This is a genomic window from Dictyobacter vulcani (genome assembly GCF_008974265.1).
Lineage (GTDB): Bacteria > Chloroflexota > Ktedonobacteria > Ktedonobacterales > Ktedonobacteraceae > Dictyobacter > Dictyobacter vulcani.
Map to the genome: position 1 here is coordinate 230,687 of NZ_BKZW01000001.1, position 461,373 is coordinate 692,059.

367 protein-coding genes, 3 tRNA genes, 1 other RNA gene and 20 pseudogenes (2 of these 391 only partly in view) are annotated in these 461,373 nt (G+C 48.4%); 190 read left to right on the forward strand and 201 right to left on the reverse strand.

Translation table 11 applies throughout. The features are described from left to right. Positions 1 to 167: the 3' portion of an oligoendopeptidase F gene (gene pepF, locus KDW_RS00965; protein ID WP_151754236.1), read on the forward strand. 1,630 nt of this gene lie to the left of the window's left edge; 167 of the gene's 1,797 nt are visible here — the last part of the coding sequence; its start codon lies beyond the left edge, outside the window; it ends in the stop codon at positions 165 to 167. 252 nt (positions 168 to 419) lie between these two features. Then, complete coding sequence (locus KDW_RS00970; RefSeq protein WP_151754237.1) at positions 420 to 650, forward strand: CsbD family protein; 231 nt, start codon at positions 420 to 422, stop codon at positions 648 to 650. 236 nt (positions 651 to 886) lie between these two features. Here the strand turns inward: KDW_RS00970 and zwf are convergent, their stop codons facing one another. Beyond that, positions 887 to 2,470, reverse strand: a complete 1,584-nt coding sequence (zwf, locus tag KDW_RS00975; protein WP_151754238.1) for a glucose-6-phosphate dehydrogenase — start codon at positions 2,468 to 2,470, stop codon at positions 887 to 889. A 261-nt stretch (positions 2,471 to 2,731) separates the two neighbouring features. On the opposite strand from zwf, the gene KDW_RS00980 reads away from it, so the two are divergent. Then, positions 2,732 to 4,168, forward strand: coding sequence for a dihydrolipoyl dehydrogenase family protein (locus KDW_RS00980; protein WP_151754239.1), 1,437 nt, complete (start codon positions 2,732 to 2,734; stop codon positions 4,166 to 4,168). 51 nt (positions 4,169 to 4,219) lie between these two features. Here the strand turns inward: KDW_RS00980 and KDW_RS00985 are convergent, their stop codons facing one another. The 3 genes and pseudogenes from KDW_RS00985 to KDW_RS00995 form a co-directional block, all read right to left on the reverse strand. Next, the gene (locus KDW_RS00985) at positions 4,220 to 5,215 is read right to left on the reverse strand and encodes a hypothetical protein (protein ID WP_151754240.1); all 996 of its coding nucleotides are present in this window, start codon (positions 5,213 to 5,215) and stop codon (positions 4,220 to 4,222) included. Between the two features lie 311 nt (positions 5,216 to 5,526). Continuing rightward, a complete protein-coding gene (locus KDW_RS00990; protein WP_151754241.1) occupies positions 5,527 to 6,582 on the reverse strand; it encodes an alpha/beta hydrolase in 1,056 nt (351 codons plus the stop codon). A gap of 164 nt (positions 6,583 to 6,746) precedes the next feature. Then, positions 6,747 to 8,265, reverse strand: a pseudogene (locus tag KDW_RS00995) (phytoene desaturase). A 322-nt stretch (positions 8,266 to 8,587) separates the two neighbouring features. On the opposite strand from KDW_RS00995, the gene KDW_RS01000 reads away from it, so the two are divergent. Then, positions 8,588 to 9,964 (forward strand): nicotinate phosphoribosyltransferase, encoded by a 1,377-nt coding sequence (locus KDW_RS01000; RefSeq protein WP_151754242.1) that lies wholly within the window; start codon positions 8,588 to 8,590, stop codon positions 9,962 to 9,964. Positions 9,965 to 10,203: 239 nt separating this feature from the next. After that, positions 10,204 to 11,022: a hypothetical protein gene (locus KDW_RS01005; RefSeq protein ID WP_151754243.1), complete on the forward strand. Its 819-nt coding sequence runs from the start codon at positions 10,204 to 10,206 to the stop codon at positions 11,020 to 11,022. On the opposite strand, the gene KDW_RS01010 is transcribed toward KDW_RS01005, so the two are convergent. Then, positions 10,991 to 11,305, reverse strand: a complete 315-nt coding sequence (locus KDW_RS01010; protein ID WP_151754244.1) for a CPBP family intramembrane glutamic endopeptidase — start codon at positions 11,303 to 11,305, stop codon at positions 10,991 to 10,993. The two genes, KDW_RS01005 and KDW_RS01010, sit on opposite strands and share 32 nt — an antisense overlap. Before the next feature lie 615 nt (positions 11,306 to 11,920). Here KDW_RS01010 and KDW_RS01015 point away from each other — a divergent pair. Further along, positions 11,921 to 12,205 (forward strand): hypothetical protein, encoded by a 285-nt coding sequence (locus KDW_RS01015; protein WP_151754245.1) that lies wholly within the window; start codon positions 11,921 to 11,923, stop codon positions 12,203 to 12,205. A 370-nt stretch (positions 12,206 to 12,575) separates the two neighbouring features. Here the strand turns inward: KDW_RS01015 and ndk are convergent, their stop codons facing one another. The 6 genes from ndk to KDW_RS01045 form a co-directional block, all read right to left on the reverse strand. Further along, positions 12,576 to 13,037, reverse strand: coding sequence for a nucleoside-diphosphate kinase (ndk, locus tag KDW_RS01020; protein WP_151754246.1), 462 nt, complete (start codon positions 13,035 to 13,037; stop codon positions 12,576 to 12,578). 26 nt (positions 13,038 to 13,063) lie between these two features. Next, positions 13,064 to 13,411, reverse strand: a complete 348-nt coding sequence (locus tag KDW_RS01025; RefSeq protein ID WP_151754247.1) for a roadblock/LC7 domain-containing protein — start codon at positions 13,409 to 13,411, stop codon at positions 13,064 to 13,066. Positions 13,412 to 13,460: 49 nt separating this feature from the next. Then, positions 13,461 to 17,294, reverse strand: a complete 3,834-nt coding sequence (locus tag KDW_RS01030; RefSeq protein ID WP_151754248.1) for a tetratricopeptide repeat protein — start codon at positions 17,292 to 17,294, stop codon at positions 13,461 to 13,463. 23 nt (positions 17,295 to 17,317) lie between these two features. Continuing rightward, on the reverse strand, positions 17,318 to 18,586 hold the full coding sequence (locus tag KDW_RS01035; protein WP_162004850.1) for a M16 family metallopeptidase: 1,269 nt from the start codon (positions 18,584 to 18,586) through the stop codon (positions 17,318 to 17,320). Positions 18,587 to 18,903: 317 nt separating this feature from the next. Then, a complete protein-coding gene (locus KDW_RS01040) occupies positions 18,904 to 19,749 on the reverse strand; it encodes a double zinc ribbon domain-containing protein (RefSeq protein ID WP_151754250.1) in 846 nt (281 codons plus the stop codon). A gap of 288 nt (positions 19,750 to 20,037) precedes the next feature. After that, positions 20,038 to 22,134 carry an alpha-ketoacid dehydrogenase subunit alpha/beta gene (locus KDW_RS01045; protein WP_151754251.1) on the reverse strand — a complete coding sequence of 699 codons (2,097 nt, stop codon included), beginning with the start codon at positions 22,132 to 22,134 and terminating at the stop codon, positions 20,038 to 20,040. 294 nt (positions 22,135 to 22,428) lie between these two features. On the opposite strand from KDW_RS01045, the gene KDW_RS01050 reads away from it, so the two are divergent. The 4 genes and pseudogenes from KDW_RS01050 (at position 22,429) to KDW_RS35675 (ending at position 26,321) form a co-directional block, all read left to right on the forward strand. Beyond that, positions 22,429 to 23,409: a thiamine pyrophosphate-dependent dehydrogenase E1 component subunit alpha gene (locus tag KDW_RS01050; RefSeq protein WP_151754252.1), complete on the forward strand. Its 981-nt coding sequence runs from the start codon at positions 22,429 to 22,431 to the stop codon at positions 23,407 to 23,409. Positions 23,410 to 23,427: 18 nt separating this feature from the next. Next, positions 23,428 to 24,090, forward strand: coding sequence for a hypothetical protein (locus KDW_RS01055; RefSeq protein ID WP_151754253.1), 663 nt, complete (start codon positions 23,428 to 23,430; stop codon positions 24,088 to 24,090). Between the two features lie 309 nt (positions 24,091 to 24,399). Further along, a pseudogene (locus KDW_RS01060) lies at positions 24,400 to 26,051 on the forward strand (beta-galactosidase); the annotation flags it as partial. A 93-nt stretch (positions 26,052 to 26,144) separates the two neighbouring features. Continuing rightward, complete coding sequence (locus KDW_RS35675; protein ID WP_371876240.1) at positions 26,145 to 26,321, forward strand: Beta-galactosidase C-terminal domain; 177 nt, start codon at positions 26,145 to 26,147, stop codon at positions 26,319 to 26,321. Between the two features lie 87 nt (positions 26,322 to 26,408). Here the strand turns inward: KDW_RS35675 and KDW_RS01065 are convergent, their stop codons facing one another. The 3 genes from KDW_RS01065 to KDW_RS01075 all read right to left on the reverse strand — a co-directional run bounded on the left by KDW_RS01065 (position 26,409) and on the right by KDW_RS01075 (position 29,565). After that, positions 26,409 to 27,806, reverse strand: coding sequence for a mercuric reductase (locus tag KDW_RS01065; protein ID WP_151754254.1), 1,398 nt, complete (start codon positions 27,804 to 27,806; stop codon positions 26,409 to 26,411). Between the two features lie 108 nt (positions 27,807 to 27,914). After that, positions 27,915 to 28,370 (reverse strand): NUDIX hydrolase, encoded by a 456-nt coding sequence (locus KDW_RS01070; RefSeq protein WP_198925149.1) that lies wholly within the window; start codon positions 28,368 to 28,370, stop codon positions 27,915 to 27,917. 61 nt (positions 28,371 to 28,431) lie between these two features. Continuing rightward, positions 28,432 to 29,565, reverse strand: a complete 1,134-nt coding sequence (locus KDW_RS01075; protein ID WP_151754255.1) for an amidohydrolase family protein — start codon at positions 29,563 to 29,565, stop codon at positions 28,432 to 28,434. A 235-nt stretch (positions 29,566 to 29,800) separates the two neighbouring features. Here KDW_RS01075 and KDW_RS01080 point away from each other — a divergent pair, with 235 nt between their 5' ends. Both KDW_RS01080 and KDW_RS01085 read left to right on the forward strand, forming a co-directional pair. Next, positions 29,801 to 30,910 carry a competence protein CoiA gene (locus tag KDW_RS01080; protein ID WP_151754256.1) on the forward strand — a complete coding sequence of 370 codons (1,110 nt, stop codon included), beginning with the start codon at positions 29,801 to 29,803 and terminating at the stop codon, positions 30,908 to 30,910. Between the two features lie 176 nt (positions 30,911 to 31,086). Beyond that, positions 31,087 to 31,443, forward strand: coding sequence for a YtxH domain-containing protein (locus tag KDW_RS01085; protein WP_151754257.1), 357 nt, complete (start codon positions 31,087 to 31,089; stop codon positions 31,441 to 31,443). Between the two features lie 156 nt (positions 31,444 to 31,599). Here KDW_RS01085 and KDW_RS01090 read toward each other — a convergent pair whose 3' ends face one another. Then, on the reverse strand, positions 31,600 to 32,961 hold the full coding sequence (locus tag KDW_RS01090) for a glutamine synthetase family protein (protein WP_151754258.1): 1,362 nt from the start codon (positions 32,959 to 32,961) through the stop codon (positions 31,600 to 31,602). 228 nt (positions 32,962 to 33,189) lie between these two features. Then, positions 33,190 to 34,461 (reverse strand): cytochrome P450, encoded by a 1,272-nt coding sequence (locus tag KDW_RS01095; protein WP_198925150.1) that lies wholly within the window; start codon positions 34,459 to 34,461, stop codon positions 33,190 to 33,192. Between the two features lie 312 nt (positions 34,462 to 34,773). On the opposite strand from KDW_RS01095, the gene KDW_RS01100 reads away from it, so the two are divergent. From KDW_RS01100 to KDW_RS35685, 3 genes and pseudogenes are all read left to right on the forward strand, one after another. Beyond that, positions 34,774 to 35,229: a GNAT family N-acetyltransferase gene (locus tag KDW_RS01100; RefSeq protein ID WP_151754259.1), complete on the forward strand. Its 456-nt coding sequence runs from the start codon at positions 34,774 to 34,776 to the stop codon at positions 35,227 to 35,229. A gap of 150 nt (positions 35,230 to 35,379) precedes the next feature. Continuing rightward, a pseudogene (locus KDW_RS35680) lies at positions 35,380 to 35,970 on the forward strand (L-threonylcarbamoyladenylate synthase); the annotation flags it as partial. Positions 35,971 to 36,104: 134 nt separating this feature from the next. Further along, a complete protein-coding gene (locus KDW_RS35685) occupies positions 36,105 to 36,461 on the forward strand; it encodes a Sua5 family C-terminal domain-containing protein (protein WP_371876230.1) in 357 nt (118 codons plus the stop codon). Between the two features lie 33 nt (positions 36,462 to 36,494). Here KDW_RS35685 and KDW_RS01110 read toward each other — a convergent pair whose 3' ends face one another. From KDW_RS01110 to KDW_RS01125, 4 genes are all read right to left on the reverse strand, one after another. Next, positions 36,495 to 38,126 carry a helix-turn-helix domain-containing protein gene (locus KDW_RS01110; RefSeq protein ID WP_151754260.1) on the reverse strand — a complete coding sequence of 544 codons (1,632 nt, stop codon included), beginning with the start codon at positions 38,124 to 38,126 and terminating at the stop codon, positions 36,495 to 36,497. Positions 38,127 to 38,298: 172 nt separating this feature from the next. Further along, positions 38,299 to 39,114 carry a tetratricopeptide repeat protein gene (locus tag KDW_RS01115; protein ID WP_151754261.1) on the reverse strand — a complete coding sequence of 272 codons (816 nt, stop codon included), beginning with the start codon at positions 39,112 to 39,114 and terminating at the stop codon, positions 38,299 to 38,301. A gap of 63 nt (positions 39,115 to 39,177) precedes the next feature. Beyond that, positions 39,178 to 40,665 carry a MiaB/RimO family radical SAM methylthiotransferase gene (locus KDW_RS01120; RefSeq protein WP_151754262.1) on the reverse strand — a complete coding sequence of 496 codons (1,488 nt, stop codon included), beginning with the start codon at positions 40,663 to 40,665 and terminating at the stop codon, positions 39,178 to 39,180. 226 nt (positions 40,666 to 40,891) lie between these two features. Next, positions 40,892 to 42,241 carry a phenylacetate--CoA ligase family protein gene (locus KDW_RS01125; RefSeq protein WP_162004851.1) on the reverse strand — a complete coding sequence of 450 codons (1,350 nt, stop codon included), beginning with the start codon at positions 42,239 to 42,241 and terminating at the stop codon, positions 40,892 to 40,894. Between the two features lie 256 nt (positions 42,242 to 42,497). On the opposite strand from KDW_RS01125, the gene KDW_RS01130 reads away from it, so the two are divergent. Beyond that, positions 42,498 to 43,151 (forward strand): HAD family hydrolase, encoded by a 654-nt coding sequence (locus KDW_RS01130; RefSeq protein ID WP_151754264.1) that lies wholly within the window; start codon positions 42,498 to 42,500, stop codon positions 43,149 to 43,151. Between the two features lie 36 nt (positions 43,152 to 43,187). Then, positions 43,188 to 43,282 (forward strand) — tRNA-Sec (locus tag KDW_RS01135). A 673-nt stretch (positions 43,283 to 43,955) separates the two neighbouring features. Here KDW_RS01135 and KDW_RS01140 read toward each other — a convergent pair. Further along, positions 43,956 to 45,047, reverse strand: a complete 1,092-nt coding sequence (locus KDW_RS01140) for a protein-L-isoaspartate O-methyltransferase family protein (protein ID WP_151754265.1) — start codon at positions 45,045 to 45,047, stop codon at positions 43,956 to 43,958. Positions 45,048 to 45,172: 125 nt separating this feature from the next. Beyond that, positions 45,173 to 45,247, reverse strand: a pseudogene (locus tag KDW_RS35690) (hypothetical protein); the annotation flags it as partial. Between the two features lie 180 nt (positions 45,248 to 45,427). Between KDW_RS35690 and KDW_RS01150 the strand changes: the two are divergent. Then, positions 45,428 to 46,033 carry a transposase gene (locus tag KDW_RS01150; RefSeq protein ID WP_151754266.1) on the forward strand — a complete coding sequence of 202 codons (606 nt, stop codon included), beginning with the start codon at positions 45,428 to 45,430 and terminating at the stop codon, positions 46,031 to 46,033. On the opposite strand, the gene KDW_RS35695 is transcribed toward KDW_RS01150, so the two are convergent. Continuing rightward, complete coding sequence (locus tag KDW_RS35695; RefSeq protein WP_151757267.1) at positions 45,964 to 46,233, reverse strand: biotin synthase BioB; 270 nt, start codon at positions 46,231 to 46,233, stop codon at positions 45,964 to 45,966. The genes KDW_RS01150 and KDW_RS35695 overlap by 70 nt on opposite strands. Positions 46,234 to 46,247: 14 nt before the next feature. Between KDW_RS35695 and KDW_RS01160 the strand changes: the two genes are divergently transcribed. Beyond that, positions 46,248 to 46,544 carry an HNH endonuclease gene (locus tag KDW_RS01160; protein WP_269822462.1) on the forward strand — a complete coding sequence of 99 codons (297 nt, stop codon included), beginning with the start codon at positions 46,248 to 46,250 and terminating at the stop codon, positions 46,542 to 46,544. 552 nt (positions 46,545 to 47,096) lie between these two features. Further along, entirely contained in the window at positions 47,097 to 48,608 is a 1,512-nt protein-coding gene (locus KDW_RS01165) for a tetratricopeptide repeat protein (RefSeq protein WP_151754268.1), read from the forward strand. Here the strand turns inward: KDW_RS01165 and KDW_RS01170 are convergent. Further along, positions 48,564 to 49,775, reverse strand: coding sequence for an IS256 family transposase (locus tag KDW_RS01170; RefSeq protein ID WP_162005352.1), 1,212 nt, complete (start codon positions 49,773 to 49,775; stop codon positions 48,564 to 48,566). The genes KDW_RS01165 and KDW_RS01170 overlap by 45 nt on opposite strands. A gap of 184 nt (positions 49,776 to 49,959) precedes the next feature. Between KDW_RS01170 and KDW_RS01175 the strand changes: the two genes are divergently transcribed. Both KDW_RS01175 and KDW_RS01180 read left to right on the forward strand, forming a co-directional pair. Next, positions 49,960 to 53,427 (forward strand): DNA-binding protein, encoded by a 3,468-nt coding sequence (locus KDW_RS01175; RefSeq protein WP_162004852.1) that lies wholly within the window; start codon positions 49,960 to 49,962, stop codon positions 53,425 to 53,427. Positions 53,428 to 53,439: 12 nt separating this feature from the next. Further along, complete coding sequence (locus tag KDW_RS01180) at positions 53,440 to 54,972, forward strand: Swt1 family HEPN domain-containing protein (RefSeq protein WP_151754270.1); 1,533 nt, start codon at positions 53,440 to 53,442, stop codon at positions 54,970 to 54,972. Positions 54,973 to 55,172: 200 nt separating this feature from the next. On the opposite strand, the gene KDW_RS01185 is transcribed toward KDW_RS01180, so the two are convergent. The 4 genes from KDW_RS01185 to KDW_RS01200 form a co-directional block, all read right to left on the reverse strand. Continuing rightward, on the reverse strand, positions 55,173 to 55,535 hold the full coding sequence (locus KDW_RS01185; protein ID WP_151754271.1) for a hypothetical protein: 363 nt from the start codon (positions 55,533 to 55,535) through the stop codon (positions 55,173 to 55,175). Positions 55,536 to 55,972: 437 nt separating this feature from the next. After that, on the reverse strand, positions 55,973 to 56,473 hold the full coding sequence (locus tag KDW_RS33520; protein WP_233097571.1) for a carbohydrate ABC transporter permease: 501 nt from the start codon (positions 56,471 to 56,473) through the stop codon (positions 55,973 to 55,975). Between the two features lie 369 nt (positions 56,474 to 56,842). Next, a complete protein-coding gene (locus tag KDW_RS01195; RefSeq protein WP_151754272.1) occupies positions 56,843 to 57,823 on the reverse strand; it encodes a carbohydrate ABC transporter permease in 981 nt (326 codons plus the stop codon). 79 nt (positions 57,824 to 57,902) lie between these two features. After that, positions 57,903 to 59,231 carry an ABC transporter substrate-binding protein gene (locus KDW_RS01200; protein WP_233097572.1) on the reverse strand — a complete coding sequence of 443 codons (1,329 nt, stop codon included), beginning with the start codon at positions 59,229 to 59,231 and terminating at the stop codon, positions 57,903 to 57,905. 527 nt (positions 59,232 to 59,758) lie between these two features. Here KDW_RS01200 and KDW_RS01205 point away from each other — a divergent pair. Beyond that, positions 59,759 to 60,727: an antibiotic biosynthesis monooxygenase gene (locus tag KDW_RS01205; RefSeq protein WP_151754274.1), complete on the forward strand. Its 969-nt coding sequence runs from the start codon at positions 59,759 to 59,761 to the stop codon at positions 60,725 to 60,727. Positions 60,728 to 60,912: 185 nt separating this feature from the next. Here KDW_RS01205 and KDW_RS01215 read toward each other — a convergent pair whose 3' ends face one another. From KDW_RS01215 to KDW_RS01245, 7 genes are all read right to left on the reverse strand, one after another. After that, the gene (locus tag KDW_RS01215) at positions 60,913 to 63,612 is read right to left on the reverse strand and encodes a molybdopterin-dependent oxidoreductase (protein WP_151754275.1); all 2,700 of its coding nucleotides are present in this window, start codon (positions 63,610 to 63,612) and stop codon (positions 60,913 to 60,915) included. Then, positions 63,609 to 64,439, reverse strand: a complete 831-nt coding sequence (locus KDW_RS01220) for an FAD binding domain-containing protein (protein ID WP_151754276.1) — start codon at positions 64,437 to 64,439, stop codon at positions 63,609 to 63,611. Before KDW_RS01220 ends, KDW_RS01215 begins: the two co-directional genes overlap by 4 nt. A gap of 575 nt (positions 64,440 to 65,014) precedes the next feature. Continuing rightward, the gene (locus KDW_RS01225; protein WP_151754277.1) at positions 65,015 to 65,707 is read right to left on the reverse strand and encodes a hypothetical protein; all 693 of its coding nucleotides are present in this window, start codon (positions 65,705 to 65,707) and stop codon (positions 65,015 to 65,017) included. A gap of 24 nt (positions 65,708 to 65,731) precedes the next feature. Next, positions 65,732 to 66,730 (reverse strand): glycoside hydrolase family 113, encoded by a 999-nt coding sequence (locus KDW_RS01230; protein ID WP_151754278.1) that lies wholly within the window; start codon positions 66,728 to 66,730, stop codon positions 65,732 to 65,734. A 149-nt stretch (positions 66,731 to 66,879) separates the two neighbouring features. Then, complete coding sequence (locus KDW_RS01235; protein WP_151754279.1) at positions 66,880 to 67,668, reverse strand: glycosyltransferase family 2 protein; 789 nt, start codon at positions 67,666 to 67,668, stop codon at positions 66,880 to 66,882. Between the two features lie 11 nt (positions 67,669 to 67,679). Beyond that, entirely contained in the window at positions 67,680 to 68,318 is a 639-nt protein-coding gene (locus KDW_RS01240; RefSeq protein WP_151754280.1) for a hypothetical protein, read from the reverse strand. A gap of 216 nt (positions 68,319 to 68,534) precedes the next feature. Continuing rightward, positions 68,535 to 68,966: a hypothetical protein gene (locus tag KDW_RS01245; RefSeq protein WP_151754281.1), complete on the reverse strand. Its 432-nt coding sequence runs from the start codon at positions 68,964 to 68,966 to the stop codon at positions 68,535 to 68,537. A gap of 861 nt (positions 68,967 to 69,827) precedes the next feature. Here KDW_RS01245 and KDW_RS01250 point away from each other — a divergent pair. The 3 genes from KDW_RS01250 (at position 69,828) to KDW_RS01255 (ending at position 74,274) form a co-directional block, all read left to right on the forward strand. Then, a complete protein-coding gene (locus tag KDW_RS01250) occupies positions 69,828 to 71,069 on the forward strand; it encodes an alkaline phosphatase family protein (RefSeq protein WP_198925152.1) in 1,242 nt (413 codons plus the stop codon). Between the two features lie 490 nt (positions 71,070 to 71,559). Next, a complete protein-coding gene (locus KDW_RS34745; RefSeq protein WP_269822413.1) occupies positions 71,560 to 71,682 on the forward strand; it encodes a hypothetical protein in 123 nt (40 codons plus the stop codon). 435 nt (positions 71,683 to 72,117) lie between these two features. Then, positions 72,118 to 74,274 carry a S9 family peptidase gene (locus tag KDW_RS01255; RefSeq protein ID WP_151754282.1) on the forward strand — a complete coding sequence of 719 codons (2,157 nt, stop codon included), beginning with the start codon at positions 72,118 to 72,120 and terminating at the stop codon, positions 74,272 to 74,274. Between the two features lie 60 nt (positions 74,275 to 74,334). Here the strand turns inward: KDW_RS01255 and KDW_RS01260 are convergent, their stop codons facing one another. From KDW_RS01260 to KDW_RS01280, 6 genes and pseudogenes are all read right to left on the reverse strand, one after another. Next, positions 74,335 to 75,174 (reverse strand): SWIM zinc finger family protein, encoded by an 840-nt coding sequence (locus KDW_RS01260; RefSeq protein ID WP_151754283.1) that lies wholly within the window; start codon positions 75,172 to 75,174, stop codon positions 74,335 to 74,337. Positions 75,175 to 75,179: 5 nt separating this feature from the next. Beyond that, a complete protein-coding gene (locus KDW_RS01265) occupies positions 75,180 to 78,341 on the reverse strand; it encodes a DEAD/DEAH box helicase (protein ID WP_151754284.1) in 3,162 nt (1,053 codons plus the stop codon). A gap of 179 nt (positions 78,342 to 78,520) precedes the next feature. Further along, positions 78,521 to 79,000, reverse strand: coding sequence for a ferredoxin--NADP reductase (locus KDW_RS33525; protein ID WP_233097573.1), 480 nt, complete (start codon positions 78,998 to 79,000; stop codon positions 78,521 to 78,523). Further along, positions 78,970 to 80,040 carry an RnfABCDGE type electron transport complex subunit D gene (locus KDW_RS01270; RefSeq protein WP_233097574.1) on the reverse strand — a complete coding sequence of 357 codons (1,071 nt, stop codon included), beginning with the start codon at positions 80,038 to 80,040 and terminating at the stop codon, positions 78,970 to 78,972. The genes KDW_RS33525 and KDW_RS01270 overlap by 31 nt, the downstream gene beginning before the upstream one ends. Next, on the reverse strand, positions 80,037 to 80,780 hold the full coding sequence (locus KDW_RS01275) for an FAD:protein FMN transferase (protein WP_151754285.1): 744 nt from the start codon (positions 80,778 to 80,780) through the stop codon (positions 80,037 to 80,039). The genes KDW_RS01270 and KDW_RS01275 overlap by 4 nt, the downstream gene beginning before the upstream one ends. A 2-nt stretch (positions 80,781 to 80,782) precedes the next feature. Next, positions 80,783 to 81,013: pseudogene (locus KDW_RS01280) on the reverse strand (FMN-binding protein); the annotation flags it as partial. A gap of 718 nt (positions 81,014 to 81,731) precedes the next feature. Between KDW_RS01280 and KDW_RS01285 the strand changes: the two are divergent. From KDW_RS01285 to KDW_RS01315, 7 genes and pseudogenes are all read left to right on the forward strand, one after another. Continuing rightward, positions 81,732 to 82,508, forward strand: coding sequence for an alanine racemase (locus KDW_RS01285; RefSeq protein ID WP_151754287.1), 777 nt, complete (start codon positions 81,732 to 81,734; stop codon positions 82,506 to 82,508). Between the two features lie 10 nt (positions 82,509 to 82,518). Further along, on the forward strand, positions 82,519 to 82,833 hold the full coding sequence (locus tag KDW_RS01290) for a type III PLP-dependent enzyme domain-containing protein (RefSeq protein ID WP_269822463.1): 315 nt from the start codon (positions 82,519 to 82,521) through the stop codon (positions 82,831 to 82,833). Between the two features lie 55 nt (positions 82,834 to 82,888). Next, positions 82,889 to 83,693: pseudogene (locus KDW_RS01295) on the forward strand (IS5 family transposase). A gap of 100 nt (positions 83,694 to 83,793) precedes the next feature. Then, complete coding sequence (locus tag KDW_RS01300; protein ID WP_151754289.1) at positions 83,794 to 85,365, forward strand: flavin-containing monooxygenase; 1,572 nt, start codon at positions 83,794 to 83,796, stop codon at positions 85,363 to 85,365. 125 nt (positions 85,366 to 85,490) lie between these two features. Further along, positions 85,491 to 86,015, forward strand: coding sequence for a hypothetical protein (locus tag KDW_RS01305; RefSeq protein ID WP_151754290.1), 525 nt, complete (start codon positions 85,491 to 85,493; stop codon positions 86,013 to 86,015). 276 nt (positions 86,016 to 86,291) lie between these two features. Next, positions 86,292 to 87,152 carry a formyltetrahydrofolate deformylase gene (gene purU / locus KDW_RS01310; protein WP_198925153.1) on the forward strand — a complete coding sequence of 287 codons (861 nt, stop codon included), beginning with the start codon at positions 86,292 to 86,294 and terminating at the stop codon, positions 87,150 to 87,152. A gap of 533 nt (positions 87,153 to 87,685) precedes the next feature. Beyond that, positions 87,686 to 88,096 carry a hypothetical protein gene (locus tag KDW_RS01315; RefSeq protein WP_151754292.1) on the forward strand — a complete coding sequence of 137 codons (411 nt, stop codon included), beginning with the start codon at positions 87,686 to 87,688 and terminating at the stop codon, positions 88,094 to 88,096. 165 nt (positions 88,097 to 88,261) lie between these two features. On the opposite strand, the gene KDW_RS01320 is transcribed toward KDW_RS01315, so the two are convergent. Beyond that, the gene (locus KDW_RS01320; RefSeq protein ID WP_151754293.1) at positions 88,262 to 88,936 is read right to left on the reverse strand and encodes an NUDIX hydrolase N-terminal domain-containing protein; all 675 of its coding nucleotides are present in this window, start codon (positions 88,934 to 88,936) and stop codon (positions 88,262 to 88,264) included. Between the two features lie 222 nt (positions 88,937 to 89,158). Here KDW_RS01320 and KDW_RS01325 point away from each other — a divergent pair, with 222 nt between their 5' ends. Both KDW_RS01325 and KDW_RS01330 read left to right on the forward strand, forming a co-directional pair. After that, positions 89,159 to 89,500, forward strand: coding sequence for a YrdB family protein (locus KDW_RS01325; RefSeq protein ID WP_151754294.1), 342 nt, complete (start codon positions 89,159 to 89,161; stop codon positions 89,498 to 89,500). Between the two features lie 192 nt (positions 89,501 to 89,692). After that, positions 89,693 to 90,451, forward strand: a complete 759-nt coding sequence (locus KDW_RS01330; protein WP_198925154.1) for a PadR family transcriptional regulator — start codon at positions 89,693 to 89,695, stop codon at positions 90,449 to 90,451. Between the two features lie 119 nt (positions 90,452 to 90,570). Here the strand turns inward: KDW_RS01330 and KDW_RS01335 are convergent, their stop codons facing one another. From KDW_RS01335 to KDW_RS01345, 3 genes are all read right to left on the reverse strand, one after another. Next, positions 90,571 to 90,885, reverse strand: coding sequence for a DUF3307 domain-containing protein (locus tag KDW_RS01335; RefSeq protein WP_151754295.1), 315 nt, complete (start codon positions 90,883 to 90,885; stop codon positions 90,571 to 90,573). Positions 90,886 to 91,093: 208 nt separating this feature from the next. Beyond that, positions 91,094 to 92,713, reverse strand: coding sequence for an O-antigen ligase family protein (locus tag KDW_RS01340; protein ID WP_162004854.1), 1,620 nt, complete (start codon positions 92,711 to 92,713; stop codon positions 91,094 to 91,096). A 310-nt stretch (positions 92,714 to 93,023) separates the two neighbouring features. Next, the gene (locus tag KDW_RS01345; protein WP_151754297.1) at positions 93,024 to 93,734 is read right to left on the reverse strand and encodes a metal-dependent transcriptional regulator; all 711 of its coding nucleotides are present in this window, start codon (positions 93,732 to 93,734) and stop codon (positions 93,024 to 93,026) included. A gap of 528 nt (positions 93,735 to 94,262) precedes the next feature. Between KDW_RS01345 and KDW_RS01350 the strand changes: the two genes are divergently transcribed. From KDW_RS01350 to aroF, 10 genes are all read left to right on the forward strand, one after another. Further along, positions 94,263 to 94,892 carry a LysM peptidoglycan-binding domain-containing protein gene (locus KDW_RS01350; protein WP_162004855.1) on the forward strand — a complete coding sequence of 210 codons (630 nt, stop codon included), beginning with the start codon at positions 94,263 to 94,265 and terminating at the stop codon, positions 94,890 to 94,892. Positions 94,893 to 95,407: 515 nt separating this feature from the next. Further along, positions 95,408 to 96,451: a tryptophan--tRNA ligase gene (trpS, locus tag KDW_RS01355; RefSeq protein WP_151754299.1), complete on the forward strand. Its 1,044-nt coding sequence runs from the start codon at positions 95,408 to 95,410 to the stop codon at positions 96,449 to 96,451. 80 nt (positions 96,452 to 96,531) lie between these two features. After that, complete coding sequence (trpE, locus tag KDW_RS01360; RefSeq protein ID WP_151757271.1) at positions 96,532 to 98,151, forward strand: anthranilate synthase component I; 1,620 nt, start codon at positions 96,532 to 96,534, stop codon at positions 98,149 to 98,151. A 1-nt stretch (position 98,152) separates the two neighbouring features. Beyond that, positions 98,153 to 98,716: an anthranilate synthase component II gene (locus KDW_RS01365; protein WP_151754300.1), complete on the forward strand. Its 564-nt coding sequence runs from the start codon at positions 98,153 to 98,155 to the stop codon at positions 98,714 to 98,716. 59 nt (positions 98,717 to 98,775) lie between these two features. Next, positions 98,776 to 99,822, forward strand: a complete 1,047-nt coding sequence (gene trpD, locus KDW_RS01370; RefSeq protein WP_151757272.1) for an anthranilate phosphoribosyltransferase — start codon at positions 98,776 to 98,778, stop codon at positions 99,820 to 99,822. Positions 99,823 to 99,831: 9 nt separating this feature from the next. Then, positions 99,832 to 101,277, forward strand: a complete 1,446-nt coding sequence (gene trpCF / locus KDW_RS01375) for a bifunctional indole-3-glycerol-phosphate synthase TrpC/phosphoribosylanthranilate isomerase TrpF (RefSeq protein WP_151754301.1) — start codon at positions 99,832 to 99,834, stop codon at positions 101,275 to 101,277. A 2-nt stretch (positions 101,278 to 101,279) separates the two neighbouring features. Continuing rightward, complete coding sequence (gene trpB, locus KDW_RS01380; protein WP_151754302.1) at positions 101,280 to 102,509, forward strand: tryptophan synthase subunit beta; 1,230 nt, start codon at positions 101,280 to 101,282, stop codon at positions 102,507 to 102,509. A gap of 91 nt (positions 102,510 to 102,600) precedes the next feature. Continuing rightward, positions 102,601 to 103,458 (forward strand): tryptophan synthase subunit alpha, encoded by an 858-nt coding sequence (trpA, locus tag KDW_RS01385; RefSeq protein WP_151754303.1) that lies wholly within the window; start codon positions 102,601 to 102,603, stop codon positions 103,456 to 103,458. 278 nt (positions 103,459 to 103,736) lie between these two features. Next, the gene (gene aroH, locus KDW_RS01390; protein ID WP_151754304.1) at positions 103,737 to 104,105 is read left to right on the forward strand and encodes a chorismate mutase; all 369 of its coding nucleotides are present in this window, start codon (positions 103,737 to 103,739) and stop codon (positions 104,103 to 104,105) included. A 190-nt stretch (positions 104,106 to 104,295) separates the two neighbouring features. Beyond that, the gene (aroF, locus tag KDW_RS01395; RefSeq protein ID WP_151754305.1) at positions 104,296 to 105,375 is read left to right on the forward strand and encodes a 3-deoxy-7-phosphoheptulonate synthase; all 1,080 of its coding nucleotides are present in this window, start codon (positions 104,296 to 104,298) and stop codon (positions 105,373 to 105,375) included. A 68-nt stretch (positions 105,376 to 105,443) separates the two neighbouring features. Here the strand turns inward: aroF and KDW_RS01400 are convergent, their stop codons facing one another. Further along, positions 105,444 to 105,944, reverse strand: coding sequence for a 6-pyruvoyl trahydropterin synthase family protein (locus KDW_RS01400; protein ID WP_162004856.1), 501 nt, complete (start codon positions 105,942 to 105,944; stop codon positions 105,444 to 105,446). A gap of 397 nt (positions 105,945 to 106,341) precedes the next feature. Here KDW_RS01400 and KDW_RS01405 point away from each other — a divergent pair, with 397 nt between their 5' ends. From KDW_RS01405 to KDW_RS01445, 9 genes are all read left to right on the forward strand, one after another. Next, positions 106,342 to 106,662, forward strand: a complete 321-nt coding sequence (locus tag KDW_RS01405) for an SCP2 sterol-binding domain-containing protein (protein WP_151754307.1) — start codon at positions 106,342 to 106,344, stop codon at positions 106,660 to 106,662. Positions 106,663 to 106,858: 196 nt separating this feature from the next. Further along, on the forward strand, positions 106,859 to 107,356 hold the full coding sequence (locus tag KDW_RS01410; RefSeq protein ID WP_151754308.1) for a helix-turn-helix domain-containing protein: 498 nt from the start codon (positions 106,859 to 106,861) through the stop codon (positions 107,354 to 107,356). 460 nt (positions 107,357 to 107,816) lie between these two features. Beyond that, entirely contained in the window at positions 107,817 to 109,676 is a 1,860-nt protein-coding gene (locus KDW_RS01415; protein WP_233097577.1) for a glycoside hydrolase family 15 protein, read from the forward strand. Positions 109,677 to 110,235: 559 nt separating this feature from the next. After that, positions 110,236 to 110,379 (forward strand): tyrosine-type recombinase/integrase, encoded by a 144-nt coding sequence (locus KDW_RS35700; RefSeq protein ID WP_371876231.1) that lies wholly within the window; start codon positions 110,236 to 110,238, stop codon positions 110,377 to 110,379. A gap of 142 nt (positions 110,380 to 110,521) precedes the next feature. After that, positions 110,522 to 112,387, forward strand: a complete 1,866-nt coding sequence (gene typA, locus KDW_RS01425) for a translational GTPase TypA (RefSeq protein WP_151754311.1) — start codon at positions 110,522 to 110,524, stop codon at positions 112,385 to 112,387. Between the two features lie 811 nt (positions 112,388 to 113,198). Further along, positions 113,199 to 113,462, forward strand: coding sequence for a glutaredoxin family protein (locus KDW_RS01430; RefSeq protein WP_162004857.1), 264 nt, complete (start codon positions 113,199 to 113,201; stop codon positions 113,460 to 113,462). 32 nt (positions 113,463 to 113,494) lie between these two features. Continuing rightward, positions 113,495 to 114,097, forward strand: a complete 603-nt coding sequence (locus tag KDW_RS01435) for a DUF2085 domain-containing protein (RefSeq protein ID WP_151754313.1) — start codon at positions 113,495 to 113,497, stop codon at positions 114,095 to 114,097. Between the two features lie 70 nt (positions 114,098 to 114,167). After that, positions 114,168 to 115,736: a tRNA (N(6)-L-threonylcarbamoyladenosine(37)-C(2))-methylthiotransferase MtaB gene (gene mtaB / locus KDW_RS01440; RefSeq protein WP_151754314.1), complete on the forward strand. Its 1,569-nt coding sequence runs from the start codon at positions 114,168 to 114,170 to the stop codon at positions 115,734 to 115,736. 166 nt (positions 115,737 to 115,902) lie between these two features. Then, positions 115,903 to 116,856, forward strand: coding sequence for a Vgb family protein (locus KDW_RS01445; protein WP_162004858.1), 954 nt, complete (start codon positions 115,903 to 115,905; stop codon positions 116,854 to 116,856). A 19-nt stretch (positions 116,857 to 116,875) separates the two neighbouring features. Here the strand turns inward: KDW_RS01445 and KDW_RS01450 are convergent, their stop codons facing one another. The 3 genes from KDW_RS01450 to KDW_RS01460 form a co-directional block, all read right to left on the reverse strand. Continuing rightward, positions 116,876 to 118,903 carry a S9 family peptidase gene (locus KDW_RS01450; RefSeq protein ID WP_151754316.1) on the reverse strand — a complete coding sequence of 676 codons (2,028 nt, stop codon included), beginning with the start codon at positions 118,901 to 118,903 and terminating at the stop codon, positions 116,876 to 116,878. A gap of 99 nt (positions 118,904 to 119,002) precedes the next feature. Continuing rightward, entirely contained in the window at positions 119,003 to 119,836 is an 834-nt protein-coding gene (locus KDW_RS01455) for a hypothetical protein (protein WP_151754317.1), read from the reverse strand. Positions 119,837 to 120,791: 955 nt separating this feature from the next. Beyond that, the gene (locus tag KDW_RS01460; protein ID WP_151754318.1) at positions 120,792 to 124,880 is read right to left on the reverse strand and encodes a hypothetical protein; all 4,089 of its coding nucleotides are present in this window, start codon (positions 124,878 to 124,880) and stop codon (positions 120,792 to 120,794) included. Between the two features lie 528 nt (positions 124,881 to 125,408). Between KDW_RS01460 and KDW_RS01465 the strand changes: the two genes are divergently transcribed. The 3 genes from KDW_RS01465 to KDW_RS01475 all read left to right on the forward strand — a co-directional run bounded on the left by KDW_RS01465 (position 125,409) and on the right by KDW_RS01475 (position 129,821). Beyond that, entirely contained in the window at positions 125,409 to 127,154 is a 1,746-nt protein-coding gene (locus KDW_RS01465) for an ABC transporter ATP-binding protein (RefSeq protein ID WP_151754319.1), read from the forward strand. Beyond that, on the forward strand, positions 127,151 to 128,935 hold the full coding sequence (locus tag KDW_RS01470; protein WP_151754320.1) for an ABC transporter ATP-binding protein: 1,785 nt from the start codon (positions 127,151 to 127,153) through the stop codon (positions 128,933 to 128,935). Before KDW_RS01465 ends, KDW_RS01470 begins: the two co-directional genes overlap by 4 nt. A 124-nt stretch (positions 128,936 to 129,059) precedes the next feature. Beyond that, on the forward strand, positions 129,060 to 129,821 hold the full coding sequence (locus KDW_RS01475; RefSeq protein WP_151754321.1) for a ferritin-like domain-containing protein: 762 nt from the start codon (positions 129,060 to 129,062) through the stop codon (positions 129,819 to 129,821). 133 nt (positions 129,822 to 129,954) lie between these two features. On the opposite strand, the gene KDW_RS01480 is transcribed toward KDW_RS01475, so the two are convergent. Further along, entirely contained in the window at positions 129,955 to 130,587 is a 633-nt protein-coding gene (locus KDW_RS01480; protein WP_151754322.1) for a TetR/AcrR family transcriptional regulator, read from the reverse strand. A gap of 267 nt (positions 130,588 to 130,854) precedes the next feature. Between KDW_RS01480 and KDW_RS01485 the strand changes: the two genes are divergently transcribed. Next, the gene (locus KDW_RS01485) at positions 130,855 to 131,415 is read left to right on the forward strand and encodes an acyl-CoA thioesterase (protein ID WP_151754323.1); all 561 of its coding nucleotides are present in this window, start codon (positions 130,855 to 130,857) and stop codon (positions 131,413 to 131,415) included. A gap of 70 nt (positions 131,416 to 131,485) precedes the next feature. Here the strand turns inward: KDW_RS01485 and bcp are convergent, their stop codons facing one another. Continuing rightward, a complete protein-coding gene (bcp, locus tag KDW_RS01490; RefSeq protein WP_151754324.1) occupies positions 131,486 to 131,983 on the reverse strand; it encodes a thioredoxin-dependent thiol peroxidase in 498 nt (165 codons plus the stop codon). 126 nt (positions 131,984 to 132,109) lie between these two features. Beyond that, on the reverse strand, positions 132,110 to 133,432 hold the full coding sequence (locus KDW_RS01495) for an MFS transporter (RefSeq protein WP_151754325.1): 1,323 nt from the start codon (positions 133,430 to 133,432) through the stop codon (positions 132,110 to 132,112). A gap of 342 nt (positions 133,433 to 133,774) precedes the next feature. On the opposite strand from KDW_RS01495, the gene KDW_RS01500 reads away from it, so the two are divergent. After that, entirely contained in the window at positions 133,775 to 134,065 is a 291-nt protein-coding gene (locus tag KDW_RS01500) for a DUF1330 domain-containing protein (protein WP_151754326.1), read from the forward strand. 112 nt (positions 134,066 to 134,177) lie between these two features. Here the strand turns inward: KDW_RS01500 and KDW_RS01505 are convergent, their stop codons facing one another. The 7 genes and pseudogenes from KDW_RS01505 to nadB all read right to left on the reverse strand — a co-directional run bounded on the left by KDW_RS01505 (position 134,178) and on the right by nadB (position 141,485). Beyond that, complete coding sequence (locus tag KDW_RS01505; RefSeq protein ID WP_151754327.1) at positions 134,178 to 135,008, reverse strand: energy-coupling factor transporter transmembrane component T family protein; 831 nt, start codon at positions 135,006 to 135,008, stop codon at positions 134,178 to 134,180. A gap of 27 nt (positions 135,009 to 135,035) precedes the next feature. Beyond that, the gene (locus tag KDW_RS33530; protein WP_151754328.1) at positions 135,036 to 136,820 is read right to left on the reverse strand and encodes an ABC transporter ATP-binding protein; all 1,785 of its coding nucleotides are present in this window, start codon (positions 136,818 to 136,820) and stop codon (positions 135,036 to 135,038) included. 3 nt (positions 136,821 to 136,823) lie between these two features. Further along, a complete protein-coding gene (locus KDW_RS01515) occupies positions 136,824 to 137,429 on the reverse strand; it encodes an ECF transporter S component (protein ID WP_198925156.1) in 606 nt (201 codons plus the stop codon). A 344-nt stretch (positions 137,430 to 137,773) separates the two neighbouring features. Further along, positions 137,774 to 138,831: pseudogene (nadA, locus tag KDW_RS01520) on the reverse strand (quinolinate synthase NadA). A gap of 149 nt (positions 138,832 to 138,980) precedes the next feature. Then, entirely contained in the window at positions 138,981 to 139,307 is a 327-nt protein-coding gene (locus KDW_RS34750; protein WP_307767747.1) for a nicotinate-nucleotide diphosphorylase, read from the reverse strand. Continuing rightward, positions 139,247 to 139,822, reverse strand: coding sequence for a carboxylating nicotinate-nucleotide diphosphorylase (nadC, locus tag KDW_RS01525; RefSeq protein WP_269822414.1), 576 nt, complete (start codon positions 139,820 to 139,822; stop codon positions 139,247 to 139,249). The genes KDW_RS34750 and nadC overlap by 61 nt, the downstream gene beginning before the upstream one ends. After that, on the reverse strand, positions 139,815 to 141,485 hold the full coding sequence (gene nadB / locus KDW_RS01530; RefSeq protein ID WP_151754330.1) for an L-aspartate oxidase: 1,671 nt from the start codon (positions 141,483 to 141,485) through the stop codon (positions 139,815 to 139,817). The genes nadC and nadB overlap by 8 nt, the downstream gene beginning before the upstream one ends. A 779-nt stretch (positions 141,486 to 142,264) precedes the next feature. Between nadB and KDW_RS01535 the strand changes: the two genes are divergently transcribed. The 6 genes from KDW_RS01535 to murQ all read left to right on the forward strand — a co-directional run bounded on the left by KDW_RS01535 (position 142,265) and on the right by murQ (position 148,640). Next, complete coding sequence (locus KDW_RS01535) at positions 142,265 to 143,572, forward strand: ABC transporter substrate-binding protein (protein WP_151754331.1); 1,308 nt, start codon at positions 142,265 to 142,267, stop codon at positions 143,570 to 143,572. A gap of 149 nt (positions 143,573 to 143,721) precedes the next feature. Then, entirely contained in the window at positions 143,722 to 144,660 is a 939-nt protein-coding gene (locus tag KDW_RS01540) for a carbohydrate ABC transporter permease (protein WP_151754332.1), read from the forward strand. A gap of 3 nt (positions 144,661 to 144,663) precedes the next feature. Further along, positions 144,664 to 145,524 carry a carbohydrate ABC transporter permease gene (locus tag KDW_RS01545; protein WP_151754333.1) on the forward strand — a complete coding sequence of 287 codons (861 nt, stop codon included), beginning with the start codon at positions 144,664 to 144,666 and terminating at the stop codon, positions 145,522 to 145,524. Positions 145,525 to 145,530: 6 nt separating this feature from the next. Continuing rightward, complete coding sequence (locus tag KDW_RS01550; protein ID WP_151754334.1) at positions 145,531 to 146,769, forward strand: anhydro-N-acetylmuramic acid kinase; 1,239 nt, start codon at positions 145,531 to 145,533, stop codon at positions 146,767 to 146,769. Between the two features lie 109 nt (positions 146,770 to 146,878). Next, complete coding sequence (locus KDW_RS01555) at positions 146,879 to 147,625, forward strand: GntR family transcriptional regulator (protein WP_151754335.1); 747 nt, start codon at positions 146,879 to 146,881, stop codon at positions 147,623 to 147,625. A gap of 85 nt (positions 147,626 to 147,710) precedes the next feature. Next, positions 147,711 to 148,640 (forward strand): N-acetylmuramic acid 6-phosphate etherase, encoded by a 930-nt coding sequence (gene murQ / locus KDW_RS01560; protein WP_151754336.1) that lies wholly within the window; start codon positions 147,711 to 147,713, stop codon positions 148,638 to 148,640. A gap of 55 nt (positions 148,641 to 148,695) precedes the next feature. Here the strand turns inward: murQ and KDW_RS01565 are convergent, their stop codons facing one another. The 17 genes from KDW_RS01565 to KDW_RS01640 form a co-directional block, all read right to left on the reverse strand. Beyond that, positions 148,696 to 148,995, reverse strand: a complete 300-nt coding sequence (locus KDW_RS01565) for a hypothetical protein (protein WP_151754337.1) — start codon at positions 148,993 to 148,995, stop codon at positions 148,696 to 148,698. 11 nt (positions 148,996 to 149,006) lie between these two features. Then, complete coding sequence (locus tag KDW_RS01570; protein WP_151754338.1) at positions 149,007 to 149,732, reverse strand: hypothetical protein; 726 nt, start codon at positions 149,730 to 149,732, stop codon at positions 149,007 to 149,009. 119 nt (positions 149,733 to 149,851) lie between these two features. Then, positions 149,852 to 151,066, reverse strand: coding sequence for a glutathionylspermidine synthase family protein (locus KDW_RS01575; protein ID WP_151754339.1), 1,215 nt, complete (start codon positions 151,064 to 151,066; stop codon positions 149,852 to 149,854). 102 nt (positions 151,067 to 151,168) lie between these two features. Next, positions 151,169 to 151,711 (reverse strand): hypothetical protein, encoded by a 543-nt coding sequence (locus KDW_RS01580; RefSeq protein WP_151754340.1) that lies wholly within the window; start codon positions 151,709 to 151,711, stop codon positions 151,169 to 151,171. Between the two features lie 326 nt (positions 151,712 to 152,037). Further along, on the reverse strand, positions 152,038 to 152,838 hold the full coding sequence (locus tag KDW_RS01585; protein ID WP_151754341.1) for a hypothetical protein: 801 nt from the start codon (positions 152,836 to 152,838) through the stop codon (positions 152,038 to 152,040). Positions 152,839 to 153,136: 298 nt separating this feature from the next. Then, positions 153,137 to 153,562 (reverse strand): M67 family metallopeptidase, encoded by a 426-nt coding sequence (locus tag KDW_RS01590; RefSeq protein WP_151754342.1) that lies wholly within the window; start codon positions 153,560 to 153,562, stop codon positions 153,137 to 153,139. Next, on the reverse strand, positions 153,556 to 154,491 hold the full coding sequence (locus KDW_RS01595) for a PLP-dependent cysteine synthase family protein (RefSeq protein ID WP_151754343.1): 936 nt from the start codon (positions 154,489 to 154,491) through the stop codon (positions 153,556 to 153,558). Before KDW_RS01595 ends, KDW_RS01590 begins: the two co-directional genes overlap by 7 nt. 12 nt (positions 154,492 to 154,503) lie before the next feature. Further along, a complete protein-coding gene (locus KDW_RS01600; RefSeq protein WP_151754344.1) occupies positions 154,504 to 154,776 on the reverse strand; it encodes a MoaD/ThiS family protein in 273 nt (90 codons plus the stop codon). An 89-nt stretch (positions 154,777 to 154,865) separates the two neighbouring features. Beyond that, positions 154,866 to 156,044 carry a molybdopterin-synthase adenylyltransferase MoeB gene (gene moeB, locus KDW_RS01605; protein ID WP_151754345.1) on the reverse strand — a complete coding sequence of 393 codons (1,179 nt, stop codon included), beginning with the start codon at positions 156,042 to 156,044 and terminating at the stop codon, positions 154,866 to 154,868. Between the two features lie 352 nt (positions 156,045 to 156,396). Continuing rightward, positions 156,397 to 157,494 (reverse strand): HEAT repeat domain-containing protein, encoded by a 1,098-nt coding sequence (locus KDW_RS01610; protein WP_162004860.1) that lies wholly within the window; start codon positions 157,492 to 157,494, stop codon positions 156,397 to 156,399. A 257-nt stretch (positions 157,495 to 157,751) separates the two neighbouring features. After that, a complete protein-coding gene (locus KDW_RS34755) occupies positions 157,752 to 158,183 on the reverse strand; it encodes a xanthine dehydrogenase family protein molybdopterin-binding subunit (protein WP_198925159.1) in 432 nt (143 codons plus the stop codon). Next, positions 158,120 to 160,078 (reverse strand): xanthine dehydrogenase family protein molybdopterin-binding subunit, encoded by a 1,959-nt coding sequence (locus tag KDW_RS01615; protein ID WP_198925160.1) that lies wholly within the window; start codon positions 160,076 to 160,078, stop codon positions 158,120 to 158,122. Before KDW_RS01615 ends, KDW_RS34755 begins: the two co-directional genes overlap by 64 nt. 254 nt (positions 160,079 to 160,332) lie before the next feature. Next, positions 160,333 to 161,217, reverse strand: coding sequence for an LLM class flavin-dependent oxidoreductase (locus KDW_RS01620; protein ID WP_151754347.1), 885 nt, complete (start codon positions 161,215 to 161,217; stop codon positions 160,333 to 160,335). Between the two features lie 364 nt (positions 161,218 to 161,581). Beyond that, positions 161,582 to 161,821: a hypothetical protein gene (locus KDW_RS01625; RefSeq protein ID WP_151754348.1), complete on the reverse strand. Its 240-nt coding sequence runs from the start codon at positions 161,819 to 161,821 to the stop codon at positions 161,582 to 161,584. Between the two features lie 310 nt (positions 161,822 to 162,131). Then, positions 162,132 to 162,377 carry a Gfo/Idh/MocA family oxidoreductase gene (locus KDW_RS01630; protein ID WP_151754349.1) on the reverse strand — a complete coding sequence of 82 codons (246 nt, stop codon included), beginning with the start codon at positions 162,375 to 162,377 and terminating at the stop codon, positions 162,132 to 162,134. Beyond that, positions 162,374 to 163,123, reverse strand: coding sequence for a Gfo/Idh/MocA family protein (locus KDW_RS01635; RefSeq protein ID WP_151754350.1), 750 nt, complete (start codon positions 163,121 to 163,123; stop codon positions 162,374 to 162,376). The genes KDW_RS01630 and KDW_RS01635 overlap by 4 nt, the downstream gene beginning before the upstream one ends. A gap of 176 nt (positions 163,124 to 163,299) precedes the next feature. Then, positions 163,300 to 164,169, reverse strand: coding sequence for a hypothetical protein (locus tag KDW_RS01640; RefSeq protein WP_198925161.1), 870 nt, complete (start codon positions 164,167 to 164,169; stop codon positions 163,300 to 163,302). Between the two features lie 167 nt (positions 164,170 to 164,336). Between KDW_RS01640 and KDW_RS01645 the strand changes: the two genes are divergently transcribed. The 5 genes from KDW_RS01645 to KDW_RS01665 all read left to right on the forward strand — a co-directional run bounded on the left by KDW_RS01645 (position 164,337) and on the right by KDW_RS01665 (position 168,205). Beyond that, positions 164,337 to 164,627, forward strand: a complete 291-nt coding sequence (locus tag KDW_RS01645; protein ID WP_151754351.1) for a hypothetical protein — start codon at positions 164,337 to 164,339, stop codon at positions 164,625 to 164,627. Next, positions 164,621 to 164,881 (forward strand): hypothetical protein, encoded by a 261-nt coding sequence (locus KDW_RS01650; RefSeq protein ID WP_151754352.1) that lies wholly within the window; start codon positions 164,621 to 164,623, stop codon positions 164,879 to 164,881. The genes KDW_RS01645 and KDW_RS01650 overlap by 7 nt, the downstream gene beginning before the upstream one ends. A gap of 373 nt (positions 164,882 to 165,254) precedes the next feature. Further along, positions 165,255 to 165,851 carry a hypothetical protein gene (locus KDW_RS01655; protein ID WP_151754353.1) on the forward strand — a complete coding sequence of 199 codons (597 nt, stop codon included), beginning with the start codon at positions 165,255 to 165,257 and terminating at the stop codon, positions 165,849 to 165,851. Positions 165,852 to 165,867: 16 nt separating this feature from the next. After that, complete coding sequence (locus KDW_RS01660; protein ID WP_151754354.1) at positions 165,868 to 166,974, forward strand: tyrosine-type recombinase/integrase; 1,107 nt, start codon at positions 165,868 to 165,870, stop codon at positions 166,972 to 166,974. Between the two features lie 439 nt (positions 166,975 to 167,413). After that, a complete protein-coding gene (locus KDW_RS01665; protein WP_151754355.1) occupies positions 167,414 to 168,205 on the forward strand; it encodes an LLM class F420-dependent oxidoreductase in 792 nt (263 codons plus the stop codon). A 168-nt stretch (positions 168,206 to 168,373) separates the two neighbouring features. Here the strand turns inward: KDW_RS01665 and KDW_RS01670 are convergent. Both KDW_RS01670 and KDW_RS01675 read right to left on the reverse strand, forming a co-directional pair. After that, positions 168,374 to 168,451 (reverse strand) — tRNA-His (locus tag KDW_RS01670). Between the two features lie 145 nt (positions 168,452 to 168,596). After that, the gene (locus tag KDW_RS01675) at positions 168,597 to 168,980 is read right to left on the reverse strand and encodes a hypothetical protein (RefSeq protein WP_151754356.1); all 384 of its coding nucleotides are present in this window, start codon (positions 168,978 to 168,980) and stop codon (positions 168,597 to 168,599) included. A 270-nt stretch (positions 168,981 to 169,250) separates the two neighbouring features. On the opposite strand from KDW_RS01675, the gene epsC reads away from it, so the two are divergent. Then, a complete protein-coding gene (gene epsC / locus KDW_RS01680) occupies positions 169,251 to 170,021 on the forward strand; it encodes a serine O-acetyltransferase EpsC (RefSeq protein ID WP_151754357.1) in 771 nt (256 codons plus the stop codon). A gap of 47 nt (positions 170,022 to 170,068) precedes the next feature. On the opposite strand, the gene KDW_RS01685 is transcribed toward epsC, so the two are convergent. After that, positions 170,069 to 171,001, reverse strand: coding sequence for a nucleoside hydrolase (locus tag KDW_RS01685; RefSeq protein WP_151754358.1), 933 nt, complete (start codon positions 170,999 to 171,001; stop codon positions 170,069 to 170,071). A 248-nt stretch (positions 171,002 to 171,249) separates the two neighbouring features. Here KDW_RS01685 and KDW_RS01690 point away from each other — a divergent pair, with 248 nt between their 5' ends. From KDW_RS01690 to KDW_RS01725, 8 genes are all read left to right on the forward strand, one after another. Beyond that, positions 171,250 to 172,458 carry a 6-phosphofructokinase gene (locus KDW_RS01690; protein WP_151754359.1) on the forward strand — a complete coding sequence of 403 codons (1,209 nt, stop codon included), beginning with the start codon at positions 171,250 to 171,252 and terminating at the stop codon, positions 172,456 to 172,458. After that, entirely contained in the window at positions 172,455 to 173,636 is a 1,182-nt protein-coding gene (locus tag KDW_RS01695; RefSeq protein WP_151754360.1) for a phosphopentomutase, read from the forward strand. The genes KDW_RS01690 and KDW_RS01695 overlap by 4 nt, the downstream gene beginning before the upstream one ends. After that, positions 173,633 to 174,199, forward strand: coding sequence for a GNAT family N-acetyltransferase (locus KDW_RS01700; RefSeq protein ID WP_151754361.1), 567 nt, complete (start codon positions 173,633 to 173,635; stop codon positions 174,197 to 174,199). The genes KDW_RS01695 and KDW_RS01700 overlap by 4 nt, the downstream gene beginning before the upstream one ends. 77 nt (positions 174,200 to 174,276) lie before the next feature. Then, positions 174,277 to 175,638, forward strand: coding sequence for a phosphohexomutase domain-containing protein (locus KDW_RS01705; RefSeq protein WP_151754362.1), 1,362 nt, complete (start codon positions 174,277 to 174,279; stop codon positions 175,636 to 175,638). 381 nt (positions 175,639 to 176,019) lie between these two features. Next, positions 176,020 to 177,168 (forward strand): ADP-forming succinate--CoA ligase subunit beta, encoded by a 1,149-nt coding sequence (gene sucC, locus KDW_RS01710; protein ID WP_151754363.1) that lies wholly within the window; start codon positions 176,020 to 176,022, stop codon positions 177,166 to 177,168. A gap of 6 nt (positions 177,169 to 177,174) precedes the next feature. After that, the gene (sucD, locus tag KDW_RS01715; protein ID WP_151754364.1) at positions 177,175 to 178,038 is read left to right on the forward strand and encodes a succinate--CoA ligase subunit alpha; all 864 of its coding nucleotides are present in this window, start codon (positions 177,175 to 177,177) and stop codon (positions 178,036 to 178,038) included. Positions 178,039 to 178,129: 91 nt separating this feature from the next. After that, a complete protein-coding gene (locus KDW_RS01720; RefSeq protein WP_151754365.1) occupies positions 178,130 to 179,359 on the forward strand; it encodes a histone deacetylase family protein in 1,230 nt (409 codons plus the stop codon). 192 nt (positions 179,360 to 179,551) lie between these two features. Further along, entirely contained in the window at positions 179,552 to 180,418 is an 867-nt protein-coding gene (locus tag KDW_RS01725) for a GNAT family N-acetyltransferase (RefSeq protein WP_162004861.1), read from the forward strand. Here the strand turns inward: KDW_RS01725 and KDW_RS01730 are convergent. The 4 genes from KDW_RS01730 to KDW_RS01745 form a co-directional block, all read right to left on the reverse strand. Then, positions 180,415 to 182,358, reverse strand: a complete 1,944-nt coding sequence (locus tag KDW_RS01730) for an adenylate/guanylate cyclase domain-containing protein (RefSeq protein ID WP_151754367.1) — start codon at positions 182,356 to 182,358, stop codon at positions 180,415 to 180,417. The two genes, KDW_RS01725 and KDW_RS01730, sit on opposite strands and share 4 nt — an antisense overlap. 138 nt (positions 182,359 to 182,496) lie before the next feature. Then, complete coding sequence (locus tag KDW_RS01735; protein ID WP_151754368.1) at positions 182,497 to 183,396, reverse strand: SDR family oxidoreductase; 900 nt, start codon at positions 183,394 to 183,396, stop codon at positions 182,497 to 182,499. Between the two features lie 206 nt (positions 183,397 to 183,602). Then, a complete protein-coding gene (locus tag KDW_RS01740; protein ID WP_151754369.1) occupies positions 183,603 to 185,975 on the reverse strand; it encodes a sensor histidine kinase in 2,373 nt (790 codons plus the stop codon). Between the two features lie 2 nt (positions 185,976 to 185,977). Further along, a complete protein-coding gene (locus KDW_RS01745) occupies positions 185,978 to 186,745 on the reverse strand; it encodes a response regulator transcription factor (RefSeq protein ID WP_151754370.1) in 768 nt (255 codons plus the stop codon). A gap of 229 nt (positions 186,746 to 186,974) precedes the next feature. Between KDW_RS01745 and KDW_RS01750 the strand changes: the two genes are divergently transcribed. The 7 genes and pseudogenes from KDW_RS01750 (at position 186,975) to KDW_RS01785 (ending at position 194,708) form a co-directional block, all read left to right on the forward strand. Beyond that, positions 186,975 to 187,586 (forward strand): IS607 family transposase, encoded by a 612-nt coding sequence (locus tag KDW_RS01750; RefSeq protein WP_151754371.1) that lies wholly within the window; start codon positions 186,975 to 186,977, stop codon positions 187,584 to 187,586. Beyond that, positions 187,549 to 188,832, forward strand: a complete 1,284-nt coding sequence (locus tag KDW_RS01755; protein WP_151754372.1) for an RNA-guided endonuclease InsQ/TnpB family protein — start codon at positions 187,549 to 187,551, stop codon at positions 188,830 to 188,832. Before KDW_RS01750 ends, KDW_RS01755 begins: the two co-directional genes overlap by 38 nt. Positions 188,833 to 189,084: 252 nt before the next feature. Next, positions 189,085 to 191,230: pseudogene (locus KDW_RS01760) on the forward strand (alpha-amylase/4-alpha-glucanotransferase domain-containing protein). A 310-nt stretch (positions 191,231 to 191,540) separates the two neighbouring features. After that, positions 191,541 to 192,245, forward strand: coding sequence for a type 1 glutamine amidotransferase (locus KDW_RS01770; protein ID WP_162004863.1), 705 nt, complete (start codon positions 191,541 to 191,543; stop codon positions 192,243 to 192,245). Positions 192,246 to 192,561: 316 nt separating this feature from the next. Continuing rightward, positions 192,562 to 193,329 (forward strand): PP2C family protein-serine/threonine phosphatase, encoded by a 768-nt coding sequence (locus KDW_RS01775; protein WP_162004864.1) that lies wholly within the window; start codon positions 192,562 to 192,564, stop codon positions 193,327 to 193,329. After that, positions 193,275 to 193,490, forward strand: a complete 216-nt coding sequence (locus KDW_RS35705; protein ID WP_371876241.1) for a hypothetical protein — start codon at positions 193,275 to 193,277, stop codon at positions 193,488 to 193,490. Before KDW_RS01775 ends, KDW_RS35705 begins: the two co-directional genes overlap by 55 nt. Positions 193,491 to 193,964: 474 nt before the next feature. Next, entirely contained in the window at positions 193,965 to 194,708 is a 744-nt protein-coding gene (locus KDW_RS01785; protein ID WP_151754377.1) for a nucleotidyltransferase domain-containing protein, read from the forward strand. Between the two features lie 111 nt (positions 194,709 to 194,819). On the opposite strand, the gene ftsH is transcribed toward KDW_RS01785, so the two are convergent. The 5 genes from ftsH to KDW_RS01810 all read right to left on the reverse strand — a co-directional run bounded on the left by ftsH (position 194,820) and on the right by KDW_RS01810 (position 203,890). After that, on the reverse strand, positions 194,820 to 197,129 hold the full coding sequence (ftsH, locus tag KDW_RS01790) for an ATP-dependent zinc metalloprotease FtsH (protein WP_151754378.1): 2,310 nt from the start codon (positions 197,127 to 197,129) through the stop codon (positions 194,820 to 194,822). 558 nt (positions 197,130 to 197,687) lie between these two features. Then, positions 197,688 to 199,550, reverse strand: coding sequence for a S9 family peptidase (locus KDW_RS01795; RefSeq protein ID WP_151754379.1), 1,863 nt, complete (start codon positions 199,548 to 199,550; stop codon positions 197,688 to 197,690). Between the two features lie 25 nt (positions 199,551 to 199,575). Further along, entirely contained in the window at positions 199,576 to 201,867 is a 2,292-nt protein-coding gene (locus tag KDW_RS01800; protein WP_151754380.1) for a Tex family protein, read from the reverse strand. A 686-nt stretch (positions 201,868 to 202,553) separates the two neighbouring features. Beyond that, complete coding sequence (locus KDW_RS01805; protein WP_162004865.1) at positions 202,554 to 203,180, reverse strand: serine/threonine-protein kinase; 627 nt, start codon at positions 203,178 to 203,180, stop codon at positions 202,554 to 202,556. Positions 203,181 to 203,215: 35 nt separating this feature from the next. Then, positions 203,216 to 203,890 (reverse strand): serine/threonine protein kinase, encoded by a 675-nt coding sequence (locus KDW_RS01810; protein WP_151754382.1) that lies wholly within the window; start codon positions 203,888 to 203,890, stop codon positions 203,216 to 203,218. 658 nt (positions 203,891 to 204,548) lie between these two features. On the opposite strand from KDW_RS01810, the gene KDW_RS01815 reads away from it, so the two are divergent. The 5 genes from KDW_RS01815 (at position 204,549) to KDW_RS01830 (ending at position 210,983) form a co-directional block, all read left to right on the forward strand. Beyond that, positions 204,549 to 205,457: a sigma-70 family RNA polymerase sigma factor gene (locus tag KDW_RS01815; protein ID WP_151754383.1), complete on the forward strand. Its 909-nt coding sequence runs from the start codon at positions 204,549 to 204,551 to the stop codon at positions 205,455 to 205,457. A gap of 489 nt (positions 205,458 to 205,946) precedes the next feature. Beyond that, positions 205,947 to 207,413: a serine/threonine protein kinase gene (locus tag KDW_RS01820; RefSeq protein ID WP_151754384.1), complete on the forward strand. Its 1,467-nt coding sequence runs from the start codon at positions 205,947 to 205,949 to the stop codon at positions 207,411 to 207,413. Between the two features lie 202 nt (positions 207,414 to 207,615). Further along, positions 207,616 to 209,304: a hypothetical protein gene (locus KDW_RS31480; protein WP_162004866.1), complete on the forward strand. Its 1,689-nt coding sequence runs from the start codon at positions 207,616 to 207,618 to the stop codon at positions 209,302 to 209,304. A 46-nt stretch (positions 209,305 to 209,350) separates the two neighbouring features. Then, a complete protein-coding gene (locus tag KDW_RS01825) occupies positions 209,351 to 210,076 on the forward strand; it encodes a cytochrome c biogenesis CcdA family protein (protein ID WP_162004867.1) in 726 nt (241 codons plus the stop codon). Positions 210,077 to 210,155: 79 nt separating this feature from the next. Next, complete coding sequence (locus tag KDW_RS01830; protein WP_162004868.1) at positions 210,156 to 210,983, forward strand: DUF2085 domain-containing protein; 828 nt, start codon at positions 210,156 to 210,158, stop codon at positions 210,981 to 210,983. Positions 210,984 to 211,081: 98 nt separating this feature from the next. Here KDW_RS01830 and KDW_RS01835 read toward each other — a convergent pair whose 3' ends face one another. Then, complete coding sequence (locus tag KDW_RS01835; RefSeq protein WP_151754387.1) at positions 211,082 to 211,384, reverse strand: zf-HC2 domain-containing protein; 303 nt, start codon at positions 211,382 to 211,384, stop codon at positions 211,082 to 211,084. Between the two features lie 156 nt (positions 211,385 to 211,540). Between KDW_RS01835 and KDW_RS01840 the strand changes: the two genes are divergently transcribed. Then, positions 211,541 to 212,206 (forward strand): sigma-70 family RNA polymerase sigma factor, encoded by a 666-nt coding sequence (locus tag KDW_RS01840; protein ID WP_151754388.1) that lies wholly within the window; start codon positions 211,541 to 211,543, stop codon positions 212,204 to 212,206. 75 nt (positions 212,207 to 212,281) lie between these two features. Here the strand turns inward: KDW_RS01840 and KDW_RS01845 are convergent, their stop codons facing one another. Together KDW_RS01845 and KDW_RS01850 are read right to left on the reverse strand one after the other, a co-directional pair. Next, on the reverse strand, positions 212,282 to 212,548 hold the full coding sequence (locus KDW_RS01845) for a MarR family transcriptional regulator (protein ID WP_162004869.1): 267 nt from the start codon (positions 212,546 to 212,548) through the stop codon (positions 212,282 to 212,284). A 118-nt stretch (positions 212,549 to 212,666) separates the two neighbouring features. Continuing rightward, positions 212,667 to 215,534 (reverse strand): ATP-binding protein, encoded by a 2,868-nt coding sequence (locus KDW_RS01850; protein ID WP_162004870.1) that lies wholly within the window; start codon positions 215,532 to 215,534, stop codon positions 212,667 to 212,669. Between the two features lie 441 nt (positions 215,535 to 215,975). Between KDW_RS01850 and KDW_RS01855 the strand changes: the two genes are divergently transcribed. From KDW_RS01855 to KDW_RS01870, 4 genes are all read left to right on the forward strand, one after another. Continuing rightward, complete coding sequence (locus tag KDW_RS01855) at positions 215,976 to 217,016, forward strand: queuosine 5'-phosphate N-glycosylase/hydrolase (protein WP_151754391.1); 1,041 nt, start codon at positions 215,976 to 215,978, stop codon at positions 217,014 to 217,016. Positions 217,017 to 217,077: 61 nt separating this feature from the next. Continuing rightward, a complete protein-coding gene (locus KDW_RS01860) occupies positions 217,078 to 218,610 on the forward strand; it encodes a UDP-N-acetylmuramoyl-L-alanyl-D-glutamate--2,6-diaminopimelate ligase (RefSeq protein ID WP_151754392.1) in 1,533 nt (510 codons plus the stop codon). A 124-nt stretch (positions 218,611 to 218,734) separates the two neighbouring features. Further along, the gene (locus tag KDW_RS01865; protein WP_151754393.1) at positions 218,735 to 220,690 is read left to right on the forward strand and encodes an MraY family glycosyltransferase; all 1,956 of its coding nucleotides are present in this window, start codon (positions 218,735 to 218,737) and stop codon (positions 220,688 to 220,690) included. A gap of 630 nt (positions 220,691 to 221,320) precedes the next feature. After that, complete coding sequence (locus KDW_RS01870) at positions 221,321 to 222,613, forward strand: MFS transporter (RefSeq protein WP_151754394.1); 1,293 nt, start codon at positions 221,321 to 221,323, stop codon at positions 222,611 to 222,613. A gap of 5 nt (positions 222,614 to 222,618) precedes the next feature. Here the strand turns inward: KDW_RS01870 and KDW_RS01875 are convergent, their stop codons facing one another. From KDW_RS01875 to KDW_RS01900, 6 genes are all read right to left on the reverse strand, one after another. Further along, a complete protein-coding gene (locus tag KDW_RS01875) occupies positions 222,619 to 226,515 on the reverse strand; it encodes a CHAT domain-containing tetratricopeptide repeat protein (protein ID WP_151754395.1) in 3,897 nt (1,298 codons plus the stop codon). A gap of 221 nt (positions 226,516 to 226,736) precedes the next feature. Next, a complete protein-coding gene (gene obgE, locus KDW_RS01880; protein ID WP_151754396.1) occupies positions 226,737 to 228,050 on the reverse strand; it encodes a GTPase ObgE in 1,314 nt (437 codons plus the stop codon). Positions 228,051 to 228,241: 191 nt separating this feature from the next. After that, positions 228,242 to 228,796, reverse strand: a complete 555-nt coding sequence (locus tag KDW_RS32580) for a hypothetical protein (protein WP_198925162.1) — start codon at positions 228,794 to 228,796, stop codon at positions 228,242 to 228,244. A 54-nt stretch (positions 228,797 to 228,850) separates the two neighbouring features. Next, positions 228,851 to 229,501 (reverse strand): hypothetical protein, encoded by a 651-nt coding sequence (locus KDW_RS01890; protein ID WP_162004871.1) that lies wholly within the window; start codon positions 229,499 to 229,501, stop codon positions 228,851 to 228,853. Positions 229,502 to 229,527: 26 nt separating this feature from the next. After that, the gene (locus tag KDW_RS01895) at positions 229,528 to 230,667 is read right to left on the reverse strand and encodes a serine/threonine protein kinase (protein WP_151754398.1); all 1,140 of its coding nucleotides are present in this window, start codon (positions 230,665 to 230,667) and stop codon (positions 229,528 to 229,530) included. A gap of 67 nt (positions 230,668 to 230,734) precedes the next feature. After that, entirely contained in the window at positions 230,735 to 232,069 is a 1,335-nt protein-coding gene (locus KDW_RS01900) for an NAD(P)/FAD-dependent oxidoreductase (RefSeq protein ID WP_233097580.1), read from the reverse strand. Between the two features lie 606 nt (positions 232,070 to 232,675). On the opposite strand from KDW_RS01900, the gene KDW_RS01905 reads away from it, so the two are divergent. Then, the gene (locus KDW_RS01905; RefSeq protein ID WP_151754399.1) at positions 232,676 to 233,320 is read left to right on the forward strand and encodes an ATP-dependent Clp protease proteolytic subunit; all 645 of its coding nucleotides are present in this window, start codon (positions 232,676 to 232,678) and stop codon (positions 233,318 to 233,320) included. 115 nt (positions 233,321 to 233,435) lie between these two features. On the opposite strand, the gene KDW_RS01910 is transcribed toward KDW_RS01905, so the two are convergent. Continuing rightward, on the reverse strand, positions 233,436 to 235,307 hold the full coding sequence (locus KDW_RS01910; protein ID WP_151754400.1) for an alpha-amylase family glycosyl hydrolase: 1,872 nt from the start codon (positions 235,305 to 235,307) through the stop codon (positions 233,436 to 233,438). Between the two features lie 422 nt (positions 235,308 to 235,729). On the opposite strand from KDW_RS01910, the gene KDW_RS01915 reads away from it, so the two are divergent. The 4 genes from KDW_RS01915 (at position 235,730) to KDW_RS01930 (ending at position 239,540) form a co-directional block, all read left to right on the forward strand. Beyond that, the gene (locus KDW_RS01915) at positions 235,730 to 236,077 is read left to right on the forward strand and encodes a zinc-ribbon domain containing protein (RefSeq protein WP_151754401.1); all 348 of its coding nucleotides are present in this window, start codon (positions 235,730 to 235,732) and stop codon (positions 236,075 to 236,077) included. A gap of 334 nt (positions 236,078 to 236,411) precedes the next feature. Next, positions 236,412 to 236,894 (forward strand): hypothetical protein, encoded by a 483-nt coding sequence (locus tag KDW_RS01920; protein ID WP_151754402.1) that lies wholly within the window; start codon positions 236,412 to 236,414, stop codon positions 236,892 to 236,894. A gap of 448 nt (positions 236,895 to 237,342) precedes the next feature. After that, positions 237,343 to 238,479, forward strand: coding sequence for a V4R domain-containing protein (locus tag KDW_RS01925; protein WP_162004872.1), 1,137 nt, complete (start codon positions 237,343 to 237,345; stop codon positions 238,477 to 238,479). A 242-nt stretch (positions 238,480 to 238,721) separates the two neighbouring features. Next, complete coding sequence (locus KDW_RS01930) at positions 238,722 to 239,540, forward strand: SDR family NAD(P)-dependent oxidoreductase (RefSeq protein WP_151754404.1); 819 nt, start codon at positions 238,722 to 238,724, stop codon at positions 239,538 to 239,540. A gap of 242 nt (positions 239,541 to 239,782) precedes the next feature. Here KDW_RS01930 and KDW_RS01935 read toward each other — a convergent pair whose 3' ends face one another. Then, on the reverse strand, positions 239,783 to 240,181 hold the full coding sequence (locus KDW_RS01935) for a hypothetical protein (RefSeq protein ID WP_151754405.1): 399 nt from the start codon (positions 240,179 to 240,181) through the stop codon (positions 239,783 to 239,785). Between the two features lie 257 nt (positions 240,182 to 240,438). On the opposite strand from KDW_RS01935, the gene KDW_RS01940 reads away from it, so the two are divergent. Next, entirely contained in the window at positions 240,439 to 241,575 is a 1,137-nt protein-coding gene (locus KDW_RS01940; RefSeq protein WP_162004873.1) for an MFS transporter, read from the forward strand. Positions 241,576 to 241,586: 11 nt separating this feature from the next. Here KDW_RS01940 and KDW_RS01945 read toward each other — a convergent pair whose 3' ends face one another. The 3 genes from KDW_RS01945 to KDW_RS01955 form a co-directional block, all read right to left on the reverse strand. Then, the gene (locus KDW_RS01945) at positions 241,587 to 242,135 is read right to left on the reverse strand and encodes a GrpB family protein (protein ID WP_151757275.1); all 549 of its coding nucleotides are present in this window, start codon (positions 242,133 to 242,135) and stop codon (positions 241,587 to 241,589) included. A 250-nt stretch (positions 242,136 to 242,385) separates the two neighbouring features. Continuing rightward, positions 242,386 to 242,595, reverse strand: a complete 210-nt coding sequence (locus KDW_RS01950; RefSeq protein WP_162004874.1) for a hypothetical protein — start codon at positions 242,593 to 242,595, stop codon at positions 242,386 to 242,388. A gap of 56 nt (positions 242,596 to 242,651) precedes the next feature. Continuing rightward, positions 242,652 to 244,205, reverse strand: a complete 1,554-nt coding sequence (locus KDW_RS01955; RefSeq protein ID WP_162004875.1) for an ATP-binding cassette domain-containing protein — start codon at positions 244,203 to 244,205, stop codon at positions 242,652 to 242,654. 705 nt (positions 244,206 to 244,910) lie between these two features. Between KDW_RS01955 and KDW_RS01960 the strand changes: the two genes are divergently transcribed. Next, entirely contained in the window at positions 244,911 to 245,243 is a 333-nt protein-coding gene (locus KDW_RS01960; RefSeq protein WP_198925164.1) for a VOC family protein, read from the forward strand. A gap of 896 nt (positions 245,244 to 246,139) precedes the next feature. Further along, positions 246,140 to 247,452 (forward strand): annotated as a pseudogene (locus KDW_RS01965) (NF041680 family putative transposase). Between the two features lie 520 nt (positions 247,453 to 247,972). On the opposite strand, the gene KDW_RS01970 reads toward KDW_RS01965, so the two are convergent. Beyond that, entirely contained in the window at positions 247,973 to 248,848 is an 876-nt protein-coding gene (locus tag KDW_RS01970; RefSeq protein WP_151754409.1) for a TRAFAC clade GTPase domain-containing protein, read from the reverse strand. A gap of 656 nt (positions 248,849 to 249,504) precedes the next feature. Between KDW_RS01970 and KDW_RS01975 the strand changes: the two genes are divergently transcribed. The 5 genes from KDW_RS01975 (at position 249,505) to KDW_RS32170 (ending at position 256,381) form a co-directional block, all read left to right on the forward strand. Further along, entirely contained in the window at positions 249,505 to 250,326 is an 822-nt protein-coding gene (locus KDW_RS01975; RefSeq protein WP_162004876.1) for a TRAFAC clade GTPase domain-containing protein, read from the forward strand. 23 nt (positions 250,327 to 250,349) lie between these two features. After that, entirely contained in the window at positions 250,350 to 250,643 is a 294-nt protein-coding gene (locus KDW_RS01980) for a hypothetical protein (RefSeq protein ID WP_151754411.1), read from the forward strand. 132 nt (positions 250,644 to 250,775) lie between these two features. Further along, the gene (locus tag KDW_RS01985; RefSeq protein WP_151754412.1) at positions 250,776 to 254,249 is read left to right on the forward strand and encodes a GAP1-N2 domain-containing protein; all 3,474 of its coding nucleotides are present in this window, start codon (positions 250,776 to 250,778) and stop codon (positions 254,247 to 254,249) included. Between the two features lie 28 nt (positions 254,250 to 254,277). Next, on the forward strand, positions 254,278 to 255,525 hold the full coding sequence (locus KDW_RS01990; RefSeq protein WP_151754413.1) for a hypothetical protein: 1,248 nt from the start codon (positions 254,278 to 254,280) through the stop codon (positions 255,523 to 255,525). A gap of 34 nt (positions 255,526 to 255,559) precedes the next feature. Next, the gene (locus tag KDW_RS32170; protein WP_151754414.1) at positions 255,560 to 256,381 is read left to right on the forward strand and encodes a hypothetical protein; all 822 of its coding nucleotides are present in this window, start codon (positions 255,560 to 255,562) and stop codon (positions 256,379 to 256,381) included. 31 nt (positions 256,382 to 256,412) lie between these two features. Here the strand turns inward: KDW_RS32170 and KDW_RS02000 are convergent, their stop codons facing one another. The 7 genes from KDW_RS02000 to KDW_RS02030 form a co-directional block, all read right to left on the reverse strand. Then, positions 256,413 to 257,327, reverse strand: coding sequence for a GAP1-N2 domain-containing protein (locus KDW_RS02000; protein ID WP_151754415.1), 915 nt, complete (start codon positions 257,325 to 257,327; stop codon positions 256,413 to 256,415). 32 nt (positions 257,328 to 257,359) lie between these two features. Beyond that, positions 257,360 to 260,347, reverse strand: coding sequence for a double zinc ribbon domain-containing protein (locus KDW_RS02005; protein ID WP_151754416.1), 2,988 nt, complete (start codon positions 260,345 to 260,347; stop codon positions 257,360 to 257,362). A 14-nt stretch (positions 260,348 to 260,361) separates the two neighbouring features. After that, the gene (locus tag KDW_RS02010; RefSeq protein WP_151754417.1) at positions 260,362 to 262,401 is read right to left on the reverse strand and encodes an Hsp70 family protein; all 2,040 of its coding nucleotides are present in this window, start codon (positions 262,399 to 262,401) and stop codon (positions 260,362 to 260,364) included. A gap of 75 nt (positions 262,402 to 262,476) precedes the next feature. Beyond that, positions 262,477 to 264,144, reverse strand: coding sequence for an Hsp70 family protein (locus tag KDW_RS02015; RefSeq protein WP_151754418.1), 1,668 nt, complete (start codon positions 264,142 to 264,144; stop codon positions 262,477 to 262,479). 129 nt (positions 264,145 to 264,273) lie between these two features. Then, a complete protein-coding gene (grpE, locus tag KDW_RS02020) occupies positions 264,274 to 264,984 on the reverse strand; it encodes a nucleotide exchange factor GrpE (protein WP_151754419.1) in 711 nt (236 codons plus the stop codon). A gap of 603 nt (positions 264,985 to 265,587) precedes the next feature. Then, positions 265,588 to 266,922: a hypothetical protein gene (locus KDW_RS02025; protein WP_151754420.1), complete on the reverse strand. Its 1,335-nt coding sequence runs from the start codon at positions 266,920 to 266,922 to the stop codon at positions 265,588 to 265,590. A gap of 124 nt (positions 266,923 to 267,046) precedes the next feature. Continuing rightward, complete coding sequence (locus tag KDW_RS02030; RefSeq protein WP_151754421.1) at positions 267,047 to 267,616, reverse strand: hypothetical protein; 570 nt, start codon at positions 267,614 to 267,616, stop codon at positions 267,047 to 267,049. 195 nt (positions 267,617 to 267,811) lie between these two features. On the opposite strand from KDW_RS02030, the gene KDW_RS02035 reads away from it, so the two are divergent. Continuing rightward, the gene (locus KDW_RS02035; protein WP_151754422.1) at positions 267,812 to 269,065 is read left to right on the forward strand and encodes an ISL3 family transposase; all 1,254 of its coding nucleotides are present in this window, start codon (positions 267,812 to 267,814) and stop codon (positions 269,063 to 269,065) included. An 827-nt stretch (positions 269,066 to 269,892) separates the two neighbouring features. Here KDW_RS02035 and KDW_RS31485 read toward each other — a convergent pair. From KDW_RS31485 to KDW_RS02050, 4 genes are all read right to left on the reverse strand, one after another. Continuing rightward, on the reverse strand, positions 269,893 to 270,051 hold the full coding sequence (locus tag KDW_RS31485) for a hypothetical protein (RefSeq protein ID WP_162004877.1): 159 nt from the start codon (positions 270,049 to 270,051) through the stop codon (positions 269,893 to 269,895). Positions 270,052 to 270,207: 156 nt separating this feature from the next. Beyond that, positions 270,208 to 270,732: a hypothetical protein gene (locus KDW_RS02040; protein ID WP_151754423.1), complete on the reverse strand. Its 525-nt coding sequence runs from the start codon at positions 270,730 to 270,732 to the stop codon at positions 270,208 to 270,210. 548 nt (positions 270,733 to 271,280) lie between these two features. Continuing rightward, positions 271,281 to 272,213, reverse strand: a complete 933-nt coding sequence (locus tag KDW_RS02045) for a hypothetical protein (protein ID WP_151754424.1) — start codon at positions 272,211 to 272,213, stop codon at positions 271,281 to 271,283. Between the two features lie 29 nt (positions 272,214 to 272,242). Then, positions 272,243 to 273,958 (reverse strand): HD domain-containing protein, encoded by a 1,716-nt coding sequence (locus KDW_RS02050; RefSeq protein ID WP_162004878.1) that lies wholly within the window; start codon positions 273,956 to 273,958, stop codon positions 272,243 to 272,245. A 144-nt stretch (positions 273,959 to 274,102) separates the two neighbouring features. On the opposite strand from KDW_RS02050, the gene tnpC (KDW_RS02055) reads away from it, so the two are divergent. Continuing rightward, the gene (gene tnpC, locus KDW_RS02055; protein WP_151754426.1) at positions 274,103 to 275,590 is read left to right on the forward strand and encodes an IS66 family transposase; all 1,488 of its coding nucleotides are present in this window, start codon (positions 274,103 to 274,105) and stop codon (positions 275,588 to 275,590) included. A 171-nt stretch (positions 275,591 to 275,761) separates the two neighbouring features. Here tnpC (KDW_RS02055) and KDW_RS02060 read toward each other — a convergent pair. Beyond that, positions 275,762 to 277,074, reverse strand: a pseudogene (locus tag KDW_RS02060) (NF041680 family putative transposase). Between the two features lie 624 nt (positions 277,075 to 277,698). On the opposite strand from KDW_RS02060, the gene KDW_RS02065 reads away from it, so the two are divergent. After that, positions 277,699 to 278,160 carry a hypothetical protein gene (locus tag KDW_RS02065; RefSeq protein WP_151754427.1) on the forward strand — a complete coding sequence of 154 codons (462 nt, stop codon included), beginning with the start codon at positions 277,699 to 277,701 and terminating at the stop codon, positions 278,158 to 278,160. A 218-nt stretch (positions 278,161 to 278,378) separates the two neighbouring features. Here the strand turns inward: KDW_RS02065 and KDW_RS02070 are convergent, their stop codons facing one another. Further along, the gene (locus KDW_RS02070) at positions 278,379 to 278,693 is read right to left on the reverse strand and encodes a Fic family protein (protein ID WP_151754428.1); all 315 of its coding nucleotides are present in this window, start codon (positions 278,691 to 278,693) and stop codon (positions 278,379 to 278,381) included. 144 nt (positions 278,694 to 278,837) lie between these two features. Here KDW_RS02070 and KDW_RS02075 point away from each other — a divergent pair, with 144 nt between their 5' ends. Together KDW_RS02075 and KDW_RS02080 are read left to right on the forward strand one after the other, a co-directional pair. Further along, complete coding sequence (locus KDW_RS02075; RefSeq protein ID WP_151754429.1) at positions 278,838 to 280,478, forward strand: IS1634 family transposase; 1,641 nt, start codon at positions 278,838 to 278,840, stop codon at positions 280,476 to 280,478. Between the two features lie 755 nt (positions 280,479 to 281,233). Next, the gene (locus KDW_RS02080; RefSeq protein WP_151754430.1) at positions 281,234 to 281,947 is read left to right on the forward strand and encodes a hypothetical protein; all 714 of its coding nucleotides are present in this window, start codon (positions 281,234 to 281,236) and stop codon (positions 281,945 to 281,947) included. 524 nt (positions 281,948 to 282,471) lie between these two features. Here KDW_RS02080 and KDW_RS02090 read toward each other — a convergent pair. After that, positions 282,472 to 282,984: a hypothetical protein gene (locus KDW_RS02090; protein WP_162004879.1), complete on the reverse strand. Its 513-nt coding sequence runs from the start codon at positions 282,982 to 282,984 to the stop codon at positions 282,472 to 282,474. Between the two features lie 56 nt (positions 282,985 to 283,040). After that, entirely contained in the window at positions 283,041 to 283,631 is a 591-nt protein-coding gene (locus KDW_RS02095; RefSeq protein ID WP_151754432.1) for a DUF4291 domain-containing protein, read from the reverse strand. A gap of 498 nt (positions 283,632 to 284,129) precedes the next feature. On the opposite strand from KDW_RS02095, the gene KDW_RS02100 reads away from it, so the two are divergent. Together KDW_RS02100 and KDW_RS02105 are read left to right on the forward strand one after the other, a co-directional pair. Then, positions 284,130 to 285,149: a hypothetical protein gene (locus KDW_RS02100; RefSeq protein ID WP_151754433.1), complete on the forward strand. Its 1,020-nt coding sequence runs from the start codon at positions 284,130 to 284,132 to the stop codon at positions 285,147 to 285,149. Positions 285,150 to 285,532: 383 nt separating this feature from the next. Further along, positions 285,533 to 285,766: a hypothetical protein gene (locus KDW_RS02105; RefSeq protein ID WP_151754434.1), complete on the forward strand. Its 234-nt coding sequence runs from the start codon at positions 285,533 to 285,535 to the stop codon at positions 285,764 to 285,766. A 94-nt stretch (positions 285,767 to 285,860) separates the two neighbouring features. Here the strand turns inward: KDW_RS02105 and istB are convergent, their stop codons facing one another. The 3 genes from istB to KDW_RS02120 are packed head-to-tail and all read right to left on the reverse strand — an operon-like array spanning position 285,861 to position 287,901. Next, positions 285,861 to 286,655 (reverse strand): IS21-like element helper ATPase IstB, encoded by a 795-nt coding sequence (gene istB, locus KDW_RS02110; RefSeq protein WP_151754435.1) that lies wholly within the window; start codon positions 286,653 to 286,655, stop codon positions 285,861 to 285,863. Beyond that, positions 286,652 to 287,527 (reverse strand): IS21 family transposase, encoded by an 876-nt coding sequence (gene istA, locus KDW_RS02115; RefSeq protein ID WP_151757588.1) that lies wholly within the window; start codon positions 287,525 to 287,527, stop codon positions 286,652 to 286,654. The genes istB and istA overlap by 4 nt, the downstream gene beginning before the upstream one ends. Then, positions 287,461 to 287,901, reverse strand: coding sequence for a helix-turn-helix domain-containing protein (locus tag KDW_RS02120; RefSeq protein WP_151754437.1), 441 nt, complete (start codon positions 287,899 to 287,901; stop codon positions 287,461 to 287,463). Before KDW_RS02120 ends, istA begins: the two co-directional genes overlap by 67 nt. 116 nt (positions 287,902 to 288,017) lie before the next feature. On the opposite strand from KDW_RS02120, the pseudogene KDW_RS35710 reads away from it, so the two are divergent. The 8 genes and pseudogenes from KDW_RS35710 to KDW_RS36395 form a co-directional block, all read left to right on the forward strand. Beyond that, positions 288,018 to 289,400: pseudogene (locus KDW_RS35710) on the forward strand (tetratricopeptide repeat protein); the annotation flags it as partial. A 48-nt stretch (positions 289,401 to 289,448) separates the two neighbouring features. Continuing rightward, the gene (locus KDW_RS35715; RefSeq protein ID WP_371876242.1) at positions 289,449 to 290,693 is read left to right on the forward strand and encodes a tetratricopeptide repeat protein; all 1,245 of its coding nucleotides are present in this window, start codon (positions 289,449 to 289,451) and stop codon (positions 290,691 to 290,693) included. A gap of 200 nt (positions 290,694 to 290,893) precedes the next feature. Continuing rightward, positions 290,894 to 292,066 carry a S41 family peptidase gene (locus tag KDW_RS02130; protein WP_151754439.1) on the forward strand — a complete coding sequence of 391 codons (1,173 nt, stop codon included), beginning with the start codon at positions 290,894 to 290,896 and terminating at the stop codon, positions 292,064 to 292,066. A 771-nt stretch (positions 292,067 to 292,837) separates the two neighbouring features. Continuing rightward, a complete protein-coding gene (locus tag KDW_RS02140; RefSeq protein WP_162004881.1) occupies positions 292,838 to 293,011 on the forward strand; it encodes a hypothetical protein in 174 nt (57 codons plus the stop codon). Positions 293,012 to 293,126: 115 nt separating this feature from the next. After that, positions 293,127 to 294,194: a COG3415 family protein gene (locus tag KDW_RS02145; protein ID WP_151754442.1), complete on the forward strand. Its 1,068-nt coding sequence runs from the start codon at positions 293,127 to 293,129 to the stop codon at positions 294,192 to 294,194. Between the two features lie 449 nt (positions 294,195 to 294,643). Then, positions 294,644 to 295,018 (forward strand): GNAT family N-acetyltransferase, encoded by a 375-nt coding sequence (locus tag KDW_RS02155; protein ID WP_151754444.1) that lies wholly within the window; start codon positions 294,644 to 294,646, stop codon positions 295,016 to 295,018. 365 nt (positions 295,019 to 295,383) lie between these two features. Continuing rightward, positions 295,384 to 295,764 (forward strand): hypothetical protein, encoded by a 381-nt coding sequence (locus KDW_RS02160; RefSeq protein WP_151754445.1) that lies wholly within the window; start codon positions 295,384 to 295,386, stop codon positions 295,762 to 295,764. A gap of 85 nt (positions 295,765 to 295,849) precedes the next feature. Next, positions 295,850 to 296,245, forward strand: coding sequence for an RNA methyltransferase (locus tag KDW_RS36395; RefSeq protein WP_233097586.1), 396 nt, complete (start codon positions 295,850 to 295,852; stop codon positions 296,243 to 296,245). 489 nt (positions 296,246 to 296,734) lie between these two features. On the opposite strand, the gene KDW_RS02170 is transcribed toward KDW_RS36395, so the two are convergent. The 3 genes from KDW_RS02170 to KDW_RS02180 form a co-directional block, all read right to left on the reverse strand. Continuing rightward, positions 296,735 to 297,133, reverse strand: a complete 399-nt coding sequence (locus KDW_RS02170; protein ID WP_233097754.1) for a GNAT family N-acetyltransferase — start codon at positions 297,131 to 297,133, stop codon at positions 296,735 to 296,737. 599 nt (positions 297,134 to 297,732) lie between these two features. Next, complete coding sequence (locus KDW_RS33545) at positions 297,733 to 297,987, reverse strand: helix-turn-helix domain-containing protein (protein ID WP_269822466.1); 255 nt, start codon at positions 297,985 to 297,987, stop codon at positions 297,733 to 297,735. A 377-nt stretch (positions 297,988 to 298,364) separates the two neighbouring features. Beyond that, the gene (locus tag KDW_RS02180; RefSeq protein ID WP_151754448.1) at positions 298,365 to 298,604 is read right to left on the reverse strand and encodes a helix-turn-helix domain-containing protein; all 240 of its coding nucleotides are present in this window, start codon (positions 298,602 to 298,604) and stop codon (positions 298,365 to 298,367) included. A 672-nt stretch (positions 298,605 to 299,276) separates the two neighbouring features. Here KDW_RS02180 and KDW_RS02185 point away from each other — a divergent pair. From KDW_RS02185 to KDW_RS02205, 6 genes are all read left to right on the forward strand, one after another. Continuing rightward, positions 299,277 to 299,552 (forward strand): hypothetical protein, encoded by a 276-nt coding sequence (locus tag KDW_RS02185; protein ID WP_198925165.1) that lies wholly within the window; start codon positions 299,277 to 299,279, stop codon positions 299,550 to 299,552. Between the two features lie 106 nt (positions 299,553 to 299,658). Next, positions 299,659 to 300,552 carry a class I SAM-dependent methyltransferase gene (locus KDW_RS02190; RefSeq protein ID WP_151754449.1) on the forward strand — a complete coding sequence of 298 codons (894 nt, stop codon included), beginning with the start codon at positions 299,659 to 299,661 and terminating at the stop codon, positions 300,550 to 300,552. An 87-nt stretch (positions 300,553 to 300,639) separates the two neighbouring features. After that, the gene (locus tag KDW_RS02195; protein WP_151754450.1) at positions 300,640 to 301,107 is read left to right on the forward strand and encodes a hypothetical protein; all 468 of its coding nucleotides are present in this window, start codon (positions 300,640 to 300,642) and stop codon (positions 301,105 to 301,107) included. 310 nt (positions 301,108 to 301,417) lie between these two features. After that, complete coding sequence (locus KDW_RS02200) at positions 301,418 to 302,767, forward strand: hypothetical protein (RefSeq protein ID WP_151754451.1); 1,350 nt, start codon at positions 301,418 to 301,420, stop codon at positions 302,765 to 302,767. A gap of 49 nt (positions 302,768 to 302,816) precedes the next feature. Continuing rightward, entirely contained in the window at positions 302,817 to 302,915 is a 99-nt protein-coding gene (locus tag KDW_RS36400; protein ID WP_443092583.1) for a DUF6429 family protein, read from the forward strand. A gap of 158 nt (positions 302,916 to 303,073) precedes the next feature. After that, positions 303,074 to 303,820 carry a metallophosphoesterase family protein gene (locus KDW_RS02205; RefSeq protein WP_151754452.1) on the forward strand — a complete coding sequence of 249 codons (747 nt, stop codon included), beginning with the start codon at positions 303,074 to 303,076 and terminating at the stop codon, positions 303,818 to 303,820. Between the two features lie 147 nt (positions 303,821 to 303,967). Here the strand turns inward: KDW_RS02205 and KDW_RS02210 are convergent. From KDW_RS02210 to KDW_RS02235, 7 genes and pseudogenes are all read right to left on the reverse strand, one after another. Continuing rightward, positions 303,968 to 304,475: pseudogene (locus tag KDW_RS02210) on the reverse strand (GNAT family N-acetyltransferase). 607 nt (positions 304,476 to 305,082) lie between these two features. After that, positions 305,083 to 305,751, reverse strand: coding sequence for a Type 1 glutamine amidotransferase-like domain-containing protein (locus KDW_RS02215; RefSeq protein ID WP_151754453.1), 669 nt, complete (start codon positions 305,749 to 305,751; stop codon positions 305,083 to 305,085). A 343-nt stretch (positions 305,752 to 306,094) separates the two neighbouring features. Further along, positions 306,095 to 306,280 carry a hypothetical protein gene (locus KDW_RS02220; RefSeq protein ID WP_198925167.1) on the reverse strand — a complete coding sequence of 62 codons (186 nt, stop codon included), beginning with the start codon at positions 306,278 to 306,280 and terminating at the stop codon, positions 306,095 to 306,097. Positions 306,281 to 306,555: 275 nt separating this feature from the next. Further along, positions 306,556 to 307,107, reverse strand: coding sequence for a GNAT family N-acetyltransferase (locus tag KDW_RS02225; protein ID WP_151754454.1), 552 nt, complete (start codon positions 307,105 to 307,107; stop codon positions 306,556 to 306,558). A 1,107-nt stretch (positions 307,108 to 308,214) separates the two neighbouring features. Continuing rightward, positions 308,215 to 308,622, reverse strand: coding sequence for a methyltransferase domain-containing protein (locus tag KDW_RS32585; protein WP_269822415.1), 408 nt, complete (start codon positions 308,620 to 308,622; stop codon positions 308,215 to 308,217). A 33-nt stretch (positions 308,623 to 308,655) separates the two neighbouring features. Continuing rightward, entirely contained in the window at positions 308,656 to 308,874 is a 219-nt protein-coding gene (locus KDW_RS32590) for a methyltransferase domain-containing protein (RefSeq protein WP_198925169.1), read from the reverse strand. A gap of 65 nt (positions 308,875 to 308,939) precedes the next feature. After that, a pseudogene (locus tag KDW_RS02235) lies at positions 308,940 to 309,745 on the reverse strand (IS5 family transposase). Positions 309,746 to 310,043: 298 nt separating this feature from the next. Between KDW_RS02235 and KDW_RS02240 the strand changes: the two are divergent. Together KDW_RS02240 and KDW_RS02245 are read left to right on the forward strand one after the other, a co-directional pair. Then, entirely contained in the window at positions 310,044 to 311,126 is a 1,083-nt protein-coding gene (locus KDW_RS02240) for a ParM/StbA family protein (RefSeq protein WP_151754455.1), read from the forward strand. Then, positions 311,127 to 311,429, forward strand: coding sequence for a hypothetical protein (locus KDW_RS02245; RefSeq protein WP_151754456.1), 303 nt, complete (start codon positions 311,127 to 311,129; stop codon positions 311,427 to 311,429). Positions 311,430 to 311,815: 386 nt separating this feature from the next. Here the strand turns inward: KDW_RS02245 and KDW_RS02250 are convergent, their stop codons facing one another. Beyond that, positions 311,816 to 313,054, reverse strand: coding sequence for an MFS transporter (locus KDW_RS02250; RefSeq protein ID WP_151754457.1), 1,239 nt, complete (start codon positions 313,052 to 313,054; stop codon positions 311,816 to 311,818). 742 nt (positions 313,055 to 313,796) lie between these two features. On the opposite strand from KDW_RS02250, the gene KDW_RS02255 reads away from it, so the two are divergent. Continuing rightward, positions 313,797 to 314,003: a helix-turn-helix transcriptional regulator gene (locus KDW_RS02255; protein WP_151754458.1), complete on the forward strand. Its 207-nt coding sequence runs from the start codon at positions 313,797 to 313,799 to the stop codon at positions 314,001 to 314,003. Positions 314,004 to 314,042: 39 nt separating this feature from the next. Further along, on the forward strand, positions 314,043 to 315,182 hold the full coding sequence (locus tag KDW_RS02260) for a site-specific integrase (protein ID WP_151754459.1): 1,140 nt from the start codon (positions 314,043 to 314,045) through the stop codon (positions 315,180 to 315,182). A gap of 93 nt (positions 315,183 to 315,275) precedes the next feature. Here the strand turns inward: KDW_RS02260 and KDW_RS33550 are convergent, their stop codons facing one another. The 6 genes and pseudogenes from KDW_RS33550 to KDW_RS35725 form a co-directional block, all read right to left on the reverse strand. After that, positions 315,276 to 315,737, reverse strand: coding sequence for an alpha/beta fold hydrolase (locus KDW_RS33550; RefSeq protein WP_233097589.1), 462 nt, complete (start codon positions 315,735 to 315,737; stop codon positions 315,276 to 315,278). Positions 315,738 to 315,766: 29 nt separating this feature from the next. Next, positions 315,767 to 316,081: an alpha/beta fold hydrolase gene (locus tag KDW_RS33555; RefSeq protein WP_233097590.1), complete on the reverse strand. Its 315-nt coding sequence runs from the start codon at positions 316,079 to 316,081 to the stop codon at positions 315,767 to 315,769. A gap of 177 nt (positions 316,082 to 316,258) precedes the next feature. Next, entirely contained in the window at positions 316,259 to 316,591 is a 333-nt protein-coding gene (locus tag KDW_RS02270; RefSeq protein WP_151754460.1) for a hypothetical protein, read from the reverse strand. Beyond that, complete coding sequence (locus tag KDW_RS02275) at positions 316,588 to 317,397, reverse strand: hypothetical protein (protein WP_162004883.1); 810 nt, start codon at positions 317,395 to 317,397, stop codon at positions 316,588 to 316,590. Before KDW_RS02275 ends, KDW_RS02270 begins: the two co-directional genes overlap by 4 nt. A gap of 160 nt (positions 317,398 to 317,557) precedes the next feature. Continuing rightward, a complete protein-coding gene (locus KDW_RS02280; RefSeq protein ID WP_151754462.1) occupies positions 317,558 to 318,259 on the reverse strand; it encodes a hypothetical protein in 702 nt (233 codons plus the stop codon). A gap of 36 nt (positions 318,260 to 318,295) precedes the next feature. Beyond that, positions 318,296 to 318,673: pseudogene (locus KDW_RS35725) on the reverse strand (DUF6585 family protein); the annotation flags it as partial. Between the two features lie 172 nt (positions 318,674 to 318,845). Between KDW_RS35725 and KDW_RS02285 the strand changes: the two are divergent. The 10 genes from KDW_RS02285 to KDW_RS02335 all read left to right on the forward strand — a co-directional run bounded on the left by KDW_RS02285 (position 318,846) and on the right by KDW_RS02335 (position 332,811). Continuing rightward, positions 318,846 to 319,826, forward strand: coding sequence for a hypothetical protein (locus tag KDW_RS02285; protein WP_151754463.1), 981 nt, complete (start codon positions 318,846 to 318,848; stop codon positions 319,824 to 319,826). 354 nt (positions 319,827 to 320,180) lie between these two features. Further along, complete coding sequence (locus KDW_RS02290) at positions 320,181 to 320,834, forward strand: Uma2 family endonuclease (RefSeq protein WP_151754464.1); 654 nt, start codon at positions 320,181 to 320,183, stop codon at positions 320,832 to 320,834. Positions 320,835 to 320,860: 26 nt separating this feature from the next. Beyond that, positions 320,861 to 321,373, forward strand: coding sequence for a DUF6398 domain-containing protein (locus tag KDW_RS02295; RefSeq protein ID WP_151754465.1), 513 nt, complete (start codon positions 320,861 to 320,863; stop codon positions 321,371 to 321,373). Between the two features lie 622 nt (positions 321,374 to 321,995). Beyond that, positions 321,996 to 323,639 carry an ABC transporter ATP-binding protein gene (locus KDW_RS02300; RefSeq protein WP_151754466.1) on the forward strand — a complete coding sequence of 548 codons (1,644 nt, stop codon included), beginning with the start codon at positions 321,996 to 321,998 and terminating at the stop codon, positions 323,637 to 323,639. 132 nt (positions 323,640 to 323,771) lie between these two features. Beyond that, the gene (locus KDW_RS02305) at positions 323,772 to 325,532 is read left to right on the forward strand and encodes an ATP-binding cassette domain-containing protein (protein ID WP_151754467.1); all 1,761 of its coding nucleotides are present in this window, start codon (positions 323,772 to 323,774) and stop codon (positions 325,530 to 325,532) included. Between the two features lie 128 nt (positions 325,533 to 325,660). After that, a complete protein-coding gene (locus KDW_RS02310; RefSeq protein ID WP_151754468.1) occupies positions 325,661 to 326,020 on the forward strand; it encodes a hypothetical protein in 360 nt (119 codons plus the stop codon). A gap of 721 nt (positions 326,021 to 326,741) precedes the next feature. Then, a complete protein-coding gene (locus KDW_RS02320) occupies positions 326,742 to 327,875 on the forward strand; it encodes a tyrosine-type recombinase/integrase (protein ID WP_151754470.1) in 1,134 nt (377 codons plus the stop codon). A 416-nt stretch (positions 327,876 to 328,291) separates the two neighbouring features. After that, positions 328,292 to 330,043 (forward strand): ABC transporter ATP-binding protein, encoded by a 1,752-nt coding sequence (locus tag KDW_RS02325; protein WP_151754471.1) that lies wholly within the window; start codon positions 328,292 to 328,294, stop codon positions 330,041 to 330,043. Beyond that, the gene (locus KDW_RS02330; protein ID WP_151754472.1) at positions 330,040 to 331,809 is read left to right on the forward strand and encodes an ATP-binding cassette domain-containing protein; all 1,770 of its coding nucleotides are present in this window, start codon (positions 330,040 to 330,042) and stop codon (positions 331,807 to 331,809) included. The genes KDW_RS02325 and KDW_RS02330 overlap by 4 nt, the downstream gene beginning before the upstream one ends. Before the next feature lie 576 nt (positions 331,810 to 332,385). After that, complete coding sequence (locus KDW_RS02335; protein WP_151754473.1) at positions 332,386 to 332,811, forward strand: hypothetical protein; 426 nt, start codon at positions 332,386 to 332,388, stop codon at positions 332,809 to 332,811. 312 nt (positions 332,812 to 333,123) lie between these two features. Here KDW_RS02335 and KDW_RS02340 read toward each other — a convergent pair whose 3' ends face one another. The 3 genes and pseudogenes from KDW_RS02340 to KDW_RS02350 form a co-directional block, all read right to left on the reverse strand. Further along, a complete protein-coding gene (locus KDW_RS02340; RefSeq protein ID WP_151754474.1) occupies positions 333,124 to 333,696 on the reverse strand; it encodes a dihydrofolate reductase family protein in 573 nt (190 codons plus the stop codon). Positions 333,697 to 333,871: 175 nt separating this feature from the next. Continuing rightward, positions 333,872 to 334,288, reverse strand: coding sequence for a hypothetical protein (locus KDW_RS02345; protein ID WP_151754475.1), 417 nt, complete (start codon positions 334,286 to 334,288; stop codon positions 333,872 to 333,874). Positions 334,289 to 334,743: 455 nt separating this feature from the next. Further along, positions 334,744 to 335,981 (reverse strand): annotated as a pseudogene (locus KDW_RS02350) (IS110 family RNA-guided transposase). Positions 335,982 to 336,417: 436 nt separating this feature from the next. On the opposite strand from KDW_RS02350, the gene tnpC (KDW_RS02355) reads away from it, so the two are divergent. The 3 genes from tnpC (KDW_RS02355) (at position 336,418) to KDW_RS02365 (ending at position 339,776) form a co-directional block, all read left to right on the forward strand. Beyond that, positions 336,418 to 337,935, forward strand: a complete 1,518-nt coding sequence (gene tnpC / locus KDW_RS02355) for an IS66 family transposase (protein ID WP_151754476.1) — start codon at positions 336,418 to 336,420, stop codon at positions 337,933 to 337,935. Between the two features lie 153 nt (positions 337,936 to 338,088). Then, a complete protein-coding gene (locus KDW_RS02360; RefSeq protein ID WP_151754477.1) occupies positions 338,089 to 339,213 on the forward strand; it encodes an RNA-guided endonuclease InsQ/TnpB family protein in 1,125 nt (374 codons plus the stop codon). 122 nt (positions 339,214 to 339,335) lie between these two features. After that, positions 339,336 to 339,776, forward strand: a complete 441-nt coding sequence (locus KDW_RS02365) for a VOC family protein (protein ID WP_151754478.1) — start codon at positions 339,336 to 339,338, stop codon at positions 339,774 to 339,776. Between the two features lie 609 nt (positions 339,777 to 340,385). Here the strand turns inward: KDW_RS02365 and KDW_RS02370 are convergent. The 3 genes from KDW_RS02370 to KDW_RS02380 form a co-directional block, all read right to left on the reverse strand. Next, positions 340,386 to 341,330: an LssY C-terminal domain-containing protein gene (locus KDW_RS02370; protein ID WP_151754479.1), complete on the reverse strand. Its 945-nt coding sequence runs from the start codon at positions 341,328 to 341,330 to the stop codon at positions 340,386 to 340,388. Between the two features lie 169 nt (positions 341,331 to 341,499). Next, complete coding sequence (locus tag KDW_RS02375; RefSeq protein ID WP_151754480.1) at positions 341,500 to 342,975, reverse strand: sensor histidine kinase; 1,476 nt, start codon at positions 342,973 to 342,975, stop codon at positions 341,500 to 341,502. Next, on the reverse strand, positions 342,972 to 343,655 hold the full coding sequence (locus KDW_RS02380) for a response regulator transcription factor (protein ID WP_151754481.1): 684 nt from the start codon (positions 343,653 to 343,655) through the stop codon (positions 342,972 to 342,974). The genes KDW_RS02375 and KDW_RS02380 overlap by 4 nt, the downstream gene beginning before the upstream one ends. Positions 343,656 to 344,066: 411 nt before the next feature. On the opposite strand from KDW_RS02380, the gene KDW_RS31495 reads away from it, so the two are divergent. The 8 genes and pseudogenes from KDW_RS31495 to KDW_RS33560 all read left to right on the forward strand — a co-directional run. Then, a complete protein-coding gene (locus tag KDW_RS31495; RefSeq protein ID WP_162004884.1) occupies positions 344,067 to 344,213 on the forward strand; it encodes a hypothetical protein in 147 nt (48 codons plus the stop codon). A gap of 26 nt (positions 344,214 to 344,239) precedes the next feature. Beyond that, a protein-coding gene (locus tag KDW_RS02385; protein ID WP_151754482.1) for an IS3 family transposase occupies positions 344,240 to 345,411 on the forward strand; the annotation gives its coding sequence in 2 pieces (ribosomal slippage) (positions 344,240 to 344,495 and positions 344,495 to 345,411; 1,173 coding nt in all). A gap of 143 nt (positions 345,412 to 345,554) precedes the next feature. After that, a complete protein-coding gene (locus tag KDW_RS02390; RefSeq protein WP_151754483.1) occupies positions 345,555 to 346,400 on the forward strand; it encodes an ABC transporter ATP-binding protein in 846 nt (281 codons plus the stop codon). Further along, a complete protein-coding gene (locus KDW_RS02395) occupies positions 346,397 to 347,356 on the forward strand; it encodes an ABC transporter permease (RefSeq protein WP_151754484.1) in 960 nt (319 codons plus the stop codon). Before KDW_RS02390 ends, KDW_RS02395 begins: the two co-directional genes overlap by 4 nt. A 121-nt stretch (positions 347,357 to 347,477) precedes the next feature. Beyond that, entirely contained in the window at positions 347,478 to 347,720 is a 243-nt protein-coding gene (locus tag KDW_RS02400; protein WP_151754485.1) for a hypothetical protein, read from the forward strand. 460 nt (positions 347,721 to 348,180) lie between these two features. Next, a complete protein-coding gene (locus tag KDW_RS02405; RefSeq protein WP_151754486.1) occupies positions 348,181 to 348,561 on the forward strand; it encodes an ArsR/SmtB family transcription factor in 381 nt (126 codons plus the stop codon). Positions 348,562 to 348,677: 116 nt separating this feature from the next. Beyond that, positions 348,678 to 350,627, forward strand: a complete 1,950-nt coding sequence (locus KDW_RS02410) for a heavy metal translocating P-type ATPase (protein WP_198925171.1) — start codon at positions 348,678 to 348,680, stop codon at positions 350,625 to 350,627. Positions 350,628 to 350,760: 133 nt separating this feature from the next. Next, positions 350,761 to 351,389: pseudogene (locus KDW_RS33560) on the forward strand (NRAMP family divalent metal transporter); the annotation flags it as partial. A gap of 35 nt (positions 351,390 to 351,424) precedes the next feature. Here KDW_RS33560 and KDW_RS02425 read toward each other — a convergent pair. From KDW_RS02425 to KDW_RS02445, 5 genes and pseudogenes are all read right to left on the reverse strand, one after another. Then, a pseudogene (locus KDW_RS02425) lies at positions 351,425 to 351,928 on the reverse strand (RNA-guided endonuclease InsQ/TnpB family protein); the annotation flags it as partial. Positions 351,929 to 352,007: 79 nt separating this feature from the next. Further along, a complete protein-coding gene (locus tag KDW_RS02430) occupies positions 352,008 to 352,397 on the reverse strand; it encodes a class I SAM-dependent methyltransferase (RefSeq protein ID WP_198925172.1) in 390 nt (129 codons plus the stop codon). 171 nt (positions 352,398 to 352,568) lie between these two features. After that, positions 352,569 to 354,566 (reverse strand): hypothetical protein, encoded by a 1,998-nt coding sequence (locus tag KDW_RS02435; protein ID WP_151754490.1) that lies wholly within the window; start codon positions 354,564 to 354,566, stop codon positions 352,569 to 352,571. Between the two features lie 66 nt (positions 354,567 to 354,632). Further along, positions 354,633 to 354,788: a hypothetical protein gene (locus tag KDW_RS02440; protein ID WP_162004887.1), complete on the reverse strand. Its 156-nt coding sequence runs from the start codon at positions 354,786 to 354,788 to the stop codon at positions 354,633 to 354,635. Next, entirely contained in the window at positions 354,775 to 355,236 is a 462-nt protein-coding gene (locus tag KDW_RS02445) for a tyrosine-type recombinase/integrase (RefSeq protein ID WP_151754492.1), read from the reverse strand. Before KDW_RS02445 ends, KDW_RS02440 begins: the two co-directional genes overlap by 14 nt. Before the next feature lie 95 nt (positions 355,237 to 355,331). Here KDW_RS02445 and KDW_RS02450 point away from each other — a divergent pair, with 95 nt between their 5' ends. The 3 genes from KDW_RS02450 to KDW_RS02460 all read left to right on the forward strand — a co-directional run bounded on the left by KDW_RS02450 (position 355,332) and on the right by KDW_RS02460 (position 360,472). After that, positions 355,332 to 356,420 carry a hypothetical protein gene (locus KDW_RS02450; RefSeq protein ID WP_151754493.1) on the forward strand — a complete coding sequence of 363 codons (1,089 nt, stop codon included), beginning with the start codon at positions 355,332 to 355,334 and terminating at the stop codon, positions 356,418 to 356,420. 316 nt (positions 356,421 to 356,736) lie between these two features. After that, complete coding sequence (locus KDW_RS02455) at positions 356,737 to 358,212, forward strand: O-antigen ligase family protein (RefSeq protein ID WP_162004888.1); 1,476 nt, start codon at positions 356,737 to 356,739, stop codon at positions 358,210 to 358,212. Positions 358,213 to 358,234: 22 nt separating this feature from the next. After that, on the forward strand, positions 358,235 to 360,472 hold the full coding sequence (locus KDW_RS02460) for a D-glucuronyl C5-epimerase family protein (RefSeq protein ID WP_151754495.1): 2,238 nt from the start codon (positions 358,235 to 358,237) through the stop codon (positions 360,470 to 360,472). A 129-nt stretch (positions 360,473 to 360,601) separates the two neighbouring features. Here KDW_RS02460 and KDW_RS02465 read toward each other — a convergent pair whose 3' ends face one another. The 14 genes from KDW_RS02465 to KDW_RS02530 form a co-directional block, all read right to left on the reverse strand. After that, a complete protein-coding gene (locus tag KDW_RS02465) occupies positions 360,602 to 361,906 on the reverse strand; it encodes a glycosyltransferase (protein ID WP_151754496.1) in 1,305 nt (434 codons plus the stop codon). Beyond that, positions 361,828 to 363,075: a glycosyltransferase gene (locus KDW_RS02470; RefSeq protein WP_162004889.1), complete on the reverse strand. Its 1,248-nt coding sequence runs from the start codon at positions 363,073 to 363,075 to the stop codon at positions 361,828 to 361,830. The genes KDW_RS02465 and KDW_RS02470 overlap by 79 nt, the downstream gene beginning before the upstream one ends. A 44-nt stretch (positions 363,076 to 363,119) precedes the next feature. Further along, positions 363,120 to 364,358, reverse strand: a complete 1,239-nt coding sequence (locus tag KDW_RS02475; protein WP_151754498.1) for a glycosyltransferase family 4 protein — start codon at positions 364,356 to 364,358, stop codon at positions 363,120 to 363,122. A gap of 27 nt (positions 364,359 to 364,385) precedes the next feature. Continuing rightward, positions 364,386 to 366,119, reverse strand: coding sequence for a lipopolysaccharide biosynthesis protein (locus tag KDW_RS02480; protein WP_151754499.1), 1,734 nt, complete (start codon positions 366,117 to 366,119; stop codon positions 364,386 to 364,388). A gap of 314 nt (positions 366,120 to 366,433) precedes the next feature. Then, positions 366,434 to 367,279 carry a CpsD/CapB family tyrosine-protein kinase gene (locus tag KDW_RS02485; RefSeq protein ID WP_162004890.1) on the reverse strand — a complete coding sequence of 282 codons (846 nt, stop codon included), beginning with the start codon at positions 367,277 to 367,279 and terminating at the stop codon, positions 366,434 to 366,436. Further along, entirely contained in the window at positions 367,267 to 368,175 is a 909-nt protein-coding gene (locus tag KDW_RS02490) for a Wzz/FepE/Etk N-terminal domain-containing protein (protein WP_151754501.1), read from the reverse strand. The genes KDW_RS02485 and KDW_RS02490 overlap by 13 nt, the downstream gene beginning before the upstream one ends. Before the next feature lie 410 nt (positions 368,176 to 368,585). Then, positions 368,586 to 369,650 carry a non-hydrolyzing UDP-N-acetylglucosamine 2-epimerase gene (gene wecB / locus KDW_RS02495; RefSeq protein WP_151754502.1) on the reverse strand — a complete coding sequence of 355 codons (1,065 nt, stop codon included), beginning with the start codon at positions 369,648 to 369,650 and terminating at the stop codon, positions 368,586 to 368,588. A 40-nt stretch (positions 369,651 to 369,690) separates the two neighbouring features. Beyond that, positions 369,691 to 371,067 (reverse strand): nucleotide sugar dehydrogenase, encoded by a 1,377-nt coding sequence (locus KDW_RS02500; protein WP_151754503.1) that lies wholly within the window; start codon positions 371,065 to 371,067, stop codon positions 369,691 to 369,693. Then, positions 371,048 to 372,082 carry a Gfo/Idh/MocA family protein gene (locus KDW_RS02505; protein ID WP_151754504.1) on the reverse strand — a complete coding sequence of 345 codons (1,035 nt, stop codon included), beginning with the start codon at positions 372,080 to 372,082 and terminating at the stop codon, positions 371,048 to 371,050. The genes KDW_RS02500 and KDW_RS02505 overlap by 20 nt, the downstream gene beginning before the upstream one ends. Beyond that, positions 372,073 to 373,200, reverse strand: coding sequence for a DegT/DnrJ/EryC1/StrS family aminotransferase (locus tag KDW_RS02510; protein ID WP_151754505.1), 1,128 nt, complete (start codon positions 373,198 to 373,200; stop codon positions 372,073 to 372,075). The genes KDW_RS02505 and KDW_RS02510 overlap by 10 nt, the downstream gene beginning before the upstream one ends. Before the next feature lie 201 nt (positions 373,201 to 373,401). Next, positions 373,402 to 373,686: a hypothetical protein gene (locus tag KDW_RS02515; protein ID WP_151754506.1), complete on the reverse strand. Its 285-nt coding sequence runs from the start codon at positions 373,684 to 373,686 to the stop codon at positions 373,402 to 373,404. 42 nt (positions 373,687 to 373,728) lie between these two features. Beyond that, positions 373,729 to 375,519 carry a DUF4012 domain-containing protein gene (locus KDW_RS02520; RefSeq protein ID WP_162004891.1) on the reverse strand — a complete coding sequence of 597 codons (1,791 nt, stop codon included), beginning with the start codon at positions 375,517 to 375,519 and terminating at the stop codon, positions 373,729 to 373,731. Positions 375,520 to 375,869: 350 nt separating this feature from the next. After that, positions 375,870 to 376,637, reverse strand: a complete 768-nt coding sequence (locus KDW_RS02525) for a sugar transferase (RefSeq protein WP_151754508.1) — start codon at positions 376,635 to 376,637, stop codon at positions 375,870 to 375,872. Positions 376,638 to 376,957: 320 nt separating this feature from the next. Next, complete coding sequence (locus tag KDW_RS02530; protein WP_151754509.1) at positions 376,958 to 378,286, reverse strand: glycosyltransferase family 4 protein; 1,329 nt, start codon at positions 378,284 to 378,286, stop codon at positions 376,958 to 376,960. 834 nt (positions 378,287 to 379,120) lie between these two features. On the opposite strand from KDW_RS02530, the gene KDW_RS02535 reads away from it, so the two are divergent. Together KDW_RS02535 and wecB (KDW_RS02540) are read left to right on the forward strand one after the other, a co-directional pair. After that, a complete protein-coding gene (locus KDW_RS02535; protein WP_151754510.1) occupies positions 379,121 to 379,774 on the forward strand; it encodes an acyltransferase in 654 nt (217 codons plus the stop codon). An 83-nt stretch (positions 379,775 to 379,857) separates the two neighbouring features. Beyond that, positions 379,858 to 380,976, forward strand: a complete 1,119-nt coding sequence (wecB, locus tag KDW_RS02540; RefSeq protein ID WP_151754511.1) for a non-hydrolyzing UDP-N-acetylglucosamine 2-epimerase — start codon at positions 379,858 to 379,860, stop codon at positions 380,974 to 380,976. 82 nt (positions 380,977 to 381,058) lie between these two features. Here wecB (KDW_RS02540) and KDW_RS02545 read toward each other — a convergent pair whose 3' ends face one another. The 3 genes from KDW_RS02545 to KDW_RS02555 form a co-directional block, all read right to left on the reverse strand. Next, entirely contained in the window at positions 381,059 to 381,769 is a 711-nt protein-coding gene (locus KDW_RS02545) for a class I SAM-dependent methyltransferase (protein WP_162004892.1), read from the reverse strand. A 792-nt stretch (positions 381,770 to 382,561) separates the two neighbouring features. Beyond that, positions 382,562 to 383,662 (reverse strand): tyrosine-type recombinase/integrase, encoded by a 1,101-nt coding sequence (locus KDW_RS02550; protein WP_151754513.1) that lies wholly within the window; start codon positions 383,660 to 383,662, stop codon positions 382,562 to 382,564. Between the two features lie 163 nt (positions 383,663 to 383,825). Beyond that, a tRNA-Ile gene (locus KDW_RS02555) sits at positions 383,826 to 383,898 on the reverse strand. A gap of 661 nt (positions 383,899 to 384,559) precedes the next feature. Between KDW_RS02555 and KDW_RS02560 the strand changes: the two genes are divergently transcribed. Together KDW_RS02560 and KDW_RS02565 are read left to right on the forward strand one after the other, a co-directional pair. Further along, positions 384,560 to 386,344, forward strand: coding sequence for a 2-oxoacid:acceptor oxidoreductase subunit alpha (locus tag KDW_RS02560; RefSeq protein ID WP_151754514.1), 1,785 nt, complete (start codon positions 384,560 to 384,562; stop codon positions 386,342 to 386,344). A gap of 2 nt (positions 386,345 to 386,346) precedes the next feature. Next, positions 386,347 to 387,192 (forward strand): 2-oxoacid:ferredoxin oxidoreductase subunit beta, encoded by an 846-nt coding sequence (locus KDW_RS02565; RefSeq protein WP_151754515.1) that lies wholly within the window; start codon positions 386,347 to 386,349, stop codon positions 387,190 to 387,192. A 191-nt stretch (positions 387,193 to 387,383) separates the two neighbouring features. Here KDW_RS02565 and KDW_RS31500 read toward each other — a convergent pair whose 3' ends face one another. Then, the gene (locus tag KDW_RS31500) at positions 387,384 to 387,536 is read right to left on the reverse strand and encodes a hypothetical protein (protein ID WP_162004893.1); all 153 of its coding nucleotides are present in this window, start codon (positions 387,534 to 387,536) and stop codon (positions 387,384 to 387,386) included. A 353-nt stretch (positions 387,537 to 387,889) separates the two neighbouring features. Between KDW_RS31500 and KDW_RS02570 the strand changes: the two genes are divergently transcribed. Continuing rightward, positions 387,890 to 389,119 (forward strand): ISAs1 family transposase, encoded by a 1,230-nt coding sequence (locus tag KDW_RS02570; protein WP_151754516.1) that lies wholly within the window; start codon positions 387,890 to 387,892, stop codon positions 389,117 to 389,119. A gap of 87 nt (positions 389,120 to 389,206) precedes the next feature. Here the strand turns inward: KDW_RS02570 and KDW_RS02575 are convergent, their stop codons facing one another. Then, positions 389,207 to 389,515: a hypothetical protein gene (locus tag KDW_RS02575; protein ID WP_151754517.1), complete on the reverse strand. Its 309-nt coding sequence runs from the start codon at positions 389,513 to 389,515 to the stop codon at positions 389,207 to 389,209. A gap of 261 nt (positions 389,516 to 389,776) precedes the next feature. Here KDW_RS02575 and KDW_RS31505 point away from each other — a divergent pair, with 261 nt between their 5' ends. After that, positions 389,777 to 389,950, forward strand: a complete 174-nt coding sequence (locus tag KDW_RS31505; protein ID WP_162004894.1) for a TMEM208 family protein — start codon at positions 389,777 to 389,779, stop codon at positions 389,948 to 389,950. Positions 389,951 to 390,113: 163 nt separating this feature from the next. Here the strand turns inward: KDW_RS31505 and KDW_RS02580 are convergent, their stop codons facing one another. Both KDW_RS02580 and KDW_RS02585 read right to left on the reverse strand, forming a co-directional pair. After that, positions 390,114 to 391,490: a cytochrome P450 gene (locus KDW_RS02580; protein ID WP_151754518.1), complete on the reverse strand. Its 1,377-nt coding sequence runs from the start codon at positions 391,488 to 391,490 to the stop codon at positions 390,114 to 390,116. Between the two features lie 236 nt (positions 391,491 to 391,726). Then, positions 391,727 to 392,503: an SDR family oxidoreductase gene (locus KDW_RS02585; protein WP_151754519.1), complete on the reverse strand. Its 777-nt coding sequence runs from the start codon at positions 392,501 to 392,503 to the stop codon at positions 391,727 to 391,729. A gap of 201 nt (positions 392,504 to 392,704) precedes the next feature. Here KDW_RS02585 and KDW_RS02590 point away from each other — a divergent pair, with 201 nt between their 5' ends. Beyond that, positions 392,705 to 394,123: a DUF4032 domain-containing protein gene (locus tag KDW_RS02590; RefSeq protein ID WP_151754520.1), complete on the forward strand. Its 1,419-nt coding sequence runs from the start codon at positions 392,705 to 392,707 to the stop codon at positions 394,121 to 394,123. Positions 394,124 to 394,265: 142 nt separating this feature from the next. Here the strand turns inward: KDW_RS02590 and recA are convergent, their stop codons facing one another. The 7 genes from recA to tyrS form a co-directional block, all read right to left on the reverse strand. Continuing rightward, the gene (recA, locus tag KDW_RS02595; RefSeq protein ID WP_151757278.1) at positions 394,266 to 395,336 is read right to left on the reverse strand and encodes a recombinase RecA; all 1,071 of its coding nucleotides are present in this window, start codon (positions 395,334 to 395,336) and stop codon (positions 394,266 to 394,268) included. Positions 395,337 to 395,785: 449 nt separating this feature from the next. Next, positions 395,786 to 396,397 (reverse strand): recombination mediator RecR, encoded by a 612-nt coding sequence (recR, locus tag KDW_RS02600; RefSeq protein WP_151754521.1) that lies wholly within the window; start codon positions 396,395 to 396,397, stop codon positions 395,786 to 395,788. 2 nt (positions 396,398 to 396,399) lie between these two features. Then, positions 396,400 to 396,696 (reverse strand): YbaB/EbfC family nucleoid-associated protein, encoded by a 297-nt coding sequence (locus KDW_RS02605; protein WP_151754522.1) that lies wholly within the window; start codon positions 396,694 to 396,696, stop codon positions 396,400 to 396,402. Between the two features lie 15 nt (positions 396,697 to 396,711). After that, entirely contained in the window at positions 396,712 to 398,844 is a 2,133-nt protein-coding gene (gene dnaX, locus KDW_RS02610; RefSeq protein ID WP_151754523.1) for a DNA polymerase III subunit gamma/tau, read from the reverse strand. 113 nt (positions 398,845 to 398,957) lie between these two features. Further along, positions 398,958 to 399,057, reverse strand: an RNA gene (gene ffs / locus KDW_RS36405) — signal recognition particle sRNA small type. 102 nt (positions 399,058 to 399,159) lie between these two features. Beyond that, positions 399,160 to 400,035 (reverse strand): S-methyl-5'-thioadenosine phosphorylase, encoded by an 876-nt coding sequence (mtnP, locus tag KDW_RS02620; protein WP_151754524.1) that lies wholly within the window; start codon positions 400,033 to 400,035, stop codon positions 399,160 to 399,162. Between the two features lie 39 nt (positions 400,036 to 400,074). Continuing rightward, positions 400,075 to 401,304, reverse strand: coding sequence for a tyrosine--tRNA ligase (tyrS, locus tag KDW_RS02625; protein WP_371876244.1), 1,230 nt, complete (start codon positions 401,302 to 401,304; stop codon positions 400,075 to 400,077). A 479-nt stretch (positions 401,305 to 401,783) separates the two neighbouring features. Here tyrS and KDW_RS02630 point away from each other — a divergent pair, with 479 nt between their 5' ends. Next, positions 401,784 to 402,224, forward strand: a complete 441-nt coding sequence (locus KDW_RS02630) for an Hsp20/alpha crystallin family protein (protein ID WP_151754525.1) — start codon at positions 401,784 to 401,786, stop codon at positions 402,222 to 402,224. Between the two features lie 48 nt (positions 402,225 to 402,272). Here the strand turns inward: KDW_RS02630 and KDW_RS02635 are convergent, their stop codons facing one another. Next, the gene (locus KDW_RS02635) at positions 402,273 to 403,880 is read right to left on the reverse strand and encodes a DUF255 domain-containing protein (RefSeq protein WP_151754526.1); all 1,608 of its coding nucleotides are present in this window, start codon (positions 403,878 to 403,880) and stop codon (positions 402,273 to 402,275) included. Positions 403,881 to 404,297: 417 nt separating this feature from the next. On the opposite strand from KDW_RS02635, the gene infC reads away from it, so the two are divergent. Together infC and KDW_RS02645 are read left to right on the forward strand one after the other, a co-directional pair. Beyond that, positions 404,298 to 404,990 (forward strand): translation initiation factor IF-3, encoded by a 693-nt coding sequence (gene infC / locus KDW_RS02640; RefSeq protein WP_151754527.1) that lies wholly within the window; start codon positions 404,298 to 404,300, stop codon positions 404,988 to 404,990. A gap of 250 nt (positions 404,991 to 405,240) precedes the next feature. Further along, positions 405,241 to 406,683, forward strand: coding sequence for a S41 family peptidase (locus KDW_RS02645; protein WP_162004895.1), 1,443 nt, complete (start codon positions 405,241 to 405,243; stop codon positions 406,681 to 406,683). Positions 406,684 to 406,726: 43 nt separating this feature from the next. Here KDW_RS02645 and KDW_RS02650 read toward each other — a convergent pair whose 3' ends face one another. From KDW_RS02650 to KDW_RS02670, 5 genes are read right to left on the reverse strand one after another with little or no spacing between them, the layout of a single operon-like run. Then, positions 406,727 to 407,560 carry an AAC(3) family N-acetyltransferase gene (locus KDW_RS02650; RefSeq protein ID WP_151754529.1) on the reverse strand — a complete coding sequence of 278 codons (834 nt, stop codon included), beginning with the start codon at positions 407,558 to 407,560 and terminating at the stop codon, positions 406,727 to 406,729. Next, on the reverse strand, positions 407,560 to 408,489 hold the full coding sequence (locus KDW_RS02655) for a hydroxymethylglutaryl-CoA lyase (protein WP_151754530.1): 930 nt from the start codon (positions 408,487 to 408,489) through the stop codon (positions 407,560 to 407,562). The genes KDW_RS02650 and KDW_RS02655 overlap by 1 nt, the downstream gene beginning before the upstream one ends. 3 nt (positions 408,490 to 408,492) lie before the next feature. Next, entirely contained in the window at positions 408,493 to 409,938 is a 1,446-nt protein-coding gene (locus KDW_RS02660) for a hemolysin family protein (RefSeq protein ID WP_151754531.1), read from the reverse strand. A gap of 8 nt (positions 409,939 to 409,946) precedes the next feature. After that, complete coding sequence (gene glmU, locus KDW_RS02665) at positions 409,947 to 411,188, reverse strand: bifunctional UDP-N-acetylglucosamine diphosphorylase/glucosamine-1-phosphate N-acetyltransferase GlmU (RefSeq protein WP_198925173.1); 1,242 nt, start codon at positions 411,186 to 411,188, stop codon at positions 409,947 to 409,949. Next, positions 411,178 to 411,381 carry an NTP transferase domain-containing protein gene (locus tag KDW_RS02670; RefSeq protein WP_151754533.1) on the reverse strand — a complete coding sequence of 68 codons (204 nt, stop codon included), beginning with the start codon at positions 411,379 to 411,381 and terminating at the stop codon, positions 411,178 to 411,180. Before KDW_RS02670 ends, glmU begins: the two co-directional genes overlap by 11 nt. Before the next feature lie 349 nt (positions 411,382 to 411,730). Between KDW_RS02670 and KDW_RS02675 the strand changes: the two are divergent. From KDW_RS02675 to KDW_RS02695, 6 genes and pseudogenes are all read left to right on the forward strand, one after another. After that, positions 411,731 to 413,337, forward strand: a pseudogene (locus tag KDW_RS02675) (carboxyl transferase domain-containing protein). A gap of 164 nt (positions 413,338 to 413,501) precedes the next feature. After that, positions 413,502 to 414,491: a magnesium/cobalt transporter CorA gene (gene corA / locus KDW_RS02680; protein WP_162004896.1), complete on the forward strand. Its 990-nt coding sequence runs from the start codon at positions 413,502 to 413,504 to the stop codon at positions 414,489 to 414,491. Positions 414,492 to 414,515: 24 nt separating this feature from the next. Then, positions 414,516 to 415,309 (forward strand): annotated as a pseudogene (locus KDW_RS33565) (enoyl-CoA hydratase-related protein). Between the two features lie 60 nt (positions 415,310 to 415,369). Continuing rightward, positions 415,370 to 416,583, forward strand: a pseudogene (locus KDW_RS33570) (acetyl-CoA carboxylase biotin carboxylase subunit); the annotation flags it as partial. A gap of 543 nt (positions 416,584 to 417,126) precedes the next feature. Then, positions 417,127 to 417,327, forward strand: a complete 201-nt coding sequence (locus tag KDW_RS33575) for a biotin/lipoyl-containing protein (protein ID WP_233097756.1) — start codon at positions 417,127 to 417,129, stop codon at positions 417,325 to 417,327. A gap of 87 nt (positions 417,328 to 417,414) precedes the next feature. Beyond that, positions 417,415 to 418,317 carry an NAD(P)-dependent oxidoreductase gene (locus KDW_RS02695; protein ID WP_151754535.1) on the forward strand — a complete coding sequence of 301 codons (903 nt, stop codon included), beginning with the start codon at positions 417,415 to 417,417 and terminating at the stop codon, positions 418,315 to 418,317. 69 nt (positions 418,318 to 418,386) lie between these two features. Here the strand turns inward: KDW_RS02695 and KDW_RS02700 are convergent, their stop codons facing one another. The 3 genes from KDW_RS02700 to KDW_RS02710 form a co-directional block, all read right to left on the reverse strand. Continuing rightward, positions 418,387 to 419,496, reverse strand: coding sequence for a site-2 protease family protein (locus KDW_RS02700; RefSeq protein ID WP_162004897.1), 1,110 nt, complete (start codon positions 419,494 to 419,496; stop codon positions 418,387 to 418,389). 202 nt (positions 419,497 to 419,698) lie between these two features. Then, positions 419,699 to 421,030, reverse strand: coding sequence for an Nramp family divalent metal transporter (locus tag KDW_RS02705; protein WP_151754537.1), 1,332 nt, complete (start codon positions 421,028 to 421,030; stop codon positions 419,699 to 419,701). A gap of 179 nt (positions 421,031 to 421,209) precedes the next feature. After that, a complete protein-coding gene (locus tag KDW_RS02710; protein ID WP_151754538.1) occupies positions 421,210 to 422,448 on the reverse strand; it encodes a competence/damage-inducible protein A in 1,239 nt (412 codons plus the stop codon). A 301-nt stretch (positions 422,449 to 422,749) separates the two neighbouring features. On the opposite strand from KDW_RS02710, the gene KDW_RS02715 reads away from it, so the two are divergent. After that, a complete protein-coding gene (locus tag KDW_RS02715; protein WP_162004898.1) occupies positions 422,750 to 426,196 on the forward strand; it encodes a ribonucleotide reductase barrel domain-containing protein in 3,447 nt (1,148 codons plus the stop codon). Between the two features lie 163 nt (positions 426,197 to 426,359). Here the strand turns inward: KDW_RS02715 and KDW_RS02720 are convergent, their stop codons facing one another. After that, positions 426,360 to 427,157, reverse strand: coding sequence for a ThuA domain-containing protein (locus tag KDW_RS02720; protein WP_151754540.1), 798 nt, complete (start codon positions 427,155 to 427,157; stop codon positions 426,360 to 426,362). A 256-nt stretch (positions 427,158 to 427,413) separates the two neighbouring features. On the opposite strand from KDW_RS02720, the gene KDW_RS02725 reads away from it, so the two are divergent. Continuing rightward, on the forward strand, positions 427,414 to 428,049 hold the full coding sequence (locus KDW_RS02725; RefSeq protein WP_151754541.1) for a mycothiol-dependent nitroreductase Rv2466c family protein: 636 nt from the start codon (positions 427,414 to 427,416) through the stop codon (positions 428,047 to 428,049). 48 nt (positions 428,050 to 428,097) lie between these two features. Here the strand turns inward: KDW_RS02725 and KDW_RS02730 are convergent, their stop codons facing one another. The 4 genes from KDW_RS02730 to KDW_RS32605 form a co-directional block, all read right to left on the reverse strand. Beyond that, complete coding sequence (locus KDW_RS02730) at positions 428,098 to 429,270, reverse strand: aminotransferase class I/II-fold pyridoxal phosphate-dependent enzyme (protein ID WP_151754542.1); 1,173 nt, start codon at positions 429,268 to 429,270, stop codon at positions 428,098 to 428,100. Positions 429,271 to 429,612: 342 nt separating this feature from the next. Continuing rightward, the gene (gene nifS / locus KDW_RS02735) at positions 429,613 to 430,764 is read right to left on the reverse strand and encodes a cysteine desulfurase NifS (RefSeq protein WP_151754543.1); all 1,152 of its coding nucleotides are present in this window, start codon (positions 430,762 to 430,764) and stop codon (positions 429,613 to 429,615) included. Positions 430,765 to 430,981: 217 nt separating this feature from the next. Next, positions 430,982 to 431,512: an ATP-dependent sacrificial sulfur transferase LarE gene (larE, locus tag KDW_RS02740; RefSeq protein ID WP_233097757.1), complete on the reverse strand. Its 531-nt coding sequence runs from the start codon at positions 431,510 to 431,512 to the stop codon at positions 430,982 to 430,984. Beyond that, complete coding sequence (locus tag KDW_RS32605; protein WP_198925176.1) at positions 431,470 to 431,859, reverse strand: adenine nucleotide alpha-hydrolase family protein; 390 nt, start codon at positions 431,857 to 431,859, stop codon at positions 431,470 to 431,472. Before KDW_RS32605 ends, larE begins: the two co-directional genes overlap by 43 nt. A 573-nt stretch (positions 431,860 to 432,432) precedes the next feature. On the opposite strand from KDW_RS32605, the gene KDW_RS02745 reads away from it, so the two are divergent. Both KDW_RS02745 and KDW_RS02750 read left to right on the forward strand, forming a co-directional pair. Beyond that, positions 432,433 to 433,110: a nucleotidyltransferase family protein gene (locus KDW_RS02745; protein WP_151754544.1), complete on the forward strand. Its 678-nt coding sequence runs from the start codon at positions 432,433 to 432,435 to the stop codon at positions 433,108 to 433,110. Next, positions 433,097 to 433,474, forward strand: coding sequence for a tetratricopeptide repeat protein (locus KDW_RS02750; protein ID WP_151754545.1), 378 nt, complete (start codon positions 433,097 to 433,099; stop codon positions 433,472 to 433,474). Before KDW_RS02745 ends, KDW_RS02750 begins: the two co-directional genes overlap by 14 nt. A 66-nt stretch (positions 433,475 to 433,540) precedes the next feature. On the opposite strand, the gene KDW_RS02755 is transcribed toward KDW_RS02750, so the two are convergent. The 6 genes from KDW_RS02755 to KDW_RS35730 all read right to left on the reverse strand — a co-directional run bounded on the left by KDW_RS02755 (position 433,541) and on the right by KDW_RS35730 (position 440,517). After that, positions 433,541 to 434,434, reverse strand: a complete 894-nt coding sequence (locus KDW_RS02755) for a phosphatase PAP2 family protein (protein WP_151754546.1) — start codon at positions 434,432 to 434,434, stop codon at positions 433,541 to 433,543. A 265-nt stretch (positions 434,435 to 434,699) separates the two neighbouring features. After that, positions 434,700 to 436,094 (reverse strand): AI-2E family transporter, encoded by a 1,395-nt coding sequence (locus KDW_RS02760; RefSeq protein ID WP_151754547.1) that lies wholly within the window; start codon positions 436,092 to 436,094, stop codon positions 434,700 to 434,702. A gap of 181 nt (positions 436,095 to 436,275) precedes the next feature. Continuing rightward, complete coding sequence (gene tmk, locus KDW_RS02765; protein ID WP_151757280.1) at positions 436,276 to 436,914, reverse strand: dTMP kinase; 639 nt, start codon at positions 436,912 to 436,914, stop codon at positions 436,276 to 436,278. A 177-nt stretch (positions 436,915 to 437,091) separates the two neighbouring features. Beyond that, positions 437,092 to 437,685 carry a dCTP deaminase gene (dcd, locus tag KDW_RS02770; RefSeq protein ID WP_151754548.1) on the reverse strand — a complete coding sequence of 198 codons (594 nt, stop codon included), beginning with the start codon at positions 437,683 to 437,685 and terminating at the stop codon, positions 437,092 to 437,094. Between the two features lie 145 nt (positions 437,686 to 437,830). Further along, entirely contained in the window at positions 437,831 to 439,936 is a 2,106-nt protein-coding gene (locus tag KDW_RS02775) for an exonuclease domain-containing protein (RefSeq protein ID WP_151754549.1), read from the reverse strand. Between the two features lie 365 nt (positions 439,937 to 440,301). Further along, complete coding sequence (locus KDW_RS35730; RefSeq protein ID WP_151754550.1) at positions 440,302 to 440,517, reverse strand: transposase; 216 nt, start codon at positions 440,515 to 440,517, stop codon at positions 440,302 to 440,304. Between the two features lie 19 nt (positions 440,518 to 440,536). Here KDW_RS35730 and KDW_RS02785 point away from each other — a divergent pair, with 19 nt between their 5' ends. The 8 genes from KDW_RS02785 to prfB all read left to right on the forward strand — a co-directional run bounded on the left by KDW_RS02785 (position 440,537) and on the right by prfB (position 451,798). Beyond that, positions 440,537 to 441,721 (forward strand): RNA-guided endonuclease InsQ/TnpB family protein, encoded by a 1,185-nt coding sequence (locus KDW_RS02785; protein ID WP_151754551.1) that lies wholly within the window; start codon positions 440,537 to 440,539, stop codon positions 441,719 to 441,721. A gap of 190 nt (positions 441,722 to 441,911) precedes the next feature. Continuing rightward, positions 441,912 to 442,790 (forward strand): alpha/beta hydrolase family protein, encoded by an 879-nt coding sequence (locus tag KDW_RS02790; RefSeq protein WP_151754552.1) that lies wholly within the window; start codon positions 441,912 to 441,914, stop codon positions 442,788 to 442,790. A gap of 40 nt (positions 442,791 to 442,830) precedes the next feature. After that, entirely contained in the window at positions 442,831 to 443,787 is a 957-nt protein-coding gene (rnhC, locus tag KDW_RS02795; protein ID WP_198925178.1) for a ribonuclease HIII, read from the forward strand. Positions 443,788 to 443,936: 149 nt separating this feature from the next. Further along, positions 443,937 to 445,400 carry a hypothetical protein gene (locus KDW_RS02800; protein WP_151754554.1) on the forward strand — a complete coding sequence of 488 codons (1,464 nt, stop codon included), beginning with the start codon at positions 443,937 to 443,939 and terminating at the stop codon, positions 445,398 to 445,400. Positions 445,401 to 445,481: 81 nt separating this feature from the next. Continuing rightward, positions 445,482 to 446,234, forward strand: coding sequence for a zinc ribbon domain-containing protein (locus KDW_RS02805; protein WP_151754555.1), 753 nt, complete (start codon positions 445,482 to 445,484; stop codon positions 446,232 to 446,234). Positions 446,235 to 446,584: 350 nt separating this feature from the next. After that, positions 446,585 to 449,200 (forward strand): phosphoenolpyruvate synthase, encoded by a 2,616-nt coding sequence (gene ppsA, locus KDW_RS02810; protein ID WP_151754556.1) that lies wholly within the window; start codon positions 446,585 to 446,587, stop codon positions 449,198 to 449,200. Positions 449,201 to 449,434: 234 nt separating this feature from the next. Next, positions 449,435 to 450,598 carry a hypothetical protein gene (locus KDW_RS02815; protein WP_151754557.1) on the forward strand — a complete coding sequence of 388 codons (1,164 nt, stop codon included), beginning with the start codon at positions 449,435 to 449,437 and terminating at the stop codon, positions 450,596 to 450,598. Positions 450,599 to 450,684: 86 nt separating this feature from the next. Further along, positions 450,685 to 451,798 (forward strand): peptide chain release factor 2 gene (prfB, locus tag KDW_RS02820; RefSeq protein WP_151754558.1). Its coding sequence is split into 2 segments (ribosomal slippage): positions 450,685 to 450,750 and positions 450,752 to 451,798, totalling 1,113 coding nucleotides; the frame shifts between segments, so codons are not numbered across the junction. 37 nt (positions 451,799 to 451,835) lie between these two features. On the opposite strand, the gene KDW_RS02825 is transcribed toward prfB, so the two are convergent. Beyond that, positions 451,836 to 452,873: a sigma-70 family RNA polymerase sigma factor gene (locus tag KDW_RS02825; protein ID WP_151754559.1), complete on the reverse strand. Its 1,038-nt coding sequence runs from the start codon at positions 452,871 to 452,873 to the stop codon at positions 451,836 to 451,838. Positions 452,874 to 453,985: 1,112 nt separating this feature from the next. Between KDW_RS02825 and ftsY the strand changes: the two genes are divergently transcribed. The 3 genes from ftsY (at position 453,986) to KDW_RS02845 (ending at position 456,940) form a co-directional block, all read left to right on the forward strand. Then, complete coding sequence (ftsY, locus tag KDW_RS02835) at positions 453,986 to 454,987, forward strand: signal recognition particle-docking protein FtsY (RefSeq protein WP_151754560.1); 1,002 nt, start codon at positions 453,986 to 453,988, stop codon at positions 454,985 to 454,987. 16 nt (positions 454,988 to 455,003) lie between these two features. Continuing rightward, positions 455,004 to 455,879 carry an acetyl-CoA carboxylase, carboxyltransferase subunit beta gene (accD, locus tag KDW_RS02840; protein WP_151754561.1) on the forward strand — a complete coding sequence of 292 codons (876 nt, stop codon included), beginning with the start codon at positions 455,004 to 455,006 and terminating at the stop codon, positions 455,877 to 455,879. A gap of 74 nt (positions 455,880 to 455,953) precedes the next feature. Next, positions 455,954 to 456,940, forward strand: a complete 987-nt coding sequence (locus tag KDW_RS02845) for an acetyl-CoA carboxylase carboxyltransferase subunit alpha (protein WP_151754562.1) — start codon at positions 455,954 to 455,956, stop codon at positions 456,938 to 456,940. 76 nt (positions 456,941 to 457,016) lie between these two features. Here the strand turns inward: KDW_RS02845 and dnaK are convergent, their stop codons facing one another. The 3 genes from dnaK to KDW_RS02860 all read right to left on the reverse strand — a co-directional run bounded on the left by dnaK (position 457,017) and on the right by KDW_RS02860 (position 460,375). Continuing rightward, a complete protein-coding gene (gene dnaK, locus KDW_RS02850; protein ID WP_151754563.1) occupies positions 457,017 to 458,918 on the reverse strand; it encodes a molecular chaperone DnaK in 1,902 nt (633 codons plus the stop codon). Positions 458,919 to 459,200: 282 nt separating this feature from the next. Next, the gene (locus KDW_RS02855; RefSeq protein WP_151754564.1) at positions 459,201 to 459,689 is read right to left on the reverse strand and encodes an Hsp20/alpha crystallin family protein; all 489 of its coding nucleotides are present in this window, start codon (positions 459,687 to 459,689) and stop codon (positions 459,201 to 459,203) included. 302 nt (positions 459,690 to 459,991) lie between these two features. Further along, positions 459,992 to 460,375, reverse strand: coding sequence for a MerR family transcriptional regulator (locus KDW_RS02860; protein ID WP_198925179.1), 384 nt, complete (start codon positions 460,373 to 460,375; stop codon positions 459,992 to 459,994). A gap of 284 nt (positions 460,376 to 460,659) precedes the next feature. Between KDW_RS02860 and KDW_RS02865 the strand changes: the two genes are divergently transcribed. Next, positions 460,660 to 461,373, forward strand: partial view of a sugar phosphate isomerase/epimerase family protein gene (locus KDW_RS02865; RefSeq protein ID WP_151754565.1) — the 5' portion only. The gene runs 144 nt beyond the window's last position; 714 of the gene's 858 nt are visible here — the first part of the coding sequence; it begins with the start codon at positions 460,660 to 460,662; its stop codon lies beyond the right edge, outside the window.

Genomic DNA, 461,373 nt, shown 5'->3' on the forward strand with positions numbered 1-461,373 from the left:
AGCCAGCGGTCAAACGCTACCTGAACTTCCTCAGCTCTGGTTCATCGGACTATAGTATTGAATTGTTGAAAAAAGCCGGCGTGGATATGACCACACCGGATCCTGTGCGCCAGGCCTTCCAGTTGTTTGAAACTCATCTTAATCAAATGGAAGAACTATTAGGCTAATTCCTTATACCAGTTACAAAAAAGAGGCGTCATGTGTGTTCAGGCACATGACGCCTCTTTTGTAGTTTCTGAAAAACCCTTCAATTGCCTGTGATGAATACACATCCACATAATACAACTAATTTTCTTTAAAGCAGAGGTTAAATGTATACGTTTATCCTTTCAGATCAGTATCATATGAGAAGGGCACGGGAAACCAAAACCCTGACCGAACAAGTATGTAGACAACTTCATTCAAAGGAGATTAAACATATGAGTGACCAGTACGAAGAGAAAAAAGATCTTGGCGACCAGGGTGCAGAAGATACTTTGAAGGGCAAGCTGAAACAAGCTGCTGGCAAAGTACAGAGCGCTGTTGGTAAGGCTACTGATAATCCCAAAACAGAGGCTCGTGGCGATGCCAAACAGGTAGAAGGCAAAACACAGAATACCGTTGGCCATACCGAGAGAAAAATCGACAACACTCTGGATCCCAATAAATAAAAAGTAGTCTTACCCTCACAGATAAGAAAACTACTTAAACTACATAAAGAAAAGCCACCACATCATATGGGTGGCTTTTCTTTATGTGAAAAAAAAGGGCTAGCAGGCGAACGATGTTCTTTTGACTCTTGCGCTGCCAGGAACAAAAAGAGAACCGGGGCCCTTAGCCCCGGACTCAAATTGAAAGGCTACCAGCCTTCATAATGCCACTCAGGCATATGAAGTGAGCCTGGATGCTAGGGATTCACCCACTGGCGGCGTCCATCTTTACGAATCAACTTATCCGCTTCTTTAGGACCCCAGGTACCTGTAGCATATGGATAAACGGTATCAGGATCCATCTGCTTCCAGGTATTGGTGATACTGTCAATGATACGCCAGGATTCCTCAATTTCGTCACGTCGAATAAAGAGAGTAGAATCTCCGAGAATACAGTCAGCAATCAAACGCTCATAGGCTTCTGGTAGTTCGATGCCGAATACGGTCCGATACGAGGCATCCAGATCTATAGTTGCCAGATCATTGGCTGCACCAGGCACTTTTGCGCCAATCTTAAGTGTTATTCCTTCATCTGGTTGAATGCGCAGAACTAACTGATTGGGCTGCATATTGCCTATCTGATCAGTCGTGTAGAGCTGATGTGGCACACGTTTAAACTGAATGATAACCTCGGTGCTACGCTTAGGAAGGTGTTTACCGGTACGAATATATATCGGCACATCAGCCCAGCGCCAGTTCTCAATGAATAATTTCAATGCAACATACGTCTCAGTGGTGGATTTCGGATTAACGCCTTTCTCTTCTTTGTAACCCACCACAGGCTTACCATCTTCTTCTCCTGCCGTATACTGGCCACGAACCGTACGTTCTTGCACTTGCTCTGGCGTCAAGGCACTGATAGCCCTCAGGACTTTCACTTTCTCATCCCGAATATCATTAGCAGAAAAATCTGCCGGAGGCTCCATCGTAACCAGAGAGAGAATTTGCATCACATGGTTCTGTACAATGTCTTTGATCGCGCCTGAGGCTTCATAATACTCAGCACGACTCTCAATTCCCAGACTCTCTGCGACCGTAATCTGAATATGATCAATATACTTTTGATTCCAGAGTGGCTCCATAATACTATTGGCAAAGCGGAAGGCAATAATATTTTGCACAGTCTCTTTACCCATATAGTGATCAATTCGGAAAATCTGGTCTTCATGAAAGACCTTGCCAATCTCCGCATTGAGGCTCTGTGCTGAGGCTAAATCATGGCCAAACGGTTTCTCTGTGATAATATGGACCCAACATTTCTTGTCATTGCCATTTTGCGCCCGGGGTTTGGCCAGTCCGGCCTTACCAAGGTGGGCAATAATTTCTGGATCAGTATCGGGTGGAGTCGCCAGATAAAACAAACGGTTCCCACCAGTATGTTGCTCTTTATCCAGGGTATCCAGCAGTTGCCCCAGGCGTTGATAGCCAGCATCATCATCAAAATCAGATTGGCAATAAAAGAGACGCTGAGCAAAGGCTTGTTTATCCGCAGCTTTTAGCTTATCATCGGCTGGCATATATTTATCAAGTGACTCAAGCACCATCTTGCGCCATCCGTCATCACCAAGAGGACGACGAGCAAAGGCAACAATACAAATAGTCTCGGGTTGGGGATGATCATGAATGAGATGAGCCAGGGTTGGCAATATTTTGCGTTGAGCCAGATCGCCGGTAGCGCCAAAAAGCACAATAGCACATGGCTCAGGACTATGACCATTCTGCCAGATAGTATGCTTTTTCAGCTTTGGAGCATCCTGTTTTACTTCAGCTTGTTGAGTCATAAAATGTTCTCCTCAAGAATACTAAACAATCGTCCACAATATCCATGCCTGCCTATTTTACAGAACCGTGCCAGACACCAGAGAGGCATATATATCTATGATGTATACGAAGCACACGCATAACATTTTGACACTTTATCTTTTTTCCTAAAAAACTGGCTTCTGGCTCGATAACTAAAACTGTAAAGTGTCTTTCTATCTTTACCCGATCTTCACCCAGAAACACATCACTATAGACAAAAGCAAAGGGAACTACCAACCATGGGTTATACACAGTATGATTTGACAATTATTGGTGGCGGTTCTGCAGGATTGACGGCAGCCCAGGTTGCTCATTCATTAGGGGCGCGCGTCCTTTTAATTGATAAGGAGCGCCTGGGAGGCGATTGCCTGTTCTCTGGCTGTGTCCCAAGCAAAAGCTTACTTCATGTGGCACGTATAGTTCACCAGGCTCAGACATCTGTCCGTTCAGGATTGCTAGCCGGAGATTCTGCATCGGTAGATATGGAAAAAGTCAGCCAGTATATTCAAGAGGTGATTGGCCGCATCGCGATAAACGAACAGGCGTACACAACAGGCGTTGATGTGGCATTTGGCAAAGTCACCTTTGCATCGCGCACAACGCTCAATTTAGATGGACGCAAGATTACAACCCGGCATACTTTGATTGCCACCGGTTCACGGCCAGCGATTCCTCCACTTCCAGGATTGGAAAAAATCACCTATCTTACCAATGAATCTGTTTTTGATCTTCAGCAATTGCCAGCATCGCTGGTCATTATTGGCGGTGGACCGGTAGGGATAGAATTGGGGCAAGCATTTAACAGGCTCGGGACGCAGGTGACCATTCTCCAACGTGCGACATGCATCCTCCCACGCGAAGAAACAGAGGTATCAGAAGCCCTGACCAGACTTTTACGTACCGAGGGCATAACGATTCATACCGGGATCAGAATCAAAGAAATCAAACAGGCGGGACCCAAAAAAATCATCATTCTCCAGCAGGGAGAACAGGAACGAGAGATTGCTGCAGATGATATTCTCATTGCAACTGGACGGAAGCCAGTTGTCACAGATCTCAACCTTGAAGCAGCGGGGGTGGCTTATACAGAACAAGGTATCCAGGTTAATGACTATCTGCAAACGACCACGCCCAATATCCTGGCACTTGGGGATGTGCTGGGTGGCTACTATTTCACTCATGTTGCCGCATACCAGGCCGGGATCGCGGTTCGGAATGCCTTACTGCCATTTGGAAAAAAGAAAGTTGACTATCGCGTTGTGCCCTGGTGTACATTTACCGATCCCGAAGCAGGTCGACTTGGTTTAACCGAGACGGAGGCCCGGACACGCTATAAACATGTTCAGGCGCTTCATTTCCCCTGGCAGGAAATAGATCGAGCACAGACGGAAAATGAGCGGGATGGCTTTATCAAACTTATCCTGGCTGGCAAAAAACAGGAAATAGTAGGTGCTCATCTGATAGGTGCGCACGCAGGTGAATTGTTAGGTGAGATAGCACTGGTCATGAAGCTGCGCCTTCCGATCAGTGCTATCTATCAGGTGATTCACCCCTATCCAACCTATAGCAGCGGTCTACAACAGGCAGCCTTCAATGCATATCTACAAAGCAAGAATGCCAGCACTAACCGCAAACTCATCCGCACTATCTTACGTTTGCAAAAATACTATCCTTAAAATAAAGTTGAGAACATCCAACCACTGGAATATGACTCCCGCAAACAAATCTCAGGATGCTGCAATTTTTTTACGCCGTGGTGCACTTTGATAGGCATGCTTTAAAAATTGCAGCGGTGGACTGGCCAGGACAAGAGCGAGTAAACCGCATAAGATAAATGGTAAGAGAAGAGCCATGGTAAGCGAAGCAATTAGTTGAACATGCAGAAGGGCAAGAAAGAGAAACTGTAGCACGACCAGCAGGGCCAGTGAGCCGCAAGAGGTAAAGATGGCGATGGCCTTCCAGCGCGTCTGTAGTCGCTGGCTCAGGACCTTTTGGCGCAGGGCAGATTGCTCGGAGATGCTTAGTTGCAAAGCAGCGACCTGTCGTCGCTCCTCATCGAGCAATTGTCGCTCTGTATTCAGGGTTTCCGCCATCCGCTCGACTTCGCGTTTCAGATGCATTGTCTCACCGAGATAGCGATCTCCATCAGCACGAGCCTTCGCTTCTACCATCCGGGTAAATTTTAATAAAGGTTCAGGCGTTCCAGTATTTGTATCGGTTAAGGTCCGGGCAACCTCTTCAATGCGCATCTGCAATGTCTCATCGACTGTTTGTTCAAAGCGCAGCAAGAGATCTTGATGAGCAGTTTTCAGGGCTGTATATTCCCCGGACAGGTGATTACGCTCATCCATGAGTTCAAGCAAATGGGTCTGGTAATGAGCAATCTCTTGCTGCTGACCATCATGAATAACCGCGATATCCTCGTCAAATCGACATTGCATCTGTTCCTTTTCACTGCCTAGCTTTTGTAATTCGAGACGCAAATCTTCAATGCCAGCTTGCAGACGCCGATTTTCCTCGCGCAACTGCACCATTTGCCTCCAGGTAAATTTAGTCGTTGAAGCCTCGTTTCCCAATGAAGGCAAAACATCGGTATTCTTATCGGCCTGCTTCTGCTGTAGAATATTTTGACGCCGTTCATTCAAAGCAATACGATGGTCAAACGTACGCGGAAGCTTCTCTAAAGGCTCTGTCGTTTGTGTAACTTCTTCGGATGAAAACATTTTTACCTCTATCTCCTTATTATCAGCAAAAACTTACGCCGATGATAGTGCCCAGAATGCGACAATATTATTGGGCGCTGCTTGTAATAGATTATGCACGTAAGTTCGCAAAGATTCAAGGGCTAAAATAGGCGAATACCAGCGGGAACGGCTTCACACCTTGTTTCGGCACAGTAAGAATCTGCATGCTTTAAGCGCTTGAGTATTTTATGCACTGCTAATAGCAAAAAAAAGGATTTAAATAAAGGATGCGGTATGAGAAACCGTGCAGAGAACTCGGATCCGAGTTCTCTGCACATATCACTATCCAATTAGAGCGGACGATGACGTTCGGGCAGGGCATCTAGCAAGTGTTTAGCAAGGAATGTTTGGATGACAAGATCATATTGTAGCGGATTCCAACCATATGCTCCACAGTGAACCTTCGCGTCAGCAAAGTACGTCTCCAACGGAGCACCACAGGCGGCGGCCTCAGCTTTAATCTGATGGGCATGCTCAATGGGGATAAGATTATCTCCAGAGGAATGAATTAAGAGGATGGGAATAGGATGATATTGTAAGATTTTTCTTGAACGTTGCTTCCAACGCTTGAAACTACTATCAGGACGCGCAACCACAGTAAAGCCAAACCGTAATCGAAAGACGATACGACTCATGCTAACAATACTCCAGGCAAGTATAGTTACCAGCGATTGCGGCAATGGCCGAAGTGGATAGCGTAAAATCCATTCATCGACCAGGCGAAAGGCAACCAGACGGCGCAGAATATCATCTGAGCGTGCATAAGGGCTATCAGCAATAATAGCTACGACATTCGGGTGAGGGGTAGTCAGTAATGCAACCGCCGCTCCCATGGAAAATCCATGGATGATTATTTTGCCAGGCATCGTCTCTGGCTGGATGCCGGCCACAAAGATGGCGGCCTCCATATCACGTACCTCAGCATTACCGGCGGTAGTCATGACACTTTCACTATCCCCATGTCCACGAAAGTCGAAAAAAAGGACATTATAGCCGCGCGCGTATTCCAGTTGCGCGACCGGCCGGAGATGGGAACGAGAAATGCGATATCCATGGCACAGAATCACTGTCGGAGCCAGAACCGGCTGAGCCCAGAAATCACCACACAACAAAGTACCATCAGAGGCATTAAACAGTAAGGAACGCTGCGCCTGTGGCGGAGGTTCATCCAGTGAAAGTGGGGGCATGCCCCATTCAAACGCGCCTTCAGGCAGTGGACTATGTGGACGAGAAAATTCTTTGACAAAGAAATGTGCTACAAGTGTCAACCCACTGGCTACAGTAAGTCCCAGGATGCTTGCTGTACTTGTTGCGAGCCCAACGGCCCATCGATGTTGCCCAGCCATAGCAATCGTCTCCTTCCAGGTAATGATCAAGCTGGATCACCGATTATCATACAAATGTCAACCAAACACAGGGAGGTACAGTGAAGAAGGGAAACAGCATACATTCCATCTGCGTTTCAGTTCTTCACCGCACAAATAGTAGCTCAGTTTACCTGTAACACATCCTAGTTACCGGTTCCAGCCGATGTCATCGTTTGCATCTCTTGCGGAGAAGTGGTATTTCCAATCATGTCTGCTACTATTTTACCTGAACTCATGACTCCAGGGTAAACCCGCACCGGGATGAGTTCCGGCTCCGGCAAAGTAAAGATTGGAAATATCTTCGCTCACATTGTGAGGACGGAACCAGGCAGACTGTGTCAGGATCGGCTCGACAGAGAAGGCGCTTCCCAGATAGCTGTTGAGGGTATCACGGAAATGGAGTGGATCAATAGTATGCTCGGTAACAATATGTTTGGAGAGATCCGGCATATAACGTTCTTCCAGATATTGGACAATCGAATCACGATAAGGTTTCACCATCGTAGTCCAATCTGTATTTCCACCTAGATGCGGCACAGGCGAAAGCACATACCAGGCATCGTGACCTTCAGGAGCCAGTGAAGGATCGGTCGCGGTCGGACGATGCAAGTACAGGGAAAAGTCTTTCGCCAGTATTTTGCGCTTAAAAATATCATCCAACAGGCCTTTATAGCGTGGTCCCATCAAAATTTCATGATGCGCCATATTCTCATACTTACGGTCTGTACCAAAGTACAGCACAAAAAGCGACATAGAATACTGCATGTTTTTCAGTTTTTGATCGGTATTCTTCTGGCGATATCTGGCTTGCACCAGGTTCATATACGTAAAGGCTACATCTGCATTACTGACAACGATCTGGGCCGGAAAGAACTGTCCATCACTGGTACGCACGCCCTCAGCTTGCTTATTCTGCTCATTAATCACAATTTCGGAAGCTTCAGTATTCAGATAAAGTTTTCCCCCCATCTCCTCAAACAACTTCACCAGGGCTCGAACCAGTGCTCCTGTACCACCCATAGCAAACCAGACACCAAAGCGCTGCTCCAACGTATGGATCAAGGCATAGATCGAGGTACTCTGAAACGGATTACCACCTATCAGGAGTGGATGAAAGCTAAAGACCTGACGCAAACGCTCATCTTTAATATATTGATTGACAAAACTTGCCACAGATTTCTGAGCTTGTAAACGAACCAGGTCAGGAAGCACTTTGGTCATGGATCCAAAGGTTGTGAATGGTTGATCGATCAATTCAAAACCAGTCTTAAAAATCTTCTCGCCCGCCCGGGCAAAACGGAGATACCCTTCCTCATCCGCTGAATTGAATTCCCGAATTTGCCGTAAAAGATTTTCGCGATCGCTATTATAACGAAAAATAGAGCCATCTTCGAAACGAATATTATAAAACGGATCGATAGGAATAATATCAACGTAATCTTCGGTCTTTTTTCCACATAAGGCAAATAAATCATGGATCAGCCATGGAGCAGTAATAATAGTCGGACCACCATCAAAGGTAAAGCCATCTTGCTCATACACATAAGCTCGTCCACCCGGCTTGTCACGTTTCTCAATCACTGTTACTTGATGACCCTGGGCCTGCAAGCGAATCGCTGCTGTCAGACCACCAAAGCCACTACCAATCACGGTAATATTCATGAATGACTCCTCTATATACATTATATCTGTATTCTGAAAATATCGAATCTCATCGTATGCTTATTTTTCTGCGGGCAATCCTCGACTGTGCTCATAAAGCACTATAGAGACGTTGTGGTTCTATCAACAGGGTAGGTTGAGTACAAAAAAAATCACGTCACCACCAGCAGAAACGGGTGTTCAGGAAAAACTCTCCTTGCATTAGTATGATACAATGATATCACTTGCATAGATATTGTAAAAAGTACACTAAGTCACATAGCGCTAACGGAAGAAAGGGAGATGTTATGAATCGTCGTGCCCCCAGTTTGCATCCGGATTGATGACCGATATGTATCATCCAGACTCAGCGTATGTCTCATGGCGTACAGGTCAGAATGGACTCACCACTTTTGATCTCTACACGAGAAAAGCCCCATTTGGGGGCGCTTATTTACTGGTAGCGGGTATTGAGGCTGCGGTTGAATTTGCCCAATCCTTTCGCTATACAGATGATGAATTGAAGTTTCTGGCCCATATTCGCGATTATGATTCCGCATTCCTGGATGAACTGGCGGAACTACGCTTCACAGGCGAGCTTCTCGCAATACCTGAAGGCAGTATTGCTTTTCCCCATGAACCCATCTTACGCGTGACTGCGCCATTCCGAGAAGCAATTCTTCTGGAGGCCGGTTTACTACAGGCAGTTGGACTCTCAACCTTAATCGCGACCAAAGCTTCGCGCATCGTTTATGCGGCCGAGCAAGGGCACCCTCGCCGTGTATCTGAATTCGCCTTCCGCCGTGCGCAAGAGCCAATGACTGTCGCCCGTGCTGCATATATAGGCGGCTGCTCAAGCACCTCACTGCTGAATGCGGCTTATGAATATCGCCTCCCCGCGACTGGCACTGTCCCGCATGCATTGATTGAGATGTATCCGACTGAACAGCAGGCCTTTGAGGCTATCGCCGAGGCCTATAATCGCTATACCCTCTTGCTGGACACCTATGATGCACGAAGGGCCATCCTTACAGCCATTGAGGTCGGACTACGCTCCCAGGAGACGCTGGGACATACGCTGGCAGCAGTACGGCTGGACAGTGGCGATCTGGTGGCGGATACAATTTATGTGCGTGAACAGCTGGATAAAGCAGGACTGCATAGTGTACGCATTCTGGCCAGTGGCGATCTGGATGAATGGAAGATCCAGGAACTCCTGCAAGCTGGTGCGGCCATCGATTCTTTTGGAGTCGGAACTGCACTGGGCAGTGGCGCGGGCTCGGTCGAACGTCAGATCGAGGGTGGCTCACTGGGAACTGTGTACAAAGAAGCCTGGTATGTTGATGAGATTGGTACAGAGTATCCCAAAATTAAAATAGCTGGAGCCAAAAGCACCTGGCCTGGGAAGAAAGAAATCTATCGCCATCCGAACTGGCAAGAAGACGTTATTCAACTGTCCCATGAGCCACGACCTGATAATTATCACCGCCTCCTCAAGCCAATCATGCGCAATGGTGAGATAGTTCCCGGTAGCCTGCCACCACTTTCAGAGATCCGCGAACTTGCTCAATATAACCTGAACTTACTACCAGAACACTATCGCCAGTTGACAGTCGAAGATCCCTATCCAGTGCGCTTCAGCGAAGGTCTGCAATCATTGCGAAAACAAGCCATTGAGATGGTTGGCAGTAGCAATCTCAATGACAGCAAGCTTGCATAAACATTTTCATGTATTATTTCTGATAATGGTAAAAATTATCAGAAATAAACACATACGATTGAAGAATGTTACATGTGCTTTTTGCAGTAATATTCTTCAATCGTATGTCCCCCATTGTGTGGTCCATGCGACCAGCCCGAATAGAACAATTGGTATCTCCAGCCACAGGTGTGCCTCCAGAGATATGTTGTGCGTTACAAGAGTAGACATCAAAAAAATTTCGATAAAGGCAGTTTTTTGTGACAGATACAAATATGCATTATTCAGCACCAGCGGATACCCGTTCAGACACCGTGATCTGGACGCCACCATTTCTGCTTTTTTTTGCTGCGCTACTCGGACTGGGACTCAGCGTTGCAAGCCTGGTAACTCATATCTGGCTTAATAGCGGTATATACTCAGTGGAGCAGATAGGCATAGCCTGCAGCGCAGTTCTACTACTTACCTGGCTGGTAGCGCTCGTATCCGCCCGTTCATGGTGGATACGAGGTGGAGCAGCGTTTGGTTGTGTGTGGGCCCTCTGCATGCTTGGCCAATTCTGGCTCAGCAGACATGGACACGGTACGCAAGATGCAATTATGCTTCAAGTACGTGCCTCCGCCAATAGTGCACTCCTGGCCAGCATGCTCTGCCTCTCAATTGGCCGTATACGTCTCAAGCTCTGGGATGCGATCGTGCTGTGGCTCTTGCTACTCGTCTTCTGCATCTATCTCGCCTATAGCTATTTTAAAGTCCCGGGTGGCGAAAGTTCATTGCTGTTTGTTGAAAGCAGAATCATTCCAATCGCCCTCTATGTAAGCACGGCTCTCTGGTGGCTCCGCCCTTCTTGCTGGCGAGATCAACCAGGACCAACATTCCTCTTTGGACTGACGCCCATCATGCTGTTTTTCCTCTTCAGGTCTGATACCCTGAACACCGAGCAAAATGTTTTTTTCTTGCAGGTATTTTTCCTTTGCCTGCTGTTGGGAGCCATACGCATTTTACAAGGCGAACGACGCTCAGCCAGCAAGGCAAAAGAGAAAGAAGTTATCCATTCAGACCATGTAACGCAAGAATAATGAGAACTGCACTTAAACCATTATTGAGAAAGTGCAAGAAAAATCCTGGCCAGTAGGAACCGGTCCATAACCTTAGCAATGCCAGCGCAACACCAATGCAAAACAGCACGGGAAATGAGGCCGGATCCCCATGGGCAACACCAAAAATTAAGGCGCTCATGATGATTGCTACCCAGAGTTGCATACCATTCTTAAGCCCCATAAAAGAAAAACTCCGGAAAAATACCTCTTCACAAAATGGTGCAACACACACGGCAGTGAAAAGCGAAACATAGGTGGTGATGGGAGCAACCCGTGCCGGTGGAGGATGAGTTGATCATTTGTTTGCAAATGCAAGTGAAACGTTGTGATTAAAAATGAATAGGCCTGATTAAGCAAAACAATCAAGATGAGAAAACCAAGTACAAGAAGAGCTGTTGTGCCGATATTAAACCTGCGGAAACCCAATAAATTCCACACAGAACGTTGGTCGTGTTCGGGCTCTTTTCTGGCACGCCGGGCATAGTAAAAAGGGGCTATCAGAAAAGCGCTGTAGACGATAAGCGAGAAAATTAACGTCACAATGGCATTGCTCACATCTACCTGTAGTGCAATCGGCCGCGAAGCGGAATCTACAGTATTTGTGTTACCACCCAGAAAAGTGCTGAGCGCGGTAAATGCAATCCAGGGGACGAGCGTAAAAAATATGCCATTAAAGGTCTGCTGGATAGTCCAGGGGACGCTGTCAAACTTCTGTTTAAGCAAGAGGTTACTCCATTTTTTTCATACACTATTATAACATTACACTCCCCTTTCTGTCTGTAGTGGAGCCCCTATTACGACAGCAAGGATATGGTATACTAAGTGCACCATCGTTTTCACATATAGCACGTCATATATAGTTAGGAAGGATACCTGGTTGGCAGGGACAATAGAAACTCATCCAGAAGAAAATTCAAACTGGCGCAGGCACAAAAATGCTTGTCCATTTTATCGGGAGCGTTGGTTCCCATGTAACGATGTAGCTGGCGAACCAATGTATCAGGTGTTTTGTCTTAAAGGCACCCCTCCTGAAACAACCGAGGAACAAGAAAAATGTTTCCGTAGCAAGTCGTGTTGCTGGCGACAGGCCAGACACAAAAAACAGGCTCAGCAGGAAGCAGCCAAAGAACCAGTTACTGCGGCTCGGGCAGCCTCACACTAGTACACAACCTACACATGTCGGATCGCCGATAAACTATCCACGATCAATGCCCACCTACAAGCATGTGTTTATCCCGGCCTGAGAATAGAGATTTAGCCAACAACCAAACAACTCAACTTCATCCTCATAACATAGCAGATTCAGGCGTTTGTTGTGTCCATTTTACCCACGCCTCTGGAGTAGTCATCATAGGACTGCGCAGTTCCTTATGAGTTCGCGCCTCATAAGGAACTGCGCAGTCCTATCTGGCGTACAAAAACAAGTATGAGAATGTTTTCATAAGGCTCTGTAATATATGGTCCAAAAACACAAAAGCGGAGAGAGCCGATCATCATGTCAATCGGCCTCTCCGCTCAATCAGCGAGAAGATTTAGCGCTCGCTGGAGTTATAGACATAGTCCTGCAAGGTATCGTTATACTCAAACAGCTCTTCTGATTTGAAGAAGCGTGGTACTTCAACCAGAGCAGTCTCCAGGGAGTCTGAGCAGTGAATCAGGTTGGCCTGAACGCTCATTGCGAACTCACCACGAATGGTGCCTGGAGTAGCCTCACGGGAGTTAGTCACACCGGCCAACAAACGAACAGCGTCCACACACTTGTAGCCCTCAACGCAGATGGCAACCACTGGTGTGCGCTGCATAAAGGATTTCACCTCAGGGAAGAATGGGCGTCCCACCAGGTGGCTGTAATGCTCGTCCAGCAGTTCACTGGACAGGCTCATCAGCTTCAAACCAACAAGTTTGAGGCCTTTGCGCTCAAGGCGAGAAATAATTTCACCGACGAGGTCTCTCTGTACTGCATCGGGTTTAAGCAAAATTAACGTACGTTCCATAACGCTACAAAAACTCCTTGTATATATTAATAACTGGCAACCAATTGGATGAGTTGCCGACAGGCTTTTTTCATCTCTACACGAACACGTCCAAGATTTCCCTCACCCTGGGTTGTCACAATGAGGATCAGATCACCTGCTTCTTCCATTTGGATTGTACCAGTTTTTGTCTCGACAATCACGTGCTTTGCCTCACTATTATGTACCTGGGTAGTTAAATCGCCAATGGAGCCAAAGGCGGCGGCGGCCATTGCACCAATAACTTCCTCGTCCTCACTATGTAGTATACCAGAGACAATCAGGCCATCTTTCCCCACAAGAATCGCATCATGTACCTCTTCGAGGTCTGTTAAACGTTGCAGAATGGTTTCCACTCAATGACTCCTTCTCTCAATGAGCGATGTGTCTATCACATCACCGCTATTAGCCCTTTGCCTTCTTAGCCATGGTCAACGCTTTATTATAGGCTTCCATCGCCTGTAAGTACTCTCCCTGGCGCATATAGGCATCCCCAAGGACGCGGTAACCAGCCGAGTAATTGGGAGCTAGCTTCAACAGAGCACGGACATTACTTACGACCTCACCGAGCAATTCGGGAGCGTTTCTAATAATAACTCGATACTCTTGCATGGCGTTATCAAAATCACCAATGAGTTGCGCCTGATAACCTCTAATCAAACGCTCACGCTGGCTCAAATTATTACCACTATCAGTCTGGCGCTGGGCAACTCTTTCGCCCGCGCGATTGCGATTGATAGCACCAGAAGACCCGGACTCGCGGACTCCTGCCGTACGTTGATGCATTGGCTGCAAACGTACCGCCGGTCGCTTCATTGTAGTCTCTAGTTCGCTATCAAGCAAGGGGTTGATGCGTGCAACAGGAGCTTGCATAGGCTCGATAGATACCCTATTCGATGCCTGGAAGCTCGGCTCAGCCTGCAACTGAGGGGTTACAGGTGGTTTTTCTGTCTCCCTGTTTTTGACAGGAGTTTGCGCCACCGACTGCATCGCAGCTACTTCATTCGACGGTTTTTCAGCCTCTGGCATCTCCGAGGTCGGGGAGGCCGGAATTGCAGGAACAGTATTCAAGGCAGCTAGCCACGATGGTTCAGCAACTGGCTCCTGGTTTGAGTTCGCTTCAGATATTGACGTTGGCACGTCCTCAGCTACTGGATGCGTTGGCACCGAGTTCAGAGCGGCAAGCCACGATGGCTCAACGCTCGGTTCACTGGTAACCATAGCTTCTGTCGCAGATGTAGATGCTTCCTCAGCCACCTGCTGTGCTGGTACTGGATTCAGAGCTGCTAACCATGATGGCTCAACCCCAGACTGCTGATTGTGTGTCGACTCATTTGCTGAAGCAGAATAGGCATTCGTTTTTGGATCGCTTGAGTTCACTGGCTGCGGAAAGAAATTTCCTAACTCGGCCAGGGCAGAAGACAGCGAAGGTCCTGAATCAGCATCTGGCTGAACCTCATGCTCAGGCTCAGTTTCAGCTACAGATTGTTGTTCCTGCGCTTGCGCGATACTGGCAAGAGAATTGGGTTCCAGGGGCGCAAAACCACGTGAAAGCAATTTCTTTTCCAAATCCTCTAACGTGGTTAATACGTTTTGCTCTACTTTATCTTGCTGATTGTCAGACTGAGATCCAGCACCTGCTGGCGCTGATGCGCTCTGTACAGGCTCAATGCCAGCCTGGCTATTACCAGCAAGTTGCGCCAACCAATTATAATCGACAGCCTGAGATTGCAATTGCTGATTCAATTTTGCCCATGGATCTTCGGGGGCTGATGAAACATCGGCTGGCGTTCCTTCATTCAATTGTGGCTGCGCTGAAATCTCCGGCTCCTGAGCTACTTCAGGCTGTTGCGCAGATGGCGCTGCAAGCGAAGCCGCCCAGTCATCATACCCTTGATTTGAAGATGCTGGAGAACTACTCTGACTTAGTTGCTGCATCCAGGAAGGTTGTTCTGGCGCTTTAGCATTCTGCTGCCCCTGAGAAGACGAAGACCAGTAATCTTGAGCCTCTGCTGGCTGTTGAGATGCTTCAGGCCACAACGGGCTGGCATCCTGCTGCGGTTGTGCATAGGTAGCTTGCCAGGCCAACCAGGGATCATTCTCCTGCGAACCCTGTGGTTCTTCAGCCGACTGGTTAGTGGTTGGATCCACGGACGCTTGTGCTGACGGCTGCCAATCCTCCAGTTGACCTTGCGAGGAGGTATTCGTTGGCATTACCTCAGATGGAATCTGTTCCCAGGATGGATTGCTCGCCTTTTTCTGTTGAGGGGCAGGCTCAAGCAACCAGGAAGGATCATGAAAAGCCTGAGCTTTCGGCGCTTCAGGAGTTGCCACTGGCTGCTCCCAGGATGGATTACTCCCAGTTCTCGGCTGCTCAGCTGGTTGCTCCCAGGCAGGACTACTATTAGTTTTCGATCGCTCTGGTGTTATCTGTGGCTGCTCCAGAACAGGAGCTAAGGGCTCCGGATTAGATACAGATTGTTCCCTGGCTGTATCACTTGCCTTTTGTTCAGCAGGCTGCTCGGACTCATCGGTAAGCTTAAAGAATTCGCCAGTTCCATCCAATGAGGTCGCACCCAGTGATTTCAACCAGTCAGGACCAAAAAAGGACTCTTCATCCGAGTCTTCATCCCCATCCGATTGCATCATGCGCGCCCAATCTGGCATAGATTCTGACTCAGCAACAGGCTGTGCTGGTACTGGCTTCTCAGGCTCTGGAACAGCTGGTTGGGAAGTCGAACTTTTAACGCTGGACTGCTGCACTGGTGGTCGGGCTGGAACTTGCGTGTCTGGCTGCTGAGCCGGAGACTGAGGCACTGGTTTAATAACGAATGGATCAGCTTTTGGAGCTGACTGTTCAACCAGAGGCTGATCTTGTAAGGCTTGCTTTTCATTATTTGTTAGTTGATTCAGCCAGGCAGGTACAGCGTTGTTATTCTTCGTTTCTTCCGGAATAGCAAAAGACCAGGATTGTTCATCAGGCTGTTCAGATGAGTCATTCGAAGAAAGGCCAGCGTCTGAAACACTTTGTAACGAACTCTCAGGTGACTGAGATAATGGAGAAAAACTATCAGCCCCAAGCCAGGGGGTGGCATTTGCATCTGCAAAACCTGGATTGGATGCCTGGCGTACCACGTCAGGACTGATACTATTCAAAGCATTCTGAAGAAGTTGCCACGGCTCCGCCTGCTCAGATCCATCAGATGAAGTCTGAGTTGACTCAGTCGGGGGATTGCCTATTCCACTCCAGGATTCATTTCCCCAGGTCGAGGATTGAGATGGCGTATCTGCCTTTAACGCTGGCTCGCTCGAACGAGATTTGAGTAACGTCTCATCGTTATTCCAGCTGGCGTTACTGCCCCATGACGACAATGCATCAGCAGAAATAGGTGAGCCTGCAGCATTTAACTGATTAAATGCTGAAGCACTTTGAGCTGATGCCGTTTTTGTAGCCTGCTCGGCTGTTCCTAGTGTAGCAGGAGATTTTCTTAGCAGCTTCAGAAAAGGATCATTGGGGTGTCGGTTCAAATGATCCGCAAATAGATCATGACCCAGTACCAGATCAGGGTCCAGCGCCTCAACCTGTTTAATTAACTCTTTGGAACGTAACATATCCTGCGGCGCAGTAACAAAAGCCAGAATAAGCAATGCTTTTAAACATCCAGGCACATCCTGTAAAATCTGTTCTGCTAACTGAGCTGCGCGATCATATAATCCCTGTCTCCAGTAGACCTCAAGCAAGCCAGTACGAGCATCCAGGCGATCAGGGGTAATTGCAAGCACAGTTTCCCATTCCTGCGCGGCCTGAGTCAACAAATCGCCACGCATATAGAGGCGGGCCAGTCCAGCACGCGAAAACATAAAGCCTGGCTGACCCACCTTCTCGCTCAATTGATTAAAGGCCTGACGAATCTGGCCATTCCCACGACTCAGCTCATATGCCTGCTGATAACAATCTAATGCTGTATCATAATCAGACATACGCTCGCTAACAAGCGCACGGCTACAATAGGCAATGACATTTTCAGGGTCATTCGTCAGTATCCAATCAAAGGATTGCTGGGCATCTTCCAATTTCTCTTGAGCCAAATATACTTCACCTAGAAGACGTTGCGCCTCAAGTGATTCCGGAAAAAAGGCCAGGACATACTGACAGCTGGCAAGAGCCTCATCGACGCGCTTGGAACTAATAGCGTCTTCCGTCTCTTGCAAATAATTCCGAAGCGTTATTTGTGCCATAAAACTTGGTCTCCTCTTCCCGCCTATGCACCTGTAAGCAACTGTTTAAATTGAGTTGCCCGATTGGGTGAATCCGGACCAATAATAGCCAGACGACGCCATTCAGGAGCAAAGCAGTTCCGCGCTACACGCTGTATATCCTCTACCGTGACAGCATCCACCTTTGCAATGACCTCGTCCACGTCCCACACGCGGTTATAGAGGCATTCCTGACTTCCTAACCAGGAAGCCATTTGCTGCGTCCCTTCCAAACCAAGGAGGATTCCACCCCGAACATACGCTTTAATCCGCTCTAATTCATCAGCCGGAACAGGCTCCTCGCATAATCGAGTAAGTTCTGCAATGATAGCACGAATAGCATCTGGTGCTCGGGAAGGATCAACACCTGCACTCACCACCAGGCTACCAGTTTCATAATAACTATTGACATAACTTCCAATATCATATGCCAGGCTTTGTTCTTCTCGAATAGATTGAAACAGGCGTGAGCTCATTCCATCACCGAGAATGCCATTAATGAGAAGCAGTGGATAATAATCCTGAGATGCATATGCGGTCCCGAGCGTCGCCAGACAAATATTGGTCTGTTCTGTATCCTTTTGAATCATACGTACGGGAGACGCATCGCGAGGCGGTAAACATTCATTCCAATGAGGATGATCTGCGGGTTCCCAGTCACCAAATAACTGCTTTACCTGCTCAATAACCTGCTCATGATCAATATTTCCGGCAACACTGAGTACCAGAGAATTAGGTCGATAATACGTCGTCATATAATCCAACATTTGCTGATGTTGTAGACGCGAAACTATTTCGACCGATCCGGCGTCATCTCGACCTAGTGGCAACTCAGGCCACATTGCTTCATCAATTAAAAGATTCACCCACTCCTGTGGATCATCCTGGGTGGAATTCAATTCCTCAATAATCACGTTCCGCTCTTTTTCCACCTCAGCTGGATCAAAAAGCGGGTTTCGGATCATATCTGCCATTGTCCGTAAGACTACTGGTAAGTATTCACCAGGGACACGAGCAGTATAGCTCGTCAACTCTTTTCCCGTACTGCCATTAAAGTTTCCACCCACCCCTTCGATCGCTTCAGAAATTGCTTTCGCGCTCGGAAATTGCTGCGAGCCTTTAAAAAGCATATGCTCAATAAAATGGGAGACACCTGAAACAGCATCTGGCTCATAACGCGAGCCTACATTAAAAAAGAAAGCTATACTTGCAGAACGCATACCAGGCATGTGAGTAGTCAGTAGGCGTAGTCCGTTATGTAATGTTGTTCGCACGTAATTCATTCGATAATTGGGCACAGAGCCTCATCCATACGTCGAACGAGCGCCCCGATCTCCTTATAGTACCTGATCAAAAAATACTGTTACAAATTTCAACAGTGTAGCTGTCAATAGATTTCCTACATACAAAAATGAGATTACTCGCCGTATTATAGACCGTTTGGCAGACTGCCGCAACAGAAAACAGGCGGAATAGGAAGAAAAGCCGGAAGTTCCAACCTGGAATCACGTTGAGTAAATGAGCACAAAGATCAGAGCAGAAAGGTACAGATGGAGTTTTTTTTCACCTGCCCCATCTGTAAGAAATGCCATTAAATCAAGCCTATATCGTCGGCAAGCCTGCCCAGGCCTCCTAACAATCCATCATCCTGATCGCGGCGATGATGATGGCGCTGCCCACCAAATCCCAGATTATCTTCAACACGATTCTCAATCTGATTTTCGACACCATGCATGAGCATTTCACCACCCAGAATAGCGGCCGCACCTCCAAGGGCACCCATCGCATATTTGCCACCATTTCCTTGCAAGAAGCCTCCCATTCCCCCTTGTTGCCCCTGTTGCATAGAGATATTTGCAGGCATTGGTACAACCCCTGCCAGATTGGTACGACAGCTCACACACTGAGCTGAGCCAACAGGAGCCAACGCCATACAGGTTGGACAACGCAACACCATTGGTTGCTGTCCCAGCATCGGTTGCGAATAACCAGGCTGGCTATACTGCGGCTGAACATATGGGGATGGCGGTTGTTGATAAGCGGGCGAGGATACTGGTGAGCCCATCTGGTTGCCAAGTTGAGAGCCACAACCACCACAGAAGCGCATATTCGCAGCATTATGGCGACCACATTGCGGACACTGAATTTCACTGGTCTGAAGAGTTGCTACACGCATATCGTGTCCACACTGTGTACAAAACGCGCTTGTTCCATCCATCTGTGCGTGACAGGCTGCGCACACTCTTGGCGCGGCAACTGGCACTGCAGGCGCTTTTAATGAGGTACCACAATGCATACAAAACGCAGCATCGGACCTTACTTCGCCCTGACACTGCGGACAAAACCGTGTGTCTGGTGTTCCCTGGACAGGGGTGCCGCAATCAGGACAAAATTTTTTACCAGTAACATTATTTCCGCAAGTTGTACAGGTCGCCATTATGCGCCCTCCTCAAACATAGAATGTTATATTTGCCGTATATATATACAAACGCAGTGTAGCATAGTTTATTCAATTCGTCGAGATAAACACGTCAGATTATCTGGCCTCATCTCCATACCAGAACATTCCATATTGTCTCATCACTTCTTTCCTTGTTCTATATCCAATCGCACGTCCTGGCAGACTGGTTAGCCAACACACAGACATACATAAACAAAGACCGTCCATCACTGTAATGATGAACGGTCTTGTTGCTCTACCTATCTGACTACGATCTGATCCGCTTTATTCAGCCAAAATTTCTTCAATTTTAGCCTCGATCGTGGCAGCGGAAGGATAGAAATGCTCTTCCTCACTTGCACTATACGGTGCGGGAGGAGCGGCTACAGCAGAAAGGAACGCTGGCGTCCCGTCCAGATCATAGAAACAGTTCTGTACAATCCATGAGTGCAGGTGACGTCCAAAACTGGTTAGATCAATCTCTTCGGTCACGACAATCACACGGTTGGCCTCTTTAACGGCAGCCGCCACGGCTTCTTCGTCAAAAGGTGCCAGGGTACGTAAATCCACAACCTCAATTGCACCACCAATGCGATTGATGGCATTAACGGCGGCAGAACAGGATTCCAGGACCATCGTCCCCCAGGCAATGATTGCCAGTTTGACTGGTCCACTACCGAAGCGTAAACGCCGAGCTTTACCAATAGGCAGTGTGTAGTATCCTTCTGGCACATTCCAATATTCAGCCATTTCAGGAATAATTTTACCCTGGGCATCTTTGGGCGGCTCGGAACGATAGAGACGACCTCGCTCCAGGAAGGTTACCGGCGACTGAGCGCGGGCAGATTCCAATAGTAGGCCCTTTGCATCAAATGGTGAAGCCGGACAAATGGTGATCATGCCCGGGATGCTTGTAAACCACTGGTCACCTGTATTTGAGTGCCCATAAGCACCACCACCAACCGTACTACTTGAGATAGGACCACCACCACCGCTACCGGATTTTGTGCGAATCAGGAGCGGAGCATTCCATTTGCCGTTGGTCTGATAAAGAAAACGCGCAGCCAGGCGGATGCTCTGGGTTGCAGATTGATGATAATCCACAAATTGGATTTCAGCACAACGTGCTTTACCGTCGTGTAAACCTGCCCCTGAGACAATGCCAATAATCATTTGCTCGTTGAGTGGACTACTGATAGCTCGCCCTGGCAGTTGTAAAACCAGGGAAGCTGTAGCGCCAAAGACGCCGCCTTTAGGGCTCCCAACATCCTGTCCATAGACGAAGAAACCAGGATCCCGCTGCGCCAATTCCAGCAGGGCCTCGTTGATCGCCCCCAACATTGTCAGCGTACGCCGTGTCCCACGTGGAACATTCTCACGCCACTCTGGAACGCTCAGCACATGATCCAACACACGATCCGAGGTTGGCTCAGGCTCTTTGAGGATCTGTTGCTCGGCCTTTTCCAACTGAGCACGAATCTCTTTACGGATACGTTCTATATCTGCTTCTTGCAGTTGGCCTTGTTCCACCAGAAAACGACCAAAATTCTTGACAGGATCTTTCGTCGTTGTAGTCTGCGTGATCTCTTCTTTTGAGCGATAAGATCGAATATCAGTACTACTTGAGTGCGCATCTAAAAGACCAAGCCGTAAATGTAACAGGGCAGGACCCTGACCCGAACGAATATGCTGTACCAGACGGCAAGTGGTCTCATACGTTGCCATCACATCGGAACCGTCTACTTCTTCAGCATAGACATTCCCGGCATTGGCCCAATCCACCATTGAACCAGACCATTGATTACCACCAGGCTGCGTGATAGCCCAGCCGTTATCTTCTACAACAATTAAAATAGGAAGCCGATGAATGCCTGCCTGCCGAAACAACACATTAAAATCATTTGTAGCAGCCCCACCATCTCCAGTGGAGCATAAAATTAATTCAGTGCTTTTTTCTTGCTTAAGAGAAAAACCAACGCCGCCCGCAAATGGGGCCAGCCCGGAAACTTCACTTACAGTCGGAAGAATACGGTGCTCTTTACTGGCGTAATGCGATGGCATATTACGACCAGCATTCATTGGTCCGGTTATACGTGAATAAGCCTCCTGCAGAGGTCCATACATATCACCAGTCCGCTGTAACCAGGCAGCTAAATCACGATAATATAGTGCGAGCCAATCATTTTCATTCAGAGCTGCAACTACTGCGGCCATCACCTCGTGTCCAGCACAACCGATATAGAAAGGAAATCGGCCTTGCGTCTTGCGCGTTTTTAGCAAGTCGTTTGTGACTCTGGCTGTAACCATAGTGCGGTAGAGAGCAACAACATCCAGCGACCCTGCTGGCGTCTCTGTTTGCGTAGCTCGAAGTTTCATTGTCATTTTGTACTAATGCCTCCACATAGTTGTCTGCGTTGACGCTGTAGGCTTCATCGATGCTCCAGTATAATATTAATCACAACACCATTATAATGGTTGATGCCTTTGAAAAGCAATAACTAGTTACAGACTCACCTTTCTGGATATTTATAACACCCTGTAATTATGAGGGTAGACATTGTCAGCGGTTGGGATCTATAATGTGTCTAACTATTTTTTCATCGGAACATGTCTCACCAGCGAAATACTGGTTGATGGCAGAGAAGGCCATGGGTATCCAAAGAGATGTATCAGTAAATGATGAGCATAGCTCCATCTTCAACCGTTCTACGGGATCTTTACGCAAAGATGCTCTTAGCGCGTATCGTCGATGATCGTGTCTGGCGGTTATATGCACAGGGATACATCGATTTTGTTACCAGTAGCCATGGCCACGAAGCGGCACAGGTTGGAAGCGCCATCTGCATAGAAGTTGGGCAAGATTTTACCCTCCCCTATTACCGCGATCAGGGGGTTGTTTTAACCATCGGGATGACCCCTTATGAGGTGTTTCGGACCTGTCTGCATTCACAACGCCTGCAACAAAAAGGCCAATCGGGCAGTTCAAAGACGGCTTTTCAGCATTGGGGCTATCAGAAACATAATACGATTACCAGCCCGGTCCCGGTAGCAACCCAGCTATTGCATGCTGCAGGCATTGCCTTTGCCAGTAAGTTGCGTAAGGCGGCGGTTGTGACGATCGCATATTGTGGCGATGACGCCACCAGAGAGCACGATTTTGCTGAAAGCTTGAACTTCGCGGCCAAACATGGTTTGCCTATTGTATTTATCTGTGAACAGGATTGCACTCCTTTCCTGGGCCCTGATAACTTTGCCACCTCACTTCCTCCCTCCTGCCTACCCAAAAGTGCCATACCAACTGGTCTGGCCTATCAACGTATTGATGGTACAGACGTCACCGCTGTCTATACCGCAATGCGTCAGGCAATGCTTACTGCACGTGAGGGACATGGTCCGACATTTCTAGAACTGGCGCTCGCCCGCTCGCAACCCACTGTACTCCTCCCATATAGCGGAGATCCCTCCACTATGGTACAGTACACGCCTCCCCCATCCAATGCAGGAAAGCTCTTTGATCCTCTGGTGCGATGTCAGCACAGCTTGCAAGAGCAGGGCCTCTGGGATGATGAGTGGGCAGCCCAACTTTCTACACGCATGATGACCGAAGTTGAGCGCGCACTTCAGGATGCGCTACGCGACACACTCCAGTCAAAATGAGAAAGCTGAGCAGAGGATATGACATTTTCACGCCTGGAAAGCATTGATGTGAGGCATCTCACAACAAACCAGCCCTTCAGTGCCGGAGTAATTCTGCTACTGCAAGGACAACTGGTTGTCGGCCTCGATGCAGACTATCTTCCCTCCGCAGAGGGAAACAAGACGGTTGCATACCAGATCAAGGGCGTGTGGGGGGAACAAAAGCCAGCAGAGACGATCTGGCAGTGCGCTTTCCGTGGAGCAAAAGAAAAACTTCAGATAGAACTAACCTTGTTGCCAGCGCCCGCAACGTATTTTCATGAGATTGATACTGGAGAACAGTATCCCGTCAATTGTAGTGATACCATCGCTCCTTTTTTACTCGAACGTCAGAGTAATCTTTATCCCTATACACCACTTCGTAGCGGATTACCGGCTGGTCCCTATACATATTTCAGCTTGTTTCTCGCCCAACCTGATCATCCTCTGACTTGTCCCAGTAATATGGCCGGGCTTTTATGTATCCAGCCTGAACTCTGGCCCATGTTACAACAACAACCAACGTTAGAAATACTTCTGCAACAGGGAGCAACCATCATCGAAAACACCAGACTGGTCCGCGAACGCCAGCTCTGGGTGCATCCCTGGGAATCCTTTACCCTGGCCGCAACTTTATTGCAAAGACATCCTGAGTTGTTGTAGTTATGTATGTATGTACAGGCACATTTCAGAACAGTATTCTGTACGGATATACAATCTGAAATGTGCTTTTTCATGCATTCCTCACTACGCACAAACCGGCATAGGGTAGATAGCTTTTGATATAATGAGATTCATATGCCATTGGCAATAAGAAGTAATCTACAGATCCCAATTGACATAAAGGTATCAGTCATTTTTACGAGGAAGTAGGAAGCAATGCGACATCCATTACCCGGCCACATCTTATATGGTGGTGACTATAATCCCGAACAATGGTCCGAAGACGTCTGGCTGGAAGATATGCGCTTGATGAAACTGGCCAGGGTGAATATGGTCTCAATAAATATTTTCTCCTGGACTTTACTGGAACCAAAACCAGGCCACTATCACTTTGAGCAACTCGATCGTATTATGGATCTGTTGCATGAGCATGGGATCTCTGCTGACCTTGCTACCGCAACCGCTTCTCCTCCTACTTGGATGAGTCGCCTTTATCCTTCAATGCTGCCGGTGACACGTGAAGGGGTGCGCATGTCTCATGGGTCGCGCCAGCACTATTGTCCCAATAGCCCTGATTTCCGTCGCAAGAGCGCAGAGTTGGTCCAGCGGCTGGCCGAGCGTTATGCCAGACATCCTGCCCTGAAGATGTGGCATCTCAATAATGAATATGGTTGCCATACAGGACAATGTTATTGTGACAACTGTGCCGAGGCGTTCCGAGGCTGGTTGCAGGAACGCTATAAATCACTGGAAGCGGTCAATACAAGCTGGGGTACAAATTTCTGGAGCCAACGCTACTATGAGTGGGAAGACATCCTCCCCCACGCGTCAGTCCGGCCCAGAATAATCCTGGCCAGACGCTCGATTACTGGCGATTTATGAACGACTCATTGCTCGGTTGCTATCGCATTGAAGAAGATATTCTGCGTGCGGTCACCCCTGATGTGCCACTGACAACCAACCTGATGGTAGCCTTCAAACCCGTTGATGTCTATGATTGGGCCAAACATATGGATATTGTCTCCTTCGATATGTATCCAGCCCCTGGCACCGTCCCGTCCTGGAATGCCTTGCAGCATGACCTGATGCGCTCGGCGAAAGAAGGTCTGCCACATCTGGTGATGGAACAGAGTCCCAGCCAGGTCAACTGGCAACCACAAAACCCGCACAAACGTCCAGGCCAGATGCGCCTGCACTCTCTACAGGGTGTAGCTCATGGCGCGGATGGCATCCTGTTCTTCCAATGGCGACAATCCAGGGCAGGCGCTGAAATGTTCCATAGTGCCGTGGTCACCCACGAAGGTGATGAACATAATCGTATCTTCAAGCAGGCCGCTCAAGTTGGTGCTGACCTGGCCCGTCTGGCACCAGTGGTTGCAGGAGCCAGAACACAATCCGATGTGGCCATATTGTTGGATTGGGAAAACTGGTGGGCGGTAGAATATCTTCCAGGCCCAAGCGATCGGCTCCAATATATGGAGATGATTGGTCGCTATTATCATGCCTTCCATCAGCAAAATGTCAGTATTGATATTGTCAAACCAGACAGCGATTTGAGCAAGTATCGCCTGGTTGTGGCTCCACTACTGCATATGCTTCGTCCAGGGGTAGCACACAATCTAGAAAGTTTTGTCGAGCAAGGGGGAACGTTGCTGACAACCTTCTTCAGTGGTATCGTTGACGAAAACGATCATGTTGGCATGAGTGGCTATCCTGCCGAGCTACGCAAACTATTGGGCATTCATGTTGAAGAATTTGATCCCTTGACGCCAACCATGACCAACACACTGGAGATTAAAGAGGGTGCGCTAGCCGGTAGTTATCCCAGTGAACTCTGGGGGGAACTGATCCATACGGAGGGCGCTCATACGCTTGGCGTGTTTGGTTCAGACTATTATGCGCAACAACCAGCGCTAACGGTCAACCATTTTGGCTCAGGCCATGCCTATTATCTGGCTACCCAGAGCACACCAGAATTCCTGGACAAACTGGCTCGGGAATTATGCCAGCAGGCAAACATTGCAGCGCTGCTACCTGTCGGCAAGAATATAGAGGTGGCGCGGCGTATTACCAGCACTGGCGAGAGCGTCTACTTCTTGCTAAACCATACCCGGCAAGCACAAACGGTGACGTTACCGGATGGCAACTTTACCTCAGTGTTAGATGAAAAAGCTATCGCAGGTCAGATCACCATTCCAGCGATGGATGTCATTGTTTTGAAAAAACACTAGTTGCTTGATTCATAAAGGACGCAGCGGGAACAATAGAAAATGTTCCCGCTGCGTCCTTTATGAAGAAATTTACGTAAAGGCGCTTTTTCAGGATTCGAAAGAGCCAAAGAGATTGTTCAAGGATTCAGCCAGAGTCGGATGTGCGAAAACGCCATCACGCAAAACAGTGTAGGGTAGCTTGCCAAGCATGGCGATCTCAAGCATAGACATGATCTCGCCACCTTCTAATCCCAGAATGCAGGCGCCTAAAATCTGGTCGGTATCTGCATCCACGATGGCCTTCATCATGCCACGGAACTCATCTACTTCCAGGGCGCGAGCCACATAGCTCATCGGCATTCTGGCGATCTTAATGTTTCGTCCTTGCTGACGAGCCTCGGTTTCTGTCATACCTACGCGACCAAGCTGAGGATCAATAAAAACAGTATAGACAAGCATACGATGGGCAATGCTGGCATTTCCATGCTCGATCAAGTTGGTGCGCAGAATCCGGAAATCATCATAGGAGATGTGGGTAAAGGCCGGACCACCTTTGACATCACCAAGCGCATAAATTCCTGGCACATTTGTCTCCATCCGGTCATTGACCTGAATATAGCCCTTCTTGTCCGTGGTTATGCCAGCCACACCCAGGTTGAGCGTGTCCGAGTTGGGTGTACGACCGGCGGCCGCAAGGAGATGTGAGCCTGTAATGGTACGCTCACCTTCAGCACTCTGAACTGTCAGTTGAATCTGGCCATCGGCAGTCTTTGCTACTTTGTTTGCAGAGGTTTCGAGCAGAACTTCAACGCCATCTTCGCGCAGAATTTTGGTAACTTCTTCCGCGATATCTGAATCTTCCCGCGCTAGTAACTGTTTGCCACGCTGAATGATTGTGACCTGACTGCCAAAACGGCGGAACATCTGACCAAACTCCAGGCCAACATAACCACCACCAAGTACCAGCAAATGTTCAGGTACCCGATCTAATTCCATTATGGTCGTCGAATTAAGAAATGGTATCTGCTCAACCCCTTCTATACGAGGGGGCGTCGGACGCTCTCCGACATTCAGACAGATCTTCTCAGCACGTAACTGGCGCACTTCACCATTCTGTAAACGCACCTCAACTACTTTGGGTTCGATAAAATATGCTTCGCCCATAAGCAGATCAACGTTTTCGGACTTCTCCAGGCGGCTTTGACTCCCACCTCGAAAGCTTTCTACGATATCACGCTTACGCTTACGGACCACCGTCATATCTACGCTCACAGGTCCAGTAGTTTGTACTCCATAATCGGCAGCACGTCTGGTCAGGTAGGCTACCCGTGCGCTGGCTACCATAGTCTTGGTCGGCGTACATCCTTCATTAATGCAGGTTCCGCCTATATGTTCCCGTTCAATAATCGCGGCCTTCTTCCCAGCCTGACCAAAAGCTGTTGCCAGTGGTCCACCAGCCTGGCCTGATCCAATAATAATCACATCATATTTTGCTATGCCTGGCATAACATTTTTACCCTTCTTCTTTTCTGCTTAACAATCTTCAAAGATGGGTCTTGATCAATACACCATCAACACGCCTCATTATCATAAAAAAGAGACAGACGAGCGAGCCTATTTCAGTGGCTGGCGCTGGTCTTCTTCAGAAGAAGTTAATTGATTACGCAACACAGCTCGCTCTTGTTTGAGTAATGCATCCTCTACCCGTTGCCGATGTTTGGGCAAAAGCTTGTCTGGCAAAGCAGTTGTGGCAAAATAACGGCACTCACTGGATTCATCAGTTTCAATCAATGTTCCACCAACCACTCGACAACGAAAGGTCAGGACGATCTCTTGCTTCTGTGGTTTTGAATAGATGCCCACCAACTGCTCGACCTCAATCTTCAGGCCAGTCTCCTCCTCTACCTCACGATATACCGCCTCCTCCACCGTCTCTCCGATCTCCATGCCACCCCCTGGTAGATTCCACCAGTCAATATCACGGCGCAACGCTAACAAAATTTTTTCCTCCTTGAAAATAAGCGCTGAGACAGCTATCCGGAAATTTCTTGTTGAGGATTCGGTCATCATACAAATTCTCCCCACTAGCATTAGCATATATAAGCTTCGTGATTATCACGAAGCCTGATCGTCACAGTTTGTACAGCATCAAAGCATTATCATGTAAAATAAGACGTGCAAACAACTCGGCCTGCTCGTAATCTAGTTCCTCAGCAGTCAGCATCTCTTGCAAAACCTGACCAATGATAGCACGCCCCCGGGTCGCGCCAGCCCAATACATTTCAGGAACATGAATACCATCAGAACTATACATAAGTTTACTGGCCGGTGCAATACTCAGGGCCTGGCGGGTAAAAGTCGCCATCTCTAGCTTGTCTAGCATTGGTATCATATAAGACAAATCAAAATAGACGTGCGGATAAATCGCTGCCAGATAGGCTCCAAGTTGAGTGTATGGATAACTCTCATGTAACAGGATAATCGGCATACTATGATAATCGCTCACTTCCAGCACAGCGCGTAAATGCAATGGATTCCCCAGGCGCATATCGGTATCACTATCCCCATAACCAGTATGAAACTGAATCGGCATCTGTTGACGAGCGGCCTGGCGAAAGGCTCGATGTAAAAGGTAATCAATCAAAGGCTTCTGCACCAGACGAAGCGTTCCTTGTCGCTGCACAATCACGCGCGCCTCATCAAACGCATGTACTGCATCATCCTTACTCCATTCACGAATCTCAAGCCCACAACGATACGCCACAATGCTTTTCAGGGCACAGTATCCCTGCGCTTTAAGATCAATCAGGGATTGCTCAAAAAGCGTGACAACGGTATCAAAATCCGCATTATCTATTACCAGACGCTCCATTAAGGTTTCCAGCCGCAACATATAAGCAGTGCGGCAGCCGGCAAACTGCTGAATAGCCCGGGGTGAAAAGCAGTATTCGGGCAAAGGATGGCCCACATCCAAAATAAGGGTATCAATACCAGCAGCCTTGACCAGATACGCCAGCAACTGCTCAGCAGTCATACTATTATGCACACTGACTATCTCTTCTTCCCTGGCGGAGCAAGCATAGAGCGTAGCAAGCTGACGTAAGAGCCAGGTATAATACACAGTATGCTGAATGTGCTTCTGAGCAAAATCGGCGTGCGTCGCTTCAGTAAAATAGCTGCGAAAAGCAAGCACATCCATTTTTTGCTGCATCAATATCGGATGACAGTGATTATCAATGATGGCAATATCGCTTAAATCCAGCATAATGCATCTCCTCTGGATAGATATAGGAAGTGCTCATCTGAGAACTTCAACTAACTTCTCATTCATCCCCAAAAAAAACGCTGGCTGATACCTTGAATCCTTTCGTTTTTCACCCAGATATCAAATACACCTGTAGGCTGAACTGAGATACGACGGACATGGGTTTCACGCATGCCTGTGCTATAATTGTATTAATCATTATATGCTCTCTTATTAATCATCACAGGAACTGCTTATGCTTGTTGCATATGGTCCTGATCAACGGCCCATCATTGCAGAGGAAACGCCAATCGGGCAATTACAACAGTGGTCACGTGAGCGCCAGTTACACTGCCCTAACTGTCGTGGTATTGTTCATGTACGTGGTGGAGCAGAAAAAAGGACTCAACTCCATTTTGCGCATCAAAAAGGTGAATGCGCCTGGAGTACGGAAGCTGAGTCTGTGCGCCATGTCCAGGGAAAGTTAGTACTGGCCCAATGGTTGCGTCAACAATATCCGCTGGCTACAGTCACCCTTGAAAAACGCTTACCGGAACCGAATAGAATTGCCGATGTGTTTTTAGTCCATAAGGATGGACGGCAGTGGGCCATCGAGTTTCAATGTGCCCCTCTGAACATTCAAGAATGGAAGATGCGACACAACGCATATAGAAAAGCAGGCATTGTCGATACCTGGATCATTGGCAACAATCGGCGCGAAAAACAGGAAGCGTTCATTGAAGCCCTGCTGGCTACAGCCCATGAACTACTCTTCTTAGATCCATTAGCCCAATCTCCATATATCTGGCTACGCTGGCCTGTTAGTCGGCAACAAGCACTGGCATGGCAAACATCCACCACTAATCAATCTACACTTACTCTCGATGGTTGGGTTGGACGTACTGGCTATGGTATGACAATCGCTGCTGCATTAGCTGAGATTACGCTCAATCGACAGGCTCGTTTAATCCATCCCACACGCAGTTCCATGGAACTGCGCAACAGGCTACAGCAAACGATGAGTGAAGATCACACAATACAAGAACAGAACCTTTTTGACTATATGAATTCCATTGCCACCAGGGATACCCAACGAACCTTTCTACTCCCTCTTCTCCATGCCTATCAATTAGATCCAGAGTTGTTGGTACGTTATAACTATGGCCGTGGATTAGCGGGACAGTTGGTACTACCTGCCGACTTGCTCAGGATTGAAAAAGCACAAAAATGGATACGTGACCTGCTAGATCATGGTTATACGCTGGAAAAACTACGATCGCTGGTGAAAGAGTTACCATTTATTGGCCCCTACGCTTCCTTCGCTCGCTATGCTGAGACATTGCTGATTCTTTCTGCTCAGAAGTAGCGTGAGCAGAATTTTTCCCTTAAAATCCTTTGCCCGCAGCACATTTCAGGGGGTCCTTTATACTGTACCTGACTGAAACTAAAAACTTGTGTTACGCGTAATCTATTCAGTGAGACGTATAAAATTAACAATACTGTCGTATTAACACGACTGTGTGCATAGGAAAGGATGTCACTATGAATAATTTTGTAAAAGGTATTCTTCTTGGAGTTGGTGTTGGTTTACTCGTTGCCCCAATGAAAGGCGATGAGATGCGCCGCCTGGTTAATGAGCGCTTCGGTGAGCTCCGCGGTTATATTCCAGAGAATGAGCAGCTTGACGTTTATAAGAGCCAGATCTCTGACCGTGTTAACCAGACCGCTGGTACACTAAAGGATTATGCTCAGCAGGCAGCAACAACAGTAAAAAGTTCAGCAAACAACCTGAGCAACATCGCTCAGAACGCCGGTACGACTGTGAAGAGCGGCACCCAGGATGTAGCTGATACCACAAAAGATGCTGTCAATTCAACTAAGAATAACTCAACGTTCTAGTTTATCTAGCAGATAACTAACGACGACGTTCCTATGAATTTGAGCATACAACTTCACTTTCAAAACAATGTCTCCTTGCACAAATGAATAAGGCAAGGAGACATTGTTTTTATACTATGTAAAAACAATCGTGAACGGACACTCTGTCGCGATACATCAATATTTATAAAAATGCTGCACTGCCTCTTCTTCAGGAGATTTATCCCGGAAAAAGCTTGCTTCTTCCCTCTTCACTGCAATATAGGAAGTGGCGAGCAATGGTCCCAGCGCCTCTAAGAGTACTTGATCTTGTTCCAGGGCATCCAGAGCTTCATCAAGGGATGTCGGTAAACGCCGAAGCCCTCTACGTTCGCGCTCTTCATCGCTATAATTTCCTGGATCAATATCATAAGCCTGACCCGGCTCGATTTTATGTACAATACCATCCAGACCAGCAGCAATCAATGCTCCAATCGCAAGATAAGGATTTCCACTATGATCAGCAGCTTTTAATTCCAGATTGCTTGAATCTTCTTCACGCCCCCTGAATAAGGATGGGATACGAATGGCACCTTCACGATTATCAAAACCGTAGGCATCATAAGCCGAACTCCAAAAATGTGGCAGGAGACGACGATAGGAATTAGGGCTGCCACAGGTAAGGGCGACCAGTGCATGCAGGTGGCGCATGACCCCACCGATAAAATAAAGACCTGTCTGACTCAGACTTCCAGGTTGGTGGGAGTCATAGAAAAGATTCTTTTGTGGATGGGCATGCTGCTCAGTCCCCCACAAACTAATATGGATATGGGCCCCATTACCACCTTGATCCAGGAATGGCTTGGGCGCAAATGACGCGTAGAGCTTAAACAGGCGTGCGACTCCTCGCACGGTCTCACGTACCCGAATAACTTGATCAGCGGCCTGTAACGCCCCGGCATGACTTAACGAAAGTTCCTGCTGTGATGGTCCCAGTTCGGTATGAAATAATTCAAGTAATAATCCCTGCGCCTCCAGGGCGGTTAATATACTATCGATAACTGTCGCCTGCTCATCCAGACCAATGCTACTATAGCAGGCACTATAATCAGCAGGAACATATTGTCCTTCTACATCCCGGGCCAGATAAAATTCATGCTCAACGCCGATCTCAGCACGCATATGGTGCCTGGAAAGACGCGCGATCATGCGTTTTAGAAAACTACGTGGACACGCTTCCCATGGTTCACCATCCAGACGCACCATATCACATAGTAAACTCGCAGTATGCGGCACATAAGGAAGAACAACAAACGTCTCTGGATCAGGAAGTAAGCGAAACTCTCCGACCGGTCCCATCCCCTCGACAGAAGCAAGCGTTTCAACACCTGTAAACGCTTGCATAGCCAGTGTCTGACCAATGCCCTCACGCATTCGGCTGGCAAGCTTGTGGGTGTGCGTGGCCTTCCCGCGAATAATACCTCCATTATCACAATACAAGAAACGTACGAGGCGTAGCTTGGCCGCCTGAGTCTGCTGGATCACATCTCGCGTATCCATAATAAATTTTACTCCTACTTTAGTACTTTTCGCATGAGAAGTGTAATACATATATTCTACAGGAGTATAACAGACTGAATGCATCAGAACAATAAAAACTCATTGCAAAGGTGGCAATTCAGCAGACATACATATAGAAGCCTGGAAGGCACTGAACTGTAAGGCCAGCCTGTTGATTGAACAGGCTGGCCTTTTCACTCCACCTGACACGCTAGCCAGGCATAGCAGTTAACTGTATATCTTATCCTTAGAAGCTACCTGACGCGCCTTAAAGGTCACAGGACAATGTTTAGGTCCAAGAATAAAAGCACTATGGATAGTTTCAACAGGTTGATCACGCTTGCGACGGATCTGCTGGAAACGTTCTAATAAGATACCAAGAGCAATTTTTGCTTCCAGCCGGGCCAGTGGAGCGCCCAGGCAGAAGTGGATACCATGGCCAAATGCAAGATGGCGATTAGGAGTTCGAGTAATATCAAACACCTCAGGCTGGGGAAAGGCGCAAGGGTCAAAATTAGCGCTGGAAATCCAACCAATCACCATTTGTCCAGTTGGGATTGTCTGGCCGTGGAGCTCAACTTCACGTGTAGCATAACGACCCACCAGAAGAGCTGGAGAGCGATAACGCAAAACCTCCTCAATCGCCTGTGGCAACAGCTCCGGACTTTTAGCCAGTTGGTCCATAACTTCTGGCTGCTCATCAAAACACAACAATGCGTTACCAATTAAATTGGTCGTGGTAATATTACCAGCAATCAACAACAGGGTACAGAAAGCCAGGATCTCTGCCTCGGATAAAGACTGACCCTCTATCTGAGCCGCCAATAATTCACTCACCAGATCCTGGCGCGGCTGCAGACGTCGCTCGGCAAGCACAACCCGAAAATAGTCATATAACTCATCAAGGGTGCGCCGTACGGTTATACGTACGCGCTCATTGTATTCTTCGAGGTTGCCACTACTCAAATCATCATATTCACTGAACACGATATCATCAGACCAGCGCTTGAATCTGGCTCGATCTTCTGAGGGAACCCCTAACAGTTCAGAGATAACAATCACAGGTAACGGATACGAGAGATCAGCAATAATATCCATTGATCCCTGCTCAGCAACCTGATCTAACAGGTTATGGGTAATCGCAGCAATACGAGGAGCTATACTGGCGATAGCACGTGGAGTAAACGCCTGTGAGACCAGTGAACGCAACTGCCGATGACGCGGTGGATCGGTAGTTAAAATACTCTGTCCTTTGGTAAATTCTTCTGGATGTGCAGCAAACTTTGAGCCGTCTGATGAAAAGGTCTCATGCTCAGAGGCTACCCTGAGCACATCATCGTATTCAAAAACTTCCCAGAACCTGGCTCTCTCATTGTAAGAAACAGGACCAAAATCCGTGCGTAAAGCGGTAAAACTATCGTAAGGATAGAGTAATTGGGTCAAGAAGTCGCGTGGATTTATCATAGGTACGATGCTTCTCATGGCGACAAGTGCCAGCAAGCATCCTCTCCTTTCTCTAGCCAATACACAATACAGGGATGCAGTCTACGGCTTTTATAAGATGCTGCGTACCAGCAAAACAGATACAGGAAAATTGCATCAATTATGCTCATTTATTATCTCTATACATTCATCATTTTTTACTCTTATTATAACTCCATAATATTCCAAAACATATCAAAATATTGAAAAAAGCCATAAATACATTAATGCGAATACAAATATGTCATACAATATTGCGGCTGGTTATTTGCTTCTTCGTTCTGCCTGGTATAGATTAATGGAATATAATCTTATTCAGGAGGTTTTTTTATGTCCCATGAATGGACGCGCGATGGCTATGTAATCAGTACCGACAAAAAGCGGTTGGATATTGATGTTATTCATGGTTTTCTCACTACTGCATATTGGTCTACGGGTATCCCCCGCGAGACGGTAGAGCGCGCACTTAAACACTCACTCTCTTTTGGTCTCTATCGGGGCGAACAACAAATCGGACTGGCTCGCCTGATTACCGATTATGCTACCTTCGCCTATCTATCAGATGTCTTTATTCTGGAAAATTTTCGCGGTCATGGCCTGGGGAAATGGCTCATCCAGGTGATCACTAACCATCCAGAGCTACAGGGGTTGCGTCGCTGGTTGCTATTCACAAAAGATGCCCATGGCTTATATCAACAGGCTAACTTTACGTCAGCACGCTATCCTGAGCGCTTGATGGAAAAACTAGAGACCAATATCTATACACGCTCAAACAGACAAGAGTAAGAATAATCAAGCCTCTTAGCCAGGATAGTGTTAGGTGTGGCGGCTCTCTTTATTGCTTTCGAGGAAGATGGAAACGTGCTATACTCAAGCAAAATCAAGCTGATTAAGGTCACTGAGAATAGGGATAGGGATAGGGATAAAGATTCATTGATGCAGCAGAGAGAAACACAGATAATCACACTTGATAAAGATCATTTAGAACAGCCACACGAACAAGAAACACTGGCTTATGCTGCCAGATTGTTGCGTGCAGGTGAACTGGTGGTTTTTCCGACCGAAACAGTCTATGGTCTGGGAGCCAATGCGCTCAATCCGCAGGCGGCGGAGCAGATTTTCCTGGCCAAAGAGCGGCCTTTTAGCGATCCTTTAATCGTACATATCGCCGATGAACAGGATCTAGCGAATCTGGTCGCTCATGTGCCAGAAACGGCCAGAAAACTGGCGGTTGCCTTCTGGCCAGGACCACTGACGATGATCTTGCCTGCCGGTCCACAGGTACCGGGCTTGATTACCTCTGGCCTGCCCAATGTCGCAGTGCGCATGCCCAATCATCCAATAGCACGCGCACTGATTCGGACCGCAGGCGTACCAGTGGCCGCTCCTAGCGCCAACCGCTTTATGCATGTCAGTCCCACCACCGCCCAACATGTCTATGATGATCTCAAAGGTCGCATTCCCTTGATTCTAGATGGTGGTCCCTGCACCGTAGGAGTTGAGTCAACCATCATTGATCTCTGCGCAGCTATCCCGACTATCTTGCGTCCCGGTGGTATTAGCCTGGAAGCATTGCGCCAGGTTTTACCACAGGTACAACCACCCCAAACCCATCACAAACATTCAGAAGACCTGGATACAGCCCGGATAGCCCCGGACAAATGCTCATTCACTATTCCCCTAAAGTGCCGACTTATCTATTTGAGGGCTCGGTTGAAGCAATGCGCCAGGCGATATTGGGCGAGCTTCAACAAAGGATGCAGCAGGGAGAGCAGATCGGTATCCTCCTGGCAGATGAAGATCTCAGTGCGTTCCATGAGAGCGGGGCGCTGGTATATAGCCTTGGCAACACATCCGAACAGATAGCAACACGCCTCTTTGCTGGCCTGCGAACATTGGAAGAGGCCGGGGTTGACGTTATCCTCTGCCGCAATTTCCCGGAACAAGGATTAGGCCTGGCAATACGCGATCGCTTACTGAAAGCGGCGGGCGGCAAGGTCAAAACGCTTCCCACGTAAAAAAATTCCCAGGATTGAGTATGGTTGGTCTCACTAGTGTTTTTTGAGATGGTGAATTTTGAGCGCGATCTGGAGGGCCAGGCGCAACTCTGGATCTTCAAGAGAGCGGCCAAGCAAGGCTTCAATACGGTTGAGGCGATAAAGGAGGGAGTTGCGATGAAAGTGCATGGTCCGCGCCATCTCACTGAGATTACCATTGCAACGAAAGAAACCTTCTAGTGTCTCAACATAGGTGCTGTCATTGTTGAGGAGGGGACCCAGGGTCTCGTAATAAAAATCATCAAGCTCACTATGTCCATTGAGATGGAAAAGCAAGCGATAGATACCCAGGCGGGCAAATGAATGCAGGTTGCCCTCACCAAAGAGCCTGCGGCCAATCTCAAGAGCCTGCTGCGCCTCGCGAAAGGAAAGTGGCAAACCCTGTAAGTTTCTGGCGATCCGACCAGTACCACAGGAATAGATGGGATGTCCGGTGCCTGCGCTTTTGCGCGAAGGAATACGAAAGATGACGCGTTCCAGACGAGCATACAACGAGTTTTCATGTTCGCGCTCGGTCTCAGCTTGATCCTCAAAAGCAGGTAATGGAAGGATGGCAATAACGCGCCTGGCTTCATTTTGGACCCAGCAACCAGACCACTCGCGCAGGAGCTCTTCGCGCACCCGTTTGCTCCACTGGACATAAAGACCACTGGCAGAGTAATCATGCTCCTCTGGCGAAATTTCAAAAACGACGACGGTCTGTGGCGTAGTTAGATCGTAACCAAGCAAGCGCGCACGTGCCATCATCTCTTCAGGCTGTTGATAGTGGCCCTGAATCACATCAGTAAAGGCTTCTACTTGATAGCGACTCTCAACCTCCGTGCGATCACGCTCACGAGCAAACTCAATAGCGATAATCGGGGTTGCTTGACCGAGAATAATGCGTTCGAGATAATCAAAATCACTCTCATTACCAATTAAAGAGAGATATCCAGCAATCTCATGGCGACTACCTGGAATTGGTTCTACAACACGAACCAGCCCTTGTTGGCGCAGTTGCTCATCTGTCAAAGGATTGGGAAGGATAAGAGGGGCAATATTGGCAGGAGGAACCTGAAGGCGCACATGCTGATCTGCATCTTGAATCACGACCCATTTTTCACGGTTCGTTGCCAGATGCTCACAGACACCCTGTATACCAGCTCCCTGCAAACTCAATTGCATTAATTGGCTGGCAATCTCTGTCGCTTTACGTTCGGTCTCGCCACGAAAGCTCACCACAAACGTAATTACTTCCCGCTCGATCTCTTCAAGCTGAGCATTTAAAGGAAGTAAGATCAGAGGCAAATGCATCTGATCAGCAAATTCTCTCGCATCCGCACTGAGGGCTTCCTCAGATGGTGCAGCAACCGCGACGACTGCTACACCAGCCTGATGCAAGCTTTTTAAGAGATGGGGGAGAGTTTCATCCAGGCGTCGTAACTGAGATAATGTCAGTAACGCGAGCTCGCCACCTTGCACACTTTCAAATGCAGGTAAGCGCGAACGCATCCGACATGCCCAGGTAACACGACGCTCCAGACCTCTCCCACCAGCTACTAATTGTGCATCACGTGAGGCGAGCAGAGTTAAAATGTTTCGGACTGAAGCCGAAGATTGTGATTGCGAAGGGGATAAACTGCTCATAACTCACTAGCAAAACTAAGCATGCATAACTTAACGGCGGGTTGCTGCTGGAGCGGCCGCTGTCTTCTGTGCACGCTGTTTATCTTTTAGCTTTTTTGCTTTCAGTAAATGCTTATGCCAGGCAACTTTTTTAGCTTTATTCATGTATTATACAACCTTTCCTCTAGAAATGTTACTCTTCAATATCAGTACCGCCCTCGAATTCAAACTCGTTCATATCCTCGGAATCATCACCACCATCATAATACTCATCATCCGTCCCCATATCATCGTCGTCCTCACGGTCATGACGCAAGATGGAGTCTTTTGTATAAGCACGAACGGTATCGCCACTTCCCTGAGATGGGAAGCTCACGGTGCCGAACAGATTAGGATGTTGATACTCTTCTTTAATGATAATACGAACAAGGTGAATGTCCAGGGTCAGAATACCTGCACCATAGCGGTTGCCTTCTTTGATGTAGCCGATCAAGCGAGCCGCCAGGCGAGGCTCGATCTGCCCGATCGTTTCCTGGGCGGAATTGCGCACCAGTAAACGATGACCATCAACAACCAGATTAACTCGATCACCAACTCCAATACGCGAAAGTACAGGAGCAGGACCAAGGTTTATCAGTTCAGTAATACCAGTCTTGCCGGTCTCCTCGATGAAAAGTCGAGGATCAATACGCTCGACACCAACAGTTCCTGATGGCGCGGCATCCTGCAACGCCTGCAGGCGATCCAGGTTCTTTATGGCAATCGTATTAGCTGGACTATATTTCAGGGTCTGCGAGTAGGCCTGTCGGGCCTCTGAATACTGGCCTAACTCACTATATGCCTTACCCAGACGATTATACGCCTCTGGCTCCTGGGAAAAGATGTTCAGAATATTTTTATTCGTGGTGACCGCTTCTCCCCATTGACCCTCTTGAGCCTGTTTAATCGCCAGGTCTGTCCACTGCTTCTTCAGCCGCAACTTTTCTTCAGCTGACAATGCTTGCGTCATCAAAGCCTCCTCCAACTTCCTTGGGATATGGTGTATCTTCTTATTTGCTTAGTATAGCGTAACTTATAGCGCAACAGCGTCGCCCTGTAAAGACCAGGCAGTAGCCCGCTCAATACGCACCTGCACAAAGTCGCCAGGTTGAAAGACACGGCCCTCGGGCTCAAAGCAGAAGACAAGCTTGTTGGCGCGATTGCGCCCTTTCAACTGTTTTCGACCATGAGTCGTGTTTGTATCCTCAACCATCATCTCCTCTACCTTCCCCACGTAAGACTGATTCAGCTCAAAGGCAATTTTGCCCTGAACCTCTTCCACTGCGTGCAGACGGCGCTTCTTCTCTGCCAGAGGAACATCGTCCTCCCAGCGAGACGCTACTGTTCCGGGGCGAACCGAGTAAGCAGCGACATGAACGACATCAAAACGAACCTTTTCCAACAGATCCAACGTATGCTGGAACTCTTCTTCAGTCTCACCGCAGAAGCCTACAATAACATCAGTCGACAGAGTAATATTCGGCCACAATTCACGCACCCGATCAATACGCTCAAGGTATTCGTCCAGCGAATATCCACGTTTCATACGCTTAAGCATATTCTCATCACCGGACTGGACCGGAATATTCAGGTGCTCACACACCTTGGGCAAGTGCGCCATCCGCTCAATCATACTATCAGTCATATGACGTGGATAGGAAGTCATGAAACGAATACGCTCCAATCCATCAATGTCGCTTAGATTGGTCATGAGATCTGCCAGATCGGGTTTATCTGGCAAGTCCAGACCATAGGCCTCAACTGTCTGTCCCAGAAGTGTCAATTCTTTGGCACCCATGGTCACAAGTGACCGGGCTTCTATCATCAACTCATCCATTGGACGGCTACGCTCACGTCCACGGCGATATGGCACAATACAATAGGTACAGACCTTATTACAGCCTAGCACAATTGGCAACCAGGCAGTCGGACTGGCCTTTGCTGGCTCGATCTTTGTTGGATAATGGGCCACACGCTCCCCTGGCTTGGGAGTAATCGCCATCGGGAGCACCGTACGCTTACCAGCGCGCTCGGTAGAGGTTGCAAACGTGGGCACAATAGGCGAGACAGAAATCTCATCAACGGTATCATCAAGAGTATCGGGCATAAACTCAATATCGAGACAGCCCGCCCCAGAGATAGGCGTCCAACGCTCTTCCAAAAAACGCGGCAAGATATCAGCATGCTCAACTTTCATAAAGAGATCAACATGCGGATACCGTTTGCCCAGTGCATCGATTGTTTTCTGATTACCAATCATACATCCCATCAAGGCAACCAGAAGATCGCTGCGCTCATTCTTGGACCGTCGCAGTTGAGCAAGCAAATTATGGGCCTTCTCCTCAGGTGCCTGACGCACACTACAGGTATTGAGCACCACCAGGTTTGCCTGCTCCATACTCGTCTCTTCCCAACCTAATTCATCAAGCATAGTCTGAATGCGCTGAGAGTCAGCCTGATTCATTTGACAGCCAACTGTCCAAATATGATACTTTCCATGTGGAATACTAATCGTGGTCATTTCAGAGCCTCTCTTCGAGCATCAATAGCTTGTGTAGTAGCATATGGGATATCTTTTACCTACTCGTCCTTATTCTAAGATGGACGGTATTATACACCATGCAGCGTTGCCTGTCATCCTTCTTATTCGCTGAATTTAGCCAGATTCTCACAAGCCTCTCATAACAAGAGGTTTTTCGTCCCTGCAAGAATCTGTTATAGCTTCAAAAAAATGGGCACGCGCCTTATTATAATGAACGCCGACGATCTTCGACACGCGCACTGGCAGTTTTAGATTCACCACCTGAGGCACGAGGCAGACTATCCTGCGCCACCAGTTCAATTTTAGGGGTATTACCAGTAATCGATTTCACGGCAGCCGCCATATTCGACTGAAGCAATTTTACCCGTTCAGCATCGTCGAGTAACGTCAGATCCTTAACTTCAACCTTTAAGGCAAAGGTATCCAGATCATTTTTGCGATCAACGATGATACGGAAATTCGAGGCAGTCTCTGGAAATTGGATGAGTGCCGCTTCAACCTGACTTGGGAAAACGATTAAACCACGAATGGAGACAGCATCATCACTACGTCCCTTAATACCAGATATTTTGGGATGGGTACGACCACAGGCACAACGCTCCTCCCACCATAAACGGGAAAGATCGCGACTGCGGTAGCGAATCATAGCGGTTCCATCACCAGTCAACCAAGTCCAGACAAGCTCGCCATCCTGACCATCTTCCACTGGCTCGCCCGTCTCGGGATTAATGCACTCAACCAGGAAACTATCCGCCCAGGCATGCATGCCATCGCGAGACTCACACTCACAGGTCATACCAGGTCCCAGGAACTCAGTCATGCCAAACTCATCATAGGCCGTAATCCCAAGCAGATTCTCGATCTTTAACCGCGTCTCCCATGGCCACGGCTCAGCGCCGAAGAGCCCAATCTTTAACGATGTACTCTTGAAGTCCAATCCTTGCTCAGCCGCTTTATTGCCAATATAGAGGCCGACGGATGGAGTCATGCAGACAGCCTTGACACCAAAATCCTTGATAAAATCAAACATGCGCTCATACTGACGAGCATCCGACCCCATGGGAATCGACATCACATCCATGGCCATCGCGCCATAGTGGAAGCCAAAACCACCAGTAGGCAGGCCATAGCCATAGCAATTCATCATGACATCGCCGGGACGTAAACCAACCATCCACAGTTCACGTGCATTTAAGTCGGCCCAGTTTTCAATATCTTTTCTGGTCGCAAAGACCGGCACGCTCTTACCTGTCGTACCACTGGTAGCGTGGAGTTGCAAGGCACCACCCTCACCACCAGTTGGACGCATAGCAGTCCCCAGAGGATAAGCAGCTCGTACCGTCTTCTTCTCCAGGAAAGGCAACTTGCGAATATCAGCTAACGACTGAATATCAGAAGGTTTGACACCAGCCTCATCGTAAAGCTTGCGATAAAATTGATTATGTGTATAGGCACGTTCAACAACAGCCTGTAGACGTTCCAATTGTAAAGCCTGTAATTTTTGCTTTGGAAGCGTCTCCATCTCCTCGTTGAAGAACTGGCGATGACTTACCACAAATATCCTCCAAATCCACTCACATCCCACCCTGTATAGATAGGATACATATAACATGCGGGATATGATAGTATCAACATAGAAATATCTCGGCGTCCACATCCAGAAGATAAAGACGTCACTTTGCTCTCTAAATCAGGTATAATGCAAAAGCATGTGCTTCGACCCATTCTACCATGGTCGCTCTGACACGTCTATCACAACTGGATAAGGCAGTACCTGGGAGCGAAATTATAATGCAGGAGTATTTTTAGCGATGACTGATAAAATCCGTGCCGTCATCTGGGATCTTGATGGCGTCATTATTGATAGCGCCGAGGAACATAAGCGCTCCTGGTATCGCCTGGCAGAAAGGGAAGGGCTTCCTTTTAGCGACCAACAATTTCATGATACTTTTGGCATGCGCAACGACACCATTATTCCTATACTCTGGGGAGAGATGCCCGTACAACGCATCCAGGAACTTGCCGACCTGAAGGAAACCTATTTCCGCGAATTTGTACGCGATACCGCCGCTCCCCTACCGGGTGCCATCGAACTGCTCACCGCACTACGCAATGCTGGCTATAAGCAAGCCCTGGCATCTTCCACCCCGATAAAAAACATCGAAGTCATCAGTGAAGTCCTGGGCTTAGAAAAATACCTCAACGCCTTTATCTCAGGTGAAACCGTCCCCCACGGTAAGCCTGCGCCTGACGTCTTCCTCAAAGCCGCCGCCGAACTGGGCGTTGAGCCCGCTGAGAGTCTGGTTATAGAAGACGCCGTAGCCGGCGTCCAGGCTGCTCATCGCGGTGGAATGTATTGCATTTCAGTCGCCGGCAAACGTAACTTACCAGGACTCAAGGCCGCTGAGCTTATGGTCAAAGACCTCACCCAGGTCAACCTGGAAACCATCCGTACCCTCGCTTGACAGGCGGCTTGAAGCGTGGCATGATAGGAAAATCATGGAGGTGTAGGGGCCCCGGTGGGTCTCACCGTCTTCAAAACGGCTGGGGGTCGCTCGGCGCGGTCCCCGGTGAGTTCGACTCTCATACACCTCTGCCTTTTGAGCGAATAATGTACTTTTGCATCTATTGCCGCCTCGATTTTGCGAGTAAGAAAGAGGCCCTATCAATAGGTGTCTATATAAATCAATGGTTGTACAGGGGCGTTGCTACATAATTGCTACATAGATAAAACCGCTCAACGTGGTCTTTGTAGATTCAATCGTCAGACGCTTCTGCTTCTATGAGTGAGATATGTGTGTATTTGACAGCTCTCGCATTCACTTGTTAGTGACAAATAATGAGTGATTGGCATAGATCATCAATGACTATCAGCGGGCATTGTTGCACATCTACTGTTATAAGATTGACAGGGAGACTGCACCGATGCCCGCTTCATTGTTTTTCTGTTAGCTTCTTAGCTAACGAGATATACAACTTTCTGAAATTTGGCATAGTAACAACATTTTGTCTCTGGTCTTTTAGCGAATGAGAGCACTCTTTCAAAACGCTTGAAAATGTATGTAGCATATACCAAAGCTACCTTCTAACACGCCAGAAACGAAGAAAAGCCATTGTTTCGCTCGCATCTTACATGGAAGCTTTAAACACTATGGTCAAGATTAATAATAATATTTGCTTTTGTCACATCAAGAGAGCCATGTCGTGAATGCGTAATATGGATTGCTTATTGTCAATGACGAGTGTATATTGCTCAACTTTCGGTTTCCCTAGTTCTCTCCAAATCTGATAAGATTGTATGACATTATCCCAGAGCGAAGGATGCTTCTCATCCTTCGTATGGAGCATTGCTTGCCAAGGAGTGAAATCATGAGCAGGAATACGCGTGAGAAATCTATGTAGCTACGTTCGTCAGGTGCGATTAAGAGAACATGCGCCTTTTCTGGAGCAATGAGCTGTTGAAGTTTAATGTGACGCTGGTGCCATTGAAGAAACCAACGAAATGAATGTGAACCAAGCAAGTCATGGATCATACTGATAGAGTCATCATCGAGTTGAATTTCTTGCATTGGCACAATCTTTGGAAAACGAGAGTACTGAATATGAGGAAGCAAATCACTTTGCATGGGCATGAAATTGAGCATGATTGGCAGAAATAGTCCATTAACCATCTCGTGATGTATTTTATCAAGTATCAAAAAAGCACGTGCCAGTGGGCCAGCGAGATCACAGACGAGACGTCCCCCCGCATGCAACTGATCGACCCAAGCCATTGGAATAAGCGGAGTACTGGCAGTGACAATAATACGATCATATGGAGCGTATTCTGGATATCCTTTGACTCCATCCGCAATATAGGTTCTTATCGCATCGAGATGAAAGTGTTGGATGATCTGGTGTACTTGTTCAACATAAGCTGGTTCTCGATCAATAGTTGTACATCCTGCGGCAAGGTATGCGATCAACGCGGCATTGTAGCCAGTTCCAGTTCCAATTTCTAAAACTGTATGGTTGCTTTGGATATCCAGTGCCTCCAACATCTGTACCATGACTGATGGCATACTACTGGAGCTATCGGGCATACCATAGGAATTGAGATGAGTTATTAAGGGTTGGTCCTGATACACCTGTGATGAGTAATCAGGGTGTGTGGTATCAAAGGTGATCCATAGTGTTGAAGTAGAAAGCGATTGCGCATTGGTATGAAAAAACACAGGGACAAAGGCTTCGCGAGGTATCATAAGCAAAGCAGATTCTATGGATGGCGAATGCAGAATATCCTGTTCTTTTAAATATGTCACTAGATGTTTTCGGAACGGAACAGAATCTTTGTAGGTCTCAGCGAGAAGAGTAAACATCATACGTGATATGCCTCCAGATCTGTCAAAAATTTGGAATTGCCCCAGAAAAATGGAAACGTCAAAGGTGAAAGTTACGTCATCACTGAAAGAGTAACCTGTTCAAACGTACACGGACTGACATACTGTCACGTGTAATGCAGGCGAACCTGATTGGAGAAACATTCCAAGTATTCGAAGATGGCTGAACGGGCTTGCTGGCGGCTATGGAACCGTTATCTGCTGGCCAAAACCGGATGAGCCGACTTCGCCGATTTGCATCGGCTCAACCCGGATAGCGAACTAATCCAGGAGTTGAAAACGCTCACTCGCGATCAGAATACTTTGATTCAGATGCAAACCCGACTGGTCAATCAACTGAATGCCTCAAAGCCTACTACCCGGTGGCTCTGGACCTCTTCGGCAAACTTCAACAACCCTCGACCATCCATTTCTTACGTACCTATCCAACTCCCCAGCAGGCCACGTCGGACTCGGTCGAACAACTGGCTGCAACGCTCAAGCAAACATGCTATCTAGGTGCCAGTCAGGCAGCGCAGCAAATGGTCCTTCGCCTCCACCAGCCCCATCTGAGTGCCAATGAGGTCACCACGCGGACGAAATCGCGGCTGATGTTGGCTCTCTTGGCTCAACTAGAACCTCTGATACAACAGATTGTCAACTATGACAAGGAAATCAAGCATCTTTTTTTGATGCACGCCGACAGTGAGTTGTTCCAGGCTTTGCCGGGAGCTGGAAAGCGTCTCGCTCCTCGTCTGTTGGCCCAAATCGGTGACGCGAGAACGCGCTACACGACCTCGGCAAGCCTGCAATCGCTCGCTGGAACATCGCCAGTCCTCTTCCAGAACGGGACGTACAGCAAAGCCTACCGGCGACTTGGGGTGTATCAAACCCTTGCGCTTTTACAAAGGGGTGTTTTTTACAATGTATGCTCCTCGATTTCAAAGTTGAGATCTTTGATCATGCGCCAAGTTTCCTCATATTCTTGACCTGGCTCAGTAAGATAGCCTGATACGAATACAGAATTGGCAGCATATAAAGACATAGGTTGCAATGAACGTATATTTTCCTCCCTTCCTGCGGATACTCTTATTTCCTGCTTAGGATTTAGTAAACGCGCAAGACAAAGGATGCGTAGACAATCATAAGGACGTAGATATTGGTGATGAGAGAATGGAGTGTCAACGATTACGCACTCATCCCATGTTTAATGGCGTAAAAGGTGCCCTCCTGCGGAAGCAACAAGGGAAATGTCGTTGGTGTGGATTGCTCCTACAGGATACGGATGTGATTGAAATCGATCACATCACGCCAAGAGAGCAAGGTGGAGGAGAAGAACTTGGGAACAAATGTCTTCTTCACCGACATTGCCATGATGACAGGCACGCTGAGCGTGCCAAAGGTATCTCTGACAACGACCATATCATTGAGGAGCCGGATGAAGGGAAACCTTCATGTCCAGTTTTGGAGCCGAACAGAGGAGGCAACTACTTTGCTTAGGTTAACAATCGAAAACGACGTCATTCGTCTTTAGGATATCTCAGTCCAGCTCATTACGAAAAACGCATAATCGAATCAGATAACGATTTTTCTTGACAGAGGTATACCTTTTATCGTAAAATAGAAATACGCAGTACGTTACGTATTACGTATAGTGATGATGTTTTCATCATTTTCCCAGCATTTTTCCTCACCCGACATTTCTGTTCGGGTTCCCTCCAAAAACGGGGCAACTCCACTATCTCATTTCTGTACAAGGACGGGAACATCATTCCATTTCAGAGTTACAATGAAATTATCAATTTTTGATGATTATACTTGCATAAAGGTGTTTCGAAGAGTAATATACTATATAGGCCAATGTATTCTATTTCATGAGCCAGAAAATCGAAGAAAGTCGGTAAATGAAGACTTTTTATGGGATTTTTCTTCAGTCAAGGTAAATTTCTCCTATCAAAAGACGTAGCATATCAAAGATATTAACAGGTAAAACAAATTAATACTAAATACGCTTAATACACAGATTGAAACTTCTTTGCAAATAGTGAGGTGATGATGCTAAACCGTGCACAAAATTTTCAGAGAATGGTTCCTGTTGGTAGTCACGTCAAAATCTTTTTAAAAAGTGGTCACATACTTGCAGGTAAACTATTACAGATTGCAATTGACCATATCATCCTCGAAAATGTGACGGGCGGTAATATTGCTGCATATTTCGATGCTATAGATGTATGGGAAACATTAAATGATAGCAAAAACATTGTTAACGTCGAGGACCCTGGATCTTCAACTTACGATCTACAACAAAACTTATCCATACAAAAGCCAGAACAGAAATTAACTCTGCTACCGAAACAAGAACAGACACTCGACAGTGGACAACTTGAATCTAAGAAAATGCCTGTCCATGAACAGATAATGGAGGCATCTTCCATACCCACCACGCAAGATGCCTTCGGCTTCAAACAAGAAAATCTAGAATATGATCAGCGGGTTCCGGAAATCGACAAAATTGAACCAGGGGAACAAGAGCAGACTGACATACACAATCGTGCTGTCACTGAACAGATTCTTTCGAGCCATCTAACGCAGGTGGACAAAGCTAAGGAGGAAATCTGGCAACAACTACGAGAACTCGAAGAGGGCATTCGGGAAAAAATACAAAAGGTTAACCTGGAAATTAAACCTCCTAACTTCATATTGCCTCAGGAAATATCAGCTACACATAAAGGATACACACTCTGGAACAGGATCCGAGACCGCTATAACTATGCAAACCAACTGAACGAATTAGGTCCATATAGTGAAAAAATACACTTATTGATTGAAGATGCACGAGATTTAAAAAAAATCCACCCGTCCTCCCTGGGTGTCAAACGGCACCTTGCTTACTTCTATTGGTTAGCAGAAAAACCACGCCAGGCACTTAAAACGTACCGTGAAGCGGCGATGGCTGTCCAGGAAGTTGAAGACTTTTATAATGTTTCTGTGCTTTCATATAAAGTCGGCGATATAGTTTCAGCGTATACTATGCTCGAAGAACTGTTTCATATTTCTTCCATTTATGATAATTCTGAACTCTGGTACATTTTCATACTTCTACTACAAAAATCTCACAATTATCAGCCATTGCTTAAGCTCTGGGAAAGAGCTGACTTGGAAACAAAAGAACGAGTATTAATCCTTCAAACACTTATATATCTCTTACTCACCAATAAAAAACTACATGAAGCTTACGAATTTTATAATTTAATGCTCAATGGTACGCCGACACAAGCTGCGATTAAAGAAGTTTTTGATCAAATTATGGATGATCGAGAAGATGCATTTTACCAGAAGGAAAATAGCCAAATAGAAGAGCATAAACAAGAAAAAAATGAAATCAAACCAGTAAAGATAACGCAGCCTGAGATAGAACCGAAGGGCTGGGTTCACTTCTATAAAGAGGATAAAGGGTATGGTTTTGTACGTACGCCCAAACATGCGAGTCTGTCAAGTACTTTGTGTATGTCATTTCATTTAGTGAGGAAATCTCTCCCCAAATTCAATCGCAAAACAATTTAATGCAGGTATCCAATTACGGATCGGCATGGTCCACTTCTTGGCAATGTTGTGCATAGCTAGATAGACCACTTTGTAGACGGCCTCATCTGAGGGAAAAATGCGGTGATTGCGCGTGACTTTGCGTAACGACATGTTCACTGACTCGATCGCATTGGTGGTGTAGATCACCTTGCGAATGTCCTCGGGAAAGGCAAACAGCGGGACGACATGACTCCAGTTGGTTCTCCACATTTTGCTGATGCTTGCGTACTGCCGATCCCATTTCTCGGCAAAGAGATCCAGGTAGACCTGCGCTTCACTTTCCGTGGCAGCTGAGTAGATCAATTTCAAGTCTGCCGCGACCTCCTTGCGATGTTTGTAGGACACATATTTGAGTGAATTACGCACCATATGAACCATGCAGAGCTGGACTCGTGCGTGAGGATAGAGTGTTTCAATCGCTTCGGGTAAGCCGGTCAAACCATCGACACAGGCGATGAAAATGTCTTTAAGTCCCCGGTTCTGCAGTTCGGTGAAGACTGACAACCAGAATTTGGCTCCTTCATTGTGACCCAGCCACATTCCCAGTAACTCTTTTTGTCCGTGCATATCCACGCCCAAAGCCAGGTAGAGGGCTCGATTGATGATCCGCTGATTTTCGCGCACTTTGACGACCAGGCAATCCACATAGATAATGGGATAGAGGGTCTCTAAGGGTCGATGCTGCCATTGACGAACCTCGTCCAGGACGGCTTCCGTCACATTGGAAATGAACGTGGGTGAGACCTCAACCCCATAGAGTTCCTGGATCTGCGCTTGAATGTCGCGTGTGGTCATGCCACGAGCATACAAGGCCAGGATCTTCTCGTCAAAGCCTTCCAGTCGTGTTTCGTGCTTGGGGATCAAGAGTGGTTCGAAGCTGGCATGCCGATCGCGGGGGACGACGATATCAATCTCTCCCTGTGAGCCCTTGAGCGTCTTGCGGCTGCTGCCATTGCGGACATTGCCAGTCGTTTCATCACGTTTCCCATGTTTGGGATAGCCCAGGTGCACGTCCATCTCCGCTTGCAAACACCGTTCCACGAGGGCGCCTGTCAGCTGCTTGAGGAAACCGCCTTCGGCCAACAATTGGGTAGGATCGGTACATTCTTTGAGTAATTCGTCAATCAATTCAGGTCGAATGCTCATATGCTTGCCTCCGTCTTCCATCTTCTTCTTCATCATTCACTCCTTATTGTAGGATCACTTACACAAAGTATTGTACACCCTCAAACATGCTGACTACTTTTTACGTCGCCAAATCATTACTGATACCAATTTGTTAGACAAACTTACAGATTGGCAAGGGCCAGACAAGACTCCGATTCCGGTTATGTTTGAAAGTAAACCAAAAGGGGCGTCTGGAAAAGCACCGGAAATCACACTTGTTTATCTCCATCGCCCCATTGATCAACTCGTTACATTTGCTCATTCCTGCGCACAAATAGGCGATCTCTCGCTGGCCATTGCGATTATAAAACAGGTGATTATCTACAATCCTGATTATACAGGTGCAAAAGCTGCCTTGGATGAATGGTCCGCTCTCGAAATGGAGAGCAGCATAAAAGGAAGGATGAGCTTTTTTAGACGAGCAAAACGAGCAAATTCTTCTGAAGAGGCGCTGCGTTTCTATTTTCTGGCTATCAAACACCACGATTATTTTGATAGTGCAGTCAAAGATGCCGCTCAACTCTTAGCAAAAATGGATCGTGGCCGGGAAGCCATTGAGGTATTGCTCGCTAACCGTGAGCGTATCAAAGATCAACAACGTCTTAATAATCTTCTAACAAACATCTATATGAAAATTGGAGATTATGACAAAGCATTAGAATTGCTCTTCAAAAAGGCTGAAGAGAAACGTAGTATTGAGACGTTAAGAGGGATCGCAACTTGTTATATACGCAAAGAAAACTATGCTAAGGGCGAAACTACGCTAAAAGAAATCCTGGAACAGGTATTAGACCAACAACCCTACCAGAAACAATTGGCAGTTTGTCTGCTTCAACAACAAAAATATACAGAAGCGGAACAGGTCCTACAGAACTTGCTCAACGCTACACCAGATGATAGTAAGGCTAAGGCTCTATTAGAGCGTACCAAAGAGGCTAGAATTAATGGGCTATCGGCACTACTCCATGAACAGCTTCTGGAAAATATTGATGACACCGACATGTCTAGCCAGATAAGCAATTTTGCACGCTTTTTTCTGGATCGTTGCGATTTCAAGGGTGTATCTCCCACTAAAATCCAGGAACGAAACTTTGATAATTCCGATCTCAAACGGCTGGAAGGTTTCGCAGATCAGTTGGGCACTAAGGCACCTAATGAGCGTGCAGAGTTTTACCTCTCGGCAGCAAGCATCCTTTTTCTTACTAGAGATCTGAACGATGATAATCAATTCTACAGATTTTTGTACCGCAGTTTTGCCTCATTCGGCGACGCAGCCTTCAGCGATGCCACATTTGAGAAGAAACATATCGATACTGTACGCGCTTGGTATAGTGAGGCATTAAATATCTATAACATCGATCAAGGAAACGATATTGGAAAAGACGATCGGGATGATAAAGATGCGATAAGAATACTAGTACGCTCTATCTACTTATCATCAGGTATGCAGTCTGTCCCAAATCAATCTAGTACATCTATTGAAAAGGCACTTGAAGAGATACTAAATCATGATAACTCACAAAAAGTTCTGGATAACATTGCTTATCTCATCTTACGAAGCCGCCTTAAAAAGAACCACATACTTAAATATTTCTACGAAGAGGTGTCGTTGCGCCAAATAGTCACAACTTATATGTCCTATCGCCTCGGGAAATCAAGCAATGAAATCAGTACATATGAGACGTTTGTGAAACATTGGGATATGATTCTGAAACAGTTTCATAAAAATGAAGAAACGGTTTCTACTAATGTGCGTCTCATAGGGAATCTGGAATTTAGCCTATCATGGATCGAACAGGCTCTGTCCAGGCTCAAAAGTACTAAAGAACACCTCATCCTAAAATTAGAACAACAACGGATCGATCGCATACAAAATATTCTGGATGGTGCATTAAGCTTTTGCAAGGAGATTGGCTTTGAACCAAAGGTACACTTTTGTAACCAGATTGATATGCACTGTCAGGATCTACTTGACGATATTCTCCGTGACCCAACAAAATTATCTGTAGAACTATTTTATCCTGTTGTGATACAACTGCAACAAAAAACGCAAATAAAGTTGAAAGAGATACATGATACATCCACACCTCAGATCTTTCTCACACTGCCACTAGACTCTTATCCTGATATGGGTAAAAAAATTACGATACAAATTGCCATTGAAAATGCACTGCGTTGTAGTCCCGCCGAATCAGTTGAACTCATCGTCGTAGAGGAAGAAAAATCACCATTTACAGTCCTGGGAAAGACCAGTTTAGGAAGTTCGCTCAGCAGCGGAGATAGAAAGATTGTAATGATCCCAATCCAAATTACAGCACGTAAACGCTTACAAGCTTTCTCTCTGCCCATTTTTGCTCAATACGTTACACGAACAAAAGAAATCAAAAAGACTCCAATTGAACGCTTTTCTATCCGTCTGTATTCTGAACAAGATTTTGAGCCTATTCATAATCCTTATCGCCGTTTTGTCAGTAGTGGAGTTGTTGACGACCAGAACATGTTTTATGGTCGTTCTGAACTGATAGAGAAGGTTGCCAATAGCATTCGCGAGGCCGGAAAGCGGAGTAAATCCATCATTATTTATGGACAAAAACGTGCTGGCAAATCCTCCATTCTCTACCATCTGAAAAAACAGCTATCCCAAGAGAAAGGGCTCCTCATCCTAGAACCAAGTTTGGGGAGTATTATTGATGAGCATGTACCATTTGACTATCAATTCCTCTGGGACATATTAACCCAACTCAAGTGGGCTCTACGGGTGGGAGTTGACAAAGGTTATTCAGATCTGAAGATCACATTTGTAAATGCACAAGAATTCTATAGTCATCCCAGCCCCAAGATAATTTTCAATGACACGTTTCGCATGTTTCGTTATGCGGCTGACCGAGATCCCGTCTGGCGCGATATCCATATCGTACTTATGATTGATGAATTTCAATATATTTATGATCAAATTGTACGTGATAGGCTTTCCGTTGATTTCATGAAAATGTGGAAATCATTGCTCAGTGCCAACTTTTTTAGCGCAGTCCTTGTAGGTCAGGATGTAATGACTAAGTTCAAGCAGGATTTCCCAAATGAGTTTGGCACAACAGAAGATGAACGCGTCACATATCTCAAACGTGTTGATGCCGAAAAACTTATAGATGAGCCAATCCATATCGGAGGCAAAGATGGTGAGAGCCGCTATAAAGAACAAGCAATTAAACGTATACTGGAACTCACTGCTGGTAGCCCTTTTTACATTCAAATTGTATGTAGCCGGCTAGTAGAATATATGAATCGTGAGCGGATCAAATATGTCACAGAAGCACATGTTGATCAAATCAAGAGCGATCTCATTTATGGTGAAGATGCATTAGGAATAGATAAGTTTGACAATCTGATTAACTCGGGTGATACTTCCAAAAACGCCATTTCATCTGATGACGCCCTTAATGTCATGAAAGCTATTGCTATAAATAGCCAGACAAAGCCATGCAACAAAAACCTCATTACTTGTTCAACTCACACTAATCTAGAAAACATTCTGGATGATCTAGAGAAACGTGATGTGATCAAAAAAACTGCAAAAGAAAATTATACGTTACGAGTAGGATTATTCAAAGAATGGCTAATTATCCATCAGTAAGAGGACTAGTATATGACTTTGAGCGTTGAGAATCCATTTGCCAACTTTGGTACTATTGTTAGTGGAGTACAATTTATTGGACGGAAGGAACGTTTGCGTGATATTGAACAGCGTGTCATTTCACCTATTGATGGAGGTAATCTAGCAATTATCGGTAATCCTCGTATTGGGAAAAGTAGTCTTGCTTATCATGCAATTATGGATCGCAAAAATGAACTACTACATAAATCCATATTGCCAATATGGATCAATCTAGCAACCCATGAAACTCCGATCGAGTTTTTTCGCGCTTTAGCACGTTCATCCCGTGATATTCTCGATGATTTAGACAAATTGAAAAGTCCACTCCGTGAAGCTGCCACTGATGCTTTACAACCACATATTACGTGGCAAGAAACTACACAATACACTCAACGTTTTTTTGAATTGATTCGCAGGGAAGGTATGCGTATCCTGTTCGTACTTGATGAATTTGACCATGCACGCAATCTTTTTAGAGGTCATGTTACAAGTTTTCAAGGACTTCGTGAACTCTCTTATCGTCCTGAATGGCGTGTCACCTTCATCACTATCTCTCGACGCTCCATTCGCGATATTGAAACACAAACCCAAGCTATTTCAACATTGGATGGTATTTTTGATAAACTTTATCTCAGTACATTCAATAGCGAAGATCTACAAGAATATGTTCAACGTTTAACAAATACGGGAATCGTTATTGATACGCAAATAGTAGAGAGGATTAGCTTTTATGCTGGCGGACATCCATATTTATTAGCAATGCTCGGTTATGACATGATCGAAAATTTCCGTAAACAGCAGACCATAGATATAGAGATGGCAGCCCATCAACGCAATGAAGCTCTTATAAGTTTTTATGATCAACTTATCGCGCCACTTCATGAAGGCTTCCATCTAGACAAATTACTACAGGTATTATTTGGTCCTAACGTCGGTATTAAACAGACCGAAATAAATGAATTCCTCCACTACGGACTTATTAAAAAAGGTATTGATGGAGTCTACCTGGCTTTCTCACAACATTTTCAATCTTATTTAAGCCTTATTGATAGAGAAGTTGAACTTTGGTCCATTTGGCGAGAAGCAGAGAAAGCCTTACGTTTAGTTATTGCTCAAACATTGCAGCAAAAGTACGGAGACTCGTGGTTTGACCAATTAGATAAGTTATATCCTCGATTTGCTCTTGATGAGAATAACAAAAATCTATTTCAGCGATGTCGGGAAAATCAGCAGAAGGATATTCAGAATTGGGGCGATAGAGCATCAACAAATCTTTTAGACTACACTTACTCAAAAGAGCTGTTTGATATTATCTCTAAAGAATGGAGTAATGCCTCTTTTAAAACAATTTTTGGAAAAGATGCGAATTACTGGCAACAACGGGGGCAACTACTAGGTAAAGTACGAAATCCACTGGCACATAATCGTGATGAGGCGATTTCCGATCATGAGCGACACATAGCAGAAGGATACTGCAAAGAAATTCTTGAAACGTTGCGTCGATATCGCGAAACGACGGCTTAGTACTAAAGCCACATTTAAACAGCGAAAGAACAGGATGAAAAATTTCAAACTAAAAGAGGAGGGCTGAGGGCATTTAAAGAATATTGCAAATAAATTCCACTTGAGCCTTTACTCAATATGCTCAAGTCTCCAAAGGTAGTATGAAATCTCTTCTACAGTGACACAAAGATATAATCATAATCAAGGCGCAAGTGAAGCAACTATGAACTTAACAGTACGATACCGTTGGCGGGAACCTGTGTGAGCAGACGATGATCCTTCTGCTGCCTGGTTATGGCGGTGGGTTGGAGCGAAAGGTCACTGCTAGCGTCACTCTGCATCTTGCTATATGTGTACATCGTAAACGCGGTTGGCTGCTCCTTTGCTCCCAATGTCAGGGCTATATTTGTGGTGCTCGTATTGCGATTGACAAGGAGAACCGACCAGTGTGTGCTATTTTGTCCGTTGGTACCTGGCAAGTGAGCCGCCAGAACGCGCATATTGGAAGGATTCGCTGGCCGATAGATGGTGGAATTGCAAGGAAGTGATTGCTTAACAGTGATCAGGAATAAAACCAGGGCCAAGGTGTGCTATCCTTAAGAATATTCCACATGCCCCAGACTTTATTATGCATGGCGTCAGCAGGTCGTAGCTCCACTGGAGGGTGTTGCGCAGCGTCTGCTGACGGTTGGGCAGATCCCGTGCACCTCCCGTCAAGAGGGAGGGGTTGAGAGCATCCCACAGACCGAGTGCCCAGTTCAGCAGATTTTCCTTCTCGCTGGTAGGTAAGAATGCCATCCTTGACGACGGGGGGGTCTGAGCCATCACTTCCCCTCCTGACTGTCACGCATGGCATAAAATATTTTCCAAAAACGCATGGAATACACTTTCTAACATGAAAGCTGTTTATGACAGTTGCTGTCGACTCACTCGAACAGGGCTTCCCGAACAGTATAGCACATGTTCGGGAAGCCCTTCGAGAAGCGTTTTACTCCTCTTCTGGAGCAACAATGACAGCCTGCTATCCCTTCACACCACCAGCGGTCAGACCGCCGATCAAATAGCGCTGGAACACCATATACAAAATTACGACAGGCAGAGCGCTCACGACCGACGCGCCCATCAATTGTCCATACAAGGGCAACCCACCACCTTCCTGCGCGGAACTGAATGCCTGCAATTGCACTGCAATGGTACGCGTTTCCGGAGCCGTAAGTACGCTGGCGAATAACACATCGTTCCAACCAGTCAGGAAGGAAAAGACCAGGGCAACCACCACACCTGGAAGCACGAGCGGCACGATTACGCTCCAGAGCGCCTGCAACCGTGTCGCGCCATCAACAAGAGCCGCTTCCTCCAGCTCTATCGGTATGCTGCCCAGGTACGACACCATAAGCCAGGTAGCAAATGGAAGCGCGAATGTCAGGTATGTAACGATCACCGCCGGATATGTCCCCACTAGTTTGAAGCGGAGCACAGCCTGGGTCGACGCAAAGAGTACAAAGAGCGGCAGCAGCAGCATCACGCCTGGAACAGTCTGCAAACCAATGAGAGAGTAAAGGTACGGCAAACGCCCACGGAACTTGAAGCGGGAAATGACATATTCCCGCGCCTACGGCCAGGATCACAGCGATAGCGCTCGCGATCAGCGAGATAAACAGACTATTGAACAGCCCTTGCGCCAGGTTTACCGTTGTCCACATCTCGATATAATTGCTAAATGCCCAGTGGGACGGAAGAAGATGCTCACCACCACTAATCTCACTATCGGGAGTGACTGAGAGCAATATTGTATAGATGACGGGTATCAACACGATGATTATCAAGAACACGGTCACAATGATGCGTACAGGCAGCGATAAAATATCCTGCGAATTTCTCTGCCTCTTCATTATACGGTCACCTCCCCAAGGCGTAGCGTGCGAATGTAAAGGATACCAGGAATCAACATAATAATCAGTGTAATCACGGACATCGCCCCACCGAGTCCAAAATTAAATAGCTGGAATGAGGAGACATAAATGTTGAGAGGCAGAACATCAACCTGCACCGGAGGCGGTGTGCCAAACATCACAAACGGCAGAGTAAAGTTGTTGAAGTGATTCAGCGTCGAGAGCAGTAGAGCAAGGCCCAGGATGCTACGCAGCTGCGGCAAAACGATCCTTGTCAGCCGTTGCCAGGAGTTCGCTCCATCCACCGAGGCGGCATCGTACATATCGGCTGGAATCGACTGTAATCCGGTCAGAACCATGATGTAGATGAACGGCCATGAAGCCCACACATCCGCGATAACCATCGCCCAGAAACTATTTGGCCCCAGCAGCCAGTACGTATTAATGCTCGCTACATGTATCCCGGCCAGGAAGCGATCAACGAGCCCGCTTTTATTCAAGAACATCATACGCCAGACGAGCGCGGTCACAAACGTCGGGATCACATAGGGGATCAAGTATAACGCGCGCACTACCCCACGGCCACGATACGGGGTATTGACGGTCAACGCAGCCAGTACCCCAATGGGTGTAATGATCACGGTCGTCAGTATCGAGAACCCAAGACTCACCCCTAACGACACCAATGTTGAATCGCCAACGATATTACCCTCAATAAACGAGTTCACGTAGTTCGCAAACCCGACCCATGGAGCATGAATCCAGCTCTTCAGCGTATATTGATCAAGATTCAAGAAGCTAATGTATACGGCGATCAGAAAAGGGATACCAACAATCACAAAGAGCATTATGATGCTCGGCCACATAAGCCAGAGGGGCCGTCCGCCAGCGCGGCTCCTGGGAGCATGTTCAGATATCCGTGCTCCGGAGATAGAGGGAGGACTTGCGGGGCTGGTTTCTGGAATAGGTTGTATTGACATATTTCCTACCTTCAAGGCTACGAGACCCGCGCCTGAACGCGGGTCTCTCTCAGCTTCATATCAGAGCGCATCCTTATCCTCAATGCAGCTGACGTTGAATCTCTTTGTTGGCCTGATCCAGAAGTGGCTTGATCTGGGAGGGATTATAGTGGTTCGTCGCAACCGAGTTGGCCAGCTTGGAGCTTACGCTGGCTAATGCGACCTCGAGCGGTCCCCACTCACCTGAGAAGGGGGTCGGTGTGGCACCTTGCTCTGCCTTGACAAAGGCCGCAGTCTTGGAGTCCTTGCTGCTCAGGTAATTCGCGGCCTGCACGTTCGTAGGCAAATCTCCGAAGGTTTTGGTCCAGTCGAGCTGGTGCTGGTAATCTGTAACCAGGTTAATAAACTTGAAGGCCAGATCCTTTACATTGGAGTAATCCGCGACAGCAAGCATGTCACCGGACACAATCGTCGAGGCGGGTACGCCGTTAGCTGGCCGCTGCTGCATACCATAAGGCACCGTTGGCATGGGAGCAAAAGCATACTTGCCTGCTAAAGCCGACTTCTGGAGCGTCGGTGTGATCGTCGGCGTGACCATAGTCAACATGCCCACCTTACCATTACCAAAGGCACTCGTGGCATCAGGCGCTTTCCACGTCATCGAGTTAGGATCGGCAATCTTGTATGTGGTGACCCAGTCAAACCAGAATTTGACGGAATTGACAGCCGTTGGTGTGTTCATTTCAGCGGACTTGAGGTCCGGGGAGAGGAAACTTCCACCACCCATCTGCTCGTTGAACATCCACCAGATCTTCCATGGATCAAATGAATCAGAGGGGTCCATCTCCGCTCCATAGACACCGGCGGAAGGGTCTGTCATTTTCTTCGCGTCAGCAACAAAATCGCTCCAGGTCGTAGGAGGAGCACTGATCCCGGCCTTTTTGAACAGGTCCGTATTATAGACCATACCAAAAGGGCGCATCACCCAGGGAACGGCAATCGACTGATCGGGCGATGACCCGGACATGGTCATCTGTTGCGGGAAGAAGCGGTTCTTCCCACCTACCTTGTTCCAGTCATCAGCGGTGAGCGTGGTGAAACCTTTCGTCGCTTGCGCGGTAGGCACAAAGGTAGTGCCCAGGCTAAATATATCGGGGCCACTCCCACTGACAATCGAAGTCTGAAGCTTTGTCTGTTCCTCGCTGCTGCCAGAGTATGTGTCCCAGACAATACTGCTGCCGGTCGTTTTATGGAAATCGTTACCAATTTGCTGCATCCATTGCTTCTGTTGTGTAGCTAAGAGTGTATTCGCGCCCACCAGTACGTGGAGGGTTTGACCATCGCTATTCGTGGTCCCATTCCCACTGGAACCACCGCATGCTGCCAGCACAAGTGACAGCAATATAATCCAGCATGAGCAAAGGCTCATTAGTCGGCTGCTTGCTTTCATCGATTTTGTTTCCTCCATTGGATAACAAATACAGAACTGAAAGACGCTGGTCAGTACAAGCCCATATGGCAAAAAAATTCCTTATACAATCCGATAAATATCCCGAAAGCATATCTGGCGTAAGGAAAGGGGATATAAGAAAAGCGGGTCCATAGGGCAATAGATAATCTTATCTGAAAACAAGCATACTCAAATTTATGTCCAAAAGCAATCCTTCGTAACAAAACAAATGGCGCAGGCGCGCTTTAGATTAAAAAAGTCTGCTTGCTTTATACTGTATAGTCCCTTGCATGCATAGAAAAAAACACCAGGGATTATGACTACGAGGACAGGGATGTTGTCAGCTCCACAATCAAGCGGCGGTTCCGATCACTCTTCAACCCCAATTTATACGCTACTGACTCTATTTCATTTATACTCTATAATATTAAATAGAAGGGTATAACCACGCAAAAGATTATGCAATACATTTTTTAGGAGTGATTTTAGAGGAGCATTTACTAAAGATGAGTTCATCCGCAGGCACGCTCGTTACACATACCAACATTATGCTCGATAGTACTGATACGTTTGTACACTGGCAGCAGCAGGAGAACGAGGCCCTCGCTACGTTTCCTGGCTATCTCGATCAAACGGTTATTCCACCCGCTCCTCCTATGCAGACTGACTGGGTAATTATCCAACGCTTCCTGACGGTTGAGGCGGCACGCGCATGGCTCCAATCCGAGGAGCGGCAGCATCTGCTTGACGCGATTCAACCCCTCCTGGTTGGTCAGAGAGACATCCATCTCTTCACACAGGATTCACCAGGTGGATCATCCGCTCCTGTGTCTGCGGTCATTTCCACACGGGTCAAACCCGGTCAGCAAGAGGCCTTTCTGCGCTGGTACAGGCAAATATCTGCGATACAAGCAAGATTCGAGGGCTTTCAAGGCTATAAGCTTGAAGCACCCATTCCTGGGGTCCAGGACAGCTGGGTGACTATCCTACGTTTCGATTCAGATGCCCACCTTGAAGCCTGGCTCAACTCTGAACAAAGGAAACAAATACTTCAGGAGGCAAACGCGTTCAGCCTCGATACTCACATACGGAAAGTACGTGTCGGATTCGAATCATGGTTCAAGTTCACTGGTGATCAGCAACAAAATGCTCCCCCTGTCTGGAAGGTGAATATGATTGTTTTGCTGGCACTGTACCCTATAGTATTCCTATTTTCCATTTTAGTGCAGACGCCATTATTGATCCATCGGGGAATGCCTTTCTGGCTTGCATTGTTCTTTGGCAACGCCTTCAGTACTCTATTGCTCGGCTGGGTTGTAGTCCCACTACTGAGCAAGTTATTCAGCTGGTGGCTCAATCCGTTAGAACGCGCGGTTCCAGCCCAGCGAAAACGACAGTGGATCACCTGGTCGGGAACCGCACTTATTCTGTTCCTCTATGCTACGTTGCTGCTGGTTTTCTCACACATACCTTGATGATCACGCCTGTCCCATTCCAACGGCAAGTGCTGCGGCCTCCCCTTGACTGACCGAACGACATACTTCCACGTGCGATAACAAAACGGCCCCCCAGACGCCGGGCTGCATGGATCTGGTCATCAAGCTTACTGCCGCTCTGGAAGATGTATGTATGGTCGAAGGCAGTTGTACAATCAGAAGCTTCACGGTTGGAAGCTGAGTTTCTCAAAGATGCGATCCGGTGTCAGTGGCAAGTCAGGAAAGCGGATGCCGGTCGCATCGGTAACAGCGTTCGCAAGCGCAGGAGCGACAGGATTGATCGCACACTCGCCTTGCGCCTTGGCGCCGAGCGGACCAGTGGTGTCGTAGGTATCAGCGAAATACACTTCGCTACGGGGAATATCGGCAAAAGTTGGAATCCGATAGTTGCGCACCGCCGGGTTCACCATAGCTCCGTTTCCGTCATACACCATCTTTTCATAGAGTGCCCAGCCAAACCCCATCGCGATGGCTCCCTCGATCTGGCCTCGACATTGCATCGGGTTGATCAGCCTGCCTATATCCGCAGCATGCGCGCTTTGCAAAGTTTCTATCTCGCCGGTGATGCGATTAACAGCGACACAGACCCCATGAACATTGAAGGCAACAGAGCGCAGCGATGAATAAGCCTTGCGCCTGGCCTCGAAATGATGGCCCTCCCTGGTACCGGCAGCATATAGCTCTACCAGTGAGATTCTTCGCTCCCCACAGAGAACGTAAGTGCCCTCCAAACAACAAACTGATGGCGCAGTCTGCGTAAAACAGGCGGCAAATTCAATAATATTGTCGCGCAATGCCTCTGCCGTCAGAGCCACCGCCTTCCCAGCAACAACCGTTCCCGTACTGGCAAAGGTACCAGTATCGTAAGGGGTCCGATCAGTGTCGGCATTGATAATGGCGATATGCTTCGTTCGCGAGTTGAGAACCGAAGCGGCGATCTGACGGTGTGAGGTAACTGACCCATTCCCCATCTCCGTTGATCCGACTGCGAGATGATAGCTGCCATCGGGCAAGAGCTTCATCTCCGCCCCCGAGCGGTGCTCGGTGGGCGGCCCACTTTCCAGCATCGCCAGCGCTATCCCCATCCCCTCGACCCAATCCTTGCCCCTGGACCTGGCAGGTCCGTGCGTCATCGCCAATGCCGCTTCGACGCGGTCGAGGCACTGATCGAGTCCATAACTGCCGAAAGTAACATCCTGTGGACCTTCCCAGACAGATTCGATCCAGTCGCCCGGCTGGATCATGTTCTTGCGACGGATCTCGAACATGCTGATACCTAGCAATCGTGCCAGGTCGTCGATTGCACATTCTATAGCGAAGGTTGTCTGAGCCGAACCGTATCCACGAAATCCCCCGGCCGGAACCATGTTGGTATAGACTGCATATCCGTCGGCTTTCTTGTTGGGACAGCGGTACACGGTGAGGGGGTTGCCAAGAGCTGCTGCAAGCGTCTCACTGGCATGGCCGCCATAAGCCCCGGTATTGGAAACGACACGGATCTCTATCGCAGTCAATATTCCATTGCGTTTGGCACCGAGCTTGACACGGGTAGTCATCGGATGACGTGTGGTTGCGCTGGTGAATTGCTCCTCACGGGTAAACTCCCACATGACGGGACGCCCGGTTTTCAGCGTAGCGAGGACACACAAATCCTCGGCGATCATCTCCTGTTTTCCGCCGAACCCACCTCCGACGCGCTCGGTGAAGACGTGGATGTTACGCGGAGATAACCCAAAAATATAACAAAGCTTGCTTTTGGTGATAAACGGCGCCTGCGTGCTAGTGCGTACGTGAAGGCGCCCGTCATCGCCTTTCCATGTGATACAACTGTGCGTTTCGAGATGAACATGCTGTACTCGAGATGTTGAATAAGTCATCTCGTGGATAGCATCAGCTTCCTTGAACCCCGCTTCGACGCTGCCAACCTCGCCGTGAATATCGACGTAGATGTTATGGTCTGCCTTACCATCTTTATTGTGAAGGAGCGGTGCATCCGGCTTCATCGCCTCTACGGGATCGAAGACAGCGGGAAGGATCTCATACGCGACATCGAGCAGACGGCACGCCTCTTCAGCAGCACCAACGGTCTCGGCGACGATGGCGGCAATCCGTTGTCCGACAAAACGAACAACATTGTCAAGGATGTAGGTATCATCGGGATCAACAAGATGATCTTCATGAGTCGCCGTGCTGTAAAGCCGACGTGGGACATCCTCCCAGGTGAAGATGCTGATGACGCCTGGAACGGCCATAGCCTTGCTGCGGTCAATGAAGCGGATGAGCGCGTGCGGGTGGGGAGAGCGTAATACTTTCAGATGGAGCATCCCATCCATTGCGATATCGAGCGTGTAGCGGGCATCTCCAGTGACAATCGCTTCTCCGAATGGGTTCTTCAGGCTCCTTCCACAGGCCATGCCAGCAACATCTTCATCGGCTAAAACAACGCCGTGAATAGCGTCCTCAATGCTTCGGTAACCGGTGCATCGACACAAATTGCCCTTGAGAGCTTCAGACAGGTTTGCCCGCGCATCGTCGTCAAGAGATGCTGCCGTCATGATCATACCAGCCGTGCAGAAACCACATTGAAACGCCTGCGCATCAAGGAATGCTTGCTGCATCGGGTGCAGTTTGCCGTCTTGTTTCAGCCCTTCGATCGTCGTAATCTGACGATCGGCAGCACGAAAAGCAGGGATCAGACAACTATGCATGGGCATGTCATCGAGCCAGACAGTACATGCACCGCAATCACCCGCATCGCACCCTTTCTTGACACCAAAGAAACCACGTTCACGTAAGAATGTTCTCAGGCATTGGCCAGGCCGGGGCTCAGCTGAGAATCTCCTGGTATTGACAGTGTAGTTCATGCCCTGGCTCCTTTCTGTCCTAACTCGGAGCGAATTTGCTCGGCATAGTAGTATGTGAGATGACGTCGGTAAGCTGGCGTCCCGTGTACGTCGTCCCAGTAGAGAGCATCGGGAATCGCTGCATCAATGTGGTGACGCAACTCATCGGCCGACGGCACCCGCTCAAAGCGCAGTTGTACTGGTCGAGTAGTGGCTGCTGTGACGGTGATCAACAGATCGCCTTCGCGCGGGTTTTGCGTACCAATGAGAAGCACTGCTGAGCGTCCAAGATGCGTCAATGACGAACGGCGGAATGCAAAGCGCCTGGTGAGCGCTGCGGTGGGAAGGTGGATATTACGTAGCAACTCCCCAGGCTGTAGCACATTCGCGTGGTTTCCGCTAACGAAATCGGCGGCCAGAATCTGCCGCGGCGCAGCTTCGCGTGGCCACAATGTGTATATTCCTTCAAGTGCGACGGTCAGTGAAATCATTGCACCTGCTGGCAATGACATACAGATGTTCCCTCCGACAGTCGCAGTGTTCCAAATCTTGAACGAAGCTAGCAGCGAACGGCAGCACTCGCACAGCAGCGGCGCTGCTGTCCATTGCAGTGGTGCTACAAAGCGGTCCAGCTCGATGATCCGGCAGGTAGCGGCTATATCGAGCCCATCCTCTGATGCATGCAACGCAGGCCAGTGGAGCGTTTCAAGGTCGATCAGCGTGTCAATTGCCAATTGCGGCTCCGAGAACAGCCAGGTGCCACCAGCCAACCACGCATATCCATTACGCCAGATGACTACATCGGCTGATTCGGGCCGTTTCACTTCTTTAACAGTATTCAGGTCCATAAAATTTACCTTATCTGATAGGTCAAGATGATGATATGCTGTCCTATAGAAGCCACCATTGCAAACTTACTCATCGTGAGGGACATCATCGGCCAGATCCAGCATGACTATCGAGAACAGTGTCAAAAACATGCCATCGGCAGATTCCACACAACTGGAGCATGTTTTTTCATCTCGTCGGAATTTCTAAGAATCAGCAACTGGCAATTGTCTGCGCATGAAAAATTCAAATCATCATTAACATCGGAACTACCAAAATTCAAGCACAAAAACCATGAATATCTCTATCACATTTTATATAAATTAGTACAAATATTACACACCAATGCACACCACGCCTCTATATATTATCGGCTGCAAACCGAATTTTCTTAAAATTAAGGGATGTTCATGTTCACTTGTCGTTGGTAAGTGGCGTGAGGGACACATTTTTTATACATGAAAATTGGGGGAAAGAGGGAACAAGTCCGGATGGATCCTCCGTACAACAGCCAAACGGCACACCCTTATCGATACTGCACACTGCACCATCAGTGACACGGGTATAGCAAAGTAATCAGGATAAATGAGGTGCGCTATGAACTTAACAGCACAATACTGTTGGCGGGAACCTGTGTGAGCAGCCGATGATCCTTCTGCTGCCTGGTTATGGCTGTAGGTTGGAGAGTTTTTTCACTGCCAGTTGCATGCTGCGCCTCACTATATGTGTACATGGTAAACGCTGTTGGCTGCTCGTTTGCCGGCAGTGCGAGGGCTATATTTGTGGCGCTCGCATTGTGGTTGACAAGGATCACCGACCAGTGTGTGCTATTTTGTCCGTTGGCACCCGGCAAGTGCGCCGCCAGAACACGCATATTGGAAGGATTGGTGGGCCGATAGATAGTGGCAGTAGCCGGAAAGTGCTTGCATAACAGTGACCAGGAATAAAACCAGGGCCGAGGTGGGGTATCCTTAAGAATATTCCACATGCCCCAGACTTTATTATGCATAGCGTCATCCAGGTCCCAGGCACTCCCACCTGCTACGCCTGCACGGGCCAGTTGCACTGCATAATCAACTATATCTACACCGTACTGGTAATTTTGAACCTGGTACTGATTATCATTAGCGCCCTTCTGATATCCCCAACCCATTTCACCAATCAGCACCGGCTTGTTGGCAGGGTCCGCATTGGCAAGTCGCTCGACCACTGGTTTAAAGCTCTGTTCCACCTGACCCTGCTGAATATCGCAGCACGTATTGATATAGTTATGCCACTCTATGACCATTAATATTCTTATGCGCCCCTACTTCTACCGTAAAAAGCGATCATACCAGTGGTGAATTACTTTTGCAGCCGGGGTATAATTGGGCGCGAACGGTGGTTTGGACCAGGCCCATATGAAGACACCATCAATAAGCTTGTCATTCGCAATATTCTGAAATGCTGCATCAAACAATGCAGCCTGCATGTCCAGATCTTTCACGCCATCATCAGTGTCCTGGTAAGGGAGATAGCCTGCGTAGATAGTATCTCTATAGCCAATTTCAGAGATAAACACAGGTTTACCCAGCATGCGTGCCATCTCGTCCAGGTGTGATTGGACGCGACTCTTCCAGAGGCCCGGCAACTGTTGTTTTGTAACCTTCGTTTCTGTATCAATGAGCGAATAGTAGCTGGAAAGACCAATCTCTGATAGAAGGGGATCTTTCATCCACGGTGAGATGGGATATTTGAGCTGCGACGAGAAATTCCTGCTATACACAATCTGGCCGGAGTACACAGTGTGAACACGTGTAAGCAGCTGATGCCAGTAGATATCTGGTGATTGTTCCAATCCTTCATATTCGTTGCCGATAGAGAAGCGGTCGCACTTCGCTTGCTGACACGCCTGTAAAAAAGGTTGGATCTGACGCCAGTAATTATTAAACCAGACCTGATTGTCTGTGCCAGTAGCATATTTGATGTATCCACCCCAGGCATGCGTATTATCGAGTGTAATAGCAGGAAAGACATAGACGCGATAGCCCATTTTATGCGCCATCTCGACCCCTGCCTTCAGACCAGCGGGAGTCTGACCATCACGGGCAATATGCACATTCGTCGTAAATTCGGAGTCCTGATGGAGTTGGAGATACAGACTAATCCAGTTAGCTCCGGTCTGCGTATGAATCTTTTTCAAACCAGGCTCCCAGTTCTTATCAGCAGTGGTATAGGACCTGGGTCCCCACTGTGGAAAGATTATCCCTGCCACGAGATTTGGACGCAATGGTGGAGGAGTAGGTTTTAGTGTGATGGACGGACTCGACACATCATGCTGAGTTCCTCTGTTCGATTGTGCAGATTGTGTCTGCTGCAAAAGTTGCACCAAAGCCGCTGGGGGTGCAACGTAAATACGAGCCAGCAGAATTCCCAGGAGAAGTACAATTAGCATTATCCAGATTATGCGCACATTTAATTTCATTGCGCTCCTCTCGTCGTGATGGAAATTTTGTCTGCCGCAACAGTCTTTGGGGTCGGTTTCCAGGTAACCCTGCGATTACCGCGTATCCATTGAAGGACTGCCCAGAAGGCTGCAGAGCTTTCCATAATGCCCGCAACAGGTGCTACCGCGATTACCTTTCCCATTTCAGCAATAGCCTCAGCAAGAGGTAGACGCAGGATATTTGAAATGTTATACCAGACTCCAATAAAAATTGAATTGAGCCATAAAAATCCAGCCAGGATCATCCAAAACATGAGGAATAAAGGCAGTGGCGGTGCCATGTGGTGACCAAGGAGAAACTGTCCATATTGCACGAGTAAGTAGAGCACCGAAATCGCGCCTGCTGGCAGCCCCAAGGCAAAAGTCGAAATACGATAGCGGGTTCCCCAGGTCAATTGAAAGCGCAATTTGCGAGGCATCTGATAGAACGCCGGTATGCGCTTCATCATCTCCATACCTTGTAGCACTCCAATAATCCAGCGATAACGCTGGCGGAAAGCACTTTTGAAGGAGAATGGTGGTTGCTCCAGCATCACACTTCCGTGCCAACCAAAAATGGAGGAACCATAGCGCAGATATGCATTGACACCAAAGACATAATCTTCCGCAATAAAGGGTTGTCCATCAAGATTGCCAATATCCCAGCCAAGCTCGTTTTCCAGAGCCTCATCAATAACCAGATTCGAGCCATGCAGGTGTAGCGGTACACCTTTTTCCATCACCTCACGGCATTCAAAACAACCAATAGGTCGATTGGCCTCCATTGCACGACAGATTATGCTGGCATCCTGGTACTCCAGTGGATAGTAGATCGGTCCTTCGTCAATTTCTTATCGGTTAAAGCTAGAAATTGGAAGAGGCGACGTAGTTCCAATGGTTCCATGACACTCTCTTCGTCGTAATGCACGATAACCGTGCGCCCATGCTTATGATTGAAGCCCTGTCTCCTTAACTCAACCATATAATGCAAGCCACGTGCTTTCAACTGGGTACCACCGGGCGCCTGATAATCTTTGGGCAATACAATAACCGAAACCGGCACGGGATAGGAAATAAACTCGCGCTCAAATTGGTGTTTTTGTTCATCTGCTTCAGTTACAACTTCAATACTGATATAGTGTCCGTAAAAAGTGGGTGCCTCACGTGCTAGCCGCATGATGTATTCAATACCACGCCTGATAACCTCAGTACTTCCCTGGCTGCCACGCGTCGTAATCTGAATTTTGATAAAAGGCATCGGCAGCCGCTGAAGATCATCAGTTGTCACATCCTCACGCTGGCGATAGCGTGGCCAGTGAAAGAAAAAACTATGAAAGTACGAAAGAAAGCGGATATTGATCAGGCTGATAAGGGCCACCATAACATAGCCCAGTACCACCCCTGCATTTACAATAATCATCATAAAACTAGTCATGAAGCGAAGTATTCCCTATAGTAATAGACCTGAGGGTCGTGAAGAATGAAGAGACACCAGCAAGTAGAGCTTGCTGAAATCTTAACTAACAGTCACCTTGTCTTGTTCCCGTGTGGCTCCTCATCTAAATTAAAATCGAAATGTTTCAATAATGGTTTGCGAGAGGGGCGTTTAAGCGCTACCATGGGCATTGTATTCACATTGGATAGGGAGGCTTCATTTTTTAAGCGCTGCCACATGCATTGTGGGTGTATTGATAAGTTCATCAAATGGCACCATAGACTGCTCATCTTCTTGAATTTGCCAGAGACCATCATGGTCTGCATGCTTTGTCGCATGCTCAATGTTCGTTGCGTTGGAAGTTTTTGCTTTTGCCGCTTGAGAAGTTTTTATCAAAACACTGAAGACAATAAATTCGCTCATAGTCAGAATAAGAACCGCGCACAGCAATTGCTCTATCCAGTCCTGAAAAACATTCAGGAAAATCATCAGAGGAATAACAAGGTAAAGTGTAATAACACAGCATGCTCCTCCCATAAAGAGAAGCGATAAAAATTTGCGGGACAGTGTATCTGTTTTTTTCAGTGAAAGTGCTTTCATTACCTGCGTGGGACGTTCTTGTTGTTCTATTTGTTCAACCATAGACATTGTGTTTACGACGCTCCTTATATGGTTACCACACTACACAAGTATGGATAGGTTATTAAAGTTAAACGGTTGCATTATGCATATCATTTTTTAATAAAAATATCTCGATCTATACAATATATTTTTTTAAAAAATCTACAGACACATTCTATTAATGATACGCCTCATAGACTACGCAAGCAAACTGCTCTGCTCAAAGCTGATACTTATGTGGGATATTTTTTATATTCAATGCTCATTAAATGCTATAATTTTTATTTTTACATGAAATTCATGCCGGAAGTCAAATCACAAAATGTACTCTATCTAATAATTTTGACTTTTAATCAAATTTTTATCGATTACACTTTACACAAATAACGATAGCGATTAGCCTGCTTATCTCTGCTTATATATTCGCCCACGTTAAAAGTGAAATCAGTACATGCACCTATACATGCCTACTATTCTTTCAGCAATCCATCGATACCTGGCTGGATTTATAAGAGTTATACGCAAAACCAGCTAACATTATATCTAGATGAGCGACCAAAGGCTATATGTCTTTCTATCGATAAAGTCATAGATCAGGTTACAAAATGCCTGAGACTTTCTACTTACATGTCAATTTCGTTATTTCTCGGTATCTATTGGCAATACAGTATGCATTCGAACGTACATAACTCGACTTTTGCTAAATTTTCAGTTATATTTTATATAGATAAATATTAAAAATCAATATTTATCTTCCTTTACACCTTTTTAACAAAAGTCCAGTGAAAAAGTGCATGCATTTAATGTTAATTTAAGAGGTGAAAGGTATATTTAAGAAAGTCTTGTCATTAAAAACAAGACAGTATTTTTTCAGAAAGGTTTCATCTCATGAAAACCACTTTCTATTCCCGGCGTTCGATGCTGGCGGCGGGTACACTTGCATGTCTGCTTGCGCTGGTAGCTGCCCTCTCCATCAATGGTTTCCTGGGTACAGCTCATACTCATGCGCAATCAACACTCCCAACACCCAGTCATGTTGTACTGGTCATGGAAGAAAATCATTCTTACAGTGAGATTATTAATTCCAGCAGTGCACCCTATATTAACTCTCTGGCTAGTAGCGGAGCATTATTTACCAATTCCTTTGGAGTCACCCACCCGAGCCAACCAAATTATTTAGCACTCTACTCGGGATCTACGCAAGGACTTACCAGTGATTCGTGTCCGCATACGTTCAGCGCTCCTGATCTGGGTGGAGAATTAATCAACGCAGGTTTGAGCTTTAAAGGCTATTCGGAAGGTCTGCCCTCGACTGGTTCAACGGTGTGCACCTCAGGAAGCTATGCACGCAAGCATAATCCCTGGAGTAACTTTACCGATGTCCCATCCAGCAATAATCTCCCTTTCACCAGTTTCCCTACCTCCAACTTCAGCTCATTGCCAACGATCTCTTTTGTGGTGCCAAACCTGGCCGATGATATGCATGACGGGACTATCCAACAAGGAGATACGTGGCTCAAAAACAATCTCAATTCGTATGCTCAGTGGGCAAAGACCAACAACAGTCTTCTTATTGTGACCTGGGATGAGGATGATAGCTCACAAAGTAATCAGATTCCCACTTTGTTCGTCGGTCCAATGGTCAAAACCGGTCAGTACGCAGAACAAATCAACCACTACAATGTATTGCGAACAATGGAGGACATGTACGGTTTGCCAGCTGCGGATAACAGCGCAAGTGCCTCGGCAATTACAGATTGCTGGCAATCTACTACACCTACACCAACGCCTACACCTAGCCCTACACCCAATCCCACGCCATCACCTACACCAAATCCCACACCAACGCCTACACCCAATCCCACGCCAACGCCTACACCCAATCCCACGCCAACGCCTATTCCAACACCCACACCTACACCGAATCCTGGTGGCAATATCTTAACCAATGGTGGTTTTGAGAGTGGTTCAAGCTCCTGGACTGAGAGTTCATCAGGCGGCTATGAGCTCGTAGACAGCAGCAATCCCATGCTGGTAGCAATAGTGCTGATCTGTGCGGGTACAACTCCTGTACCGATACCATCTATCAAAAGGCCACTATTCCATCCAGTGCCACGAAGGTCACACTGAGCTACTGGTTGTACATCAGTACCAATGAAACTGGTACCACCTGCTACGATTACATCCGCGCACGTCTGCGTACAAGCACTGGGGCAACAATCTCAACACCACAGACACTCTGTAATGCTGATGCGCAAGGTTGGACACAATTCTCTTTTGATGTAACGTCAGCGCTGTCAAGCTATAAGGGGCAGCAGGTTCAGGTCGCCTTTTTGGGTACCACCGATTCCTCGCTCTCTTCAAACTACTATGTAGATGATGTCGCCTTGACGGTACAATAAGAGCTCACACTGATAGTCCCTTATCAGAAAGACAGGATGAAATTCCTTCTATGGTTCAGGTTCTGGTCCTCTCATGAGAGAGCAAACCTCTTAAAACATAGGATGGGGTTTCATCCTTTTTACGTTACGCTTTCTACGCATCCCTTTATACAGGATCATACGTATTAATGTTATAAAGTAAACTATTCAATACCTGAAAGGAAGGAAGGAGACAACAAATGTTTAGAAGAGATCGCCATAGGAGAGGAAGAAAAGGCTCACCACTCTTGAGATGGGTCGCAGAAACGGTACTGATTACCGCCGCTGCTCGTGTTATTCGTCGCGTAGTACGCGGTCGTTAGTAACATCAGTTAATAGCAATAATTAAATATAACAATGAACATTGTTCCTATGGCATTCAAAATCATCATTCTACCCTGGTCGCGGTTCCTATGTGATCACTTTATCAGGTTCAAGCAACCAGAGTATTAACAGGCATCCTCTGACTGGACGTTTGAGGATGCCTGTTAATACTCTGGTTTTAGAAAATTGCAAAATCTACACCAATGCTTCCATTTTTCTCTGCAAGTCTATCCTCTCTCCATTTCTCATCAAGCTGATTCTATACTTGTAAATATATCTGGATTATCTTATCATGATGTAGTTTTGCAAAGATTATACGCTCACATGCGGGTCGAAGGTAGTGAAGAATTTCTGGAAACTTGCTGCCTGACCTTCGTGCAGCAACGAACATTGTGGCAGACAGGTTTTAGCGCAATGTAGAAAGTAGATAAGAGATGACAGATAAAAAGTTATCCCTGAAGGACGTCGCACGTTATCCACGTCCTGGCATGGACGTGCCAATTGGCATAAAGTTTACCCCTGATAGTCAAAAGGTTACCTATCGGATGGGGGCAGAAGGCTCGCGGGCTCAGGAGTTGTGGACGTATGATCTGAACAGTAGAGAGCGACGACAACTCACGAAATTGACCAGTGGTACAGTAAAATCGAATGGTCAGCTATCTCTTGATGAAGAATTACGACGCGAACGCAGTCGCCAACGCGAGCTAGGCGTCACCAGTTACCAATTCACGCAGGCAACGGAAGACACACCGCTCATCTTGGTGGTTCCTTTTGAGGGACGGCTTTATAGCGCGCGCGGTGAGGAAAGCCTGATGCCACTAACAGGCAGTGAGGGAGCGATCGATGCACGACTCAGCCCGGATGGGTCGCAAGTAGCCTTCGTGCGCTCCGATGAGCTCCATGTTGTCGCGACCGATGGAACAGGCCAGCCACTAACCCTCACCAGCGGCGCAGCAGAAGGAATAACCAATGGTCTGTCAGAGTACATTGCTCAGGAAGAGATGGATCGTTCGGAAGGTTATTGGTGGAGTCCTGATGGCACACACATTGCGTTCGTAAGAGCAGACAGTCGCCATATTCCTCGCTATCCTATCGTGCACCAGGGAACAGAGAAAGTTGCAGTAGAGGAGCATCGCTATCCATTCGCAGGCATGCGCAATGTCGTAGTGCAACTGGGCGTTGTGGCGGTGGATGGACACCCAGAGGATGTAACCTGGATGGATCTGGGTACAAACGACGATATCTATCTGGCACGTGTGGCCTGGAGACCCGATGGTGTGCTGGTGGCACTGATCCAATCACGCGATCAGACCATGCAGCGCCTGGTCACTTTGGATCCTCAGAGCGGCACAGCAACGACATTAATCGAGGAGCAAGGTCAACCCTGGCTCAATCTTCACGATGACCTGCGCTTCTTACGCTCGGGCGAATTTATCTGGTCAAGCGAGCAAACAGACTTTCGCCATCTTTCGCTCCATGATCGTGAGGGACGTAAGATACGAACACTGACTGAAGGACCATGGATGGTAACTGGTCAGGTGGCCGTCGACGAGGATCAGCGCCTCGTCTATTTCCAGGGAACCGGTGAAGGACCACTGGAGCGGCATCTCTATGCAGTCTCGCTTGATGGTGGCCCTATTCGTCGCTTAACACAGGAACCTGGCTGGCACGATGTAGTCATCTCACCAAACCGGAACTTTTTCGTCGATACCTGGCAAAGTCCTTCCCATCCACCTCGCCTGACTGTACGCAGTCTGGTAGATGGGAAGGAACGTGATCTGCTATTCGAGTCTAAAGAGATCACGCTCGAATCCCTTGGGCTCTGTGTGCCGGAGACCATCAGTTTTCACACAAGCGATGGTACATTGCTCTATGGAGCCATCTATGCCTCAGAGCAAACTCGCTCCGCTGGCCAACCGCGACCATTGGTGGTGGCCGTTTATGGAGGTCCACACGCTCAGACAGTTACCAGTAGCTGGTCCCTCACCACAGATTTGCGTGCGCAATATCTGGCCCAGCAAGGCTTTGTCGTGCTGAAAGTCGACAACCGCGGCAGTGCTAATCGCGGTCTGGCCTTCGAGTCCGCCATCGCACATTCGCTGGGACAGATCGAAGTAGACGACCAGGTGGAGGGTGTACGTTTCCTCTCAAGTCGCCCATACGTTGATAGCGATCGCGTGGGCATCTATGGCTGGAGCTATGGCGGCTATATGACTTGCAGGGCGCTGCTGCGAGCACCAGAAGTGTTCAAAGCTGGTATTGCTGGCGCGCCGGTCACTTTCTGGGAGGGATATGATACCCACTATACAGAGCGTTACCTGGGACAACCAACCACCAATGCAGCAGGCTACACGTCCAGTTCGGTGCTGCCCTATGTTGAGAAACTGACAGGCAAATTGCTACTGGTGCATGGCATAGTAGATGAAAATGTACATGCCCGCCATAGCATGCGGCTAATCGAAGCCCTCACGACGGCAGCAAGAGACTACGAACTGATGCTATTCCCAGAAGCGCGACACATGCCCCGCAATCCCGCGCACCTTGAATATCTGGAGCAACGCCTGGTAGAGTTCCTGCGTCGTCAATTGTAGAAATAATTGTGTGCTCACATCAACACTCTGTAAGCAAGCAAAGCGGTATTGGTGTGAGCATTATTTCATTTGTTTATTTTTGGTACGGACACGCTCATAGAGTTCTTCCATGGTGCGGATAAATGAGACATTCTTGTGCCAGAATGCTGGATAGTCTCCTTGCTTTTTGATCAGGAGTGCAGGCACGGCAGGTTGGGAGAGACTCACTGGTTGCTCGGCAGGCAAGCGGGTCGCACCGGTCCAGAATTCTTTGTGGCTGGCAATTTGAGCCGGTCGGGTGTCAGGACGTGTATAGTAGGATGTCGCCGGCTTGATATCAGGCTCATTCGCAGTCAGAGCAGTAGCCAGACTCGCTCCAAGTGGTGTTCTGGCCAGTTCCGCTTGTAGATCTTTCCTGGAGAGTCCACGTAAAGCAAACATGACGAAAGGATCTTTGTCCAGCGCAGAGGCCAAGAGATAATAGACACCGGCGATGTGTTTACAGGGATTGGCATAATCTGGACATGAGCAATCGGTCTTAAAGTCTCGCTCGCTGTGTGGTAACAGATGCAAGTCAAGTTCTGAGAATACATCTTCAATAGTATCAGGCATCTCATTCATCAAGAGTTTGGTAATCAGGTCTGCGCGAGTCGCAATTTTATGGATGACTTTGGCCCAATCACTGGCACTGATAGCTTTAATGCTAATTGAGGTTTTATAAATGGGCTCTTCATACACATCGTAATAGGGATTGATAGAGCCGCGCACTTTAGCTGCGACTACCCCACGATCCAGTTTATAGCTAATGATACGTCCATTCGTGGCATATGAGCGCCCACGGCTCAGGCGACCAGCATCAGTAAATGCTTCCAGGGCCTGGATAAAGCGCTGGCCCCACCAGGTTCGACTAAACTGTGTCATCGTTTTTACTCCATAACTGCGCTGCGCCGTAGCGTGATAAGGTCTTTAAAAGTATTATTATCAAGTTCCGTCAACCAGGACTCGTCAGTTCCTACGACCAGAGACGAGAGTCGCTTTTTGTCTTCAATCATGGCATCAATGCGCTCTTCCATGGTCCCGGTGGCAATAAATTTATGCACGAAAACGTTTTTGCGCTGACCGATACGGAAGGCACGGTCGGTTGCCTGATCTTCAACTGAAGGATTCCACCAGCGATCGAAGTGAAAAACGTGGTTGGCTCTGGTAAGGTTCAGACCAACGCCACCTGCTCGCAGTGAAAGGATAAAAAGCGATGGCTCGGTCGCAGGATCCTGAAACTCGGTGACCATTTTTTCACGCCTGGCTACAGGAGTGCCACCATGCAAGTAGTACGTATTGTAGTGCTGTTTATGCTCAAGATAGCGTTCCAGGGCGCTCCCGATCTCCGTAAACTGCGTAAAGATCAGCGCACTCTCTCCACTGTCGATCACCTCTTCCACCATCTCGATGAGCCGTTGCAGCTTGTGAGAGCGCTCCGTAGTAAAGGCACTGCCATCCTGCAAGAACTGCATCGGATGGTTGCATATCTGTTTGAGTCGTAACAACGTCGAGAGAATCAGGCCTTTACGCTGGATACCCTCAGCCTCTTCCAATTGCTCCATTACATCTTTGACCACGGCTTCATAAAGCGAGGCTTGCTCAGACGAGAGGGTACAATACATTTTTTGCTCAATCTTATCTGGCAGGTCGTTGATGATACGTTTATCGGTCTTCACGCGCCGTAAGATAAACGGCTCGACCAGCTTTTTTAAGATCGTGGATTGTACTGCATCATTATCTTTGTAGATCGGAAGCTCGAATTCTTTGCGGAATTGAGACTCTTTGCCCAGGTAACCAGGATTGAGGAAATTAAAGATAGACCATAAATCTCGCAAACGGTTTTCGACGGGTGTACCAGTCAGAGCCAGACGATGCGGAGCAGCCAGTTTAAGGATAGCACGCGTCTGGGCCGCCTGTGGGTTCTTGATATTCTGTGCCTCATCGACGACAACACGATGCCAATCAATACTCTGTAACAGCTTTTCATCCAGACGAGCCAGGGCAAATGAAGTCAGGACAACATCCTGTTCTTGATACATTTCCAGAAATGCCTGTTTATCTTTGGGTCGCGTGCCGCCCTGATGTACCAATACCTGCAGTTTTGGCGCAAAACGCTCAATCTCTTTACGCCAGTTGCCCAGCACCGATGTCGGAGCGATGATCATTGTTGGCCCGACAGACTCTCCTCCCTCACGTTCCTTGAGCAAACAAGCAATCACTTGCAGGGTTTTACCCAGCCCCATGTCGTCCGCCAGGCACGGATTCAAACCCAGACTTTCCAGGTAGTGTAACCAGGCCACACCACGCTTCTGGTACTCGCGTAACGTCCCCTGTAAAGCCACTGGATCATCAATGGGAGCAATGGTATTTTTATTATCGAGTTGGGAAAGCATATCCTGTAAGCTCTGATCATACTCCCATTCCAGATCATCGGCCCCTTGCGCACCAAGCTTCAACATATCCATTAATGAGATCTCGGTGGATTCATTTTGATGGGTCTGCCAGAACTCAAGCATTTGCTGCATCTTTTCGCGATCGAGCTCCATCCATTGTCCTCGAAACTGGACTAAGGATGTTTTGGCGTTAACCAATTGCCGCCATTCTTCTTCCGAAACAACCTGTCCACCAATTGAGAGTTCATAGCTATAGTCAACAACTTTTTTGAGACTAAGATGACCGCCAGAGGCAGCCGCAGTAGATCCTTTAGAGGAACGAAGAGAGGTTTTGAGGCGAACTTTACTACGCCGCCTGCCTTCAGGAGTCCACCAGGAGGGCACACGCACAATATATCCAGAATCCTCAAGTACCCAGGCACTCTCCTTCAAAAAGGTAAATGCCTCATCAAGGGTCAGTTGAAACCCAACTGGCTTGTCAGTTGCCAACCCCTCCCATATTTTTGGATAGATGCGCGCGGCATAGCCCAGGGCCAGCAAAAGATTTTTTTCAAAATCCGTCCCAAAAGAGCGTGCAGCCTCGGTGCGTTTTTTTGACTGGAGATCCCAGTACTCATCCAGACTCAATTGGAGTGAGGGATCATGTTTTGCCACCACTAAAAAGTGCATCTGCCAGTTATCCATGTCAGTGAAGGCAGCTTCTTCCAGACGAAAACATAACGTAAAACCTGCATCCATATGTGCTTGCGTTAAGTTGTTACGCCAGGCTAACCAGTGCTTATAATCTTCAATGGTCTCAGCAGAACCCTGACTGAGTGCCGGGCGATAGGGATAGATACACCTGTACAACAGTGTGTCAGCAATCTGGCGCTCAAAGGTTCCGGTAAAAGGGGTAGTGGTAACAACGTTGTGGAGCATATTTTCAGCGAAATGGCGCAGCAAAGGCTCTTTCTCAAATAGCTGCGCATTATTTATCGTGTTCAGACCTGCGGTACACACGCCTGGCATCGCGTCAACATAACGCTGAATGGTCGTCTCATATGTATCGGATAGTAATTCCCAGTCTGGATGAAGTTTAAAACGGGCTTCTTTTATCGCCGTCTTTTTACTACGAGAACTTTTCTCTTCCACGGATGTCAGGGCCTGGTATTTTAAAGCCGGGATGTACTGGTCCTTCACAATGATCGCTTTGAGGGCCTGAGTATATTGATGCCAGAATAAAAGGTCAGCGCCCAGTTGAAAATCCTCAGCCCCATTCAGGGCCATAAAATGGATCAGGTTCAAGGTGGTAATGATCTCGGATACCTGATAGCAACATACCTGCCAGGGCTGCAACTCAAATTCTAGTGGCTCATCCTCCTCTACATAGCGTAACAGTTCAAAAGAGGCAGCGGGCTTACCGTCAGCGGTCGGCAACAGGAAATATTGACTACACAACTTGCTCGTCAATGTACCTGAAGGAGGCTCTTGCAAGCCAAATTTCTCAGAGAGAAAGGATATCAGGACTTCCTGTGTCAGGTGGCGGGGGTGGACAGCAGCAGTGCTGTTTTTTACCGCTGGCAGCGGTTTATCTGTCTCTACCCAGAGATAGAAGGCTCCCCCTTGAATAAACTCCTGCGAAGCATCAGGAATCCAGGTTCCATGGATAATATGCATGCGGTGCTCCTGATATGAGTTACGACATTATGAATATGTATCAATCGTACTCACGATATATTTTTATGGAATTTTTTCGCACAGCATAACATATTGCGTCCACTACTGTCGAACATTGAATAAACTGATGAACTTCATCATATTACTCATAATATCCCTGTAATACTCAAGGAATGGTGCTATACCAGTCCGGGGAAAAAATCTTGCTTGATCTGGTCGCTTTTTACACCAGCACTCTCAAGGACTTTTGCATAGCCTCTGACCATCTCCGGCGGACCCGATAGATAGAAAGTGCGCTCGGTATAATCAGGAATCGTCTGCCAGATCATTTGCTCGGTTATTCTGCCGACAAAGCCAGGCCAGTCTCGTGGAATAGCGGCGGTGTCTGTGAGCGTATAAAACAGTTTCAGACCAAGCTCATTATAGGCGGCATGCAAAATGTCTTTGTAGACAATCTCATTGCTGGTTCTATTCACATAGAACATAACAATGTCACGGCGCTGACGCTTATCCAGTAGATACTTTAGCATGCTTCTGAAGGGGGTAATGCCGATGCCTCCCGCAATGAAAGCTAGCTTCTGGGAAGGATCTGCTGGTAACGTGAAATCTCCAGCAATCTGGGCAGCAACTATTTTTGTTTTCCCATCTGCTGCATACAAAGCATTTTTAAAACTGCTCCCTTTATCGTAAAAACGCACACCCAGATGTACGTTATTCTCGGTTGGCGATGAAGCCAGGGTAAAGTAGCGGCGATTCCCCTGCTATCTGCATGAGGATGGCTCAGCGTAAATTCCATATATTGTCCGGGCGCAAATGAAAGTTTCTGGGAAGGCTTGAATACAAAATCCAGCAGACCAGGACCCATCTTGATTTTCCTGCTGAGTTTGAGTACAACTTTTTGTTTTGGACTCACCAGATACGCAAAAACATTACCAATCACCAGGGCCAGTTCTGGAGTTAAGTAGAACGAGCCAAAATGTATCTGCGGGACGAATAAGATACCAACAATGATGGCATAGATCCACCGCAAGTTTTTGGTTGGTGGGGCGGTCAGTGGCTCTGTAAGCATGATAAAGGCGAAAAAGAAGAGTGGCGAGAGCAGTAACAATTGCTTCAGTTCGGTGACGATTGGCTTGCCCTGTAACACCGTGAAGATGCTCACCACTACCAGAGCAACCGCGCAAAAGATGATTGTCATATCCAGTTGGCGCAGTTTACGGGCAATCAATACACCACCAATGATGACAACGGGCGCCATGCTCGCGGTCCCTACCCACCAACTCGCAGATTCATTGAGGGCAAATGCAGTAATCACAACCGCAATCGCTGCAGGATTAAAGATATGCTTTTTATAAATTGCCAGAATGTATTTGGAAGACATCGCCAGGATGGCCGACCAGCCCAGGAACTGGAAAGTGATTGGAGATTGTCCTGGATCGATGATAAGGGCCAGTATCAGGGCGGTAATTGTCGCTGATTCAATATTGGTCGGCACTTCAAAGACAAAGGCAAAGACGGTATTCATGGCCCAGCAAATAACCACCAGCAAGGCAGTTGATGCCAGGAGGGTTACTGGAGAGAAAGGCAGCAAGTGAAAGTATGCCAGAACAGCTCCCATGCCAATCAAAGCAATCAAGACATAGAGCACCAGGCGATACATAGTTATGCGGTCTAAGAGAGAATCTATTTTAGCTATCATTGGTGATACACATACCTTTCAAATCCACTGGTAAAGGTTGCACGAGCATGAATATCAATCATATACCCTTCAAACCCCGCTAACTTTTCAATAAAAACAATTCCTTCTTTCCCCATTGCGAAAGCGGCAGTGGCGAAGCGATCGGCCTCATATACATTTGGGCCAATTACCGTCAGGCTCACAATGTCTTCCAATGGGCTGGCTGGTTGATATGGATTGTAAATGTGTTGTCCACGGATAGCGGTACCGGAAGTAGCAATACCTTGATCTGAGAGGGTTAGGATCTTGACGTTCTGGTTCCGATTAAACGGATTCCGGATGCCAATTTTCCAGGGATGACCATCTTTCGTGCCTGCTACTTCAACATCACCACCCGCATCGATATAAAAATTTTGCCAGCCACGCTCCCTCAACTTATGGGCGGCATTGTGGATAGCCCATCCTTTGACAATGCCAGAGGGATCACAGACACCTTCGTGCTCAATATCAAAGTAGCCATTGGTGTCTTTTTTTGTTTGCTCACTCAAAACCAGAATTGTGTGCAAATCTGGACTGTATTGTTCCTCAGTAAGTTCACCTCGATTGAATTGTGAGATCTCACTGCTCGTTTTATAGGTACTAAAGGTCTCATCAACATATTCAAAGTATGCAAACACGTGATCCAAATCACCCTGGCTGGCGGAAGGATCCAGGATTTCAAGGGTGATGGGCATCCCCATAATTAAACGTGTGTCTTTCATGGCTATGCTTTAGCCTGGGTCAGAGCATCTGAAAGAGATTGGATAAACGCTTCACTTGAGTCCGTTGCGCCCGTCACAACATCAACATTCGCATTTTGAGCCTGAATAGCTTCCTGCGTCAGTTGTGGGTCAGCATTATTGTTGATCATAATTGAGCGATTGCGATCATTAGGAAACTGCACAAATTGAACATCGGTAATCTTGCCACCTTGAATGATCGCTTTGACTTGAAGATTTCCCCAGTGCGCATCTGCAACGCTACCAGTATAGGAACCATCCTTATAGCTACCGCCCTGTGTACCTGTAGTAGTAGGGACTGGTGTTGGCGCACTAGTATCCCCCGGGGTAGTAGTTGATGAACTGCCAGAAGATTTAGAATTTGTCGAGGTACTGGGGGCACAACCGCGACCTGATTAGCATGGCTATACAACAAGCTATAAAAGATAAAGGCGGCTATAATCAACACCGCCACCGTAAATTTTTTCATAATATATTTCTGACCTTTCCAGGAATATGCATTCGCTTCGGTTGTCCTGATAACGATGTTCTCTACCGCCACATCTATCTCCAGACCTGCATCTCGACATGCAAATAGACGCATACATCGCATCACTTGTCCAGCCAGAGAAAGAAAAATGCCGTCATACGATTTATTTACTACAACAGTATGAATCCTGGATGAGTGAAAACAGCAGATTAATACTGCGCTACTTTCCCAAACACATCTAGCTAACGGCAATCGTGGATGTGAATGACTTACCTGTATCGTATCTCATTAATATCAAAAAAAAGGCCAAAAGCTGTAAAAAAATTGTAAAGGCCCAATCTACTGACGCGCATCGTACGCGAACGCATAAATGGTTACAGAGACCCGCTAATTTAAATAAACCTGATGCTCTTCTATGCGATATAATACAGTATTATTGTCTACCTGCTAGAGGAGTAACTTATATGTATCAGCCACAAGTCGGAGATTCTCTGGAACTATTGGATACGCCATCTATGCTTGTAGATCTAACGTTGATGGAGGCCAATATTTCCAGCCTGATGCAACGCTTACAGGCAAAAAAAGTAGCGGTCAGGCCCCATCTAAAGACCGTGAAAAGTCCGGAGCTAGCGCGAAAATTGTTGGAGTCTGGAGCGATTGGTGGCTGTGTCGCCAAGCTAAGCGAGGCCGAAGTAATGGCCAGTGCTGGTATTGAGGATCTTTTGATTACAACTGAGATTGTTGGTCAGCCCAAACTGACAAGGCTTATTTCACTGGTACAAAAACATCCAGCGCTTAAAGTCGTCGTTGATAGTCTGGCAGGAGCACAGGCACTCAATCAAAGGTTATCTGAGGCCAGGTTAGAGATTGATGTGTTACTAGATCTCAATGTTGGTCAGAATCGCTGTGGAGTGAATCCCGGGGATGATGCGCGTACATTAGCCCACCATATCGGCATGTTATCTCAACTGCATCTGATTGGAGTACAGGGCTATGAAGGGCACTTGCAGCATATTCATAATCCCGAGGAGCGCACGCAACGCTGCCGCCAGGCCATGCAGCTATTAACCGAGACGGCCACACAATTGAGGTCTGATGGCTTTCCCATCACGATTGTCACAACCGGTGGCACAGGAACCGCAGAAATATGTGCCGAGGTCGATGGCGTAACGGAGGTCCAACCTGGCTCGTTCATCTTTATGATACAGACTATCACACGCGCTTGGTCCAACATATGCTAACGCCCTGACCATTCTCTCTACTGTGATCAGCAGGCCCATTCCCACCCGTGCCATTGTAGATGCCGGACTCAAATCACTCTCAACCGATAGCGGCATGCCTGAACTTAAAGGACGCAACGATATCGCGTATCATCCTGGGGGTGACGAGCACGGCATCCTGACAACAACGAATAATTCAGCAGTAACACTGGAGATCGGTGATCGCCTTGAATTTATTCCAAGTCATATTGATACAACCATCAACCTGCACGATTATTACTACGCCCATCGCCATGGCATCCTGGAAGCGATCTGGCCGGTAGCAACCCGTGGCAAGGTGCAATAAACAAGGTAAAGCTAAAACGCTAGGGCGTGTTTGCAAATAGCCGATAGAAAGGAGTATGAGAAGAGGCGAATTGAGCGATGAGCAATGGGAAAAGCTGGCCCCTTGCTGCCGCCGCAAAAGCCCCATGTGGGTCGTCCAGCACATGATCATCGTCTGATTCTGAATGGCATTCTTTGGATTTTACGGACGGGAGCCCCTTGGAGAGATCTTCCCGAGCGATATGGTCCGTGGAGAACCGTGGCAAGCCGATTTTATCGCTGGGTCAAGGCGGGAATCTGGCAGCACGTCCTGCAAGCCCTGCAGCAACAAAGCGATGCCGCAGGCCACATTGATTGGGAAACGCATAGCGTTGATAGTACCGTGATTCGTGCCCACCAACATGCAGCAGGAGCAAAAGGGGGGATCAAAATCAAGAAGCATTAGGCAAGAGTCAAGGCGGTTTCAGCACGAAAGTGCATTTGCGAGTGGAAGGTCAAGGGAAACCGATGACGGTTGTGCTTACGGCAGGACATCGCCATGAAACGACCAAATTCGAATGCCTGATGGAGCAAGGGGCTGTCAAGAGAGCAGGACGAGGCCGTCCCAAGCTACGGCCAAAGCGGGTCCTGGGAGACAAAGCCTACAGTAGTCGTAAGATCCGGCGGTACCTCAAAAAGCGAGGAATTGATTACACGATTCCCCGCCGCAGCGACGAGACGCGCACCGGGCCATTTAACCGAGCCGTATATAAAAAGCGGAACCGCGTTGAACGCACGATCAATCGTCTCAAGCAGTTTCGGCGAGTAGCCACCCGCTATGAGAAGCGGGCGGTCAACTTCCTGGCTATGGTCACGCTTGCCTCTATTCTGCTTTGGTTATGATTTGCAAACACACCCTAGACTGTAGGCAGTGCTGCGTATATCATACGTATAACAAACTATTACGATCATCAGACCATCATCTTCTGGAGGCAAAAGTAATATGTTCAAGGTATTTGCAGGCAAAGACGCTAGCGAACAACATGGTGATGCTTATCATGATGAGGATTTAAGCGAGCGGCAGCATGTGCATATCGCGATCCTGGGTACAGGATTTGCCGGATTAGGTATGGCGATTCGCTTAAAGCAAAAAGGCTATAAGAATTTCGTACTGCTCGAACGGGCCTCCGATATTGGTGGAACCTGGCGCGATAATACGTATCCAGGATGCGCCTGTGATATTCCTTCTCATCTTTACTCTTTCTCTTTCGCTCTCAATCCCCAATGGAGTCGTACGTATTCACCCCAAAGTGAAATACAGTCATATTTGCGCCGCTGTGCCAGGCGCTTTGGAATTATTCCTCATATCCGCTGGAATAGTGAACTACAAAATGCAACATGGCAGGAAGATGAGCAGTGCTGGCGCATTACGACGTCGAGAGACATATTACTGGCTGATATTCTGATTCTGGGCAATGGCCCCCTCAGCCAACCTTCGCTGCCACAGATTCCAGGACTAACAGAGTTTGAGGGAACATTGTTTCACTCTGCACAGTGGAAACATGAGTATGATCTGACCGGGAAACGCGTCGCGGTCATCGGAACAGGGGCATCAGCCATTCAGTTTGTGCCGCATATTCAACCTGTAGTTAACTCGCTCACCCTTTTCCTGCGCACGCCTCCCTGGATACTCCCCAGACTGGATCATGCTATCACTGATCGCCAGAAGCGCCTATATCAATTCTTGCCCATCTCCCAGCGCCTGATACGTACGCGGATGTATTGGGAACGTGAACTCACAGCATTAGGTATGGTCTATCGCTCCAACATGCTGAAAAAAGCTGAAAAAATAGCAGAGCGACATTTAGAAAGACAGGTACCGGATGCTACTTTGCGGGAAAAACTGACGCCGCACTATGCGATGGGCTGTAAGCGCATTCTATTATCTGATGATTTTTATCCCGCTATCAGTCAACCAAATGTAGAGGTTGTGAGCCAGCGTATCCGGCAGGTAAAGGGGAAAAACATCATCACTGAGGATGGACAATCACACGAGGTTGATACGATTATCTGTGGCACTGGCTTTCATGTGACCGATACAGAGTTGCCTCATCATATCTATGGTCGCAATGGCCAGACGCTGGCCGACAAATGGCAGGATGGACCCGAAGCCTATTATGGTACAACTATCACAGGCTTCCCCAATCTTTTCCTCTTGATCGGTCCTAATACTGGCCTCGGGCATAACTCCATGGTCTATATGATCGAGTCCCAGCTTAGTTATATTCTAGACTGTCTGCGCATCATGCATAAAAGGGATATTCAAAGCGTTGAAGTCAAACCAACGGTTGAAGCAAATTTTATCCAGGAAATGCAACAACGCATGAAAGGAACCGTCTGGGCCTCGGGTTGCGTCAGCTGGTACCTGGATGCTCGCGGACATAACACGACCCTCTGGCCAGGATTCACCTTTGAGTATCGACACCGCACCCGCCGCTTTAATACACAACATTACACTCTACTTGCGTCCGAGAAAAAGAAGTCTCCCGTCCAGGTTAGCAGCCCGGGCAAATAAGTTACATTGCTCCTGTCAACCAAAGCTAAAGCAAGTTCCTGGCACAGAAAGCCTACGACCTTGCCTTAGCTTTGCTATAATACGATATACATTCATTGATTATGACCAGGAGCTAAATATAGATTATGGAACGACCAGCCAGGAAACGCTTCACTTTTCCTCGTAGGACAGGGACAATTATAGGCATTGTGGTGATTGCAATCGCGGTCATCGCTGTACTCATCGATGGGCCACATGAAGTGGAGCATGACTCCTTGTTTGCTCCCCCTCCCCCACCGACGGTAGTGGTTACCAATCCCATTGCCAATACTCCTTTGCATCTAACGCATGATTATAGAGGGGTACACATAGTTTTTACCAGCGCAGCCATGGCCACCAAATTTTCGGATGACTTTAAGCGTGGTGGCAAGTACGTCGTGCGTGTCTCTTTAAACACAACCAACAACAACAAGGATACTATTGGCGTTGATTATTTTAATTTGCTGCGTCTGATCCTCCCCTCCGGTCAGGCAGTACAGGGAAAAGTATCTTCGATCAATGCCGCAGTTTATCCAGGTCAACCACAAAGTGGCTATGTAGATTTTCCAGTAAATGAAAAGATAGACCTATCACAAATCAAATTGCAGTTCGATAACCAGCTACTTTCCTGAAAAGAGAGAACGCGTTGCAACGTCTGCCTTCCCATGGCAACAGAAAACAAGCGTTACAGCGCGTTCTACAACTCTCCTCACAACACTCCTCTCCGAGAATGGCGGCATTACTTTCTTTTGTAGTGAACAGAAATATTATATGACATCGCACATTGACAGAGTCATAAGCACGAAGTACCATATACTTGAATAAAATAGCCAGAGGAAACAGCACAGAGTATTCATAGAAGATAATGCGCTATTCACTCTACTCATAAATACGGTGGGAGGGCCCAGGTGTCAACACAAAAAGATGTGATTACATTGCTCATTTCCTGTCCCGATAAGCCAGGAATTGTCTCCACGGTTTCACGCTTCATCTATGAGCATAATGGAAATATCCTTGAATCAGATCAACATTCAACCAACCAGGACGACTGCACATTCTTTATGCGTATCAGTTTTGCCGAGGAAACATTTCAGTTGGCACCTGCTGACCTGCGCAAGACCTTTCAACCAATTGCAGAGCGATTTCAGATGCAGTGGAACGTGCGTTACTCACGAGAGCGCCTGCGCGTCGGCATTCTGGTCTCAAAATACGATCATTGTCTGGTCGACCTCCTATGGCGCTGGAAAATTGGTGAACTGACCATGGGTATTCCTTTTATTATCAGTAACCATCCTGATCTGGAAAATCTGGCCGCCATGTATGGTATTCCATATCACCACTTCCCGGTAAAACGTGAAACGCGGGTTGCCGATGAACAACGCATGTTGGATTTTATTGGCGACAAGGCCGACTTACTGATTCTAGCGCGCTATATGCAGATTCTGGAGCCTTTCTTTGTGGAAGCCTTTCCACAACGCATCATCAATATTCACCACAGTTTCTTGCCTGCTTTCATTGGAGCAAGCCCGTATGGACAGGCATTCAAGCGTGGTGTCAAATTGATTGGTGCAACGGCCCATTATGTAACAAACAACCTGGATGAAGGTCCCATTATTGCGCAGGATGTCATTCATTGTGACCACCGTGATACCGTGAATGACCTTGAACGCAAAGGTCGAGATGTAGAACGTCGCGTCCTGGCCGAAGCCGTGCGCATGCATACAACTGATCGCGTACTCATCCACGAAAATAAGACCGTTGTCTTCTAAATAAGAAAATTGAGAATATTTTGCTGTACAGAATAAGCATAGCCAAGAGCTATGGACTTATTTTATACAGCAAAAATATTTCATGGACACGTAAAACTAAAAATTCAAAATGTATCAAAATTTTATTAAAAAATCTGCAATTATCGACTGCTACAATGATAATTGCTGACGATAAATACAACAAACAACTATTAATAATAACAATTAGTGTGTTGTAGCTGTTTTATGACTATTTTCTGCCTGTTCCGTGACACTTTTGTTGGAAATCAACCCCCAAAATTGATTTGCTCCCTTCACTTCCAATGCCGTGCATAAATGATTTGTGTATCAGCTTGTTTCCTGCATGCTCGCTAGCTATTCAATAAGCACAGGTAGTGAATCATTTTAGAGGATTTTTATATCCGGAGAAAACTTAAAAATTACATCTCACAAAAAACGTTTTTTCGAAACAGGTGTTGAATTATCTATCAGGTGTATGATACTATTATGCGAGATAAGAACGGCAGCACCCCAAATCCAAAAGAGGAGTTCAAATGAGCGACGTGCTTCGGCTCGCACCGACATTTCGTAAACAGAAAATTGAGTTAAGTTTTGAGGAACGGGCTCAATTAAACACAATTATCGACTTACTTATACCGTCTGACAAGGATTTTCCACCCCCATCTAGTCTTCATTTGATCGACGAATTACTTCTTCATCTTTTGCCCAAAGTCGGGCGAAAGCATAACACCCCAATGTTGAGTGAGAAGCGTTTGCGTACGGCATTAAATGAGTTAAATTTATCTGCTGGAGGTAATTTCTGCCTCGCCAATCCTGAAAAACAACAAAGCCTGTTACGCCATCTTGAATATCGAGATCCCGCTTTCTTTCAAGCGCTCTGGACGCTGGTCAATCATAGCTACTATACATTGCTCGCAACACGCTGGCATACGCAGCTCGCCTGATCTTATTTTCAGCTATAACGGCAACACTGGTTTTTATTCACGCACTATCTATTTACAAAAATCAATTCAAAGATCCAGCAAGAGATATATCATGTTCTCTTGCTGGATCTATCTTTTCATAAGCGCTGCAAGAGACTATTCAGTACCTACGAATTCCTGCAGAATTCAATGATCAAAATATGCCAGCGTATCCCCATGCCAGACACGGAAAGCCTGCGGGATACGCTGGATGTGCCCTGGATCCAGATCTATAGGAAGGTTGTGCTCAGAAAACCACTTTACCTCCAGAACTTCATGCGCATGCGAAGGTGGATTGATCACGTCGAAACCTGCCAGTGGACGGCATAAAAATGAAAATTGATAGAGTTGTTGAAGTGAGGGCGTGCCACAAAAACGCGAATCGTATACTCCTACCAATGTAATTGGCTCGCAGGAAACGCCTGTTTCCTCCAGGACCTCTCGTACCGCTCCCTGGGCTGGCGTCTCCCCAACGTCTAATGCGCCACCAGGCATCGCCCACAAAGCATTATCAGCTCGCCGGATCAATAAGATTCTGCCAGTTGTGTCAATGACTGCTGCATCACTGCACGGATAAGGTGCAGGATGGGCAAAGAGCGTGGTCCGTAATGGCTCGATCTCCGAGATAGCCTGCCCTGAAGCAAAAGCAAACATCTCTATAGCTGTATCCTGCAATCGCTGGTAGCGCTCGCGATCATAAGGATTTTCTGCAAAGTGTAATCCCAGGGCAGAACAATCCCGCAACACATCTGCCCATAAACCAATTCTTTGCGCTACTGATTCCTGCATAGATTTTTGCACCTGTTCATGATTGGATTCCATAAAATGTACTTTCTTTTTATAAAGAAAAAATCCACAAAACCTCTTTTGCTTTTTTTACCTCATACATTCTAAAACAAAAAAGTAAAAATATCTAGCAATAAATTTTGTCCAACAAAAACAGTCATATTTTTGCTTGACAATCTAATGATATTAGATTAAATACACAAATAACAGTTCAGAAATCTCTACTGTATTATCAAGAGGATTGGAAGGATTCAACTTATGCTCACGGTACTCAAATATACAAATCTCGCCGTCGCACTTTTGTTAGAACTATGTATGATCGCTGCCCTGGGATATTGGGGCTTTACAACAGGAAATGGTATCATCCTCAAAGTTATGCTGGGCCTTGGCGCTCCAGTCCTGGCAATTATACTCTGGGGCATGTTCGGAGCACCAAGATCAAAGTGGCGACTGCAGGGACTGGCATATGGTGCCTTTAAATTCATCATCTTTGGTGTAGCTATTGCTGCCCTCTTCGCAGCTCAACAAGAACAGTTGGCAATTGCATTCATCATCGTACTGGTAATCAACAATATCCTGCTTTATATCTGGCACCAGTAAAAAGCAAACATTCAAAACAAACAGCAATTAAGCAAGAAAAATACACAATGATCTATCCACAACTCCATTTTATGCAACCTTATACCCAAAAGTGCGTATCTCTTATTGACAACAATACGATATATCGTATATACTATGAATACGATAACGATATATCGCAAACTAGTGGACTCGGAAAGGAGACCCGCAGCTATGTTTAGCCGTTTTAACAGACGCTTTGCTTTTGGCTATGAGGGTGGCCCCCAGGATTGGGAAGGTTGGACCCCACCATGGTTAAACCGTGATGAACATCATCACCATCACCATCATCGTGGACCAGGCCACTTCGCGATGCGCATGAGACGCGGACCGTTTGGTCCTGGTGGCCCATTTGGCCCTGGCGGTCCCTTCGGTCCAGAAGGTGGTCCTTTTAAGGAAGGTCGCCGCTTCTTTGGGCGCGGAGATGTAAAATACGCTCTGCTTGAACTGCTCCGTGAGCGGCCCATGCATGGCTACGAAATGATGAAAGCACTAGAGGAGCGCTCAGGTGGCTTCTATGCACCGAGTGCTGGCACCATCTATCCTACCCTTCAGTTACTGGAAGATCGTGGACTGGTCACGGTCCTGGAAGATCAAGGCAAAAAGGTTTATAGCATCACAGAAGAGGGTAAAACCTTCCTCAATGAGCGTCAGAAAGAGGAAGAGAATTTCATGCCCCCCTGGGCCCGTGGCAATGGCCCTGGCCGTTTCTGGAATGAGCCAGAGATTCAGGCTATTCGGAGCGAGGCAATGGAGGTTGCACGCCTCTTCGCAATTGCCGGACGCTCATCATTCCGTGATACCGAGAAACTCACGCGTCTACGTGCTATTCTGGAGCACACACGCAAAGAGTTAAATGATTTCATTTACAGCACAAATGAGAAACCAGGCGAGCCAGAAAATGCCAACCCGGTCGGCGACCAGCAGATCTAGCCATAGGTAATCCAGTACGCAGAGAGGCGCGTCAATTTTGACACTCCTCTCTTTTTTTATGCGCAGCAAAAGGTCAATTTATAGGCATTTATCCATCCAAAAAACATAGCCATGGGATGTCAAAAACGAAAAAAGAGGATCAGAAGAATTGTAATAATATGGAGCGCCTGATCCAACCAGATAGGATCGATAATTTTATACCGAGCTTTCAAGGGATCAACGACAAAATGAGTTCCAAAGAGCACTAACGTCGCCAGTACAGATGTATGAGCAAACAAGATAAAGGTGGCAGTATAAGTCGCACAGTGATAAAAATTGACCTCCCAACTTTTCCCTTTTTCCATACTCATCCAGGTGCTTTGGAAAGCAAAATCACCAATAAAATGGCACGCCAGCCAGACTAAAAGTGTGGTCACTGAAAAAGTAACAAACATATATTTTTCTCCCTGATAATCTCTTGTCCCTAGTATAGAAGTGATAAAGGCAAAATGCAGTGTACTAACTCGCTAGAAGAGTGTGGTATGCATCACACAAGGAGAGCTTTCGATAAAGCCACAATACAGAAAAACGAAAAGAGCGGCCGGATACATCTTCCAATCGAGGGGGAGACGTATCCGGCCGCTCTTTCCAGTAGACCAGCGATTAGCGCCAGGACATATTAATCTGGCTACGGATGAGGAGGAGTGTTGCCATCAGGAGCCAGAAACAAAAAGCCAGGTCCTGAGCCAGAAAGGCGCTATCTACCATACCTTGAATGATCGCCGCCAGCATCGCTGCTGCTGCCCCGATAGCCAGCCAGCGCCATTGCTCACTATGATCCACGGTCTGTACAGCCAGGTAGCGTAAGATGCGGGCAAATAGCCAGTAGAAAAGCAGCAATAAAGCGACAAAAGCCAGCAACCCAAAAATACCAATACTGACCCAGACATGCAAGAAAATATTGTGCGGATGAGAAAGGCCTGGCTCATTGTACATATAGGTATTTTTACCATTCTCTGCCGCAACAATATAATAGTGTGAAGCAAGTGGACACGACTTCATCCATGAATATTCAGGCAGATCAGGTTTATACTTGCCGCTCAAGGCAGGTACAGAGGGTACAACACGAGGATCAGCATAATGGCAGAGCCAGTTATCCAGTCCAACACCAAACCATGGGTGGTCCACAATCATGGCTTCAGCACTCTGCCACAAATGAACACGTCTCTGCAAGGTACTTACATTATTCGTATCAGAGTGTCCATTAATCACTGTATCCATGATGATCCGATTGACCCTGGGATAAAACAGACCATAACCAATGGCGACAATAATCAGTGCAATTGAACCACCTATCAGCAATACTTTACGCTTGCGAATCGCCAGGCTGATCACAAACAAGAGGACAACTGGAAACGCAGCCAGCGCGGATCCGCGCGAATCATTATGCAAGAGGGCATAGATAAAAGGGATGCATAATAACAAAACAGGCAGGCGTAGCTTCCAGGAGATACGTGAAAAAATGATCGCCAGGCCTATCGGTAATGTGTAGTCAAAGAGCAAACCCACACTCGGAGGACCACCATACACCGTATCTGTTTTACCAAACATGGTATAGTCGAGGATAGCAATAAGAGCGATGACTAAACCAGAGGTAAACAGAGCAACTAACAAACGGGTAATATCCTGACGCGACCGTAAACAAAAGAAGATCAGGCCTACATAAAGGAGAGGATCCAGTATCTCCTGCCGAAACGCTCGGAGCGCCTCTGTTGGTGCGCTAACACCGAAGAGAGAGATGATACCCGCCAGCACAAAAAGCAGAATGGGCCAGAGAAATGGACCAAAGCGCTGCCGCAATTCGCTCAATGAGAGTTGATATGGCCATTTACGGCGCAAGGTAGCAAACTGAACCACAGCCATACCCAGACAGATCCATAACACAATCTCCGCGGGACTGAATTGGGCTGAGCGCACAACAGTTTTAGGAGCAAGGTAATAGGGCAAGGCCAGGGGAAGAAGGGCAATTGCAAATGGCAAGCGATACCAGGCTAAAGCAATAAAACAGCCAAGAAAGGGCAATGCAAATAAAGGATGAAGTTGCGCCAGATGCCCGATAGAAAATTTCACATTTTCATTGCCAATCAGGTAGTAAAGAGCCATGGATAAAACAAGGCCACCTTCGATCAGCCGATTATGCCAGAAAGATGTCCTGCGTTCCCCACCAGATTGATCCACCGGAGGATCGGCCGCATTCGAAGATGCCGATCCAGCCTGTTTCATGGCACCAGAAGCCTGGGAAGTTATATTTGTTCGCGACAAAGGTATAGGTGAATCGCTCATTAGTATAGTATACCTATCCGCACCCCAGCGTGCATATTTTTTTTGAGTTCGTCAATGTATTATAAGCTACCAGGAAAGAAGTATAACAAAACCCGGGCGGCTAGTCCATTTATAAGAGGGCGGTAGGACGCTTGTATAGCCATTAGTCGTAGATTATTGGGAGAGAAAAGCTATTCCGTGAAACATATTACTACACTCAGGAGTAAACAAAAGTATCCACATATCTACTTTTGAAGTGGGTGTATTTTTCTTAAACCAATACGACCCAGAGCTTAGATGCTGCCTCAGCACTAATGCAAACCACCCGCTCACCCGCCAGTAATCGCACCTGCTCTGGTGCTTCCTCGGCTGGCATATCTTCGCTGGCCTGCGCCAACATGACCAACTGCGTTCCCGGCGTTAATCCCTTCTGATGCATATACATAATCAACGCTTCTTCATCTTCTACCACCTCCGAAACACAAAGAATCTTTACGCTGGTTCCATTGGACACAGTAGAAAGCCGCAACGCATGATTATCCTTAAGGTACGTACGAGCGTTAGAGACAGAACCAGGGATCGGGTTCCCATGGGGACAGGTCATAGGATTATTCAAGCTAGCAATAACCCGCGATTCAACCGCACCTGAAATGAAGTGTTCCAACCGGCAAGCCTCTTCGTGAACTTCGTGCCATTGCATTCCCAACATATCTACCAGAAAACGTTCCGTCAGACGGTGCCGGCGCAAAACAGCCTCAGCCGCTTGATTCCCCGCCTCCGTTAAAGATACATGGCGTTTTGTATTCATCTCTACATAGCCATCACGCACCAGACGTTTGAGCATTTCTGTAACCGTAGGTGCTGAAACCTGAAAACGCTCGGCAAGGCGAGCCCCGATCACCACCTCTTCTTCCATACTCATGTTGTAAATCATTTCCAGGTATTCTTCAACGGTTGCACTTAAAATATCTTCTGTTTTCATGGCACTATGTCCTGTTTTTCTACTATCTTCAAAAAGCTACCAGACATACAGCAAGGAGGCTTTGAATTGGAGGTCGGAAAAGGAACAACGGAGGTTTCCTCTTCCATCAATTGTAGGTGCATTTCCCTGCTCCCTACATCATTACTAGTGTAGCATTTTTTGTAGGTTCAGTCTATATGCACAATGCAATCATTACGTCAGGACAGGCATTCGCTTCATATTTTACTTACTACTTTATTTTTCCGCTAACGCAAAAGGATAACAATCCTTCGTACACTTGCATTTGTATTTAACAATTGCAGAGCAGACTATAGTGAATGGGAAAGGAGAAGTAAAAGTATGGAGCAGGACCCAATGCCAAAAGCGTCTGGCTATCATAACAAAAGTCTTTCTTTTATAGCCAGAAGTCTACGGCTCTCTTTCCATTCTATAACCCCCAGGCAAATAACGTTGCTTCTATGCAGTATCTTACTGCTCTGCAGCTCATATGTGACCGCTCAGTGGTACCCAGAAGCCTACGCTGAATCAATGCGAATCAATAGAAGAGCCAGTTGCTCCTGGCATCGTGTAGCCAGCGGTGATACGCTCAATGGAATTGCATCCGCGTATCGTTCCAGTACAGCCACGCTGGCGCGTATCAATAATATCCGCAACGTCAATCTCATATTTACCGGTCAGAATCTCTGTATTCTTTCTAAAGCTGGATGGAGATCCGCCGGGATCAAGTCCAATGGTCGAGTTACATGGTATGCTTATGGCGCGTTGGAATGGTCGAACAGGCACCAGGCACATTATTTGTTGTGCAACGCAGCCGCACGCTATGGCCTGCCGCAAAGTCTGATGCTTGCCATTGCCTGGCAAGAGAGTGGTTGGAACCAACATGTGATCGCCCAGGATGGTGGCATTGGGATGATGCAAATTATGCCTTATACAGCGCAGGGACTCAACCGTCAGGTTAATGGTCACTATGATCCCTATAAACTACAGGATAACATCGAGTTGGGGGCTATTTACTTGCGTTCACTCTGGCATGGCTTTCATGGTAACAAAACCCAAATTATTAGCGCCTACAACGAAGGAGGTTGGAACGTCCAGCATCGCGGTATTTTCAACTGGCGCTACGTCAACAGTGTCCATGCGCTCATGCGACGCTATTAACTACCCCAAAAAAACTAAGCTCAAGCTTGACATGCGAGGATTTTCGCTCTATACTAGTGTCATATACAATCGAATAATGAAGCCACGAACAGGAAGAGTACATAGCTGTGTATGGGCACAGAGAATCGGGTATGGTGGAAACCGATACCAATCTAGCTATGGAATGGACCTGGTAGCTAAAGAGCGAACATTTCAGTCAGGCTTAGAAGCAAGATGAAATAAGTAGTACTCTTTCGGAATGTCCCCCGTTACTGAGGACAGGATATAAAACTCGATAACGCTGTCTCCTCCTTGAGAGTTTTTATAGAGAGTGTTACGACTATTGTATCCGGCAAAGAGAGGTTTCCTATTCATTTCAGAGGTACACAATATACTAATACCTCGGGATAGTTAACCTGAAACGAGGTGGTACCACGAAAGCGCTAAATATCACGCTTCTCGTCCTTGTAGGGATGAGGGGCGTTTTTTATTGGGCATTTTTAATAGATATTATGAACAATCGCGGAGGAAACACTATGTCAGTCGATATGAATCAGAAGGTACAGCCAGCCATGGCTCAGGATAAGCCTGCAACCAAAAAACGTGTCTTCTCGGGTATCCAGCCAACGAACAATATTCATCTGGGCAATTACCTGGGTGCCATTCGTAACTGGGTTGAGACACAAGATCAATACGATAACATCTTTTGTATCGTCGATCTGCACGCCATTACCTTACCAATCGAGCCCAAAGAGTTGCATAGTAATATCCGCAAGTTGGCCGCCTTATACCTGGCCTGTGGTCTGGATCTCAGCAAATGCAGTTTGTTTGTCCAATCACATGTGCATCAGCACGCTGAGCTGAGCTGGATCTTAAACTGCTATACGCCAATGGGCTGGTTGAATCGCATGACGCAGTTCAAAACCAAGGCGGGTGAAGATATGGAGTCAGTTGGAACTGGACTGTACTGCTATCCAGTGTTGATGGCCGGAGACATTTTACTCTATCAAACTGATATGGTCCCGGTTGGTGATGATCAGCGGCAACACGTTGAGCTCACACGTGACCTGGCACAGCGTTTTAACGGCCTCTATAACAAACCAGTCTTTACAATTCCTAAAGCCGATATTCGCACCGCCGGGGCACGCATCATGTCCCTGGCAGATCCAACCAAAAAAATGAGTAAAAGTGATCCAAATCCCAATGCGTATATCACCTTGCTGGACGATCCAAAGACGATTAAGAAAAAGATCGGACGCGCCACCACCGACTCTGAACGCCTGGTCACGTTTGATCCTGCTCGTCCCGGTATTACCAACCTGCTAACGATTTACCAGGCGCTTACTGGCCAATCACAACAACATATTGAAGCAGAGTTTGCGGGTAAAGGTTATGGCGATTTTAAAGCGGCCCTGACAGACTGCCTGGTAGAAACACTGGCACCTATTCAACAGCGCTACCATGAATTGATCAGCGACATGCCTGCTCTGGAAGGTGTGCTCAAACAAGGCGCAGATGAGGTACGTCCACTTGCAGAAAAGACGATGATTAAAGTCAAAAAGGCCATTGGCCTGGGCTAAATCACACGTAGGCCAGATGTCAACTAAAAAGGTGCCCTGCCAGGGGCAGTTGCATAGCGGTAGACGAAATGGGTATGAATATGTACTATCCAACATTAGATGAGGTAAAACAGATCCGGGCTGCACTTATGCAGTCCGAACAGAGCAGGACGGGTGAGCCAGATAAACGCCGCCCGTTGCTGCCACTGTATAGCGATATCCTTGCTGATATGGAAACTCCGGTCTCGGCATATTGCAAAACGGCCCAGAAGCCCTATAGTTTTCTGTTGGAAAGTGTTTCGGGTGGTGAGCAGGTCGCTCGCTACTCTTTCATAGGGATAGATCCATACCTGGTCATGATTCATCAAGGCGAAACAGTCAGGTTGCGGAAGATGAATACAACGCGGGGAACATACTATGAAGAAGAGTTGGCCTGCCATGATCCGCTACAATTGCTTGAGGCAGAACTCGGCCAGTATCGGTTGATTAAACCACCTCATCTGGAACGGGCCCATGATCAATTGCCCAAGTTCTTTGGTGGCGCAGTCGGCTACCTTTCCTATGATACTGCGGCACGTTTTGAGCGGTTGCCTCAGCCAAAACCAAATGAACTGGATTTACCACTGGCAGTTTTTATGCTGACGGAAACGGTGCTGGTCTTTGATCATGTACGTCATAGCGTGCGTGTAGTTACCCATATCCATCTGGATGCGGAAGATATTGAGGCCGAGTATCAACGTACCAGAGCAATCGTGGATGATGTACAGGCACGGCTACAGCAGCCAGTGCGGTTACCAGCAGAGCCTCAACCTATTCATGATGCCGACGCGCTACGGGTAACATCTAATCGCACACAGGCAGAATTTGAGGAGATGGTCACGTGCGCGATCGAATACATCAAAGCCGGTGACATCTTTCAGGTGGTGCCTTCGCAACGCTTGAGCCGCCATGTCAATGCATCACCCTTTACCGTTTATCGCGCCCTGCGCGCCATCAATCCTTCGCCGCATATGTTCTTTCTTGACTTAGAAGATTTTCATCTGGTTGGGGCCTCGCCTGAACTTCTAGTGCGCTATGAAGACAATGAAGTAACCATTCGTCCAATCGCTGGCACGCGTCCACGCGGCGCTGATAAACAGAGCGATGAGCAACTGGCCATCGAGTTACAGCAGGATCCCAAGGAACGAGCAGAACATATTATGCTGCTGGATCTGGCCCGCAATGATGTTGGCCGCGTCAGTGAGGTTGGCAGTATCCAGGTAGACGATTTTATGACTATTGAACGTTACTCCCACGTCATGCATCTGGTTACCAACGTTTCTGGACGGTTACGTGAAGGGGTTTCAGCCTTCGATGCGCTACGCTCGGGTTTTCCGGCTGGCACAGTCTCAGGGGCTCCAAAGATTCGAGCCATGGAGATTATCAGCGAGCTTGAAGGAGAGACACGAGGCGTCTATGCTGGAGCCGTTGGCTACTTCAGTCACACCGGTGATCAGGAAACCGCGATCGCCCTGCGTACCATGGTCATCAAAAATGGTCGAGCCTACATTCAGGCAGGTGGTGGGGTAGTAGCTGACTCAACACCATTCAATGAGTATCAAGAGAGCTTGAATAAAGCCAGAGCGCTACTGCGTGCACTGGACGAAGCTGAACAGATTGCTGATGTCAATCGACAGACAGCCCTTGAGTCGCCCACGATTCCACAGAGAGGGAGAAAGTAAGATGCTCTTGCTACTCGATAACTATGACAGCTTTACCTACAATCTGTACCAATATCTGGCGGAAATCGGGGCGGAGATCATGGTGCGGCGCAATGATCAGATTACCCTGGCCGAGATTGACCAGCTACAACCAGGGCATATAGTGGTTTCACCAGGACCCTGCACGCCGAATGAAGCGGGACTCTCCTGTGAAATCATCGCTACCTTTGGTCCACACATTCCGACTCTGGGCGTCTGCCTTGGTCACCAGTCAATTGGTCAGGTCTATGGTGGACGCGTGGTGCGCGCCCCCGAGCCAATGCATGGCAAGACCTCACAAATGCATCATGATGGTCATGGCGTATTTAAAAAGTTACCACAGCCATTTGAGGCTATTCGCTATCATAGCTTAATTGTCGAAGCGGCCTCGCTTCCTGAAGAACTTGAGGTTACCGCCAGGACCGATGATGGCTTGATTATGGGACTTCGCCACCGCGTGCATCCAGTACAGGGCGTGCAGTTCCATCCAGAATCGATTATGACGACCTATGGCAAAGATTTATTACGGAACTTCTTAGAGCAGTAGAACATATTCAACACGAGCACAGCGTCTGCTGCCATTGCAAGCCAGAGAGGATAATTTTGATCATGATTCGCGAAGCTATTGCTCATATCGCTTCGGGGGCTACACTCAATACTGAAGAGGCCGCTGCCGCCATGGAAGAAATCATGAACGGCACGGCAACTCCTTCACAGATTGGCGCATTTCTGACAGCCCTGCGCCTGAGACCAGGTGGAGAGACGGTGGAAGAGATCGCTGGGCTGGCCCAGGTCATGCGCGATAAGGCTGTACAGGTGCAGCTTAATGAACAAACATCCGGGCGTGCGATGGATACCTGTGGTACCGGCGGCGATGGATCTGGCACATTAAATATCTCGACCGCCGCAGGGATTATCGCAGCAGCCGCAGGAGCTACCGTCGCTAAACATGGCAACCGTTCAGCCACGAGTAAGTGTGGTAGTGCCGACGTATTAGAGGCCCTGGGAGTAAAAATTGACCTGGGACCCGAGGCACTGGCACGTAGTGTGCAGGAGTGTGGCTTCGGTTTTATGTTCGCGCAGACCTATCATCCAGCCATGAAATATGTTGGACCCACACGACGCGAAATTGGTATTCGTACCGTTTTCAATATTCTGGGCCCACTGACCAATCCAGCACACACACCCTACCAGGTGCTAGGGGTGGCAAATGACTCATTAATGCAGAAAATGGGCGAAGTTCTCTTGCACCTGGGCTGTAAACACGCTTTGATTGTCCATAGTGAAGATGGGCTGGACGAATGTTCGCTGAGTGCTCCTACCCATATTTGTGAGGTCCGCGCCGGTCAGGAGATGCGTACATATACAATTACACCTGAAGAAGTAGGATTAACCAGGATCACCGATAGACAACATTTTCAAGGTGGGGATCCAAACCATAATGCAGCTATCTTGCGCGATATTCTCTCAACATATCAGGCAACACCGGCTACCGATATGATCTGCTTGAATGCAGCCGCCGCACTGATGGCCAACGAACAGGTATCATCCTTTAAAGAAGGTATTCGCCTGGCACGGGCTACACTACAAGAAGGAAAAGCAAAACGCAAACTCGCCGAGGTCATTGAATGTTCCCAGGCATATGGCAGATAGGTAAAACGTATGTTTCTCAATAAAATTGTTGATCAGACACGCATAGACTTAGTCCAGCGCAAGCTAGAGCTTCCCCAGGAACAACTGCAACAGATAGCTCTGGAACAGCCACGCCCACGCGATGTCCTGGAAGCGTTTGAGCCTCGTGATAAAGTACATCTGATTGCCGAGGTCAAGCGCGCCTCGCCTTCTAAAGGCATGCTCGCGCCTGATCTGGATCCAGTAGAGACGGCGCTCTTATATGAGCGCCACGGCGCATCGGTTATCTCGGTGTTGACTGAGCCACATTTCTTTCTTGGCTCACCAGAATATCTGACTGCCATCAAAAACGCGGTCAGTATCCCGGTATTACGTAAAGATTTTATCATTGACGAATATCAGGTCTATGAAGCACGGGCCTGGGGGGCCGACATGATTCTGTTGATCTGTGCTATTCTGGATGATCAACAGTTACGCCATCTGCTCCAACGAGCTACAGCGCTACGGATGCGTGTGCTGGTTGAAGTTCACAGTCGTGAGGAGGCCCAACGCGCCATCGATGCGGGAGCCATGATTATCGGCGTAAATAGCCGTAACCTGACTACCTTCGAGATGAATCCGTATCTATTGCGCGATATCCGACAGATGCTCCCCGAAAATCGCATCATTGTAGCTGAGAGCGGTATCCATTCTGAAACTGATGTACGCCGCCTGGCTCGTTACGATGTGCAGGCTATGCTGGTCGGAGAATCACTGGTTGTCTCCAATAATATTCCTGACCAGATAGGAATGCTTCTACAGAGTACGACCCATAGCATGCAGGTCAAAATTTGTGGTCTGCACGATACAGAGGGAATCGATGCGGCAGTAGAAGCTGGAGCAGATATGCTGGGCTTTATCTTCCATGAACCCAGTCATCGTTATATCGCGCCCGAGCAAGTTCCAGCGTTACTGCAAACCCGCCAGAGCTATAGTCAACCGCCCAAAGGACAACTACGTCCCGATCTGGTCGGCGTCTTTGTCAATAAAGATGTCAACTATATCAATGATGTAGTCGAACAGGCCGGCCTACACTATGTGCAACTCCATGGCAATGAGTCACCTGAATTCTGTCAGCAAATTAAACGTCCTGTGATCAAAGCGCTCGCGTTAAATGAGCAGGCTGATCTGGAAAAACTAGCAGCTTATCAGGAGGTAACATGGCGACTACTCATCGATACGCCGACACCAGATTGGGGTGGCACGGGCCGAACCAGTAACTGGGATCTGGCTCATCAAGCAGCACAACGCAGTAAAATCCTTCTGGCCGGAGGCCTCACGGTCGATAATGTCAGGACTGCCATCCAACAGGTTCAACCCTGGGGCATCGACGTCAGCAGTGGTGTCGAAACCAACAAACAAAAAGATAGACAAAAAATCGCAGCCTTTGTGGCGCAAGCACGTTCGTCCATGGTAGGCGAGCAGGGAAGAAGGTAATCATGCAACCAACACCAAACACGTATCAACACGGCTTCTATCCCGATGAACGGGGACGTTTCGGCGACTTCGGTGGCAAATTTGTTCCTGAGAATCTGATGGCGGTCCTGGCTGAATTAGAGGTCGCCTACAAAGATGCCCTGCAAGATCCTGCCTTCATGGCTGAACTCAATCAGGAACTGGCCAGTTATGTGGGGCGGCCAACTACCCTGCACTACGTTCCACGCTTCTCTGAGCTGGTGGGCAACGATGTTAAGGTTTACCTGAAACGTGAAGATCTTGCCCATACTGGTGCGCATAAGATCAATAACGCACTGGGTCAGGGAATGCTGGCCAAACGAATGGGCAAAAAGCGTATTATTGCGGAGACAGGAGCAGGCCAGCATGGTGTGGCCACCGCCACGGTATGTGCTAAACTCGGTCTGGACTGCATCATCTATATGGGTGAGGTAGATATTCAGCGCCAATCGCTCAACGTGTTCCGCATGAAGCTCCTGGGAGCCGAGGTACGCTCGGTGGATAGCGGAACTAAAACGTTGAAGGATGCGATCAACGAGGCCATTCGTGACTGGGTGACCAATGTCGAAACCACCTTCTACCTGTTTGGGACCGCCGCTGGTCCAGCCCCTTATCCACGTATCGTACGTGACTTCCAGGCCGTCATTGGTCGTGAGGCACGGCAGCAAATCATGCAACAGGAAGGTCGGATGCCGGATCAGATCTATGCCTGTGTCGGTGGTGGCAGTAATGCTATTGGCATTTTTTATCCTTTCGCTGATGCCAGCGATGTCGAGCTGATTGGTGTCGAAGCAGGTGGTAGCAGTATGGAGCCCGGTCAGCATGCCTCTACGCTGGTCGTTGGTCGCCCTGGAGTCTTACATGGAGCAATGAGCTATCTATTGCAGAATGAAGATGGGCAGATTATGGATACCCATAGTATCTCCGCCGGCCTGGATTATCCTGGTGTTGGTCCAGAGCATAGCTATATGAAGGATAGTGGGCGCGCCAGTTATGTGACCGCCAGCGATGCAACCGCACTCAAGGGATTGGAAGCGCTCAGTCGTACAGAAGGGATTATTCCTGCTCTGGAGTCATCCCATGCAATCGGCTATCTACTGGAGCAGGGAGAGCAGGGGAAGATTCCTGCGGGCTCGCTGATTATCATCAATCTCTCAGGTCGTGGTGACAAAGATATGATGACGGTCGCCAAGGCATTTAATGTCAATCTATAGCAGGGATCACCTGGATAAAACAGGCGTTGGTGCGCGTCTTTTGCAGGTGCACCAACGTTCTCTATGGACAGTGGTTGCAGGAGAAAAAACCATGGAAACAAGCTCGATTAGTGTCATTGAACAGGATGGTCATGGGGTTCCAGCCCAAAAAATTACCCGTGCTTTTGAACGGGCCCATGCGGAAAAACGGGGAGTACTCATTCCCTATTTCATGTGCGGTTATCCAGGCATCAAAGCTTCAGTAGATGTTATCCTTGCTGCCGCCGAAGGCGGAGCCGAGATCATCGAGTTAGGCATGCCTTTTAGTGATCCTCTTGCAGATGGAGCGACCATTCAACATGCGGGACACATTGCATTGGAAAATGGCATGAGTATTCAAGGCTGTATGGAGATCGCCAAACAGGTCTCGGCCAGATGTGATGCCACCTTATTACTGATGGGTTACTATAATCCTGTCCTCTCTTATGGCTTAGAACGTTTCTGTGCCGCAGCCAGGGCGAATGGCGTTAGTGGCTTGATTATTCCAGACCTACCAGTTGAAGAAGCCGATCCGCTACAGGCGGCGGCTTATCGCCATGGCCTCGCCCTGATCTTTCTGGTTCCACCTACAGCTCCGGATGAGCGCATCGCTATGGCAGCTCAACGTACCACAGCTGGACCTGGTGGTTTCATTTACTGTGTATCGCTAAGTGGTGTTACTGGTTCACGGCAGGAACTACCAGCACATCTACAAAGCTTTATCGCTCGCATTCGTGCTGCGACACAGGAACATCCATTGCCGCTTGCCGTCGGATTCGGGCTCTCAACCCCTGAGCATATCGCCAGTGTCACCAGCTATGCTGAAGGGGCCGTCGTGGGGAGCGCACTGGTGAAATTAATTGAGCAACATCAAGCGGATGACCCTGCTGCCGCGGTTAAAACGTATATTCAGAGTCTACAAAAACAGTAATCGTGATGGCATCAGTATCACTAGCAGGATTGCGGCCTCTAGTGTTCGCTAATGCTTATCTTAAAGCAAGCAAGAGTCAAGGATCACAAGCTACAGCTATCGGAGATTTTAACTGATTTTAAGTGCTGGCGGACTATGTGTACATACGCGGACACACACTAACAGTTAGATGATACAGATAAAAAATTGCTGTCATCCTTTACAATAGAGGATACATCCGCCTGTTCTTATCTCACAGAGAAGGCGGAGAGAGCCGTTGAAAGGGATGGTCTAATAGAATGTATTGTCGAGGAATTCGTGGTGCAACTACAGTAGAACAGAATGATCGCGAGGAGATTCTGGCAGCAACCAGAGAACTGCTTGAACTGATAATCACCAGAAATGCACTGAAAACTGAAGATATTGCCAGCGCTATCTTCTCACTCACGGCAGATCTGGACGCAGAATTTCCAGCAGTCGCAGCCCGAGGATTAGGATGGACCGATACCGCGTTAATGTGTACCCGCGAAATCCCGGTTCCTGATAGTCTGGGAAAATGTATCCGGGTGCTCATACATGTTAATACAACCCGTAGCGCTAACGAGATACAACATGTATACATTAAAGGTGCGGTAAATTTACGTCCTACATTTAGTGTGGACGCATAACTAAAACGCCATCATTTGTCTGAAACATAAAATGCATCGTCGCAACAAAGAGCAGGTGCCGGCAATCATGACGAAGAGGTCAAGATGGACCGTTCATGCTATCAATATATGTGCAGGAACTATCGAGGTGCTACAATGCATCTTTTTATATTCCCGACCTCTGCATTATAATCATAAGGAGTAACTTTTCATGATTGTCGTAATGAAATCCACCAGTAGTAATGAGGATGTACACCACGTTATGGCCTTTTTAGAGAAACATGGACTAACAGGACACCTTTCCCAGGGTGTGGAGCGCACAGTGATTGGCGTGCTGGGGGCGGTTGGCTCAACAGGTGCGCCCGGTAGCATTGGTGGCATTAATCCCGCCATTGGTGAGGCGCTTGAGGGCTTGCCCAATGTGGATAATGTGGTGCGTGTCTCCAAACCATATAAACTTGCCAGCCGCGAGTTCCATCCAGAAGATACGGTGGTTGAGGTTCCTTCAGCTTGCGTTGATGGTGGCATGGTCCGCATCGGTGGGAGCGAAGTTGTGATGATGGCCGGACCCTGTACCGTCGAGAGCGAAAAACAATTGATGACGACTGCCGCTGCTGTACGTAAAGAAGGAGCAGTGATACTGCGTGGAGGTGCCTTTAAACCATCGACCTCACCCTACGGCTTCCGCGGACTGGGTGAAGAAGGCTTAAAACTACTTGCCAAAGCCCGCGATGAGTTTGGCATGGCGATCATTACCGAAGTCATGACTCCAACCGATGTCGCTATGGTCTGTGAATATGCCGATATCCTGCAAATTGGTACCCGCAATATGCAGAACTATATGTTGCTGGACGAGGTTGGGCGTACACGCAAGCCAGTCGTCTTGAAGCGTGGTATGTCAGCGACCTTTGAGGAGTGGCTACTGGCGGCGGAATACGTGCTTTCACAGGGTAATCGCAATGTTATTCTCTGTGAGCGTGGTATTCGTACCTTTGAGAAAACCACCCGCAATACCATGGATATCAGCGCCATTCCTTTGATCAAACGCCTCTCCCACCTGCCCATCATTTCTGATCCCAGCCAGGGAACCGGCCGTCGCGACCTGGTGGGACCAATGTCTCTGGCATCCGTAGCCGCAGGCACTGACGCATTGCTGATCGAGGTTCATCCTAATCCAGATGAGGCCCTCAAAGATGGTGCACAATCCGTAACCATCGAGCAATTCCGCGCATTGATGCCTCAGATACATGCCATTGCAGCAGCGATTGGACGTGAGGTAATCACCAGGTAAACCTGATCACTGAGAGGCATTAGAAGCTCACGCCTCGCGCGGAGCGATCCTGATGCCTCTCAATATCCCTATAAGCGCAGATCTTTTTGATAATAGGCCATCTGGGTCGGGGCCTCCTCTACGCCCACCATAATGCTGTGCAAACCAGCGCGTGGATACTCCTCAAGCACATTACATAACTCTTCACAAATATACTGGGCAAGCAATTCAGCGGTAGAATTTTCAATAGGAAGTTCAACCACGTCTGTGATTGGAAAGACATAGCGCTTCTCACGAAAACGGATCTCCCAGGCATCCACCAAACGCGTTAAATCTAGCTGATCATTGTGCAACGGCAACAAGAAACGATGGTCCAGGTGCTGACAAATCTCTTTGGTACGCTTCTTCAAGACCGTAAAATCAAATACTAAATTATCTGGCCCAAGCTCACCTTCCACCTCAACCAGCACACCATAATTATGCCCATGTAGGCGCTCACATTTACCACTATAGGTAATAAAATGAGCTGAGCTAAAATTTAAGTAGCCGCCTTCAACCTTCACCTTCCTCAAAATTTGCGTACCAGCCATACCAGGATCCTCATTTTCTCTTATATAGTGTTTAATGCCCATTCTTTCGGTAATCTCTTCACCTGTTTTTTCATGGCTTCGACACTATACTATATCAATACTGCTATCAGATAGCTTGCTTTTTAATAGCATGCTGTCCAATCGCGTGAGCGAAGTCGCCGGCCAGGCTATCACATTTCCGCCATACTGATCAGCTTGCCATTATTGCGTGGCGGCGACTTCGCTAGCCGCGAGTGAGCGGCATTCACGATTGCTTTTTCATAGCATACCATTGCACCAACAGTGGCACAAGAGCATGGCGTCCCATGGCTTGAGAATTGATCTCAGCAGAATATGGTATACTTAAAAAGGCTAGCAGGGGCTCTCCCTGCGCACATGACGAAGGAGACAAAAAACAATGAATGTTGCTGATACGTTCGCATCTATGCAGAAACTCTTCAATCCCGCTGCCGCCGCCGGACTAAATAAGACCATCCAATTAAATATTACTGGTGCTGATGCAGGCGTCTATGCTTTAAAAATTCAAAATCAAACCTGCGAACTTGTTCCCCCTGAATCGACAAAACCCGATCTTACTTTAACAATGAGCGATCAGGATTGGATTGCCCTTACACAGGGACAGCTTAATCCGATGAATGCTTTTCTCTCGGGAAAAATAAAAGCTACTGGCGATATGTCTCTGGCCATGAAAATCCCTAATCTGTTTCCAGTAAAATAAGCAGATATTTACACTTATAAACGTACAAAAAAGGTATATGCTTCTCTATAATAGTATATACCTTTTTTGTACTTGTAATGTACCAAACCTGATCAACCTTGCAGTACTATAAGGACCTATGGTATACTCCTCTTGACTAAGTAATGTCTTTGCCAGGCACTTTTGGAATACGGCAATCCGTAGAAAGGCGTCCGACATGGTCCTTAGGAGCAGTGAGTTACACCATAATCTTCAATATCTCAATAGTATGTTGACCACTCATGAGGCAGCGAAACATCTCGATCTTAGTTATTGGCACTTTATGCATCTGGTAGAAGCCGGAAGGATACCTGGAGTACGGGTTGTCGATCGCTGGCTCTTTTCGCCAGATGACCTGAACGACTATAGACGAAGCAAATTCGGAGTTCTGGAAGATCTGGCCAAAACAGCCCTTGAAAATCCCAGAATTGGACTGACAGAGAAACAGGCCGTCATCTGTCACTATCTACTCGCCAATCAACGTCCTTCTGAAATCGCTCGCAAGCTTCAACAATCTCGACAAGCAGTCCATTCACAAATATCACTGATTCGTGAAAAAGTCACACGAGTACAGGCCACCCCACTTATCCCACCCGAATCAACCACAGCAAGGAATACAATGCCAGCCACAAAACGCATAACGCGCAGTAAGCGCTTGCAAGCGCCGCTACCTTAGTAAGAGTGAATTCAGGATAGCCAGGTACATCCAACATTCGATATCACTATATACCTGGATTGCACACCAATATCTCTTTATGAATATATGAAAACAACAAAGAAGGGTTATGCTTCTGAAGAATCTTCCAGAAGGTGACGCGATATATCCTATTGGTAAACTAAAAAAATAACAACAATATGCCTTTATAAACTGAATAAATAATTCAGTAAGACTATCTTTGATAGCAGCCAACGTAGCATCCTACGGCAAATACCTATACCTTCTTTTCATTGATAGGCATACTATTTTTGATAACTCGTGGCTCTATACGCACGGGTTATCAATATCTTTGTCACTTGATTTCCCCTCAATAATCCCAGATTACTTCAGGACTATGGGCTGCAGATGAAGGCGCAACTATCAATAAGAGCAGCACGTATCATATATAAAGAGAAATTCACAAATGAGGAAAAGAACGGTGCAAGAACAAATATTGCCAAGACAACTCAAAAATAAAACGTATCAGCCAATTGAAGACTATGGCGTTATTGGAGATTTACATACTGTCGCACTGGTTGGAAAAAATGGCGCGATCGATTGGTGTTGTATCCCACGCTTCGACGCTCCCAGCGTCTTTGGCGCCCTCCTCGATGTGAATAAAGGAGGTACATTCCGCATTAGCCCGGCTTTTGATGAAACGACCAGTATGGGCCGCAAACAGATGTATCTCCCTGAAACGAATATTTTAATTACCCGCTTTTTGACGGCTGATGGGGTTGGAGAAATTACCGATTTCATGCCAATAAAACAGGCAGGCTCCAAAGTCCTTCAGCACCATATTATCCGTGAAGTCAAAGTTGTCCGTGGCTCGCTTCCTTTTGAGATGGTGTGTACTCCAGCCTTTAACTATGGACGTGATGAGCATACATTGTCACTCTCAAATCATGGCGTCGTTTTTCACAGTAAATCATTAAGCCTGGGACTGGCGGCAACGGTCCCGCTGGAAGAGGATGGCCAGGGTGGTGTAAAGGCAAAATTCACCTTGCACAATAATCAAAGCGCCTATTTTGTCTTAGAAAGCGCACAGGACCACGATCTGGAGCCCAAACCACTCAGTCAGAGACAATATGAGGCCGCCTTTCACGAAACGAAGGATTACTGGCAGCGCTGGCTCTCACAGTGCCAGTATCAAGGCCGCTGGCGTGAGATGGTGCAGCGCTCAGCCCTGGTTTTGAAATTGCTAACCTATGCTCCCACCGGAGCCATTGTGGCGGCCCCGACAACCAGTCTGCCGGAGACGATTGGCGGCCAACGCAACTGGGATTATCGCTATACCTGGCTGCGCGACGCGGCCTTCACGATCTATAGCCTGCTCATCCTGGGATTTTACCAGGAGGCTGAGGCGTTTATGGGCTGGCTTGATGCTCGTTGCCATGAACTCAAGGATAATGGCTCACTCCAACCAATGTATACGATTGATGGTGGCCATGATTTAAGCGAGTTCAGCCTGGATCATCTGGAAGGGTACCGTCAGAGTGCGCCGGTACGCATTGGTAATGGTGCCTATAAACAAAAACAACTGGATATCTATGGCGAATTAATGGACTCTATTTACATTTTTGATCGCCACCAGGATATCTCGTATGATCTCTGGCATAATCTACGACGCTTGCTGAATTGGTTAGGCGAACACTGGCAGGAACCGGATGAAGGTATCTGGGAGGTTCGAGGTGGACAGCAACATTTTGTCCATTCGCGTGTTATGAGTTGGGTAGCCTTTGACCGCGCGATCCGTATCGCACGTCACCGTGGACTACCCGCCCCTATCACAGAGTGGACAAATATCAGTGCGCAGATCTATGAAGAGGTAATGGAACAAGGCTGGGATGAAAAAACCAAAAGCTTTATACAATACTATGGTAGCGAAGCTATTGATGCCAGTTCACTGCTGATGGTCCTGACCAAGTTCACTGGCCCAACCGATCCCAGAATGATGGATACAATCAACCGTATTCAAAAAGAGCTGACCAGTGATTCGCACGTCTACCGCTATAATCCAACCCGTGCTGCCAGTGATGGCCTGGGTAGCTTCGAAGGTACTTTTAGTCCCTGTAGTTTCTGGCTTGCCGAAACATTAGCCCGCGCGGGACGACTCAGCGATGCTCGTCTGGTACTGGAGAAGATGCTTACGTATTCAAATCACCTTGGATTGTACGCCGAAGAGATCGGGCCAACCGGAGAAGCCCTGGGCAATTTTCCACAGGCTTTTACCCATCTTTCATTGATCAGTACCTGTTACAATATGGATCGAGCGCTCAATGGTACATTGCTGCGCTAACGTACTCCCTAACGTCTTTCTACCTCGTTTTCGCGCCATTGGCGCTCCAAGGATTTTAACTGTGATGTAAAATTGTGTGCAAGGCGCACAATTTTACATCACAGTTAAAAAAGCATGGGTGCTCTAGCGCCCGAGTGTGGCTGGCTGCACCCTCCCCGATGATGGTGGGAATCAAACCCTATCTGACGATACGCATGACAAATCTATTTCCCCAGATCCAGTTCAGGGTGCAATCTATGTAACTGAACTGCCGGGCAGGGAATAATGTGTGTACTGGATTTGTTACAATATACAAGAGCATACAGAGTGGGGATAAAGTATAATAGATACAGGTACCAGAAAACAGAGGAACTAAAAAAACATCACCTCTGCTTAATCGGTCCATCTATGTTTTTCAAATGCAGTTCTATTACCCCAAAAAAAACGTAGATACATGGTCTCCACATGGGAATGTCCTACTTTAGCTACTGCCAACTCGACAGAAACGCATTATTAGGATAAAATCTTACAGGGACTAATGAAATTATTATGCAATCTGCAAGGACGCATAATTACCAGGATGCGATTTCATGACTTGCGACATTCCGCGGCCACTATTGTTTTGGCAATGAGCGTTGACCCCAATGTTGTACAGCAACGACTCAGTCATGCAAACGTACAAATAATTCGAGGTGGGTATGGACATCTCAAAACGTCCATATGACCAGAAGAAACAAACACTTCAAACATTCTTTTTTTAACGTTCGGCAGAAAAGCAAAATTCGTAAATAGTTGTGTCCAGATAAGCACATGCTGAAAAGTTTGCTGTCACATCTGCTGTCACACGGAGGGATTGATAAATTACTATGCAGGCTGAAACGGCTTTACAGGCGGAATCAAAATTGGTTAAAAGAAATAATATCCGGAATGTCGCCATTATTGCCCATGTTGACCATGGCAAAACGACCCTGGTAGATGGGTTGCTCAAGCAGAGCCATATCTTCCGCGACAATCAGCAGGTGGGTGAGCTGATTATGGACTCCAATGATCAGGAGCGCGAGCGCGGTATCACCATTCTGTCAAAAAATACATCGATTGATTATCGAGATATTAGAATCAATATTATTGACACCCCGGGACACGCGGACTTTGGTGGTGAGGTTGAGCGCGTGTTGAATATGGCAGATGGCTGTATTCTACTGGTTGACGCTGCTGAAGGTCCTATGCCTCAGACACGTTTCGTGCTTCAGAAAGCCTTGCAACTGAATCTGCAACCAATCGTGGTCATTAATAAAATTGATCGCAAAGATGCACGTATCGACTATGTTATCGAAGAGACCCAGGACCTGTTCCTGGAGCTGGCTACCCATGATAGTCATCTGGATTTCCCAATACTTTATGCTATCGGTCGGGATGGCGTGGCTATGTATAAGCCAACAGATGAGCAAAAAGATCTCCAGCCTTTGTTTGACACCATTGTTAAAACGGTGCCAGCCCCCAATGTTGAGATCGATGCGCCATTCCAGATGCTGATAACCGCACTGGACTACGATGATTATAAGGGTAAATACGCCATTGGACGTGTCATTCGTGGCCGCATTGCCCCCAATACACCAGTGGCACGCATTAGCCGCGATGGTGAGATTTCTCGCCAGAAAATCAATCTGGTCATGAGTTATCGGGGTCTGCAGCGCTCTGAAGTGACTGAGGCTATCGCTGGCGACATTATCGCCCTGACAGGTATTGCTGATGCGAACATCGGCGAAACCCTGGCCGATATCGATAATCCAGAGGCTCTGCCTTCGATCGAGATCTCTGAGCCAACCCTGAGAATGACTTTTGGTGTCAACACCAGTCCTCTCTCTGGTCGCGATGGTAAATTCTCGACCTCCCGTCAGTTACGTGCACGCCTTTATCGTGAGTTAGAGACCAACGTTAGCTTACGCGTTGTAGATGGTAATACTCCTGATGAGTTCATTGTCTCTGGTCGTGGTGAGCTACACCTCTCAGTCTTGATTGAGACACTGCGCCGTGAAGGTTATGAACTACAGGTCTCACGTCCAGAGGTCATCACCCATGAGGATGAAAATGGTCATCTCATGGAGCCAATCGAGCACCTGGTTATCGATACCAAAGATACGTATATGGGTGTGCTGACCGAGGCATTGGCGGTGCGTAAAGCTCAGTTGACCAATATGACCAATGATGGTAGCAGCAATATCCGTATCGAGTACGATATTCCAACGCGTGGCCTGATCGGCTTCCGTAATGCCTTCCTGACCCTGACCAAGGGTAATGGAGCCATGAACAGTCTGCTTAAAGGCTTTGTCCCCTGGATGGGTAAGATCAACAGTGCCCGCATGGGTGCCCTGGTCGCCTCTGAACTCGGCACTGCTGTCACATATGGCCTGGGCAATGCCCAGATGCGTGGCGATACGTTCATTGAGCCTGGTACACCAGTATATGAGGGTATGATTGTAGGCCTCAACGCCCGTCCCGATGATCTGGTTGTAAATATCTGTAAAGAGAAGCAGAAAACCAATATCCGCTCCTCAACATCAGATATCTCGGTTCGCCTGACTCCCCCAATTTTGATGAGCCTGGAGCAGTCGCTCGACTTCATTAATAATGACGAGCTGGTCGAAGTGACACCAAAAACAATCCGCCTGCGTAAGCGCTACCTCACCCAGCACGAGCGTTCACGCGCACGCTCACGCGAAAACGATCAATAAATAACTTTTGGGACTGATGAGTCTCTTCAGAAATATCCACCTCCGTTTAAATCTGTTTAAACGGAGGTGGATATTTTTTATGAGCAGGAAATATTGTGAATTTAGCCGGGGTAACTTCATGCAAAAATCCAGTAATAACTAAATTTTGGTACTATTTTTTTTGCTAAAGCATAAAAATATATGCTTATACCTGAAAATATGTCTATGTATCAGGTATACTATGACCGATAAGTCATTATATATGACGAACTAGCGCCCGAATTCAGAAACGCCAAACGTTTCTATGTATCTGGTCGAAAACCAGAAGTATTCTGACAGAAATGGAGATTCTATGATGGCAAGATTTCTACGAAAAGTGGCTTTTGTCCTGTCTATCTGCCTGTTCCTTTCATTCTCCCCTGTATTTTGGAGCGGTTCGGCAACAGCACATGCAGCAACCAATATGCACCATTCTGTTACCCCTCATGTCACCTGCCCACCACCACCATACGCCTGCTGGTAAGTAAAAGGCCCAATGCATAGACGTTTATCTATGCATTGGGCCCCTCTCTCTGTACCAGATTAAAGATGTTCCATTCAGGTTGATGATCCAAATGGCAGGGCTTTCCAATTCTCGTTGCAAGCGGGGATGCAAGGGGCGGCCAGCCCCTTGCCGGAGCGCGAGGTGTCCTCGCATCTCCTCCCTCTTCTCCCGCCGAAGGCGGGACAAAAAGAGAATTGGAAAGCCCTGATCCAAATGGCGCTGAGTTTTACCTGCTGAGCACAATATGATATGATTGAGGTGAAGATCATCACATGGAGCATTGTAACCGTGGAAGCAAAAACAGACACACAAGCAAAACCACACGTAACATTTTATACAAAAGCAGGTTGTCATCTCTGTGATGAAGCCAGAGATATATTGGATGAGATTGCAGCAGAGATTCCTTATGATCTCACTGAAATCGATATACGCAGAGATATGGAACTCTTTGAGCAATATCGCTATCGCATTCCAGTTATTCTGCTCGACGAAACTTTGATTGCTGAGGGCCGTATAGAATATAGTGATCTGGCAACAGCGTTTGAAGTATAGTTAATAAAACACCTACAAACAAGGAAGTAGCTATGGCCACACAACCATTTATGCACAATCAACAACGTCGGGCAATACCGTCCCACGCACTACCAGGCCGACAAAAATCTGCGTTTGAACGCTTTGTCGATCGTTGTGGAGATTTTCTAACCGAGTATTGGGCTCATGTTGTCATGATTGGTTTGGGAAGTCTGGTTGTGACCGCTATCTCGATTCCTTTTCTCTCCTACTTTGGATTGGACAGCATCGCCAAACCCTTATTCTTCGCGCTCCACTATGTCTGTGCCCAGATTCCTTCACACTCCATCTATATCTTTGGCCATCAACTTGGTCTCTGTGAGCGTAACTTCTCTATCTATACCTCTATGTTTCTTACCAGCCTTGTCTTTGTCTTAAGCAAAAAACGGATGCCTGGTATTCCCTGGTGGCTCTGGATCCTGATGATCTTGCCTATGGCCTGGGATGGGACGACTCAGATGTTTGGCTGGCGCGAAAGCGATTGGATGCTGCGTGATTACTGGCACGCTATTTGGTGTAGGCAATATCTGGTTTGCCTTACCATTGATGCAAAAAAGTATCCTGGAAACAACTCTTCCACCCCATCTGCAACAACCACTGGTACAAAGGGCACCTGATATTGCCACCATGCCAACACAGGCACCACAAAAGTAGCTCTGCCTGCCACGACTATCCATTAAGGATATAATGCGTTATAATCTAGCGATAGAAAATGAAGAAGTACGTTATAGCACACAGGCATCACAAGGAAGCCAGGAACTAATAGAGAGTATGTCCGAGAATTTACAAGGACCAACGTTTGCAGTCACCACATTAGGCTGTAAGGTCAATCAAGCAGACAGTGAAGCCATTAGCGATCAGATGAATGCAGCTGGCTTTGCGCAACGCGACTTTGAGGAGTCGGCGGATATTTATATTGTGAATACCTGTACCGTGACACATCTGGGTGATAGAAGTTCACGGCAGTTGATTGCGCAAGCACATCGACGCCATCCTGATGCGCTTCTCGTCGTCACTGGCTGCTATGCTGAACTTAATCCAAAAGCAGTCTCTGCTCTACCAGGCGTCAATCTCGTCATTGGCAATACAATCAAAGAAGGATTAGTTTCCACGATCCGCGAAAAAATCTTAGAGCAGGAAACGGGCGAGAGCCAGGATATAACCACTGCATCAGCTACTGAAAGCAGTAGTGAGCCAGCAGCACGGCGCAGTTTACCAGTGCTGCCACTAGATACCCAGCACATCGGGAGCGATAATGCTTTAAACTTCCAGGTACAGGAAGAAGAACCACAGGCCGACAATCCAGCCCTTCTAACACCATTTACCGATAATGTACAAACAAGTGAGCTGGCTAACCACCGCATGTTCTCGCGCACACGCGTACAAATGAAGGTACAGGATGGCTGCGATAATCGCTGTACGTATTGTATCGTGCCATATGTACGCGGCAAATCACGCAGCCGCAGTATTGAAGCTGTGGTCGAAAATGTTCAGCGCAAAGCGCGTGCCGGCTATCAAGAGATCGTGCTGACCGGTATCCACCTGGGCGACTATCATCCCGATGCCGACGAAAAACTGGATCTGGGCGATCTGATCGCGACGCTCTTACGCGAAACGGAAATTCCACGCATCCGCGTCTCTTCCCTGGAACCAGAAGATTTCCAGTTAGAGTGGCTGGAGATGTGGGCTGATCCACGTATGTGTCGCCACTTACACCTACCAATGCAGAGTGGCTCGGACGCCATTTTGCGGCGTATGGCTCGTCGCTACAATAGCGACCGCTATCGCATAATCGTCAAAACCGCCAAGCGCCTGGTGCCCGGCATGGCGATCAGTACCGATATCATTACCGGCTTCCCCGGTGAGACCGACGAAGATTTTGAGCTAACCTACCAGTTAGCGCAAGAGTTGGAGTTCGCGAAGTCGCATGTGTTCCGCTTCTCCCCACGACAGGGCACACCGGCAGCACGGATGCGGGACCAGATTAAAGATGTAGTCAAAAAGGCCCGCAGCCAGCGTTTACTTGATCTGCACGAAGAGCATAGCCGCCAGTTCCGCGAACAATTCCTGGGACAGGAAGTGCCAGTGCTGATTGAGCAGTTCAAACATGGCAAGTGGGAAGGTCTGACAGATAACTACATTCGCGTAGAAGTGAATGAACTACCGGAAAATGCAGAGGGCTGGCAACATACCGTTGTCAAAGCACGCTTAAACTCCCTGATCGGGGATGGTGTTCATGGCACGTACGCCCAATAAATCATCCCATCGGTATAACCACAGGCCTGGCTGGAGCTACCTCCTCTTGCTGGGCCTTATGCTGTGTCTGACAGCTTGCAGAGATAATCCTCCTGACACAAGCCAGTTACGTAGCACCCCACGGGCTCAGGCCACGCAAACCAATGGAACCTTCAAGGAGTATCCTGTGCCGCAGGATCGAAGTGGATTGATGCGGCCAGCCGTCGATCACACTGGACGTGTCTGGTTTGGCGAGATGGGACAGAACTATCTGGCGTCATTTGATCCCAAAAGCCACGCATTTGAACAGATCCATCCTCCCCATGGACAGGCTGGTATTATGGGCCTTATCGTTGCGCCAGATGACACCATCTGGTTTGCCGAACAGTATGCGGACTATATTGGTCATTATGAGCCACGTACGAAGCACTTCACTACGTACATCCTGCCACCAATAACTACGCCCGATCCGGCTAATCCCAAGCAAACCTTGAGCCTGCCCAGCGCTCCCAACGAACTGCTGCTGGATCAACAAGGGCATGTCTGGTTTACGGAAATGAATGCTGATGCCATCGGTGAGTTGAATATAAAAACGGGCCAGTTTACTCATTATCCCCTCTCCAGGCCACGCACCGTCCAAAAACTCAGTCCCTATGGCATTACCTTAGATACACACGGCTTCATCTGGTTCACCCAATCCGGTGAAAGCAAGCTCGGTCGCCTCGATCCCAGGACAGGCAATATCCATACATATACACCACCTGTATCTGAACAACAGGTCCCTCTCTCTTTGATGGAGATCCACAGTGATCCGACAGGGATGATCTGGCTGACAACCTTTAATACCAACAACTTACTACAATTTGATCCGCAAAAAGAGAATTTCACGGCGTATGCCGCCCCTATCACAGGACATGGCATACAAGGGATCTATGGATTGGTAACCACTTCTCCGGATGATATCTGGGCCACAGTAGCAACCTCCAATGCAATCGCTCATTTCACTGTGAAAACAAAAACCTTCACCTACTATCCCATCCCCACCGAAAACTGTACACCACTGGGAATCAGCCAGGGACCAGATAAAAGCTTCTGGTTCACGGAATCAGCCACCAATCAAATTGGACAGCTGATTCCATAAAACATCCAGCATTCAGCGATTATTGCAGGTAAGCAGCGAACCAATCCAGAATATGTTGCAGACGAATCTGACGTAATTTTGGATGGCCTCCACGTGAGAGGCCATGACTCTGACCCTCAAAGCGGATAAATTTCACCTCGCGTCCCAGCCATTTCAGGGCCGCAAAAAGTTGCTCTGCCTGCTCGATATTACACCGCAGATCTTGTTCACTATGGATGATCAGCAAGGGTGTGTGGATATTCTGGACATAAGCAATCGGAGAGTGCTGCATATACGTTTCCAGATTCTCCCAGGGTGTGGTACCCAATACATCACTAGCCAGATCCCAACCAACATCGCTACTACCAAACATGGAGGCCATATTGCTCACACAACGATCGGTGATCGCAACTTTGAAGCGATCAGAATGACCGACCAGCCAGTTGGTCATAAAACCACCATAACTACCGCCAGTCACCGCCAGGCGCTGCTCATCAATAGAACCACGGCGAATTACTTCATCCATGCCCAGCATGATATCGATAGAATCCTTCTCACCCCACGCGTTACGCACGGCATCGGCAAATTCGTAACCATAGCCAAGACTGCCCCGAGGATTACAATAAAATACAACATAGCCCTGAGCCGTCAATAGTTGCATCTCGTGAAAGAAGCCATAACCATAACCCGTATTAGGACCACCATGGATCTCGACAACCAGTGGATATTTCTGGGCAGGATCAAAATTGTGCGGCTTCATGATCCACCCTTCAATCTCCCAGCCATCGGCTCCAGCATAGGTGATCGGCTCAGGTGTCGAGAGTGATAATTCATTGATCAGCACATCGTTAGCATGCGTGACCCGCCGGAGTTCACTATTCGCAGCACTGGACTGCACAAAAATTTCTTGTGGCTGCGTAGCTCCACCAACCAATAAGGCAAATGTTTGCGCAGTATGATCGGCACTGAGATCTCGCACGTGCACTTCTCCAGGAGTAAATACTGGTGGCTCAACATTTTCCTCCTGGCTGGATAAAGCAAAGACATGTGAAGCACCACGGTATGTGGCAATTGCATACAAAGTCTTTCCATCGGCAGACCAGATGGGAGCCGGCGCTAGATGCTCATCTCCAATATCCGAGTTGGTCCAGTCAGCAAAAGCGCCAATAAATTTACTTGTCAGGCAGATTGGTGCACTTTGCCGGGCATCGGCTGCGATACGATACAAACGCAACTGTCCAGAAGCATGGATTTTGGGGGCTGCCAGAAACGCCAGGGTTTGTCCATCTGGCGACCAGGCCAGTGATGAGCAACCAAGCTGACTGTCAGTAAGACAGCGCAAGTCATTATTTTGCAACGTTAGTAAATAGATATCATCGCCAGGATGCTGCCAGCGATCTTCGTTGTGGTTGGAGGTAAAAGCAATCTGCGTTCCATCTGGCGACCAGACCGCCTCGCCATCATCCCAATCGCCATCGGTAAGTTGCTGCACCTCGCCACCGGTGCGATTGATCAGGAAAAGATGGGAACGGCGCTCATGAATAAAACCAACTCCATCCAGACGATACCAGAGACGATCAATAACACGCACTTTCGGCAATGCTTTACCTTCGACGGTCTCTTCATCTTCCGGGCCCACTGGAGCGTTAAATGCCACCTGTGTTCCATCCGGAGACCAGACGGGCGATGCTGCTCCATGCGGCATAAAAGTTAGCTGTTGCGCTTCCCCACCATCGGTTGGTAAGATCCAGATTTGCGGTTTCCCTTTGCCCTGCTTTTTTTGCACAGCAGGATCTTTGCTCAAATCTTCTCCCACGCGTTCGGAGACAAAGGCCAACCAGCGTCCATCGGGAGACCAGTCAGGACTATGAGCATTCGCAGTGCCGCTGGTAAAACGTCGTGCCTGACCATCTTGTAAAGACGCCACCCAGATAGCTGAATGGTATTCATGCTTCTGCTCATCGATTGTCGTCTCTACATAAGCCAGACGCTGACCATCCGGCGAAATACGTGGTCGACTCACAAATTTCAAAGCATACAAATCATCAATGGTAATCGATCGTCCCATAGCTTTTTCATCCTCTTTTTCCACAAAATAGAATAACCCGTGGAGTCTTTATATTCTCTGTAAAGAATAATACCACGGGTTATTGCTATGCTGCTCTATTTAACGGCGACGACGGCTACGCCGATCACGCTCTAAGGCAACATCCAGGGTCTCATGCAAACGTTCAAAATCATCAACATCCAGTTGCAGTTCAATGGCAGGAAGATCTTCTGGCCGGGCACGACCATCCTCAAATAATTGTAGAACCATCACGAGCTCCACCTCATCCAGGCTTAACAAACCATCATCGGTGGGCAATTCTAACGGATTCTCAGTCGCTTCTTCGTCATCATTCTCCTCAGCGCTATCAGCTCGAGGAATAAACTCAATATTGGTACGAGCACATTTTAAGCGACCAGTGATTTTCAATGCATCTGTTGACATCTCTTCAGCAAGTTCACGCACAACCTCCATCATCTGCACAAACGCATCCTGCAACTGTTCCAGAGCATCTTCATCACTATCTGAGTCCAGTTCTGAGGGTAGATCGCTATGGCTCAGGTTCCCAGTAGTCGTAGCATCTGGTAAGCGTTGTCGTGCCAGTTCGTTCAGTTGTTTAAGGGCCTGGGCGAACGCTGGCGAAAACGAACTGCTATCACGTTCAGCAGACTTTACCTCTTCCTCATGTTCTGGTTCATCATGACTCAACACTGGCTTCTTATCATTATCATCATCGTCATCATCATCCCCTACATCCAAACCAAGTGCCGCCTCAATCATCAAAATCTGCTGATGAAGTTGCTCAGCCACTTCACGTGGGAAGTACGAAATAACACGAGCCTGACGTGATGCCGCCAGTAATTGAAACTGGGGCCAATCCCGGTACCGTTCACGGCCACGCAGATAGCGAACTTCGACTACACCTAGCGTGTCCAGCCGCAGCGAAATTTCCATGACTCCCTCCTCATAAACCGAACGAACCGGCTATTAGATCCATTTGTAAGCTTATAATCTCTTACTTTCATGCCAGATAAATCCGCATGAACCAGGAGATAGCTGCTTTCTCTATAAAAAGGAATATAGACCATCTATATACATTACCACCTTAACGCATAGAAATTTCTTACGCCCTCCCTGGGCTATTAGTTCTCTAGAAGAGATACGCCTCCTTCTAGACTACCTGATAGCCAGGCCGCTGTCATCAGGTCTAATAGAGGACGAAGACGGTGATAGGCAGATGTAACTTGGATATAGCCTGCTTCAGAATATACGCCATCATCATATCACAATGAATAGGAATTGAGACAATTCTAATGACCAGTTTCCTTCAATTAAGAACATCTGGTTGATTCCTCGGGCAGAATAAGACAAAAACATAAAGAGGAGTTCGGGATACTAAAAGCATTATCCCGGACTCCTCTTCTTATTTAAAGACGTTCTTAGTGACACTCCGCACACCCTGAAGGGGCGGCGGCTTCTTGTACTCCTACGTAGTCGGCCCCCTGAGTCGGTGCCTCGTTGAGGCAACTCGTTGAAGACCGTAGTGGGTGAGGAATACACTCAAGCACAGATCCACACATCTGCTCGCTTGAAGGGCGGTGCCATGCCTGTTCACCGTTTCATGCCGTACCCGACGGGTGTGCAGCCAACGTCGGGTGTTTGGCGACCTGGAAAGGGTGAACACCTTTCTCTTTCGAAAACTGATGCATGCATCAGTGGGAGGCTTTTCTTGAACGATTTTGCCTGGCAACACTTCCTAAGGCCGTACAGCCTGTGCTGCCGTGCCTTCGTTGCACCTATGCAGTATAATCCAACCATGCATTCTATGCAACAAGCAAGACCCAAAGCCCAGGAGTAACCCGCCTATCCGCCTGGGTTTAAACCACAGCGGCTTGCGGCGGGTTACGCTTTAGTCAGCATGCGCCCAGAAAGCTGCCAGACGGGTACGTACAAGCAGGAGGGTAGTTGCCAGCACAACGAGCAGGATGCCAAGCAGGAAAAGAGCCATGAAGGTGGGAATACCTAGTGATGGAAGAAACAGGACATGGATCGCAGCTACGATTACTAGCGCCGCCGAACTAAGCACAAAGACACGGATGCGTGTAATAAAGCCAAGCAGCAACAAGAGGATTGATTCACCCGTGAGTAGAAGTGAAGGAGCAACATTACTATACTGAAAGCTAAGCACGAGGGTCGGACCTAATAATAAGCATGCTCCAGCAATCGAACAAAGCTGGCCAACATTCTCATGCTCAGCAATCTTCTCGTCGCGGCTAATAAAAGGCGCGATGACGATAAAGTATACAGCCGGCGAGGCACAGAGCAGTGTCAATTCAGCCTGACCAAGGGCCCACAATTCCCAACTGATCGTCAATGAACACAGGAATCCCACCACGTAGAACGCTCGATGGCGGTGGGCAGGCTCAGTTTGTAACCAGCCCCACCAGGCGACCAAAACGGCCAGAACCAGCAGGGAGATTGCTCCAGCATGCGAGATGGCGCCACCATTGAATACGAAAAGGCCAGCAAAGAAGACTACAAGAAATTGCCCCAGCAGGGGTATAGCTCTGGATACCAGCGTAGCAGGTACAAAGAAGGTCAGAGGTGAACGAATCGACCAGATGTATTGGGTTGCAAAGAGAGCCAGGAAGAATATGCTCATCAGCTCCAGTTGTCCCCAAAGTGGTATCGACAGGTGCACAATCGTCCATATTGCGAGCAAAGCCACTAGCACACTTAATTCCGGAAGTCGCTCCAGGGCCATCACACAGAATGCCAGGATCGTGAACAGGGCGAACATTCCCACCATCACCGGCATCGATAAGTTGGTTCGCTGCCCCTCACTCCAGACACTGATAATCACAACATCACAAAGTGCCATGACATACCAGATCCAGCCCCAGGATCGTAGAGCGAGGCCAGACGAGAGGCGCTCCAGGCGTAGAATGATGGCTCCCAGGATACAATAGAGCAGCACACCACTAGTCAAAACGGCGAGTACCAATTGTGTCTGTTGCTGACAATTCACCCCACCAATAATTGGTAGCTGAACAAGCCGGGAGCAGGTCACGATAGAGGGTAACAAGAGCATGCCCCAGATAATAAAGAGAGCCACCAGCCACAGTCCTGATTTCTTACGCTCCAGGAGTGAAATGCTATATGCTGTCAAAGCATAGAAAAAAAGGAACAATGGGATCGCGGCGTAAAATGGTACATTCACGCCTTTAAACATACCCTGGATACCAGTCAGGATGGCGGCAAAGAGGGCTGTTGTATACAGTGGTAAAACATAGCGTATCCGATGATGGCGTTGCTGGCCTATACTTGCGTCAAAAAAACCAGAGCGCAGTGAGCGCACCCCAACACCTACAACAGCAAAGGTCAATGTTAATACTGGCGGTCGATAAAAGTCTCCCACCACTCCGGCCATATAGATAGCCCAGCAAGCCAGGACAACAGATATCCATAAGATGGCTACCTGTAACAGTTCATTGCGTTCAATTACACCAGTTAGATAGACGAGCAGCGCAAAGAAAAGCAAGGACCATGATGCTGCCTGACTCCATCCCTGCATGGTTCCCTGGATTCCCATCATGAGCGCGGCCCCAATTGCCACTACATACCAGGGTAGGGCCCACTTCACAGTGGCTAAGCGACGCATTGTGATAGCTAGCAGCAAAGTAACAACAGCCACACCAGTCAACCACCAGTACTGATTACCCGGCATCAACAGCGCAACCAGACCAAAGAGAGTAGCAATAACCAGTTGCAATCTCCCATCATCAATGGCAGCAGCCACATACCAGACCGATGCCAGCAGGGCTAATTCTAATGTAAAGGCGGCAGAGAAAGAGAACCAGTTGCTCAGGATTGCTTGTGGAGCACTATACTCGAGCAAACCAAAGGCGACACCATATAAAACTGCCAGCACATATGCTGCCCAGGAACGAGACAAAGCCTTACCATTACCCATTGATAAAGTAGCTGATCGCCGCTTTTCCCAGCGCCCAAAACCGGATGCCAGTAACGGCGTCAACAAGCTCAAAAGCAAAAAGAGGGAAACTTGATGGGTCAGTGGATACAGGGAGATGAGTGCCAAACCAATGGGTAACAGTAACCAGCCATTCTGCCGCAGATAATATGCCAGGGCATACGAACTAATAATGTACAGCAGCAGGAGCGCAATCAGGCTTTCTGTCGGAAGACCCAGACCCAGCATGATCGATTCCAGTGCTACGCACAGAGCCAGGATAGCCAGTGGATACGCCCAGGTATTATGTGTCCATCTATAGACAAAACAGGCAGCCCCGGCCGCTCCCAGCGCGAACCAGCATAATCCCCAACTCAGTGGAAGATGGGTTCCCAACAACACCTGGGCATATGCATCATTTAAGATCAGTCCTGCCAGCAATAAAAGCCAGGTCCAGGGAACCTGCTCGCGTGTAAGGGATTTCCGCCAGCCAACATGATTGCTAACCACGCCACAAAGGAGCGCGCTACCAACAAACAACGTCACTAACACAACGGGAAACCACATACCTGTCACCAGAGAAGAGGTAAACATTAACGGGTACTGGTATGTCTGAAAGAAGAGTTGGAGGATGATAGCTGGATCACTGAGATAAGCCACCAGGACCACCAGCGCCACTACCAGAATATCTAACTGCTTGACGACAGCTTTGAACGGTCCGCTGCCCTGTAAAAGCTGCCGAGCTATATACCAGTAACAGGCAGCAAGTATGGTCAGTACGAGTATAAACCCGATAATAGCAACCTGGATCAGAGCAAGTAATGAGCATATCCAGACCAGAAGCAGATACGGGACCAATTGGGCCAGCATGTATTTTCTGGTTTGCCAGATATACAAACATACCCAGATTAATAAGACGAATAAAAAAACTGAGCACGAAAAACGTAACTCTCTATCAATCGTATGAGACAATAATCCAAACAGATAAACGACGAAGGAACCCAGTATTTCTATACAGACACTTACTGCCACAGAAGCATACAACAGGAATAACCCGGGTTTACGCAAGAGCTCTCTGCCACTGTTATTACTAGGGGAGGCCGCATGTGCTCGCCGCACAAAGCCAAGCATGGGAAATGCCAGCAACAAGAAGATACAGGGCCACCAATACACTTGTAGATGGAAGGCTGCAGCAACCGCTACATCGGTAACCGCCAGTGAAACCGCTGCCAGATAACCAAATGGCTGAAAGCGTTGATAGATCGCCAATGAACCATAGGCCAGCGTGGCATAGGTCGCCGCGATAGCAATCAACATTGCCGGTGTCAGTTGTATATCACTGACCATGCGATAAAATGAGAAGCCCACCAGTGGTACTTGTAAGGCAAAAATGGCAGTATAGATGATGGAAACAATGCGCACCTGAGGAAAGCGAAAGGTAATCGCACCAGTTGCGCCAAAGAAGGCATGTACCCCCAATAAGACCAGAAAAGCAAGCAGAAGATCTGAAGTTGTGGCAATAAAACTTAAAGATCCAACGAGGATCAAAAACGCTCCCAATGAAGCAACAATATTAATTGATTGATCGGCAAAAAAATCCTGGAATGAAAATGCTGATTTTGCAGCAGGCGCAGACAACGGTCGGGTTTGCGCTCGACGCGGTGGTGATAAGGGGTTGGAGGCTGGCTCTTGACTAACCGCTGGTGTTGTAAGTTCCCCACCAGTAGACGAGGAAGCTTGTGAAGATATTGGTGATTCTTCAGCATCCGAGGCTTGTTTTTTTGCTTCAGCAACTGGCTGATTTTGCACCTTACTCAGGTACGACAAACGACGCTGATAGCGGCTCATAAGATCTGAGATACTTAGAGCGGCTCCCCCAAAGGTTACCACCCGTCCCAGGTCAAGGAGAGATTGTTCCAAAAAATGCTTTTCTTTGGTAAGCTCCGTCGGATAGCCACAGCGTGGACAATCCTGACTGCTGGCAATGGATAAACCACAGCAGTCACAATAGGTTACGTATCGTTGCATATGCGCTCCTTATGAAAGACCAGCACAGCTATATATTTTCTCAAATACATCTATGTACAGCAGACCAAAATGGCAATATAAGAATGTATCAGTCATGTACGTTATTCGTAGTCTACTCTAGCTGGTATTATACTCAACAGTGTCACATGCCCCATGTTTTGTCGCCGCTTCTCGATACTTGACAAAAAGCAATAAATAGGTTACGCTTCTTTTACCTAAAAAAGAAATATACATCTGGAAACTTCAGGAGTATTATGCAACGTACGACAACCCTCAACTTCTGGCTGGATCTGCGCCACCCCGGTGGGCTGCCTTCCCACGCCCACAGTCGTACTATGCCTGTTTATCGGTACTTTTCTTTCAACTTCTGCTAAACCACTGAACACGACTGTGGACGACCTGATTGAAGTCCATGGTTTTTTTTATGTCTGCTTTCAGACCTCAGCGTGTATTGACCACTAAAATCATGGCATAACCCACGCCTTTTTTGTCGTCTTGTCGTCTTATTGCTCACTGAAAGGAGCTTCTATGCGCATTCCGCTCAAAGATTATCGGGATCTTTTATGGCGCTATCTCTCACCTCAACGTATACGAGTCCTCTTATTGGTATTATTACTCTGTGCTGAAATAACGTTACAACTCATTAATCCGCAATTTTTGCGCATGTTTATTGATACAGTCACCTCAAGTGGACCGCAGTCATCATTGCTGGGAGTAGCTATCCTCTTTATTGTGGTAGCTATCTTCCAACAACTCATAACTATTGCCGCCACCTATATCAGTGAAGTAGTGGGCTGGCGCGCTACAAATGCCCTTCGTGCCGACCTTGCACTCCATCTGGTCAAGATGGATATGTCTTTTCACAAGGTCCATACACCAGGTGAGTTAATCGAGCGCGTGGATGGAGATGTGACCAATCTGGCAAATTTCTTCTCCCAGTTCGTGATCAAGATTCTGGGTGGACTGCTACTCTTGATTGGGATCCTGGTGGTGCTCTGGTATACAGAATGGCATGTCGGACTGGTGCTGAGTCTCTTCGCCTGCGTGGCATTAGTCGCTATCAACAGTGCTCGCAGCATTGCCGTGAAGCCCTGGAAAACCTTTCGCCAGCTAAGTGCAGAACTCTTTGGTTTTTTAGAAGAGAGGCTACGTGGTACAGAGGATATCCGCTCCAGTGGTGCCCAACCCTATATCATGCGTCGGCTATTGATGCTCACGCGTAAGCGCTTCATCTATGGTCGACAGGCACGCATCCTTTCATCTATTCCATGGAGTTTGCCAGCATTGTTTTTTGCGATTGGTTACATTATCGCTTTTAGCTTGATCGCATGGCTCTATAGCAGCAAAGGTATCAGTATCGGCGTCGCTTTCTTGATTTATTACTACACACAACAGCTCTCACAACCAATCATGATGATCTCAACCCAGTTGGAGGATTTTCAAAAGGCCAGCGCAGGCGTTGTGCGCGTGAATGAACTGATGGCACTGCGTAGCCAGCTGAAGGATGGATCAGGCGCGGTCCTGCCGGCTGGTGCGTTGAGCGTCGATTTTGAACAGGTAAGCTTTGGCTATGAAGATGAAGAACTGGTACTGGACGATATCTCTTTACAAATACAGCCAGGCGAAGTATTGGGACTCCTGGGCCGAACTGGTAGTGGAAAAACGACTATTACACGGCTACTCTTCCGTCTCTATGAGCCAGCATCCGGCAGTATTAAGCTAGGGGGAGTCGACCTGGCTCAGGCCCGCCTGGCCGATATACGCCAGCATATCGGGATTGTGACACAGGATGTGCAGCTCTTCTACGCCACGGTACGTGACAATTTGACGCTTTTCGATTCCAGCATTGCTGATCAAAAAATCCAACAGGCGCTGCAGGACCTGGGTCTGACGGACTGGTATGACAAATTAGAGAATGGGTTGGATACAATGCTGGCAGCCAATGGTGGGGGACTCTCAGCCGGGGAAGCTCAATTGCTCGCCTTTACCCGTGTCTTCCTGCGCGATCCCGGCCTGATTATTCTGGATGAAGCATCATCACGCCTGGATCCAGTCACTGAACAGTTAATTGAAAAGGCTATAAGCAGATTACTGGCTGGCAGAACTGCGATTATTATCGCGCATCGACTTGGCACGGTGAAACGCGCCGATACCATTCTGATCATGGAAGCCGGTCACATTGCTGAATATGGAGACCGAAAAATTCTGCAAGAAGATACCCGTTCCCGTTTCGCACAACTCTTGCTTACTGCTCAGGAAGAGGTACATGCATGAAAACCTGGCAATTTTTCCTTGGCCTTATACGCTTTCGCCCCTGGAACTATAGCTTAAATTGTCTATCAATTATAGCGGTGCTGCTTTTTGAAATGGTGACTGGACTGGTTGGCCGAGAGTTTTTCAATCGCCTGACCGCCAGACCAGCAGTTGAGATGGGACTCTGGTGGCTGATCGCGCTTTTATTAGGCTCAACGGCAGGTCGTATCGCTGGCTTAGTAGGATGCCAGTTCACGAACTCACCATTTATTCTCTGCAACACAGCCCTGCTGCAAAAGAATATCCTGTCTCGCATTCTTGAATTGCCGGGCGCACACGCCCTGCCAGCATCATCTGGAGAAGCCATCAGTCGTTTGCGTGATGATGTAGATGAAAATGCTGTTTTTTTAATGGTATTTAATGATCTGATCGCCCTTACAAGTTTTGCCATCATTGCTCTGATCGTAATGCTCCAGATTAACCCGGTCATTACGCTGGCCATTTTCTTGCCCTTAGCGGCCATCACCGCGACGGTAAATATTGCCAGTGTGCAGATTAAAAAGCGCCGTGATGCAAATCGTCGGGCTACTGGAGATGTTACAGGCTTCCTTGGAGAACTCTTTGGCGCAGTACAGGCTATTCAAATTGCTAATGCGGAAGAACAAGCCATCCAGCATTTTAAGGGACTCAATCAAAAACGTATGGAGATGACGGTACGTGACCGCATTTTTGATCAGGTCATGCAGTCCTTTTTCGCCAACACTGTCAGCCTGGGCACAGGCATAATCTTACTCCTTGCCAGTCAGACCATGCATGCCGGCACCTTTACGATCGGAGACTTTGCACTTTTCGTGTATTATCTGGGCTGGATCACCGAGTTCACTACCCTCTTTGGGGGCGTACTGACACACTATAAACAGGCAGGCGTTTCAGTAGAACGTATGTTGACCTTACTCAAAGGAGCACCGGCCCACACATTGATTCAGCCAGGCCCCATCTATACAAAAGGTCCTTTTCCAGAGGTGCCGGAAATCCCACATATTGGAGAGAATCGACTTCAATATCTGACCACCAGCAATCTGACTTACCATTATCCCGATAGTTCTCATGGCATTGAAGAGATTAACCTGCGCCTGGAACAGGGTTCATTCACAGTGATTACCGGGCGCATTGGGGCTGGCAAAACCACACTCTTGCAAACATTATTGGGCCTTTTGCCCAGGGAAAAAGGTGATATTTTTTGGAATGGAAAGGTTATTACTGATCCGGCTACGTTCTTTATCCCACCCTATAGTGCTTATACTTCGCAGGTACCACATTTGTTCAGTGATACCTTGCGTGATAATATCCTGCTAGGATTACCTGACGATGAGCACAAAATTCAGGAAGCACTGCGCCTGGCGGTGCTTGAGCCTGATATTGCTGAAATGAGTGAAGGTCTCAAAACACTGGTCGGACCAAAGGGGGTGCGACTTTCAGGTGGACAGATCCAACGTTCCGCGGCAGCCAGAATGTTCGTTCGACCAGCTAATCTGCTCGTGGTAGATGATCTATCCAGCGCCCTTGATATCGAGACCGAAGGCTTACTCTGGCAACGCATCTTTGCACAAAAGGACCGCACGGTCCTGGCGGTCTCTCATCGCAGGACCGCTCTGCGCCAGGCCGACCAGATTATCGTCCTTAAAGACGGAAGAATAGACGCACAGGGAAAACTTGATGACTTACTCGCTCATAACAGAGAAATGCAGCACCTCTGGCATGGGCAAAGCCACGCGTTTCAGAACGAAGAAATCCTCATGTAAACACTAGATTCAGATACGTATTCAACATTTTAGCGCTTGTTTATCCTAGTAGTGAGACTAGCAAATCGCTAATCTCACTACTAGGATTTTGCTAATCCTTCTTGAGAAAGGAAATACGTATCTCATGAATACAAATGATGATCGGTCGCTCGATAATGCTAAATCTAACTTGCTTGAAATGATTTCCGCTCAGCGCGCACGACGTACTGTTCTCAAAGGAGCTGTAGCTGGCCTGGCTTCACTCTCTGCATTAGGAACAAGTGCGTTAGTCGGATCAGGAGAAGTATTTGCAGATAGCTCACGTTCAAAGCTCCAAAAAATCCTAGATGTTCTTGTCACGACTGAACAGCTGGCAGTCACTACCTATAGCAATGCTGTTACCAATGCTGCAACCCTGGGAATCACTGGAGACAATCTGACATATCTACAGACGGCCCTCATAGAAGAGCAGCTTCACGAACTCTTCCTTGAGTCCCTGGGCGCTCAAGCCGTTAGCAGCTCTTTCAGTTATCCAAATGGCGCGACAACCTTCACTGATCTCACAACATTCATTGATTCACAACAGGCTCTTGAGAATGCCTTTGCTTCTGTCTATCTGAATGCTATCGTCGAAGTTGCCAAGCTCAATGGATATCGCATGGCACAGATCTTCAGCCAGATTGCCTGTATTGAAGCTGAGCATCGTGTTTTGGGACGCTTCATTGCTGGAGCACAACCTGCGAACAACTATGCCTTTGCCCCCGTTCTCACGAAAAAGGTCTCAGAGACGACAGATGTATTGAATACCGCTGGTTTCCTCACTCCTGCCACGGGTAATACCTATACCTATGCGCAAATCAGCACCAGCGCTCCTAACATCGAGTATCGCATGCCTTTTACTGTCTAGTACCACGTATCATGGCGCACCTACCGGGAAGCAAGATATAGTTGGCGCTCGCTACCCACCCATATACCCACGAGTGACAACCTGAAGCCTCCTGGTAGGAAATGGTGGGTAAGGCTGGCAACAGCTTCACCCATCACTCATCCTGCTCAGCCTGGTCTTCTTTATGATACAGATAAGCCATCGCCCCATCGAGTGGTACAGTATAGCCTGAACATAATGCGCGCAGGATGAGCGCACTATATTGATCAGTTAACTGTGTAAATGTCAAAGCATCGTTGGCTGTAAACCACTGATGTGTCCACTGCAGGGCGGATAAAACGAACAAACAAGCGAGCAGGGTATCCGGTACATCAAATACTCCTTCCTTCACCCCGGCATCAATCACACGATAAAAGTAGGAGTCATAGGTCTCACGCATTGACTGAATTTCTTGTCGATGGATATCATCCAGCAACGCCCAGTCGCGCAAGAATACCAGGACATAATCTTTATCCTGAGCAATCACTTCCAGGTGACGATAAATCAGCAAATGCAGTTGTTCCGCTGGCGAGATACTCCGTGGTACGGTCCGGGCCTGGGTCAAAAACAAGCGCGCGACGCGGCTGACAATATGCCAGAGTATATCTTCTTTAGAACCCATCAAAGTATGGACATGCGCCTCGCTCAAATCCAATGTACGTGCAATATCACGCATTGAGGTACCCCGATACCCATAATTACCCAGTAAATTCACCACCAATAACCATTGCTCATCTTTGCTACGCATACTCTTCACCTCTCAACATTCCCCCTGGACAGTAACTTTTCTGCACACCATGCTGCTCAATCGAGTGAACTATTATCAGCGGAGTTCACGATTGCTTTTTTATAGCATGTATTAAAGAAATACCAGGATCAGCACAAAAAATGGAAAGGCAAGCTATTTCGAACCAGAAATATGTGTAGCCAGCAACCTTGTTGCCAGTGTCAGAATGCAGTATAGTAATGATCGCAATAACATCCATGTATTGAAACTATAAGAGATGAGAACAACATGAATCCATTTGATAGAATATTTAACCGCTACCGCAATTTCCCGGACGTAGATCTGAATCAGGGCCGCAGCATTGCCTATTCTCGTAGTACAACGCGCCGCATGATGGAACTCATCGACGCCAATGGCCATGGCAATGTCCATGGAGGCGTTATTATGCGCATGGTGGATGAAGCAGCCGCCATCGTAGCTATCAAACATAGCCAGAGTCCAACGGTCGTCACGGCCAGAGTCGAGCGCTTCGACTTTCTGGCTCCCGCTTTTATTGGAGATGTAGTCGCAGTACACTGCACTATGCACTATGTTGGACGCACCAGCATGGAGGTCGGCGTCGAAGTGACCGCCGAAGATTTAATTAATCGTGAGGTACGTAAGATCGCGAGCAGTTACGTTATCTATGTCTCATTAGATGAGAACCGTAAACCCCGACCTGTACCGCCATTACAGCCTGCCGATGAGGAAGAGGCAAAGATTATCGAGCATGCTCGCCAACGTCGACTGCGCCGCCAGAAAATCGACGAAGAATTCAAACAACTGCAAGCGGCTAACGATGCCCAATAAACAAAAAAGAATGAGGCTCCATTGAATAGTGGAGTCTCATCCTTTGCCTGATTAAGTATGAAGCAGAGAGTTAGAGGTGAAGTGCCTCAACGGCCTCAAGGACCTCATTGGCGTGATCGTCTGGCTTTACCTTGCGCCAGACTTTGCGCACAATACCTTCTTTATCAATCAAAAAGGTCTGGCGATCCACGCCCATGTAAGTCTTGCCATACATGCTCTTCTCTTTCCAGACATGATACTGCTCCGCTACCGTCTTTTCGGTATCTGCCAGCAGAGGAAATGGTAAAGAGAACTTATCAATAAACTTCTGATGCGACTTAATGCTATCCACACTGATACCCAGCACCACCACACCACGCTGCTGTAACACATGATTGGCATCGCGGAAGCCGCAAGCTTCTTTGGTACATCCCGGAGTATCGTCTTTTGGATAAAAATACAATACCACGTTATGGCCTTTCAGGCCACCCAGATGAACTTGCCCATCTTTCACAATCTCTTCACTACCAATAGCAGGAAGCGTAAAATCGGGGGCGGGTTGCTGTTCCTGAATTTCTGTTTCGCTCATAAGAACACCTCATAACATTTACAATAAAGCCTGAAATCTCTGGCAAAATCAGAGCGGGTAATAGTACCCGCTCTAATCTTTTACGCATGCATATAGCGTATCACAAAATTCTATTTTCTACAGACCCTACTGCATAGAAGTAGGTTTATATACTGCATCTTCCTGAACAATTTCTTCTGGCATAGTAATCTGCTCAATACGACCTAACAGGAAGATAAAGCAGAAAATGCCAACCACCAGGATGGCGCCTGCAATCAAGAAGTTGGCAGCAAACGAATTGGTGTTATCAATCACCAGACCAGCGACAATTGGAGCAGCAATACCAGAAAGATTGCCCAGCATATTCATGATACTGCCAACTGAACCAACAGTTCCCTTAGGAGCAATGATACTTGGAATACTCCAGGCTACAGGTGCGGCAAAGGCCAGACCGCCAATAGCGATACTGATCCAGATAGTAGCTATAGTTGCATCGCTGGTAAAAGCAGCACCGATGACAGCCAATCCAAGCAACATACCAATGGTTACAATCGTTTTACGCACTTTGGTTCCGTCGTAGCCTCGGCGGATTAAAACATCTACAACGATACCACCGATAACAATATCCGTGATGGTGGCTACGATCCAGGGGATAACCGTATACCAACCACTCTTCAGCACTGACATGTGCATGGATTTTTGCAAATATCCAGGTAGCCAGGTGAGAAACAGGTAGAACGAATAATTATAGGCGGCAAAGCCAAGGCTGAGTCCCCACACTTTGGGCTGGCGCAAGAGAAAACCCAAACTGGCCAGCGCATTCGTGGGTGCAACCTTTTCCGGCTGCGCTCCACCTTCGACGATATAATGATGCTCTTTTTCAGAGAGGGCCTTCGATTCACTGGGATCGCGATAGAAAATCCAGTAGATGATGGCATACACGACATTGATGGCACCTGCAACCAGAAAAGCGGCGCGCCATCCATAGCCCGCAACGATAACCGCCATTAAGGGTGCACCAATGACCGAAGAGAACTTGGCAGCAGCGTCAAAAGCTGAGGTTGCCAGTCCACGTTCTTTCATTGGAAACCAGTAGCCTGTTGCTTTAGAGGCACCTGGAAAGACTGGAGCTTCACCAATACCAAGCAGGATACGTGAGAGCATGATTAAGCCAAAACCACTCACAAGACCTGTCATGAATGTCGCTAAAGCCCAGATAATGCTACCAATACGATTAAGCCAACGAACACCAAACCGATCCAACCATGCACCAACCGGGAGCTGCAAAATAGCATAACTCCAGAGAAATGAGGATAGTATCAGACCAGTCTGAAAATTAGAGAGCCCAAGCTCTTTTTGAAGTGGAGACAGCGCAACTGATATGTTCACACGGTCCAGGTAATTAACGATAATACCTAAACTCAACAAGCTCGCAATGCCCCAACGCACATTCCCAACACGTTCTTTCATTGTAAATTAACCTCCATATATGCCCTTCACCGGGCATCTCTACTGTAGCACAAATAGCTTACCCCAACAATATGATTGTTCGATTAAAAATAACACTTCATACAAATAACAATAAAACTCCTGGTGAGTAAAAAAATATGTGACTGTAGAATATTTCTACAGATTTGACATAAATTAAGACGTTGGTTTATAAAAAAACGAGAATGAAATAAACCCTGATAGAACCATCGTTTACGTTGACAGGCCCTTTGCTTTCTATTATGCTTGAAAAATACTGACTGATTAGCATCTTTACCTATCCTGCCAGATAGGATAGGTAAGTAAAGAAAGCGATAAGAACAGATGGCAGCATATTTTGTGGTTGATGTGAAAGTAACTGATCCTCAACTATATGAGGAGTACCGCAAACAGGTGGGTGCAACCCTGCAAACATACGGCGGCAAATTTATTGTCCGTGGCGGACAGGTTGAAGTCATTGAAGGTGAATGGCCGGTGCAACGTCTGGTGATACTGGAGTTTGAGGATACAGAACAATTCAAACGCTGGTATCATTCGCCCGAATATACCAAAATCCGCGCTATTCGCTTCCAGGCATCCGAAGGCCGGGCATTACTGGTTCAAGGGATTGAGTAGCATCATCCCGGTCTATCTTTAAGCGATTCTGAGTTAAAGAGTAATAAATAACAGCAGACCCAAACTTTAGTAGAAATCGAGGTCTGCTGTTATTTATTATGTAGCTAAAAGTTCAGAAAGCGATGATATTCACAATCACAAGCATGCTAGAGACAAGGATAGTCAGTATCAGCGCCAGCACATCAAAGCGCTGCAACTGGAAAGCACGCAACCTGGTGCGATGCCACCCACCAGAGCTACCATAACAGCGTGCCTCCATTGCGATATTCAAGACTTTGACTTTCTTAAAGCCGCTGACAAAGAGAGGAATCAACAATAAAGCCATCTTGGAGACGCGCTGAAACAGATTTCCCTGATCAAAGTTTAATCCCCGGGCCGTCTGGGCCTTCATCAGGCGCTCCACTTCAGTTACAAATATCGGCACAAATTTTAAGGCAATCACCAGCACCATGATCAGCGCATTAATAGGAATACCAATCTTTTGTAGTGGTGCGCCCAGTGACTCCATGCCATCCGTCAAGTCGACCATCGAAGTGGTGAAAGAAAGCATCGTGGCTAAATAATAAAGGAAGAGCACCCGCACAATGGTTAACAGGCTTGCAAGGATACCGGCCTGACTGATGCCAAGGATCCACCAGTGCCAGAGCCACTGTGGCGCTTTAGCTGGCGTATAGAATAACACTTGAAAAATAAAAGCGATGAACAAAAAGATGATGAATGGCCGCAGGCTACGCAGGATATAGCCCAGTGAGAGATGTGACATGCGATGCAGCACAATGCAAAACAGCAAACATAATGCAAAGGCGAGATATGAACTGAGAAACGAAGTCAAACCAATCAGGAGTACGGCACAGATCAGCTTGACGCGCGGATCCATACGCGCCAGGGCCGAGCTATTATTGACATATTGTCCAAAAGTTACATAGCGTGATAGTTCAAGCATAGATACCACTCCTACAATCAACACTACTTAAAGAATATGATCATGTATTTTCCGCAACTCGGCCTCCAACTCAGCCTGATCTAACACATCGGTACGCAACGAGGGAAACCTGGAGCGTAATGAGAGTGCAATCTGTACAGTTTCAGGCAAGGCAATATCCAGAGCATGCAATTCGTGTGCCTGAGCCAATATCTGACGGGGTACATCACTAAAAAGCACGCTCCCTTTATCCAGGATATGAATGGTATCAACCAACTCAATAACATCCTTCAAACTACTAGACGCATAGATAACGGTCAGGTCTTCACTCTGCTTGAGCGTTTGAATCAAACCGAATAGTTCTCGACGTCCCCTTGGATCCAGGCCAGCCATTGGCTCATCAAAGATTATCACTTTGGGCTCACATGCCAGCACACCCGCAATCGCTACCCGACGCTTCTCCCCTCCGCTTAATGCATACGTGTAGCGTGAGCGAAAATCTTCATAGGAAAGGCCAACGGCTTCCAGCGACTCTTGCACCAGACGCCGCGACTCAGCCAGCGTGACCTTGCGCTGACGCGGACCAAACGAAACATCTTTACCGACCGTCTCCTCAAAAATCTGGGAATCAGGTGATTGGAAGACCACCCCTACACGTGAGCGCAGACGTGCCATGTTAAAGCCCTTGATCGCTGTATTTTCTGCCTCAAAAAAGAACAAACCAGAGGAGGGCTTGATAAGTCCAGCCAACACATCAATCAGAGTAGATTTACCTGATCCAGTTGGACCGACGAGGCCCACAGTCTGGCCAGCACGGATTGAAAGAGAGACGCGCCGCAATGCCTCGTGCGCAAAAGGGGTATCCTTTCTTAGAATATAAGAAGCTTCTTTCAGTGCAAAAATTGCTGACGGATCAGGCACGGATAAATGCACTGGTGCCTGCGCAGATAAAAAATCTGCAGATACGGGAGGGTCAACTACAATAGCAGAAGACGACTGCTCAAGATCAAGTGGAGGAAGTAATTGTTCGGGGGTAAGTACAACTGGAGGGATATTCGCCCATCCTTGCGCACGCAATACGTGGCCCAGTTGTGTCACTAGTGGTACATCGAGACCCACAGCCTGCAATTCAGCCATACGGGCAAAAATCTCGTTCGGAGTGCCATCCATCAGTATCCGGCCCGCATCCATCACAATCACGCGATCAAAGGAGACAATTTCCTGCATAAAATGGGTAATATGAATAACCGCAATCCCTTGCTCATGCGCCAGCCTTTGTACGGTTTTCAATAACTGGTCTGCAGTCTTGCCTGAGATCATAGTGGTAGGCTCATCCAGGATCAGGTAACGTGGTTGCATTGCCAGTACACCAGCAATGGCGACCCGCTGCTTAAGACTGACCGATAATTCGCTGATAGACAGTTGCGCGTAGGCTTCTAATTCCAATACCTGTAATGCATTCTGCACGCGAGCCGCGATCTCAGAGCGTGAAAATCCCAGATTTTCGGGTCCAAACGCAACTTCATCGATGACGGTACTGGCAATCAACTGATCATCAGGATTCTGAAATACGATCCCGACACGCTGGCGAATCTGCCAGAGATCTGCTCCCAGGCTAGCGGTAGGCAACTCATCCACCAGGATTGAACCAGACTGAGGAACCAGAATTGCGGCGAGCAGTTTGGTCAGTGTACTCTTACCGGAACCATTGTGGCCGATAATGGCCACCGTTTCGCCGGCATGAATCTGCAGGGATATATCCTGAACCGCAGGAGGAATACCAGCTTCCTCCTGCGTACTATAGTTAAATGTAACGTTCTTAAGCTCAATCATAAGTTAGTACGGCAATTCATCCCGAGATTTTGTATCAGGAGCATGAACGAGGCGAGCTTCCAGGATATAGAAGATACGCACCAGGACGACGGTCATGATGGCGGCGATGATCGCTTCGATGATTGATTGTACCAGCACCACTGGAATAATTACCTGGGCTGGAAAATAGCCACGGATAATCAAGGCCCCAACCACCAGAATAGTGTTCGTTGCGGCACCAACAAAACCAGCAGCAGCAGCAGCCACATCTCGATTAAAGCGTACTAACGCGGCAAAGGTGGCCCAGGCAGTCAAGCCAATAAACATACGTGGCAAAATAGCAACGGTAGGATCCTTAAAGAAGGGTTCGGTAGCTCGGAAGAAACTTAATACACCAAAGATAAGGCCCGAAATAAGACCAACAATCGGACCAGCAATCACACCTCCAATAATGGTTGGAATATGCTCAATGGTCGCATTTCCAATGGCATTGGGCAAAGGAATAAAACCGAGATTAGGTACCACCCCAAGAATGATGGTAATTGCCGCCAGCACGCCTGCAATAATAATACGTTCCGTGGTAAGTGACCATGGACGTGCAGTGGAAGGATTTGCGCTAACGTTGCTCAAATTCATGCTCCTTCTGGAAGAAAAACGCTTCAGAGAAAAAGGCGATTCATTCTCCTGTGTAAAATCGGGCACGTTCAGATACCAGGAAGTTTTCTGCCAGGCCTCCATTCTCTGCAATGATTAATGTTACAAGCTTATGCAACCACTTCCATATTTGTCAATAGCAATTATTTGGATGAGTGTCTGGCCGTCCTCGTAAATGGATAAAACCTGGCTCATCACGAGTGATTCGTAAAATTAAAATGTTGCGGCTGTTACTTTCCTGTCAACATAAAGAAAGCAGTCAGCCTTTAACATGAAGGCTGACTGCTCTCTTTCACAGTTTGCATGAGTAGTAAAAACTATCAGGCCAGATCAAGCATGCGCTGTAAGGCAACACGGGCCCAGTGGGAGGTCTCTTCATCGACACTCACCTGATTGATCACGTTATCATCCAGTAACCCTTCCAGTACCCAGGCCACGTAAGCGGGATGAATGCGATACATGGTTGAACAAGGGCAGACAATGGGATCAAGGCAGAAGATGAATTTATCAGGATTTTCCTGAGCCAGGCGATGCACCAGATTAATCTCAGTGCCAACCGCCCACTGGCTACCTGCAGGAGCTTTCTCAATCTGCTCGATAATGTATTCGGTTGAGCCATAGAGATCAGCCGCTTCAACAACTTCCTGTCGGCATTCAGGATGCACGAGAACATTAATGCCAGGATAGTCGACACGAGCTTTCTCGATCTGCTCTACACTAAAACGCATGTGGGTCGAACAATGACCTTTCCACAGGATGATTTTGGAATTGGCAAGTACTTCTTCCGCATCATCAAAAGCCATCGGATCTTTGGGATCCCAGACCACCATCTGCTCTGCCTGAATTCCATAATGGGTAGCCGTATTACGTCCAAGATGCTGATCAGGAAAGAAAAGCACGCGCTTTCCTTGTTTAAAAGCCCAATCAATAACTTTGGGCGCATTGGAAGAGGTGCATACAATACCACCATTAGCACCACAAAAAGCCTTCAGATTGGCAGCCGAATTCATATATGTAACAGGAATAATGCCAGCATCATCTCCCAGGGTTTCATGCAATAGTTCCCAGCATTCTTCGACTTCGGCAATATTAGCCATATCCGCCATCGAACAACCAGCCGCAGGATTAGGCAAGATCACTTTTTGATGGGAGAACTCAATACATCAGCGCTCTCCGCCATGAAATGGACGCCGCAGAACACAATATAATCCGCGTTCGGGCGTTGGGAAGCCAGTTGCGCCAGTTTAAAAGAATCACCCCGATAGTCAGCATATTTAATAATTTCGTCACGCTGATAATGATGACCCAGGATTACCAGACGTTCACCCAGAGCCTCACGGGCCACTGCGATACGTCGATCTAATTCCTCTCCACCCATCTCTGCATAAAACAAAGGAATAGAGTCAATGCGTTTTGAGACATCGTAACGGGCGCGTTTCTGCGGCTGAGCAGTGGTAGAACATGCGTCTCCTGGCTCACTGCACACTCGGACTTGATCGCCATGGTTTTGCTCCTTCAAAAAGTGCTTTATGCGAACTCTAGAGAGATATTAAAGTTGGGTGCAGAGTGCGTCAGGGCCCCAAGTGAGATAAAATCCACGCCCGTGGCAGCCACAGCGGCTAAACGCTCAACGTCAGTGCCAATATCACCCGAAGCCTCAATCAAAACCCGAGGACCTTCCTCACGGATAACGGCGACCGCCTGACGCATCTGCTCTAGCGTCATATTGTCTAACAGGATCACGTCTGCACCCGCTGCAATAGCAGTATGCACTTCATCTAACATCTCACACTCTACTTCAATTTTGAGCAGGTGCGGTGCATAGTGGCGTGCGGCAGCGACTGCCTCGGCAATGCCACCCCAGCTTTAATATGGTTATCTTTAATCAACACGCCATCACTTAAACCAAAGCGATGATTCTGACCACCACCCATTTGCACTGCCCTCTTCTCCAGAGCACGTAATCCAGGGGTCGTTTTACGTGTATCGAGGATGCGCGTCCGAGAACCCTCTAATGCCTGCACGCACTTCGCAGTTAAGGTAGCAATCCCAGAAAGCCTTCCCAGAAAATTGAGCGCCACACGTTCTGCGCTCAACAAGGAACGCGCAGGACCTTTTAACAGCAACAGATCCTGATTGGCTTGTACAGCGGCTCCATCATCCACCAATTGCTGAATTTGTATGCGTTCATCGACCTGACGAAAAACCTCACAGGCCACAGCAATCCCTGCCACCACACCAGACTTACGAGCCAGGATACGCGCCTCGGACCATTGATCCTCGGGGACCGTACTCAGCGTTGTAATATCAGCAAACGCCCCATCCTCTTCCAACGCCTGTGTAATCAGATCTACCGGTAGTTTATACATAAGAAATCGCCTCCTTCTGCAAGGCCATTGATCCATATGGATCAATGGGCAGAGGAACAAAAGCTAGATGTCGAGCAGCCAGATCTTGATCGGACAATTGATAATCCTGGCGCCAATGACTTCCCCGACTCTCACAACGTTCAAGTGCTGCAGTAATCACCAGTTCAGACACAAGCAACATATTCAATGTTTCTAAGCAAGACACATCTAATTCATCCAGCGACTGCACCTCTGCACGCAGTTCACGTACCTGCTGCTTCGCTAGCAAGAGTCCTTCATGATCGCGACAAAGAGAGACATACTCCCACATCAACTGCCGCACCTGGCGAGACACCTGTGCTGTTGACGGCTTGTGCGTCAGACGTGATGACGGAATGGACTCCAGATCATCTTCATAAACAAAGAACTGAGAAGAGTGCTGCAAAGAAGAGGTATGCTCCCACTGTAATTGATCCAGCGGTAAAAGATGATCCGCGATCCGAATACCATAGACCAATCCCTCCAACAACGAATTGCTGGCCAGACGATTGGCTCCATGAACTCCGGTACAGGAAACTTCACCAACAGCATAGAGCCCTTCAACAGTGGTCCGCCCATACGTATCCACCAGCACACCCCCCATACAATAGTGAGCCGCAGGTGCAATCGGCAAAAGATCGCTTGCCAGATCCAGGCCATATTGTTGACAGAGAGCTGAAATTGTCGGAAAACGCGCATGCATCTTCTGAGATGGTAGATGGCGTAAATCCAAATACTGACAATCAGTCTTTTCTGTCAGCATCTCGTTCAAAATTGCACGTGCCACCACATCGCGAGGAGCCAGTTCCTCTTGAGCACTATAGCGAGGCATAAAACGTTCACCAGCGTGATTGCGAAGATAAGCACCTTCCCCACGCACTGCCTCAGAGATCAAGTGAGACGAACCATCAGCAACCAGCACGGTTGGATGAAATTGCATAAATTCCAGATCCGCCAGGGCCGCGCCTGCCCGCCAGGCCAGCGCCAACCCATCAGCTGTCGCACCAGATGGATTCGAGGTATGGAGCCAGAGTCCACCTGCCCCTCCACTCGCCAGCACTACAGACTGAGCATACAGCTCAAAGGTCTCACCATTACTGCGAGTCGCCTGTAAACCCACACAGCGACCATCACGCAGTAATATATCCTGCACAAAGGTGTCTTCATATAATTCTATCGAGGAACGTGTCTGTATAGCAGCTAACAACGCACGTTCGATCTCTGCACCAGTTGCATCACCACCAGCATGTAAAACACGCCAGCGGCAGTGAGCACCTTCGCGGCCTAACAGCAGCCCATCAGGTGTCATATGTGCATCTTCTCCAGGCTGAGCGCGATCGAACTGGACACCCATTTCAATCAACCAGCGCACAGCATCTGGAGCTTGCTCAACCAGAATCCGTACCGCTTCTTCGTCACACAATCCAGCACCAGCAGCCAATGTATCCTGCAAATGAAGCTCGGGGCTATCATCATCCCCCAACGCCACAGCAAGCCCACCCTGCGCATAGCGTGTATTACTCTCACCAAGTTGTCCCTTGGTAAAGAGAGCGACACGTGTCTGCTCCGATAAACGTAAGGCCACTGAGAGTCCCGCGATGCCGCCACCAATAATCGCAACATCAAACGGTTGGCAGTGAGTCATGCCTTATTCTCCTTCGAATAAGTGTAACTTGTACACTTACGACTCAGACAAAAAAGAAAAGGTGTTTTCTATACACTAAGTCATACCTTTGGTGTAGAGTGTACCCTATTTTGGGGCGTTTGTCCATGCCAGATCATGCCAATCTGCCAATATCCTCGAATTTCCTTGTATAGTACGACTGTTCAGTTTTTTCCTCACAATACCTGAGCGTGTGTCTGAACCTCGCTTTTATGGGATACTTTGTCGCCAGGTTTTCGCGCCTGCGGCGCTCAAAATTTTAGGAGGTGGTGAAAAAGATCTAATACTAACCATCCATTTCTTCTTTGAAGTGCCTGCTGACATATGGGCCCTTTACATTAAAGTATTTTTATATTTATAGAAGAAGTGATTGTAGCTTGACAGCATATTGAAAGTATGGCATAGTGTTAAAAATGCAGTAGTTGGTCTATACAACCTATCGACTATAACAGCTAGCATTCTTAAAGGACCAGGGAAGGAGCCAGCGCCAACAAAAGCATTGCGTAAATATTTCTCGCAATATACTTTATGTCTCTTTCTTCACTTATCCTTCGGTAAAAGCATCTGATGGATCTTTCTTCGAGCAAGGCAAAAGGTATTTCAGATCAATTTTGCTTAAAAGCAGTATTTGGCATTGAGGGAGAAGAACAGAGAGCGATGGATGCTCCCTTTGTTCGCAGATGGCAAAGATGCTATTATAGCAAAATACCCTATTTACACCCATGCGGGCCCCAAACATAGCACATTGAGGAGAAATAAGCATGAGTACTGTTACACGGCGACAGTTTTTCATTGAAGGTGGTAAGGCGGTAGTGGGCACCAGCGCCCTGGCGGCGCTACTGGCAGCCTGCGGCGAGGCAGGTACAGGTTCCACCGCAACCCAGGACATTACGTTGAAGTACTGGACACTGGGCTATCAACCAGGTGGAGCTAATACCACTGGCAAACTCACTGATGCGGCAGTAGCAGCCTATAAGAAAAAACATGCCCATATTGATGTCAAAATTACCGGCTACACAGGTGATAATGCTGGCTTTACCAAGGTGACGCAGGCAGTCGGTGGTGGCGCTTCTGTAGATCTCTTCCGCTTCCCAGCCGATAATCTGCCTTTGCTGGTCAAACAGGGTATGGTTCAGCCTATCGATGATTATTTGACAGCCGATGATAAAGCTGATATGTATCCTAATCTGCTTGATGCGATCAAGTTTAATGGCAAAACATATGCCTGGCCACTGTGGGTTCCGCCTGTTGGTATGTATCTAAATCTGGATATCTTTAAAGAGCGTGGCGTACCTGTTCCTGATGATAACTGGACGTATGAGCAGTTTGTGGCAATTGCACAGAAATTGACCTTTACCCGCGCTAATGGACAAAAGGTCTATGGTTTTACAGGTGCGATCGATCCTGACCTGGTCAATACCTGGCCTATCATCATGGGCGATGGTGGCGTGCCGATTACTCCAGATAATAAGAAGTATGCCTTTGATACCCCTGAAGCCATCAGTGGTTTGCAGAAGTTGGCCGATCTGGCTCTGAAGTATAAAGTCACACCTCCTGACTTTGGTACACAATCTCCCGATGATATTGGCACTGGTTTTAGCCAGCACAAAAATTATGCCATGTACTGCGCACCCAGCGGGGACTCGGGTGGCTATGCAGCGATGAATATGAACTTTACGGTCAAGCCAATGCCCATTGGTAAACTTGGCAAGCATTTAACCACCGGTGGCATCGGTCTGATCGCGGTCGCGAAGTCAGGCAATACAGATAAGACAAAAGCTGCGATGGACATGGCACGCTACCTGACCGGCAGCGATGTTGCTAAAGATGTGCCCAAGTATTATCTGGCTCCAGGTGCCCGTAAATCGATTACAGTAACTGACCCCATCAATAAATTTACACCGTTTGTATCTTATACGTACCTCATGCCATTGATTTCGTCATGGGCGCAGGTTCGTACACTCATCCATACCCATATTCAAAATGCAGTTCTGGGCAAGGAAAAGCCAGAGCAGGCCTTCAAAGCTCCTGCAGATGAAATCAACTCCATTCTCTCCGATAATCAGTAAGTTCTGGCATCAGGAAAAGAACCGGGAGGTTTTCCCTCCTGGTGCTTTTCCGCCCTCTGCCTGGCATACTATGAAAAAGCAATCGTAAGACGCCGCTCACTCGATTGAATGGTATACCGTCGTTTTGAGTCTCGATGAGGAGGATGGCCATGTCGGACGTACAATTGGCAGAGGCAAAAACACGCCCTGCTTCCCGACCAAATCCCATTAAACGTTTCATTAAACAGCATGGTTGGAGTTATGCATTTGTACTACCCAGCATGCTTTGTTTCGCATTATTTACGCTGTTCCCGGTCGCCTGGGCCCTTATTATCTCTTTTCAACAGGGAGATATCGTTTCAGATAACCAGTGGGTTGGCTTCAAAAACTATTTACGGGCCTTTACCACCGATAGTGGTGTGTTTGTGAAGGCTATTCAAAACACACTGTACTATACGATATTAACAGTAGTCGCTAATATTTTGATCGCTCTGGCACTGGCAGCGTTGATCCAGGGTAGACATAAACATGTTAAAACCTTTTTCCTGGCCGCATTCTATCTGCCCGCGGTAACAAGTTCGGTCATCATAGCGGTGGTCTGGAAGTTTATCTACAATTCAGAGTATGGCTTCTTAAATTACCTGCTCAGTCTGGTACACATTGCTCCCATGCGCTGGCTTTCCGATCCTAATCTGGTCCTGAACAGCATCACACTCTCGACTATTCTAACGATTCCAGCCACAGGTATTGTCTTGTTCAATGCTGCGATGGGAAGTATCCCGCCGGAATATTATGAAGCAGCACGCCTGGATGGTGCTGGTCCGATTATGTGCTGGTGGCATATTACCCTGCCATTGATCAAGTCCACGACCCTTTATGTGGTTGTGTTGTATACCATTGCCAGTTTCCAGGTCTTTGAAAAAGTATTTATCCTGGTACCAAGCGGCGTCGGCAATAGCACACAGGTCATTGTAACCCAGATCTATCAAAACGCCTTCCAGCAGTTCCGCTATGGTATTGCATCGGCCCAGGCTTTCATCTTGTTCTTAATGATTGCCGCCGTCACGGTGGTCCAGTTCCGCTTTTTCAGAAGTGATGTGGAGTATTAAGTTATGGCACAGCATTCAGTTCACTTGAAACGCACAAGGAAACCAGTCAAATGGACAAGCATTATGGCCTGGATTATCCTGCTCATTGCAGCGGTAGTGGCTCTCTGGCCTATGTACTGGCTCTTCATTACAGCATTAACGCCAACAACATTTGCGATTAAAACACCGCCCGACCTTATTCCACTGCATGCCAGCATTGACAACTTTCAACGCTTGTTGACACAAGCCTCCGATTATTGGTCCTGGGGCAAAAATAGTATCATTATTGCGCTGACAATTACGATATTCCATATCTTTTTTGATACACTGGCTGGTTATGCCTTTGCCAAGAAAAACTTTCCCGGTAAGGATTTCTTGTTCTGGTTGCTGGTAGCGACGATGATGATTCCATCGTATGTGACTTTTATTCCGCTCTATGTAGAGACGCGCAACCTGGGCCTGCTCGACAATTTGCTGGCGGTAATCTTACCAGGACTGGCTGGCGTCTTTGGCATCTTTTTGATGCGCCAGTATATCCAGACGCTACCAACAGAACTGCTGGAGGCTGCCAGAATGGATGGTTGTGGTGAGCTTCGCGTCTTCTGGCACGTGATCTTGCCGCTCTCCAAACCAGCAGTAGGTGCCCTGGCTATCATGGTCTTCGTACAGCATTGGAACGATTTCTTCTGGCCACTGGTCGTCTTACAGTCAAGCAGTAACTATACCTTACCAGTTGGCGTGGCTGGCTTACAGGGTGAGTTTACCACGGACTTTGGTATTATTTTCGCCGGAGCAGCCCTGGCAGCCTTACCAATGATCATCTTCTTTATGATCTTCCAACGCAATTTCCTCAGTGGAGTGCGCATGGGAGCAATTAAGGGGTAATGGTATATGCGTGTAGTTGGAATGAATTCAGGCACCTCGGTTGATGGAATCAATCTTGCCCTTTGTGAGTTTTTGCCAGGACCTCAACTTGCTACCCTCTCTTGCCGTCTACTGGCACAAAAGGAATATCCGCACGAGCAGCAATTGCAGCAGCAGGTGCTACGGCTATGCCGCGCCAAACATGCGCCGCTGGATGAGTTGACTGAATTAAACTTTATCCTGGGAGAAGCTTTTGCGGCCGCCTTTTTGCGCTTTATAAAGGATGAAGAAATAGCAATCGAAGATATTGACGTAATTGCCTCACATGGGCAGACGCTCTACCATTTAGTAGAAGCTGGACGCACCCTCTCAACGCTCCAGATAGGAGAGGCTGCGGTGATTGCTCAACGGACAGGGATTACGACGGTCGCAGATTTTCGCGTGGCTGATATGGCAGCAGGGGGCCAGGGAGCCCCACTGGTCTCTTTCCTGGATGCACTGTTGTTCGCGGATGAGCAAAAAAATCGGGCACTGCAAAATATTGGTGGTATCGGCAATGTCACCTTCTTACCAGCAGGTCAGGGAAGTATAGGGGCCTATGCCTTTGATACCGGACCTGGCAATGTGTTGATTGATTATGGAGCACGCTACTTCACACAAGGTAAAGCTGGATTTGACCAGGATGGCAAGCTGGCACGCAGCGGCCAGCCCGATCAAAGATTAATCGCTGAGGTCCTGGTTCATCCTTATTTCCAGCAAGCACCACCAAAAACCACGGGCCGCGAACTGTTCGGTGACGCCTTTGCCGAAGCTATACTCAACAAGGCTCAGCAACGCCAACTCTCTATAGAGGATACTATGGCAACCCTGACAGCGATTACCGTCAAGAGCATTGCCCGGGCGTATCAAAACTTTGGGCCAGCCCGACTCGACGAGGTTATCGTCAGTGGCGGCGGCAGCTACAATCCAGTGCTCATGGAAGGTTTACAGGCAGCCCTACCCGATAGCCAGGTAAGTTCTTTTGATAGGCTGGGATTACCAGCCAGCGCCAAGGAAGCAGTTACATTTGCCCTGCTGGGTCATGAAGCTGTTCATGGTCGCTCAGCTAATTTGCCTCAATGTACAGGTGCCAGCACGCATACCATTCTAGGCAAGATCACACCGGGTAAAAACTACTTGCACGTACTGCAAAAACTGGCTAAGTCAGCCCGGCCTGATCCTGCACATCTGACCAGGCTAATCTTCGTCGGATCAGAGCAGGAATGAGCACAAAGCTAGAGCAGATGATAGATCCCGATAAGAGCTGATGCACAACAAAGGGCAGCAAAAACAACTGCGCTTCGAGCGCACGCTGTGATACAGATAGGATAGACTCATGCATACAACCCATCGGAAAGGGCCGTTACCACGCTACTATCAATTAAAAGAAATCATGCGCGAGAAAATCAATGCACAGGATTGGAAACCGGGTGATCTGATTCCTTCTGAACGGGAATTGAGTGAGCAGTATGGTATCAGCCGGATGACTGCACGACAGGCCATCACTGAATTGGTCAACGAAGGACTCTTCTACCGGGAACAAGGCAAAGGCACGTTTGTCAGTCGGCACAAAATCACACAGCAGTTAATGCATTTGACCGGCTTTACCGAGGATATTCGTGCACGTGGACAGCGTCCTACCACCCGGGTGCTATCAGCACAGATGTGTCCGGCAGATGAGACGACGGCCGAACATTTGCGCATCAAAACAGGTCAGCTCATTTTTACACTGCGGCGCTTACGTCTGGCCGATGATGAACCATTAGCCTTAGAAGTTTCGCACCTCAATTTTATCGGTTGCGAAAAATTGCTTGAAGAAGATCTGGAACACAATTCACTTTACCAATTGCTTGAAAACCAATATGGCCTGGTCCTTATCGAAGCGGAACAGGAACTTGAAGCGGGCCTGGTTGGGAACAAAGAGGCTGAACAACTTCAGCTACCATCGGGTAGTCCAGCCCTCTATACCTGCCGAACCGTCTATACTGAACGTAACGTACCAATTGAATATGCTCGCTCTATGTATTGCGGACATAAATATGTTTTCTATACCAGTCTGAAGCGCGAACAACTCCTGTCATAAGCATACGTTCACAGCAATATATATTTTTTGTTCATCAGATGGATATATTCAATAGAGCACCATATTTTTCCAGGGAGAATAACATATGTCACAGAAGCCGCTCCACACCGAACCAACCCTTGCGACGTTAGAGACCGAAAAAACAAATCCTGCAACCACCACCATTGACCAGATGAGTGGTCTGGAAATTGCTCAGACAATGAATGCGGAAGATGCCAGAGTTGCAGAGGCTATACAATCTGAATTACCTGGAATTGGACAGGCGATTGAAGGCATCGCAGAGCGGATGCTAAAAGGTGGGCGGCTGATCTATATTGGTGCCGGAACTTCAGGACGCCTGGGTATCCTGGACGCTTCTGAATGTCCCCCCACATTTAATACCGCACCCGAACAAGTCATCGGTGTCATCGCCGGTGGTGCCCGTGCCATTACCAGCGCCATCGAAGGTGCAGAAGATGATCCCAGCGCCGGAAAAATGGCCTTGACTGAACTCAATATCACGGCCCTTGATAGCGTCGTGGGCTTGGCCGCCAGCGGTCGTACTCCATATGTGCTGGGCGCAGTCGCCTATGCCAGAACGCAGGGGGCCCTCACGATTGGTATTGCCTGTAACGCGCAGGCTCCACTGGAAGGCGCCGTCGAGATCATGATCGCGCCTGTGGTTGGTCCCGAAGTCATCAGTGGTTCAACGCGCCTCAAAGCCGGCAGCGCCCAAAAGATGGTCCTGAATATGCTGAGCACAGGAGCCATGATCCGCCTCGGTAAGACCTATGGCAACCTGATGGTTGATGTGCGAGCGACCAACTATAAATTAGCACAACGAGCCGTTAAAATTGTGCAGCTTGCTACCAATTGTGAGCAAGCACGCGCAGAGTCATTGCTTAAAGAGGCCAATGGTGAAACAAAGATAGCCATCCTGATGGAGCTCACAAATATGTCAGCCGAACAGGCACGACAGGAATTGCATTCCCATGGACAGGTCTTGCGCACTACGCTCAATGCTCACGGCAATTAATATTACCAAAAAGACAAGAGAGCCTGTGTTACAGATACAGGCTCTTCTGTCTTCATTATCCCTGTTTTATCGCCGGTGGCTTAATCAGGTAAGTCAGTAACAGTCCAAGCAAACCACTCACAACAATCGAGCCAGCCGAAAGATGGATGGTCCAGATCACCCCGGTTGGGGTGGCGAATTGGAGCACCAGGAAATAGACCAGGAATAACAACATGGGTGCACACATCGCAAAGAGTCGATAATTAGTCAGCCGTTCTTCTGGATCAGGTCGCAACCATGCGTAGGCCACATCCGTCAATATTCCGGCCAGCGAAGCAATTACAATGCTAAGTACACTATCCCCCATTATCGCCATGACGATAGCAGTTACCCCCAGGAGAAGGTAAAGAAGCCAGGGAAAAGCCGCCAGCGTTGTACTGCAAAGAGAGCATAGCCAGTCACCAGTAAAGCTTGAAAATAAATACTGACCACGGCCAGCGATTGTCCAGTATTATTGCTGGTTGGCACATAGGTTGGCCAGAATTGCGTTAATGGCTGAAAGCTGGTCAAGATAATCGAAGGGAGAGCCATCAATAAAATCTGTGAGAGCACAAGATTCAAACGCTGAATGCCTTGCAGGCTTTTTCCGGTACGATGATAGAGCGCGCGATATGGGCTGGCCAGGAAAATACAGCCACATGCCATCAATAAAAGGTGCGTAGGACTCATCTCGGCATCAATGTTTTGTTCAATGCCAAAGAAAATATGCCAGAGCATATCCCCTACCCCACCAATCGCAAAGCCAGCTACAGCCAGCACAGTCAGTTCATAACCAGACGGAATCGCTTCACGCCAGGAGGATGTACGTGTACGATTGATACAGATCACCCCAAAGAGAACCAGGGCGGTTGCCAGGAAACCCGAATAGAGGACTGCGTGCCAGGGAGTAAAGAAGGTTTCCAGGCGGGCAAGATGGCTATGGGCCCAGGCATCTAAGCAGGCTCCTGCCAGAAACCACACGGTAGCCAGCGAAAAAAGAAGGTCAAAACGAGACCCTTCAATGCGATTTTTCTCCACCGGCAACGCCATACGTGTCGTAGCGTGAATCTTCATTCAGCTATTCTCCAATCAACTGTTACAGACACAGCATTAAAACTATAGGAAGCACAAACGGGCAGGTACATCATTTATGCACAGAAATAAAGCTGTTGACAATAGTTATATAAATCGTACTATAGGGCAGGAGAACATACAGGCAAGAAGTATGAGTTATCATCAAAGATTAACTTCTGGCAGGCACGTACGCCAATGGCGGAGGGGGTCCCGCCAACAACAAAACAATTATGCACAAGGTTTACTGGTGTGGCTCCTTTTTCTGTTTGAATGGTGGTAGTAGGCAAGCCAGCATACTGTTGATACACCTTGACCTGCTTATCATAAAAGTTCCACTGGCTGTGCTCAATGACTTCCTGATGATCAAGAATGGTGATCGAGGAACCCTCACGGCCATAGACAGGTTTGACAACATACTGTCCAGTAAAGATGGATTGCCCTTGAGCATCCAGAGGACTCAGATATGTTGGCAGGATATATTGCTCAATCCAATCATGTTCCTCAGTTGTAAAGAGTTCGCTCTGGGCCAGGTGCAGAGCCCATAAGATGGCGACCAGGGCTTTATTCTGCAAGACAAATGAGATCGGCGGATTAATGACAGCCAGCCGTCTTTGCCGTACCAATTCCATCAAAGCCAGCCCTACTGGCGTTCCATCAACATCTTCATCCAGCATCAGATGTTCAGTTGGATACAGTTTATAGAGTACATCCACCCGCTCGCCGTCAGTGGTAAACAGTCCGTTTCGTTTTACACGCAATTCGTTCAGACCACGAAACGAGGTCCGATATGCTATGTCGCCACTGCTCAGGAGTAGATTGTGGTAAAACTCTGTGGTTGTGCGCTCTTCTTTGCGGTGAGCATAAGCGCTAAAGACCACCGAGCGACCACCATCAGTATAGGGCTCAACCCAGGCCAGGCCAGCATCAATGGCAGCCCGGATTGATTGCAGCAGTTGCTGCTGACAATGCAAATTAGGGTCAGGAAGTCCAAAATCTGTGCATACCTGACCATTCATATGAAATAGCTCCACCACAAAGGTTGGGGTCTCAGCATTGAACTCGAGTAATTTGGGACCATCAGCACTCATGACAAATTCAAAGCGACCACACATCACATCAGGCATCTCTGGCATGACAGTACGCACATAAGGTATTGTCGATGGAGGGATGCCCATCTCAATGAGCGGCTGGTTATCCGCTTGTTGAAACAAGCGGGCCAGCCGTGTCATCAGGGTATAGAGACGTGCTGATGCGGTACGTAGCATTTCAGCATGCTCATGCGAGACTTCGAGGGCCCCATAGACAGCATATTCTTCGACACTCTCGCCAGGCAGGGTTCCCCAGAATGAGGGGAACCGGTTATAGTAGGCACGTCGCCACTCACGATAAGCATTGGCAAAGTGGTGACCTTCGGGAGATGATCTCTGTTCAAAAGTTTAGCCTCCCTCACCACCTCCATGTCCTCCACCTCCACTTTCGCCACCACCGCTTTCACCGCTGCCACCCTTACTCCCACCACCAACACCACCATTACCATCCTCACCACCTATACCATGGGCACCAGGATTCGGATGGACGCCATCATCACTGGGCACCCAACCTCCACGATTTGGTATCCACAGGTAATGTGAACCACCACTGCTGGTACAGGAAACTTGTTTTGTATCTTTGGGGTTATCAGGTGTAGGGCAGGGAGAATCACTATTACTACAGGCACTCAACGGCCCAAGTAATGCCGCGCTGAGCCCAATTACAGAAACAAAGCGGGCCATATCGGCGGGAAGATGACGAATATTGCGTTCGGGCTGGGTAGCCAACGGCTTGAATACGACATCTTTGATTACCGAAAAAACAGCATGATCTGGTTTCGCATCGGATATCTTCTGGTCCTGGAGATGTTTGTCTGCAGCCTGCATGTTGCTGGAATTCACTTGAGACTGCGATTCCAGTGACCAGGAAGAATTTCTTCCTTCAGTCATAAATTTTTTCTCTTTTTCAATAACAATAAATTAATAGTTTTTTGGCATAGCCACTTAATGAATGATAGAGCATAGTTCAGTTATAAATGGCGGCTATCATTAAAAAGCGTGTAAAAATAATGCCTTACGACATTATCTTGCTACTTCTAGTAAAAACGTTGTTACTAACCAACCATCAAATCAGCGTACGTTGCGATAGTAGCGCATTTTATGAATGCTGCTGCTTATCCAGAGTTCTCTTAAGTACACCTAGCAGGACAATTGTCCCGAACCAGGCGCCAGTGATCAGCCAGCTACGCCGTTTGGCATGTTTGTCATTGAGCATGTTATTCCTCTTTTCTGGCTACCTGACCAATGTTATTATATGCACGCGAGGTCATATCCATATAAGGAGAAATCAAGGACTCTGCGAAAGGTGCGGCCGGCTCAACTCGTCCACTCACATGATCAACCGGTTTAGAGGGTTGATCCGTGGGAAGAACCATGATGCGACGAATAAGATTATTCATAACCAGCATATTACGTTCTGCCAGTATCTGGTGAGGCACAAATGTATACAGGGGACTCTGCATGGCTGCACGCTGCTGCTGGATCTGCTCTGGCTGATGGCCATAGCGCTGGCAGGCTGACTGAACTTGCCGGGACAGCTCATCTGGAGTTAAAGAAGATAGAGCATCAAGCATCTGCAGGAAATTCATGCCGCGATTCAATAACACTTGTCGACCATGCAATAGACGCTGGAGTTGCTTCTCCGAAGTGCCCGCCTGCTGGGCTTCCTGAATCTGACGTGTGATATCCGCGATCGGCAACAAATTCAGTTTACGATATAAGAAACTCACCACCCCGGCCAGATCGCCGTGCTCCTGCCAATCCTGAAGCAATTGCAGACATTGCAAACCATCATATTCCTTGACTGATCGAGCAATACTCAAGAGACTCGTTTTGCACTCGCCAACCCACAGGGCATGTAAGTATTGCACCACATCGTCTACCGTTAAATGCTCCAGGCGTTCCTGCCCGTGAATTGCCTCGATGAAAAGAAAGCTGCGCTCGAATTCTGGTTGAAGCTGCTCAAAAGCAGTAAGTTTTTGCTCCACCAGTTCTGGACGTTCTATCCCTGTGGTCATATTACTCCTCCTCTCTGAAATTATACAATTATATAAACAAAATCGTCTGGTAGCCTCTATCAGTTTGACGAAACAACGTCAAAGTTCAATAGCTAAAGCGCGGCAATTTTGCTAGCCACGACCAGAAGCGTTCATGATGGCTTTTCAAATAGCAGATAAAGCAAATATATAAGCTACTCATAAAGCACGGTTGAGAACGCCGAATGGAGACATTTGGAGATCTAAAAACGCAGACAAAAACAAAAACACCTACCTCGTCATTGGTGAGGTAGGCATTCAAACAAGAGGAGTAACGAAGTTAATCGATCGCAATCTTTCCTTCTGTGACTTCACCTTGAATATCAATTTTGAACACGCGAGCATAGGGGGGCTGTGGATGGTGGCGGTGTGAAAAGATAATATACAGGTAGCCGCTCCGTTTTGCGTACTCGATATCGCGCGCCGAAGGATAGGCTTCAGTGATAGGATGCGAATGATAATAAATCAGATCACCATCATACGTATCAATATCGTTATAAATACGCACCATATCACTCTCGCTGATAATAGAGAAATCGTCTGGATGCTCGGCGACATTGGCAGTAGGATAATTTTTGACGACCCGCTCTGCCAGGCTACCAAGCGCTCCACAGGTCTCGTCAGGATAACCAGCACTGACATGTTCTACCATCTCTTGATAGATAGTAGAAGGAACATGAATTACAAAACGTGCATCAACTACCATAATATTTTCGCCTCTAGTTCCTCTTCGATCTGCTCGACCGAACGGGTCCAGAGATCTTCGCTCAAATACTTCCAACCACCATCGGCCAGCAAGACGACAATCTTACCCTGCTCCATACTACTGGCAACACGCAAAGCCGCCTGTAGAGAAGCCCCACAGGATGGCCCCGCAAAGATACCTTCCTGGTCCTTCAACTGTCGGGTGCGGCGAATAGAGTCACTGCTAGAAACAAGAATCTTGCCATCCAGGAGAGACTGATCCAGTACAGGTGGAACAAATCCATCCTGTAAACTGCGTAGTCCCTGTACCCCATCACCCTGCATTGGCTCAGCGGCTACAATACGAATAGCAGGATTGTATTCTTTCAAGCGCCGGGCATTGCCCGTCAGAGTACCACCTGTACCGAGTCCGGCCACAAAAACATCCAGTTCAGGCAGATCGCGGATAATCTCAACTGCGGTACCTTCATAGTGAGCCCGGGGATTGGCTGGATTGCCATATTGATAAAGCATGACATAGTGGTCATCCGTCTGTGCCAGTTCTTTAGCCAGTTTGACCGCTCCATTACTCCCCAGGCGGCCATCTGAATACACGATCTTTGCGCCATACAGCTCAAGCATCTGACGACGTTCGCTGGTGACATTATCGGGCATCACAGCAACAAAAGGATAGCCTTTGACGCGTGCGATCATCGCCAGTGCAATACCAGTGTTACCACTCGTCGGTTCCAATAGAATCGAGCCGGGGCGCAATGTTCCGTTCGCCTCGGCCTCCTCAATCATCTGCCTGGCCACACGATCCTTCACACTACCAGTAGGATTGTTTCCTTCGAGTTTGGCATAAATCTCTACTCCGGGACGCGGGCTGAAGCTTTTTAGTTCGACAAGTGGCGTATTCCCGATGGTCTCCAACAAGCTGCCGTAGCGCATGCGTCTTTTCTCCTAGCGTCCACCCGCCATCGCAGGCAGCAGGGTAATCGTATCATTAGCCTCTACAGCCGTCTGTAGACCCTGTAGATAGCGCACATCCTGATCATTGATATACACATTCACAAAGCGGCTCAGATCTTGCTCCGGCTGAATCTGCTCCTTCAATGAGGGATGGTTTTGATACAGGTTATTCAAGACTTCAGCCAGGGTACTACCCTGGGCGCTCACTTGCTTTGAGCCGCCTGCATACGAACGCAGAACAGGTGCTAAACGGATATTTGCCATGGTTAATGTATTCCTTCCATAAAATATTTCTGCTAGACAGTAGTGGTGATGTGACCGGACAGGTCAAACACCATCACTACTTCAAACTTTTACGCTGGTATGGCGCACACATCGGCATAGGTAGGTAGATCTTCAGGATGTCCATGCTCGCCACACGCGGGGCACTTAGGATCGCGGAAGAGGCGTAACTCCATAAACTCACCGGAGAGAGCGTCATAGGTCAGCAGACGGCCAACCAGTGGCTCACCAATACCCAGGAGTACTTTAATGGCCTCGGTAGCCTGCAACAGGCCAATAATGCCAGGTAATACACCAAGGACACCGGCTTCAGCACAGCTAGGCGCCAGAGCTGGTGGTGGTGGCTCTGGATAGAGACAGCGATAGCAGGGGCCTTCATATGGCTTGAAAACAGTTACCTGTCCCTCAAAACGGAAGACACTACCATGAACTACCGGCTTATTATAGATAAGAGCAGCATCATTGAGCATATAACGGGTAGGGAAATTATCCGTCCCGTCAATGATCAAATCATATTCAGAGACCAGTTGCTTTACATTGGTCTCATCCAGCCGTTCAATATATGTATTGACCTTTACATCTGGATTCAGAGCATTGATGGTTGTGCGCGCCGACTCGGCTTTATATTGTCCAATACGCTCGGTATTGTGGATGACCTGACGCTGTAAATTGCTGTCATCTACCACATCTGCATCAATGATACCGATGGTACCCACACCAGCCGCCGCCAGATAAAGAGCGGCAGGAGAACCCAGACCACCAGCACCAATAAAGAGTACTTTGGCATCCAGCAATTTTAACTGACCCTGCTCACCAACCTCGGGCACTAACAGATGTCGGCTATAGCGTTTTGTTTGAGCTTCGTTCAACGTGCGAGGCTGTGTAAAACCTAAGCCACTGCCCTTCCATTGTCCAAACCCACCAGCCATCGAGACCACATCCTGGTATCCCATCTGCTGTAAGGTGTTGCCAGCCATGAGTGAACGAACGCCACCAGCACAGTATAAGACAACCTTTTTTGATTTATCGGGAACGCTTTCTTCAATCTGTGATTCAAGATGTCCCCGAGGCACATGCACCGCACCTGGAATGTATCCTTCATTCCATTCATTCTTCTCACGAACGTCTACCAGAGTAAAATCTGCATCGCCTTGCTTACGCTGGCCTAATGCTTCGTTTACCTGTGACGCCGACCACTCGGGCACATGTTGTCGTGCTTGCCGCAGGATCTCGCGAAAAGCCTCACCCATGTTACATCACCTCATTGTTGACTAAGTATATCAAATTAGTTTTAAACTTTCTAACCAAAGAGTACCATGTTCAAATTTTTCTTGTCAAGGAAGTTGAGCTAATGCTCAATGCAGACACGCACGTTGCACATGGGCCACTGCACAGGTTAGATAGGAGATTACGTTTAAGAAGTTTCCTCTAGCTATTGAATAGCAATGTCATTCAGAGGTATAAACAGTTCAAACTCACAAAATTATTCCTGAATCAGAGCTTTTTATAAAAAGAAGGCCCGCCAGGCTCAAATGGTAAAAGCTGGCAGGCTCTCTATATGCTTTATCGCCCTCTTCTTGCTGCTTACCTGCTCAAAAAGCTTTAGTTTTGGAGAGAAAGTTCACGCGTTGAGAGCTGAAAAATGTTATCTCTTTCCATGTTTTCAAGCGCCTTGCGTGCGGCTTGAGCCGTACCAACTTTGAAGGATGGCGCTTGCATTTCCTGAAAAACTGGTTCAAGATACGGCTTAAGCTTATGATAGCGGGTATAGAGCTGATGAAAGACATAGGAAGCAGTTTCGGCTAACCAGGGAGAGGTTTCCTGAAACATTAAAAGGTACAAGAGGGGTTGAACGCCTTGCTTGCCAAATTGTACCAGTTCCCTGGCAGCCATCCAGGCAACGCCGTGATCGGGATCATTCAAGCTTTGCGCCAGGATAGGAACGGCACGTTCATCATTGATCTCACCCAGCGCACGAATACAATACCAACGAGTCCAGGCTGAGGCGCTACCACATTCAGCAATCAGAGCAGGTACTGCCCAACCACCCAGTTGAACCAGGGATTGAAAGATCTGAATACCAAGCTGCTCATCAGCACTACGCAGGGCAGTAATAAGCACGGGCACAGCATCAGGTGTGCCGACATGTCCCAGAGCTTTTGCTGCCTGCAAACGCACTTCGTAGTCCACATCATTTAAAGCTTCTATCAAAGCCTCAGCATCGTTACGTCCAGCGATCAAGCCCAGGATATGGGCGGCGTTTGCCCGCAACGCTGGACGTGGTGAATGCAGAGCATGCAACAAAACACGTCGTGCTCGCTCGATATTCATCCCAGAACCAGGCATAAACAGGGTCCGCAAACGCATACGTGCATACGCTGAACGCAAAGGCAAAGGTACAACAAAAGGTTTCCCAGCCCAGGTGCCCTGAGCGATAAATTCTAAAAGATGATCAGCCAGACGATCATCATCCAGGGAAGAAACCGCGACTACGGCCCGTGGATCATTTTTCAGGATCCAGATCATCAAACGCCAGGCAGCAGCCCGACTGCCAGCGGCAGCCTCACGAGCTAATACCTGCGGTGACGTTTCTCCAACAGGAGGCGTGGCGTCAGAAACTGGTGGCATTGGTGGAAGGGGCGGTTGCTCCCGCGAGATGTTCCCATAATTTTGCGCAGAAAAATCCGAAGAGGGCGTCATCATTACACCTCACGATATACCGAGCACTATCAGTACAGTAGCAATGAACACAATAACGCACCATCACGGAAGGGAGACTTACTCAAAGAGACAGTACTGCAGTATACCACATAGTGTATCAAGATAAATCAAAGGACATCAAAAAATTGAGAGGATGCTCCAACTGTGAGCATCCTCTCAACATAAACGGAAGGTGCTGGCTAGATGTGTATTTCAATTACAGCCAGCTACCTTCCCGACTGAACACGCTTTTACAGCTATTGCAAGGCAGTAAATAAGCGTTCTGGCGTTATTGGAATTTCAGAGGGGCGAACACCTACCGCATCATAGATAGCATTGGCAATCGCGCCGGCGACGGGAATAACTGGCGGCTCACCAACACCTTTCGCTCCATACGGACCCACACCTGAAGGAACCTCAACCAGAATTGGAGTAATGTTGGGCACATCAAAACTATGTGGTAAAGCATAATCCATCAAAGTAGCCGTCAGGTTCTGTCCATTCTCATCGTACTCAAAACCTTCAAGCAGAGCCCAGCCAATACCCTGAGCCACACCACCATGGATCTGGCCTTCTACCGCAGGAGGATTGATGGCGCGACCGACATCCTGAGCCGCCACATACTCTAATACGCGTACATCACCAGTTTCAGGATCAACCGCCACCTTGGCCAGATGGGCCGCATACATCGGAGAACCCTCGGGCGTGGGGTACGACCCTGGCCATAAACGGGTCCGCGACGACTGAAACTGGTAGCTGCCTTAGCGATCTTTTTCAAGGAGAGACTTTTGCCTGGTACACCCTTGACCGCGACCGCGCCATTCTCAATTTCGAGATCCTCGACAGAAGCCTCAAGCATATCACTGGCAATCTCCAAAATTTGTTGCCGTGCATCACGAGCAGCAGCCAGCACAGCAGGTCCCATCGAATAAATGGTTTTACTGCCGCCGGTCGCACCACTATAGGGCATGGTGTCCGTAGCATCGTGGGCGATATTCACATCCGAGGCAGATAGGCCCAGCCCTTCAGCCGCAATCAGGGCCAGTGAGGTATCAGATCCGGTCAAATCTACCGTACCAATGACCACTGAAATCGTACCATCTGATTCCAGGCGACATGCAGCAGCCGCCACATCATTACCACCAGGCCAGCCACCAACCGCTAAGCCAATACCAATCTTCCAGCCGGCTAGCTCAGCAGGGGGAGTAGCTTTTTGTGCGTCCCGCTCCTGCCATAAAGGATGTTGCTCCACACTCTCCAGGCACTCGATCAAGCCCAGTGGAGGCAGGACTGGACGCCGACGATTGCCAGAAGGATCCCCGCCACGCAGTCCATTTTTCTTACGGAACTCAAATGGATCCATGCCTAATTCCTGACAAAGATCAGTGACAGTAGATTCCAGGGCAAAAGCCGTCTGTGGAGCATCTGGCGCCCGATAGGCTCCCACACTGACCTTATTCGTCAATACTTCATAGACACGGATATCCGTGTTGGGACAGCGATAGACACTTGAGATCAAATAGCCTGCCAGTCCAGCGGCTGCACCAGGAAATGCACCAGCATCCAGAATGATTTTAGCCTGCAAAGCGACCAGCGTGCCATCACGTCTGGCACCCAGCCTGACAGTCAGAACCGACTGCGGCGCAGGATTGCCAGCCAGCATTTCATCCTGGCGTGTATAGACCAGCCGTACTGGCTTACGAATCGCGGCCGCGAGAGCAGCAGCCAGAGGTTCTACCAGGCCGAATTTTCCACCAAAGGCACCGCCAATGGGCATTGACTCGACCCGAATCTGCCGCTCTGGAAGAGCCAGGGCATCAGCCATATCTGAACGGGCACTAAAGAGTCCCTGGGAGCTAGAATATGCCGTAAACTGACGACCGGCTGCATCGGGAACCACGGTGATCGATTGTGGTTCCAGATACGATTGGTGCACAGGATGCGTTCGATAGGTACGCTCTACTGTCACCTCGGCCTCACCCCATCCAGCCTCGATATCACCCGTATGCATATGCACACGATCACTGACATTGGACGATAGGGCCTCATGTTCCTCTTCTTGCGCCTGCGCAGTCCCAACATCAGCATGGGTACCGCCACCGGCAATTTCCGATGTCTCATCCTCTTTACGCGGGCGTGCCAGGGGAGAAGAAGGATCCATGGCGGCCACCAGATCAACCACCACAGGCAACGGCTCATAGTCCACATCCACTGCTGCTGCTCCATCCTCTGCCAGAGCATCTGACTCCGCCAGTACCACAGCTACAGGATGGCCACACCAGAAAGTCTCTTCGCGTGCCAGTGGCGACTGCGAACGAGAACTCTCGTGCGCTTTAGCCATCTTCAATGTTTCAGCGGTATAAACAGCTACTACGCCAGGAATTGCCAGGGCAGCAGAGGAATCGATGCTAAGAATACGGGCATGTGCATAAGGGCTTAAAACCATACGAGCATGGAGCAAACCAGGAAAGGGCAGATCGCCAGAATAGCGGGTTCGTCCCGTTAATTTCTCCTCAGCATCCATACGCCGTGTTGGCTTGCCAACCACAGAATGATTTTTCTCCTGATCAATTGTTTGCGTCATATTAGGAACATTCTCCCATGAAATGGTAGGACGTTCGCCCTTTACGAGCGACCTTGCTTTCGTTTTCCACTATCTTCCGCTTCTAGTCCACAGGATGCAGCGAGCATCCCTAAAACCAGGCGAAAGGGATATCGGTATCAGGGCTTTTCAGTAGGTGTATAGATCTCTATAAAACCAGTGTATCACACACCTGGGCTTTTATGTCAGCCTGCAGGCGCCTCCACACACAAAGCTTCCAACACCATTCTTTTATACTATAGGAAATGCGGAATGACACGCGCTACAAAGAGACGTAATGATTCGACATCTAGAATACGAAACATAAAGTGCGAGACGCCAATGGCGCGGAATTGCTCCAGTTCCTGAATAATCTCATCAGGAGTGCCCGCGATAAAGTGTTTGTCAGGATTACGCTTGACCCGGGCGGAATCATTCGCGACGCTGATCGTGCTCAGATAGGATAGCTTGATATCTGAAAAATTGCGCCCGGCCTTTTCGCAATGCTGCCGTAAAATATCCAGTTTGCGCCCATATGCTTCTACGGTACAGGAGTTAAAGTTCCACCAGTCAGCATAGCGTGCCACGATAGCCAGTGTACGCTGCTCACCACCGCCTCCGATAAGTAAAGGAATAGCTGGATCAGGTTGAGGAATACAATAGGCGTCCTGCACTTGATAGTGGTGTCCTGTATAGGTTGCTGGTTGCTTTGTCCAGAGTGCGCGCAGTACGTGGATAGCATCCTCTAGCTCTTCCATGCGTGTTTTAACAGCTGGAAATGGGTAATTATAAGCCTTGTATTCATCTTCTTTCCAGCCAGCTCCTATACCAAGAATCAAGCGCCCACCAGTCAGTATTTGCAGATTCGCAGCCATCTTGGCCAGCAAAGCGGGATTGCGATAGGACTGAGACAGGACCAGCGAGCCTATCTTAAACTGGGGATACTGGGCAGCCAGATAACTGAGAGTAGTCAGGCACTCTAGCTCGTCAGTAGCTCCAACCTGTAAATGATCCTCCAGCCAGAGTGTAGTGAAACCAGCCTTAAGCTCTTCAATACAATGTCGGTTAAAATCTATTACCTCTTGCAACGGATGACCTGGATCATTTTGTCGCAACATTAAGCCAAATTCAACAGCAGCCAATGCTTTTACCTCCCAATATATCTAACGCCACGTCGCAGGGGCGAATAGCCTGGACACCTGTATGTGCATACTTCTTACGCCATGCCGTTCAATCGTGTGAGTGAAGTCACCTGCCAGGCTGTCACGTTTCGGCATAGCTGATCACCTTCCCGGTGTTACGTTCTGGCGACTTTACTAGCCGCGAGCGAGCGGCGTTCACGATTGCTTTTCAATGTCATGAGATTATCACTTTTTTGAAAGGTGGGGCAAGTGGAAACAGAAAAAAAGGAGCAAAATGAATAGGGGAATCAAACCAGGAAGAAGCAGAGGTGCTTCTTCCGCGAGGAAAACCATGCTAGAAAAGGAGCCAGGTAACAAGAAAGAACTAACTCTGCAGTGGAGGGGCTCCCCTGGCTTTTTCATCTGGAGCCAGCACAATACTCTCCAGACGTGGATCGGTATCACGTTCTTGTAGTGAGAGTAACGTTTGTCGATAAGCTGTGATGAAATCTAACAAGCCTAATGTCTCTTCGGGCGTTAAATCAAAATTAATGCCCGATGCATGTCTGAGGATCAAGCCGGTCTCCTCCATGCGAGCCCGATAACGGCCAACGATTGCATCCATAACTGACTCCTTCCCCACAAGAGGGGTGTCACATAAAAAAGATCTACTCCTCATGTCTGCCAAAATATACTCTTACTTCCATTCTAGATGGATACTCGAACTACGTCAACAAGCAAGCATAATTTCACTATTAGTAAAAACCATTTCACTGAACCTGTAGACAACTGGTAGGGCTGCAAATATACTAATTACGCCACAAATTCTACAGAGAAACAACTTCTTCAAGTCTTTCCCTGTAGAATCTTCTGTATTTCATAATGACCACGATAAACACAAACAGGTGTAGCGCATAGCCATTTCGTCAATCAGCCTAAAGGATGGGCCAATCCAGACCTGCGGCTTCATAAATGGCTTCGATGGTGGCCAGATTCTCCAGCGTCTCGCTTAAAGCAAGGTGAGGATCTTGTTTGGAGCGGATACAGCGCGCAAAGTGCTCAACCTCCAGCTGGTATTGATCCACGCCAGAAAAGTTTTGCTCGGTCATCTGCCCATCTTTGGTAATAAAGGCCGTCATATCATAATTGCCCGGCGTAAATGGGACGGGCAGTGTAATCATTCCAGCTTCACCAATAATTTCTGCCCCTGACGAGAAGGCAAACCAAAACTGCTATCCAGAATACCAAAGCAACCCTCGCCATAATCCAACACAGCATTGGTGGCAAGATCAACACTGGTTGGTCCTGTCACATGCACCCGAGCCGCTACCGAACGAGGTGAGCGCTCATAAATAGCCCGAAACAGATTCAGTGGATATGAGCCCACATCCATTAATGAGCCGCCTGCCAGTTCTGGCTTTAAACGGATGTTCTCTGTACGAGAGCGGATATCAAAGGAGAAAGAGGCCCGCACAAGCCGCACAGAGCCAATCAAGCCAGCACGAACCTGCTCAAGCGCCCAGACAATCTGTGGGTGAAAACGATACATAAATGCTTCCATCAACAGTACCTGATTGTCACGCGCTGCCTGGAACATCTCTTCGCCTTCTTCACGCGTTACAGCCAGCGGCTTCTCACACAATACGTGCTTACCGGCCTGCATGGCCTTAATACTCCATTCTGCATGCAAACTATTCGGCAAAGGAATATAGACTGCCTCTATCTCTGGATCAGCAATAATCGCTTCATAACTTTCATAAATACGCACATTGGGCGCAAAAGAATAGAGTTCAGCAGCATGTTGAGGATTACGACTACCAACTGCCAGCAGTTTGCCATTAGACGATGCACGAATGGCAGGTGCCACGGCCCGCACACCAATATTAGCCGAACTAATTATTCCAAATCTGACAGGTTCTATGTTCATGAAGTGGCTTCTTTCCTTGTTTTATCATTCGGTGAAATCGGTAGGTTTGTGGTTATAATATTGGGGCCATTTTCAAGCTGATGTTGCTTGATTGGCTCTACATGAAGCTTGATAAGCACATTTACTGATGTAGTACACCAAATTTAAATTATTAAATTTGGCTAACTTTGCTAACTTTAAGAGCGGCTCCGGCTGCGCTTTTTTGCTACCTTTTCTGGCTGTTGTTCCAGCTCTGTCGACATGCTGCTTTCTTCTAACGCTTTTTTGTATTGCAGGACAAATGGTATGCCTGATGGTTCAACATCGATAATAAAGGTTCTTCTCTCTGGCGTTAAAGGCCTTACCTCTGTAAAACCTATATGTTTCATTAGCCTTATGCCATCTGGCATATTACTCCTGGCTGCTATACGCTCTATGATCACACCTCGTTTCCCTAAGTCTATTATCAATTCGACCAGGCCGCTAATTAACTTGGATCCGTATACTCTTTTCTCATCTGTTTTGAACTTAGGGCTAACTCCCATTGCAGTTAAATATAATTCAACCTGCTTGCCACTATCAAATTTTGCTATATCTTCTGTATCTATTTTTACGGGTAAGGTCTGTCCAAGGACTCCTTCTAATTTGCCTTTTTTAAGTGGCATGATAGAAAAGTATCCAATTACTTGATAGTCGTCCTTTAGCAAGTAGTATGTTTCTGGATTAGCTTTGAGCACATTCATTCTACTATCTAACCTTGCTTCTATATCGCCTCTCTCTAGACCAAACAATTCCTGGCTGATCTCTAAACATGCCCTCATCTCTTCTCTATTCTCGACTCTTTTGATAATGGCATGGAGATGATTTCTCTGTAGAATGAAAGTTTGTAGCTCTCGCGCTAATCTCTCTACTTCGCCTCTGCTGTATACACCTTGTTTTCTGCCTGGAGGGATTATTCTTGTCAAGGCTCCGTTATCAATGTAGTTATATAACATTCCATCTGTGATACCCAAAATTTTCTTTGTTTGTGCGGCTGTGTAGTAGTCTTTACTTTCCTTGATTGCCATTTGTTTTGCTCCTTCGCTTCCTAATATTTAAGCCTCTGTTTCTATTTTACCATTATGTTGGAGGAATTTGCAATCTTAGCTAACTTGACAATTTTATGCAGGGCAGATATAATATTAAATAAGTTGGATAACTTAGATAACTTTTCAATGCAAGAGAGGATGTTAGCATGCAAGCACAACAAAAAAGTCGAGTACCTTTATTCATTCCTGGTATTGCTGGCCCTTGTTTTGATGCGCTCTATACAGTGCATTGTGTTCGCGATAGTGATAGCTCCATAGGTAGCACCTATAACAGTTGGTATATCTTGCTTGCTTACCTGGATGATAACAATGAACTCTGTTATAAGCTCCACACAGGGCGTCGCACAGGTGAACCTGTTGCCTTCTCACGCAAGTCTGATGCTGACCGTTTAGCTGCCTCTCTCAATGCATTTGTAATAGGGGGTGTTGCATGTTAGGTACTTCCGCCCATGTGGCTGCTCAATGTATCGCTCCTCCATCTGTACATCTGGTCTTTCCTGGCAAGGATGGTCGCTTTTATCCTGTTCGGTTTCTGGATATCTTTGAGTATGGTGTCTATGAGTCAATCTTACTTGATGGTGTCCTGGTAAGTTTTGAGTCTCATCAGGATGCTTTAACTTTCTGCATGCAAGACGCTCGTTTGTTATCCTTCCGTCTCACCTATATTGACTGTACTGAGTTGTGCGCTTAATGGTGAACTTCTTGCACGCCAGCACGTCAGCACGCCAGGGCGCGTACTGCTCAATGTCTGGAATGTTGGGGTATGCTGCTTTGCTCGGCAACGAGACACAAAAGAAATTGATTTCCTTTACTCCCTTTACTGTGTTGTAGCTGGTGGCCTTAGACCTCTGGCTTGTTGCTCCTAGTTGTTGGTAGATGGTCTAAGAATGACGCCAAATAGGTAACGCCGAATAGGCAACGCCGACCGTTGAGTAGATGAGTTTTTATGCGGTGCTATCAGTGTTGGTAGCATCGCACACCACGAAACTAGTAACACGTGGTGTGCCATTTACATAGATGGGTTTTTTAGTTATATTCTCTTCTCATTTTGAAAGGTGATTTTTATGGAAAAAACTATTCCGGCTGCGCTTCTGACGCTCGTTCAACTTGCAGATGGTGGGAATGTTAAAGCAAAAGAGGCACTTGAAAATATAGCTAGAGAGTTGATTGATCAAGAGGAACAAGCATTTTATCAACAGTGTGAACGGTTGATTCCTATTCTGTTACGTTGGATGGTGAGTGATATTGAAAGCAGTAAGCCATGTTATCTATCTCTGCCTTGGCAACTGGCACATCTTGAGCAAGATGCTTTATTCCTGGCTGCGCGTCCAGTTGGTCGGTTCTGGTATCGCTTTGATATGTATATCCTGGGTGATGATGGAGTAGAGGTGATGCGTGCTCCCCGCCGTTTCTCACGACATGACATTTTTCAATACCTGGATAGCGTGGTACGTGTTCCTGATGTCGAGCTTCATCTAGAGGTGCCGCTCTCCTATCGGGTTGGTGAGTTGGTGGGCTGGCTCTCTGGCTTGGCGATCTCACAGCGTGATGACGCTCTGGCCGGAATAGTGATGCTCTGCGCTCTGGTGGCTCCGCTCCTTGTCTCTGCTCCTGTTTCGTCAACCGCTCCAGCTGGCCGCCTTCGGGCTGGTAGAAAGTAGTATAGGGGTGCTGCTTATGAAGTATACGAAACGTCGTCGTAAGGTTGATGGCTCTATGCCTTCTGATCATACTGTAGGATCTGGCTTGACATTGCATGAGGCTTTAGAGGTCTTCCTCCTCTCTCATGATGCAAGAGGACACTCTAAGAATACATCGATTCACTATCGTGGACCTTTGCGTAAGCTTTTAAACTATCTTTCAACGAATTACCACTATAAAACAATTGATCAAGTAGAGGAGGTGGCTGTCCTGGGTTGGCTGGCTCATATCCGGTCGGTCAATAACTCATGGGGTAAGCCTTATAGTTCTCGTTCTGTACAGGCTTTTACACGTTGTGTGATAGCGTTTTTCCATTGGCTTGTTCAACATGATCATTTGCAAGTTAATCCTATTGCTCAACTTAAAGAGCCTAAAGCTACTAAGACTCTTATTCGCGTTTTTACTGATGATGAGTTAAAGCGTATGGATGTTGCTTGTGAGCGTACAGGTGCTAATCACAATGGATATTCTCCAGATGAGCGTAAGGCATTGGCGGCTCGTGATCGGGCAATTCTGTGGTTCTTGCTCTCGACTGGTGTTCGCGTTTCTGAACTATGCGGCGTGCTCTTTTCAGATATTGATTGGGATACGGGTATGGTCTATATCCGTGGTAAAGGTGCTAAGGAGCGCCATATACCCTTTGGTAAGGTGGCTAAGCAGCATTTGAACACATACATTAAGTACTGGCGTGGTATGCCTGCTGAGGATGGCGACGAGCACGTTTTCTTGAATGTCTTTGGTGGGTCTATAAGTGTTGGTGCTGTTTGGGACATGTTTGCACGCTTAAAAATTGTTGCAGATATTCCAGACAAACGTGTGAGTCCTCATACTTGCCGCCATTGGTTTGCTGTCAATTGTATTAAACAAGGTTTGCCTACAATTGCTCTTAAAGGATTCCTGGGTCATGAGACTTGGGAGATGATAGAGGTGTATGTGCATTTAGCTGAGCAGGACAACGTGACTCTTTATGCTCAACATTCTCCGGTTGATAATTTGAGTATGCATCATTCGGTTAAGACTAGGCGTGAGCAGATGAGGGAATGGCGTAAGGCTGCCAGGGGTGGTAAGCAGTCGAAAAAATAGTAAAGTTTTAAATCTAATATTGGGTTAACTCTAACATTAAGCTTGATCCTTGGTACATATTGAGGATTGGGCTTACTTCATTTTTAACGCTGAACGCGCTTCTAGAGGGGATTCATAGGCAATTCTTTTAGTTCATTTTGAGGCCAATATTAGCCGAACTCAAAATTCCCCAACGAATGGGATCTTTGCGGATCAAAATTCTGGGTTCCATATGATAAATAGTTCCTTTCATTCAAACTCAACTTTTATTATAAGCGCAAAAAGCCAGTCTATTTCAACGCATCCTTTTCTACCTCGTGATGGGCCAGTTGTACTCGCCTTTGATGAGCGGCGTTCTCGATGGCATTCAGCGAAACTTGTAACCCGTATGAAAACGTGCATACAATCAGAGATGTATGGACATTTCCATACTGCTAATAGTTAAGAAAGGGTATATCACGTGTCACAGACAACGAAAAAATATCCATTAAAAGTCGGTGTTCAGCTTCACCCCCAGCATACTTCCTATGAAGATTTCGCTAAGGCGGTTAAACGCGTTGAAGAAATCGGCGTAGATAGCATTTGGAACTGGGATCACTTTTTCCCTCTGTATGGAGATCCACAAGGAAATCATTTTGAGGGCTGGACCCTGTTGACCGCTATGGGTATGCTGACCAGTAAGGCTCAAATCGGCTGTCTGGTAACCTGCAATACGTATCGCAATCCTGCTTTGCTGGCAGATATGGCCAAGACACTTGATCATATCACGAATGGTCGCTTGATCCTGGGTATTGGTGCTGGCTGGTTTGAGCGCGATTATAAAGAATATGGCTATGATTTCGGTACCGCAGGTAGTCGCCTGCAGGCTCTCGAAGAGGGATTAGCGACCATCAAAAAACGCTGGGAAGTTGATGTTCCCAAACCTGTGCATGGTAATGTGCCGATATTAATCGGTGGAGGTGGCGAAAAGAAAACGCTGCGCATCACCGCCAAATATGCGGACATGTGGCACGGTTTTGGTGACGCCGAGACTATCACCCACAAAATGAAAGTTCTGGACGATTGGTGTGCTCAGGAAGGACGCAATCCTGCTGAGATTGAACGCACCTGTGGAACCGATGCTAAGGATAGCGATCAGGCTCGTGATGCACTCGTCAATGCCGGAGTCAGTCAGTTGATTCTGGGTATGGGTGCCCCATGGGACTTTGAAGCCGTCGAAAAATTGGTTCGCTGGCGCGACTCACGTCGCTAATCTTTTCTATTCCAGATCGTATACACGAAGACCACATGACTGCATGTTTAGTCATGTGGTCTTTATTTTTATGCCATGGTGCATTTTACATTAACTTCCATGAGCGTTTTCTGGAGTGAAAATGCATATAAAAAAAGCGCTATACCTGTTAGAGATATAGCGCTTTTTTGGGGGTGACCGATGGGGCTCGAACCCACAACCACTGGAGCCACAATCCAGAGCTCCGCCTATTGAGCTACGGTCACCACAGTTTTGTGTGCTCATTTCTTAGCACTTCGACAGTATACCGGACTGCTTGCGAGTTGTCAATACCTAAACACCACAATTTCAAAAAAATCGTAAAATTGGATGAGCTAGCAGATTTCTCCAGATTTTTTTGAAGCCAGGCTGCCTACGAAATGGCTGTACGATTGAATACTGGCTTGATTGAGCGATCCAGAAACAGGTAGCCGAGGGCAAGCGCACTCATCAGGATACCAAAAATTGGTCCAAACATGTGGATAAGCGATCTGTATTCAGGCTGGCTCAGCAAGAAAGCCTCATAAAGAACCTCACTACATTCATATGCGACAGTTGCCCAGTAAGCCCAATATTTAACTGTCCATAAGCCATAGACCACAACAAAGCCCAGTAGCGCCCCAATCAATAAGGCAATAAAATCACGCGAGCCAGGTACAGTAAAAGGTAACAGGACAAGACAGCCGAGGCTACCCATCAACTCAAAAATAGCAAATGTTGCGATGCTGCGCGGCCGCGAAGAGGTAGTTAATTTCATGGCACTCTCTTTTCCATATAGAATATGATTATGCAGATAGAATAAACAGATCAACGTCCCTATTTATATAGCACAGTGTATCGCCCTGTCAAAAAAAACACTATCTGGCCGGTACCATCAAAAGAAATAGAACACAGAAATCCTTATAATTTTTTGCTGCACGAAATCAGGGATCGAAACACACTTGACAAGCAGAAATCCCTGTCCTACACTCCAAAGAGAAGACACACAATAAAAATTGGCCATCCAGAGAAAAGGACAAACACAGGTATGTCACAGGGACCAAACAGTGTTTCAAAAGGGACAGGCATTCCTGAGAGCACACAAGAAGACGATCAGCAGCTTTCGATCGAAGGAGAAGAACTGGCAGCATTGCCAGAACTTCCTCCCGGTATTTTTATTCCAGTGCCCGCAAAAACACCACGCAAGAAAACAATCTGGCCTGACGCCATCGATGTAATCTTTGAGAAAGATCCAGCTTGCAAAAGCGTGTTTGAAGCACTTCTTTATCAGAGTTTCTGGGCAGTCCTGTTTCATCGCCTGGCCCACTCCCTCTATCAAGCTCATATCCCTTTTGTTCCGCGCCTGATCTCCCAGTTTGCACGCTTCCTGACTGGAGGTATTGAGATTCATCCTGGTGCACAGATCGGCAAACGCTTTTTTATTGATCATGGAGCTGGTGTCGTGATTGGCGAGACGGCAGTGATTGGCAACAATGTGATGCTTTATCATCAGGTTACATTGGGAGCCACAGGCTGGTGGAGGCCTAATCCATTCCGCAAGCAGCAGAAGCGACATCCAACCATCGAAGATGATGTCACCATCGGCGTTGGAGCTGCGCTGCTCGGACCTATTACGATCGGTAAAGGCAGTAAAATCGGAGGTATGACCCTGGTGTTGGAATCTGTTCCAGCTAATTCAGTGGTAGTTTCCAAACCAGCTGAGCTGCTTGTTAAGGGTGGCGAGACACTGGAAACTCATCAGGAACTGACGCAGGGCTGGAATGGAAAAGATCCCTGGGAGATGGATTATCAAATCTAATTTCAATCAGCTAAATCGACAGTAGCACCAAACTCTGGTAGCAGGCCTTACTCATATAATTGCAAAGTATCCAGCAATAAAGACCAGAAGCGCTCAAAAGAGAGGGCATAACCAACACGTGCATTGGGAGAAAATCCAGACTTCCCATAGATATCACAAATAGTACGTCCCTCGGTCCAGTGCCCTCTACACTCAATAGCGACATGCATCTCTTTAAAGGCGATCACATCTGGATCAATGATCGCCGCCACGGCACACGGATCATGAATGGGGGGTGCGGGAAAACCAAAAACCTGGCGATACGAATCAGCAAAATAGTGCAAGAGATCAGCGACAAAGGCAGGAACCGGACCGGGCAACGTGTGCAGGCGCTGCATAATTTCCTCGGTGGCTAACGCTTGATGAGTTACTTCCAACGGAACCATTGTAATTGGCCGACCACAGGCAAATACCAGTTCCGCCGCTTCCGGATCAGCCCAGATATTAAATTCGGCGCTGGCAGTGACATTACCGACACTGATTGCTCCCCCCATCAAAGAAATACCCTGGATCTTCGGCAGAATAGCCGGCTCACGACGGATAGCTGCGGCAATATTCGTCAGCGGTCCAGTCGGTACCAATATGATATCCCCGGCCGAGTGTAAAAGCAGGTCGATCAGCAGGTCAACAGCATGCTGTGGAGCCAGGGAACACGTAGGGGCAGGCATCTCAGGACCATCCATACCCGTATCTCCATGGATATCAGCAGCATGGCGGGCAGGACGTATCAAGGGCTGATTCATTCCTTTAGCCACAGGTACATCCAGGATCTTTGCCAGGGAACACACCTTCAGCGCATTCAGAGAGGTTTTCTCAACCGACTGATTGCCAGCTACCGTGGTAATCGCCAGCAATTCCAGCGCTGGATGCCGGGCCGCTAGCAGGAGCGCAATGGCATCATCATGCCCCGGATCACAATCCAGGATCAGCTTCTGTCTCATACATCTATCCTTCGAAATATAGATCATCATTGATATAACTACAATGATCGCTGTCTGAGGTACAAGAGCGTGTATGATCAATCGTAACATGCTCGGAAAGCGATTTCAACTCAAGATCTGAGCACTATCATTTCCAACGAGTGCTAACTGGCATGGCAATTAGCACTCGACGCAAACCGGTAGCATTGTTATAATGACCCAGGAAAACCATAGCTGCGACAGCTACTTGAAAAATAGAGGGTATTGCATTGTCATCAAAACAACCGGGAAATTTGATTATCGGACAATCCGGCGGGGCAACCGCTGTGATTAATGCCAGCCTCGTAGGAGCCGTTGAGGCCGCGCTTACTGATCAACGCATCGGTGGCATTTACGGGATGCATCATGGCATTGAGGGTCTACTCAAGGAAGATATCATCGACTTAAGCAATCAACCGAACTCTGTGTGGTCACAGCTCTTACATACACCATCCGCGGCCCTGGGCTCTTGCCGCTATAAACTGCAAGAACACGACCTGGAACGCACCATTGAAATTTTGCGCCGCTACGATATCCGCTATATGCTCTATATCGGTGGCAATGATTCGGCAGACACCGCTCATCAACTGGCCCAGGCGGCACAGCAAGCGAACTATGAGCTCTTCATTATCAGCATTCCTAAAACCATCGATAATGATCTACCATTCACTGATCACTGTCCTGGCTATGGTAGCGCCGCACGCTTTCTGGCCCAGGCCACCCAGGACTCCACAATGAACACGCTCTCAATCCCCTGGCACTATCCAGTTAAAGTGATTGAGACGATGGGTCGAGATGCTGGCTGGCTGACTGCATCGGCTGCCCTGGGAAAACGCCATGAAGACGATGCGCCACACATCCTGCTGCTTCCTGAGCAACCTTTTCAGGAAGAATATTTCCTGACACAGGTTGAGGCGATCTATAAGCGCATTGGCTATGTGATTGTGGTGGCTGCCGAGGCCATTCGGGATACCAGGGGTCAGGCACTGGGGACTGCAGGACAGGCCGGTATGGATGCCTTTCACCATCCCCTCCTCAGTGGAGCCGCCCAATATTTAGTTGAGTTGGTCAAGCGTGAACTGAAGATCCGTGCTCGCTTCGACAAACCCGGCGATCTACAACGCATGTCTTCTGCCCATATCTCTAGCCCTGATCGCGATGAAGCCTACCTGGCTGGTAAGATGGGTGTTCAAGCCCTGCTTGCTGGTGAAAGTGATAAGATGATAACGTTGGTACGTGAAAACCAGGCAGGCTATCACTGCACCACAGGACTGGCAGATTTAGGCCAGGTGGCAAATGTCCAGCGCCTGATGCCAGATGAATATCTGAATGCAGACAAAACCATGGTGACACAGGCTTTTTATGAGTACGCGTTACCCCTGATTGGTGAACCGCTGGTACACCATACTCAATTGGAAATGACGAGGATAAGGCAATGACACAGTTAACGCGAGCAATCCTGATAGTTTTAGACGGTGTTGGCGCGGGCGAGAATCCTGATGCCCATGCTTATGGGGACGAGGGAGCAAGCTCGCTCGAACATTGCGCCCAGGCCATCGGCGGCCTGGAACTGCCCAATCTAGGGAAACTGGGTATCGGCAATATTACACCGATCCTCGGCACACCCGCCCGGCAAGAGGTTGTTGGATCATATGGACGCATGGCGTCTGCAGCCGCCGGCAAGGATAGCACAACCGGACACTGGGAAATGACAGGAGTCGTGCTCTCCAAAGCCCTCCCAACCTATCCACACGGCTTTCCAACCGAGGTTGTCACCGCCTTCGAGCAAGCCATTGGACGCAAAGTCATTGGCAACAAGGTGGCCTCAGGCACTGAAATCATTAAAGAGCTCGGCGAGGAACACGTACGCACCGGCTATCCTATCCTGTATACCTCGGCTGATAGCGTCTTTCAGATCGCAGCCCATCAAGAGGTCATTCCACTCACAGAGTTGTATCAGATGTGTGAGGTGGCCCGTAGTATGCTTACAGGCGATCACGCGGTCGGCCGAGTTATCGCGCGTCCTTTTATTGGTACACCCGGTGCGTTTCAGCGTACCGAGCATCGCCGGGATTTCTCATTAGCCCCTACTGGCATTACATTGTTGGATCGCCTTAAAGATGCAGGCAAGGATGTAATTGGCCTGGGAAAAATTGAGGATCTCTTTGCTGGACGCGGCCTAACGCAACGCGACCATACCGAAACAAATCACGAAGGCATGGATTCAACACTTAATTGGCTTGAGAAAGATTTTACAGGACTACTTTTTGTCAATCTGGTAGAATTTGATATGTTATGGGGACATCGACGAGACAGTCAGGGATACGCCCGGGCTTTACGCGATGTTGATCAGTGGTTACCACAACTACAACAGCGGATGCGGCCTGGAGACGCGCTTTTCTTTACAGCCGATCATGGTGTTGACCCTACCTATCGTGGGACCGATCACACACGAGAATGTGTCCCATTGCTTGCCTATGGAGAGCCGATTCGTGCCGGGGTTGATCTGGGAGTACGCCCAACCTTTGCCGATCTAGGACAAACGTTAGCCGAAGCCTTTGGTGTAGAAGCCCTGACCGCTGGAACCAGTTTCGCACGCATATTGGGGTTGGTATGACAGAGCTACAACGGGATAACAAAGTTGGTGTAGCACAGGGAGCATTCATGCAAGGTGAACGCATCCAACTACGCCGGCCAAATATGAAAGATGCCGAGTTCGTCTTTCATTGGGAACGCGATGATGAGGTCTGGCGCTACGACATTCATCGACCATATTCACGTACGATGGGCGAATTTTTGCCCATCTTTGAGCGCAACTATGTCCGTGGCAATGGACGCCAGTTCTGGTTTATCATTGAAGACGAAACAAAAAGCCCTATCGGCACCATCACATACTTCAATGTTGATAACCGACTGGGTCAGGTCGAAGTCGGCCTGGGACTCGGCGAGAAGACGCGCTGGGGAAAAGGATATGGACCAGAGGCGATCAGCACGTTGGTGCAACATCTCTTTACTCTACCTGGCATTCGACGCGTCTATGCAGAAACTGCTTTAGCCAATCATCCCTCTCGACGAGCCTTTGCAAAAGCCGGCTTTGTCGAGGTTGGACGCATCTACGATCCCCGCAGTACGGGCGAACCATGGGTACTACTGGAAATATGGAAAAAACATATCCTGTAAACAGTTAAGAAAGGAGATGAGTTTTCTCTTGTCGCGAGACCTTGATACTCCCAACAGGGGAAGGCTCATAAATAACCATGAATACCTCTAATACAACCGTTGATCCATCCATCTTTAAAGCATATGATGTGCGTGGTGTCTACGGTGAAACATTACACGCGGAGACAGCCTATCGTATTGGACGCGCAGCCGCCCAATACTTACATGTATCTGAAATCGCTGTTGGTCGCGACATGCGCGTTTCATCCCCACAGATCGCCGAGGCGCTGATTCGTGGTATCAGTGACCAGGGCGTCAATGTTATTGATCTGGGACAAATCACCACAGACGGACTTTATTTCGCGGTTGGAAAATTCAAGTATGCCGCTGGTGCGATGGTCACCGCTTCTCATAATCCTGGCAAATACAATGGCATCAAATTCTGCCGCGCCGAGGCATTTCCAATTAGTCTGGATACCGGACTGGGAGATATCCGCGACCTGGCCGTAAGTGGCAATTTTGCTGAATCGACGAAAAAAGGTGAAGTGAGCCAGCGTGATGTCATCGACGATTATGTCCAGCATGCCCTTTCTTTCATCGATGTCAAAAAACTCAAACCCCTCAAAGTCGTCATCGACGCCGGTAACGGTATGTCCGGTCTGATCATGCCTCGCGTCTTCAAACACCTGCCCTGCGAACTGGTTCCATTATACTTTGAACTTGATGGCACCTTCCCACATCATCCAGCCAGTCCGATTGAGCCTGAAAATATGGTGGATGTCCAGAAGAAGGTTCGCGAAGTAGGCGCTGATGTCGGAGCAGCCTTTGATGGCGATGCCGACCGCATGTTCCCGGTTGATGAGCATGGCAACCTGGTCGACGGCTCCATGGTCACCCTGGCGGTCACCAACAGCCTGCTCCAGAAACAACCCGGTTCGACTATTCTCTATAACCTGATCGTTTCTAAAAGCGTGCCAGAGCTGATCGAGAAGCTCGGAGGCAAGGGACTGCGCACACGCGTTGGCCACTCCTTCATCAAAGCAGATATGCGCAAAGCCAATGGCATCTTCGGCGGTGAGCATTCCGGCCACTTCTACTTCCGCGACAACTGGTTCGCTGATTCCGGTCTGATTGCCCTGTTGATCATGCTTGAGCTGATTTCAGTCGAGGATAAACCTTTATCCGAAATCATCAAGCCGCTGGATCAGTGGGTACGCAGTGGTGAAGTCAACAGCACGGTCAGCGACACAACATCCAAACTCAAGGCACTGGAGGAACACTTCGGTAAAACGGCAAAATCCATTGATAAACTGGATGGTCTGACCGTGGATTATGGCGACTGGTGGTTCAATGTTCGTCCATCCAACACCGAGCCACTCCTGCGTCTGAATGTTGAAGCGAAGAATCAGGCACAGTTAGAACAGAAGCGTGACGAAGTCCTCGCTTTTATCCGTGGCTAAAAAACGTGTAACTATGGGCTTGATAGCTTGCTCCATCGAGCTATCAAGCCTATCCCGGTTATGATGGATATTCACAGATCACTGGCAAAAAACAAGCGGATACTCAAAAAAACCATCAGACAGCCAATTTATTTATTGACGAGGTATGACCTGGGTCATATAATGACAGCAGATCGAAGCATAAAGAAATCATAGATGCCCAAAGAATTGCGTATGTGCCATAAGCTTCAGAGGTATCCCTCTGTATTCCCCATTCTGGTCACATCAAGACGTTTCACACGCCTTGCAGGCACTATGTTTTATCTTGCGCATGATACGTCAATTCTTTAAAATAGTGAGGAGTACAAAGATGTACGACATATGTCACAAGGAGCAACTATTTTGAAAATTCATGAATATCAGGCCAAGGATATTCTGGCGAAATATGGCATCCCGGTTCAGCCCGGAAAAGTTGCCCATACGCCGGAGGAGGCCGAAGCCATTGCCCGTGAACTGGGCGAACCAGTTGTGATTAAAGCCCAGGTCTATGTTGGTGGACGTGGTAAGGCCGGTGGCATTCAGTTTGGTGATACTCCCGAACAGGCACGTGAGGCCGCTACCCGCGTGCTCGGTATGGATATTAAAGGCCTGACCGTCGAAAAGGTACTGGTTACCTCGAAGATCGATATCAAAGATGAATACTATCTGGGTATCGTCCTCGATCGCAAGTCCCAGGCTCCTGTTGTGATGGTTTCGACCGCCGGTGGTATCGATATCGAAGAAGTTGCAGAGAAAACGCCCGAAAAAATCATTCAGCAACCAATTGATATGCGCTGGGGACTGCGACCCTTTGAGGCCCTGGACATTGTGACACGTGCTGGCTTCCCGTCGAATATTCTACGCCAATCAGCCGCTATTCTGGCTGCACTGGCCAAAGCCTTCATCGAGAGTGATGCCAACCTGGCCGAGATCAATCCATTGGCCTATACGACCGATGGCAAGGTTCTGGCTGCCGACGGCAAAATTGTCATTGATGACAATGGCTTGTTCCGCCAGAAAGAGTATGCAACCTGGGCAGAGCCAGAAGAAGCCAATCCATTAGAGTATGAAGCCAAACAGGCCGGTCTGACCTATGTCAAACTGGACGGTGATGTTGGCATTATCGGTAATGGTGCAGGACTGGTGATGACGACCCTGGATATGGTCGCCCGCGCCGGTGGTAAGCCTGCTAACTTCCTGGACATCGGCGGCGGTGCTAAAGCCGAGGTCATGTATAAGTCGTTGACGTTTGTGGCACGTGATCCCCAGGTCAAAGGTATCCTTGTCAATATCTTCGGCGGTATTACCCGCGGTGAAGAGGTGGCCAAGGGTGTCATTATGGCCCAGGCAGAGCTTCCCAAAGGCATGCCGATCGTTGTCCGCCTCTCAGGAACAGGTGCCGAAGAAGGACGCGCCTTACTCAAAGACGCAGGACTGGACTGGGGTAAAGATATGCGCGACGCATCAGAGAAGATTGTAGCCGCGATAGCTCGAACGGAAAAAGGACTGTAAGGGATTATGAGTATTCTATTAGATAACACAACACGCGTCATCGTCCAGGGCATCACCGGTCGTGAAGGCCAATATCATACACGCAACATGATTGCTGCCGGCACCAATGTCGTGGGTGGTGTGACCCCCTCTAAAGGCGGTCAGACCGTCGAAGGCGTTCCTGTCTTTGATACGGTTGCTCAGGCGAAAGCCGCAACGGATGCCAATGCCAGTTGTATCTTCGTTCCGCCTGCAGGTGCAGCAGATGCGATCATGGAAGCCGCCTCGGCTGGTATCAAATTGATTGTTTGTATCACCGAAGGTATTCCAGTCGTAGATATGACACGCGCAATGCTGGTCGTACGCGAAAAAGGTGCAACCTTGATCGGCCCCAACTGTCCGGGCATGTGTACCCCGGGTTTCGGTAAGATTGGTATTATCCCTTACCAGATCTTCAATCCAGGCCCTGTTGGCTTCATCTCACGCTCAGGTACCCTGACCTATGAAGTCGTCTCCTTGCTGACAGGCGCGGGCATTGGCCAGTCAACCTGTATCGGTATTGGTGGCGATCCAATCATTGGCTCGACCTTTGCGGACTATCTCAGCCTGTTTGAGAAAGATCCACAAACCAAGGTTGTGGTCATGTGCGGTGAGATCGGCGGTAGCGACGAAGAAGACGCAGCAGAGTTCATCAAAACAATGACCAAACCTGTCGTCGCCTTTGTATCAGGTCGGACCGCACCTGCCGGTAAACGCATGGGACACGCTGGAGCCATCATCTCTGGCAATACTGGTACCGCGCAAGGAAAAGTCTCAGCCTTACAGGCCGCAGGCGTTCCTGTCGCTGATACCATTTTTGATATTCCTGAATTAGTCAAAAAAGTACTCTAACACATATTGCTGGGATATCTCTGGTTCCGACCAGGGGTATCCCACCTAGAACACGCCCAGGCAACTTGAGACTGCCTGAACAAGGAAATGTATGACAACGGCCCTCGTCTATGATCCAATATTTCTCGAACATCACGTTCCACAGGGACATCCCGAACGTCCCCAGAGAATGGAGATGTCTATCGGCTATCTGAAAGCGCTTAACTGGCTTGAGCGCCCTGGACTCGTGCAACTGGCACCACGTGCGGCCAGTATGGAAGAATTAACAGCAGTACATGAGCGTGAGTATATCCAGGAGGTTGAAGCATTAAGTCAGCAGGCAGCTGCGGCTGATGCCGATACGGCCACATCGAACAGTTTGCCGCTGGGTACCGACACCTTTGTCTCAGCCAAAACCTATGAGGCAGCCCTCAAAGCGGCTGGTGCTCCATTGACGGCCCTGGATGCGATCATGAAGGGCGAGATCAACAACGCCTACTGCCTGGTGCGCCCACCAGGACATCATGCGGTGGCAGAGGCTGGTTTTGGCTTCTGTGTCTTTAATAATGTGGCCGTCGCGGCACGTTATGCCCTGGATCATTATGGGCTTGAGCGCGTCATGATCATTGATTATGATGTACACCATGGCAATGGCACGCAGGAAATGTTCTATGACGATCCACGTGTGCTCTACTTTTCAGTCCATCAGTTCCCTTTCTTTCCAGGCACTGGTGAAACAGAGGAACTTGGAGAAGGCGCGGGCACGGGCACCACGATCAACATTGCCTTGCCAGCTGGCTCAGGTTATGAAATCTATGAGCCCATTTTCCGACAGATTCTTGCTCCAGCAGCAGATCGCTTTAATCCTCAGTTGATTCTGGTTTCGGCCGGTTTCGATGCGCACTGGAAAGAAGCCGAAGGACATACAGGTGTACAGCCTGGAATGCGCCTGTCGACCGCTGGCTTTGCCAAACTCAATGAGATTATTATCAAGCTCGCCGATACACTCTGCGAAGGCCGTTTGATCATGGTCCAGGAGGGCGGCTATGATCTGGATGTCGTCGCCTCTGGCGTGGCTACCAGTATCAATCAATTGCTGGGTGGAGTCGAGGCCGTCGATAATTATGGCCAGGCTCCGGATATTGACTACCAGCTTAATACCGACGTGGTAATCTCTGAATTACGTCGTATTCATCAACTAACAGGCTATCGCATGCGCAACCAGGCCAAACCGGACCGAGAAAAGTTGTTGCGTGAAGTCAAAGGGCCAGTGATCACCAAAACACCTGCCTCTGAACCCGCTCCTACCGATAGCAACACATGTTGCCAGGATGAAGAATAACTAGCAGGAAGGGAAGAGTTGAGGTGCCAACTCATCATCTTCCTTTCTTACCACCTTTACTCGTTATTGACTCATAACTATATTGAGAGATACACTACAACTGAGGTAAGGATAATTTGAACCTTACCAGGGGGAACAGGTTGGATGAGAACCCGTTTCTTCTTCTCAAGTATATGCCCAGGCAGAGGAACTATGCTACATAAGCATCGCGAGGTACGTGTACTCCGGTCCGAAAATATTCCGGCCATTGAGCGGCTTTTGCGTACATCCGAGTATGTCTACCAACGTTTTACGCTCAATGAGCTCCCTTTGTTATTACAACGCTATCCAGCTGTCGGCCTGTGGAATGATACAACCCTTTATGGATTTTTGCTCTCACAAATTATTAATCCACCCCTGGCCTGGTTCAGCGGCTTTGGTGTCAGTTGGACGGCAAGTAAAGATTATGTAACGGTGCTTGGAACCCTGCTCGATGAATTGTATGAGTATCTACGGGCTGAAGGTGTACGCTATTTGCACTATTCAGGCAATGATAGTGACAACGATTGGCTACGTGCCCTCCTGCTCGGTCGCGGCTTTATTCCATATCGTAGCCTCTATTCCTATGACAAGTTTGATTATCAGATTCCTAGCCCGGGTAACCAGGACGTGGTCATCCGTCCCGTGGATCTCAAACGCGACCTAACCGAGCTATTAAAAATCGAAGTGGCCTGCTTTGAAGATCTCTGGCGCTATGATCCTATCTCCTTCCAGGACATTGCCGGTACGCATCCTTACTTCGTAGTGGCCGAATTGGCGGGACAGGTAGTAGGGTATCAATTTAATGCTCTGGATGATGATTTTGGCTATCTGATTCGTATTGCAGTTCATCCTGCTGTGGGTAGTAAGGGTGTTGGCACGCGTTTGATGGCCGAGGCGATCCATTTTTTTCAACAGGCACGCGTTTCACGTATTATGCTCAACACCCAGGAAGATAATTATCATGCCCACCGCCTCTACGAGTGGTTTGGCTTTTTACGGCTGCAACAAAAAGGCTTCGTGCTGCGCAAAAGCCTTTAGGGTAGACCCAACAGATAGCGCACCGTGAGTGGCGTGCTCTTATTTTTAACCGAAAGCGCATAGGGTTTGCCGGTATGCACCTTATTCTGCACCTGTTGAAAGGTCGTGTCGTTGATGAGGATATCATTATCAGACACATTGTTTTGCAAGCGCGAAGCCACATTAACGGCATCGCCGATAGCGGTATAATTCTGTAGCCGCTCCTGCGCGCCAACATTACCCACCGTAGCCGGACCCGTATTGACACCAATCCCAAAGGAGACTTGCACCTCTTGCGGTTGTGAACGTTGATACTCTAACACGGCCATCCGCATCTTCCAGGCGGCCCGTACCGCTCGTAAAGCATGGTCAGGTTGGGCCAGTGGGGCATTGAAGATCGCCATTAATGCATCTCCCTGAAAAGCCGTCAGTGTTCCAGATTCTTCCCAGATCGCATCACACATCGTCTTCAGATACCGATTGATCAGGTGCATTACTTCTTCAGGGTGCATATTCTCGCTCAAACGTGTGTATCCACGAATATCAGCAAAGACCACCGAGATTTCCTTGGTCTCACCACCCAGATGTAAAGCCATTGGATCACGGATCAACTGTTCAACCACACTGGGATGAACGTAGCGTTCAAAAATACCACGAACTTGTTTTGCCCGCGCTTCTGAGCGCTTCAACTCGGTCTGATCATCAATCACCAGCGCTATACCAATATGCGTTCCCTGCATATCTCGCAACGAGCTCACATAATAATTCAAGCTGGCGATATCATCGCGCTCACGACCGGGAATCTTACAGTTGATAGCCTGCTTAATCAAGGTACCGTGCTCATGATGAGCCTGCGCGCTATAAAGCGTATCGATAATTCCTACCTGAGGGGGCAAAATTTTGAATGCTTCACGATAATGTTTACCCAGAACCATATTGGGATGCAAGCGCAGAATAATACTGGCCGCAGCATTAAACGTCGTAATCATCCCCTCTGAGTTGGTGGTAACGACCCCATTAGCAATAGAACCAAAGATATTGTCCATATACTGCTTATCTTCGCGAACCGTGCGAATAGCCCGGTTCAAATCAGCAAAAAGGCGCGCATTATCGATAGCAATAGCGGCCTGATTACAGAAAGCCAGCAGGAGTTCCAGGTGTTTCTTATTAAAGAGGCGCGTATTATAGCGGCTATCAACGTAGACCGCTCCGATGCAATTATTGCGTACGATCAAAGGCGCACACATGATAGAGCGGATGCCATAGACCAGAATACTCTGATTATCCTTTAAACCCTCATCCAGTTGGGCGTCATCGGTCAGCAATGGCTGGCGGGAATCAATAACTTTTTTGATCGTATGGCGGCTGATCTGAGCGGTAGCAAAGGCACTCTCTGAAATGGTATTGGCATTTTTATCACGGGCAACTGTCAGTTCGGATGCACCGGAACTGGTATTCACCAGCATGAGTACGCCACGTTCCGCTTTGACAAACTGGATCACACGATCCATTACCAGGGACAATACTTCATCAAATTCAAGGGTGGAGTTGAGGGTACGGGCAATTTCAGATAGAGTCTCTAACTCATTCCGTTGCTGCTCTAAATTGAAAATACTCGTCACCATCGCTTCGCGCTCATGCTCAAAGGACTTATGCTGAGATTGCGCTGGTGGTGAAGCTGGTAAAGCTGGTCGGGCCAGACCTGGAGCCTGCGCTGTATTTACGGCCCGCTGCATAGCCTGATAAATACGTCCGAGCTCAATATCCGCATTGCGGCTCACATGTAAGGCATCACTCAATAAGCGCACCCGGGGATCGCTGCCCTCACTGGCAAAGGTGCCCTCAACGGCAATACTTAGTTTCTCAGAACTTTCATGAATAAGGCGCGAAACGCGGATCATCCGCTCACTGATAATGCGTAATTCATCGCCTGCTTTTCCAGATAAATCGGCCGAGATCACGCAGATTCCTCCCTCCAAAACAGAAACACGTCCGTTGTGGATATGCTATGCACCGACATAAGTGGGCATATACTTCAATCTATAAACGCATATGCCCACTTATTATAGCACAGCAACGCTGGATCTGCGCCTGACCCACTATATCCCCTGTGTCTCCAGAGATGCCTTGAAAGATTGAGGCTTAAAGCCAAAATCGCGCTCTACACTATCAAGGTCGGTAGTGTTATTAAAGGAGAAAAGCGTCATCGCAGCGGTTGTCAGGGGTGGTTTAGGCAGGATGGCCTCCATAACGGCCGCGCCAATTCCTACCAATGGCGTTGGTGCATACACCTTCGGACGGCTCTTATGGGTCGCCTTCAACAATACATCAAATACCTGAGAGAATGAGTAATACTCAGGTCCACCAATCGTAAAGATCTTACGATTAGTACGCGCCGGATCCTCCAGAACTTTAAGGATAACCGTTACCACGTCATCCACAGCGATGGGCTGAAATTGTGTCTTGCCCCCACCAATCAAAGGAACCACCGGAGCCGTCTGAATCAGATCGACCAGTCCCTTAATAAAAGGAGCACCTTTCCCAAACAGGACAGAAGGGCGGATAATAGTCCAGTCGAGACCACTCTCGATCAACATCTTTTCTGACAGATAGCGTCCCTGCATATAACTGCCCGGTTTATCAGGTTTGGTGCCCAGGCCACTAATCTCCACAATCCGTTTTACACCGGCAGCTTTTGCGGCCAGGATGAGATTTGAGGTGCCACCAACATTCGTTTCTTCATAGTGATTTCCCACAGATTGTTTGCGATCAGCGGTCATAAACGCTGCATGAACAATCGTCTCAATGCCACGAACAGCATTCTCCAGGGTTGCTGGTTGGGTAGTTGCTCCCTGAACCAACTCCACTTTATCCGCTGGAAGTATGGTGGCGGCTTTATCCACATCGCGTACCAGACAGCGAGGACGCTCACCTTGAGCTACCAACCTGGCCACCATATGCTGACCGATAAAACCTGTCGCACCTGTAATTAATATCATAGTTGTGCCCCTCTCCTTGAAACAAAGAACTGTATGCTAGAGATGTCAGGCAAATGGACATCAGGTACTATTAGCGTCCCTTTTCCATAGATTTGCATCTACGCCAGGAATGGTTCGTCCGAGTACCAGTTCTACTATAAGGGAACAAAATTATTGAAACCAGGGGACAGCAACATGAATTATAAAGCGAGTCAGCACCTCAATTTTTAGCGTAACGCCTCAATGGGGAGAAAGATACGGACACAAACGCCTTCATTTGGAGCGGTTTTGACTGTTACATTCCCACCCGCGATAGCAAGCAACGCACTATGGGTAAGTAAACCACCACCAGTACCGGTAGTCGAGCTATTAGAACCCACAATCCCTACACCATCATCGATCACCCGTACTTCTAAATGGGGATCACAGGTCGCAGAGATGGTTATCTTCAGGTGACGGTGTACATCAGTGCCCCGTGCATGACGAGCCGCATTGCGCAACGCTTCCTGCACAGCAGCAAAGATTAACTCTGCAATGGCTGGCGGCACAACATCATCAATAAAACTAGCCGTCTCTTCTGAGACCTGCCATTCGATCGCATCAAACGCCTGTCGAAAATCCTGCTCAAGCATGGTATGAATCGCGGTCATCATTCCATCACGTTCAAGTCGATGGGGCGCACCTGTAGACATAGCTCGCATCATCGAGGCTAGTTGACGATGAACTGTGCTAATCGAGCCAACCACCTCGTTCAAGGACTCCTCAAAACGTTCTGGCTCTACCTGCTCCTGCCGATTCAGTGAGCGCATAGTCTCCAGGCTAAGCAAGGCCAGATGGAGCATTGGCAATGTTTCATCGTGCAAAACGCGTCGTTGCTGCGCACCTAATAATTTCACGTCTACGACCCTCCGTCGTAGTAAACCAGCGACTGCCAGCATCGCTTCGTGGTCACGCAACGTATCCAGCATACGCTGCCCACACGCCTGCGCCAGATCCATGTCCTCATTGGTAAATGCGCCACCATTCTGCCGTGGACCAAGATAGAGTCTGGCTACCAGTCCTAATTCATCATAGATAGGCAAAACCCAGCAGATAACTGGCAGGCCCTGAAGCATAACGCGAATGCGATAGTTGTGCAGACCCGAGCGTAGACTTTGCTTGCCATCGCCATTGCCCAATATCTGTTCATTGCTACCCGTTCCACCTAATTCCTGGGAAAGAGAAGGAGCATCCAGGATCGACCAGCGGTAAGAGAAACTTCGTCTTACCGGACCCGCCAGCACAACCAGACGGGCGCAACGTACCTCTAGCACCTCTTTGCAGAGGTGAAAGAAGAGAGCCTCCATATTCTGCTCAGTCTTCTGTAAATCAGTATTCAGCCAGTGACGTACACTGGTACTGCGCAAAAAAGGTCCCAGCAGCGCCACATAGCGATCATGGGCAGTATAGCTACTCCAGGTAAACAAGGCATAGGTGCCAGTCGCGATCATAGTAATGAGAAGCAAACTTCCCAATGAGCTACGCGTACTCAATAACAGGAAAGAGATAAATAAGGCGATGGTAGTGGCAACAATTACAATCCCCCTCCACTGCTCAAAAAAGCCACGGCGAGCTAATGGCCGTTCAATCAAAATTCCATGGCGCACAATTGAATATCCTATCAAGAGCACTATTAAAGCTACGCAGCCAGTTGCATAGACATCCAGTATAATCAGACTGGTCGGAATTGTATTAAGGTCAACCACAGGAGTGGTCGGTGGCGGGCGATGACTCTGTACATTGAGCCAGTTGATCATTGACCAGACACCCATGCTGCCCAGGCTAATAGTCAGACAGACCATGAAGAGCGCGGCCAACAACAGGACTGGCCGTGCAAGATGCCAGGACAATATGGGCTCCTCTAGATTATCCACAGCAATCTGATCATCCCAAAAAGCATCTACCAGTGCACGACGTAAGGATAATGTACGGGCCCGGCGTATACCATAGCGCCATAACGCCGTCAACAGGCGCCCTACCCGTGCCGGCGTAAACCAGGGACCAATCACACAAAATGTCACATAGACTAAAAATAAAATCGGCACGGCTACCAGGGGAAAGGATGGACTCATCTGCCGGGTACCATCAAAATCGCTACCATAGGCCAGCCAGAAGAGCGTCTCTTTGAACGTAAAGGTCGACTGATTGCTGAGCAGAATAAATAAGACGCTACAACCCAACGCCGCGCTACTCAGTAACAAAACAGGCCGCCGTCGACGCCACTTGCCGTTCAAAAAGGAGGCATAATAGAGTCCAATCACAAACCAGATATATGGTACTCCCAGGGCAGGAAACCAGATCAAGCGCCACAAAAAATCGGTTGAGACTGGACCACCAGCGGATTTAGAGAGGGGGCCGGAGATTAATAGCGAATGCACAAAGAAAAATAGCGCAGCCAGGCTCAATCCCACCACACCCACACGGGCAATCAAGCTATGACGATCCCCATTTAACCACACAGTAACAGCCAGCCACAAAAAAGCAATTAAATTAAAGATAGAAAGAGCAAGAGCAATTGTTTGTAGAAGCAAGGCAGGAGTATGAAAAAAGAGCACGGGCATCACTATTCTTCTTTATAGAGTGGGACCCATTCACCCCGACGGTCTTGTACCAGCGCAATGCCATTTTCGTCCCACATTACCATACGGTTAAGCATAAAAATCAAGGTTGCGCGTGCACGAGCAACTTTGTCGTCCACGGCATTCTCACTCAATCCCCAGGCGGCGTAGATACGTCCATTCGTTCGACTCACCGCACGCTTGTCATGCAAACTTAAACGTGTAGCAATCTGCTCATTGGTCATACCTTGCGCCATCAACTCAGCCACCCGCAACTCATTCGGTTCCAACAGTGCTCGTGGCGACTGCTCATCTAAATCGCGCACTTCCTGTACGCGATCCTCGATCTCAGGATCGACCAGGCTCCGACCACTCACGGCATCACGTAACAACGGCACCAGCATGCTGGGCAATAAATAGTTACTTTTGCGCACGTATGCATAGTGTGTCAGGATTCCTGAGGCACGAAATTCGCGATAATACTCATCATCATCTTGAATAGAATAAAAAACGACTGGCATACGTGGACGCTCACGCCGGATAGCCACCGCCGCGCCAACGCCACTCAGGGCGCGCCGCCCTGCCTGTGGGTCCCGCAACTGGACATCCATCAGGATTACCTCCATATCCAGTTCCAGCGCTCTCGTCACCGCCTCACGACCCGTAGCCGCCTCTCCCACTACCTGTATCTCTCTGGTCGCCTCTAATCCCTGGTAGAGCGCTTTACGTAAAGGACCGTGGTCGTCAACAAGTAATATTTTAAGTGTTCCCATACAACCGGACTACTCCATGCGATGCAATCATCAATCAACTTTTTATCAAAAGAATGATGATGTCTACTGGCCGCCTCCATACATTTTGTCCAGTATAGCAATTTTCGCCACAAGAAGATAGCATCCGAGACCGCAAAAAAATGCACTCGCGATCAACGGTATCATAAACGTTCCCTAAAATTGTAGTGAACTATTTACAACTCTTGCGTTTTCTGCTATAATTCGTCCCATGAAGTTAAGTGATTATGCCAAAATAAAAGGTGTCCGTTATGAAACAGCTTGGCGGTGGTTTCATGCTGGACAAATTAAAGGTCGTAGATTCGGTAGGACCATTATCGTTGAGGATGAAGAAATTCAAGAGCAGAAGATTCTGCAAAAAGTGGCGGTCTACGCTCGTGTGTCTTCTGCTGAGAATACATCCAATCTTGATAGTCAGGCAGAGCGCTTAGTTGCCTATTGTGCAGCCAAAGGCTATCAGGTGACGAAGGTGGTGAAAGAAGTCGGATCAGGCGTCAATGATAGCCGTCCAAAGTTCCTTGGTCTGCTTTCTGATCAATCGATCACGCTCATCGTGGTGGAGCATAAGGACAGAGGGACGAGGTTCGGGTTTCGCTATATTGAAACCTTACTCAAAGGGCAAGGGCGTGACATTGAGGTCGTGAACCAGGCCGATAACGAAACAGAAGATCTGCTAGCCGATCTTGTTTCGATCATTTCTAGCTTCTGCGCCAGACTGTATGGACAAAGACGAGCGAAACGCAAAACCGAGAAGATTGTCGCAGCATTAGAGAAAGGAGAGGAGGATGCAACTGGTCGAGAAGCACGTGATCAAGAAAACTGATCCACGCTTTGCGGCTCTTGATCGTGCGGCATTTGCCTCCAAAAATCTCTATAATGCTGCACTCTACGAGATCAGACAGCACTTCATCTTCACTGGTAAGTACGTGAACTATAATGCCATCGATAAGATCATGCAGAAGCACGAGGCGTATCGCGCCCTACCCACCAAAGTGCCTCAGCAAGTACTCAAACTTCTCGACAAGAATTGGACATCCTTCTTTGCGGCACTGCGAGCCTATAAAGACGATCCATCCCGTTTTTTAGGACGGCCAAAGTTACCCGGATACAAAGACAAGCAAGCAGGGAGGAATGTGCTTGTCTACACCATCCAGGCATTGTCACAACCAGCATTACGCCAAGGCATCATCAAACCATCTCAACTTGGCATCGAGGTGCGAACCAGACAGCGAAACGTTGATCAAGTTCGCATTGTCCCCACACGATCTGGGTGCTATGTGGTTGAGGTGGTCTACACCCAGGTGGAAGAACAGAAAGCACTAGATCCATCTCTTGTTGCAGCGGTAGATATTGGAGTGAATAATCTTGTGGCGCTAACATCAAACAAACCTGGCTTCGTGCCACGACTTGTTAACGGGCGATCAATCAAGAGCGTCAACCAACGCTACAACAAACAGGCGGCAAACATGCGCAGGAAGATGAGTCACAATCATCACACATCACAGACATTAGAACGAGTCTCGGCCAAGAGAACCCGACGCATTGATCACTGCATGCATACGGTTTCCAGATGCATTATTGATGTGCTGGTGATCGAGCAGATCGCAACGTTGGTGATTGGGAAAAATCCTGGTTGGAAGCAAGAATCCACCATGAGCAAAAAGAATAACCAGCACTTTGTGCAATTGCCACATGCCAGATTTATCGACATGTTGACCTACAAAGCGACATTGGTGGGGATCGCTGTCATGGTGCAAGAGGAAAGCTACACGAGCAAAGCCAGTTTCCTTGATCTGGATACGATCCCAGTCTACGGGAAAACGGGTGAGGAGAAACCTGTCTTCAGTGGAAAACGGATAGCACGCGGTTTGTACAAAGCAAAGAGCGGGAGAGCATTCAATGCCGATGTGAACGGCAGCTATAACATTTTGCGCAAAGCACTCCCAGATGCTTTCAGCAATGGGATAAAGGATGTGAATAAGACGCTGGTAGTGTTACCAGCGTCTTTAGTAGTGCATCCTGTGAGGATAGTCATTCCCTCCAAACTCAAAATGTCTAGAAAACGCTAGAGTTTTGGAACTATTGTCATATTCGGCAAGCTTGAGGTAAGATTACATCTCAACCCAATGGGAATACCATATGGGGTGAGATGTATGTAACCAATAGCTCAAAATTGATATTTGTGCATACAGGTAGTTATGATATATTGAAATCAGGTGGAGAAAACTATACCATAACACCGTACCAGGTAGGGGTATTAACCAGCAACAACCTGTGTGACGTTCCTGCTTAGATAAATACATCATAGAGGATAAAGAGAAATGACAATAGGGTCAAACCCACAACATAGTATCCAGATTGGACTCCTGCTGCATAATCACCAGCCAGTGGGAAATTTCCCCTGGGTATTTCAGCAAGTATATGAAGAATCTTATTTGCCAATGATTGAGGCATTAGAACGACATCCAGGTGTGCGGCTTTCACTTCACTATACAGGATCGCTACTGGACTGGTTAGAAGAGGCCCATCCTGAGTTCTTACAGCGTGTCTCCCGTCTGGTTGCCAGAAAACAGGTCGAGATTGTTGGCGGTGGCTACTATGAGCCGATCCTGCCTTCAATCCCTGATAGCGATAAAGTGACGCAAATTCGCCGTCTCTCTGAGCGCGTAAAAGCTGATTTTGGGACACAGCCGACCGGCATGTGGCTGGCAGAACGTGTTTGGGAGCCAAGCTTACCACGTTATTTAACTGAAGCGGGCATTGAGTGGACTATTCTGGATGATATCCATTTTAAAAATGTGGGTTTACAAGACAATGACCTCTATGGGTATTATGCTACTGAAGATCAGACCGGAATTTTAAAAGTCTTCGCTACCAGTCAGTCGCTGCGGTATACTATTCCCTGGCGCCCACCTCATGAGACGATTGAGACGTTGAGAAAGCTGGCCACAGCTGATGGTAATCGCATTGTAGTGATGGGTGACGATGGCGAGAAATTTGGCAGCTGGCCAGATACACATCCTTATTGCTGGGGCCATGATGGACGCTCAGGTTGGGTTGACCAGTTCTTTACAGCCCTGGAAGAAAATGCCGAGTGGCTGCATACGACACCACTGGGTGAACACGCCACACAGCATCCGGCCCTGGGACGTGTATATATTCCTACCTCATCGTATATCGAGATGACCGAGTGGGCCTTGCCTGCCCAGCGCGCCTACCAATTCTCACAACTGGTCCATCAATTGGAGCATGAGAAGCGCAATGATGTTTTACAATTCATGCGTGGCGGTTTCTGGCGCAGTTTCCTGGTGCGCTATGCAGAGATCAACAATCAGCATAAAAAGATGTTGCGCGTCCATAACCATGTCCAGGCCGCTGGCGCTGGTGAAGAGGCAGGTCTGACCCATCTCTTGAAAGCCCAGGCCAATGACACATACTGGCATGGTCTCTTCGGCGGTATCTACATGGCGCATGTACGCTCAGCTATTTATCACCATCTGATCAAAGCCGAGAACGCTGCCGATAAAATCACACACGGTACAGCACCCTGGCAGCAGTATGAGTTCACTGATTTTGAACGCAATACCCTGCAACAGTTGATCATTGAAGGCGATCAGCAAAACCTTTATCTGGACCCCCAGCATGGCGGCAGCCTGTTTGAGTGGGATCTCCGTCGCAGTGCGCATAACCTGCTTAGCGTTATGACCCGGCAAGAGGAAAGTTACCACCAGACCTTGCGGGCATATGAGCAGGAACGTCGTCGCAATGCAGCTAGCGGCTCTTCACAGCAAGCAGCGGGTGATCCTGGCAATCCACACAGCACGATTCGGACCAAGGAAGCCGACCTGGATCAACACCTGGTCTTTGATCGCTATCGCCGCAGCAGCCTTGTCGATCATTTCCTGCCCGCTGGCCTACCAATGGTCAGTTTCTCTCAGGTACGCTATGAAGAACTGGGCAACTTTGCCAATCAACCCTATGAGACCAACGTCTCTCAGGATGAACAGGGTATCACCGTGGTTATGAGCCGCCAGGGACAGGTTAAACGCACTGGTGCATTCGGTCCTCTCCCTGTGCTCCTGACCAAGACGCTCTTCGTTCCACAGGGTGAGGAAAAAATCGTCGTGCGCTATCGTATTGAAAATCAGGGACAGGCACGCCTGCAAAACAACCTTCGCTACGGAGTGGAACGTGAACCTCCTTGGTGGTGGTGGCAATCCACAGGCATACTGCACCGTGGAGGGCCAGCAACTGCCAAGCCACAGTTTTGACAGCACTGGAGAAGTCCTCAATGTCGACAAGATACATATCGGCAACAGCTGGTTAGAACAGGATATGGGCTTTGCCCTCAGTGAAACAGCCACACTCTGGCATTTCTCAATCGATACCGTCACCGGTTCAGAAGCGGGCTTTGAACGTACCCATCAGGGCAGCAACTTTACTTCTATGGCAACTGGCACTCGATAGTGGCGAAAGCTGGCATGTTGAGATGATTGCTCAGGGACGTCGGACAGAGTAGCCTAAAGGTCCTAAGACCATACACATAAACAGGCAAGGTTGAAAAAAGAATCGTAGCTATGACGTTGAATATAAGAGAGTGTATAATCAATTCATGGCACATTCTCTTAACTCAGGAGAGAAAGGCGTCATAGCTACGATTTTTTCTATATAAGTTACCTGGCAACTATCTCAATTCAGTCAACGATTTATGTTGTTGGGATAACCATCGATTATTGTGTATATAGAATAGAAAGGAGCAGTGAAGGTGCAGAGAGTTTTGCTAGTACAACATACCTGGGAAGATCCCCATGGCTATCTAGGCACACTCCTGGAGCACCATGGCATTGACTATGATGTTGTGCAGGCTGAAAATACGCCCCTTCCTGATCCAACGGCCTATGCAGCGGTTATTGCATTGGGCGGTTCACAACATGTCTATGCAGACGCGGAATATCCTTACCTGATCCAGGAAAAAATCTGGCTGCAACAGGTTATCAGCCAGGATATTCCCTACTTAGGTATTTGCCTGGGTGGACAAATGCTCGCTGATGTACTTGGTGGAAAGGCACGACAACATATTCTGACAGAAATTGGATTTTTCGACGTTCAGCTCACTCCCCAGGGACAACAAGATCCTTTGTTCGCAGGCATTACCCATTCCCAGAAGGTCTTTCACTGGCATGAAGATACATTTGACTTGCCAGCAGAGGCCATGCTTTTAGCAACAAGTACCAATACAGAGAATCAGGCATTCCGCTATGGACGCTGTTCCTACGGGCTTCAGTACCACATAGAACTTGATAGTGATACTCTTAATACCTGGCTTTACCATCCGTCAATGAAAGAGAGTATTATCGAGGTGCTTGGACTTCCAGCATACCAGGCCATAGAGCAAGAGCGGGAAAAAGCGTTTCCTATTTATCAACAGCACACCAAAACGCTATTCGAGAATTTTCTAGGGATCTGCAACCTGATCCATTGAAAAATGGTATCTAAGGGTGCAAAACCCTTTTCTTTTCGTCTTGCAATCTGATATACTTGCACTCAATAGTTTATTCTACCAACAAGTATGGGTTCGTCCAATACACCAATCTAGCGGACCCCAAAAATGTATAGAACGGAAACGTTGGGGTTGTGACCAGGTAGAGCAAGTATCACAAGGGAAGTACAAACATTTAAAGGTATTCCTGGACCAAGAGGTCTGTTCTATTGTAAATGGTATAGACATGAATTATCAAGTGATAAACAAAAGAACAACATCTATAGTGAAATCACCCGAAAGGCAGCAGTCGAAGAAGATGCCACACAAAACACGACATTATAAACGTAATAATATCCATCATCTTCATAAGCGATCACCTTTCGCTACTTCTAGCCGCAGCATCGCCAACGAACGCCACCCAACCCGCAATGAAGACAATATGATTATAGATGAGCTCGGTGGCCTTTTTGCTGTTTTTGATGGCGTTGGGGGCAGCGCAGCCGCTGAAATCGCTTCTCAGACCGCAGCAAATTCAACACGTCAGACATGGAAACGTGTACTGACCAAAGATCGCCAGCGGCGCAAAGCTTATACTTTTCTAGAAGATTGCAACAAGCGTGACATGTGCAAAGTTTTAGAAAAACTTATTCTAGATTCTGATGAAGAAGTACGGACAAACGGCGCAGATAGAGCTGGCACCGATGATCTCGCAACGACAGTCGCCCTCGCCGCAATTTGTCGTCAACCGAATTCACATGATTATACTATGTTTTATGCGCACGTAGGAGATAGTCGTATCTATCTTTTGCGTGGTGAGGAACATTTAAAACGCCTGACACATGACGATGGTCTGCTAACCAAACTGGTTGAAAATCAGATCGTCAATGAATACCACGCCTTCCGTATTGATCAGGCCATGCGAGCCGATCAACTCTCTGAAGTTGAGTATAGCTACTTCCGACTCCGTGGTGGCATCACCCAGGCCCTGGGCGGTCCTATCCGCCAACCATCCATACAGATAAGATCAGTATTCATCCCGGAGATCGCGTCTTACTTTGTACCGATGGCATCCACGATAATTTGACTGATGAAGAAATTGAAAATATCCTGAGAAACAGCCCTCGCCAATCCGCAGGCCGTATCCTGGTTGAAAGCGCCCGCCAGAGATCACATGAAGACCGTAATCACACCATACGTTCAAAACCTGACGATATGAGTGCGATTGTCATGACATGTCGTTTCTGATTTTGCCAGTGTATCAAGTATATCGACACCGATTGTGTTCTCATAAACGGTAGAAAATGATCCATGCAAAGCGGGGTCGCTAGCGGCCCCAAAGCTTTCTTCATCTCAGTTGCCAGAATCTCAGCTGTCACACCCTCTTTCAATACATCCCTCAACTCAGCTTCCTCGGATAACAACGTAAAAATCTCAACTGCTCTATTGACGACTAAAGTTTTTAGTATGTATTACTGAACAAAACACTGATAAATATAAATGTAACCATTCTACTATTCTAAAACAGGTTACAATTATATCAGGCTACATGCTATGGATAGACAGCACCAGAACATATTATTTCCCTTTCTATCGCTAACCAACGAAGAAAACTGCCAGAAAGGGAAGTGAGCCACAAACATCATTATTTTTATCAACCTGTTCCGATAAAGAATAGTGCTTGAATTGTATAGTGCCAGGTCACTTGAAAGGCAGAGTTCCATGAATAGTATTGAAATTGCAAGAAAGTTCGTTGAACAAGAATTTCCTCATTGTAAAGCAGCGATCCTGGCTGGTAGCGCGTGTCGTGGGGAAGAAACAGATAAATCAGATCTAGATATAGTGGTGGTGGTTGAAGGAGCTAAAACAACCTACGAAGAGTCTTTACAGGCATTTGGCAGATCTATTGATGTCTTATTTAACTCACATGAGACCTGCCGTCAATTTTTCAAAAAAGATATGCTAAATCGGCGGCCAGTTTTAACCCATATGTGTGCGCAGGGCATCATTATTAAAGATGAGGATGGACTGGCGCAACAGATACAACAAGAAGCCAGGATGGTGATAGACTATGGTCCAGAGCCAGTTAGTGATGATGATATGGACAAATACAGGCATCAATTGACCAATCTGCTTGATGACTTTATCTCATCACGCAATCCCTACGAAAGTTATATTATTGCCCAACATGTTCTGGGGGAGAGCATTGATATTCAGCTACGAGCCAATCGTCAGTGGCTGGGTGCAGGCAAATGGCTCCTGCGTGCCTGTCAGGATTATGATCCAATTCTGGCGCAAAAATGCTGTGCGGCCCTGGATGCCTACTACAAACATGGGCGCAAAGACGAGTTAATTACGCTGGCAGAAGAAGCCCTCAATACAGTTGGTGGACGCAACCACCAAGTGATACGAGGCATTAAAGAGGATAATCAGCAGCATAAAATTTTAGCCTCTGATCCATTGTAAAAACGTTGCGCATACAAATACCCCGAGCGCACAAGAATGTGATAATCTACAAGGATAGGCCATTGAAACATGCCGAGCAAAGTCATTCGTCCGGCATGTTTCAATGGCATGTTACGCTGTTTTTACAACATCTTCAAACCGCGCTCGATCTAATTGCTCATGTTCCATTAATGCATCAGCCAGGATATAGAGCTGGCTGGCATGTTCAGTTAAAATGCGACGCGCCATGTCCCGACCCTCATTTAGAATATGCTGCACTTCTGCATCAACCAGTGCGCTCATCATCGCACCACCTGATTGCTTAGCTGCCATAGCCTGCGCATAATACCTATCTGGGATGGATGCCGAGCCGTTCAAACGCAGATTGCCCTGCGCATCCGCTACCAGAGTATGTGCCCGGGCTGGTACAGCATCAGGTGCCAACCGGCGTAAATTAAGCGCGTAATTTTCCTCTGGACGATAATCCGCAAACACTAATCCTACCTGCTCACTCATCCCCCAACGTGTCACCATTTTCCGGGCCAGGTTGGTCACAACTTGCAGGTCATTTTCTGCACCCGTGGTGATGCGCTGACTACCAAAACTAAGCTCTTCAGCTACCCGGCCACCCAGACCAACTGCGATACGCGCCATCAATGCTTCACGGCTGAAATTATAGCGATCTATCTCAGCGCTAAATTGCGTGACCCCAAGACTCTGGCCACGTGGCAAAATGGTGACGCGATTCACACGGTCCGCCTCAGGTAGATGATGAGCCACCAGAGCATGACCACCTTCATGTACAGCAATAATGCGCTTCTCTGCTTCGCTCATGACCAGCGGGCGTAATGCTCCCAGTTGAATACGAGCCAGGGCATCTTCAAAGCAGTCGTGTGTAAGGGCCGGTAAATCCTTTCTGGCAGCCGAAAGCGCTGCTTCATTGACAAGGTTTGCCAGATCGGCACCAGTCATACCGGTGGAGAGACGAGCCAGCCGCTCCAAAGAAACATCACCAGACAAGGGGGTCTCACGTGTATGGACACGTAAGATAGCTTCACGTCCAACACGATCCGGTGCGGATACCGTGATGCGTCGATCAAAACGACCTGGACGTAACAACGCATTATCCAGAATATCTACCCGATTGGTGGCTGCCAGCACAATCACAGCCTGGCGCGGATCAAAACCGTCTAATTCCACTAAAAGCTGATTCAACGTTTGATCGCGTTCGTCACTACTGGCCGCGCGCATCGAACGTTTTCGTCCGACTGCATCAATCTCATCAATGAAGACGACGCAGGGAGCAACCTGACGCGCCTGTTGGAAAAGGTCTCGCACACGGCTGGCCCCTACACCCACAAACATTTCCACGAATTCCGATGCACTCATACTAAAAAAAGGCACCTGCGCCTCACCGGCCACGGCTTTTGCCAGTAACGTCTTGCCGGTTCCAGGAGCCCCAACTAAAAGAGCGCCACGCGGAATATGGGCACCTAAGCGATCAAATTTCTGAGGTTCACGCAAAAACTGCACAATCTCAATGAGTTCAGCTCTCACTTCATCAATACCAGCCACATGCGCGAAGGTAACGGAAGGAACGCTGGAGACACGGGCAGTGGCTGGTTTGGCGACTGCAGTTGTCGAGCGAGAACGTATCGGCATCTTCGCAGAATCCGAGGCAGAAGCCTGATTATTCTTAGGTACGACTGCTCCTTCTGGCAAACGATCAAAACGCCGGGCACGACTCTTTCCCATTTTTGTAATGCGCTCATCCATCGAACCCAGGGGATTCTGATTTTGACGCAAGAGAAAAAAGACCAGCAAGAATAGCCCTACGACTAACAATGGCAGAAAACGCACGATTATGGAGAGTATTGGTGAAGGCGGGGAAACTGGAAGTACAGCAATAGTAACCTTAGCGGCAGCTAATTGTGATATCAAGAGAGTCTTACCATTGGCAGGGATATGTGCATAGACTGTGTGGTCATCAATAGTTACCATATTCTGAGCAGTGGTTGCCGCAATGGTATCATTATTTTCAATTGCATGCGTCCAGCTTTGTACATCGATAGGAGCAGCTTGCGATTTTAAATTGCTATTGTTCGATTCATTTTGTGTAGATTGCATGGGATGTTTTAATAACACATGTACATCATCATTCTGAATCGTTACCGCCGTCACATTGCCATTCCCTATCTGATGAATAAATGTCGAATAATCGATAACCTGGGATCCATCAGCAGGGGTATTTGCATTCGGCGCGGGAAGTTGGGCCGCGAGACCTAGCACTAGTGCACACAATATTACCAGCAAGACAGCAGTGATAGCAGAGTTACGGTGACGATATACAAAATCCCAATATTTATGCCCATAATAGCTTATTGGCTGCCGTTGACCCTGCCTATTGTGCAGTTTCATACGACGACGAGCCTTGTCATCCATACCTTCACCTCACCTAAAAACAGATCGCTTTTCGTTACTAATTGTTTAGCAGTGCTCTATCTTTTTCATAACATCATCGAAGACAGATACAGACCATCCCCGGCAAAAAAACATAAGCTTTTATCTTTGATCAAACTAGCTGTAGTTTACCGCGTTTCGACATGACTCATACTGTACTCAGTACTTTCTTCCCACTCCAAAACAAACCAGCATGTATCAAAAGATACCAACACATATTATCCATACCTGAAACATCACCCCTTTTGCTAACAATCCAAAAGATCTGCCAGGCTCTTGAAAAGCTATCGTTGAACTCCACTGACTCGCGACGAGCAAAATTGAATGGCTTCCTATTGAATAGGGTGATATTTCTTATTACGTAGTTATTACCAGTACTCGATACACGAAATTTACCGTTAAAATATAGTCGAATGCACCGGGCTAGCTGATGAGGATAGATACATGAGGTTCAGGTTTCAAGACAGACCCCCTTGCCAGAGAATGTGGTAGAAATTCTCTGGCAAGGGGGTCTGTCTTGATCTGGATTACGAAGGTGTATTAACGCGCAGTAGGCGTTGTCTCAGAAGCCGGGATCAGATATTGCTGTAAAAAGCGAGCAATCGCAGGATAGGCCTGCAAACGATTACTGCGCTTGATCAAACCATGCCCTTCATCTTCAAAACGCAGATACTCTACGGGTACCTGGCGCTGGCGAAGCGCGGCCACAATCTGTTCAGCCTCTCCAACAGGCACACGAGGGTCGTTGGCACCATGGATAACAAACAGAGGTGCAGTAATATTCTCGACCAGGCGAATCGGCGAAATCTTTTCCAGGAAATCACGATCCTGTTCCAGGCTGCCATACTCAGATTCACGCAATTTACGTCGCCAGGGACCGGTGTTCTCCAGGAAAGTAACGAAGTTTGCAATACCGACAATATCTACTGCTGCCGCCCAGAGATCTGGATAGTTGGTGATCGCGGACAACACCATAAAGCCACCATAACTACCACCCATAACGACGATACGATCACTGGCTGCAATGCCACTTTCACGCAACCATAATGCAGCATGTTGCAGATCGGCAACGGAGTCCATGCGCAAACGTACATCATCCAGACTTTGATACTCGTAACCATAACCCGTGCTACCACGCACATTGGGAGCAAGAACCGCATAGCCCTGAGACACAAAATATTGGGTTACTGGATCAAATAGCGGACGCGATTGTCCCTCAGGACCTCCATGTACGTTGATGATAACAGGTACCTGCTGCTGCTGATCGCCTGGCAGATAGAGAAAGGCGGGTATCTCGCGTCCATCAAAGGTGGGATAACGTACCAGTGTGGGGGACACAAAGGCTGAACGTGGAATACCGCCCCGGGAGCTCTGGGTTGCACGATTGATAGTACCAGTCTGAAGATTCCAGATCCAGATATCTGCTGCCTCGTCGGCGGTTGCATACACCAACGCCAGCTGAGTTCCATCTTCAGACCAGGCCATTTCAGCAATTACCCCTCGTGGCAGCGTCGGTACCAGCAACGGTTGGCGTTGCTCCCAGCCATGAGACACATCAAAAATTTCCAGAGTTGAATATCCATCCTCATTGAGTGTCATTGCCAGTGTCTTGCCATCTCTGGCCAGCGTAAGCAGTTCAACGTCCCAGGCATCCTCGCGTAGATACTGCAGTTCCAGCAAGGTCAGATCCAGATACGCCAGGGAGTGAAACTGCCGATCACGATTGCTTAGCAGGTACAAGCCCTCGCGGTCAGCGGACCAGGAAGCGGCCTGATAGAGGGCCCCACGCTCCCCAGATGACACATCAGGAGTTAAGGTCCGCACGCGACCAGATTCCCGCTCCACCAGAAAAAACTGGCTCTGCGTATTGGAGATCCAACGCGAGACCAACACCTGAGAGCCATCTGGTGAATAACCACTGCTATAATTAGTACCGTCCTGTTGCAGCAGTAAACGGGGCTCACCACCCGCAATGTCCAACTCGTAGACATCAAAGTAGCGCGCATCACGCTCATTGCTACTATAAGTAATCGACTGGCCATCTGGAGACCAGCCACCAAAAATGTGCATGGCCTCTAAATGAGAGGTAAGTGGAGTCAAACGTGATCCATCTGCCTGCAGCAAAAAGAGTTGAGCACGCTCATTACCACCGATATCACCCGAGACAAGCAAGACATCAGCATGGGGAGAATATACCGCGCTCGAAACACGCTCACCCCTAAACGTCAGTTGCTCAGGCCATAGCGGTGCCGAAATCTGGCGTTCCAATGGCACACTCCAGACCTCAGCAACACCGGTAATATTCGTTAAAAAACTCAGCTTCTTACCATCTGGAGAAAAATGAGGCCCGAAGGCTGTCCGTACATTGAGATAGCGTTCAAAACTATAGCTTTCATTGACCATATTTTATTTTCCTATCTTCATTGCACTATGCGGTGATACCACGCATGCTCAGTTGTACACGGCTCCGCTTAAGATCGATTTCCAGTACCCGCACCTGCACAACCTGACCCACAGCCACGACACTTAATGGATCACGTACAAATCGATCTGCCATCTCTGACACATGCACCAGTCCATCATGCTTCACACCAATATCAACAAAAGCACCAAAATCGACCACATTGCGCACGGTTCCCTGCAGGATCATTCCCGGTTGTAAGTCTTCCATCTTCAGGACATCATGGCGCAGAATGGGAGGTGGCAATTCATCACGTGGATCCAATCCTGGCTTCTCCAGATTTTCCATAATATCCTGTAATGTGGGTAGACCCACACCTGCTTTGGCAGCAATATCTGCCCATGCAGCGGCTTCACCACTTGCTGCGGCATTCCCACGATTATGATTGGAACGGCCCAGGCTATTCTGGAGCTTGATAAGCTGGCGAAACTGCGCAATCCGCTCTGCTGTTTTGGCGGCTTTCTCTTCTTCTGGCAACATCTTAAGCAGCGTACGCGCTGCCTCATAACTTTCAGGGTGGATAAAGGTATTATCCAATGGCTCATGGCCAGAGGAAATCTTTAAGAATCCAGCGGCCTGCACAAAGGTTGCCTGACCTAATCCAGGTACTTTCATCAGGTCCTTACGAGACTTAAATGGACCATTGGCTTCACGATATTTGACGATGGCATTAGCAACCCGGGTATTGATACCAGAGACATGCTTGAGTAAAGCCGCCGAGGCTGAATTGACCTCAACACCCGCAAAGTTTACACACGACGCGACCACACGCTCCAGGGTCGCCGCCAACTCTTTCTGATCCACATCATGCTGATACAAACCAACACCAACAGCTTTAGGATCAATTTTTACTAATTCGGCCAGGGGATCTTGCAAGCGGCGGGCAATAGAAATCGTGCCACGTTGAGTGGCATCCAGAGTGGGGAACTCTTCACGGGCCGCCTCAGAGGCTGAATACACCGATGCACCCGCTTCATTGACAATCATATATCCGATCGGTTCGGTATCTTTGTTTTTCTCGGCCAGTTCACGCAATAGCTCGGCTACCAGTTGTTCTGTCTCACGAGAAGCTGTTCCATTACCAATAGCAATCACGCTGATATGATAATCAGAGAGCATCTGTTGCAACAATTTGCGAGCCTTATCTGTCTGGTACAGATACATAGTGTCAGAGGTAATGTATTTACCAGTCTCATCTACCACGGTCAACTTGCAACCAGTACGATAGCCTGGATCAATGCCCAGCACTTTCTTCCCGCGCAGAGGCGGCTGTAGCAAAAGATTACGCAGGTTGGTGGCAAAAACATTAATCGCATGCTCTTCAGCTTTACGTGTCAACTCAACACGTACTTCCCGCTCCATTGCTGGCGAAAGCAAACGCTTGTATCCATCTTCCATGGCCTCAGCCATTAATGGACCAAAGGGTGAGGTGGACTTTACTGGATAGTGCGCAACAATATCACGTTTGGCCTGTTCATAAGGATAGGCAATGTTGATACGCAACACATCTTCACGTTCGCCTCGGTTAAGCGCCAACACGCGGTGCGGTACCAGTTTGGCTGCGCTTTCATTAAAGTCGTAATAAAGGCGATAAACGCCATTGGGATCTTTTTCAGCCACTTTTTCGGCGTCAACTACTTTAGCACCTACCGCCGACTGCTTAAAAAACGAGGATCGTACACTACCACGTACTGAAGCATCTTCAGCAATCATCTCAGCTACAATATCACTTGCCCCGGCATAAGCTTCTAAACTGGTCTCAACGCCTTTATCAGCATTCAGGAAGGGTTGTGCCTGCTCATCAAGAAATGTATTTCCATCTCCTGCGACCTCGGGCTGCTGTAAAATAAGCTCTGCCAGTGGTGCCAGGCCTTTTTCACGCGCCACGCTGGCACGCGTCTTCCGCTTTGGACGATATGGCAGATACAGATCTTCAACTTCTTGCAATGTCTTCGCCGCCTCAATAGAAGCCGCAAGTTCAGGTGTCAGTTTACCCTGGCCTTCGATCAGGCGATGCACATCTTGCTTACGCTCAAACAACGCCCGCAGAGCCGAGGCTCGATCAGCAATGGTCTGGATCTGTACCTCGTCGAGGCTGCCAGTAACCTCTTTACGATAACGCGCAATAAAAGGAGTTGTGTTCCCTTCATCAATCAAGGCAATCGTACGAATGATCTGACCCTGACCAAGATTTAACTCAACACTTAAAGTTCGCGCAATATCTTCAACTGACAAAGTAGCAGCAGCATTATCGGACATGGGTGCAGTTTGATTGAGGGATTCTTGAGTCGCCAATTATCTAAGCCTACCTTCCCTGGACAATGGATGGTCCGATAAAACCGGAAATCCCATTGCAAATTAGAAGTAAACGTTCCCCCAACTCTTGGGGATAACGTTTACCAGTATAACATTTACGATCCTGTGTTTCTACCTGCTCGTCAGGCTACCGTGGCAGTAGCTGTTGCCTTCATGATTCATTTCCAACCTGTCACCATAACAGCAATCGCGACTGGATCAGTGAGAAGCGGAATGGTTACGCCCCCAGATGCCACCGAGCCAGCCCAGTATCCAGGCGATAAGCAATCCAAGGAGCATCAAGATGAGGAAATTAATAAACGGTGCTTGCCTGGATGCCAGTACAGGTAGTGCAGGCCAATGGGGTTGAACAAAACTCCAGGCTTGTGGAAATAAATCCCGCGGATCATTTTGAGGATTATAGGTGATCAGGGTTTGATAACGCTGGGAGGCTGCTATCAATAAACCTGAAAAAGTGCCAACCCAGAATATGATCGTCCCAAAGATACCCGTCCAATAGCCAGCCCAGGCTCCACGAATCGAGCTTCCTCCCCGGCGGGTGGTCATAAAGCCAGAGAAGACATAGAAAAAATAGCCAATGAAGGTAGCTAGATAAAAATCAACTTGCTCTTTCAAAGCTAGCACAAGAACTACCGCCAGAATGCCTTGTATGACACCCCATAAGCAGCCCTGACTGGATGGGTTTGGCAACGCACGATACTGCACGACCGGCGGCTTCTTTTTATTGGCAGTTGCTGGCTGGCCTGGAGCCAGCGGTGTCTGGTAGGGATACCCTGGTCCAGATGGTCCCATACCTGGATAACTGGCTCCTTGAGGATGCAGAGGCAGACCAGGATAGCCAATTTGTTGTTGCCCTCCCCGGATCCATAGCCGTAAGATTGTTGCTGGGAAACAGGTGGGTATGGTCCATGATTATAGTTGGGAGGCATCCCCATCGAATAAGGAGCATTAGCAGGGGCAGGGGTAGCATAAAGTGGGGCTCCACCGGGCGCCATTGGTGGATAACTATTGCCTGCCGGGCTCGGATTCTGAGATGGCATTGGTGGTAGCGAAACGGGTCCAACCGGACCGCGTTGTACCGCAACAGTTTGATCATTGTAGGCATTAAAGCCAGGCTCACGTAGCGCCTGAGCAAACTCACCCATACTTTGAAAACGTTCATCTGCATGTAAGGATAGTGCCTTGAGCAAAATCCATTCCAATTTGGGTGAGATGGTAGGATTAATTAAGCGGGGAGCAATCAGCTCATCGCGCACACCACGACTGGTTGCGGGCGGAGGCAATCTATTGGTTAATAAAATATAGAATGTCGCCCCAGCGAATAGATGTCTGACTGAGGAGAGGTCTTGCCAACATATTGTTCTAATGGACTAAAGCCTTCAGTCACGGCACGTCCTAACGTCTGGGTGCTGGAATGAGGATCGTATAACTTGGTCAGACCAAAATCAAGCAGAACGGCTGTATTATTGGGCGTCAATACAATATTGCCCGGTTTAATGTCGCGGTGCATAACTGGCGGACGTCGACTGTGCAACTCTTGCAATGCATCCATCAATGGCAAGAGCCAACTGAGAACCTCTTGTTCGCTACATGGACCGCTTGTTAACTGACCTGGCGCTTGTTCGCCCACACGTCCACCGGGAGCGCGCGAACGCAACAATTGTAAGAGATTTTGTCCCTCGATCAGTTGCATAATCAGGTAAAAGCGACCATTTACCTCAAGTGCATCATAGACTTCAGGAAGATGAGGGCTCCTGACAGTAAAGAGCACGCTCGCCTCCATCAAGGCCTGACGACGCGCTGCTGGCGTCACATCATAGGTCTCCTTGATCGCACACGGCCGATTTTTTTCACTGGTATCAACCCCACGATAGACCGCACCGAAGCCACCCTGATTGATAAGGTTGCCAATAATATAATGGCCACCGATAAGCGTTCCCGGTGTTAATGCTACTGGTAAGCTCATGTTTGAGCAAACTCCTCAACTTTCCGCATACCATTTTCTGGTACCTTCATCATGCCAGAAGATGCGCAACATATTTACGTTGCAAGGATCGGAGCGGTTACAGTATCTGCCTTCTTTTGAACATTTGTGTTAGTATCTCTAGCCGTTATCATAGCACACCATCCTCCTTCATGAAATATTTCACCTGTTTTCTTCCTATTTTTCAAATTCAGAGTAATACTCTCCCTGGCTTTACTCAATACAATGACGTGTGAAGGCCTGCAATCCTTAACCTGGCAACTCTCATCTCTCTATTCTCGTCTCAGCTGTAGCAGGCCAGTGCTCTGTCAAAGGTAACAAGGTGTTAGTCCCGCAAAATCTCCAGCAAAATCTTGGAAGCAAGGGAATTAAGGAATAAGAAAAACCCTCGTACTGTTCTTAAAGGTATACTTTGAGCAAGGGGTATATCTTTAACCTCACGGGACCAGAGGTGTGCAGACCTGTTCAATAAAGACAGAAAGTCGACACAATAAGAAATACAACAAACGTGGGGTGCAATCTACAGAAGAGAGGAAGATGTTGCTTGCAATACCACATACGTATGATACAATAAGCCAAGATTGAACTGATCTACGTACATGTTGCAGGAGAAGAGAGCAAGCACTTGGAACGAAATGTGATGTTTAACGCAGAACGCGACCGTAATAAGGCAGCTGAACCTGAACGCGAAAATGTTGCGGAAACTGATATCAGTAACCTGGCACAAAGTGATAGCTTACGCCTCTATCTTCGTGAGATTTCACGCATCCCTCTGCTCTCTGCCGTGAGCGAATCACGTCTGGCCGAGAGGGCTGAAAATGGCGACAAAGATGCACGGAATCATCTGATTGAGGCAAACTTGCGCCTGGTAGTCAGCATTGCCAAAAAATATGTTGGACAGGGTCTATCCCTGGAAGACCTTATCGGTGAGGGCAACATCGGCCTCATCAGGGCGGTTACGAAATTCGACTATCGCAAAGGTTTTCGTTTCTCCACCTACGCAACATGGTGGATTAAACAAGCTATTACGCGTGCCATCCTTGAAGGTACACGTGTAGTACGACTCCCTGTGTATATTATGGAAGAAGTGATGCGTGTCAAACGAACCACTCGCCAGCTATACCAGGAAATGGGACGAGAACCAACTCCTGAGAGTATCGGTGAACGACTCGGAATGACTCCCGAACGTGTAAGTGAACTACTTATCTGGGCTGAAAAGGTCTTTTCACTCGATGCCCCTCTTTCAGAAGAAGAGGAGAATACCCTCGGCGATATCATTGAGGATATTCATGAGCGGGGACCAACCGAACTTACCGATCAGCAGTTATTACGGGAAGAGATTCGTAAAGTTCTTGGACAACTTACTGTACGAGAACGGCAAGTCATTGAGTTGCGCTTCGGCCTGATTGATGACCATGATCATACCCTGGAAGAAGTCGGTAAAAAGTTAAAAGTTACCCGTGAACGTGTACGACAGATCGAAGAACGGGCTATTCGTAAGTTACGGCATCCACAAGCCAGCCGCATCTTAAAAGATTATCTCGATTAAAGATCAGGAAACAAAAAGAGTACAAGGATGGACTATCTTTGTACTCTTTTTTTGCGTCACTATCTTAGTACGCTAAAAATATGCTGCCCAAAACTATGGACGTAGTGGGCACTTGGCTATAAAATAACGTATGATGGAAGATAAGTTGAGGGTAAATCTACGCTGTAAAATCAGGTAGTACAGACGTAAATCTTAGAGAAGATATAGAAACACAGAATGACAGGCTAAAAGGACAAACACAAAGTACTTTTAGCTATAGCTACTATAAAAGTAAAGATTGTACGTCTACATCTGTGGGCAAATCCACTGTACTGATAGTAGCTGAGAATTATTTGCTACCGCCGTAATACCATCTTTCATCACGATGGATAGATAATTCTTCATACCAGAAAGGAGAGCGGCATTCCTTCGAACTGCGACGCTGTATAATCAAGCAAGCTACCCACACACTATTTCCGCCTTGATTTTTACAGCCTGTGGCTCTTTTGTATGCCGCAACCGATTATGAATGAACTGGCAGGGCAAAATCTTGGTGGATATTATCTGGAACAAGAGATTGGTCGAGGGGCAATGGGAGTTGTCTATCGAGCGAAGCAGCTGGCCTTAGGACGTGAAGTGGCGATCAAAGTATTGCCACAGGCTCTGGCACGAGATGCCTCGTATGTCGCTCGCTTTACACGTGAAGCACAGATTATCGCGGGCCTTAACCATCCCAATATTGTACAAATCTATGATGCGGGGCAACAACAAAAATTGCTCTATTTTGCCATGGAGTTCGTACAGGGCCCAACACTGGCCAATCTTCTCAATCTTGATGGCCATATTGCTCCTTATTTCGCCGTAGAATATGCTGCTCAAATTGCCGATGCACTGGGTGCTGCTTATCGTGAGCGCAATGTAATTCATCGTGATATTAAACCAGAGAATTTGATGCTCAATCGTTGGGGCAAAATCAAAGTGATGGATTTTGGTCTGGCACGCGCTCCGGGACTACAAGTAATCACGGTAGCCCGTACCCTGGTAGGAAGCATCTATTATGCATCGCCAGAGCAGATCTGGGGCTATACTATCGATAATCGCAGCGATATTTACGCGCTTGGAGTGGTGCTCTATGAAATGGTCAGTGGGCGACGCCCGTTTGTAGGACGTACGATGCCGGATGTGACACAGGCTATTATTCAGGGTCGCTTACAGTCTCCACGCATACATAATCCAGCCATCTCACCCGAACTGGAACAGATTATTATGATCTCTCTCTCACGGGAACGTAATCATCGCTACAAGGATGCCAGTTTGATGGCCCGGGAATTACGCAAACTAGATTTGAAGCCTCCTGCAACCCATCCACAGGCGAACCCATCGCTCGCCAATCCACACGGCAAAATGATAGCGCATCCGCCCAAAAGGCCACAACAAAATGTATCACACTACGCTACACCCGATCCCCGGAGACGCGCACAATCAACACAAGATTTTGCCAGGCTGCCTGGCAATCAAACTCCAACCCCTCCACAACCTACCCAGGGCTTTGCTCCCCCACCTGCGGGGGCACAACCCTCTCAGGGCATGCGTATGCCACCTATCCATGCCCAATCACAACCCTCTCAGGGCATGCGTATGCCACCTATCCATGCCCAATCACAACCCTCTCAGGGCATGCGTATGCCGCCTATCCATGCCCAATCACAACCCTCTCAGGGCATGCGTATGCCACCTACTGATATGGGATCGCAACCATCTGCCATCCTGCCAACGAATCACAGTCAGGCCAGGCCAGGCCAGCATAGTGGTGAAGCGCAGAAAACACCTTCGCATCCACAACATACCAATGACAAAAGTATGCCAGGCAAACCAACTCAGATCGGACAAGATCAATCGTCACACAAAGAAAAAAGCCAACAGGGACTTAATCTCTGGGATCAGCTGCATAAACTATTCAAAAATTCAGAACGCTAATTCCCATAAAGAGAGCAATAAAAAATAAAAGACAGTAATATATAACAGTATCTAATATATTTGGGACGGCAGTTACACTAAAGCAGGACACAGTCCGTAGTTCAGGAAATTTCCGTGCTGCTTCATGTCCTGGATTCTCTTTCCAGAGTGGAGATAACAAAGCTATCATCAGCAGCACAAAAAGAAAGCGTATTTGGGATTTATGCAGCAAGAAAGCATACAAGCGGCACTTGCCCTCCTTTTGGGACCTCAAACAGAATATCGAACGCGCCTCCGTGCCACCAGAAGGCTCGTCAAACAAGGTCCTGCTATCTTACCGCTTGTGCTCAGTACATTTAGCAACTATCCTGAGATTACCAAACCAGCCTGGCCATGGTGGCCTCCTCAATACGAGCATACCAGTCGCCTGTTACTGCATCTGAGCCAGAAAGTGCAGATCCCCCTGGCAGACCTCTTACACCATCCTATTCTAAGCGACACACCCGGTCCGGTCTTATGGACAAATGTAATGGAGGCCGCCAGTCAGATACCTGAAGTTGACAATGAAGAGTTACTTTGCCAGGGACTCACTACCCACTGGACCTCAGTACGTTATGCTGCTGCCATGGCCCTGGCTACGCGGGCCAGAACTGTCAAACTTCATCCATCCACGCGAAACCAGCTCTACGAGCATCAACAGGAACACGAAACATTTCCTGTGCGTCTCACCGCCTCCTATGCCCTGTTAAACAGTGGAGATCCAGCGGGAATAGAGATGCTGGCCCATTTCCTCCATATAGAGACCCCACAGGAGGTTCGCAAAGCGGCAACATTTATTCTGGCAACAGAACTACCAGTTGAACTTACTACAGAGCAACAGGAGTATCTAAATCTACAACTGGTCCCACTTTTAAGCGATTTTGATACTGATATCGCCCAGCATGCAGCCCATGCTCTGAGTAAAATCGCCACAGCACACACCTTAACCATCCTTTATCCATTACTCGAAATGTCCAATGAACATGTGCAGATTACGATCCTCACCTTACTTGAAGAGATCGCGCAACAGCACAAAGTTTTGCGCCACCAGATGCGACAACATACACTCAGCAGGCATCTTTTGCCCCTGCTCAAATCTGTTCATCCGACCTTACGGCGTCAGGCTTTTTATACCCTGGCTGCCTGCGGAGGAGAGTATGTTGCAGCGGTCCTGGGTACTATCGTCATGAATAAGGATCACCCAGGACAAATGGAGGCAGTTGAATGTCTGCGTTTCTTTCATGGAGCACTACGCGCACCATTACGGGGACACATTGTACGCTGGCTATTAAGGATTCTGACCATACAAAACGAGGAACTTCAAATTACAGCACTGGACTCGCTAGCCCAATTACTATGGCAAGCTCAACACAACGGTCGCGAACAGGCCTGGCAAGAAATTCGGCATGAGGTCACCACAGATAAAAATATGTTTAAGCTCTTCCATGCTTCAAGCCCGGTTTTACGGCAGCGCTCGCTTGAATTACTGGCAATATTGGGAGATTTTCTGATCACAACGCCAGATCTCCAATCTTATTGCCACAATCTCTTACTCAGTGATAGTGACAGTGGTGTGCGTGCCTGCGTCGCCTATGTCTGCGGCAGAACCGCCGCACGCTGGGCTATGACAACCTTACTGCAAGCCCTACTTGATCCAGATGAACATGTTGCCTATACAGCCCTGCATGCCCTGACAGAAATCGCAACGGTGGAAGATAGTATCGTGGTCTATGCTCTGGCCGAGCTTTCTAGACTATATGAAGACGAGCAAAAAACAACGGGTAACCTGGGACGTGAGGCACGCAACATCCTCAAGCAATGGCAGAAAGCTGATGCTGAAAAGGCATATAAAATGTTGCACTGTTTGGATTAAACACCTATACTATGGAGCAAAAGACAGAAAACGGCAAGGAGCTTGCATGAATCCAACACAGATCAGCCTGGGTATTGCTTTTATAGCAGGCCTGGCTTCATTTCTCTCCCCATGTGTACTGCCACTGGTCCCTATCTATCTGGCCCAGTTGGTAGGACCTGGTGTTTATCAGGCGGGAAACACACAACCTACCTTTTCAAGCAGGTTAACAACTTTTCTCCATGCCGCAACATTTGTGCTAGGCTTTACGCTTGCCTTTGTCGCGCTGGGAGCCACTGCCAGCACATTGGGAAGTTTTTTGCGGGAGCATCTTACAATTTTACGCCAGGCAGGTGGCATTATCATGATCCTCTTTGGCTTGCACCTGACTGGTCTGCTCAATATTCCTTTACTCAATCAACAGAAGCGCTTTACCTTCATACCCGAGCATCCTGGCTATCCAGCTTCACTACTGGTCGGAATTATCTTTGGTATCGCCTGGACGCCCTGCATTACACCCATCCTGGGTGGAATCTTGATTCTGGCCGCCAATGCTACCACGTTGCAACAGGGTGTTGGACTCTTACTGGTCTATTCATTAGGCCTGGGGGTGCCATTTTTATTGTTGGGGTTGGGCATTAATCAGATGACACGAGCACTCAAATGGTTTAAACCACATCTCGGCCGCATCGAAATAGGCACGGGTATCTTAATGATGATAGTTGGCTGTATGATTTTCTTCAACATCCTTACCTATATCAATTCATTCTTTACCCAGGGAATCAATTTATAGACTGTTATTTAGCACAATGACCCGGAGAGGGTGAATGGAACATCAAGATAGACAACGAACACATCAGGTGTACAGAAACGTGAGAACCAATCAGACGACTGCACTTACACCAGCGAATGGTATGCCATCACCATGGCTCATTGGGGCACTTGCGGCCTGCTATTTATTTTTACTGGCAGCGCTATTGTGGTGGCCGGGAGCAACATTTCTTGACCGTTTACGCTGGTTGGACAGTGGTATCTGTGCACAACTGCCCACGCATTCTCTCTATCCAGGTGGGGAAAGATTACCGCTCTGCTCGCGCAATACGGGTATCTATCTGGGTTTTATTGTCACATTGATCATTATCTACGCCAGAGGGCGTGGCAAAGCCCGAGCATTGCCTGCAAAAGCGCTCATGCTAACGCTCGCAGGAGGAATAATTCTCCTGGCTATTGACGGTAGCAACTCATTCCTGGTCGATCTGGGCTTACCTCACCTGTATCAACCTCATAATTTGCTCCGTCTGGCTACAGGACTGCTCACAGGCTTCGCCATGGGAGTCTTTGTTTTGCCAGTAATCAATGAAATGCTCTGGCAACACAGTAATGAGCAGCGTAGTTTACCATCCTGGAAAGCGCTGATATGGTTCTTACCAGCATTACTCCTGTGCTTCATGGCAGCTGCTTCTCAGAATCAGCTTGTACTCTATCCACTGGCTATTCTGAGTTCACTCGGTCTGCTCAGCGCAGTTGGAAGCGTGAACCTTATTTTTATGGTCCTCCTCCGCCATCGTGATCAATCCTTTACACGCTATGTAGAGCTCCTTCCCCTTTGTGGCTTTGCGCTTCTCGCTGCCAGCGGAGAATTACTTGTACTTGCTCAATTTAAAGTTCTGCTTTTCCAGACTTTAAGCATTCATCTATAACGCGCTCAGGAGCCAAACATGTCAAGCAAAAGATACATAGAAAAACATGTAAATAGACCTGCTAGCTCCTCCAAAGGACATTTCTCAGAAATGACTGGTTAGCAACCTTCAAGATCAGCTTTGATTTCACGCTTGATTTCATGAGCAAGCGCTGCATCAATCTTACCACGATCGCCACGAGCCAGGCGCATCACCGCTTCCCGCAAATGAGCGGGGGCCCGTTCAATAGTACAACGCTCATGAATTAATCTTTTTAGCTGCTGATCAAAATGAAAACGGCATTCGCAATGGTGGCAACCATCTAAATGCTGCTGTACGATCGTAACTTCCTCAGTCGTCAGTTCTCGATCGATATAAAGATGCAGACGTGCTGTTGCCTCAACACAATCTAAACATTCCATAGTAAAACTTCTCCTACACTAGCTCGCCACTCTATCTGTTAATTCTAACATAATTAAGTAGCCCTTTCATTCCCACGACCTATAAGATATACTGATAATACTTTCAGAAAGAAAGTAGAGGATCTCGCCGTGAGCCCCTTGTCAGAGGAGTATTTAATGCAGGATAAGTCAAAATTCGATGAGCTGCCAACCAATGTCACAGATATAGCCGACGAAGATAATAAAGAAGAAATACAACCAACAGGAACACAGCCTCCCTCTGAGGATTTCGAGGCGGGTCTCCTTGCACAATTAGATAGCTTATATCGTACAGCGTTACGTATGACCAATAATCCACAGGAAGCTGAAGATCTGGTCCAGGAAACGATGCTCAAAGCCATCCGCTTCGCCCATACCTATCAGGCTGGTACGAATTTGCGCGCATGGCTTTTTCGCATTCTCAATACGTCTGCCATTAATCGTTACCGAAAACAGGCAGCGCATCCTAATCCCATAGCTCTGCCAGATGGAGAAGAGTTTTATCTCTACAATCAGATCCGGGATCTTAGTGGTCAGGAACGAAATTTAGGGGCCGAAGAAGAAGTTTTAAGCCAATACCTGGACGAAGATGTTTATAACGCACTCAATGATCTCCCCCCAAATTTTAGAATGGCTATTATTCTTGCTGATATTGAGGGGCTTTCTTACAAAGAGATTGCAGAGGCATTACAAATCCCAATCGGAACAGTAATGAGCCGCATCTCCCGTGCCCGTCGACAGTTACAAAAATCGCTATGGCAGTATGCAAAGGATCAAGGATATGTCAGAACGGAAGCATCCTAGCTTTCCGTCGCTGGAATTCGGCCAGTTCTTCCGCGCTGCCAACATCCCTAAAACATAAAGCCCTGCAAGATATGCTTATACAGATTTCATGATGTGCTGAATTGCATCAGAACCTGCACGCGTAATACGCACATTTACACAACGTCGATCCATCATATCTACTGAGCGGCTTACCAATCCTTTACGCTCTAAACGAGCAATTGCCTTTGTTGCGGCAGCAGAGCTCACCCCAAGTTGAGATGCAACTTCCCCAACAAGCCAGTGTTCACGTCGAGCCAGGAATGACAGAACTTCTAGTTGACGAGAGGTAACACTGGTAGATATCCGGCGCACCATAGTCATACGCATTTTCTCCTACACATGAAATTTTCTATGCATATACCCACTATATGCGTTCATGGAAAATGACGTTGTGTACAAGAAAACCGGGTACCCTCCCCGCAAGGATTGATCAAGGGGATTAGACGGGGAGTTTCACAGCCTCTACTTCTATAGAATGTTGTTTCGGCACCATTGGTAAAGCAAAGGAAAAATTGCTTCCTTCGCCAGGCTGTCCGCTACTTTCCAACCAGACCTGTCCTCCCATTGCTTCCAACAAGCGACGACAGATAAACAAGCCCAGGCCTGCTCCGCGCACCGGACTATTCATATCTCTCTCTAAACGAACAAAGCGCTCAAAGAGTCGCTGTTGCTCACTGGGAGGTACGCCAAATCCATGATCCTTTATAGCAATGATGACCTGTTCTTGCTCCTGAATAGCGGACAGAATAATGGAAGAACCAGATGGAGAATATTTCAATGCATTGCTCATAAGGTTAAGCAAGACCTGGCGCAAAGGCACATCATCAGCCTTAACATAGAGGTCGTCGGCAATCTCTAGCTGTACCGTTCTTTGCTCTCCTGTTAGCGTGGCTTCAAGAATTTCCAAAACATGCGAGACGGCTTGCGAAAGCTGTATAGGTCGCAGGCGCACCGCTGCTACATCCATATTTACCCGGCTGGCATCCATAATATTACTAACGAGAAGAGACAATTCATCACAACCACGTCGTGCCTTATCAATAAATTCAGTACGTGACTCAACTTCAAGGCGCTCATGATATTGACCTAGAAGCTCAATATAGCCCAGCACCGTTGTCAGTGGCGTGCGCAATTCGTGGGAGGCAGTCATAATAAACTGGTCTTTGAGCTGATCCAGCTCCTTCTGCCGCTCATATGCAGCTCGGAGCGCCAGCGTCATCTGCACATTCTCCAGTACCGCCAGACACTGACTGGCAAACATCTCTAAAGCTCGCATCTCTTCTTTAAAAAAATAATGTGGGCGCGCATAAGTCACAACCAGCACGCCAATAGAGCGTTCTTTTTTACGCAATGGCAACCAGGCAAAGGGACAGGATGGAAGCTCCGGCAAACAGGTAGGCAATGCGCTCTTCGTCTCGTCGTCTATACTGCCTGGCATTTGAGTGTGTACAAACCGCGAAGTCCAATCGCTTTCTTGCATGCCAATCAACCGACTACACGTTGTCAGGCGTGGTCCATGTCCTGTAGCGACAGCCAGGTTTAATGCATGCTCCTGCTCATCGTACAACCACATTTCAGCCGCCGAAGAGGTTGCGGTCGCTGCAACCGTTGCATATGCGTTAGCCGCGTCCTCAAGCGTATTAAACGCCGAATTCGGCATTGTACTAATAGAGTAGAGATTGTTTAAGAGATCTGTGTGTTGCGTCGCTCGGGCATATAAACGTGCCATTTCTAGCATCATCGAAAAACGAGCTGTTAGCGCCTGCGCAAACTCGAGGTCGGGACCCGCATAAGGCTGATCACCTCGCTTGCCCAGTACCAGGATACCGATCATTTTCCCTTGCGCTCGAATAGGAGCCAATAGCCAATCCTCATCTCCAAGAGGAGATTTTGAGGTCAAAAAACGTTCCAGGGACATCGGCTTATGTTTAGAGGGACGAATTGCTTCACTCAGCAAGAGAGGGCGTCTGGCAGTCCGCAAACGTTGAATAGCAGGTAAAAAATTATCGAGATAATCAACGTTCGTCTCACCCGTGGTCAGTGGAAGTTGAAATATTCGCAACAACGAGTGTAACAAGGAGCGCCTGGATTCATCACCAGCACCATCGGTCAATTCTGGATACAAACGATACTGACCACTACTTTCATCAAAGACAAATACACAAACCTGGGCAGTATCAAATGTGTAAATGGCCGCGGAGGTAATTAAACTGGCGGCATCAGCAATCTCCAATGTCTCATCCGCAATGATCGTAGGTTCCTTGAGAAAGCGACGATATTGTGTGACTTCACGAAAGAAGACTTTTTCGGTCAATACTTTGGCTAACCACCAGGCAATCGGTGACAGACCGGTTGCAACACCGACAATCAACAATGCATAGATATTGCGATGTCGCACCGCATAATCAGCCAGGCAAATATTCCCCAGTGCCACAATGATATAAACCACAAAGGCCAGGAAGATCACACCAAAGAGAGCTGAGACAGTCTTGCGCACATAGGTATCAAAGACAAGAATCTGATAGCGCAAAATTGAATAGCCAAGCGCCAGGGGGAAAAGGCAGAGTGTGGCAGCAGTCATACGCCCATCAAAGGCCGGTAGGTGTAATATCTGAGGAATGACTGTAAAAAACAGCAAAGGAGCCGCAGATAAAATGACTCCTGCCATAAATAGTGACATCTGCTGACGTTCCCAACGCAGTGTGGAATATCGATAAGAACACACAATCAACAGGAGAATACCTGTTAAGGTCACTAAAAAATAAAGCAGGTCGCTAAAAGAGAGCCAGCCCGCTACTTGTTCACTAAAAAGATAGCTAACAAACAATGCACCAATCATCACAAGACCAGTAATACTAATGATCGAGAGATAGCATCTATATATCCAGACAAGAAGCCAGTCCGGAGTATTCGTATGTTGATTTACAGTGATGCTTTTTGGGAACACCATTAAGAAAGCGGATAAAAAAATGACAGCCAGAATACTGCTTGTATCACTGATAAACGCCAACCATTTATTGACTGCAATACTATTTCTTGCTGTAAAAGCTACAATCAATGCTATACATAAACAGAGCAGCCGTAAAGCTATCTGACGATTATGCGCATATACCCAGACAAATGCCCCTACAGCCAGAAAAGAGATTGATAGCAGAAAAGAAAAACCAAAACTCGCCCATGCTGCTACCACTTCCCCCTCATTTTGCCCTGTTGTCGTAAAGATATAATTGCCATTGAGTAGTAATAGAAATAGAAAGAAGGTAATTACCAGCAATCCAACCAGTAAACGCTGAGATTTTATTAGCATTCGATACACCTGTAGCATGCCAATTCCTCTCAAAAAATAGCACAATACATAGCTTGCTGTTCCTCAAGATGATGATTTTCCAGATAAAGAAGGTTGATGATAGTTATAAAAGATAATAGAGACAATGCCCATTATTGTCAAGTTTACCTGCTATCGCACCAATCTGGCTAGTACCAATACCCGTATCCCATCTTAAACGGCGGAATCCAGGCTGCCTGTGTCGGGCTAGCTGAATGCTACGCTTGCCATATACACTTTGCAACAAACAGGAAATACTAACCGTTCTATGAGGGGAAGACTATAAATCAGAGATAGAAAAGTTACAAAAAACTCGGGGAATCAACCGATATTACCTATACCAAACCTCAATTGATGGGTAAATGATTGACGAAACCAGGGTTTGTTTGTAGAATCGAAGCGAAAAAGCAAAGAGGTGTGACCATGACAGAGCCTACACCAGATTGGCAGGACAAAGAGGATGGTAGCTGCAGGTTACAAACAGCAGATCCTCTGGGCATCCTGAAAAGCACGCGTACTGTGGTTGAACTAGGAGAGAATGTATGGATCAATCAAGATCAAATAGAACAACTCGCTAAACGCTGGGTCCAGGAGGATAGTCAGGGAGTAGAAGCAGGCACCCCGTTATGGGATGAGCAGTATCATTTTTCCGATGGCACTGCACGCACGGTAAATTGGCTGCTACTACTTGACGCCCTGAATTTTTGCTTCTGGGCAGAAAAAGATCAGCCACGCTGGACGATTACGTATCAGAATCAGACGCTCAACGGCTATTGGGCAGAAGCAGCAGCGCTTAAACGCGCTGTTGAAGAGGGTATTCCCCTTTGGGATGCAGAATATTTAACAACCCTGTCAGAAGATACGATGGCCTCTATTTTTCGTGGCTCCGCAACGATTCCCCTCTTTGAACAAAGAGTTCAGCATGCTCGCGAGGTCGGTCGCGTCTTGCTTGAGCACTATAATGGCCAGTTCACCAATGCAATTGAGCAGGCAGAAAGAAATGCGGTCAAGCTCGTTCTTTTACTAGAACGCGATTTCCCTTCTTTTCGGGATGTTTCCTCTTATCGTGGTCATACAGTGCGCTTTCTCAAACGAGCACAAATTACGGTAGCCGATATCAGCGGATCTTTCCATGGGCAAGGCTGGGGAAACTTCTCTGAACAGGACCAATTAACCATTTTTGCTGATTATAAACTCCCTCAGGTGTTGCGCGATTATAATGTACTGGAATACCAGGCGCAGCTTGCCAAAACTATCGATAATAAAGAGCTTATTTTACCAGGTAGTGAGGAAGAAGTAGAGATTCGCGCATGCACGATCTGGGCATGCGAGCTTTTACGGCAAAGCATGCAACGTCTGGGACGGCGGGTCACTGCGGCTGACATCGATATGCGGCTCTGGTTACTCGGACAACGTTCCGATGAGATGAAACCATACCATCGAACACGGACCATTTATTACTGATGGTTTACTACATGCAGTGTTTTTATCATACTTACATATAAAGACGGTTAAATACTAAATTATGCAATTACAATCATTACTTTCAGCACTGGGAGACTACTCCTGGCACACACAACCAGATCCATCTCTGGATACGCAACAAGAAATCACAGCCATAGCTTACGACTCACGAAAAGTTGTAGCACAGGGGATCTTTGTTGCTGTTCCAGGTACCCATACGGATGGACAACGCTATCTCGCAGATGCAGCAGCCCGGGGTGCGCTTATCGCGGTTGGAGAGAAAATCACAACCGGGGAGCAACAACTGCCAGTTCCTTATATCGAAGTCCCCAATGTTCGCATCGCGCTCGCCGACCTCGCACGAACCTTCTATGGCAATCCCGCTGACAGGATCTGCACTATTGGCATTACTGGTACTGATGGAAAAACGACAACCAGCAATTTGATCAGTACACTATTTGAGACTGCAGGCCGGCATAATGGATTGATGACTACGGCCAACTTTAAAATCGCGGGCCAGGAATGGGAGAATACGACCCGACAGAGTACGCTTGAGGCACTGGAGATACAAGAATTTCTCCATCAACTCGCAAGCTCAGATGTACCTTACGCTATTGTTGAAGCCACTTCCCATGGACTGGAGCTAGGACGTGTGCATGGCTGTAACTTTGATGTTGGTGTGGTAACAAATATCACCCATGAACACCTTGATTTTCATAAGACGCTTGAGGGGTATCGCCGTGCAAAAGCGCGCCTCTTTGAGATGCTCGATCCCCAACGTGATAAAGGGCTGGGAGCACGTCCAGTGGCTATTCTTAATCGCGATGATATCAGTTACGAAATTCTCAAACCGTATTGCCGCGTTCCTATTCTGGATTACGGTATCGATACACCAGCCGCCGTACGCGCAGTCGATCTAGATTTACGTGCGCACAGTACACGTTTCCGTGTCCTGCTACCCGATGGCGAGGGCCAGATTGAAACCCGTCTGGTTGGACGCTTTAATGTCAGTAACAGTCTGGCTGCTATTGCTACCGCTTACAGTCAAGGCATTAGTATTGCGGATATCGAACGCGGCATGGCCGCCGTAGCTGGCGTTACAGGACGAATGGAGAACATTACAGAGGGCCAGCCATTCTCAGTCATCGTCGATTATGCACATACGCCTGATAGCCTACAAAAAGTTATTGCGACTTTGCGTCCACTGACACAGGGTAAACTCATGCTTGTCTTCGGCTCAGCGGGTGAGCGTGACATTCAGAAACGCCCGATCATGGGACGCATCGCTGCAGAACAGTCAGATTTTTTCGTCATCACCGATGAAGATCCACGTGATGAGGATCGAGAAAGCATTTTACGTGAGATTGCCGCTGGAGCTGAAGCCATTGGGAAACAGGAGGGCAAAGATTTTCTCTGTATCGCCGATCGCACTCAGGCAATCGCGGCAGCATTCGCCCAGGCCAGAGCTGGTGACACCATTCTACTGGCGGGCAAGGGGCATGAACAGAGCATTATCATGGGGCGAGAAAAACTTCCCTGGGATGACCGCCGTGTGGCACGTGAACAGTTAAAGAAACAAGGATGGAAAGCATAATGCAGTCCACCTTCGCTATCTGCCTGGTCGATGGACACATCGCCAGGAAGCTGTCTCACCCATGCTGGACGGTACGACAACAACAATTGTTTGAATAGGCCATCATTTCGTCTTGGGAGTACATATGAATTCGAATTCACCCTGGTTATTACTGCTCGTATTTCTCGCCTGTGCGTTAGCAAGTACCTTGCTCTGTCAGGCTGCAAAGCTGCTTTTTCCCAAGTTTCGCAGTGGTGAACACAAGCCTGGCACACATCGCGCTGATCTACCCACCGGGAAACGGGAAATCAGAACTATCGAATTACCACTTGTCGGTGGTCCAGCTTTTACTGTAGCAATCATTATTGTTGGCCTTGCGACTGGCTATCTGCTCAACTTTTCAGCAGAGCAATGGATATTACTGCTGATTGCGCTGGGCGCGATGCTGGGCTACGCCCTGGTAGGCTTTATTGATGATTGGGGTAAGGTGTATCGTAATGAAGGGATCTCGGAGATCGCCAAGTTCTCTGGCGTTTTCCTGGTCGGGGCGACAGCCGCAGCACTGTATTTTTATCTGCTGCCACAAAGTGGCCAGGTCTCTTACAGCCTGTGGAAAGACCTGCCTATCCTCAATACGTTTCTCTGCCCCAAACCTATCGCTCACCATCCAGAAATTTGTTCGGTCACAGGCAATCCTGTAGCCTACTATGGCTGGCTAATCTTCCTGATGCTCATGACTGGTGTCGTTGGCAGTCTCACGTCCGTCTCAGTCGATTTTAGCGATGGTCTGGATGGTCTGGCTGGTGGCCTCGTATTTAGCGCCTCTCTGGGTCTGGGTATTGTGGTTACGGGACTGGTAGGTACCCAACCAAATGGTGTGGTGTTAGAAGTACTGGCCTTGCTAGGGGCTGGTGGCATTCTGGGCTATCTTCCCTGGAACTGGCCTTCGGCCTGGGCTGCCCGTCGTGGTCATGCTACACGTCGCGCAAAAATTATTATGGGCGATAGCGGAGCTCTTGGTATGGGTGGGCTCCTCGCGATGGTCGCCATTTTCTCTCGTAACGAAACATTGCTACTGATGATTGGTGGCGCCTTTGTGCTAGAAGGTCTATCAGCGCTGATCTCTGCGCGCTTGATGACCCGTTTCTTCCGCCGCTACCTGACAATCCTACGTTTTGCGCAGACAGAAAAATTTGTACCACATACCGAGTTTCCGTTACCATTCCTGGCGACACCACTGCATCATCACTTTGATCTCTTAGGCTGGGATCGCCGTCGTCTGGTTTATGCTGCCTGGGCCCTGGGAGCTTGCTTCGCCATCCTGGGTATTATGGTCAGCCTGGTACCATTCTCATGGCAACGCTATATCGGTCGTTTCTTAATTATCTTACTGGCGATCCTCATCTGGTCCAGTGGCTCCTGGTCAAAAAATTATTTTGTAGGCAAACATTTTGTTGAAGGTGCCAGACGCACGCGCCTGGCCCTCTATTATGGCTATCCATTCCGCATTATGGGCATCAGGTTATATCACATGGTAGAGGTTGTCGAAGCCAATGAAGATGTGATCGAAACACCAGCCGAGGAGTTGGCGCTATGGCAACGAATGACCATTTTTGATGCCAGAGCCATGCTCGGCCTCTATTGTTATCGGGCTGGATATTATCCTGCGGCCCTGACACAATGGACACGTATTCCGGAGCGCAACCGTGTATTGCGCCCTGAGATTGTTCATCTGCTCAATGAACTAGAAAATCAGCTGGCATTGGAAAAACAAGAGACACAACCAATGCGCCGCATGGACATCCTGCGTCAGAAAGAAGAGCCAATTCTGGAAGGCAACTTACCACCGGCCGATCTGCCTAATCCTTATGAACCAGTAAGTCAGGAAGAAAACCGGACTGGACCCCTCAAGGTCTGGACTGCCAGCACGCCAGGATATCCTATTGAGAGCGACGATGAGGAAATAAAAATCACCACGCCGCTTCAAAAAGATGAAGTACTGGTAAGCAAACCAACGACTGATTTGCATCCAGATGAAACAGGTCCATCCACCAATGGACGCACACCGTCTCCCCAGCGGCAGGATAGCACGAAGAAGTAGAACATACACAAAGAACCTGTCCGGGGAGCCGAAAAATTTCGGCTCCCCGGACAGGTTCTTTGTGTATAATATGCTTTTCCCCAACTTGAAAACTTTATACGTCTATGTGACACTCCGCACGCCCTGAAGGGGCGGCGGCTTCTTGTACTCCTACGTAGTCGGCTCTCTGAGTCGGTGCCTCGTTGAGGCAACTCGTTGAAGAACCGTAGTGGGTGAGGAATACGCTCAAGCACAGATCCACACATCTGCTTGCTTAAAGGGCGGTGCCATGCCCGTTCACCGTTTCATGCCTTACCCGACGGGTGTGCAGCCAACGTCTGGTGTTTGGCGACCTGGAAAGGGTGAACACCTTTCTCTTTCGAAAACTGATGCACGCATCAGTGGGAGGCTTTTCTTGAACGATTTTACCTGGCAACACTTCCTAAGACCGTACAGCCTGTGCTGTCGTGCCTTCGTTGCATCTATCCAGTATAATCCAACAATGCAATAAATGCAACAAGCAAGGGCTAAAGCCCAGGAGAAACCCGTCTATCCGCCTGGGTTTAAACCACAGCGGCTTGCGACGGGTTACGCTTTTGTGACATATATAAAACTAGAACCCATTGGAAAAGATAGGAATTTCGAAAACTTATGACAACGACACCGGTTCAACCCCCTACACGCAAGGGATTACAAACATTTCGCGCGCTCCGTCACCATAGCTATTTTCTGCTCTGGATCAGTCTGATCGTCTCATCCATTGGTACCTGGATGCAAATTGTAGCTCAAAGCCTGCTGGTACTTAAATTAACTGGCGCGCCACTGGCCCTGGGTGCCGTCTCACTGGCACAGGCCAGTTCCTTCTTCTTATTTGCTTTAATTGGGGGCAGCGTTGCCGATAAAATCGACAAACGCCGCTTCTTACTGGTGACACAGAGCCTCTCAATGCTCCTGGCTTTTCTGTTGGGTATCCTGACCATCACTGGCGTTATTCAGGTCTGGATGATTATTCTGCTGGCCTTCTGCTCAGGTACCATCCTTAGCTTTGATCAGCCCTCTCGCTCAGCCCTGGTACCTATTCTGGTGCCAAAAGAAGATTTGATGAATGCTATTTCACTACAGTCAATCGTCTTCAACGGATCTGCATTTATCGGCCCCACTCTGGCTGGTGTCATGATTGGTGTGTTCGCAACCCTGGGACCCAAAATTGGTGCGAATGGACCCTTAGTCGGCTATGCAGGCAATTTTTTCCTCAATGGTATCAGTTTCCTGGGCGTCCTCTTTGTGCTTTACCTGATACGTGTACCTGAGACGGCATTAGAACAGGTCAGTGACAAAAGAGGCCCGCTACTGGCATCAGTACAGGCTTCACTGAAAGTTATTGCTCGCGACTCGGCCCTGCCATGGATACTTTCTGGCTATGGCGCGATGCTCTTCTTTGGTCCTTCGACTTCTTTAATCTTACCTGTCTTTGCCACCACTGTACTCCATCTCCAACCAACACAGCTAGGCTTGCTCTTCTCAGCTTCAGGCCTGGGAGTCATTCTGGGAGCGCTCTCCGTCGCCTCATTGGGCGATTTCCAACACAAAGGACTATTACTGCTCACGTCATTCATGCTCTGGTCTGTCTCTTTGCTGGCATTTGCACTCAGCAGAAATCTCTGGCTATCAATGATTACATTGCTCTTTTTAGGGATAGGCCAGAATGGTATCGGCGCGACGACGATCACACTGATGCAGACACGCGTCCCACCTCAAATGCGCGGACGCGTAATGAGCTTGAATACGCTGATGATTATGGGCGTACGCCCATTGGGAGATTTTCCTGCCAGCGCCGCGATTAGTCTGATTGGTGGACCATATACTGTGGTTATCAGCGCCGCAATCGTTGGTGGCTATAGCATTTTTCTGTTACTGACGCGTCCAAATATCCGCCAGATTTAAGGGTATCAGGCCAGACTTTCACGATCGCTGGCAGCAATATCACCCGCATCTAATTGCTTGTCTGCGGCCAGCAGTCGCACCTTTTCTTGTAAGGATGCCCGCGTACCAGCGGGCTCATCCACATTCAGCGTCAAAGCCTGGACCCAGATGGTAAGGGCTTCCTGATCGCGGTGTTGCAATTCATAAAGTTGACCTAAATGATACAGTATTTTGAAACGTTCACTCGGCAATGCGATCGCTTCTAATACAGTATTGGCCTCTAGATAGAGGCGTTCAGCTTCACGGAATTGACGCAACACTCGAGCCACGTCTGCCTGACCGCAGAGCGCCAGCCCTTGCAGATGCATTGCCCCACACTCTTGCGCCATAATCTGGGCCTGTTCGTAGTTTTCTTTTGCCTCAAGGTACTCGTCCTTCGTGAAAGACAGATTTGCCTGTAAATAAAGGGTCGCTGCCATATTCAGACGATCACCTGAAGTATTAAAGAGGGTCCAGGCTTCATCATAACAGGCCTGAGCATGCATCAGATCCTGCTTCTGCTGATAGAGTTCGCCCAGAGTACGCAGAAGCAAGCCCTCACCACGCGGTAAATGATACTCGCGAAAATGTTGCAGGACTTCCTGGCACATCTTTTCTGTCTGTTCTTGTTTCTCCTGCCGGACATGAACGGTACACTTGCTGGCCAGGACCCAGTTCTGATCCATCGGCCGCTTCAGATCATAAAAAAGTCGTAAAGCTTCCTCAAAATTTCGGATGGCAAGACTGTACTGACCCATAGCTGCATAGACAATACCACGTTGGTGCACTGCTCGAGCCCGGCCCACACCATCGGAGAGTTGATAGCAAACACTTATCGCCTGCTCAAAATATTGCAGCGCTTCTGAATAACGAGATTGAGCACGACAGACCATGCCAGGTACCATCTGCACCAGTGCCTGGCCATGTCGCTGATCGATCTTTTCAAACAGCGTCAATGCTTGCTGAGCATGGGAGAAAGACTGCTGAAGATAGCCCTGGTTATAACAGAGTAAGGCCAATTCATAAAACGCCCAGCCGACCTGCTCATCATCTTCCTGCTGCTGATGTATAGTCACGCTATTACGCAAACACGCTTCGGCCTCTGTATATTGGCCCAGCTGACGCAGCAGCGCCCCCAGACGCGTCTGAAGCAAACCAATACTGGTCTGGTCTCCCAATCGGGCGGCATAATTCGCGGCTCGACGAAGCAACGATTGTAGCGTAGTAAAAAGTCCCTGTCCCTCAAAAAAATCAGTAGCGCGTAGAACCACACGAATAGCTTCCTGAAGATCTTGCGCCTGTCCAGCAGCTTCTAAATGCTCAAACGCTTCAATCCATTCATCGGCATCAGGTTGAGGCAGACAATAATAGTAAGCGGCAACCACGCGATGCACGCGCCTACGCTCTTCCAATGGCAAACGTGTCAGGGCGAAATGCCGAATCTGCGGATGAATCGAGTAGGTCCGCCCATCGAACAAGACAATAGAAGCCTGCACCAGTTCATCGCGTGCTGCCCTCCATTGCTGAGGTAACAACGAGCTCAGACTTTCCCTCAAGTTTCCGCCCAATCCTGCATCACGATCCGGCGTGGGTTCTTGAGCGGCCTGTAAAGTATCAGGTGAGATAAGTATGGCAATCTGCTCGCGCTTAAAAGGAATACGAAATGCCGCCAGATAGGAGAGAAGCAAACGAGCAGGCGGGGTCAGACGCTGATAAGAGACTTCCAGCACCGCCAGAATTCCTGCCAATGGATGGCTGTAGAGCTCATCGCGTACCTCTTCGAGGGAGCGCGTAGCCGCCTCGGGAGTATACATCTGCCCACCAATTGAACGGGCCGTACCAAAAATAAGTTCTGCTCCCAGAGGATAACCGTCCAGTAGCGTACAAATCTCTTGCAATACGACTTGTTGGTGAGGGTCATTTAACTGGATGCGCTGATCCAGGCCACTGGTAGAGGCCAGATCGATAAAAAGCATTAACAGGTCGGCACTGGTCATCTTGCCAACACGGTACTCATACCAACGGCCAGGTAGACCCTCGACAACCAGCATGCTCTCAGGATTGGAATGCGATGTCACCAGCACCACTATCTCTGCAGGCAGGGAACTCAAAAAGACGAGCCACTGTTCCAATTCCACGCGATCCTTTACTTGCTCGAAGCTATCCAGCAAAAGCAAACAAGGAAGTTCACGACTAGCGAGAGAGCGGAGCATCCCTTGCACCAGCCGTGAACGCTGACGAGCATCACTATTAGCGGCAGTACGCACAGGAATTTGCAAGGCATGCATAATTTCCAGTAAGGCATCAGCAAACAATTTTCCATTCTCTAGCGATACACCGAGAATGCCCCCCAAAAATTTATCGCGATTGCGTCGAATAGCCTCCAGAGCCAGAGCACTCTTACCAATACCAGGAGAGCCGGTCAGAGCTATATGGTGATAAATCGATTTTTTGTGCGCACCCTTGCGTGTCCCCGAGGTTGGCTGACCCGTCGCCGCCTGGGTTAAAAGCAACTCAATATCTTGTAGCTCACGTTCTCTCCCGATAAAATTCGCAGAGGGAGCTAAATGATCAAGGGGATGTGCATGCTCATCTTCAGTATCCGCGGTCACCAGTAAAGCAACTGGACCTTCATCATCCTCAGCAACATGGCGATAAAGCACAGGAATAAACCAGCTTTTCTGTTGCATAGGGAGCATGGCCTGGCGGGCACGTGATAACGCTTCTTCCAGCGTACGGCCATCGGCCAGCGCTTCGTAAAAGTGATACATAAAGGTAGGGCTCGAATCATCTTGTAACGAAAAAGGCATCGCGACAACTGCTGGCACCTGCGCGGTCACTAATGAAGTCGCCAGGGTAGAATCGACGGCAGCCAGTTTTTGGGATCGCTGTGGCTGGCATTCCTGTTTCTCATCGCACACAGTAGCCGTTTCACAGGCTGAAAACACAGCCAGATGAACATCACTACTGACCAATACTCTGCGCAAGGATTGGGTATCAATAAAACTATTGTAGCCCTCCTCGTCACAAAAACACAGATAGGTCTGGGCGGGTACACGTTGAAGCGAGGTACCACATTCGCAGCACTTTCGGCTATCAGCGTTATTAACTGTTTCACAACCATCTTTGGGACAGAGTTTACCGTAAGCTCCATGACCATCAAAGTGCACCACATAGCAAGGCAGCGTCGTATCACTATCGTCAAAGGTGCCAGCACCACCATATGAATTGAGATAACGCACAAACTCACTGAAAGTGGGCGGTTCTAACCGATCCAAAAATACCTGACCGGCTTCAATCAATGGTGTAAGCGCTTCTTCCATCGCCTCAAAACTGCGTTCCGTTTCTAAGGGCACAAAATTTGTGGGGGAAGCACTGATATAGAGGATGCGAAAGGGTGGATGAACGGGAAGTTCACTTCCCACGGGGGCATCGGGGCGTAAGAGCGCCCGACTCAGTGTGAAAATACCAGACGCAATTAAAAAGTGGTTGCCATTATATAATAATTCCCAGGGATAGCGCACAAATTCTTCACAGCCAGGTCCAAAAACCAGGGTCAGCGCAACCGTTCCACGACGTTTTAACGTGCGCTGAATAACACTCTTAATAACGGATTGCGCGGGAGAATCTGCGGCGGAGATCCCCTGCCCCTGAGCAGACTCTAATTCAGAGATGGCACAGAAAAGCCGGTAACCAATAGTCCGTAGTTCGACATCGCTACTCGCAAGAGTATTCAGTTTTTTTTGTAATGAATTGACCTGCCTTGAGGTGTATGGAGGAACAAATCCACCACGAACCGTGTGCCCTGACCAGCTTTCTTTTATTTGCACCTCATATCCACCACCCTCACATGCACGAAATTGTATGCTTAATGTTTCTCCCATGGGCTCCTGTATACTCGCATTCCATTGCACTCGACGCCATTGCACGATCACACACCACACTAGTATGTATTAGTAGTATAGCATACCTGTATTCGTAACGTGCATTGCGCGAAGGGGTCGAAAAATATAGAAAAATACAAAAAAGCGCCATTCTGCCGATGGCGCTGAAAAAATCTCTCACAAGTGGAGTACCTGGTTCGACAGGCAAGGATTACAAAGTCTTACTCACCCCAGTATAACTCGGTTTTTCCAAAGCGCACCGTATCGCCAACTTTGACCCCTGCCTCTTCCAGAGCTTTTGTTACTCCCATTTTATCAAGCTGAACCTGCATGCGATCCATGCCCTCTTCACTCTCCTGGTTGGTCATATTCACCATACGCTCAACACGTTTACCACGTACAACAAAGACCCCCATCTCTTTTTCGACAGTAAAAGCATCATCAGGCATTGGTCGCAATACAGGACTCTCACCTTCACGCAAATCCACCACAACCTGGGCAGCAGCACGCTCGGCTTCTTCGCGGGCTAATTCATGCAAGTGACGTGAAGTCTCAGCCATCAGTTCATCAGTACCTTGATGGGCCGCGGCAGAAATAGCATAAGCGGTATAACCAGCCGCTTCTACGCGGGCTTTAAACTCGGGCCAACGCTCTTGCGTCTCTGGAATATCCATTTTATTCAGGACTACCATCTGGGGACGCTGGGCCAGTTCAGCATCATACTCGCGCAGTTCTTTATTAATGGCTTCAAAATCCTGCCACGGATCGCGCTCGATGGCTGAGCCATCTACCATATGAATCAAAAGACGAGTCCGGCGAATATGGCGCAAAAACTCGTGCCCAAGTCCAACCCCTTGCGCCGCCCCTTCAATCAAACCAGGAATGTCGGCAACCACAAAATCAAATCCATCTCCACTCCGTGGCTGACCAACCTCAACCACACCCAGATTGGGCTCTAAAGTGGTAAAAGGATAATTGGCAATTTTTGGTCGAGCTGCAGAGATTACCGAGAGCAGTGTTGATTTACCTGCATTGGGATAGCCCACCAGACCAACATCAGCAATCACGCGCAGTTCCATTTTCAGCCAGCGTTCTTCGCCTGGCTCGCCTCGCTGAGATTCCTTTGGGGCCTGTCGAGTTGAGGTAGCAAAATGGACATTGCCCAATCCACCACGGCCACCACGCGCCACCATGATCTGTTGTCCGGGCTCAGTCATGTCAGCTATCAGCGCATCCGTCTCACCATCGCGAATAATCGTGCCACAAGGCACCTGCAAAATGACATCCTCTCCCTTGGCTCCGTGCATCTTTTGACGCACACCCGGAGCTCCCGACTCAGCCTTAAATTGCTGTTTGTAGCGATAATCAATCAGTGTATTCAAACTATTTGTGGCTTCAAAGTAGATACTTCCACCGCGACCACCATCTCCACCATCCGGGCCGCCAAATGGAGCGAACTTCTCACGACGGAAGTGTATCGATCCGTCGCCTCCATTTCCAGCCTTAACAAAAATCTTTGTATGATCGTAAAACATAATCCATCCCCAATACATTGTGCAGGCGTAAAAATCTGTCTCTTTGTGGCGAATGGAGTATATCACAAATCTGTCTCCAGCACAAAAATAGCCAGCATGGATATCAACGATAGATTGATCCCATGCCAGCTATTTTTGCACCTGTGTGCATTTTAGAACTGATATGTTATTTTACACATGTATAGCTTTTTTTAGAGCAGACCATTGTCATTGGATCCATTACCAGTCATACTCCCACCCTGGTTACCTCCACCAAATCCGCCCTGGTTACCTCCACCAAATCCAGCTTGATTCCCAAAACCACCACCTAAGAACTGTTTGGCAGCATAGGCCGCAACACCAGCAATCGCTAATTTCGCCCAGGGACTACTTAAAGCTCCGCCAGGACCAAACACCTGATGGAGAATATCTGGATTCTGCTGCTGGGCATAACTGGTCACACGAGCAGCGTCTGCAGGTGACATGGTATAAGGATCTGAGTTCTGAAGACCCATCTGCTGAGGGCTAACGCCATGCTGCATCAAACCACCCAGAAGATTCTGGAGGATGCCACCACGTTGTTCAGCCGGCATCTGTTCGTAAACCTGCTGATGCGCCTGATGTAGCTCCTGTGGTGAGGCATTCTGAGCAAACTGGTTATAATTTTGCCACGCGTCTTGATGAGGGATTTCATTGTAGGTTCCCTGATCCCAGGCATTAGCATACTGCTGAGCTCTCTGGCCATTATCTTGATTGAAGTTATTCATATAATTTTCCTTCCATCACGCTATTGAACATGTGACCGTTGTAATACGCGATGATCACACAGATAGCTTCAAAATAACAACATAATTTTTGATCTGGTCCACAAAAAATGTGTCTTCAAACAAAATCTGAGGAGCAGAAAAAGGGCCTTTTATACTATTTGATGGAGAGATCGAAGCGGAAGGTGACCCGTTAGGAGCAACATTCCAGGTGCCATATCCGCCAGCAGCATTATTACACTGATTATTCTGGTAACTACAATAAGTGCCAGTGATCGAGCCATTGTTCTGAAACTGGCCTTCAAAGAATAAGGGCAAATGTCCCAGGTAGCCAGGCACCAGAAACTGAATGCGATTATCTTTAGTCACGGTCCCGGTAAAATCGCCATCACCCTGTAACCCCTGACCTAATGTCAGGTGGCCAGAAACATTCCCCTGCTGCTGCTGCATTTGAGAAAGGATCATCGTCGAATTCACTGCAGCTGGAGTATTATAAATTGAGCCACTGTAGTTTCCAGCTACGCCAGGAAAACTCGCAGATGGTGGCGCCGGATGAGTGGGTGGCTTACTCGTAGGTTTCGCTGTTGGTACCCGAGTTGGAACGCTGGTCGCAGTTGGCTTAGCAGTCGGCACAGCTGTTTGTGTAGCCACTGGTGCCGGTTTTCGAGCCACCGAGGTATGAGCAGGTGTCATCTGCCCGAAATTCATCCAGGCCCCCAGGCTCAAGCCTCCTACTAACAATACAAGGAGGATTGCCAACAAGGGTGCAAGCCAGCGCTTGCGGGAACGACCAGGGGCACCGGTGGCATATTCGAATGTGATGGTGCACTACCAGGTGCATCATTCATCGAAAGCGTATCGACCTCAGTATAGTCATCTCCCGTTGATGGATAAGGTCTATCTGACAGGGTATGTGCATTCGCCAGTTGGACAGCAGCCATAGGCAAGCCAGCGGGAAGCACCTCTGCATGCTCAGGAGAAGATACGTTTTCATGACCCGGCTCTGTGATGGGTCCTCCACCGGCTACCACCTGCGACTCCATAAGGGACCAGAATTCTTTAATTGTCGCAAACCGATCGTTACTATTAACCGCCAGGGCACGTTGGATGGCATCAGCAACCGCAGCAGGGATCTCTGGTACAATCTGCTGTACTGGCACCAGTGGATCGGCACGATTAACGCTTATACGTGTAATACGATAGAGAGCGTCAATAGGAACCACACCCGTCAGCAAGGTATAAAGGGTTGCCCCAAACCCATAAATATCTGTCGGCGTCCCTGTGCCACTGGTATATTGCTCGGGCGCACCATAGCCTGGAGAACAATGACGTACAGCGGTAGTTGTAGCTTCCTGATCATATTCTTTGGCGATGCCAAAATCAACGAGCACCGCACTCTCACCAGATGTGGGAATGATTATATTAGAAGGTTTAACGTCACGATGGATAATAGGCGGCTTTTGCGCATGTAAATAGGAAAGGGCATCAGCAATAGGTGCCATCATTTCCACTACTCTGGCTAGAGAAAAGCGCTTCCCGGGCTGTTTATTGCGCAATTGTTCTAAATTTGGACCTGCCACATAGTCCATCAATATGCAGATGAGTTTATTTTCAGGTTCATCGAATACCCGATAAACGCGAGGTAGAGCAGGATGGTCCAGGCGGCGGAGAACTTCCCCTTCAAAGAGGAAGCTCTCACGCTGGTGCCGCTCCGGAGCCTCGACTTCTTTCAGGGCAAACACATTACCTTTCACCCGTCGATCTTTGACCCGATAAACCGCTCCAAAACCACCCTGTCCTAATAAGTCCTCGATAATATAACGATCACGGACAATCCTGCCCTGCGCAAATTTTGTTTGTGGTTCTTCTTGCATCCCTTCACCTCAAGCTGTCGTTTATCGCACGTATGCTATTCTAGCACAAAGGGGGCAAGAAAAAAATCTAACTTGGTTGTAGTTCCCGTTCTCTCGGTCTGGCACTTGCTACAGCAGAATAATCATGAGTAATTAATCTTGCATTCCGCTGGAAAGTGACATATCCCCAGGCTGACTGGAACAAGACCAGAAAACGATTCCGGAATCCAATCAAGAAGAAAACATGGGCAACGATCCAGAAGATCCACGCCAGGAAGCCGCTAAACTTGACTTTACCCAGATCGGCAATGCCGTAGGAACGCCCCACCGTTGCCAGATTGCCCCTACTATGATAACGGAATGGCTGACTATTTAGTTTACCCGTTACACGGTCTGAGATAACAGATGCGGCATATATTCCACCCTGCATGGCAGCAGGAGCAATACCTGGAATCGGCTTGCCATCCTGTGTCGTTGAAGAAGTATCACCGATAATGAATATATTAGAATAGCCGGGCAAATTAAGATACTGATCAACTCTGGCACGGCCCGCACGATCCTGCTCCGCCCCAAGCCATTTACCGGCTGCCGAAGCAGAAACACCAGCCGTCCAGATCACGGTTCCCGCCTCAATCTGTTGACCAGCAATGACCACACCATAGGCATTGACGTCCTGTACAGCGGAACTGGTACGTACTTCAACACCAAGCTGATGCAAACCATCCTGGGCTTTTTTCGCCAGTTTCTCATCAAAGGCGGGCAGAATGCGCGGGAGCGCCTCGACCAGAATTATACGTGCTGCCTTTGGATCGATATTGCGGAAATCAGAAGCCAGTGCGGCGTGAGCCAGTTCAGCAATCGCACCAGCCATCTCCACACCAGTGGGACCAGCACCAATCAGGATGAACGTCAGCAGAGAACGCTGACGATCTGGATCGGTTTCTTGTTCAGCTTCTTCAAATGCCAATAAAATCTTACGGCGCAAGGCAGTGGCATCAGTAATCGACTTCAGACCTGGAGCAAAGGGCGCCCATTGATCATTCCCAAAGTAGCTGTGGCTGGCACCAGTCGCTACAATCAAATAATCATATGGGACCGAACGGTCATCCAGCCATACCAGTTGCCTCTCTCGATCAATACCTGTTACTTCAGCTAATACTACTTTGGTGTTCTTCTGTTTATGCAAGATATGGCGAATAGGCGCTGAGATATCCGCCGGTGATAATACGGCCGTGGCAACCTGGTACAGTAGAGGTTGGAAGAGGTGATGATTATTGCGATCGATGATCGTGACATCGACAGGTGCATTCTTTAAAGCTTTCGCGGCATTCAAACCACCGAAACCAGCACCGACAATAACAACATGAGGTCGTCTCGTAGCATCAGTAATAGTCGAACCACTATGAGTATATAAAGCGTCCAATATGTGTCTCTTCTCCCTAGCCTCGTCCGAGAGATAATAGTTCTTCGATGAACCGGGTTTGATTGATCAGCTATAATTTATAATCTATACCAGTATGAAAAATCATTACTGACATATCTATTTCTCTAGCTTATCATGTTTTCGCCGTTTACAGAACACCTTTTCCGACCATCCCTCCCTTTTTGGTATAGTTCTATAAAATTTCTTTCACTACTATGTATAAAATACACACAAAATCTTTAGTTGAAATACAATAAGCTTTATACGTATCAAAAGCAATCTGTCAGTGAGTAATTATGCAGTAAAGTCTATTTTATTAATAGACAAAATCTTTCTCACATTACAGTAATTTATTTTTCACTATAGACATAAGTGTAATAGCAGTTGCTAATGAGCATCTGTTGCGGTTTCTAATAACACAACGGTCGACACCAAACAAAGGTTTTTTAGCATTGATCAAATAAAACTTGGACAATTTTGTTTGTATCTTGTATCATACAAAGATAACTCACCTTTTGAAAATCTGACCGTGCCATCTTGTCATAAAGAGGAGCGCATTTTTCATCCTCCTGGATGAAAACATAGATGTACATAGCAGGAGCAAACATGAGTATATACAATCCGCGTGATCCAAAATGGATCAAGGAATCTCGCGACTATCTTGAGCCAAGAGGGATCATACCATCTGTCGTAGAAACAACGCCCCGTGGTATCATCAGCCATGATCTCTTCTCGCGCTTACTTCAAGACCGCATCATCTTTGTGGGTACACAGATTGACGATATGGTAGCCAATAGTGTCGTAGGACAGTTGCTTTATCTGCAAAATGAAGATCCCACCAAAGATATCAGCATGTATGTGAACAGCCCGGGTGGAGTCATTTATGCCGGTCTGGCTATTTATGATGCGATGCAATCACTGAAAGCGGATGTCTCAACAGTCTGTATGGGAATGGCCATGAGTATGGGAGCCGTTATCCTGGCAGTTGGAGCTAAAGGCAAACGTTTTGCACTCCCTAACTCAACCATCCTGATCCACCAGCCACTTGGCGGAGCCGAAGGCCAGGCCTCGGATATTGAAATTACCGCTCGCGAAATTATCCGCTTGCGCCAGAGCCTGCTTGGTATACTTTCAAAGCATACCGGACAACCCATCGAGCGTCTGCAAAAAGATGCCGACCGTAACTACTATCTCTCAGCGCCAGAAGCAGTAGAATACGGCATCATTGACGAAGTATTAACCCACGAGTAGATCAACTACAATCAACACAAAAAGGCGGCCTGGTTATGTTTGACCAGGCCGCCTTTCCACGTCTATTAAAAACGTATGTTTACTTCTTTATCTACCATCCATGGCTCAAAGAATGTTATTCTTTGATGAAGACAAAACCATAGTGACCGGGAACCTCAATCTCAAAGGATTGATTATCCTCATTGACAGTGATCTCATAAGGTTCAGTGCGTTTGTCCTGATCGATCATTTCACGATAAGTGCCACTAAGCGGAAATGGTACGGAAATCTTTTGATGTCCATCAGAGAAATTAAGGAAAACGATAGCAACCTGTCCGGTAGATCCATGATGACGTCGGTAAGCGACTACTTTGTCTTCAATGCGCGACTCTGCACTATAATAGAAGGATTCACGGCTGCGCAGTGCAGGATATGTACGTCGCAATGAACCCAATGTGCGATAGAGTTGAACCAGAGGTGTTCCGTACTCATCGTAAAAGTATTCCCAGTTCACGTTGCGCTGATAGCAAACACGTGCTCGTCCTTTGGTCGGCAAAACGTAATTCTGAGCAAATTCCTGACCTTGCCAGAGCATTGGCGTGCCCTCGCAGGTGTAAAGCGCAATGGCAAAAGGTTGGAGCTTATAAAACTGACTGCGGTCCCCAAAAGGCACATCATCCGGAAGAATAGCAACGTGAGAAATCAGCTGACTGTTATCATGATTCTCCAGATATTGAAATGGCATCACCGGCATATCGACAGGCTGCCCCTCAATATCCTGCACTGTTTTTGTATAAGGATAGCCAGTATAATTCTGATCCAGTACTACCTGATGCACAAAATGCTCATCTACCGTTCCAGTCTCCGCCATTCCTTCCGACATGCAACGAAAACTATCCTGCCAGGTACTGGTAGAGAACGTATCCTTCAAGATCTCCTGTGGACGATTCTGCGCCTCTGTACATTGGATCAAACGGCTATACTCCCCTGGCTTGCCTGATGGAGTAAAACGGCCAATTTTTAACGACTCATTGTAGGTGTTATAAGCAATATGTGCGTACTGAATGCCCATCGGACCATCATAAAGATCCGTGACCTCATCATAGCGAAAACCATCAATGTGGTATTCATGCAACCAGTGATAATTCGCAGTCTGAATATATTCGCGGGCAAAATCCCTGGCAAAATCAATTTCAGGCCCAAAGGGACCATCGCCACCAATCATCGGACTTTCCAGTCCTGTATCTTTATAGACCAGATTATAAGGAAAGCTTGGATCGACATGTTGATAGACCACATCCAGAATAACGGCAATCCCTTCACTATGACAGGTATTGACCAGTTGTTTTAATCCCTGAATACCTCCCCAGCGTTCATAGGGCGCAAAATAATGCAGTGGCTCATAACCCCAGTTGAAATTGAGTTTGAGGCTGGTAATTGGCATCAATTCCAGACAATTCACACCCAGACTTTTCAGGAAAGGGATCCGCTCGATGACGCCAGCGAAGTTACTATTAAATTCTTCAACTTGTAGCTCATATACGATGAGGTCTGCCAGTTCAGGCGTTTTCCACTCGTCATCAGTCCACTCAAATGGCGCAAAACTGTCCGGGGTGACTACGGCTGACAGTAAGCCAATATCAGTCGCCAGCGCAAATGGATCCGTAAACCAGCGCGTAACTATTCTTTTCTCGTCACTATCAGGCTGGGATTGCAACAATTGATAGCGGTAAAGATAACTACCGGAAAGTCCAAAATGCGTTCCATCCTCAGGGGAAAGATGAATCTGTGCCTGCCAGAGGTCGTTCTCCGATCCTTCTTTATATTCTAACTGGAAATCACGCGGCAGTATATTTTCATAAAAGTGATCCGCTTTATGTAAAACCTGTACATGGACCTCATAGCCATCATGAGAAGTAATGCCAGGTAAATAAATGCCAAAGGTAATATCAACCCCATCCTTATCCACAGCCCCGGCATATGCGCCTAATTCACGCAAGTTGATCATTCAAGTTCCTCATATATCTAGCAATTGTTGTGTCGCTTCATAATCTATTTATTTCAGCATGGAAGGGCCACGAAACCGTGAATAGTTCTCCGGTAAACCCCTACCATATTCTACTACGTGGTAGAGCTTTTTCGGGCTTCATCGTATACTTGCTTGCGCTGACGAACTTCACAGCCACAAAATACAGACAAGCTGATACTGAAAACTTGCATCAGCTTGTCTTTCGAAGTAATTTGATAACTGCACACAATTTTTTCAGGAATTTTGAATTTCGCTGTTAGATACTTGAGAGTAATAGACAGTTGTGATACAATAGAGTCATGCTGTATAGTGCATTGTTGCTCGGAGTAGATTGTCTATTGTAAGCTGCGCGATACAGAGAATATCATAAGGGATCAATTCCCAAGAAGCGAGAAAAAAGAATGTCAATGACCGATCAAACCCTGTATTGTCGCGATTGCAATCAAGAGTTTACGTTTACTGCTGGTGAGCAAGAGTTTTTTGCTAGCCGTGGTTTAACGAATGCCCCAACCCGCTGTCCATCGTGCCGCGCTGCACGCAAACAGGCTGGTGGTGGACGCCGCGGTTCCTCAAGTGGTTTCGGTGGCGGCTACCGCGAACGCGAGCCTCGTCAGATGTATAGCGCCACCTGCGCAAGTTGTGGCAATGAGGCTCAGGTACCATTCCAGCCTCGTGAAGATCGCCCGGTTTATTGTAAAGATTGTTACCAGCCCCAGGATCGCAACGACGATCGCCGTTCTCGCTGGTAATTTCACGAAACAGCATTCATCGCTACTACGTCGCGGTTAACGGCGTATGTATGCCTGAAATAACAAGCTGATTCTGTAGGAAGAGTAACACAATGGCCTTCTATGGCAGGCGGTTACTCTTCCATACACGTCCACTTATTTAATTCCTCTCATTAAATAAATCTATGTTTTAAGAGAGGTCCCTCAAACCGAAATAAAGTCCGGCTACGATTATGCAACGGATGCGAACAAAAAGAATTATTACATAAAAGTAATTTCTGTATTTTCCCTGAAAAACGTTTTTTTACCAGCAAAGGGCGGGCTCAACGTCTGCCTCAAGAGGGAGTTCTATGCCATGACCTACTCACGCCGAAACATTGCAGCGGAACAACAAGAGGCAAGTCTGAAAGCCAAACAGCTCATTACTCTCTGCGAACAACTACACATTACTCTAGATCCTATTGATTGGCAAGAGTATGGAATGCGCGCACCGATAAAAGTGAATGGCATCGAGATATCAGATCTAACAGATCTTGGTCAGCGCGATAGCGATTATATTCTCCGCCGCATCCAACTCAAACTTTTTGAGCGCGTGGCACTCTCTAGCATCAAGGCCAAACCTGGTCAGTCTGCTTCTATGTGGAGCCCGGTTGATGTACAACAACCACAAGCCTTTTTAAGTCTCTGGGTTATTACTTTAGATACAGGCGAACGCATACCAGTCATTGAGTCCCTCAAAAACGGCCAGCGCGTCTATGAACCCTATCAGCACCAGGGAAATAAACAAGAGGATCTGGCAAAACTCTTCGGCCCCTCTGCGAAGGTGAATATCAAGTAGGCGAAACAATAACGATTGAGGAGCGCGACCACCAGGGTTCAGGCGAAATCGTCTACATTATTCCTCCTGGCAAGAAACTTACCAGCCGCACAAACTCATCACGTGGCTATCATACTATTGCAGGCAAAGCCTATACCAATGATGCCGCCTCTCGTTACGTTGTTGATTGCCATGATGGATTTCCTCACATCGTCAATCAATCTCAAATCACCAAATAACAATGGCAGGCAAGTTATGCACTTGCCTGCTTTTATTTTTAATGCTATGAGTCAATGTCAGATTATATGCTGGCTCTTTTGCGGAATATAATTGACATATCCACATACATCATATATAATTTATTTACACGTATCTTGCTCGTTTTTTGTCTCAGACAGGTCCAGTCGCTCATATGCGTGTGCCTGCCACTGTATGCTATCTTTCCTCAATGAAGAGAGGAACTTTTGTGATGATATTTCCACCTGACATTACTGCACGCGAAACACCTCACGATCCAATTGAAAAAGCCAGAAAATATGTTATCTTAGTCATAGATACAGATGAGATACGCGCACAAAGAATTGCTTGCGTGATTACCCTGGCAGGAATGAGAGCAATCGTTGTAACCACTATCTATCAAGCTTTCGAGCGTTTTCTCCAGGAATTCTTTGTTCCCAGTTTGATATTAATTGATCAACAAGAAGAGCAATCCACACCTCTATTTATACGTTTTACACAACGCCTGACACAAGAGCTTCAACGTGAAATTCCAATGATGTCGCTTGGTACGACAAAACTCTCAAATGGAGATTTGCTCGCAGCCTACGAAACTCTCTCGCGTACAACCCATCGTGTCTCTCACTCAAATGGTTCCTTTCTTAAAAGGATATGGGAAATCCTACCCGAAGCAGAATGTTCATTTTCAACTGAGGAAAACACAATAGCCCTGGAGGTCTTGCCAAAGTTTGGTCTTTTACCTCACGTGACCAGAAGCAAGCGCTCTATTGCTTCACATTTCCATCATCAATTGAAAGCCGCCAGGTTGGTGATTGGTTTTGATAAGTGGGACACTTTGCTAACGGATGTTGGGTTGCCACAATTTCGCAAAGAAGAGAATTGGCCACCGCTGACAGATCAATATTGCATTCCCCCGGAGTATACAACCTGCCTGAATCGAGCGGTACTCTTCTCTCATCCGGACCAGCCTGAAAAACAAGCGTATAAATGGGCCAACCGGGTTGAGTCAGATATCCTTCAAAAGGTGGCTTTGATCTTTCTCTTGCAGCAAGCCCCAAAGATCATTGGACAGGATTGGAATATGCGTACGCTCCTCACCGCCTTTACCAATGAGACAAATACTACACGTGGAGAAAAGCTTACCGAATGGAAGAGGCTGGATAATGGATCGTTTGTTTGCGTCTTTTATAGCAATCTGTTCGCCTATGGATTTATGGGCGCGGCAGGACCCTCATGTTATATCTGGCAGGCTGCCTTTGATAAAATGCTCGAACTAGGAAAGATTCAAAGACACTGGCAGGTTCGTGAGATCGAATGCAGTTGCCAGACGCATACCGGTCACTGTGTCTTTCTCTTCACACCCAGATAACTCGTATGGCGCCAGTTTTCGATTGCTGCTCACTGATATATCCTGAATACTCATTTGTGGTATGATAAAAATCATCTATGCATAGAAAAGTGCAAAAGCATCAGATGGTACCCATAGCGATAACCCGATTCTAGTTAGCCCGATGTATATTTCCATTGTTCTCCTCGTCGTGCTCTTTGCAATGCAGTATCTCTCACAGGGCACGAACAGGCCAATTAGTGATGTTCAGGAGTGCAAAAATCATGAAGCTTCATTCTGGCAGTGTTGCCGTAATTACCGGAGCAGGCAGTGGTATTGGACGTGCTCTGGCGATTAATCTGGCAGCCAAAGGTTGTGCGCTGGCCCTGGCGGATAAAAATGCGCAGGGCCTGGAAGAAACGGTACAGTTGCTACGTTCCACAACACCGAGCACTTGCACGACATATGTGCTGGATGTTGGAGACAATAAGGCCGTCGAACAGTTCGCAGCAGATGTAGTACAACAATACGGCAAAGTAGATTTGTTAATCAACAATGCTGGTGTCGCTCTTGGGGGGACATTTGAACAGCTCACGCTCGAGCAGTTTGAATGGCTGTTTCAGATCAATTTCTGGGGTACTGTCTATGGTGTAACAGCCTTCCTCCCCATCCTGAAACAACAACCTGATGCTCATATTGTCAACCTTTCCAGCGTCTTTGGACTCTTTGCCGTTCCTGGACAGACAGCATATACTGCCAGTAAGTTTGCTGTACGTGGCTTTACTGAAACCCTACGACAAGAGCTGGCACGCACCACCGTCAAAGTGAGTAGTGTCCATCCCGGTGGTATCAAAACCAATATCGCCCGCAATGCTCGTTTTGCTAAAATGACTGATGAGGAAGCTAAACGTGGCCGCATCTATTTTGAACGTGTACTAACATTGCCACCAGAGACCGCAGCCGCAATTATAGTACAGGGTATTGAGCGTAATGCGCCACGCATCCTTGTCGGCCGCGACGCCCGAGTAATGGATCTGATCCAACGGGTATTCCCTGTCAATTATCCTCGCGCAATGAAAGCATTACAACGCTTTATCCGCTAATAGATTAAGGCTTTCGCAATCGGTGGTTGCGAAAGCATCCTTCTTATCTTGTGCTCCCTTGCTACCCATGGAATAATGGCAGAGCAGCAATATAGGGCCAGACAAAATAGAGCATACATGCAAGGATAATCAGTATTACTATAAGAATAAGACGCAGGAAGCGCCCGGTAGAAATACTATCATTTACTGGTCTGGAACGTTCATCAAAATCTCTCATTATAAGAAAAACCTCTTGTTATTTTTTAATCCCGCATAGGAAGGATACTTGAAATGCGTTCACGCGAGACAAAGCGCCCGAGGATATTCCAGCCTTTGATACGATGATCATGTCCACGCGCCGTCACGATATATGTTATATTCTCAGCATCCAGATAGAAGCGTTGGATTGCGGTCTCGACAGATTCCAGAGGACCATAGACGCCGCCCGACAAAAATACCCGGCGCACCACACCCTCGCGGGCACAGGTCTCATCCCGTACAAATTGCACCCGATCGCCATCGACATATTCAGGAACAGGTAAAGTAGCAGGTTCAAAATCAGTGGGCCAGGTAACAACACGCTGGCCATTGCGAAAATCAGTTGGATCCCACTTTCCCAGCATATTATTCCAGACTGGAACAGGTAAATAGCGTTCAATCATAATTTCTAAAAAACTTTCTCACAAAAAAAGAGAAACAGCCCATAACTTTAGCCTATTGTAGCATCTTCACAAAAAAGCTGTCGAAAAACGCTTATCAACAGGCAATACTTGTCTTTTGGAAAGCAATAGAGTACGCTTCACAAAGATTGCGCTCACTACTGGCAGTAATATTTTTTATGGAAAGCATATAGCATATGTCTAATAAACTGACTTTATCGAGAAATACAATTTCAAGAATGCTATCAAGACCCTGGAGTATGAAACTTTTCTACCTCGGCTACTTTTCGGCCATGGGCGTCTATCTCCCTTACCTGGGCCTCTATCTGGGGGCCGTTGGACTTTCTGGTACACAGATAGGCCTGACGGCTTCAATGTTTCCACTGGCCGCCATGGTGATGCCACCGCTATGGGGAGTGCTCAGCGATCATTATAGCTGGCGCAAACAATTACTTATAGCGACGCTACTGGGCGCAGTCATCACTTCATTTCTCATCTGGCAGATCGCGCATACATTCATTGTGCTACTCATCTTGATTATCCTGCTGGCGATCGCACTCAGTCCAGCAATTCCGCTGGCAGATGCGATTACACTGCAATGGATTGGCGAGCATGGCGGCAGCTACGGATCGATACGTGTATATGGATCACTTGGATTTCTACTGGCAGCCATCATTGCAGGCAGAATCCTGAATAGTATCGGTGTCACTTCCCTTTTTCTATTGCTCGCACTGGTTTTTTGTGGTCCATTACTCGTCAGTTTCTTCGTTCCCGGACAGAGCGGAGTAAGTATGGCACGAATCAAAGCTCGCGAGTTACTACTACTACTGCGTAACCGCACATTGCTCCTTTTCATCCTCCTATGTATGGTTGGCTATGGAACCTTTGCAGCCTATAACACGTTCTTCGGACTCTATCTCAAGAGTCTGGGTGTCAGCACCAGCGCCATCGGTCTAGCATCAGGCATGGCCAGCCTGAGCGAACTACCAACCATGATGCTCTCAGGCATCTTAATGAAACGGCTCGGAGTGAAATGGTTATTGATTATCGGATTAGGTATAGCAGTGGTGCGCTGGCTGGCCTATGCCACCTTTACAGACTATCCAGTGCTATTCGCATTCACATTACTCCACGGCATCTCATTCGCCAGCTTCTATGTTTCCGCCGTAACCTTTATCGATCAACGTGTACCGCTCCATATGCGGACCACGGGACAAACATTATTTTATGGTACAAGTTTCGGCCTCGGTACCTGGGCAAGTACCAATCTATTTGGTGCACTCTATGAGCACATCCATGGTAGTGGCATATTTCTCGTTGGAGCAGCACTCTGTACTGCTTCCATCCTCGGGCTCATACTACTGATACCCCGTAATCCAGCGCATGTGCAACAGTAATATATACTGGTTTAATGCTCCAGGACACTTTTCTGAGCTCGCGCAAGGATCTCGCCAACGGCCGCTGTCTTGGCATCAGCGTAGTTTTGTGTATATTTCCAATTTTTGCGTGCAAGTTCTCGTTTGGTACGTTCATAGAGTTGGCGATCAGCTTCATGCTGGCGTAGCCAGTCCCGAAACAGCAACCTGCGATCGATTTCAGAACAGCCGGGTGAAAAAACGTGCAGGTTGACATCAGTATCCGGTCCCTTAAACACGCGATGTTCATGCCAATCTGGCTCTCGAATGTGTAAAACGTAAGCCCGGGACTCCAGGGCTGGAACATAAGAGGGCTCGTCTGCCGAATCTGCCACAACGAGTAGTATATCAATACGCGGTTTGGCGGCCAGTCCTGGTACAGAGGTTGAACCAACATGTTCCAGCAAAAGAATCCGCTCGCCAAGTGCAGCTTGGATACGCACAGCTTCTCGTTGAAAAAACGCTGGCCACGCTGGATCATAGTCCGCAATATAAATTTGTCCATTCAGCGGCACCAGTGCGCTAATACGCGTAGCCTGCATTTGCTCCTCAGTCGTTGGAACATGGGTGGCGACCCATTCTTCCTCGAAGGTTACTTTTTCTTGCCCTTTATCTGAATGCTTGATTATATTATCATTACCAGACATGTGCTTCTCCACTTCATTATTATGCTTTTTACCAGATATAATCGATCTAAACTCATAGTATATACTATAGACTAAAAACGGTGTGCTCGGGTCACAAAGCGTAAAAATAAGCCGACGAGGCAGGCAAGAATACTGATCATTATTGTTAGAGCAAGCCAGAGGTAAAGAAGATGGCTGAATGCCTCACCAGGTGAACAGGTAGAGTAGAGCCTGCCACAATATAGGTACTCACGGTACCAATAAGGGTATCATTACCCAGTTTGTCACTATGCAATCCGATGATTGAACCCAGGGCTCCAATAGACCAACGTACAGCAATGGGCATGGCTAATATCTGGCTCAATGCACTTTTCATGGGAAATACAGTACCTGAAAAAACGATCTGCGGGATCAGGAGTAATGGAATAAAACTTACTGCCCTATCGACAGTAGGTGCCAGGGCAGAAATCGCCAGGCCGTCATTAATCCAGCTAACGAGGTCAGTGCTAACGTAATATAGATTTCCAGAATCTGGGAGAAGATGATCCCGGAGCGAGTGAAAGGGAGTACAGTCGCAATAACCAGTACAAGAATCGCAACCTGGAACAGGCAGAGGAAGCCCAGTATAACAATCTTCGAGAACATATATGGGAGAATGTTTAAATATAGCGCACGTTCCCGCTGATAGATCGACCGTTCTTTTACGAATTCACGCACCGCATTCACACATCCAAAGAGAAATGCACTAAAGCTTATGATGAACAAAATTTTCTGCGCGTCAGTCCCCGAACCTGGAACGATAAAGTCCTGCAGGGCGTTATCGATGCCTCCCTTTTTCGCAGCATAGGCTTTTCCTTGCAGAGTAACGCGAAGATGGTATTGCACACGCTGACAATCAGTAGAGTAAGCCCGAGAATCTAACGCAGGAATGTCTGGCAAACCAACTGGACTAAATATACGTGCACTCACCGGGCATTCCACAATACGATCAGTATGAAAGACCGCAGTACCAATCTCATATCTGATCAAAACGAGAAGTATAATCGCAATAACTGGAGCCTGGAGGAGAAGGAGAAGTATATTTCCTGTATCATGTTTCAACAATTCCAGGTAACGCGCAGCAAGTAACCAGAACTGTTTCCAGGCATTACATCTCTGAGAAGTTCTCTTTTTTACATAGCTTCGAGAACGCTGCTCAATATACTCTTTATCGCTGTTGAGCGGCCCACTGATATAACGTTGATATGCATCTGAAACCTTAAAACGTGATTCTGCGTCCATAGGAATCTGTAGCGGATCCTCGCCAGGTTCCAATAAGGTATAAATCGCGGCAAACTCGCTTTTCCCAAAGTAGGTAAGAGCTTCTCCAGGAGGTCCAAAGTAGGCAAGGCGACCTCCAGGCGCTAGAAAGCAAATATAATCGCACAGCATAATATGGGTAATACTATGCGTTGCAATAATCACCGTTTGCCCGCTATCAGCCAATCGCCGCATAAGATGCATCATTGTATAATCGAGGCCCGCGTCCAGACCGGAGGTTGGCTCATCGAGAAAAAATACCGCAGGCTTCTCCAGGAGTTCTAACGCGATAGAGACGCGCTTTCGCTGTCCACCAGAAAGTTTGCTGATCAAAACGTTCCGTCGTTCGATCAAACCGACAGCAGCAAGCACTTCATCAATGCGTTGGTGAATTTGCTGCTTTGTATATGTCGCAGGCAAACGCATCTTTGCCGTATAGTAGAGGGCATGATCAACAGTGAGGCTATAATGCACAATACTATCTTGCGGAACACAGCCTATCTGCTCACGTAAACAAGAAGTATGCTGGTACAGTTCCAACTGATTATAAAAAACATGGCCATGTTGCGCAAAGCGAAAACCACTAAGCGCATTCATCAACGTGGATTTTCCTGCGCCAGAACTACCGACTACCCCTACCAACGCACCAGGAGGAATAGACAGAGAGATATCGTTCAGTAATACCATATTATTCTTGCTTACACAGGTAAGATGAAGCGCATCGATCTGGATACCTTCACCAGTATTATCCTGTTTGTCAGCAGAATCGGACAGGAATGTCAAATCGTTTTGAGCGATGATCTTACCCTCTTAATTGTCTGCGCAAGAAGTTTTTGCTCTATCTCTACTATCATTATAATCTTCCTCCCAACACAGCTAAAACATTATAATGCATATAATCTCAACTTCTTTACGCAGATCTCTGGTGTGTTTCCAGGTTTCCTGAAGGTATAACGCCTTAGATGCAGGCTTGTAGACAGCACACAAACACAATCACGACAGTGGCAACAAGCAAACATGGAGAGTAGTGATGAGCAATCCGGCAATAGAAATGAACACAGTACTATTCATCACGATCCGGATGCTAATGAAGATATTGATTTAAAAGAGAGACGTAAAACAGCATAAAAAAAGCCAGTCTGGCGTGCGCACGCCAGACTGGCTTTTAAGTGATAAAAGTGGGCCCAGCTGGATTCGAACCAGCGACCAATCAGTTATGAAGAGATTGGTCCGAAAAACGCAGGTCGCTTCCCTTAGAATGGCTCTGGAAGCCAATCTAGATGATTAAGATTTTTGTGTGCGCCAATTAGCTGATTGGTCAATACTTTTTTAGCTAATTGGTCACTCCGTAGAACAGTATAGCATAATACAAAACATAAGGGAGAGGGAATAGTGGAAGGCGAGTGGGTGGATAACGTGGTCGGGCTTCATAATGTTAAAAACGCCTATGCCATGTTGAGAACACCCGACGGTGAGGCAAATATCGAGCTCATCCAGTTTTACAGCCCGACCGGTCAAAAAGACATTCAGCGGCCTCTGGCGAATACTCCGGGTATCCGCCATATCGCATTTGTGGTTGAAGATATTGAAGCAGTTGTTGCGCAGGTGAAAAAGCAGGGTGCGGAAATTGTCGGCAGGATACAGAACTATGAAGATACATATAAGCTATGCTACATTCGCGGGCCAGAAGGCATTATTTTAGAGTTGGCGGAACCAGTCAAATAAATGACCGGTGTCCGGAATTATCTCTAAACGAACAATTTTAAAACATCTCATCATTGGGAAATAGCGCTGAACCTGGCCCAATGATGAGATTTTCGCGAGCCGTCACTGCTAGCACCATGCGGTTAGGAGCTAGAGTGAGACATGGTATGGCTAACCGAAAGTGAAACGCTGATAAACGTCGTCATCAATAGCAAGCTAAAGGTGCTGACAAGCTTGACCAAAAGGTACATGGTCGGTTCAGGGGTTCGAAGTTCTCCACCGGCATAAACCCTCTTCTGGAGTCCATCGAGATCTCTCCCGTGCTCACTTTCCTTCCCAATTTCTACTGGTTTCCACAAAAATCTTTGGTCGTCTCCCCGTTTTCCTGTCAACTTTCCTGTCAGGATTCGGTCAGTGAGACACACATAAATTAAAGTAAAAACATAGCCCGCTATCAGCTAGCAGACAAAAAAAGAAACCTTAATGAAGAAAGTTCTCGCTCGTTATAGGTTTCTTTTTTACCTACTAAAAACAGCTCTTTCATAACGCTGCATTAATAAATCTTTTTATTAAACCTCAGTCGGAACACGTTTCGATAAACAAATCTTGTGCTTGAGTTTTCCCAGCTAAAACATAAGCCTTCAGCATGTATGGAGAGTTTTTTTATGTTGGTCCCGTAGCTCTTTTTCTATAATCACCCTCTGTCCAATCACAAAAATTATTCGATCAAAACATACCATGCTATTATTGGTCATATTCACGTCTATAATAGAACGCTCCTGCTCTTGAAGATATTTATTATAAGCGAAGGATTTGACGTTTAGACTAAATCAGACAAAAAGGCCCCCCACCTTGCGGCGGGCGGCCTGATCAAGTAAAGTTCTTCTTATAATTACAACACAAGGAATTTTACTTGCATGACTAACAGTAACACATTGCGACAATTTCGTCACGACATCTATGACTGTTTTCCACGAGCGAAGGATGCATTGTTTAATACAATTGATGGACTGATGACAGAAATACAGGCGACATCGTTTCCAGAGATCTCGCAATCGCCCTTGTTTGAACGCACCTGGGCTAGTTTGTATGAGGCGTTTGAAGATGGGCGTATCGATGAGAAGCGCCTGCGAGAGATTCTGGCACGCTATCTGCCCAAACCCGATGCGGGCAAGTGGCTCTGGATTGGCATTGATGCCAGCAAGATTGCACGCCCGGCTGCTGTAACGTCGGCCGATCGTACGGCACAACATATGCATAATCTGCCAGAATGCAAGAAGCCAGTCACGTTTGGGTGGCAATTCTCGACGGTCGTGGCTTTGGCAGAGCCAGTGAGCAGTTGGACCTATATTCTGGACCAACAACGGGTGGCGTCGCAGACCACCGCCATCGAAGTCGCAGAAGAACAGCTCAGGCAAGTGGTACCCTATTTGCCCAAGCAGGTCATTGTTGTATTGGACCGGGGGTATGATTCCAACTGGTTGTGGTGTCGTTGTAGCGCATTGGAGGTTGAGGTGTTGGGTCGTCTCAAAAGCAATCGCTGCTTCTACCGAGCTGCGCCACCTCCAACAGGAAAAAAAGGATGTCCACGCAAAGATGGTGACAAACTGCAACCGAAAGATCCAGCAACGCATCAGGATCCAGATGGAGTATGGAAAGGTACCGATGAGAAAGAGCGTCCGGTGGAAGTCACCTGGTGGAAACACATGCATGTCAAGCAGGCACGCTACCTGGACGTCACCGTTTTGCGGGTGGTGCGACCTCATGCGACCAACAAAGAGCGTGATCCACGCGTGAGCTGGTTTGTGTGGATTGGGGATCAAGAAGCTGATGTCACCCAGATTGCACTGGCTATGTGCTGCGCTTTGGGCAAGAGCATGGCTATCGTTTTGACAAGCAATGCTTGTTGTGGGAACAACCACGTTTGCGGACCCCAGAACAGTTTGAGCGATGGAGCCATATTGTGGCGATCGCGCACAATCATCTGGTCTTGGCTCGTGACGTGGTTGAAGCAGAACGGCGACCATGGGAAAGCAAACAGCGCAAGCCAACCCCCCAACAGGTGCGGCGCGGGATGCACAAATTGTTGGCACGTTTGGGCACTCCTGCCCGGCCACCACAACCACGCGGAAAATCGAAAGGCCGGATGAAAGGAGCAAAAGTTGGCAAAGCACCACGTTTTCCCATCATTCGCAAAAAGCCAAAGTTGCCTCAAATTGTACCATCCTGATGGCAGAGATGACGCATTGATTCATCGTCTTTCTTTGAACGGAACTTCTCATGGAGTTCTGGTAGAACTTTTTAGTCTAAACGTCAAACTCCTGATTGGTCTGCTAGCTGATAGCGGGCTGTTTTTTTACTTAATTTACGTGTGTCTCAAGTGCCGAATCCTGACAGGAAAACGGAGAGACGACCAGGGATTTTCGTGGAAACCAGTAGAATTTGGGAGGGAAATTGAGCGAGAGAGATCTCGATGGCCTCCAGAAGAGGGTTTATGCCTGTAGAGAGCCTGTTCAAAATTATTGAGAGCCTGGCTATAGTTGCCCAGGTGAAAAAAGACGAGTTCGCGCACCGCGTAAATGTTAGCACAATGTGTATCTAACTCTAGTGCTCTCATGCAATTAGCAAGAGCCTGATCAGAACACCCTTGCTCCATTTGTATTGTAGAGTATAGTAATATCACCGTTAAGAAAAAAGGGTGATGTGGCGTCAGTTGGATGCTCAAGCCAGGTTAAATATGTTCAATCTAACTAACGTGCTTGCCCTTTAATCAGGTGGTTGCGATACAGTAACCATAAGAATGGTTCTTCGACGCGCCTGGGACTGACGTTGTCGATATGTCCGCGTGTGTTGGGTTGTTTGCCCAGTGATGAGATGCCGAAGTAGTTGTAGTTAGCGAAGTTTTCTTCGATATAGTTGCAGAAGTTTGGCGAGAGCCAGTCCTGCAGGCGATGGTTGATGTCGGTGTGTAGCGATTGGATTTCGTTTAGTCCCAGTCTGCCGATATGGTTGCTCGATTGGAGTATAGGAGAACCTGGATCGTCCAATATGTCTGCGATGGCGTCCGTTTTGGATAAGGTGAAGGCCACGGGCGTTTTGAGTTTCTGCTGGGGGCTGATATGGTTGACTCTCTCAAAGAGTTCGCGTAGCGCACGCACGATGTTTTCTGGTGACGCGCTTGGATCGGTTGGAGGCAATTGAGCAGAGCTCATTTTTTGCCGGATGCCTGACATCTGGAGCGGATCGAGCAGGAAGATGATGCCATCAGCTCCACAGATGTAGTTGCTGTAGGTTGAGAGGGTGGCATTGCTGGTCATATCTTCACCTGCTGTGTCGAATAAACTCAGGTTGAGGACACGGCTCTGGCGGCCTTTGCCGATGTGCAGGCGGAAGATAAGCGGCGCTTTGACCCGATAGTCGATGGCTGATGGCTGCGTTGGCTGCAGAACCGTGTGCTGTTTAAAGAGCGGCGTGTAGAAATCTTCTATCCAGCGTTCCTGGGATTCATCTCCCAATGGCGTGACGGTGATGGCGAGGTTGGGACCAACTGCATGTGTCAGGCGATGAATCAGTGCAACGATATAATGGGTCTTTCCCGTGGCGCGACCACCGATGATGGCAATCACTTTTTGCTCGCTTTGCTCTATGTTAGGTGGAAGTTTGTAATGGCATTGGGGCAAATGCGTGTATTGCTGATGACCTCGCAGGAACTACAACGTAATCCGTGAGATACAGTTGTCATAAAGTTGAAGCGACTCTTTGATTTTTCCGTTTTCGATGCCAGCACGCGCCCCATGATGGTCCTGCTTCCATCGCGGAACCGAGAATATTCGTTATCAAATCCTCTGCCACCACAACCCGGGTTGACACAACGAAAAGGTGCCTCTTGTAATGCGAAGTGTGCAAAACAATAGGGGCAGGTTATGCTATGACGCTCATTAGAGAATGTGTTTGCCATGATTCAAATCCTTTTAGTTGAAAGGTAGGTGAGCAGGGGATGCAATCCGCTGAAAAACCCTTATTAAAATGATGCATTGTATATTAACATATTTCCCTGGCATAGGAAATTTTCATTGTTTATCGTATTTATTTGTAACTTTGTGTATATTAATGTTATTATTAATTTGAACACAATGCAACAGATAGGAGTGCCAAAAAAATATTTAATTTTTCTATTGTTTTTGAAGCGCCAGCGATCTTTGTTATATTATTCGTAGTATGCTTAATTATATTATTTGTAGTATGCTTATCTGTGTATATTTACTTTAAAAAGTTCTTTACTATGGTATTTATTGCCCCGTGGAGTAAAGTGACCTGTCCGAGTTGTGGCGCTGAATTTTATCCCGGTGATTGCGCTATCGTATCATATGTTTCAAAGGGAATGGTGCTTAAACCTGCCCCTGAGACGCTCACGCAACATATTCTGGCACGTTTCTTGATAGCCTCGATCAGTGGGAAAAAATATGTCAGGCACCTGGCCGGACGCGAGTGCCCTAATAATGCTTGCAAAAGAATTTTGCCCAATAACCTTGCAGAAGCGCAAAATTATACCATTGCTCTGATTGGGGATGCCTCGGCAGGTAAAAGCCATTACATTGCTTCTTGTATCCATTTGCTCAAGCAGCGTGAGACTTTAGAATTGATTGGTTGCAGTAAAATTGTGGGTCTGGGCGATACCGATGAGATCTATCATACAAAATTTTACAATCCTGTCTTTAACAATTTGCAGCCAATTCCGTTGACCCCCAGGGCGACTTCAGAGGTTAATGATCCGTTGATCTATGAACTGGTCTTTCGCGAGAAAGCCGGGGGCAAATCGGTGAAGAAAGTTAATCTTTTTTTCTATGATTCATCTGGCGAGGATCTGGCGGAACAGTCACGCCTGGTCAAATATAGTCAATATGTCTTAAGAGCCTCCGCGATTATCTTTCTGGCAGATCCTCTGACGATGCCGAATATGGTGAAAGCCTTGCCGTATGACCTCAAGCCAGCAGGGGTGATCCGTGAGCGTAGCTCTGCAGATGTGTTGAACCGTATCATGGAAACATTTCTCAGTGGTCAGGGACTGAGTTCAGGGCATCTATTAACATTCCTGTTGCTATAACCCTCTCGGATCTGCTCAAATATGTGGTGCGTTTCGAGGCCTCTTCTGCCCAATTTCTGCACGAGAGCACATCGACCAATCGCATAAATACCGCCGATTATGCTGCCATTGATAGAGAGGTACGCAGCGTTATTCTGCGCTTTGGCGATAAGGTCCTGGTGCAATCCAGTGAGCTCTTCGACACTGTTTCCTTTTTCGCCGTTTCCGCTACAGGTTGGGCGGCAGAGAAAGGCCATTATCCTATCATTGAGCCATTGCGCTGCCTTGATCCGCTGCTCTGGGCCTTGTGGAAGCTCAAGGTTATTGATGCCGATTAGGATGCTGTAAAAGAAATGATGCTTATGCCATATCCATTCAGAAATGCAATGCTTGTTGCTAAAAAATACTGCGGCAGTTTTTTCATCTGAATGGAAAGAAATAGTAGCTAGACTAGATAGGAAGGACATGCGATGGATCAACTCTGGTATACCTGGTCGACGACTGGCTTAGGCAGCGTCATCGGGCACAGGGTACGGGCCGCCTCGCCGCGCTTGCTCAATCTTCAGGATAAGGTTTATCAAGAGATCGAAAAATATTTACACTATACCTTGCCTGATGATATTAATCCGTATAATATTACCACTGCTTCCTCTCCCTATAGCCTGGCCTACATCGCCACGGAACGTTATGGTCCACTCTTGATGCATCGCGTCTATGCCGGTAAAGATATCTATGGCCGTGCGGGCGTCTTCTTCATCCATGTGCTGGCGAACCTGAACGATATAACTCCTCTTGAGGTGATCGACTCCTGGCATTCGCCCTTCTGGCAGGTCCGCGATAGTCTCCTGTCAGCCGAGCAGGTAGAATTGCCTGCTGTGCAAAAAAGAGATCTTATAGCGGGATCTCTCAGTGTGGCTACGATGATGCGAGAACATATCAACCAGCGCCATTATCAAAAAAATTTGGAGATACTGGTCAGAACTTATCTCACGCTTGAGAACTGGCAGAACGTCTATCTGGAAACATATGCAGCGGATGGTATTCATAGTGCGGCAGAGCGCAATGCCGAGCTTATCTGGGGCCTATTGCATTGTCTGCCGCCGTATCTGGCTAAGCAGGTTACGTTTAGTACATATGAAGGCAAGCTTGAGGACCATCCTGCGACGCAGATTGTCGCGACCTGTTTCTCTTCGCTGGAGAATTTACAGCGCGAGCCATCACATCCAGGCTTTGTCTTGAAATGGGGCTATGGACTGGATGGAAGCCTGCTCCTGCAAGAGGCTGATATATACCAGGATCAGGCTTTACAGAGTTCGCAGAGCGCTGAACAACTGCAAGCGTGCACCACTTATGCTCATGCTACAGTGGAGAAATTTCTATCTGGCAATTTTGAAGATTGGAAGGCAGTACAGACCTTCTTTGATATGACTCTTAGCTGGAAGATCAATAATCTATCCTCTTTTCTGGGGACCTATCAATTATTTTCCGATTATCATTTCAATACTGATAATATCAAGCAGATCTTGCGGCCTGAAAATGCTGTTGTCCTGCTGGCGCAGGATAGTGTGTGCTCTGCGATCCTATCATTTTTGGTTAAGGAAAGCCCGAACCGCACGACATGGTGGGAAGATGCAGGACAAAGGCTATGGATGAATCTTGCTACCTATGCCACCACCAGCAAGGATTTGCCGCAAATCCTTGCTAAATTTGCTACATTTCTCGGCAACGTTATCCGCATCGAGCTGATAGATGGTAATCAGCTTAAAGCCGATGCCTATCTTCCCGTACTGGAAATCATCGCCCCGGCCACGCAACGACCAGAGCTTTGGAAGCAACTACTAACAGACCTTGCACCACGCTTACAAGCTGATGAGCAGCAATATCCCTATGAGTTGCTTGGTGATGACGTCTATCAAATCATCCTGAAAAATTGCGCCTACGTGAGGGATATCTCTAATGAGATGGTTGCTGACTGGCTTCATATTACCTGGACTGACATCGAATCTTTCTGTAACTGGGATATTCCAGGCTCCTGGAAAGTCAAAGCCATTGTACGTCTGATTCTCCATAATCAAGATAAGTTTCCAGTTGATGTAGATCTTGTTGCGATTATCTCTGCCGTCCAGATCTATTATGAACAAGCACTTGTTGAACTTGCTCATGGTGCAGCTCCATTGGCCATCTATCATTTAAAAGCATTGAGCAAAAACGGTTATATGCTCAACTCTTCTGCCGTGGATCGTCTTTTGCAGGCGCACTGTTTGGATGTTAATGAAATCGCGTTGATACTGAAGCAGACCGGAATGGATGTAGATGAATTACATTCTCTCTTTCTTCAGCACTGGGAATATCTTTTATTAGTTGCTCCGGATCAAGCTATTGTGCAAGATTGTGTCGAACATTTTCTGCGGCAGAAGCTTGATATATCCATATTAAAAGCTGCGGGGACAGGCGCAGTGTTGGATACTGTTTTCAATAGTGAACAGTGTCGTTTCGAAGAGCGGGTCGCAGCTAAAAATTGGTGTTTAATTAGACAAACGCTTTTGATTGGACGGGAGGCTGAAGCACGCAAACTGGTCACAAATGAGCAAAAATTACATGCACTGGCCGAAGCTATTACTGTATGCGATTTAGGAAAGAAGAGCACCTATTGGGATGCTTTCTTCCAATACATCACTCCCGCTATTCAGGATGAAGATGATTTACATCGCATCCTTGAAACTATAGCTCCAGTATGCTTATTTTCTATAAAAACTAATTCTATCTACTTTGATTTTATCGAAAGCATTGCTCCTTATGTGAGCAAATCAGATAAAGTAAACAATAATCCCCAGCGCTTGCTGATATATTTGCAATATGTTATTGCCAGGAATCTGGATCAGAAAGAGATAGATCATAATTTTAAGAGAAATGAAGCTTTGCCTCGAATATTTCAGCAACTGCTTCAAAATGCAGATAAAAAGATCTTTGACTATATCAATGATAAAAGGGTATGGGGGACCAATGAGTGGAAGATCTGGAAAAAGTATCTTGGGGATGTACGTCCTGATGGGCCTAACAACATCAAGCGCTTCTTTCCAGGAAAGAAAGAAACTGTGAAGATCGTTGCCATTACGCCAGATCATGCTCTAACTTATAAATCGAAGTTACAGGCACCTGTGGCACCTGTAGGGCTGGCTGCTTACTCCCAGTTTCCGCAATCAACTGTGAAAACAGTGCCTACCGCGCCAAAGAACCCATCTCCAGTAAACATACCCATGCCACAAGCTAAAATCTCCTTGCGTTCATCTGAACAGCATGTACCATCCTCACATATGCTTCCAGACTCAGCGCAAGCGTTACCAGATATATCTTTCAGGTTACACCCCTATGCCTCGTCAGAAGATGAAGAATACGTCGCTTACTATGGATTTATAGACGGGGAAATGCATGGTATTACGTTGAAGGATTTTCAGCGCATAGATAAATTGAAAATTATTTATTTTGATTATGTTGCTGATCGCAATAAAAATCGGCCAGCACATGACAAGCTAATTGAACTTTTGCGAGATCATGAAAGAGAAAGATTGGCATATCACCGAGATGAAAGTCTGAGTATTAATGCAAGCATTAATCTTCTGGCCCGGCAACAATTGTTTTATAATACCGTCTCTGGCTTCGATTTTTACGGAGATGAAAAAATAGTCAACAAAATAAACAATATATGCAAAAAATGCAAAGAAGTGAGCAGTAGCTATAGAAAATTTATTAACAATAAATTATATAGCGAGGATGATTTAAGAATTGTGATAGAAGTTTTCATCCAGGAATACTGGTTGGATTATTGTTTTAGGTATAAAGGCGGAATAAGTAGATGGTTTGACAATGCTGTGGAAAATCATCCTTATACCACTAAAAGATATAAAAATGTTTTAGAACGTTATAGACAGCAAAAAAAGCGGTAGTTATGTGCAAAGGAGTGTTTGATTATTTATGTTGAATGATAAAGATGCTGTGATTGATCAGTTGACTGATCTGGCTAAAGAGGTCGATAGTAGCGATCCAAAAGGCGCTATTCGTTTGACAGAGCTGCGCGATGCAGTTGATGGTGGCAAGTATGCGGATGCTTGGTCCGGTCATAATATTTATAATTTGATTAATATCGATGCTATCGTCAATCGCTATCGTGTGCAGCAGAAGATTGATAATGCAATCATAGGGATTGATTCAGTTAGAAATATTTGTATCTTCTTGCCGCTCTTCTTTACCTGGTGGGCCATTTCAAAGGCGATCCCTGCTTACTATACGCTCGTGACCCAGTATCCCAAATATAGTACGACCCCTTTCTTGCAATTATGGCAGGGTGGCTTCAATAATAATGTTCCCTGGTATGATAGATTGGCTGGCGTTGCCGGAATAGATGTCGTTCTCATTCTTTTTATCATTTGTTTAACGATGGCCTCGTCGATTGTGACCAGTATCTGGCAATTGCAACGGGATCAAAAGGCGGAGGAGTTGCGCGATAATCTGGCGCATGCGCTGGCCGGTGCATCCCTCTTCCTCTCGACCCGTAATCGATCACAGCCGATCAATTTTGTGGATCGCTTCAATACGGTGGTGGATAACTTTAATACGGTGGTGGCTGGCCTTGAGGCGCAGATGAAGGCGGAACGTGTGGAGATGACGCAACTGGCTGAGCGTCAGAAAGCGGAATTTGCCCTCTTCAATGCCTTTAAGTCGTCGCTGGTGACGAGCATGGATAATATTTCTTCCTCTATACGCGATCTCAAACAATCACACAGCGTACTGGATACAACCATTCATCAGCTCATCACTCCAACTCAGGAGGCGGCCAGTCAGCAAAAAATCTTGCTGACGAACTCTAGTAACATTCAGCAGCAACTGACACGGCAGGCGAGCGCCCAGGAAGCAGTGGTCGCGCAGCAGAAGCTATGGGGTGAGAAGCTCAATACCGTGCTGACGACTCTGGATGGCACAGTCAATGTGGCTAAAACCCTGGCTGGCAATGTCGCAAAATATACTGACGAGCAGAAGGATTTGGTCACGCAACTTCATAAGGAGCACGATGCTCAGGAACAATTGGTCTCGTCTATCCTCAAGAATACGAGTTCTATGGATAGCATCATCAAACAGATTGACCGGAGTGTGGCCGATATCAATGGTGTGACCGTGAACATGAGCGAAGTTGCGCGGCGTATCGCAGCCAAAGTACCTGTCTGATCGAGCAAGCAAGTAAGAAAAGAGAGGATCAAATATGCTGCGTCCTGTACAAAATAGTCCCGTTCTGTTGGCTGGCTGGCTTTTTGCCGACTTATTGCTTGGCTTGATGGTGATCTTTCTGGCCGCCATTCCTGGTGTGCCGCCGCCTTTGCCTGCCGCGCCACCCAAACTTATTGTTATTCCATCAATAGTGAGACCTGCTAACGAGCAGGAATGCTCGGCTGGCAATGTCAATACGCCGCGTTGCGTGGGCCAATTAACGCTTGCTGAGAGTCCTGATTCGAAGGTGTCCGTCAAATGGTCGCTGCAGAGTGATATCAGCGATCTTATTCACTATAGCTATACCATTGACAACACAAAATATACCCAGACCAATGGGACCATCAATCCTGGTGAAAAGGTTACCATTAATCTGTCAGCGGTGCCTTGCCAGAATGGTTCCTTTACGTTCACAGGCACTGCCAATGCCGTGCCTGTGACTGCACTCTGGAAGTGTAGTGCTAAACCTGATCGTCTGGAAACGGCATACAAGCAGATGCGGTTTGCCAATGAGGATACGCAGGGTATTCTTGACGGAAATCAGGATGCCATTAATAAATTAGTGCAAGATATTAAAGCTCGTCCTGAATTGCGTGGTCGCCGTGTTGGTCTGGTCATTGTCGAAGGCGGTACGGATGATAATAATATCGGGCGTGCGCAGGATGTTGCTAGAAAAGTATACTCGATTCTAAGAGATTTAGGCAAAAATGGCTTTGCACCTTTTGCTGATGCTGTGCCTTATCAACCGCTTTTCAATACTGCCGAAACCAATGATGTCGTCATTATTGATGTCTATCTCTTCAAAATAAACTCATAGCGACGCATACTCATAACCTTTACAGTTAAGGTTATGCATGTATCCAGGTTGCGGCGAGCTGATCGAGTTCGTGGTCGATGCGTGCGTGGGCTACGCATTGCTCCGTGTTGGCTTCAAAGAAGGGGAGCAGCCTTGCTTCATATTGTTCTTCGCTGGTGATGCTGGCGATCAATCGAGCATATGCTGAATCCTCTTCCTGGCTTCTTTCTCCTGTTACTCCGTTGAGGATGAAGTAGGTGTGGTAGTCGCTGGCGTTGACTTGAAACTGGGCCTCCGGTACGCTCCCGGTGATGGCGAATGAGGACATCCGGGGATTATGGTGCCAGGTAGCGAAGCTGAGTAGTGGGCGATAGGCTGGTGGTAGCAGACAACTCAGGGCGGCGATCCATAGTGCGACCTGTTCGGCGCTGTCGATGATGATAATCGGTCGTCCCCTCTCTTCTAGATGGATGACTGCGGACATCAGGGCTGCGAGGGTCTGCCGTGCAGGTTCTTTTTGTAGCAGCATCCAGACCTGTTCAATGTCGAATGAAGGATCGACATCCAATTCTGGCAGTACCGCTAGCTCTGTTTGTTCGTCGCTGGCTGTTTTTTGCCAGAATGGACTTTGCCAGAAGAAGATGGGGGGGATGCTGGTGAAGAGATCCGGTGGCATGATCAGCGAATGGGCGAAAAAGTTTCCCGGTCGTCCATAGTTATCATTGCCGCAAGATTGGCTGTTGATCAACAGACTGCTCTCCGCATTCTGATAGTAGTAGCGCAAGGCGATGGGATGACGCTCGACCTCGAAGACATCCATGCCCGCCGGTATGCGATAGGCGAGCAGGCGCGCAAGCATATTCTGGTCGGACGGCGTAATCGCGGGGGACATAGCTTTGACCTGAAAACCTGCGTGTCCGCTGCCATGGCTCGTGTATGATGTGTAATAGTGTTGCCGGATCGCCATCTTTTTTCTCTATCCTCTCCTGCACATGAGCATCAGTCGAGCCTGAGTTTGCTGTCGCTGGGATGCTGGATTTTGAGATTGTCGTAGGCGCTATCCTCTTCCGCATATAATTTGCAGAAGGTGTACGCTTCATATTTTCTGTCTGGCAGTGGGAAGCTGAGTCCTTTCTTTATATGTATAGGACCTTGGATACGCCATAGTCGTTCTCCATCGGTCTTTTTGGCTGGGAGGCGGTCGCGACGTACAACCAGTGAGAGGGAGGGCACGGTCCCTGGTGTGGGCGCATAAATATGGAGCGTGCGTTTATTGCCAAGTAGCGCTTTCTTGATTTCATAGCTGAGTTCCAGTTTGTTGGCTAGCCTGGCCTGTATCTGGGCTCCCGCGGAAGAGATGATTTGTTGATCCTGACGGATCGTGTTTGTGATACGTATAAAGTAGTCCTGCTGTTCCTCGCCGCGAATATCAAAATAGCCAAAATTAGTATATTCGGCACGCGTGATTGTGCGTGAAAAGACCATTTTTCCATGCCATCCATCATATGTATAGGCTAAGGTGACCTCCTGACAGGTTGGCGGCCAGTCCCATTGCAGGCGCAGGGCACTGCCGAGATTTTCCGCCCGTAGATTCTTCACCTCGTCGATACAGGCGTAATGGACCTCCGCTCCGATATAGGCCATGCCGCCAAAGCTGACCACAGGCGTATAGTAATAGATGCCCTGGTTGGACCATTCATCGCTAAGGCTGTCGCCCTGTCCCTCCAGGATATTTCCATGGTGTTGTAATTGCTCAATGGAAATGATTTCGCCCGCGGCCATTTTTGTGCTACGTTTACTTTTGAGGATGACGACTTTGCCTTTGGACGGTGCCTTCCATTTGAGTTGCACTCGATAGCCTTGTGCTTGCCGTTCATTGCTGATATCCAACTCCATGATGACGGCAGGTGGAGCTTCGGGTCGTGCCTGGATAACTTTTCCTGCTGAGGTCAATGTTTGACCCTGATTGCTAAATTGGCTAAAAATCTTATAGTAATAGGTGCGCCCATTCAGTACATTGGTATCGATCAGTCGTGAGTTTTCGCTGAGCATGAGGCGTTGCCCATCATCTATTGTGCGTGGTGCCAGATTCTCTTTTCTGATCACAATGATGGTCTGTACGTTAGTCGGTGCGCTCCATTTCAGGATAATGTGCTGATTGCCGACCTCGATAAGCTCATCCTGGATATCCTGTAGCAGGAAGATGGGCGTGCTGAGTAAAGCTGGCTGTGAGGCACTGATCCCTTCACATTCAGTAAAAATGGCATAGTATAGGGGGACGCCGATTTCGGCCCGCGTGTCATTGTAGGTAGTGGCGCTTACAGTTGCCAGTAGCGTACCGTCGCCGGGCGAGATGGGCTGCTTGTGCGCTTTGCAAACAATCTGATAGCGAACGCCTTGTGTCGGTGATTCATTCCAGGTGAGAATGACCAGGGTGCCATTGACACGGGATTGCAGGGCTGCCGCTGGCGTGGGTGGCATCTCACTGAGCAGTTTGCGTGCTTCGGCATAGTCGCTACACATGCGCAGTGCCATGCGATAAAGATTGGCTTTTTCTTCGCGATCCCTGGTAGATTGGGCCGTATTGAGCAAGTTGCGTGCTTGAGTTATGCCATCATCGATGCGCTTCTGATTGCTTTTAGCCTCGGCGATCTGGTTGTGATTGCTGTCGAGATAGCGTTTGGCCGCGAACAGTTGCCTGTCTTCGATGAGTTTTTCCAATTGTTGCTGGAATGCTTGTTGTTCCTGACGTTGCTTGTCCAGTCTGGCTTGATAGGCGTTGATTTTTTGCACGCGCTCATCTGGTTTTGCCGGACCCCAGAGCGTGGCAGCCTCGTCTAACAGGCTTTGTGCGGTCGCTAGATCCTGAGTATGTAGAAAATTTTCGAGCAGGTCGTCAACTCGATAATGATTACCGATGGCGAAGCCACAGTCGCCGCAATAGATACCATCAGCCTGTACCGTTGTTCCGCAACTGGGACAACTAGTGAGCAGTTCCAGGTTACAGCTCTGGCAAAATTTACGGTTGGGCTCGTTCATATGTTTGCAGCGTCCGCAGCGAAGTAACTTCGTCGCCTGTGGTTGTGGTTTGCTGGCCGGCATATGTATAAACCAGCCGCGCTTGCGTGCACGCTCGATTAACTTCTCGCGAGCCACCTCCTCATTCCAACCAGCCTTGCGTGCTTGCTCCAGAAAAACCTGTTCTTGCTCTGGCGTCACTTCTTTAAGCATGTTATGACTGATAGACTCTGAGAGATGCTTTAGGATTTCTTCCAGTGTGCTTAGATGGACACTCTCGTCATAGCTGCGCCGCATCTCTGCTGTTTTGAAGATTACTCTGGCCTGTCCCGCCAAATCCTTTTTGGCATCAACCTCTGAGGATGGTTGCCGTTTTGCCATATCATTATAAAGCTTTTCGGCGGCCTGTAGCAGGTGTTCGTTGGAAATAGTACGATCGAGTCCCAGCACTTCATAGAGGGTAGACATATTCAGAATAGATAGTGATTCATTAATTTTCTTAAATGTAGAGGGTTCAAGTGGTTGGATAGCTGAAGTCGTGCTGGTTGCCGGGCTGGGGCTTGTTTTTACAGGGACTGACAACATTCCACGGATATCCTGCTCGCTAAGCATCGGGTAATCTTTGATCAATGTGGCGAATTCATCTGGTTCGATATAGCCTTTGGGAGTAATGAAATCCAGGCGCTTTTGCAAGCGTGAACGCGCCTCGCCCTGGGCGGAGGCGCGTTCGATACGGGCTGCCTGCGCCTGCTTCTCGCGTTCCAGTGGCTTCTTGAGCATCTCGTAGCCCTTAAGCTGAGCCAGGCTCTGCCTGGCAATCAGTGCTGATTTTCCCACACCATTTGCCTTACGAGTCCACTGGTTCCTCTTCTCGCGTACCCTTTTCTCAAAATCCGCCTCATTCCAGGGAGCATCAGGGTTAATATCGAGCAAAATAAAATAATTAGTTGTTGGCTGTGTTGTACTCATATGTTATCTATCTCTTAAACTGGCATTCCGGCAATCTCCTGGGCGATGGTACTGAATGTTTCGCTCAGGCTGTCCAGGTTGGTAAAAAAGCTTTGTTCAGATGAGGAGGCAATCTGGTTCAAAAAATTGCGGTTCGCCTTGCCAAAGCCGATGGCGATAATCTCGATTTGCTCTTGATGACATCTTTTGGCAACTTGAATCGCTGCTTTTTGATTGACCCATGCCCCATCGGCCAGCACTACAGCATAGCGCAATCCACTCACCCCATCAAAGAGACGGGAAATTTCTTTGAATGGATGAGCCAGGTTGCCGTAACCGGTACGTCCGATGATCAGTTCATCGATTGCACGCTTGATTTTAGTGGCATCATGGGTCGCTTCGAGATCGACATAGACCTGATTCGAGAAGGAGATCAAGCCAATTGAGGTGTATTCCAGATCACTTTTGAGCACAAAGTCTCTGGCGGCCTGCTGCGCTTTTTTAAGTGGCTGTCCTCTCATGCTTGCCGATAAGTCAAAGGCCAGATAGACCGTTCGTGGCTGTGGTGCTACCGGTATGACTGGCGGCTCAAGGAAACGCCCAGGGATATCGGCTGGCAGATCTTCGATCTTGAGGGTCAGGGGCTGCCCGGTACTCTTTTCGATGGCTGAGACATTGACCACACCATTTTTATCATAGGAGTAGGTAATGTCGAGTTGGGTGATCCTGCTCGCAATTTTAGGGAAGTTGATGAAAACGTACAGGCCAAGGTAGGTGCAGTCCTGTGGATTTTCACTTTCGCCCTGCGTCAGGAATACCTCCAAACGCGTGTCGCCCCCTCGTCGAACTTTCATTTGATAGGGCCGAGTTTGCGTGGTGGGTATAGCCAGGTTTTTTGGGATAATAAAGCTATTGATGTATTGTGTTTTATTTGTATTTTCAGCGATCAAGCCGAGGCTGTGCGCGATAACATCGGTTGTCTTCTTGCGTCCCGCCAGTCGGAAGTGCAGAGAGGGCTTGTCACGTTGCTCTAGCTCCATGACTGCCTGGATCGCTGCACCCAGCGCAACCGCTTCGTCAGGATTGATCCCACTCATAGGAGCTTTCCCTGACATTTGTTCGATGAATGTGCGCACGACTGGCATGCGCGTGGAGCCGCCGACCGGTAGTACGCCATTGATGTCGGACCATGTGAGATGCGTAGCGCTCAGCACACGCTCAGTGAGGAGCTTCGTCTTCTCCATCAGATCATGCGTGATGTCTTCAAAGAGCGTGCGTGTGACCGTATAGTTGCCGACTTGCCCACTACCCTGGATACGGATGGTAGCGCTTTGCCGTATCGAGAGCGTATGTTTGAGTCGTTCGGCCTGGACACTCAGGTCGTTCAACTCCTCATCATTCAACTCGATGCCATATTCTTGTTCGAACTGGGTGGCGAGGTAAGTAATCAGGCTATCGTCCCAATCTTTGCCGCCCAGCTTATGATCGCCATCGGTTGCCAGTACATTCAGTTCAGCGTCCGTGATTTCAACCAGCGAGACATCAAAGGTGCCACCACCCAGATCATAGACCAGTACGCGTTGCGCCTGGGCGTTGGGACGTAGGCCATAGGCCAGCGCAGCCGCGGTCGGTTCACTGATGATCTTGAGTACATTGAGGCCAGCTTTTTGGCCCGCTTCAATGGTGGCAGTTCTTTGCAGATGCGTAAAGTAAGCAGGCACAGTGATCACCGCGTCGGTCACAGGCGTGCTTAGATACGCCTCGGCCTGTTCTTTCAATTGGCGCAGGACCAATGTAGAAAGTTTCGTTGGCGTATAGTCTTCGCCATAGAGTGATAGTAAAAACTCACTATCGCCCATGCTACGCTTGAAAAAAGCCACGGCATCCTTATCACCATTGGCCTGGGCCTCTTTAGCACTTGCTCCGACGATAGGACCATGGGCTGTAAATTGAACGACGGATGGGGTCGTGGCCTTACCATCCTCATTGGGAATGATCTCTGGTTTGCCCTGTGCATTGACATAGGCAACCACCGAATAAGTGGTTCCCAGATCGATGCCGACAACAGTACTCATGCGATGACTCCGCGCTGCTTCTAATGTTTTGCTATAACTTATGTGAAAAATGAGGATGCAAGGGATCGGGGCTACTTATGAAATAACCAGGCGACTGGAGCGCTTTTTGGCTTCTGCTGCCTCTTCCTGGGTGATGCCACGTGAGGTCTCAATTTCAATTTCGATTGAGGCGTTGCTGACCGGTTCGCGTCCAATAATATGCAGGCGTCCCTCGCGGTTGAGATTGAAGGTGACCTCGATGGGATGATCCACGGATAGGTGTGGTGGTAGATGCAGGACAGCATTGCCGATCTCTTCACCCAACGTGAGATCTCTAATTATGGTGTCGGTTCCCTTATTCTCCAATACCTTGAGTTCCACCGTTTCTTGTTCTGCTTCTTCGGTATAGAAGGTTTGTGTGTTGGTGGTGGGCAACGGATCATTTGCCAGCACGAGGTTATAGATAATATCCTCTTTAGTGCGTGGATCGAGCACGATGATGCCAAAGCTGTGACTGGCAACATTGGTGACGGACATATCATTGTATTTTTTGACCGCATGCAATTTTAGCCCGTTATCCTGTGCTACCTCTTGCTGCGCCTGCTCTACGATGGTCTCGGGGGTGGTTTCGAGATTGACATTTTTCTCGTCTTGTCCGGTCAGTTCGGCGATTTTAACCGTAATTTTCTCATCTATAGCGAGCTTGCGGCCGTAGACGGCGGCACCTTTCGCGACGGCTTGATCTGGATCGAACATCTTGACGGGAATATTAAAAGTATTCTTGAGCCGCTCTGAAACCTGCGGCATCTTGGTTGAACCACCGACCAGGAGAATCTGATCGAAATGGTCATAGCCACGAGTCTGAGCGGCCTTAATGGTGGCATTGGTGAAATCGATTGTTTGCTCAAGCAAAAAATTAGTCAGCTCATCGAATTTTTCGCGTGTGAGGGTGATGCCGATGCGTTTTCCAGCATGGGCTACTGCCACGGCGGTCTCCTTACGGGCCGTCAGAGAATGTTTGCCTTTTTCGGCGAGCAGCCATAAATCCTGGAGCGTCTCTTCGTTGTCGCTGGGATCATCGTTGGAATCCGCCTCACTCATCCATTGATCGGCCAGATAGCGTACTACCGCTGCATCCCAGTTGCGCCCACCCAGGGTATGATCACCGCCAGTCGCCACTACCGTAATTGCGCCATTTTTGATCTCAATCACAGTGATATCGAAGGTACCGCCACCTAGATCATAGACCAGTACCACCTGATCCTGCTCATTCTGGAGGCCATACATCACTGCTGCCGCAGTGGGCTCGTTAATGATTTCTTTGACGTTAAAGCCTGCGATTTCGCCTGCTCGTGTGGTGGCGTCGCGCTCGGCGATACCGAAGTAGGCAGGACAGGTAATCACCACATCCTTGACCGGAATACCGGTGTTTTGCTCGGCATCAACCGCCAATTTGCGCAGAATATAGGATGAGATTTCTTCGGGGGTATAGTCGATCCCATTGTAGTTGAAGCGCCATTCGGTTTCACCCATGTAGCGTTTGATCAGTTCACTAACCTGCGTGGGAAAAAGGACTGCGTTGTTCTTGGCCTCTTTACCTACAATGCGGCTATCATCGTCAAATTGTACAACGGATGGGGTGGTTAAATCGCCTTCCAGATTCGGGATAACGACGGGCTTGCCAAATTCATCAACATAGGCAATACAAGAATAGGTGGTACCAAGATCGATGCCGAAGACGGTTGTTACTGTCTGATCGCTCACTTTTTTGTCTCCTCACGAGAATATAGATGAAATAGTTATTTCATATGCTGGTTAAAGAAAAAATAATTGCTACTGACCGGATTGTTCCGGGAGCGTATCCATCAAAATCAAGCAGTGCTGTGTTTGCGCTTATTGCGTAGCTCTATAGCGATAGATTTCGACAACTTCGGGACGTAAGATGCGGTTGTCGTAGCGAAAGCCCTTGCGTACACGTCGTTTGATGTGCTTATCCAGTGTCGCATCGTCAGTCGGGATGGGGCTTAAGGCGCGTTGCTTATTGGCGACAAATGTTTCCTCTTCCATCTGAAAAGGTTCAACCTCGTTATTGATGAGCAATTTTTCTACGCTATCCGCGAATGATTGCACATTGGAGACGATTGCCTGATCCAGTTCTGGGAAATCTGTGGACATATTCTCAATAATACGATTCATATCATCATAGAGAGAGATGAGATCCATAAATAATAGGCGTAAGATTTTAAAATGTAGTCCTTCGCGATGACTCTGTAACTCGCTATGCAGGACATCGATCATGCGCTCTTTGCTCTCATCATACTTGACCTTGGTGTCGAAATCCCGTTTCAGCGCCTGTATTTCTGACTCCAGGCTTTGGATGCCTTGCAGCGTTTCAGTGAGCAAACCTGTCGCTGGTGACTCTGTAGACGCGCTTGTCTCAGGCTCAGGTTTAGTCTCAAGTGCAAGCTCAGGAACTGCATCTAGTTCGGTGGGTGAGTTTGTTGAAGTTGCTATAGCTGTTGGTGATTGCGTTGTAGAGATATCCTGTGGAGTTGAAGAATATACCGTACTGTCAGCAACGGTTTCCGATTGTTCTTCTAGCATGCATGAACCTCATTCTATAAATGAAGAAAAAGCAATAGGATTTTCTTCGCGTCTGTGCGTTTCGCAAGACGAAAATAGATTTGTTTAGATTATTGAATAAGTAACTTTTTTGTAGTATATTCCGAATATAAAAGACTGTCAAGTAATAGTATGGATAAGTTTGTTGGAGACACTGCGCGGAATTAACAGGGTTTCGGGGATCTTGTAATAGCATCAATACTAACTTTTCCTATCTGCTATAAAGAGGAATAGCTTGCCGGAAAGAGGTGGGATTTTCGTGTACTTCGGAGGTCTGTAACTCTGGAAGACTGCTCTCCTTCACCACCCTGAGCCATTGATCAAGCCGCTCCCCTTGACGCCCACGAACCATCTGCCGAAAATCTTGAACCAACCATTGAGAAGTTACAGCGCCTGCTCGATAATCCAGAACCAGCAAGCTTGCGCGAAGCTGCGCACCGCTACGGATAGATATCGCGAGTAAGCTACAGTCAGCTTTATTTTTTGTCTCATAGTAGGCTATTCTGATTCTACTTACGAAGTGGTTTCACAAGCTGACGTAGCAAGAAATAATTTCACTGAGATACCTATGCTAGAATGTCCCATTTAAAGTTGGGATGTCATATTCAGCCATAGTTGTGCCTTCTCACGAATGCCAGGCCTGCTATCGTGCAGGCACTCTTGTGCCATCCAATCAGGAAAGACTTGCCGCTCTGTCAAGAGGCGCACAGCTTTCTCACGGCAATAGGCACAAGGATCTCGTTCATAAAGTTGAATGAGCGCTTGTTGGCAATCTTTCGTCGGATTTTGCTCAAAAATCTTGAGGATGCTATAACCGGTATTGTGAAAATCATCAGGATCATTCAGGTTGGCCAGAAATTGCTCTATGAGTAGGTGATCACCTTCCTGATAGTTATTGATCAAGAGATCTAAAGCGTCTCCTATCCTCTCTGGATCATGTATGAGCTGCAATGCGAGAGCGCGAACTGCTGGACCATGAACAGGCACGAGCGCGGCGAGCGCCTGGGCAGCAATATCGGCGTTCTCGTTCCTGGTCCACTGCAACACATCTCGATAATCGAGTGGGAACGGTCTGTTGCGAAAGATAGCAAGATAGGGAAGTATATTATCACTAGTCGTGTTCAGAAGATCGTTGGCAGCAAGCAAAAGAGTTTCATCAGTGGCCCGACGCCCCCAGAAAGCAAGTCGTCCCAGATTGTAGGCTCCATATTGGCGCTCTTGACTGGACTTCACTTTCCACTCGGCGATCAATTGCCTGGCATATTCATAATCCTCAATAACATGCTTGTCTCCACTTTCTAGCGTCGTTTTCTGTTCCCGTGGATAATTAATAAAGGATGTGAGCAGTGGCTCAGTGGTCGTTGCCTGCTCAATGTAGTGCAGCACGCTCTCGTGGCCAAATCGTTCTTCGATTGTCTTCAGGTACCATCTATCCAATTGATCTTTGGGTGAGCCCGCTATGTGATAGAGGTGTCTGGCCACAAAGAGAAAACCATCCAGGCCGTCCAGATCGATCAGATCATAAGCTCCAAATTCACATCCGCGGGTGGCACGTTTGAGAAACAACTGATACATCGCTTGCCGGGCTTCTTTATCTCCCTGCTGCGCAAAAATCAGTCCAAAATCAAAGAACTGACTCACATCCCAATCAAGATCATCGCCGAACTCAGATATGGGAGGAGGAATTGTTGCCATGGCATGTAAGATTGCTTCACGGTAAAAGGACTCTTTATGCGTAAGCTGTATAATTTCGTAGAGGTACTGCGCTTTGTTGCCTTCTGATTGAGGATCATATGTATTGTTGTGCAAGCATGCATCCAGAATATACTCTTGATAGGGCGTAGCATCGTGCTCTTGTAAATACAAGATAATGCGACCCAGGCCACGTTGTAAACTTCTTTGAAAATCTTCTATTTGCATCAGTTTCCTTTGGGTGTCTCCTGTAATAACTATGGATCGCCTGGGATGGTGTCAAGGGCCGATTTTTTGCGGCACCGGCACATAATTGATATTGCCGTCCGCATCCAGCGTAGAGTAGATGATGTTAGACGCAAATCTCGATCATGCCCCAACCATGTTCTGCGGCGTACCGAAAGCGGGCCAGCATCGTTTCTTCCGTGCGGTGTAGCCACTCATAGTATGTATCGACATTACTTTGAAATTCCTCGTGAGAATGTTCGTTCCAGTAGGCGCACATGGAGCGATAAACGTCCAGACTCTGTAATTCACCATAGAACTGTTTGCGATACAATTGTTCTAAATCTGGGGGCAGAGGCCATTTCTTATTGTCTCGATCGCGTACACATCCACCTACAATGCCCTCCAGATCGGGGCGTGCCATGGTGGGCAGATTGGTGATCAAGTGAACCGTTTCCTCATGATCAATGAAACCGAAGACGTCAGAATTATGAAGAATGGTGCGTGCAAAAGCCTCAGGATATCGAGACGAGGCGAGATAGTCCTGATACTTTCTGGGGGCGAGCAACTGATCGGCCAGCGGTTGCGGCGCTGGTTGGCTAAATGTATCCCAGAGCGCTTTTACCTGTAAACTCCTGGCCATATACTCTTCCCATAAAGAAACTCCCTCCTCTATCAGTACACGACTATCGAGCATGGTTTCCTCAGGAAGCTGACAACAAAACGTATAGAAGAGGCATTGCAAGAGAAATCTTTGGCTCTCCGTCCTTTAGGGGGAACTGATGAGCTTAACTAAAACAGCCAGACAGCAGAAAGGAGAACAAAAAAGAGGCTCATTCTTCGTTGAACTTGGTAAGAAAACAAACACCACCACGTTCAGGAGAAACAAGCCTTGCCAGACCAGCATACCAAAGAATACGACAAAGGAAAAGCCCTTGAGGAAGGAATTCTCATTCCTCTTGATTTGCCTGAGTTCCAGGTCGTGAGCCAAACGTGGCATCACGATGGAAGTGTGAGCGTCAGAGTGATTGCGAAGCAGCAGACAGCGATCTGCCCTCAGTGTCAGGTCTCCTGTGATCGTATTCATGATCGTCGCGATCGTGTCAAGCGCGATTTGATGGTGCGAACCTCTCGTGTGAACCTGATCGTGATCAAACGTCGCTTTCGTTGTAGCACCTGTCTCCACACCTTTACGGAGCCGGATAAGGCCTGTGGCCGTCGGAGAAGGACAACCAGACGATTGCGGGAAACGCTTGGGAAGCACGCGATGACCCAGCCAGTAGAACAGGTGGCAGACACCTTTGCGGTGGGTCCGCGTTTTGTTCGGGAGTGTTTGCACCACCTGAGTACGCCTCTTTTGCAAGCTCGAGGTCTGGATGAGCATGCTCTTGGCCCGTTGCCCACGCCTCGTTTTTTGGGAATTGACGAATTTGCCGTGCGTAAAGGTCATCGCTATGCAACCATTCTCTGTAATCTGGAGCAGCGAGAGGTGATGGAGGTCTGCCTTGGTCGCAAACTCGACGATGTGGTTGCCTTGCTCAACCGGCTGGAGCATCCTGAAAACGTCCAGGCAGTGAGCATGGATATGAGCGCTTCCTTTGCTCCTGCTGTCAGAAAGGCGCTGCCTCAGGTGCAGATTGTGGTGGATCATTTTCATGTCATTGGGCATCTCATGAAAGCCTTTCGCAAAGTCGTTTCCAGTTGGGCTCATAAAAAAGAAGGGTGCATCCTGTTGCATCGCAAACAACATCTGTTCCTATGTGCTAAAGAAGATCTGACGGCAGAACAAGAGCACGAACGGGCTCGCATTGCCACACATCTGCCTGCTCTGGCGCACGCGTGGGAGCTCAAAGAAGCGTTGCGAACCTGGTATGCTCAAGCCACCATGAAAACCGCTGAGGCGCAACTCGATGCCTGGATCATACAGGTCCGGGAAACAGGGCCGGAGCCCATGCGCCAGGCCCTTTCAACCTTTGTCAATTGGAAAGCAGAAATCCTGGCGTTTTTCCGCTTTCTGCCAAATCGTCTCACCAATGGGTTTGTCGAAGACAAAAACAATCGAACCAAAGCCATGATGCGCCAGGCGTATGGCTATCGTAATTTTCGTAATCTCCGTGTACGTATTCTTCTGGGAGGAACGGTATGAGAATACCTCATCATTTCCCCCAAAGGACGGAGAACCAAATCTTTGTGACTGGGCATTCTCATTACCCTCAAGAAATGCAGGGAGGTGGCGAGAGAAGAGTCCCCAGATATCTAATTCACGTTTCTCCTCTGCATCCTGAAGGAGAATATCGCGCAGAGGGGATGGCAGATCACGAGGGTCTAGAATTTGGGGCCAGACGCTCCGATCCTTTTTTAAAAGATCCCAGCCAAAGGCGCATCGTGGTCCCGCAAAGAAAATATCGGGTAATGGATCAGGGATATTAAACACGAACCAGGTGGAAAAATGGCTGGCTGAAGCCATAATCTCGCGTAGCGGCTGCAGAAATCCGCTCTGGGCATCGCGCCAGGCTGGCAGAATTTGCTGGCTGTAGCGTGTCAGATCGCAAGGAATATAATCTAAATGACGTAACGACATCTGTTGTGCTCCACATTATAATTTCTGGTTCATTCTTTACGGACTCAGAAAAGTCGGTAAACTCTGCAGAGGATAGGTATAGGTCAGATTCGCATGCTCAGTGTGTGTCTGAGAACTTAAGGAAAGCGAGGAGCAAACGGAGCAAGCATAAGCTGAGAGAGCGAAATCAGGATCAGAAACATACCATGTGCAGGCTAGTTTTCGTAATTATGCACCAGGCGCTGGGGACAGATCAGCCAACCAAAGGTTCGTCCAATGGCCCCATCGATTTGGTTGAATCTGAAATCCCATGAGGGATGTCCCTTCGAGCACTGCTTCATTATTGATGAGAACCCACGAGCACTGCAAGGAGTTGGCTTCCCACAGAAATGGAATTCACCAATCTTCTGACTTTATTTAGGAATCCAATTCTCCTCGAGAGCACGAGCCAGGGTATTCCCATCACGGTAGCGCCTTTCGGGTTCCTTCTCCAGGCAACGCAAAATGATTTCCTCCAGGGCACGAGGAATATTCGGATTGAATTGGCTGGGAGGAGGAGGCGCATTTTGCATAGGTATGAAACCCTCCCTGCCACGTACTCCCTTTCAATTATAAAGTTCGATACAAAGAAACTAGCAGCGCTAGTCTAGCAGATCAAACTTGCCGAGTTCAAGCAACCGGTTATACTAACTTTGCTAGAGAGCCAATTTTACGCCGTTGTTAATATATTAGTGTATTTGCGGAATAAATTGGCTTTCCACATAAAAGATTATAATAATAACAAAAATTAAAATAAAGAGTATCATATATGTCTCGTACCAGCGCCAGAAATTGCGAAAGCGTGGCGGCTCACGAAAGCTTTCTCCAAGAGCATGTTTGAGCACTACTGTTTCTTCTCGTCGATAATCCAGCCAGGAAAAGATCCCACTTAAAAGTGAGATAACTACAAACAGCGTATCTATAATCAGTAATCCGAGCAACGTTTGCATGCCTGAACTGGCTTGTTCAGGCATGATGTGCCAACTTCGCCAGTTCAGAAAGAGCGTAATCCCGGCACCAATGATCACAGTTGCCAGCGTCTGAAACAGAGCCAGATATTTATGACCATTTTCGTTCAATGCGTTGGTCTGTTGAAGAATATATCTGTATCGTTCTAAGTAGAATGGTCTAGCTGCTTCCAAATCCTGAGATATCTTTGCCGTAGCCTGTTGGGTATCTACTGAGGAAGTGTCGATGGATTGTTGCTGCGTCATCTAATGATACTCCTACTCCCAATCTTTCAAGAGCTTTTTAGGGATACTTATATCAGCTTAGCTTACTTAATCCATAGTTTTTGTGATTAACAGTAACATTAATAGAAACGGATCTGACGGCAAAAAATAAAATTTAGGGTAATGTATATCAACTCAAAAACTTCTCTTGTTTGGTGGGTCTTAAATAAATGAGACACCTTGTAGGTAAAATGAACGGATTGAGAGAGAATTTCATCAAAAACAGTGTGGCGGATACAGATAGCGAGCACCATCTTCTGGCTAACCGAACTGACTACTGATTTCGATGCCTCACCCATAAAAAGCTAGGTTTGATTCAACTCATATGGGCGAGAGGTCACCATCAAAGTAGCTATACCGAGCAGAGAAATGTTTGATTACAGGTTTATAAACCTTATTGGCAACACCAAATATGATGACCACCGGAAGGCCACGTCGCAAATCGATTGATATACGACTCAATAGTCATCGGAATCATTCCGTTTCCTTCTCTTAATATATTGAGAAAATATGAATTACGAAGAAATACATTATAAATGGTGCTTGTCAAATTTTCTAATAACATGTAGCTCTTTAGGTAGTTCTTTAGGCCTTTGGGTGGAAAAGAGAGAAGCATATTTCTCTGAATCGCAGAAAAGATCCGAAAATTGCAGTACATTATCGGCAGATACAGACCAAGCATCTGCAAGGGCTTCTATAATTACCCCAACCAAACTACTGCCGATGGTATTCCATTGAGGCCTTTTCTCTAGAAATTTTTTGCTAGGCCAAACGATATGAGCATCGGCTAAAACCCCCATCGTAAAAAGATTTTCTTTATATTGACTCACAATAGGGCCTCCAGATGTTATAGTGAACAAGATATTGTTTCTTTGAGGGGGCTGATACCACAAAGAGGCTAGATTATCAACTATGATAAAAATCTCATTAGGTATATCTTTCCAATTTTTTATATCTTCAACGCTCATGTATATATTGCTTTGATGCACCACTGGAAGATCATGTATTTGTCCCCCAAAACTCCTAATATTTCTAGCACATGTCATTAGAATCTCTGGTTTATTAATATTTAAACTCACTAATTCAGATTGTTTAGATGCCCACGATTCTAAATGGTAATCACTAGCAATAAATGATGCTGTATGCCTTGTGGCCTCTAGGGACTTCCCAAGAAATATTCCAGCCACACCATATAAATTTCCCGCACGCATACCTCCTATCGTTATAATCGCCGGATATGAGTTGGCTTTGTTCTCTCCCATAATAGCCGCCCGACCAACTACACCATTTGGATGATTACCTAAAACCCTGAGATTATCGCTTAAGGTACGCCAATGAGTGACTCTTTCTATATCCTGATTTTTCTCAGGCAACACACTTTCATCTAGTGTAATTCTGTAGAGTAAACTACATCCATTCATCGTCATCCAGTCGTTGGCAGTTATAACTTTTGTATAATCCATATCTGCTACTTTAACATACAGATTAACGTCTATACATGGACATAGCCACGAACACAACTCTCCAAAATTCTCCCCTCTGCCCAACGTAACTCACTTTGCCAATACAAACGAGCTTGTGTTACAAAGCCTTCAGGCCCGTAAGGGTCATCCTTAAGCCAGACTCGTATCTTTGTCCCACCATCACGAACCCATTCTTCAGAAGTTGCTTTCATTAAGAGAGGTCTCGATGAATGTCCATCTCTAAAATCAAGTACTTGTGTAGCTTGATATCCTTCACGATATGGACGTGTTACAATCCGAACGCGCTCTCCCCACATGAAAACGGAAAAAAATCCAATCCCATATTTTCCTGTTGCTTCATATTCTAGAGATGACAAACCAGGATACTCTTCATGCATGAGTGACGAACCCCAATAAGTGTTTCCAAAATCTAGTAATGGTCCAGTCAGAACACTCTTTGACATACCAATACCATTATCTTGCACTTCTATCCAATATCCATCTTCATCTTTCCCAAGCTCAATCCATATATCTCCCCACTCTTTAGGCAAATTTTCATAGATACGCCGTGCTCTAATAGCATCTGATGCATTTTGAATGAGTTCACGTAATGGGACTAAATGATCAGGACCATATAGTTGCTCGCCTCCAATTCTACGTACAAGTCTGGCAACGTCTGTAACTTGAATTTTTGTATCAACGGGGATCCACTCATTTATTTGAATGAGCTCACTTAATCTCTCGGGGTTTTCAACATTGGCAACTCCACGAGCAGCAAACCTTTCACGCCCACACCCTATAAGTAAGGCATCAACTTGTCTTAATTCAAAATCAACCATCTGTAAAGTATCAAAACATCGCCACCAAGCGCCAGCCTTTTCCCATGAAAAAGGTCTTAATGACGTATAAATAAGCCGATCTGTATGCAACGGAAGTTGCGGCTGAGAGAGTCTTTCTTGAAAATCCCAATGCTCCTTTGCATCTGCTGAAGGCCTACGGATAGCCTGTAGGAAACTAGGAGATCGACGGGCATCCAAGTGGCTCGCATCGGCAACACGCATAAGAGCAGCAATTTTTAGTTGATCTATTGTCCAATTATTTGGGCACCAAGAAGGTGCTCCTGTTATCTTGTTAAACTCATTGGCAAGTTTATCGACAGACCACCAATGACTGTGGGCAATTCGTCCAATTAATGAGCCAAATTCGAATCGCAATTCTGGTTCATCAATCAAAAAATACCGATCATTAGTATCATCTTTTTCCCAAGATACAAAAGCCAATTTTTCAGCATATTCTGCATGCAAAAATCTCAATGCTTCTAGTGTTGCTCTTCTTTGGATATCTTGATCAGAGAAAGTGTTCTCAAGCTTTGACAATACTGCTACTGTATCTGCCCAGCGAGGGTGTCTGCGTATAGTATCAACTCCATCTGGATAAGCAGCTAATCCCATCCCTAAATCATGAATTAGAAAAGCCCCTCCTAAAACAAATGACTCAGTAGGAGTTAATGAACATTTTGGCCCTCCAATAATACTTGCCATTTCCCATAGAGCATCAAGGTGAGTTATATCATGCACAGTGAAGTCTGGTAAATCTCTGGCAATTTCTGATGCTAACAACGCTGCATGTTCTCTGAATTTATAGAAGGCTACTTTCAATTTTTCTCGGGGTTCTTTAGCTCTATCTCGATTAGATGAAACAGCAAAAGATGTTTTCCAGAGTCGCGTGTTCTCAAAAGTAAGCATCTGTCCTCTCTTTCGCAAGAACGGCATAAATAAAGTTGAGAATTCTTAGAAAGGATTATAGCATTTTTTATAAAATATTCATACAATTATTGTAACTACTCAGAACCCCTTTTCCACAAAGGGAAAAGCTGATAAAATGTGAACATGAGAGAAGAAGACGTTAGGGAGCTACAAAGCGCATTTCGCGAGTTGAAAATCGCATACAGCGAACTGCAAGAGAAGGTGAAACAGCAAGATCAGCACATCGAGGAACTGCGAGGGCAGTTGCTCAAAGAGCGTCTGCGCAATCTGGAACTGGAAAAACGGTTGGCCAAAGACAGCCGCAATAGTAGTAAACCTCCTTCCAGCGATGGGTACAAGCGCCAGCAAAAACGGCGAGAGAAAAGCCAGAAAAAGAGTGGAGGGCAAAAGGGTCACAGCGGTCATCAATTGGCTCAGGTGGAAACGCCAGATGAGGTGATTGAGCACCGAGCCAGAGACTGCCAGCACTGTCAGCACCCCTTATCGCAGACAGTAGGGGTGCTGAAGGAACGTCGTCAAGTGCATGAGTTGCCACCCCTGCGTTTGCAGGTGAGGGAACATCAGCAGATCGAGCAGATCTGTCCCAGATGTGGTGGGCGATCCTGCGGGAACTTTCCCCCAGGAGTGGATGCAGCAGCCCAGTATGGTCCCAATGTGCGAGGGTTGGCCGTCTATCTTTCCCAATTCCAGCTCTTGCCTCTCGAAAGGATCACCGAACTCTTTGCTGATCTGCATTTAGGCACCGTGAGTGAAGGGAGCATCGTCAATTGGGTGCGTGAGGCAGCCAAGAACTTGTCCTTGACGCAGCAAGCCCTTGAACGACTCGTGCTGCAGAGCCGACTGGCCCATGTGGACGAGACGGGTGGTCGTATTGAGGGGATCTTGCATTGGTTTCACGTTGTGAGCACACGTGCTCTTACGATCTACCACTGGCATCGCAAGCGAGGGCATGAGGCCATGAATGAGATGGGACTGCTGCCTCTTTACACGGGTCGGCTCGTGCACGATCGCTGGAAAAGCTATGATCAGTATCGCTGTGAGCATAGCCTGTGTGGAGCCCATCTGTTGCGTGATTGCTTGTTTGTTGCAGAAGAAGAAAAACAACCATGGGCGCAAGAGATGTACATTGTCTTGCTTGAACTAAGTGAGGCGACCAAGCAGGCGCGCGCCTGTGGTCAAAAGACCCTTGATCCAGCGATCCGCACACGCTGGTTGGCTGCGTATTTTGAGGTGATTGGGCGTGGCTATCGTGCCTGGGATGAGGCGCACCCGCCACCGGAGCCCACCGCCGCCCGCAAACGGGGTCGTCCCAAACAAGATCCTGGCAAAAATCTCCTTGATGCCTTCCTCCACCGCGCCGATCAAGTGCTCGCTTTTGTGGATGACTTGACCGTGCCCTTTACCAACAATCTAGCGGAGCGCGACTTACGCATGATCAAGGTGCAGCAAAAGATTTCCGGGACCTTTCGCAGCGATGCGGGTGCCACTGCCTTCTGTACCATTCGCAGTTATTTGAGCACCATGCGTAAGCAAGGGCATTCCATGCTCGACGCCCTTGCTGCTGTCTTTCAAGGTTCCCCGCTTCCCATTGCTTGGGAAGCTGGGTCCTGAGCAGTTACCAATTATTGATATCAATATTATAATTTTAAACGTTTAAAATAGGTTGAACACGAGTTAAACAAACAAGTATCCTTCTTGACGTTTAGACTAAAAAGTTCTACCAGAACTCCATGAGAAGTTCCGTTCAAAGAAAGACGATGAATCAATGCGTCATCTCTGCCATCAGGATGGTACAATTTGAGGCAACTTTGGCTTTTTGCGAATGATGGGAAAACGTGGTGCTTTGCCAACTTTTGCTCCTTTCATCCGGCCTTTCGATTTTCCGCGTGGTTGTGGTGGCCGGGCAGGAGTGCCCAAACGTGCCAACAATTTGTGCATCCCGCGCCGCACCTGTTGGGGGGTTGGCTTGCGCTGTTTGCTTTCCCATGGTCGCCGTTCTGCTTCAACCACGTCACGAGCCAAGACCAGATGATTGTGCGCGATCGCCACAATATGGCTCCATCGCTCAAACTGTTCTGGGGTCCGCAAACGTGGTTGTTCCCACAACAAGCATTGCTTGTCAAAACGATAGCCATGCTCTTGCCCAAAGCGCAGCACATAGCCCAGTGCAATCTGGGTGACATCAGCTTCTTGATCCCCAATCCACACAAACCAGCTCACGCGTGGATCACGCTCTTTGTTGGTCGCATGAGGTCGCACCACCCGCAAAACGGTGACGTCCAGGTAGCGTGCCTGCTTGACATGCATGTGTTTCCACCAGGTGACTTCCACCGGACGCTCTTTCTCATCGGTACCTTTCCATACTCCATCTGGATCCTGATGCGTTGCTGGATCTTTCGGTTGCAGTTTGTCACCATCTTTGCGTGGACATCCTTTTTTTCCTGTTGGAGGTGGCGCAGCTCGGTAGAAGCAGCGATTGCTTTTGAGACGACCCAACACCTCAACCTCCAATGCGCTACAACGACACCACAACCAGTTGGAATCATACCCCGGTCCAATACAACAATGACCTGCTTGGGCAAATAGGGTACCACTTGCCTGAGCTGTTCTTCTGCGACTTCGATGGCGGTGGTCTGCGACGCCACCCGTTGTTGGTCCAGAATATAGGTCCAACTGCTCACTGGCTCTGCCAAAGCCACGACCGTCGAGAATTGCCACCCAAACGTGACTGGCTTCTTGCATTCTGGCAGATTATGCATATGTTGTGCCGTACGATCGGCCGACGTTACAGCAGCCGGGCGTGCAATCTTGCTGGCATCAATGCCAATCCAGAGCCACTTGCCCGCATCGGGTTTGGGCAGATAGCGTGCCAGAATCTCTCGCAGGCGCTTCTCATCGATACGCCCATCTTCAAACGCCTCATACAAACTAGCCCAGGTGCGTTCAAACAAGGGCGATTGCGAGATCTCTGGAAACGATGTCGCCTGTATTTCTGTCATCAGTCCATCAATTGTATTAAACAATGCATCCTTCGCTCGTGGAAAACAGTCATAGATGTCGTGACGAAATTGTCGCAATGTGTTACTGTTAGTCATGCAAGTAAAATTCCTTGTGTTGTAATTATAAGAAGAACTTTACTTGATCAGGCCGCCCGCCGCAAGGTGGGGGGCCTTTTTGTCTGATTTAGTCTAAACGTCAACAGGAGTGCAGAACGGAGAAACATTTTTTGTTCTGCACTCCTCTAAAAATGCACAAATCCATGCTGTGTGGTGTCGCCAGATATGATGGTCTTTGGCTTGCACATAGCTAAGCGTGAGATCCCTCCAACTGGCAACAGCAACATGAGCCATGTTCTCCGCGCGAAATGCCAGTGAATAACAATTGTTCGGCCAAATGGCTCCCTTTTGGCTGATCAACTGGAGATGACCAGGAGAACCTCAGAAGTTTTCTGAGGTCATTTGCACATGATGAGAGCAGATTTTGCGGCAATGGGTACATATCATCTCTGCACTATTGGATGACCACACTTCGAAATCTGGGCAACAACACATAGCTACTTCTTTGAAGCTCCGAATACGATGAAATCGCAACAGTAGATTATTTTCTGCTATTACGTTACTATTTATCTATGTAGAGCGATTGTCATGTTTTTAGCATCGGGAGACTATTTACCGCTCTGAAGAAGCCCTGCTATATACATCAACGAAGGGAAGAATTTGATGGAAGAAAGACAAGACGAAGTGCTTTTAGGCAAGGAAGTAAAACGCTGGCCAGTTGAACTAGCTGAAGCGCTCCTTGCCAGCCCACTTTCATGGGGGCCGCCCACATATGCTCTAGGGATTGGTTACGTTGATGATCCACAACTTGAAGATCAATCTGATGGTTTTATACAACTAGCAATGTGCGTAGATAGTGCGTATGACCGCCATGGTGAAGCGGGGCAATGGGCCAATCCCATCTTGCGTCAAGTCAAGGCGGAAGCTCCCTACGAGGAACTCTCAACCCAGGACCTGTTAGATGTCGTCTTTCTTTCCTGGCGCGGGGAACGTTTCTGTGATGGCCTTATCCGCCAGCGTGAGCCGCTGCTACGCGCAATCCTCCAGGAGGTTGTACGACGCATCCGCTCTGATGCCCCTCCAGTGTTTATCGTGCAGAAATCAGATACAACAGAAAATCGCTGAGAATCACGTGGGACCGGGAGATAAAAAGTGGTATACAGTGAACCATCGTCATACTTCCTCCTCATCCTGAGCGCGCCCATGCTGTCGGCGGTATTCCTGGGCGTGGCGCTGGTATGCGGCCACGGCAGCACGGGTTGGTGTACCAGTTACGCCCCTGCTTGCGCGCCTCTAAGCGACCATAACGGGCAAAACCTCTGGGTCGTACCCAAACTCCCGTGCTAACGCTGGAAGAGACCAGCAACCAGAGACACGACATTTTCATAGGCGCGAGCGTGGTTCTCCGTCTCTTTATACTCTCTGAGCGAATGACCACCAACGGTCATTCCGTACTCAATCACCATTGCTGTCTCGTTCAAGGTCAGGGTGTTTCCTCCGATCGCCGTACTATGGTGAGTCAACATGATCTTCAAATCCTCATTGAGCCGGGCAACGGTCCCGGCTGGTAGCGGCCGGTATCCATCTACTATGGCCTTTTTCTGTTGGAGGCGAGCCGCCATCCTCGCGTCCATGATCGGTTTCTGCTGCCTACTCACCTGGTATCATTCCCTTTCCATCAGATATGTATGCAAAGGATAAAAAGAAATAGCTCACTCCGTTCCCACATTCCGCAGGGTAATTGACAGGAAATCTAAAATTCGATAAGGTAGTCTCAGCACAAAAAGGAGCAGAAAAAGAGCATGCAACGAGCTGAGGATTACCAGAACGAACGGTTGGATCATTTGGGTATTGTCGCGGGAGTCTGTCAGGAAATAGGCTTGGCCGCGTGGTTGGATGCCTTGGAACCGAAACAGCAACGTGTGGTGAGTTATGGAACTGCAACCGTCGCCATGATTCTCAACGGCTTGGGTTTTGCCAATCGCCAACTCTATCTGGTCCCACAATTCTTCGAGAACAAGCCGGTTGCCCACCTGCTGGGAGCAGGTATCAGCGCTGATATGCTCAACGACGATTGCCTGGGACGTACCCTGGATTGGCTCTACGCGCAAGATGTGACCACCGTGTTCGCTGGCATCGCCCATCAGGCCCGCCAACGCTTTGGGGTGAAAGCACGGCATCTTCATGTGGATACCACTTCCTTTTCGGTCAATGGAGCCTACGAAACCAACCAGGAAAACGAGCACGTGATTGCCATTACCCATGGCTACTCGCGGGATCATCGCGAAGATCTCAAACAGTGGATGTTGGCACTGGCGACCACGCATCAGGGAGATATTCCGCTCTTTTTGCAGCCTCTTTCGGGGAACAGCAGCGATAAAGAGAGCCTGGTTAAGGTTATTGCGGATCTGCATGCTCAATTGCGGCAGCAAGAGCCCGAAGAAAAAACCATCTACGTCTCCGATAGTGGTCTCTACAGTACGGCAAATGTGCGCCAGCTCAATCAAGCTGGGGTGAGGTGGGTCAGTCGTGTTCCTGAAACCAGCAAAGAAGCCAAAGCTGCCGTGATCCAAGCCGAGGATGCGTGGCAGCCCAGCGCTGATGGGACACGCAGCATGATTGTGCAGCAGATGGATCTGCCGCAAGGACCGGAGCGTTGGATCGTGGTTCGCAGTGTCGATGGGGTCAAGCGCGCGTTGCAGACGGCTCGCAAGCAAGCTGACAAGCAGGTAGACGCGTGGGCAAAGAAGTTGTGGCATGTGAGCACCAAGTCGTTTGCCTGTCGAGAGGATGCGCAACAGGCCTGGGAGCAGAGCTTGAAAGGCCTGCCGGAGTGGCTGGAAGTCTCGGTGGAACTCAAGAGCCAGGCGGTCTTTGAAGGACGAGGCCGTCCTGCTCGGGATGCGGAGCCAAGCGGGCTGCGCTGGAGTGTCACATCGCAGGTCATCCTCAACGAAACGAAGCTGCTGGCCTACGCTCAGCGCAAAGCCTGTTTTGTCATCGCCACCAATGTCGTGGATGAAGCGGACACCTCCAATGAGGAGGTGATCAGCCTGTATCTGGAGCAGGGCAGCGTAGAACGGGGCTTCCGTTTCTTGAAAGATCCCTTGTTTCTGGCCTCCTCGGTCTTTGTAAAAAAACCAGAACGCATTGTGGCATTGAGCTTGATCATGGTGCTCGCGTTGTTGGTGTACCGTCTGGCTGAACATCGCTTGCGTGAGCAATTGCTGGCAAGCGGGCAAACGATCCCCAATCAAGTCAACAAGCCTACGGCTCGACCAACGATGCGCTGGGTGTTCCAATGCTTTGAAGGCATTGAATTGTTGCAGATCCGCACAGGAACCAGAACGGAGTCGGTTGTCCTCCGCTTGCAGCCACTGCATCAAAAGATCCTTTCGTTACTGGGACCAGCCTATCAACAATTCTATTTTTTTTCAGATTGAAACTGCGGAATGTGGGTCCGTTGTATATTTTGTGTTTATTATACAGCACCTTTTATACAACGGATAGCTGAAAATAGTACACTCCGTTGTATAGTGCCCGAGGAGACCAGCTGGCACGTATGGACGGCGGATTGCAGGCGATGATGAGCGCAGAGAGTGCCGTCTCAGTCCCTTTCCCACGGGCATGCAGGAAGCGGAGCAATAGTTATCGAATAAGACATCTTACCTGGATCATCAAACAGACTGACTTCTCCACAGAGCGTGTAGAACCACCTTACGTCTTCTGGTACAACCTGATCTGGCTCTACAACTGGAAATACTACAGGCTCATACACCTGACAGTGCGAAGCTGCACGAATACTATGAGCGAGATGAATCTATTTCTATCAAAACCTCTTATTTCACACTGACTGACACCTACTATTATTTACATGCATATATATTTACCCCTATAATACGATAGCCACCGTGCACGTGGCTATTTCATTGAAAAAATGGAGAAGGATCACCATGACGTGTTTTTTCTGTGGCACCCGGCTCCCCGATGACAGCACTGTCTGTTCCCAATGCCAGAAAACTCAACCTGAGCAACATGCTACTATCCAGGGTACACCATCGTCACCAAAACCGTTGACGTCAACCTTCGAGTACCACGCGCCACCACATCCAGTGCCGTACTCCTCACTGCCTGCCCCATTCAAGAAGAAAAAGCTGTACACCATCCTCTTTGCCGGGGAGGTGCTGCAGTACTCCTGTTGGCACTCATAGTCTTCTGGCTCTATACAGTAGAGACCGCGATTCACCACGGCAGCACACGACCCTCGCTTACGAGCGGGGCTCCGATGACGTTGAACCCGTACACACAGCAGCAGGAATTGCTGGTGATACGTGATCCCATGCACGATAACACTCTCGGTGATGCCCATGGCTATCATTGGATGGACGATGTCCATGATGGAAACCCTGGATCAGCTGCGACAAAGGGGTGCTATTTTGCCGATCACATGTATCACGTCTCGACCAGTGATCAATCGTCCTCGCATACAGAGGTATACTGCCTCAACGGCGGGACGCGCTTCAGCGATTTCACCTATCAGGTAAAAGTGAGCGTGCAACAGGGTCATCTGGGCGGCATCATCTTCCGGCAAAGTCCCCATGCACACTTTTACGCCTTTCTCGTGTCCGACACGGGAGACTTCATATTATTTTCGAGCGCGAACAGTGACGCAACAGTGCTTGCCAGAAGCGTCTCATCTAGCATCAATCAGCGGCTGGGAGCGGCCAATCTGCTCGCGGTCGTCGCACATGGGAGTAAGCTAGATCTCTTTATTAATCAGCACCACGTTGCCAGCGTGACCGACGCAGCCTATAGCACTGGTCTTATCGGGACGATCGCTCTTTCCGATGATGTATCACAACGTACCGATATTGCCTTTGCTGACGCTAGTATCTGGATTCCCTCCCGGTAACCCATCAACTTTATCTCTTCCTGACAGAGGATTGGCACAACAGTACATTGCTGCATCTCGATGTGAAGAAGAGGAAAGAAAAATACTATGCACGCCAACGATATTCAAGGATGTATGATAAACTATCATCATGGATAAAGCTGATCATATGCGCAGTATTGTTGTACCTGAGTGAGTTCGGCTGCGGGCCGAGCAATCAAGCTCCCAGTCAAGACAGTGGCTTAAAGACCTTCCTGGTCTGATTGCCGAACTTGAGCACGACAATGAGGATTTGCTTGCAGCAGTTGGTCCACTGACTTTAGCCCACGAATATTGCGAGCTACTTGCCAGTGAATCTGCCTCGATGAAGCCGCTATTTGGGAATGGGGCTTTATCGAGCGCGTATCAACTGGTTTATATATTTGCGCCTACGGCTCAAGCGAGTATGGCCAGCCATTTTTCAAAACAGCACAACGCTTGCTGGATAGTGCTACATAAGCAGACAGCTTACATAGTACTATCCCCAATACGCGTCTGAGGAATTACTATTCTGCAACAATATGTCCAGTGCATAGCGAGAGCTGAAATGGCTGCCATCCACCCGGTGGATCCCACTCGCCTTCACCATAGATGATGTTGTCGGCAACACGAATGATGACGACTCCATCAATCCCCAGCTGTTCCGTGGTCCATTGCAATCGAGCCTGCGCATCAAAGCACAGCAGATCCGAGGCCGATGCGACAAGAAGCGCCTCTTGAAGTGGATAGAGATGCCCAAAATATCCACACAAGGGATGTGAATGGTGCTGTCGTGTCTCCAGAGAGACAAAATGGACCATATCGGCAAAACCGATTATCAACCATTTGTGCCAGATCTGTATATCAGCAAATGCTCCCAGTTCCCCATACACATCGATCCTCATCACGGGATCTCCGTTCTCCTCCACCAGGCAATATTGTGATGGAGTTCCAAGCCCGCGTGGAACATCCCCTAGAGGCACCGCATCTAGCATCAAGGCAGCATCTTCAAGAGTTTGCACAAAGCGACAAGTATACATCTATCAACAGCAACCTTTCTATAACCTTGATCATATCAATATCACAATACATGCTACTATCTCATACCAATACACCGGGCAAGAGTTTGCTGCAATGGATAAACACGTTCGCCAGGCAGCAAGGTCTTCGCTTTCGCTTCCTTGCCCTCTTGCAAGAGAGCATAGATCTTTCTCACCAATGGGGTTGCATCTCGAATCTCCATCGTCCATTCATTGACATACTGTTCAATAATATGGCGGCTCAGCCCCACTTGAATACTGTTGATAGGAAGGCTTTTGCCCCGGAGAGATCGTTCAGGATCCCATTGCACGTGGACACGTGCCTGCTCAAATTGCGTGGCCCACTCGTCATAACTGCGGTAGACCGATGGATCATACGAGGTCAACACAGCCTGAGAAAGCGCCTCCTCCCAACCCTGCCGTGTCATGCGAATCGCCAGGATCATTTCCTGACCAGATTTGAGTCCCCAGTTGCTGCGCTCCATGAGCCATAAAAAAGAGGGCTTGATCCAGGTCATGCGATGCATTGAAAACGGGGGCACAAAGCGGTTGTGCTGTATCGCCGGCAGGGCAATCGCCTTCGCATAAGCCTGGTAGACCGTGATCGACCTGCGGTCATACTCAGCGCGAATTTCGTTGATATTCATGTCCACATCTTACACGAAGAGACCTTGATTGCATATCATTTCTCTAAATGACGTCTATAATACTATACTTATATTACTCATTTATTGCGGAGGATTGGATCCCTAAATGAAGCCAGAAGATTGGTGAACTCCATTTCTGTGGGAAGCCAGCTCCTTGCAGTGCTCATGGGTTCTCATCAATAATGAAGCAGTGCTCGAAGGGACATAACTCATGGGGTTTCAGATTCAACCAAATCGATGGGGCCATTGGACGAACCTTTGATTGGCTGATCTGCCCCAGCGCCTGGTGTATGATTAAGAAAACGAGCCTGCACATGGTATGTCTCTGATCCTAATTTCTCTCTCTCAGCTTATGTCTGCTCCTCGCTTTCCTTAAGATTTCGTTCTCAGACACACACTGAGCATGCGAATCTGACCCATACCTATCCTCTGCACAGTTTACCAGCTTTCCTACTATCGTAAAGAATAAGCCAAAAATTATAATGTGGAGCGCAACAGATGTCGTTACGTCATTTAGATTATATTCCTTGCGATCTGACACGCTACAGCCAGCAAATTCTGCCAGCCTGGCGCGATGCCCAGAGCGGGATTCTGCAGCCGCTACGCGAGATTATGGCTTCTGCCAGCCATTTTTCCACCTGGTACGTGTTTAATATTCCTAATCCGCTACCTGATATTTTTTTTGCTGGACCACGATGCGCCTTTGGTTGGGATCTTTTTAAAAAGGATCGGAGCGTCTGGCCCCAAATTCTAGGCCCTCGTGATCTGCCATCCCCTCTGCGCGATATTCTCCTTCAGGATGCAGAGGAGAGACGTGAATTAGATATCTGGAGGCTCTTCTCTCGCCACCTCCCTGCATTTCTTGAGGGCAATGAGCACGCCCAGTCACAAGAATTTCTCTTACAATGCCTCTTCTATACGTTTTGTTGCCAGCTTCCCGAGGAAACCATGCTCGATAGCCGTGTACTGATAGAGGAGGGAGTTTCTTTATGGGACGAGTATATGGCCAGGAGTTCACAGGTAAAAGCGCTCTGGGATACATTCAGCCAACCAGCGCCGCAACCGCTGGCCGATCAGTTGCTCGCCCCTCGAACGTATCAGGACTATCTCACCACAACATTACATGCCGAAGCTTTTCCACGGGCTATTCTTCATAATTTCGATATCTTCGGTTTCATTGATCATGAGGAGACGGTTCGTCTGGTCACCAATCTGCCCACCAGGGAACGCCCCGACCTGGAGGGCATTGTGTATGGATGTGTGCGCGATCGAGACAATAAGAAATGGCTTCTGCCCCCAGATTTAGAACAATTGTATCGCAAACAGTTCTATGGTGAGTTGCAGAGTCTGGACGTTTATCGCGCCATGTGTGCCTACTGGAACGAACATTCTCATCAGGAGTTTCAAAGCAATGTCGATACATACTACCAGTGGTTACACCGCACGGAAGCAACGATGCTGGCCCGATTTCGGTACGCCGCAGAACATGGTTGGGGCATGATCGAGATTCGCGTCTAACATCATCTACCCCACACTAGATACGTCAGATGTATCGATTATGTGCCAGCGCCACAAAAAAGTTGCAAATTTTTTTGTTGTTCCTGGCATACAATCACTGTAAACCAGCGTCGTGGAGAACTTTTTCGAGGAGATCTTTGATACTAAGTGAGTCATCCCAATAAGTATGACTTTTAATCTTTTCCCAACAGACATACTCTCTTTATATCTTAAACGCACGAGTACAAAAGGACTCGGAGCCCTCATGCCTGCTTCAAAGAGCTTCGGAGGAATGTCCGACCAACACCCTTTTTTTCTTGACGGAGATATAGCTATACTCTACAATACAAATCGAGCAAGCAACCCATTATGACCATATTATTGCTCGTCGGGAGTAAGAAAAGGTGCCAGATCGTTCAGGACAACAATTTGGGAACTATCGACTCAAAAAGAGGATTGGAAAAGGCGGCTTCGGCGAAGTTTACCTGGCTGAGCACATTGGACGGGGCACCCAGGTTGCGCTTAAGGTGCTGCGAGCGAGCCTGACACAGGAAACATTTATCAAGGCCTTCCATTGTCAAGGCCGGTGTCATGACGAGCCGATTTGGAATTGGTCGCCCCAATCAAACGAACGTTAAAAAACAAACTTTGAGAACGTCGGCGATGAAAACGCCGACCAAACCGCGCCGGAATCCAGGCGACCCCAACGCCGACATCGTGAACGTCGGTTGACTACACGCCGGTGGGTAAATCGCCGGCGGCATGCCGTGCTGTGTCTGACAAGGTTGAGGGGCTTCGGCTCTCTGTTCGGCGCTCCTTCATGCGGTAACTGCCCCCATTGATAGCGATGACCTCTGCATGATGCAGGAGCCGGTCAAGCAAAGCCGTCGCCAGCACCTCGTCCCCCAGTAACGCTCCCCAGCCAGTAAAGCTGGTATTGGACGTCAGGATAATGGAGCCGTGCTCATAGCGAGCCGCCACCAGCTCAAAGAAGTGATGAGCCTGCTCGGCGGTGAGCCTGGTGTAGCCCACCTCATCAATGATGAGCAAACTGGGCGCGATGTAGCGCCGCAGGCGCTGACGCATGAGACCAGGATGCGAGGCGCTCTCCAGGGACTGAGCCAGTTCCGCCAGCGTCGTAAACAGGACTGTGTGTCCCTCTGCCAGTGCTCGATTGGCCAGAGCCAGGCTCAAATGCGTCTTGCCCGTTCCAGGAGGGCCCAGAAAGACCACATTGGTGCAGGTCCGCACAAAGGACAGATCAGCCAACTCCCGGATGCGCCGCTCAGAGAGCGAGGGTTGGAACGAAAAGTCGAAACCCTCCACCGTCTTTTTGCTGGGAATGCGTGCGGCCTTGAGACGGCGGGCCGTGGCTTTTTGCTCGCGGCCATCCAGCTCTGCGCCCAGGGCCCGCTCCACCATGGTTTCATACGTCCACTGCTCTCGCCGGGCAGTTTCCAGCAACCGGGGTAACGCCGTTTGCAGGTGGGTCAAGTTCAGTTGCTTGTACGCGGTGATCGACTTCATGCACCCACCTCCGCTACGGATGGCACGCCACAATACTGATCATACTCGGCCAGAGCCCGGCTTTGCACCTGAGGTGCCTGCTGCTGGTGGCCTAACGGTGCTGCTGTTCGTCGGATCGCCGAGGTTGAGGGAACACCCGTCCATTGCTCTGGATGCGGCACACTCTCTTGTGAGCGAGGACGCTTCTCGATGGCAAACACCTCTTGCCCCTGCGACCAAACAGTGAGCACACCCTTGCGTTCGCGAACCTGCACCATGTTGCCAGCCAGATGCAGATTGCCTGGCAATCCGTAGAGCACGCCATCGTAAGAGACATAGCCATCCCAGGTCACTTTGCGTTCTTCGGTGGCAAAGCGCTCCCAGGCAAAGGCCTGAGGCAAGGGTTGGAGCTTCTCCACCTCCAAACGATCGACCGGGCGGGCATGGGTTGTGCGGTGCACGCGGGAATTGATGCGCTCACACCAGCGATGGGCCTGGCGATTGAGATCATCGAGATCGGTGAAGGTCACCCCGGCCCAAAAGCTCTGCTTCACATAACTCACGGTGCGCTCGACCTTGCCTTTCGTCTGTGGCGTGTAGGGCTTGCAGACGCGGGCAGTGACCCCAATGGAGACCATGAAGTCAGCAAAGCGAGGATTCCAACGGGGCTTGTTCTCCTGCATTTCGAGCAACACGCTTTTCATGCGGTCAGTCAGCGCACACCTGGTCAGGCCTCCGAAGTATTCAAACGCCTCCATCAAGGAGCGAATGAGCGTCGGAGTATCGCAACGCTTCACAAACGTCACAAAGCGCATGCGCGAATAGCCTAGCACGGCAGTAAAGCCATAGAATTTATGGATGATGCCCTCCTGTTCATAGGTGAACTCCCCCAATCGAATTGCACCTGTTGGCCAGGCTCAGTTTCATAGCGTTGCACGGGCGCATGTCCTGCCACCGCCGGTCGCAGGGGATGGACAAACTCCTTCAAGATACTAATCCCGCCGGTGTACCCCATCGGCTGTAACCTTGCGTAGATCACTTCACAATTCGTGCAATGATCTTCCATCACCCAACGCGTAATCTGTTCTTTGAACGGATCAAGCTTGGAAGGCCGAGGCGGGCGCGGTTTGGGGATCACCGCTTCTGGGTGCGCGAGATATTTGCGCACAGTGGTCCGCGAAATGTCCAATTTCTGGGCAATTTCCTGGACAGTCTTCCCTTGTTGATGCAAATCGTGTATCGTATTCACGGTCTGACTCCTGAGCATGGTCGGTCTCCTGAGGTTGTGTTTTTGATTTTCCTCAGAATACCGCCTTCTTGGGGGTCGGTCAATTCTTCACCGGCTCAAGTGTACACCGTCTTTAATACCATCACGAGACACGGGTCCTCAGTCAATTAGAGCACCCCAATATCGTACATCTTTTCGATTACGGAGTAGAGCAAACAACGCCTTTCGTTGTGCTTGAGTATGCCGAAAACGGATCGCTGAGCACACGGTATCCGTTGGGTGTGACGTTTCCCTTTGTCAGTATCGCATCCTATACACGGCAAATTGCCGAGGCTCTCCAATATGCCCATGACCGGGACATCATGCATCGTGATGTCAAACCAGACAATATGTTGTTGGGAAATAATGGCGAAATCCTGCTCAGCGATTTTGGCCTGGCCGCTTTAGCACCTGAAGGGCAAATCGATCCTGATGATCCACTGCGCTTTATGGGAACACTAAGATATATGGCACCTGAACAATTCATTGGGCAACCTCACCTTGCCAGCGATCAGTTTGCTCTGGCAGTGATAGTCTATACATGGATTTGTGGCGTCTATCCTTTTCAAAGTGATTCCAGGGAGTTGGCTCTCCCACACATGTCTGCCTCACCTCCTTTACTCAGCACAAAAGTGCCAGATATTTCGCCTGAGGTAGAGCAGGTCATCGTCAAGGCTCTGGACAGGTGGCCAGCCAACCGCTTTGCCAGTGTGCTAGAATTTGCTCAGGCACTGGAGCAAGCTTGCCAAAAAACCATCGATTTTTTCCCTCTCCCAGAAGGAATACAAAAGAACGCCAGAATGTGGATGGGCGAAGCATCCATCCATTTGAGTGCTAAACGCTATCAAGAAGTCATTGCCGCCTGTGACCGCGCTTTAGAAGCGAAAACTGATTTTGCCTGGGCCTATTCACTACGAGGGCTGGCCTATTACAACCTCAATGCATACACTAAAGCAATTGAAAACTATGACCGTGCCATTGAGCTTGCTCCTCAATATGTACAAGCACTCTCCAACAGGGGCACGGCCTACCACGCTCTCAAACAATATCAGCAGGCGCTAGATGATTACGACCGCGCCATTGACAGCGACTCCACGGATGCAATGGCTCACAACAATCGCGGCTGGACCCACTATCGCCTGGGCAATTATCAACAGGCCATAGACAACTATCAGCGCGCCCTCGCGCTCAGACCCCGCTTCGCACTAGCCCATGTCAATCTTGGCCTGGCCTACTACGAACTCAAAGAATACGAAACAGCCCTGGCATCGTTCAGACAAGCGTTGGAAATAGATCCGAAATACCAGCGGGCTTATATTCAACAAGGGCGTACATTTGTTGTCCTAGAAGAATATCAGAAATCGGTTGAGGCATATACTCGCGCGATAGAACTCAATCCACAAGATAAGATGGCGTATCATAATCGTGGCCGATCGAATCGCATGCTCAAGGCATACGAAAAAGCCCTGGAGGATTTTGCGCAGGCACTGCAACTGAAACCGGATGACGCGCTCGTGTATAACAGTCGCGGCTGGATGTACAATGAAATGAAAGAGTATAAACTGGCTCTCGCTGATTTTGAGCACGCATCAGAATTAGATGAAAAACTGGTTAATGCTCGCAATGGCCTGGAAAAGGTATATTGTGCCCTGAACAAACACCAGGAGCTTATCAAATTCTATAGCCAATCGATAGAACACAACCAACAGAACGCAACAGCATACAAGAATCGTGGCCAGACTTACTATACCCTGCAAGACTACTCCAAAGCGCTGGCTGACTTTGAGCAGACTATCAGTCTCAATCCACGTTGGGCACTGGCTCATATGCATCGCGGCTTCGCCCTCAATAAACTGAAAAAACATCAACAGGCCGTGGAAGCTTTCGTACAAGCAGTGGAACTAGATGCAAAACTATTCGATGCCTGGTTTGGTCAAGGGCAGGCCTATCTGCATTTGAAGGAATATCAGAAATCGATCGAAGCCTATGATCAGGTTATTGCCCTGAATCCTAAATACGTCGTAGCCTACAACAACCGTGGTTGGAGCTATTTTTTACAGAAACAATCCCATGAAGCAATAAAGGACTATAATCAGGCACTTGAACTCGATCCCAAATACGTATCGGCTCTTAATAATCGCGGCTGGGCCCGTTATTTTCTCAAAGATTATACGCACGCGCTCACAGACTTTGAGCACGCCCTCAGCCTGGACTCAAATCATCTGAAGGCTTTGGTTAATCGCGGACTAACCTACTATCAACTGAAGGCATACGATACAGCACTAGAAGTTTTTGCTCAGGTCCTGGAAAAAGATGCGCACAACGTGCGCGCATGGAATAGTCGCGGCTGGGTCTATTATGCCTTGAAGCAGTATGAGCAGGCGCTTGCTGACTACAATCAAGCCCTCACACTCAATCCCACTAAACCTATTTCCCTCTACATTGATCGTGCCTGGATTTACGCGGAACGTGGCGATTTCCAACAAGCGCTGGAGGATTGTGGAAAAGCTTTGTGCCTCGATGATGCTTATCCAATTGTTTATGCCTATCGGGCACGAGTGTATTGCCTGCAAGGTCATCCTGATCAGGCCCTGGCTGATTGTGAGCGAGCACTAGAGCTAGATACACACTGTGCTGACGCGTATGCGGTGCGCGGGCTCGTCTCTTTTCATCAGGGCAACTATAGTCAGGCCCGCAATGATTTTGAGCAAGCTCTCTCTCTAGGCAAGAATCTCTTCTGGATCGATGAAGAGTTTGCGAGCGTTTGTGGCATACTGGAAAATGCAAATTGAGGGACCACACTTTCCAATCCTGGTAATAAGCAATGGTTGAAATGGAAAAGGCACGCTCGTACAAGCATCTCAGCATGCCATTCCTAATGCACCAGAGTCAATGCTTCAGTTCACCAGAAATGTTACAGGTGGGAAAAAGATGAATGTTGAAACGCTACAAATGCTCGTGATGAAGCAAAAGCACAAAAGGAATTTGCACGATGAAAGAAGAAGCGAGAGTATATCTCAACGAGGCTCTGGACTATATCCAGGAACACTCAGTCAGAAGAGCGTACATCGATTGGCAGGTGTTGCGCAAGGAGGTCTATGCACAAGCTTCCCACGCTCAGACACCCGCACAGGTCTATCCAGCCATCAAAAAAGCCCTCTTCCTTTTGGATGATCATCATAGTTTCTTTTCTGACCCGGAAAGCGTTCAGTTGCAAAACCAGGGGCTGGCAAAACAGTTTGGGCTACGCATTATCTGCCCTGAAGGAGTGGTTGGACTGGTCTATCCTGGCAGCCCGGCAGAACAGGCCGGGGTACACATCGGTGATCAGGTTGAAACGATCAATGGTCAACCGATGGCGCGCTGGTCTATCTGGCAACTCCGAACGCTTCTGGTCTTTGGGTATGGGTATAACGATCTGGAACTGACCCTCAAACCAGCAGGAAAACCGTTCGTCCGTTCTGTTCATTTACAGGCCACTGCTTACACAACGATCAGAAAACCAGAGAGGAGAGAGATTGCACACAAGATCGGCTATCTCGATCTGCCTGGACTGATGGGCAGTCAAGAACAAGCCATAGAGTATGCCCAGTTGACTCAACAGCTCATTCGTGAAATTGACCCAAGCAATCCCTGTGGGTGGGTGATTGATCTGAGGCGCAATACGGGATGGAATATGTGGCCGATGGTGGCAGGGCTCGGACCCATTGTAGGGGAAGGGGAGTGGCTTACCTTTGTAGCGTCTCAAGAACAGCAGATGGCTTTCTATCGTGACGGTCAGGCAGGGATCTCGCCTGATACTGTGCTCGTCAACGTGGAGAGGCCCTATCACCTCAAACATCCCAGGCCTCCAGTCGCAGTACTGACCAGCCAGTTAACATCCAGTTCCGGCGAGTTCACCGCCCTGATGTTCCGTGGCCTTCCACGCACCCGCAGCTTTGGTGAGCCAACACAAGGTGTTCCTACGGCTAACGAGCATAAGAATTTGAGCGATGGAGCGGCACTGATACTCACAACCGCATTAGGAGCAGATCGGACAGGTCAGACCTATGACAGTCCATTGATCCCGGATTGCCCTGTCAAGATTGATTGGACACATCTGGGCACACCTGATGATCCTGTCCTACAGGCCGCTGTCCAATGGCTTCAAGTTGAAGAAGGCTGACTGTAAGCGCCTCCAGCTGCGTCTCAAATCATCTCCCAGCATCTATTTGGAGTCAAAATATTTTTTTGTTATTCCTTGCAAGCCAGAGAACAATCGAAAGGGAAAACACGCTCATGACCATCTGTGTAGCGGCAGTAAGAAGCATCCACCGGAGAAAGACACGCCCCCATGATTGAACGATGGCCAGGGGAACAATGATGCCCAACACAAACATTCCTAACACTATGATAGTGAAGAGCCATGCCCTCACCCTGTGAGGAAAGGTCGGGAGTGGGGCGCTCGCATCCCCTAAGCCAAACCGGCCCCCAAACGCCCAATACACATGAAACACAATAAAGACAATGACCCACCCTAGAGATGCAGATCCTGCCCACAGAATTCTGTTTTGTTCTTCGCCGCCGTTCAGTTGACTCTCGCTATTTATCATATACCGTTCCCTTTCACGCGTCAGATTTCATCATAGTTACACACTCATATGACATGTTGGAAGGTGAAAGTATGACCGACAGCAAATATCCATTGTGATCACACCTCCTGAATCTATGGCGCTTTTAGTAAATACATCCTATGACATAGAATATGCCGCCGGTTATACACTAGGGGTTAGAATATATTGCAGCAAGCTATTTCTTCTAATTTTCTCCTGACAGCTTGCCTTTTGCGAATTTCAGCTGAGCCATAAATTGGGATATAATGTTTGTAGTTCCCGCCACAAATGCATTGGAAACTGCAAAAAAACTGCAAATACAGCTTTTCAGAGGAGCAGATCGATTGAGTATCTTAGAAGAGATTGTTGGTGCATTATCCGACACTGATCGAAATAGCAAAATGAGGAAACTAGGCGATCTAGAACTGTTTATGGATTACGGATTTGGTCGTCGTCAAGACGTTTCAAATAAGGAGTTTGTTCAAGGTATCTCCTTGCTCGTCAAAGCTGCGCCTTAGGCATGGTTCAAGATGAGCGTGAAGCACTGTGACAATTGGCGAGAAAGTTGACATAAAGAATCCCTGAGAGATACGGTGAATATTATCAAAAAAGCACCACTTTCAGGGAGGATACATGATCCATTGTAGCACGGTTGAGGCACGCGTCAATATGGTGAGTCAGATGATGACTGAGCCTACTCACGGCCTGGTGAGCGAGTTGAGCCGCACCCATCACGTCTCTCGTCAGACCTTGTATCGGTGGGCGCATATTGGACGGGACGCCTTGGAAGCAGCGTTTGGCAAGATGAGCCAGCCCCAGAAGCCATCTCAGTCGATTTCCAGCCTGGTGCTAACTCTGTTGCTGGAAACGCACGCGAGCTATCGAGGGATCCAGTCCATGCTCAAAGACGTGCATGGCATCCAGATCAGTTTGGGAACCATCGCCAGTCTGGTCAAAGAAGCGGGTCAACGCGCTCAGAGGTGGATGAGCCAGCAACGAGCGGACATGCCACGTGCGCTGGCCTTAGATGAACAGTACAGTAGTCAGCGAGGCAAAGCCTATCTCAATGTGATTGATGTCCACAGTGGTCATGTGTGGGCCAGTATCCCACCCGTCAAAGTGGATGGAGAAAGCTGGATCTTGCTCTGGTGGCAATTGCAGGAGCAAGGCATCACGCGTCATGTACCGTCAGTGATGGCGGGCATGGCCATCCATGAGGCCTTGAAGCAGGTCCAAAGCTTGCCGAGCCACCAGCGTGATGTCTGGCATATCTTGCATCTGGCTGCTCAAGTTCAAGGACGACTGGAGCACTGTGTCAAAAAAGCAGAAGATCGCTTGACGATCATCCAACGCCAAGCGCAGCGTGTGGCGGACGGCAAAAAAGTGATTGGACGCAGACCAAGCGCCGATGTGGATGGACACGTGCGCTACATTGCACAGGTCCGCAGCATTGCCGAAGGGGTGAGCTATCTCTCACAAGAACTCAAGCGTCTCCTGGAGATCGTCGTGCTCAGTGCTAACGCACACATGGGGATCCTCACCAGCCAGGATCGGATGGCCGAAATAGAAACGATTGTGTGTTTGCTGGAAGAGCTGGCAGTTCAGGCGCCAGAAAAAGATGCAGACGCACCTGCGTTTGCTCACCAGACATTTGAGCTTGGCCTTGCCATCACTGTTGCTCTTCGCCCGAAGTCTGGATGAGAGACAACATCAAGCATGTGAGCAACTGGGTCCACACGCGATATCGCTGTTAGCATGGGCATGGCAGCGCCGCAAGATTCTTGGTCCGAGCACACCAGGAATTGCTCCAAAGTATTGAACCAGCCTGGCGAGCGGTGGCGGAGCCCTTGTTTCATGCCTGGGAGACCGCAGTACGAGCAAGTAGTGCAGTAGAAAACTGGCACAGCATTGTCCGCCCACATCTAGCGGTTCATCGCACGCTTTCAGCAGGATGCTCGCCCTGCTAGCGGTGTGGCAACAACCATCGCATTGCGCCACGAGGATTGCATGAAGGTCTCTCGCCGATTACAACGAACTGATGCAAGCATACCGCAATGAATTGGTTAACTGTTTTAGGGTATCCCGCCCAGGTTGCGTGAGTGTTCAAAGTGTCACATTGATTTGAACCATGCCTTAACAAAAATGGTTTTATAAGTGATACGTATACGCGACTTGCTGTCGTAACACACAGTGAGCAAATAGTAGGAATGGTCGATTATCGACCAGTAAGGCATGGTCCAAGTCAAGGGAATATAGCCTACTTTTTTGGCATTGAATTAGCCGAGGAGCATCGTGGTCTGGGATATGGAACTGAGGCCCATAAACTCTTAGTGCGCTATCTTTTCGCAACCTACCCGATCGTGCGTATAGAGACACTTACAGATAGTGAGAATAAAGCAGAGCAGAGGACATTAGAAAAGAGTAACTTCACACGTGAAGGAATGATGCGCCAAGCTCAATGGCGTAAAGGTGCCTGGCATGACATGGTATTATATAGCATTTTACGTCAGGAACAACCAGAATAAGGATAAATCTCCTTGCTTCTTTTCTTGACATCAACCAAGCTTCCTGATACATTTCATCATGAGATTACGTTATGTACGCATTGTACAAGCAAATGTTTCCTGCCTCCTTGCAAGCCTGAGTAGAGCGCTTACAAGGAGGCACGGATCAATATGAAGAGTGTTTCTCTCGTATTCACACTTATGCAATTCTGATTTGTATAAGTGACAGATTTTTTTTGCCCTTTTCTTTTCCTCTTTTGATGCGCTTGCACCAGGCTTTCCCCTTTTTGCCACCTCGTTCATTGATAGGCATGTCCCTTTTTTCAGAGGTTGGCTAAGATTTTGATTTCATGGTCCCATTTCATCCTGGAAGGCAGGCGTTTCCTATGGAAAAACAGCATCACTCTCAGACAGAACGGCACCAGAGCTTTTCTGTCTTTTCCGATACGATCATCACGAACCGAAACAATCCAAAAATCAAGCAAATTCGCGCTCTTCTCAAGCGTTCAGAACGCGAACGAACCGGGCTGGCACTGGTTGAGGGGCTCCGCCTTGGTCACGGAGGCGCTACGTTATCCACAACGTGTGCGTCAACTCCTCGTTGCGTCAGAATTGTTGAGGAGCCAGCATGGACAGCATTATTGCAAGAGCAGAGGAAAAAAGGACTTCCCTGCCTCTATGTGAGCAGCGACGTCTTTCAAAGTTTTTCGCTCAAGGACAATCCGCAGGGCATTGCAGCCGTAGTTTCCCAACAATGGAGCTATTAGAGCAGGTAAGACTTTCGCCAGAAGATTTCTGGGTTGCACTGGAAGCTGTGCAGGATCTGGCAACCTGGGGACGATTCTGCGTACTGTGACGCAACTGGTTGCCGTGGTGTTTTTTCTGCTTGATCATACTACCGATGCGTATGATCCGACAGCGCTCCGCGCCAGTATGGGTGCGATTTTCTCGCAGCGCCTGGTCAAAACCTCTTTTCAGGCCTTTGCTGACTGGAAGCGCCTTTACCACTATCCAGTGATTGGTGCATCCGATGCCGCGGTTGTGGAATTACCGGCAGGCCGATTATCCATTGCCCATGATCCTCTTGATGGGCAGCGAACGCCAGGGACTTTCACCCGAGCAACAGACTTTGTGCGACCTCATCGTCGCGTATTCCGATGCGTGGAGCAGCGATTCACTCAACGTTTCTATTGCCCCACCGCCCCGCCGTTGTGCTCTATGAGATCCTTCATCGTCCGTGGAGGATGAATTGTCATCACCACTTGTTGGGGGTTCCAACATTTTTTCGCAGCGTTTTCCCCTCTTTTTTTAGAGGGGAAGCAATTTTAGAAGAACTAAGGAGAAAATATGATCCCAGAAAGCACAGATGGGTCGCTCTGAATCAGTAAAGAAATGTTTGTTCTGAAAACGCGTGTTGATTATGGTCAGAAGAGACCAATAAGCTCTTCTGACCATAATCAACACTCCCAATATCACATTATTTCTTTCTTAGTGATACAATAAGCATGAGATGCAAAAGAAAAGATCGCATCCAAACCTCAGGGAGGGTTGAAGATAAAAGCCCATAGTCAAGTCTATCCAGAAGCTTTGGTCGGCAAGCTTCTCTTGAAGGCAGAACAGCGCATCGTCTCAGGGTGCGGTAGCAAATAATCGAACCTCTGGGCATCGTTGGTCAGAGTTGATCAGACGTTCAAAAATGCAGACCAAGCTTTTTCTAGCAAGCGGGCTGAACGCTGATTATCTCGTGAGGTGATTAGCCACAATACGTTGTAGGCCCAGAACCTGTCTTCCATGCGCGATTACCGCGGAGGCTGATTCATAGGCGTAGCCTGGGGACCAGAACTGGGAAAGAAAAGCAAAGCCAATATCCACATCTTCCAGTGACTCTCTTTTGATCAGTCCGCAGATGCCAATTGGAGTATGATCTTCTTTCAGAGCGGTTAAGTACAGACCAAAGCCCACGCGGGCGTACATAGCCACTGGTCCAGATACAATATAGGTACAAGCATCTTCAAGGGTTCGTACCCCATTATCACCAATAAATTGCAACCATGAGGGATCATTCATCAGCGCAAGAAGAAATGCACCATCTTCAGTGGTGAGATGACGGAGGATCAGCCGATCTGTTTCAATCACGTTCAATGGAGAGGGACCTCTTTCTGATAAAAAGAACCGGGCAGGGTCGCCTGCTCCAGTTCCACCAGGGTATATTGTATTATATAGCCGCGTTATTTCGCTGGTGCTTTCTGTTCTGATGATTCTTTCGGCGTTTCTAGCCGCATCCAGATATCATCTGTGCGACATACCAGAAATTGTCGATGGTAATATTTCGTCTTTCCACTCGTATAACTCGTGTCTTGTTTACGAAGTTCCATCACGCCTTTACAGTGGGGGCACACAATATTCTCAATGGTCATAATCGTCTTTTCTCCTTACATCCTCATCCAATTGAGATGCAGACCCAGGTTGGTCTATAGACAATATATGAATACTTCCAAATATTGAAGAGACCACCGACTATCAAATATGACCCCGTTCCCACATTGGGGGAAGTTCATAACTTGGCTGTGGAAAAGGAGGTCAATTATGCTGCGAGGTGGTCGGGGCAATTACAACCTGAGTAAGCAAACAGTACGAAGATACAAGTGATTGCGAATATGGCTCAAATAACCATGGCTATATCAATAGCATTGCCAGTCATTGAATTTTTTACAGGAGGATTTACATGTCAAGATTTAACGACTTTGAAATTCTTTTTCTAGAGCTTCCTTCTCCTTTTGAGCAAAATCCTCTGAGACATCTTCAATAAGCTCAGTAACAGGAACTTCCAAAGCCCTTGATAGCTTATTAATAGTCGTCGTAGCAACTTCCCTGTACGGATCTCTATAAATAGCTCGTAGCGTATTTGTCGCCATATCGGCAGCCCTTGCCAATTTCCCCTGGCTAAAACCTTTTTCCTTCGCTACTTCTTTTACTCTTAATCTCAACATAGTGGGATTGTAACAAGTAATGGGAGTTGACAAAAGATCATTTGTAATGATATCTTTCTAAGGGGTTCATTCAAAGTATATACCTTAAAATACATCGGCAATACGTAGATTTGCTTGAAGGGATCCCTGTAGCTACGACATCAAACAGACCAATGATCAAGTTATAAAGACACAAGCAATTGCGGAGAGAGCACCAATGGTCTTCAGTATCCGTACTGGTAACAAGATCCCAGCGATGGTGTTGGGATATTACAATCGCTCAGGGTCTCGCCGCTCTATTCATGAAGTCGTGCTGCACGGCAAATTTGGGAAGATACCAGATACTTCCGCTGGCGGGAACAATAAAGGTTGCGGTAGAAAGGAGCAGGTCGCTCTTCTTACTCTTCCCTTCCTGATTCCTTTTCGTGATAATCATCGGGCACCATTTCTATCAGGTCTCCAATTTCAACGTCTAAGGCTTGAGCGACTCGACCCAACGTATCAGTTGTAGCAGGATCAAATGGATTTCGAAAATATCTCTTAATAGTTCTAAAGCTCACATCAGCTTTCCTTGAAAGGCTCGACATATTATATCCTTTTGCCTGAGCGATTTCCTTCACCTTCAATCGCGGTTTCATAGTTGCTCCTCATACTTTTTGCTCATTGTATTCTGGAGACTAGGTTGACGAAATTACGCGTGTAATGTTAGTATCTTAGTATTGAACATCGGATACTGAACACATATGTACAGTCAGAAAGAGATGAAAGGGAAATGACACAGCTAAGAGCAAACAGGAACGCAGGATAAAAGGACAAAACATGTGTGTTACATCCAATATGCTGCTCACCACAGTAGATTTTTATGTATCGAGCACAAGCCAGAAACAAAAAGATCGCCTTATGATTTTCTAGGATAAAATCCTTTATACAGTTACAGAGAAACCATTCCAACATGCTTACCTTCTACCTACGCATAAAGGCAGATCGTTTGTTTTCAAGACAATGTCAGGATGATACACCGATTACACATTTGAAGAAAATTGAACAATCATAGTTCTCACGTGGATCTGATTAGAAAGAAGTACGTCATACACACGGTTTCACAGAAAGCATAGAAGAAGAGGACCATCATGCAAACATAGACAACTGCAAGCCATGCATCCCATAACAGAGCTTCTCTGATAGAGGAAGTTATTACCATCTCGATCAAACATACCTACGCATCTCATACGGATGACCTGTAGATAGGACGTCATTGTGTTTTTTGAAAACGTATAGGAATAAACCATGCCACATTAGGAGGGAACATTATGCAGCAGCATTCTAGCGACGTTGTTCGCTTACTTGAACTTATTGATGCGGAATACACTGCCGCCAGGCTTGGACTGTCGGGGACGGCAGCAGGCGTCTCGCAGCATCAGTTTATTACGAGCAAAATGGAGCGTATGGAACTGCTTCATCAGGAATTGCGCACCCATGTCGGCGAGCAGGCCATGGTGCTTATTACGCAAACCATTGATGCTTCCCACAGTGATACCTCACATAGCTCTGACAACCATGGAGAGGAACCGCCAAAGCAATTGTGATTCATGCCATCGGATAGCAGGGGTCACGCACACCATCACACAACGATAAACCTTGTTCACACTATTTTCGGGAGCCTGATTAGTTCACACGTCAAGGAGCAACAAAATGGGTCTCTTTTCGTTCTTGCGCAGAAAAAAATCGACATGGAATACCTGTAATGATCATCTGTTCACATGTCCGGTCGCCTTTATCCGAGGGCGCAGGCATCGCGTGGATGTTCCCTATGCGTTACCGAAGGATGAGCGTGAGGAGGAACGCATTAATTTTCAGCACTATACCCTCCACAAGTTATTGGGAGGGCACTATCACGCGCCCATTGATCCTACGGTGCAGAGGATCCTGGATGTCGGAACCGGAACGGGCAAATGGGCCCATGATATCGCACGCCACTTTCCTCAGGCGCAGGTGTATGGCCTGGACCTTGAACAGCCGCAAGCAATGGGCTTGCAGCCTCCTGAGAACTATCAATTCGTGCAGGGCAATGTCATGGACCCCCTCCCTTTTCCAGACAACCATTTTGATTTTGTCCACCAACGCCTCCTCGTCAGTGCGATCCCATCGAGCCTGTGGCCTGCCGTGCTACAAGAAATTGTTCGTGTTACCAAACCAGGCGGCTACATTGAGCTGGCCGAAGCGGGAAACGGCTATCAGCATGTCGGTGCCTGTACACAGACTTTCCTGCAATGGGGACAAACTGCCAGTGCCAGGAAAGGCATCGACCTGACGCTGATGAAATACCTGGGAGACCTGCTGGCCAGCGTTGGCTTAGGACATATCCAGACCAAAACCTTTCAGCTCCCCGTCGGGGCCTGGGGTGGAAAGGAAGGGAACTTATACGCGAAAGATATGTATGCCGCGTTCCAGGGACTCAAAAACTTTTATTGCCTGGTCGGTGGCGTTGGTCCTGCCAGCTTTGACGCCACCCTTGAGGCACTCCCACAGGAATGGGAAGCCTGCCATACCACCCATGAGTTCTATATTGCCTATGGGCAAAAATAACCCCTGCTGGCTGGGAACATGTTTCTGCAGTGAACAGGAAGCAGACGTCATGGCAGAAGAATGTATCGATCACTACGAGGAGAGGCAATGGAAGAGAGAAAGAAAAAATCAACCCTGGAACACCTGAGAATGCGCTATCCCATTGATATCCCAACGCTGGCACGGCAAGCCGGGGTTGGGACTATCACGGTCTATCATGCGCTCCTACACAAGCCGATTTATCGCGAGAGTGCGGAAAAGATTCTCGCCGCGCTCTCGCAGCATACGGGCCTGGCTCTCTCCTTTGATCAGGTGGATATCGTCACGTGGGATGACTACCTGTTTCTCTGGATTGTGAGGGCAAGCCGCGAAACAAGCCATAACGATACAGAGGCGCATCTGGTCGATGAATATCAGTTTGTCTATGCACGCGACCGGCACCATGCAGCCCTTCTCGCTGGATCATGGTTATCCCAGAAATCACACCTCACCCATCATTCCTTCACACCGTGTCCAGAGGGATTCCTGATTGGCGATATCGCTATTCCTGGACATCTCACCAAAGGGACGCATTGAGGAAAAACAGTTCCTGGATTTTTTTGATGCACATCCATTCCAGCCACTATATCCTGGAAGATCCTCTCTGGCGTTGCATTCCCACGGATTGCCCCACACACCGGCGCCAGAGTGATGCTGCCTCACAAAAGAGCAATCTCATGACGTAAACGTCTAGTGGGCGACTGTTGATCGAACGCATTTAGGTGATACAATGAGCATAAGGCGCGAAAGGAATGGGAGAGCAGAAACGCCAGAGGATTATTGAGGCAGCAACAGAGCATCGTGTTGCTTCCATGAAGAACGTTACCAGATAAGGAGAGAAGAGCCGGTGCCTCCTTCTGCACACACAACAAGCCCACTTGAGCCAAAGATGATACGCCAGCACATTCGCACACTGATTCGTAGCCAGTATCGCCTGCATCCACGAGAGGCAACACGTCAAACGCATGCGGTGCTCAATGAGATCTGGCAGTTTGTAGCGATAACGTCCATACAACTACAAGTGAATGAACAGCGGCAGGCTCTGCTGACGCTCAAGGCTGTCACGGATGTCTTGACCGAGCAATGGATGCATCTCAATGATATTCATGGTGAGGTCAGCGATTTCTTTCAGGAACTCACCAGGGTGTGGACCGAGACGGCGCTCCAGGTTGATCTGACGGCCACCGAGCGCAAACGTTGGGCGAAACAGATAACAAGCTGGCAAACACGACTTGCCGACTGGCATAGCATACATGAAGCATTTGCGGTTCCTCAGGCAGCTCTTCGTGAAGGCTGGGATCATGTTCCACTTCAACGTATCTTACAAGGAACAGCTCATCAAGAGCGAGCCTGGGATGGTGAGATTCCTGCCTATGCTCCTCACCTCACCCGAGCTCGACTCACCGTGTTGGAACAACAAGAGAGGTTTCAGGAATACCTGTATCTGGCCAAAGCAGAAGGCCAGACCAGAGCGTATGTGACCATGCTCGTGCGACAGGGACAGATCTCGGAAGCGATCTCCTATGGACAGCACCATCTAACAACAGTCGAGGACGCGCTGGCAGTGGCTCAGGCGTTATGGACGCATGGCGCGCGATCAGAAGGTCTTCAGATCGCCGATCTTGGCATCACCCTTGATGGCGACCGCGTCCCGCTTGCCATCTGGCTGCGTGACCAATCCTGGCGCATAGGAGAACAGGCACAAGCACTGAAAGCAGGCGAGGTTGCCTTTCAGGGCGAGCCGACGCTGAAGCATTATCTCCACCTCGCCCATATCGCCGGAACCCAATGGCCCCAATACCGTGCCAGACTCCTGGATAGTGCACGCCAGGCTCCTTCTACCACCGATGCGCACGGCTTACTCCAGATCTTCTTACATGAGCATCTCTTTGAGGATGCCATTGCTGTGCTGAAAACGGATCGGCGGCACACGCTGGTTGCACTGGTCGTAGACGCCGCACTCAAAGAGCAGACCGTCCTGGAATGGGTTGTCCAGGCGTGCCGCCAGCAAGCCGAACATATTATGAATGGAGCCAAAGCCTCTTACTATCAGGCCGCAGCCAACTGGCTCACGAAAGCACGGACAGCCTATCACCTTTTAGGACAAGATGACACATGGCACGTCTACCTCGCTGATCTGGTAGAACGGCACCAACACAAGTCAAAATTACGGCCACTCTTGATAGCATTAGCATGAATGTAGATATGTTCTCACCATAGGTTCAAAGATGAGAGGAGTCACACCCATGGATACCTACAACCAGGACAAAATAGACGAAGTAGTCCTCGCCCTGCTACAACTGACGCTCTATGATTCCTACCGCGCCTGGAAAGGTGTGATTTGACAACTGATTTGGATCTGCCCACGGATTGCGCAACGAGGTAGTAGCAAGAGAGTGACAGCTTGCTGACCGACCGTTCCTCAATGTTAAGCATATTTGCAGAGAAGCGGCGATATGGTAGACTTTTCTGAAAACACCTCACTTTGAGAAAAGAGAAACCCATGAGCGAAACGAAGACCTTTCACACTCCTCTGGCAGTCATTGCCGATATCCATGGGAATCGTTGGGCCCTGGAAGCGGTCTTGCAGGATATTGATCGCCGAGGCATCCAACAGATCGTGAATCTGGGAGATCACCTGACAGGCCCGCTCGATCCCGCGGGCACCGCCGACCTGCTCATCGCCCGCACGATGGTGAACGTTTGCGGCAACGACGATCGCGAGCTGTTTCTACCGCAGGAAAAACGCTCGTTCTCCCAAAACTACACCTGCACCCAACTCAACCCAGCTCATTTTGCCTGGCTGCACTCCTTGCCGGACACAACCATTGTTGCCGATGAGCTCTTTGTCTGCCACGGTGACCTCTTTGATGCGCCGTATCTCCTTGAAGATGTCACTCCTTCTGGTGTCTTTTTGAGAAGCACTTCAGCCATCGTGACCAGCGTTGCTGAGATTGCCCAATCCGTTATCCTCAGTGGACATAGCCACATCCCGCGCACGGTTTCCCTCCCGCAAGGAAAGCTCCTCATTAACCCTGGGAGCATTGGAATGCCGGCCTACTCGATGGAGACATATGGTATGGAATCCGGCAGCCCTCATGCTCGTTATGCGCTTTTGTATCAGAACCAGTATGGGTGGCAGGTGGAGCATATCCAGGTGTCGTACGCGTGGGAGCAGGCAGCGCAAGTCGCACGTGGCAATCAGCGTGCTGATTGGGCACAGTGGCTGACCACAGGCCGAGCGCGCTAATCCGCAGCAATCCGCCTCATTCGCTTCGCACGCCTATTGTTTACAGACGGAGGAAAGCAGCAAAGCGTTTGTCATGCCAAAGAGGTGAAGATTGGTTGGTGGCGAGAGCGTACGCAATCCGTGGGTAAATGATATTTCCTGCGTGCTTCACTTCCCCAGTGGGAGCGTTTTGTAAAAGATGATAGTGCTGTCAAGCGTCCCGTTCGCGCTTCGCGCATACGCTGGAATGATGCCAACTTCGCAATACCCTAACGTGCGATAGAGCCGCTCGGCGCTGTCTCCCTCGCGCGTATCGAGCACGAGTAACGTTCGCTCACCGTCACGAGCCACCTGCTCAACCGCATGCATGAGCGCTCGCCCAACCCCTCTCCGACGTTGACTGGAGAGGACAAAGAGTTTCTGCACTTCTGCCCGATGCTTTGCATTCGGTTTCGTCGCCAATGACAGTTGGACCGAGCCAACGATTTGACCTGCGTCGCATGCTACGAGAAGCACGCAGGTGCCCTGGGCTACTCGTCCTCCAGTAGTGCTGCGCATCCTCTATGTTCAAGGGCGGCAGAAAGCCAACCGAGGCTCCACTGGCGACAGTATCCTGCAGCAGACGGATCAGTTGAGGGAGAACGGCCGGTTCCTCTTCGGGAGGAACGCTTTTGATGGAGGGTACGAGTGAATCACGCATCGTTTCGCGTTGTTCCTTCCTTGTCTTGAGAAAACTCCTTCCGCTATTGTAGCCGAAAGCCCAGGAATTCCACAAGGGCTATGTCCTCAGACGAGCTTGCCAGGAGCCTTCGTCTGCTTGAGTTTATCTCGTTGCGCATTCCGTGGGCAGATCCGAGATATGGGTCAAAACTCGTTTTTTGGCCTTAGAAGACGTGCAACCCCTACCAGCTTTAGCTTTGACAAGGCAGAAGCCTTGTGCTGGCGAACAACAGCCCGTCCGCTTTGAGGTGGGAGAACCCCAAGACAAAGAGAGTACGGAGAACTGTCCTTTTTCTGAGACAGTCATGGAGCTTCAGTCAGCACAAATCCGAGCCACGGGAGTGGAGAAACTCCAGTGTCCGGCGTGCGGAGCAGCCAGAAAGGCGACGATTCGGGGAGAACTCGCTATCTATTCCCCTCACACGCCGCTGCGCATGACACGTGCGAACAAAGGCCCTCTGTGGATCAGGCAAGGGACAACCTGGACGAAAAGGTAGCGAGGAGCGTATACTGCGCTCCTCGCTCGTTTGGGATGCAAAAACGAACCAGTTCTCAACCACCCATTAGGGCACAAACCGTTTCCAATGGCCTTCGGAGACAACTTCGACGACGCCATCAACCACTTGTATGGCGGTTTGATCGTCAATCGCGTAGGCCGGCACCGGCATGCCGGCGGCCCATCTTTCTGCGTCGGCCATGGTGTTTTCCGGCAGATCCTCGTGATCTAGGTGCGGGAATATCGAGAAATCAACTATGCCCAGCGTTCTATCGCCACCGGCGGGCGACTTCCACCCGACGAAGTCCTCTCCAATTCTGGGGGCCATCACCATGCTCCCGGCGCTCAGCCCCACCCAGACCGTCTCGGGAAGCTCCGGTAAGAGGTCCGCCAGCCCGGACTGCCGCATCCAGTGGCACAGATACAGCGCATCGCCGCCGTTCACCAGCAGGACGTCTGCCTCTCGGACCCAGGGGACCCAGCGCTCTTCACCGATGCTGGGCAACGCGGTGAGCTCCAGCACGCCCAAGGACTTCCAACCCAGCTCGCACATGGGTGTGGAGGACTGACCAGTGATGAAACGCCATGCCCCACCAGGACTGCCCGTGGGGTGCCCGTACCCCGCAGTGGGGATGCAGAGGGCGCTGGACTCGGCAATGGGTTTGCCCAGCAGATCAACCAGAGCGTTACGAATGCTGTCGTTTTTGATGCCAGCCGAGGTGAGCAGCAATTTCATTAAGTGGTTCTCCTTGCCAATTGAATGGGAGCCGCAAGGCTCCTCTAATCCCTCTCTTTGAGACGGAAATCGGGCGTTCCGCAGCGCTTACGCGTTGGTCGTCTGATCAGGCGAGCGCGTCTAGTGGTGCCCCTGAAGAAGTTTAGCATACGAATCTACAAAAGAACTTCTCCAATCTTGCTCTCCTTGTCATGCAGGGCTGCCGCCGCGCATTCCAAAACACGGTCTCAGAAGCAGAGTTGCGTGTGTATTTCCAGTATTCTGTACCATTTCTCTCGATACAGAGCGGTTTCTCCAGAACTTCAGCGATCCATTCCTGGGTTTCGCGCTGATTTCCTGGGTTTCACCCAAAATTTTGTAGCAGTTTGGCCCAATTTACTATTACCAGGATATCGATCTGCCCAAAGCGTTGGATCGTCTGATCGACAACCTGTTCGCAAGCTTGTGGGTCAGTCACATCTGCAATCGCTCGCCCTACTCCTCGTCCCGCTCCTGTAACAATCGCAATTTTGCCATCTAACCTTCCCATATCCGTTTTCCTTTCGTTCTTCTGCTGGTTACGTACGTGTCTGAGCGCCTCTCGTTCATGCCAGTTTCTCAACCGGAAACTGGATCTCGGTCAGCGCATCGTCCAGATTTTCGCCCCGGCGCAGGCGAAGCTTGCGCCGTGATCCAACAATGGTGTAGGCATTATTTTCCATCCAGATTCCCAGCGCGTGATAGGCCGACAGCGCAAGCGTTCCGATGAGAGTCCACTGCGAGGGACTCGACCTTCTTGAAGCAAGCATACTATCTCCTGTCTTTTTACGTCCCAGCTATTACGGGGAGATGGAAGACATCGGCACTTGCTTGAGCACGTTCGCTCGACTCAAAAAGAGTGATACCAGCGACGCGATCTCCAGAGACAACGAGATCGCTCACCATATGAAAGCCTGCTTTCCTGATACCACGACCCGATGCTTCGTTGTCGGGCAGATATCCAATCCAAAAGCGCTGAACAAACCGTTCCTGATGAATGATGTCCTGGAGCAGATGAGGATAGATGCCACGACCACGCCACTCTGGAAAGGTCTGAAAATTATAGAGATAGCTATTTCCAGAGGGAATGGCAAAGGACAACTGAAGCGCCGAAATGCTTCCTTGTTGCGTTGCCATCCACCCATAGGCAACGGGAACCTCGCCCATGAAAGCGAGATAGCACCGATTCCCCATCTGAAAACGGGTGGCGATGGCTTGCGGAGAATGATTGGAAAGGCGTGCGACCAATTGTGTATCCGTCGAGAGGTGGGCGGAGAATATTGGGAGAGGCGAAAGACAGGGTAAGGAATCTCCCCGCCACCAGGTTGCGAACGTCATAAAAATAGATTACCTCCTTATACAACGTTTCTAGCATACTCGCTTTTCCCTCTCAAAAACAACCAGGGTGTTACCGTTTTGTGCTGAGGACAGAGAAACAATACAACCGTGTTCCCAATCGCGGCGCTCCCAAAAGTCGCGCTGTCGTCGATCAGATGCGCCATTTGTTCTTTTCCTGTGCCTCCCTGGTGGGATGTACTTATCTCCGACAAGCTGGCAGGATGAAAAGAACGGCCTTGTCAATGGGATCTCTGATTGCGCACCTGTTGTGGTAATGAATTGTGTGAAAAAAAAACCACGAAATCGAGATCTGCCGAAAATTGGGCAACCAATCAAACCGCTTCACAGGCCTGTGGAGAAAAAAAGAGAGCAAAAAAGTGGACAGGGGCATTTCCAGCATCTACCCTGGCTGTTCGCAGTACCTGGATCAGATTTCCGGAGAAGAAAGGTGAAGACATCCAACAGTTTTCATCTCACCTACTCCACCCTGCCTATTGGTTGCCCCTTCACTCCAGGGTCTTTTTTTGTAGAATTGAAATGAAGAGAAAAAATAAAAAAGCAGATGAACAATCTGCCCCAGCAGGAATGCTACCGCAGTAGAGGTGCTGTCCCTCAGTAATTTTCAAAGAGGAGAGCAGCTCTACAAGCATGATCAAGGCAATATACCTATTGTTCCCTGATCATGAACTGAAATGAGGATTGCAGGGCCTTCATAGATCCAATGAAAGAACTCTCCTGATGATCAGTAAAACCTGTTTGTTTTTGGATATCGAGTATGAGCAACAAAAAAGTATTGCTACGTCTGAAACGAGCTCCGTACAGAGTTGTTCCGTACATTGTCGGTCTTTTGATGGACCATGGCAGGACATAGACTATCTCGAGCGAAATGTACACGTGAATGATGGACATGTACATGCTTTCAATGGACGTGTCCAGCAAAAATCTGTACAACAGAAAGGCTTCTAGCCCTTTGGCTAAAAGGCCATCTCATTGCACATCTCAAAGAGTAAATCTGTAGTTCCACAGATGAAAATAGGCAGCACTCGGAATGTTACCTCAACATTAGCAGTCTTTTTTCAAGTAAAATGTCTCTCTATTTTCCTCTATCTACCGGTCTTCCGTTAGAGATTTACGTGCAAGTAATTGAACAGCCTGGGAGTGGTTTCCGTTCATCGTTACTACCTCTACCTTTTCAGTAGCCAGGAGTTCACAACTTGATACCAAAGAGCCTAGCCATTCCATAGGATGATGGCGACAGACGGCTCCATCTCCCGTTTCAAACACTCCATATACGCCATATTTTTGCTGAAAGAGGTCGTAGCGATCTCGATTACGTTCGTCACCCTGCAACTCAAGATCACTGATATACAATATACCACCGGGCTTTAACACACGAATGAGTTCATCAATCAGCACATGCTGATCCTCATCATGAGGAATACATGTCAGCACAGCAAACAAAAAAACGGCATCAAAAGATTCCTCTGTATATGGGAGCAACGGAGAATGAATCACTTGAAAGGAAAGGTGAGGAAAAGATTGTTGACCTCAGTGAATCAGCTGAGTAGAAAAGTCCACTCCTTCTACGTTCAGATATCCATTTTCATGCAACAGATTCATGACGCGCCCATAACCGCATCCATAGTCAAGAATGCGGCTCTGCGAGTCCAGCAAGCCATCAAGCCAGGAAAAATTTACGGGATGAGTAAACTTTTTGGTGGCGGCCACCTCATCCCAATACTCAACCTGATCATTAAAATGTAGCAAGGCGGTCTCCTCAAAGAGTATGATGTGCTTATTGTAGCATTATTTCACTAGGGTGTGTTTGCAAATCATAACCAAAGCAGAATAGAGGCAAGCGTGACCATAGCCAGGAAGTTGACTGCCCGCTTCTCATAGCGGGTGGCTACTCGCCGAAACTGCTTGAGACGATTGATCGTGCGTTCAACGCGGTTCCGCTTTTTATATACGGCTCGGTTAAATGGCCCGGTGCGCGTCTCGTCGCTGCGGCGGGGAATCGTGTAATCAATTCCTCGCTTTTTGAGGTACCGTCGGATCTTACGACTACTGTAGGCTTTGTCTCCCAGGACCCGCTTTGGCTGTAGCTTGGGACGGCCTCGTCCTGCTCGCTTGACAGCCCCTTGCTCCATCAGGCATTCGAATTTGGTCGTTTCATGGCGATGTCCTGCCGTAAGCACAACCGTCATCGGTTTCCCTTGGCCTTCCACTCGCAAATGCACTTTCGTGCTGAAACCGCCTTGACTCTTGCCTAATGCTTCTTGATTTTGATCCCCCCTTTTGCTCCTGCTGCATGTTGGTGGGCACGAATCACGGTGCTATCAACGCTATGCGTTTCCCAATCAATGTGGCCTGCGGCATCGCTTTGTTGCTGCAGGGCTTGCAGGACGTGTTGCCAGATTCCCGCCTTGACCCAGCGATAAAATCGGCTTGCCACGGTTCTCCACGGACCATATCGCTCGGGAAGATCTCTCCAAGGGGCTCCCGTCCGTAAAATCCAAAGAATGCCATTCAGAATCAGACGATGATCGTGTGCTGGACGACCCACATGGGGCTTTTGCGGCGGCAGCAAGGGGGCCAGCTTTTCCCATTGCTCATCGCTCAATTCGCCTCTTCTCATACTCCTTTCTATCGGCTATTTGCAAACACGCCCTAGTACGGTACTCATCATAGGCTATCTCCATCACGAGAGAACGCCACACATGAGCAATTGAAGCAAGGTCTATAAAGTTGATCTTTCCTTAAAAATAAGGCAGCTATGCCCTACTCCTTCCTGCCCTACTCCTCCCTGCCCCTTTGCTGCCCGGTGCATCGGGTAGAGTAGAAACACACAACGTCCCAATTTGTCCGGTACAGACAATACTATTCAGCACATACATCTTTTCAGTAACTGTAGTGATTTCAGAAAGGATACGTGTATGCAACTGTCTTCCTATCCACGCTACTATGCAGGTTTTGAGGTTGGTTCTGGCATCGCTGGCCTCAAAGTTATCCCGGCCGATGGCCTTCCAATGAGTCAGGATCTTGTGACCCTTCCCAGCTTTCTTGCTGATGGGGACATTTCGCTCCTGCTCCAAAGTAGTGATAGTGATGCAACGCTTTCCTCGGTCCTCCAGCCTGGAGATTATGTGATGACCTGGCAGGACCGAACGTACTTTCCCGGCAATCTGCTCGCCCACGGCACCCATCTTGACAATGCTTTTAACGATGAACGCCGCTACTGGTCTGATCATGCGCAGATGTTACTCCTTTGTCTGGCCTGTATCCTCATTCCTGAACGCTGCTTTGAGCTTCGTCTGGTTACAGCCTTACCGGTCAGTCTCTATGAGAGGGAACGACGGCAACACGTTCGTCACGCCCTTTCGCAAACCTACCATTTTACCTTCAATGGACGGGAGCGCGAGGTGGTGGTGCGCTGCGGCTATGTTGCCATGGAGGGACAAGGGATACTCATCCATTACGGAGATGAAACGAGTGAGCAAGCCGTCATCGACATCGGTGAGCGTACAACCGATCTCGTTGCCGCATCTGGACAGCGTCTGCTTGGACGCCTCTGTAAAGGGGAGCAATTTGGAGTGGGACAACTGGTAGAAGATCTCCAACAGATGGGACGAACACATCGTCGAAAAATCACCACTGAGAAAGCACATGCCATTCTTCAGGCATATGCCCATCATCAGTGTTACCCCACCATCACTATCAATGCCGGACAGATAACTGATGAGCTCATTACAGACACCATTGAACAATCCATCCAACGCATTGCTCGTCCGCTCTCATCATTTCTTGCTGGCACCTGGAATGTGGAAGAAGCCCCACCAGGATCGCAATTCGATACCATCTATCTTGGTGGCGGCGGCGCATACTACTTCGAACAGATTGTTCGTGCAACCCTCCAGGATTGTCATATCGTTACCATACCAGATCCACAAGACGCCAACATCTGCGGTTATGCCGATCTTGCCCTGGCTCTTGATGAAGAACGCTGGGAGGTCCAATAAATGCGAAATGCAGATGAAGTGTATTGGAGTACCAGTCTGCCAAAGGATCATGAGGCATTACAGGCCCTGGATGCCTATCGCCACGAATGGGGCGGTCTCAGCAGAGCGGAAGCCACGCGTCGCCTATTGATCGAATGGAACAAACTGCAACAAGGACAATCCATTGGTGCCTGGATACCAACCATCTCATCGCAGCACCAAGCTCTAAAATCACACGATCAGCCAAACACATCTGGGATGGCATCCACCTCCACAACGTCCAATCCGGTAGCACGAGCAGCCAGCCGTGTTCTCGACGATTGAGGAATGAAGCATTGTCCAATGGAGACTGATGACCGTTTTCATGCACCACCTGATGGTTCCCATTATCGGGATAATCGTCACCTCTCTCAGTAATTGACCTGAATGTTCGACGCGAGATGAGCATAAAAATTCTAGATGTCGAACATTCAGGTCATTTTTGTCCTCAAACGTGGCCTTTCGTGCGCGAACCATCATTTGCAGGCTATGAAAAAGCAATCGTGAACGCCGCTCTCTCGCGGCTAGCGAAGTCGCCACATCTCAGCAGTGAGACGTTGATCATATCTGCAGAAACGATACCACCTCTCAGGCGACTTCGCTCACACGATTGAACGGCAAGCCGCTGGCTTCTCTCCCGTGAACAAGAGAAGCCAGCGGCAGGATAGGATTTACTCTTGTGGTAATGTCGCTTGCCGCATATGCCGAGAGAGAAACAGAAATCCGGTGATCAGAAGCAGGCCACTCCACACGATGCCCACGGTCGGCAACACGCCCAGATGCTCCAGGCTCAGCCCGAGTGCGGAGGAGCCGATGGTGAGGCAACTCCACAAGATCAGGCGAGAGACGCCATTGACGCGGCCTTGCAGGGCATCTGGGACGACAGCGAAGCGATAACTGTCCATGAAGATCGCACGGATCGAGTCAGAGAGAGCGATGGCAGCGTATACGGCTCCCAACAGCAGTGGCGTCGTGATGAAGCCATAGAGAGGGAAGAGCACCACGAACACGATCAGGGCACAGCGAAGCGTGAGACCAAAGCGTATGCGCCGAAGCATCAGCGGGCAGAGCGCCGCGCCAAGCAGGTTCCCGACGCCGCCAGCGGCTCCGATCAGGCCGTAGAGCACGGACGGTATATGCTGCTGTTGCACAATGTCCAGGACGAGAAGCATACTGGCTGTGATGGTGAGGTTGACATAGCTTGAAATGAGGAAGATCGAGCGTATGACCATATGCTCCCGCAGCCAGGTGAGCCCCTCGCGCACTTCTTGGAGCAGGTGGTGACGCTCCGTCCTCCATTCATCTTGCATGGGCGAGCGGATGGAGAGCAATGAGCTGAGCAAGATCAGAGAGGAAAGCGCGTCGGTGACGAATGGGAGCAGCCTGCTGATGCTTATGAGCAAGCTACCCAAGGCGGGTCCGACAAGCGCGCTGGAGCCAACAATCACCTCGTTCTGTGCGACTGCTGTGGGGAGCTGGCTCTTTGGCACGATCCATGCCAGTGCTGCAAATTGGGCCAGCTCATAGAAAAGCGAAATGGCTCCCAGGCCAAAGGCAATGGCGTAGAGGAGAAGCAGCCGCAGTAGCCCGCTGGAAAGCCCCAGCGCCAGGGGAATGCTCGCCACGCACACCATCAAGCAGAAGGTAGAGAGCAACATCACGCGTTTGCGCGGCCAGCGATCCACCAGCGACCCGGCGGGCAGGCTCAGGAGGACGTAGGGAAGCTGTCCCAGGCTATACGCCAGCCCGGCAGCAGCAATCGAATGCGTCAGTCCCACAATGAGCAGTGGAAACGCGAACTGTGTGCATGAAGTGCCAAGCGAGGAGACGGCGTTGCCGAGCCAGAGCAAAAGATAGTCACGATTGCGCCAAAGGGAAACGGGCTGTTGAGGAGTGACTTTTGTGTCCATACATTCTGGTCGCTTTCTCTATGGTAAATAGGCTCAATCTTCCGGCGGTTGAAGGGAGTATTGACCATGAAACATCCTTTCGTTCGACGTATTTCTACGAGAAAGGAAGAAAAAGGAGCCCGGCAACACAGGAGGAGTTCAATCAATACGGGGTTGTGATACATCTCAGGATGAAGGCAACGCACATCCTCGCACCAACGCGATCAGCGCTGCGCGTGAGGAGGTCGCTATTCACAAACAGCCACGTAAGCGCGATCTGTGCCGGACTTACGCGGCCAAAAGCGGTTTCACACCGCCTGAGGGGAACAGATATCTTTTATTCATCAGCTAGAGGATAACATGGAGATCGCATCGGCGTCAATGGATACTGATCACCCCACCCATCCACTCTTCACATCCATGCGCAAGGGGATGGGAAGACTCGTCTGGCGAGGTGCACGTGCTGACAATGCCATAGCTCATGGGTATTCTGACCACGCGGATTGGGGGCAAGCTCAAGCTTGTCTGCCTTCTACTCGTCCACGCCAAGAACTATTTTCCCACCTTTCTGGCGTCTGTCGCTGGCCTAACTACCCTAAGGGCACCCCTGCAGTACCGTAACCTCTCCCCCTGTCCACACCACCCATACCCCGGTGCTCCAGGTCTGAGAAAAGTACGCTGTGAGGAGATCACACCCATGGAGAGAAGAGAAAATAGCATAGGAGACAACCCATAACCATCCACCAATGAAAGGATTCAACCCATGTCATCAGCACAAGCACCTGAAGTTCCCCAATTGCTCCTCACTATTCCACAAGCGGCCCAGAGTCTTGGCCTTTCTCGTGCCAAGCTCTATTTACTGCTCGCACAACAGAAAGGGCCTCCCGTGATTCGCTTTGGAAGATCCGTCCGCATCTCCATCGACTCCCTCCAGAAGTGGATTACAGAGCAGGAAAATGCATCGCTATAAGTGGTCAACACGAACAATACAAAGGGAGGCATACACGCTATGGGCAAGCGAGCAAACGGTGAAGGAACCGTCTACCGGCGCAAAGATGGACGCTGGACTGCCAGCATCACCATAGGCCAGGGCAGGAGGAAATATCTCTACTTTGCAACACAGAAGGAAGCAATAAAAGCCATCAGAGAAATCAATAATTTGAAAGATCAGGGTGTCATACTCGCCAGCAAAGATCAAACGGTTGCCTTTTTTCTGGAGACCTGGCTACAAGATACAGCGCAACCACGCTTACGCCCCAGAACCTATATTCGCTATCAGCACATGATACAGCGCCAGATCATTCCTGCTATTGGCAACGTCAAGCTGCAGCAACTCTCACCGCAGCACTTACAACGGCTGTATAACGGCGAATTGCACAAAGGGTACGCCCCACAAACGGTGAAGCATGTCCACCGCCTCCTGCACCGTGCGTTACACGACGCGCTTCGCTGGGGTCTGGTGGTGCGCAACGTCTGTGACGCGGTAGATGCCCCCCGTGTGCCCAGACGTGAGATGCAGGTCCTCAATGCCGAGCAGGCCAGACATTTCTTATGCATGGCACAGGGAGATCCTCTCGAAGCCCTCTATGTTCTCGCCCTGACCACAGGCATGCGCCAGGGCGAACTGCTGGGACTCAAATGGGCTGATCTCTCCTCCGACATGAAAAAGCTCCAGGTCAGGAGAACGGTTGCGCGCATCGGGAGGCTGGGCTTCGTCGTCGATGAGCCCAAAACGGTAAAGAGTCGGCGAAACATTTATCTGACAGACATCGCGGTGGACACCCTCAAACTCCACAGAATTCACCAGCATGAACAACGCCTGCAGATGGGAGCAGCGTGGAATGATCAGGACTGGGTATTTTGCAATCAACTGGGCAATCCCCTGGAAGCAAGCAATATCATGCGTCGCTCGTTCAAACCGCTCTTACAAAAAGCGGGATTGCCCATGATTCGCTTTCACGATCTACGTCACAGCGCCGCAACCCTGCTCCTCACCATGGACATACATCCAAAGATCGTCCAGGAACTGCTCGGCCACAGCACCATCACGATGACACTAGACACCTATTCACATGTCCTACCATCCTTGCAAGCGCAGGCCGTCACACGGCTGAACGGTCTCTTCACAATCTCAACATCTAGACACTAAGTCTGTTGCAGTCATGAGCTGAAAAAAGGCAATCATCGGGGCGCAAAAAAATGAAAGAGCCCGCATGGAAGCGGGCAATAACAGTCAATGTGTTCAATTGGAACTGCCTCCTCCAAGGAAGAACGCTCTCAATACGGGGGCGAGAATGTCGTCAGCGAGGCCGTGGCCTTGCCCTTCCAGGGTTCGCAACTGCGCATGAGGTATCACTTTCGAGAGCGCTCGCGCTGTCTCATACATAAAGGGATAGCTCGCGCCACCGTTCATGACCAGCGTTGGCACACGCACCTGCGCGGCTCGTTCGATAGGCACCGCCCCATCATTGCCCAGAATAGCGGTGTGGTCATAGGCAAGCGTCGGCGCTATCGCCTCAAGCGGGAGCCAGGCCGGTGTATGACGCATGGCTTCAATCTGATCGGTTGGCGTCCCAACTAACTCCATAAACAGCGCCACGGCATCACCACGGCGATCTGCTGCTAACAGCGCTGTCAGGTGTTGGATGTATGCTCTCCATGCAAGCTTCGCCTCACTCGCATCATTGTAAGGAGCCTCATACATGGTAAGCTTCTTGACCTTCTCACCAAGCTTTACGGCTGCTTCAAGAGCAAGAGCAGCCCCGAGGAATGACCATACAGGTACGCCGACCCGCCAGCCTCGTCAATCAATACCTCAATGTCCTCGATTTCACGCATGACGGCATATGGCCTGGTATCTCCGCTGTCACCTCGCCCTCGACGGTCGTAGTTATACACCGTAAAGTATGGCGCAAGAAGTTTGGCGAGCTCCGGTCCTGACCAGGATAATCGGGAGCAAAGTGCTCCAGCCACCAGGATGAGTGCGGGTCCCTGACCTGACTGATCGAATGCAATGGGAGTGCCATCTTTAGAAATGACTGTTCTCATGGTGTGTCCTCTCTTGTGGATCAACTGCTGTTGCCCTCTTGTAAGTAAAAACAGTGTAGCACTCTGGCCTGAAAAAACTTCTCGGATCTTGCTCTTCATCACCTGAGGGAGCAGGCTAAGGGCAACAGTAATCAAACCAGCCGGAAATATCCTGTGGATTCGAGGGCCACGCCACAATCACTTGTCAGAGACTTCCCTCGTTGTGCTAATCGATATGAGTTGGTCATAACGACCAATCCGGCATTGTAGCGCGATCCTTGCATTGTGCGCATGGTACAGCATGCGCCAGCCTTCTGTTTTTCGCGCAATAAAGCGGTGGGCCGCGGCAAACGCTTCTTCGGGGGTCGCAAATCCAACGTTTTCATCTTTCTCAAAATAGATGCCTGAGATATCGCGAAATTGCACCCCGGCTAGCCATCCTTTCCGCCACGTCTCTATCAGTTGGACATAGACTTTATGAAAATTGACTCGCGTCGCCTGTTTCGCCTGATAGAGGTGCCCCTCACTCATCTGCTTTTGCCACACAAAGTCGCTATGATCAATCCGTAAAGGAGGCCTGGCTGGCACTGATGGCACACTATTACGCGTGATGACAATGGAATCCTGGGGTCAATCTTTCCAAGTTGTTGAACAAGGCTACGCACACGCTCTTCCTCAGCACAGAATGCAAGTAGCGTTTCCAAGGCGTGCTCTGGGGTGAGAAACAGTTGATCGGCTGCTGGCTCAAATGTCACACTCTGTGTACCCGAAAAAAGGATGATGGCTCCCCACCCTTTTCCATAGACATGTACCAATCGCAGATCAATAGTCGCCTCTGCCACGCGCCTACGTTCCCAGGATCGATAGGCTGCCTCGGTATTGGTGAGATGATACAGGGTAAAAATGATCCCGTTTACTTCCAGCACCGCAGGAGAAAAATAACGCTCTGGATCAACGTCAACTGGCCTGGGTGGGACATGATGGAAGATTTGCCGAGCTTGTTTCTGCTCTTTCATATCTTTGAACGCTTCATGCACGCGGTGTTCCTCAGCAAGAAATTCTTCGGTTACCAGAAACGCAATCTCTGAGGTGGGAAAAAGAGCTTGAGAGGAAAGCTTCAGTTGAATGGTAAAACGTCCATTCAAACGTATACCTCCCCACCATCCTTTATCAGAAGCATACTCGAGAAAGAGGTCAATTTTCATCTCTCCAAGCACACGCGGTTCGCGTGCCTGGTATACAATATAATCCTTGCCCTGAGCAACCTGGGTAAAGGCACAATCATAAATAGAAATATGAGGCTGATCGACATCCTTGTTTTCCTGCATTTCATCCATAAAAGTAAATATACTCACTTCTTACTTTACTACAATATGTGTATTGTACCTTTACCACATCCGTTCATACAACCATCAGTTTATGTATCAACCAATTATGCTTATAAATAAAGTGAGAGCCAAATTGAGATATCATCGTCCTGATACTATTCTCATTCTTCTAGCCAATCTGTACCTTATTTACCACATGCTCATCGAATGCCTGCTTTACTGCACTTCGCTCATGGATATACCCACTGATCACAAGCGTATCGCCATTCGTCAGGTAGATATGGCAAAATGGAAGCAAAAAAGCTGGCATGGACTTGTGGTAGATGATCTTCTCAATCTGCTCCCAGCGTACAACTTCAAATGAACCACCCTCAATATAAACAAAGCCATCTGTATAGAGATGGAGACGTAGAAAGCGTGCATAGAAGCGTGGCATGAATAGGAAAGAGAGCACAAACAAGACCCAAAAAAGTGGTGTCGTATTTGAAGCCAGGAATGAAGGGATAAAACGAAAATGAAAAAATCCTTCAATAAATAGGGAAGGAAAAGCAAGCAAGAGCAGATAGTGAATTGGCAGGCCAACAGCCTTCCTGCGCAAAATTCCCTTAAAACCACCATGGTATGTTGCCACTACTCCGCCCAAACGATACTCTTCTCGAAGTCTGAAGGCTTCTTCTGGCGTCTCATTCTCAATTAACCTCTTCTTTTTCTGAACATGATCATATTTCTCTTGCTCTCTGACCGCCTGGTGACTCACCAGATGTTCAAATTGTACCTCTAAGGTTTCTCGCCCCTCTGGACGCTTAATCAATCGGGCTTTGAGCTCGATTTCTTGTGCGAGTGTTTCTAAGTGGTCAATCAATTGGCCCAAGATCACTTGCTCTTTATTGGTTAGGTAAACGATACAGCGTTCCTGGTTCAAAGAAACCCATTCAATGTCTTCCCAACGTACAATCTTATACATGCTTTTATGATGGAAAATAAAACCAGCCGAGCAAATATAAACCGTCGCCCTACGAAGCAACAGAAGAGAACCAAAAAACATAATTGCAACAAATAACATAATCGCAACCAGAATACCATAGAGAGTAAGGGAAGTTTGAGTGAAACGAAAAGGAATCTGAGTGCCTGCTGCAATGATGCATATAACAGAGGTAAAGGCTATACTCCAACCATATACTTTAAATTGTGGTCGTTTCGTCGTGCGATACACCCTAATCGGCTCGCCCAGTGTATATGTTGCTGCTAATTGATAGACTTCATGCGGCAAATGCCTCGATATCATCTGTATTGGATCCTTCCACAAATTATCTCAATAATAATAACGCATTGGCGGAAAAAAATTATCAATGACGAAAAAAGGTTGCAAAAGGCAGAAGAATCATTTATACTCCAATAGAGATACGTTTGTTTGTAACACTGCGCCAGCTCTAGCGCATCCCCAAAGAGCATCCTCAATGATCATTCAGTGTCATCATCTCCGCGAATTAGCCATTATTCAAGCTGATTGCTGCTTCCATTGTCATGTCCTGGCTGGCTGTGTAGGCCACGATTTACCTGATGGGCATCAAGCAGTCTTCTGCTGTGCTCGTATAGACGATTTTACAGCAGAAGAAGTGCAAGCGATCCTGGCAAAGATCCCAGAATGGCAAGTACAAGAACCGATAGACGAGCTCAAATATACGGCGGAGTTCACGGTTCCCGAACGCTTTCGCCCTGTCTATCAGGCCATACAACATCTTGAAAGCGATGAACGATGCCTTGCTGCACTCATGAGTAAAAGCAGCTTTCGAGAAAACCCATCCAGTATGTATGCCATCGTCATTGTCGACCCATCTACCTCATCTCGTAACAGGCACCTCCTGATAGAGGATATCACGCTGACCCTTGTTTTTTCATCACTAGAAAGATTGGAAAGTGTAATATACGATGAAATTGAGCAGCATGATCGCCACATCCATCTTTCAATAACAAGAAGCTTGATCATCTTTGATAAAAAGGGTACGATCCGTGCGATGCAAGAGAAGGCTCGGCACCTCCAACGTCACACAGTTTCCCCTGAAGATCTCTACCACATCAAATCTAAAGCACTGCACTTTCATGATATCGTGAAAGACCAGATACAAAGCAAGCCGACACAAGCGCTCCTTTTCATGCATACCCATCTACAGAACCTACTCGTGTTCCATTATCAATTACAACGAAGATGGTGGCAGGGACAAGCTCAGTTGGCAGAAGACCTGCGGCATTGGAACCATGAACTGGCCAACCTGATAGATACTTTTGTGGCAACAGGTGATGTTGAGATGAAATTTCAGCACTGGTCTGCCATCATTGACTACATCTTGCAGCCGTTTGATGGCCACACCATAACAATTCCAGATACCTATATTCGCATTGACCGTCAATACGATCTCTCGCAATTACTCAAAAAATAATAATCTCTGCCTGCTTTCTTCTCGACAGCAAAGAAGACAGAAATGTAGTATACATTACTTATGGTTGAGAACGCGATTATGATTGATCTTAACCATAAGCAATCACTTATCAAACCATAATGGTGGAAAAATTATTGCATATGCTATGCTTGAGAAACGTGATACAACTACTTAATTCATCCATTTCAGGGCAATATCTACAAAGTTCAAAGAAAGGCGCGCAAGAATCTCTCATTGGGGGATACGGACATGGCTTCAATGGTAGGGTAAAACAAGTCTATTCACAGACATTTTGGAAGAAGCGTTTCGACCCAGGAGAGGATATCGAAGCGTTGTTCCTAAAAAAGGAGAGCAATGCCGACAAATTTCCGCAACGATCCGACACCGCCAATGTGGCATCGTCCTGGGACGAAGATGACCGAAGAGCACTATCACGAACTTGAGCACCTCTCTCCCGATCGCAAATACGAATACATCGATGGCATCGCGTACATGATGAGTGGTGGAAGTGTCGCGCATGATCGGATCGCGTATAATGCACGACTCGCACTAGACTCATACCTTCAATCGCGTGCTTGTACCGTCTTCGGAGCAGATGTTCAGGTATATCTTGCCCGAAAGAACAATGGAAAACCTCATTTTGTCTATCCAGAGGTCACGGTTTCTTGTGATGTGGCAGATAGCAGATCAGATAATACGCTGATCGAATCGCCCCGTGTCGTCGTGGAGGTGCTTTCTCCAGGTACCGAAACCAAAGATCGCGGTGCAAAGTTTAAAGCTTATCAGAACCAGGAAACCATCCAGGAAATCGTGTTGGTCAGCCAGTTTGCTCGGTATGTCGAAGTCTGGCAGCGCAATGAACAATATCCCAACAATCCTAAGGCATGGCTCTATCGCCACTATGGACCAGGTGACACCGTTGATCTAGTCAGTATTGCTGTACACATAGAGGTCGGAGCGTGGTATCGAGGGCTGGTATTCGATGACGAAGAAGGGGCTTCGTCATAAAGTAACATGGATCAAAGGAGGAAGATATGGTCAACCGGAGTCCATCACAACAGGTTCCCAAAGAGATGCAAAAACGCTTCGAGGAGATCACCCTGCTCACGGATACGTTCAGTCAGGCATTCTTAAGTGACGAGTATCGCCAACTCTGCCGTGAGCTGACGGCAACCTTGTGCCGGAAACGTCCCTCACCACTGGCACGAGGGAAGGCTTCTACCTGGGCATGTGGGATTATTCATGCGTTGGGCATGGTCAACTTTCTCTTTGATCCTGCACAGACCCCTCACATAGCGGCAAGCCAGATCTGGGAATATTTCGAGCTCAGTTCAAGCACGATGCAGGCGAAATCTAAACAAATCCGTGACCTCCTGGGTATGTATCCTATGGATCCCAATTGGTCGCTTCCCTCGATGGTTGACACAAATCCGCTGGTCTGGATGCTTGAGGTCAATGGCCTCATCATCGATATACGCCATGCGCCCAGAGAGTTCCAGGAGGTCGCCTTCCACAAAGGGTTGATTCCCTATATCCCTGATGCATGAGTAGTGGGCTCCAAAGTCAAGATGGCACACCGAATATATCCCAGAACTCAAAGATATACATAGAGCAAGAGATGCTATGCCCTTATAAGGAGAAAACAATGTCGAGGGCTGGTACATGGCTCATTCGTGCTGTTCGCAACGCAAGCCTTGTACCGATCCCTCTTTTCTCTCTCCCCATAAAATTTTTTTCTCCTGTTCCCAGTCTGAACTCATAAGTGTCTATATCGTCTTGCAATAGTAGAGGTGATTGTGTATACTCACTTCTATACTACTATTTAACTGTTTTCTACCCAATTTGGAGACGCATTAATGGTAATTGCACAGAAGCGCGTTTTGCCACAAAGCTCATATGGCAAAGTTGCAGCCATGGCCCAAGGGGCAACTCTGCCCTTTTTGCCTGCGTGCGCCTCCATTATATGCGGTCCATAACCTCTTCAAACGAACAGTAGACCGCTACTCTCACCGGCGTGTGCAGCAGTGCAACCGGTGTGGGTGTTTGCGTGTTATGACACTGCTTTCCATCCTCTCTTATCTATCACCTGGATGAAGCGCATCTTTCTCGGATGCATCCCAACGGTTGCTCTTGCTGCTTTCTCATGAACATGGAAAGTTAGAGGAACCGATGAAACTCTCTCAAGCAGTCCCATCTCTCAAGGCTCGCAATTCCCCGACGCGGGTCACCCTGCAGCAGTATGGGACGCTCTTCGCGACCTACCTGGGCCCACAGTGGCTCCGGGCCTGCTTTATGGCGCTCTTACTCATAGGCAGCATCGTGTTAGAGCTGCTGGGACCACAGATTATTCGCGCCTTTATCGATACACTTCAAAGCAACAGTAGCATGCAGATGCTAAGCATCATCGCGCTGCTCTACCTTTGTGTTGCGGCTGGCAGCAGGCTGGTCGTAGCTTTCGCCGCTTACTTCTCTGAAGATGTCGGCTGGAACGCCACAAACCAGTTGCGTGCCGACTTGACACGCCACTGCCTGAACCTGGATCGCTCCTTCCACGCAGCTCACACACCCGGTGAGTTGTTGGAACGGGTCGATAGCAATGTGGAAACATTGGCTGACTTTTTCTCGCAATTTGTGATTCGCATCCTGGGCAGCGGCATCTTGATGCTGGGTATGCTGGTGTTGATAGTACGCGAGAATATCTGGTTTGGCGCGATTATGGGCGTGTATCTCATTCTGAGTAACATCATCTTTGCCTATGTACAACGACGAGCTACCTCAATCTATAAGTTGCACTGGCAGGCGGAAGCCGAGCTAAGCGGCTTCTGGGGTGAGCTGTTTCATGGCCTGGAAGATATCACGTCGAGCGGCGCGGCCCGCTATATTATGCGCCGCTATTTCCACTTGCAGCGCCGGGAGAATTCGACGGAGATCAAGAGTATTGTCTTCTGGGCAGGTTTTGAATGTACTGGTTTAATTCTGGATGTGCTCAGCATACTGATTGTGCTGATCCTGAGTGCGTACTTGTTTGTGCAGAGTATGATCTCGCTCGGCACGCTTGTCTTGCTCCTGACCTATACTGCTCAATTGCTCGATCATGCCTTTGATATCGTTGAGCAGCTCGGTTCGCTACAGCAAGCTACTGCTAGCATCGAACGTATCAACGAAATCTACCATACGCAGAGCTGTGTCCAGGATGGTCGGGGCGTGACCTTCCCCACAGGCGCATTGGCTTTGACCTTCCAGGATGTATCCTTCTCCTACGAAGTTGCGCAAACTGTTCTGCACGACATCTCTTTCCAACTGCCAGCAGGCGAAGTTGTGGGGTTGATCGGACGCACTGGCAGTGGCAAAACGACGCTCATGCGTTTGCTTATGCGCTTTTACGATCCCACATCCGGCTCTGTGTACCTGGGCGGGCAGGATCTCCGCCATGCGCGCCTGGACGATCTGCGTGCGCGCATTGGGCTGGTGACGCAAGAAGTGCAACTCTTTCGAGGCACGTTGCGTGACAATCTGACCTTTTTTGCTGACACTATCCCTGACCAGCGCATTCTAGAGGCTATTGAGCAATTAGGGATGAACACGTGGTACGAGCGCTTACCGCAAGGTCTGGATACTGAACTGAGCAGTGATGGCGGTGGGCTGTCTGCTGGCTTGTATTCGGGTCTTTCTGCAAAATCCACAATTGCTCATTCTGGACGAGGCCACCTCGCGCCTGGATCCCGCGACCGAGAAGGCCCTCACCCAGGCCATACAGAGTCTCATGGCCGGGCGTACGGCTCTTGTGATTGCCCACCGCCTCAGCACAGTTGAGCGCGTGGATCACATTATGGTGCTGGAAGATGGACGCATCCTGGAGTACAACACACGGGCAGCACTTGCCTGCGACCCAACATCTCACTATAACCAATTGTTGAAAACAATGAACCCGGAGGAAATGCTTACATGAAAACTCGCTCTTTTGTGTGGCGACTTATCTACTTCACGCGCAAAAATTACATCTGGGCAGCGTTGTTACAACTGCCGCGTCGACTCTTGCCACTTGCACCAGCATTGCTAGTACAGCAGATTATTGATCATCTGACGCAGCATAGGCAGCTCGACGCCACCATCTGGAGCTTGCTCGGTTTGATGCTGGGCTATCTGCTGGCACGTGTGACCGTGCTGATGGCGGCCCAGCTCACCGAGCGCCTACCCATGTTCAAAACGGAGACGCTTTTGCGCACGAATCTGCTGGAACATCTGCTGAGCCAGCCAGGAGCTGCCGCCTTGCCTCGTGACAGTGGCGATATGATCAATCGTTTTCAGAAGGATGGTAGAAGCCCCGGCTTTTTCCTGGTGATGTGCGCCTTCGTCTTTGGCATGAGCATTGAGACGCTGGTTGCGCTGTTCATTATGGCACACATCAATATGCAGATTACGGTTATTGCCGTTCTCCCGTTGCTGATTGGGAATATCATCGTCAACACGCTGGGCAAACGTGTTGAACACTATCGGCGCAAGAGTAGCGAGGCATCCAGCGCGGTCAGCAACTACCTCATAGAAATGTTTGGTGTAGTCCAGGCCATTCAGGTGGCCAGCGCGGCTCCCAGTATCATCAGACGCTTTGATAGCCTGAACAATCAGCGCCGCGTGGCCTCGTTGCGCGAGAATCTTTTTAGCAACGTGGTCATCGGCGTGTTCGGTACAGGCATTGCAGGCATCAGTACTGGCTTGATTTTGCTATTGGCTGGCAGTTCCTTGAGGACTGGCCATTTTACCATAGGCGATCTCACCTTGTTTATAGCCTATGTGGGCGGCACGATTGGCCGCTTCAGTGATGAGGTGATTGGACAGATTACCAGATACCGCCAGCTTGCAGTGGCACAGGGGCGTTTAACCGAACTCATGCCCGGAGCCACGCCGACCACACTTGTTACTCCTGGATTATTCCACCAGCAGGCTGCAACGTTCGACACACCAATGAGTATGCCCCAGATCGAGGAGCGTTTAGAACAGTTGGAGGTATACAATCTGAGCTATGCGTATCCGGGTACCGAGCGGGGAATCACAAATATCGATCTGCATTTGGAGCGTGGTCAGTTTGTGGTGATTACCGGGCGCATTGGTTCTGGCAAGACGACGTTGTTGCAGGTACTGCTCGGCCTGCTAGCAAAGCAGGAGGGTGAGATCCACTGGAATGGTGCTGTGGTGGACGATGCTACGGCGTTCTTTCTGCCGCCACACAGTGCCTATACCGGGCAAACGCCTAACTTGCTCAGCACGACGTTGCGCGAGAATATCACCCTTGGCCTGCCGCTCAACGAGAGCGATATCCAGCAAGCACTCTACACGGCGGTTATGGAACGGGATGTGGAAACGCTGGCCGATGGCCTGGAGTCGGTGATCGGTCCCAGGGGCCTCAAGCTCTCTGGTGGGCAGGTTCAGCGCACGGCAGCGGCTCGCATGTTCGCACGCCCATCTGAGTTGCTCGTGTTTGACGATCTGTCCAGCGCCCTCGATGTCGAAACAGAACAGCGGCTCTGGCAGCGTATCTGTGCGGACGAGCAGCGCACCTGCCTGGTGGTTTCCCACCGCGAAGCAGCACTACGCCGCGCCGATTATATTCTCGTCCTGAAGGATGGGTATGTGGAGGCGGAGGGCACGCTGGCTGAACTGCTGGCAACTTGCGAGGAGATGCAGCATTTATGGGTGGGTGAGATCTAATTCAGATCACCCGAGATATTAATGTGATTACTAATAAAACAAGTGCGGCTGTAGTAATATATGACACTACAACCGCACTTTCTAAGCACTGCATTTAAGAAAGTAACGGTATTCGGAAGCAGCAGAAGATGCTCTTGCACTGTTTGCTACAACAGGTTTTCTTCAGGCTGATCCCATTGAGCACCCGTGAAATTCGTCTCAGCCTGGATGCCTATCGCCAAGAATGGGGAGGACCCAGCCGAGCAGAAGCCACGCGTCGCTTATTGATCGAATGGAACAAACTGCGACAAGGACAATCCACTGGGGCCTGGATACCAACCATCTCATCACAGCAGCAAGCGATAAAATCACACACTAAGCAGGACACATCTGGGATGGCATCCACCGCCAAAACATCCAATCCGGTGGCACGAGCAGCCAGCCCTTGCAGCTTTCTTTCAGTATATTCAACGCAGAGCCAGGTGAATGTTACATCGGGCACCAATTGAACACAACTTAGGGCAAAAGGCAATATAAATAAAGAGAGAATAGATGATCTTATCCAATACCTACACCTCCCTACGCCGGTGCTACGGTCTGCATACGTCTCCCTACTCCGGCCTTACGCCTCCGTTGCCTCTATGTTCCCGGACCAAATACTTTATCGTATCCATAGAGCAACGTACTGAAACGAACGCGTCATTCGGAAATAACAGGAAATCGAGGAAAGGATGGCAGCAGAAAACCAATCGATTACACCAGCAAAGCGGAAACGTCTGCTCAAAACCTACGGACCCTGTCCGGCAGGATACACATACGACGAGCTCGAACGATTTCTCGACTTACTTTGCGGCATGTATAGCGATCTCTATACATGTACAGAGCTACGAAACATAGTCGTTCACAACCCATTCGACCGTTCAGAGCATCCACAGCAGATAAAACTACTCGATCTGGTTGATTGGCTAGAATGCCTGCTTATATAAAAGACACATCAACTGGATCAACGTTCTGGTCACAGGTCTCATAAGACATCCGAGATTCAAAAGTTCTGTGCATTGAAACCATGGATTGAGAGAAAGTAGCATCCGCGAGCTTAAAAAATGGTATCTGGTATATCGTCAGATTCTCTCAGTCAACTATATTCCAGTCCTCAATCAGCGTTGATGACAGCATTCAGTCGTCTCATCACGCAATACCACTATTGCTCTTTGGCGCAGGAGGTCTTTTATGGCTATACGCAATAAAAATCATGGTCATATGCCACAACAAACACAGCTCGCATCTCTTCATCATTCACAACACACACCGTCTGGCAAAGAAATCAGAAGTGCAATTGACGATTTTCTGCTTGATCGGCAGAGTCAGAACCACAGCCAGCAAACAATGCGCTGGCATACCATTGCGCTGGAGCATGTTGCCACGTTTCTGGAAGATCAGCTCCAGATTGTCGTTCTTCATGAGATAGAGGCCGTGCATATTCGGGCATGGCTGGTGTTCCTGGAAAAAGAAGTAGGGCCACGTGGCAAAATCCGTGCAGCCCGTACCCGCCGCTGGTATGCTCAATCGGTGCATGCCTTTTGTCACTGGCTGTATGAAGAGCGCTATATCGAGGAAGATCCGATGACACGAGTCAAACTGCCGAAAATCGAAAAGCCACTGATTCGCATCATCGAGTTCGAAGAATTTGAACGGCTTCTGACAGCATGCTCTCCTGTCCAAGAGAAAGGGTTCATCGCGGACCGCAATACAGCGCGCAATCAGGCCATTCTCTGGCTGCTCTGGGATACGGGTATTCGTCTGCGAGAGTTGTGTGGTCTGAGACTACCGAATTTTGATCGGCGCCAGGGGACGATTATTGTCTTTGGCAAAGGGCGCAAAGAGCGTCGTATTGCCATAGGGAAAATGGCATTACGGATACTACTCTATTACATTGATCACTGGCGTCCTGATGACAAAGAATTGGAAGCCTATGGAAATGCAGGAGAGGATCACCTGTTCCTGGCAGAAAATGGGCAGGCACTAACCATACATGGGATTCAAATGCTCTTTAAACGACTGCGCAAACGTGCGAACTTCACGGACCGCCGCATCACGCCACATATCTTCCGGCATACCTTTGCGGTGCGCTACCTGATGCTGGGTGGGGACATTTTTAGTCTGCAGGAGATGCTGGGACACGAAGATATCAGCACAGTCAAAAACTATATGCACCTCAATGATGTGAATGTGCAGACGCAGAAACGTAAATTCAGTCCGGGGGATCATATGCCAACAAAATTGCCAGGCCCAAAGGAGACATTCAGAAGAAAAATACATCCAAAAAGCAGAGACTACAGCAAAAGAGATGAGAGAGAACATTGAGAGTGACACTCCGCACGCCCTAAAGCCCACGGGATGCGCAACGAGATGTACCTTGGTTTCAGAGGTAAATCCAGATCATCCAGAGAATTGATGATTTCTCCTACTCTGAATATTCTTTCGGTGAAAACGCCTACAAGAGAAGGTTTCATGGAACAGAAGGCTGTGGAAGGACATACCACCAGATCATCTCAATAGGGTAGAAACCCAAAATACCTACAAAAGCTTTTTCGGCCACTCTGATCCTTATCTAATAGATCTTTCCTTATGTCTCTACTATAGCACATCTACAAGCTTTTGACATCGTTCAAATGGGCGATTTTTTTTGACGTTATTGAGGCTATACTTGCAAAGGGCAGTTTTCTTTTGTCATGCCCGTAGGTTGAAACATCTATTAATTAAATTATTAGGAGGAGAACGTGCTTGTTCTGCTCAGGCGCTACTTCGCGCTCCTGGCTACGTATCTCAAACCACAGTGGGTTGGGAATCTTTTCCTGGCTCTATTCTTGCTTGGCAATGCTGGCTTGCAATTACTCAAACCGCAGCTGCTAAAACTCTTTATCGATACAGCACTGGCACACGGTATCTCACTAACACTCCTTATGATTGCCTTCGCGTTTATTGGTTTCGCTCTGCTCAATCAAGGGATCGCGGTCGCAGATAGCTATCTTGGTGAATATATCGCCTGGACGGCAACGAACCAGTTACGCAGCGATCTGGTAGCGCATTGTTTGTCGCTGGACCTCTCTTTCCACAAAGAACGTTCCCCTGGCGAGTTGATTGAACGCATCGATGGCGATGTTGATACGCTCTCTCACTTTTTCTCGCGCCTCATTATTCAGCTCGGTGGCAACATCCTTTTGCTGTGTGGTATCCTGGCGATTTTCTTTCGTATTGATTGGCGTGCAGGATTAGGAGCAAGTGTGTACGCGCTCATGTTTCTCAGTATATTGATGATAATGCGCCGACGTCTCATCCCTCTTTGGGTAGCTCAACGGCAAGCCAGCGCGGAATTCTATGGTTTCCTGGGCGAACGATTGGAGGGAACAGCGGAGATTCGTGCCAATGGAGCCACCACGACGACCCTGCGTCGTTTTCTGCGGCAGTTACATGCCTGGTTTCCCATCACCTACAAGACACGTATGAGCGAAACCAGGATGTTCATCATTAACTTTGCGGTGATTGCTAGTAGCATGATACTCACGCTGATGCTCGGTGCATACCTACGCAGTTTAAACCCGGCCGCGATCACCATCGGCACCATTTTTGCTATGTATACGTACACCTTTATGCTGGTTGGACCGATCTGGACTATTCAGACACAACTTCAGGATCTCCAACAAGTTGAAGCGTGTATTCAGCGTATTCATGAATTATTATCTACCACTTCACGGCTACGCGATGGTTCAGGGGCTACCTTCAGGCACGGTCCACTTGCGCTGGAGTTTGAGCATGTCACATTCGGCTATGAGGATGATATGCCGGTGCTGCGTGATCTGAATGTTGCCGTCCAGCCCGGACACGTTCTCGGTATTTTAGGGCGCACAGGAAGCGGGAAAACGACACTCGCACGGCTGATATTCAGATTGTACGATGCCCAACAAGGCAGTGTTCGTCTCGATGGTGTGCCGATCCAACAGGCACACCTGCAGACGCTCCGTCAACATATCGGTCTGGTAACACAGGATGTCCAACTCTTCCAGGCCAGCGTCCGTGATAACCTGACATTTTTCAATCGCGAGATCTCCGACGAACGTATTCTGGCAGCGATCACAAGTCTGGGCCTCTCTATGTGGTACCAGAGCTTGCCATCCGGCCTGGACACGGTGCTGCCCACAGGTGGAGGAGGTCTTTCAGCAGGAGAGGCGCAATTATTGGCTTTTACACGTATTTTTCTGCAGGATCCAGGGATCATTATTCTGGATGAAGCCACGTCTCGCCTTGATCCAGCAACGGCAGCGCTGCTGGAAAAGGCAATAGACACATTATTAGATGGTCGTACGGCCATCATCATCGCCCATCGTCTCAGCACTATCCAACGGGCCGATGAGATTCTCATCCTGGAAGATGGCGCGGTACTCGAATACGGTTCTTATAATACGCTCGCACATGACTCTTCTTCGCGTTTATTTCACCTGTTACAAGTTGGCCTGGAGGAGGTTTTGGCATGAGGAATGCACGCTTTTTGTGGGAACTGATCAGCTATCGCCCCGCCAGTGCTAGCTGCCGGACGCTCTTCATGCTTGCCTGCTATGGTGAGCGAATCGTCTTTGGACTGGCGATCCAGGCATTTTTCAATACACTCCCACAACATACTCAGATGACACCAGAGCTGTTTGTGCTCTTCCTTCCCTGGTTGATCGCAATTGCAGTCCGTCTGATTGTCGTCAACTTCGGAACAATCGGTGCGGTACGCTTCGAGTTTAGCGCGCAAGCCCTACTGCAGCATAATCTTTTCAAGCACATCCTGCAGCGACCTGGATTCCAGGCGCTACCAGATTCGGTTGGCAACACCATCAGCTCTTTTCGCGACGATACGGCGATTGTAGTGGAGCTGCTCAGCCATCTCGGCGAAACCTGCGCGCTCATTATATATACATCCGTCGTCTTCATCATCCTATTGCGGGTCAATGTGCTTATCACACTCCTCGTCTTTCTCCCGCTGTGTTGTATTGTCGTGTTGGCACGCCAGGCACAGAAGGGTCTGGAGAAGTATCGCAGAGCCAGTCGTACCGCGACCAGTAATGTGACGGGAGCCATTGGCGAGATCTTCGGGGCCGTCCAGGCCATCCAGGTCGCGGGAGCAGAACAGCACGTGGTTGCCCACTTTCACACTCTGAACGCGCAGCGTCGTGCCTCGATGGTGAAAGATCGCATGCTCTCAGGAGCCCTGGATGCCCTTTTTGGCAATGTGGGTGATATTGGCACAGCACTGATTCTGGTACTCGCAGCGCTCTCACTGACAGCGGGTCAGATACGTCCGGGGGATCTGGTCATCTTTCTCACCTATCTGGCCATTGTCAGTGATTTCTTCACGGATATTGGCAGCCTACTTGCCCAGCAGACCCAGGCACGCATCTCTTTTGAACGAATGACGAATGTCATCCATGGCATGCCAGACCATCAGCTCGTAGCACATCACGCCCTGCATATTCATGATAAGGTTAATGAGGAGTCAGCGCCACCTGCTGTGCCCCAGCCAGTTGTTGTTCCCTTGCAGCAACTGGTCGTGCGTGATCTGTGCTACCGTTATCCTGAGACAGGAAGAGGGATAGCAGGCATCAATATATGCATTCAGGGCGGAACCTTGACCGTGATTACAGGACGTATCGGGGCGGGCAAGACAACGCTTTTGCACACGCTCCTCGGCCTGGTGACAGCCGATGCAGGCGAGATCACCTGGAACGAGCGTCCTGTTGCAGACGCAGCAGCGTTTTTCATCCCTCAACGTAGCGCCTACACCGCCCAGGTTCCCCACCTCTTTAGCGACACCCTGCGTGAGAATATTCTGCTCGGTCTCCCCGAACACGAGCACACCAATGATCTCTCAACAGCCATCCATACCGCTGTCCTGGATCACGATATTGCGGCACTTGAGCATGGGTTGGATACACGCATTGGAGTACGTGGGGTAAAACTTTCCGGTGGTCAGATCCAACGCGTGGCCGCCGCACGTATGCTCGTTCGTCAGCCAGCATTGATCGTGTGTGATGATCTCTCAAGCGCTCTTGATATCGAGACCGAGCAACTCCTCTGGGATCGCTTGAGAACAAGCAGAACACAAACCTGCATCGCCATCTCACACCGCCGCTCAGTCTTGCAGCGAGCCGATCAGATCATCGTCTTGAAACAGGGGCAGGTTGAAGCTGCTGGCTCACTTGAACAATTACTCACGACTAGTCAAGAGATGCAGCGTATCTGGCAGGGATCGGAATGATGAGAAAAGAAGCGGGGCTCGCCGTACACCTGCGCACATTGATGAGGGCAAGTAAAGGCAAACAGAAGTGTACGAGCAAGTAAGCTTCTTCCCATCTTCCATTCCGTCGAGCCGGGAAACGTAGACGATGCACCCTTAATAAGAGGGGGACGGCGCGCTAAATATCGAGATCGATCAGGGTTCTGCATTGATGAGTGCAACCACTCCTGGTCGCTCTTGCTCGCACGAATCTTGTCCCTCTTGTCAAGGAGCGGGCTTGGCGGCATCGCTTGCTCCACGTTTCCCAGCATGAGCAACCTTGTCAGCACCCCATCGTGCCTTAGGCTTTCTAGGGATGCTTGATGAGCCTTAGGCTTTCTTCTCCATGCCATACTACTATGATTCCGCCTGTCAGCTCGTTGCGCATCCCATGGGTCTCTCCTCTTTTCGGCTTGCTCTTCCACAAACTCGTTGCGCAACCCGTGGGCGCGTGTGGCCACAACTCATCATTGGACAAGTGATCAAGACACAAAAGAAATACCGCCTTGTCTCGGTACGGCACACCTTACTGAGTGGGAATGAACAGGGACTCAAAACGTGCTTAGAACAATCCAAGGGGGGGGAACACACATCAATACAGCTTCCATTGAGCGTTTCAATGGAACCATCAGAGAACGTCTGGCGTCCTTAACGCGCAGAGGTCATCATGCGAATCGGCATTTGGAGCCGTTTCAATGGGGTATGTATGTCATTGGATGCACCTACAAGTTGTGCTGGCCTCATCATCAGATCGGTCAAACGCCAGCCAGAGCTGCAGATCTCACCAATCATACCTGGAGCATCAAAGAGGTCTTAACCTACAAATTCATCCCGCAACTGCTTGCGAGCATGAAAGAACTCCAGCAGCAAGCTGTGGCTCCATCGCCAGACCACGTGAACAAGCGAGGGGGGCCATCCAAGTATTATCTCATCCTCCTCAAATTGAAGCAAGAGAAAGAAAGGAAGCTGTCTCATGACCTTTGATCGCGACTACCAGATAATGGGGTTCTACCAGCGCGATCTTGCTTTATCGGTCAAGCCGTGTGGGCTAAATAGCCTTTCCCTGACAAGTCTATTCAGCAGGTTGATTCCTGCTCTCGCCCTTTATCGAGAGAGCGTGTCAAAATAGTAACATATAAGGGCTAAAGCCCCCGAGAAACCCGCCTATCCGCCTGGGTTTAAACCACAGCAGCTTGCGGCGGGTTACGTTTTGTCAAAACAGTAAAGTGGGTTATTGGTCTGCAAGGCTCTCTGAGCCTATAAGCTGAAATGAAACAGACGTGTACCGGTCCCGGGCTAGTGTCTGATCGTCTGGTAGTGCAGTCCAACCACCCCATTCTGGAATGCCTTTGTCTCAGCCAGTTTCAGTTTGGTCCAGGCGGCCATGTCCTGGAAGAGCGGGATGCCGCCACCTAAGACGATCGGATTGAGGAAGAGCCAATAGTCATCGATCAGGTCGAGCTGCATGAATGAATGCGTCAGGCCGGGGCTGCCAAAGATCATGATGTCACCACCGGATTGCCGTTTGAGCGCGTTCACTTCTTCTACGACCTGATCCTGCACGATGCGCGTATTCTTCCAGTCTGCGTGGGTGAGCGTCCTTGAAAACGCGACTTTGGAGACGTTATCGACCCAGCGCGCGTGCGCGAGCTCACGTGGGCTGGCGTTGGGATCAGTCAGCATCGTTGGCCAGTAGCTGTACATCCCAAGGTAGGTATTGCGTCCATAAAGGACTGTGTCCACTTTTCTGATCAATGCATCAACATAGGGATTCAATTCGTCATCTACGATCGCCCACTCCAGCTCTCCATTTGGTCCAGCGGTAAATCCATCGAGTGAGATATGCATAAATGCAATCACGTTTCGCATCTGATCTTCTCCTTTTGTCGATAAACGTGCGATTGTTCGGTGTCTTCAACAACCCCATCATAGCTCAACAAAAGAATGGTGTCTTGCATAAAACGGACAACGCCACACTATTCTACCGTTCTGGTCTGCGCGATCTGGGCAGGCGTGTAGCCGATAAAGTGCTTGAGTGAGCGCGTCATATGTGGTTGATCGGCATAGCCAGCCTGATAGGTTGCCTCAAGAAGCGAGACCCCTGCTCCAGCAACCCGGCCGCCTGGTTGGCGCGAGTGATCTGCTCGATGGTTTTGGGAGCCAGGCCGGTGGCATGGAGAAAGCGACGCCGCACAGTGCGCTCTGACACCTCCGGCTGCTGACCAGCCAGGACCGCTTTGACGAGCGGATCGACGATCAGCAGATGCTCACGTACCAGCTGATGCACAAACGTCTCGACATTGTCATAGTCAGGGAGTTGCCAGCGCGATCCGGCCAGTTCAAAGGATGTTTTTATGTTCAGAGGCAAAATGGTCTGCACATCCCGCAGATCGCCGGCAGGCACGACAGTCAGAAAGGTACCAAGCTTAAACGTGACACCAAAACCATTCAGCCCCTTCATCCTGCCTGACGGACTTCGACCTGGTCAAGGGACCCTCAATGGAAACAGTAGGCTTGCCATCCCGCTTCATGAACAGGAGATGCCAATGGTTCGAGGCCGGACAGATGGGGGCGTAGTTACTGCCGGCGTGATCGCGCCAGACCGCTTCTATATACGCAGAGTCCGATCCCCGGCTCTCAAAGGTTGATGCCATCTATCTTTTTGCCTCCAATGCTCCAGATATCACAAATACATTATTTCAGGCGCGCTAAATCATGCCTGCTCATTGTTGGCATTCTTTTTAAAGCTGAGCATTCCGGTTATCAAACCGAGCGCGGGAAAACCCCTGCTTTGAAGCCTGATTCTTCCTTAGAAAATGGGAAAAGGGCTGCTGAGAAAAAGAACACAGCCCTCCCTACGCTGCTCATCACTATGAAGAGCAGGGGAACTCCGATACATAAAAAGCAAAATCTCTGTCAGGCGCTCACCTCCTTAGGCGTTAAGGCCACTTCATAGCCCAGGACATCGAGTCGTCGTATGGCCTGTCTCTTCGCCCGTTCTTCGTCTAACCTATCTAAGTAGGTTGGCCCTAAATCCTGATACGGCATTTTCTTTTTGAGGATATGATAGACGATCACCGCCAGACTATGTGAGGTCGCTACAGCGGCCTTGGCTTGACCATGCGACGGGCAAAGCGATGATGTTGAGTGGAAAGATAATTGTCTTTCATTCGGCTCAGACACCAACAGACCTCGGCGAGAGTCGCCCTCAGAAACATATTGCCTTTTGTGGCATGTCCGCTCAGGTGTTTGCCTGCGCTCTGCTTGTTGCCTGGGCAGACACCAATCCAGGAGGCGAAGTGTTTGTCAGAAGGAAAGGCACTCACGTCAGTGCCGACCTCAGATAGGATGGTGAGTGCACTCAGCAACTGGATACCTGGAATACTCATCAACAAGTCAAGCGTTTCTTTGAACGGACGCATTCTCGTTTCAATTTCTGCAAGCAGTTGCTGCATCTGTTGTTCCAGGAAATCAAGGTGAGCAATGATCGCCTTGAGTAAGAGACGATGATGCGACTCGACTCGCCCTTCCAGGGCCTTTTCGAGTTGTGGGAGTTTGGCGCGTAACTTGCCTATCGCCAGCTCTGTGAGCGCTTGGGGGTCATCCTCACCTGCAATCAACGCTTCAAGCATCTGCCGCCCGCTTTTTCCCAAGACATTGGTTGCCACTGACGCGAGTTTGATATTGGCGGTCTCCAGCACTTTCTGGAGACGATTGATCTCTTCTACGCGCATGTAGACCAGGCTTTTGCGATAGCGCATGAGATCTCGTACATCCCGAAAAGGCTTAGGGGGAATGAAACTGGCCTTCAGTAATCCATGACGCAAGAGATCAGCAATCCATTCGCTGTCCTTCACATCCGTTTTGCGGCCAGGAACCGACTTCATATGATGAGCATTGACAAGAATGATGGTGTGTTCATCTTCTAAGAGATTGTAAAAAGGACGCCAGAAGATCCCAGTGCTTTCCATGGCGATATGGCTCACCTGCTCAGCATCGATCCAATCGCGTAACGCGAGAATCTCTGCGGTGGTCGTGCCAAAAGTGCGTATCGTCTTCTTGACGCGACCGTTAGGAGGGGTAACCATTATACAGGCAACGACGGTGTTCTTATGGACATCTAAACCGCAACAACGTTCGTAGAGCACTTCCATCGCTTCTTCCTTTCTCCCTCTCTGACTGAACAGAGCATGTAGAGAACGATAAGGGGTGAACATGAACGAACAAGTTTCCTTGACGTGCTCCTTTTTGCAAAGGGCAACACACTTCTCTTCTGGAGGCACCCAGGCCAGCTTACCCATCGGGCTCAATGGCACCAGTGAATCTTGGCCTTCACTCACCGCTCTCGTTGCTATTGTAGCCCATTTTCATTCACTTCTCTGTCCGAAAGATCATTGCGCTTACCCACATTTTACAAAGGGAAAAAGGAAGATGACATCAGAAGGTGATTCAGAAGGATGAGCTTGTGCGGGTTCCTTGCGCACTCATCCTTGGTAATTTGCAACTGAAGCCGTCTTCATTCTGCAAATGTAACTACTCAGGTCTCCTAGAACCCTTGTAAAAGAAGAAGAAAACCGTTACAGTAGAAGTATGATGATAGAAGAAGAGTTACTCCATCTTCGCCAGGAAAATGCCCTGTTGCGAGAAGTGGTTGATCAACAGCGTGAAACGATTGCCTTGCAACAGGAACGCCTTCGATTGCAAGATGCTCAACTGATGAAATCGCAGGCGATCATTGAACATCTTGAGCAGCAACTTGAGGCATTGAAACGCGATGTTGAACGCTTACAAAAGCAGCTCAAAAAAGATAGTCACAATAGCCATCTTCCTCCTTCTTCTGATCGTTTTCACCGGCAACCCAAAAGCTTGCGTTCCAAAAGTGGGCGTGCATCAGGCGTCCAAAGTGGCCATCAAGGTCACACGTTGATGCTCATTGATCAGCCTGATCAGGTCATTGTTCACACGGTTGACCATTGCCATCATTGTCTGACGCCATTACACCATGCACCGGCACTGGCTCTCGAGCGCCGTCAAATCATTGACCTTCCCACGAAACGAGCCGTGGTGATTGAACATCAAAGCCAAGCAAAATGGTGTCCAAGCTGTCAGTCTCTTTCTCAAGCCCCTTTCCCTTCATCGGTACGTGCCCAGGTCCAATACAGTGATGCTTTTGCAGCCTTGGCCGTCTATCTGGTCCAATATCAATTGTTGCCCTATGAGCGGAGCTGTGAACTCTTGCACGATGTGTTCGGACACGCGATGAGCCCTGGAACACTGACAACGCTCATCCAACGATGTGCGAAACAATTAGAACCTGTCGAAATCTTGCTCCGAGAAGCCTTGTGTGCTCAAAAGGTCATTCACCAAGATGAAACAGGATGTCACGTGGGCAAACACAACTGGTGGGTTCATGTCACCTGTACCGCTCAGCTCACGTGGTATGTCATTCATGCCAAACGAGGGGCCACAGCCCTCCACGATATGAACCTGCTCGCTCACTTCATCGGCGTGAGTGTGCATGATGGCTGGAAAAGCTATCGTCAGTTTGCGTGTGGACATGCGTTGTGTAATGTTCATCATCTCCGAGAGTTGACCTGTTTGGCTGAAGACTGGAATCAGGCATGGGCCGCAGAGATGAAAGAGCTCCTCCTCCAGATGAAAGCTCACGTAGAAGATGCAAAAGCATCGGGGCAAGCAACGTTACCCGCTCGGTTGTATCGTTGTTTGCGCAATCAGTATTCAGCCATTGTTCTCAAGGGATATCAAGCCAACATGCTGGACCCACCTGCTGAGATGTCTCCCCCCAAACGAGGACGGCCCAAACAAAGCGTCGCTCTCAATTTGCTCGATCGATTGTGCCAACAAGAGGAAGCAGTTCTGACCTTCTTGTATGATTTTGCTGTGCCTTTTGATAACAGCCAGGCGGAAAGAGATGTCCGCATGATCAAAGTTCAGCAAAAAGTCTCGGGATGTTTCCGCTCCATTGCTGGTGCTCAAGCGTTTTGCCGCATTCGAAGCTATCTTTCGACCATGCGCAAGCAAGGTCAGCCACTTCTCGCTGCCTTAGAATCTACATTCACAGGCGAACTCGTTCTTCCTGCTTTCTAGCACTCCTGAATAGTTACCTGCAAATGTTAAATGTGGGTAAAAGACAGGCTTTGAAGCAGGGGATGAAAGCACCGCTCCATATTGATTAGTATCGATTGACTTTTCAATACAGCTGAGAGATACTTACGACAATCACCATGGAGAAGTACGCACATGCTCGTGTTTGAATACAAAATCGACGGGAACCAGCAGCAATACGCAGCGATTGATGAAGCAATCCGTACCACCCAATTCATTCGGAATAAATGCCTACGCCTCTGGATGGATGAGCGAAGCATAAGCCAGAATGACTTGCGGAAGTATTGTGCCGTTTTAGCTCAAGACTTCTCCTTTGCCTCTCGTCTCAACTCTCAGGCTCGTCAATCGGCCGCTGATCGCGCATGGCACGCCATTGCCCGCTTCTATGACAATTGCAAGCAACACACACCGGGGAAAAAGGGCTATCCGAAGTTTGTCCACACGCATCGGAGCGTCGAGTATAAAACCTCTGGTTGGAAGCTTGATGCCGATGGTCGTCATATCCTCTTTACCGATGGATGTGGTATTGGCCGAGTACGCCTGGTGGGAACCCGCACGATTGAAACTTTTCCGTTGAAGCAGATCAAACGCGTCAGGCTCATCAAACGAGCAGACGGATTCTACGTCCAGTTTTGTGTTCGGGCTGAGCGTGTGATTGAACACATCCCCACTGGGAACATCGTTGGCATTGATGTTGGCTTGAATGCCTACACGACCGACTCTCATGGCAAGACAATGAACAATCCTCGCTATCTGCGCAAAGCTGAAAAACGACTCAAACACTTGCATCGTCGCCTCTCTCGTACACAAAAGCAAAGCCGCAATCGCATGAAAGCACGCAAGCGGCTGGCCAAAGCGCATCTCAAAGTTCAAAGGCAGCGTGAAGATTTCGCCAGAAAACAGGCGAACGCGTTCGTTACGTCTCACGACCTGATTGCATTTGAACATCTCAAGATCGCCAATATGGTCAAGAACAGGCATCTGGCGAAATCGATCAATGATGCAGCCTGGGGAGGATTCCTGGCCTGGATATGTTACTATGGAGCCATGCATGCGATCCCCATCATCAAGGTGGCACCACATTTCACGAGCCAGAAGTGTTCGCGATGTGGGACTATGGTGAAGAAGAGCCTGAGCGTGCGGACCCATATCTGTTCCTGTGGACTGATCATGGATCGCGATGAAAATGCGGCGAGAAATATTCTCCAAAAAGCCTTAGAGAACGGTACTGCCGGGCAGGCAGGAACCACCACCCCATAGTGGGTTGGGAACGCTTCTGGACATTGGACCTCTACTCGTTGGTAGCGATAGCATCGAGCAAGCCTGGTGAGTGAAAGAAGAATCCCCCTCGATTTATCGGGGGAGTGTCAAAGAATGGATATATGGCAATTAAACGAATGGACAACATCGGCATCGTGGTGGAATCCCTCGATACCGCTATTTCTTTTTTCGCTGAGCTCGGCCTCGTGCTCGAAGGGCGAGCCATGGCAGAAGGCGAGTGGGCAGGGCGCGTCACTGGACTGGGCGACCAGCGCGTTGAGATCGCCATGATGCGCACGCCAGACGGCCACAGCCGTCTTGAGCTCTCGCGATTTATCACGCCTCCAGTGGTCGCCGATCACCGGAACGCCCCAGTTAACGCTCTCGGCTACCTACGGGTCATGTTTGCCGTGGACGACATCGACGATACACTCGTCCGGCTCCGCAAGCACGGCGCAGAGCTTGTCAGCAGCGAAGTGGTCCAGTACCAGGACGTGTATCGGCTCTGCTACATCCGCGGACCTGAAGGACTTCTCATTGGGCTGGCCCAAGAACTCAGCTGAGTCGCCGCCCATACGCTTGCCGCTTTAGGCGATGGATAAAGCCTTCCGTTGGCCCGTTGCTCCACGCCAGAGTTAGCCTGCGTGGAAGGCAGGAACTCACAAGGACTACGCTCTCTTGCTGTACATCAGCCTCTCAGGCCAATCTATGTATGCCAATGCTCATATGAGATTCATTGACATAGTATTTCACGAGAAATATGCCATTTTCAATTCTCTTATACATGAGCTTTTGAAAAACCAGAGAAAATATTTCATCAAGCGAATCTTCTTATGCATGAGCTTTTCCGCCCAAGAAAAGTATGTCGCAAAAAATCCTACTCCTATTCGAGTAATATATTTCTCAAGCTTTTTTGCCACTCAATGGATAATATATGTTCCAAGCTTCTGTAGGCAGTATAATTTTCCTCAGAAGCTCTAGAAGCACTATAATCAATCCCCTTCCCAATTTCAAGGCAGGCAGGATTTCCCAGATAAACATTTTGAAGAAAATCTTTTTCTTTTATTTTCCCGTTGTGGGATCACCAGTATCCCACAGCGAATTATAGACAAACAATACGTTGAATCACCACAAACACCTTCTCGTTGCGATATCTATAGAGGAAGGGATTTTCAATGGGAGCGGATAGAGTGAGCGTCATTATCGTAACGCTCCGTTCTGAGGATCTTCTTCCCAAAGGAGTATGTGCTCAAAAGAATGGCCACGCCAAATTTCTGAAAAAGCCATCTCAGAACCGCCCCCCCCACCACAACCAACGAAAAGCCCATTATGCCAACGGCAACCGCAAGGAGAAGCGAGGTTTCGAGCGTATCATAGAAGAGAAAGAATCCGTCTTTCAGTTGAGCGATCATCCCTTCTTGCTGCATGAACTGGATGGGAGCGTGCGCATAGGTGATCACCAGCACATCACCATCGCTCTCATAATAGTCCCCTCCTCCGTTGCGGGCATACAAAATGGGAGCAGTAAAAGCTGCGTCCACTTCCTCTGTGACCAGACCGGTTTTTTCCAGGTCATCACCGACCGCATTTCTTTCCAGGTCAACAGGAGGAGCAATGTGATGGGTGGGAAGATGGGTAGTCCCACTGAGCTCAATCCCGCTATCGTAGGATGCTTGTCCAATCCAGACAAGTTGACCACCGATGCGCGTTCCGGTCTTCCAGAGACGAATATGCTCGCGGTTTTGGACATCGTTGCTGGGTTTTTCAAACGCCAGATCCTGGACGCGCCCAAAGGCGTAGAGATGACTGACGGGTGCCGTGGGGTAAGGTTTGTGAGCAAGACTATCAGCCGCAATTTTCGCAGAAGTTTGGAGGGTAATGGGATCAGGAATCAGCCATCCGGCTTGGTGAAAGCTTTGCATTATCTGAGCTTGAGTTCCGACAAAGACCAGGTTGATCGGATCTCCCGCTGCTCCGGATTGTGTCCGAGTTATTTTAGGAGAGGTGGTGAAATCATAGGTGTAGGGATAAAAACAGATGAGCGCTACCGTGAGTGCGAGAAAAAGCAACAATGAAAGACTGATGATGCTCATTACGCAGGTTATCTTGTTGCTCATAAGTCACCTCTTTCTGTTTTCTCCTCTCACAAATTGCGAAGGAAATGCAGCGAACCTTCTCCTGTCTCCTCCGACTGCTCGTTCCCATCCACGCAGACGGGCGCATACCTCGCCAATCTGCAAACACGAGCAGAAGTCGCATGCAATCTCTTTGGCGGCTGGTTGCGCCTCAGGGAAGCGTGGGGGGGTCGATTTTACGTGGTAGGGACGTGAGCGGCAGTGTGACGGTAAAACAGGAGCCCTGTCCCACCTGGCTTTCCACACTGACCAAGCCGCCATGCGTGCGGACGATCCAATCGACAATGGAAAGTCCCAGTCCACTACTACTGCCCCCTGTCCGTCGCCGGGTGGAATCGGCACGGTAGAACCGTTCAAAGATATGGGGCAGGTGTTCTGGTGCCATCCCAATACCCGTATCACGAACGATCAGGCAGGCTTCCTCGTCCGTCTGTTCCACCGAAACCCAGACCTGACCTCCTGGATTGGTGTAGCGGATCGCGTTATCCAGCAGGTTTATCACCACCTGGATGAGCCGGGCCTCATCTCCCACCACGGTCACTGGATGGGGGATCTGCACGGCGAGTGCAATCCTCCGCTCATCTGCCAGGACCTCGGTCGTCGAGACGCACGTCTCTACCAGGCGATCCAACTGGACCACTTCGCGCTCAAACTGCGCCTGTCCTTCATCGCCACGCGCCAGGGTTAACAGGTCAGTCAGCAGAAGCGTCAGCCGCTCGGTTTCCGTGCGGATCTCACTCAGAGCTGTCACGGTCTCTTCGAGCCGTGGCGTCTCTAGCAGGGCAATCCCAGCTTTATTGCGGATCACCGCGACTGGCGTCCGTAACTCATGGGAGGCATCGGCGACAAATTGGCGTTGTCGGGAGAAGGCTTGATCGAGCGAATCGAGCATCGAATTGAGGGTCACGGCCAGGTACTGCACTTCGTCGCGGACGGGAGGTACTGGAACCCGCTGGTGTAGATCCCCTGCTTTGATCTTGCGCGCCGTCTCCGCGAGCCGTTGCATAGGCGCGAACGAGCGCGCAGCCAGCCAGTAACTGCCAGCCGCGCAGGAAGCCAAGACCAGAAACCCCACGACGAGCAGGGCGGCGACCAGTTGATGGAGCAGCATATGCAAATTGGACAGTGACTCTCCTACCTGGATCACTGCCACTGGTTTTCCCTCGTTGGTCAGCGTGCGGCTGTAGAGGCGCACTTCCTGATCTGAAGTGGACCGAACGGTTCCTTGCCAGGGGATGCCTTGCAGTGGTTGGGTGATACTTGCCAGAGGTACCTGCAAGGCGGGAAAAGCGGGTGTCTCGCTGAGTGGCCTTCCGTGCGCATCCAGCAGACGAATCAGGGCTCCCGCATTGACGTCTGCCGGGGAAAGTCCCTGCTCGGGCGTCGCCTGGCCAAAACCTGGTAGGGTTACTATTCCATTGTGGAGAACGAGACCACCAGAGATCTGCTGGGCGCGCAGTTGCAGATCGGTATCGAGACTCGCTTCCATGGTGTGTTCGAGGTACTGATAGAACACAGCTCCGGTGAGCAGCAGCAGCACCGCAAAGGCCGTGGTATACCAGCTAGCCATCTGCAACCGCAGACTGAACGGAAAGGAGCGATGTAAGGTGGTGAGTATTCGGCTCATTGGATCGGCTCCTTCAACTGATAGCCAGAGCCACACACCGTCTGGATCACATTGGGTTCTCCTGCCGCGCAGAGTTTGTTGCGCAAATAGCGAACATAGACCTCAATGACATTGGAAAACTGCTCGGCATCATAGTCCCAGACATGTTCGGCTATCGTCGCGCGGCTCAATATCTCATGAGGATGACGCAGAAAGAAGTCCAGCAGGGCATATTCCTTGCTGGAAAGCGCGATCACCCGTTCGCCTCGTCGCGCCTCATGAGTGCGCGTATCCAGGGTAATGTCGGCAAAGCGTAGGACCGGCGTCCTGGGCGTGCCATCCCGACGCAACAGCGCACGCACCCGCGCCTCTAACTCCCCAAAGTCAAATGGCTTGACGAGATAATCATCCGCGCCCAGGTCCAAACCCTGGATGCGGTCCTCAACGGTCCCCAGGGCGGTGAGAAACAAGATGGGCACCTGCTGGTGTTGGTGCATCTCACGCAGCCGTCGGCACACCTCACGGCCAGAGAGACCGGGGAGCAGGATATCTAAAATGATGAGATCATACGGAACGTCACTCTCGCGGGTCAGGGCTTCCTCTCCACTATTGACCAGATCGACCAGATAATGACATCGTTCGAGCCCTTTTTTGAGATCAGGACCCAGCACAGGGTGATCTTCAACAACAAGTAAACGCATACACACCTCCTTTTCTTGCGCTGTGAGGAACAGGTCTCACACCTGCTATTGTATCTCTCCAGAGATGAGGTGAAGATGAGAACCTCTCCAAAGGTCCTCCTGCCTGCGGTTCTCAGCTTCTTCTCATCTACGGTCACTACAGTAGGGTCAGATCTGGACACGAGCACTGCTCTCAAGCGCGCGACGCGAACGCGTATAGGAGGGTGAAGCAAGAGACGCTCATCTGCATCTCCTCTGCTCGTGGAGCGCGAAGGAGCAAACCGTCTCTTGACGTGCCGTCTGTTTCACATCGCTCTCCGGCCTGAGAGACAAGCGAACAAAAAGAGATATCGGTCAATTGAAATCTGAAACACATCGGGATATGTTCTGACAAACAAAGAGAGAGAAAAAAAGAAGGAAAAGGGAATATAGATGATTCGTGAATCCTTACAGGCACAAGCGTTTTCCCCTCCTCCACACGCCGTTGCAGGCGAGACGATCCTGCAAACGGTCGGACTGAGCAAGGTCTATGTGAGCTTGCCCCAGTTTGAAAGAGTCCCGAAAGCTGAGGTATACTAAACCAAGCTTGGAAAAGGGATGGATCAATGGGCAAGAATCAAAAGGTCTACACACGAGAATTCAAAGAAGAAGCGGTGCGACTAGCACAAACGTCAGGTAAGCCGATCACGCAAATAGCGCGGGAGCTGGGCATCTCCGACAGCGCGATCCATAGTTGGCGCAAGGAATTAGCGGAACATGGATCAGAAGCATTTCCAGGAAAGGGACATCAAACAGCCTTAGAAGAAGAAGTTGCGCGTTTGAAACGGGAATTAGGACGCGTGCAACAAGAGCGTGACATTTTAAAAAAAGTAGTGAGCATCTTCTCTCGGGACCAGCGATGAAATATCAATTCATAGAAGAGCACAAGCATGAGTTCACAATAGTAGTGATGTGTGGTGTGCTCGGGGTCTCGGAAAGTGGCTTTTACGCCTGGCGCAAACGTCCAACCTGCCGACGGAAGCAAGAAGATGCTCAGTTGACTCAGGAGATCAAGCAGGTGTTTGAGGTGCATCAGGGAAGATATGGTGCACCGCGTATCTACAGAGATTTGCATGATGAAGGGATGAGCTGTTCACGGAAACGAGTGGCCAGGTTGATGCGAGCAGAGGAACTGTCAGCCAGATCCAAACGCCGTCGGGTGATAACGACAAAGAGAGATGAAGCACATCCAGTTGCTCTCAATCTCCTCAATCGTGATTTTCATGCGGAAGAGCCAAATAGGAAATGGGTTACGGACATTACGTATATTCCGACAAAACAAGGATGGCTCTATCTTGCAGCGGTCCTGGATTTGTATTCACGAATGGTTGTAGGATGGTCGATGTCAGGCAGTTGTGATGAGAAGTTAGTAGAGCACGCGCTTGAACACGCTCTGGCTCGCCGTTGTCCTGATGCTGGACTCTTGCACCACAGTGATAGGGGAAGTCAATACACATCGCATGCATATCAGGCATATTTACAGCAATATGGAATACGGCCAAGCATGTCACGAAAAGGAAATTGTTGGGACAACGCAGTAATGGAGTCATTTTTTGGAACATTAAAAGATGAATGTGTGAGAGAGACATTCTATTCGTCACATGACGAAGCAAGATCAGCGCTTTTTGTCTATATCGAGGCGTATTACAATCGAATTCGTCGGCATTCGACGTTGGGGTATATGAGCCCATTACAATATGAGCGTATGAGAGTAGTACCTATGTTACAAAGCATTTGACGTATTACATTTTCTATAGTAAAATATGTACGTATTACGTTACATACGTACGTATAAACGTTTTTTGTTCCCCTCAGCTCTCACCACTGGAGACTCTACAAAAACGGGGCAATCTCAATGGAAAACGAAGAGCTGTCAATGGAATGAACCTGGAAGTCAAACGAGGAGAGGTCTTTGGATTTCTAGGCCCCAATGGCGCAGGAAAAACAACGACTATTCGCATGCTCCTGAACCTCGTTCGCCCAACCTCTGGAGAGATTCGGCTCTTTGGTGAACGGCTCGATCACCATCCGCGTCGTCTGCTGCCACGCGTGGGTGCCTTGATCGAACAGCCAGCCTTTCAAGCGTATTTAAGTGGGCGAGACAACTTGATCGTCGTGGGAGGCTATACCGGAGGCGTTGCGCACACTCGCGTCGATGAGGTCCTGGAACTGGTGGGGCTTGAAAGCCGGGGAAACGATCGCTATGGCACCTACTCGCTTGGCATGCGTCAGCGACTCGGGGTTGGAGCGGCCTTACTCACCGACCCGGACCTGATCATTCTGGATGAACCTGGCAATGGGCTTGATCCTGCTGGCATTGTCGAGATGCGTGAATTGATTCGGCGTCTGGCGACGCAAGGGAAGACCATCTTTGTCTCCAGCCACATTCTGGCGGAAGTCCGTCAATTTTGCACACGCATTGGCATTGTCCGTGCTGGATACATGATCGCGAGCGGAACTGTTGATGAACTGCTGCGAGCCAATGGTCTCTGGGAGATAGACGTCCCGAACCCGCCACAGGCACTTCCCTTGCTTTCGCAACTTCCTCTTGTGCGCTCTGCCCACCTTGAACACAACCACGTGTTACTCGATGCGCCATCGGCGCGAGGACGTGATCTCATTGCGTTCCTGGTACAGCAGAATATCTGGCCGGAAAGTGTCCATCGTCGGGAAGAGGAACTCGAACAGGTCTTTTTACGACTGACTGATCAGGAGGCGGGCTTATGAAAGCAGGCGCAAACGTATTGAAGACGTCCCTGTCCCAGACAGCAATTCCAACAGCAACCCTCTGGCAATTGATTCAGAATGAACTCTACAAGCTCTGGAAGCACCGCGTCACCTGGATCCTGCTGGGCGTTGATCTGTTTTTCGTATTCACTGCCTGGTGTGTCCTCGTCTTCTATGCCATGAAAACACATGAGGGTTTTGAGCCGGGGCACCTCCTGGGTGGAGCGGAGGCCCTGCGTAATGCCCTCTCCCAACCACTCATCCTCGGACGGCGTGGAGGAATGTTCATCACGGCGGCACTGGGAGGTCTGGCCTTTGGCTCCGAGTTTAGCAATGGCTCGATCCGCCTCATTCTCAGCCGGGGGGTCAATCGGGCGGCGTATTTGCTGTCGAAATACATCGCGCTTGCCGTGGTGTGCCTGGCACTGGTGATCGCAAGCCTCCTTTTGAGCGCAGTGTTAACCAGCTTGCTGATTCTCTTTCACCAGCCTGCTCCCACGTTGCTGAGTCTCGATGGCCCCACGCTGCAAAGTGTCCTCGCTGTTTGTGTCGGATCCTACGAGAGCTTTTTGTTCTGCTTGCTCTTCGGGGCAGCACTCGCTCTGGTGGCACGCTCAGCGGCCTTCGGGATGGCAGCCAGTTTTGCCTATCTTATCGGTGAAGATATCGCCGCGCAGATCTTGCCCGTGCTCAGCAAGGCACTCCACACGCAACTGGGCAATCAGATCGTGGATGTCCTCTACACCACGAATCTGAATGCCTTCTATGCCGATATGCTGCCGAAGTTCCTCGCGCAAGGACTCGACCGGATTGATGGGGTCGTTGCGTGTACCCCAGTGGGGAATATCTGCGTAGCGTCCAGTCCCATCCAGTCATTGCTCATCGTCTTGGTCTGGGGGCTTGTGCTGGCAGGCGTGCCAACCCTCCTCTTTCTCAAGCGCGATGTGTTGCAGTAAGAGCGAGATCCTCGACCACGGACTCGACCGAGAGCGCACCAAGCAAACACTCGCTCCTGGTCGGAAGACGAGCGATCCGTAACAAAAGAAGAAAAGAAACAACAAAAAGGAGTATCTCTAGATGAACACACAACTGCTTGCCATCCTGAAACATCCGGCGCTTTTCGTCGTGAGTATTATTGGCACGATCCTGTGCCTGCTTTTGGGAATCTATTATGTCCTTCCCGGGGTCTATCATGTCTCTTTGAGCCATTCCCATCCTCCCCTAGACCCCAAACCGGACTATGCGGCAGCCTTTCTCGTGCTCGCGGTGATCTGCGCAGGCGTGGCGGTTCTTGCTCGTCGTGCTGGACGGACGAAGTAACCTGATCCCATCCTGGTGGAGCCTTCCGGCCCTCGACAGAAACCTGCATGGGTTTCATTTTGCCGTTGGCCGGAGTTGCTCTTCGCCTTCCCAGAACGAGAGAATCACTCTATTCATGAGTTGTGCACCTACTGAAAGCTGGCGCGAAGAGGAGAGTGCAGCGGAGCAAGAGGAAGCCACAGAGGCATCCCAAGACGATGCTAGTACATAGCACTCCCTGCATCTACGCGTCATCTTTTGACTGGCAGAATATTCTGTCAGCCGCTAGTCTTGTTCCCCCTGTAGTGATGACGCCCCTCATGATCCTCTCTTCTGTCGAGCAATCACGGTCTGATGAGCACAAATTCCTTAACGTTGTCTTTCGGTTTCATTATACTCAAGGGCCGTTTCTCTCTTGACGCCCCCTTCTCTCTCTATTACTATATGAACAGGTATTCACATATCAAAAGGAGAAGATGGAATGGAGAAGGAAGAGACACTCCAAGCTATCGATGCTGAAACATTAGAGACAGCGCGTACTGAGGCCCTTCCCGAAGCACACTTGCAGATGATCGTCGAGACCTTTCAGGCGCTCTCCGATCCTACCCGCGCTCGTATTCTCTATGCCTTGATTCAGCGCCCCATGTGTGTCCGTGACCTGGCGCTCCTCGTCAGCGTCTCCTCGTCAGGAGTTTCGCATCAACTGCGCTTTTTACGAGATCGTCGCCTGGTCAAATCACAGCGTGATGGCAATACCATCTACTATCACGTCGATGATCACCATGTCAGCGCCCTCTTCAAAGAAGCCGACTACCATATCGATCATGTCAGGCGAGGGCTTCCCGATCATCCGTATCCTTGAGCCTCGCTCAAAGCCGCTTCACGCTCTGTTGTCGAGGCTTTTCAAGGTCAGCCCAGCTTCTTTTTTGGCTATCTATGTGACTACTTGAGCATATATGCAGTATGGAAGGAGGCTTCATGGCTTCATCACCTTCGGCTCTGATGCGTTTTCAGAGCGCATGTGTCACCTGTGTACAAGGCGGGCAACGCTTTGTTGGACGATACCGCGACTTTTTGCTTGATCCAGGGACGCTCTTTACCCTGGCAAGTCTTGTGCTGCTGATTGCCGCCACCATTGTGACCCCTGATGGACTGATCAATTCAGAGCATGCACGTACGTGGTTGTATCTGGCGGCTGCTCTGGCTGGTTCCCTCTACATCTGGTGGTCGGCCATTCAGGGCATTCGCGAACGCGATTTCACGGCGGATATTCCGGTTTCGTTTGCCACTGCCGCAGCCCTCATCATCGGTCAATATTCTGCGGCGGCGGTCGTCGCTGTGCTCTTGCTCTTGGGCGGGATGCTGGAAGAGTTCGTCTCCGCGCGCGCAGGCAATGCCCTGGATTCGCTTTCAAAACTCCTCCCGGACCGGGTGACTGTCAGGCGGAACGGGGAAGATCTGGTCGTCGTACTCTCGGAGGTGCAAAGCGCTGATCTGGTGCTGATCCGCTCAGGGGATCGCATCCCAGTTGATGGGGTGGTTGTTCAGGGAACCGCTTCCATCAATCAAGCCGCTATCACGGGCGAGAGTATGGCGGTGGAAAGGCGTCCTGGTGATACAGTATACGCGGGAACGCTGAACGAACTGGGAGCCCTGGAAGTGCGTACCACCAAAGTAGGAGAAGAAACCACCCTCGGCCAGATCCGACGTATGGTTGAGGAGGCACAAGAACAGAAGGCTCCCATTGAGCGCATTCTCAATCGATATGCCAAGTTTTACACGCCTGCCGCGCTCATTCTGGGAGCCTTCGTCTGGTGGTGGAGCGGCGATATCCTGCGAGCTATTACCATCCTCATCGTCTTCTGTCCCTGTGTGATGGTCCTGGCGACCCCAACTGCCCTGGTCGCCTCCATTGGCAATGCTGCCTTGCACGGCAGTCTCGTCAAAAAGGGCGCGACCATTGAAGCGATGGCGAAAGTCACTGCCGTGGCTTTCGACAAGACGGGGACGCTCACCTTTGGGCAACCCAAACTGACCACCATCCAGCCTCTCGGGATACTCACGGAAACCGATGTGTTACGCCTGGCCGCTATTGCCGAGAAGTTGAGTGAGCATCCGCTAGGACGTGCGGTCGTCCAGGCGGCTATGGATCGTGAACTTCCTGTTCCTGATCCGCAGCAGTTTACGGTCCTGCCAGGGCTGGGTGTACAAGCACGCATTGAGGATGGGGAGGTCGTCATTGGCCGGCCACGGCTCCTCTCCGAGCAGGGCATCACCGTTGATCCAGAGATCCAGGCTCGCGCGACGAATCTGGTAGCTGTAGGACGCACCGTCATCCTGGTCGCACACAACGGACAGATTGTTGGAATGCTTGTGCTGGAAGATACATTGCGGCCTCAAGCAAGTTCGGTGATCATGCACCTGAAGAAGCTAGGCATTCGCACGATTCTGGTGACGGGAGACAACACCGTGACGGCTGAGCGGATTGCTGGGGAGTTGGGCATCAGCGAAGTCCATGCCGAAGTCCTCCCGGCGCAGAAGGTCGAGATCGTGAAGCAGCTTCAGGCTCAAGGGTTCGATGTCGCCTTTGTGGGGGATGGTGTCAACGATGGGCCTGCCCTGGCAACGGCGAATGTGGGTGTGGCGATGGGGTTGGGTGGCACAGACGTGGCGATTGAAACAGCCGAGATCGCGCTCTTGTCTGATGATCTCACGAAACTGCCCCACTTGCTGAGCCTCTCCCGACAAGCGATGCGAGCCATCAAGCAGAACCTGATCTTCTCACTTTCAGTGTTGGCGATTGCGGTCGGGCTTGCCATTCCAGGCATTCTCGCGCCAGTGACCGGAGCGATCCTGCATGAACTCTCATCCATCCCTGTCATTGCCAATTCCGCTCGCCTGATTGGACTACGTGAACACCATGAGTAGAGAAGCAAAGAAAGCGCGTGGCCGCACCCCTCATCTTGTCTCTCAGAGGCTCTAACCCCAGTGCCGAAGGGGATGGATACGTCAACTCCTGATCCTGTTCTCCGTTATCGGGCCAGGACTGATTACCGCCAATGTGGATAACGATGCCAGGGGGATTACGGGCTACTCGCTGGCCGGGGCACAATATGGCTATGGGTTGCTGTGGGCCGTCGTCCTGGTCACGATTAGCTTGGCCGTCGTGCAGGAAATGGTGGCTCGCATGGGGGTGGTCACCGACAAAGGATTGGCAGATCTCATTCGCGAACGCTTCGGAGTCCGCGTGGCGTTCTGGAGCATGATACTCTTGTTGGTGGCCAATGCCGCGACCACAGTCGCCGAATTTGCGGGATTGCTGGAGCGATGGATATTTTCGGGGTGAGCCCCTTCATTACCGTGCCGCTGGCGGCTGTGGTAGTCTGGTTTCTCGTGGTGCGGGGCAACTACAAATATGTGGAGCGCATTTTGCTCGTCTTGTGCGCCATCTATCTCAGCTATGTCGGGAGCGGGTTTCTGGTCCATCCCGGCTGGGTGCACGTCTTCCACCAGCCGGTAGTGCCACCGCTCCAACTCAACCAGGGCTATTTGCTGACCTTGGTGGCCGTGATTGGGACGACCATTGCCCCCTGGATGCAGTTTTATCAGCAATCCTCGGTAGCAGACAAGCAGATTCCTGTGCAGCACCTGCGCTACGAGCAGATTGATACTTTGGTGGGAGCCTTCCTCACGGATTTTGTCATTTATCCGATCTGGCTCACTTTTGGTGATGCTCTTTGCTTTCCCAATATCCAGGTATTTCGCAGACGAGAATGTGCGCCACTGATGTTCCCCTGGAAGCGCAGATTCTCAGCCATATTGACCCATCCAAGCTTTGGGATCCAGACGCGATGATCGCCCAGTTCCATTTGATCATTCGCAAGATAAAAGCTGGCTTTGCTGCGTTTTTTGCTTTTGAACCGGGGATAGCCGGTGCGTTTTCCCGTCTTCATGCCTTCAAAGAAAGCGGTAAAGGCCTTTCCCAGATCAAGGAAGGGCTGATCAGAGGCGTTTTTGGTGACGTCCCAGGTCCAGGGAAACTGTTGCCGCCTGATGGCATTAAATTGTTTCTTTAACGCCAACGCGCTCGGCTTCTCACCGGCTTCATAGTGCCGATTCCATTCGGCGAGCGCCCAATTCCACACGAATCGTGTGGTTCCCGCAGCCTTGGCGAAATACACCTGTTGCTCGTCAGTCGGATGAAGGCGTATTTTGTGGGCTTTGATCATCGTACCTCTCCCCATATCCACCCAGTCACTCGGATCACTGTCTTGAATGTTTTACGCTACTTTGGCGAAAATATATGCTTCATGCACAGAGACTATCATACTCTCCTATATTTTTCAATACAGTAGGACTCTCCTTTGAGCTAAGCTTCGCACACACGATACCTGCTCCTGGGAAAGTAGAGAAGCGCTCCTGCCGCATCTCCTCAGTTTTTACTACCTCGAAACCGGCATCCGAGACGAGGGCGACCAGATCTCGGATGCGGCTTCCCCCGGCATGAAAGCGCGCAGCCTGGCCCTGGCGCTCCTGCTTGCGTGTGAAGTCAGCAACGACCAGGCGCCCGCCTGATTTGAGCACACGGGTGATTTCCGCGAGCCCCTGACGTTTGAGGCTCTGCGGCAAATGGTGCATCATCAAGGTCGCGAACACCACGTCGAACGTCTGATCGGGGAAAGGGAACTGCTCGATCACTCCAATCGACCCACGGGATGCGCAACGAGGTAAACTCAGGCAATGGAATCAATTGAAAACCTCAACAGGAAAAGGAAAGGAAGCAAAAGCCTTGCATCGATAGACTTCGATGAAGAGGTGATGCCCAGCCAGCAGCGCATCGGAAGGGTTGCCAAAGACAGGAAAAAAGGCTTACGCGACGGCTTGAGCAGGAGGGCCAAACGTTTCGAAGAAGCGGACGGGCAGGCCATGTAAAAGAACAGAGAGCCTGGGAGCATCAGCGGAACGGGCATTGCGAGCGAGGCGCTGGGACCAGGAGAGCCGATAATGAGCACGCTGCTCGCGAGTCAGCAGCGTCTCGTCTGGCTTCAGAGGATGTGCTGGCTGTGAGGACTGAGGGCAAGCTTCCCAGGAAAAGGTGGCTGTTTCTCGCCGTAGGAGCTGGGTCCAGTGACGGCGCACAGAGCGACGAGGCCAATCGCGCCAGAGCAAGGGAGCCGACGGAGACACGACGGGAACATGCGGCAAGGATGGCACCGCAGGAGCAGAGAGCGGATCAGGAGGCAGAGGCCAGAAGACGGCACTGACGCGGCGTGGTTTTTTGGTGGAAGGATGTTCTTGACACTGCTCGCGCAAGGGGCAAGCCCGACAGAAGCCAATGCGGCCCGCATACAAGACACGCAGAGAGCCATCATGTTCGGGTCGACGCTCTTGCGCGTACAGCGGATGATCAGCGGGACAGCGCAAGGTACCGTCGGGTTGCAGCGTAAACACTGAGCCAGGAAAACCGCCGGTAAACGAGCGTTTGGCCCACTGCGCAGGACCATAGATTACCGGAGCGGCTGACCCACTGGGAACGGCTGGCTCACTGAGAGCGACTGGCAAAACTGCGTGAGCCGGAGCAAATTCGGTCGTGCGCACTGTTGCGGGAGTCAGATGCAGGCCGAGTTCCATCCGCAGGTTCCAGAGCCACTGAACCAGGATCTGGAAGCATTCCTGTCCCCAGGCCGTGTGAGAGACCCAACGGTCAGCGTCCTGTTCACCATCTTCATCCGCCAGCACGGTTTCAAAAGAACCGCGATGCAGATACACATCCAGGACATCTTTGGCGCTGAAGGCAGGGCAAGGCAGCGTTGAAACAAAGAGCTCGTAGACAGTCTCCGCTCGCTGCTCCCCAACGGAGGGAGGGTCTGAGGTGGCTGGATGGGTCGCCACGATCACGCGTACCAGAGGCCCCGTAGGGGAAAGCGGGACGGCTGGACAATCAAACAGGGTCCGGGTCATCTGGCTTTCGGGGTGCGTACAGGTGGCAGCGGGAGCGGCAGCCAACACGGCCTGCATTTCCGCCACATCCAGCAGGTGGTAATCCTTGTGGCGGGCCACCACTGCCAGGCCCGAGGTGAGGACATCGCAGAGAGGAGCAGCATTGCCATACAGGCCGTCGAGGCGGATGACGATCTGCTGGGCAGGTACACCAACCTGCTTTCCATAGTCGAGCAGAACCTGGATCGCTCGCAGCAGTTCGCCCCGGTAATCGCCGTTGCCCGACCCTCCAAAGGTTCCCAGAAACTGATGGGTATGAGCTTGGAGCACCACGGTCCTGGTGCGTACGACTTCCCCGCGCTTGCGGCCCTGATACCCTTTGGCGCACACCTGGTCAAAGCGACGGCGCGCAGCAGGCAGCGACTCGGCCTGGGGCAAGGCGCGTTGGCGAGCGACCTTTCGGGTGCCATCCACATCCGCGACCAGCCAGCTCTGCCCACACCGATCGATGATCCCGCCGGGATCAGGAAACGACGTGCGGGCCTGCACGTCTTGCTGGAAGAGGGTACGCATGTTTTCGACGCTGGCCTGATCCAGCGCCGCCAAAAAGCGAGAGAGCGCGGAGCGCGAGGGCAAACGCTGGCGGCCAAAGAAGGCCATGAACTCGTCGGCAAACGGCACAAGGCGCTCGTAAAAGGCTTGCAAGGTCGGTTCACCGGAAAGCGCGTAGCCGACGAGGACCACGACAAAATCGATGAGATCGTAGGTCCCCATCCGGGCGCGCGCGAAGCGGACTCGTTGGGTGATAGCCGTGAGAATACCCGTCTGGGTGAGGCTCTGAGCAAAAGCTGCCGCTTCTCCCATCCAATTGGGAGTGGAAGGTTGCGACTCTGGAGTCGTCTGGACGGTGGTGGTCGAATGCGTCATACTAGAAAGGTGTCCTCCTTCTGAGAAAAATTTTGAGGTTTCTTCTCTTATAGGAGACACTTTTTTTTAGCGTTTCGCCAGTCTCTGCGGATCAGTTACAAATCTCGTTGCGCATCCCGTGGGATCGATCACTCCAAGCTGAAACTCGGCCGGTATGTTGCGCCGGGCCGCTTTCGCACGGGCACGGGCGATCTGCTGGGCCCCAGGATCAACGCCTGCCACGCGGCCCGCATGGCCTACGCGGGCAGGCCACATCCATGGCTAGCGTTCCCGTGCCGCAGCCTACATCCAGCACCTGCTCTCCAGGTTGAATGTGGGCCAGGGTGGCTCGCCTGCGCTTCAGATTTTGTCCAGCTGGCAGGCGATAGCGGTCCAGATACACAGAGAGGTGATGACGTCCTTCCTCCCCCAGAGGCACCCATCGTACCCTTGAGCCCTTTCCTCGTATCCTCAGCAAGCCATGGTCGCGATCAACATCTGAAAGGCGCAACTCACACACTTCAGAGGTGCGCATCCCCGTCTGGGCAAGCACCCAGAGCACCGCCTGGTTGCGTGCGCTGGCCTGATCTGCTCCCGGGGCCGTTTCTCCCGCAGGCCAGCATGCCAGCAGCAAGTGTTCCCATTCTTCTGATTCTACGAGATGAAGGAGCCCAGGTTCCTCATGGGACAAAAGAAAAGGAGTCTTTCAGATGGTAACGCGCATATTTATACTGAAATCAGTGGCATGCTTATCATCTATTAGATCAAATATGGAGGTATGGCAATATGTTGAGTAGCAAGCATCAATGGACAATAAAACGAGCATGGATTGTTTTTCTTTGTCTCATTATTGCTCTTATTTTTCTCTCTCTCTGGTTCTTACGGCAGCAATCACCACCCTCTATTCCTGTTGATTTGTACAAATCTCATATAGTGGGCGGTTTTGGTATTAATACCTCCGAGAGAGCTATGAGGGCGACAACAGAAGGCATTCAAGTGATATTTCAATATGGTAACCCTCCCGATGAGAAGAGTACATTAGGAAGAGAACTTCAATCATTACACATGAAAGTTGTAGATGGATATATAGCCAGCTACTTACATTACTACGAGTGTCAACGTTTAAGCACAATGGTACTGCCTCTTCGTGGGCCAAACACATATTGTGGACAGAACTTATATCCAACTTTCGCTAGTGAAGATGCGTTCCTCACAACTATAGCAACTCACTTACAACAAGTTAAAGATAACCATCTTATTATAGGGTACTGGACTCTTGACGATTGGCCACGATGGGACAAAGGAAGCGGTAGGCAACTCCTTATAAAGATACATCATCTCATCAAGCTGTACACGCCCGACCATCCTGCCATTTGCGGATTCGGTGGAAATCTGACCGCGAATCGTACATTTGCTTGGGAGGATTGGATCGCGGATAATTTCTCTCCACAGGGATGTGATGAAGTTGGATTGTATATCTACACCCTGTCAATACCTATGACATCTCATCTTCCCTCATCTGAGGCGTATGACTGGTCGATGTCAAAACTACTCCCAGCGATATTTAGCAGCTTACATCATAGAGGATGGAAGATCACAAAAGAACCATTTATCGGCATCGTGCAAGCTTTTGGTGGCCCTATCGCACATACATATGCATATCGAGTTGCACCAACAGCAAAAGATATCGAAACTCAAAGCAGGAGTTTTTGTGAACACAAAGCAATTGGACTGACCTTTTACGGTTGGGCTGATACCGTATTTGTATCAACATCACAAACTCCAATGAATAGCAACGAGATTGCGCTTGGTATCCAAAGGGGTATAGCTGCTTGTATACAGTACTGGAATCATCATGCCGGAACAGGCAAGTAAAATTGTTTCTCTACCTCCTCACCGTTCGCTTAAATTTAGGGGAAATTGAAAGAATCGAAGATAGATGGCAGGTGGCATCCTCAGAAAGATTTGACGCAACCACAAAAAACCTCGCCTCTTCTTACCTGATTGCAGTTTTCAGGAAAAGTCTACCTCAGCCCTGTAACATCAATACTCTGTGGGTTGTCAACGTGGATTAGCTCGAGAATGAAACATACAGATTTTTTAGATTTTTTATACTAAAGACAGTTAGATACAATCAAGATCTTAAAAAGACAGTAAAATGTTAATAAGTAATGATAAGAGGGATGATAATATGGATAGCAAAAAATATACTTTCAAATATTTTTCGCGATATATGCTATTAGTGCTAGCAGTAGCTTTGTTCACAATGAGTATTGGAATGCTCATTATCACTACACCAGCGATGTTATCTGACTTAAGTATGTTACTAGGAAGCAAAGTGTTTAGCCCCCTGTTCTGGAAACTGATTAGTAGTGTCGCACTAATGGTGCTAATAGTTTTAGTTCGTCAGTATGAGTTAGCAGCGACTTTAGTTGCCGTAATTAGCCTTATCCTTGATTGGTATCTCGGCTTCTATATCATCGCACCAATTTTAGCGCTTGTCTTGTTGTTTATCCTTTTTCTAGATCAATCTCCAAATCGTCCCTTTGTAGCACCGCATAATTTATGGCTTTGGGGATCTTTTCTTGTGATAAGTATTTTCCCTGCGATCCAGGGAGCGCAAACACTTTATGATACCTTAACTTATTATCCCAATCTTATTCTGGGTGCATTCATGCTATTCTGGTTGGGAACGCTCGTTGGAAAGGACAATAAAAGTCTAAGGCGACTTTTTAATCTATTTTTAATATTTGGAGCATTCATAGCTTTACATAGTATATTTGAGTACACTACAGGCAAAGCTATATTTATAAAACCCAGTGCACAGCTTTTTCTTAACAGCACATCTTTTTATCCATTAGGTAATTCTGGTATTTTGCGCTTTGGATCTTTTTTCCTGCAACCAGATGCAAGTAGTGCTTTTCTTGCAATGATGCTTTTCATTCCTTTGGGGCTTTTTGTGGAAAGCTGTCTCTTCTTCCAGAAAGTTATCTACCTTATAGAAGCGACTCTTATAGCAATTGCTTTGCTTTTTACGTACAGTACAGGAGCATGGCTATCTGCTGGTGTAGGGGTAGCGGTCTTTTTTATACTGGTTGGGTCCATGAGCTTTCGACTTCAGTTGACTCTAAGTATTGTGGTTGTAATTGGAGTATTATTTGTTGGTTTTCCATTACAAATCACTATGCTGCTGCAACATGCTAGTCTACCTAGTGAAATCATATTACGTCAAGCTTTATGGCAAACCGCATTGCAAGTGATTCAGGCCTTTCCTTTAACGGGAGTTGGTTTGGGACGACAGATTTATATGGAAAAAGAGGAGAATTTTCGCGTGATATCCCAGATATATCCTTATAATAATCCGCATAACTCGTATCTGGAATTAGGGGCGATGGGTGGACTTCCAGTGATTTTCCTGTTTCTTATGCTTCTAATTAGCACTTTATGGCAGGCTATAGAGAATTGGAAATTGGCTGACAACAAAACTCGACCTCTTATTTGTGGAGGAATAGCGGCTATCATAAGTTTAAGCTTTAATAGTTGGAGCTTCGGTGTATGGACTTTAGCTCCATTAGCTGTACCGGGTTGGTTGCTCCTTGGTGCCATCTCATCCCCTTTGATCGCGAAACGGCAAAACTGTAGCATAATAAAACACACCAACGCTTAAATTTCTTAGAAGGAGAATTCTTATGGATAGACACATAAGTGAAAAAAGAAGCAAAACATCTTTGAAAGAAGCGAAAAGCGCATCGCTTTTGTCCGTTTATCCTATCGACATGTCGTCCGTTATTTCATCCTGGAAATTTCATCTTGACCATGCTGGTGTGCCTTCTCAAGTGCCTCATATAGGCTATCATCCGACTGTAATTGCTCAGTATGCGCTTGCTCAATGGAACCAATACCTGGCAAGTAAGAGTCAGGATCATCTTAATGCATTTCTAACACAAGCCCGGTGGCTTATTGAATACGAAGTACGCATTGTAAATGGTGCAGGGGGATGGCCTATTTCCTCCACTCAGATTCCAAATAGGTATGTGAAAGGTCCATGGTTATCGGCTTTAACACAGGGACTGGGTCTCTCTGTACTTATGCGGGCTTACCAAGTAACTCAAGAGGAACCATTTCGTGAGGTAGCATACAGGGTAGCCCTTACTTTTCAGCATGATATTCTGGATGGCGGAGTCAGTACCCCTATAGGAGAGAAAGGCATCTTTTTTGAAGAGATGGCTGTCTACCCAGCGTCACATAACCTGAATGGCTTCATCTTTGCTCTTTTCGGACTTTATGACTATAGCACAATTCATAGCAATGATCAGGTCAATGAGCTAATACAATGCGCTTTGTCAACGATGCAACTGCTTCTGGATGAGTTTGATTGCGGATTCTGGACGCGAACTGACTTGCTCTATCGACAGCTTTCGCTCCCTGATCAGTTCGCGTTGCAAGTCTTACTACTTGAGGCACTTGCGGGCTATGTTGGCAATAAACGCTGCTTAGAAGTGGCTGCGCGCTGGAAAAGTTATCAGCAGAGGTTTGGCACTCGCTTGCGTTATCAGATCACAAGCTACTGCCGCTTCATTATCCATAAGTTGTTGAAACGGATACGAGCTAATCTTTTCCATCAGTCAGAAAGTCCTTCAGGGCTACGCGTATGTGTACCGATTACGGCTTTCCCTGTTACCGGTGGCATGCGTACAGTGTTGACTAGGGTAGCAGAGGTAACCACCGATGTATGGAAGATGGAGTACTTGACTCCAGAGGTTGGGCCTCATGCCGAGAAATTTATCATTCACAAGTTTAGAAATACGGGCACCTCTCCGTTCCGATTTCCTACTGTCTGGTTTTATAGCCTTGCAGGTTTACGGAAGCTTGTCTCTCTGATGTGGCACGATGCTGGCTATGACGTTATTTTTCCACAAGATGGTATATTTACCGCCGCCTTCGCAGGGCTAGCCGCAAAACTGGCAGGAGTAAGGGTGATTTGTATTGACCATGGTAACCTGGTATCGTCTCTTAGTTCTATCTATCATGACGAGCGCATTCATGCTTTAGCGTCAAAACACTGGTTGCGCCAGCTAATAGAGCGCTTTCTGCTTTTTGGATATTGGCCCTCTCTGTCTTTTCTAGCTTGGTTGGCTGCTCGTTTTATCGATCATTTTTATGTCCCTGGTGTGACAGGTGATGGAGTTGAGGATATCTGTAGACACTTCGGAATAGGCCCCAGCCGTCTTACTCGCTTTGTGAACGCAGTTGAAATAAATCATCATGTTCTCCTTGATGCGGTGTCAAAAGCGGAACTGCGTAAAAAATTGGGTATTCCTGCTCATGCTATCGTCATTACAACGATCTGTCGCCTTGCTCCTGAAAAGGGTATTCATATTGCATTGGAAAGTATACGCATCGCTCTTTCAAAACTTTCTCCCAAACTAAGTGAACAGATATGCTTTCTCATCGTCGGAGAAGGACCATCGCGCAAGCAAATAGAAGAGGATATCTGTAGACTTGGACTAAATCAGACTTGTGTACTCTGGGGACAAGCTTCACACGAAGAAGTTTTATTGCTTCATAGCCTCAGCGATATTTATGTGTATTCAGGTGTACGAGGGGGCGGTTATTCATTAGTAATGCTAGAAGCGATGGCATCTGGTTGTGCTGTTGTAGCTTCAGATGATCCCCTGGCCAATGTACGTATGTTGGAAGATGGCCGTGGAATAGTTGTCCCAGTGGGAGATGTGGAACAAACAGCGATGGCTCTGGTACAACTTGTGAGCGATGCGGAATGCCGCAGCCAAATGGGGCATTTGGCACGAGACTACGTTGCACGATATAATACGACCTCTCTATTCAAACGTGTCTGGATGCGTGCAACATACTGGTCGTCATTAGCTGAGTTGTTGTCTCCCGGGAAAGAGAGCGAAAGGTTATAACAGGATGTCAGGCAAAAGAAGTTTTGCGGATCTCGATTGAGGCAAAAGACGCTGTTTTTGAGCAGCCATGATCAAGGAATGCCAAGTAATTCTCGGTTTTTTTCTCCCAACGAACATTGTAGATGTAGATTAGGTCTCCTGTATTCCCAAAATTCTCTGGTACAAGTGAATGAGCTGTTGCTTTTCCTTTTCCCAACACAATTCTTTCGCTGCGTTATGCGCATTTTTATGCATGCGATCAAGTTCGTCTCTATCTCTCAACATTCTGTTGATGGCTGTGCTAATGTTCGTGGGCGTAAGCGAGGTAACCACTCGTCCAGTCTCATAGGCTGTGAGTATATCTACAACGCCATCGAGCTGAGAAGAGAGTACGGGAAGGCCAGCCATAAGATACTCAAAGAGCTTGTTTGGCAGTGACAATCGAATGCTCAGCGAATAGTCTGGATCCAAAACGATTAAACCAATGTCTGCTGAGGCTGTCCAATCCAAAAGCTCATCATAAGGAACAGGAGGGATAATTTTGACACGGTCGGCAACTCCCTTACGGGAAATCAAGCGTTGTAAGTGAACGAGAGTTTTCTGATCAGATGGTCCCATCATCACAATAATATTGTCTCGTTCCAGGAAAGCAGCAGCCTGTACTAACAAATCAAGTCGCCGGTTCGCAAAAATACCTCCCTGGTACAAGGCAATGCGCGTCTCTGAAGAGAGGCCAAGAGATTGTCGGAGTAGATCGCTTTTCGCCACGGTGCAATACTCAAGTATGTTCCGCAGCACTAACACCTCTGACAGATGATACCGTTGCTGAAACTCTCGTGCGATAAGAGGTGAAACAGCAATAACACCTTCACAATGAGGGAGCACAGCCCCAAGAGAGATTACCATGAGCCAACCAAGCCAACGCCAGAAAACAATATCCGTCTCGGGGGCTGGTATAGGGCATTCATAAAAGTCAAGAATCACTGGTTTACGGCGCAGCTTGGCGGCAATATAGCAGGCAGGTAACGCGGTTAAGTCACCTGCATGATAGATATCTGCCCGAGCACGTATTAACCATAAAATACTGACTATAAGTAGCCATACTGCCTTGACAAAAAAATAGGGTTCAAAGCTTCTTGACGTATACCAGCCAGGTAGAATGATATGATGTACGCATATACCACAAATATCTTTTTTTGCCTGGATGAAGCGTTTACTCTCAATATCAATAATTGAGACTGCTAATCCTGCCGTCACGAGCGCTGAGGCAGAGCGCATCGCCCGCACATCACTACTTGCTTTCCGTACAGTATACATACACACCCTAAAAGGGTGCAGTAGTGGAGTTGTACCCTCTAGCACATCATCAATATGGGTCATGATAAAGCTCTTTCCTTTTGCTCCATCAGCACCTTGCGATAGAGGCGAATAAGTTGCTGTTTTTCCTTTTCCCAATAAAACTCGTTATGGGCCGCATTCAAAGCATTGTCACGCATAACGGCAAGGGCATTATGATCATGTATAAACGTATTGATAGCAGCACCAATCGCAGCAGGAGTAAGTGGGGAGACTATTTGTCCAACGCCATAGGTTCTAATTATATCGGAGATAGCATCAAGTGGTGAAGAAAGTACAGGCAAGCCAGCCATCAAGTACTCGAAAAACTTGTTTGGCAGGCACATCCTTATGCTTACCGAGTAATCAGGTGGCAGAATAGTCAAGCCAATGTCTGCAGAAGCTGTCCAATCAAGTAACTCCTCATAGGGAACGGGAGGGATGATACGGATCTGTTCAGCAACTTTTTCTTTGGCAATAAGTGTATACAATTGAGAACGTGTCGGTTCAAATGACTCACCCATCATGACAATTACAATATTCTGCTCCAGAAACTTCGCAGTGTGAACAAGCAGATCCAATCCACGATCAGATTGTAAATTTCCTTGATAGAGGGCAATGCGCACATTTGGACGCAACCTCAGATATTGTCGTAAGAGATCCTTCTTGGGAACAACCCTCAATGGGGGGATATTACGTACCAACGATATTTCCGGCCCTCCATAACAGGCACGTATCTCCTGTGTAAGTGGAGGAGAGACAGTAATCACTCCTGCACATAATGGCATCATATGAGATAAGATGAATTGTGAGATGCTGTGTAGTTTTTTCCATTTTTTCACAACAGCAGTTGATAACGGCATTTCATGTGCTTCGAATATGAGCTTTTTGTGCTGTAACCATGCAACGATATAACACGCAGGGAGTGCTATTTCGTCATGCGCGTGATAAACCTCTGCTGGCGTAGACGATAGTCGAAGCGTAGCTAGTATAAATACTTGCACAAGCTTGACGATAAACCATGGCTTAAAACGCGTAGGGATAAACCAGCTGGGCATCATAATGTGTTTCAAGCGAATGCCATGCAGCTCTTCTGTAGCAGAGCGAGAACAGTCGGTCTCGATATCTACAATGAAGACACTATATCCGGCTTCGACTAGCGCAGTTGCTTCACGCATGATGCAAGTATTATTACGTGCACTTCCTTGTAGATACATACAAATCTTAGTTGCCGACTGCCTGTCGACAGGATTTTGAACTTTATGTTCAAAATGAAATAACGTATTCATGATAGAAAGCTCTCCCGTATATGTTGAGTATATGTTCTGAGTGTTTAGAATGGTGTCGGCGCTTTCGGGATGTTCTGGTACAATTGAAGGAGCCTGAGTTTTTCCTGTTCCCAACATAAATTTTGTTGAACGGCCTTAAAAGCATTACGACGCATTCGTCCAAGTGTGGCGTGATCTGCAAGCATTGCTTCAATAGTTGCTGCAATCGCTGCTGGCGCAAATGACGGGACTATCTGTCCAATATCGTACTGGTTGACCACATCTTTAACTGCATCGAGTGGTGTTGCCAGCACAGGCAGGCCAGCCATAATGTACTCAAAAAGCTTATTGGGAAGACACCATTGTACGTTCAATGAGTGGTCGGGAGAGTGTGGTACCAGGCCGATGTCTGCCGAAGAGGTCCAATCCAGCAGATCTTCATAGGGAACAGGTGGTAGTATTTTCACCTGGTTACCCACACCTTCACGCTCGATCACAGCCTCAAATTGCTTCAGTACGTTGTTATTCGCCTTGCCCATCATCACGATCACTATGCCAGGTTTTAGAAATCTTGCAGCATATATCCACATCTCCAGGTTTCGATCAGTTTGTATGTTGCCTTGATAGAGGACAATAAGGACCTCGTTACCCAATCCGAGTAATTGGCGTAATCGGTTGCTTTTTGTAACCAATCTATAGGGAGGAACATTACGAACAAGCGATATTTCAGGTATACGATAACGGACACGTATATACTCGCCGATGTACGGAGAGACTGTAATGACTCCTGCGCAGCGTAGTAACATGAATTTTAAAAAAAAGAAAAGTAATAAGCGAAAAATATATGGGTATGACGAAATGTCATAAAGTGGTAATTCATGTGCATCAAATATAAGAGGCTTTCTACGCACAAGAGCTGCAATATAGCAAGGAAGCAATCCAGATGTATCGTGGGCATGATAAATATTCGCAGGTGTCCGTAAAAGACGAAGAATACCCTTTATACGTAAAAGATCGCCCCTAAAAAAGACAATACGAATAAACCGTGTTTTTGATACTTTTTTGGATTTAAAAATGTGTTTCAGACAAATATTCTGGAACTCTTCTTGAATGGGTCGATGTGATTCATCTTCCACATCTACAATAGAGACTGCATAGCCCGCTTCTGCAAGAGCAGTTGCTTCACGCATGACCCGGACATCAGGGCGTGCAGGCCCACGGACGTACATACATACTTTTGTAGGTGAAGGTGGAACCGCATTGCGTTTTATTACCGCAGTGTTATTACGCGATGGTGTTTTCATGGCATATCTCCTCCAGAGTATCTTGAATCATAATTTATGGCTTCTGGCAGGAAACTTGCTTAACATAGCAAGACATCCACTATAGAGAACCAGCGCACCTATATATATGCTACAGGTGACATATAAATCGTATGATTGTGCAAGGACTCCACTTCCAGTATAAAGTGCCACACCAAGAAACAACGCGAGAACAAACCGCCCTAATTCAAATGGTAGAGGGTATAATTTCTGGTTAACTATATAAGCGACCAGGGCAAGTACAATAAAAGCGGCCAGTGTTGACAACGCTGCTCCCAGTGCACCGTAGTGTGGAATCAAAACTAAGTTCATAAGGAAATTGACGATGGCAGCTATCGTCATGAATACGCCATTCATCCATGTTTTTCGTTTGATATTAACACCTACACTAAAAATGTGGTATATCCCAAAAAATATGCAAGAAGTAGCTATAACAGGAATGATAAAAGCCACCGAATGATAGGCAGGTGGGAAAAGCCAGGTGAGTACTAGCAAAGCTACAATGGATAGACCGAACGCAGCGAGAAGCGAAAACGAGCTGAACCAGTGGAACAGCAACTTAAAGATCTGATCAGCATCTTGGCGCTTCACAATAGCAAACATGGTTGTAGGCCATGCTAAGATAAATGGAGTGATTATGACAATCATCAAAGCTGACCCCAGACTATAGACCACTGCATATCTTGCTGTTTCTGTAAAAGAACTGAAACGACTCAGCAAATAGCGGTCAGAGAGCTGCACTATCCAATAAGCCACAATGTTGAGTACGAATGGCGTGCCAAATCCGAGCAAGTTACGTGCAATGCCTACACGTATCCGTATGCCTGCGCGAGAAAGGAGGAAAGGGATCGTGCAAATGACGATGCAGAGATAACCCCAACCAGCCGCTACGAGTGAACCGGCAATGCCCCAGTGCAGAGTACCTACTAACACAATATTTGCAAGTAGTGTGATCAACAGATTGCCAATCGACAGGAGAGCATAAAAAACTGTGCGACTTTCTGCACGTAACCAGACAAAGCCGGGCAGCGTCAGATTTTGCACAAATATGATACATCCTCCTATGACAATCAGTTTGCTAAATGATGAGTGATGTAATAAGGAAGCGGCTAAGAAAGGGGCGAAACTCGTTATGCCTACTATTACTAGTAGAGAGATAATAAAGAGAAGCATTGTGGTCGTGGCAATAACATCACGCTTATCACTGCTTTCTGTGTAGTCATAGTTATATGCACGAAAAAAGGCAGATCCTAAGCCTAGTTGGGTAATGCCTGCTGCCAAACTAATGAACGTGTTGAGCAGTGTAAGGATGCCATAGTCGGAGGAAGAGAGATTATGGGTTAAAAATGGCGCGAGCACGAGAGATATTAAAGGACTTAGGATCGAGGATAAAGCATAGATCCCTGTATCTTTAATCAGTTTATTTAGCTCTGGAAGCTGATTACTTGTATAAGCAAGCGCGCTGTGCAACTTTTTTATGACACATGCATCTCGCACCGTTCGACGCTCTTTCTGTCCAGACGCTTGCCACTGTAATCTGTGCTCATTCAAAGCAAGATGTTCTGGTAGTTGTTCAGTGCTTATATCAGTGAGATTGAGGTCCGACGCTAGATCAGATTTGTCGTGATCAGTCGTGAGCATATGAGTACTATCTCTTCGATTCTGCTTACTTTCTGTCAAACCCATGAGAGCCTCCCTTGAATTTTTTTGCAAGCGGTTTTCCTCTCCATCTTCAAAGGGCATACCATCTTCACTCAGTGATGCAGCAACACCCCTACCTCGAGTTTTCACTTCAAATGCGGAAACTTATTTCTCCACTTCATACAGAGAAATTGTTAGCACGTGTAATCAACTGTAGTATAAATATTCTCTGCTAGCGACTGATTGAGAGTCACTGTCTGCCTGTTTGTCGATTTTAACCCGCCTGACATAAGTGTTAATATTGCACATGATGGCAATATTATCTGTATATGTTTCTTACATATAATTCCAGTACCTCTTTCATGTTCATCTGATCCATATCCCTTGTCCCCTTCACTATTTCCCCAGAGGCAACGTTATTTTGCTTTATTTTTTCGCCCCGACTGTGGTATGAGTGATGAAGAAGAGATAGAATCAGAGCTCTTTCTATTTTGAGATGAAGCCTTCTCCTGCTCCTCATCCTCGCTAGAGTAATAGTAGTAGGGCATATATCGGCGATTGAAATTCTGTTTATTAACCACGCAACCAAGAATACGAGCACCCGATTGTGTAAGCAGAACTTTTGTTTGCTGAAGATGCTTCCTTTTCGCACGAGTGCTATCTGCAACAATGACGGTTCCGTCAACTTTAGATGCAAGTATGCTTGCGTCTGCCAAGCCCAAAAGAGGAGCTGTATCAAAAATGACCATTTCTATCTTGCTGTCCATAATAGCAGCCAGCAAGGTATTTGTAGCCTTTGAGTCTAGCAGTTCCGAAGGGTTAGGTGGTAATGCTCCTGCAGGCATCACATGGAGATTTGGAATGCCTACTGCGTGTATGTAAGTGCTCAAAGACATGCGAAAAGGCTCCGATGTAGCAAATGATCCAGATGAAAAAGATTGGCTTTGTGAACATGCCACGATAGCATTACTCAACCCCATGGCATCTTTAGAAATGTGGAACTTCTCGTGCAACGTTGGGCGGCGCAAGTCTGCGTCGATGAGCAACGTGCTTTTTCCAGCTTTCGCCAGAAAAATAGCAAGATTGGATGCAATTGTGCTTTTGCCATCTTGTGGCATGGGACTTGTTACCACAAGTGAATGCACGGGCTTGTCTACTGCCAAAAATCCGATACTCGCCCGTATCATATTATATGCTTCAGCATCGATGCCGTTTTTCTTTTGTTTCAGGAAATCTCCTTCTTTCTTCTTTATACGGCCCAAATTCCATACAACCCAAGAACCGGCCAATCAAACAATTGAGCGAGATCCTCTGGAGTACGAACACGCGTATCTAGTTGTTCAATGAGGAATGCCAATACCATACCGAGAAACAGGCCTGCCGCAAGGCCAGAAGCAGTATTGAGGAGCATCTGCGGCTTCACTGGGACAGTCGCAGCCTGAGCTGGCTGAACGGTGCGAAGAAAGTCATGATTCTTCGTCATATTTATTTCAAGCTGTGCAAGCATCGTCTGCCACTGGCTATAATTCCCCTGCAATCTATTCAATTGGCTTTGTAGACCTGCTATTCGAAGCTGTAAAGCAGCTGTTTGTGCCTGTGTGTTTACCTGTTGTTCTAAGTTGGCTACTTGCAACTCTAAATTTGTAATTTGAGCTGCGGTCTTATCTATGCTGTGATGGGTTGCATCAACTTCATGCTGGATCTGTTTCTGCGATTGGCCGTTATCTTGCGTGTTCTCTTGAACTTGTTGCTTGATTAAGGTAGCAGCAACATCATTTGCAAGCGTTGCTGCCCGTATTGGATTGACATCCTGCACGGTTATTTCGAACAATTGTGTGTTCAACTTAGATGCTGTCGTTGTTTCTTTTGTGAGTTGATCAACTGTCAAGCCTGGATAGCGTGAGGCAACCTCGCGCAGTACAGGGCCACTGGTCGCGAGTTGCGCCTCTGTTTGTAAGAGTTGATTACTGGCAAGCAGGTTGTCATAATCAGCAGAGTTACCGGTTGTATGAATAGTAACCCGAACCAGCACAGTCGATTGATAGATTGGCGTTATCAATCTGCTGCCGATATATGTTCCTAGTCCTACTACCACTATACAGATTGCAAGAAGTTTCCAGCGCTTAAACAGGACAGTCCAGTAATATTCACTTGTCATGCGGCATCCCTTTCATGTGTAGGTTTATAGAGGAATCGCGAGTCCTCTAGTAGTGTGTATAATTGCTAACTCGCGTTGATACACGAAATCGAAGGTGTATTGGCACAGTTGCTCGTTGTTTCCATCGAGATGGCAACGATCTAGTACTTGTACCCATTGATCAATCGTTGTGAGAGTAGGTGCGTCGTTTGATGAGATGATGCAAAAGATTTTGCTATGCATTGTGGCTCTGAGTTCTTCATTTGCAGAATCAGATGACCACGATATTCTAAGGGAACAACGCCTGAGGGGAATTTGGAAAAGTCGTCAGTACCGTAATTTGATAGCCTGATTTCACAAGATGTGTCACTGTTTCATGGATACGTATTGCTGGTGGGTAATACGCTGTGACGGAGAGAATGTGTGTCACTCTATTTCTCCTTTCCCTGCCAGCTTTGAACGATGCGTATTGCTGCATCCCCTTGTCCAAATGGGTTGCTCTGTGGAGGTGGCGGCTTCGGCAGCGCTACCGCTTCGAGAATGCTTTGCCAACGGGTACCAACGAGCACATTCCATCCAACCTGAACTGTCTCAATCCATTCTGTCTCTTCGCGTAGCGTTATACATGGTACGCCCAGAAAAAAAGCCTCCTTCTGGACACCTCCCGAGTCTGTAAGGATACGATATGCCGATTGCTCCAGGGCAAGCATGTCAACGTATCCTACCGGCTCGATCAATTGCACATGTTTCTTCCACTTGATGTTATAGCGTTGTAAACAAGCACGCGTGCGCGGATGCACAGGGAAAAGCACTGGCATCTCCAGCCTGTTTAGCGCATGAGCGATTGCACCCATCGCCTCTGGATCGTCTGTGTTAGCAGCACGATGTACAGTAGTCAACATATATTTCTCTGGAGAAACGTGGAGGCGCGATAAGAGCACATTTGCATGCTTATCTAGTCTGGATTGCACGCGCAAAAGCGTATCATACGTTACGTCACCCACAACTTCTACACCTTGTATGATGCCTTCATTAGTGGCCTGTCTATACGCCGTTTCTGTCGGACAAAAGAGGCGACTGGAGAGGTGATCAGTAACAATGCGATTGATCTCCTCCGGCATGCTTCGGTTAAAGCTGCGTAACCCCGCTTCAATGTGAGCGATTGGAATCTGTAGCTTTGCTGCCGTAAGTGCTCCAGCTAGAGTTGAATTTGTATCTCCATACACAATGACCCAATCAATGCGCTCTTTCGTCAGCACTTGCTCCAATGCTATGAGCATGCGAGCCGTTTGAACCGCGTGGGTAGCAGAACCACATTCCAGGTAATAGTCCGGCTCAGGAATATCCAGCTCTTTGAAGAATTGCGCCGATAGAGCGTAATCGTAATGTTGTCCAGTATGAATTATCAACTCCTCATACTGCTGCCGCAGTACCTTGCTGACAGGTGCAACTTTCACAAATTGTGGGCGTGCTCCTACAATAGTGGCAAATCGCATAATTTCCTCTTTTTTTCCATTACACGATACTACTTGTAAATTATTCAAATGGCTCGTGTTTCACCTTATAATGACCATCCCCAACTGTTATGTAATGCATACCAGCTGCTTCCACGGTTGTGCGGCAGAGCGCGTGACGCCCATCAAGCACCACTTTGCATTGCTTGAAACGTGTGAAGTCGAACTGCTGGTAAATGGAATGATGGCATTGAAGGATGATGGCGACGATCTTGTTTTCAGCGTTTGGAGGTAACGCTGTGTATCCTAGTGTACACAGTTCATCCATGCTAAAAAGCGCGTCGTCTACGTAGCAGATAGCCCCACGGCGTGTGAGTGCAGTTTGCAATAACTTCGCGCTCGTAAATGCTGTCTCGCGTACATTGCCGCGATAGGCTACGCCGAGCAGCAAGACAGATTGCTGCAGTAATGGGCCAACGACATCCTCCAAGCGTTGTATGGCATACTCTGCCATTGCATCGTTAATATGCCGTGCTTGACGTGGCAACGCGAGCGTATGCTGATCGGTATATGCCTGTGAAAGCTGGCTATGATCATAAGGATTCGAGAAAAGGAAGTAAGGATAGACCGGAATGCAGTGTCCACCGACACCAACGCCAGGTGTGTGAATATGCGCGTAGGGCTGAGTATTTGCAGCCGCAATCGTAGCATATACATCAAGATTATGTGCATCTGCGTAGCATGCATATTCATTTGCTAAGGCAATGTTGACATCTCGATATGTTGCCTCGATGAGCTTCACAAACTCTGCTTCGTCTGTTGAGGCCATGGGAATAATCTCAGCATCCAGCACTGAGCGGTAGAACGCTATGGTGCGAGTGGTACTTTCCACATCGATACCGCCAACTACTTTTGGGTATGCCCGCAAATCGTGGAAGATTGTGCCTGATGAGACACGTTCTGGGCTATATGCGAGATAAAAGTCAGTGCCAGCCTGGAGCTGTGAGGTTTGCTCAAGTAGCGTGCGAAGATGTCGAGCCGTTGTGCCCACAGGTAATGTCGTTTCATAGATGACCAGGGTGCCAGGTTGTAAATTTGCTCCAATTGCACTGGTTGCTGCATCAATCTGCGTTGTATCTACCTGATGCTCACTATCTATGCCAACCGGCACAATCACTACTACAACGTCTACCTCTCGTATCGCCTTTGCTATATTGGTGGTCGCTGAGAGTAAGCCTGCGTATACCAGTTGGGGGACTTCAGACGAGAGACTGGGCTCCTCCTGGATATGAGATTCCCCGGCATACAGACGTTCAACTACTTGGCTGTTACTATCGCAGCCGATGACTTTATAACCATGCCTGGCATATTGTACGGCTAGTGGCAGACCTATTTTGCCTAGACCAACAACTGCAATACTGTGCAGCCATGCAGGTGCGCTAGACGTAGTTGTTGGCATACTGCACCTTCTTTCGTTCCACACCTACTCTCTCTAATGTTGTTGACGCAAGCAGGCGGTGAGCAATCTTCAATGTAACTAAACCGTCCTCACCAGTCACCGTCGGTTGTGTGTCATCGCATATGGCTTGTAGCACATCTTCATATTCCAAGCGTAATGGCTCTGCCTTCTGTACTTTGAGCCGCGTCATCGTTCCTTCACTCACACCTGTCAAAGAACGCAGCGCATCCCATGAGGTTGAAGTATAATCATTTTCGTAAAAATAGAGGTCTTGCGTGAGGTAGTTCACAAGAAACATACCTTTCTCACCGGTAATGGTGAGTTCACGTATCTTCGTTGGCGTGAGCCAATTTACGTCGAGTACGCCAATAACATCGTCAGCGAAGTGCAATATTCCCAGCAGCAGGTCTTCGCAGGTTTCGTGAATACGCCGTTGCGTCTCCGCGTAGACTCCTTCTACTTCGGTATTTGTCAGGTAGCGCATGATATCGATATCGTGTGTTGCGAGGTCAAGAATGACTCCAACATCGCGAATACGGGGAGGAAAAGGCCCAAGTCGCCGTGCATGAAGCTGAAATAGTTTTCCCAGATCTCCTTCCATCATGTGGCGCTTCAGGGCAATGATCGCTGGATTGAAACGCTCGATATGCCCAACGGCGATCTTGGCTCCACTCCTACGTGCTAGCTGGATTAATGCAGATGCTTCCTCAACTGTGCTGGTCATGGGCTTTTCGATCAACACATTGATCCCTCGTTCTAATAAATATGCTGCAACTGCAAAATGTAAGTTCGTCGGCACGACTACTGCGACAAGACCGGGATGTGCCTCTGCTACCATCTGGCGATAGTCAATGTACCCAGTCAGATGAAAACGGTTCATTGCACGACGTAAGGCTGTCTCTGATGCTTCCGCGACTCCGACGAGTCGGATCTGCTCTTCGTTAAAATCAGAGAGTACTCGCAGGTGATTCATACCCATGGTGCCCGCACCCACTACTCCGACGTTCAGTGGCATAGCTTGAGCACCTCCTTTGTGATGGTGATAAGATCCTCTGCACAGAGAGCGGGATGTACGGGAAGCGATAGTACGTGTTGTGCTGCACTTTCGGCTATGGGCAACAGGCCTTCTGGATGTGCCCGTATAACGGACGTTGTGCTATGTGCTCCTACGCATCTGTACTCATCCGTATGGTTCTGATAGAATGGTTGCTGATGAATGGGCATTGGATAGTGAATACCGGTGCTGACTCCCCGTTCTCTTAGGTGTGCCGCCCATTGATCACGATTGCTCGGCACTTGAATTGTGTATTGATGATAGACGTGACGATGCTCTGGATGGATGATTGGTGTTTGTACCGCTCCACGTAGGTGGCTGGTTAAGAACGCTGCGTTGGCAATACGTTGCTCTGTCATCTGTTCCAGGCGTTTAAGCTGTACGACCCCTATTGCTCCTTGTATATCTGTCATGCGTAGGTTATATCCCAGCTCGTTATGAGTATAGTGCTCTTTTTGTCCATGATTACGGAGAAGACGGCAACGTTCGGCAATCTCCGGGTTATTCGTTGTGATCATGCCTCCTTCGCCAGTTGTCATATTTTTGGTGGCATAAAATGAGAAACAGCCTGTGCCAAAGCCACCAACTGGCTTTCCGTGTATAGCAGCTGCGTGCGCCTGGCATGCGTCTTCTATGATGGTCAAATGATAGGCTTCTGCTAGTTGTAACAGCTGATCCATCGCGCAAGGATTACCGTATAAATGCACTGGCAGTATGGCTTTTGTATGCTTTGTGATAGCCTCTGCTACTAATGTAGGATCTATATTATAGGTATCTGGCTCTATATCGACAAATACTGGCGTTGCTCCAACTAACAGAATGACATTCGCTGTTGCGGCAAAGCTGAATGCAGTCGTGATCACTTCGTCACCAGGGCCGATATCGTGCGCATGTAAAGCCAGGTAAAGGGCAGCAGTTCCAGAAGAAACAGCTATCGCATCCTTTACCTGGCATAACGTTGCAAATGCGCGCTCAAATGTTGCGACGTGTTCCCCCTGCGCAATATGTGCCGACGCTAAAACTTGAAGCACGGCTTCTTGCTCCTCAGTCCCTAATAGAGGATAAGCGATAGGAATCATGAAAAATTCCTTTCTATAAGCTGAAAGGCCGAAGTATAGACTGTCTATCATGTTTATGCTAGCTGCCTATAAAATCATGCACGCATTTTTATCATAACTATCGCACCAAATTTTTTATAAGACATGGTTCAAAGTGAGCTTGAACCAATGTGGCAATTGACGAAAAAGTTGACGAAAAGAATCCTTGAGAGATAATGTTGCCTAACCAGAACATGATAAATGTGGACTGAGAACGATATGAAGATAGATGCTTTCAGCCTCTGAAAGTTTGAAACGTGCACCGCGAATGGCAGGATCGATAGTTAAGAGGAGAAACAAAATCCAGAGCCAGAACGAGCGAGGACCCGTCAACGTTGGATTAAAAACCCCGATAGCCACTCCTATCACAAAAACTGCAAATAATGCCAAAGCCAAAGAAATTGATGAAGAGTAAATCAACTCTCTTAGCGTTTGTTGTGTGCAAGGAATATGTTCTATGTTGTTCATACTATGCTCATTTCTTGCTTGTTTGCTTGTAAAAAGTTTCTCTTAGCATCTGTAGTCAATCACCATATGTGTATTTTCTGTTAGCGATTGGCTGGCCGTTGCAGCCTGTTTGCCCAGCAGTTTCATTCCAACGGATCTGTTCACGCGTATCGTACATGGTGGCAACGTCACATGCACCTTGAATGTCCATACAGCTCCTGCTTGTCTTTGGATCATGTCTTGATAATGCCAACCATACTGATCGTGGGTGGCGACGTGAGGCACACGCCAAGTGAGAGTGATCGTGCGAGTTTGGCCATAGCGAAGTGAGAAGAAGCCAGCCCATACCTCGTGACCAAAATCGTTGCTGTTGCTTCGTAGTTTCCATCCTTTTTGAGTCAACAACATGCTGCCCCGAGGAACATACACGCGTATATAATCGCGATAGATAGGGCGACTGTACTGTTCTGGAATCGTCCATGAGTAGCGGAGCTGAGTCAGGTGGGTAGCGTTGCCTGCAGCATCAATAGTCACCGTATCAGCCAATGTATTTACAATAACACTATTTGCTTTATTGCCGGCAATATTTGCATCTACGACGAAGATGCCATCACCTGACTCTGTTTGAATCGCAGCATCGAGATGATCCTGGTGGAACAGTGCTTCTACGCGGGAATTATTCAAATATATCTGTAAGTCTTTTGTGCGTATCCCGTTGACAACTAGCAGCAGAAATTTGGCAACATTTGATGAAGCTGACTGGCACACGCGAGAAAAAAAACGTTCTGCTAATAATGCCGTAAAGTGTTTCCGCTGTGAAGAATATCCGTCAGGCGAGGCAACAGTACCTGGTCCTTCGGTTCTTGGCCCCAGCTGATGGTAATGAATGCGTTCAACGAGATTGTGTGCATTTATAGTCTCATGGTACTCAGGAAGATAGATAGGTCCAGTGATAGTAAGAGCATTCTGAATAAATGTGGGCGTGATCGCGATCACGCCTTGGAGCGGTATATTACCACCTTCGCGTGTGTAGAGCGACTCGGCATACCTGGCAACTGTTGGGAAATCAGCATCGAGATTTGAGTCTCGTAATCCCCAATTATATTTTGGAACTATGTCAAACCAGCTATAGGCGACTGGGAATAGATTAGTTAAACGTGCGGCGCTAAAGGCATGGTCCAGTAAGCTCGTATCAGTAATGTGTGTGGCCACCAACCGTGCGCCTGTGAATGTGGCGATGCCATAATTTCCGATGAAACCGCCGCCAGGCCGTAGCTCTGTTGAGTCAAGCACTTCAAGTAGATAATTGGCTGAAGTATCAATCCCCAGAAGCATTGGCACTACAGGCAATATCCTCACAATACGATCCGACCACAGATGGAGCATGGAAAGGTCTTTATGCAGAACATCCACTAGCGCACCGAGGTGCGGATCAAAGCGTAGATCCACTGGCGCTAGTTGATCCGCTTCATTAATAGCACTATTAATAGAGGCCTGTACGTCCTGAAGATGTTGCGTGATGAAGGTGAAATCTGCCATAGTAATGTTCTGGGATTGGGCACTGAGCGAGCTATGCAGGCGCATCATGAGCAAACGCAGGACATCACAACCCACCAGCCCGGCGCGGGAAAGCTCCATTGCAAGCGGGACCAGGTGGAGTGCGGCATGAACCTTGTTTCCGTAAACTGGCAAGAATGCTGACACTCCAGGTACAAATTGTTGAGTATGATCTATATCACTAAAATCGTTCAAGGCAACAGAGAACTCTTTTTGCGCTCCAGCTACGCTGGATAGATCAAAAGGATGCTGTAGTAATACGGCTAAGAACGTTTTGGCTTTGAGCAAATGTTTCATGCCATCCTGTGCGATAAGGAGGTTACTCCGATAGGTTGCAACGCTTATTCCACTTCCCAGTCCCACCACTATAGATATGCATACTATAAGGAGTAGCACCCTGATAAGCAGGGGCTTCCCCACGTTAAGCCTGTTAATCTTCTTTTCCATCTTCAAGCGCACTAATTCTGTTTACTTTGATCCACTAGCGCTTTACGTGTGCCGATGTTCGTGCTCAAATGCATGATCTCTATCCTTTCCCCAAAATCAAACTGGATTGAATACTAAGCTTCAGACACGTTATTATCTATTGTGCTAATCAAATATCATGTTGTACTGAGGTATTTTTGGACGGAGATCAGGTAGACATGCTATCTTCCATGACCACAAAGAACCCCAATGACTGTTTTAGAAAGAATGAGTAAATCGAGGAAAAATGAGCGATGAAAGATGTAGTAAATATCGTACTTCAACTTAATCGCATCACCCTGTACTGTATTAGTATAACAATACATAACTTGTGCCCAGCCTGTAATCCCAGGTTTGACACGCAGACGCGTTTGGTACAATGGGATTATAGACGCTAACATGGATGCCACTTCCGGTTGTTCAGGTCGAGGCCCGATGAGATTCATATCACCCAAAAGAATGTTTAGTACCTGTGGTAGTTCATCAAGATGTTTGCTCCGCAGAAAGCGCCCGACGCGGGTTACTCTTGGATCATCTTGGATCGTGCGAGTACAAGCTGTATGTTTGCTTGTTTCAACGTGCATAGAGCGAAATTTGTACATGTGAAATATTGTACCCTTGTATCCTATCCGTTTCTGAGCATAAAAAATAGGACCCGGAGAGTCACAATAAATCAGTAATGCCACAATAGGCAAAATCAAGAGGAATATTGCCAGGCCGAAGAACCCGAAAATCAGATTGATCACCATGCACCAAAATAGGTAAAAGGATGATATTGTTTGCTCTACAGGTAATATCTCACTGATTTCTTCAGGTTGGGCGAAGTTCGTATGTAGTTGGCCTTTTGTCGATACGGCCTGTGTCCTCTCAGGTTTGATACGTCCGTGTTGCACTCCATGATCATTTGCAGGTGCATGTGTTACGATGATCTGTTTCAACTTCGGTTGCATATGAGCATTTCTCCTTTTACGGTAATATCAAATCAAGCCCATTCGACAAAGGCCGGAACAAGCTGTACACTTGCTCTAGTGAACTGTTGAACATGCCAGAGAAAAACTCATTTCTTCACACAGCTCAACCGATTGAGAAAGCTTTCGCTTCCCTGGCAGTCAAGCGGCGTGGTGTCAAGCCACTTCGTTTTCCTTGACATCGAGACGCAGCATGATACACTTCTTCATGTTCACTTGAAGACATCCAAGCCTTCACTCTCCTCATCTTTTCTTTTCCTCCTGAATATTCATTGCCTCAAGGGGTTGACATAGAAAGTCTTCTACTGTCTCTGACGTTTCCTCATCCATGTGGCGGGCTGTGCGGGCTCCAGTAATCGGTCATCAGGTTGGCTCTGCTCTGATGGCATACATGAAACCTCATCCTTCTTCACGAGAGCATTGATGCGTATATCGAGTTTGGCAATTAATTGTTTCCAGTCAAAGCGCTCCTCTACAAAGGCACGTCCCTGTTGTCCTAAGATATTAGCCTTCTGTGGGTGTTCATAGAGTTCGAGGATTGCGGCTGCCAGTTCTTCGCTGTTCTCTGGTTCTACTGCGATGGCTGCTTTTGCTTCCTGCTCCGCAAGTCGGCGGGCCTCGCCTGCTACACTCAACACGATGGAGCGTGCGCAAGCCATTGCCTCATACATCTTCGTGGGAATCGCGCTCTCAAACAACGGCAATTTTCTAAGTGGTATTAAGCACACATCAGCGCCAGCGAGCAACTGTGGTATCTGCTCATGTGGTTGCGGCTCAAGAAAGAGCACATTGGTGAGATTACGCTGTTTTGCCTGTGCAACTAGATCTTTCTTCTCAGCTCCATCGCCCACTAATACAAAGCGTATATCAGCCCAATTGAGTAAGCGTTCTGCCGCATCGAGTAGAGTTGTAAGGCCTTGTGCCAGTCCATGTGTACCAGCATAGAGTGCGATAAACCGATCATCCCAGCCAAGTTCAAGGCGAACTTGCGCCTGCGGTAGTGGTCTGAATTTGTTTATATCCACTCCGTTTGGTAAAAGAAAAACCTTCTCTGGAGGGAGACCCTGCTTGATGATCGCTGTATAAATACCTTCTGTAACAGCGCATATCAGTGCTGCTCGCCGATAGGTTGACCATTCCAACCACTGGGCAAGCCAGATCAATACACGATTACGAAGCATACCTAATTGTACTGCTGACTCAGGCCATAGATCAGCAATAGCAAAGATGAAAGGACATTTTTTGAATGTGGACAGCATATGTCCAGCAATTGCATCAAAGAGAGGTGGCGATCCAACGATTATTATGTCCAGTTGGCCTATGGCCTTCCAACCTAAAATGGGAGCAAGACAGCCAAAAGAAAGCTGAGCGAGAATACGGCGAAAAAAACCTTTATTTGGACATGTATAGCTCCATACGCGCACCACACGGACGCCTTGGCACCAATCTTCCTGTATAAGGCGGCCCCGATACTCAGGTGGAACTATCCCTGTTGGATAGTTAGGTCGTGTCGTCAGCACCGTCACTGCGTGTCCCCTCTGTGCTAAATGGGTTGCTGTCTCGCTAAGACACACAGCAGCGGCGGCTTTTTCGGGTGGGTAGTACGGTGTGACAATGAGAATATGTGCCATGCTAAATCTCTCTCTTCCTACGAACTTAGCACAATATGTTTTTTGGCGCCTTTTTTGAAGTAATATTTCGCTATATTGTGCTTTACTTGTTTATAACCGTATCCAGTAATAATGCATGCAAATGGAAGAGTTGGCCAATTGTATCCGCCATTAAAAGTCGTTTCAATTTAATGATGGCTGAATTGAAACGCTCGATGTGTCCAATGGCGATGTTGGCTCCCTTTCAAAGAACCAGGCAAGACCACAATTTATACTCTTTTGAGATTTAGCAATAAATTATTCCAAAATGTCTTTAATCCTGATCTCAAACATCATTACAGTATTAGTTAACTATAGAAGTATTAACGACATATTTATGCTGACACCGACAGAATACTTGAATAGTTATTTTCAATGCCTTTTCATTTTTTGTGAAACTTTGTTTTTATTATAAATAACGGTTAATAATCATAAAATAATTTATGCAATATTTTATATGCAATAACACGTAATAATATTTAAATGTATTTAATTTACTCCTCAGATAAAATTGATATTTATGGTATAATAAGCATATATGGGTAAAAATTATATAAAAATTGGAAAAATTCTATGCAGAATGCAAAAAAACAATTTGCTTAGAAAATACATATAATTGGGTTTCTAAAAGAAATTAGAACAAAATTTATTTTTTTATTTATTAAGATAGAAATACGACAAAAGATAAATTCATGGTTATAAAGCTTGTTCTCTGTCTTTTATCGTAGAGGATTGTAAAGAGCAGTTTCCATCTGCCGCAATGCAGGAATTTCCTGCCACCTTGGTAGATATCGTTGTTAAAGAAAGCAGGAATAGATGTCTGATTCAGCATTTTACGTTCATCCAACAGCCGAAGTAGAACCGGATGTACAGATTGGAGCGGGAACACGTATATGGCGTCAAGCACATGTGCGTGCACACGCATCGATAGGTGAACAATGTACCCTTGGTCAGGGAGTGTATGTTGATGCGCATGTGCGCATTGGTTCGCGTGTGAAGATTCAAAATTATGCTTCTCTTTTTGACGGTGTGATTGTCGAAGATGGAGTTTTTATCGGACCCCATGTGTGTTTTACTAATGATCTGTTCCCCCGTGCTATTACCCTCTCAGGGGAACTCAAAACAGCGAGCGAGTGGGAGGGTTCGTCAACACGTATCGAATACGGAGCATCGATTGGAGCACATTGCATCATCATATGTGGAGTAAAGATTGGGTCGTTCTCACTCATTGGCGCAGGATCCGTCGTGACAAAGGATGTGGCACCGTACACACTAGTTTTTGGTAACCCTGCAAGCCCACATGGCTATGTCTGCGAATGTGCACATCGCCTCTCGGATATTAAGGAGCAAGATGGGAAAATCCTGGGATGGTGTGAGTATTGTAGGAAACTTTGTTTGGTAGGAACGGCATCTGACAATGCCAGTTTGGTACTATCACACAATGAGGGTGGAATGATTAGTTCTTATTAAGCTCTTTTAATATATAAAGCGTATTGTGCTTTATAGTATAATAAATATATAACTGTTCAACTCACCCTTTGAGATGAGATACGATGATCAAAGTACTATCAATTTTAGGCACGCGCCCAGAGGCAATCAAGATGGCTCCGGTACTTCTGGAGTTGAAACGGCATCCTGAGCATATTACTAGCTGTATATGCGTAACCGCGCAACATCGACAGATGCTTGATCAAGTATTAAGCATTTTTAGGCTCATCCCTGATTATGATTTAAATGTGATGCAAGAGGCACAATCGCCTACCGCCGTAGCTGCAACAGTGCTCTCGAAGCTGGAACCCATTTTGATGGCCGAACGTCCTGACTGGGTGCTGGTTCAGGGAGACACAACCACGCTTGTAGCTGGAGCGCTTGCGGCCTTTTACGCAAAAGTAAAAATCGGGCATGTAGAAGCGGGGATGCGGACCTATGATAAGACGCAGCCTTTTCCTGAAGAAGGACATCGACGAATCGCAGCCGCCATAGCAGATATGCATTTTGCGCCGACCCAAGAAGCATTCAATAACCTGCTACAGGAGCATATTCCTGCTGAAAACATTCTATTGGCAGGTAATACAGCAATTGACGCACTTCATGCCGTAACAAGCTTACCATATAGCGCAATAGCTGGGCCACTTACTGGCATTGCTTGGGAGAAACGCATCATTCTCGTCACCACACATCGACGTGAGAACCAGGGTCAACCACTAGAATCAATCTGTGAAGCACTGCGAGAAATCGCATTACGTTACCAACAAAGTGTACATATCGTTTATCCAGTACATATGAATCCACATATAAGGAAACCAGTGCAGCACAAATTAGGAGATACACGAGGCATCACCTTGACCTCGCCACTTGATTATTTGTCCCTCACGCATTTGCTCAAGCGCAGTTATCTGGTACTGACAGATTCAGGTGGGTTACAAGCCGAGGCTCCCAGTTTAGGAAAGCCCCTCTTAGTTTTGCGCAATACGACTGAATATAAAGAAGCAGTAGCAGCTGGCACATCCAAGCTGGTTGGTTTCAACCGTCAATGCATCGTGGAAGAAGTGACTCGACTATTAGAAGATAGAGACGCATATAAGAAAATGGCCCGGGTTATCACCTCCTATGGAGATGGACAAGCAGCAAAACGCATAGTTGCAGCTTTGATGGAACCTGATGGAACCTGATGGAACTGATTTTTACAGTGTGAAGAACTCCTCTATGTGTCAGAATAAACACTTGTCATAGAAACGATAATGGTGAGGAGTCTCAGGCGAACGCCTTAAACATAATTAACCCCATAATCCTGGGTTGTTTGATAGAATAAACAAAGCGAGAGTAAAGGCGAGGGAACCAATGAAGTCTCTTGGGTAAGCAGTATTCAAAGCCTCCGCGAGGATCAAGGCAGATGAATTCGACTGCCCGGAACCCTGCGTGCTCAAGGGTATGACTAATGTCGCGTATGCTATTGAGGCGGTAAGTTGTGGGGAAGTGATAGGAGTCACGTGCCTGCTCCCCAATCAAGCGTCCCAGGAGCCAATTTTGAATGCCTAATGTCGCACTTATTTTCGTAGCCAAGCCAAAATAGTGCCACAAGTTAGGAGTGATACCAAACAGAGTGCCTCCCGGTTGTAGCAGAGATTTACATGCGGATAGGAAATCATGAGGATGAGCCACATGCTCCAGTACCATGCGTGTATAGAGGCAGTTAAAGCGAGCACTGTGATTTTTGGCAAATTCCTCTATTGAAATTTGATGCCATTCATGCAGATATGGATTCTGTTCAATTTCGGCGTCAGGATCAACGCCAACCAAGTACCTGACGTGCGACTGGATAAGTGCCGTGTGACCTGTTAAGCCTTTGCCTGCACCCACATCTAACACTTCAGAATTGCTATCGCAGTATTGTGTAATCCACCTGAAGAACTCGGTATGTGCATCTACGTCTGCAGGAAGAAAAGAGACCTGGGTTCGAATCATAACTCTATTGGCCAGGACCCCCGCCATATCTGCGAGGGATGATGGCCGCTCCTTTTTTAGGCTAGGGATGAGTGAAATATCTCAACCTTATAAACACACATGATAAATAACTGTTCTTGCTAAAATAATTCTAAAGCTTGGTCATAAGATAAGTATATTGATGCATTGACTCTGGATAGCGACAAGTGCTTCGAGCTTCCCATACGCGAGTCTTCTCCTAGAGATAAGATAAGTGACAATTATAGCTTATTTTGTGCGTCGATGAAGAATTGGTGTGGAGAATATACTACTTTTTTTGCATTTTTGAGAAGTTAAAACTGCATTTATTTGTTTGAAAGGATAAACATGCAAGGTGATGCTTTGTTCTAAAAAGCGATAGATTATAGATCCACCACTGATAGCGTTTACCTGCAGCCAAGCTCTTAAGCCTAAGCAAATCCCACAATGCTCAACAAGATCAAAAAAGGTAGTACAGCAACAACTGGAATCAGATTTTCTATAAGCCCCAGTTGTTGAGGCGGTATCTGGCTAATGCACGACGTAAATCAGCTTCACCAATCCGAACCATTTGTTCAATACTGACAACAGTTCTTCTGCTTCTTCCAATTCAGTTAGCCAACTCTGCCTGGGTAATCCTAATTTTCCCTTCTCGATACGCTCTAATGACCTGATCGTGATGAGATGCTTCTTGCATAATCTGTGTTTCCCTCTCACAATATGTACATTGTGACACACTCATATGCGTATATGATTCCCATCAGTTTCTTACGCTTCCATAACTGAGAAGTACTACTACACATTCTTTTCTTTTTTTGCATCTACTTTTCGCTTGCCAGGATTACGTAGTCGACTCTGAGCAAGAAAAGGCACATTGTCACCAGGGCTAAACTTGCGCTTTTGGGACTGAACATTCACATCGTTAAGATGCATGTAGTTTTTAACCGTGCTGATATCTTCATGGCCCAGCATCTCTTGTAAGCTGAAGATATCACCTCCCAGCATGAGATAGCGCACCGCAAAGGTATGCCGGAAAATATGAGGAGTAATGCGGTGATCACCAATGTCAGCTCGCATACGTAGGCGTTTGAACAGCATTTGAATTCCATGCATAGTCAAAGCCTGGCCAGTCTCAGCGAGAAAGACATGGCCGCTATCAATAATCCCTAACTGCTGCAGATCGTCAGAGTTGTACCGCCAGCGATCTATATAATAGAGGAGCATACGTAAAGCGTTACGGCCAAGGGCAACACGGCGCTCTTTCCGGCCTTTACCATAGACAATAATAGAACCATTCTGGCGATCAAAATTTGACAGGCGAAAATCACAAAGCTCATTGAGTCGTATACCAGTATCCCAGAGCAACCATAATATCGCCTTATTACGGGCAGCGTTACGCTCTGCGGTCAAGCTCTTCTCCTGGGGAGGAGCACACGCATCTAACAATTGCTCAAATTCCTCAAACTCAATAATACGAATGAGCGGCTTTTCTAATTTGGGCAGTTTGACACGTTCCGTAAAATCTTCGCCAATATATCTCTCGCCATACAGCCAGCGGCCAAAGGCATGTACCGATTGAGCGTACCAACGCCGGGTACGAGTTGCACGAACTTTTCCCCGAGGGCCCACTTCTTTTTCCAGAAAGACGAGCCAGGCGCGAAAGTGATATGTCTCCAGTTGGTCTATGATAGTTACATCCTGCTCTTGCTCCAGGTAATTTAAGAAGTGGCTCAGCGCGATAGTATGCCAGCGCAGAGTTTGAGGGCTATGGTTTTGGCTTTGATGATCGAGGATGAAATCTTCTACCGCGATCTTGATCGTTTTAACGCGGCGAGATGATGAAGATGTTGTGTTCCTTGTTGTTTTCGTGGATTTATCAGTTTTTCGAGCAGCCATCAGGAAACTTTCCTTTCCATGGCACACTCACAAGTAACTGATTGTTCATATGTTTTTGAGCTGATTGGTCATTCAAAGCTTTTTCAACCAATTCCCGCCAAAAAACAGAAACAGCCAGACTGGCGTGAGAGCGCCTGAGAACTGGCTTCCTGAGCAATAAGGGTGGGCCCAGCTGGATTCGAACCAGCGACCAATCAGTTATGAGCCGACTGCTCTAACCGCTGAGCTATGGGCCCTTGCGCAATATAGTGTAACACACCTTCCGCCGTTTGTGAAGAGGCTTTATGGTGAATTTTTCGCAGGTATGTATTTTCAATTTTCATCGTTAAAAGATGCTATTCCATTTTTTTGATAGTTTCATTCGAATAAACCTATCAAAAAAAGTCTCCTTATAGCCCATTATTCTCATGTGATTCTTTATCACAAAAAGCTATATCTCAGCTTCATAATAAGCGCAAGTTACAGAGGATTGTCCATTTCCTGCAGATGCAAAGCGTGTTCGCAACTACTCAGGAACATGGATAGTTGTACATGACAGAATTTTTATCGCTTTTCACGCACACTCATCAATAGCGTGTGCTATAATATCAGTAGCTAAGTGCTATGTTCAACCCTACAAAAGTCGATAGGAACGGACAGTTAGATTGAGGATGTATTTGCTCAGTCAGTTAGAAACGAGTTCGGTATTATGCACTTACTGATACTCATTGTTCAGAGCTGGCTGATATGTGGTAGAAGAATATGTTTTCACAGAATGGGTATCCCTCTTATTCTTGTAAAGGGATATACAGATGTTCCTGTGAATAAAATCCCCATCCTAAGGCACAGCCCGACTTTGTATATACCGCGCTATGCTCTAACGAGTGGCGCGGTCAACATTTTTCCAGGGGGCATTCAATGGAGAATGAAGTAACGATCCGTATTGGCGGTGAGTCCGGTGAGGGCACCATCTCAGGTGGTGACATTCTCGCCCTGGCATCCGCCCGCTGGGGGTATCATGTCTATACCTTCAGAACCTTTCCAGCCGAAATTCTCGGCGGCCCTTGTATGTTTCAGGTTCGTATTAGCGATCACCCGGTCAAGTCAATGGGCGATTACGCTGATGTGCTGATCTGCTTAAATAAAGAAGCATATGATCGCAACATTGGTGAGCTACGTCATGGTGGCGTACTGATCTATGATCCCTCAGATTTTACTCCTGACCAGAGTGATTGCATCACGTATGCGGTTCCTTTTAATGAGATTGCGCGCAAAGAAGTTCAGCTTTTCCAGACTAAAAATATGGTGATGCTGGGAGCAATCTGCGGACTCTTTGGACCTCCATTAGAAGCAATCATCCAGGTAGTGCAATCCAAACTTTCTCGCTCACGTAAAGCCAATGCCACATTAATGGAAAAGAACTTGCTGGCACTCGATGTAGCGAAGAAATATGTCACCGAAAAAATCACGAAGAGTGATCCATACTTGCTTGGTCCTGTAGAAAAAGCCGATCGAGTGGTACTCAATGGGAATCAAGCGATCGTTGCCGGTGCTCTGGCTGCGCAGTGCCGCTACTTTTCGGGCTACCCGATTACGCCAGCTAGCGACATCATGGAAGGTATGGCAAAAGAGCTCCCTCAAGTAGGTGGAACCTTTTTACAGGCGGAGGATGAAATCGCTGCTCTGGCTTCTGTTCTTGGCGCATCTTATGGCGGTATGCGAGCGATGACGGCCACATCTGGCCCCGGATTCTCGCTGATGACCGAGTTGATTGGTCTCAGTTCGATGGCGGAATTGCCTGTGGTCATTGTTGATGCTCAACGTGCTGGCCCAAGCACAGGTATGCCAACAAAAATGGAACAGTCGGATCTTAGCTTTGCGCTCTATGCGGGCCATGGCGATACCCCACGTATCGTGATCGCCCCATCAAGTGTAGCTAATTGCTATGACCTCATTATTCAGGCTTTCGAGATGGCTGAACGCTATCAGATGCCCGTACTCTTCCTGACTGACCAGTCATTGACGGCCCGCGTGGAGAGTGTTGATCGTCACATATTCAAGACACCTGAACTCCACGAACGGCTACAATACAATACAAATGGTAGTAGCAGCAATGGACATCATGGCAGCTATGCGCATGAGCAGATGCTGGTAGGGGCCGGGACAGGAGCGCATGACTATGCACGTTATGCCAATACCACAACTGGTATTTCACCTATGAGTACTCCTGGTACTGGTTCACCGGCCTATGTAGCCACTGGACTCGAACATGACGAGGCGGGTCATCCAGATTATGAGCCTGAAGATCATATCGCGATGATGGAGAAACGCTTCCGTAAACTGGCCACAGCGGCAGAAGAGATGCCGCAACCAGAACGCTATGGTGACGCTGATGCCACCATTGGAGTCATTGGCTGGGGCTCAACAGAAGGGACGATTCAGGAAGCGGTTGACCGTGCACGGGCACAAGGGTACAAAGTCGCAGCCCTCCATCCAAAAGTTCTCTCACCTCTTCCCGATAAAGCGATCCAGGAATTTATTAACTCCGTAGACAAAGTTATTGTGCCTGAGAATAATTATTCAGGCCAGTTAGCGAATTTATTAGGGGCCAAATATGGACTAAAGGCCATCCGTGTCAATAAATTCGGAGGAATTCCTTTCACGGCCAGCGAGATCCTACGGGCAATTGAGGAGGTTCGTTAATCATGACGCAAACAATTATTAATCCAACGCCAAAGGACTATAAAAGCGAAGTAAAACCTACCTGGTGCCCAGGCTGTGGTGACTTCGGAGTACTCAATGCTACCTTTCGAGGTCTGGCAGAACTAAAATTGCCTACGGATCAAACGGTAGTTGTCTCTGGTATCGGTTGTTCGAGTCGTTTTCCACACTTTATGAAAACCTTTGGTTTCCATAGCGTGCATGGTCGTGCATTGCCAGTCGCTCAGGGTCTGAAGATGGCACGTCCGGACTTGAATGTGATCACAGTTGGTGGAGATGGTGACTTCTTTAGCATTGGTGCCGGCCATCTGGTCCATGCAGCTCTGCGCAATATTGATATCACTGTAGTGGTTATGGACAATGAGATTTATGGCCTGACCAAGGGGCAAACCTCTCCTACCTCGCCACAGGGACATGTTACCAAGTCTACGCCATATGGATTGCTGGCCTCGCAGTTTAATCCAATCGCGACCGCGCTCTCGCTTAATGTCAGCTTTGTAGCACGTGGATATTCAGCAAAACCAAAGGAACTGGCAGCATTAATCCAGCAAGGGGTTCAGCATAAAGGATTTTCCTTTATTCATGCACTCAGCCCGTGTCCAACCTTCTACCATACGTTTGACGCCTGGGATGCCGCTGTCACGCCCATTGAAGCTGAACATGATACCCATGATAAAGCAAAAGCGATTGCATTGGCACTGGAGACAGAACGCCAGTATACTGGCATCTTCTTTAAAGAAGAGCGCACAACTATGGATCAGGCTGCCCATCAGCAAGTACAGCAATCCCGTCCATTTGATATTGAACAATATATGAAACGCTATGCATAAGTTGTAGACAACTATACGCTATTAACAGCATGATAAAGAGGGACTGGTGTGCTTCGCCAGTCCCTTCTGCATGTGAGTCATATTATCGTACCCACACACAGATTACATGTGGACGTATCTACTGCTGCTGCTGGCTTACTTGTGTGAGCATTGAGGCGCTGAGCGCATTAGCGACTCCCTGGGTGAATAACTCACCGCAAGGGCGGCAAAAAAACACCGCTTTCATTGTGATAGCTGCCACCAATAGCTGTGAGTTGACGTTCAGCGGGTTTACCGCACCACTCACAAACACTACCTCGAGGGGCAAAATCTACCGAGACGGGTCGCTGAAATTCATTGGACATTAGGAGCCTCCTCCACTGTGCTGATCAGTGTTACTGTTCATAATATGGTAAAGACAAACAGCACACAAAAAGGGGGACTATCGTATCCAGTGGTGAGCACACGTCGTTGAATACAGCCACAATGATACGCATATCCACTGCATCTTTGCCCGTGAGCTTCTTTGCTCTCTCTCAACTCCACCAGGGGTAGGAAAACGAGGGAGCTGAGTAAGATATACTATACCATAAATTGGTACAACTTACCAGTGCTTGACATAATAAAGCAGGGCTTTCCAATTCTCCTAGAGGAGGTGAAAAAAAAGAGATTTCCTTGTAGAATACAAAAAACTTCAAAACCACAAAGGAAATCTCATATGGATTATACTACCTTGGCGGTCAAGAGAGCATCCGTGACGAATGAAGAAAGCCTTCCGTTGCTCTCACTGTACGAAGCGTTCCAAGCCCTCCCAGACCCACGACGTGCTCAAGGAAGACGCTACGAACTCGCCTTGATCCTGTGTTTGTTGGTGCTGGCCAAATTGGCCGGGCAAAAGAGTTTGTGTGGAGCGACCGAATGGCTGCGTCATCGCAAGGTCACCCTTGCTGAGCGCTTTGGGTTACGCCGAAGCAGTCTGCCCTGTCAGATGACCTATTGCCATGTCTTAGCAGCCATTGACGCCAAGCGCCTTGACGAGATCCTGTCGGCATTTTTCCAGCGTTGGGAGGCTCAAACCCGATGTGGAGAGGAACCCAGTCGCTTGCTCACGCCCGAAGGCCACGCTGATCATCGGCACCTGGCAATTGATGGCAAAGCGCTTCGGGCCACGAGCAAACAAGCTCATCCGATCCATCAACTCAGTTGTTATGAGGTGAGTACTGGCAGAGTTCTCTGGCATTGCGATGTGCGAGAAAAGCACAATGAAATCAGTGATCTCAAGCCACTATTGACCACCGAGACCGTGAAAGGACGTATTCTGAGCCTGGATGCTTTGCATACCCAACGAGCGTTTTGTGCGCAGACCAAGCGGCTTGAAGGGGACTATCTCCTCATTGCCAAAGACAATCAGCCAACGCTGAAAGAAGATATTGCTGATCTCTTCGAGGATCCTACTCCTGACCGTCGACGCTGGCAGGAAGCCGAAACGTGGGACAAAGGCCATGGGCGGCTGGAACATCGTCAGATTGTGTGCAGCCCAGACTTGAACGACTGGTTTGCCAAAGAGTGGCAAGGAATTGAGCAGGTCTTTCGCATCGAACGCACGACACGCTTTCTCAAAACAGGAGAGAGCCGCCATGAAGTCGTCTATGGGTTGAGTAGCCTTTCCTTACAAAAAGCGCCAGCCTCACAAATTTTAGCATTGATAAGAGAGCATTGGGCCATTGAAAATCGCTTACATTGGCGTCGCGACGTGACACTGGGAGAAGATGCATGCCAAACCCGAACGGGCCTTGTTCCCAGTCGCCTTGCTCAACTGAACAGTACCGTCTTAAGTTTGATGGATCGTGTCGGCGTGCGCAATGTTGCCCGACAGATGCGCTATTTCGATGCATCATATGACAAGGCTCTTGATCTCTTGCTTACTGGCTACTGTTCCGTTTTCTAGAATTGGAAAGCCCTGCATAATAAAGCTACAAAGCCATATTGAAAAACAAGTACAACCAACCACCTGTGTGTACCCAGAACCAGTCCTTTATTGCTCCGCGGTCAATTCAGGACCCTGATTTTCTACATCCATTGTTCCTTTTTCCTCAGGAACTCCAGCTGTGTTTGTTCTCATCACGGCCAGTTGTTTCTTTGTTGTCAGATAGGCACCCCATAACCAGCCAATCAAACCAAGCCCCAGAGTAATAGCCAGCCAGATTAACGACACTGTTTTAAACGGGACATTAAAGCCCGCAGCCAATATACCTGCCGCAATAATGCCGATGGTCAGGCCAAGCGTAACGCCAATCAGACAACCAGGATGGGCGAGGTTGCGCCCTTCTAATCGATTCATCATGATAAAAAAATATACCTTTATGAAAATTTGTTTGCACTAGGATAATAGCGCGAGGACTCAATGTGAGTCAAGGGATTTTCTATTCAGAGTTTTTGCTGTGCTTACAAAAAGAATTGATAACTGCCTGCAAAAAGAGTCTAACACAATATGGGGGTGTAGTTATTCGAGAAGCGTTTACTACAAATCCAGTTGGATCATAAAGAAGATTTCGCTTCACGAACAGGCGAAATCAAACGTTTCAATTTCGAAAGGATAATATTCATGGCTTACGTGGCACCAGAAACAGTGACACCCAAAATCGAAATTGTAGATCAACCTGAAGAGCAGGCAGCGGAAAACAAACGTACATTTCGCTTCTCACTGCCAATTATGCTAGGCGTCACCTTGCTAGCTATCTTTTTTCTATTTCAGCGTCGCTCTCGCGCCAAAAAATAGTATACGCAACCACGAAGACCTGGCAGTTACTCGGCTTCAACTGGTAGGTCTTCGTAATTGATGGATTTTTTCTGCGGAACAACTACGACAAGATGAGACTAACAGTAGCTTAATCCAGCATATAACGTAGCACCAGCATATCCTCTTTTGACAATGCATGTAGCTACTTATTCGCAAAGCGACGATGCACAATCATTTTCAAAGGGATATTGGGTCGGATAGTGATCGTTTTATTTGGATCAGGATGAACCTGCTGTCCCGGCACCAGTTCAAACGAGACATGCTGAGCAAGCGTCGCTAGCAATAGCTGCCCTTCCATCATCGCGAAATGGTTACCAATACAGATACGCGGTCCGGCCCCAAAGGGAAGGTAAGCGTGGCGAGGTAGGCGCTTTTCATTCTCTGGCGTAAAGCGCTCAGGGTCAAAAGCTTCAGGATTGGGGAAGTACGCTGGACGGCGATGCATGGCATAAGTCGCTACCAACACCACATCCTGCTTCTTGATTGGATAGCCGTTCAGGTCACAGTCCTTTAACGCTACACGCGAGACTGCATAGGCTGGTGGATACAGGCGCATGGCTTCCTTGAACACCTGTAAGGTATAGGGAAGCTGCTGCAGATCAGCATATGCTGGCGTGCGACCCTGCAAAACGCTATCAACCTCATGGCACATCTTCGCAAATACGTCAGGATTTTGAGCCAGAAGATACCAGGCCCAGGTTAAGGCCGTGGCGGTCGTTTCATGGCCAGCACCAAACAAAGTCAGCGCTTCGTCGCGCGCTTGCTTATCATCCATGCTGCTTCCATCATCCTCCTTAGAGCGGAGCAGGACAGAAAGGAAATCGTTCGTCTCAACCTTACTGGCACGGCGGTCAGCAATCATCTGATTAATACGTCGATCCAGTACTGCCAGAGCTTGCTGCGCCTTTTTACTACGCGGCACCGGCCAGCTCATCGGGATTGAAAACAGATGGGAAAGTGAGTAATTGACAAAAGAGAGGACGGTTGTCATTGCTGATCCGAGCTCGTCGGCTTCGGTAAAAACGTCCGCGTCAAAGAGGACTTTTCCGACAATGCTCATGGTCAATTGGGTCATCTCATGACCAATATCTACCACCTGTCCCTCATGCCAGCTCTCTTGAATTTTTTCGCTATAACTCACCATAGCATCGGCATAGCTAACAATATGGCGCGGCTGAAATGAGGGAGCCATCAACTTACGCTGCTGTCGATGGAGTGCTCCTTCGCTGATAAACAGGCCCTTACCAATGACAGGCTCAAAGGCACTACGCATACCGTCGCCCTTGTCAAAGTCAGCGGCATGCTCAACCAGGAGGCTGCGTGCTAACTCAGAAGAGTTAATTTGTATAAAACGGAAAGGACCATAGTGGAACAGAGCAATATCGCCGCGCTCCTGTGCCACCTGCTGATACAGGTTCAAGCGATCATTGTTATGCCTGAATAAACTACCTACAAATGGCTTTTCAGCAATACCAGGAATCGTTTTTGCCGTGGATACTTCTTTAATTTCTGTAGCCATAATATGCAACTACCTTCTGACATTCACCTCTATCATATTCGGGTTATTGTCAGCACAAATTTTTTATTTACTACTCTATTTACACATCCATATTATAGCACTGCAAGACCAATAACATTCAGGTTTACCATACAGTTTTAAACGATTATAGAGACTGTTTGCTACCTTAAAATTATAGTGTACGAGGCATCCTATCCTGGATGCCTCGTACGAGGATGAGAGCTATCACAGCGCGATTACCAGGCGGTTGATCCACCATCCACTACAAGGGTCTGTCCGGTGATATAAGCCGCAGCTGGAGAGGACAGGAAGACGATGACGCCTTTGAGGTCTTCTTCAGAGCCAAAGCGCGCCAGAGGAATATCAGCCAGCATTTCTTTACCATAGCGTTCAAGCAGAGCACCCGACATGCGCGTAGGGAACCAACCTGGCGCGATTGCATTGACGGTAATGCCATAGTGCGCCCAGCTCGTAGCCAGATCACGTGTCATATTGATCACAGCAGCTTTACTGGAGTGGTATCCAACTACCTGAATATACTTGGGATTCCCTCCGACCAGTCCCGCGACAGAAGCAATGTTAATAATTTTTCCACCCTGGCCACGAGCAATCATCGCCCGACCTACCAGCTGGCTCATCAGGAAAGTACCTTTGATATTAACATCTATCACCTGCTCAAACTTTTCCAGTGGCATATCTTCTGGCCTGGCTCCCCAGGTGGCTCCACTATTATTGACGAGGATATCAATGCCGCCAAATTTCTCTTGCGCGGCAGCAACAACACGCTCAACGTCACTGGACTTTGTGATGTCACATGCCAGTGAGATCGCGTGTCCACCGGACGCCTCAATCTCACGTTGAACTTCTTCACAGGCGGCCAGTTTACGCGAGCAGAGCACCACATTGGCTCCAGCATCTGAGAGGCCCTGGGCAAAATATTGTCCCAAACCGCGTCCGCCACCAGTAACAATAGCGGTCTTGCCATCTAGCCGAAAGAGATCTAATGTTGGCATGGGACACCTCCTATAACTCGGATGACTGATCGTGAATTTTCAAATAGCATTGTGTCCATAAAAACTCCTTTGTTCTTCAGTTTGCGGTCAGCAATTCAAGCATGCTATCATCACTTTAACACATGTGTAGGGTTGTTGTTAGGCTAGCATAGACAAAAGGAGCTCGTTATCACTACAAATCAGGCTAAAATACAATTTTTGATGGCGGCAGACGAACGCCATCGATTAGAAAGTTTGCCATGGGACTTCCAGTTAGAAGAGTGGGAACAGCAGGGCATCCAACTCCTGGTGGTGCGCCGTGGTGACTCCCGCCATCCTGTCATCTTTGTGGAGCGTCAGGGCGCTCGCTATGCCATTAAAGAGACAACACCCCGCATGGCGGATCGTGAGATCCACAATCTCCAGGAAATTGAGCAGCGCGGCATTCCTGCGCTGAGTCCGATTGGAACAGTGCTGGTCTCTGCCCCGCCAATCCCTATCGATGTTCCTGGTATAAAAGGGATGCGGCAATATATCAGTGGGGATCGTGGCTATACAGTGACCCGTCTGGCGCCACGGGTGGTACCGCACGTACTACTCTATCGCTTGCCACTGACCAAACGCACAAAACAACGGATGCTCTCTGCCGTCGCGGTACTGATGGTTGAGCTACACGAGCATGGTGTTTACTGGGGTGATCCTTCTTTGGCCAACGCATTGATTCGCATCGATGGCAAACAGATCCTCTCGATTATGGCCGATGCAGAAACGGTCGAATTGTTTCCAGGACCAATCAGCGAAGGTTTACGCGAACAAGATCTGGCACAATTTGGTGAGTCGCTGGCCTGGCAAGCGGAGGATCTACGTCAGGCCAGGGGACTTCCTGAGGATGTCCAGGTCTTAGATGAAGCTGACTACGACTACTTCCGCCAGCGCTATCGCACCGTACGTCGTGAGCACGCTCGTGTCACTGGTCCTCATGATCTGAATACTATTTACCATACCCAGCGCTTGATACGTGCCGTGGGAGATTGGGGAAGTAGCTTCTCAGAGAAAGCAAGTAATGCGATCCATCAGGTCACGCCAATCTTACCCGGCTGGTATCAAGAACGCATTTATGAACTGCTGCATGTCACCATTCCACGAGCTTACGCGCGCCGTTTCTATAACTTGATTATGGGTCATCAGGCCATCATGAATAAAAACGAAGGGCGTGCCGTTAGTATCGAAGAAGCTGCCCATGATTGGTATGAACACTATCACTTACCCACCATCCTGATGTTGCGCCAGCGTCTGACCAGCGAGCAAGAGCCAATGCAAGTATACTTCGCTATCATGCAACACAAATGGGATATGAGTATGAAAAGTGGATATGAGGTTCCACTGGATGAGGCTATTCTGGATTGGGAACTCCATACTGCCCAGGTGGGCCAACTGGGTCCGGTCGATCCAGCGACGATTGCGACCTGGTGGCGCCAGCGACAACCGGTAACAACAGCCCTGGAACCTCCAATGATTGAGGGTGAAGAGCTTGATCCTCTGCTTTCAACAGCCGAACGGCCATTAGTGCATATGGATCTCCCTGACCTGGAGAAAGAGCTGCCAAAAATTTTGCGTAAAGATCAAGCGGATGATGAGTAGTTGCCATGGTACGTAAAACGCGTAACGAGAGAGATCTAGAATATGGGCATCCGGTGGTAAAAACGCTTCCGGTCACCACTGGCTCTCTGGTTACGCGTCATCATTCTGCAAAAATTGTCGGCTTCAGTGTATGAAGGAAAACTTAGAGTTCTTCTTCTGCTCCGGCTTCAGCCAATGCGATCTCGCTATCGTCCTCTTCTTCCTCCACAGCTTCTTCCTCTGCTGTCTTAAAGGCAAGCATATTACCGCGGATCTGATCGTCGATCGCCATGGCCACGTCGCTGTTCTGGCGCAAAAACTCTTTGGCGTTCTCACGGCCCTGGCCCAGACGAATATCGCCAACGGTAAACCAGGCACCGCTCTTTTTCACCAGGCCCATCTCCAGACCCAGATCGATCAAGCCACCCTCACGCGAAATACCCTCGCTATACATGATGTCGAACTCGGCTGTTTTGAAAGGAGGTGCAACTTTGTTTTTCACCACACGCACACGGGTACGGTTACCAACCACGTCCTGACCTTGTTTGATCGAGTCAGTACGGCGGATATCCAGACGAACTGAAGCATAAAACTTCAGAGCTTTACCACCGGCCGTGGTCTCTGGATTACCAAACATAACACCAATCTTTTCACGTAACTGGTTGGTAAAGATCACAGTGGTATGGGAGTTGTTGATGGCGCCCGTTAATTTACGCAGGGCATGGCTCATCAAGCGAGCCTGCAAGCCAACGTGGGAATCACCCATCTCGCCTTCGATTTCAGCACGTGGTGTCAATGCCGCAACCGAGTCAATCACCACCACGTCGATGGCATTACTGCGCACCAGGGAATCGACAATTTCCAGGGCCTGCTCACCAGTATCTGGCTGTGAGATCAGGAGATTCTTGGTATCCACACCCAGTTTGGCTGCGTATGAGGGATCCAGAGCATGCTCGGCATCCACAAAGGCTGCAAAGCCACCGGAACGCTGGGCATTCGCGATAATATGCAAGCAGAGAGTAGTTTTACCGGAAGACTCCGGGCCATAGATCTCTGTGATACGTCCCCGCGGCACACCACCAATACCCAGAGCCAGGTCAAGAGCGACTGAACCAGTAGGAATAACCTCGACCTGGATCTTTGCGGCATCGCCAAGTTTCATGATTGACCCCTTGCCAAAACGTCGCTCAATCTGATTCAGTGCCAGGTCGATTGCCTTCTCGCGGTCACTCATGCCTGCGGTATTAGCACTATTACTTGCTGCTGCTGCTGCTGCTGCTGCTGCGCTTTTGTCCTTCTTACTTACTGCCATTTTTCACTTTAGCAAGATATGGGGCTGAGCGTCAGTCTGACTAACTCCCAGGAACACACCCTGCCTTCCTCCTTCTTTCAATCCTCTCAAAGGTCTGCTGTTTCGCTAAAAGTATCTTTAAGAGAGCTCACGAGCACATGCATATGCGAAAAGATAATGGCCCTGTAGCTCCTGGAATAACTCCTACAAATCTATATTCTCTGGTCAGGGCTCAAAACCGGAAATATTTTTGCCGCTTTTCTATTTTCCATGCAAAGTAGAACAAGTGTACCATGAGGCTATACATGTGTCAAGTTGTACTGGGACTGACACCAGGATGCTTTTTGATGCAGTAAATAAGAAAGGGATGCCCATCGAGACATCCCTTTCTATTATATTTCGCGGCGGCCTTCAAGAGCTCGACTGAGCGTGCCTTCGTCGGCGTATTCGAGATCGCTTCCAAGCGGAAGTCCACGTGCCAGTGAGGTGACACGAAGCGATGGCGCTGCAACCTCGTTTTTAATATCATCTTTAATAACGCCTGCAGTATAGTCACCTTCAAAACCAGGATTGGTCGCCAGGATAACTTCTTGCACGTTACCACCAGCCAGCCGCTTGAGCAATTCGTCGATGCGAATATCTTTCCGGCCAATACCATTGAGGGGTGAGAGTGCACCATGGAGTACATGATACAAACCTTTGTAGACGCCTGTCTTTTCTAGCGCCAGAACATCTAACGGTTCCTCTACCACACAGATGGCATCCTGATCACGGCTCGGATTGCTACAAATAGGACACGGATCGGTCTCAGTTATATTATAACAACGTGAGCAGTAGATGATACTCTCTTTAACGCGTAAAATAGCCTCGGCCAGGCGACGAGCCTGATCGTTCGGGCTACGTAAAATGAAAAAGGTCAGGCGCTGCGCTGTTTTTACGCCGACCCCAGGCAGTTTAGATAGTTCTTCAACTAACGCTGCCACAGGAGCTGCGACATCACTCATTTTTAAAACAGTCCAGGAATTTTCATTCCACCAGTGGCATTGTTGACAAGCTTCTGCTGAGCATCAGTCACACGATCATGAGCGTCTTTTGCAGCAGCTTTCACCATTACCTCTAGCTCCTCGATATCGTCCGCGCTAAAGGCTTCGGGATCAATTTTGATTTCAGTAATTTCATATTTACCACTCATGGTGAGAGTTACCGCACCACCACCAGCGGTACCGGTGAACAGGTTAGACTCCAGGTCTTCCTGCATCTTCATCAACTTCTGCTGCATTTTTTGAATTTCACGCATATTCATGGGAAAAATTCTCCTTTATTTTGGATGAATATCTTTAATTTGGGCTTTGAATGTGCGAACAAGTTCCGATACAACCGGATGACTTTCCGCATGCTCTCTCATGCTTTGCAAACGCGTTCCATTGTTTGCAGACGCTATGGTAGTATTCTCTCTCACAACTTCACTTCTGGCAAGTGGCGATTCCATAGGTGTAGGAGGCGCTACATTGCCAGAAGCCTGGGACCTGGGAGGTTCCACAGGACGCACAGGTGGCAGCTGTGTGGGTGGCGATACCGGCTGCGGTGGTGGAATAACCGGGGCTGCTGGTTTCTCTACCCTGGCAGACTGCTGGGGCGCGGGCGCTAACATGGTATTGGCGGCCTGAATCGTGGGCCGTGGGATAGTTGAGATAGAGACATTCGCGTTCGGCGGCAATAGGCGAATATTGCATTCTGTCTTTAATTCAACTTTGAGTGACCAGCGAATGGCATCATAATAGCTATCATTCTGCAGTGTCTTATAATGGAAGTCAGCATTGGCTTTACACACAATCACCGGCAACTGGCTGGTACCTTCAATCCCCAGAATACTATAGCCACCCAGCAAGGCAGCGATCTTCGGACCATCTTTACGTGTACGTACGCGCTGGCGAATAAGCTCCCATTTTTCTTTGACTTCTAATAAGGTCATTGTTGGTGGCTCTTCAACCACGCTTGCCTCACCCCCCACCGTCTCCTCAACGACTGGCATGGTGGGGGCAGGCGGCGTAAATTCAGGTGGATTAGTCACTACAGGATCCACTGGCCGTGGAGCAGGAACTGCTTCTATGCTGGCAGGCATAAACTGCGCCGGCTCTGGTGGAGGCTGTACTGGTTCGCTGGCCTTAAACTCTTCTCGTTCCTCAGCGCGAGTGGAACTCATCGGCTCTGCTTTCACAGATGGAGTTCGAATCTCGGCTGCCGGAGCCGCTGCATAAGATACTGCTGGAGAAGCAACCCGTGGACGTGCTGAATCGGGTGCTGAGGAAGAGGGGCGTGTCGGAGCAGCTGGAACAGCCGAACCGCTACCATCCTGGGAACGCCGATGTATATCAAGGCATGCCAGAAATGCCAGCTCTAAGCCTAGCTGTGGTGTCCCCTGTCCTTTTTGCATCAAGTCATTCTGCGCAAAAATACGTGCACACTCGGTCAATTCTTCTAAACGAAAATGCCGGGCCGCCTGCTGAATCTCTTTGAGCTCATCTTCAGTATTGTCCAGAATCTCGGCAATATTTGCGCCTGCCCTGGCCAGCATCATCGCACGCCAGAATTCTGCAACCTGGATATTGATCTGGCGCAGATCGGCACCGGCTTCCGAGAGCTCATTGATTAAATGTAAACCACCCGCGCCATCCAGTTCAGCGATATGCAAGATAAATTTTTGAATGGCACGTGGATCAGCTACCCCAAGCATGGCTTGAATCTGTTCCAGACTGATGATACTACCACAATAAGCCATAGCTTGATCCAGCAAACTGAGGGCATCACGCATACCACCTGCAGCTGCACGCGCAATCAATTCCGCAGCGCCTGTCTGTAACTCAACGTGCTCTTGCTGTGCCACAAAATGTAGGCGCTCTACCAGTTGGCGCAGGCTAAAGCGCTTAAAATCAAAGCGCTGGCAGCGCGAGAGTACTGTGGGCAGCATTTTATGGACATCGGTCGTCGCCATCACAAAAATAGCGTGTGGGGGTGGCTCTTCGAGGGTTTTAAGCAAGGCGTTAAAAGCTTCTGTGGTAAGCATATGTGCTTCGTCGAGAATGTAGACCTTGTATTTACCAGTCGTGGGTGGCATCATGACTTTTTCACGGAGCTCACGAATACTATCAATACCGCGATTGGAGGCTGCGTCAATTTCTAATACATTGAATGAGCTACCAACCGTAATTTCGCGACATTGCTCACACTGATTACAGGGCTCACCATTTTGTGGATTCTGACAGTTGATAGTCTTTGCGAGGAGGCGTGCCATACTCGTTTTACCGGTACCTCTTGGACCAGTAAAGAGATAGGCGTGGGCCAGATTGCCACTGTTAAGGGCATTCTTAAGTGTACGGATAACCGGCTCTTGACCAACAAGATCACCAAAGGTCTGAGAGCGCCATTTACGGTAGAGTGATTGAGAGGCCATATTATTACTCCCGCCTATGTGTCCTCATGACGGGCCACGAGCCCACCTGCAGTTGGAAGAGAGAAGGCGTATTTAACATAGAAAACCGATTTTTACCCGGTCCTGCCGGTTAGCGCAATCAGGAACCCCCACGTCACCCAGAGAGGTCCATTTACCGTTGCTTCCTCACGGACCTAGCGGAGTTCATAAACATCTGCCGCGCAGGACCCGATCACGCCAACCGACAGGACCGGATAAAAATCGGTCCATCCCATTTGAAGGTTTTTTCTTTTCCCTCTTGGGATGAACCTATTCTATACCGAATTGGCGCAGTTGTCAAGAGATATAGCGACCAATTAATAAGTTATATTTCTCTTTGGCTTCGGCTGGAATCAAGCTGGGGTCGGTCATGATCGCTGAATCCAATGCGCGCTCGCAGGTGCACGCCTGTGTACTTCGATCAGCTGGCAATTTCTGCGCCAGCGTCTGCAAGATACGCTTGGCATTGCCGGTATTGGCGCTCAGATTACCCACGACCATCTCCACCGAGACAGATTCCTCAGACTCATACCAGCAATCATAGTCAGTCGCGCAGGCGATGACGGCATAGCACAATTCAGCTTCACGAGCGAGTTTGGCCTCGGGCAGAGCTGTCATCCCAATAATATCCATACCCATCTGACGATAAGCATTGGATTCGGCTTTCGTGGAGAAGAGGGGACCTTCCATGCAGACATAGGTTCCACCCTGATGGACCTTGACATCTCCCAGTTCGTGCGCTGACTCCAGCAATAGCGAGCTCAGAGTTGGACAAAAAGGTTCTGCAAAAGCGCAGTGCACCACGACTCCACCTTCATAGAAACTATTAACGCGGCTCTTCGTCCGGTCAAGCAGCTGGTCAGGAATGACCAGATCACGGGGCGCAATCTCCTGGCGCAGACTGCCCACAGCACTTACCGAGATTACCCATTCCACGCCCAGACTTTTCAGCGCCCAGATATTGGCACGCGAAGGCACTTCAGAAGGATTCAGGCGATGCCCACGTCCGTGACGAGGAAGGAACGCCATTTCGACTCCTGAAACTTTACCAATCGTGATCACATCACTTGGATCCCCAAAAGGTGTTTGTATCCGAATCTCCTCCACATCGGTCATATTCTCCATCTGGTAAAGACCGCTCCCCCCGATGACCCCAATCTTTGCCTGTGGCATAGATAAATCCTCCTTGTTAATATGCCGTTCAATCAGTGACTACGCTTTAATCCGCAGGTAGTTACGCTTGCCTACTTTCAGGATGGCGCCATCAATGACATCAACTGTGTAGTTTGGATCGGTGATACGTTCAGAATTGCCTGACGCCCCTTCAGGGAAAAGTGCAACGCCACCCTGCTTAATCAATTCGCGTGCCTTATTGTTACTGGCTGCCAGGCCAGCCTCTACAATCAAATCGACCACATTTTTGGCGGACCCGAGCTGAAAATCAGGAATATCCGTTGGCAATTTGCGCTCGGAGAACTGGCGAATAAACGCCTCTTGCCCTTCCTCGGCTGCTGCAAGGTTATGGAACTCGGTGACAATTTCACGCGCCATGCGCAGTTTTACATCGCGTGGATTCAAAGAGCCCTCAGTCATCTTGCGGTCAAACTCATCCAGTTCCTCGGTATCAATCTCAGTCAGTGCCTCAAAGTAGGAACGCATGGTCTGATCGGGCAAGGACATTAATTTGCCAAACATATCTTTAGCAGGAGCACCCATGGCGATATAGTTATCCAACGATTTGCCCATCTTCTTCACGCCATCCAACCCGACAATCAGATTCATTGTCAAAATCTGCTGGGCGGTCTGACCAAAGATCGGCTGCAGATCGCGACCAACCAGCAGGTTAAAGGTCTGATCGGTACCACCAATCTCAACATCCGAGCGCAATGCAACTGAATCATAGCCCTGGAGTAATGGATACATAAACTCAGAGAGCGAAATCTCAATCCCACTTTTATAGCGCTTGGAGAAATCGTCGCGCTCAAGCATCTGGGCGACTGTTTTAAAACCAAGCAGTTTGATAGCATCTCCAAGGTTAAAGGTATCAAACCATTCGGTCTGATAGCGCACCTCGGTCTGATCTTTATCTACAATGCGGAAAAACTGATCCAGGTATGTTGCGGCATTGGACTTCACTTGCTCAGCAGTCAAAACTTTACGTGCTTCCATACGACCACTGGGATCTCCCAGACGCGCGGTCCAATCACCAATCACAACCACTGTTTTATGACCCATGCGCTGGAATTGTCGCAGTTTGCGAAACAATACAGCATGCCCGATGGTCAAATCATAGTGCGTCGGATCAACCCCAAGTTTGACCCGCAGGGGCTCACCTTTGTTTCCCTCAACCAATAAACGCCGTAAGTCCGCTTCTTTTTCGACCAGCGACACACCACGCGTCAAAAGATGGTCGATCTCTTTCTTTGTTGGAGACTGTTTCAACACCAATCTTCGTTCCTCCCAATATCTATTCCAAAAAAAGCCACAGCAAAACCGCTCCCCACGATTCACCGCAGCGCATCTGGCAATGTATCGTCCTTTATTATGGGTGCCACAGCAAAATACCGGCGATTATCCTCAGTATTCCTGCTCTGACCCATATTCTCGAAGCGTTTGTTAGCTGCATTGTAGCAGAATATAAGAATATCGTCGAGAGTGTCCCCATGGCAAGAACCTTGATAGTCATACTATCAAACTTTCTAATACATTTCTTACATTACGCTTACGTTCCTCTAACAATAGGTGAGAGGTATAGTATTCACAGAGCAAAGAAACAAGAACCTGAGCGTCAGGAAGGAATGGGACAAGAGCAGAGGTAACATTCCTTCATCGCACTCAGAAATACACATAATCCATCGTCCATCATCAGGAACAGTAAATAAATAGTTATTAGTTATTAAGAACTAAAAGGAGTTAAAAAGATGGCGAATATCACACGCTACAATCCATTCAACGAAGCAGTTTCATTGCGCGAGGCCATGGATCGTTTGTTTGAAGATAGCTTTATCTCGCCACGCGTAGCCAGCACCGGCACAGGCCGTGGATTAGCCGCGAACCTCTATGAGACGGCAGAAGGCTTTGTCCTTCAACTGCCAATGCCTGGTGTCAATGTGGAAAATGTTGATATCACAGTCCAGCAAGATGTTATCAGCCTGAAATGGGAGACAAAGCTTCAGGTTCCAGAGGGTGCAACTGTACACTGGAATGGCTTCCAGCCTGGTCGCTACCAGCAGTCCATCACGGTACCAGGTCCCATCAACGCCGAGCGCGTCGAGGCCAGCTATACCGATGGTATCCTGACCCTGCAACTGCCAAAGGCTGAACATGCCAAAGCTCGCAGCATCAAAATCAATGCTCGTTAATCCATAATCACATGTGGCCCGGAGACGTACATGTCTCCGGGCCATTTTTTATAACCATTGCTGCTCACTGGCCTGAGCTACAATACACGCATAGAGCGCCCCCTGAATTCCTGAATGATAGTACTTGTTCAGACCGCCGACCAGAACGCGCATGGCATTATCATGGAAAGTTTGTTTTTGACTATAAGCAGAAAGACGGAATAAACACCAGGCCGCCAGAGCATTCTCGATTAATGGTTGTTCGCGCAATGCCAGACGCCCAATAGCCAGTGGATCTTCAGGACAATCATAAAAAAGGGCATTCTGACTATCCTGAAGGACCTGACAGGAAAAATGCATCAGCGTTAATGCTGTCTCCAGGTACCCTCTGGTAGAATCCAGTTCATGAGCATCCAGTAAAGCTTGTATCATCCAGACTTGATCAGCCAGTTGTCCTGACAAACAGGCCTTTTCATTAATAACATAGTGGAAGGTGCTTCCATCATGATGTATCATGTGCTTGCAAAGGTAGTCAAGCGCCTGTAGCGCGTGGGCCTGTAAAGCGGGATCATTCAGTACTCGCGAGGCCAGCAGATAGGATGAAATCATCCGTGCATTCCAGGCGGTATAAATTGTGGGGTCTACTGGCGGAGAAACACGTGATGCACGCGAGTAGAGACCGGGTTCATAATACTCTTCATCGGCACCCTGGCTTCCACTAAATGCACCAGTATCAGGTTGCCAGAGTGTCGTATCAATATACGTAATCAGTTGCCTGGACAATTCAATCCATTGTTGATCCCCTGTGAATTGAGCAGTCAGCAACAATAGATGCAACATGGCCGCATTTTCATTCAACATCTTCTCAGTATGGGGCATACTCCAATCACCAGCGGTTGAATAGCGAAAAAAACCTCCCCCTTCGATATCCCAGAGTCCACCATCACGCATCTGAGTTAACGAATAACAGACACGCTCAACATCTTCAGGCTTTTTGAGCAACAGGAATAATTCCAACGCTTCTGGATGAGGAAATTTAAGATAGGAATGAATAGTAAAACCACCTTGCTCTGGATCATAGAGTTCACGAAGAATCTCGGCAGCAGCAGCAGGGAGAGCATTCAGATCCTGCTGTTCCTCAGGCAACAATGCGCGCAGTGTGTTTTCACGAAGAATCTGGGGTAAAACACGGGTATGCCGTTGATCCTGTAACAGTTGAACCTGCCAGGAGAGATCATCGCGATGTGCCACATAATAACGCCGAATATAGCCAAGGTAATACAATAACTTTGTCGCAGGTATGTAGACACCACCCCAGAATACCTCGCCTTCAGAGGAGAGGAACAACACACTGGGCCAGCCATTCTGATTATAGCGCTGGTTAATATCTGGCCGTAGATCGCTATCAACACGAATAGAAATGTAATCAGCATTAAGGACTTCAATGACGCGAGGCTCTGACAGGGTCGTCTCATCCATTAACTGACATCCCTGACACCATAAAGAAGAAATCAGTAGAAAGATTGGCTTATCCGCCTGGATAGCTTCATCAAACGCAGCCTTTCCCCAGGCCCGCCAGTGAATGGTATGGGCTTGATTGGGGCGAGAAGAAAAGCGAAAGACGGGGGGAATAGGAGCAAATGACCACGAACTGTCGGCGATCACATTGCCGCTCATACAAGGACCTCCTTCGTGTCAAACCTGTCTCGCAGCGGGGATTTGTATAGGAAGATGCTCAAGCCTTTTGTTATCTATCTAATGAAAAACATGGTCGACTTCAAGTATACCATAAAATATACGACTCCACTACATAAAAACATGAAATACATCTTGAAAAACGGCTCAGGAGCTACGCTAATCATCATTCAGAGTCTACACAAATATGCCGATCAAATAGAGATGAACCTATACTTTCTTTCCTTAATTGCTCACTTGCAAACTAGCATTGCACGTTGTATACTTGTACAGTCGCTTATGGCAGATATTTTGTGCTGGGCAAAAATACCCACCTGCGAAATAGCCTTCCATAAACAAGAAACCTCATTGTTGAAGGCAACTACTAAACTAGTAATTTAAGAAGAGGAGAATAGCTCTATTAATAAGGATTTTCGGGGGAACGACCGTTCAAAAGAGACACGTATCAACGAGCGCATTCGCACACGCGAAGTACGCTTAATCGATGAAAATGGCGAGATGTTGGGAGTGATGCCTCCTATGCGAGCACTCGATATTGCTCGCGACAGGAATCTGGACCTGGTTGAGGTGTCGCCACACGCCATGCCACCAGTATGTAAACTGATGGACTACGGTCGGTACAAGTATGAGCAGGCCAAGAAAGAAAATGAGGCCCGCAAAAACCAGAAGACCGTCACGCTTAAAGAAATTCGCATGCGTCCACGTACAGATGATCATGACGTAGAAGTAAAAACTCGTAAGATCCAGGAGTTTTTAGCTGACGGTGATAAAGTAAAAGTCAGTGTACAGTTCCGTGGACCAGATATGCGCCACCCTGATATTGGGCGTAAGTTGCTTGATGGTATCGCGGAAGAGTTGAAGGGCATAGCGACAATTGAACGCTCTCCTGCCATGGAAGGCCGTTTAATGTCGATGATCGTCTCCCGTGCTCCCGGTTGGGAACCGCAGAAGAAACAGGCCGCAACAGTGGCTACCAGCAAAAATAAAAGTGAGCAGGTAACCACAGAAGAACCTCAGGCCACAGATGCGTCTCAAACGGCTACGGCAGTCGAAGAGACAGCAACACAACCAGAAGAGTCACAGCAACAGTAGTTATTCACCTCATCGACACAACTTTATGCCCAAGGCTCGTAAGTTGGCCCAACAGTGAATTACCCTAAAAGCATAAAAAAAGATGGTATAGTTCAAATGGACTATACCATCTTTTTTTACCCGTTTCCTACGGCTGTCATTTGACTTTTGTAAAAACGACCACTAAGATAGTATTAAATATTCGGGTATATAGGGAACATAATAAAATAAATAAGCGCACTCAATGCAACGGTGCCTTAGGAGGCCATTGGTGAGTAGATACGATGATCCTAGCTGGTATGAACAGCAGCAAAAAAATGATCAAGATCCATCCTCACAATCACATGCTAGCCATGTTGATTTTGATCAGTATCCTTTTCTTCCTTCACAGGATGCGACGACTTCTCCATCACAAGGACCCGTAGCCTATCCTGCCTCAGGGGCATCTCAGCGTTTACAGCATTCTTTTGGACGGATATTAACGCTGATAGCGCTTGTCGTCATTGCTTTCTTTGGCGGCTGGTTTGGACACCAATTCTTTGGCGAAACCTACTTTAATCAGAATAATCCTTCACAGGCGTATGCGGCATTGTTTCAACAGGCCTGGAATAAAATTGATCAAAATTATGTAGATCGTAAATCTATCAATTATCAGAAGATGTCGTATGCGGCCATCAATGCAATGATTGCGACCTTAGGCGATAAAGGCCACACCCGCTTTATGGATCCTAAAACGGCGCAGGACGAAAACCAGCAACTCAGTGGTAAGTTTACCGGCGTTGGCATTTATCTACGCCAGGATAAAACCACCGGAAAATTGATCATCACCTCCCCTATCCCCGGATCCCCGGCAGAGAAAGCCGGTATTAAACATGGTGATGAGATTGTCGCAGTCAATGGCCAGAGCACGATTGGGAAAGATACCACAGGAGTAAGCGCACTGATCCAGGGAAAAGAAGGGACAGATGTCAACATTACCATCAAACGTGTAGGCGAAACACAGACACGTACCTTCAAAATGACGCGCTCAGAGATCAAAGTTCCAAATGTGATTATGCATTATGTGGCTGAAGATCATACTGCGCATATTCAGGTGGTCCAATTCGCCGATGGAGTTTCCGGACAGGTCAAGGATGAAGTCAACAAAGCCAGGGGTATGGGTGCCACACGCATCATTCTCGATCTGCGCGATAATCCAGGTGGTTTCCTGAATGAAGCCGTCAATATGACCAGTCTCTTTGTCAAAAGCGGCCATGTCTTGCTGCAACAAGATAGCACGGGGCAGCGCACACCAACAGATGTCACGGGAAATCCCATCGATACCACAACACCAATGGTTGTACTGGTGAATGGCAACTCAGCCAGTGCAGCAGAAATCGTAGCGGGCTCATTGAAGGAGAATGGTCGTGCCACCGTCATTGGTGAGCGCACCTATGGTACAGGTACTGTTCTACAACCATTTAATCTGTCCGACGGCTCACAATTGCTCATCGGTACTCAGGAATGGCTGACGCCTCAAGGTCATTTTATACGCAATCAAGGCGATCAACACAATGGCGGTATTACACCAAATATCGAGGTAAAATTGCCAGTCACGAGCACCATGGTGACTCCAAATGATGAGAACGAGGGCAACTTCACGCTACAACAAATTATGCAAAGTAAAGATGATCAGCTTATTCGTGCGCTAGAATTCTTACAGGGTAAGAAATAACCGTTCGTACTCATCCAATGATGCCATTAAAGGGGATCGCTCCTCACACAACGAGGAGTGGTCCCCCTTTAATGGCATCATTACAACGGATACATTCTGGATCAGCACAATGCGTGATATCTGGCTGCTCTTGTATAGCCTGTGAGGCTGCCTGCAACGCTTCTCCAGCCGCGAAGACCTGCCAGGAACTCTGACCAACCATCAACTTTTGACGCGAGGGTGACAGGATAGGTGCCAGACGTCCAAATCCCTCTGAACAACTGCCCACGGTTACAAGCATCGGACGGTGATCAGGACCATGCGCCCAGCGCCGAAATAATTCGCGTCCGGCAACCTGCTCGGCATAATGCAGAAATGTCATACGTTCCAGCCCAACTCCCATCAAGACCACTGAACCATGCATCAATGTCAGCGTATGCAAGGGAGCGTAGACATCCAACGCATCCTGCCCCTCAATCAAGGTGCGGGCCAGTGGTCCCAGGGCCGCAAAGGAATTTAAAGGATGATTGCCTCGTATGCGCTGGGGGTGCTCAACAATATATTGAGGGATCAGGCCCATAGTGAGATTTATTTCACGTGAGTCCGTGGTATACGTCTGGTTGCCTCCCATATAGAATCTCTCGGTCAATCGTTCATAATGGATCCCATTACGTGCGGGGCGCATCTGAGGCAGGTCCGGTGGAGCGATAGCGAAGGCAGCATCAGAAAAGGTAGGCACCAGCACGGTACAACCTTCGGCCAGAAAGCCCTCAACAATCGTTTCGGCACCACGCTCAACTAGACCAAAGGAACGCAGGGATGAGTGAATACAAACTGGCATGCCAGATAATTCCAACAGAGCAATCGCCTGACGAATATCCTTCAACGCGACAGTCATTATGCATTTCCCGCAGCCGCAATTGCCGCTTGATAATACTTACTGGTTGGTAAATGACCCAGAAACGGGGCAATATAACGCGTGGCTTCCACCACCTTATCAAGATCAACACCGGTCTGAATACCCATACCATGCAACATATAGAGCAGATCTTCTGTAGCCAGATTCCCTGCTGCGCCAGGAGCATAGGGACAGCCACCCAGGCCGCCTGCTGAGGAATCAATCGTCGTGATACCCATCTGTAAAGACGCCAGGACATTGGCCAGGGCGGTCCCACGCGTGTCATGGAAGTGCACTCCCAGTTGCTTCACAGGTAAACCTGCATCCAGTAGCAGTTCCAGGACATGCACAACCTGTAGTGGTGTGGCAACTCCAATCGTATCTCCCAGCGATAGTTCGGTAACTCCTGCTGCCAGCAATTCTTGCGCTACTGCCAGCACACGACGAGGATCAACTACTCCTTCATAGGGACAGCCAAAGACGGTCGAGATATAACCACGCACAGGAATACCTTCCTGCCCGGCCAGTTGCAGGACAGGACGAAAATTGGCCAGGCTTTCGGCAATCGTGGCATTAATATTGTGGCGTGTAAAACTCTCACTGGCCCCGGTAAATACTGCAATGGAACGCACTCCGGCAGCCAGTGCGCGCTCCATGCCTTTGAGGTTTGGGACCAGTACCGGATATTCTACAGTCTCTAGCCGCTTCAGTCCTGCCATCACAGTCGCAGCATCGCTCAACTGCGGAATCGCCCGTGGACTGACAAAGGAGGTGGCTTCCACTACGGGCAGGCCAGCTTCTGCCAGCAATTGAATAAACTGAATTTTCTGCTCAGTCGGAATCTGCACCTTTTCGTTCTGTAAACCATCACGAGGCCCTACCTCAAAAATTCGTACAGATTCAGGCAATGTGGCAAAAGCTGAAAGCATAGATCACGCACCTTTATATTCATAATTGGACGATGGCTCTGATGGTTGCTCTTTCTCTTCAGGTGTGTCCATCAGGGACTCAGAATCGGTTTCTCCAGCCGCAGGCAAGAGCAGCATGTCCTCCTGCTCTTTTTCATGACGTTCAACACGTATCTTGAGAATACGTCGACCACGGGTGGCCAGAACTGTCAACGTCAAGTTTTCAAACGCGATGGTATCTCCTACACCGGGGATCTTATCCAACTGAGCATACACAAAACCACCCAGGGTCTCGTAGTCGCTATCATCCATGTGAGTATCGAGCAGCGCATTAAAATCATAGATGCTCATTTTGGCGTCTATGATGTACTCATGGTCGCTTAAAACTTCATAGAGCTTCTCTTCATGGTCATATTCATCCTGAATATCTCCCACGATCTCTTCCATCAGATCTTCGATGGTGACCAATCCTGCGACCGAGCCATATTCATCAATGACCATCGCCATATGCGTGCGACTTTGCCGTAACTCACGCAACAGATCATCCAGCTTCTTGGTCTCTGGTACACAATAAGCTGTACGGACCAGGTTATGGATGGGGAGTGCTCCGTGGTTCTCGCGCAACTGACGCAACATGTCTTTGGTATAGAGAATACCCAGGATATCATCAACCCCGACCGCAGCTTCGTAGACTGGAATACGCGAGAAGCCACCTTGCATGGCCAGGTCAACCGCCTGGTTAACGGTCGCAGTACTTGGCAAAGTGACCATATCGATACGCGGCACCATGACCTCACGTACCGTTGTATCCGCAAAGGCAAAGATACTACGGATCATCTCGGTCTCTTCTTCTTCTAAGACACCCTCTTCTTCACTCACCGTTACCAGCAAGCGTAACTCATCCTCTGTAATAAATGGGCCACGATGCTTCATTTCACCACCGAGCAAGCGCACAAGACCAGACGTGACGGCATTGAGTAACCAGATTATCGGCCGCAAGATCCAGGCAGTTGCCCGAACAGGATCGATAAAAAAGCGCGCCCAGCGCAAAGGATTCTGTACGGCAGCGGTCTTGGGCGAAATCTCACAAAAAATCAGGACCACCAGAGAAGTAAGAACTGAGGCGATTAACTCGCCAAATGAGGCAGAGAAGAAGCGTAGCGTTAAAACGGTCGCCATACTGGATGCGACAATCACGGCTACACTATTTACGACCAGGATGGTCGAGAGAAACACATTTGGTTCAGCTAAGAGGCGCTCGATCTTGAGCATCTTTTTGTCGCCTTCTTCAGCCAAATTTTTCAGCTTGATGCGATTGACCGAGGTAAACGCGGTCTCAGCGGATGATGCCAGTGCACAGAGCACCAGCATCACAAACATCACAATCAGCTGTAGCCAGGCCTGTGCATCAAATTGTGCGGCATGGAAATTAATAGTGGCGGCTAAGCTCGATAAGCCAGGGCCGTCCATAGAAGCACCTATTCCTTTGTGTCACCTTGACTTGCCTCATCTTCTGATGAAGGCAATATACGCGCAAGTCGTGCAGGAACACCATACACCAGCGCGTGCGGTGGAACATCTTTATTTACTAGTGCGCTTGACCCAGTCATGGCGTGTTCACCAACTGTTATAGGCGGTACAAGCACTGTATCACAACCGATAAAGGCACCATCCCCGATGGTTGTTCGATATTTTTCTTTGGTAAGTCCATTATAATTAGAGGTAATCGTGCCAGCACCAATATTAACATGGGCTCCGACCGTAGCGTCACCAAGATAACTAAAATGGTGAACATCTGTCTCGGCACCGATATACGAGTTTTTGACTTCGCCAAAATTCCCCATCTTTACGCCACGGGCCAGGTGTGCACCCGGTCGGCAATGGCTGAATGGACCTACACTCACCTCTTCCTCTAATACGGATTCCTCTAATGCCGAGTTGCGAATGACACAACGGTCTCCGATAGTAGAGTCGGCAATCGTGGTACCAGGACCAATACGGCACCATGAACCAATAGTAGTTGTTCCACTCAGCATGGTTCCTGGCAAAATAACCGTATCCGTGCCAATCTGCACATCTTCTTCTATGTACGTTGAAGCAGGATCCTGAATAGTAACCCCGGCGTACATATGGCGCTCCAGGATACGCTGACGCATCACTTGCTCAGCCTGGGCCAATTGTACGCGATTATTGACACCCAGCGTCTCATCCAGGGAACCACTCACGGTGGCGATCCGACGCTCCTGCGAGCCAGCAACAGCGATCAAATCAGTGAGATAATATTCACCACCGGCATTACGTGGTAACGCTTGCAAGGACTGCCAGAGCCAGGCACGGTCAAAACAATACACACCGGAGTTGACTTCTGTAATCTGCAATTGCTCAGGCGTGGCACGCTTGACTTCCACGATTTCACGGACATGACCCTGTTTATCACGCACCACACGCCCATAGTCAGATGAGGCGTCTGCATTCGCGGTCAAGAAGGTAACAATAGCTTGTTGTTCAAGGTGGACAGCCAGCACTCTGGCAAGCATTTCATTTCTCACCAGTGGGGTATCACCATAGCATACAAGGACGGTTTCAGGTAAAGGTTCAAGCGCATCAACGGCCTCTTGAGCGGCCAGGACGGCATGGCCGGTTCCTAGTTGCTCATGCTGCATCGCATACTGGCAGCGCTCTCCAAAAGCGGCTAAAATCTGTTCAGACTCATGCCCCAACCACAATAGGACGGCTGGTGGTTACACTGGCACGCCAGGAAGAGAAAGCCGTAGTGGTGGGAATAGACTCAACAGATTTCAGAACATGGGCCAATAGTGGCTGCCCAGCCAGTGGATGGAGGAGTTTTGACAACGTTGAACGCATCCGCGTACCCTTACCTGCTGCAAGGACGACGGTCGCATATGTCTTCATAGTTTGTTTTGCAAACCCTTTATGTTCTTTTAAAATAATAGTAGTGATCGCGAGAGGATAAACACAGTAGCTATTCAGGCTACCGCTAAAGTTGCTAGAAATGAAACATAACTGTGAGATCTTTCTGCCAGGTCAAAGTTGAGCAACTTTAACATCTGTTCCTAATTTCACATATGTATAGTACACGAAAGGGCTCCATCCTGTCAAGACGAAACGCGGCTTGTGCAGGCTTGTAAGCGTCCCTTGACGCCCATCAGACAGAGTGATATGCTCATTTATGGCGCAATGAAGCGTGATGTTTACAACATAAATCCTATTCTATCATCGCTGTTGAGAGGATGTAGTGACTATGTCCATCATTGAAACCCATATAGATCGTCATAGCTCTGATTTTGTTGAGAATACACAGTATTTTCAAGGTCTCATCGAGCAACTTACCAAAAATATCCAGCGCGTTCAGCAGGCAGGCGGGACCGAGGCCATCGCCAAACACCGCAAACGGAACAAATTACTGGCTCGTGAACGCATTGAATTGCTGTGCGATCCCAATACTGCTTTTCTGGAATTCAGTCCATTAGCTGCCTGGGATGTGTATGACAACGAGGCACCGTCTGCTGGCATTGTAACTGGCATCGGTTTGATTGAAGGCCAGGAATGTGTCATCGTCGCCAATGATGCTACCGTGAAGGGGGGAACATACTATCCCCTCACCGTAAAAAAGCATCTGCGCGCTCAAGAGATTGCCGAGCAAAATCAGCTTCCCTGCGTCTACCTGGTCGATTCAGGTGGCGCTTTTCTTCCATTACAGGCTGATGTCTTTCCCGATCGGGATCATTTCGGTCGTATCTTCTATAATCAGGCCCGCATGTCCAGCCAGCGTATTCCACAGATTGCGGTCGTGATGGGATCATGTACAGCGGGTGGTGCTTATGTACCCGCTATGAGCGATGAGACCGTCATTGTACGCGGCAATGGCACCATCTTTCTGGGTGGTCCCCCCCTGGTGAAAGCGGCTACTGGAGAAGAGGTGAGCGCTGAAGATCTGGGCGGAGCCGATGTGCATAGTCGCACCTCGGGGGTCACCGACCACTATGCGTTAAACGATGAGCATGCTCTGGCTATCTGCCGCAGTATTGTCTCACACCTCAATCGCCGCAAGCATATTCCCTGGGATATTCGTCCACCCGTTGCACCTCGCTATGATGCCAATGATTTGCTTGGATTGGTCCCGGCCGATAATCGCCGCAGCTATGATGTCCGCGAGGTTATCGCCCGCCTGGTTGATGATAGCGATTTCCATGAGTTTAAAGCTTTATATGGAACTACCCTGGTCTGTGGTTTTGCTCGCCTGATGGGATATCCTGTCGGTATCATCGCCAATAATGGTATTCTCTTCTCAGAAAGCTCCCTCAAAGCCACACACTTTATTGAGTTATGTGTGCAGCGTCAGACACCTTTGATCTTCTTACAAAATATTACCGGCTTCATGGTCGGACGACAGTATGAGAACGGTGGCATCGCTAAAGATGGAGCCAAAATGGTCATGGCTGTCGCTAATGCACCTGTACCAAAATTCACGGTCATTATCGGCGGGTCTTTTGGTGCGGGCAACTATGGCATGTGTGGACGCGCCTATTCCCCCACCAACTCTGGATGTGGCCCAATGCCCGCATCTCAGTCATGGGAGGTCAGCAAGCCGCGACAGTGCTGGCAACGGTCCGCAAAGACGGACTGGCGGCACGTGGCAAGAGTATGAGCGAAGAAGAAGAAGCGAGCTTTATACAACCAATTCTGGACAAGTATGAAGAAGAGGGCAATCCTTATTATAGTACCGCTCACCTCTGGGATGATGGCATTATTGATCCAAGAGATACACGTACTGTACTTGGACTGGGAATCGCGGCCGCGCTCAATGCTCCAATACCAGAAAGACCTTTTGGCGTGTTTCGTATGTAAACTGGCGCGTTACTTACTGGTATCCAAACCTTTCTGCGATTCCGTGTATCAGTTGAGGATAATAAAATATGGCTGGATCGTTTTTTTATTGAGAAGCGATCCAAACACTTATGCCTCTATCATCCTTACCAATCTTACATATGCAAAAGGACATAGCAAAAATTATGCAACAAAATATTGTCTGGCAGCAGGGATCGTTGAAGGTCGATTGCTCACTTGGGCAATTGCATGATGCACTCCAGGACCCCCAGGCGGTGGTCTGGCTGGATATTCTTCTATCTGAAACACAGTTGGACAAATATACAGAGATGCTCACCAGTGAGTTTCAACTCCTACCCTTAACCATTGATAAAATCCAGGAGGTGCATGAACGCGCCAAGTTAATCAGTTACCACAACTACTTTTATCTGGTGGTCCATGGTCTGGAATTTAATACAGAGGAGGTTGAGGCCCGTACACCAAAGCTTGATATTGTCTTTGGTAAAAACTTTTTGATTACTATCCACCAGGCGCATATGTCCTGGCTTGATGAACTCCATCAAGCGATTCGGGAGGATACATCCGAGTTTAACCTGATTAAACAAGGCATGTCGTATATGCTCCACGCTGTATTGGATAGCCTGGTTGATAGCTACTTTCCAATACTGGAAGACATTGATGATCTGGTTGATGAGTTAGAAAATCAGACCGTTGAGCAAACCAGCAATGAAGTCCAGGGCCGTATCTTTGGTATGAAACGCGTGCTGGCTCAGATGCGCCGTGTCATCAGTCCGCAGGTTGAAGTCTCAAACTCACTGATTACACGTACCGGTGATTTCATACCAACGTCGGTCGAACCATACTTCGCCGATGTTCATGACCACCTGATACGTACCTTTGAAGTGATCGACTCGTATCGTGATCTAATGAGTGGCTTATTGGATGTTTATCTGACCACGGTGGCCAATAGGCAAAACGAGATCATGAAACAATTGGCGCTGATCTCAACGATCTTTCTACCAATCACCTTTGTAACCGGGGTCTTCGGTCAGAATTTCGGCCATTCACCCCAGGTTGAAAACGATGGTGGCCTGAATTTTTGGTTTGTATTATTCTTTATGATCATCGTGACTATAGGACAAGTGTGGTATTTCCGCTACCGCAAATGGATTTAAGTGAGTAGCTTGAAAGGCGAGAATATGGTAGAGCACTACAATCACCTGACCCTCGAACGTAGTTTTGAGGATAAATTTGCAATTGTGACCCTCAATCGTCCACAGGTTCGCAATGCATTGAATGCACAATTGATTGCAGAACTTACAGATGTCTTTACTGCCCTGCGGAGCGATGAGCGCCTGCATGGCGTTATTTTAACGGGCGAGGGCAAAGCTTTCTGCGCTGGTGCCGATGTCCATATGATGCAGGAAGCGATCACGTATACAGAAGAGCAAAATGTAGAGGATGCCCTGCGCCTTTCGGATATGCTGCGCACCATCAATACGTTTCCCTGTCCTGTAATTGCGCGTATCAATGGTGATGCGCTGGGGGGGGCGTAGGATTGACCGCTGTCTGTGATATTGTCATTGCTGCTGAGGGAGCACGTTTTGCTTTTAGCGAAGTAAAACTGGGTATTGCTCCCGCCGTGATCTCTCCTTTTGCGATCCGCAAGATCGGTGAGAATATGGCCCGGGTGCTGTTTGTTACGGGTGAACGCTTTAGTGCCGCTCGCGCCCATGAAATTGGTCTGGTTCACTCAGTTGTACCAACCGCCAATCTGGATGATGCCGTCAATCGGGCCGCCAATGAGTTGGTCAGCGGTGCCCCCCAGGCCATCCGCGCCTGTAAAGCGCTCGCGCTAGAGATTGGCCAGATGAATAAAGAAGATGTCCGGCTCCATACCGCCCAAACAATCGCCCGCCTGCGTGTTAGTCCGGAGGGACAAGAGGGGCTACGCGCATTTTTAGAAAAACGTTCTCCACAGTGGCTAGTTTAACGAGGAACTATGTTCAAGAAAATTTTGATTGCCAATCGAGGAGAGATTGCTGTCCGCATCATGGCAACCTGCCGTGAAATGGACATCCGCAGCGTTGCGGTCTACTCCGATGCTGATCAACACGCCCGACACGTTCTGTTTGCTGATGAGGCTTACCCGATCGGACCTGCCCCTGCTACCCAGAGCTATTTAAATACACAGGCTATTCTAAACGCCGCCCGTGAAAGCGGAGCCGAGGCTATTCATCCAGGATACGGCTTCTTGTCTGAGAATGCTGAATTCGCGGAAGCCTGTGAACAGGCAGGTATTATTTTCATTGGTCCTTCCGCCGCTTCAATGCGCCTGATGGGATCAAAAATTGCGGCCAAACGCATCGCCCATGAGGTCAATGCTCCTACCGTTCCTGGTTATAATGGAGAAAGCCAGGATAAGGCAGTGCTCCAACAGGAGGCATTACGTATTGGCTTTCCACTGCTGATCAAGGCTTCAGCAGGCGGCGGCGGTAAGGGATGCGTGTGGTAGAAAATGAGGCTGAGTTTCTGCCACAGCTAGCAGGTGCCCAACGGGAAGCTTTAGCCGCCTTTGGTGACGGTACTGTTTTTCTTGAACGCTATCTACAACAACCGCGCCACATTGAGATACAGATCCTTGCCGATACCCATGGTAACATTGTGCACTTAGGTGAACGTGAGTGCTCAATTCAGCGCCGCCATCAAAAAATCGTTGAGGAGAGTCCCTCGATTGCGCTAACGCCCACCTTGCGTGCCCAGATGGGGGCTGTAGCGATCCGCATTGCTCGGGCTGCCAACTATGTCAATGCAGGCACGCTGGAGTTTATGCTGGACTCGGATCAGCAATTCTATTTTCTGGAAATGAATACACGCTTGCAAGTTGAGCATCCAGTCACTGAACTTGTCACAGGTCTGGATCTGGTTCGTCAACAATTATATATCGCGTCCGGTGAACCGCTCGACTTGCAACAGGAGAAACTCACACCTCGTGGACATGCTATCGAGGTGCGACTATATGCAGAGGATCCCCAACAACAATTCTTGCCTTCAACTGGACTGATTACCGGCTTTATCTCACCTGTTGGACCTGGTGTACGCGTTGATAGTGGCGTGGCGGCTGGCGATGAGATTTCTCAATATTATGATCCCATGCTCGCCAAGCTGATCGTCTATGCCGAACAGCGTCCCGCAGCCATCGCCCGCCTGCGCGCTGCATTGGAGCGCTGCGCCATCTTTGGTGTCACCACCAACATTTCACTGCTCCATGCGATCAGCCTGCATCCTGCCTTTTATGCTGGTGAAACGCCCACCAACTTTTTGGAGCTACACAGTCTACCAGACACAAAAATACAGCCCGAGCTTCCCGATACCATCCTGGCAGCCGCAGCCATCACAGTGGTCAAACAGGACATGCAGGATGTAGCACGCATGCCACACAGCCCGAATCCCTGGCAAAGTCTGGGTCCATGGCGTACAACAGGCGGTGAACGTACGCTCACCTATACTTACCAGGAACAAGAGTATCAGGTAGGCATCCGCCCCACTACGCAACGCCTGGAAAGCTGGTTGATCAGTATTGATCAAAGAGAGCCCATGGAGGTAATCGGGCTGGTAGAAAATGAAAACCGTCTGCTTATCAAGACGCAACATTCCCAGCAAGCGCTGTATGTTCAAGCGCAGCAATATGAAATACAACTGTTCATGGCGGGACAACAGTATCGACTTGAACGGACCCGCCCACCAGAAATTGCCAGCGCAGCCCATGGTTCCAGTCAGTTGCAGAAACAAAAAAGTCTGACCGCCCCTATGGCCGGTACCATTGTCAAAGTTCAGGCTCAGGAAGGTGATATAGTAGAAGCGCGCCAGGTATTGCTCATTCTCAGTGCGATGAAAATGGAACATGCGATTACCGCACCCTATGCTGGAAAAATACAGCGCATCTATTATGCAGAAGGCGCAGTCGTTCAGGGCGGAGCACTTGTAGTGGAGATGGCTGAGGAAGAATAATTTCTTCTCAGCCCGTCTCCACTACAGGTCTGGCCAGCGGCTGCGCTAGTAAGACGATATCCCTATGGAGCGAAAGGAAATACAGTTATGCAGATCGGTTTTATCGGCATTGGAGTTATGGGTCGGCCTATGACCCTCAACCTGCTCAAAGCAGGCCATGATGTCACTGTCTTTGCCCGCCATCCTGAAAAAGCTGAGGTTCAAGAAGTGTTGAGTGCTGGTGCCCACCTGGCACCATCGGCACGTGCTGTCGCCATGGCTTCCGAGATCGTGATTACCATGGTTCCTGACTCTCCACAGGTCGAAGAGGTTGTCACAGGCACTGGTGGCATTCTGGAAGGTGCACGCAAAGGATTAATCATTGTTGATATGAGTACGATCGCTCCCTCAATCAGCCGTGCATTGGCAGAGAAAGCCAGCGCCAAAGGCGTCTATTTCCTGGATGCTCCAGTCAGTGGTGGCTCACAGGGTGCGGTCAACGGCACCCTCTCGATTATGGTTGGTGGAGAGAAAGATATTTTTGAAAAGGCTCGCCCTGTACTGGAAGCGATGGGCAAAAAAGAGAATATTCTTTATGTAGGCCCCAATGGCTCTGGCGAAGTCGTCAAGATTATTAATAACATGCTTGTCGGTACTATCGCCGCCTCAACCGCCGAAGCTCTGGTTCTGGGCGTCAAAGCCGGAGCAGATGTCGAGACCATGGCCAAAATTATCGGGATCAGCACAGGTGCCAGCTGGCAGCTTGCCAATCAATTTCCGTTGCGCGCCTTCAATGGCAGTTTTCAACCTGGCTTTATGACTGATCTGCTGCACAAAGATCTTGGCCTGGCTCTGGATCTGGCCCAGGAAAATCAGACTGAGGTGGCCATGACTGCCCTGGCACGCAAACTGTATACCAAAACGCAGGATGCTGGCTATGGCAAAGACGACTATACCGCTCTCCTCAAAATCCTGGAGGACCAGGCAGGCGTTGAGGTACGCACGAAATAAAAGGCATCAAAAAAAGGTTGCGCTGGTTTTCTCTTCATAAGAATACCAGCGCAACCTTTTTGATGTGAGTTATTGATTGATCGGAATCAGATTATGGGCAAATGTCATGCCTAAAAACAAGACAGCCACCAGGCCAAAATACAACAGGCCGATTAAGATACGCGCACTGAGTGGTACATCATAATACGCATGCGTCTGAGCATTCTTTGAATGCATGCCTCGCGTCCATAGCTGCGTCGCAGCCATGAATACAAACAGCAACAACCAGGGATAAAAGTTGCCAGACATCCATTGCCAGATCTGATAACCCAGCAGGGCGGCAAAACCAATGAACCAGACGCGACGATCGATGGCGGCGAGCACGCGACCTCCATCAAAAGGAACTATTGGGATCAGGTTAAACAGGTTCATAAAAAAACCAAAGTAGGCCAGTGGGGCCCAGATCCCTCCCTGGTGCTGTAACGCCATGAACAAACAGGCGCTGGCCGCAAGCGCGCCCGCAATTGGTCCAGCGATACCTACCTCAGCCTCATCTCTAGCGTTTTGTGGCATCTGGCGCATAGTTACCGCAGCACCAAACATCGGTATAAAGATCATCCCGCCCACGGGAATGCCTTTAAGCTTCATCACGACGGCATGGCCCATCTCGTGAATAAAAAGCATCACCACCAGTCCAATCGCGAATTGCCAACCAAAGATGAAGGAATAGACAAAGACTGATGCCAGAGCCGAAAAACCAAAACCACCAAACTTCAGTAAAAAGGCCAGACTCTTAAATTTCAATAAAAAACTGCCAATGGCAAGCAACACGCCACTCAATCCGGCCGCCCCTTTGCGTGAACGACCTTTCGGCGCAGTGCCCGCCTGCTCTTGTTGCTGAGCAGCATACTGCTCCACACTTTGTGGACCGCGATATTCCTGTCCGGGTCCACTATATGGCGGATATGACGGCTCTGCCGTATATGGATCAGGTGTCGAGGATTGATAAGAGGAGGAACCTGTATAGCTATCTACGTATGGGTTTTGTGGATAGAGCCCATAGGGATCAGGTTGAGCAGAATGGGGTGCTGAGCGTTCAGCAGGAGCATGATAATATTCTGGATGATCATACTCTATCTCTTGAGCATTCCCATTATTCTCACGATATTTAGCATAGTCGTCGGGATTGCTATTATACACATTCTGCCTCATTTCTGGAAATCAAAAAAAGTGGTCTCGTGTATAAGTTTACCATATACAATCATAAACATCGCAGAGGACTGAGCTATTCCATGTCTGCCTTGTAGATCGTGTCTGATATCTTACTAACTCAGATACGAAAATACGCATTGAAAGTTGTAGGACCGCTGCACAATGCAGAACGGCCCTACAAACAAGCCCTTTAGCCTCCGGCGATGGCGGACCAGATGGTGGTACCCAGTAAGAGGAGAACCAGGGCAGTGACAAGGATGACGGTCGCCCAGGAGATGATGTTGAAAACTAACCCATTAACATGACGTCCCATTAAACGGCGGTTATTGACCAGTAAGATGATAAAAATCAACAGAATGGGCACCATGGCCGCATTCAAGCTTTGTAAGATGACCAGCACCTGGATAATCGGCAGGTTAGGGATCATCGTGATCAGCACACTGATGATGATGAGTCCAGTAAAGATACTTTGAAAAACAGGTGCTTCACTAAAGCTACGTGAAACGCCACGTTCAAAACCGAACGCCTCACAAATTCCATAAGCAGTTGAAAGAGGTAGGACCGCCGCTGCCAGCAACGATGCTCCAAAGAGTCCAATGCCAAACAGATATAAAGAAAAACCACCAGCCAGTTTGTTTAGAGCCATAGCCGCCTCAAGAGGATCATTTACCGTGTGGGGATACAAAGCGGCTCCTGTGGTTATGACAACAAAGCCAGCAATCAATACAGCAAAGATGGTGCCACTGTATACATCAAGTTTTTCATAAACATATTCGTTAGCCGGAATCCCTTTGTCGGCCACCGAGGATTGCACAAAGAACTGCATATATGGACTGATCGTTGTACCAACCAGGGCAACTGCAGCCAGTAAATAGGCATTGTTGCCACTAATATGCGGCAACACAACGCTATGCGCCACCGTACCCCAATTTGGATTCGAGGCAAAGGCTGCTGGCACATAGGCTAGAAAACCGAGGGACATAAATAAAAAGATTTTTTCAACCCGCCGATAGGAGCCCTTGGTGACCATCCACCATAAAGCCAGGCCGCTTACCGGCACAACGACATATACCCAGGGGGTATGAACATTGTTCGCAAACACCTGCACGCTGGCGGCAATACCAAGAAATTCAGAGATGGTAACACCTGTATTGGCTACCAGCAAGGCTAACATCGCCACGGCAGTCCAGCGCACACCAAACTGCTCGCGAATAAGGTCCGCCAGGCCTTTACCGGTAATCACTCCCATACGAGCACACATCTCTTGTACAATGGCCAGGCAGAAACCAGCCACAACAAGTGCCCAGAGCAGATCATATTGATAGGTTGCACCTGAGGTTGAAAAAGTAGCAATACCACCAGCATCATTGCCAGCATTGGCCGCGATCAATCCTGGTCCCAGGATGGCGAAAAGCTTGAAAAATGAGGATGAACGATTAAGACGAAAACGAGACCGCCCGGACTTTTTGCGCTCGGTGCGGTCTTTTCGAGGTTTCTGTGCTTTCTGGTTCGTTGTGTCCATAGGGTGCACACACTGGGTCGTGACACAAATGGCTGTTGATCACCTACCCACCCTTTCGTCTGTGTTATTTCTTCGCACCTGATGATATCACTACCAACCAGAGGTGACAAGTACAATCGCTGGCCGCTTATCAGGTGCCTTCTTAGTACAGACACGGATGGAGTATCTAGAAAAGATACTTATTGCGGGGTAACAGTTCCCTGAAGATAGCGCCGTAACAGATTAAGGGCAGTCAGAACGGCATGGCGTTTATTGTCTGCACGTCCGCCGCGCCAACCGGGTCCCATGCACGTGACGGTCCCCTGTGGGCCTTCTACCGCGATATAGACAGTTCCAACTGGTTTATCTTCTTGCTTGTCTGGACCTGCAACGCCAGTGACACCGATACCAAAATCGCTACCCAGACGCTCACGAACAGCATGAGCCATCGCGCGGGCAGTCTCTTCACTGATCACACCATAGCGATCTACTGTCTCCTGGGGTACACCCGTCTGGACTTTGAAATCGGTGCTATATGTCACAATGCCGCCCAGAAAGTGCCTGGAGCTACTCTGGAAGTCTGTAATCGTGCTGGCAAGCAGGCCACCCGTCAAGGATTCCATCACGCTCAGATTCTGTTGACGTTCCTGAAGTGCTTTACCAATGACGCTGGCCAGCGTATCACCCTCAATACCAAACACGTGATCCCCTAGCAAAGCACGGGCCTGCTCTTCCATTCCAGCGACCAGTTGTATGGCATCTTCGGTACGGTCTGCTTTAGCGGTAATCCGCACATCTACAGCATCGGCTTTGGCATAGGTAGCAATAGTAGGATTGGTCGAAGACAAGAGTGAGCTCAAAGCCTCCTCAACGGACGACTCACCCAATCCATAAACGCGCAAAAGGCGGGTAAAGATCAAGCCACCGGTATACTTTGCCAGACGAGGAGTAACTTCCTCTTCCCACATGCGATACATCTCACGTGGTACACCAGGCATCGCCACCAGGATGCGTCCATCTTTCTCTACCCACCATCCCGGGGCCGACCCCACCGGATTTGCAATGCTTTCGGCCGAAGGAATGAGGGTGGCCTGCTTCAAGTTGCGTTCAGGCATCGGACTGGAATGAGCAAAGCGAGCACGTAAATTGGCCTCAAGCTCAGGTTCAAGCTCCATCTTTTCACCCAGAAGCTCAGCAATCGATTCACGGGTCAGATCGTCTTCAGTTGGCCCCAGTCCACCGGTCATGATAATCAACTCAGAGCGTTCCCACGCCTGACGTAACAACTCGACTACACGTCCCTGGTTATCACCAACCTGCGAGACATGATAAAGATCAATGCCCTGGGCCGCCAGACTTTGTGCCAGATAAGTAGCGTTCGTATCACTGATATGGCCTAGTAGTAGCTCAGTACCACAGGATAAAATCTCTGCGCGCATGCATCCTCCTGCATTTCAGGCAATCATAGCCTTTTTAGATAGTACCAAAACAGCTCACTCTTGCTAACTGTTATGGGTAGTCTTATAATATCATACTGTGTCTTACATCAACATATTGTGCTAGAAGCAAAACAAAAATCAACATGTTGTGTCTTGAGGGTTGTTTTTGGCCACATTTGCGAGTATACTGAGGGCGGTAAACAAAACACAGAAAAATTCCATTGCCCCGCGAATGGCAAGCAAAAACGATCCTTTACTAATATATGAAATAACGAAACACAAAAAAGAGGAGCAGTCCAGGATGCTAGAGCAAGAAGCCCATTCTGTCGAGAGTAGTGAGACGAATAACCAGCATGTAACCCAGTTAGAAGGCATTCGCCAGAAGGTTTTCATGGATCGCTATTCACTTAAAGATCCTGATGGTAATGCCCTGGAGTTCTATCCCGAACAACTCTGGCAGCGTGTGGCACGTGGTATTGCGGCCGTTGAACAGACCGAAGAGAAACGCGCTGAGTGGGAAAAACTTTTCTATGAAGCCCTGACCGATTTTCAATTTGTGCCCGGTGGGCGTATTTTAGCTGGTGCAGGCACCGGACATCAGGTGACATTTTATAATTGTTTCGTGGTGCCTAGCCCTGAAGACAGTCGCCAGGGTATTCTCGATAATCTCAAAGTCATGACCGAGATCATGGCGCGTGGTGGTGGTGTGGGTATCAATCTTTCAACCCTGCGTCCCCGTGGTTCCTACATCAAGACCGTTAATGGTACCGCCTCCGGACCATGTTCCTGGGCGCAATTATACTCAGTAGCGACAGGAGATGTTATTCAACAAGGTGGGTCCAGACGGGGCGCCTTAATGCTTATGCTTGATGACACGCATCCTGACATAGAAGAATTTATTACGGTAAAACGGACAGCAGGTAAAATCGAGCATGCTAACCTGTCAGTCTGTGTCTCTGATGCGTTTATGCAAGCCGTTAAAGAAGACGCTGATTGGAATCTGACCTGGCAGGGTGAGGTTAAAAAGACCATTCGTGCCCGTCATCTGTGGGATCTGATCTGTACTTCAGCCTGGGAATCAGCCGAGCCAGGCCTGGTGTTCATGGATCGCTACAATAAAGAGTCCAACACCTGGTACTATGAGGATATTCGCTGCGTAAATCCTTGTGTGACTGGCGATACTCTGATCTATACAGATCAGGGACTCATCCCAGCCAGCGAACTGGCAGAAATAGCTGCTCCTGTCACTGTCGTATCGCCAGAGGCCGAGAATGTTGCGCTCCGTCAGGCAAGCCATGTTTTCTCAACTGGTATCAAACCTGTATTCCGCTTACAAACAAATGAAGGTTATACACTGCGTCTGACAGAGGACCATAAGGTTCTGACCACAGGGGGCTGGAAAGAAGCGGGAACGCTGAATGCTGGCGACAAAATTAAGCTCTTACATGCTGAAGGCTACTTCGGTACAACGGGCAATGCTGACCTGGGTCGGGTGCTAGGCTGGTTGGTCGGCGATGGCTCAATCAATACTCGTCGTGCAGGTAGTGTGATGCTCTCATTCTTTGGTAGTGAGCAAGCGATCGCACCACAATTTGCTGAAGCAGTTAATCGGCTTGTTGCCGCCCCTGAAGGTCAGAGACAATATGTAGTTGGCGCCCAGAAGGTTGCTGATCGCGACGAAACCCGTGTGGAATCTGTACGCCTCCTGCGCCTCATTGATCCTGAACTGTTGAGTAACAAACTACAAGTACCACCATCGGTCTTCCGTGGTAACCATGAAATGCAGAAAGGTTTCCTCTCCGCATTGTTTACCGCTGATGGCTCAGTACAGGGAAGCATTGAGAAAGGCGCCTCGGTACGGTTGACATCTGTCAGCCAACAACTGCTAGAAGGTGTACAGCAACTCTTACTGAACTTCGGCATTTACTCTCGTATCTATACAGAGCGCCGTGAAGCTGGCTCACGCGAACTACCAGATGGCAAAGGTGGCAGTTCTTCTTATGAGTGCCAGAGTTATCATGATCTGGTCATTTCAAAGGGAAGTTTCAGCGCCTTTGCTCATCAGATTAGTTTCCTGACCCAGGAAAAGCAGAGCAAGTTAGAAGATCTCGTTGCAGCTTACAAACGTGGGCCATATAAAGAAGAATTCACTGCAACCTTCAAGAGCCTCACGGCGGATGGTGAAGAGGCAGTGTATGATCTCACTGAACCAGAAGCACACCTGTTTGTAGCCAATGGCCTGGTGGTCCATAATTGTGGTGAGCAGGGACTTCCACCATATGGTGTCTGTAACCTGGGTGCGCTCAATCTGTCCTCGTTTGTTCACGACGGTAAGATGGATTTCGAGCGTCTGGCAAAGGTTAGCAGGATTGCGATGCGCTTCCTGGATAATGTGGTTGATGCCAATGAATACTTCATTCCTGAAAACCGCGACGCACAGATGAGCACACGTCGTACTGGCCTGGGAACCATGGGTCTGGCTGATGCACTGCTGAAGATGGAAATTTCTTATGGTAGTGAAGAGTCGCTGCCAGTCATCGAGCGCATCTATACCACAATTCGTAATGCGTCCTATGATGCCTCGTCCGAAAATGCGGCGGAAAAAGGTGCGTTCCCGAAATTTGATCGCGATAAGTACATGCAGGGTAAATTCATTAAACGCTTACCCAAGCCAATCCAGGAGAAGATCCGTAAGCAGGGTATCCGTAATGCAGTGATCCTGACCCAGGCCCCAACCGGCACCACCAGTCTGTTGTCCGGTGTCAGTTCCGGCATCGAGCCTGTCTATGACTTTGCGATGATCCGCCGCGACCGCACTGGTGAGCATATCATGTATCATCCACTGCTGCAGGAGTGGCGCGAGAAACATCCAAACGAGACAACACCTGCGTACTTTGTTTCTTCCAAGGATCTCACTCCTGAGGAACATGTGCGTGTCCAGGGAATGATCCAGCGTTATACCGACTCAAGCATTAGTAAGACTGTGAATGCGCCAAATGACCATACCGTTGAGCAGGTACAGACACTCTATCGCCTGGCCTATGAAATGGGCTGTAAGGGTGTCACCTACTACCGTGATGGTTCACGCGATGCTGTTCTGACCCGTGTTGAAGATGAGAAGAAAGCGCAAAAGCCCGCTGAGCCAGAAGTGGTTCAGGCGCCTATGTTTGAGCCAGTGACCTCGATTCATCAGGGCATCAAGCAACGTCCAGCCGTGATGCAGGGCTATACCCGACAGGTCAATGCGCCAGAGGGTAAAATCAATATCACCATCAACAGCGATGATCAAGGACCCTTTGAAGTCTTTGTTAACGTTGGTAAGGCTGGTAGTGACATTGCGGCTCTTTCCGAGGCTCTGGGCCGCTTGATCTCGATCAACTTGCAGTTGCTCAGTCCATTATCTCAGACTGATCGGGCGCAAGAAATCACCAATCAACTGCGTGGTATCGGTGGTAGCCGCTCGGTCGGCTTCGGCGCCCAGCAAGTTCGCTCACTGCCAGATGCCGTTGCTCGCGCTATCGAGCTCCATTTAGATACGTTGCAGGAAGCAGTGCCTGCCGTAACAGTGGAATCACACGATGACAGTCCAGTGGCTGCCATTGAGGCACCAGCGCAGGAACAGAACCAGCACGTCAACTTCAGTCAATTGAAGGTCACTGGTAACCTGTGTCCTGAGTGCGGCTGCAACACCATGGTTTACGAAGAGGGTTGCCGCAAATGCTATAGCTGCGGCCATAGCGAGTGCTAAAACTCCATCCAACAAGCCACTGATCTAGTATCAGCAGGCTTAGAGGATAAAGAGAGCAGGCTGGCAGAGTTACTTTCCGCCAGCCTGCTCTCTTTTATTCATGTCACTATCTATGTAGTTCAACCTGTTGCCTGCCACGGCATAGCTTTGTCAGCTGGAATGTTTATGACTCAAGTTTAGCAGCATAGCTGATACCACCCCACAGATGGGCCAGAAACAATGGTTCAGCAAAGCTTTCAGCAGTATGGCCCATGCCAGTATACCAGGCACGCCCACCTTCAAACTCATGGTACCAGGAAACAGGATGATCCGTTCCCATTTCACCACCTTTATAGGTGGATTCATCCAGGGTTAGCAACACATGCACGCGGTTGCGTGGATTCTCCCGATAGTTATACCACTCATCAGTGCGCTCCCACTTTTTGGGCAACATTGAGGTCGAGCGATTTTGTCCATCCTCAACCCTGACCGTGGCCTGCGAGATTGCTGGATGATTTTTGAAGAATGAACCAACTAATTGTCCATACCAGGTCCAGCTATACTCGGTATCACTGGCAGCATGCACACCCACGAAACCGCCTCCAGCGCGTATATACCGTTCAAACGCCGCCTTCTGGGCATCATCCAGAATGTTGCCCGTTGTACTCAAGAAAATAACCGCCTGGTAACGGGCCAGATTTTCATCGGTAAAAACACTAGAGTCCTCGGTTGCCTGCACTTCTACATGATGAACAGCCGCAAGCTTATGAATCGCATCAATACCATTCTCAATTGATGCATGCCTGTAACCTGCGGTTTTTGAAAAAATCAGTAGCATTGTAGAGCCTCCATTGCTTCTCGTTACAGTTCCTACCAGAGGTTGGTTGCTTCTAGAAGAGGGCAAATAATAAAAGAGCACAAACGCAATTACCAGCACAATCGCAGCCACAACGCCGGTTCCCCATAACAATTTCCTGGACATATTTCTTCTCCCACAACGCGAAACGTGTTCCATCCTCTCACCCAGTCTACCATATAAAATCGATAAGCGCGCCCCATAACATAAAAGACATGTACGTTGATAGCTACCAGACAGCACAAGAAGCGCTCCAGACGTTTTATGTAAAAGGCTTTTTTCTTGACATACTTTACACAGTGAACGTATGCTATAAAAGCTCACTTCACTTTATAAAGTATCGTAAGCAGAACACTAGTATATTGAAAGAAGGTTTTCTCTGATGAGTACAAACGAGACAGGTACCACGCATATTAACTTCCACGTCGATCCACTGTGTCCCTTAGCCTGGCGCACAGCATTGTGGGCGCGTGAAGCACGGCAGATACGCCCGATTCAAATCACCTGGCGTCTCTTCAGTCTGGAAATCGTCAATCGACAGCCAGATGCACAGCCGGATTATGTTAATGGCTATGGCTGGGCAGCATTACGCACGTTAGCATTGGCACGCCGTTTACATGGCAATGAGGCATTTGAAAAACTCTATATTGCCTTAGGCAATGCCGCCCATGGACGCAAAGAGGATATTCGTACCCGTGAGGTTGTTGAAGCCAGTGCCGCCACCGCTGGCCTGGAAGCTGGGTTTGTAGAAAAAGCCCTGGCCGATGATTCAACGATCCAGGATGTGATTAAAGATCATGAAGAGGCCGTAAAGCGTTATCATGCTTTCGGGGTACCAACGATTGCATTGGAAGATTCCAATGTTGGTTATTATGGTCCAGTTATCCACAGTGTGCCCAAAGGGGATGCTGCCGGGGAACTATGGGATCATTTTCTCTGGATGCTCCACAACGATAATATCTACGAGCTCAAACGCGATCGCGCTGGCGCACCACCATTCGGACCAGTCTCAGCCTAATGATCACAAGGAGATAGGCACGTGTTGCCTATCTCCTATGACAGTTTTTTAAGCGTGCTTCTTCACAAAGCGTTCAATGCGTATTAGAGCTTCTTCTAACTTATCATACGCGGTACAATATGTGGCGCGCACATAGTTCTTTCCAGCGGCTCCAAACGAGCTTCCTGGTACCAGAGCCACCTCTTCTTCAAATAGGAGTTTCTCCGCAAACTCTTCATCGCTCATGCCAGTATTACCAATATACGGGAAGGCATAAAAAGCGCCACGAGGCTCACTACACACCAGACCAATCTTATTCAGGCCATCAACAAACATCCGGCCACGTCGAGCATAATCATCATGCATCCTCTGCACATCGGCTTCACCATGGAGCAACGCCTGAAGGGCCGCTTCCTGTGGCGCCGTACCGGCGCACATAATAGCATATTGATGAACTTTAAGCATCGCACCCAATATATGCGCTGGTGCCAGCACATACCCGACGCGCCAGCCAGTCATCGCATAGGCTTTGGAAAAACCATCCAGGATAATCGTGCGCTCCTGCATCTGAGGCAAGGAAGCAATACTCACATGCTCGGTACCATAGACAAGTCGGCTATACACTTCATCACTAGCCACGATTAAATCGTGCTCAATCGCCAGTTTCGCAATCGCTTCTAGTTCTTCACGGGGAATGACCGCTCCAGTAGGATTGTTGGGATTGCCGAGCAGGATCATTTTAGTACGTGGCGTGATAGCGGCTTCAATCTCGGCCGCGCGTACAGCAAAATCATATTTAGCATATGTTGGCACAGGCACGGGCACGCCACCAGCAAAGATAATATCAGCTTCGTATGCAACGTAACCAGGATCGGGAGAAATAACCTCATCACCTGGATCGATAATCGTACGCATCGCCAGATCTACACCTTCACTGACCCCAACAGTCACGAGGATTTGAGAAAGAGGATCATAGGTCAGTCCATAAAGTCGCTGAAAGTGAGCAGCGATCGCTTCACGCAATTCTACGGTACCCGAGTTTGAAGTATAGCGCGTGCGTCCCTGCCGAATGGATTCGATACCAGCCTGACGGATATGCTCAGGGGTCACAAAGTCTGGCTCACCCACACCCAACGAAATAACATTCGGCATCGTATTAATGATATCAAAAAATTTACGAATACCAGATGGTTTTACCTGCTGCACACGTTGTGACAAAACATCCCTCTTGAGTGTATCCATAAGTAATCTATTACCCTTCTTTTTTGCATAAGAGCCTTGAAATATTCGATCTACAAACAACAAGTCCTGGCAAGGGATTCACGAGCAAGGATTTTCACCTCCACCACCCTTAACCTCCTCTTTCCATGGTAACATAAACCCGCTCAAAGAAACAATAAATTTGCCAGATCAACTCATACACTATGAAAAATCGATAAAGACTGCCAGCAAAGAAGCGCATGACAATTACAGCAGAAGAGTTCGGAGCTGATATACAGATATAAAAAGGGAAATGAATGGAAAAATCAGGGAATTTGGATAGACAACGCCTGTAACTTTGAGGATCCAAACTCCCACCTAAAACTAAATACCAAGCCCACGCAAGCGTTCGATAATACCTGGTAAAGCGCCAAGCACAGTCTCGACTTCTTCTTCGGTATTATGCTTACCTAACGTAAAGCGCAGGCTCCCATGCGACCATCCAGAAGGAAAGCCCATGGCAACCAGCACATGCGATGGATCCACCGAGCCAGATGTACAGGCAGAGCCAGTTGAGGCCGCCACACCCAGCAGGTCCAGGTTTAACAGGATAGACTCGCCTTCTACACCTTCAAAGGCAAAGCTGGCACTATTTGGGAGACGCTCAGTAGGATGGCCGGTGAGACGGCTACGGGGAATCTGTAAGACGCCTGCAATCAAGCGATCGCGTAAGGCCTGGACACGAGGCGTCACCTCGGGCATCTCTTCATACGCCAGTTTCAAGGCACTGGCGGCCCCAACAATATTAGCGACATTCTCAGTACCTGCCCGACGCCCACGTTCCTGCGAGCCTCCCTGCAGCTGCGGCAGGATACGCATTCCCTGACGTACATACAGAATCCCCAGCCCTTTAGGACCATAAAACTTATGGGAGGAGAGTGAAAGCATATCGGCTTTAAGCTCTAATACATCGATAGGTAAAGCACCGCCAGCCTGGACGGCATCGACATGAAATGGAATTTTACGCGCTCGGCAGATACGTCCAATCTCCGCAATTGGCTCGATCGTTCCTACCTCGTTATTAGCATACATAACCGAGACCAGCACAGTCTGATCGGTAATCGATCGCTCCACATCCTCTGGATTGACCATGCCATATTCATCAACTGGCAGATAGGTCGTGTCAAAGCCAAAACGCTCTAAATATTGACAGGTATACAGGACGGCATGGTGCTCAATCGGCGTGGTAATAATATGTTTGCCTTTTTTTTGTGAGGCAAAGGCCATACCTTTGATCGCCAGATTATCACTTTCGGTGCCACAGCCAACGAAGGCAATTTCAGAAGGACGAGCATGCAGCAGTTCTGCTACCTGTTCACGCGAATGGTCAATAGCCTGCATGGCATGGCGTCCAATGGTATAAATGCTGCTGGCATTGCCATATTCGGTTGTTAAATAAGGCAACATTGCCTCCAGCACACGCGCATCTAGCGCGGTCGTGGCTGCATGATCAAAATAGATAGTGCGCTCTGACATGTGACTTTTTCCTGTTATCCTATCAATAAGCTAAAATGCATTAACCTCTTTTATGGCTAAAAAACATGCGGCAAGATAATGCGCTGTACGGTAAAAAACAGCATTACTATCGCAATAAGGGATCCTGACATCTCTCAGTAAAATTATATCACAGGCCGCCTGTAAGCAGGTTTGTCTGATACCGCCCTGCTTACACGTACCGATCCTGATATACACGTTATTGCGCTTCGGCCTGCTTCTTTTTCTTGAAGAATGATTCATTCATACTACCAGTTCGATAGCCAAGCAGGTCAACGGTAACGTAGGTGTAGCCAATTTTGCGCAAGCCACTGGTAACAGTACGGCTCATCTCTTCTTCGACTAATCGCGGAATCTCAGAACGCTCTACCTCGATACGTGCAATTTTATCATGATGACGCACACGCAACTGCTTAAAACCCAATTCGTGCAATAGTTTCTCAGCCCTATAGACCATTTGCAGCGAGGCAACATCAACTTTACTGCCATAAGGTATGCGCGAGGAGAAGCAAGCCATGGCAGGCTTATCCCAGACAGGCATCCCGAGCAGACGAGCGATAGCACGGATCTCTTTCTTACCCATGCCTGCCTCTTTCAAAGGTCCACGTACCTGAAACTCGCGCGCCGCTCTCTGTCCCGGACGAAAATCACCATCATCATCGGTGTTCACACCATAAGCAATATGCTCTAACTGGTGCTCTTTCGCCAGTGGCTCAAGATGGGTGAACAGCTCTGTCTTACAAAAATAGCAACGATTGACATCGTTTTTGACATAGCGTTCTCTAACTCATGCGTCTCCAGCGTTACCAATGGTAACTGCAACTGCCGAGCAACCGCAATGGCTTCCTCAGTCTCCTCTGAAGCATACGCAGGCGAAGAAGCAATGGCACCTAAGGCACGATCACCCAGGACATCATGAGCAACTTTCAGCAGAAGTGCGCTATCAACGCCACCAGAATAGGCAATCAAGACTGAACCCATTGCGCGCAAAATTGCTTGCAGATGCTCATATTTGGCTTGCGTCTCAGCGTCCAAGGCCACAACGCTTTTATCATCTATGTGAGAGGTATCTAACATCTATAACTCCTGAATGTGTGCAGTCAACAATATACACTTCGCACAGTCGCAATCCCAAGAAGTCCAGTAGCATGCTCATTCAATTGTATAAGTAAGCGGCGTCCACGATTGCTTTTTCACAGTTAGCCGTTCAATCGTGTGAGCGGAGCTAGCCGCGAGTGAGCGGCGTTCACGATTGCTTTTTCACAGTTAGCCGTTCAATCGTGTGAGCGGAGCTAGCCGCGAGTGAGCGGCGTTCACGATTGCTTTTTCACAGTTAGCCGTTCAATCGTGTGAGCAGAGCTAGCCGCGAGTGAGCGGCGTTCACGATTGCTTTTTCACAGTTAGCCGTTCAATCGTGTGAGCGGAGCTAGCCGCGAGTGAGCGGCGTTCACGATTGCTTTTTCACAGTTAGCCGTTCAATCGTGTGAGCAGAGCTAGCCGCGAGTGAGCGGCGTTCACGATTGCTTTTTCACAGTTAGCAGTTATTATATCATTGAGTACAATCTTCTTTGTGCCAGTACGCTGGTATTATTCTAGTTGAGCGAGAGCCACAACGCCGCTTCATTCATCCACTCAAAGAAAGAGAGTCAGATGTCAAAAAGAGATGCTATTGCCGCGATCATTCTGGCCGCTGGCAGTTCAAGCCGCATGGCTCATGGCTATCACAAACTACTATTGCCACTGGGCGAAAAACCTGTCCTTGCCTATGTCCTGGATGCCACGCTCCAATCACAAGTAGCGCATGTCTTTGTCATAACTGGACATCAATCACCACAAATCACGGCAGCTTTGCATAACTACAGTGATAATAACAAAATTTCTCTTCAGGAAAATCCCGCCTATACACAGGGTATGAGCACCTCCTTACACACGGGAATCCAGGCTATTCGGACGCACAATAATGCGCTACATTACACGGGTGCGATTGTGCTGCTTGGCGATCAACCCTTTATCAGTGCACGTTTACTTGATACACTGATAGCAACCAGGCAACAGACAGGAAAACGCATCGTGGCTCCATGTTATCATGGCAAGCGCGGCAATCCAGTTCTCTTTGATGCCAGTCTGTTCGCAGAACTGTCAACTGTAACTGGAGATGAAGGCGGTCGCAGCGTGATCGCTCATCATCCAGATGAGATTGAGAGCGTTGAACTCGGTGATGCGCTGGCACAACACGATGTTGATACCTGGGAAGCGTATCAAGCGGCACTCGTGGCCTGGCAGCAACAACAAAACGGCTTAAAGGAAAGTAACGATGGAGATATCTGAAGCGCAAAAAAAGCAAGCACAGTTCTGGTTGGACTATAGCCAGCAACTCTCGAACTCTATCCGCTATGTAGAAGCGCTTAAAGCGGCACAACGAGCGGTCACGCTTGACAGTAGCAACGCGGAAGCCTGGTATGCACAGGGGACCTGTCAGGCGATGCTGGCCCATTATCAAGAAGCGCTGGTGGACTTTGATCAGGCCCTACAACTGGATGACCTCTATGTTGCCGCCTGGGATGGCAAGGCCTGGGTTGAGGGTATTCTGGGCCATAAAGAGGCGGCCCTGGCGGCGGTCAATAAAGCACTGGAAATTGAGCCCGATTACCGTGAGGCCCGCCAGCGCAAAAAGCGACTCGAGGTATTATAAGTTTTTCGCCCCACACGCATGGCCGGCAAACAACTGAGCGCAAACCGGCCATCGATCAACACTTATTTATGACCGAAACGAGTTCGAAAAGTTTGTAGGTGTTGGTGGCAGGCCGATCGTTGCATCCATACCAGGAAATACGGGTGCCTTGCGACTGACTCGTTTGGTATCATAAAGGATTAAAATGCCGATGCCACAGCAGGCCAGAGCGCTACCTAGCAAGTAGCCAGAAATCGTATCGGTAATAAAGTGGACACCAATATAAAACTGCATAAATCCACCCAACAGTGAGCCAAGGGCGAAGAGCAATGCCAGTGGAAGTGCCAGCCAGCGTGGTCGTAAGTAGCGCCGGGTGATCCAGGCCAGAAGCAGTCCACTCAGACACCAGCGCGTGGCATGACCACCAGGAAAGCTGTTTTCACTATCTTCCAATTTTGTATAACCAATCGGCATCTGAGCCACATCCCGTGCCCAGCTGACCTGTTTATGTGGAGGATCAGGCACTTGCCCCAATAAACCAACACCAGCCGCAACCTGGACTGAAAGAGGTTGACCGGCCATCTGTGGACAGGTTAAAACGGTCATCCCTGAGCGCAGCGAATAGGGCATATATTGATTAAATAGCGCTTTTCCACCCACCTCCAGTCCTAAACTTACGCCCAGAAGAAGTAAGAAAAAAAGGAGCACTCGCTTGCGATGGCCTGCTCGAATACAGATACCCCCAAGCAGGACCAGCATGAACAGTGTCACTGGCGCCTCTCCCAGCCGGCGCCATTCGTAGACTGAACAATCAAAACGCGTAATCGGACGCCAGAGCAGCCCCCGCTCAATCTCCAGGGTGGAATGACTCAAGATGCCAGTTGCATAGACGGCTGTATAGCTTAATAAGAGGATACCAAGTACAAGCGCTGCCACAAACCAGGGAAAAGCTGCTGTACGTGTAGCTTTGTCTGTCTGCATTGTTTGATTTTTCCTATCGTTATCTTATAACTATTTTCAGCTCAAAAAAGCCCGACAAAATAGAGAGACCTCCACATACATATATTTTCATCAAACAATAGAAGCATAGGATCTCAATTAAAGATGAGTATTGTATTAAAAAATTATAAGGGGATTGCAAGAAAACAGCAAGTGCAGTGGTATTTTTTACGTCGAGAGAGGAATGAGGTGAGTAAAAAAGAGGGAAGAGCGCGATGCCTTCCCTCACTAAAATCGAGCTTTTTTTCTATTTTCTATCTTCCGAGGTTGAGTGACGTTGGTCTACTGTAACCTGACTTTCCTGGGGATCAGCTACTGGTTCCGCATTCTGTTCACTCGTCTTGCGCGTCTCTTCACCAGTCTGGTCGGCTTGCGCAGTTTCAGGTGAAGATACTGAGATGACATTATTACGATTCACCGAACGTGGTATAGCACTTTTTCTCAGTAGCTTGCCAGAAATGGAGCCCGGCGGTTGCGATCTTGATCTGGACGATGCTGGCGAGGGGCGCTTAAGCACCCAGGGAGCACGCTTCCGTGCCAGCATCTGATCGGCCGTCTCACCACGGGCCGAGCGATATAAACTGGCGACCACGACCCAGGCAGCAGCTACAATCGGAGTTGCGACGAGGGCACCCACTGCCCCACCAAACGCTCCATACGATGACCCAAACAAACGCGCAAAGACTAACAGGGACATGATCGAGACAACGGGATGTAAACCAACAGCATGCCCTACAATGCGCGGTCCCAGGATGTTGCTTTCAAAAAGTTGGATGACAATAAAACAGCCAATCACAATCAGCGTACGTGGAAAAGGATTAGGCAGCAATAAAGATGCGATAATTGGTGAGATTGAGGCCAGACCAGGTCCGAGCATTGGGATCGTCTCAAACAGGAAACCAAGCACACCAAAGATCACCGCAAATTGACCTAATCCGGTTGCCCAACAGACAACAGCTACTGCAACACCAACAATCAAGGCCAGTGTCAATTGACCTCGAATATAGTTACCGACCACACGGGTCAAAGCATCTTCAAACAATAATGTCGTTGACAGCGAGCGCTTTGGCATAATACTCACGATACTATCGCGAATACGTTTTCCATCCAGCGTCAGATAAAAACTTACCATCAAAACAATGAGAAAATTTAAAAAAGTAGTCGTCAGAATGAAGATGATATTGATCGTGTTCGTGACAGCAGCATTGGCAAAACCGGTCACCTGGGAGTTTAATTGAGCCAGTGTTTGATCAATACGTGTCTGTGGAATACCAGCCTGCTCACGCAAAAATTTGATAAATGAACTATAGCGGTCTGGTATGTTTTTCGTAAAATTGACCACAGTGTCGGAAAATCCCGTCACTTGATTGACAAACGAAGCAACAAGAATATAAGAGAAGAGACCTAGTAAGACAAGCACAAATACATACGCAATAATGGTTGCGACCACACGCGGCAACCCCTGGCGCTCTAAAAAGTTTGACACAGGAGTAATGAGAAACGCAATTGCCATGGATAGTAGAAGCAGAAAGACTGCTTCAATAAACTGATTAACCAGGTTCCACAGAGTCCACGCGATAATTCCCATACAGATGATGGATATAAGAATATCGCGCCTCTGCTGCCAGTTGATTTGGCCCATAGTTGTTCATCTTTCTCGCTCGAATAATTCCAGGAGAAAAGGCCACAACCTTTTACAGGCAAGGATTTCTGCAACCGTTTCTCTATGGGTAATACGATCCGACTCATCAGAATGCTGCAAATTTGTGGCTATCCAGAAAACTCAGCAGTGTGTACTGGTTTTCTGGATATTTGACACTCTTTTATGCTTTGAAAAGCGGTTCAACCAACGCGATAATGTTTTGATGGACTTGTTCGGGAGTCTGGGCGGCATCAATGACTTTGATACGTTGCGGCGAGGCCTGGGCCAATGTTAAAAACGCCTGCCGCAGTTTGCGATGAAAGTGTTCTGATGCTCGATCAAACCGGCTCTGCTCCTCACGCTTGCCAGCAGATAGACTGGTACGCGCCTGAACCAGGGTCGGGGCCAGATCTAAAAAGATTGTCAGATCGGGAGTATGTCCCTGTGTAGCGATCCGGGAAAGCTGCGCCACCAATTCAGTACCCACTCCCTGTGCAGCTCCTTGATAGGCAATACTGGAGTCAAAGCAGCGGTCAGAAACCACCACTTTGCCTTCTGCCAGAGCGGGCAAGATCAGGGTCTCAAAATGCTGGGCACGATCTGCCTGGAACAAGAATGCCTCGGCCAGTGGCGTAATGGTCAGGTCTGGCCGTTGAAAGAGCAGGTGACGAATTTCAGAGCCCAGAGGAGTTCCCCCCGGCTCTCGCGTCCGTACATACGCGAGCCCTTGCTGTTCAAGCCAGCGCTCAAGCATTTCCATCTGTGTGGTCTTACCTGCCCCATCCAGACCTTCAAATGAGATAAAGTAGCCTCGTCCCATGCTCAAAGTTACCTTCCTGATCAGGAAACAGCATTGCCACCATGTAAGCAAAAGTAGCCTGATAAGCTGGATGGTTTTAGTCAGACACATCCAGGTCAAAGCGTTGAAATGCTATGGCTATGCAAACCGCTATCCAGCAATGTCTACGATTGCTTATCAATAGTGTACAGTATGCTCCTAGCGATTACGATCAGTGCGATAGATATCATAGTCCCAGTCAAAATATGGTTTAGGCAGCATGTCTTCTGGTGACCACTGCTGATCCCGTTTGCCATATTTTCCATGGTACTCTTTCAAGGTCTCACCCACATATTCAAAGGTTAACTGACAGATACGGAATCCAACGGGAACCCAGATGGTGGTCTGGGTGTGGTTGCTGATCTCCATGGTCCAGCGACTGATATAACCAACATCACCAACACCAGCACAACGACAGACCGAGAGACCGGAGCGAGCGACCGTACTCCGTGAGTACATCTTTGCCAGATAACCGTTATGACCACCAATAATCTCTTGCGTATGGGCCAGAATTGTAGTGCCGGGACGAATCGCAATCTTACCATCTTTAGCCTGCCGTGGCTCACCCCAATAGCCGCGAATCTCATCAGGAATATCCAGATGCATTACTTCAACATTGGCATTTCCCTGAAAATACCACTCACCAAGACGGCAGTCATAAGAGTTTGGCCCCAGGTGACGCTCATTAAACGGCTCAATAACAATATTGCCGTTTTTCATCTCTTCCACAATACGTTTATCTGACAGTAACATGAAAATATAGCTCCTCGTCGTGACACTATGACTTTATAGCTCGCATGACTACACACTGCGTTTTGCTGCAAGTGTGAAGGTTTCGAAAGGGGATATTCATTCCTTGTGGGTCTGACTAACAATCCCAGCCATTAATTATGGCTTATTATAGCGCATCATATTCCCCTGGAGTAGCCCCCACTACCAGAAATTCTGTTTCTTCGTTCGTTTTTTCTACAGGCACTGTATGCGCCAGATCTACTTCTGACCAGATATGCTGAGCCAGGGCAGCCATCTCAACCTCACTTACCAGCGCTGACTGCAATGGAAAAAAAGCTCGATCATCACTATGATGATGGATCCAACGACTGATAATATTAATCTGATCAACCTCAGCTTTACCAACCACACTGGGAGCCTCTCCCAGTTTAGCAGCCCGCTTGAGTAAAGCCATCAGTGCCATTTGCGTTTCGTTAGCCTGATGTAAGACACAATGCTGCTCAATCAAGCGGCCATGGCGTACCAGGAAAATTTCATTATAATTTTCCTGCGCGGAAGGATAAACGATCAACAGATTATTTGACTCTACGGCGCCGGTGATCAGACGCTGTCCGATCAAAACTTCATCCGTACTACGAATGGCATCCCGTAGCCAGGCGGCGCGCTCAAAATTCAATTGCTGTGAGGCATCAAGCATCTGACGCCGTAGACGCGCCAGCAGATCTTCGCTCTCACCACCCAGGAAAGCACAGACCTCTTGAATAACCTGCTGATATGCTTCGATATCGCTATTCCCCTGACAGGGAGCAGCACAACGCCCAAGATGGAAACGTAAACAGGGATCGCTTGGTTTAGCCACTGGCGGTAAACTACGGGTACAGGTACGTAGTGGAAAAATCTTTTGCAATAGTTCAATGGTCAGGTCAACCATGCGCCGACTGCGAAAAGGACCAAAATAGCGTGCGCCATCAGCCGCCACCTCGCGGGTAGCATAGACGCGTGGGAAGGTATGCTGGATATCAATCTTAATAAACGGATACAGCTCGTAATTACGCAATTGCACATTATAGACTGGTTGCAACTCTTTAATTAAACGAGACTCCACCAGCAAGGCTTCCAATTCCGAACCCAATACCCGGGTCTCGATCTCCTTGACGCTTTGCAGCAAGCCATCCATTTTGCGGGTATAGCCAAGTGGCTGGCTATAGTAGGATGAAAGACGATCTTTCAGGCATTTGGCTTTGCCAACATAGATCACCTGATTGTTCGCATCCCGCATAAGATAGACGCCTGGTCTGGTGGGAAATGAGCGCTTCCAGACTGGATTAAGAAATAATCCACCATTCGGGCGAGCACTGGCGGCGGCGCTGGCCGATAAGCTTCCATCGGCACGCCACTGTGTGCTGTCTTTTTTAGGATTGATCTGGGTGATATCACCGCTCCAGGCGACCGGCAATTGTAAGCGACGGCGTAGATATCCCAGATTAGAAATGCCTTCTTGCTGAGCCAGAGCCAGGATGCGCAGAAAAACTTCGGCCGTAACCTCGGCATCACCAAAAGCACGGTGGCGATTATGCGTCCGAATATTCAGATGCGCAGCCACCATATCCAATTTAAACCGCTTTAATGCGGGTAAAAAACGGCGGGCAAGTGGAATGGTATCCAGCCCGTCGATAGGAAAAGATAAACCTAAAAGTTGGGCTTCATACGCGAGAAAATTCAGATCAAAACCCAGATTATGTCCTACCAGAGGAGCGCCATCAATAAAATCCAGCAGATCAGGCAAGACCTGTGATGCTGTGGGTGCCTCATTAACCATGGCCTGGGTAATGCCGGTAAAACGCTCAATAAATGGTGGAATGCGACGCCGAGGATTGATCAAGCGCTGAAACGAGTCCAGTATCTGTCCATGGCCAACGCGTACCGCAGCGACTTCAATCACGCGATCCGCTCCAGGCCGTAGTCCAGTTGTCTCGGTATCTATAACAACAAAATTGATTGATTGCAGTTCCTGCTGGGTGCTACGCCATATTTTCAACGACCAGCATACTTCTTCTCCAGCCGCCACATCTCCCTGTTCTTCAAAAAGCTCGGAACCGCGTAATGTCTTCCGCAACAGCACTGTCCACAATGATTTATTGCCATGTGCCCCAAATAATTGCTGGATCAATAGATCTTCAGTCGCGGGTTTCCCCAGGGTCTCTAACAGCTCAAACGCACGGCGCAACAAGACACTCCGCTGTGGAGTTCCGTTCTCCCCCTCCTGCACCATTGCAACCTGCCTCCTCGTACAAACGGGTCAAATTACTACTAGATCATATGTACGAGAATAGCATGCGTCAAATGGTTTTGGCAAGCAAATGCACAACAGGGCTATCTTAGCTGCAGGCCCACATATAAGAGTGTGTCTGAACCTCATGCTTATCGCAAGCCTCGTGTTTAGCCGCACTCGGGCACTAAAGTGCCCATACTTCTTTTTTGTTGTGGTGTAAAATGATGCGCGATGCGCATCATTTTACACCACAACAAAACCAATTTGTTCGCGCCGCAGGTGCGAAAGCGCAACGGGACAGATCCTGGAACTCATGGTGATCAGACACATTCTAAGCCAGCAGGCGTACTTAAGAAGTAAGCGTTTTAACATGGGAGCGGGAAGTCCCTCCCCGTTTCAGGGGGAGGGATGAAAGCGACCCGCATGCCCTGCTTTTCGCAATACTCGACAATCAACCGTTTCGTTTCCATCTGCACCTCACCGGTGAGAAAACGCCGCCGATACCTGGGCATCCATATCAGATGGTAAGCAATCGAGGAGTCGGAATATCTTGTTTTACCAACTTGCACACTATTTGTCATATATGATATACTCTAGCACATGAACACCGTCAAAATCCACCACCTGAATCATCTGCCCGCAACGCACTACCACCGCTTGCGTTCTGCACAACAAGAAGCGGCGTTGGTCTGGAATGCATGTGTTTCCCTCCACTTGCAAGCACGCATGCAGCATACGAAGTGGCCCGGACGGGATGCCTTGCAGAAAGCCACCAAAGGACGCTTTGCCCTGCATAGTCAGTCGGTTCAGATGGTCACGCATGCTTTTCTTGCCAATGTGGAGACCACCCGGCAACTTCGCCAGTCGCATCCGGAAATGCGGATGCGCTATCCCTACAAAGAAAAGCGATTCTACCCCGTCTCCTGGCCTGCGCAAGCTGTGACCAAAGAAGGCAAGCGCGTCGTGTTACCAATGGGACGTGGACGCGATTCGTTGGTGCTGCCAGTCGAACTGCCTGAACACAGTCGGTCGGTGACGCTGGTGTGGAACGATGGCTACGAACTCCATGTCAGCGTCGAGGTTCCACAAACCGAAGAAGCTCCAGGGAAGGTCCACGCCACGGTCGATCTTGGCGAGATCCACCTTGCGACGGTCACCACCAACACCAGTGAGGCGATCATCGTCACTGGACGTGGCATCCGCTCACTCAAACGAGGGCGCACCAAAGCTTTGCGCACGATCAGCAAGAAACAAGCTCGATGCACCAAACACTCTCGTCGTTGGAAGAAGTTACAACGGGCCAAAAACAAGCAATCGCGACGAGCCGAGCGCCGCATTCGTGACCAGCGGCATCAAGCCACCCGCCACGTGATCGACTTCTGTGTGAAGCAGCACGTTGGCACCCTTTTTATTGGCAACCCCCACGGTGTCCGAAACAAGAACAATGGACGTCACCACAACCAGCGTATGAGCTTGTGGGAATACGGCAAAGATATCGACTACCTGACCCACAAAGCCAACCAGGCTCACATTGAGTGCTTCACTGGCTCCGAACGAGGAACAAGCAGCCAGTGTCCGGTATGTGGGCATAAACATAAGCCGAGAAACAGGCAATGGATCTGCAAAGCATGCGGGTTCTCTGGACACCGCGACCTTGTTGGTTCGATCAATATGCATAAAATCACCTTTGGTGAACAAGTAAACTTTCCTCGTTCGTTTACGTATCTACGTCCTGCCAAAAGCAGGAAAAGTAGTAGGAGGGCAGACATGCCCCTGGTCTCATAACGAGATCTGTTGTCTCAGTGAGTCCGAGCCTCACCCACACGTTGTAGACGTGGTCCCTTCGGGGACAGGCTACCGCCCGGACGATGCTGAGAAGTCTGTCTCCCTTGAGGGGACAGGAGTGTCACAATATGGTTCTATGTGGTACAATTTCAACAATGGTACAAATGTTCTATTAACAATGAGGAGAGTTATGACACAACAGTATCCTGCCGAAGAACAAGACATAGAGGCGTCCCGGCCGCATCCTGTCGTTTATACAATTCCGGGTATGGAACAGGCTGTAATTCAAGCCAACCAGACATACAAGACAGTCGAGGACGTGCATCTTAAACTGGACGTCTATTATCCTGCCAATTATCAGAAACAGGCGCTTTTACCAGCAGTCATTCTGATCCATGGCGATGGTCCAAAAGATTTTCTCAAAAACATTAAGGATGACGACCAATATACTTCCTGGGGTAAGTTAATCGCCGCCTCGGGTCTGATTGCAGTTGTGGCCAACCATCGCTCCACCGAGGTTTTAACCAATGTCGTGGGTGTCTCCAATGATGTCGATGATCTTATCACCTATATCCGCGAGCATCATAAAAGACTCCACATCAACGCGAATAGACTGGGCATCTGGACATGCTCGGCTGGTACACCGTTTGCTTTGCGCGCCGCTTTCCATGAAACGCCTGCATTTATACGCGCTATTGTATGCTACTATAGCTTTGTCGAACTGAAGGCATACTACCAGGGTTTGTATGGCAAAGTAGATGCGACACTGGATACAACCATTCCCGAATTTACAGAAGAGGATTTCGACGAATTTTCTGGTAGAGATCTACTCTTACGTCGGACTCGTGATAGTGCACCTTTATTCATTGCACGCGCTGGCCTCGACTATCCCGAGTTGAATGCAGCGCTGGATCTTTTCATTGGTGAGGCCCTGGCTCAAAATGTTGCACTGACAATCATGAATCATCCATCAGGTCAGCATGCCTTTGATATTATGGACGCGGATGCACGTACAGAAGAGATCATAGAGGCCACACTGGAGTTTTTGCAGACACATTTGTTACAATAGCGTCAACGATACAATCTAAAGAAACATGAGGGCTCTATTTGTGGCAGGGGATAAACTTTCAGCTCAGGTCCAACGCTTTCGGCAATTCGTTGCCCGGCAAGGTTGGACTATTACCAATGAAAAAGAGATTGCATATGGCCATCAATTAACTATTACCGATGGTCAATCCAGCGTGCCGGTCGCTTTATATGCGACCGGCAAGACCCTGGTACAGGGAAAAGCTAGCACGCTGCAAACCGCGTTAAAAGTATGGGATCAACCTCCTCTACAGGCAGAAGTAACATCAAGCATATCCGAAAAGGTTCCGCCCACACCATCTAACCCAGCTACGATCAAAAAAGCGATCTTGCCACAGGCAACCGGACAGGCACGCATTGGCTCTGATGAATCGGGCAAAGGCGATTTTTATGGTCCTCTTGTGGTTGCCGCCGTCTATGTAGATCACACGAGTGAACAACAACTCCTGCAATTAGGAGTACGTGATAGCAAAAAATTGACTGACAAAAATATGCTGACCATCGCTGGAGAGATCCGCCGGCTGTGCCCTTACCATCTGTTATGTTATCTACCAGAAGCCTATAATCAGCGTTACCAGCAGGTATCCAACCTGAATCAACTTCTTGCCCTGGCCCATGCCGAAGTCATCGCCGTGGTAGCCAGGCAAACAACCTGTCAGCGAGCAATCGTTGATCAATTTGGTGATGAAGCGCTGGTACGCCGAGCCTTAGAAAAAACTGGCTGTGTGCTGCAACTTGAGCAGCGCTATCGGGCCGAAGAGGACACCGCCGTGGCAGCCGCTTCCATCATAGCACGCGCCGAATTCGTGCGACAGCTAGGACGGCTCTCTAAGGATGTGGGTGTCGATCTGCCCAAAGGAGCATCCAATCCAGAGATCATCAACCGGGGGCGCCTGATTGTTCAGAACAAGGGTGAAGAAGAACTGCGCAAAGTAGCAAAACTCCACTTCAAAACGACAGCCATTATCCAGCAGCAATAAGGTGGCGTTTCGTTGCCTGGCTACCTTTCTTAGGCATGGTTCAAGATGAGCGTGAAGCACTGTGACAATTGGCGAGAAAGTTGACATAAAGAATCCCTGAGAGATACGGTGAATATTATCAAAAAAAGCACCACTTTCAGGGAGGATACATGATCCATTGTAGCACGGTTGAGGCACGCGTCAATATGGTGAGTCAGATGATGACTGAGCCTACTCACGGCCTGGTGAGCGAGTTGAGCCGCACCCATCACGTCTCTCGTCAGACCTTGTATCGGTGGGCGCATATTGGACGGGACGCCTTGGAAGCAGCGTTTGGCAAGATGAGCCAGCCCCAGAAGCCATCTCAGTCGATTTCCAGCCTGGTGCTAACTCTGTTGCTGGAAACGCACGCGAGCTATCGAGGGATCCAGTCCATGCTCAAAGACGTGCATGGCATCCAGATCAGTTTGGGAACCATCGCCAGTCTGGTCAAAGAAGCGGGTCAACGCGCTCAGAGGTGGATGAGCCAGCAACGAGCGGACATGCCACGTGCGCTGGCCTTAGATGAACAGTACAGTAGTCAGCGAGGCAAAGCCTATCTCAATGTGATTGATGTCCACAGTGGTCATGTGTGGGCCAGTATCCCACCCGTCAAAGTGGATGGAGAAAGCTGGATCTTGCTCTGGTGGCAATTGCAGGAGCAAGGCATTCACGCGTCATGTACCGTCAGTGATGGCGGCATGGCCATCCATGAGGCCTTGAAGCAGGTCCAAAGCTTGCCGAGCCACCAGCGTGATGTCTGGCATATCTTGCATCTGGCTGCTCAAGTTCAAGGACGACTGGAGCACTGTGTCAAAAAAGCAGAAGATCGCTTGACGATCATCCAACGCCAAGCGCAGCGTGTGGCGGACGGCAAAAAAGTGATTGGACGCAGACCAAGCGCCGATGTGGATGGACACGTGCGCTACATTGCACAGGTCCGCAGCATTGCCGAAGGGGTGAGCTATCTCTCACAAGAACTCAAGCGTCTCCTGGAGATCGTCGTGCTCAGTGCTAACGCACACATGGGGATCCTCACCAGCCAGGATCGGATGGCCGAAATAGAAACGATTGTGTGTTTGCTGGAAGAGCTGGCAGTTCAGGCGCCAGAAAAGATGCAGACGCACCTGCGTTTGCTCACCAGACATTTGAGCTTGGCCTTGCCATCACTGTTGCTCTTCGCCCGAAGTCTGGATGAGAGACAACATCAAGCATGTGAGCAACTGGGTCCACACGCGATATCGCTGTTAGCATGGGCATGGCAGCGCCGCAAGATTCTTGGTCCGAGCACCCAGGAATTGCTCCAAAGTATTGAACCAGCCTGGCGAGCGGTGGCGGAGCCCTTGTTTCATGCCTGGGAGACCGCAGTACGAGCAAGTAGTGCAGTAGAAAACTGGCACAGCATTGTCCGCCCACATCTAGCGGTTCATCGCACGCTTTCAGCAGGGATGCTCGCCCTGCTAGCGGTGTGGCACAACCATCGCATTGCGCCACGAGGATTGCATGAAGGTCTCTCGCCATTACAACGAACTGATGCAAGCATACCCGCAATGAATTGGTTAACTGTTTTAGGGTATCCCGCCCAGGTTGCGTGAGTGTTCAAAGTGTCACATTGATTTGAACCATGCCTTAGGTTATAATGTTGGAAAATGTAGGCATATAAGGAGCAACATATAATGATTTTCTGCGGTCAGTGTGGTCTACAGTTGGCCCCTGGAAGCACACGTTGTCCTCGCTGCGGTGCCACCATTGAAGAGACAGGTGCCAGTACCAGTACAGGAGGAGATTTTCACGCTGATGACGCGACCGTTGCTACACCGTCGCTTCTAAATCGTAATCCACCAACGTCGCAAACACCAGCAGGTCAAAAACCACTCATTTTACGGCCAGGTACAAGCGGAGCGCAGACGAACATCAATGACTATGGTACAAATGCTCCCCTTGACTATGAAGCCACCAGTATGATGGAACAAGCTAATCCAAATACGGCACAGCAAATGGGTAGCTCGTATCCAGGTTATCCCCCACAAAGTGGTGGCAATTATCCAACTCAGAGTGGTGGCAATTATCCCCCACAAAATATGTATCCCGGCACTGGCACTACCCATGGTGGCGGATCATATGGGACAGGCATGTCCTATCCCAATCTGCCTCCACAACAAATGGATATGGGTTATTCACAGCCACAGGCGCAAAATCAGTATCACCAACAGCAAGCAGAGCAAGCAGCCAGAGCAGCTCGCGGACGTACCACTGGACTCATTCTCGTTCTCTGCGGCCTTATCTTCATTTTAACAGCGGTAGTCCTGTTTGCACTTCAAAGTGGACTCTTTGGAGGCCATAAAGCCTTGATACCAGAAAATACGCACCCTCTCACTACAGTTTGGATGCTGCATACACTTATCACTGGTCACCTCTTCATCCGTTAGCCCGTTTATAATAAAAGGACCTGGAACGAGTAATTTAAATAATATGCGACTCGTTCCAGGTCCTTTGGGCTACAGGCCTGCCAGTATTTTTCTGACAAAAAGATACGACGTACCAGATAACTGATAGAGTTTGCTAAGTCGATCCATGGCCTCTGGGTATGAATGGTTTCCAAAGCTCAAAAACGAGCCCGTTTGTCTCCATTTTTATTGTATCACCTCTTGTCTATTCGCACACTGCCTTTTTGGACGATTTTTTTTGGTGCTATTTCCTCTATACTCAGGCGGAAGCGATGCTACTCTGGATGTCATCACAATGATCAAAGACGGAATTGCCAGCAGGAGGAAAAAGGATGAGTTCATATGTACTTGGTTTTCAGGACATTGACAAAACAAAACTCATGGTTGTTGGGGGGAAAGGCGCGAACCTGGGGGAACTCTCCAGGATTGAAGGAATACATGTACCAGATGGCTTTTGTATTTCTACTGGAGCCTTTCAAAGAATCATTGAGGAAACGTCGTCAATAAACGAATTACTTGATCAGTTAGAGCTTCTCAAGGTGGAAAACCGGAATAAAATCGGTGAATTGAGCGGTAAAATTCGCAGAGTTATCGAAGGGATAACCATCCCTCAAGACATTCATGAAGAGATCGCCCGCTTCCTCTCCAGGTTTGATGAAAAAAATGCCTATGCCGTACGATCCAGCGCCACTGCAGAGGATTTACCAACGGCCTCCTTTGCAGGCCAGCAGGATACGTATTTGAACATTGTCGGAAAGGAAGCCATCCTCAAGCATATCAGCAAGTGCTGGGCATCGCTATTTGCCGAGAGGGCCGTCACGTACCGGCTTCAAAACGGCTTCGACCACCGGAAAGTCCAGCTGTCTGTGGTGGTTCAGAAAATGGTTTTCCCACAGACGGCAGGAATTTTGTTTACTGCCGATCCCGTCACTTCGAATAGGAAGGTGGTATCCATTGATGCCAGCTTCGGACTTGGTGAAGCCCTGGTCTCCGGGCTGGTGAATGCTGATGTCTATAAAGTGCGTAACGGCAAAATTATCGATAAGAAGGTATCCACCAAGAAGCTGGCTATCTATGCCTTAAAAGATGGTGGCACGAAAGAACAGGATATTGAGCCTGAACGACAGAATAGGCAAGCGCTGACAGATGGGCAGATTTTACAGCTTGAGCACATAGGCAGAAAGATCGAAGAACATTTTGGTCGCCCCCAGGACATCGAATGGTGTCTGGTTGATGATACATTTTCTATTGTCCAGAGTCGGCCAATCACGACGTTATACCCTATCCCTGAAGTGAACGATCAAGAAAATCACGTTTACGTATCTGTCGGCCATCAACAAATGATGACTGATCCCATCAAACCACTGGGATTGTCTTTATGGCAGTTAACGGCGGCCCGGCCCATGTTTACAGCCGGTGGAAGGTTGTTTGTTGATGTCGCACCTATACTGGCTTCACCTGACAGCAGGAATACGATAATAAATACCCTGGGACAATCCGATCCGCTCATCAAAGACGCACTCACAACTGTCATAGAGCGAGAAGATTTTATAAAATTGTTACCGGATGATAACAAAGAACAGGATCCCGGTAAAAGCAATAAAGTTATATCGACTGCGGGCTTTCGTACACAAATCGAAAACGATCCAACCATCGTTGCTAATTTGATCAATAGAAGTCAAGCATCGATAGAAGAGTTAAAACATAATATTCAAACGAAATCAGGAGCGGATGTCTTTGATTTTATCCTGGAACATATGCAGCAATTAAAGACGAGTTTAGTTAACCCACAAAGTTTGAGGGTGATTCTGGCTGCGATGGATGCCTCATCATGGCTCAATGAAAAAATGATGGAATGGTTGGGTGAAAAAAACGTAGCAGACACGCTTTCTCTATCTGTACCCAACAATATTACTTCGGAAATGGGTCTGGCGCTATTGGATGTCGCAGATGTGATTCGTCCTTATCCAGAAGTAATTGATTTTTTGCAACATGCAAAAGATGATAACTTTCTGGATGAACTGGTAAAGTTCGATGGTGGCAAGGAAACCCAGGACGCTATTTATGCCTATCTCAACAAATACGGCATGCGCTGTAGCGGTGAAATCGATATAACGAAAACCCGTTGGAGTGAAAAACCAACGATACTTGTGCCCATGATTCTCAGCCATATCAAAAACTTTGAGCCTGATGCCAGCAAACGGAAATTTGAGCAAGGGCGACAGGAAGCCTGGAAAAAAGAACAAGAGTTATTGGATCGATTGAAGCAATTACCGGATGGCGAAGAAAAAGCCAACGAGACAGAAAGAATGATTAGTCTGGTCCGGAATTTCGCTGGCTATCGTGAATATCCCAAATACGGCATTGTTAGTCGCTACTTCGTGTATAAGCAGGCTCTACTGAAAGAAGCCGAACAACTCGTACAAGCCAGGGTTCTTCATGAAAAAGAAGATATCTACTATCTGACATTTGAAGAATTTCACGAAGTCGTACGCACACAGACACTGGATTACCAGCTCATCAACACACGAAAAGATGAGTTCACATTCTATGAAAAACTCACGCCTCCGCGTGTTATTACTTCTGATGGTGAAATCATTGCCGGTAAGTATAAACGAGAAAATCTCCCGGCCGAAGCTCTTGTCGGTCTCGCTGTTTCTTCCGGCATTATAGAGGGACGAGCACGAGTCATCTTAAACATGGAAGAGGCTGATCTGGAAGATGGAGATATATTAGTCACCCCTTTTACTGATCCGAGCTGGACACCATTGTTTGTATCCATCAAAGGTCTGGTTACCGAAGTTGGTGGACTGATGACCCATGGAGCCGTTATCGCACGTGAATATGGCTTACCAGCAGTTGTCGGCGTGGGATGTGCAACCAAGCTGATAAAAGATGGGGAACGAATTCGCGTGAATGGAACAGAAGGCTATGTAGAAATCTTATAATGGAGAAGATGTTGTTTTCCCAACTTTGAAGCTAAATAAAAGATGAAAGCCAGGAAAGCGGCCCAATCAGGGTCGCTTTCTCAGACGAAAAACACCGATAGGCCTGCACACAATCTATTTTCCAGCATGGGCTATGCCAGCAATCTATCATAGATATCCTTTAACGTATCATTAGTACCCACCCCGTAGAATAAAAAAGGGATGGAGTGATAAGAGAAAGGATAGGCATGATATATGGCAAAGGCACCACAAGAGCCACAAGCAGAGCTTCAGGAATCGCCGTCTCTACTCACTCACCATAAAAAACCACGGCCGCATGCCTTAATCATCGTTCTGTCTGTTCTGGCCCTGCTGGCCTTAGCCCACTTTATCGCGGTAAACCATACAACCTCCCGACAACCTGCGTCTCTGCACAACTGTTCTGCCTTGCTGCGTGCAACAGACTATACACAACTCGTGGCAATCCAGGCCAGAACACAGCGCATGTCAGCGGTCCAGTTTATCGATGATGTAACAGCCGGCCAGCCAGCAGCCTTAATCCAGGTAGGAGACCTGAGTGCACAACAAAAATTGGATGTCTATATCTATGGTTGTCCACAATCGCAGGATAAAACAAATCCAACCTTGCTTTTCAAACAACAAGCTTTAATCAAAGGTTCAATAGATATCACACAGGCTCATACACTAAGCGTCGGCCAGATTGATACGACACTGGCAGCCGATAGCGATACATTGTTGCTACCCTTGCAGCAAAACGTTTTTCAAGAATATGCCTGGCAAAATGGCTCGTTTCATCAGGTTGCCTTCCCAGGACTCTATCCGGTTACCAGTCGCAGTGAGGCTGAAGCCCTGCAGGATGAAGCCAATAATGGACAGGTACTACCCTGGACTGACCCACTGACAACGGCTGAACAAATGGCGCAAGATCTTTTTCATTGGTCTAACATCAGCATTCACGGAACCCTCAAAGATACCACCGCAACGCAAGCCCATGTGTTACTAGAGAAAAAGGATGCACATCTGACGGTAGCAGTGACACTTGAGCGCCTCGTGCAACATAATCCTAAAGGTCTCTGGTGGGTCACAAACGCTCAATCCTCTGGTATTTCGCTCGACCAGACACAATTTAACACGCCAGTCTCCTCACCGCTATTGTTGCAAGGTACGATTATTCCAACGACAGAAAAGGTTACCGCCACGCTCTTTAATCATACCCTGACCGCGATCCCCCTGCAGTCTTCCTCTACACTCCAGACTGATACCAGCGGCCATCTTACTGGCACGTTATCCTACAGCAACCTCTTTCCTGATCAAGCAGGCCTGTTACTGATCACTGAATATCCTATCTCATCCAAAGAAGACGGCCGCCTGCTCTTAACAAATATCTTCCTTACGTGATGACTTCTGTCTGGTTACAGGTGACTTTAGCAAGCAGCTCAAAAACCGATATACAACGCACTAGAAATCATGCTAAAATATTCAGTATGAGTGAATTGACAAATCGAATCGAGCGCCTTCAGGGACGCGTCGAGAAAACTATGGTGCGTCTTTGACCTGGCGACTAAAGCCGAACAAATAAAGACATTAGAAGCTGAAAGTATGGATCCCGACTTCTGGTCGGATAATCGTAAAGCGCAGACGGTCATGCAACAACTCAATGCGTTGCGTGAAGAGGTCACGACCTGGGAAAGTATTGCGACACAACTTCAAGACCTGCTCGGATTAGCTCAATTGCTGGAAGAGGAGCCAGATGAAGATATGCAGGCTGAGGTGACTCAATCCATTCTCCCTATAGAGGGTCAGATCGAAAAACTCCAGTTTGCCTTGATGCTAAGTGGTGAACATGATGAGCGCGATGCGATTGTAAGTATCCATGCGGGAAGCGGCGGCGTTGATGCCCAGGACTGGGCTGAGATACTGCTGCGCATGTATCTACGCTGGGCTGAACATCATCACTTCAAAACTGAAATCTATGATTATAGCGAAGGTGAAGAAGCTGGCTTGAAAAGTACAACGGTCGAGATCACGGGACGCTATGCTTATGGCTATCTGCGTTCAGAAGCAGGCACCCACCGCTTGATCCGCCTTTCGCCATTTGATGCAGCCCACCGTCGTCATACGTCCTTCGCAAAAGTCGAGGTCCTTCCGGATGTTGAGAATGCGATTGAGATTAACATTCGACCGGAAGACATTGAGGTGGATACGTACCGCTCGACCGGAGCTGGAGGTCAGCACGTCAACAAAACCGACTCAGCGGTCCGGATGCGTCACTTACCCAGCGGTATTGTGGTCACATGCCAGAATGAACGCTCACAAATCCAGAATCGTGAGGTGGCCATGAAATTACTCCGGGCCAAGCTCTTTGAGTTGGAGCAAAGGAAACACGAGGAAGAGACAGCTCGCCTGAAAGGTGAACACGTCCAGGCCGACTTCGGTACTCAGATTCGTTCGGTCACGGTCCATCCCTATAGTATTGTCAAAGATCATCGGACAAACTTTGAAATGGGCAACACTGAAGGATACCTCGCCGGCGATGTCGACCCGTTTATTCATGCTTACTTACAGGATAAAGCGGGTGGAGTCACAGCCCTCGAATAAACTCAGCGGACGACAAGCTACTCTCAAATAAAGAGCCTTATCCAATAAATGAATAAGGCTCTTTTCGTTCCATATATTCTGGTATGCGTACTCCATCAAAAAGTTCTGGATAGCGCATTTTACGCAAGGCTTTGACTTCAATCTGTCGAATACGTTCTCGTGTCAGGTGAAAAACAGTACTGACTTCCTCTAAGGAAAAGGTATGTCCATCCTTTAAACCATAACGCATCTCAATGATCATACGTTCTCGTGGATTGAGTATAGCCAGTGCCTGCTCAACCTGGTCGCGCAACAGTTGATAGGCGACAGGATCAACCACCCCTTCTGGCCTGGGATCCTCAATGGTATCGGCCAGATGATATTCTTCGTCATCAGCCACAGGAGCATCTAAAGAAACAGGCTGCTCTGCTATATTGAGAAGTTCTACAACCCGTTCCAGGGGCACTCCCACCTCAGCCGAATTCTCCGGCAATGGCTCAATTCCCTCATCCTGATACATGCGACGCGCCACACGCTTAATTTTATAAATAAGTTCAACAACATGCACTGGAATATGAATGCTGCGAGAATGCTCGGCGATGGCCCGACTGATCGCCTGGCGTATCCACCAGGTTGCATAGGTGCTAAAACGAAAACCACGCTGGTAGTCAAACTTTTGCGTAGCACGCATCAAGCCAATATTTCCTTCTTGAATCAGATCAAGCAGCGGTAAACCTTGATTAACATAGCGCTTGGCAATACTCACCACCAGGCGTAAATTCGCTTCGATGAGTTGTTGACGGGCCCCCGCATCTCCCAGCCCTACACGCTCCGCCAGCATGATCTCTTGTTCTGAGGAGAGTAGTGGATAGTGACCAATTTCTTTTAAATATTGCTTGACTGCATCATCAACGAGTACAGGCGGCTCTTCATGATCCTCCTCCACAGAAAAATCTTCGTCATAGGCAGGCTCAAAATCTTCTTTTTCAGCATCCGTAATAGTATCCTCTGTGGCCTTTACTTTGCTCCGTTTTTGATCCAGCGCTACTGAAGTAACCTCAACACGACCAGCCGATCTGGCAGTTTTTGACGCCATATCCAGCCTCCTTCTTCACACCCAACTCCTGAATAAAAGCTGCACATCCTCACGGATATTCGAAGAACATATTCCCACTTCTTCTTTTTGCAATAATCGTGCCAAAGCAAATGAACAGCAATCACTAGAGGCGATTTTCCTGGCAGAGTAGCCAGAAAAACAGCTCAACAAATGGAAAAAAGCCAGCTCAGGTCTCTTGTTTATCTATGCAAACAAGAATGAAAGCAGGCAAGCTGTACAGTAGAAAAATGAATATATTTCCAGAATTGTGTAATTTTACACAACTCTCATAGCAGCTATATTTTTATAGATGTGAATGCTTGACTTGAGTTGTATCACCTGTTATGCTGAAGGTAAGAAGCAAAGAACTCTGCTTCCTATCACTTCTGCTGGCAGCAGAAAGATGAAGAATACCCCTTTTTTACTTAGAAAAAATGAACAATTCTTCACTTAACTACTGACATAGAAGGTCAGTTATGGTATGATAGGTAGGGCATGGGTTACACCTTGCTGTGGGGATGCGGATGCAGCGGCGGAGGCTCCCCCTCGGCTTACTATCTCGCTAAGCCTCGCTTGTTAAGCAAAAACGACAAGCGCATATTACCTCCAGAGAGAAGGAAGGAGGCGATTTCGTGGAAAACGCATTTCCCCGGTGTCGCAAATGTAGTGAAGGTGATCTGGTTCCGCTTTCGGATTTCGGTAGCCAGGGAGCTTCCATAGAGTACAAAGCATGGGTTTGCACCAACCCCTCCTGCTTGTACAACATCAAGATCCGTAATGGTGATATCATCATTAACGAACCAATTAGTGATGGTTCACTCCATACTTATCGTAGCGGCCGACAGTAGGAGTGTTTCAGACACCAAACTTGACGTCTACAGGCGGTTTTGATCGCTTGCTGGCGTAACAAGGAGGCAAAAGGCGGCCGTATCAAAACTTCCTTTTGCCTCTCTCCACATAGAGGGGTAATCACAATGAAGGCCACTGCGGTGACCTGAAAGGGTGATTATGGACCCTCTATTTGGCTTTTTACGAAAAAATGCGGTATAAGTTATAGAGTATTTACAAAATCATTTAGCATTTTTAAATTATTAAAAGGAGTCAATGCTGACGTGCTCAATCGATTCTTTGGGCAGAAACCTCAGGAAGACCCGAAACAACAAAAAACGACTGATAATCCTCAGGAACAAGCTGCTGAACAGCAACCTGCGCTTGATCAGCGTTTCACCTTCCTGAATCGCACCCGTCAAATGTTTAACAGGCTGGGCAACACTGTTCAGGAAAACGACATCATTACTGACAGCCTATGGGATGAGTTGGAAGAGTCATTGTTGGGGGCTGACGTGGGACCAAGCACGACGCTATGGCTCATTGAGCGCCTGCGCCAACGCGCGAGCGATGAAAATATGCGGACAGGACGCCAGGTACAACAGGCCCTGCGAGAAGAATTATCACAACTCCTGGGAAAACCATCGGCTCTTCGCTTCTCCAAACAATCTCCCCTCACTGTCATCCTCGTGATCGGTGTTAACGGCTCTGGCAAAACAACGAGCATCGCCAAAATGGCGGCCCGCCTCAAATATGAGGGACACGATGTCATGCTGGCTGCGGGAGATACGTTCCGGGCGGCGGCTATTGATCAGCTGCAGGAGTGGGGAAACCGTATACAAGTACCTGTCATCAGTCAGAAACCAAATTCTGATCCCGGAGCTGTCGTCTTCGATGCATTGCAAGCCGCTCAAAGTCGCGGTAGCGATGTTTTGATCGTTGATACTGCCGGTCGCTTACACACCAAGTTCAACCTGATGGAAGAGTTAAAGAAGATCAATAAAATTATTCAGCGATTCGTTCCAGATGGTCCACACGAACTGTTAATGGTTATCGATGCCACCACAGGACAAAATGCCCTGCTCCAGGCGCGTAAATTCGCCGAGGATATTGGCTTGACCGGAGTAATCATTACCAAACTGGATAGCACCGCCAAGGGTGGTTTTGCGTTTGCGGTCGCAGACGACTTAGGTGTGCCAATTAAATTTATTGGTACGGGTGAAAAAGTAGAGAATTTGATGCCATTCGAACCGCAGAATTTCGTGGCAGCGCTCTTCGCACAATAGTAACCGGAGGTTCCTTATGGCAAAAGAAGCGGCTGTCCCACTTACCAGGCAGACTTCCTCCTCGAATGAGGAGAAGCCTGGTCTGCCCTCAGTGGGCAATATAGCTGTCAAATGTCCCAAATGTAAAGAGATTCTCTATAGCCGAGATTGGGAAAAAAACCTGAAGGTGTGTTCACGGTGTAACCATCACTTCAGGCTTACGGCTTATGAGCGCATTGAATTGCTGGCTGATCCGGGCAGTTTTCATGAACTGGATGCGGATATTATTTCTGTTGATCCTCTTCAGTTTACGACTTTCCCACCAGCACATGCAGATCAGCGCAATTATGGAGAGAAACTGGCTGCGGAACGCAAGAAGACGGGGATGAATGAGGCGGTTGTCATTGGTCACTCCACTGTTGAGAGCAAACCTCTGGCGATGGCGGTGATGGACTTCCACTTTATGGGTGGTAGTATGGGTTCTGCGGTTGGTGAGAAGATTACACGAGCAATCGAGCTGGGTATTGAGCGCAATATTCCTGTACTGATCGCCTCAACTTCGGGCGGTGCCCGTATGCAAGAAGGTCTCTTCTCACTGATGCAGATGGCGAAAACATCAGCGGCCCTGGCAAAATTAGGTGAGAAAAAACTTCCCTATATCAGCTTGCTCACTGATCCAACGACTGGCGGTGTATCCGCAAGCTTCGCGATGCTCGGTGACATTACGCTGGCCGAACCCGGTGCGCTTGTGTGTTTTACAGGACCCCGTGTTATCGAACAGTTTATGCATATCAAACTACCAGAAGGCACAGTCAACTCCGAGTTCGGCTTGCAACATGGTATGATCGATGCCGTCGTACATCGACGTGATTTAAGATCAACCCTGGGACGCATTTTGCGCCTGTATGCATAAACTCCGTTTGAGTGTAGCACTTTTTGTTACCATCAAGCACAGCAAGACAGCACCATAGTAGAAAAGGGAATGCGATGGCTTACGATCTTGAATTTGAGAAACCGCTGGCTGAGCTAGAAAAAAAAATCTCTACACTGCAACGCAAAGGTGATCGGCTGAAAGCAGAGGAACTGGTACAGTTACAAGAGGCTGAACGCGATCTGCGCCACAAGACCGAGGAGATTTATAAAAACCTCACGACATGGCAAACTGTGTCAGTGGCACGCCACAAGGACCGACCTTACGCTGCGGACTATATTCGGCTCATGTGCAATGATTTTTTTGAGCTACATGGCGACCGTTCTTTCGGGGATGACCATGCGATTATGGCTGGTCCTGCCACCATTGATGGCCAGACGGTTATGCTTGTCTGCCATCAAAAAGGCCGCGATATGAAGGAAAAGCAATTCCGTAATCTCGGTATGCCACATCCTGAAGGATATCGCAAAGCTCACCGTTTAATGAAGCAGGCTGAAAAATTTAATATGCCAATTGTCACCTTGATTGATGCATCTGGCGCATCCCCGGGTCTGGTGGATGAGGAGCGCGGACAGGCTGAGGCAATTGCCGCAACGCTCTATTTGATGCCCCGACTCAAGGTTCCAATAATTTCAACGATCATTGGCGAAGGTGGTAGTGGTGGTGCTCTGGCAATTGGTGTCGCAGACCGCGTGTTGATGTTTGAACATAGCATCTATATGGTGGCGGCTCCTGAGGCAGCGGCTTCGATTATGTGGCGAGATTCGGCACATGCCTCGCATGCTGCAACAGCTATGCGCATCAGCGCTCGCGAGTTGCTTCCGCTCGGTCTGATCGATGAGATCTTGCCTGAACCACTGGGAGGCGCTCATCGCAACTACAATCAGATGGCAATCACATTAAAAGATGCCCTCAAGCGTCAACTGGCTGAGATAGGAAAATTGTCGGTAGAAGAACTGTTGGAGCAGCGTTACCAGAAATTCAGAAATATGGGTAAATATGGTACCCTGACAGAACAGAATCTGGCGACCGCGCAAGCATAGTCAGCACACAAAATGGAAGGCACTGCTATTGTGCCTTCCATTTTATAATGCCAGCTTTCCTATAAAACGCTTTTATTTACACCTCTCGGTATTCACCCTCAATGGGCCCGGCATCACCACCAGTACCAGAGCTTCCAGTGCCAGTTCCTGAAGTTGCGCCAGCCGCCGCCGCATTCTGGTTATCATAGATTTCCTGACCAACGTGTTGCAGCGTCTGTTCCAGTTCCTCAGTCACTGATTTCATCCGTATAGTATCATTAGCGCGAATAGCATCCCGCACAGCCTGAATCCTGCTCTCAACGGTTGAACGCAGGCCAGACGAAATTTTACCTTCGGTATCCTTGAGCGTACGTTCAGCCTGATAAGCTGTACTATCGGCGCGATTACGCAGTTCGATCTCTTCTTTGTGCTGACGATCCTCCTGCACATGCGCTTCAGCCTCGCGCACCATGCGCTCAACCTCAGCGCTGGAGAGTCCACCGGAAGCGGTAATCGTAATACGCTGTTCACGACCAGTAGCTTTATCCCGTGCGGTGACATTCAAAATTCCATTGGCATCGATATCAAAAATCACCTCGACCTGAGGGACACCTCTTGGTGCTGGTGCAATACCCTCAAGCTTGAAATGACCCAGACTCTTATTATCACGTGCCAGTTCGCGCTCACCTTGTAAGACATGAATTTCGACGGCAGGTTGACTGTCTTCCGCAGTACTGAAGACCTCACTCTTGCGCACAGGAATGGTCGTGTTGCGCTCAATCAAACGCGTCATCACCCCGCCGAGCGTCTCCACACCCAGCGACAACGGCGTGACATCCAGCAACAATACATCTTTGACATCACCCTGCAACACACCAGCCTGGATCGCAGCGCCGATAGCCACGACTTCATCAGGATTGACACCTCTATGTGGCTCTTTGCCAAAAAGCTTACGGACCATGTCCACGACGGCTGGCATACGTGTCTGACCACCAACCAGCACCACTTCATCAACATCGCTCGGACGCAGTTCGGCATCTTCAAGTGCTTTTAAAACTGGACCTCTGGTGCGCTCGATCAGTTTTCCTACCAATTGCTCCAATTTGGCCCGCGTCAGATTCATGATCAGATGTTTGGGACCGCTCGCATCTGCAGTAATAAAGGGCAGATTGATTTCAGTCTCCATGGCGGAAGAGAGCTCAACTTTGGCTCTTTCAGCCGCTTCTTTTAAGCGTTGCAACGCCATAAGATCATTGCGCAAATCAATTCCTTGCTCACGCCGGAACTCATCCGCAATCCAATCCATAATAAGCTGATCAAAGTCATCACCACCCAGGTGGGTATCACCATTCGTGGATTTTACTTCAAACACACCCTCACCCAGCTGCAGGATTGAGATATCGAAGGTACCACCACCCAGGTCATAGACCGCAATGGTCTGATCGCTTTTTTTATCAAGGCCATAAGCCAGCGAGGCTGCTGTCGGTTCATTGATAATACGCAGGACTTCCAGACCCGCGATCCGGCCCGCATCTTTGGTAGCCTGCCGCTGAGTATCATTAAAGTAAGCAGGAACAGTGATGACTGCCTGCGTAACCGGCTCGCCCAGCCGTGCCTCGGCATCTGCTTTCAGCTTTTGCAGAATCATAGCGGATATTTCAGGTGGACTGTATTCACGCCCCGCCATTGAGACACGCGCATCGCCATTAGCAGCACGAGTAACTTTATAAGGCACGCTCTTAATTGTACGCTGAACTTCGGCATCGTCGTAGCGACGGCCCATCAGACGTTTCACGGAAAAAATGGTGTTTTCTGGATTGGTAACAGCCTGACGTTTGGCGACTTGTCCCACCAGACGCTCACCACCCTTAGTAAGAGCAACAATCGAAGGAGTCAAACGAGCGCCCTCACTATTTTCCAGAACAGTAGGATCGCCAGCTTCAATAATAGCAACAACCGAGTTGGTTGTGCCCAGGTCAATACCAATAACTTTTGCCATATCTATCTTCTCCTCTTAGATGAGGTGCTCAACTTTTTGCGGTTGGATAATTTCTACGATTACCAGCAGGCTAAACCCTAACGCTTACCATCCACTCCCCCTGCAAACATATCTCTTCATCATGTGTATGAAAAAAGGCATCCAGATATGTATATAAAACAGCCAGATTGGCTGTGAATTAATAGAATTACTCTTTTTTTAACCCTATAGCAACAATCTTTGTACTTGCAGGCCAGCATATATGTGATGCTGGCCTGCAAGTAAGCGAAGCAAGCAGGAGAACTAGGCCTGTGTGCCAGATGTCACGACCTCTTGTTTGGGTTGGGTGCCATTGGAAATGCTAATTTTGCGTGGACGGCTCTCAGCAGCAACCGGCGCAAAGATGGTCAGAATACCATGCTCATAAGTGGTTTCAATACCATTGGCATGAATCGCTCTGGCAAATGTAATGCTGCGCTCAAATTTACCGGTACTGCTCTCCTGCACCAACCAGTTGACCTTCTCATGATCAGCGTGCCAGGGATGCAAGACACCCTTGAGATAAATGGTGTTGTCCTGTACAGTCAATTCAATATCCTTAGGTTTGACACCTGGCATGAAGGCACGTATATGATAACCTTGTTCGTCTTCGTAAGCATCCATTACCGCGAACCCGGTCTGCGAAGACTGTCCCAAACCTGAACGAACAAAACTGCGTTCAAACAACTGATCCATCGCATTACGCAAGCTTACAACTTCTCGGAATGGATCGTGGCGCATCATCATTGACATATAACAGCCTCCTTCTCTTTTATCTATCACACATAATTCTATGAACCCGAACCTGGATATGTCTCGAAAGAGCAGGATATTCTTTTTGCTTGCTCTCTCTAATCACCTTACGAATATATTATGGTTTATCTTACAAAAATTGTCAAGTTATTTACAGTAAATTATCCATCATTCTAACAAATCTCTAACAATTGAAGCCTCTATAAACGCATAAGTGAAATGTGAGAATAGACAAAAGCAGGGTCCATATGCGATGGACCCTGCTTAACGAAGTATCTGGAGTAGCGTGCAATCAAACCTGTCTATGATTGTTCTTGATCCTCGTTCGAGACATCAAGCACATATTCAGTATGTTGGATATGTAACAGGCGTGTCCGCACCTCGTTCACTTCCTGTTCCAGATGAATAACTTGTTGGCGCATTTGCAGAATATGCCGAATACCAATCGCATTGACACCTTGATCGGCCAGTTCCGCAATCTCTTGCAGGATGGCAAGATTCTCATCTGAGTAGAGGCGATTTTTGCCATCCTGACGAGCAGGATCAAGTAAGCCGGCCTCTTCATAACGACGCAGTGTTTGCGGAGGTATACCAACTAGCTGTGAGACCACGCCAATAGAATACTTTGGTAATTGTCGATGCTCATCATCGCTCATCGACTTCGACGTTCGAGAACGCCGCTTCATGGCAAAACCTCCTTCTAGCTCCCTTTTATCTTGCTGAAAATGAGCACGCTATAGCTATAATAAGCATGCGTATTTTTAGCGACGCACGGCAGCATATTGTCTTTCAATGATAAATCTTTTGACATTTTTTGTCAATTTATATGGATAAAAAACATAAAACCATGACGCTATTTGCTGCTATTTTCGCCATTGCAGCTTCAGCAACACTCTGCTACCATAGATAGAGTACTTCAATTATATGGCTATATATCAAACAAACCACGCTTTCAAAGGAGAATGTATAGATGTTTACAAGCTTAGATACGAATGCAATTGGCTTCTCTGTCCCTTTTGAAGAGGCTCTTCAACTAGCGCAAGCCAGTGGCTTTGAAGGTTTAGATCTTCCTATAAAGCAGTTATTGACACGTGTACAACAAACGTCTGTACAAGAAATCAAGGGTCGTTTCCAGCAAGCCAACCTGCATCCAGGAGGCTGGGGACTGCCAGTAGATTTTCGGAAGGATGAGCAATCCTATCAAGCGGGACTGGCCGAACTGCCAGCTTATGCCAGACTGGCACAGGCATTGGGAGCGAACCGTTGCTCAACCTGGATACTTCCCTTCTCGGATGAGCGCGACTTTGCTAGCAATATGGATTTTCATGCCCATCGCCTGCGCCCAATCGCACAGATCTTAGCCGATCATGGCCAACGCTTTGGACTTGAGTTTGTTGGTCCCAAAACGATGCGCAATGGTCATCGCTACGAATTTATTTCCACCATCGCTGGTGCCCTTGAACTGGGCCAACAAATAGGTACCGGCAATACAGGTCTATTGTTGGATAGTTATCACTGGTATACCTCGCATGGGAGTGTTGAGCAGATCCAACAACTCACCAACGAACAGGTGGTCTATGTGCATGTTAATGATGCCCCTGCAGAGCGTCATGTCGATGAACAGTTAGATGGTGAGCGCCTGCTTCCCGGTGCCAGTGGCGTCATCGAGATCACTGGCTTTCTG

What these genes read in the sequence shown, in the direction of transcription:
- KDW_RS00970 (WP_151754237.1), top strand. Translation starts at nt 420, where the DNA reads ATGAGTGACCAGTACGAAGAGAAAAAAGATCTTGGCGACCAGGGTGCA.
- zwf (WP_151754238.1), bottom strand. Translation starts at nt 2,470, where the DNA reads ATGACTCAACAAGCTGAAGTAAAACAGGATGCTCCAAAGCTGAAAAAG.
- KDW_RS00980 (WP_151754239.1), top strand. Translation starts at nt 2,732, where the DNA reads ATGGGTTATACACAGTATGATTTGACAATTATTGGTGGCGGTTCTGCA.
- KDW_RS00985 (WP_151754240.1), bottom strand. Translation starts at nt 5,215, where the DNA reads ATGTTTTCATCCGAAGAAGTTACACAAACGACAGAGCCTTTAGAGAAG.
- KDW_RS00990 (WP_151754241.1), bottom strand. Translation starts at nt 6,582, where the DNA reads ATGGCTGGGCAACATCGATGGGCCGTTGGGCTCGCAACAAGTACAGCA.
- KDW_RS01000 (WP_151754242.1), top strand. Translation starts at nt 8,588, where the DNA reads ATGACCGATATGTATCATCCAGACTCAGCGTATGTCTCATGGCGTACA.
- ndk (WP_151754246.1), bottom strand. Translation starts at nt 13,037, where the DNA reads ATGGAACGTACGTTAATTTTGCTTAAACCCGATGCAGTACAGAGAGAC.
- KDW_RS01030 (WP_151754248.1), bottom strand. Translation starts at nt 17,294, where the DNA reads ATGGCACAAATAACGCTTCGGAATTATTTGCAAGAGACGGAAGACGCT.
- KDW_RS01040 (WP_151754250.1), bottom strand. Translation starts at nt 19,749, where the DNA reads ATGGCGACCTGTACAACTTGCGGAAATAATGTTACTGGTAAAAAATTT.
- KDW_RS01045 (WP_151754251.1), bottom strand. Translation starts at nt 22,134, where the DNA reads ATGACAATGAAACTTCGAGCTACGCAAACAGAGACGCCAGCAGGGTCG.
- KDW_RS01050 (WP_151754252.1), top strand. Translation starts at nt 22,429, where the DNA reads ATGATGAGCATAGCTCCATCTTCAACCGTTCTACGGGATCTTTACGCA.
- KDW_RS01055 (WP_151754253.1), top strand. Translation starts at nt 23,428, where the DNA reads ATGACATTTTCACGCCTGGAAAGCATTGATGTGAGGCATCTCACAACA.
- KDW_RS01065 (WP_151754254.1), bottom strand. Translation starts at nt 27,806, where the DNA reads ATGCCAGGCATAGCAAAATATGATGTGATTATTATTGGATCAGGCCAG.
- KDW_RS01070 (WP_198925149.1), bottom strand. Translation starts at nt 28,370, where the DNA reads ATGATGACCGAATCCTCAACAAGAAATTTCCGGATAGCTGTCTCAGCG.
- KDW_RS01075 (WP_151754255.1), bottom strand. Translation starts at nt 29,565, where the DNA reads ATGCTGGATTTAAGCGATATTGCCATCATTGATAATCACTGTCATCCG.
- KDW_RS01080 (WP_151754256.1), top strand. Translation starts at nt 29,801, where the DNA reads ATGCTTGTTGCATATGGTCCTGATCAACGGCCCATCATTGCAGAGGAA.
- KDW_RS01085 (WP_151754257.1), top strand. Translation starts at nt 31,087, where the DNA reads ATGAATAATTTTGTAAAAGGTATTCTTCTTGGAGTTGGTGTTGGTTTA.
- KDW_RS01090 (WP_151754258.1), bottom strand. Translation starts at nt 32,961, where the DNA reads ATGGATACGCGAGATGTGATCCAGCAGACTCAGGCGGCCAAGCTACGC.
- KDW_RS01100 (WP_151754259.1), top strand. Translation starts at nt 34,774, where the DNA reads ATGTCCCATGAATGGACGCGCGATGGCTATGTAATCAGTACCGACAAA.
- KDW_RS35685 (WP_371876230.1), top strand. Translation starts at nt 36,105, where the DNA reads ATGCTCATTCACTATTCCCCTAAAGTGCCGACTTATCTATTTGAGGGC.
- KDW_RS01110 (WP_151754260.1), bottom strand. Translation starts at nt 38,126, where the DNA reads ATGAGCAGTTTATCCCCTTCGCAATCACAATCTTCGGCTTCAGTCCGA.
- KDW_RS01115 (WP_151754261.1), bottom strand. Translation starts at nt 39,114, where the DNA reads ATGACGCAAGCATTGTCAGCTGAAGAAAAGTTGCGGCTGAAGAAGCAG.
- KDW_RS01120 (WP_151754262.1), bottom strand. Translation starts at nt 40,665, where the DNA reads ATGACCACGATTAGTATTCCACATGGAAAGTATCATATTTGGACAGTT.
- KDW_RS01130 (WP_151754264.1), top strand. Translation starts at nt 42,498, where the DNA reads ATGACTGATAAAATCCGTGCCGTCATCTGGGATCTTGATGGCGTCATT.
- KDW_RS01140 (WP_151754265.1), bottom strand. Translation starts at nt 45,047, where the DNA reads ATGATGTTTACTCTTCTCGCTGAGACCTACAAAGATTCTGTTCCGTTC.
- KDW_RS01160 (WP_269822462.1), top strand. Translation starts at nt 46,248, where the DNA reads ATGTTTAATGGCGTAAAAGGTGCCCTCCTGCGGAAGCAACAAGGGAAA.
- KDW_RS01165 (WP_151754268.1), top strand. Translation starts at nt 47,097, where the DNA reads ATGATGCTAAACCGTGCACAAAATTTTCAGAGAATGGTTCCTGTTGGT.
- KDW_RS01170 (WP_162005352.1), bottom strand. Translation starts at nt 49,775, where the DNA reads ATGAGCATTCGACCTGAATTGATTGACGAATTACTCAAAGAATGTACC.
- KDW_RS01175 (WP_162004852.1), top strand. Translation starts at nt 49,960, where the DNA reads ATGTTTGAAAGTAAACCAAAAGGGGCGTCTGGAAAAGCACCGGAAATC.
- KDW_RS01180 (WP_151754270.1), top strand. Translation starts at nt 53,440, where the DNA reads ATGACTTTGAGCGTTGAGAATCCATTTGCCAACTTTGGTACTATTGTT.
- KDW_RS33520 (WP_233097571.1), bottom strand. Translation starts at nt 56,473, where the DNA reads ATGCTGCTGCTGCCGCTCTTTGTACTCTTTGCGTCGACCCAGGCTGTG.
- KDW_RS01195 (WP_151754272.1), bottom strand. Translation starts at nt 57,823, where the DNA reads ATGTCAATACAACCTATTCCAGAAACCAGCCCCGCAAGTCCTCCCTCT.
- KDW_RS01200 (WP_233097572.1), bottom strand. Translation starts at nt 59,231, where the DNA reads ATGAGCCTTTGCTCATGCTGGATTATATTGCTGTCACTTGTGCTGGCA.
- KDW_RS01205 (WP_151754274.1), top strand. Translation starts at nt 59,759, where the DNA reads ATGAGTTCATCCGCAGGCACGCTCGTTACACATACCAACATTATGCTC.
- KDW_RS01215 (WP_151754275.1), bottom strand. Translation starts at nt 63,612, where the DNA reads ATGAACTACACTGTCAATACCAGGAGATTCTCAGCTGAGCCCCGGCCT.
- KDW_RS01220 (WP_151754276.1), bottom strand. Translation starts at nt 64,439, where the DNA reads ATGGACCTGAATACTGTTAAAGAAGTGAAACGGCCCGAATCAGCCGAT.
- KDW_RS01225 (WP_151754277.1), bottom strand. Translation starts at nt 65,707, where the DNA reads ATGGTCATAGAGTGGCATAACTATATCAATACGTGCTGCGATATTCAG.
- KDW_RS01235 (WP_151754279.1), bottom strand. Translation starts at nt 67,668, where the DNA reads ATGGAGGCCAATCGACCTATTGGTTGTTTTGAATGCCGTGAGGTGATG.
- KDW_RS01240 (WP_151754280.1), bottom strand. Translation starts at nt 68,318, where the DNA reads ATGACTAGTTTTATGATGATTATTGTAAATGCAGGGGTGGTACTGGGC.
- KDW_RS01245 (WP_151754281.1), bottom strand. Translation starts at nt 68,966, where the DNA reads ATGTCTATGGTTGAACAAATAGAACAACAAGAACGTCCCACGCAGGTA.
- KDW_RS01250 (WP_198925152.1), top strand. Translation starts at nt 69,828, where the DNA reads ATGAAAACCACTTTCTATTCCCGGCGTTCGATGCTGGCGGCGGGTACA.
- KDW_RS34745 (WP_269822413.1), top strand. Translation starts at nt 71,560, where the DNA reads ATGTTTAGAAGAGATCGCCATAGGAGAGGAAGAAAAGGCTCACCACTC.
- KDW_RS01255 (WP_151754282.1), top strand. Translation starts at nt 72,118, where the DNA reads ATGACAGATAAAAAGTTATCCCTGAAGGACGTCGCACGTTATCCACGT.
- KDW_RS01260 (WP_151754283.1), bottom strand. Translation starts at nt 75,174, where the DNA reads ATGACACAGTTTAGTCGAACCTGGTGGGGCCAGCGCTTTATCCAGGCC.
- KDW_RS01265 (WP_151754284.1), bottom strand. Translation starts at nt 78,341, where the DNA reads ATGCATATTATCCATGGAACCTGGATTCCTGATGCTTCGCAGGAGTTT.
- KDW_RS01270 (WP_233097574.1), bottom strand. Translation starts at nt 80,040, where the DNA reads ATGATAGCTAAAATAGATTCTCTCTTAGACCGCATAACTATGTATCGC.
- KDW_RS01275 (WP_151754285.1), bottom strand. Translation starts at nt 80,780, where the DNA reads ATGAAAGACACACGTTTAATTATGGGGATGCCCATCACCCTTGAAATC.
- KDW_RS01285 (WP_151754287.1), top strand. Translation starts at nt 81,732, where the DNA reads ATGTATCAGCCACAAGTCGGAGATTCTCTGGAACTATTGGATACGCCA.
- KDW_RS01300 (WP_151754289.1), top strand. Translation starts at nt 83,794, where the DNA reads ATGTTCAAGGTATTTGCAGGCAAAGACGCTAGCGAACAACATGGTGAT.
- KDW_RS01305 (WP_151754290.1), top strand. Translation starts at nt 85,491, where the DNA reads ATGGAACGACCAGCCAGGAAACGCTTCACTTTTCCTCGTAGGACAGGG.
- KDW_RS01315 (WP_151754292.1), top strand. Translation starts at nt 87,686, where the DNA reads ATGAGCGACGTGCTTCGGCTCGCACCGACATTTCGTAAACAGAAAATT.
- KDW_RS01320 (WP_151754293.1), bottom strand. Translation starts at nt 88,936, where the DNA reads ATGGAATCCAATCATGAACAGGTGCAAAAATCTATGCAGGAATCAGTA.
- KDW_RS01325 (WP_151754294.1), top strand. Translation starts at nt 89,159, where the DNA reads ATGCTCACGGTACTCAAATATACAAATCTCGCCGTCGCACTTTTGTTA.
- KDW_RS01330 (WP_198925154.1), top strand. Translation starts at nt 89,693, where the DNA reads ATGTTTAGCCGTTTTAACAGACGCTTTGCTTTTGGCTATGAGGGTGGC.
- KDW_RS01335 (WP_151754295.1), bottom strand. Translation starts at nt 90,885, where the DNA reads ATGTTTGTTACTTTTTCAGTGACCACACTTTTAGTCTGGCTGGCGTGC.
- KDW_RS01340 (WP_162004854.1), bottom strand. Translation starts at nt 92,713, where the DNA reads ATGAAACAGGCTGGATCGGCATCTTCGAATGCGGCCGATCCTCCGGTG.
- KDW_RS01345 (WP_151754297.1), bottom strand. Translation starts at nt 93,734, where the DNA reads ATGAAAACAGAAGATATTTTAAGTGCAACCGTTGAAGAATACCTGGAA.
- KDW_RS01350 (WP_162004855.1), top strand. Translation starts at nt 94,263, where the DNA reads ATGCGAATCAATAGAAGAGCCAGTTGCTCCTGGCATCGTGTAGCCAGC.
- trpS (WP_151754299.1), top strand. Translation starts at nt 95,408, where the DNA reads ATGTCAGTCGATATGAATCAGAAGGTACAGCCAGCCATGGCTCAGGAT.
- trpE (WP_151757271.1), top strand. Translation starts at nt 96,532, where the DNA reads ATGTACTATCCAACATTAGATGAGGTAAAACAGATCCGGGCTGCACTT.
- KDW_RS01365 (WP_151754300.1), top strand. Translation starts at nt 98,153, where the DNA reads ATGCTCTTGCTACTCGATAACTATGACAGCTTTACCTACAATCTGTAC.
- trpCF (WP_151754301.1), top strand. Translation starts at nt 99,832, where the DNA reads ATGTTTCTCAATAAAATTGTTGATCAGACACGCATAGACTTAGTCCAG.
- trpB (WP_151754302.1), top strand. Translation starts at nt 101,280, where the DNA reads ATGCAACCAACACCAAACACGTATCAACACGGCTTCTATCCCGATGAA.
- trpA (WP_151754303.1), top strand. Translation starts at nt 102,601, where the DNA reads ATGGAAACAAGCTCGATTAGTGTCATTGAACAGGATGGTCATGGGGTT.
- aroH (WP_151754304.1), top strand. Translation starts at nt 103,737, where the DNA reads ATGTATTGTCGAGGAATTCGTGGTGCAACTACAGTAGAACAGAATGAT.
- aroF (WP_151754305.1), top strand. Translation starts at nt 104,296, where the DNA reads ATGATTGTCGTAATGAAATCCACCAGTAGTAATGAGGATGTACACCAC.
- KDW_RS01400 (WP_162004856.1), bottom strand. Translation starts at nt 105,944, where the DNA reads ATGGCTGGTACGCAAATTTTGAGGAAGGTGAAGGTTGAAGGCGGCTAC.
- KDW_RS01405 (WP_151754307.1), top strand. Translation starts at nt 106,342, where the DNA reads ATGAATGTTGCTGATACGTTCGCATCTATGCAGAAACTCTTCAATCCC.
- KDW_RS01410 (WP_151754308.1), top strand. Translation starts at nt 106,859, where the DNA reads ATGGTCCTTAGGAGCAGTGAGTTACACCATAATCTTCAATATCTCAAT.
- KDW_RS35700 (WP_371876231.1), top strand. Translation starts at nt 110,236, where the DNA reads ATGCGATTTCATGACTTGCGACATTCCGCGGCCACTATTGTTTTGGCA.
- typA (WP_151754311.1), top strand. Translation starts at nt 110,522, where the DNA reads ATGCAGGCTGAAACGGCTTTACAGGCGGAATCAAAATTGGTTAAAAGA.
- KDW_RS01435 (WP_151754313.1), top strand. Translation starts at nt 113,495, where the DNA reads ATGGCCACACAACCATTTATGCACAATCAACAACGTCGGGCAATACCG.
- mtaB (WP_151754314.1), top strand. Translation starts at nt 114,168, where the DNA reads ATGCGTTATAATCTAGCGATAGAAAATGAAGAAGTACGTTATAGCACA.
- KDW_RS01450 (WP_151754316.1), bottom strand. Translation starts at nt 118,903, where the DNA reads ATGGGACGATCGATTACCATTGATGATTTGTATGCTTTGAAATTTGTG.
- KDW_RS01455 (WP_151754317.1), bottom strand. Translation starts at nt 119,836, where the DNA reads ATGGAAATTTCGCTGCGGCTGGACACGCTAGGTGTAGTCGAAGTTCGC.
- KDW_RS01460 (WP_151754318.1), bottom strand. Translation starts at nt 124,880, where the DNA reads ATGCAACGATACGTAACCTATTGTGACTGCTGTGGTTTATCCATTGCC.
- KDW_RS01465 (WP_151754319.1), top strand. Translation starts at nt 125,409, where the DNA reads ATGCGCATTCCGCTCAAAGATTATCGGGATCTTTTATGGCGCTATCTC.
- KDW_RS01470 (WP_151754320.1), top strand. Translation starts at nt 127,151, where the DNA reads ATGAAAACCTGGCAATTTTTCCTTGGCCTTATACGCTTTCGCCCCTGG.
- KDW_RS01475 (WP_151754321.1), top strand. Translation starts at nt 129,060, where the DNA reads ATGAATACAAATGATGATCGGTCGCTCGATAATGCTAAATCTAACTTG.
- KDW_RS01480 (WP_151754322.1), bottom strand. Translation starts at nt 130,587, where the DNA reads ATGCGTAGCAAAGATGAGCAATGGTTATTGGTGGTGAATTTACTGGGT.
- KDW_RS01485 (WP_151754323.1), top strand. Translation starts at nt 130,855, where the DNA reads ATGAATCCATTTGATAGAATATTTAACCGCTACCGCAATTTCCCGGAC.
- bcp (WP_151754324.1), bottom strand. Translation starts at nt 131,983, where the DNA reads ATGAGCGAAACAGAAATTCAGGAACAGCAACCCGCCCCCGATTTTACG.
- KDW_RS01495 (WP_151754325.1), bottom strand. Translation starts at nt 133,432, where the DNA reads ATGAAAGAACGTGTTGGGAATGTGCGTTGGGGCATTGCGAGCTTGTTG.
- KDW_RS01500 (WP_151754326.1), top strand. Translation starts at nt 133,775, where the DNA reads ATGGCAGCATATTTTGTGGTTGATGTGAAAGTAACTGATCCTCAACTA.
- KDW_RS01505 (WP_151754327.1), bottom strand. Translation starts at nt 135,008, where the DNA reads ATGCTTGAACTATCACGCTATGTAACTTTTGGACAATATGTCAATAAT.
- KDW_RS33530 (WP_151754328.1), bottom strand. Translation starts at nt 136,820, where the DNA reads ATGATTGAGCTTAAGAACGTTACATTTAACTATAGTACGCAGGAGGAA.
- nadC (WP_269822414.1), bottom strand. Translation starts at nt 139,822, where the DNA reads ATGTATAAACTACCGGTAGATCTGATTACACAGGCGTTGGAAGAGGAT.
- nadB (WP_151754330.1), bottom strand. Translation starts at nt 141,485, where the DNA reads ATGACTCACTGCCAACCGTTTGATGTTGCGATTATTGGTGGCGGCATC.
- KDW_RS01535 (WP_151754331.1), top strand. Translation starts at nt 142,265, where the DNA reads ATGAGTACTGTTACACGGCGACAGTTTTTCATTGAAGGTGGTAAGGCG.
- KDW_RS01540 (WP_151754332.1), top strand. Translation starts at nt 143,722, where the DNA reads ATGTCGGACGTACAATTGGCAGAGGCAAAAACACGCCCTGCTTCCCGA.
- KDW_RS01545 (WP_151754333.1), top strand. Translation starts at nt 144,664, where the DNA reads ATGGCACAGCATTCAGTTCACTTGAAACGCACAAGGAAACCAGTCAAA.
- KDW_RS01550 (WP_151754334.1), top strand. Translation starts at nt 145,531, where the DNA reads ATGCGTGTAGTTGGAATGAATTCAGGCACCTCGGTTGATGGAATCAAT.
- KDW_RS01555 (WP_151754335.1), top strand. Translation starts at nt 146,879, where the DNA reads ATGCATACAACCCATCGGAAAGGGCCGTTACCACGCTACTATCAATTA.
- murQ (WP_151754336.1), top strand. Translation starts at nt 147,711, where the DNA reads ATGTCACAGAAGCCGCTCCACACCGAACCAACCCTTGCGACGTTAGAG.
- KDW_RS01565 (WP_151754337.1), bottom strand. Translation starts at nt 148,995, where the DNA reads ATGGCGATAATGGGGGATAGTGTACTTAGCATTGTAATTGCTTCGCTG.
- KDW_RS01570 (WP_151754338.1), bottom strand. Translation starts at nt 149,732, where the DNA reads ATGAAGATTCACGCTACGACACGTATGGCGTTGCCGGTGGAGAAAAAT.
- KDW_RS01580 (WP_151754340.1), bottom strand. Translation starts at nt 151,711, where the DNA reads ATGACTGAAGGAAGAAATTCTTCCTGGTCACTGGAATCGCAGTCTCAA.
- KDW_RS01585 (WP_151754341.1), bottom strand. Translation starts at nt 152,838, where the DNA reads ATGACCACAGGGATAGAACGTCCAGAACTGGTGGAGCAAAAACTTACT.
- KDW_RS01590 (WP_151754342.1), bottom strand. Translation starts at nt 153,562, where the DNA reads ATGGTAGTTGATGCACGTTTTGTAATTCATGTTCCTTCTACTATCTAT.
- KDW_RS01595 (WP_151754343.1), bottom strand. Translation starts at nt 154,491, where the DNA reads ATGCGCTACGGCAGCTTGTTGGAGACCATCGGGAATACGCCACTTGTC.
- KDW_RS01600 (WP_151754344.1), bottom strand. Translation starts at nt 154,776, where the DNA reads ATGGCAAATATCCGTTTAGCACCTGTTCTGCGTTCGTATGCAGGCGGC.
- moeB (WP_151754345.1), bottom strand. Translation starts at nt 156,044, where the DNA reads ATGGGTGAGGCTTTTCGCGAGATCCTGCGGCAAGCACGACAACATGTG.
- KDW_RS01610 (WP_162004860.1), bottom strand. Translation starts at nt 157,494, where the DNA reads ATGACGCCCTCTTCGGATTTTTCTGCGCAAAATTATGGGAACATCTCG.
- KDW_RS34755 (WP_198925159.1), bottom strand. Translation starts at nt 158,183, where the DNA reads ATGTATGCGGCCCATCTGGCCAAGGTGGCGGTTGATCCTGAAACTGGT.
- KDW_RS01615 (WP_198925160.1), bottom strand. Translation starts at nt 160,078, where the DNA reads ATGACGCAAACAATTGATCAGGAGAAAAATCATTCTGTGGTTGGCAAG.
- KDW_RS01625 (WP_151754348.1), bottom strand. Translation starts at nt 161,821, where the DNA reads ATGGATGCAATCGTTGGCCGTTATCGGGCTCGCATGGAGGAGACCGGC.
- KDW_RS01630 (WP_151754349.1), bottom strand. Translation starts at nt 162,377, where the DNA reads ATGATTACACTGCCCGTCCCATTTACGCCGGGCAATTATGATATGACG.
- KDW_RS01635 (WP_151754350.1), bottom strand. Translation starts at nt 163,123, where the DNA reads ATGAACATAGAACCTGTCAGATTTGGAATAATTAGTTCGGCTAATATT.
- KDW_RS01640 (WP_198925161.1), bottom strand. Translation starts at nt 164,169, where the DNA reads ATGGCAATCAAGGAAAGTAAAGACTACTACACAGCCGCACAAACAAAG.
- KDW_RS01645 (WP_151754351.1), top strand. Translation starts at nt 164,337, where the DNA reads ATGCAAGCACAACAAAAAAGTCGAGTACCTTTATTCATTCCTGGTATT.
- KDW_RS01650 (WP_151754352.1), top strand. Translation starts at nt 164,621, where the DNA reads ATGTTAGGTACTTCCGCCCATGTGGCTGCTCAATGTATCGCTCCTCCA.
- KDW_RS01655 (WP_151754353.1), top strand. Translation starts at nt 165,255, where the DNA reads ATGGAAAAAACTATTCCGGCTGCGCTTCTGACGCTCGTTCAACTTGCA.
- KDW_RS01660 (WP_151754354.1), top strand. Translation starts at nt 165,868, where the DNA reads ATGAAGTATACGAAACGTCGTCGTAAGGTTGATGGCTCTATGCCTTCT.
- KDW_RS01675 (WP_151754356.1), bottom strand. Translation starts at nt 168,980, where the DNA reads ATGAAATTAACTACCTCTTCGCGGCCGCGCAGCATCGCAACATTTGCT.
- epsC (WP_151754357.1), top strand. Translation starts at nt 169,251, where the DNA reads ATGTCACAGGGACCAAACAGTGTTTCAAAAGGGACAGGCATTCCTGAG.
- KDW_RS01685 (WP_151754358.1), bottom strand. Translation starts at nt 171,001, where the DNA reads ATGAGACAGAAGCTGATCCTGGATTGTGATCCGGGGCATGATGATGCC.
- KDW_RS01695 (WP_151754360.1), top strand. Translation starts at nt 172,455, where the DNA reads ATGACACAGTTAACGCGAGCAATCCTGATAGTTTTAGACGGTGTTGGC.
- KDW_RS01700 (WP_151754361.1), top strand. Translation starts at nt 173,633, where the DNA reads ATGACAGAGCTACAACGGGATAACAAAGTTGGTGTAGCACAGGGAGCA.
- KDW_RS01705 (WP_151754362.1), top strand. Translation starts at nt 174,277, where the DNA reads ATGAATACCTCTAATACAACCGTTGATCCATCCATCTTTAAAGCATAT.
- sucD (WP_151754364.1), top strand. Translation starts at nt 177,175, where the DNA reads ATGAGTATTCTATTAGATAACACAACACGCGTCATCGTCCAGGGCATC.
- KDW_RS01720 (WP_151754365.1), top strand. Translation starts at nt 178,130, where the DNA reads ATGACAACGGCCCTCGTCTATGATCCAATATTTCTCGAACATCACGTT.
- KDW_RS01725 (WP_162004861.1), top strand. Translation starts at nt 179,552, where the DNA reads ATGCTACATAAGCATCGCGAGGTACGTGTACTCCGGTCCGAAAATATT.
- KDW_RS01735 (WP_151754368.1), bottom strand. Translation starts at nt 183,396, where the DNA reads ATGATATTAATTACAGGTGCGACAGGTTTTATCGGTCAGCATATGGTG.
- KDW_RS01740 (WP_151754369.1), bottom strand. Translation starts at nt 185,975, where the DNA reads ATGCCCGTGCTCTTTTTTCATACTCCTGCCTTGCTTCTACAAACAATT.
- KDW_RS01745 (WP_151754370.1), bottom strand. Translation starts at nt 186,745, where the DNA reads ATGGGAACACTTAAAATATTACTTGTTGACGACCACGGTCCTTTACGT.
- KDW_RS01750 (WP_151754371.1), top strand. Translation starts at nt 186,975, where the DNA reads ATGAAGTTAAGTGATTATGCCAAAATAAAAGGTGTCCGTTATGAAACA.
- KDW_RS01755 (WP_151754372.1), top strand. Translation starts at nt 187,549, where the DNA reads ATGCAACTGGTCGAGAAGCACGTGATCAAGAAAACTGATCCACGCTTT.
- KDW_RS01775 (WP_162004864.1), top strand. Translation starts at nt 192,562, where the DNA reads ATGCCACACAAAACACGACATTATAAACGTAATAATATCCATCATCTT.
- KDW_RS01785 (WP_151754377.1), top strand. Translation starts at nt 193,965, where the DNA reads ATGAATAGTATTGAAATTGCAAGAAAGTTCGTTGAACAAGAATTTCCT.
- ftsH (WP_151754378.1), bottom strand. Translation starts at nt 197,129, where the DNA reads ATGGATGACAAGGCTCGTCGTCGTATGAAACTGCACAATAGGCAGGGT.
- KDW_RS01795 (WP_151754379.1), bottom strand. Translation starts at nt 199,550, where the DNA reads ATGGTCAATGAAAGCTATAGTTTTGAACGCTATCTCAATGTACGGACA.
- KDW_RS01800 (WP_151754380.1), bottom strand. Translation starts at nt 201,867, where the DNA reads ATGTCCGATAATGCTGCTGCTACTTTGTCAGTTGAAGATATTGCGCGA.
- KDW_RS01810 (WP_151754382.1), bottom strand. Translation starts at nt 203,890, where the DNA reads ATGAGCTTACCAGTAGCATTAACACCGGGAACGCTTATCGGTGGCCAT.
- KDW_RS01815 (WP_151754383.1), top strand. Translation starts at nt 204,549, where the DNA reads ATGTTTAACGCAGAACGCGACCGTAATAAGGCAGCTGAACCTGAACGC.
- KDW_RS01820 (WP_151754384.1), top strand. Translation starts at nt 205,947, where the DNA reads ATGCCGCAACCGATTATGAATGAACTGGCAGGGCAAAATCTTGGTGGA.
- KDW_RS31480 (WP_162004866.1), top strand. Translation starts at nt 207,616, where the DNA reads ATGCAGCAAGAAAGCATACAAGCGGCACTTGCCCTCCTTTTGGGACCT.
- KDW_RS01825 (WP_162004867.1), top strand. Translation starts at nt 209,351, where the DNA reads ATGAATCCAACACAGATCAGCCTGGGTATTGCTTTTATAGCAGGCCTG.
- KDW_RS01835 (WP_151754387.1), bottom strand. Translation starts at nt 211,384, where the DNA reads ATGGAATGTTTAGATTGTGTTGAGGCAACAGCACGTCTGCATCTTTAT.
- KDW_RS01840 (WP_151754388.1), top strand. Translation starts at nt 211,541, where the DNA reads ATGCAGGATAAGTCAAAATTCGATGAGCTGCCAACCAATGTCACAGAT.
- KDW_RS01845 (WP_162004869.1), bottom strand. Translation starts at nt 212,548, where the DNA reads ATGACTATGGTGCGCCGGATATCTACCAGTGTTACCTCTCGTCAACTA.
- KDW_RS01850 (WP_162004870.1), bottom strand. Translation starts at nt 215,534, where the DNA reads ATGCTAATAAAATCTCAGCGTTTACTGGTTGGATTGCTGGTAATTACC.
- KDW_RS01855 (WP_151754391.1), top strand. Translation starts at nt 215,976, where the DNA reads ATGACAGAGCCTACACCAGATTGGCAGGACAAAGAGGATGGTAGCTGC.
- KDW_RS01860 (WP_151754392.1), top strand. Translation starts at nt 217,078, where the DNA reads ATGCAATTACAATCATTACTTTCAGCACTGGGAGACTACTCCTGGCAC.
- KDW_RS01865 (WP_151754393.1), top strand. Translation starts at nt 218,735, where the DNA reads ATGAATTCGAATTCACCCTGGTTATTACTGCTCGTATTTCTCGCCTGT.
- KDW_RS01870 (WP_151754394.1), top strand. Translation starts at nt 221,321, where the DNA reads ATGACAACGACACCGGTTCAACCCCCTACACGCAAGGGATTACAAACA.
- KDW_RS01875 (WP_151754395.1), bottom strand. Translation starts at nt 226,515, where the DNA reads ATGGGAGAAACATTAAGCATACAATTTCGTGCATGTGAGGGTGGTGGA.
- obgE (WP_151754396.1), bottom strand. Translation starts at nt 228,050, where the DNA reads ATGTTTTACGATCATACAAAGATTTTTGTTAAGGCTGGAAATGGAGGC.
- KDW_RS32580 (WP_198925162.1), bottom strand. Translation starts at nt 228,796, where the DNA reads ATGAATAACTTCAATCAAGATAATGGCCAGAGAGCTCAGCAGTATGCT.
- KDW_RS01890 (WP_162004871.1), bottom strand. Translation starts at nt 229,501, where the DNA reads ATGAATTTCGGGCAGATGACACCTGCTCATACCTCGGTGGCTCGAAAA.
- KDW_RS01895 (WP_151754398.1), bottom strand. Translation starts at nt 230,667, where the DNA reads ATGCAAGAAGAACCACAAACAAAATTTGCGCAGGGCAGGATTGTCCGT.
- KDW_RS01905 (WP_151754399.1), top strand. Translation starts at nt 232,676, where the DNA reads ATGAGTATATACAATCCGCGTGATCCAAAATGGATCAAGGAATCTCGC.
- KDW_RS01910 (WP_151754400.1), bottom strand. Translation starts at nt 235,307, where the DNA reads ATGATCAACTTGCGTGAATTAGGCGCATATGCCGGGGCTGTGGATAAG.
- KDW_RS01915 (WP_151754401.1), top strand. Translation starts at nt 235,730, where the DNA reads ATGTCAATGACCGATCAAACCCTGTATTGTCGCGATTGCAATCAAGAG.
- KDW_RS01920 (WP_151754402.1), top strand. Translation starts at nt 236,412, where the DNA reads ATGACCTACTCACGCCGAAACATTGCAGCGGAACAACAAGAGGCAAGT.
- KDW_RS01925 (WP_162004872.1), top strand. Translation starts at nt 237,343, where the DNA reads ATGATATTTCCACCTGACATTACTGCACGCGAAACACCTCACGATCCA.
- KDW_RS01930 (WP_151754404.1), top strand. Translation starts at nt 238,722, where the DNA reads ATGAAGCTTCATTCTGGCAGTGTTGCCGTAATTACCGGAGCAGGCAGT.
- KDW_RS01935 (WP_151754405.1), bottom strand. Translation starts at nt 240,181, where the DNA reads ATGATTGAACGCTATTTACCTGTTCCAGTCTGGAATAATATGCTGGGA.
- KDW_RS01940 (WP_162004873.1), top strand. Translation starts at nt 240,439, where the DNA reads ATGAAACTTTTCTACCTCGGCTACTTTTCGGCCATGGGCGTCTATCTC.
- KDW_RS01945 (WP_151757275.1), bottom strand. Translation starts at nt 242,135, where the DNA reads ATGCAGGCTACGCGTATTAGCGCACTGGTGCCGCTGAATGGACAAATT.
- KDW_RS01950 (WP_162004874.1), bottom strand. Translation starts at nt 242,595, where the DNA reads ATGAAAAGTGCATTGAGCCAGATATTAGCCATGCCCATTGCTGTACGT.
- KDW_RS01955 (WP_162004875.1), bottom strand. Translation starts at nt 244,205, where the DNA reads ATGGTATTACTGAACGATATCTCTCTGTCTATTCCTCCTGGTGCGTTG.
- KDW_RS01975 (WP_162004876.1), top strand. Translation starts at nt 249,505, where the DNA reads ATGGTATTTATTGCCCCGTGGAGTAAAGTGACCTGTCCGAGTTGTGGC.
- KDW_RS01985 (WP_151754412.1), top strand. Translation starts at nt 250,776, where the DNA reads ATGGATCAACTCTGGTATACCTGGTCGACGACTGGCTTAGGCAGCGTC.
- KDW_RS01990 (WP_151754413.1), top strand. Translation starts at nt 254,278, where the DNA reads ATGTTGAATGATAAAGATGCTGTGATTGATCAGTTGACTGATCTGGCT.
- KDW_RS32170 (WP_151754414.1), top strand. Translation starts at nt 255,560, where the DNA reads ATGCTGCGTCCTGTACAAAATAGTCCCGTTCTGTTGGCTGGCTGGCTT.
- KDW_RS02000 (WP_151754415.1), bottom strand. Translation starts at nt 257,327, where the DNA reads ATGGCGATCCGGCAACACTATTACACATCATACACGAGCCATGGCAGC.
- KDW_RS02005 (WP_151754416.1), bottom strand. Translation starts at nt 260,347, where the DNA reads ATGAGTACAACACAGCCAACAACTAATTATTTTATTTTGCTCGATATT.
- KDW_RS02010 (WP_151754417.1), bottom strand. Translation starts at nt 262,401, where the DNA reads ATGAGTACTGTTGTCGGCATCGATCTGGGAACCACTTATTCGGTGGTT.
- grpE (WP_151754419.1), bottom strand. Translation starts at nt 264,984, where the DNA reads ATGCTAGAAGAACAATCGGAAACCGTTGCTGACAGTACGGTATATTCT.
- KDW_RS02025 (WP_151754420.1), bottom strand. Translation starts at nt 266,922, where the DNA reads ATGCAAATAGAAGATTTTCAAAGAAGTTTACAACGTGGCCTGGGTCGC.
- KDW_RS02030 (WP_151754421.1), bottom strand. Translation starts at nt 267,616, where the DNA reads ATGCTCGATAGTCGTGTACTGATAGAGGAGGGAGTTTCTTTATGGGAA.
- KDW_RS31485 (WP_162004877.1), bottom strand. Translation starts at nt 270,051, where the DNA reads ATGCAAAATGCGCCTCCTCCTCCCAGCCAATTCAATCCGAATATTCCT.
- KDW_RS02040 (WP_151754423.1), bottom strand. Translation starts at nt 270,732, where the DNA reads ATGACGCAGCAACAATCCATCGACACTTCCTCAGTAGATACCCAACAG.
- KDW_RS02045 (WP_151754424.1), bottom strand. Translation starts at nt 272,213, where the DNA reads ATGGATTATACAAAAGTTATAACTGCCAACGACTGGATGACGATGAAT.
- KDW_RS02050 (WP_162004878.1), bottom strand. Translation starts at nt 273,958, where the DNA reads ATGCTTACTTTTGAGAACACGCGACTCTGGAAAACATCTTTTGCTGTT.
- tnpC (WP_151754426.1), top strand. Translation starts at nt 274,103, where the DNA reads ATGAGAGAAGAAGACGTTAGGGAGCTACAAAGCGCATTTCGCGAGTTG.
- KDW_RS02065 (WP_151754427.1), top strand. Translation starts at nt 277,699, where the DNA reads ATGGAAGAAAGACAAGACGAAGTGCTTTTAGGCAAGGAAGTAAAACGC.
- KDW_RS02075 (WP_151754429.1), top strand. Translation starts at nt 278,838, where the DNA reads ATGCAACGAGCTGAGGATTACCAGAACGAACGGTTGGATCATTTGGGT.
- KDW_RS02090 (WP_162004879.1), bottom strand. Translation starts at nt 282,984, where the DNA reads ATGTATACTTGTCGCTTTGTGCAAACTCTTGAAGATGCTGCCTTGATG.
- KDW_RS02095 (WP_151754432.1), bottom strand. Translation starts at nt 283,631, where the DNA reads ATGAATATCAACGAAATTCGCGCTGAGTATGACCGCAGGTCGATCACG.
- KDW_RS02100 (WP_151754433.1), top strand. Translation starts at nt 284,130, where the DNA reads ATGTCGTTACGTCATTTAGATTATATTCCTTGCGATCTGACACGCTAC.
- istB (WP_151754435.1), bottom strand. Translation starts at nt 286,655, where the DNA reads ATGAAGTCGATCACCGCGTACAAGCAACTGAACTTGACCCACCTGCAA.
- KDW_RS02120 (WP_151754437.1), bottom strand. Translation starts at nt 287,901, where the DNA reads ATGCTCAGGAGTCAGACCGTGAATACGATACACGATTTGCATCAACAA.
- KDW_RS35715 (WP_371876242.1), top strand. Translation starts at nt 289,449, where the DNA reads ATGAAAGAGTATAAACTGGCTCTCGCTGATTTTGAGCACGCATCAGAA.
- KDW_RS02130 (WP_151754439.1), top strand. Translation starts at nt 290,894, where the DNA reads ATGAAAGAAGAAGCGAGAGTATATCTCAACGAGGCTCTGGACTATATC.
- KDW_RS02145 (WP_151754442.1), top strand. Translation starts at nt 293,127, where the DNA reads ATGATCCATTGTAGCACGGTTGAGGCACGCGTCAATATGGTGAGTCAG.
- KDW_RS02160 (WP_151754445.1), top strand. Translation starts at nt 295,384, where the DNA reads ATGGAAAAACAGCATCACTCTCAGACAGAACGGCACCAGAGCTTTTCT.
- KDW_RS33545 (WP_269822466.1), bottom strand. Translation starts at nt 297,987, where the DNA reads ATGTTGAGATTAAGAGTAAAAGAAGTAGCGAAGGAAAAAGGTTTTAGC.
- KDW_RS02180 (WP_151754448.1), bottom strand. Translation starts at nt 298,604, where the DNA reads ATGAAACCGCGATTGAAGGTGAAGGAAATCGCTCAGGCAAAAGGATAT.
- KDW_RS02185 (WP_198925165.1), top strand. Translation starts at nt 299,277, where the DNA reads ATGCAGCAGCATTCTAGCGACGTTGTTCGCTTACTTGAACTTATTGAT.
- KDW_RS02190 (WP_151754449.1), top strand. Translation starts at nt 299,659, where the DNA reads ATGGGTCTCTTTTCGTTCTTGCGCAGAAAAAAATCGACATGGAATACC.
- KDW_RS02195 (WP_151754450.1), top strand. Translation starts at nt 300,640, where the DNA reads ATGGAAGAGAGAAAGAAAAAATCAACCCTGGAACACCTGAGAATGCGC.
- KDW_RS36400 (WP_443092583.1), top strand. Translation starts at nt 302,817, where the DNA reads ATGGATACCTACAACCAGGACAAAATAGACGAAGTAGTCCTCGCCCTG.
- KDW_RS02205 (WP_151754452.1), top strand. Translation starts at nt 303,074, where the DNA reads ATGAGCGAAACGAAGACCTTTCACACTCCTCTGGCAGTCATTGCCGAT.
- KDW_RS02215 (WP_151754453.1), bottom strand. Translation starts at nt 305,751, where the DNA reads ATGAAATTGCTGCTCACCTCGGCTGGCATCAAAAACGACAGCATTCGT.
- KDW_RS02220 (WP_198925167.1), bottom strand. Translation starts at nt 306,280, where the DNA reads ATGGGAAGGTTAGATGGCAAAATTGCGATTGTTACAGGAGCGGGACGA.
- KDW_RS02225 (WP_151754454.1), bottom strand. Translation starts at nt 307,107, where the DNA reads ATGACGTTCGCAACCTGGTGGCGGGGAGATTCCTTACCCTGTCTTTCG.
- KDW_RS02240 (WP_151754455.1), top strand. Translation starts at nt 310,044, where the DNA reads ATGCAACTGTCTTCCTATCCACGCTACTATGCAGGTTTTGAGGTTGGT.
- KDW_RS02245 (WP_151754456.1), top strand. Translation starts at nt 311,127, where the DNA reads ATGCGAAATGCAGATGAAGTGTATTGGAGTACCAGTCTGCCAAAGGAT.
- KDW_RS02250 (WP_151754457.1), bottom strand. Translation starts at nt 313,054, where the DNA reads ATGGACACAAAAGTCACTCCTCAACAGCCCGTTTCCCTTTGGCGCAAT.
- KDW_RS02255 (WP_151754458.1), top strand. Translation starts at nt 313,797, where the DNA reads ATGTCATCAGCACAAGCACCTGAAGTTCCCCAATTGCTCCTCACTATT.
- KDW_RS02260 (WP_151754459.1), top strand. Translation starts at nt 314,043, where the DNA reads ATGGGCAAGCGAGCAAACGGTGAAGGAACCGTCTACCGGCGCAAAGAT.
- KDW_RS33550 (WP_233097589.1), bottom strand. Translation starts at nt 315,737, where the DNA reads ATGTATGAGGCTCCTTACAATGATGCGAGTGAGGCGAAGCTTGCATGG.
- KDW_RS33555 (WP_233097590.1), bottom strand. Translation starts at nt 316,081, where the DNA reads ATGAGAACAGTCATTTCTAAAGATGGCACTCCCATTGCATTCGATCAG.
- KDW_RS02270 (WP_151754460.1), bottom strand. Translation starts at nt 316,591, where the DNA reads ATGAGTGAGGGGCACCTCTATCAGGCGAAACAGGCGACGCGAGTCAAT.
- KDW_RS02275 (WP_162004883.1), bottom strand. Translation starts at nt 317,397, where the DNA reads ATGGATGAAATGCAGGAAAACAAGGATGTCGATCAGCCTCATATTTCT.
- KDW_RS02285 (WP_151754463.1), top strand. Translation starts at nt 318,846, where the DNA reads ATGATCATTCAGTGTCATCATCTCCGCGAATTAGCCATTATTCAAGCT.
- KDW_RS02290 (WP_151754464.1), top strand. Translation starts at nt 320,181, where the DNA reads ATGCCGACAAATTTCCGCAACGATCCGACACCGCCAATGTGGCATCGT.
- KDW_RS02295 (WP_151754465.1), top strand. Translation starts at nt 320,861, where the DNA reads ATGGTCAACCGGAGTCCATCACAACAGGTTCCCAAAGAGATGCAAAAA.
- KDW_RS02300 (WP_151754466.1), top strand. Translation starts at nt 321,996, where the DNA reads ATGAAACTCTCTCAAGCAGTCCCATCTCTCAAGGCTCGCAATTCCCCG.
- KDW_RS02305 (WP_151754467.1), top strand. Translation starts at nt 323,772, where the DNA reads ATGAAAACTCGCTCTTTTGTGTGGCGACTTATCTACTTCACGCGCAAA.
- KDW_RS02310 (WP_151754468.1), top strand. Translation starts at nt 325,661, where the DNA reads ATGCTCTTGCACTGTTTGCTACAACAGGTTTTCTTCAGGCTGATCCCA.
- KDW_RS02320 (WP_151754470.1), top strand. Translation starts at nt 326,742, where the DNA reads ATGGCTATACGCAATAAAAATCATGGTCATATGCCACAACAAACACAG.
- KDW_RS02330 (WP_151754472.1), top strand. Translation starts at nt 330,040, where the DNA reads ATGAGGAATGCACGCTTTTTGTGGGAACTGATCAGCTATCGCCCCGCC.
- KDW_RS02340 (WP_151754474.1), bottom strand. Translation starts at nt 333,696, where the DNA reads ATGCGAAACGTGATTGCATTTATGCATATCTCACTCGATGGATTTACC.
- KDW_RS02345 (WP_151754475.1), bottom strand. Translation starts at nt 334,288, where the DNA reads ATGAAGGGGCTGAATGGTTTTGGTGTCACGTTTAAGCTTGGTACCTTT.
- tnpC (WP_151754476.1), top strand. Translation starts at nt 336,418, where the DNA reads ATGATGATAGAAGAAGAGTTACTCCATCTTCGCCAGGAAAATGCCCTG.
- KDW_RS02360 (WP_151754477.1), top strand. Translation starts at nt 338,089, where the DNA reads ATGCTCGTGTTTGAATACAAAATCGACGGGAACCAGCAGCAATACGCA.
- KDW_RS02365 (WP_151754478.1), top strand. Translation starts at nt 339,336, where the DNA reads ATGGCAATTAAACGAATGGACAACATCGGCATCGTGGTGGAATCCCTC.
- KDW_RS02370 (WP_151754479.1), bottom strand. Translation starts at nt 341,330, where the DNA reads ATGAGCAACAAGATAACCTGCGTAATGAGCATCATCAGTCTTTCATTG.
- KDW_RS02375 (WP_151754480.1), bottom strand. Translation starts at nt 342,975, where the DNA reads ATGAGCCGAATACTCACCACCTTACATCGCTCCTTTCCGTTCAGTCTG.
- KDW_RS02380 (WP_151754481.1), bottom strand. Translation starts at nt 343,655, where the DNA reads ATGCGTTTACTTGTTGTTGAAGATCACCCTGTGCTGGGTCCTGATCTC.
- KDW_RS31495 (WP_162004884.1), top strand. Translation starts at nt 344,067, where the DNA reads ATGATTCGTGAATCCTTACAGGCACAAGCGTTTTCCCCTCCTCCACAC.
- KDW_RS02390 (WP_151754483.1), top strand. Translation starts at nt 345,555, where the DNA reads ATGAACCTGGAAGTCAAACGAGGAGAGGTCTTTGGATTTCTAGGCCCC.
- KDW_RS02395 (WP_151754484.1), top strand. Translation starts at nt 346,397, where the DNA reads ATGAAAGCAGGCGCAAACGTATTGAAGACGTCCCTGTCCCAGACAGCA.
- KDW_RS02400 (WP_151754485.1), top strand. Translation starts at nt 347,478, where the DNA reads ATGAACACACAACTGCTTGCCATCCTGAAACATCCGGCGCTTTTCGTC.
- KDW_RS02405 (WP_151754486.1), top strand. Translation starts at nt 348,181, where the DNA reads ATGGAGAAGGAAGAGACACTCCAAGCTATCGATGCTGAAACATTAGAG.
- KDW_RS02410 (WP_198925171.1), top strand. Translation starts at nt 348,678, where the DNA reads ATGGCTTCATCACCTTCGGCTCTGATGCGTTTTCAGAGCGCATGTGTC.
- KDW_RS02435 (WP_151754490.1), bottom strand. Translation starts at nt 354,566, where the DNA reads ATGACGCATTCGACCACCACCGTCCAGACGACTCCAGAGTCGCAACCT.
- KDW_RS02450 (WP_151754493.1), top strand. Translation starts at nt 355,332, where the DNA reads ATGTTGAGTAGCAAGCATCAATGGACAATAAAACGAGCATGGATTGTT.
- KDW_RS02455 (WP_162004888.1), top strand. Translation starts at nt 356,737, where the DNA reads ATGGATAGCAAAAAATATACTTTCAAATATTTTTCGCGATATATGCTA.
- KDW_RS02460 (WP_151754495.1), top strand. Translation starts at nt 358,235, where the DNA reads ATGGATAGACACATAAGTGAAAAAAGAAGCAAAACATCTTTGAAAGAA.
- KDW_RS02470 (WP_162004889.1), bottom strand. Translation starts at nt 363,075, where the DNA reads ATGAATACGTTATTTCATTTTGAACATAAAGTTCAAAATCCTGTCGAC.
- KDW_RS02475 (WP_151754498.1), bottom strand. Translation starts at nt 364,358, where the DNA reads ATGAAAACACCATCGCGTAATAACACTGCGGTAATAAAACGCAATGCG.
- KDW_RS02480 (WP_151754499.1), bottom strand. Translation starts at nt 366,119, where the DNA reads ATGCCCTTTGAAGATGGAGAGGAAAACCGCTTGCAAAAAAATTCAAGG.
- KDW_RS02490 (WP_151754501.1), bottom strand. Translation starts at nt 368,175, where the DNA reads ATGACAAGTGAATATTACTGGACTGTCCTGTTTAAGCGCTGGAAACTT.
- wecB (WP_151754502.1), bottom strand. Translation starts at nt 369,650, where the DNA reads ATGCGATTTGCCACTATTGTAGGAGCACGCCCACAATTTGTGAAAGTT.
- KDW_RS02500 (WP_151754503.1), bottom strand. Translation starts at nt 371,067, where the DNA reads ATGCCAACAACTACGTCTAGCGCACCTGCATGGCTGCACAGTATTGCA.
- KDW_RS02505 (WP_151754504.1), bottom strand. Translation starts at nt 372,082, where the DNA reads ATGCCACTGAACGTCGGAGTAGTGGGTGCGGGCACCATGGGTATGAAT.
- KDW_RS02510 (WP_151754505.1), bottom strand. Translation starts at nt 373,200, where the DNA reads ATGATTCCTATCGCTTATCCTCTATTAGGGACTGAGGAGCAAGAAGCC.
- KDW_RS02515 (WP_151754506.1), bottom strand. Translation starts at nt 373,686, where the DNA reads ATGAACAACATAGAACATATTCCTTGCACACAACAAACGCTAAGAGAG.
- KDW_RS02520 (WP_162004891.1), bottom strand. Translation starts at nt 375,519, where the DNA reads ATGAAACATTTGCTCAAAGCCAAAACGTTCTTAGCCGTATTACTACAG.
- KDW_RS02525 (WP_151754508.1), bottom strand. Translation starts at nt 376,637, where the DNA reads ATGCAACCGAAGTTGAAACAGATCATCGTAACACATGCACCTGCAAAT.
- KDW_RS02530 (WP_151754509.1), bottom strand. Translation starts at nt 378,286, where the DNA reads ATGGCACATATTCTCATTGTCACACCGTACTACCCACCCGAAAAAGCC.
- KDW_RS02535 (WP_151754510.1), top strand. Translation starts at nt 379,121, where the DNA reads ATGTCTGATTCAGCATTTTACGTTCATCCAACAGCCGAAGTAGAACCG.
- wecB (WP_151754511.1), top strand. Translation starts at nt 379,858, where the DNA reads ATGATCAAAGTACTATCAATTTTAGGCACGCGCCCAGAGGCAATCAAG.
- KDW_RS02545 (WP_162004892.1), bottom strand. Translation starts at nt 381,769, where the DNA reads ATGATTCGAACCCAGGTCTCTTTTCTTCCTGCAGACGTAGATGCACAT.
- KDW_RS02550 (WP_151754513.1), bottom strand. Translation starts at nt 383,662, where the DNA reads ATGGCTGCTCGAAAAACTGATAAATCCACGAAAACAACAAGGAACACA.
- KDW_RS02560 (WP_151754514.1), top strand. Translation starts at nt 384,560, where the DNA reads ATGGAGAATGAAGTAACGATCCGTATTGGCGGTGAGTCCGGTGAGGGC.
- KDW_RS02565 (WP_151754515.1), top strand. Translation starts at nt 386,347, where the DNA reads ATGACGCAAACAATTATTAATCCAACGCCAAAGGACTATAAAAGCGAA.
- KDW_RS31500 (WP_162004893.1), bottom strand. Translation starts at nt 387,536, where the DNA reads ATGTCCAATGAATTTCAGCGACCCGTCTCGGTAGATTTTGCCCCTCGA.
- KDW_RS02570 (WP_151754516.1), top strand. Translation starts at nt 387,890, where the DNA reads ATGGATTATACTACCTTGGCGGTCAAGAGAGCATCCGTGACGAATGAA.
- KDW_RS02575 (WP_151754517.1), bottom strand. Translation starts at nt 389,515, where the DNA reads ATGATGAATCGATTAGAAGGGCGCAACCTCGCCCATCCTGGTTGTCTG.
- KDW_RS31505 (WP_162004894.1), top strand. Translation starts at nt 389,777, where the DNA reads ATGGCTTACGTGGCACCAGAAACAGTGACACCCAAAATCGAAATTGTA.
- KDW_RS02580 (WP_151754518.1), bottom strand. Translation starts at nt 391,490, where the DNA reads ATGGCTACAGAAATTAAAGAAGTATCCACGGCAAAAACGATTCCTGGT.
- KDW_RS02585 (WP_151754519.1), bottom strand. Translation starts at nt 392,503, where the DNA reads ATGCCAACATTAGATCTCTTTCGGCTAGATGGCAAGACCGCTATTGTT.
- KDW_RS02590 (WP_151754520.1), top strand. Translation starts at nt 392,705, where the DNA reads ATGGCGGCAGACGAACGCCATCGATTAGAAAGTTTGCCATGGGACTTC.
- recA (WP_151757278.1), bottom strand. Translation starts at nt 395,336, where the DNA reads ATGAGTGACCGCGAGAAGGCAATCGACCTGGCACTGAATCAGATTGAG.
- recR (WP_151754521.1), bottom strand. Translation starts at nt 396,397, where the DNA reads ATGAGTGATGTCGCAGCTCCTGTGGCAGCGTTAGTTGAAGAACTATCT.
- KDW_RS02605 (WP_151754522.1), bottom strand. Translation starts at nt 396,696, where the DNA reads ATGAATATGCGTGAAATTCAAAAAATGCAGCAGAAGTTGATGAAGATG.
- dnaX (WP_151754523.1), bottom strand. Translation starts at nt 398,844, where the DNA reads ATGGCCTCTCAATCACTCTACCGTAAATGGCGCTCTCAGACCTTTGGT.
- mtnP (WP_151754524.1), bottom strand. Translation starts at nt 400,035, where the DNA reads ATGCCACAGGCAAAGATTGGGGTCATCGGGGGGAGCGGTCTTTACCAG.
- KDW_RS02630 (WP_151754525.1), top strand. Translation starts at nt 401,784, where the DNA reads ATGGCGAATATCACACGCTACAATCCATTCAACGAAGCAGTTTCATTG.
- KDW_RS02635 (WP_151754526.1), bottom strand. Translation starts at nt 403,880, where the DNA reads ATGAGCGGCAATGTGATCGCCGACAGTTCGTGGTCATTTGCTCCTATT.
- KDW_RS02650 (WP_151754529.1), bottom strand. Translation starts at nt 407,560, where the DNA reads ATGACTGTCGCGTTGAAGGATATTCGTCAGGCGATTGCTCTGTTGGAA.
- KDW_RS02655 (WP_151754530.1), bottom strand. Translation starts at nt 408,489, where the DNA reads ATGCTTTCAGCTTTTGCCACATTGCCTGAATCTGTACGAATTTTTGAG.
- KDW_RS02660 (WP_151754531.1), bottom strand. Translation starts at nt 409,938, where the DNA reads ATGGACGGCCCTGGCTTATCGAGCTTAGCCGCCACTATTAATTTCCAT.
- KDW_RS02670 (WP_151754533.1), bottom strand. Translation starts at nt 411,381, where the DNA reads ATGAAGACATATGCGACCGTCGTCCTTGCAGCAGGTAAGGGTACGCGG.
- corA (WP_162004896.1), top strand. Translation starts at nt 413,502, where the DNA reads ATGCAACAAAATATTGTCTGGCAGCAGGGATCGTTGAAGGTCGATTGC.
- KDW_RS33575 (WP_233097756.1), top strand. Translation starts at nt 417,127, where the DNA reads ATGGCCGGTACCATTGTCAAAGTTCAGGCTCAGGAAGGTGATATAGTA.
- KDW_RS02695 (WP_151754535.1), top strand. Translation starts at nt 417,415, where the DNA reads ATGCAGATCGGTTTTATCGGCATTGGAGTTATGGGTCGGCCTATGACC.
- KDW_RS02705 (WP_151754537.1), bottom strand. Translation starts at nt 421,030, where the DNA reads ATGGACACAACGAACCAGAAAGCACAGAAACCTCGAAAAGACCGCACC.
- KDW_RS02710 (WP_151754538.1), bottom strand. Translation starts at nt 422,448, where the DNA reads ATGCGCGCAGAGATTTTATCCTGTGGTACTGAGCTACTACTAGGCCAT.
- KDW_RS02715 (WP_162004898.1), top strand. Translation starts at nt 422,750, where the DNA reads ATGCTAGAGCAAGAAGCCCATTCTGTCGAGAGTAGTGAGACGAATAAC.
- KDW_RS02720 (WP_151754540.1), bottom strand. Translation starts at nt 427,157, where the DNA reads ATGTCCAGGAAATTGTTATGGGGAACCGGCGTTGTGGCTGCGATTGTG.
- KDW_RS02725 (WP_151754541.1), top strand. Translation starts at nt 427,414, where the DNA reads ATGAGTACAAACGAGACAGGTACCACGCATATTAACTTCCACGTCGAT.
- KDW_RS02730 (WP_151754542.1), bottom strand. Translation starts at nt 429,270, where the DNA reads ATGGATACACTCAAGAGGGATGTTTTGTCACAACGTGTGCAGCAGGTA.
- nifS (WP_151754543.1), bottom strand. Translation starts at nt 430,764, where the DNA reads ATGTCAGAGCGCACTATCTATTTTGATCATGCAGCCACGACCGCGCTA.
- KDW_RS32605 (WP_198925176.1), bottom strand. Translation starts at nt 431,859, where the DNA reads ATGTTAGATACCTCTCACATAGATGATAAAAGCGTTGTGGCCTTGGAC.
- KDW_RS02745 (WP_151754544.1), top strand. Translation starts at nt 432,433, where the DNA reads ATGTCAAAAAGAGATGCTATTGCCGCGATCATTCTGGCCGCTGGCAGT.
- KDW_RS02750 (WP_151754545.1), top strand. Translation starts at nt 433,097, where the DNA reads ATGGAGATATCTGAAGCGCAAAAAAAGCAAGCACAGTTCTGGTTGGAC.
- KDW_RS02755 (WP_151754546.1), bottom strand. Translation starts at nt 434,434, where the DNA reads ATGCAGACAGACAAAGCTACACGTACAGCAGCTTTTCCCTGGTTTGTG.
- KDW_RS02760 (WP_151754547.1), bottom strand. Translation starts at nt 436,094, where the DNA reads ATGGGCCAAATCAACTGGCAGCAGAGGCGCGATATTCTTATATCCATC.
- tmk (WP_151757280.1), bottom strand. Translation starts at nt 436,914, where the DNA reads ATGGGACGAGGCTACTTTATCTCATTTGAAGGTCTGGATGGGGCAGGT.
- dcd (WP_151754548.1), bottom strand. Translation starts at nt 437,685, where the DNA reads ATGTTACTGTCAGATAAACGTATTGTGGAAGAGATGAAAAACGGCAAT.
- KDW_RS02775 (WP_151754549.1), bottom strand. Translation starts at nt 439,936, where the DNA reads ATGGTGCAGGAGGGGGAGAACGGAACTCCACAGCGGAGTGTCTTGTTG.
- KDW_RS35730 (WP_151754550.1), bottom strand. Translation starts at nt 440,517, where the DNA reads ATGACAAATAGTGTGCAAGTTGGTAAAACAAGATATTCCGACTCCTCG.
- KDW_RS02785 (WP_151754551.1), top strand. Translation starts at nt 440,537, where the DNA reads ATGAACACCGTCAAAATCCACCACCTGAATCATCTGCCCGCAACGCAC.
- KDW_RS02790 (WP_151754552.1), top strand. Translation starts at nt 441,912, where the DNA reads ATGACACAACAGTATCCTGCCGAAGAACAAGACATAGAGGCGTCCCGG.
- KDW_RS02800 (WP_151754554.1), top strand. Translation starts at nt 443,937, where the DNA reads ATGATCCATTGTAGCACGGTTGAGGCACGCGTCAATATGGTGAGTCAG.
- KDW_RS02805 (WP_151754555.1), top strand. Translation starts at nt 445,482, where the DNA reads ATGATTTTCTGCGGTCAGTGTGGTCTACAGTTGGCCCCTGGAAGCACA.
- ppsA (WP_151754556.1), top strand. Translation starts at nt 446,585, where the DNA reads ATGAGTTCATATGTACTTGGTTTTCAGGACATTGACAAAACAAAACTC.
- KDW_RS02815 (WP_151754557.1), top strand. Translation starts at nt 449,435, where the DNA reads ATGGCAAAGGCACCACAAGAGCCACAAGCAGAGCTTCAGGAATCGCCG.
- KDW_RS02825 (WP_151754559.1), bottom strand. Translation starts at nt 452,873, where the DNA reads ATGGCGTCAAAAACTGCCAGATCGGCTGGTCGTGTTGAGGTTACTTCA.
- accD (WP_151754561.1), top strand. Translation starts at nt 455,004, where the DNA reads ATGGCAAAAGAAGCGGCTGTCCCACTTACCAGGCAGACTTCCTCCTCG.
- KDW_RS02845 (WP_151754562.1), top strand. Translation starts at nt 455,954, where the DNA reads ATGGCTTACGATCTTGAATTTGAGAAACCGCTGGCTGAGCTAGAAAAA.
- dnaK (WP_151754563.1), bottom strand. Translation starts at nt 458,918, where the DNA reads ATGGCAAAAGTTATTGGTATTGACCTGGGCACAACCAACTCGGTTGTT.
- KDW_RS02855 (WP_151754564.1), bottom strand. Translation starts at nt 459,689, where the DNA reads ATGTCAATGATGATGCGCCACGATCCATTCCGAGAAGTTGTAAGCTTG.
- KDW_RS02860 (WP_198925179.1), bottom strand. Translation starts at nt 460,375, where the DNA reads ATGAAGCGGCGTTCTCGAACGTCGAAGTCGATGAGCGATGATGAGCAT.